Here is a 450252-nt window from a genome sequence, read left to right as displayed (position 1 = left end):
TACCTGACCATTCAGAAGCGCAACGTCGAGGCCATGAAGAAGTTCAAGGATGCGGGTGACACCGTGAGCCGTCTGAGCCAGGAAGATGTGGATGAGTGGCGTCGTAAAGCCATCCCGATCTGGTACAAGTGGGCGAACAAGGACGAGAGTGCCCGTGAGATCTTCGACATGCAGGTCCAGTATATGATGAACGATACCGTCGGCTATATCGATGAATCTGATCTTGAAGGCGTACCGGGCCGGTAACACCTTCCTGGACTAACAAATAAGAAACAAGGGGAAGGTCAGGGACGACTCCGACCGAGGCGTTCCGCCTTCCCCGTTTTGTGGCTGAGGAAGTAACAACATGTCTGATCTTGAAGGTTTCGGATTCGTAATGCCGCACTGGTTCTACTGGGGCTGGCTTGCGGTCATGCCGCTGATCATGATGGCCTGGGACAAATGGAGTAGCGGTCATGGAGGCGAGACTGCTGAGCCGGAAATGACACCGGCGGAATTACAAGCGCAAGAGGATGATCCCCTCTATTACCTCCAGTTCGAAGGCAACTGGTTTACCAAGATAGTGGATTGGATCTGCGACAAATCCGGTTTGTTCGTTGCGTTCTGGACGATCAATGCCGTTGTGTTCTATTTCTTTGGCGTGGTCATGCGCTACATCTTTAACATGCCCTCCATCTGGGTCCATGAGGCCAGCTTCCTGCTGCTGGGTATGCAGTATATGCTGGCCGGGGCCTTTGCCATGCTTCATGGTGCCCACGTGCGGGTGGATGTGATGTACAACATGCTGCCGGCGCGGGGAAGAGTTGGCCTGGACATCTTCACGTCGATGTTCTTCTTCATTTTTGCCCTGATTCTGCTGGTTACCTCCTGGACCTTCTTCCTGGATTCCTACGCCATGAACGAAACCACGGTTGAGACCTGGGGCATTCAGCACTGGCCGGCCAAAGGCATGATGGTGCTGGGTTCATTACTTCTTTTACTCGCAGGCATCTCCAAGCTGATCAAGGATATTGTCCTGTTTGTCCGCCTTGGCCGGGAGCGCACCGCATGACTACAAATACAACAACTGCGCCGGGCAGTAACCTTGTCGGGAAACTGAGTACCTGGCTGATGATTATCGCCACAGTGGCACTGGCGTTTGTCATCTGTGTCGAAATGATCAACATTCTTTTCTACGACCCGTGGAGCGACGAGAAATTCCTGTTCAAACTCTCGGGCAGCCTTTCTGACGTCAAGGTCGGGCCTTTGACCTACCTGATGTTCGGTTCCCTCGCCGTGGCCCTGATGATGGGGTTGCCACTGGCTTTCGTGACCGGTGGTCTGGGGGTGATGTTCATCTACCTGGTGGGCGACGCAATGATGCTCAACCTGGTGCCGGGACGCATCTTCCCGATGATGACCAACTCCGATCTGGCGGCAATACCGCTGTTTATCTTCATGGCCTCGATGCTTGAGCGTGCCGGCCTGATTGAGGAAATGTTCAGTGTGGTCTACAAGTGGATGGGTGGCCTGAGTGGCGGTCTGGCGACCGCAACCATTCTCGCCTCGACCCTGCTGGCCGCCATGGTGGGGGTTATTGGTGCCGCTGTTGTCACCATGGGCATCATCGCTCTGCCGGCGATGCTCAAGCGCGGTTACGATCAGAAGATCGCGCTGGGCTCGATCATGGCGGGTGGTACTCTGGGCATACTGATTCCTCCCTCCATCCTGGCCATCCTCTATGCGGTTGTTGCCCAGCAATCGGTCGGTGAATTGTATCTCGGTTCCGTGGTCCCGGGCCTGATGCTGTCTTCCATGTACATTGCCTATGTGCTGATCCGCAGCTGGATTAATCCGAAGCTGGGGCCACCCGTACCGGTGGAAGAGCGGATTTCCCTGAAGGAAAAGCTCCTGCTAACCAAAAACCTGATTGCCCCACTGATCCTGGTGTTTCTGGTGTTGGGTCTGCTGTTCGGTGGCATTGCAACGCCCGTGGAAGCGGCCGGTATTGGCTCCTTTGGCGCCATCGTGGTGGCCATGATGCACGGCAGGTTCTCCATTGCGGGACTGCGGGAAGCATCCGTCACCACGACCAAGGCATCCGCCATGGTGCTGTGGATCATGTTCGGTGCTTCGGTCTTTGTTGGCTTCTACATCCTTCAGGGTGGCCAACAGTTTGTCACGGATGCCATTCTGGGCACCGGCATGTCGCCTTACGGCATTCTGTTCCTGCTGATGTTCCTGCTGGTGGTTCTCGGTATGTTCCTGGACTGGGTGGGTATTCTGCTGCTGGCAGTTCCCATTTTCATTCCTATCGTCAAGGCGCTGGAGTTCCCGGGGCTGTTGGGCTTCCCGCCTGTGGCAGGGGATGATGTTGTGCTCTGGTTTGGTGTGCTCTACCTGGTCAATATGCAGATGTCGTTCCTCAGTCCGCCCTTCGGTTACGCATTGTTCTACCTCCGCGGCGTTTGCCCGCCGGAAATATCCATGGCCACGATTTTCAAGTCGTCCCTGGTGTTCCTGGCGATTCAGGCGCTCGGACTGTTCATGTGTATCCTGATTCCCGGCATCGTAACCTGGCTGCCGGGGCTGGTTTACGGCTAATACACTCAAGGAGTAACGCACTATGTTGACTATTAACAGGCTGGATCTGGCCGATGCCCGCATTCTGATTGAGGGCGCGGCGGAAAAGGCCCGAGAGATCGGAGTGCCCATGTGCATTGCGATCGTTGACGAATCCGGCAATCTGATCGCTTTTGAGCGCATGGACGGCGGCAAGATCACCAGTGTGACCATTGCCCAGGACAAGGCGTTCACGGCGGCGGCCGCCAAGAAAGCCACCCACGACTACAACAAGGCCAACGTGCCGGGCAGCCTTGCCTTCGGTATCCACACCGAGGTTGGCGGTCGTTTGAGTTCCGTGGGTGGTGGCCTGCCGGTGATTGTGGACGGCGAAGTGGTCGGAGGCATCGGGCTGAGCTCCGGGACGCCCCAGCAGGACATGGACTGCGCCCAGGCGGGCATTGACCACTTTGAAACCAAACGCAGCTGATTGCTGTCAGATGAGAACGGGCGGGCTTTCGGGCTCGCCGGCTCACTCCGCAACAGAGCGGAAAATGACGTGATACGAATCCAGAGAACGTTATGACTACCAAGCCGAAAGTCAGCAAAGCCGAGCTGGCCGAGCAGTTCCGGGCCTTCATCGACCCGAACTTCGTTATCACCGATGACGAAACCATGAAACCCTACGAATGCGACGGCATGTCGATGTACTGCGAGATGCCCTTGCTGGTGGTCCTGCCGGAGACGGTTGAGCAGGTTCAGCGGGTCATGCGCATCTGCAACGAAAACCAGGTGCCGGTCGTCGCCCGGGGCGCGGGGACCGGTCTCAGTGCCGGCGCCATGCCCAACAAGGAGGGCGTGGTGCTCTCGCTGGCCAAGTTCAATCGCATTCTGGAAATTGACCCGCTGGCACGAACGGCTCGGTTGCAGCCCGGGGTTCGCAATCTCGCGATCAGCGAGGAGGCCGCCCAGTACGGGTTGTATTACGGCCCGGATCCGTCCTCCCAGATTGCCTGCACCATTGGCGGCAACGTGGCGGAGAACTCCGGCGGCGTGCACTGCCTGAAATACGGTCTCACGGTGCACAACCTGCACAGCGTCGAAATGGTCACCGCCGAGGGCGATGTCGTGACGGTTGGCGGCGATGGCCTGGACACCTGCGGTATGGATCTGCTGGCGTTGATGACCGGGTCGGAAGGGCTGTTGGGTGTGGTCACCGAAGTGAAGGTCAAATTGCTGCCGAAACCCGAGGTGGCCCGCGTGGTCATGGCCGGTTTCGACAGTGTTCAGAATGGTGGCGATGCCGTTGGTGGCGTGATCTCCCACGGCATCATCCCCGGTGGCCTGGAGATGATGGACGGTCACGCGATTGTCGCCGCGGACGATTTTGCCCAGGCCGGCTATCCGCGCGAGGCGAAGGCCCTGTTGTTGTGTGAAGTCGATGGCACGGAAGAGGAAGTGGACGAGCACATTGCCCAGGCCGAAGAGGTGTTCCGCAAGTTCGGCGCGACCTCCGTGCGCACCTCCCGGAGCGAAGAGGAACGGGCACTGCTGTGGAAAGGCCGGAAGTCCGCGTTTCCGGCGGTTGGCCGGATCTCGCCCGATTACTACTGCATGGACGGCACCATTCCACGCCGGGAATTGGCCAATGTGCTGCTCCGGATGGAGGAGATGTCTGAGGAGTTCGGTCTGCGTGTCGCCAACGTTTTCCACGCCGGAGACGGCAACCTGCACCCTCTGATCCTGTTCGATGCCAACGTGCCCGGTGAGTTCGAGCGGACCGAAGCGTTCGGCAGCAGCATCCTGAACCTGTGCGTTGAGGTGGGCGGGTGTATCACCGGCGAACACGGTGTCGGTGTCGAGAAGATCCGCCAGATGGCGGTTCAGTTCAACGATGACGAACTCCAGCAGTTCCATGACGTGAAGGCCGCCTTCGATCCCGCCGGCATTCTCAATCCCGGTAAGGGGGTTCCGGCCCTCAAGTTCTGCCAGGAATACCGTTCCCTGGAACACAAACAACACAAGCACGAACAAACGGAAGCCGCCCATGGCTGATATTTTCCAACATATGCAGGAGCAGGTGCTCCACGCCCGCGACAGTGGGCACAAACTCAACATCGTCGGCGGCGGAACCAAGGCCTTTATGGGCCGGAAAGCCGATCCCGATGCCGGAACCCTCAACGTGGGCGAGCATACCGGTATTGTTGAGTACCACCCGGTCGAGCTGGTGTTGACGGTACGCGCCGGCACCCCGCTGAGCGATATTGAGGCCACCCTGGCCGAGCAGGGCCAGGCCCTGCATTTCGAGCCGCCCCGACTGGGTGCGGGTTCCACCATCGGCGGCACCCTGGCGGCGAACCTGTCTGGCCCTGCCCGGCCCTGGACCGGCTCAGTACGGGACCAGGTGTTGGGTATCCGCCTGCTGAACGGCAAGGGTGAGCACCTGCGCTTCGGCGGGCAGGTAATGAAGAATGTGGCGGGCTACGACGTCTCCCGGCTTCAGGCCGGCGCCCTGGGCAGCCTTGGCCTGATTACCGAGATCAGTCTCAAAGTGATGCCCAGACCGGCCGCCTCCATGACCCTGGTTCAGGACATGGCGATGGACGAGGTCATCCATTACATGAACAGCCGGTCCGCCGAGCCGAAACCGATCACCGGAGCCTGCTGGGTCGATGGCAAGGTCTATCTGAGACTCTCAGGTGCCCGGTCGGCGGTTGAAGCCACGGCCGAGAAGTGGTCGGGTGAAGTGATGGAACAGGGGGATCCGTTCTGGCAGTCCGTCCAGGACATGCAGCACGAGTTCTTTGCCGGTAACGACGTCCCGCTCTGGCGCTTCTCGGTCGGTTCCACCGCCGCCAATCCGAAGCTGGAGGGTGACTGGTTTATCGACTGGTCCGGTGCCCAGCGCTGGTACCGTGGTCCTGGGGAGCTGAAAGACCTGGAACCCCTGGCCAAGGCTGCCGGAGGACAGGTGAGTCTGTTCCGTGGTGGCGACCGCTCCGGCGAGGTCATGCACCATCAGCCGGAAGCCCTCAAGGGCATTCAGCGCCGTCTCAAGAACGCCTTCGATCCGGACAACATTTTCAATCCCGGACGCTTATACAGCTGGTTGTAAGAGCAGGAATACGATGCAAACTAATCTCGTTCAACAATTTGCCAACACGGCGGAAGGGCAGGAGGCCGAATCCATTCTGAGGGCCTGTGTCCACTGCGGATTCTGCACCGCGACCTGCCCCACTTATCAGGAACTGAATGACGAGCGTGACGGCCCTCGGGGTCGTATCTACCTGATGAAGATGTTTCTCGAGGGCCAGGAAGCCACCGAGAAAACCCGCGAACACCTGGACCGGTGCCTGACCTGCCGGAGCTGCGAAACCACGTGTCCGTCCGGCGTGAAATACGGCCGGCTGGTCGACATCAGCCGTGGCCTGATGGAAAAAGAGCTGCCGCGCGATCCCAAGGATAAGTGGCTGCGCTGGGGCCTGGCACGGGTGATCCCCAATCGCCAGTTGTTTGGTCTGCTGCTACGGCTCGGACAGGTGTTCAGGCCCGTTCTCCCGGAAAAGCTCCGCACCAAGGTGCCCCCGAGAAAACAGGCGAGCCCCTGGCCTACCGCCAGCCACAACCGGATTGTGCTGGCGCTCGCCGGTTGCGTACAGCCATCCGCGACCCCCAATACCAACGCGGCGGCTGCCCGGGTGCTCGATAAACTGGGCATCACCATGGTGGAGGCGCCCGAGGCCGGCTGCTGTGGCGCAGTGAACTACCACCTCTCCGAGCATGAAAAAGGCCTGGAACGGATGCGCCAGAACATCGATGCCTGGTGGCCGGCCATCGAGGCCGGTGCCGAAGCCATCGTCATGACGGCGTCTGGCTGCGGAGCCATGGTTCAGGACTACGGCCACCTGCTGAAAGATGACCCGGTCTATGCGGCCAAGGCCCAGAAAGTCAGCGAACTGTGCACGGACCTGGGGGCCTTCCTGCTGAAACAGGATCTGGAGAAGCTCAAGCTTGACCAGAGTCCCGGCAAGGTTGCCTTCCATTGTCCCTGCACGTTGCAGCACGCCATGAAGCAGAACGGTGTTGTCGAACAGGTACTCGCCAAGGCCGGGGTAAACCTGGCGGAAACCAAAGACAAGCACCTGTGCTGTGGTTCTGCCGGAACCTACTCCGTGCTGCAGCCGGAGCTGAGCCAGCAGTTGCTGGGCAATAAGCTCAAGGCGCTGACCGTCGACAATCCGGATCGCATCGTGACCGCCAACATCGGTTGCCAGATGCACCTGGAGACCAAGGCCCAAGTGCCGGTTCAGCACTGGGTTGAATTGCTGGATCAGTAAGGCGGGGTTGAGCCACCAGCAGGTGGCGTTTTAAAGGCCGGTGGTTTCCCGCCGGCCTTTTCTGTTTCTGTAGATTAGAGGTCGTTGAAAAATGCGAGGTAGCTCTTCGGCATAACTTCGCCGAATGCTTCTATTATCCATGCTTCTCTTTCGTCGTCAGTGATGGTTCCCCCGGTTCCATCTGGATCGAACCACTCCGCCTTGATGTTCATCGAGAGTCGATGCCAATCCAGCACTTTTTGGGCATTTACGCCTTCGAGTGCCACAAGCTCCAGATAAGCCTTCTTGAACTTGTCGATATTTTCGAGGCCCGGATCGGTTTCGTCAGTGCCAATGATATGGTCACGAACAACTGCGACATCCGTCAGGGACGCGGGGACGTCTTCACCCAGGAACAGATGGGTTTGGCCCTCTTTCGCCCAGAACGCAGTCACTTTAGATACCTGGTTAATAACGAGATGCGTTAATTCATGTCGGTACTCGTCTTCAGAAAAGTCCGGCGAAATCTTGATTCCGCTGGTCGATGATCTTCCAATGCGATCGTTGCTGGTTGCGCAAATCTGAATCTTTTTGAAGAAGGGGGCCCATTGGTCGTTCCAATCTTCCTGTCCGGGGTCAAAGGTGGGGTTGTCTGCAAAAAATTGGTCGTACCCTTCGTGAGCGTCCACCATGACGTCCCGCACTATTTTGGGATCTCTCTCGTTGACCAGGGTGTTGTAAACGAAGGCATACTGGAGGTCAGGGTTGGAACTAATATTCTGCCAGTCTGCATATCCATCTGGCATTTTTTCTGCTATTTCCGTCGCAAAGTAGTCGGAAATTTGATCGATCGTTACCCGTTTTTCAGTTCCCCCATCCAGATAGGTCAGCTGGCTTACCTCCGAAGCAAACTGGTTGAGATCCTTGAAACTTACCACTCGCTTCATTGCGTAAAAGGTGTCCCAGTTCAAGCCGAACTGCGGCAAGATGAAATCCATGGCACTCTGGGCCTTGGTCGCCGCGGTTCTCAGATCGTCGTTGGAGTGGGTCGTCAGGTTTGAAAATACGATGAAGTTTTCGGACTCAAAGTAATAATCGCTTGTTGAGCATTTCTCCTGGAAAATATCGGCATCCGGATTCTGATACCGTTTATTGGTATCAGTGCTGAAATAGAAATCTCCATCGACCGGATCCAGTTCACCGGCCTCATCTTCACCACTGCCAGAATCGTTCGTGTTTGTGGTGCCACTGCCACTGCCGCCCCCACCTCCGCAGGCTGACAAAGCAAAGGTCACCATGAGTGCACCCATCAAGGTCCAAATTCTGCTGTTCATAGACGTTCCCTATCTTTTACTTAAATACACACTTCAGACGAGAACGTCCTGATGGGCGTTCCATGTCCCGCTAAACAGATCGTGCTTCTTTGATTCCCGTTGTTGCAGTCACCAATCTATAAAGTAGTCCCGAATGATCAATAGCTCAAAATTCTATCGGTTGAGAACAACGCCGAACTGCCGGTCCGGCACTGGATCGAATTGCCTGATCGGTAAAACCGGACCGGTTTCAATGCATTCCCGGTCGGGTTCGTTATACTGCCGCGGCACATAACGTACCCACAGGGAGTGGATTTTTATGCCATGGATTCTGGCAGCCTTCGTTTTTTCGGCCATCTTCAATGCATCGGCGCACGCCGAGGTTTACACCTGGATCGACAGCCAGGGCATTGCCCATTTCTCGGATTACCCGCCTGGCAAGATCCCCCATCAGGCAGTCGATATCCAGCCGACGTCGACGATGCCGATGTCCGAGAATCTCCGGCAGGGAGAGCGTGTTTCCGGCATCCGTGACGATGTCCGGGGATTGCTGTCGACGTCAGACCGACCGGTCCGGAACAGCGGGGCAGTCGCGGAAAACCGTGCCAAGCAACAGAAGATCTGTGACAATTATCGCCGGAAACTGGAGCGGATCCAGTCCAAGCTCCGGACCGGCTATGGCAACGACAAGGGCAATACCCTGCGTCGCCAGCGGCGCGAGATCAGCCAGCAACACAGCCGGGAATGTATTCTGCGCTAGCGGTTAACCGCACCATTACCTGCTCGGGAGTCACGAAATGACCAAGCTGCCGCAACTGACGGATGCTCTGCTCACCCTCGATGAGCGTGTGGCCGTGCTGACCCTGAATCGGCATGACCTACGCAATGCTCTGACCGGCTCGAACCTCATCGATGACATCGTTACGACGGCCGAGTGGATCAACCAGTGTGAAGACGCCTCGGTGCTGGTGATCACCGGTGCCGGATCCTCGTTCAGTGCTGGTGGAAACATTCGTGACATGGCCGAGCGGGGTGGCGATTTTGCTGGCGATGTGGCCGAGTGTGCCGAGCGGTACCGTCGGGGAATCCAGCGGATTCCGCTGGCGCTACAGGCCGTCGAGGTGCCGATCATCGCGGCGGTGAACGGCCCTGCCATTGGCGCGGGCTTTGATCTGGCCAACATGGCCGATATCCGCATTGCCTCCGACAAGGCCAAGTTTGGCGAGACCTTCCTCAACCTCGGCATCATCCCCGGTGACGGTGGTGCCTGGCTGATGCAGCGGCTCATCGGCTATCAGCGGGCGTTTGAGCTGACGATGACCGGTCGCATTGTCGAGGCGGCCGAAGCCAGGGAGTTGGGAATCGTGATGGATGTGGTGCCGGCCGAAGCGCTGATGCCGGAGGCGCTCAAGCTGGCGGGTCGAATGGCCGGCCAGCCGCCCAAGGCCACGCGACTGACCAAACGCCTGATGAAGATGGCCCAGCGTATGGAGCTCAAGGATTTCCTTGATCTGTGCGCCTGCTTTCAGGGGATGTGCCATAACGAGCCTGAGCACCTTGAGGCCGTGAATCGGATGATTGACCAGATGGGGCGAAAATAAATCACAATGTGAGAGGGCAGGGCACGTCTGCCTCGGGCAGAAGGGTGATCAAAAAATGATCAATAAAACGCTCAAAAATTGATCTGAAGGGGTGTTCATTTCTCCGTGGGCAACTATATTGGTTGGGCTGAAAGCTGTAACCGTATGTCACCATCGGAGCACGCTCACATGAATGCAAATCTTCTCGCTCTTGCACTGCTCAACGACCCAAACTACACCCTTCAGTCAAACTTCCAGGAAGATTCCGAATCGGAGTCGGACGCCTCCCAGTCATCGTTTGAGCTGCTCTCCGAAGAGGGCGAGCTGGTAGGCTATGTGAAAACCTGGCATGAAGGGGACGACTTTGCCGGTTTTGTCCACTTCGATGTCGACGGCAATGTTCTGGACTGGAAGGTGTTCTCGAGAGCTCACCCCTCCGACTTGCCAAAAACCGCCTGGTCCCGGACGCGCCCCAGTCTCTGATTTGCGTGAATCACGCGCGTTTCTCGCTCCCCGCCCGCGCAGGGCGAAACTCTTGAAAGCCGCTTCACAGAGCGATACCCGGGCCCGGATTTCGGTTCGGGTCTGTGGCGCAACGGGCGAAGAGTAGTACACTGAGCATTGGTGTTGTTCCCCAAAGGAAGGCGGTTCTCGTGAAACTGAAAAGGATGTCCCTGGTTGCGGCGCTCGCCGTGGCCGGGTGTGGCGGTTCGGGCGGCGGAGATGTGGTTCAGGACGCGGACGGTATCGAGGCCATTGAAGCTGACGGAACGTCAAAAATTGTCGATGGTCCGGTCTGTTCCGGTACGTCAGCGGAACTCCCCGGCTGCTGGGTTACGTCTTGCGATCCAGCCCGCAATGAGTTCCGAAACCTGTACTTTCGCTCTACCGTCTCGTTCGCGGCCACCGGCGAGGTTCGTCACTACCTCCAGCGGTTTGATAACGCCAACTGTATCGAGCCTGCTATTCGGACGGAGCAGCTGTTTTCGGGCATTACCTTCCAACTTTTCCCGCGTGTCGTCGGCGAGGATGAGGCCAACGTGGACGGACGGATCCAGTTCGAGCTGTCGGAGAATGGCGCATCCAACGGCCTGGAAAGGAAGTCCCTGACGCCCTACGACATTACCCCGCAGGGGCAGCTCTGCTATGACACCGACGTGGTCCGATTCTTTTCCACGGGGTGGTCAGCCACCTACAGTGAAGATACCACGGCCACGATTTCCTATTCTGACTGCCTCTCTGACCTTCCCTGAAAAAAGCCGACGCCCGACTATTTGAGTCAGTGGAACTGACTGCTTGAATCCACAGGGAAAATGCCGGTTTCTATTCGGTTGATCGGGAAATCACTCGTAGTGGACGGCGTTTTCTGGTGGCCGAAAGTATGCAAAGTGCGATCAGGTTGTCTAAAATTTGTACAAAGCGGCGACATGGCGTTTTTCTAGACTGCCAGAGGGAGTTTGGAGTCCTGGTTTAATACCAACACGTTCAGGGACGACATACCGTGAAAACCAAACACGCCCTTCTGGCTGCAATGATTGCGGGCCCCGTGTCGCTGCCTGTGAGCGCCCAACTCTTTGAGGTTTCCACCAGCAGCGAGTTTCAAAGCGCGCTCTCGGCCGCCGCCTCCAATGACCAGAACGACACCATTGTACTTGCGGCCGGCCGATACACCCCGGCCACGCCCGGCCAGCCATTTGCCTACCGCAGCAACCAGGGTAATGACCTACAGATAGAAGCCGGTACTCCGGGGCAGGTGCTGCTGGACGGGCTGTCACAGGCTGAGATTCTTTACCTGACTTACGATTCGACCGGCGACAGCCCAGACTTTTCGATCAAGGGCATCCGGTTTGAGAACGGCAAAGTGAACGCGGTCGGGCGCGGTGGCGCGGTCACCGTACTCAATGCCGATTTGTTGTTGGACGGGACGGTGTTCGCCGGTAACGCTTCCGACAGGCCGGATTCCGGTTCCGCCGTTCTCCTCAACGCCGGCGATGGACAGGGAGAGCTGCGAATCATCAACAGCCAGTTCGTGGACAACGTCGTCAATACCGGATCGATCAGCTCAGTGGGCGCGGCTATTTTTCTGCAAGGCGGCTCTTTTGCCATCATCGACAGTGAATTTAGCGGCAACCGCAGTGATGCCTGCGGTGTCATCTACACCGACAGCAGTCAGGACAGCTCGATCACCGGCTCGGACTTCCATACCAACCGCGCGGCGCGGGGTGGCGCTATTTGCAGTAGCAGCGGGCTCCTGAGTATTTCCGGATCCGAGTTCCGGAATAACGAGGCGAGCGGGGAAGCGGGCGCCATATTGGGGCTTGATGGCCGCATCCTGCTTGAGCATTCCACCGTCGCGAACAACCGGGCCGATAGCGCGGGTGCGCTGATGGGTGCGGCGGTTGAAATCAGGCGTTCAGTCGTCCTGGGCAATACCGCGTCCAGACTCTCCATCGTATCCGCAGCCCGGAGTCTCCATGCCGAAAACAGCCTGTTTGAGCTCAACCAGGTGGCTGACGCGACGGAAAGCGGCACGGTTCGCTGTGAACAGGCTTGCCGGGTGGTGAACAGTGTCTTTGAGCGCAACACGGGCGCGCCGTCCATCAAGATGCTGTCGGGAAACGGAGACAATCAGGTCATCGCCAATTCGCTTTTCCTGGCAGGCAACGCGTCTTCGTTTGCATTTGGTGACACTGCCGTTCGGGCAACGATCCTGAACAATTTCATTTCGCCCGCTTTGCAGCCGCTTCCGGAAGCCCAGATTGACCAGCAAGGCAACATTCTGGATCAGTCCTACCCCGCGCTGGACCCGGACTATCATCCCCTTGAGGGATCGGCCTTGATCGACGCGGGTACTTCCCGGGCTCAACTGGTGGTGCTGGCTGAGACCGACGTCCTCGGGAACCCCCGAATTGCCGGCGCTGAGGTGGACATCGGGTGGGTCGAGTACGGTTCCAGTCCCACGGCACCGGTCGTTTCCGGTCTCGCTCTGGAGACCCTTGACGCCAGTAATCTGGACAGCCTGAGCTTCTCGTTCAACGTGGAGCTGGCGGAAGGCCGCTCGCTGGTAAGCACGGAGCTCTGGACGGATGAAGAGCCCGACTACGCTTTGGTATCGCCCCAGGGGGGCAGCATTGGCGGCGTGGTGTTTATGAACGGCGGGGCGCACCAGATCCGGGTCCGCGTTACCGATTCGCAGGGCGAGCGTTCCGAGGCCGGTTATTCGTTCACTTTGAACAGCCTGGGTACGGAGACTGTGGTCCTCAGGATTGAAGATCAGATACGGGCTGCCTGCGCGGAGGACCTGGCTGACTGCGGAATCGACGTGGATGCGTTCGTGGCTCAGGCCATTGAAGAGGCCAGGTCGGCCTGTAAGAACGATCCCTCATCCTGCCAGATTGAAACCGGTTCCTTTGATCCGGGCGCGATCTCCGCCATGACGCGTGGGGACTGGAACCTCTACGGCACCGGACGCGATATTACCGACCTGGCGACAGTGTTTGCCAATGCGCGTGTGGTCTGGTTCCACAACGGGGGCACCTGGGAGGCCTTTTCCACCCAACCGGACGTGATCAGCGTGCTTAACGCCAAGGGCATCCCGACCATCTCAAAAATTCCCGCCGGTCGCGGGTTTTGGGTCAAGAAATGAGGGGCCGCTGAGATGTGGGGACGACCTCTGGGCCCTAGCTTGATGGCATTGTCGCTGGTGGCCTGTAGCGGTGCAAATGATGGTGAGTCCATCAGTATTCGCCAGGTCGCGCTGACGGACAGCGATGGCACGGAACTCACGTCGGTGGCACCGAATCAGACCTTCATTGTCAGCTGGAACGTGGCTGCCGTCAGACCCGAACAACGTTACACCGTCTGGGTCCGAGCGGTCAGCTCAGCGGATCCCGAGGGCAGGGACATTGCCACTCAGGATTGCGCGGAGCCGGGCACCCGGGGCACGTTTGCCTGTGACAACCTGGGCCAGATCATTTGTCTGCTGGATACGGCGAGGCAGGTGTCCTGCCAGCTAGCCGGAGAGGAGCGTGTCACCCCCCTGGCTGCCAATGACTTCCAGTTGATGTTCGAAGCCTGCATGTTCGCACGGTCGGGAAACCAGCTTTGCCAGATGAGAGACCTCGGTGCGTCGATCAACCTCTCCACCGGGGGCAGCTCGCCGCCGCCATCTGACCCGCCTGCGGAGCCTGAAGAACCTATCGTTGAGCCGCCGGTTGTTGATGAACCGCCCCCTGACGATGATGACGATCCGCCAGGTAATGGTGGAGGTAACGGTGGAGGCAACGGTGGAGGCCCGCCAGGTAGGGGCGATGATGAAGAACCTCCCGTAGAGGAGCCCGAACCAGAGCCAGAACCAGAGCCAGAGCCGGAACCAGAGCCGGAGCCAGAGCCAGAGCCGGAGCCAGAGCCAGAGCCGGAGCCAGAGCCAGAGCCAGAGCCAGAGCCGGAGCCGGAGCCAGAGCCGGAGCCAGAGCCGGAGCCAGAGCCGGAGCCAGAGCCGGAGCCAGTGCCTGAGCCTGAGCCGGTCGTGGATGGAACGGGCACCGTGGAGGCGGAGCTGCCAGACGAACTCCAGCCGCCCGGGGTACCGGTGCTGTAATATTTAGGCCTCAGACCGAGCCGGGAAGTCCCTTGCCGCGCTCATGAAAGATGGCGGGCAGCCCGATTATGTGGCCATCTTTCGCCACAATTTATGCAGAAAGGAATCGAGATAGGTCCTCTATCAATCGCTTATGGTGACTGAGTGATTTCATACTCAGGAGCTTTATATGGGCACTACAGAAACGATTGAGAAGTGGCTGGATAAATGCGATTTGGCGAGACGGGCTCAGGATCGGTACGACCAGGATCCGAGCCCAACCAATTACTCGGCACTGAAGAAAGCGCTCTATGAGAGGGGGCTTATGGAGGAGCGAATGGACCCCAGAGCAACCCATTCGCACAGGATTGGAGGCTGAGTGGACGCTTTCTGGACGCCAGAAACAACAAGGCCCGCACAAGGGCGGGCTAAGTCATTGAATCTGATGGTGCCCGGAGGCGGAATCGAACCACCGACACGGGGATTTTCAATCCCCTGCTCTACCAACTGAGCTATCCGGGCATGTTGCGCTACTGCTGTGCAACGGGGCGCTATTAAACCGGTTTCGATGTTTTGAGTCAAGGCTGCGCCGGAAAATTTTCCGAATCTTTTCAGGGTTGATCAGGCTTTGATCAGCGGGTTCTATTGCTCCGGCGGAACGTAGCCCTCGGCCTTGTCGAATGGCTCGTTGTCGAAGAAGCGCTCCATCTGCGCCTGCAGGTATTTTCGGGTGTTCGGGTCCATCAGGCTCAGGTGTTTTTCGTTGATCAGCATGGTCTGCTGCGCCTGCCATTCCTCCCACGCCTGCTTCGAAATGGTGTCGAAGAGTTCCTGGCCTTTGGTGCCGGGCATGGGAGGGAAGTCCAGGCCCTCGAGCTCTTTCTGGTACTTGCGGCAAAAAACAGTGCGGCTCATGTTGGCTCCTGTTGGCGAGTGAAATCCCGCGGCATGATAACAGATCGGGCTTGGGGGTTGCGCTCGTCGGCGTCAGAGCAGGGCAGCCTGCTCCGGTTCCGTCAGTAACGTGCGAATGGGGGCCGGCAGGCCCAGGGAGAGGGCTTCATCCCGATGCAGCCAGCGAAGCTGGTCATTGTCGGCGAGACCGCTATCTCTGGACACGGTCAGCCGGGCGGGCTGGATGTGCAGGTGGTAGTGGCTGAACGTGTGGCGGAAGCCGCTGATCAGATCGGGATCGCTGCATTGCACCCCTAATTTGCGCTCACAGGCATCCTGCAGTTCATCCGGCCCAAGGGCGGGATCCAGCTCGGGCAGGCTCCACAACCCGCCCCAAATCCCACTCGGTGGTCTCCGTTCCAGCAGGATGCGGCCGGCGCTGTCCTCCAGGATGACCATCCAGGTTGTTTTCTCGGGCTTGGCTTTCTTCGGCTTGGAGCCGGGATACTGTGCGGTTTCGCTTCTGGCGTAGGCGGTGCAGCCTTGCCGAAGCGGGCAAGCGTCGCATTTTGGGCGGCTGCGGGTGCACACCATGGCCCCCAGATCCATGATCGCCTGGGTGTAGTCCCGTACCCGTGCGTCAGGGGTGTGTTCTTCGGCGTACTGCCAGAGCTGTTTCAGAACAGCGGTCTGCCCCGGCCAGCCCTGCACCGCGTGATAGCGCGCCAGCACACGCTTGACGTTACCGTCCAGGATCGCGGCGCGTTTGCCAAAGGCTTGCGCCACGATCGCGGCAGCGGTGGAGCGACCAATGCCCGTCAGGGTTTCCAGCTCTTCCTGGGTATCCGGGAATTCACCGCCGAATTCCTCCACGACGGTTTTGGCGGCTTTCTGCAGGTTGCGTGCGCGGGCGTAGTAGCCCAGGCCGGACCAATGGCCCAGTACGTCGTCCACCGGTGCCTCGGCCAGGGCCCGCACGTTGGGAAACCGCTCCATGAAGGCGTTGAAGTACGGGATCACGGTGGTCACCTGGGTCTGCTGAAGCATGATTTCAGAGACCCAGACCCGGTACGCATTCTGATTCGTGTGCCACGGCAGGTCGTGCCTGCCGTGCTGGTCGTACCACTCGAGCAGCCTGTCGGCGAAACGGTCTGCCATTACTTGAACAGGCCTTTGAGTTTGTCGCCGAGTTCTTCTTCGAGCTTCTCTTCAATTTTCTTCTCGGCTTTTTCTTTGGCTCGGTCGACTTCTTCTTTCGCCTTGGCCTTGGCAGCATTGGACGCGATGGTCTTCAGGGTGTCCCGGAAACGCGAGCCATCGAACGAGCACAGGCCTGCCGGATCTTCCGAGAAGTTGCCGCGGCACTCCACAGGAATCACCACGTTCTCGACATATTCCGTCACCCGGCAGGCTTCATCCCGATGGATTTCGCCAACAATCCTCAGCCCGGCCTCGTAGTCGAGGGTGGTCTGCTTCAGGTCAATGGTGCCGTCGCCCTCGAGCTTCATGCCGGCGAGCGCGGCCACGAGATCGGTGTTCTTCAGGGTATTGCCGTTGATGTCCAGGGTGCCGCGCATGTCGTTGAAGGGCGTGGTGGTGCCCCAGTCATTGGTGGTCAGGCTTTCCTGGTTGGCAATCGCGATGCCCTGGCAGGCCATTTGGGTCAGGTTCATCCTGCGGAACTGCCCCTCGGCCAGGTTGAAGCTGATCTGGCCATCGGCGTTCTCCCGCAGCACCGAGACGCGGTTGCCCGTGGTGGTTACATTGGCCTTCAGGTTCGCGCCGCCCGAAAGCATGTCCACTTCGGCCAGGTCGGTGAGCAAGGGCAGGGTCTGCACGTTCTTGACGTCAGAGCCGATCTTCCATTTCGGATTGTCGCTGCGGGCATCGAGGGTCACGTTGGCGCCGAAGCTGCCCTCGTAGAGTTTGCCGCTGAACTCGTCAACCTTGATCAGGCCGTCTTTGGCCGTTGTGCTCGCCTTGATCTCGTTGATGGTCAGGTTGCTGACAATGAGTTCGGCCAGCCCGAAATCGATATCCAGCAGCAGTGTGCGGAGGGTTTCAAGCGGCAGGAGGTCGCTTTCCGGGGCGTTCTGTGCCGTCTTGGCCGAGGCTGGCTGGTCCCCGGAGCCATTGGCGCTCTCGCCGGCCTTACCGTCATCTTCCGGTTTCGGGGGCAGGTAGCGGTCGGCATTCAGCTTGTCGCCCTGGAGGTTGAATACAATGCCACTGTTTGCGAGGTTGTAGCTGCCCTTTCCGGTGAATGTGGTGTCGTCGAGCTTGAGGGTCAGGTCTGACAGCGCAACGTTTCCGGGTTCGCCGCCAACGCTGGTGGAAAAGGCGAGGGCGCTGAGCACGTCCGGATCGCTGGTGGCAACGGCCGGTTGCCCCAGCTGGTTGAGCAGATCCTTCAGAGAGAACTCCCCGACATTGATCGAACCGCTGAGGGTGGGCTTGTCACCAAAGCCTTTGACGTTCAGATCCGTGGTGATCGAGAGGTTGGCGAGACTGGCGGTGAACTCGCTCAGGGTTGCGGTTTCGTTCTCAAGGTTGGCCTGCGCGGAACCGGTCAGTTCCGCGGTAACCGATTTGCCACCAAAGGGTTCGCCGTTCATGTCGAACACCGCTTTCAGGCCGGAGACGGCAAAGTCATTTAGCGCCTCGTTGGCGGCGAGCCGGGCACTGATGCTGCCGTCGACCTCAAACTGGGGTTTGGCCGTCTCGACCCGGAAGCTGATGTCCAGCGGAAACTCGGAGCCCAGGGTGATCTGGCTGGCAGTCACGTTGAAGTTTTCCAGCGTAACGGACTGGCCAGTGCTCTTGTCGGTGTAGTGCACCTGGGCATTGGCAATCTCGACGTTGTCGACGTTGAAGTTCAGCGGCTCTCCGCCGGCTTCTTCTCCGGCTGGCTCTGGCTGCTGCTCCGGCTCGGCTTGGGCAGTCTGCGACTCTTCTTCCGCATCGCTTTCGGCAGGCTCCGGCATGATCCGGGTCCAGTTGCCCTGGCCTTGTTCATTCACCTCAAGGTTCGCTTCCAGTCCGCTCAGGACAAACGTATCGACCTGGGGTGCCATGGAAATCAGGGACCAGAAATCAAGCTGGGCCACCATCTGCTCCAGGGCCACAAACCGGTTGCCCTCCAGGTTGGCCTGAACATTGTTCAGCTCAAGGCCGAGGGGAATAAACGACCATCCGATATCGCCCTCCAGGACGAGGTCGAGGTTGGTCTGTTTTTCCACTGCCTGCTCAATCTGGGGTTTGTAATCGTTGGGGTTGATGACTGCCATCGCAACGGCGACTGCCACCACGGCCAGCAGTATCAGTGCAATAACCGCGATCAGCAGATAACGAACAGCTTTCATGGGTGAGGCATCCTTTTCCGGAGAGCTTGTTGGGATTCGAAGCGAATCCTGACGCTAATTAGCCAAAGGATAACGCAGGGTTAACAAATTAACAGCGGGGGAGTATGACAATGCTGTAGTGTTGGGCCAAAATACACATCCTCATTTTTCCGACTACATTGGTGCAAATAAACATAAGAAGGAGTTGGCTGTGGCTATTACCGTATCGATTGAGCTGAACCGGGACCTGGACATTCCGGGCGGCTACGATGAAGTCTTTGATTTATTGGCCGACGTGCCACGCTCTGCCAGTCATTTCCCGAAGGTCCACAAGCTGACCGACCTGGGAGACAATGCCTACCGCTGGGAGATGGAGAAGGTCGGTGTGGACAAACACGCCATCCAGTCCATCTACGCCTGCAAATACCACGCAGACAAGGAAGCCGGTCGCATCACCTGGGAGCCGGTGAAAGGCGAGGGTAACGGTGTGGTAAGGGGTTCCTGGACCATCAAGGCCAAGGGCGACAAGGTGACCGCCGTGAAATTCCAGACCAGCGCCGAGCTTACCGTGCCGCTGCCCAGTCTGCTGAAGCTGGCAATCAGCCCGGTCATCAAGCACGAGTTCAACAGCCTCGTGGATACCTACATGAGCAACTTGAAAAAGGCGGTCTGACCCGTTTCGGGCTATCGAGTCAATTGAACCGGTTGTGGGACTCCGGCGGGCATAAAAGGTATAATCCGCCAATCGAAAGTTTGCGGTCACGTGCCGCCCAATTGCTACGGAGTCCCCATGGCCGAACGTAAGGCTCGGGTAGAACGAAATACCCTCGAAACCCAGATTACCGTTGAGATTGATCTCGACGGCACCGGCAAATCCAGTTTTGACACTGGCGTCCCCTTCCTCGAACACATGATGGACCAGATCGCCCGCCACGGGCTGGTGGATCTGAACATCGTTTCCAAAGGTGACCTGCATATCGATGATCACCACACCGTGGAAGACATCGGTATTACCCTGGGGCAGGCGTTCAAGCAGGCCGTGGGTGACAAGAAAGGCATCCGTCGCTACGGCCACGCCTATGTGCCGCTGGATGAGGCGCTGTCGCGTGTGGTCATCGATCTGTCTGGCCGTCCCGGCCTGATGATGGATGTGCCCTACACCCGCGGGGCTGTCGGTGGTTTCGACGTCGACCTGTTTGAAGAGTTCTTCCATGGCTTCGTGAATCATTCCATGGTGACGCTGCACATCGATAACCTGAAGGGCAAGAACACCCACCACCAGATCGAGACCGTCTTCAAGGCCTTCGGTCGTGCCCTGCGCATGGCGATCGAAATGGACGAGCGGATGGCGGGCATCACGCCCTCCACCAAAGGCTCCCTGTAAAACGTCACCGAACAGGACACTGAATTCCATATGAAGACCGTTGCCATTATCGATTACGGCATGGGGAACCTGCACTCCGCCCGTAAGGCGGTGGAGCACGTGGCGCCGGACGTCAGGGTGCTGGTTACCGACAACGCAGACCAGATCCGCGAGGCGGACCACGTCATCCTGCCCGGCGTCGGCGCCATCCGTGACTGCATGCACGAAATCCGTCGGCTGGAAGTGGACACGCTGGTGCGGGAAGTCTCCCGGGACCGCCCGTTTCTCGGGATCTGTGTGGGCATGCAGGCCCTGATGTCCCGCAGTGAGGAAAACGGCGGGGTGGACTGCATCAACCTGTTCCCCTCGCAGGTTCGTTATTTCGGCGACCACCTTGTCGAGAACGGCGAGCGGCTGAAAGTGCCGCACATGGGCTGGAACGAGGTGCAGCAAACCGTCGACCACCCCCTGTGGCACAACATCCCCGACGGTGACCGCTTCTACTTTGTTCACAGCTATTACGCCGAAGCCGAGGGCAATGCCGACATTGCCGGGCGCAGCCACTATGGTGTGGACCTTGCGGCGGCCGTTGCCCGCGACAACATCTTTGCGGTCCAGTTTCACCCGGAGAAGAGCGCCCGGGCCGGCCTGCAGCTGCTGAAAAACTTTGTTGACTGGTCCGGCAAATAACGCCGGAGCGTCTGAACGATTAACACGGACATTGCTTTATGCTGATTATCCCCGCCATTGATCTCAAAGACGGCAAATGCGTGCGCCTGCGCCAGGGCCGCATGGACGACTCCACCGTGTTCGGTGACGACCCGGTTGATATGGCCACCCGCTGGGTGGAAGCCGGTGCCCGCCGTCTGCACCTGGTGGATCTCAATGGCGCTTTCGCCGGCGAGCCTGTCAACGGTGAAATCGTGCAGGCCATCGCCCGCAAGTACCCGGATCTGCCGATCCAGATCGGTGGCGGGATCCGCTCAGCCGAGACCATCGAGGCCTACCTCAAGGCCGGCGTGCAGTGGGTAATCATTGGCACCAAGGCGGTCAAAGAGCCGGAGTTTGTGACCGAGATGTGCAAGCGCTTCCCCGGCCACATCATTGTGGGTCTGGATGCCAAGGATGGTCGCGTGGCCACCGACGGCTGGGCAGAAGTGTCCGAAGTGATGGCCACCGACCTGGCGAAGCGTTTTGCCAATGACGGCGTCGAGTCAATCGTTTACACCGACATCAGCCGCGACGGCATGATGCAGGGCGTGAATGTCGAAGCCACCGCCGCGCTGGCCGAAGAGGGCGGTATCCCGGTGATCGCCTCCGGCGGTGTCACCAACATGGATGACCTGAAGCGCCTGGCAACGGTTGCCGACAAGGGCATTCTCGGTGCCATTACCGGTCGAGCCATCTACGAAGGTACGTTGGACGTTGCGGAAGCGCAGGCGTTCTGCGACGGCCTCAAGGCATAAGGGAGCAATCATGGGTCTGGCAAAACGCATTATCCCGTGCCTCGATGTCGACAAAGGCCGCGTGGTCAAAGGCGTCAATTTCGTTGATATCCGCGACGCCGGGGATCCCGTGGAAGTCGCGCGCCGTTACAACGAACAGGGCGCCGACGAGATCACCTTTCTGGACATCACGGCCAGTCATGAGAGCCGCGATACCACCTACGAGACGGTCGAGCGCATGGCCGCGGAAGTCTTCATTCCGTTGACCGTCGGTGGCGGTGTAAGAACCGTGGATGACATTCGCAAACTGCTCAATGCCGGTGCCGACAAGGTGTCCATCAACACCGCCGCCGTGTTCAACCCCGAGTTTGTGCGTGAAGCTGCGGAACGGTTTGGCAGTCAGTGCATCGTGGTGGCCATCGACGCCAAGCGGGTCAGCGCCGAAGGCGAGGAACCCCGCTGGGAAATCTTCACCCACGGCGGCCGCAAGCCGACGGGACTGGATGCCGTGGAGTGGGCCCGGAAGATGGTTGAAATGGGGGCGGGCGAGTTACTGCTGACCAGTATGGATCGCGATGGCACCAAGATCGGTTTCGATCTGGGACTGACTCGTGCCATCAGTGATGCGGTGATTGTTCCGGTGATTGCCTCCGGCGGCGTCGGAGAGCTGCAGCACCTGGCCGATGGTGTGACCGAAGGTGGTGCGGATGCGGTGCTGGCGGCGTCCATCTTTCACTTTGGTCAGCACACCATCCCTGAAGCCAAGGCTTTCATGAAAGGCCAGGGGATCGAAGTCCGGGACTAGGGTTTCCTGGCGTAGGCAGGTCGTATGGCCTGCTTTTCCCCTTCCACGAACATTTCCCGGTTGCCGTTGCGGATGGCCCAGAGCCCACTGATGGTCGCGATGGCCACGCCCTGGGCGTCCAGCTCCGGCAGATGCTTCTCCAGGTAATCCACGGTCACCTTGTGCGGATGCCCGATGCCGATGGCGCTGCCGTTTTCCCGCGCGCGCTTGATCAGCAGCTTGAACTGCCGGTCGACAAACTCCTCGGTCTGTTCATGGTCGAGAAAAACGTCACGGCTCAGGCTGGGGATCTGGTAGGCGCGGGCCACATCGCCTGCTACGGATGAGGCGATGGTTCGGCTATCCACAAAATAGATCGGATACTGCCGCAACTCCTGCATCACCCAGTCCATGGTCTGGAGCTTCTGGGTCAGCAGGCTACCCATGTGGTTGTTCACGCCCTGAACGTAGGGAATGGACTGCAATGCCCGCCGCAGCGTCGTGGCGATGCGCCGCTCATCCATGTCGGAGGTCAGCCCGCCGGGCCCGAGTTCAAAATTGCGGGTATTGGCCATCGGCGCATGCAGCATAATCTCCTTTTGCCGGCTGTGAGCCAGTTTGGCCAGCGGAACCGTGTAGCGCCGGTACGGCAGGAACGCCAGGGTCAGGGGCTGGTCCATCTGAGCCAGGCGCTCGCCTTCCTGAAGATTGTGCCCCATGTCATCGATGATGATGGCGATGGTCGGCGGTACGGAGCTGCCCGTGTTTTCCGTGTCGGTTTCCGACGCAGACAGGGGCAGGGCAGTCAACGCTGCCGCCAGGATGGAGAGATGCAACAACCTCACTGCGCGGCGTCCTGTCCCTCTGATGGGGCCTGACCGTTAGGCTTTCGGTTCAGGATGTGCATCCCCTTGAGCAGGTTCAGGGCTGAGCGCAGCTGGTAGTCCCGGTCCGTCAGTGAAGCCGTTGTAGAGCCCTCAGTTTCACTGTCTTTCGCTGGCTGGTCGCCTTCGTTCTGACCCTCAAGGTGCCCGCTCAGGTCCGCTTCGGTGAAGAACGGCTGGCTGTCGAGTTCGGTGAGTTCGGCCGGACGGACTTCGATATCCGGCTTGATGCCCGTGGCCTGGATGGACCGGCCGTCTGGCGTGTAGTAGCGGGCGGTCGTCATTTTGATGGCATGGGTTTCGTCCAGTGGGATGACGGTCTGGACGCTGCCCTTGCCGAAGGACTGGGTGCCCATGATCACGGCGCGTTCATGATCCTGAAGTGCGCCGGCCAGGATTTCCGAGGCAGAGGCCGATCCGCCGTTGATCAGGACCACGATCGGCGTATCCGCCATCACATCGCCCGCCTTGGCGCTGAAGCGCAGGCGTGAGCTCTGGATGCGGCCTTCAGTGTAAACAATCAGGCCCTCATCGAGCAGGGCGTCTGCGGTTTCCACGGCCGCCTGGAGCACGCCGCCCGGGTTATTGCGCAGGTCAATGACAAGGCCGTCGAGATCGCTGCCATGGTCATCCTCGAGAGAGCCCAGCGCCTTCAGGAACTGGCCGCCGGTGTCTGCCTGGAACTGGGTGATGCGCACGTAGCCGTAGCCGTTGTCCAGCATCCGGGATTTGACGCTGGTGACCTTGATAACATCGCGCTCGACCTTGATCTCAATGGGCGCGCTTTCGCCCTCGCGCATGATGGTCAGGGTGAGGATGGTGCCGGGTTTGCCGCGCATCAGCTTGACCGCTTCTTCCAGGCCCATGCCCTTGACCGGCTTTTCATCCAGCTTGATGATCAGGTCGCCGGCCTGAACGCCCGCTTTCTGGGCCGGCGTGTCGTCGATCGGGGCGATCACCTTCACGAAGCCGTTTTCCATGCCGACCTCGATGCCCAGGCCGCCGAATTCGCCGGAGGTGCTTTCCTCCAGTTCTTCGTAATCCTTGGGGGCGAGGTAGGTAGAGTGCGGGTCCAGATCGGAAAGCATGCCTTTGATGGCGCTTTCCAGTAGCTGGCGATCGTCCACTTCCTCCACGTAGGCATCTTTGATGCGGGCGAACACCTCGGTGAATTTGCGCAGGTCGTCCAGTGGTAGCTGTTTTTCCGGGTCCGGCAGGGTGATCTCGACCCGTTCGCCGTTCTGGATGCCTTCCAGGAGTTGCTGTGCCTCGGGCTCATCCTGAGCGTAGGCCAGTCCGGATGCAGTGCTGAAACAGGCGGTGAGAGCAATGGTGCGCAAAGGAAAGGCGTGGAGTGGACTTCTGACCCGTTTCATTCACTTATCCCGTTTTTATTCCGACAGTTGGACTGGATTCCCTGATTTCCGACAGTATGGCGTTAGCCGGGGCGTTTGTCAGCCCTCGCGCCACGCTTCAGTTCGCCAGCCAGCGCCGGGGGTTATCCGGCTTGCCGTTATGACGGACTTCAAAGTACAGCGCGGGGCTCTCGGTGCCGCCGGTGCGCCCGGCCAGCGCAATCGGCTCGCCCGCCGCCACCCAGTCGCCCGGGCTGGTGAACAGGCTGCTGCTGTGGCCATAGAGTGTCATGTAGCCGTCGCCGTGATCAATAATGGTGATCAGGCCAAATCCCCGAAGCCGGTTGGCGAAGACAACACGTCCGTAGTGGATGGCCTTGATTTCGGCGTCCTCGCCGGTGCTTATCAGAAGGCCGTTGCGGCGAAGTTTGCCGTCGGCGTAGCGGTCGCCAAACCCGCTTTGCACCTTGCCCTTCACGGGCCAGGGCAGCTTGTCCCGCAATGAGGCAAAGGGTTGCGATTCGTTGGGTGAGGGGATGCTGGCAATGGCCTGCTGGACTTCCTTGAGGAGTTGCTCCAGGCGTTTCCGGTCGGATTCCAGGTCCTCCCGTTCGCTCTGCCGGTTCTGGATGTCGGCATTCAGGGCCGCCAGGGTTTGCTCGCGCTGCTTGCGCGACTCGGTCAGCTGCGCCTGTCGCTGGGCAACGTCCGCTTCGGTTCGCGCCAGTTCCACCCGGGTGGCCTCGACGTTGGCCCGGGTTTCCTTGAGCTCTTGCAGGCTCCTGCGAAAGGCTTCCAGGCGATCGACCGTGTCCCGGCTCAGGTACTCGTAGTAGGTCATGGTCCGGGCGATCCGGTCCGGATCGATTTCATTGAGCAGCACCTTGACCGCCGGGGCATCGCCTTCCATCCAGGCGGCCCGGATCTGCCGCTTCAGGCTCTCGCGCTGGCGGTCCAGGGTGCGGGTCAGGTTCTGTTCCTCGTCTTTCAGGGCGCGCAGGCGTTGTTGTTGCTGCGCGGCCTGCTTTCGCAACGACCGGCGCTCGCGGGTCAGGCGGCTGATTTTGCGTTCGGCCGAGGCCAGTTGCTGCTCCAGGCTCGAGCGATCTTCCTCGGCATCGGCCAACCAGTCGTCGATGTCTGCAATCCGCTCCTTGAGGTCTTCAATCTGGGCGGGTGTGACTTCATTGTCAGCATGGGCAGGCGCCGCACCCAGAAGCAGGGCGAGCGCCAATACCGGTAGCAACTGCAGCACGCTTACCTGACCTGCAATCAACCGATTTTGACCAGGCTGTGTCCGGTCATTTCCTTCGGCTGTTCCATGCCCATGAGGGTCAACAGAGTGGGCGCGACATCGCTCAGACTGCCGTCATCCAGCAGCGACACGTTGCGCGGACCGGTGTAGATCAGCGGCACCGGGCCGATGGTGTGGGCGGTGTGAACCTGGCCGGATTCCGGGTCAGTCATCTGCTCACAGTTGCCGTGGTCCGCGGTAATCAGTGCCTCACCGCCGACTTCGTCGAGGGCCTCGACCACGCGCCGGACGCACTCATCCAGGCATTCGGCAGCCTTGATGGCCGCATCCAGCTTGCCGGTGTGCCCGACCATGTCGCCGTTGGCGTAGTTGCAGACGACCAGGTCGTACTTGCCACTCTTGATGGCCTCGACGAGCTTGTCGGTCACTTCCGGCGCACTCATTTCCGGCTTCAGGTCGTAGGTCGCCACCTTCGGGGAAGGAATCAGTATGCGGTCCTCGCCTTCGAACGGGGTTTCAAGACCGCCGTTGAAGAAGAAGGTGACGTGGGCGTATTTCTCGGTTTCCGAAATGCGAAGCTGGGTCTTGTGCTGCTTGGCAACGTACTCACCCAAGCCGTTAACGAGCTGTTCGGGCGGGTAGGCGCAACTGGTTTTGATGTCCGCTGCGTATTCGGTGAGCATCACGAAATCGGCCAGCTCCGGATGCTTGCGGCGGTCAAAGCCGTCGAAATCCCGCTCGACGAAGGCGCGGGTCATTTCCCGCGCGCGATCGGCGCGGAAATTCATGAACAGGACGGCATCGCCGTCATTGATCGTGCCGTCTGGCTCGCCGGCGGCGTGGATGCGGGTGGGTTTCACGAACTCGTCGTTCTCACCGCGCTCATAGGCCTGCTCCAGGCCGCTTACCGGGTCCGCCGAGGTGAATTCGGCGGTGCCCTGGGTCATCAAATTGTAGGCGGCTTCGACACGGTCCCAGCGGTTGTCCCGGTCCATGGCGTAGTAGCGGCCAACAATGGAGGCGACCCGGCCCACGCCGAGGCTTTCCATCCGGGCGGCCGCTTTCTCCAGGGAGGCCTTGGCGCTGCGCGGCGGCATGTCCCGGCCGTCGAGGAAGGCGTGAATGTAGACTTCCTTGGCGCCCCGTGCGGCGGCGAGTTCCGCGCCGGCAATGATGTGATCTTCGTGGCTGTGAACGCCACCGGGAGACATCAGGCCCATCAGGTGAACCGCGCGGCCGCTGCTGACCGCCTTGTCGATGGCGGAACAGAGCACTTCATTCTTCTGGAAATTGCCATCCTCCAGATCTTTGTCGATCCGGGTCAGGCTCTGGTAGACGATCCGGCCGGCACCCAGGTTCATGTGCCCGACTTCGGAGTTACCCATCTGGCCCTGCGGCAGCCCGACAAACATGCCCGACGTGTTGATCAGGGTCTTTGGCTGCTTCTGCCAGAGCTCGTCCCAGAACGGGGTGTTGGCATTGCTGATGGCGTTGTCTTCGGCCGGGTCACGGTGGCCCCAGCCATCCAGGATAATCAGTGCAGTCGGCTTGCGCGTCGCGGTCATCACTTCATCCGGTTTGGTGGAAATGTAGGTAAACGGGAGTGCAGATTCTAACCGTTTTCATTCGCACAAGCCATGTTGGCCGCCTTCTGTGACTGCGCCCGTGTGTGTATAATCCTGCCAAATTATTTTTCAGGGTACTTTCATGGATCGCTTGTTCGAATTCGTTGTTAATCACTACATTCTCGTGTCTCTGTTCGTGGCGTTTCTGCTTGCCATCCTGGTCCTTGAATCCCGCCGGGGTGGTGCAAAAATTTCCGCACAGGAAGCGGTTACCCTGATCAACAAGGATGAAGCCGTGGTGGTGGACATTCGCGACCGGAAGGAGTTCGGTGAAGGGCGGATCACCGGTTCGGTGAATATCCCCCTGAACAGCCTCAAGAGCCGCGCGGCCGAACTGAACAAGTTCAAGGACAAGCAGATCATCGTGGCCGACAAGATGGGACAGCATTCCGCCATGGCGGTGAAGCAGCTCAATGCCGAAGGTTTCACCAATGTGGTGCGGCTCAACGGCGGTGTTGCCGACTGGAGAGGCAGCAACCTGCCGTTGGTGAAAAAGTAGCGGTGGTGGCCGGGCCTTGATCTGAACCGCAATCTGCCGCACTGTTTCACATTAGCCGGCGGAACCACGCAGTAGAATGTTCCGGCATCACGCTTCCTAACAACGGGCCCCGAGCCCACGATCGAGAACGAAAGGACTGAACATGGCTGAGAATCAGCAAGCCGCAGCAGGCAGCGAAAACGAAAACCAACCCCAGTTTGCCCTTCAGCGCATCTATGTGAAGGACCTGTCTTTCGAATCACCGAATTCTCCGCTGGTGTTTCAGGAGCAGTGGAAGCCTCAGGTCAACATGGACCTGAACACGTCGCACAACAAGGTAAGCGACAACCAGTATGAAGTGGTGCTGTCCCTTACCGTTACCGCCAAAGTGGGTGAGAAAGTTGCCTACATCGTAGAGATCCAGCAGGCGGGTGTGTTCCTGGTGCAGGGGATCGAAGGCGCGCAACTGGGCCAGATGCTCGGTGCCTACTGCCCGACCATCCTGTTCCCGTACGCCCGTGAAGCGATCGATGGCGTTGTCGGCAAGGGCAGCTTCCCGGCCCTGATGTTGGCGCCGGTGAATTTCGACGCGATCTACGCGCAGGCGCTCAAGCGCAAGCAGGAAGAAGCCGCGGGTGAAGCCAAGGAAGAACAGCAGACGCACTAACGCTGCCTGATCTTGGACAAAAAAAACCGGCCGAGGCCGGTTTTTTTGTGTCTGGTGTCAGGGGTCAGACTGCGCCGTCGAAGCCGAGTTGCCGCCAGGCTTCGTACACCACGAGGGCAGCGGTATTTGACAGGTTCAGGCTGCGGCTGTCCGGGCGCATCGGGACGCGCAGGCAGTAGTCAGCGGTCAGTGACGTTCGCAGGTCGGCTGGCAGGCCCCGGGTTTCCGGGCCGAACATCAGGTAATCGCCGGCCGCATAGGCAACCTCATGGTAGCCTCGACTGGCCTTGGTCGTCAGGCCGAACAGGCGGCGGGGCTGTTCGGTCTCAAGAAAGGACGCGTAACCTGGATGGACCGTGACGGTGGCGTACTCGCTGTAATCGAGACCGGCGCGGCGCATTTGCTTGTCCTCCAGGGTAAACCCCAGCGGCTCAATCAGATGCAGCCGGCAGCCGGTGTTGGCGCAGAGCCGAATGATATTGCCGGTGTTCGGCGGTATCTCCGGCTCGTACAGCACCACATTGAGCATTGCGCCTAGCGCTCGACGGCCAGGGCGACACCCATGCCGCCGCCAATGCACAGGGTGGCCAGGCCCTTGTGAGCATCGCGGCGGACCATTTCATGCAGCAGGGACACCAGGATGCGGCAGCCGGAGGCACCGATCGGGTGGCCCAGCGCAATGGCGCCGCCATTTACGTTCACTTTGCTGGTGTCCCAGCCCAGGTCGCGATTCACGGAGATGGCCTGGGCGGCGAAGGCCTCGTTGGCTTCGATCAGGTCCAGGTCATCCACACTCCAGCCGGCCAGCTTCAGGCAGCGCTGGCTGGCGGGAATCGGTCCGGTTCCCATGATGGTCGGATCCACACCGGCGTTGGCGTGGGCCTTGATGGTGGCCAGTGGGGTCAGACCCAGTTCCCGGGCTTTTTCCGCGCTGCAGACCATGACCGCTGCGGCACCATCGTTCAGGGACGATGCGTTGCCGGCGGTGACGGTGCCGTCCTTCTTGAACGCCGGGCGCAGCTTGCCCAGCCCGTCGCCAGTGACGCCATCCCGGGGACCTTCGTCTTTGCTGACCACGATTGGATCGCCTTTCCGCTGCGGGATCGACACCGGTACGATCTGGCCATCGAAGTAACCCGCTTCGCGCGCGGCAACGGCTTTCTGTTGGGAAGCCGCGGCGAACTCGTCCTGCTCTTCACGGCTGATGCCGTACTTCTCGACGATGTTCTCGGCCGTGATGCCCATGTGGTAATCGTTGAAGGCGTCCCACAGTCCGTCGGTGATCATGGTGTCGATCATGGTCCAGTTGCCCATCCGCTGGCCGTTGCGGCTGTTGGGCAGGACGTGGGGCGCCTGGCTCATGCTTTCCTGACCGCCGGCAATCATCAGTTCGGCGTCACCACAGCGGATGGCCTGCACCGCCATGTGGACGGCTTTCAGGCCGGAGCCGCAGACCTTGTTGATGGTCATCGCGGGCACGGAGGCGGGAATGCCGGCGTTGATCGAGGACTGCCGGGCCGGGTTCTGGCCACAGCCGGCGGTCAGCACCTGGCCGAGCACCACTTCATTGACGTGGTCACCGGCAACGCCGGTTTCTTCCAGGATGGCCTTGATGACGGCGGTGCCAAGCTGGTCGGCGCGCAGGCTGGAAAGACCACCACCAAAGGTTCCGATGGCAGTGCGCTTGGCTGCAACGATGACGACATCTCGCATGGGAGTTCTCCGGTTTGTTCGGGCGCGGACCCAGAGGAATTCGCGCGGACAGAATGGGAATCTGCGGGCATTGTATCCGGAAAGCGGCCACGCGCCAAAGCGACCAAAGCAGGAGAGAGAACGGTCCTGGTCCCTACATGTTGAGGCTTCGACCGCCGTCTACCGGCAGGATCTGGCCGGTGACAAACGGTGCATCACACATCAGGAAGGTAATGGTCCGGGCAATGTCGTCGGGGTGACCGGTTCTCGCCAGCGGTGTCTTCTCAAGAATGGTCTGCTGGTGGCTGTCGTCGACCGCGGCATCGCCCTCCGGCCAGAGGATGGCACCGGGCGATACGCCGTTGACCCGGATTGCCGGCGCCAGGTCCTTGGCCCAGGACCGGGTCAGGGCCGCGAGTCCGGCTTTGCTCGCGCAATACAGCGGATGGTCGGCCAACGGTTTTTCGCTGTAGATGTCGATCATATTGACGACGCAGCCGCCCCGTTTTCTCAGAGCCGGGAGGCACGCCTGGAGCAGGAAGAACGGAGCCCTCAGGTTGGTGTGGAGGATGGCGTCCCAGTCCGCTGGGCTCGCGTCCGGGGTGGCGTTGGGGTAGAACACGGACGCGTTGTTCACCAGCCCGTCCAGCCGGCCCCATTGGGCGATGGCGACTTCACCGAGGCTCCGGACCTGGTCGATGTCGCTCAGGTCTGCTTGCAGGGCGGTGGCCGACGCCGGACGGCGCTGATTCAGGCTGTCTGCCAGTGCCTCGGCCTGCTCCCGGCGACTTCGATAGTGAATAACAAGGTTCCAGCCCCGGTCGTGCAGAGTCTGCGCGGTGCGGGCGCCCAGGCGGTGGGCGGCGCCGGTTACCAGGGCAACGGGAGCGCTATCGGCCATGATCGTTCCTCAGGTTGAAATGTGGGACAGTGCCTGGTCTATACGACGCAGGCGCTCATGGCGGATTGCTTCGCCCAGTGCCTTGCCCTTGAATCCCTGCTCCATCAGGGCCCTGGGCTCGACGCCGGACGCCGAATCGGCAGCTATTTCCAGTAACCGGACGGCTCGCCGGGCGGGTTCGGGTAGTGCGCAAGCCAGTACCTGCAACAGTGCCGAGAATCGTTCGGGCCGGCGCCACAGATCGGCGGCATCGAGTAAGGAAAGCAGACCCTCGGCCGTGAGCGGGTCCGTGGGTGAGGTGTCCGGGTGACCGATGGCCGGGATGAAGGTGGCCACAAGGCTGGCCAGGTTCTGGCAATCGTTCGGTGCCTTGAGCGCGGCCATTCGTTCCTCACACGCCGGCTGGGGGACCGGGGACATCAACGCGGCCACGCGTTGCTCGGCTGAGCCTTGCTCGCCATGGATGCAGCGAAGTGCCGCCATGGCCGGCTCGAAGCGGCTGGTGGCCAGTTCCGGCAGGAGGCTGGCCAGAGCGCCGCAATCCCTGAGTACCTCGAAGAATGTGCCGGGCTCCTGTTCGTGCAGGGCACGCTGGATTTCCTGCCACACCCGTTCGGCCACAAGGTGCTCTATCTCTCCGGCCGCCACCATCCGGCGCATAAGGGCCATGGTGTCGTCGCACACCCGGAACCCCAATGGCTGGAAGCGTGCGGCGAATCTGGCGGTTCTCAGAATGCGCAGCGGGTCTTCGGCGAACGCATCGGAAACGTGGCGCAACAGGCGCCGGTCGATATCCTGCTGGCCATGGAACGGGTCGATGATCTGTCCCTGCTCGTTTCTGGCCATGGCGTTGATGGTGAGATCCCGGCGCTTGAGGTCATCCTCCAGCGTCACGTCCGGCGCGCTGTATACGCTGAAGCCGTGGTAGCCATGGCCCTGCTTGCGTTCGGTGCGGGCGAGGGCATATTCCTCGCGGGAGCCGGGATGCAGAAAGACGGGGAAATCGGCCCCCACCTGTTTGAAGCCCCGTTCGAGCATCTCGTCGGGTGTGGCGCCCACCACCACCCAATCCCGGTCTTTGACTTCCAGGCCCAGGAGTTCGTCGCGGACGGCACCGCCAACCAGATAGGTTTGCATGAACGGATTCTATCCTCTCACATAGTCGTTTCGAGGATTATCCGGTTACCGGGAGTGAGAGGCAAACCGGCGACCGCGGCCAAAGAAAAAGCCCGGCCGGTCCTGGCCGGGCGGGCTTTGATTGCACCGGTGTGCGGGCTCAGAACGCGGTGCCGAACTCCAGGGCAGCACCGACGTCCGCGTCACTGAACAGGGCACCCAGCTCCATGCGCACGCCCATCAGGTTCAGGCCGAGGCCGGCTGTGAACTGGGTCTTTTCCTCAATGCCGTCGTTATCGTCGTTGCTGGCGAGATTGTGGCGAACACCGGCTCGCAGCTGGGCGTAGCGAAAGACATCAAACTCTGCGCCCAGGGCCAGCCACTGGGTATCGTCCTCGTAGCCAAACGCCTCTTTCTTGGTGAGGTCGAGTTCGGCGGTGATGACATGGTAGTCGCTGATGTGAGCGATGCCCGCGGTGACCATCGGGTCGAGTTTGAGGGTGTACTGTTGCTCAAGGGCCGGCTTGCTCTGGGCAGAGTCCAGCTCCATCGGAATCAGGTTCTTGACCATCAGGCCAGCGTTCCATTGGCGGTCCTCGCCGAACCGGTAGGCGGCACCGATGTCGACATTGAATCCGCTCTTGTCGGTCTGGTTCTCGTCGGCGTCAAAGTTGTCGTCTTCAAAGCCGGACACGGTTTCGGTGTACTGGAACGTGCGAAGTTCGACGTATTTGGGGGACAGGCCGAGCTGGAACCGGTCGCCGTTATTCAGTTCGAACTGGCGGGCGAAGCTGATGCCCACTTCGCCCACCGCTGAGGCCAGCACCCGTCCGCGGGAATCCAGCTGCAGACTGCCATCGGGGTTCGTGACGAGATCCAGTGCGTTGTCGACGTCCTCGGCCGTTGCGGCGGTGGCCACGGCGTCCAGCAGAGCTTCGTCATTGTCGGAGAGCTCGCCCCGGACGGTGGCGGTCAGGTTGGCGTTGGTGAAAAAGCCCACGGAGACAGTTTTGCTGGGCACCGCCAGGGCCAGTCCCAGCCCCCCGTTTACCCGGACCGTATCCTTGTCAAAGGCCACCAGTCGGTCCCTGAGATCGCCGGCGCTGTCCTGAATGCTCTGGGGGTCGTCGGTATTGGGGTCGAAGCCGGAGATTGCCGATTCGAACTGGCTGATCACATCCTGGATGTCATCGACCTGGTCAATGGTCGCTTCCTCGTCCGCCGCCCGGGCGTTCACCGAGGGAAGGATCAGGCCGAAATCGTCTGACCAGTCGTGATGATTGCCTGACATCATGGCCGGGTTGGTGGCCGCGGCGTCCGCAGGATGGGCGATCGCCACACCGGTGCCGCCCATCGCGAACGAACGGGCCGACATGAATTGCTGGGGGCTGGCCATCGCCGAAGCCGAGGCGACAGACAGGCCGACGGCCAGGGAAAGTTTGGTCAGACGGTTGTTGTGCATTTATTGAGTGTCCTGTTGCGAAAAGCGGTAATGACGTCCGTTAAATGACGGATAAAGAGGAGGTTAGAGGAGAAGCCGGGTCAGAACACGACCTAAGCGGTAACGGTTTGTTTTTGATATGTAAACAGAGGCAGTTTTTTGCCGCTTCGAGGTCCGTATCAGAGGCGGGGCCAGTGCCTAAGCTGGTATATCAGTGGCTTATAGAAACTGGCGCGAATCTTTCATGGCGTCCTGAAACTGATGTTTTCGGAGAGTGACAATGAACCTTCGCAGGATAGCTGTTCCCGTTCTTGCCCTGGCTCTCGGTGCCTGTGCATCGAATGGTGGGTATCAGGACGCGGACCAGCGTGATACCCGACTGGAGCCGATCACGGTCCGGGTCAGCGGGTTTGGCACCTATGAGGATGCCTCCAGGGATCGCTTGAATACCCGAAAGCGACTGCTGGCCAGGCGGGCGTCCCAGCTCGATGCCTACCGTAACCTGGCGGAGCGAGTCTATGGAACGGTCATCTATGGCAGCTCCACGGTGAATGACTTTGTTCTTCGTAACGACACCTTCCGCACCTATGTCGACAGCTACATCCGTGGCGCCAAGATGGTGGCGGTGAATGAGCACAGCGATGGTGTGGTTGAAACGGTGATGGAGCTGAAGCTTGAGCCCCGATTCCGGGCCTGTGTATCGAAAGTTGCGGACGATCAGGTCCAGGACCTTTGCCCGATCCCCATGCCCCGCGATAACGACAGCATCGGTGACGTTCAGAGCAAGGGTGTCGACTCCCTGTACTATCTCGACTGACCCGGCAATACGCCGGCATTTTGAGGCTTTATTTCATGGCACTACGACGCATCCTGCTGACAATGCTACTGACCTTCACTGGCGCGGTTCACGCCATTGTGCTTGAGGGTGTCGGGCACGGGACCATTGTCCACGGGGACCTGGAGTCGGCGCGCGCCGATGCCCGTCAGGCGGCCTTGCGCGATTTGGCGCTGCAATACGAGGCGCGGGTAAGCACCCGGGACACCATGGAAAATGGCGTGGTGACCGAATCCCGCATGCAGGTTGCGGCCAGCGCCCGGGCCCGCAATGCCCGAGTGGTGGACGAGTACCGCAGTGGCAACCTCCTGCGGGTCACTGTGCGTGCGGACATGTCCGACGGTCAGGGTAGCAGTTGTGGCGCCGGTGAGGCGGCCGGTTTGAGGAAGCGGGTGGCCATCACGGGCTTCCCGGTTCTGTATCCCGATCAGGCCAGAATCGGCCGCATCGATGATGCCGGCGAGGTCTTGCCGCAACAACTCCAGGACCGGCTGCGCGCCGGCCATGAGTTACAGGTGTTTGGCGCAACCACGACCCGGATGTTCGACGATCTGTTGAATGCCCCGACCGTGCAGCAGGGCGATAACCGCCTGACCAACGTGCTTCAGCTCGCCCGGGAACTGGGGGCGCAGTTTGTGGTGACCGGGGTCATACGTGATCTTGGCGTTGCCGATCCGTCGGCCTGGGGCACGTCGGTGCTGGACCGGATGCAGCGCAGCCTTGGTGCGGTCGACCAGAACCGGCGTTTCGTGGTGGACCTGATGATCTTTGACGGGTTCAGTGGTTCACCGGTGTTCCAGCACCAGTTTTCCGCGACGGCGGAGTGGAACGCCGGGCCAGGTGCCTCGGACGGATTCGGTTCGGCGGGGTTCCGGCATACGGCCTATGGCCAGGCGGTGAACGGTGTGGTCGATCAGATGGTTCGGGAAATCAGTGGCGCGCTGGCATGCCAGCCGTTCATGACCCGCGTGACCCGCGTTGACGGTAACACAGTGACTCTGGCCTCAGGGGCGACAGCCGGCCTGCGCCCGGGGGACGAGCTGCATCTTTACCGGAGCGCCCGCTACTTTGACTCCCTCGGTGGCACCCCGGAACTCCGGGATGCAAAGTTGTCGGTCATCCTGAACAACGTGCACCCGGACTTCAGTAACGGTCGGATGCCGACCATTGGCACGCAGGTGAATATCCAGCGCGACGACATCGCCATCGTCTGGTGAAATTCTGTCGGTGAGGAGAGGTGGCCTGGGGGTCAGGCTGCCTCGGCGGCGGCAATGTCGCGAATCTTGCCGACCATGGCGCGCAGGCCATTGCCGCGGGTCGGGGAGATGTGGCGGAACAGGTCCAGGCTCTCGAACAGTTCGTCGATGTCCGTGGTCAACAGCTCCCGCGGAGATTTGCCGTTCAGCGCCACCAGGATGATGGCCGCAAGCCCGCGGACGATCATGGCGTCGGAATCAATCAACAGGTACAGCTTGCCGCTGTCCTCGTCGAAGTAATGAATGAGCCAGACCTGGCTCTGGCAACCATGCACGTAATTCTCTTCCACCCGGGCTTCGTCCGGGAATGCCGGCAGCTGTTTGCCCAGGTCGATGATATAGGCGTAGCGTTCTTCCCAGTCGTCGAGAAACTCGAACGCGTCGGTGACATCGTCAAGGGTGGTTTCGGAGCCCAGCGGGTTGTTCTTGAAGTCCTGTTCGCTAGCGGTCATTACAGCATTCCCAGTTCAAGCTTGGCTTCGTCGGTGAGCATGTCGTTGCTCCAGGGCGGATCGAAGGTGAGGTCTACGGTAACCTTGTCCACATTGGGTACATGCTCGACTTTGCGCCGGACGTCCTCACAGATCACGGGGCCCATGCCGCAGCCGGCGGCGGTGAGGGTCATCTTGATGTAGACGTGGTTGCCATCCTCGGTGCCGTTGTTGATCTCGCATTCATAGATCAGCCCCAGATCCACCACATTGACCGGGATCTCCGGATCGTAGCAGTTGCGCAGGGCTTCCCACACCTGGTTCTCGTTGACGGTCCCATCTTCGGGCGTCTCGAAGCTGCTTTCCAGGGGCTGCTTTCCGAGCGCATCGGCATCGTGGCCCTCGATGCGGGCAAGGTTGCCGTTCACCGCCACGGTGAACGTGCCGCCCAGTGACTGTGTGATGGTCACAAAGGTGTCGGCCGGGATCATGATTTCCGTTCCGGCGGGAACAAGGCGAGCTTCCACCTCGCGTTTGGTCAGGACGACTTCCCGTTCTTGCATGCCCAGACTGGCCTCGCTTTATCTGTTGTTTGCCTGAGAGCTTGGTTCAGACCCGATCAGGCAACGGTGAAACTTTCCCCGCAGCCACACTCGGCGGTGGCATTCGGATTGCGGAACTGGAAGAGGGAATTGACACCCTCGGTCACGAAATCGATCTCGATACCGTTCACCAGGGGCAGGTGTTCCTCTTTGACGAACACGTCCACGCCATCAATGTGGAAGACCTTGTCGTCGGTCGCGACTTCCTCGACCCACTGGGTCTCGTACTTGAAGCCGGAACAGCCACTCTTCTTGATGGCCAGCCGGATGCCCTTGGCCTCTGGCTTCTTGTCGAGTTGCTTGCGTACGTGTTTGACGGCGCTGGGCGTCATGGTGACGGCAACGGTCGGGGTGAAGACTTCGGCTGTCATAATTCCACCTCCATCAGGCAAACAGGCGCTGGACTTTCTGCAGGGCGGAGAACAATTGTTCCACCTCATCCAACGTATTGTAGAACGCAAAAGAGGCCCGGGCAGTACCGGGAACCCCATAGAAATCCATCAGCGGCATGGCACAGTGGTGACCGGTGCGAATGGCAATGCCCTGCTGGTCCAGCAGCGTACCAATGTCACTGGGGTGCAGGCCGGCAATTTTAAAGGACATCACCGGAACTTTTTGCTTCGCGGTCCCAATGATTTCCATACCCGGTACGGTCTCGACCAGCTGGTTGGCCCGTTCGAGCAGCAAAGTCTCCGCCGCTTCCATGGCCTTGCGGTCCAGGCTGTTCAGGTAATCAATGGCGGCCCCCAGGCCCACCGCTTCGGCGATGGCCGGGGTGCCGGCTTCGAATTTGTACGGCAGGGTGTTCCAGGTGGTGCGTTCGAACGACACCCGCTCTATCATCTCGCCACCGCCCTGGTAGGGCGGCATTTCCTCCAGCAGCTGGGCTTTGCCATAGAGCACGCCAATGCCGGTGGGGCCGAATAGCTTGTGGGACGAGAACACGTAAAAATCGCAGCCCAGTGCCTGCACATCCGGCTGGTAGTGAGGTACCGCTTGGGCGCCATCTACCAGCGTGAGAATACCGTGGGCCTTGGCTTGCTCAATCAGCGCAGCTACCGGATTGACCGTTCCCAGGACGTTGGACACGTGAGTGATGGCGAAGATCCGGGTGCGTTCATTCAGCAGGCTGGTAAAGGACTCCAGATCCAGTTCACCGTCCGGCGTGATCTGGATAGGCACCACTTTCGCGCCGGTGCGTTCGGCGATCATCTGCCAGGGCACGATGTTGGCGTGGTGCTCCATCTGGCTGACCAGGATCTCATCACCGGGTTTCAGGCGCGTGGCCAGGCCGTTGGCGACCAGGTTGATGGCCTCAGTGGTACCACGGGTCCAGATGATCTCCCGTGTACTTTCGGCATTCAGGAAACGGCGAACGGTTTCCCGGGCACCTTCGAATGCGGCCGTCGCCCGGTCGCCCAGTGTGTGCGCACCCCGGTGGACGTTGGAGTGCATTTCCCGGTAGTAACGGTCCATGGCATCCAGAACCGCGACCGGCTTCTGGGCCGACGCGCCATTGTCCAGATACACGAGCGGCTTCCCGTTCACCTGTTGTGACAGGATGGGGAAGTCCCGACGAATGGCTTCTACGTCAAACGTCGGCTTGTTGGCTGCGTTTGCCACGGACAGATCCGTCATAACCGGTTACGCCTCCTCGAAGGTCTGGTCGAAGAACTGGTTCAGCCGCGTTTGCGCGGTGTCGCGAACCGCTTCCACCGGAATCTGTTCGACCAGTTCATTGATGAACGCCATGGTCAACAGCACGTTGGCCTGACGCCGGCCGATTCCGCGCGATACCAGGTAGAACAGGGAGATTTCATCCAGTTGGCCGATGGTGGCACCGTGAGCACACTTCACATCGTCGGCGTAGATCTCCAGTTCCGGCTTGGTATCGATCTCTGCTCCGTTGGACAGCAGCAGGTTTTTGTTGTTCATATCCGCGTTGGACTTCTGGGCGTCCTGGTGGATATGGATACGGCCGTTGAAAACCGCGTGAGACTGGTCAGCCGCGATGTTGCGGTAGGTCTCTTCGCTGTTACAGTGGGCCGCGACATGTTCGATGTTGGTGTGGTTGTCATAGTGCTGCTTGCCCTGGGTGACCACCACGCCATTGAGCTTGCATTCGGCCCCTTCGCCTTCCAGGCGAACCTGCAGATCGTGACGACGCAGGGGGCCGCCAAAGCCAACACAGTGGCTCTCAAAACGAGAGCTGCGTTGCTGGCGGACACCGGTCGCACCGATGTGCTGTACGTTCTCGCCTTCCATGTTCAGGCGAATGCTGGTGACGTTGGCGCCATCGGCTACGTTGAATTCGGTCACCGTGTTGACCATTACGGGTTCGGAACCGCTGGAAATATACTCTTCAACGAGGGTGATCTGGCTGTGCCGGCCGGCATCCACGAAGATCCGTGGGAACGCGGAGCCGCTCGCGGTAGCCGTCACCTCGTGGACGATGAACAACGGCTGGTCGAGAACCGCGTCCGGTTTCAGGCGGATCAGCAGGCCATCCTCGAAGCGGGCCGAATTAAGGCGCGCCATCTGCACGGCCTTGTTGTCGAGGGTGCTGTCCAGGCGGTCGGCCAGCTCGGTTGCCTCCTCATCGGACAGGTCACCGAAATTCTGGATGGAGATGCCGTCCAGGTCCGGGTACTCGCTCGCCTCCGGCATCATGACGCCGTTCAGGAACACCACCTTGTAACCGGGCACGGCGAGACTGCTTCCAGCCTTGCCTTCCGCCGGCAGGGAGATGGCCATGTCGTCGGTCAGCTTCAGGTACTTGCTGGAATACTTCCAGTTTTCCGTTTTCCGCGTTGGCAGCGGCATGTCGACCAGCGCAGTGCCGCGCTGTTTGCGCAAAGCAAGCAGCGGCTCCGGCAGGGATTGCCCGGCCGGGTGCAGGAACGCGGTGGAAAGAGTCGGTGCGGGTTTCATTCCACGGCCTCCTTAGTTGGCTGAACTGTCGGCAGTTTCTTCATCCTTGATGCCCAGCCAGCCGTAGCCGCGCTCTTCCAGCTCCAGCGCCAGTTCACGGCCGCCGGATTTGACAATTTTGCCGCCGGCCAGAACGTGCACGTGGTCCGGCACGATGTGGTTAAGCAGGCGCTGGTAGTGCGTGACCATGAGAATGGCGCGATCTTCGGCCCGCAACGCGTTAACGCCGTTGGATACGACCTGCAGGGCATCGATGTCGAGGCCGGAGTCGGTTTCGTCCAGAATCGCCAGCTTCGGCTGCAACAGCAGTGCCTGCATGATTTCGTTACGCTTCTTCTCGCCGCCGGAGAAACCCTCGTTGACGCCGCGCTTGAGGAAGGCCGGGTCAAGATCCACCTGTTTCGAGACTTCCTTCGCCAGCTTCATGAATTCGGCCGCGTTCATTTCCGGTTCGCCCTTGTGGGCGCGCATGGCGTTGACCGCGGTGCGCAGGAACTGAAGGTTGCTGACACCGGGGATTTCCACCGGATACTGGAACGCCAGGAAAATGCCTTCGCGGGCCCGCTCTTCGGTTTCCAGGTCCAGGAGGTTTTCGCCGTTCAGGGTGACCTCACCGCTGGTGACTTCAAATGCCTCGTTGCCTGCCAGCACCTGGGACAGGGTACTCTTACCCGAGCCGTTCGGACCCATGATGGCGTGTACTTCCCCGGCCTTGATCTCCAGGTTGATACCCTTGAGGATTTCTTTGCCCTCAACGGATGCGTGCAGGTTCTTGATGCTCAGCATTTGTGGGGTTCTCTCTTCGTTAATCTGTATGAATTCGTGTATCAGTGCCCGGAGACGGCGCTGCATTTAACCAACGGAGCCTTCGAGGCTCACTTCAAGCAGCTTGCCGGCTTCCACCGCGAACTCCATCGGGAGTTCCTTGAACACCTCTTTGCAGAAACCGTTAACGATCATGGAGACGGCCTGCTCGGGTTCTATCCCGCGCTGACGGCACAGGAACATCTGCTCATCACTGACCTTGGACGTGGTGGCCTCATGCTCAACGATCGCCGATTTGTTCTTGCTCTCGATGTACGGGAAGGTATGGGCGCCGCAGCGGTCACCGATCAGCAGGGAGTCGCACTGGGTAAAGTTGCGGGCACCCTCGGCGCCCGGGCCAAACTTGACCAGGCCACGGTAGGCGTTGGAGCTCTTGCCCGCTGAAATACCCTTGGAAATGATGGTGCTGGACGTGTTTTTGCCCAGGTGAATCATCTTGGTGCCGGTGTCGGCCTGCTGGTAATTATTCGTCAGCGCCACGGAGTAGAACTCTCCCACGCTGTTTTCGCCGCGCAGGATGCAGCTCGGGTACTTCCACGTTACCGCGGAACCGGTTTCCACCTGGGTCCAGGAAATCTTGGAGTTCTTGCCAATGCAGGCTCCGCGCTTGGTGACAAAGTTGAAGATGCCGCCTTTGCCTTCCTCGTCACCCGGGTACCAGTTCTGGACCGTGGAGTACTTGATCTGGGCGTCGTCGAGGGCCACCAGCTCAACCACCGCCGCGTGCAGCTGGTTCTCATCACGCATGGGCGCGGTACAGCCTTCCAGGTAGCTCACGTAACTGCCTTCATCGGCGATGATCAGGGTGCGCTCGAACTGGCCGGTGTTGGCGGCGTTGATACGGAAGTAGGTGGACAGCTCCATGGGGCAGCGGACGCCCTTGGGCACGTAAACAAACGTGCCGTCGGAGAAGACCGCAGAATTCAGGCCAGCGAAGAAGTTGTCCCCATGGGGCACAACCGACCCGAGGTACTTCTGGACCAGTTCGGGATAGTCGCGGATGGCCTCGGAAATGGAGCAGAAAATCACGCCGGCCTTCGCCAGCGGCTCCTTGAACGTTGTGGCAACGGACACCGAATCAAACACCGCGTCCACAGCAACGCCAGCCAGCTTCTCCCGTTCGTGCAGGGGGATGCCGAGTTTTTCGTAAGTCCTAAGCAGCTCCGGATCCACTTCGTCGAGGCTCTGGGGCATGTCTTCTTTGCGCTTGGGCGCGGAATAGTAGGAAATCGAGTTGTAATCGATTTTCGGATAACCCACGTGTGCCCAATCTGGCTCCTGCATCTCGAGCCAGCGACGATAGGCCTTCAGACGCCACTCCAGCATCCATTCCGGCTCTTTCTTGATCCCGGACAGGCGGGCGATTACGTCTTCATTCAGGCCGGGCTCGAACGTATCGGCTTCGATGTCAGTGACGAAACCGTGCTCGTATTCCCGTTTGATCAGCTCGTTCACCTCTTTGTCGGTGGTCGCCATGATCGTCGCTCCGTATTCTCTCATCGCGGGCCGTGGGGCCCTTGGTGTGCCGGCGGCCTGTATTGTCTGGCCACCGGGCGGATGTCATCAGTTTGGGTGTTGCAGTGATCGCTCACTCCGTGAGTACGCCCTGCAATCGGTTTTTGGATGACGGGTCGTGATGGTCGGCTGTTGTTTATCAACGTAAAAATCCGGCCAAACCCGCTGCTTCTGGCGAGCGATTATACAATACCAGAGTAAAATAGTCAGGTATTAAATTACGCGAGCAGTGATTATACCGTAATCAGGGGCGGCGGCACCAAGGGCCTGGTTATCGGGCCGATAGGCAGGGGGTAAACTTCGACTAATTGCTATTCTGCAGTGTGGTAGAGGTCGTCCAGTTCCGTGGAATAGCTGACACCCACCAGTTTCCAGCCGCTGACGTCTGGCTGGTAATAGGTGAACCGCCAGGCAATCGCGGCGGCCTCGAACTTCTGCAGCCAGGTTTCCCGGGTGAAGTCGCTGGCGATGATCTCTGTTGCGACGTGCGAGCTGCCCACCGGTTCGCCAGCCTGCTTCCGAACCTGTTGGAAGTAGGTGGCCGCTTCCTTGGCCGAATCGTCGTAGGCGCCTGAGTCAACACCAAGGTAGGGGCGCAGGCTGCTGTATGCGGCGACGATGCGACCGCTGGCGATCATATCCATGAACGAACCGGTTTGCTTCCGGATATCTTCGCGGGTAGCGAGCACTTCGGCGACGGTCATGGAACTGGCAGTTAACAGCCAGATCAGGGTGAGCAATGAAATGGTCGGGCGCACGAGTCAGACCTCCGTGTGCAAAAGTCGCGTCAGGTAGCTGTAATCCAGGTTCTCCGGTGTTCCTTCGGGCCGGGGTATCCGGACGGTGTGACCGCTGCCGGGAGCGCAGTCCACTGTGCGCCCGTTCAATGTCTCCATCGCCGCCGCGGCGAAGCGTATATTTCCCGCCGGGGTAATCAGCTCCAGCGGGTCGCCCGGTGCAAACCGGTTTTTGACCTCAATGGTCAGCCACCGACCGTCGTTGTCCTTGATGGCACCGACAACCTGTTGAGTGCCGAGCGACGATGAGCCCTGCTCGTAAGACTGGTACTCCTTTGGCGGATGCCGGCGGAGAAAGCCTTCAGTGTAGCCCCGGTTCGACAGGGCTTCCAGTTGGTCCATCAGCCCCATATCAAAGCGTTTGCCCTGCCGTGCATCGTCGATGGCGCGACGATAGACCTGGGTGGTTCGGGCCACGTAATAGGTACTCTTGGTGCGACCTTCGATCTTCAGGGAGTGCACGCCCATGTTGACCAGCTCCGACACGTGCTGGACCGCGCGAAGGTCTTTGGAATTCATGATGTAGGTGCCGTGCTCATCCTCGTAGACCGGCACGAAGCCGCCGGGGCGGTTGGGTTCTTCCAGCAGGATCTCCTGGGGCGTCACTTCCTGCACGGCGGTGGTCGCGATCAAGTCGCCATTCTGGTCCTGCTGGTGCCGAACCTCCTTGTAGTTCCACCGGCAAGCGTTGGTGCAGGCACCCTGGTTGGCGTCCCGGTGGTTCATATAACCGGACAGCAGGCAGCGCCCGGAATAGGCCATGCACAGGGCACCATGGACAAAAACCTCCAGTTCCATCCCGGGCACCCGCCCCCGGATCTCGCGAATCTCATCGAGTGCCAGTTCACGGGACAGGATGACGCGGCTGATTCCCTGCCGGCGCCAGAACTCGACGGTTGCCCAGTTGACGGCGTTGGCCTGCACCGAGAGATGGATAGGCTGATCCGGCCATTTTTCCCGCACCAGCATGATCAGTCCGGGGTCGGACATGATCAGGGCGTCCGGTTGCAGTGCCAGCACAGGCTCCAGATCCCTCAGGTAGGTGCGCACCTTGTTGTTATGGGGCGCGATGTTGGACACGAGGTAGAAGCTTTTTCCAAGCGCGTGAGCTCGCTCGATGCCCGCCCCAAGTGCTGCAACGTCTTTGAAACTGTTGTTGCGTACCCTAAGGGAGTAACGGGGCTGTCCGGCATAGATCGCATCGGCGCCATAGGCGAAAGCGGTCTCGAGGTGTTCCGGGGTGCCGGCAGGGGCGAGTAGTTCGGGCGTGTTCATCGTGGCTCCGGGAATTAACCGATCCGCTGGGATCGGCTGGGTGGTCTGGACGAATGCGGGCATTCTGCCGTAACCCGGCCGGCGCTCTTTTGATCCTACTCAAAGGTCGTATTGATTCTTTTCAGCTAACATGTGTACGCTGGGCGGCGTGTCCTAATGGGCCAGATAGTGTATCGGGAGGAGTTTGCATGTCATCGGAGCCTCTGAGGCCGGAAATGGCGCGAGTAACCCTGAGTGCCCGGGTAAGCTCGCTGATCAGCGTTCAGCTCACGCGCGGTAAGGTGGGTGTCGAGGCGGTCGCGTCTCAATTGCACATGAGTCGTTATACCCTGCACAAGAAACTGAAGCGGGAGGGACTTACCTTTGCTCGCCTCCTTGAGGATGTACGGCGTAAGCAAGCGCTGACTTATATGCAGGACAAGACCAAGCCGCTGGTGGAGATTGCCGAGCAGCTTGGGTTCTCCGAGTTGAGTGCATTCAGCCGGGCATTCAAACGCTGGATGGGAACGTCCCCGGCTGAATACCGCTCGGTCAGACTTTCCTGAACACCAGCGTGGCGTTGGTTCCGCCGAAGCCAAAGCTGTTACTCATCACCAGGTCGAGGGTCTGGTTGTCCATCCTCTCCCGCACGATCGGATAGCCTTCGGCCCCTTCATCCAGGTTCTGGATATTGGCGGATGGCGCAATAAAGCCTTCACGTTGCATGATCAGGCTGTAAATGGCCTCGTGTACACCGGCCGCACCAAGGGCATGGCCGCACAGCGGCTTGGTTGAGCTCAGCGGAGGAATCCTGTCCCCGAAGGTTTCTTTCAGGGCTTTCAGTTCGGTGACATCACCGGCGGGTGTGCTGGTGCCGTGGGTGTTCACGTAACTGATTTCACCCTCAACGTTCTTCATGGCCTGCTGCATGCAGCGAATAGCCCCTTCGCCACTGGGGGCGACCATGTCCGCGCCGTCGGATGTGGCGCCGAATCCGACCAGTTCGCCAAGAATGGTCGCGCCGCGGGCTTCCGCATGCTCAAGGGCTTCCAGTACCAGTGTCCCGCCACCGCCGGAGATCACGAAGCCGTCCCGATCCTTGTCGTAGGTGCGGGAAGCCAGTTCCGGAGTGTCGTTGTACTTGGTGGACAATGCGCCCATGGCATCGAACAGCAGGCTGAGACTCCAGTGGATGTCCTCGCCGCCGCCGGCCAGCATGATGTCCTGACGGCCCAGGGCGATCAGGTCGGCGGCATGGCCGATGGCGTGGGCACTGGTGGCACAGGCTGACGTGATGCCGTAATTCACACCGGTGATGCCAAAGGCCGTGGCGATGGACGCGTTGATGGCGCTGCCCATGGTGCGGGGCACCCGGTATGGGCCAACCCGGCGAATGCCTTTGTCCCGATGGGTGTCGATGGCGTCGAGCAGTTCCACGGTCGACGCGCCGCCGGTACCGAAAATGGCGCCGGTGGAATTGGCCTTGATGTGCTCTTCGCTCAGCCCGGACTGTTCAATGGCTTCACGGGTGGCCAGGTACGCGTAGCCGGATGCCGGACACATGAAGCGAAAGAGCTTCCGGTCGATCAGTTCCGACAGCTTCAGGTTGATCTGGCCGCAAACATGGCTGCGCAGACCGTTGTCCCGGGCCTCCTCGCTGAATCCGATGCCGGAGCGGGATTCCCGCAGGGACTGGGTGACTTCTTTCTGGTTGGTGCCAAGGCTGGAGACAATCCCCATGCCGGTGATCACAACACGACGCATCTTGTTAACTCCTAAAAATCATCGGTGGAGGTGAACATGCCGACCCGAAGGTCCTTGGCCGTATAAATCTCGCGACCATCCACTTCCATCCGGCCATCGGCAATCGCCATGGTCAGCTTGCGACGGATCACGCGCTTGAGATCCAGATGGTAAGTGACCTTCTTGGCAGTGGGCAGGACCTGGCCGGTAAACTTCACTTCACCGGAACCGAGCGCACGCCCCTTGCCTTCGCCGCCTCCCCAGGCGAGGAAGAACCCCACAAGCTGCCACATGGCGTCGAGGCCCAGGCAGCCCGGCATGACGGGATCATCAACAAAGTGGACCTTGAAAAACCAGAGGTCCGGGTTGATGTCCAGTTCCGCCACCAGGCTGCCCTTGCCGTACAGGCCGTCATCATCTGCGATGTGAGTGATGCGGTCGAACATCAGCATTTCATCGATCGGCAAGCGCATGGAACCCGTGAAGAGTTGGCCGTGCCCGCACTTGATGAGGTCTTCTTTCTCAAAACTATCTGGATTCATAGTGCCAGTGTCTCTGTTACAGAATGATTTACTCTAACTGTAGCTCGGATCTGGCGAGCAGCTATTGACCTTTAGTGGATGATTTCCGAAAGCCGGGTATCGGAGGCGGCACGCCGTTGACTAGCCTTCTTTCCCGTCGGGCCGTGGCGAGGCCAGGATCCCCGTGTAGCGCACCAGGAAGATGCCGAACGCCACTAGCCAAAGCAGTGTGCTGGTGCCGATGCCCGGATGCCATGGAATAACCGCAAGCGCTGTCAGAACGCGGATCGCGGCAGCGAGGTGAATGGCTACGAACGCCAGAACCATCCCTCCGGGCAGAACCAGGGGCCGGCCGGTGTGACCCAGGGAGACCCGGGCAACCACGCCCAGAATGAGGCAACTGATTGCGCCGGCGCCAGCGGCGTGGGTCCAGGCGTTGGAGGGCCAGTCCGCAAGCAGGGCGCCGGCCAGCAACGCCAGGGCCACAGGAACCCAGAGAATCGACAGGTGCAGGATCCACAGCAACGGCTCCCGGCGGGTGGTCCAGCCCTTCCAGCCGGCAAGCCGAACCGTCATCAGGGTTGCCGCGACGATGGCGAGTATGCCACTGACGGTTTGCCAGCCCAGAACCAGAGCGACCATCAGCACAATCATCGAAGCCAGTGAGGTCAGGTCCAGGGCCGGCACCACGCGGACGACAGACGGATCCAGGCCTTGCTGGCGCAGCCAGCCGGAGGAAAAGGCCGGTGTGATACGACCGCCGATGATGCTGATCAGCGCCATGGCCATAATCAGCGCCCCATAGCTATAGGTCATCTCCAGCTTGAGTACGAACCCGACCTGCATCAACCACAACAGCCCGAGGACCACCAGGATCAGTAGCTGGCGTCGTTGGCGTGCGTGCCAGATGCGCCAGCCCGCATCCAGCATCACCAGCGGCAGGAACGCCAGATTCACGGTATGCACCAGCCAGTCGGGCAGGTCTGCGCCAAAGGCCAGCAGCAGCCGGCCAGCAAGCCAGACACTCCACAAGGCAACGAGTCTTACGCCATGAGTACGGGGCGTCTGGGTCCAGACGCAAACCGCAGTGAGCAGAAACCCGGCAATGGCAGCGGACAGGAAACCGAACAGCATCTCGTGCTGATGCCAAAACAGGCCCGGTAGCGCCAGCGGCAGGCTGATCGCGCCGGTGACTTGCATTACCCACACCGGGATCACCAACAGGGCCAGGATGGTCATGGACAGAAAGAAGATACGAAACGGGTAACTGAAGAGCTGGCGAATGCCCGCGGCTTCCATGGCACCTGAGGTGGAAATGGCCTTCATGGTAGGGCTCCCGTAAATACATTTATATTAAATATATGTTGTCGGGTTTTGCCGCAGATGAACATACCTCCTACCGGGTACTTTTGCGTACAATACTGCTATTGCATTGATTCAAAAGGAAACCTGATGAATGCGTACCTGATTCTCAAGCATCTGCACGTGGTCACCGCCTGTATTACGGTTGCCCTGTTTTCCGTCCGGTTACTGATGGACCTTGTCGACCGTCCCGGTTGGCGCCAGACGCCATTGCGATGGATTCCCCATGCCAACGACACCATCCTGCTGTCGGCGGCGATTGGCCTTGTGATCGTGACCCCCTGGATGCCGCTGGTTCACGGTTGGCTCACGGGTAAGATCATCCTGCTGGTCGGTTACATTGTGGCTGGAGCCTTTGCGCTGAAACTCACGCTCAGCAAGCGGGCGCGGGTGGTGGCCGCCATCCTGGCCCTGGTGCAGGTGGCGGGGATCTTCCATCTGGCGCTGTTCAAACCGGCTATTGGCTGAAACCTCAGCGCCGCTCCGATATATGCTGCGTCAGCTCCTTTAGCTGGGCTTGTACCAACTTGAGCTGGCGGGCAATTTCATCCCGCTCGTCATGGGCCTTTTGGGCCTGCTGGGCATTCTGTTCCTCGCCCATTACCTCCAGAATTGCGCCGATCATCATGTTCAGGAACACGAATGCGGTCAGGAAGATGAACGTGAGGTAGTACAGCCAGCTTAATGGGTATTGCTCCATGGTGGCGTACATCACATCGGTCCAGTCCTCGAAAGTGGCCACCCGGAACAGGGTCAGCATGGAAATGGCCACGTCTCCCCACAACTCCTGGTCCACTCCGGAAAAGAACATGGAGCCCATGGCGGCGTAGATGTAAAAAATGATGAACATCAGCAGCGCGATGTAGCCCATTCGCGGTATGGCTTTGAGCAGGGAGTTGATGAGAAAACGCAGTTCCGGCACCACGGACACCAGACGCAGTACGCGGAATACCCTGAGCAGGCGACCGAGAAGGACGGCGTCGGAATTATCCAGCGGAATCAGGCTGCCAATGACCACGAGGGTGTCGAACAGGTTCCATCCGTCCAGCAGGAATCGCCGCTTAACCGGGGCGGCGGTAAATCGGAACAGAATCTCGACCAGGAAAAACACCGTGATGGCGTTGTCCATAACGGTCAATCCCTGCTCCGCCAGCGGAGGCAGGTCATAGGTCTTGGCGCCAATGGTCATTGCCGACAGGATGATGATGCTGATGACCACACCCTGAAATATCTTGCTGGATTCAATGCGGCGCAGTAGTTCGAAACCTGAGGTGGGGCTTAATTCTGACGACATGGCAGACATCGACTCCAGATGATTCACGGAAGGCCGAATTCTAAAGCGCGGCGTCCGGCTTGGATACCCTGAATTGAGGCGGAGGTCCTGCGGTCGGGCGCCGATCTGGCAATAAGTCATGTTTATTCAGGTTGATCAGGAATATTCATTCGCGGTATGTGGAAAGGCTTTCCATACTCAATCGACCAACAACAAAACCAAGAGCGAGTGAAGTCCCATGTCAGAGAGACCCGAGTTACCCGGCTGGCGCTGGGGGCCGTTCACCTTCCGTCTGCCCTTTTATCACACGAAGCTGTGTTGGCCCGAGTTTTTGCAGGGGCTCTTTGTCTCGGCAGCGACGGGCCTGGCTCTCATCCCGGTCATGACCGCATTCTTTGGCCTGAGTTTTGAAGAGGCGGTTGCGTTATCGATGATTCATGCCTCCCTGATCGCATCGGCGGTCGTGGTTTTTGGCGAGCCCTATGCGGGCGGCTGGATTACGCCCGCGTTGCCGCTGATTCTTGCGTTTGTGATCGGGGGCTACGAGGACCCGGTAAGCCGGTTTCAGGCGATGACAGCCCTCAGCCTGGTTTTTGCCACGCTTGTGCTGTTTCTCGGGATTACCGGTCTGGGCCGACGCTTTGTGGTCTGGTTACCGGATACCCTCAAGGCTGGGATCATTCTCGGCGCCGCCATTGCCGCCCTTAAACGGGTGTTCGTCGATGATGCGGAACGCTTTCTTCTTGAGCAGCCCATCGCCACCGGGCTTGCCTGCGCCATCTGCCTGGTCTTCACGTTTTCGGTACCGATGCAAAAGCTGAAAGAACGAAACCGATTCTTTTTCATGCTGGGGGCATTGGGCCTTCTGCCGGGCTTTCTGGCCGCCGCCGTGGTCGGTCCGCTGGTGGGGGAGGTGAGCTTTGATATCCAGTGGGGGCTACTGGTGCCGCCTCTCGGTGACGCCCTGGCAAAAGCGTCGCCCCTGGTTAATGGCTGGCCGTCTCAGGACATGATCATCCAGAGCATCCCGCTGGCGCTGATCGCTTACATCATCCTGTTTGGAGACCTGGTCACCGGCAACGAGGTCCTGCGGGACGGACTGAAAGCTCGCAAAGACGAGCACGTGGATATCAACCTGAATCGCTCGCATCTGTCGTTGGCCATCCGCAACGCCATCATGGGCATTGTGGCGCCATTCTTTCCGACCCAGGGGGCGGTCTGGACCGGGGTGCACGTCATTGTGGTTCAACGCTGGAAACAGGGGCCAAAGGCAATGGGCAGCCTGCACAGCGGGCTGGCGTCCTACTACCTGATGGGCCTGCCCTTCATCTTCTTCCTGTTACCGCTGCTCACCGGGCTCAAGCCCCTGTTGGGCGTGGCCTTGTCGCTCACGTTGGTGCTGACCGGTTTTGCCTGCGCCTATATCGCGATGGCGATTCCCAGGGACAATGCGTCACGGGGCACGGTGGTTCTGATCGGGGCATCGCTGGCGTTCTTCGAGCCCTGGATAGGGCTGTTGATCGGCGTGGTGGCGACACTGGCCCTGGTTGGCTGGGATAAAAGCCCGGATCCGATTCCCCACGACGAACAGGACAACGAGACGGTCGCCGTTGGCCAGCGCTAGCCGACCAGTCCCCGGATGATAGTCCATTGCTCCTCGCTGACGGGCATGACGGAGAGCCGGCTGCCCTTCCTGACGAGGGGCAGTTCGGCCAGTGCCGGCACCGATTTCAGTTCGTCCAGTGGAATCAGGCGTGGCAGGGAATCGACATACCTCATATCCACTGCCTGCCAACGCGGCTTCTCCTTTGAACTTTTGGCGTCGTAGTAGGGCGATTCGGGAACAAACTGAGTCGGGTCCGGGTAGGCGCCTCTGACCACTTCCACGATTCCGGCGATGCCAATGCGTTTGCAGCTGGAATGGTAGATAAACACCTCATCGCCCTCGGCCATCTCCGCCAGGAAATTCCGTGCCTGATAGTTGCGCACGCCGTCCCACGGAATGGATTTGTCCGGCGCCTTGGCGAAATCGTCGATACTGCACTCGGAAGGTTCGGTCTTGACCAGCCACTTAGCCATGGGTACTGCCTCGCTCGGTTAACCCGCGCAGTATACCCGACAAAAACGCCCCCGGAACCGGGGGCGAAGGGTTGTGACCGCGGCTTGCCCGGGCTCTTTGTCGGGTCAGTTCTTGACGCCCGGAGGCATGGCTGACGGATGCTCCGGCCGGTGCGGGCGGTTCAGCGGGTAGAACAGGTGCGGAGTCGCCAGTTCCGGCAGGTCGGTGCGTTCCTCGTGCGCGGCCCACTCCACACGCTCGGCCTTGCGGATCGCGTAATGCATCCAGATCAGGGCGGCGGCGACGATGACGAACATCAACATGAAGCAGCTCTGCCAGATGCCGGTCAGGTCATTGAGGACGCCGAATGCCAGGGGCAGGATGAAGCCCCCCAGACCGCCGATCATGCCCACGACGCCGCCAACCGCACCCACGTGCATCGGGTAATACACCGGAATGTGCTTGTACACCGCGGCCTTCCCGAGCGACATGAAGAAACCGAGGGTGAAGATCAGCACCACGAAGACGGGCAGGCTCATGTCCAGAGTGAACGGGATATCGCCCTCAATGCCATGGACAATGTAGTCGGTGGGCGGATAGCTCAGCAGGAAGCTGCAAATGACCGAGGCGATAAACGTCCAGTACATCACTCGCCGCGCACCGAAGCGGTCTGACAGCCAGCCGCCAAGGATACGGAACAGCGAGGCGGGGATGGTGTACAGGGCGGCGATCATGCCAGCGGTCTTGATGTCCAGGCCGTACACGCCGATCAGGTAGTGCGGCAGCCACAGCGCCATCGCGACAAAGGCCCCGAAGACAAAGAAGTAATACAGGGCAAAGCGCCACACCCGAAGCTCCCGCAGCGGCTCCATCTGTTCAATGAAGGATTTCGCCTTCGCGCCCCTGCGCTCGGCCGCCAGAGGATCTTCCTTGGCCAGCACGATAAACAGAACCCCCATGATGGCCAGAACCGTGGCGTAGACCTGCGCAGTCTGTTCCCAGCCCAGGGCCACCAGCAGGAATGGCGCGCCGAAGTTGGTCACGGCAGAACCGACGTTACCGGCACCAAAAATTCCCAGCGCGGTGCCCTGACGGGCCGGTTCAAACCAGGCGGCGGTGTAGGCGACACCCACGATGAACGAGCCCCCCGCCAGACCAACACCGAGTGCACCGACGAGCAGCATCGGGTAGGTGGTGGCGAAGGTCAGCAGGTAAACGCAGGCGGCGGTGGTAAGCATCAGGATCCCGAACACCCAGCGGCCGCCGTAACGGTCCGTCCAGATGCCGAGAAACAAACGGCTGATGGAGCCGGTAAGGATCGGTGTGGCCATCAGCAATCCGAGCTGGGTGTCCGAGAGTGAAAGGTCCTCGGCAATGCGGATGCCGATGATCGAGAAAATGGTCCAGACCGCAAAACACAGGGTAAACGAGAACGTCGATAAACCCAGGGCGCGGTACTGCTGGGGCTGTGTCGGGGTGGCCATGTCCGCCCTCCGTTGCTGCATGTGATGATGCTTTAACCATACCAAAGACAGGGTTTTTTCATGCGGGGCATTGGAGGTACCTCCGGCAGGGTGGGGCGGTGGTAGAAAAGTGGGGCCCATCGCCGGAGGGGGGATAGGCCGTTGATTTCTCTGGTGGGGTATCCGCCGAATCCGTTGATTTACGTCAAGTAAGCCGGTCATCGGGGTGTGGGCTAATGGCTGACAGATATCAATTGCGGCCCGTTGTACGGGGCGCATGCCTGTCATCGGAGAAGCCCATGAAAATCATGATTGCCTACGACGGATCGCGGAATGCCAGGTTGGCTCTGGCCCAGACGATCACCATGTTCCGCGAACTGAAACCCCAGATCGTCCTGGTCGCGGTGGCCGAAAACCCCCGGGACATTACCGCCGGCAACGAAGACCTGTTCCAGCAGGAAGTCTCGGAGCTCAAGGCCTACCTGAACGAAGCCATGGAGGTCTGCCGTAACGAAGACGTCGGTGCCGAGACCATGCTGCTGGAAGGGGATCCCCGCAAGATGCTGCTTTATGCCGCCGAGAAAAAAATCCATCCGGACATGCTGGTTATTGCCCGCCACAGCCATGAACCGGATGGCGGCTTCATCGCCCGCTCTCTCACCTATTTCGTGGACGAACTGGATTACATGACCTTCGGCAGCGTGAGTTCGTTTCTCGCCCGTCGGATTCAGTGCCCACTTCTGATCCTGCCCAGCCGGTGAATCGGCCCGTTCGAGTTTTCGATTGATAGCCCAAGGAGGCTGACATGAAAGTCGCTGACGTCTTCCACTTCAGGAACGCCGAGATCAAGGCGTTGCACCTGACCTGGATTGCATTCTTTATTACCTTCTACGTCTGGTTCAACATGGCGCCGCTGGCATCGAGCATGCTCAAGAGCGTCGATTGGCTGACCGCCGACGATCTTCGCCTGTTCGCCATCTGCAACGTGGCGCTGACCATTCCCGCCCGGATTATCGTGGGCATGGCGCTGGACCGCTTCGGCCCGCGCCGGGTGTTTTCGGTGCTGATGGTGTTGATGGCCATTCCGGCGCTGGTGTTCGCCTTCGGCAATACCATGACCCAGTTGCTGGTCAGCCGGCTGGTGCTCAGCTCCATCGGTGCCAGCTTTGTGGTGGGCATCCACATGACCGCCATGTGGTTCAAGCCCAAGGACATCGGTTTTGCCGAGGGCTTCTACGCCGGCTGGGGCAACTTTGGCTCCGCGGCTGCCGCCATTTCCCTGCCCACCATTGCCCTGCACATGTACGGGGGTGAAGATGGCTGGCGCTGGGCGATTGCCCAGAGCGCGATCGTGATGGCGGCCTACGGGGTCTACTACTGGTTTGCCATCACCGACGGCCCTGCCGGTACGGTACACCGCAAACCGCGCAAGGCCGTGGCGCTGGAAGTCAGCTCCTGGGGCGACATGGTCAAGCTGATTCTGTGGACCATTCCCCTGGTCGGGGTGCTGGGCATCCTGGTCTGGCGCATCCAGAACATGGGGTACCTGAGTGCCACCGGAGCAGCCATCTGTTACGCGGTGATCTTCGCGATTGTGTGCTACCAGATCATCCAGATCCTCCGGGTGAACGTGCCTATCCTGAAAAAAGGCGTACCCGAGGACGACAAATACCCGTTCAACAGCGTGGCTGCGCTGAACAGCACCTACTTTGCCAACTTTGGCGCCGAACTGGCCGTGGTCTCCATGTTGCCGATGTTTTTCGAGGAAACCTGGAGCCTGAGCGCGACTGCCGCCGGCCTCATCGCCGCCTCGTTTGCCTTCGTGAACCTGGTTGCCCGTCCCATGGGTGGGCTGGTGTCTGACCGGATGGGGAACCGGCGTTTCGTGATGCTCAGCTACATGCTCGGTATTTCCGTGGGTTTTGCCCTGATGGGGCTGATGAACTCCAACTGGCCGCTGATCATTGCGGTGGGGATTACCGTGTTCACCTCCTTCTTCGTCCAGGGAGCGGAGGGCGCCACCTTCGGCATCATACCTTCCATCAAACGCCGCCTGACCGGACAGATTTCCGGCATGGCAGGGGCCTACGGTAACATGGGTGCGGTGGTTTACCTGACCATCTTCACCTCCGTCACCCCGACCCAGTTCTTCTACATCATTGCCGCGGGCGCCTTTATCAGTTGGGTTCTATGCATCATGTGGCTCAAAGAGCCTGAGTCCGGTTTTGCCGATGAATATCAGGTGTCATCGGTGGATCTTCAGATTGAGGAAGAGGAACGTCGCCGCCAGGCTGTCGCCACGACCAGTTGAGGACAGGAAAGGGAGAAGAACCGCCAGGCGCAATCCTGGCGGTTTTTTCATGGGTGGGCATTCTTCAGGGTCCGGTGGCAGCCGAGGGCTGTCAGTAGTGGTCGTATCGGAACTTCATGTAGGTGATTCCCGGGCTCAGCACAAGCCGCCAGGCCAGCTCCACCTCATCGCAGAATTCCGGATCATAGGCGTTGACGGTATCGATCAGGCATTCCAGCCACAGGTCATAGAGGTGGGGCTTTATGTTGAGGTGTTCGGCGCTGTGCAGGTAGGCGATTCTTCGCAGCACGTCGTCAATGGTGCCACTGGCGTAAAAGGCGACCAGACTGAAAAACGACTTTTTCAGCATACTGCGTTGCGCCGCCATGTCGGTATTGCGGAACAGTATTCGGACTTCAGAAGAGGATCGCAGGAATCGCCGGTAGAAGGCTTCGAAGAACTCAATACCGTCGGACGGCGCCAGAAGAACGCGGTCATAGCTCTCATCAAAGATGTCATCGAAAGACATGATGACCTCCAGTCACCGTCAGTAAAGTAGAGCTCACTCTTAAAAAGTAGCAGTTCACTTGCCACAAAACCATGCCGGTAGGGAGTCGTGCCTCAGCCGGCAAAGCAAAGCCCCGGTCTCATCGCTGAGACCGGGGCTCTGAGGGACAGGCCGATATCAAGGGTTCTTGATGTAGGCGTTCTTGCGCAGGTAGAACCACCAGTTAACCAGCAGGCACACCGCGTAGAAAACCGCGAAACCGTACATGGCCACCTCGGGAGTTCCCGCCTGGATTTCCTGGCCCATCACCCGTGGTGCAATGAACGCACCGTAGGCCGCGATGGCAGACGTCCAGCCCAGCACGGGACCTTTCTGCTGCTGATCAAAGATGAAACCAATGCTGCGGAAGGTGGAGCCGTTACCGATACCGCTGGCTGCAAACATGATGATGAACAGAATCAGGAAGGGCGCGAAGTAGGTGTTCGGATCGGTGCTGTTGTAAGCCAGCATCATCACATAGCCGGTCGCGATCGACGCAGCCACCATCACCACGGAGATAATCTGGGTCACGATGGATCCACCGACCTTGTCAGAGATCCAGCCGCCGACCGGCCGGATCAGGGCGCCAACGAAGGGTCCCATCCAGGCCCAGGTGAGCGCGCTGGGAGCATCCGGGTTAACGACGCGTGTCACGGTGCCGTCTGCACCCACCTCCATCATGTTGCCAAAAATGACGCTGATGGACAGCGGCAGCGCGGCTGAGAAACCGATGAACGAGCCAAAGGTGAGGATGTACAGCACGGTCATCGACCAGGTGTGCTTGTTGCTGAATATCGCGAACTGGTTCTTGATGTTCGGCTTGATGTCGCCCGGGATCAGTCGCAAGAGCACGACGGTCAGCACAATGGTCACCGGCAGGGCCAGCCACATGTTCATCATCTGCAGTGCCCAGACACCGGCGATGGAGGTCAGCAGGCCGACGCCGTAGAGGCCGAGGATCTTGCTGAAGGCGGAAAGCGGGCGGCCCGGATTCGGGGTGACCACTTTCAGGTTGTTCATGCCAAACCAGCTGGCGAAGGCGAGGGGAACGAGGAACAGCAACCAGATAAAGCCTGCGTTCTGGATCCAGGTGTCGGTGCCGGCATCAATGCGACCAATCAGCGTGCCACTCGGACTTTGCAGTTGCATCGGGTCGCCGGCCAGTGCCCCGAAAAGGCCAATGGTCATGACCAGGGGAATGACAACCTGCATGGTGGTGACGCCAAAGTTACCGAGCCCGGCGTTCATGCCGAGGCCATAACCCTGCTTGCTCTTCGGGTAGAAGGTGCTGATGTTACTCATGGAGCAGGCGAAGTTGCCGCCGCCGATACCGGAGAGCAGAGCCAGAGCCTGGAACACAATAAAGGGGGTGTCCGGATTCATCAGGGCGATGCCGGTACCCAGGGCCGGAAGCATCAGCAGCGACGTGGTGAGAAACACCGTATTTCGGCCACCGGCAATCTTGATCATGAAGGAGGCCGGAATCCGCAGGGTGGCACCGGAGAGACCGGCGATGGCGCTCAGGGTAAAGAGTTGTTCCACCGAGAACGGAAAGCCCAGGTTTTTCATCTGGGTAGTGATCATTCCCCACATCAGCCAGACGGCAAAGCCCATCAGCAGGCTGGGAATGGATATCCAGAGGTTGCGGGTGGCAATGCCTTTGCCCTGCGCCTCCCAGAATTGTGGGTTCTCGACATCCCACTGCTCGATGTCGGCGTTGGTTTTATCTCTGACGTCCCTCAGCTGGACGCCCGCATTGCTTCTGGTCATGGTTTTTACTCCCTCGTTTTAGGTGCTTTTCACCGCCGGGGAAGCGGATATGAAGCGTCACGAGTTCATTGTGCAAAGCGGCAGAGGGAGGCGTTCTTGATATTCATCAACGACGAGATCGCGCCGGTTCGGCGCAATTGCCAGGGCAGGATTCGGGGCGGTTTTCAGGTAAAAAAAATTCATTTAAAACGGGAGCTTGCCGGGGTGATACTACCCAGTAGGTAAGTCTTGTACTGAACAACGCAAGAGAGGTAGCCCCTCATATCCGGGGCATGACACGGTGATTCGGCCCCATCAGGCCATGTGGGGCAGCACACCGAAGTAGATGGCGCTGAAATGACAGGCACTGCCTCCGATGACAAACAGATGCCAGACGGCGTGCATGTAGGGGATTCGGTCAGCCAGGTAAAAGGCGACGCCGGCGGTGTAGACAATGCCACCTGCAATCGTCAGGTTCAGCGCCGTTTCGCTGAGGTTGGCCACGAGGTCCGAGGAGGCGAAGGTGATCAGCCAGCCCATGGCGATGTAAATGCCCACCCGGGCCAGCTTGAAGCGATTTTTGAAGATGATCTTGAGCACAACCCCGGTCAGCGCCAGTGACCAGATCACCGCGAACAGCGTCCAGCCAACCGTGCCACGCATGTTGACCAGCAGGAAGGGCGTATAGGTACCGGCAATCAGCAGGAAAATGGCGCAATGGTCGAGCGTCTTGAACGCTTTCTTCAGTTCCGGGTGCCGTGCCCCGTGGTACAGCGCTGAGGCCATGTAGAGCAGGATCAGCGACGCCCCGAAGATGCTGAAACTGACCAGTTTCCAGGTGTCGTCCATCTGGCCCGCCCCCATGATCAGCGCGATAGTTCCGATCACGCTCAGGATAGCCCCGACACCATGGGTGGCGCTGTTCAGCCATTCCTCAATGCGGTGGTGGATGGACGCTTCAGGCGGTTGGTCAGTGGTCATGCTGGTGGTACCCGTATTTGTCATGGGGGTAAGGTACGTGAGCGTACAGGTGTACGCAACAGCGCGAGATGAACATCCTGTGATGATGCTCAGAAAATCTGAACAACCTGTCGGAAATGTTCCAATTTCACCCCGGCGCCCTTCTCTTTAGGCTGTTGCCTACAGTTTAGCTCAGGAAAGCGTTGAGCGTTTCAGGCAGCAGGGCATTGCCCTGCTGCTTTTTTTTGGGTGGGCGTTCAGCGAAGTCGCGATTTCTTTGTGCCGGTTTTCAGGCGGGAAAAGGTGGCGGGCACGACCCCGAGCCAGGAGGCAAGCTGGTTGTCCGGCACGCGTTTGACCAGCTCCGGGTACTCGTCCAGAAGCAGCTCGTAGCGCTCCCGGGCAGGCATGGTGTGTTTGCGGAATTCGCGCATGCTCGTGAGTTCGGCCAGCTCCTCGGTCAGCGCCAGCGCAAAGCGGGGCCAGAGCCCTTCGCCGTGCGCACGGATGGTCGAACGGAACTGGGAAAAGTCCGCGACCCAGAGCGTCGCCGGCGTGACTGAGGTAAGGCAGAGCGTATTGCGCACCGTGCGGGTGCGGCCAAACACCGGCCAGACCAGGTCGCCCTCGGAAAAGAAATGGTGAATGGCGACTTTACCGCTGGGCGACTCGCGGAACAGGCGCAGCAGGCCATGCTGAACCAGGTAAACCCGGCCCCAGGGCCGATCGTGTTTCTCCAGCGGGGATTCGTCATCGATCCGGTGGCGTTCGAAGAGTTGTGACAGATCACCCAGCAGGCGCGTATCCGGATCGTCCGGATCGTCGTTGGGGCGAATACCGAAAACGCGTCCCAGTCCGTGTAGCAGTGCTTCGGATTCCGGGGCCGTTTCCTGCTGAACGATGTCCGCACTGTCGTCCCCCAGCAGGCAGGGAGAAGATGACACGTCCGGCCTGAGAATGCTGTTCATGGCGTGAACCCTGTAATGAACGATCTGGCAATTATGGTAGCAGAGCTGCCGAACCAGAAATGACCTGGATCATTGCGATCTGGTAAGAGACTGAGCCTGCGACGAAAAGCCGTCTGTCGAACAGGCCCGGAAATGGCCGTCGACGCGGGATCGCGCTAAACTTTGCGGTTTCGTCCGACCGCCCCCTCTAGCCCGGAGTATCCATGGCCGCTGCGCTGGCACTGTTCATCAAATTGATCCCCCTGTACGTGACCGTTGCGCTGGGTTGGGTGGCAGGGCGCTACCTGGAGGCCAGTGGCAAGCACATCGCCGGCATTATGCTGTACATCGTGACACCCTCGGTGGTGTTCTCGGGCGTGATGGCCGCGCCACTGTCTCCGGAAGTCATATTCCTGCCCTTCCTGACGTTCGGGATTGCATCGGTGCTGGGTATTGTCCAGCTCAAGCTCGCCAGACGGGTGGTCACGGATGGCAGTGCCAGCATCATTCCCCTGTGCGTGGGCTCCGGCAATACCGGCTACTTCGGTGTGCCGGTGGCCCTGTTGCTGTTCGGGGAAGAGGGCCTCGGCCTCTACATTGTCTGCATGCTGGGCACCACCCTGTTCGAGAATTCGGTGGGGTTCTACCTCGCGGCGCGCGGCCGCTACGACCTGAAGTCGGCGCTCTGGCGGGTGGTGAAGCTGCCCTCGGTGTACGCGTTCCTGGCGGCCGTGCTCCTGAACCTGTCAGGTTTCCGGATTCCGGATATGTTCGTGCCCCTGTTCGATAATCTGCGAGGCGCCTACAGCGTCCTCGGCATGATGATCATTGGCATGAGTATCACCAGTTTCCGGGGGCTCGCCGGTAACGTCCGCTTCACCGGCCTGGCCTTTTTCGGCAAGTTTGTGGTCTGGCCGCTGGTGGCCATTCTGTTCTGGTGGCTGGATGCCAACGTATTCGGTATCTACGAGCCGGCGGTGCACAAGGCCATGTTCCTGATTTCGATCACGCCCATTGCCGCCAACACCGTGGTCATCGCGACCCTGCTCGATACCTCGCCCCGGCAGGCCGCCGGTACCGTGCTGCTGACCACGCTGTTTGCCCTGGTCTTCATTCCGGTGATGATCTCGCTCGCGTTCTAACGAGATCCCGAAGCGGAGCCTGCGGGAGCCGGCCGGCTATCGTTTGCTGCGCGCGCCTCGGCGATGTCGCTCCGGGCATGGCGCACCACGCTGATGCCTGCGGTTATCGCCAGGGTGCCCATAATGGCCGCGACGACCAGGTCAGGCCAGGCGCTACCGGTGCCAAACACCCCGAATGCCGCCGCCATGACCGCAAGGTTGCCGATGGCGTCGTTACGGCTGCACAGCCACACCGAGCGCATGTCCGAGTCCCCGTCCCGGAACCTGAACAGCATCAGGGCGACGCCAACGTTGGCTGCCAACGCCAGCAAACCGACGGCGCCCATGGTCAGGGGCTCTGGGGTGATGCCACTCTGGGCGAGCCAGACGGCTCGCGCCCAGACCACCAGGCCGAACGTCGCCATGGTCAGACCCTTGATCATCGCGGCGCGACCGCGCCAGACCATGCCCATGGAAAGTACCGTCAGGGACAGAATGTAGTTGGCGCTGTCGCCGAAAAAATCGATGGCGTCGGCAAGCAGGGACACCGAGTTGGACTGGAGACTGGCCACGCCCTCGACAAAAAACATGGCGAGATTCACCCAGAGGGCAATCCAGAGGGCGCGGCGGAAACCGGGAGCCGGGGATTTGGGTTCGGGCGCAGAACAGCTGCACGCCATGGCAAAACCTCCTGATGATGTTTTCCTACAGTTAAAACCCTGTAGTTACTACAGAGTCAACCGTGGCCCTGGCCGTGGGTGCCGGGCACATGGTTGTGCTTGTCGGAAGTATCGAGGTCATCCAGTTCTGTCGCCAGGCCCCCAAGAATGCCGCATTCACGGACGGTTCGGCCTTCACTGCATGCTTTCTGAAGGGTTTCCAGCGTTTCTTCCAGGCTCGCCAGTTCCCGCCGACGCTCGCGAACGTGATTCAGATGCCGCGCCAGCAAGGCGTCCACGCCGCTGCAATCGGCCTCCGGATTCTCCGCCAATCGGATCAGTTCGCGGATTTCGTCCTGGGCCATATCCAGGCTGCGGCAGCGTTTGATGAACAGCAGACGATCCAGGTGAGCCTGACGATAGGAGCGGTAGCCGCTGGCGGTGCGGTCAGGTTCCGGAAGCAGGCCGATCTTTTCATAGTAGCGGACGGTTTCCACGGGGATACTGGCCTGCCTCGAGATTTCGCCGATCTTCATAGCCTGTCCGATCTCGCTTGTGCAGTGGTTGGGGCTCCAGGCTGCGCCGGGAGCAGGGTCTTCCACCATAGCGTTCCGTGCCTGCCACGACAATAAACACGCCTGCGCGTGGCCCGACATTCGGCGTGGGGCAGCGCTGAACTGTGCATAACTGACACAGATCAAACCTGGATCAATCTGCCCCGGAAATTCAGTTTCGGTTCAGACATGAGGTCTTTAATGTTGATGAGTAACCGACAATGGTGAACAAGGAGATTCAACATGCGTTCCGCAACAAAGTTTTTGGCAATCGGTGTTCTGGTGGCCGCCCCGGTATGGGCCTTTGCTCACGGCAGTGATGGTCCGTCCACGGGCCATGGGCCCGGCATGATGATGAATCAGGAGCAGATGGACCAGATGCACCAGAACTGGTCGAGGATGGACAACATGATGCAGCAGGTTCCGGATGCTGGCTCTCCGGCCGAGCGTCAGCGCCTGATGGAGGAGCATTGGGAGGCCATGGAAGAACAGATGGAACTGATGCATCAGGGCATGATGGGCCCCGGGATGATGGGCGGCGGCAGCCAGGGAATGATGGGCGGCGGCAGCCAGGGAATGATGGGCGGCAATCAGGGTCAGGGCATGATGAACAACCAGTCGGGTGATCGCTCCGCGAATGCTGACAAGGGCACCGTTGACCAGCGCATGCGGATGATGGAAGACCGAATGGACCAGATGCAGTTGATGATGGAGCAGATGTTCCGGCACCAGCAGCAGCGCAACCAGAACTGATCGTCGGTCCGGATCCTTCGGTTTGAGCCACCCCAGGGAAGGGGGTCAGTCAAACAGCGACAATTGCGAGTCGGGGGGTGATTCCCGGGATGGCGTGGCGGGCCTGCGCTGAACGGGACCCTTACGGCTGCCATGGCGGTGCAGGACCCGGTCGGTTTCCCGGGCCGACACGTGCTGTTTGCGAAACTCTCCGATGGCCTTGCGCGCGGCCCGGGCGGCGTGCTCGTGGTCGCACACCGGGCTGATATAGGTGTTGCCGCCATAGCGCTCCTTTTGGGCGGGGGTCATCAGCCAGGGCGTATGCACCAGATCCACCGGAACGCCCTGAAGTTCCGGGATCCAGCGCCGGATGAATTCGCCCTCGGGGTCCAGCTTCTGGCTCTGCAGCACCGGGTTGTAGATGCGCAGGGCGTTGATGCCGGTCAGCCCCGACTGCATTTGTGCCTGGGGGTAGTGGATGCCAGGCTCGAAATCGGTGAACTGTCGGGCCAGGTGCAGGGCCGGGTTGCGCCAGTGCAGCCAGAGCTGGTAGCTGGCAACGGCCATCAGCATCGCCCGCATGCGGAAATTGATCCAGCCGGTGAGGTGGAGTGCGCGCATGCAGGCGTCCACCAGTGGCCAGCCAGTTTGGCCTTCCTGCCAACGTTGCAGCCGTTCGGAATCGCCGGGGCCTGACTTCAGCCCTTCCAGTTCCCGGTGCATGGCCCGGAATTCCAGTTCCGGTTCGTCTTCCAGTTTCTGGATGAAGTGGCAGTGCCAGTGCAGTCGCGAGCGAAAACTGGTCAGGCTGCGTTTTTTTCGCGGCAGGCTGTTTGAATGTTGCCCGGTCGCCTTGGCGCTCTGATAGACCTCCCTGAGACTGACGGTGCCGTAGGCAAGGTGTGGGCTGAGGCGAGAACACGCCCGCACGGCACTGACCGGGCTGGAGATGTTGTACTGGTAGCCGACACAGCGACGCTCCAGAAACGAGGCCAGGAGTTTCTCGCCCCGCTGACTGCCACCGGCCTGACGATCGGGGCAGGGCCCGGCCTGCTGAGTGGGTGGCGTGGTGATGACAGTCCCCAGACGGGCGAGGTCGGCGGGCATGATCAGCCGTTCCGGAACGGCCGGTGGTTTCGCACGCATCACCGCAGACCATGCCTGGTCCCAGAGATCCCGATCCTGAAGCCGTCGAACCACCCCAAACTGCTGCCACTCCCGGAATTCGATGCTCCGTTCCTGGCACCAGCCGATCACATTGTTATCCCTTTCAAAGGTCCATTGACCTCCGGTTTCCTGGTGGCAAAACACCCGCTTGATGGGGTACGCGGCTGCCAGCCGGCCGAGGGCGTCGTTTACCGACCCATGCATCACCAGCAGATCGCTGCCGATGCGCCGGAGCTGGCGTCGCAGGTCTGCCAGCGAGTCTTCAATGAAGTGCCATTGCCGGGCCGAGGTGTCCGGAAGTTGCCAGTAGCCCGGCTCGACCACGTACAGTGGAATGACCGGTTCACCGAGTTCCGCCGCAGCGCTCAAGGGCCCATGATCGCGGGTGCGCAGATCGCGTTTGTACCAGACGACGGTGGTCATGGTGAGCTACTCCGGTTTCGTCGGCAGCGTTCGCTGCAATAGCGAACGGTGTCCCAGTCCTTCGCCCATTTCTTGCGCCAGGTAAAGGGACGCTGGCAGACCGGGCAGATTTTCGAGGGCAGATGCGGTTTCTTGTGCATGGTGCGGGCCGGATCTCCTGTCAGTAGCCCACAAATACGGTATCGGTGCCGGTCAGGATCAGCTTTCGCGGGCCAGGGCGGTCAGATCCTCGCTCATCATCCGGGGTGTCAGGCCCGGGCGAAACAGCAGGCGGGCGTTTCCGGCTCCGTCAAACACATACACCGCCGCGCTGTGGGATACCTGGTAGTTGCCCTCGGCGTCCGGCTCGTCGTAGCCGAAGGTGGTGCGATAACGCTTGGTCAGATCCCGCAGGGCGGGTTCTTCCGCGGTCATGCCGATAATGTTGGCGCCGAAGAAATCCACGTAGCTGGCAATCCGTTTCGGTGTGTCCCGTCGCGGGTCCACGCTGACAAACAGGGTGGTTACCCGGTTCTGAAGGTCCTCGGGCATCTGTCCGATGGCCGTGCCGAGGCTGCCCAGTGTGGTCGGGCAGACATCCGGGCAGGCGGTGAAGCCAAAATATACCAGGCGTATCTGGCCGTCCGTATCGGCTTCGGTCACCGTCTCGCCCGAGGTGCCGGTCAGCCGGAATTCGAGGTCGGGCATCAGGCCGCTGACGTCCTTGCCATGCCAGTCGGCGTTGCGGTCGGAGCAGCCTTGCAGGACGAGCAGGAGCGCCAGTATTGCCAGCACGGCCATCCGGTTACGGGGAGTGAGGAACTGTCTCATGATGCTGGCCCTTCCGTTACGGTCTTACGGCTGGTGAATTTGCCATCCTCATGCATGGCCCGGCGAAGAATGATCAGGATGCCGAGGATGCTCATCATTGCCGGTGGAATCCAGGTCAGTAACCCGCCCAGCAGCTGGTCGGTTTCCGGTGGCATCGGCCAGGCCCGGCCACAGACCTCGTACACGTCGTACACCATGCCCCGGGAGAACACGATCCAGGCGCCCAGGATCATTTGTGGGATTGCCACCAATGCCAGCAACAGGATTCGTTTGCCATAACCGAGGGCGGTGCTGACCGCCGGGGACCGGGCGTCGAAGATTAGCCACCAGAAAAGCAGGCCGTCCAGCAGCATGCTCCAGTTCATCAGCCAATAGAGCTGGCGGCTTAACATGGCGTCGAAATGGATGGGGGGCCAGAGCCAGAAGTAGATCAGTCCGACGAACAGAATCGAGGCAATGGCCGGTTGCTGCAGTATCCGGTACACCAGCCCGAGTGGCCTGAGCATTCGGCGACCGCCGGAACCGAGCGCGCGGTGCCAGTACCGCAGGACCGGCAGCGGGTTGGACAGCGCGATCAGGATTGGGCCCAGGTGATGCAGAATCAGGTGCTGGCCGCGATGGACAAAAAACATGTACTGGGAGTAGTAGTCGAACCGGGTCTGCATTGCGCCGTAACACAGCAATACCCCCGCCACGAACGCAATGATTCGGCCAGGGCCCGGTCGATCGGCCTCCGGAAGTCGCTGCAGCGCCACCCCGTAGAGCCCCAGCGCCAGTGCGAAGCTGAGCACCGTGAGTGGAGAGAAATCGTAAGGCAGCAGGTAGCTGGCGGCAGACATGGAAAGCACTCTTTATGTGCAAGTACGGGAAACAGCGTTTATCTTTTTTGTTAGACCCCGTCGAGTCTTACCGGCATGGCGGAGGATTTCAAGACCGGTTCAAACAGGTTTCCTGACGGAGAATGTGGATGGCGCGATTCGACGATGCCATAGCGGCGCCTTCGGTGCTGATTTTTGATTGGCATGGCACCCTGGTGGACACCCACGATGCCATGTTCAGTGCCATGGAGGACATGCTGCCGCAGCTGGAAGAGCTGAACCTGGTGGATCGGCTGCTCCCCGAAGACAAATGCCGAACCGCGGACGATGCCCGGCTGGTGCGCTACATCCGGATTTTCCGGCGCCTGCACCCGCGGATCCTTGCCGAGCGCCGAGTGTCCCGTACCGACATCTTCAATGCCATCTTTGGTGATGACCGGGATGCCAAACTGATCGCCCATAACGCCTACAATGAGGCCTACCGCCGTTATTTCGGCAAGGTCAGGCCCTTTCAGCCCGGCGCCTATGAGTACCTGTCCGCGCTCAAGGCCATGGGCATCAAACTGGCGGTTTCCACCAACCGCAACCGGGAGTTCCTGGATAGGGAAATCGTCACGGTGGACGAAGGCCGCTGGCAGCATTTGTTCGATGCGACGGTCTGTGCCGACGATGTCACCGAGTACAAGCCGGACCCGGAGGTCATCCTCAAGACGCTGGAAAAGCTGGGGCTACCCGTTGATGAGCGGGCCTGGTACGTCGGGGACAGCTACGTCGACATGCTGACCGCGAACAAGGCGGGGGTGGCCGGTGTGTTCTATAACGGGGCCTGCTGGGAACCGGACCGGATCAACAGCTGGTTTTCCTTTCGCGATGCTCCGTCGGCCATTCTCGACAGCTTCGAGGACCTGCTGGACCTGCTCGCGCTGCTGGAACGGGAGAATCCGGATGCCTTTCGCCAGGCACCGGCGGAAGTACGACCGAAACCCTTCCCGCCGCCCCAGCGGCCCACGCCACGGGTGGAGGCGGACTGGCACCCTGCCGTGGTCAAGCTTATCCGGCCCTCGGTGGTGCTGTTCGACTGGCACGCGACCCTCGTCGACACGCTGGACGCCATGTACCACGCCGTGGATGACATGCTGCCGGACTTCCACAAACTGGACCTGATGGACCGCATGGTGTCACCCGAGGACAGCAAGACCCCGGAGGATGCCCGGCTGGTGGCCTATGTCCGGGAGTTTGCCCGCCTCCATCCCAAGGTAAAGGCCGACCGCAAGATCTCGCGGACCGATATCTTCGAGGTGCTGTTCGGTGACGACCAGGCGTCCAAACAGGTTGCCCACCGGGCGTTTAACTATCACTACCGCAATCACTACGGCACCGTGAAAGCCTTCGAGCCCCGGGTGCGGGACGTGCTCGAAGGGCTGCGGCGGCTGCACATGCAGGTCGGGGTGATCACCAACCGGGATCGCGAATTTTTCGAGCACGAACTGGCGGCGGTCGAAGAGACTGGCTGGACGGAGCTGTTCGATGTGGACGTGTGCGGCGACGATACGCCGCTGCGGAAACCCCATCCGGACCAGCTACTGCTGGCGGTGCAGAAACTGGACTATCCGCCGGACCCGAGTGTCTGGTACGTCGGCGACAGCACGACCGATGTGATTGCCGCCAAGCGGGCGGGGATGACCTCGGTGTTCTTCAACGGCGCCCAGTGGGACCTACCCTGGTTGAACCGGATTTTTCCCGGTACCCACAAGCACCCCGACAAGCCGGATGTGGTGGTCAACGATTTCTCGGAATTCTGGGCCCTGGTGCTGGCGTGTGAGGTGGGGCCGCCCTGAGCCGACGGACAGTATGGGCTGCATGGCAGGCCAATAATCGTGAAGATCTGCTAAGGTATCGTCTTGGCAAAAGCCCGGCGCTTTTGACTGCATGCTCGAGGGCGATCCTCCGAGCCAACGACAACAAAAACGATCAAGCCATGACCGATACCAAAGCATCGATACTTGTAGTTGATGACGATGCCTCCATCCGTGAGCTACTCCAGGAGCACCTCTCCAGAGTCGGCTATGAGATTCACACAGCGGCAGACGGTGAGCAGATGCGGGAGCGCCTCAACGCCTTTCCCATTGAGCTGATCGTGCTGGACGTGATGCTGCCCGGGGACGACGGCTTCACCCTGTGCCGGGAGGTTCGTGAGCATTCGCAGGTCCCCATCATCATGTTGACGGCCAGTTCCGACGAAACCGACCGGGTGGTCGGACTGGAAATCGGCGCCGACGACTACCTGGCCAAACCGTTCAGCTCGCGCGAGTTGCAGGCCCGGGTCAAGGCGTTGCTGAGACGGGCACGGTTCGCCAAGTGCGAGAATCCCCGGTACATCCTGTTTGACCGTTGGCGCCTGGATACCCTGACCCACGAGCTGATCGACAAGGATGGCCAGAGTACCGCGCTCTCCGGTGCCGATTTCGCGCTGCTTCAGTTGTTCCTCAGCCACCCCAACCAGGTACTCGACCGCGACACCATTTCCGGGGTCACCCGTGGCCGTGAATCCATGCCCCTCGACAGGGTGGTGGATGTGGCGGTCAGCCGGCTGCGGCAGAGGCTCCGGGATCAGGGGCGTAACCCGAAACTGATCAAGACAGTGCGTGGAGCGGGCTATCTGCTCGCCGCGACGGTGAGTCATGGGTCCGACTGACACGGGCGAGCAACGCGGCCTGTTCCGCCGCTGGATGCCATCCTCCCTGCTCGGTCGGGTGTTGTTGCTGACGCTCCTTGCCATGGCCTGTGCCCAGATCATTTCCAGCGCGGCCTGGGTCGCCACCTATCGGGCCCAGCAGGAAGAGGGGCTGGTTGCCACCACCCGCAATCTGGCCCAGTCCGCCGCCGCCACCGCGCAATTCTTCAACTCTCTGCCCCAGGAGTACCGGCACATTGTGCTGGACCAACTGCGGGATATGGGCGGGACCCGGTTTTTTGTCTCCCTGAATAGCAAGCGCATCGACATGCGCCCCGTGCCGGACACCGGGCGCAAGCAACTGGTCATGGAGGAAGTGCGCGCGGTCCTGCGTCAGCGACTTGGTAACCAGATCAACCTGCACGTCGATTTTGTTCATCCCGATGATCTTCGGATCCTGAATACCGAGCTGCCACTGGATGCGTTACCCCGCTCGTGGGCGCACTATGCGCTGACACTGGAGCCGCTGAATCCTCCGGTGCTGGTGACCCAGATAGAAGTGGATGAGGATGAGTGGCTGTATCTGGCGGCCGCCATGCCGGCACCTTTCGTCTCCCTGGAAGAGGAAGAAATCCCCGGCCAGCAAATTCTGTTTGTGGTCGTCATGATCAGCATCCTGTTCCCGGTACTGGCATGGTTGATCCGGCAACAGACCAGGCCCTTGCGCAAACTGGCCAAGGCCGCCCGTGACCTGCAGCTGGATGACAATCCACCGCCGCTTTCTGAACAGGGCAGTGCCGAGATCGTGGCCGTTACCCGCAGTTTCAATTCCATGCGCCAGCGTCTGCAGAGCTACATCAATGACCGGGATCAACTGTTCCGTGCGATATCCCATGACCTGAAAACACCGATTACCCGGCTGAGGCTGCGCGTGGACCTGATCGACGATGAGCCCATGCGTGAACGACTCGAGGCCGACCTTCAGGAACTGGAACTTCTGGTCAAGAACGCGCTCCAGTCGGTGAAGGAAACGGACATTCACGAGAACGTCGAATGGGTGGATCTGGAGCGACTGTTGCGGGGTATGGCGGAGGCCTACCAGGGCGAGGACCAGCACCGTGTAACGGTCGAGGGCCACTGCCGCCCGTATCGGGGAAAGCCGCTGGCGCTGAAGCGCTGCCTCGGCAACCTGGTGGACAATGCCGTCAAATACGGACATGTGGCCCGGGTGCGTCTTGAAGACGAGCCTGGTCGGGTGATGATCCACGTGGAGGATGAAGGGGAGGGCGTTCCTGAGGATCAACTGTCCAGGATTTTTGAGCCCTACTACCGTCTTCATACCAGCCAGCGCCAGGGCCATGGATTGGGGCTCGGAATCGCCCGGGATATCGCCCGGAGCCACGGCGGCGAGCTGGCCACTGCCAATCGCCCGGAAGGCGGGTTGCACGTCACACTCACGCTGGTGCGGCACTGAAAGGCCGATGTAACACCTTTGTTACATCGGCCTTTCAGTTTGATACTCATCGCCCTGGTTTCCTCCCATAGACTCCTGCGTTGTGAAGACAACAAAAACAAGGAGTCACTATGTTTCACGCTACGAAGGGCCCTGTCCGGGTCCGGTTCGCTGATCAACCCCTTTCCGTTGCAACGGCCGTGCTGTCGCTGGCACTGGCAGCCACGCCAGTGCACGCCCAGGAGCAACAGAGTGTCGAGGAGCGCCTTGAGGCCCTGGAAAACAGGCTGGCGGACGTTGAGCCCCGGGCTACCGGCGATGAGGGGTTTTCATTCAATACCTATGCCCGTTCCGGACTGCTGCTCAATGGCGATCTGCAAAGCGCTCCCGGTGGGCCCTACCTGACGCCTGCCGGCTCCGTCGGCGGGGCGGTTGGCCGCCTCGGTAACGAGCCGGATACCTACCTTGAAGCCATCCTGAATTACCGACAGGTGGCCGAGAACGGGACCAAGTCCCACTACCGACTGATGATCGCCGATTCCACCACGTCCTCGAATGACTGGACGGCAGGCGACGGGGCACTTAACGTCCGTCAGGCCTACGTTCAGTTCAGTGACCTGGCCAGCTTTACGGGCATCTTTGCCGACGCCTCGATCTGGGCTGGCAAGCGTTTCGACCGGGACCTTGATTTCGATATCCACTGGCTGGACAGTGATATCGTCTTTCTCGGGGGCCTGGGCGCCGGTATATACGACGTCCGGTTTGCCGACGGCGTGACCTCCAATTTCTCCCTGTATGGTCGCAGCTTCAGTGAATTTCCCGCCGATCCCGAGTCTTTCTCCGATGAAGAGCACAGCACCGATAACCTGATCCTCACCGCCAACAACTATTTCGGAAACGTGGAGTGGCTGATCAGCGGCATGAAGGCCCAGGAAAACGACCTGCGGGTGGTTGGCGGGGTGACTGAGGCCGCAGAGACTGGCGTGCACACCATGCTGGCCTATCACGGCGACAGTTTCTTTGGTTTGTCAGACGGTAACTTCAAGGCAGCGGTCATCCATGGCCAGGGTCTGGGCGCCGAAACCAAGAACATTGGTGCCGATGGCGACCTTCACGAGGATGCCGTCAGTACCCGTCTGGCGGTCTACGGCACCACCTACCTCAGCGAGACCTGGCGTGTTGCTCCAGCAATCCTTGCCGAAACCAGCAAAGACCGGTACATCAAGGGTGACGAATACCAGTGGCTCACCTTCAACGCCCGGCTGGCCCAGGAGTTGACCGCCAATTTCGAGATGCAGTACGAAGCATCCTGGCAGACCATGGACCTCACAACGCTGGGGTATCAGGGACGTAACGACGTGGATGGCTATTACAGCCGCTTTACCGTGGCACCCACCTTCAAGCCCCAGGTTGGAGGCTTCTGGAACCGCCCCGAGATCCGTGTGTTCGCCAGTTATTCCACCTGGGATGACGAGCTCGAAGGCTATGCAGCCGGCGATGCCCTGGGCGCGGACCGCGATTTCGAGAGCAGCCAATGGACCTTCGGGACCCAGATGGAAGTCTGGTTCTGAGCGCAAACAACAATAAGGAGTCACTATGAACACCTTCAAGAAAACTCTGTCTGCGGTAGCGATGTCTGCCGCGCTTTTCCCGGCGACGTCGCTCCAGGCGGGGGAAGTGGAAGTTCTGCATTGGTGGACCGCGGGAGGCGAGGCCCGGGCCGCTGCGGCCCTGAAAGAGATGATGGAAGAGCAGGGGCACACCTGGAAGGACTTTGCCGTCGCCGGGGGCGGTGGTGAGGCTGCCATGACGGTGCTGAAAACCCGGGCGGTATCGGGGAACCCTCCGGCGGCCGCCCAGATCAAGGGCCTGGATATCCGGGAGTGGGCCAAGCTGGGGTTCCTGACCAGTCTGGACGACGTCGCCGAAGCGGAGGGCTGGGATCAGTTGGTGCCACCCATGATCTCCGAGGTCATGCAGTACGAAGGTGAGTACGTGGCGGTGCCCGTCAACGTGCACCGTGTTAACTGGCTCTGGGTCAATCCGGAGGTGATGGAGAAGGTGGGCGTTGAAGTGCCCGGCTCACTGGAGGAATTCTTTACCGTCGCCGACAAACTCCAGGCCGCCGGTTATATTCCGCTGGCCCATGGTGGTCAGCCCTGGCAGGACGCCACCGTCTTCGAGGCCGTGGCCCTGGCCGTCATGGACAGCGACACCTACCGCAAAGCCTTCGTTGAACACGATATGGACGTGATCAACAGTGCCGTGATGGAAGACGTCTTTGCCAAGTTCGCCAAAGTCATGAGCTACGTCGATGACAATGCGGCGGGTCGGGACTGGAATACCGCAACCGGCATGGTCATCCGTGGCGAAGCCGCCATGCAGATCATGGGGGACTGGGCCAAGGGCGAATTCACCGCCGCCGGCCTGACGCCGGGCGAGGACTACCTGTGTGCCGCGGCCCCCGGGACCGCCGGTGAGTTCACCTTCAACGTCGATTCCTTCGCCATGTTCAGTCTCAGCGATGAGGACAACGTGGCGGCCCAGAAGGACCTTGCCCGTACCATTCTCGAGCCCGAGTTCCAGACGGTGTTCAACCAGAACAAGGGCTCCATCCCGGTTCGGACCGACATGGATATGTCCGACTTTGATGCCTGCGCCCAGGCCTCCATGGAGACCTTCAAGAGCAGCGCCGACACCGGTGAACTGGTGCCGAGCCTGGCCCACGGATTGGCGACCACCAGCTACATCCAGGGGCAGGTCTTTGATGTTGTCACCAACTTCGTGAACTCCAGCGACAAGGATCCGGTGAAGGCCACGGATCAGTTGGCCGCTGCGATTCAGGCCGCGAAGTAAAGCCGTCAGGAGCCACCCGTCCGGGTGGCTCTCCGGTTCATTCGGGAGAACTCTCATGGAACAGATTCAGCGGCGCCCGTTTCGGGCCGTCAGTGCTCCGTCACGACTGCTGGACGGCCTGCAGCGTTGGTTGCCGAAGCTGGTGGTCGCACCGACTTTCCTGTTGATCGGCGTTGGCATCTACGGCTACATGCTGTGGACCGGTGTCTTGTCGTTCACCAGTTCCAGCTTCCTGCCCACTTACGACTTTGTCGGTTTTGATCAGTACGCCAAGCTTATGGCCAATGACCGGTGGCTGACCGCCTCCCGGAACCTCGCCATTTTCGGTGGTATGTTCATCGCCATTTGCCTGTTGATCGGTGTGTTGTTGGCCATTTTCCTGGATCAGCGTATCCGCCAGGAAGGGGCCATCCGTACGATCTATCTCTATCCCATGGCCTTGTCGATGATCGTGACCGGCACGGTCTGGAAGTGGATTCTTAACCCGAGTCTGGGTATCGAAAAGCTGATGCGCGACTGGGGCTGGACATCGTTCAGTTTTGACTGGCTCGTGAATTCGGACCTGGCCATCTACACCATCGTGATGGCGGCGGTCTGGCAGGCTTCCGGGTTTGTCATGGCGTTGTTTCTTGCCGGTCTGCGCGGGGTCGATTCGTCGATCATCCGGGCGGCCCGGGTTGATGGCGCCAGCCTGCCACTCATCTACTGGAAGATCATCCTGCCGACTCTCCGGCCGGTGTTTTTCAGTGCGGTCATGGTGCTGGCGCACATCGCCATCAAGAGCTTTGACCTGGTCATGGCGATGACGGCCGGTGGTCCCGGTTATTCCACCGATCTTCCGGCAGTCTTCATGTACGCCCACACGTTCACTCGGGGTCAGATGGGCCTGGGTTCGGCCAGCGCAATGCTGATGCTGGGAGCGATACTGGCTCTGATCGTGCCTTACCTGTATTCGGAACTGAGGGAGAAGCGGCATGACTGATCACTTCAATAACGCGTTCCGCCCGGGCCGGCTGGCCATCTACGGGGTGCTGATCCTCGCGTGCCTGGTGTACCTGGTGCCGCTGTTCATCATGCTGGTGACCAGTTTCAAGACCCCCATGGATATCCGTACCGGCAACCTGGTGGCGCTGCCCACGGACTGGACCGTGATTGGCTGGACCAAGGCCTGGTCCGAGGCCTGCACCGGCGTTCAGTGCAATGGCATCAGCGGCTACTTCTGGAATTCATTCAAGATGACCGTTCCGGCCGTGATGATCTCGACGCTGCTGGGAGCGTTCAATGGCTATGTGCTGGCCAAGTGGAAATTCCGCGGGTCGGACCTGTTGTTCGGGCTTCTGCTGTTCGGATGCTTCGTGCCGTTTCAGGTGGTGCTGCTGCCGATGGCTGCGACGCTCGGCAAACTCGGGCTGGCGAACACCACGCCGGGGCTGGTGCTGGTGCACGTCATATACGGGGTGGCCTTCACGACGTTGTTTTTCCGCAACTACTACGTGGCCATTCCCGATGCATTGATCAAAGCGGCGCGGCTCGATGGCGCCGGGTTCTTCACCATCTTTTTCCGCATTCTCCTGCCCATGTCCACGCCCATCTTCATGGTCTCGCTGATCTGGCAGTTCACCCAGATCTGGAACGACTTCCTGTTCGGGGTGGTTTTCGCCAGTGGTGACAGCCAGCCGATCACCGTTGCGCTGAACAACCTGGTCAACACCAGCACCGGCGTCAAGGAATACAACGTGGATATGGCCGCGGCCATGATTGCGGCGTTGCCGACACTGGTGGTCTACATCGTGGCGGGTAAATACTTCATCCGGGGCCTGACCGCCGGATCTGTCAAAGGCTGACCTGAGAGGAAAACAACAATGTCTCAACTGGAACTGCGTGACATCCGAAAAACCTATCCCGGAGCGGCCGAGGAGACCCTCAAAGGTATCGATATTGATATTTCCTCGGGGGAGTTTCTGATACTGGTCGGCCCGTCCGGTTGCGGTAAATCCACGCTGATGAACACCATCGCCGGGCTTGAATCGATTTCCGGCGGTGAAATCGTGCTCGATGGCCAGGACGTGTCCGGCGTCGAGCCGAAGGACCGGGACATCGCCATGGTGTTTCAGTCCTACGCCCTGTATCCCACCATGTCCGTGCGCGAGAACATCGCCTTTGGCCTGAAGATCCGGGGTATGGCGAAAGACCAGATCGAGCAGGAAGTGGAACGCGTGGCTGACCTGCTGCAGATTTCCCACCTGCTCGACAAGAAGCCGTCGCGACTGTCTGGTGGCCAGCAGCAACGGGTCGCCATGGGGCGTGCCCTGGCACGCCGCCCGCGCATCTATCTGTTTGACGAGCCGCTGTCCAACCTGGACGCCAAGCTGCGGGTGGAGATGCGCACCGAGATCAAGAAGCTGCATCAGCGACTGAAAACAACCATCGTTTACGTCACCCACGACCAGATCGAGGCGATGACGCTGGCAGACCGCATTGCCGTGCTCAAGGATGGCGAGCTGCAACAACTGGGCACCCCCAAGGATGTGTACGATTCACCACAGAACATGTTTGTGGCGGGTTTCATGGGCTCCCCGGCCATGAGTTTCGTGCCTGTGACCGTCGAGCAGGGGAATGGGGCGCTGTATGCGGAGGTGCGGGGTGGTGACGGTCGCACCGTGAACCTGCCGGTGCCGGATTACCTGGCCGACCGCGTGGGCAGAAGCGTGGTGCTTGGTATCCGCCCCGAGCACATCACCCAGCCTCAGGATCAGAAAGTCGACCAGGCCCTGGTGACCACGGGGGAGTTCATCATCGAGGTGACCGAGCCAACGGGCCCGGACGTCATCGCCCTGATCCGCCTGAACGACACCAACGTGCACTGTCGCATCGACCCGGAACATCCGGTGACCTGGGGCGAAAACGCCGAGCTGATGTTCGACATGAAGAAAGTGGTGTTCTTCGACCCGGAGACCGAAAAGCGCATCACGGGCTGACCGGTTAAAGCTGCTCCAGCTGGTCCAGCAGTGTGTTGGCCCGATGGAGCAGCGCTTCCCGCCGCTCTGGTTTCTGCTTGTCCCAGTTTCGGTACATCATGCCCATTCGGGGATTCCCCGCGAAGTCATCCCGGTGCCGGTTGATAAAGTGCCAGTACAGGGCATTGAAGGGGCAGGCATCGTCTTCCGTGCTCTTGTTCACCTTGTAGTGACAGTTGCTGCAGTGATCGGACATGCGCTGGATGTACTTGCCGCTGGCAGCGTAGGGTTTGGAGCCGAGATAGCCGCCGTCGGCGTGCATCACCATGCCCAGCACGTTGGGCAGCTCGACCCAGTCGTAGGCGTCGGCGTAGACCGCCAGGTACCAATCGCAGATCTCCTCGGGGGTGACGCCGGCCAGCAGGGCAAAGTTGCCCGTGACCATCAGTCGCTGAATGTGGTGTGCATAGGCGTTGCGGCGGGTCGCATCGATGGCTTTGTGCATGCACCGCATCTTCGTCTCGCCGGTCCAGTAGAACCAGGGCAGGCGGCGGGTGTTGCCCAGGCGGTTCTCTTTGGCGTAGTCGGGCATGTGCAGCCAGTAGATCCCCCGGACGAACTCGCGCCAGCCGAGGATCTGGCGGATAAACCCCTCCACCGCGTTGATCGGTGCCCGGCCCGAGTACCAGGCCTGGGCGGCGGCCTCACACACGGTCAGGGGATCCAGCAGGCCGCAGTTGATGTAGGGCGATAGAACGGCGTGAAACAGCCAGTCCTCGGTGTCGGAGATGGCATCCTGGAAATCACCGAAACAGGGCAGGGCAAAATCAATAAAGTGCTCGAGCGCCGCCTGGGCATCCTCCGGGGTAACGGCGAAGTGGAAGTCCTCGGTGGTGCCGAAGTGATCGGCAAGGTGTTTGTCCACCAGTTCGATCACTTCCCGGGTGATGGCATCCGGCTCGACGCGAAAGGGAGCGGGTGCCGGCGGCTTGCCGGTCCACTTTTTCCGGTTGTCGGCGTCGAAGTTCCATTGGCCGCCCTCGGGCTGGCCATCACCCGTCATCAATAAGCCGGTTTTTCGGCGCATTTCCCGGTAGAAGAACTCCATTCGCAGCTGTTTTCGGCCTTCGGCCCAGTCCGCAAACTCCTCCTTGCTGGCGATGAAGCGGGTATCCGGGCGAATCTCCACCGGCACGCCCAGCCGTTCGTGCCAATGGCTGATCTGTTCGTGCAGCCGCAACTCTCCGCACTCGGTGGTGATGACCCTATCCGCTTCCAGCGTTTGCAACTGGTCGGCAACCACGGCTTCCAGGCTCTGGAGGTCGTTGTCCGGATGGAACGTCTGGTAATGCACGTGCCAACCTTCCCGTTCGAGACCGTCTGCGAAGTGCCGCATGGCGCTGAACAGCAGCACGAGTTTCTTCTTGTGGTGATTGGTGTAGCCGGCCTCCTCGCCGACTTCGGCCATGACGATCCGGTCCCTCGTCGGGTCGGCATCATCGAGGGCGCTGATGTCGGGGGTCAGTTGATCGCCCAGGATCAGGATCAGGTTGGCCATATCAGGGTGCTCCACAGGTTCCAGAATGCCCCAAAGGGGGTAGCCTGAATACGCCAAGGGCACAAGGGTGGTTCAAACGTCGGGGTGTTAAAGTGAAAGTCATCATCAACTGACCCGCATCAAGGGGCGACGGGCAATCGTCCGCGATAATGGGCCAACTTTCCGGTTTACCGATTCATTCCGACGTTCAGAGTTATAGTTATGGCTTCCGAAACCGCCGTTGCAGCTGCCGCAAACGACCTTCCGGCGTTCATCTGGGATGACGCGCTGATCCGCCGTTATGACCTCAGTGGCCCCCGGTACACCTCGTACCCGACGGCCGTGGAGTTCACCTCCGATTACACGGTGGAAGACATGGTGCAGGCGGCGGCCCGCAGCAAGGCCAGTGGCCGGCCATTGTCCCTGTACACCCACCTGCCGTTCTGTGCGCACCTCTGTTATTACTGCGCCTGCAACAAGGTGATCACCAAGAAACGCGACAAGGCGATGCCCTATGTCGAGCGGTTGCTGAAGGAGGCCGCGATCCAGTCCCGCCTGTTTGGCGCCGATCGGCCGGTCAAGCAGCTGCACTGGGGTGGTGGCACGCCCACGTTTCTGCCGAAAGATGTGATGGCGCATCTGATGGCGGGCTACGGGGAACTGTTCAACCTGAAGACCGGGGCCGATCGGGACTACAGCGTGGAAATCGATCCCCGGGAGGTGGACCAGGATACCCTGCCGACCCTCTGGGATCTGGGTTTTAATCGCATCAGCCTGGGTGTCCAGGATGTGAATCCGAAGGTGCAGAAAGCGGTAAACCGCATCCAGCCAAGGGAGATGACCGAAGCGGTGCTCCAGGAGGCCCGTCGGATCGGTTTCCGCTCCATCAACCTGGACCTGATCTACGGCCTGCCACACCAGACGCCGGAGAGCTTTGCCGAGACCCTGGAGGCGGTGATCGAGATGTCACCCGACCGTCTGTCGGTGTTCAGCTACGCGCATCTGCCGGACCGGTTCTATCCGCAAACCCGTATTCTGTCGGATACCCTGCCCACGCCCCAGCAGAAGCTGACGATCCTGCACAACACCATCAACCGCCTGCTCGAGGCCGGGTACGAGTACATCGGCATGGACCACTTCGCCAAGCCGGACGACAGCCTGGCGGTGGCCCAGCGGGCGGGGCGTCTGCACCGGAACTTCCAGGGCTACACCACCCATTCCGACTGTGATCTGGTGTCCCTCGGGGTTTCCGCCATCGGCCAGACCGACGATGCGTACTTCCAGAACAACCACGACCTGCCAGCCTGGGAAGCGGCTATCGATGCGGGCCAACTGGCCATTACCCGGGGTGTTGGCCTGAGCCGGGACGACCGCATCCGCCGCTGGGTGATTGGCCAACTGATCTGCCAGTTCCGACTTGATCGCCAGCAGTTTGCTGCGGAGTGGGGCGAGGAGTTCGACCGCTATTTCGCCGACGAACTGCGTCGTCTGGCGCCGATGGTGAAAGACGAGCTGGTGGCCGACGAGGGGAACGTCCTGCAGGTTCTGCCATCCGGCCGATTGTTGATTCGCGCCATCTGCCAGATCTTTGATCTGTATCGTAAGGAAGGCGCCAGCCAGCGGTTCTCGCGGATTATCTGATTCCAAGCCGCCCTGACAGGGATCTGTGAAGGATTATTCACTAGTGAATCCGTGATTGAGTGCCGGGATGGCTTGGATCAGCTCAGATGACTCGCGAGTTACGACCCTCACTCTCAAAACGAGCAAGGGCGGCTACTAAACAAAAGCGAACATTCGCCTCGCACTCAATCCAAGCCCGTTTTCCCGGTTCAGACCTAAGAAAGCCATCCTCTCTGGAGCTAAGGAATTGGTCTAAACCTGAGTTTCTGTGAGGGCGTTGTCGGCAAAGATGCCTGTAGAATTTATGGGCATATAATGAAAAGCACCTGAAATCCGCAAAATGCTTGCGGTTTAATTTGCACAGTGCTGCGCACTTTTCACAAGCCACCCTTGTAGGTCATTGTTTTAGAAAAGAACTTTTTCAGCCCCCTAGATTTAACTTGCGGAAATGTGCACAGATAAGCCGCGTGCAAACTTTTGACAGAGCCCGGGTTCGCAGAATCTTGGAAAGGCAGCTAGTATCCCTTTGAAATGGATCGGAAATTCGAACTGTGATTCAGGTCTAGATTGAAAGAGCCGACTGGGTTTAGTGCGAATTCAAACTAATAAGCTGTTATGGGCGTAGGTTGAATTGAGAATGAAGCACCCCGCTTTTTACATTGGGATAGCAGTATTCTTTGCATTCGCGATTTGGTTTCTGTTTTTCAGTCGCCCTGATGAAGCCTCTCTTGTTGTGCATGTTGGCGGCCCCACTTGGTCTGGGGTTTTGATGTTGGTTTTAGGAATCGGTTTTTTCGCATCTTATGTTTTTCAGCAGGCGGCGTTCGCGAAGCCATTTTTGTTCATTTGCCAACATTTTTCGGCTCCAGCTAGTGACAAAATGGCCTTGTTCTATGGCGCGCTATTGAGTATCGGTGGGATCGCTGTGGTGATTAATGCTCTCTGACTCGCGCTGGAGTGCTAGGGCCCATAACAAGTTGTTGTAGTTCGTTCTGGCCTCCGGCCTCCACCGGACGCCCCCTGTCGGGGCGCCGCTAAACAAAAGCGTTAAAAGTTAGGGATTTCATGTTTGGGTCAGATCGGGGCAAAACTGTTTCGCCCCGCTAGAATGACACTTAAACCGCATTGCCTCGAGTCTTTGTCTAGCATTTAATGACTCTTGGTCGACCAACAAAATGCCAGTTTGCATTTGTATCTCGGGGGGAAAGGGCCATTGGCAGGTTTCAAGAGCTACATTGCTTCGAGTTTATCTGCACTATCCCCAAGGGATAGTAATGCAGCCCACAGGCAGGCTACGCCTCTCGAACTTTTCTATGACCTGGTTTCCGTTATCGCAATAGCGGCAGCAGCCGCTGGCTTACACCATTCCATTTCGGAGGCCCATGTTCTGGAAGGGCTAGTCAAATACTTTGCCGCCTTCTTTTGCATCTGGTGGGCTTGGATGAATCATACGTGGTTCGCATCTGCTTATGACAATGACGACGCCCTCTACCGAGTCCTGACCTTTGTGATTATGACCGGGGCCCTTATCATGGCCGCCGGAATTAGAGAAATTTTTACAGAAACTGAGTTTATCCTGGTCTTAATCGGCTTCATTATCATGAGGCTGGCTATGGTAATGCTTTGGGTACGAGCCGCCCTGAATGATATCGAAAGAAGAGTGGCCGCAATTATCTATGCCGTAGGCATAGCAATGGCTCAGCTTTACTGGATCACAATCGTTGTTTTCCAATCAGATCTTGGCAGCCTTTTTTTTCCTCTTTTCTATCTGGGTATGTTGGTAGAGCTTGCTGTACCGGTTATAGCGGAACGAACTTCAAAAACGCCGTGGCATAGAGAGCATATTGTAGAGCGCTACGGGCTATTAAACATTATTGTTCTGGGTGAGACGGTTCTCGCGGTATCAATTGCGATCAGTCTGGCGGACAGCGGGCAGTACAGTCTCAAAATGCTTAACGTCGTCATTCCTTGCCTAATTATTCTTTACTCCATGTGGTGGCTCTACTTTTCGTGGGAAGGGCATTTAAAAGATAGCTCGGTAAAAATGGCAATCGTCTGGGGGTATGGCCATTTTCTGATCTATTCTGCCGGCGCGGCGGTGGGAGCGGGGATGGCAGCCTACATTGATTTTGTGGGGAACAACTCAGCCATGAATCAGGTTGCGACAACGCTCTCCGTTTCAATTCCAGTTTCTCTCTACTTTTTCGGTTTATGGTTTGTCAGGGACCGATTGGTTTTTTCTGGAATCAAGCGGCACATCTTATTGTTGTTTGGGCTCATCTCACTGTTGGCGTCTTTTGGGCCCGGGCTCTATGGTATTGCGCTCTGCACGCTAGCGGCGGTTGTGGCAAGAGGGTTTGTTTACCATCTATCGCTGGCTCCATCTGAGTAGTGCTTAATTGTTGGGATAGGAAGAGGGTGGGAGCAAGGTCAGAGGCGGGAAGTATTCTGGATGACTAGCGGACTATTTTTCACCGGAGGCCCAAAGTATATTTCCAACCCCCCGTCATACCAGAAATATGGCCTAGGAATGCTAGAAGGATCAGCATTCACCCACGCTGAAAACGATCTTACCACTGTGCTGGCCGCTCTCGAAAAGCGGCCATTACGACCCGCCCTGCGATCTCCAATCCTGGTGTCAGGGTAACGCCTTTCGGCATAGGGTAGGTGCCGAGTCGCTGCATCACATCCAGCCGGTTTACTCCCGCGGCCTCAACTCGAACGAGAAGTTCCTTAGGCGATGGCTTTGGAACAGCAGACTGCCGGGGTTGCAGAACCTCAGCCCCCCCCCCCTGGCTCTGTAGTTTCTATCTCGGTCATCTGAGTAGGTAAAGTATTAGACATCAATGTCCCATTCCTCTGCTTGTTGCTCCCTCGCCATCTTTTCCGCCGAAGCCGGTTTAACAGTCCGATATCGGTGGTTGTCGCTAACCAAAACGTCGACGATGGCATCAATCATTTCCACTGGGTCATGTTGCTTGTTCAATGGACGTGTCTGCCAATGGTCGATAGCGCGTTCATCCAGCCCCCACCATTGATCCATGGATTCCATGCCGGTGTCATTGAAACCTGTGGCAAATGCACCTGGGTTTACCGTAGCTACTTGTACTCCGTAAGGCTTTAACTCTTCCCGCATTGCAGAGCAGATGCCTTCCACGGCATGCTTAGAAGCGGCATATGCTCCATCCCACGGTACCTTAACCAAGCCAGCGACAGAGGACGTCCAAACAATCTTCCCTGATTTCCGGGCAACCATCTTTTTGGCAAACGATTGCGCCATCTCCAGTGCCGCAAAAACATTTGTTTCGAACACTGATCGCACCCGGCTCAATGGAATGTCGATCATCGAACCGGATTCCATGATGCCTGCATTATTGAAGAAGACATCAACGTCAAATCCGAGGGCATGCTGACGATCGATTTCGTCTAGGACATCGAGCTTGATGACTTTAGCTTTAAGGCCTTTTTGGGCAAGCGCTTGTCGAAGTTCGGTTACCTGGGGCCAGATCTGGCAACCAGCGATGACGGAATGACCCAGTTTCGCGAGCTCAAATGTTGCCCCTCGGCCGAAGCCTGATGCGGCTCCAGTTATCAGGATTGTCTTTTTCATAAACGTGTCTCCAGACATCGTCGAACGAAAAACAGTTACGAACTGGGATATGTTCACCCGGCGGTGCCCACTCCGGATTCCATATCCGGTAATGAGAAGATCATCCCTCAATGTCACCATTACGAATCGCCAATCGCACGGCTTCGGCGGTGGTTGCTACACCAAGACGGTGACGCACTCTCCGAAGGTGATTTTCTACCGTGCGAATGGAAAGCCCCAAGGTGGCTGCGATATCAGCTTGTCGCCGCCCAACTGCCGTCCATGCCAACACCTCGCATTCGCGTTTTGACAGCGTTCCTGTTTCCTCGGCCTTAGGTTGCTCCATCAACCTGCGGGCCGAGAAAAAAGCAGTAATTGCCACTGAATGCATAGACAGGCGAGCCCGAGGAGATGCATCGATTCTCTCTCCCCCCAGGCTCACTGCGCCTGCAAGTCCGTGTGAGCCGAAAACAGGGATTTGCAGGCCATGGATACCAGGACCTAGAGGTTTGCGAACGACGCGATAACGTTCACCAGAATTATCAGCTACTTTGGTCCAGAAAAATGGCTGGTCCGTTTCCAAAATGTGTCGTGTCACCGGGCAGCGGCGAATATAGGTTGTGGAATTGACAGCCTCGCCATCTCCGAACCAGTCACCTTCTACCCAATAAATACGCTCTACGATTTCATCGATCATTGAGGAAGCGGAGTACAGCACATAGCGGTCGTAACCGTACTGTCTGGCGAAAGAGCGAACTACGTCCTGAATAGCCTTCAGGCTCTGACAGCTTTCAATAGTTATCGAAGTTCGAATCGCGTCGTCGATTTGCATACCTCTTAACCTTTACCAACCTCTTCGAGCAAGGCCTTAGCTGCAAGCTTTCCGAGATTATTTCCGGCTAGAGGACTATCACCCGTCAACATCTTCCGATCCTGATGGGTCGCTCCTGAAATATCAGTGTTAACTATGTCGAAGCCGAGAGCTTTCAGCTTTTCGCCAAACTTCCACGTCAGATGACCTGGCATGTAACCCATGCCGGGTGTCTGAGCATCAAGATCGTCAGGGAAGGCGCAAATCTTATACCCTGAAAAGGTGGACGTATCATTCACTGCCAGAAATGCTGCGGGTCCATGACAGAGTGAAATCATAAACTTGTCATTCTCTGTGGCCCATTCGAGCACGTTTTTCATATCCTGGCTTTCAGGAAGGCCAATCAGTGCGCCATGGCCGCCCGGAATAAACACCCCGATGTAGTCTGAATCCTTGCCCAGCGCCTTTTCGACTACATCTGCAAGCTTCAAAGGTTTCTTGAACTGGTCGCGATATTTGCCAAACAGTCCCTTCACTTCTTCGTCTTCAGATGGCATTGCCCAATACTCGAACTTGACCGGGTTGCCCGACAGCGTCGCGACATCGAAAGCAAAACCGGCTTTGTCCAGGTGGTACATCGGTAGAAGCGTTTCCACTGGATGGTTTCCAGTCGAAAACATGGTGCCGTTGTCCGTAAGAAGGTAACGCTCATCAGCGCCAACCATCAGGATCTTCCAGCGGCCGCCTGTATAGGGATCAGGATAGTTCGCGTCGCTCAGGTCAGATTTGGGCGAGGTAAACTGACTCAGAGAATAGGGCGATGGAAAGAACGCATTGTCCTCAGCAGGATCGGGAGTCGGCTGTTTATTCTCAGTTTGTAAATCGGTCATCACTGCCTCCATTGCTTGTTAGGGATTACCCTTTAACTATAGATGGCGGAATGGCCTAGTAAATGGGGGTTATCCCTCAACGAAGTGTTGCGAATTCCTTGCCGGGAACGGGGGTGAAGCAGTCAACTTCCCTGTGTTATGAGCAGGTTATTCCAACCACTGTTGCACCAACCGCTATCGATAGCGGGTATGGATCAACTGGGTTCAATGCTAAAAACTAAATCAATGTTCGCTTTGCGACCCGCGCTGCCTTTTCTGGTTTCTAAACAAAAGCAAACATTGGTAAGCCGTTGTAAAACCGCCGGTGGGTAACTCCCTTCGAAAAACCGGCCCCATTCAGCATTGCGCTACCAGACGCCAATGGCGTTAGCGGCTGGCCAAAGGATTACCGGAAAAGGGTCGAAATTAACCGTAACCATCCGGTAAAGCCGTGTTCACGTGCTCCGGGGGTGCGATGTGGACAAACTTAAAATACGGTCCGAAATCAGTCGACCACTGCATGGGTGGACAGGACAATAAACCAGTGCCTAAATCAAAGCGGATAAGAGCTGCTGGCAGGTCGTGCCCAAAAACAACCGTGCCCCCACTTTTCCGGGCCTTCTCGGAATTTCAAGCCGGGGGAAGTCCTCAGTGAGGACTGATATTCTGATTAATCCGGAACAGGTTTTCCGGATCATACTTCTGCTTCACCTCTACCAGCCGCTCGTAAGACTCCCCGTAGGCGAACTCAACCCGGTCGGTATCGTCCTCTGAAAGGAAGTTGATATAGGCGCCGCTGCTGGCATGGGGTTTGGCGGCATCAAAGAATGCGCGGGCCCACTGGCGGCAACGTTCGTCTTCCGCGGGTGTTTCCCAGCGTGCGTGCACATTCATTACATAATTTGCGTCGCGGCTGGAATAGGCCATGGCATCAGGCGCCACCCGGCCGGTCTGGCCACCAATGGAAGCAATAAATATCTCGCAATGGGGCGACGGCAGCTTGTCCCCGTACTCCAGCGCAACCTTTACCACATCGTCGGTCAGCTTTACAAAGTTGTGGGACTTCCAGTAATTGCGCGCACCCTCTGTCAACAGTGGATCAAAGGCCTGCTGCCAATTGACGAAAGGCTGAACACCTACATGCTCGCCATGCGGGTCGCCGAATGAGCGCAGGGGCGCAATCAGTTTTTCGCCAGCCTCCGGATCTCCAACATAGCAGATCGCCAGGGCGACAATCGGCTGGCCGTGGACCGACTCGGGCAGAAAAGGCAAGGGCGGCGCATGACGAATAACCAGCCACACATTGAGCTCATCAGGCATGGTTTCAGTAAAGCGCGCAAACTGGGTCACCACCGCCCTGGCCTGATCAAACGGAAATACCATCAGCCCACTCAACAAATCCGGCCCTACGGGGTGCAGCTCAAACTCGAACCGGGTAACAATACCGAAGTTACCCCCACCACCGCGGGTGCCCCAGAAAAGATCGGAATTCTCGTTGGCACTGGCGCGTGTCTGGCGGCCATCGGCTGTCACCATGTCAACGGACATCAGGTTATCGACGGTCATGCCGTATTTGCGACTGAGCCAGCCAAACCCGCCCCCAAGGGTCAGCCCTGCGACACCGGTTGTGGAATTGATGCCCAGTGGTGTCGCCAGGCCATGCATCTGGGCAGCCGCATCAAAATCGGCGAGTGTACAGCCAGGTCCGACAAACGCACGACGTTTTTCAACATCAATCTCGATGTCCTTCATTTGCGACAGATCAATCATCAGGCCATCGTCGCAAACGGCATTGCCCGCAATGTTGTGCCCGCCTCCCTTGACCGAGATCAGCAGTGACTGATCACGTCCGAAGTTGACCGCAGACACCACATCTTCCACCGAGCTGCACTTGGCAATCAGCGCGGGTTTTCGGTCAATCATGGCGTTCCAGATTTGACGAGCCTCGTTGTAACCGGCGTCGGTCGGCTCAAAGACAGGGCCAGCAAACTGCTCTTTGAAGGTATCAACCGTTCCTTGCTGTAAACTGGTCATAGCCATCTCCCTGCCCCAACGGGGCTTGACTCTTTATCCTGCGCCCTTCCAGCTGGAATGCCAGTGCATTATTAGACCGTTTCGGGACTACAGCAGAAGGATTAGTCATTTTTGGTCAGGCGGCTTTGGTCCGGACGAGTTTCACTAGGTTGCCCACCGCCGCCATCCCGGAGCGCTTGATGCGTTCGTGGGCATCGGCGACGCTCGGCAGATCGCGGTAGAGCTTGATTCCGCAGAGCGGGTTCAGCCTTGTATTCTTGGCCCAGTTTGCCAGATCCGGGTAGGCCGCCCGGGCACGTTCGTTTGCAAGGCCACTCAGGAACGCCGACAGATAATCTGTATTCACGTCCCAGTATGTGATCGGTGGGCACAGGCGATTTTTCTTGTCATCACTGTCCAGGGTTGCCTCGACAACGCCCAGCATGGCGAACTGGTAGCACGCGAACCCCCACAGGAATGGCTGAACGGTTACCAGGCCAGGCTCAAAAATCGGACGAAGAGGCGGGCGCGAAAGCCCTTTCGATGCGCAGTGGACATGCATGGTCCCCTCGCTTGTGGGCACGCTGCCCTCTTCAAGGATGATCTGGTCCCGTTCTATTCGCCGCACATGCCCAAGGCGGATGACGTCCTTGATCTGACGCAGAAGCTCCAGTTCTGCTTCGCTGATCACCGCACCCCGGAACATGGTTGGAACAATGTCGGGGTCAATGCGAAGAAAGAATTTGTCAATTTCCAGCCTCGATACCAGATCCTCAATCGAGGTCGCCTGTGCCATGGCTTCGAGCTGCACAGCCATACCCTGATAAAAATCCGGAAGCAGATCATTGGGCTGGTGAAAGCGGCGGTTCAACCACCATGACTCGCGCGGTCTGATCCACTGAATTGCAGAAGCGGAAACTCCCTGTTCCAGCAGCCAGACACAGGCATCCAGAGCGGTCTTGCCCGCACCGATGATAACGAAGCGTTCCGGGCGGTCCGTGATACTGGCAATTCCACCTGCAGGGACACAGTGAACGCCGTCGGCCACTTCAAACGGCGGCGCACTGGCACCGGGAACGGCGCCTTCGGTATAGGTGGTGTCGACCACCTTACGCCGGACATTCGCCGTCCAGGATTTTTGTCCCAGCCGGGAGGTAAAGTGGCCATCACCCAGATAGTCACAGTTCGGAAAATAACGAACACGGCCACCAGGGAGGAAGTGGCGTTGCATCACGTGGCTGTAGTAGGCCCGGATTTCGTCGACACCGGCGAGCTCGTAGAAGCCGGCATTCGTGCCCGTGCCATCGATGGCATTTTGACCAAGCGGTACCGAACTGACCCCATAAAGGGAAGAAGGCTGGTGCAGGCGGACGTAGGGATAAGCATCAACCCAGTGCCCACCAGGCGCGTGGCGTCGATCAACGATGGTGACAGATGCGTCGGAATGGGTGAGCAGCGAGTCCGCAAAAGCCATGCCCGCAGCCCCGGCACCCACGATGAGATAGTCCGTTTCAAGTTCTTCGTTCATCATGAACTCCCAAGAACGACGCAACCTTTTTCATCGCTTCACGGCTCGATGGCTTCACTGGTTAGTTTGCGGTCACGTTACTCATTCAGTTTAGCTCGGGTTTCAATCTTTCATTCCTACTTGTTGTAATATTGATGTCGAATAGCCTTCCGTGAAGACCGTCTTAAAGGCCTGATTCACAGCCTTGAAGAGGTTGATCCCCGATTGCGTATTAGCCTGAAAAACGAAGGGTTCGAACTAATTGAAGCGGAGAATGGTTAGGTGAGACTCGGGTCTTAATGTTCGCTTTGCGACCCTTGCAGCCTTCTCTAGATCCTAAACAAAAGCCGACATTCGCGCTTCTCAATTCTGGGCCGGTCTTCGACCCATTTGAGGGTGTGAACTGACCTGCCCCATTTTGATCTCCAGTCACTGCCGGAGATGTCGTCACCGGTTAAAAAGCCACAGCGGCACAGCTATCCGGGCTGGTATCCGGGGACTTACCAGACCGGTTTTGACGTCGGCAAAGGCGAGTACCGGATCGCGATCCGGGGTTTGTTGGTTATGTACCGCGCCTCTGCGCACCGTGCGGTGACACATTCTCGATACCGGGTGGAACTTAACGTGCTTTTGAAATGTCTGAATATTGTAAGCCCGCGGTGCGTGGGCGTCGGTTAGTAGTCCGACTTTGCTGGATTGATCAGAGAGGGCTACAAGATGAAAAAAATAATGAATGTACTGCTTCTGGCTGCCGTCGTTAATGGGTTGGCAGCCTGCGCGGCGTTCCGCGAACCGACTTACGGTGAGCAGATTGAGGACGAAGGCATGGCGTTGAGGGAAGTCGGAGCTCAGTGGTCAAAGGGCGAGTCGCTGGTGGAAAAGGGCGAGGAGCGGATCAGGAGTGGTCAGGAACGGATTCGTGAGGGCGAACGCATGGTCGAGGAAGGACGCGAGATGACCCGCGAGGGTACCGAGCTCATGCGCGATTCCAAACTTCGCTACGAACAGGGCGGTGGCGATTCCGCGTACTGATTCTTGTTTCCTGAACCAGGGTTACGACGGGAAGGAATCGACGTAAACCATAAAAGAGTGTCTCGACATCCCTGTGGCGGCGACCAAGTTGCCGGCACTCAAGATGCCGTAGCCGCCTTCAGAGGCCACCCTCAGTCTGGTCAGGACAGGTCAGGGGCCGGAAGTCACCAGCAAGGCCCTTGGACCGGTGGGCTTATGAAAACCGGCCCCATTCAGCGTCACGCTACCAGACACCTCTGGCGTTTGCTGCTGGCTACCGGAACATGGAAAAAGTCAGAATCAACCGATATTACTAAGGAGTAAGCGGGTTAACGATTCAGGGCAGGTCATTGCTCTGCCATTTCATTCGTTATGTGCTTCTGTGTTGATATGTAAATGATCCGGGAACTGGAAATTCCCTGCCTCAAGATTTAATTTTAAGGCAGGGAGGGGCGCACAATGCGTCAGAACGATATCCAGAAAATGAACAGCGGTTTGCCCGAACACAGTGCTGATATCCGGGTAGGCCGGGAGCTGCTTCAAGCCACCAAACCATACGTTGAAGCGTCTTATGTTCAAAGTTGGTGGCAGGTCGGCCCTACTTTTGGGTTAATGATCGCGGCCCTGATAGCCGCCGGGGTGCTTCCGTGGTGGCCGCTTCGGCTCGTGTGTTCTCTGCTGGGCGCGCTCCTGATGGTACGTGCCTTTATCACCTTCCATGATTACCTTCACGGTGCCATTCTCAAAGACTCACGCGCTGCTTACTGGCTTTTTCATATCTATAGTGTTTTTGTCCTCACTCCAACTCGCTCCTGGAGTGCTAGCCACAATTATCATCATGGCCATGTGGGGCAGATCTCAGGCGCCAGTGTGGGAGCGTTTCCGCTTTTGACCACCCGGATCTGGCGGACTTCAACACGGTGGCAGCGCTTAGCCTATCGCGTTCAGCGTCACCCCTTGGTGGTGCTGCTGAGTTATCCGATCGTTTTCGGCCTCAACATCACACTCATACCGTTAATCAAGTCCCCGGCCCAACACCTTGACTCCCTCGTTGCGCTGATCGCTCACTTCGGGCTGATTGGACTGCTTTGGTGGCTGGGCGGCTTCAGCCTGGCATTTTTTGTGGTCCTGCTGCCTATGCTTGTTGCCTCTGCGTTGGGGTGCTACCTGTTTTTTGCCCAGCACAGTTTCCGGCGTATGCAGATTGCTTCGCCCGAAGCCTGGACCTATTACCGGGGGGCCATGGAGTCTTCAAGTTTCATGCGGATGAATCGGGTCATGCAGTGGTTTACCGGGAACATTGGCTTTCACCATATTCACCATCTCAACGTCCGAATTCCTTTTTATCGCCTTCCCGAGGTGATGGCTGAGATTCCGGAGCTACAATCGCCATTGACCACGACCCTCGCGCCGAGGGATATAGCAGACTGCTTTCGTTATGCCCTTTGGGACGAAGACAAACAGCGCATGGTTTCTTATCGGGAGGCCAGCCAACAGCAGCTGTCTGGTGGGTGAACGCTGAAACCCGCTGCGCAGACGCCATCGCGAAATGACCAGGTCAGGCATCGGATATATATCCTGCACTTCTCTGCGGCGGTCCCACCGTTCAGCACAGACGTTATCAGCCAGTCTGAATGTCCGCTTTGTGACCGAACCTTCCTTCCCCTCGGGCTCAAGCGACGTTTGGTGTGCAACCGAACAGACAGACTTCTGTCAGGCCTTCAAAGTTGATAACAGTGCACTGCGATTGCAGGGGTAAAAGGCAAGACCTGACCCCGGGTAATCGATTAGGTTCGGGAGGGCGTCATGATCGGTTTAACTCAGGTATCGCAGGGCAATTATTTACCGACAGAGGGGATGAAGGGGCTTTTGCGGCGGTGGTTTTATCTGAAATTCGTTCAGAAAAAGAGCACCGTTGAACTAATGGCCGTAGCCTGCGATCTTCGAAATAAAAGCGCGTTGAGCATTGTGGCGCTGCTGGACGTCGACGAGCAAATGATATCTCAAGTGGTGGGCAAGAAAAGGCTCATTTTTGTTCAGAACTGCCATGCGTACCTAAAGGGCTCAGTAAACCCTGGGGGGTTGGATTCCGGCTTTTCAAACGACTGATATCTAAAGCTGCCCTTTTTTGTAGCCTGGCACCTATGACATGGAGATCACGGTGATGCCTCCTTCACCACCGTGATCTTTACTTTGTTACGCCGATAGCGGTTTAACCGACGGAAAATCAATATCAGTCGCTAGTGACACCTCTCACTCAGTGATGATGGTGCTATTGAGTTTCTCGCACCGGTTTCTAAGCCGGGCGATGTAATGGAGTTTGAGGCATTAGAGGATCTGATCGTTGCAATGTCTGCCTGCCCGCAGGACATCACACCGGTTAACGGTGACGATAGGGAGATCTATGACCTTAATTTCAGGGTTTACTGAGTCACTGGATGAGTCGCAGAGCAGCTCGCTTGTAATAGCGATACTTGCCCACTATTTCGAGAAGGGAAGGTTAGTTGCTGCCCACTTGAGCTAAGCACCTTTGGCACTCTTCGATAGCGACAAAGGTGTTTGATTAGGTAGTTACTTCCGATGAAACCGAGCAAATGCAGCCGGGAGCATTCACGTGTGCGGTTCAGAGCATTCAGATCTTTTAATTCGCCGCATTCGTTATAGACGCGCGGGGATTAATCGTCGGACGGGGGGTTAACAGGGTGAGGGAGCGCAATGATCCGACTGCTCATGCGTAAATAGATTCCTATTTTAAACCTGAGCGGAGGCCCGAACTTGGCCAGGATCACGACCTTGGAGGGCTTGGCGGCCAGGATTGCGCCTTTGTCAGTGCTCCGACCTTCACCCGGCACTAGTTATCATTTTCCTGTTCTTTTGGGGCACTATTCTGGGGGGTGTTACCGGCATGGTGCTGACGGTGCCGCTGACCGCGTTTTTCGTGGCTACCTGGGGTGAAATTAAGGCCAGCCTGACCCGCGCACTCGATAACGAGTACCACGAAACGTAGCAACGAGTGGTGAGCGATCATGGATTAAGCACAATATCTAACTTATGCGCGGTGTTGTTGTTCATGGAACTTGGCAGCATCCAATAAACCGCCGTTAAACAAGAGATCAGTAAATTACCCGTGTAACTCCACACAAAGTACTAAATTCGTCGTCCGACTCTGAGGTGAAAACAATCTTGCTGAAAACAAGGAAGCAAGAGAATGGGGAAGGCCTCCATTTGCAGGGGAGCCATTAAACAAAGGCGCGGATGCTGGCATGCCTTATTGCCAAACCTGAATGTTCGCTTTGCGACCAAACCTGGAATTTCACATTGCTACGCTACTTCGGGAAATGACGACGTCGTGCGGCTTTAAGCATCGCGTTTCGATCCCCAAAAATCCGGATTTGATGGTTGAGAATTTCAAAGCAGAACGTGTAGTCGTCTCGACCGTCTTTCATCTTCTGAAATTTTCCGATTGCCAAACCATATGCTGTTGAAGGCAATGAAGCACCCTTTACGTGGGTCTCGCTTTTGGCCTCGGTGGAGTTCAGGAAATAATGATACAACGCCGCCTTTATCAAGCAGTTTCTAGAATTAACTGCCCTGAATGAGAAAAAGCCGACAATTAGCGCAGTTACCCAGATCCCCGCGTAAAGCATATTGTCTGGGTAGACCATAATCCCTCTCCCTGATAGCGCACAGTGTACCTTCGAGATGTTCTGTGCGCGCCTGGTATCAGGGGCCAAGCAAGTCCCGGGTTTAACCGGTGGCTTGTGACCCTCTCAATCCGCCCCGGCTTAGCCAAAACCGAGGAAGGAGAGAATTGCTAGAACGATAACTACGGCCCCAACGATATAAACGATATTGTTCATAAGTGATGACCTTTTCCAGAACCTGAATTTTGATTGCGCCGCGTTCCCTGCGGCGGGTGATGCTACTCCCTGTATAGGCTGATCCATCGCCACATCGGGGTTTATATTGATGTATCAGCGTTGCCGGGTCTGTACGCTGGCCCACATAGCGCAGGAAAAATGCTGGTGCGTACGGTCTGGTAGCTCAAATGCTGCCTGCGAAACAAGCCTGCAGGCAGCCAAATCAGAGTTAGGTGGGGGGTATATCAATGCTTGCGGATTTGTTCAAAGTCATTGATTTGCTTCTCTGCTTCCTCTCTGGTGACGCCATAAGCCTGTTGAATCTCGCCCGCCAGCTGTTCACGCCGGCCAGCAATCTCATCGAGGCGGTCATCGGTTAGCTTACCCCATTGCTCTTTCACCTTGCCCTTCAGCTCTTTCCAGTTGCCTTCGATGGTGTCCTTGTTCATTTCAGCTCCTTTGGCCCTCTGGCCAGATAATGGATTCATCGAACGGCGGCCCATTTCCAGACAGAACCTGTGCCACCGTTGTTGCATCGTGCGTTGAAACCGGGTCACGGTCTGTGCGTTTGCAAACACAGGCGTGTTCAAGTGGGATAGCGCACAGAGGCCGGTCTGCTTTTCAGGCAAATTAGTTTGTAGGAACAAGCTTTTGGAACCTGTCTGAGCCCGAGGTTGTCATTTTGAGTAACGCTGTCTGGTTTGTCGCGATCGGAGCCCTGCTGATTCTTATGGGGACGCGCCCGCCGGTGCTTCAGCGTCTGAATCTGACACCGTCCATGGTCTATTTGAGTGTGGGCGTGCTTCTGGGCCCGTTGATTTTTGGTGTCTTTCACTTTAACCCGCTGAAACAGGCACATCTGCTGGAACTGTTTGCCGAGCTCGCGGTGTTGTTATCGTTGTTTATTGCTGGCACCAAGATGCCGGTGCCCTTCATATGGAACGCATGGCGCGTACCTTTGCGCCTTGCATTCATCTCCATGACCCTCAGTGTCGCGCTGACGGCAGCCTTTGGTTACTACGTGCTGGGACTTCCCGCGGGGGCGGCGATTGCGCTGGGCGGCATACTGGCACCCACCGATCCGGTACTCGCAACGGAAGTTCAGGTCCGGCACATGGGCGATACCGACCCCCTTCGGTTTACTCTGACGAGTGAAGCGGGCATGAATGATGGCAGCGCGTTTCCGTTCGTCATATTAGGGCTTTTGTTGCTCGGTGCGCCGGTCAGCAACGAATTGCTTATAACGTGGGGGCTTAATGAGGTTTTGTGGTCAACGGCCTCGGCCATTGTGGTTGGGCTTTTGGCGGGAAGGCTGCTGGCTCAGTGTGTGCGGGGGCAGCGATGTCTCGAGAAACAGGCCCCATTGTTGGATGATTTCCTTGGCCTTGGATTGATTGGCCTGACCTACGGGGTCTGCCTGCTGATCAATGCCTGGGGGTTTCTGGGCGTGTTTGTCGCTGCCATTTCGCTGCGGCAATCCGAAATGACGCTGGCCCAGTCCGAAAAGCCTGGCCAGGACACGGAGACAGCGGCGGACTCTTTCGATCAGCCGCGTGAAACCATCCGCCATCTTCCTACCGGGGTATCGAAAGGCTCGTTGATGTTCAAGGAATCTCTTGAACGCTTGTCCGAACTGGTATTGGTGGTGTTGCTGGGTGGCACGTTGTTCTACGACTCCTGGAGTTTCCGGGCCGTTGGTCTCGGGTTATTCCTGTTTGTGATTGTTCGGCCGGTCAGTGTATTTCTTGGTTTAATCGGCTCCGGGGCACCTTGGCGGCTGCAGATGCTGGTGGGCTGGTTCGGGGTTCGGGGAATCGGTTCTGTCTACTACCTGATGTTCGCCGTTGTCTTCGGCCTGCCGGAAGAATTGGCCCTGGAGCTGATCCATCTCACGCTGGTGGTCGTGGTGCTTTCGATCATCATTCACGGGCTGACCGTCAAACCGATGATGACGCGGTGGTGGGGCCCCTGAAACTCTTTCGTCTCCCTGTGTGTGCTTACGAACAGACGGCACAGTGGTCTAACCCTGATTCTGGAGAGGTGGGCTTGCACCGAATCGACGTTACACCATTCGCTGCGCCCCGACCCGCGTCCGATCTTCATTGGCGCATTATGGAAATGCAATCTGAGTAATGTAAGCAAGGAGCTTCTCATGATCAGAATCAAGACTGCTGTGATCACTTTATGTCTTCTAGGTGCCTTGCCTCTCGCTGTGTCCGCACAATCCGCAGAGTTTGGCCCGCGAGAGGGCGACCGTGAATTCTCGCTCTCCGGAACCGGCAGTAACGACCGGGATTTCAACAGCGGCAGCTTCGGCGTGACCGGTGATCTGGGTTGGTATTTGCGGGACAACGTAGTCGCCGGTATTCGCCAGAGTCTCAATTATGCCGATATCGAGGGCGAGGGCGTTACCGATGATTTCTGGAACGGCTCAACCCGGGGGTACCTCGACTATCAATTCCTTGACGATCGTGCGCGACCCTTTGTTGGTGCGAGTCTGGGCGGCCTTTATGGGGATGGTGTCAAGGACAGTGCCTTTGCCGGCCTGGAGGGAGGATTAAAGTATTACGTGCAGACCAAGACCTATTTCCTGGCCCGCGCCGAGTACCAGTTTCTGTTCAGCGACACCAGTGATGCCAGTGATGCTTTTCAGGATGACGGCATCTGGGCCTATACCGTGGGTCTGGGTTATAACTTCTGAACACGGTTACAGTGCTGATTCGGTAAGACCCGGGTCGGTGCCGGTGACCAGTTGACGGTCGCTGGCCCGATGTCCGTACAGGCGCTGTACACCGCGCAGATCACCTTGCTGCAGCTCGGGGAAATTCTCGGTGTAGCGAAAACCCATCACCTGCCCGGATGGGCCGGGGTGGTCCAGCCCGATGGCGTGGCCGATTTCATGAATCAGCGTATAGCGAATATCGTAGGTCTCCGTGTCGCCATCAAAGCCGATTTTCCAATTCTGTTCTGGGTTCAGGCAGACCAACGACTGGTTAATGGCGCGCACACCGTCTTTCTCCCTGGGTCCGAAGGTGACGTTGGCGAATGCTCGCCGACGCGGCTGGCCCTGGGCGCCAAGGATTATGTCTGCCTCTTGGGCATTGGCAATCCGGTAGAACGAAAGGTTAGCTGCACGCTCCCAAACCCGGAACGCGGCGGCGGTTTCCTTTACTAGCATCTCAAAGCTCAGATCCCGGCTGGACAGCGCTCTCATCGGCGCCAGAACGCCACAATTGCGGGCGTTTTCAAAGTCCAGCGTTTCATCCGCGAAGGCGTAGCTGATCTTTGCACCCGTGCCCAATTGCTGCTCGCCCCATTTCACCAGATAGCCTTCAAGCTTAAGCAGCCGGTAGCCATCCTGTTGTTCTGAGGCAAGCAAGGGCAATGACAGGAGCACACAGGCGGAGACTGTCAGGATTTGACTGAGCCGTGAGAAGCGGTCGCTCGGTATCGAAAGACGGTTCATGGGAAAAGACTAAGGGTAACGGCGGAAGATGTCGATGGTAATTTGGTGGGCGGATGTTGATGAGGGCTGATTGTTCAGCTTGAGAATTCCTGCAACAGACGGTTGTCATGATTCAACTGCTATGTGCATTGGCGTACCGAAGACTTGGCTCTTGTTTAATAAGCTCCAACATACAAAACGTTTTCGAACATTCCGGTTCGTAACGGAAAGCGCCCATGAGGGAGGCTCCAGAGCTATGAAAGCTATGACAGCAACAGTATTGGTCTACTATGACATGCGGATGCTCGGCCACAATCCGCATGGATGGGACCCCAGCCATCCCGCCTGGACAGAGGCGGTCAAGGCCATGATTAACCTGCAATATCCCGGCAGCAACCTGGAAACCTACACTCACCCGGAGCGCCCGGAACGACTGACAGCGATCGTTGACCGGCTGATGCTGGAGCCAATTGAAGGGGTGCGCTGGATGCTGCCGACGGCGGTCACCACGGATCAACTGGCGCGGGTTCATGACAAGGACTATGTCGCTCATATTGAGTCATTGAAAGGGGACTCCTGCTGGCTGTCCAAAGACACCACGGCAGTGTCGCCAGGAAGTGTGGAGGCGGCTTGTCTCGCCGCTGGCGCGGGAATCAGCGCAGTCGAGGCCATCTCGACGGGTGAGGCCCGCCGGGCGTTTTGTGTGCTGCGGCCGCCAGGCCATCATGCCCATTCCGACCATGCCTCGGGCTTTTGTCTATATAACAACCTCGCCGTTACCGCTGCCCATGCGCGTGAAAGCCTTGGCTATCAGCGAGTGATGATCTGGGACTGGGATATGCACCACGGTAACGGTACACAGGAAATCTTCTATTCCGATCCTTCCGTGCTGGTGATTGATAGCCACTGTGCGGCGCCTTTCTATCCGGGCAGCGGTTTGCAGAGTGAGAAAGGGGCCGGGGCCGGCATCGGCTATCAACTCAACGTTCCGCTGCCTCTGGGTATCGGCAATGCGGCACTGCTAAAAGTGTTCGATGAGGTGGTAGAGCCTGCGGCGAGGGAATTTCAGCCTGATCTTCTGCTGGTGTCTTCAGGCTTTGATTGCCATTACCTCGACATGACCTGCACCATGGATGAAACGGGCTTTGCGATGCTTACCCAGCGCATGAGCGACCTGGCAGATGAGCTATGTGACGGCCGTCTGGTGCTTTTGCTTGAGGGTGGCTACAACGCCCAGGCCCTGGCTGATAGTGCTCATGCGGTGGTTAAGGTGCTGGCGGGTAGTCGGGTGAATGCCTGCAAAGTCATCCCGGAGGATCCAAGCTGTAGCGGATGCGGCTAACCGTTATCAAAAAAAGAATCGGCTTGTTGACTTGTCGGGCACCCATAAAAAAGGGCAAGGCCTATTCAGCCTTGCCAAAGTACGCTCTCAGATTGTGAGCATTAATCAGATTGCCTTAATGTCGACCTGGTCGGGTTTACTTTTGAGTTTCAAATTCCGGGGCCGACATCAGGGTTTCACGGGACTGGTCAATCTTCAGTTCCAGCTCCGTGGCCTTGCCGACTTTCTGCACTTCATCCCATCCGATCGCAACATCCTTGTCACCCATTCCAAGGAACCCGCCAACGCCGATGACGACGCCGACAACCTGTCCATCCTTGTTAATGATGAGATCTTTCACTTCGCCGACTTCTTCGTCGCCGGAGGTAATCACTGTGACACCCATCAGATTACTCGCCTGTAGGCCGTTGGCAGGGGTGTTAGCCATGTAGCCACGGCTCTTTGTGTAGGACGGATCTGATTGAGGTGCCTTGGATGCGGATTTCATATCACCCTGGCTTTTTTGCACATCAGGCTGTGACTGCTCAACCTGCTGGCTGGTGGACTCCTGTGCGAGAACTGCGCTGGATCCCAAGGCGATGGCTGGCGTGACCAGTGCATAAAACGCGTATGAACGCATATTTTTCATTGATTTCTCCGTATTCCTCATCTGGACTTAGTCCCCGTCAGCGTCATTGCCGAGCGCGGTCTGAACTACGGCCTTACATCGAATTCAGGATGAGGTTCCAATCTACAACGGGCAGGGCGCCCGGTCTGTTCGCTAGACCACCAAAGGGGGAGCTTTGGGGAGGTGAGCCTATGTCTGCGGTAGCGAAGAGTCTTTTCGCAAGCTTGATTCCAGTGCCTTGGTGTCCGTGATATCGACCATGGTCATAACCACGCCGTCGATCACGTTGTCCAAACGACGGTAGGGCATGATGCGGATAGAAAACCAGCGGCCCTCATTGGTTTCGATCTGCTTTTCACTGACAACGAGCGTGCCGAGCGTGTTCCGGGCATCGTCTTCCAGTTCCGGGTAATGCAATATGGTGGTCAACTCGCTGATCGGCCGCCCCACATCGCTCTCCCGCAGGCTGATGATGTTGGCTGCGCGGGCGGTGTACCGGCGAACGTTAAGGTTCTGGTCCATAAACAGGATGGCAATTTCGATACTGTTAAGCACGTTCTGCATGTCGCTTTGTGCCAGCGCCAGGTCGTCCAGTTTGGTTTGCAATTCCGTGTTGATGGTTTGCAGCTCTTCGTTCATTGACTGCATTTCTTCCTTGGACGACGTCAGCTCCTCATTTGCCGACTGAAGCTCCTCGTTGGTGGATTGCAGTTCTTCATTGGAAGCCTGAAGTTCTTCACTGGACAGCCGGGCCTCTTCGCTCAACTGTTCAATGGCCTGCTGGTAACGCAGGATTTCATCGGACTGATTGGCGGCCGGTGTTGCAGATCGTCCCAACCGTTTACGACGGGTAGTGGCAGGGTGATCCCGGAACACCACCATGGTCATGCCTTTGAGTGCCGGCGGTTCGTTGAGTGACTGCACGGTAACGTCTACCTGTTGCGTGCCGGCGCCGGTTTCCACGGCTAGGTTGCGCAACTCAATCGGGTCTCGCTGTGTGGCGGACTGTTTCAACGCGGTATACAGAGGCGTACGCAAACCCTCCCGTGCCATGGCATGGATATTCCAGTTGGCTTTGCCGGCGGCCGGCTCCAGGTATTTACCGGTGCGCCCGCTGATGTAGACGATATCCGCATCGCGGTTAAGCACCACGGCCGCTGGCGAATAAACCTGCAACAACAGTTGGTCTGCGGCGCTCTGAAGATTTTCTCCGTCCCTGGTCGGAAAGGTGGGCGCCGACATGGGCTGCTCCCTGGATAGAGTGGAAAGGGGTGGAAAGGATTTCAACAGAAAACTGGAGCCGCTGATGGAGTCGTGGGGCAGTCTTCGGTAGAGCCGCAGCCGTTGCCTGAGTGGCTTGAACAGATGGTTCAGCCTGCCCACGGTTTCTGAACTGCCCAGCATCAGCAAGCCGTTGTTCCGCAGGCTGTAGTGAAACAGCGGCAGAAGCCGGCGTTGCAACATGGGGTCAAAGTAGATCAGCAGGTTACGGCAGGCCAGTAGGTCAAGTTTGGTGAAAGGTGGGTTTAGAATGACATCGTGTTGGGCGAACAAGATCTTGTCGCGAATGGTCTGGTTTATCCGGTAATGATGGTCGTCTTTTGTGAAAAATCGGGTCAGGCGCTGCTCGGATACCTGGCCCTCAATCATCGCGGGATACCGACCCGCCCGGGCCACGGTGATGGCTTCGAGGCTCAGGTCCGAGGCAAAAATCTGAAAGTTGGCCTGCTTTCCAGGGTTGAGTCGTTCCAGAGCCTCGGTAAAGGTCATGGCCAGGGAATAGGCCTCCTCACCGGTTGAACAGCCCACCACCCACGCCCTCAGCTTCTCGCCGGGTTCAAGTTGCCCGATCAGTGGTTCAAGGGCGTCATCGCACAGGTAATCCCAGGCCTCGGGATCTCGGAAAAAAGAGGTTACACCAATCAGCATTTCCCTGAAAAGCAACTGCACTTCCTGGTCATTGTTCTCAAGGTATCGTGCATAGTCTGGCAGAGTCGCAACGCTATGGATCGCCATGCGACGCTCGATTCGGCGCAGGAGAGTGCTGGGTTTGTACAGGGAAAAGTCGTGCCTGGTGTGTCGCTGCAATATGTCGATGATGGCTTTGATCGGCTCCATCTGTTTTGCCGGTGGTCCATCCTGGTCAGGCTCGGTAACACATTTGTCGTAGGCCAGGATGCGGCTGGGCAACTCGCTGGCCGGGGCAATAATATCCGCACAACCGGTGGCAATGGCGTTTCGAGGCATGGCATCGAATTCGGCCGAGCTGGGCTCCTGCACAACGGTCAGGCCGCCCACGGCGCGAATGGCTTGCAGCCCCAGCGTGCCATCGGAGCCCATTCCTGAAAGCACCACCGCAATTGCCCGTTCATTGTGAGCGCTGGCCAGAGATGAAAACAACACGTTGATGGGCAGCCGCATGCCCCGGGGTTCCCGGGGCTTATCAAGCTTCAGCCGATCGTTCTCAACGGTCAGTTCCGCGTTGGAGGGGATGACATAGACACGATTGGGTAGGATTTTTTTGCCTTGCAGGGCTTCTTGCACGGGCATGGCAGTCACCCGCTGCAACAACTCCGGCAGCAGGGCCTTCTGGGTCGGGTCCAGATGCTGAACCACGATAAAGGCCAGGCCAGTATCCGTTGGCATATGGCGCAGAAACTCTTCGAGTGCCGCCAGACCACCAGCTGAGGCTCCGATTCCGACAATGCGCATCAGGAGCGGGCGGGATGCGTGTGCGGAGCCGGGTAGTGGGACATCGCTATCATAATCAGGTCTCGGCTCGAAATGAGGCTCGCGTTGATCGACAGCTCAAAGCTATCGTTGCCGGCAAGCCAGGCCTTGCAAGTTGCCACGGCCCCGGGCGTCTCAAGCCTATCTAACAGATTGGCCACATCGCCACGGCCCGGCGGTGCCAGGTATTGGGTCAGCGTCTGTTCCTCCGAATGCTCCGGCGTGCACCCCAGCAGAGCGACCGCGGCAGCGTTGCTTTCAATCACGCGCCCATCGCGGGATACCACCAGATAGGCCATTGGCGCGAATTGATACAGCGCCTGATAATGGGCCAGCTCTTCAGTAAGCTCGGTTTCACTGGTCTGAAGTTGTTCAAGCAGCAGATCAAGCTCCACCTGGTGGGTTTGCAGCTCATGCAACAGCTTCAGTGCATCGGCCGCAAATTCGGGGTCACTGGCCCGGCGGTATAACAGCGCCAGTGCTTCAACCCCCAGGGCGCCACCCCCGATTTCAGTAACCTTGCTGGCGCCGTCGCGAATCAGATCTTCAGCGTGTAGGCGGAGTTGGGCACGGTTTTCCGCCCACGAAAGTCCATCATTGGTTGTCATTATCGTTTCCTTCATATCGCAACTATCTGCTGTTGCCACTCCCATACTACTCCGGGGGTGCCGCCTTAAACAGCTGCCATGCCACGTTTGCTCAATATGGTGGCGTGTGTGCGTTAACGAACCGACCCCCTGACCGGCAATTGTTACATTGGGTGAAATAAGGAGGGTCCGCCTTGGGCCGCCAGACGAACCGGCGTGGTGAAGTGATTATTGAAAACCAGGAAACCGGATTTGGTTGAATTCCTTAAAAGCTGTTTTGTTGGCTTCGGCAATCCACGGGAAGGGTTTTTTTTGAAAACACTACTACGAATCGTAATCATCGCGGCGACAGTTGGTGCCTCTGGCCTTGCCCACCCGACCTTCATCGACATTGTGGCCAACCCGGGTGGAGCGTTAGTGCCCGTTTCTGGAGACAATAGGTACGCGGTTCGCCACAGGGGCGCGTTTTCATTGAACCATTCAGAGGTATACAACACCGCCTCTACCGCACTTAGTGAGTCGTTTAGAGCTTTTTATTCGGCGGGCTTTGGCGAACTCGACCCTATGATTCTAAGCCTGGACGACAATAGTCGAGTCGATGATGACCATGACGACATGCTCGTTATGATGAGGGCCTTCAGTATCCCGGTTCCTGAACCAGGCACACTGGCGCTCTTTGGGCTTGGATTGGCAGGTCTGATCTGCTCTCGCAAGCATCCATTGAAGCGAAAGGTTACTTTTGAAAACTAGGAGGTCTCGATTGTGTTGAACTCCTTCAGAGCTGTTCATCTCTCACCCACGCCGACGAGGAATGGTCAACGGAAGCGTTTGAAGCCTAAATCCACAAGGAATAAGGCGAATGTTAAGGACGAGACTGCGCTGGCTTACGCCATGCTGGACTTTGTTGGCGATGGGGTGATGGCAACCGATACCTGCGCGAATATCACCTACATGAACACGGCGGCGGAGACCTTGACCGGCTTCAGCCGACAGGAAGCGCTGGGCCGACCACTGGAAGAGGTCTTCCGGGTGATTGATGTAACCACTCGTATGACGAGGGCCAACCTGGCGCAACATGTCCTGGAAATCGGCACACCCGTTGAGCTGCATAACAGTGCCCTTTTGAAAGCGAGGGACGGTCGTGAGCTGGCCATTGAAGATGCCGCATCACCATTGCGTAATGCAAAAGGTGAAATCACCGGCGCGCTGGTCAAGTTCCACGATTCCCGCTATTCGGCGGAAACAACTGCCAGAATGGCTTATATGGCGCAGCACGATTCACTGACCGGCCTGCTGAACCGTTATGCGTTTGAAGAGCGCTTCAAGCAGGCCGCTGCATTGGCCCAACGGCATGAAAAGAAAATGGTGATGTTGTTCATTGATCTCAATAACTTTAAGGAAGTGAACGATACCTTGGGCCACGCCGTTGGCGACGAAATTTTACAGGCGCTGGGCCTGAGGTTGTTGGGCTGTGTGCGCGCGACGGATCACGTATGCCGTCATGGCGGTGACGAGTTTGTGCTGCTACTAAGCGACCTTGCAGAACATGAACAGGCGTTTGCGGTGGTTGATAAAGTACGGGAATCCGCCGCTGAATTGCTGCGACAGCAAGGTCACTGGGAGACGCTTACGGTTAGCGTGGGTATCAGCCTGTTTCCAAACGACGGCGAAACTCTGGAGGCTTTATTGCCCCACGCGGATGCGGCCATGTATCGGGTCAAGACGGATGCAAAGCGAGGGTTGCCGGATCTTAAGCCTTAAATCCCTAAACCTCTGGATTCAAGGCGGTGATTCTCCCGTCTGACCACGTCGTAGCATTCGCAACTGAGGGATTCCAGTTGCGGGCGGTCGATCACGGTGATGCGGCCGCGTCGATACTCAATCACTCCCAGTTTCTGCAGTTTGCCTGCGGCTTCGGTGACGCCCTCACGGCGGACACCCAGCATATTGGCAATCAGTTCCTGGGTCATGTTGAGCTGGTTTTTGCCCAGCCGGTCCAGTGATAGCAGCAACCAGCGGCACAACTGCTGGTCGATGGAGTGATGGCGGTTGCAGACTGCAGTCTGCGACATCTGGGTGATCAATGCCTGTGTAAAGCGCAGGGTGATAATGCGGATCTCGGAGTGGTTGTTGAACTCTTTTTTCAGGTCAGCGGCGGGCAATCGGTAGGCGTGGCCGTGGCTCTGCACAATAAACCGGTTGGGCGTGCTTTCGCCCCCCATAATAACGGCGACACCGGCCATGCCCTCGTTGCCCACCACCGAAATTTCAGCGGAAGACCCGTTCACCATCACATAAAGCAGTGAAATAATGCAGTCGACGGGGAAATAGACGTATTCAATGGATTGGCCAGATTCGTAAATCACGTCCCCGAGGGATAGTTCGACCAGTTTCAGTTTCGGGAAAATACGCTTGCGGGCATCATCAGACAGAGCGGCAAGAAGCTTGTTTTGCAGTGGGCTGGGTGTATCAGTCATTTGAATCCTTTCCAGAGTACGATGGTTAGTGAGAACACAACCTGTCTGGCGACTGCATTAAAGACCGGACGCTACAACTTGTGACCATCCAGAAAATCAGACGTTACGATTTTCTTGTTGATATTTTTGGTCAGGTTTAAAGCGATGTTCCTGAATCTAAAATACCTCTAGCACGAACCAAAACCATTAACTTCACTAGGTTTTTCACAGGAGGAGCTTCCTGTCTGGTAAGTGTACTCCGGGAATACGCTGGCCACCAACGTGGCATTCTGCTTCAAAGGCTTTAAGAACCACGGGATGAGCGTTTGGATATGTTTGATTTAGCGGCCGACCAGATAAATATTGCTACCTCGGTGGCAAAGGAAGTGGGGCCATGCGCGGATGGAAGATTGTTTATGCCAGAGCTAGTTTGAGGCTGCCGCTGGAAGGCCAGCCTCAAACGGTAAAATATCTTGAACAAGAATTTGCCGTCAATTTCGCCGAGCTTTTGCCTGTCAGGAGGTTTATGGGACTGGAAATGGCGGGTTTTGAGCCTTTTCCAAGGGGGTAAAATCCACATAATAGGGTGCATGTTCCAGGGTTTGGAAACTTTGGGAGTAAAGCCACACCGGACTATAGCGCTGATAAAGGTCAAGGTGTTGTCGAGCACTCGCCGTTAATCTCCAAGTATCTATTTTCTTGGAGAAAACCATGGAACTCGTCTGCCCCGCCGGGAGCCTGCCGGCGCTGAAGACCGCGGTCGATCACGGTGCTGATGCGGTCTACTTCGGTTTCCGGGACAGCACCAACGCCCGACAGTTTGCCGGCCTGAATTTCAACGACCAACGCGCTGCCGAGGGCCTCGAATACGCGCATCAACACGGTGCCCGGGTGTTCTGTGCCATCAATACCTATCCTCAGCCTGATGGCTGGGAACACTGGAAGAGTGCCGTCGACCGTGCGGCAGCCCTGGGCGTGGACGCCATCATCCTCGCGGATATGGGCCTGCTGGACTATGCAGCCAACACGTACCCGCATATCCCACGGCACCTTTCTGTGCAGGGCTCGGCCACCAGCTACGAAGCCCTCAGATTCTACAAGAAGACCTTTGATATACGTCGGGCGGTCCTGCCCCGGGTGCTGTCCCTGGATCAGGTGCGGGGCGTAGCGAAACACAGCCCGGTTGAGCTGGAGGTCTTTGCCTTCGGCAGCTTGTGCATCATGGCCGAGGGCCGCTGCTATCTGTCGTCCTATCTCACGGAAGAATCGCCCAATACGAGGGGCGCCTGCTCCCCGGCCAGGGCCGTGCGTTGGCAGGAAACGTCCGGGGGTCTGGAATCACGGCTCAACGACGTGCTGATCGACCGCTACAGCCCGGGCGAATCAGCCGGCTATCCGACCCTGTGCAAGGGACGATTTGAAGTGGAGGGCAACGTCTACCACGCCATCGAGGAGCCGGTGAGCCTGAACACCCTGGATCTGCTGCCCGAGTTGCAGGCCCTGGGGATCAGTGCGGTCAAGATTGAGGGGCGTCAGCGCAGTCCCGCCTACATTGCCGACGTGGCCCGAACCTGGCGCCAGGCGCTGGACCTGGCGAGTGCCCGCCCGGACGCCTTTGAGGTGGACCCGACCTGGAACCGGACCCTGGCCGGTCTGTCCGAAGGCGGCCTGACGACGCTCGGTGCCTATCACCGTAAATGGAAATAGGGATTCCCACGCCATGATGAAACTCTCCCTCGGACCGATCCTCTGGTTCTGGTCCCGGCAAACCGTATTCGACTTCTATGCCCGGGCGGCCGAGTGGCCCGTGGATACCATTTACCTGGGCGAGACCGTCTGTTCCCGCCGGCGCGAACTGAAAGCCGATGACTGGTTCGGGCTGGCCCGGGATCTGCGCCAATGCGGGAAGGATGTTGTTCTGTCGACGCAGACCCTGATTGAATCCGAGGCGGATCTTCGGGGCCTTCGGCGTATCTGCCAGAATGGTGATTACCTGATTGAAGCCAACGACCAGAGCGCTGTGCAGTTGGCGGCGGAGCATGGGCTGCCATTCGTCACCGGGCCGGCCATGAATGTCTACAACGTGTCGACGCTGAAGGTCCTGGCCAAGCAGGGTCTGAAAGGCTGGAGTCTGCCGGTCGAACTGTCCCGCGATACACTCCAACAACTGATCGCCGGGCTGGCCCGGGAGGGGCTGGAACTTCCGGCCGAAGTCTTTGCCTGGGGCTTCCTGCCGCTGGCCTGGTCATCCCGTTGCTTTACTGCCCGGCACTACAATCTGCCCAAGGACAACTGCGAGTTCCGTTGCCTGCAGCATCCGGACGGATTGGCGCTGCGCTCCCGGGAATCCCAGGAGCTGTTTCGGCTTAACGGCCTTTCCACACTGTCGGGCGCACGTTACGACCTGATGCGGGAACTGCCGGACATGGCGCAGATGGGCGTTGCCGGCGTGCGCCTGAGCCCTGAGTATCGTGGCATGGACGAGGTGGTCCGGCGCTTTGATTGCGTTCGTCGTGGTCAGGTGCCTGAGATGGATCCGCTGGCGCTGGTGGAAGCGCCACCGTGCGACGGCTACTGGTACGGACGGCCGGGCATGGAACGGTCCGGTTAGCCCCAAGCCATCCGGCCCTGATCAGACCAGGGCCCGCAGATCCCAATCGAGGCTGTCGAGCAGGTTTTTCAGCCCCAGTCCCAGCTCGGTGTCGCCTTCAATCGTCAGCCGCCGCTGGAAGAACAGTTGGTCCGGGTCCTGCCGGCGTTGCGCCAGACTCTTGAAGGCCCGCACGGATCCCCGGATGGTGGCTTCCCCGGGGCCGTCCAGTACCCTCAGTCGCCCTGCCCAGAAACCGAGCGTCAGTCCCGGCTGACCGCCTGTGGCCTCAAGCCGGATCCGGCGGCCTTCGAACTCGTCGAAGTCGCCCTCGGCAATGGCGCCGGCAAACAGGCGGTTCAGGGGGGGCTCGACCAGGAGCTGTTTGACCGCCATGGGCACCCGTCGATCGAGGGATTCCAGCAAGGGGCTGGGGGAGGGAAGGGTCTCTTTGAAAAGGGCGATAGCCTGGCCGGCCAGCGGGGCGTAGAGTGCCAGGCCAGGCAGGCTTCGTGGTAGCGTTAAATTCATCGATTACTCCGGGCAGTGTGCAACCGGCCCAGAGTAATCCAGGTTCGCTCAGAGTGATTTGATAAAACTCAGGCCTTGTGGAGGCCTTCCTCCACGGCCCAGACAGCAACCTCCACCCGTGAGCGCAGGTTCAGCTTTTTCAGCAGGTGCTTCACGTGCACCTTCACGGTGCCGTCGCTGATGTCCAGTTTGCGGGCAATCATCTTGTTGGAGAGCCCCTCGGCAATCAGTCGCAGGATGTCCTTTTCCCGGGGCGTCAGGCTGTCGAAGTCCGGGCGCGAGGCCTGTTGCGGTTTGTTGGAACGCAGGGCCTGGGCCAGCAGTGTGGTGAGGCGCTCGCTGATCACCATCTTGCCGACGGCGGCCTGGTGCAGCTGCCGGATCATATCCTCCGGCTCCATGTCCTTGAGCAGGTAGCCGTCAGCGCCAGCGCGCAGCGCGGCGACCACGTCGTCCTCATAATCGGAGACAGTGAACATGATGATCCGGGAACTGATGTTCTGTTTCCGCAGTGTCTCGAGGGCTTCGATGCCGCTCATTTCGGGCATGTTCAGATCCATCAGGATCAGGTCCGGCTCGATTTCCGTGGCCAGGCGAATGCCGTCTGAAGCGTTGTTGGCCTCGCCAACCACTTCCATATCGTCTTCCATTTCGATCAGCTGCTTGATGCCCTGGCGCAGAAGCGGATGATCATCAATCAGCAGAATGCTCGCGGGTATATCTGACATGGTTACTCTGGTTTCCTTTTCTGCGTTCCGGCGTGCCTTGGGGCCGCCCGTGTATGTGGTCCGGATCAGGCGCTGGAGACTTCGGTCGGGATAAGGTTCCGGCTTTTCGGGATGAAAGACAATGACACTTCCACACCGCCTTCCTCCCGGTTCTGTACCCGTACCTGCCCACCCAGTGTTCGGGCGCGATCCTGCATGATGACCATTCCATAATGATTGATGGGCTGGTCGCCGTCGGGCAGGCCCTTGCCGTTATCACGGATCCGGGCTTTCACTTTCGGTGATTCGAAGATGATATCGACTTCAACTTCGCTGGCGTCGGCATGCTTTACGGCGTTGGCAAGCCCTTCCCGGACAATCTGGAGGGTATGGATTTCCTCATTGGGCGACAGCGTATTCGGTGGCAGGTTGTAGACCAGTTGCACCGGCTTGCCGAGCCGTTCTGAAAACTCTTCAACGGTGTGTTTGAGCGCGGACGACAGATCCGGGGTGTCCAGCTTCAGCCGGAAGGTGGTCAGCAACTCACGCAGTTGCCGGTAGGCGCTGTTCAGGCCCATGCTGAGTTCATCCAGGATGGCCTCGTGGGTCGCCTCTTGCTCGCCGGTGATGTTGAGCCTGCGCAGGCGCGCTACCTGCATCTTCAGGTAGGACAACGACTGCGCCAGTGAGTCGTGCAGCTCCCGGGCGATCACCGTGCGTTCTTCCGCCAGGGTCAGCTGCTGCTCCTCGGTAATCTGCCGCTCGAGGAAGATGGCAGTGGCCAGTTGATCGCTCAGGGTTTCCAGCAGTTGGCGGGCGGTCGGTGACAGCTCCATATCAACCGGGTACCAGACCTCCAGTGTCCCCAGCAGGTGACCGGGGGTGCGGATGGGCAGCAACAGGCGGCGGCCGTCATTGTTCTCAATCGGGAGGTCTTCGTACTGCTCGGGTTGCACCAGGCAGGCGTTGCAATGGTGGTCCCGGCAATAGAAGGGGCGCTCCCGGGTCGCGGTGGTGACGGCCTGAATGGGCTGGGAAGAGTCCCGGTCATGAAGGTAGATCTGGATCGGACCAATACCGAGCAACTGCTCCAGTTGCTGGAGCATGGGCACGGCGCCGTCGCACAGGTCGTGATTGGCGAACAGGCCATGGCTGGCGGTATGAAGGAGCTGCAAGGCCGCGTTGCTCTTCTCCAGCTCGTCGGTTTTGGTCCGGACGCGTTCCTCCAGCTCGTGATAGGTCAGGGCCAACTCACTCGTCATCTGGTCGAAGGCATCGCCAAGCTGAGCCAGTTCATCGGAGCCTCTCAATTGTGCCTTATGAGAAAAGTCGTGCTGCCGGACGGCATCGGCGATGTCGACGAGTTTTCGCAGGGGCCGCAACACCCGGTTTTTCAGGTCAATAAACAGGGCGAGAATAATCAGGATGGAGAACGCGAGACTGATGATCTGGATCAGGTGCAACAGATCGATCCGGGCCTCCGTGCGCTCTTCAAGCATGGTGACCAGCTGGTCCACCTCGCGAACGTAGGTGTCCGTCGCGGAAATCAGCCGGGCACTCACCAGCGATCCGGGCTCATGATTTTTCAGGGCGGGTTGCAGCTCAGCCTGCCAGGTATCGAGGATCGACTGGTACTGCCGGGCCAACGGGTGCTCGGTGTTGTCGGGTATGGCCTGGGTAATACCAACGTTAACTAGGCGCGCCATGTACGTCTCGGTCAGCGCCTGGAAAGCCTGGTTGTCACGTTCATGGTCGCGGGAGCCAGCCGCCCGCGACAGTAACTGAAAGGCCCCCATCCGGAGTGCCCCGGCCTGATTGATGGCCGTTGCATTGCCTTCGATGCTTTTGGACACGGCGAGGGTCGCGGCCATGCTCACCAGAGCGGTCATTACAACGGCTCCGACCACAACCGAGAGCCGGTTTACGAGAGATGTTCTGGATTTCATCAATAATCGTCTTGTCGGTTGCCCTGGCACGATGCCCGAGGCATCAGCCTTCAAGGTAGTTGATGACGGCATTGGGTCGTGTCTTCTACCTCCTTGAGAATAGCCACTTACCCCAAGAGGTGATAGCCCATCATAGTCTTTGACCGTTTACAGGGCAAAAGATGAAACTGAAAGTTGGGTTTTGCAGGGAGAGCCATCGATGACGGCTGATTGGGAGCGTGAGGAGGACCGGCTGACCTCGCTGGCCGTTGTCCTTCCGCTTGCGCTGATGGGGTTTGTTATTGCATCCGGCTGCTGGACATTGTTTGCGGTGGCCGGCGTGCACGTGCGGGCGGAGTTGGCGCTGACCAGTCTCCAGTTTGGCTTCCTGCTGGCGATGCCCATGGCGGTCAGTGCCTTCCTGGCGATCCCCGCCGGGCTGGCGGCACAGAACGTCGGAGCGCGCCGGGTCATGCTGGTTTGCCTGGCGGGGTTGGCGCTCTGCATGATGGTTCTGCTGGTGACGAGGAGTTATGTCGGGTACCTGGTGGCTGCGGGCGGGCTAGGCCTCGCCGGTGGCTTTTACAGCGCCGGCCTGCAGTTTGTTACCAGCCATTGTCGGCCCGCGCGCCTGGGGCTTGTGCTGGGGGTTTTCGGAAGTGGGGTGACCGGCGCCGGCTTCAATTACTACCTGGTTCCGTTATTTCACGAGGCCTTTTCCTGGCGGGGGGTTGCCCTGGCGTACCTGGTGGCACTGCTCCTGATTCTGGCCCTGATGGTGATGCTGACGTCGTCGGACGACGCCGGCGCGGACGCCGGTTCCCCGGTCAGACTGGGTAGGCGGTTTGCGACCACCGCGCTGAATCGCCGCTGGCAGGTCTGTGCCTTTTTCGGCGTGGTTGCGGGCAGTTTTTTTGCCCTGGCACTCTGGTTGCCCGACTATTTGTCCTCCCAGTTCCGGCTGGACGTCCAGGCCGGTGCCCGGTTGTCGCAGTGGTTCGTGGTGCCGGGGGCGCTGGCTCAGATCGTGGGCGGTGCGCTGTCAGACCGGTACGGGTCGGCCGCCGTCATCAGCCGATCGCTGGTGGCCTGTCTGATCTCCCTGTTTGTGCTTTCCTACCCGCCGATGACGTTGTTCATCCGGGGCGGCGAGACCATCATTGAACTGGAGTTCGCGTTACCCCTGCTCGTCGAGGCCCTGTTCGTGGTGGCGCTGGGGCTTGCCCTCGGCTGTGCCATGGGCAGTCTGCAGCGGCTGGCGATTCTGGGCAGCGGCTCTTCCGCGGCCCCGGTGGCCGGGCTGTTGCTGGTCGGCGCCTGCTCCGTTGCCTTTCTGCTGCCGGTGATTTTCGGCGCCGTGAACCACTGGCTCGGTATCCGCACCGCGGTGTTCATGATTCTGTTTGCCCTGCTGGCCGGCTGCCTGTGGATGTTCGCCCGGGACCGCCGCCATCGTGAGCGCCGGTCCTTTCTCCACCGAGGGATATGAGCGCCCTACCACCAGTGAGGTAGGGGCAGGTTATGAGGTAGTAACCACGCAGATTTCAGGGTTTTTCTCACACACAATGGTCTCAAATCGGAACAACGATCCGGCAGACGGAGAGAGAGACCATGAGTCATTTGATCGACAAGCTGAACTACTTCAGGAAGAAGCGCGAGCCGTTCGCCAACGGACACGGTGAAACCCACGATGTCTCCCGCGACTGGGAAGACAGCTACCGCAAGCGCTGGCAGCACGACAAGATCGTGCGCTCCACCCACGGCGTCAACTGCACCGGTTCGTGCAGCTGGAAAATCTACGTCAAGAACGGTCTGGTCACCTGGGAAACCCAGCAGACCGACTACCCCCGTACCCGTGCCGACCTGCCCAACCATGAGCCTCGCGGCTGTCCTCGCGGCGCCAGCTACTCCTGGTACATGTACAGCGCCAACCGGCTGAAGTACCCGCTGATGCGCAAGCACCTGATGAAGCTCTGGCGTTCTGCGAAAGCCCAGCATAACGATCCGGTCGAAGCCTGGGCCTCGATTGTCGAAGACCCCAAGAAGACCGCCGAGTACAAGCCTCGCCGTGGCATGGGCGGCTTCGTGCGTTCCAGCTGGGACGAAGTCAATGAGCTGATCGGTGCGTCCAACGTCTACACCGCCAAGCAGCACGGTCCGGACCGCATCATTGGTTTCTCTCCGATTCCCGCCATGTCGATGGTGTCCTACGCCGCCGGTAGCCGCTACCTGTCGCTGATCGGTGGCGTGTGCATGAGCTTCTACGACTGGTACTGCGACCTGCCGCCGGCCTCGCCGCAAACCTGGGGCGAGCAGACCGACGTGCCCGAGTCCGCCGACTGGTACAACTCCGGCTACATCATCGCCTGGGGCTCCAACGTACCCCAGACCCGGACCCCGGATGCGCACTTCTTCACCGAGGTTCGCTACAAGGGCACCAAGACCGTCGCCATCACCCCGGACTACGCGGAAGTGTCCAAGCTGTCCGACGAGTGGCTCAACCCGAAGCAGGGCACCGACGCGGCACTGGGCATGGCCATGGGCCACGTGATCCTCAAGGAGTTCCACGTCGACAAGCCCAGCGAGTATTTCACCGACTACGTACGCCGCTACACCGACATGCCGTACCTGGTCATGCTTGAGGCGAAGGACGACGGCAGCTATGTGCCGGGCCGGTTCCTGCGCGCCAGTGACCTGGTGGATGGCCTGGGGGAAGAGAACAACCCCGAGTGGAAAACCATCGCCATTGATGAAGCCTCCGGCGAGCTCACCGCGCCCAATGGCTCCATCGGCTACCGCTGGGGTGAGAAGGGCAAGTGGAACCTGAAGCAGACCGCCAAGGGGGCGGACGTCAATCTGCAGCTGTCGATGGTCGAGAAGCACGACGAGGTTGTCGATGTTGCCTTCCCGTATTTTGGCGGCATCGAGCACGACCATTTCCAGCACGTCGAGATCAAGGACATCCTCAAGCACAAACTGGGTACCCGCAAGGTGCAGCTGGCGGACGGCTCCGAAGGTCGCGTGGTTACCGTCTACGACCTGATGGTCGCCAACTACGGCATCAGCCGTGGCCTGGGTGACGACGACGGCGCGACGGCCTACGACGAAGTGAAGCCCTACACGCCGGCCTGGCAGGAAAAGATCACCGGCGTGCCCGCCGAGAAAGTGATTCGCATCGCCCGTGAGTTCGCCGATAACGCCGACAAGACCAAGGGCCGATCCATGGTCATCGTCGGGGCCGGTATGAACCACTGGTACCACATGGACATGAACTACCGCGGCCTGATCAACATGCTGATCATGTGTGGCTGCATCGGTCAGAGCGGGGGTGGCTGGAGCCACTATGTCGGCCAGGAGAAACTGCGTCCGCAGACCGGCTGGCAGCCACTGGCGTTTGGCCTGGACTGGCAGCGTCCGCCGCGGCACATGAACTCCACCTCCTTCTTCTACGCCCACTCCGGTCAGTGGCGCTACGAGAAGCTCGGTGTGGACGAGATTCTGTCGCCGCTGGCAGACAAATCCAAATTCGGCGGCAGCCTGATCGATTACAACGTGCGTGCCGAGCGCATGGGCTGGTTGCCCTCCGCGCCTCAGCTCAACCGTAACCCGCTGGGCATTGCGGCCGAGGCGGACAAGGCGGGCATGGAGGTGGCGGATTACGTGGCGCAGTCCATGAAGGATGGTTCCCTGGCCTTCGCCAGCGAGGACCCGGAAGCGCCCCAGAACCACCCGCGCAACCTGTTCATCTGGCGCTCCAACCTGCTGGGTTCGTCCGGCAAGGGCCACGAGTACATGCTGAAGTACCTTCTGGGTACCACCAATGGCCTGCAGGGCAAGGACCTGGGCCATGAGGGTGGCGCCAAGCCGGAAGAGGTGAAATGGCACGACGAGGCGCCGGAAGGCAAGCTCGACCTGCTGGTCACCCTGGACTTCCGCATGTCCACCACCTGTCTGTATTCCGACATCGTTCTGCCGACGGCCACCTGGTACGAGAAGAACGACCTGAATACCTCCGACATGCACCCGTTCATCCACCCGCTGACCGCCGCCACCGATCCGGCCTGGGAAGCCCGCAGCGACTGGGAGATCTACAAGGGCATCGCCAAGTCTTTCTCGAAAGCGGCCGAGGGCCACCTCGGTGTCGAGAAAGACGTGGTGACCCTGCCACTGTTGCACGACGCGCCGGCCGAGCTGGGCCAGCCGTTTGACGTGAAGGACTGGAAGCGGGGCGAGTGCGACCTGATCCCGGGCAAGACCGCCCCCAGCTTCATCACCGTGGAGCGGGACTACCCGAACACCTACGCCCGTTTCACCTCGCTTGGCCCGCTGATGGACAAGCTGGGTAACGGTGGCAAGGGCATCAGCTGGAACACCGAGAAGGAAGTGAACTTCCTCAAGGAGCTGAACTACACCCACATCGACGGTGCCAACGCGGGTCGACCGAAGATCGAGTCCGCCATCGATGCGGCGGAAGTGATCCTGACCCTGGCACCGGAAACCAACGGCCAGGTGGCGGTCAAAGCCTGGGCCGCGCTGTCTGAGATGACCGGCCTGGACCACACCCACCTGGCCACCAACAAGGAAGAGGAGAAAATCCGCTTCCGGGACATCGTGGCGCAGCCGCGCAAGATCATCTCCAGCCCGACCTGGTCTGGCCTGGAAGACGAGCACGTGTCCTACAACGCCGGATACACCAACGTCCACGAGCTGATCCCCTGGCGCACCCTGACCGGTCGCCAGCAGTTCTACCAGGACCACGAGTGGATGCGCGCCTTCGGTGAAAGCCTGCTGGTGTACCGGCCGCCCATCAACACCAAGGCCGTCGGCAGCATGCTCAATCAGCGCAGCAACGGTAACCCGGAGAAAGCGCTGAACTGGATCACGCCGCACCAGAAGTGGGGCATCCACAGCACCTACAGCGACAACCTGCTGATGCTGACCCTCTCCCGCGGTGGTCCCATCGTGTGGCTGAGCGAGGATGACGCCAGGGACATGGGCATCGAGGACAACGACTGGATCGAACTGTTCAACGCCAACGGCGCCATTGCGGCCCGGGCCGTGGTGAGCCAGCGGGTGATGCCCGGCATGGTGATGATGTACCACGCCCAGGAGCGGATCGTGAACGTGCCCGGATCGGAAATCACCGGCACCCGGGGTGGCATCCACAACTCGGTCACCCGGGTCTGCCCGAAACCGACCCACATGATCGGCGGTTACGCCCAGTATTCCTACGGGTTCAACTACTACGGCACCGTCGGCTCCAACCGCGACGAATTCGTGGTGGTGCGCAAGATGCACAACGTCGACTGGCTCGATGGCGAAGGCAATGACACTGTTCAGGAGGCTGTAAAATGAAAATCCGTTCCCAAGTCGGCATGGTTCTGAACCTGGATAAGTGCATTGGTTGCCACACCTGTTCAGTGACCTGCAAAAACGTGTGGACCAGCCGTGAAGGCATGGAGTACGCCTGGTTCAACAACGTCGAGACCAAGCCCGGTATCGGCTACCCGAAGGAGTGGGAGAACCAGGACAAATGGAAGGGCGGCTGGATGCGCGACAGCTCCGGCAAGATCCGTCCGAAGATCGGTGGCCGTTTCCGGGTTCTGGCGAACATCTTCGCCAACCCGGACCTGCCGGAGATCGACGATTACTACGAGCCGTTCGACTTCGATTACCAGCACCTGCACACCGCCGGCGACAGCAAGCATCAGCCCGTTGCCCGCCCGCGGTCGCTGATCTCTGGCCAACGCATGCAGAAGATCGAGTGGGGCCCGAACTGGGAAGAGATCCTCGGCACTGAGTTCGCCAAGCGCCGCAAGGACAAGAACTTCGACCAGGTGCAGGCGGACATCTACGGCCAGTTCGAGAACACCTTCATGATGTACCTGCCGCGTCTGTGCGAACACTGCCTGAACCCGGCCTGTGTCGCCAGTTGCCCGAGCGGTGCCATTTACAAGCGCGAAGAAGACGGCATCGTCCTGATCGATCAGGACAAGTGCCGTGGCTGGCGCATGTGCGTGTCCGGCTGCCCGTACAAGAAGATCTACTTCAACTGGAAAACCGGCAAGTCCGAGAAGTGCATTTTCTGCTACCCGCGCATTGAGGCCGGTATGCCGACCGTGTGCTCCGAGACCTGTGTCGGCCGGATCCGCTACCTGGGTGTGCTGCTGTATGACGCCGATCGCATCGAGGAAGTGGCCAGCGCTCCGGGCGAGCACGAGCTCTACGAAAAGCAGCTGGAGATCTTCCTGGACCCGTTCGACCCGAAGGTGATCGAGCAGGCGAAGAAAGACGGCATCCCGATGAACGTCATCGAGGCGGCCCAGCAGAGCCCGGTGTACAAGATGGCCGTGGACTGGAAGCTGGCCCTGCCGCTGCACCCGGAATACCGCACCCTGCCCATGGTCTGGTACGTGCCGCCCCTGAGCCCGATCCAGTCTGCGGCGGAAGCCGGCAAGGTCGAGTTCGATGGCGTGCTGCCGAAGATCGAAAGCCTGCGGATCCCGGTCAAGTACCTGGCCAACCTGCTCACCGCCGGTGACGAGAAACCCATCGTTCGTGCGCTCAAGCGGATCATGGCCATGCGGCTGTACAAGCGTGCCCAAACCGTGGAAGGCCGAGAGGACCTGCGGGCCCTCGAAGAGGCCGGGCTCACCAAGGCCCAGGCCGACGAAATGTACCGCTACCTGGCGATCGCCAATTACGAGGACCGCTTCGTGATTCCGACCAGCCACCGCGAGCTGGCCAAAGAAGCCTTTCCCGATGCCACCGCCTACGGCGAGCGTAACGGTTGCGGCTTCAGCTTCGGCGATGGCTGCAACGGCGACAGCGATTTCAACATGTTCGGTGGCCGCAAGCAGACCACCAGCATGGTGCAGAAGCTGTCGACCGTGAAGCAGGTTGACCCGAAACAGCTGCAGGAATAAGGAGGCCGAGATGCAACTTTTGAAAGTACTGGCACGGGTTCTTGAGTACCCCACGGAAGAACTCCAGGCCTCCAAAGATGCCCTGGTCGCGGCGGTCCTCGAGGACCCCCGGCTGCCCCGGCAGAACAAGGAACAGCTGCTTCGCGGCGTCGAATGGGTGTGCGCCGGCGACCTGCTGGACATGCAGGAGAACTACGTCGCCATCTTCGACAAAGGCCGGGCAACCTCCCTGTGGCTGTTCGAGCACGTGCACGGGGAATCCCGTGACCGCGGCCAGGCCATGGTGGACCTGATGGAGCAATATCGCGCCAACGGCCTGGAGATCGACGCCAAGGAGCTGCCGGACTACCTGCCGCTGTTCCTGGAATACCTCTCCACCCGCCCATGGGATGAAATCCGCAACTGGCTGGAGGATATCCACCACATCCTGGGCCTGCTCGGCGAGCGCCTTTACCAGCGTGAGAGCTTCTATCACGTGGTGATGGATTCGTTGCTGGTGTTGTCCGGGCGCACGGTCAATCGCCAGGAGCTGGCCCGGATCGTGGCCGCCGAAGAGCGCGACGACACCCCGGAGGCTCTGGATAAGGTCTGGGAGGAGGAAATGGTGAAGTTTGTCGACGATCAGGGCAGCTCCTGCAGTACCGGCGGCGTGGTAGGCCAGCGCCGCCGTGAGCTGGAGCAGACCCAGACCATTCACCTGAGTGATCAGCTGATGACGGATGCCACACCCCGTCAGGCAGGGCGCGCCTGAGGGCGCAGGAGGAAATGACAATGTCTTACCTGAACACACTGCTATTTGGAATCTACCCGTACGTGGCCATCGCCGTGCTCGTACTCGGAACCTGGGCACGTTACGACCAGGGCCAGTTCACCTGGAAAGCCCATTCCAGCCAGATGCTGCGCAAGAAAAACATGGCGATGGCCAGTGGGCTGTTTCATGTTGGCGTGCTGGTGATCTTCTTCGGCCACCTGGTGGGCCTGCTGACCCCGCACGCGTTCTACGAGCCGTTCATGACGCCCGGCACCAAGCAGGTGATGGCGATCGTCGTCGGCGGCATTGCTGGCGTGATGGCGATTGTGGGGGGCGGCATGCTTGCCTGGCGCCGGCTGACCGACCCGCGCGTGAAGGCCAGCAGCACCTTCGCTGACAATATGATCATCGTGATCCTGGTCATCCAGCTGGCACTGGGCCTGCTCACCATTGTGCCCACCCTGGGGCATCTGGATGGCGGCACCATGCTCAAGTTCTCGGCCTGGGCCCAGGGGATCTTCACCCTGCAGGGCGGCGTAGCGGACTACATTGCCGACGTGCACTGGATCTACAAGGCCCACATCTTCCTGGGGCTGACCATCTTCGTGCTGTTTCCGTTCACCCGCCTGGTACACATGCTCAGCGTACCGGTGGAGTATTTTGGCCGGAAATACCAGGTGGTGCGCAAGCGCGCGTAACGCAGAACAGGGGGCGGTGAACGCGTTCGCCGGCCCCGACATGACCGAGGTGACTACCATGCAACTCATCCCCGTCGGCGACGCCGAGAAACCCAGAAACCAGTTCCCGCCGGTGTACGTGGGTAACACCCTGATCACCGAGGACGCCATCGCCCGGGAAATGCAGCACCACCCGGCCGAGGAAGTCGCCGAAGCCTGGCACGAAGCCGCCCGCAGTCTCGTGCTCCGCGAACTGCTCCTGAAGCAGGCAAGCCGCCTGAAGCTGGACGAGATCGCGGACGAGGAAGATCGCATCGCCCGGGTGCTGGAGCTGGAACTCAACGTCCCCGATCCGACCGAGCAGGACTGCGAACGCTTCTATGCGGCGAACCCCAGCCGGTTTCGCAGCCCCACACTCATGGCCGTCAGCCACATTCTGCTTTCGGCGGCACCGGACGATGTGCCGGAGCGGATTCGACAGGAAGAGGTCGGTCGCCAGCTGCTGGCGGCTCTGCTTGATGGACGCTCCCGCTTCACCGACCTGGCCCGGCAGTACTCCGCCTGTGAGTCCCGACACCAGGGTGGCAGCCTTGGCCAGATCAGCAGGGGCCAGACGGTCGAAGAATTCGAGCGCCCGGTGCTCAGTATGCAGGAGGGACTCAGCCCGGAGCTGATCGAAACCCGATACGGCTGGCACATCGTTCGTGTCGATCAGCGCATCGACGGCGACCAGTTGCCCTACGAGCACGTCAAGCCGCAGATCCGCCAGTACCTGAGCGAGAGCGTGACCAGAAGGGCATTCCGTCAGTATCTTCAGGTTCTTGCCATCGAGGCGGGTGTGCAGGGATTGGATCTGGAACTACCCGACTCACCGTTGATGCAATAACCCTCTCTCGATCTACCCCTTCACAACCACCGAACTACCCCCTCAGAGGGAGCGCCCTGCGCTCCTCCTGCCGGTAACATCAATGTCAGTCGAAACCCTTTTTCCGAGAGGATTCAAGCATGTCACACGCTTCGGCCGACGCGCCTTTTCAACCGCTCGATGTTGCGGTGCTGACGGTGTCTGACACCCGGTCACTGGCCAACGACCAGTCGGGCGACACCCTGCAGCGGCGACTCATGGATGGCGGGCACCGCCTGTGCGACCGAAAACTGGTAAAGGATGACATCTACGCCATCCGTGCCGTGGTTTCAGCGTGGATCGCACGTCCCGACGTGCCGGTGATTCTGGTTACGGGCGGCACCGGCTTCTCCAGTCGGGACAGCACACCCGAGGCGCTGCTGCCGTTATTCGACAAAACGGTTGAGGGCTACGGCGAACTGTTTCGTCAGCTGTCCTTCGCCAGTATTGGGACATCCACCATTCAGTCCCGCGCCGTCGCAGGATTGGCCAACCGTACCCTTATCTGCGCCATGCCCGGCGCGCCGCGAGCCTGCGCCCTGGCCTGGGATGAGATCATTGGGCCTCAGCTGGATATCCGGCACCGTCCCTGTAATTTCGTCGATCAGCTCATCCCCGAGGCCGAGGGTACCTGCATCACTCGGTCTCTCTCAGGAGCAGCGTGATGGTCGATTGTATCTGCGATTTGGAACGCCCCTCGCACTCTGGCCACCAGGCGAAATCGCTGATGCCTGTCGAGCGTGCCCAGCGTGCCCTGAGTGACATGGCCCGAATTGTGGTGGGCCAGGAGCAGATCCCGCTGACGCATTGCCAGGGGCGAATCCTTGCCCGAGACCTGTACGCCGAAGCGACCGTGCCGCCCCATGACAACAGCGCGATGGACGGTTACGGGCTGCGACTCCAGGATCTGCCCGCGGACCGGATTCTTCCGATCGCCCAGCGGGTCCCGGCCGGCGTCTTCCCTGTCCGTCAGGAAAAAGGCACGGCCGTCCGGATCTTTACCGGAGCCCCCATCCCGGCGGGTATCGATACGGTAATCCCACAGGAGCAGGTGAACCTGCTTGCTGATGGCCGGATCGAGCTTCAGGTGGCTCCGAAACTGGGCCAGAACATCCGCCGCGCCGGCGAGGATATACAGGCGGGCAGTGCCCTCCTGGCGGCCGGAACCCGCCTTCAGTCGGCTGAGATCGGCCTGCTGGCAAGCCAGGGCATCTCGGACGTCAACGTGTTCGCCGCCCTTCGTGTGGCCGTCGTTACGACGGGTGACGAATTGGTTTCACCCGGCCAACGGTTGGGCCCCGGGCAGATTTACGACATCAATTCATTTTCACTGAGGGCGGCCCTTGAGCGTCTGGGGTGCCAGGTTACCCAGACCGGTCTGGTCGCGGATACCTTCGAAGCGACCCGCGCTGCCCTTGCCAGCGCTGCCGAATCTCACGATCTGGTCATTACCACCGGTGGCGTCTCGGTCGGCGACGAAGATCATGTGCGGCCATCGGTGCAGGCCCTGGGAAACCTTCATCTCTGGGGCGTCGCCATGAAACCCGGGAAGCCCTTCGCATTCGGCCACATCGGTCAGACCCCCTTTCTGGGATTGCCCGGCAACCCCATGGCTGCGCTGGTGACATTCGAGGTTTTGGCGCTGGACTTCATTCGTCAACTGATGGGGGCCAGACCCCGGCCTGTTCTGCCGGTGCCCGTGGCGGCTGGATTTGCCCGCGCCCGCTCCAACCCCAGGCAGGAATACCTGCGCGTGGTGCTCAACAGCGACTGCGGCGCCCTGAAGGCCGACCTGGCCGGCTCCCAGAGTTCGGGCGTGTTGTCCGTGGCCAGCCGGGCCGACGGTTATTTGATCGTTCCACCAAACAACTCCATCACCGAGGGATCGCACTATGCCTTTGTCCATCGTGACCAGTTGTACTACTGATCCGGTTATTGGCTTTCCGAACCCGGACGCTGACGACGGCCCCGTGGAACTCTCAGCGCTGCGTCGTCATCCCCTCTTCAGCGACTTGAGCAGCGCAGACTTTCGGGCATTGTCCATGCGGGCCAGGCCGGTACACCTGCAGAACCATGAACTGCTTTACCGCCAGGATACCGACGCCCAGCATTTCTATTTTGTGGTGTCGGGTCGGTTAAGGCTTTACCGGTTGGACTATTCCGGTTTCGAGAGAACGCTCGACAGTCTGGAGGCCGGTGATTGTGTTGCCGAGGTCATGATCTACGCCAACCCGGCCCGGTACGCCTGTTACGCGGAATCCATGAAACGCAGTGTGGTGCTGAGCATCCCGATCCAGGCCTACCGGGCGCTCATCACGGCACGTCCGGATTACGCCGAGAAGGCACTTGCCCATTACGCAGCGCGCGCAGTTTCTCGTTTCCACGATCTGGAAATCATGACGGTTCAGAATGCCCGTGACCGGCTGATCCGCTATCTGATCGACTTGCTGCCCAATGGCACCGGCCAGGCCGGCGAAGTGGAGTTGCCATTGCCCAAGTGCCTGGTGGCGTCGCGCCTGGCCATGCAACCGGAGACGTTCTCCCGGATCCTCGCCGAGCTGAAAGCCAACGGCCTGATTCGGGTGAATCGGAGCAGGCTGTTCATCTCCGACCCGCAGCGGTTGATCGACATCAGCCAGTAAATCCGCGCCCTGATACCTGCAGGTTCTGTTCGAAGGAGGCTGTATGACATCAAGAAAGCAACGTCCGCTTATTTATTCCTGTTCCGGCTGCTCCGACGTCGCGCAGCTGGCGAACAACGTGGCTGTCAGGCTGGATCATGAAGGCGAGTTCGAAATGTCCTGCATTTCAGGCGTCGGCGGCAAGGTGCCGGCACTGTTGAAGGTTGCCCGCTCCGGTCGTCCGATCACGGTGATTGATGGCTGCCCGCTGCACTGCGCCCTGAGTTGCCTCGAAAACGTCGGCGTGACACCGGATGAGCACGTCAGGCTCTACGAATCCGGCTTCAGGAAGCGCTATGGGCAAAGCTATGGAGAGGCGGAAATTCACGATGTCTGCCAGCAGGTCCGGGCGCGCCGTCATCACCCTCAACTCATTGCCCGGCAACGGTAACCCCGCCTTGCCGGACCTTAATCAGGAATGCATTCGATGATCAGCAACTACCGCGATCTGGTTCAAGCCAGCCGAGGCCAGGCCGAGGGCCAGCGCTTTCTCTTCGTATTCTGTCGGGCCGAGTTGCCGGATGAGGCCTCCGCCGAGGAGAAGGCCGCCTTCGAACGCGGCGAGGGCGGTGCCCTGACACCGGTCATCTGCGTGGATAAGTCCCCCGATGAGGCCCCGGATTTCTCGGCGCTGGTGGAGGAGTCCCGTGCTACCGGCCAAGCGTGGGACGTGGTCTTCGTTGCGGCCATGTCTGGGCGCGGTGGCATGGAACCCTCTACCGACGAAGCTCAGCAGCCCCTGACCATGATGGTGGAGTCTATCCGGCTGGGGCATGTCTCCAACTACCTGCCGTTGAATACCCGGGGCGACGCTGTCGCGCTTCAGTAGACAGGAGGGAACGCATTGCTACGCATCGCTTCAGGACATGTGCTCGCGGTCTTCGTTGCTCTTGGCAGCCTGGTCTCATTCGCCTGGGCCGGGCCTCTGTCCGACTACGAGCCGGTGGCTGCCCGCGCGGTTGTTCAGAAGGCCTTTCCGTCTGTTTCAGAGCTGCGTCCCCGGGAAGGCAACCGGGCAATACAGGAGCTGTACGCCGGCGAGGAGCTCAAGGGATACGTCTATCAGAGCCTCGATTTCGTCCAGACACCGGCCTACTCCGGCAAGCCGCTCAATGTGGTGGTGGTGCTGGACACCGAAGGCAAGATCGTCCAGAACCGGGTCATCGAACACCATGAGCCGATCCTGCTGGTGGGTATTCCCGAAAGCAAGATGCACGACTTTACCGACCAGTACATCGGCCTGAAAGCTGACCAGCGGGTGACCGTCGGCGGCACTTCCAGCGAGCACAAGGTGGCCGTGGATGGGCTGTCCGGGGCCACCGTCACGGTGATGGTGATCAACGAAGTGATCATGCGCTCGGCCCACAGGGTGGGTGCCGAGCTGGGGCTGGTGGCAGGCGCCGGTGACAGCCGGCCGCCCATGTCGGAACTGAACACAGAGACCTTCGAGCCGAAGAGCTGGCAGCAGTTGACCGGAGAGGGCTCGGTGCGCCGGTTGCTGTTGACCCGGGGTCAGGTCGATGACGCCTTTGAGGGCACCGACGCCGCGGAGGTGGATAAGGCCGCGCCGGAAGAACGTGACGAGCCCCTGATTGATCTCTATGCCGCTTATCTGAATGTCCCTGCCATTGGCCGCAACCTGCTGGGAGAGAGCCAGTACCAGTGGCTGACCGCTGAACTCAAGGAAGGCGAACACGCCATTGCCGTGATGGCCAGGGGCGACTATTCCTTCAAAGGCTCCGGTTATGTCCGCGGTGGCATCTTCGACCGGATACAGGTTCGCCAGTTCGGTGACACCTTCAATTTCCGGGACCTGGATTACTACCGCCTGAGCGACGTTTACGCCGAGGGCATGCCCGATTTCAATGAAATGGCCATCTTCGTGGTGCGTCAACAGTACAACTTCGATCCGGGCACGGAATGGACCCTCGAGCTGACCGTCAAACGCCAGACCGGCCCGCTGGACAGCGAGTTCCAGGTCTTCCCGCTCACTTATCAGTTGCCGGATCAGTACTACACCCGTCCGGAGCCGGTGCTGACCGAAGAGGACATGCTGGCGGACCAGCCCATGTGGGTGCAGGTGTGGTACCAGCGGGAGTTCCAGATCCTGGTCCTCAGCCTGGGCATCGGTGTGCTGCTGTTCATCCTGTTCTTTCAGGACTGGCTGGTGCAGAAGCCGGCCATCTTCCGGTGGATCCGTCTCGGCTTCCTGGTCTACACCCTGTTTTTCATCGGCTGGTACGCCCTGGGGCAGCTCTCCATCGTCAACGTGCTGACCTTCGTGAACAGCGTCATCCGTGGCTTCAGCTGGGAAACGTTCCTGATCGATCCAATGCTGTTCATTCTCTGGGCGGTCGTGGCCGCGATCATACTGCTGTGGGGGCGCGCGGTTTACTGCGGCTGGCTGTGCCCGTTCGGGGCCCTGCAGGAGCTGCTGAACGAGATTGCCCGCAGGCTCAAGGTGCCCCAGTACACCGTCCCCTTCGCCTGGCATGAGCGGTTGTGGGCGATCAAGTACATCATTCTGCTGGTGCTGTTTGGGGTCTCCCTCGAGTCCATGGCCACGGCCGAGCGGCTGGCCGAAGTGGAGCCGTTCAAAACCGCCATCACCCTGAAGTTCGATCGCAGCTGGCCCTTCGTCACCTACGCCGCCCTGCTGCTGGTGATCAACCTGTTCACCCGCAAGGTGTTTTGCCGGTACATGTGCCCGCTCGGCGCGGCCCTGGCATTGCCGAGCAAATTGCGGGTGTTCGACTGGCTCAAGCGCCGGAAGGAGTGCGGCAATCCTTGCCGGCTGTGTGACCACGAATGCGAGGTCCAGGCCATTCATCCTGACGGTCACATCAATTACATGGAGTGTCATTACTGCCTGGATTGCCAGGTGACCTATTTCAACGACCAGAAGTGCCCGCCACTGATCGTCAAACGTCGTGGCAAGCGCCGTGGTCACAACGCGCCAGGCCACCCGGACGAGATTCCGGTGGTGCAGGTGCCATGAGCAGTGAAAAAACGAACCACCAAACCAGAAGCAAACCGCCATTACCAATAACGGAGTTGGACGCGATGAAAAAAAGAGATGAGCTGATCAAGGATGCTTCCGAAGCTGCCGAGGGCGGCCTCAGTCGCCGGCGTTTCATGGGGGCCGCTGCGCTTGCGGGCGTAGCCGGAGCAACGGGGCTGGGTACGGCTGTCATGTCCCGGGAGGCGTTTGCGGCAGCCGCCGAGGAGGCCCGCAACAATTTCGTGGTGCATCCCGGTGAGCTGGACGAGTATTACGGCTTCTGGAGTGGCGGCCATTCCGGCGAGGTGCGCGTTCTGGGTGTGCCGTCGATGCGGGAGCTGATGCGGATTCCGGTGTTCAACGTTGATTCAGCCACGGGCTGGGGCATCTCCAATGAAAGCAAGGACGTTCTGGGGCATGACAATACCCACCTGAACGGCGATTCCCACCACCCGCACATTTCCATGACCGATGGCCGGTACGACGGCAAGTACCTGTTCATCAACGACAAGGCCAACACCCGGGTGGCCCGGATCCGTCTGGACATCATGAAGTGTGACAAGATCACCACCATCCCCAATGTGCAGGCGATCCACGGTCTGCGCCTGCAGAAGGTGCCCAAGACCAAGTACGTGTTCTGCAATGCCGAGTATGTGATCCCGCATCCCAACGATGGCAGTGATATCAGCCTGGAGAGCAGTTTCACCATGTTCAACGCTCTGGATGCCGAGACCATGGAAGTGGCGTTCCAGGTGATTGTCGATGGCAACCTGGACAATACCGATGCGGATTACACCGGCAAATACGCCTGCGCGACCTGCTATAACTCCGAGAAGGCACTGGATCTTGCCGGCACCATGCGCAACGACCGCGACTGGGCGGTGGTGTTCAACATCGAGCGAATCGAAAAAGCCGTCGAAAACGGCGACTACAAGACCCTGGGGGATTCCAGTGTCCCGGTGGTGGACGGTCGCGCGGGCTCGGAATTGACCCGCTACATCCCGGTGCCGAAGAACCCGCACGGTCTGAACACATCACCTGACGGCAAGTATTTCATTGCCAACGGTAAGCTGTCGCCAACGGTAACCATCATCTCGATCGAGAAGCTTGACGATCTGTTCGACGGCAAGATCGAACCGCGCGATACCGTGGTCGGCGAGCCGGAACTGGGTCTCGGGCCCCTGCACACCACCTACGATGGTCGCGGTAATGCCTACACCACCCTGTTCATCGACAGCCAGGTCTGCAAGTGGAACATTGCCGATGCCATCAAGCACTACAATGGTGAAAAGGTGAATTACATCCGCCAGAAGCTCGATGTGCATTACCAGCCCGGCCACAACCACGCCTCGCTGACCGAATCCCGGGATGCGGATGGCAAGTGGCTGGTGGTGTTGTCGAAGTTCTCCAAGGACCGTTTCCTGCCGGTCGGGCCTTTACACCCGGAGAACGATCAGCTGATCGATATTTCCGGCGAGGAAATGAAACTGGTGCACGACGGTCCGACCTATGCCGAGCCCCACGACTGCATCCTGGTGCGCCGGGACCAGATCAAGACCCGTAAGATCTACAGCCGCGACGATCCGTTCTTTGCCTCGGCCCGGGAACAGGCGGAAAAGGATGGCGTTACCCTGGAGGCCGACAACAAGGTCATCCGCGATGGCAACAAGGTACGTGTGTACATGACCTCGATTGCGCCGCAATACGGCATGACCGAGTTCAAGGTCAAACAGGGCGACGAGGTGACGGTTTACGTGACCAACCTGGATACCATCGAGGATGTGACCCACGGGTTTTGTATGGTGAACCATGGCGTCAGCATGGAGATCAGTCCCCAACAGACCGCCTCGGTGACCTTTGTGGCGGACCGTCCCGGGGTTCACTGGTACTACTGTAACTGGTTCTGTCATGCGCTGCATATGGAGATGCGGGGCCGTATGATTGTTGAGAGGGCCTGATCCTTGTCGCGCCGGAACCCCGTTGTGGGGTTCCGGTTTTCCTCCTTGAGATCCGATTGATGTACCGACTTTTGCGTTACGGGGTGGCCCTGGCAATCGCCTTACTGTCGCTGACCGCCAGTGCCGACCTCCAGCAACGGCTCGATGCCCTGGCGCCGGGCGCGACCTTCGAGCTTCCTCCCGAGCACCTCTCGCCGCTTGTTATCAGGGTGCGTGGGGTGACCGTGACCTGTGCGCCCGAGACCGTGATTGACGGTGGGCGGCAGGGAAATGCGGTGGCCATCCGGGCCGAGGGCGTGACCTTCCGCGGTTGCCGGGTGCGCAACTGGGGCGACAACCTCAACGAACTGAATGCCGGAATTTTTGTGGCGCGGGAGGCCCGTGGCGCGGTGGTGCAGGGTAACCGGTTGCAGGGCCCGGCCTTTGGTGTCTGGCTGGATGCCACGCCGGACGTGACGGTGCGCAACAACACCATTCGCGGCGACGCCAGCATGCGGCCGAACGATCGCGGCAATGGGATCCATCTGTTCAATACCACCGGTGCGCTGGTAGAGGGTAACGACATCCGCCAGACCCGGGATGCCATCTATATCGAGACCGCCAATCACAACACCATCCGCAACAACGTTATGGTGGATCTCCGATATGGCATTCACTACATGTATTCCATGGACAATCTGATTGAGGGCAATGTCACCCGGGGAACCCGTACCGGCTATGCCCTGATGCAGAGCAAGCGCCTGCGGGTGCTCAACAACCGGTCCGAGAACGACGAGAACTACGGCATCCTGATGAACTTCATTACCCAGTCAGAGCTGCGCGGGAACGTGGTCACCGGGGTGTCCCAGGGGCAGACCGCCGGTGTTGAGATCGGTGGTGCCGAGGGCAAGGCGGTGTTTATCTACAACTCCCTGTACAACACCTTTGCAGGCAATGTATTCGCCGACAGCAACATCGGCATTCACCTGACCGCCGGTTCGGAAAATAACCAGGTGTTTGGTAATGCCTTCGTGAACAACCAACGGCAGGTCAAATATGTCGCGACCCGTACCCAGGAATGGTCCCGTGAGGGCGAAGGCAATTACTGGAGCGATTACCTGGGCTGGGATCGAAATCAGGATGGGGTGGGGGACGTGCCCTACGAACCCAACGACAATGTTGACCGGTTGCTGTGGAAATACCCGGAAGCCAGGATCCTGATGTTCAGCCCGGCGGTCGATACCCTGCGCTGGGTTCAGGATGCTTTCCCCGTGGTCAAGTCCCCCGGCGTTTCTGACTCCCATCCCTTGATGCACCTCCCCACCGATTTGCGACCGGAGAGCCGATGAGCTGTTTTCGTCTTGAAAATGTGAGTTTCCGGTACGATAAAAAACCGGTATTGACGGGTATCGATCTGCGCCTGGAGTCGGGCGAGATTCTGGGCCTGTTTGGTCACAACGGGGCCGGCAAGACCACGTCCATCAAACTGATTCTCGGGCTGATGCAGCCGACCCAGGGGACCGTTTCGGTCCTGGACGGGCATGCGGGGGATCCGGAGGTGGCCCAATTCATCGGGTATCTGCCGGAGAACGTCATGTTCTACCCGCAGCTTACGGGCCGCGAGATCCTCAGCCACTTTGCCCGTCTGAAGGGGGCGTCGCCCGGACAGGTTCCTGAGTTGCTCAACCAGGTGGGGCTGGCCGATGCCATGGATGCCCGCACCAAGACCTATTCCAAGGGCATGCGCCAGCGACTCGGTCTCGCCCAGGCGCTGCTGGGGAAACCGAAGTTGCTGATGCTCGATGAGCCCACCGTGGGCCTGGACCCGGTGGCAACGGCAGACCTTTACCGACTGCTGCGGAAGCTGCGTGACGAAGGCACCGGCATCGTGCTCTGCTCCCACGTGTTGCCCGGTGTTGAACCCTATATCGACCGCGCAGCCATTCTCACCGACGGTGCCTTGCAGGCGGTCGGAGACCTGTCGGCACTGAGGCGGCAGGCCAACATGCCGGTCACCCTGTCACTGGATCCGGCGAACAGCATTTCGGCCCTGGAGAAGGTGATCGATGGCGCCTCTTCGAGCAATGGCCTGATGATCAAGACCGATAACGGCCGCTTGCGGGTGGACGTGCAACCGAGCGAGAAAATGCCGCTGTTACGGGCAGTGATGGCCTCCGGGGAAGTGGCGGATATCAGTATCCACCAACCCAGCCTGGAGGATATCTACGTGCACTTCATCGGCTCTGGCGGCCTGGCCCACCGCGGAGGCAGTCAATGAACAGCATCTGGACCATTGCCCGCAAGGAACTCAGCGACAGTCTGCGTAACCGCTGGCTGCTGGCCATTTCCCTGGTGTTTGCGACGCTGGCCCTGGGCATCGCCTGGTTCGGCGCCGCTGCCTCCGGGCAGGTTGGCTACGCATCCACCCCGGCGACCATCGCCAGCCTGGCCAGCCTGGGGATTTTCCTGATCCCGCTGATCGCACTGTTACTGGCCTACGACGCCATCGTTGGTGAGGAAGAGGGCGGTACCCTGTTGTTGCTGATGACCTATCCCCTCAGTCGCAGCCAGTTGCTGTTTGGAAAATTTCTCGGCCATGGTCTGACCCTGGCCCTTGCCACCTTCATTGGCTTCGGAGTGGCCGGTATCGCCATTGCCCTTCTGGTGGAGGACGTTGGCATTGCCGGTCTGGCGGTCGCCATGTTCCGGTTTATTGCTTCCACGATCCTGCTGGGCTGGGGCTTTATTGCGCTGGCGTACCTGGTCAGCGTCCGGGTCAGCGAGAAACCGGTGGCGGCCGGCCTGGCTCTGGCAATCTGGTTTTTCTTCGTGCTCGTCTTCGACCTCGCGCTGCTCGGCACACTGGTGGCGAGTCAGGGCCAGTTCAGCTCCGAGCTGTTGCCATGGGTGTTGATGCTCAATCCGACCGACATCTATCGCCTGCTGAATATCGTGGCCTTCAGCGATAGCGCCGAACTGAACGGAGTTCTCAGTCTTGGCGCCGAACTGCCAATCGGGGCCGCCGGGCTCTGGTTTGGTCTGGTGCTCTGGTTTACTGTTCCCCTGACCGGGGCCATGTTCCTGTTTCGAAATCGCCGTATCTGACTGGAGCTCTATTGATGTATTGCACCAACCAATATCTGCGCTTGGGATTCCTGATCCTGACGACCTTTCTTTTTTCCGCCTGCGGAAACAACGGGGAGCAGGCCGATGCCAGGCCCCAGCCGGTGCACTTTGCCTCCGGCGACGAATGCCACGTCTGTGGCATGGTGATCGAAGGATTCCCGGGTCCGAAAGGCGAGGCCATTACCGAGAAAGACCAGCGCGTGCGCAAGTTCTGCTCAACCCGCGATATGTTTGCCTGGTTGCTCCAGCCGGAAAACGCCAGCCGTGGCCACACACTCTATGTCCACGATATGGCCCAGACCGACTGGCAAAATCCGGATGATGCTGCCCTGATTGATGCCCGGAAAGCGTTCTATGTGGTTGGCTCGGATCAGGATGGTGCCATGGGCCCGACCCTGGCCTCCTTCGCCGATGAATCGGGGGCCGAGGCCTTCAGGAAACAATACGGTGGACAGGTGCTCGCCTATGAGGAGATCACCATGGAACAGGTGAACACCGACATGCCCATGGGGGATATGCACGATTTTGGCGACATGGCGAGCCCGGCAACGGAGCAGTGAACGCCCCCGTCTTTCGGCGGACGGTCAACCGCCGGTCATGTTCATGAACCGCAGGATCTGTACGTCGCCCTCACTGGAAAAGTGATGGCGCTCCGGCTTCAGGTCCATGGCGTTGATGATGGTCTGCCGGAGCTTGTCGTCGGTGACCGGATTGCCTCGCAGAACACGACGCAAGTCTACCGAGTGCTCGTTGCCGAGGCAGAGGAGCAACCGGCCTTCCACGGTGACCCGCACCCGGTTGCAGGTGGAGCAGAAGTTGTGGGAGTGCGGGGAAATAAAGCCCACCCGGATCGGGCTGTCCGGCATCCGGTAGTAGCGCGCCGGGCCTCCGGAATCTTCGGTGGCGGGCACCAGGTCATGGTGCTGGCGGATAATGCGTTGGACTTCGTCACTGGTGCACAGGGCCAGTCCCCGATCATGCTCGGAAATCTCGCCCAGAGGCATCTCTTCGATGAAGCTGATGTCCACCTGTTTCTTGCGAGCGAACTCAATCAGCTCCGGAATTTCCTCGTCATTACGACCCTTCATCACCACCGTGTTGAGCTTGATGCCCCGGAAGCCGGCTTCTCGGGCCGCATCGATACCATCAAGTACCCGGTTAAGATTCCCGGTACGGGTGATGTTCCGGAATTTCTCGGCGTCCAGCGAGTCGAGGCTGATGTTGAGCCGATGCATGCCCGCTTTGCGTAACGGCTCCGCCATGGTCGACAACTGGCTGCCGTTGGTGGTCATGGCAAAATCGCGAAGGCCATAGGTTCCGACCTCCTTGACCAGTTCGAGGATGTCTTTGCGAACCAGCGGTTCGCCCCCGGTCAGGCGAATTTTTTCGGTCCCGAGCGCAACGAAGTTGCGGGCAACCCGCGCAATTTCTTCCAGAGTCAGAACCTGCTGGCGGGGGAGGAAGGTCATGTCCTCGGCCATACAATACACGCAGCGAAAATCACACCGGTCGGTGACGGACAGACGCACATAGTTTACCGTGCGGCCAAATCGGTCTGTCAGAGTACTTTGCGGCATTGAGTCGCTTCCTGTTACTGCGTGCTTTTCGATCAAGTATAGACGCAGTATCGCAAATAAGTGTAACGAATCCGATACCCCGCGAGGGGTAACCCTCCGGCGCCCTCCATGGCACCGGGCGGGTCCTATTCAAGCGCGCGCGGGTTCCTGCTCCGGGGCCTTGTCGTCTTCGGCGGTCGTCAGGTTGGGGAAGAACAGGGCTATTACCACCTGCCAACCGACGGCGAGAGCGCCGACGATAAACACCACATCGCCGATGGTACGCACCCACCGCAGAAACTGCAGTATGTCACTTTGCATAAAGGCTTCACTGCGTGCATACCACAGGCCCTCACTGGCGCTGGCGAAGAACTGGATCAGGCCGACTGGCAACAGGCTGGTAAACAGCATCAGCACCAAGCCGAGATTCAATCCCCAGAATCCCACCTTCATCAGTCGCTCATTGAAGATCACCCGTGGCCGGAGGTAGCGCAGGATCAGCAGGGTGAAGCCCAGCGCCAGGAACCCATAGACGCCAAACAGGGCGGCATGGGCGTGGGTGGGTGTGGTGTTCAGGCCCTGAATGTAATAGAGCGCAACCGGCGGGTTGATCATGAAGCCAAGTACGCCGGCTCCGAGCATGTTCCAGAAGGCCACCGCAACAAAGAACACCAGGGGCCACCGGACATTCTCCATCCACGGGGCCCTGGACTTCAGGCGCCAGTTTTCCCAGGCCTCATAGCCCAGTACCACCAGCGGGACCACTTCCAGGGCGCTGAAGGTGGCGCCGACGGCCATCACTGGCGTTGTGGTGCCGGCGAAGTACAGGTGGTGGAAGGTGCCCGGCACACCGCCGAGCATGAACAGACTCGCCGAGGCCAGGCTGGCGGATGTGGCCACGGTTCTGGAGACCAGCCCCATGCTGCAGAAGATGAACGCCAGGGCGGTGGTGGCGAATACCTCAAAGAAGCCTTCGACCCACAGGTGCACGATCCACCAGCGCCAGTACTCCATGATCGAAATGTGGGTTCGCTCGCCGTAGAAGAACCCGGCACCGTAGAACAAACCGATGGCCACCACGGAGGCGGTAAGCAGGGCCAGCAGGTTCTTGTCGCCGGGTTGTCTCAATGCCGGAACGATGCCGCGCAGCATCAGCACCAGCCAGAAAGCGATGCCAGTGAACTTGCCAATCTGCCAGAGACGGCCGAGATCGACAAACTCATAGCCCTGGTGGCCCAGCCAGAAGCTCAGGTGCTCGGGCATGATCTGGGCAATCGCAAGATAATTGCCGGTAAAGGAGCCGGCCACCACAATCACCAGGGCCCAGAACAGGACATCGACGCCGAGTTTCTGGTACTTCGGGTCTCGGCCGCCGTTGATGATTGGTGCCAGGAACAGGCCGGCCGCCAAAAAGCCCGTCGCAATCCAGAACAGGGCTGCCTGGATGTGCCAGGTGCGGACCAGGGAATAGGGGAACCACTCGGAAACATTGATGCCGTAGAAGCTCTGCCCCTCGACGGTGTAGTGCGCGGTGAAACCGCCCAACATCACCTGGAAGCCAAACAGCGCGACCACCAGGAACAGGTATTTTCCGAGCGCCTTCTGGGAGGCTGTCAGGGCGAAGTTGGTCAGTGGATCCCGAACCGGCGCGGCCGGTTCTTCCTCGTCGTGTTTGCGCAGGAATGCCCAGGCCCAGACCAGGCCACCGACACCGGCTATCAGCAACACGACACTGACGATGGACCAGATCACGTTTTCCGGAGTGGGTTTGTTATCGATCAGGGGTTCGTGGGGCCAATTATTGGTATAGGTGGCGTCGCTGCCGGGTCGTTGGGTAGCGGCAGCCCACGCAGTCCAGAAGAAGAACTCGGTCATCCGTTCCCGACGTTCCGCGCTCGGCAGGGTGTTTTCCTTCATTGCGTAGTTTTCCCGGGTGGAGCGGAGATCCGGGGCATCGCTGAACAGGCGGCTGTAGTAGTCGGCGGTGTCGGCAATGGCCCGGGTTCGGCGCTCGGACAGGGTCAGGATGCCTGTCTCCGAATTGTAGGTATTGGTGCGGTACTCGGTTTTCAGATCGTACTGCAGGGCGTTTTGCTGTTGGCCGTTCAGATCCTCGTAGGGCATGCCGAACTCTTCCTCGGCCGCGAGGTCCAGCCAGGCCAGCAACTCCCGGTGCAGCCAGTCGGCCGTCCAGTCAGGCGCCTGGTAGGCGCCGTGGCCCCAGATCGAACCCAGTTGCATGCCGCCCACAGATTGCCAGGCGGTCTGGCCATCGAGGATGGTTTCCTCCGTCATCAGGGGGGCACCGCCGGCACTGACGACCTCGTCAGGAATGGGCGGCGCGGAACGGTAGACTTCAGTGCCGAAGTAACCGAGCAGAGCGAAGGTCAGGGCAAGGATGGCGATCAGGATCAACCAGAGTCTGCGGTAGTTAGCCAATGGAAGCGCCTCCCATCGAGAGGGTTGCGGGATTTTGTAGCCCGTCACGCGGGTCGGCAAGTCGGTGAATGTCTGCGGCTATCTGATTCGCGTCGAGCCCTTTGGTGTGGCCGCAGAAGTTCAGCATGCGCTGATGCAGGATGCGCGTTGCACCGGGAAAGTCTCGAGCCATCTGGCCTAAGGGCAATAAGGGAAGGTTCATGTCATGTCTCCTCTTTCAAAGATGTAAATACAATACATCTTAATGTCAGAATACTCACATGAGATAAATCAATTCTGGCTGGCAGTGTTGATGGGAAACAAAGGAGTTGGAGGGGCTGAATTTCTGGTTGCAGTCCGTAGGCAACTTTCCTATATTAAAAAATACATTTTAGATACATGTATAGGTGGCGAAGTGGAGCGATGGCTGGCGTTTTCAAATCATGCACTGGTCTGGTCAGCCGTGGGGCTGGTTCTGACCATTCTTCTGGCTTACCCGTTTGCCCACGCAGTGTCGTTGCCATGGCAAATCCTCGCGCACATCGGAACCCTCTTGTTTGCCGTGGGTATCAAGATCGCCTACGTCGCCCGGCTGGCTTGCCTGAGTCGTCTCGGAAGACCTGTTCATTGAATCCCGGTAAACTGAATGCAGATATGAACATCTCAGGGGGCGTTGCAATGCGTGAGTGTTCCGGGAAAACCGGATTTCGCATTCTTTCGTATATTGCGTTAGGTCTGGGGGCAATCGGGGTAGTGCTTCCCCTTCTTCCGACAACGCCGTTTGTGCTTCTGGCGGCTTTTTTCGCCAGTAAGGGCTCTCCGGCGTTTGCCCGATGGCTGGAAGAGCATCCCCGTTTTGGGCGTGTGATCGCAGATTGGCGCCGAAACCGGGCGGTGCCAGCCAAGGCCAAGGGTCTGGCGTGCGTCATGATGGCGTTGAGCTGGGGGGTACTTTTTGCCCTCGGTACGTCAATGATTATCCTGGCGCTGGCCGCTGGTGCGATGGTCTGTTCAGCGTGCTACCTGCTGACAAGACCTTCCTTTTAACGGAAACACTGGAGTACTGAATGCACATCACCCGTTACACTGACTATTCACTGCGCGTGCTGATCTATCTGGCGGTGCAGGGTGATCGCCTGGCGACCATTCAGGAAATTGCCGAGAGTTACGACATTTCCAGAAATCATCTGATGAAAGTGGTTCATCAGCTCAATAAGAAGGGCTACATCGAGACGGTTCGCGGCAAGAAGGGCGGCATGCGGCTTCACATGCCGGCACGTGACATCAGTATCGGGATTCTGGTGCGGGAGACCGAGCAGGACCTCAACATGGTGGAATGTTTCTCGTCGAAGAACGGATGCCGGATCGCTCCGGTTTGTGGCCTCAAATCCATGTTCGGTGAGGCGCTGCACGCGTTTCTCAAGGTGCTGGATAACTACACCCTGGCCGATGTGATCCAGGATCAGCATCGGCCACAGTTGTTGAGGTTGCTTCAGGTCGCCTGACCCATCGTCAGGGCGGGTACCCTGGCGCGTAGCCGGTCCGGCAGGGAGAAGGCAAAGATGCGTTTCAGCACGGTGCCGTACTGTCGGGCAAAGCTGCCCGTGTTATACGGGATGCCATGCTTCCTGCACACCGCCTGCACCTGTTCCGAGATCTCCGGATAGCGATGGGCCGGCAGGTCCGGAAAAACGTGGTGCTCGATCTGGTAACTGAGGTGACCGCTCAGCAGATGCACCCACTTGCCGCCGGTGAAGTTTGACGAACCGGTAAGCTGGCGCAAGTACCAATGGCCCTTGCTCTCGCCTTCACACTCGGCTTCCGTAAAGGTCTCGGCATCCTGTGTGAAATGCCCGCAGAAAATCACCGTGGATGACCACAGGTTCCGGATGAGGTTCGCGCCGAGGTTTCCTGCCAGCACGACCGGTGCCACCGGGAAGGTGATCAACGGGAAGAACAGGTAGTCCTTGAACGCCTGCCGGCCACCTTTGCGGAAGAAGTCCTTCAGGAACGGCAGCTTGTCGCGCAGGCGGATCTCGCCGCGGCGAATGCGCTCGCTTTCCAGCTCGTGCAGGCCTACCCCCCACTGGAAGAACACGCTCAGCAGGATGTAGTTGATGAACTGGAGCGTATGCTGGGGCTTCCACTTGTCGTCGTCGCTGAGGCGCAGCAGTGCGTAACCGTAGTCGCGGTCCTTGCCAATGATGTTGGTGTAGGTGTGGTGCTCGTAGTTGTGGGTCCTGCGCCAGGACTCGCCGGTGCAGACGGTGTCCCATTCGTAGGTCTGGGAATGCAGGCCCGGATCGTTCATCCAGTCATACTGCCCATGCATCACGTTGTGGCCGATCTCCATGTTCTCGATGATCTTGGAGATCCCGAGGGCGGCGGTGGCAGCCACGAACACCGGCGGAATGAAGCCAAAGGGCATCATGACCCGGCCACCCACTTCCAGGGTACGGTGCAGACGAACGATGCGGCGGATGTACTGGGCGTCGCGCTCGCCGAGATCCGCAACCACCGCGTCCCGGATGACATTGAGATCCCTTTCCAGTTCACTGAGCTGTGCTTCGGTCATCGTTTTCATGGTCTTACTCCTTGCGGTGCGTCAGTGCACCGCGTCGCAATTCGATAATGGATTAAACGTCGATGGACACCGGGCCCTGGGGCACGGAGATACAGAGCTGGACGTTCTCCTCGCCGGGACCGGATGCCTGGCCCGTCAGGCGGTTGATGACGGTGCCGCTGGTCTTCCGGCAACTGCACTGGTGGCAGATGCCCATGCGGCAGCCATATTGGGGAGTCAGGCCGGCGGCTTCGGCGATTTCCAGGAGGTTGGCGTCGCCCTCTGACCCCACCTCAATGTTGCTGTGGCTGAACTGGACCTGTCCGCCCAGGGCTTGATGCTCGAGGTTTGCCCGGGGCGCGGAAAAGTAGGTGCAGTGAATGTCGCGCTCCCGGACGCCTCGGCTCTGGAGTAGCTCTTCTGCCAGGTCCATCAGGCCTTTCGGGCCGCACAGGAAAATCTGACGGCCGTTGAGTCCCGGAACCGTGCCCAGATCCCCATCCGACAGGTACCGGGGGGAAGCCCCGTCATGGGTCGGGATAATGCTCAGGGTCAAAGCGGGATAGCGGGCAGCCAGTGCCTCAAGCTTTTCGCCGGCAATGACGTCCTCAGACGTGCGTACGTAATAGAGCAGGCTGACCGGTGCCCGGTAGTCCTGCGCCGCCATGGTTTCAAGCTGACTCAGAACCGGTGTGATACCGCTGCCGCCGGCAATGAACAGGACCGGCGTGGCCACTTCGGGTATCAGGAAGTCGCCGAAGGCTTCGCCGAGGCCCAGGACGGCTCCGACCTCCAGGTGATCGTGCAACCAGTTGGTCACCAGGCCGCCCGGCAATCGTTTGATGGTCAGGGTGATCAGACCCTGACTCTGCCAGAGGATCGGCGAGCTGGAGAGGCTGAAGGTACGGTTTCGACGGGTGCCATCGATGTCGACACAGATGTTCACATGCTGTCCTGCCTCGAAGCCCTGCCAGCGGCGCGCCGGTTTCAGGACGAAGGTCTTGGTGTCTGACGTTTCCTGAAGGGTCTGCACTACCCGTGCCGGTGTGTACTGTTGTACCCACATCGGGTTAACACGCTCCAGCAGCGGATCAAAAAAAGCAGCGGGATCTTCCCGGTTAAACAGCTGCTTGCCGAGCCACTGGAGTGCCTTGCTCTGGTTCTGTCTCGCTAACATTGGAATTCTCCATGGTGCAATCTGTACGCGTGTGTACAGTTGTTCACTAATGTGTACGACTGTACACAGCGAATCCGGGTATCACAATGGGGTGTGTAGAACTGGCGCAAAATGACAAGCATTTGGTACTTTAATTTTTTCGGATGTGTACACTTGTTGTCGGAGTTCAACAGCAATCGGTATGAGCAGGCCATGGCGGAAAAACAACGCAGAAAGCCGGGTGAAACGCGCGAAAAACTCATGGGTGCGGCGCTGACCCTGGTGGGCAAGGGGCGGCATTTTGCCAGTCTGGGAATACGGGAGGTAACCCGGCAGGCGGGTGTGGTACCAACCTCCTTCTATCGACACTTCCGCAACATGGACGATCTCGGGCTGCAGCTGGTGGATGAGCTGGGCCTGGTCTTGCGCCGCATGATGCGGGAGGCCAGGGGGCACGTTTTACAGGCGGATAAACTGATTGAGGAATCGGTGGATATCTTCATCAGCCATGCCCGGGCCAACCGCAGTTTCTTCCTGTTCATGGCGCAGGGGCTGGCTGGCGAGAGTCGGGCTGTACAGGATGGCATTCGAAGCGAGATGCGATTCTTTGCCAGCGAACTGGCGAACGACCTGCGGCGGTTAAGGCTGGTTGACCACCTCAGCGACGGGGATCTGGACATGACTTGTGATCTGGTGGTTCGCAGCGTGGCGTTCAGCCTGACGGACCTGCTGGGGGTGGCCGAAGACGACGACTACCAGATTGACCAGATCCGGAAGCGGACGATCCGCTTCCTTCAACTGATCTTTGTGGGTGCTGCTCACTGGCAAAGCGGCAAGCGCTAACCCTTCTTGCGTGACGTGCTCGCAGCCTTCCTGGGTTTGGGTGGAATCACCAGGGCTTCCAGTTCATCCAGCGCCTCTCCCGTGTAGACCGCCAGTTTCTGCATGCTGGGCAGAGTGTCCCGGCAACCCGTGTAACCGAAATTCAACGAACCGTCATAACTCAGGCAGGTGATGTTCAGAGCGCCGCCGTGGGCAATCAGCGACACCGGATACATCGCCTCAAGCTTGGCGCCCTCGAGGTAAAGGGTGCGTTGCGGGCCTGGAACGTTGGAGATGGTGACGTTGAACACCGGGCGCATCCGGCCGCCGAGCCCGGACATCAGCTGCAGGATGTAGGGCGACATCAGCAGCATGGTGTATTGGGTCAGGGCGCTTTTCGGCAGCTTCTGCAGGTGCTCCTTGGCGCGACGGGTGGAGGACTTGATTTCCTGCAACCGGTTCAGCGGGTCCGGCTCATCGGTTGCCAGCGAGGCGATCATGAAACTGATCTGGGTGCCCGTGCCCTGATCGTCGGACGGACGAATGTTGACCGGAATGCCGGCCGTCATCGCGGTGTCCGGCAGGTCGTCCTGCTCCAGCAGGAAACGACGCAGCGCGGTGCCACACAGGTACAACACGATATCGTTCAGGGACGCCCCGGTTTCGGTTGCCAGCTTCTTGATGCGATCCAGTTGGTAGTGCTGGGTCGCGAAACGGCGCTGCCCGGTCACCCGGTGATTGATCTTGGAAACCGGCCCCATGAACGGAGCCGTCAGCCCGTCCTCCGGGTGTCGCACAGAGTGCAGCAGGCGGTTGCCGGCCTGCCAGAGCCTCGGGGCCATGTCGGCCTGCAGCTTCAGGGCGTCCATCGCCTGGGACACGGCCGCCGGAATGCTGGCTTCGGTATCGGTCTTGCTGCCGCGCCGGCGTTCCGGTTTGACCGACCAGGGTGGCGGCATGTTGCGTTTGTCGGGGTCGGTGGTCAGCACCCGCTGCATCAGCCGGACCCCGCTGATGCCATCAATCATCGAGTGATGCATCTTGGTGTAGAGGGCGAAGCGGTTGTTCTCCAGCCCTTCGATAACGTGGCATTCCCAGAGTGGCCGGGCGAAGTCCAGCGGGTTGGAATGCAGCCGCGACACCAGGATGCCCAGCTCACGCTCGCCGCCGGGGCGGGGCAGGGCGGAATGGCGAACGTGGTAATCCAGGTCAATGGTCTTGTCGACCTTCCAGGCCGGTGCCACCAGGCGTCCAAGGAATCCGGACCAGGCCAGTTTCAGGTTCCAGGGGGGGGCCACGTCGCCGGTTTCTTTCATCCGGGTGACGAGATCGCGTAAAAAGGTTTCGGGAGCGCCTTCCGGCAGCGAGAAAATCTGCAGGTTTCCGACGTGCATCGGGGTGTCTTCAGACTCCACCGCCAGCCATGAGGCATCCAATGTTCCCAGGCGTTTCATTCCTTGTTCTACTCCACGGGTGTAAGGGATTTTTTACTTGTTAGCTGCAAGTATACTGACAACCAGGCCTGTTCACGATGTTACCGTCCGAAAAGTTCCGTCTTTTGCGACATTTAACGCCTTTACCCGGAGGCCTCCCGTCAGACTTCCGTTGAGTGTTCACCCCGGCCGTTAATGGCTATGCTTTGATTTTAACCGGTATCTGTCGGCGGAGCCCTCGCGATGCAGTTTCTAAACGGAATAACGCTGTTGCTGGTGTACCAGTTGGTCGGCGAGGTCACCGTGCGCCTGGCCGGGGTGCCCATACCCGGGCCGGTGCTGGGGATGGTGATGCTGTTCATTACCCTGTGGATTCGTGGTCAGGCGCCGGAGTCCGTCGAGCAGGCATCGTCGGCCCTCCTGTCCCATTTGTCCTTGCTGTTTGTCCCGGCCGGGGTCGGCATGATGGCGCACTTTAACCGGATCGCGGATGAGTGGATTCCCATCACGTTCGCCTTGCTGCTGAGCACGGTGATCACCATGGTGGCGACAGCGCTGATCATGCAGCTGACGACCCGTTGGCTGGTGAAGCCCGGCGCAGCCACAGAGGAGCAGGGCCATGAATGAGCCGGGACTGCGGGATATCTGGGTCTACCTTTCGACCTCTCCTTTGCTGGGGCTGACCATCACCCTGGTCGCCTATGGCCTGGCGTACCGCCTGTACCTGCGCGCCGATTCCAATCCGCTGGCCAACCCGGTGGTCACCTCCGTGGCCATGCTGATCGGACTGCTTCTGCTGACGGGAACCTCGTACAGCGATTACTTCGAGGGCGGCCAGTTTGTCCATTTCCTGCTGGGGCCGGCCACGGTTGCCCTGGCTGTGCCCCTGTACCAGCAGTTCTCCCGACTCCGGCAACTCTGGCTACCGGTGACCATTTCGCTGGTGTGCGGGGTACTGATTGCCGCGGGCAGTTCAATCGGGCTCGCCTGGATGCTGGGCGGCTCGACGGAGATCCAGATGTCGCTGGCGCCCAAGTCCGCGACGGCACCGGTGGCCATGGGTATTTCCGAAAAGATTGGCGGGTTGCCGTCGCTGACCGCCGTACTGGTTGTGATTACCGGCATCACCGGCGCGGTGCTGGGCACCAAGCTGTTCGAATGGATCCGGGTGAAAGACGATACCGCGAAGGGCATCGCCATGGGGGTGGCTGCCCACGGCATTGGCACCGCCCGGGCCTTTCAGGTCAGTTCCCAGATGGGCGCGTTCTCGGGACTGGCCATGGCGCTGTCCGCCTTTGCAACCGCCCTCATCGTGCCCTGGCTGGTGGACTGGATGCAGGCGCTGTTCTGATCAGTCGCGTTTCCGTTGCCGAAAGACCGTGCCCCCGCCACCGGCGTTCAGTTGCTGGATGACCGTTGGAGAGCCCTCGTCATCCAGTCGCACATCCCCGATCCCCGACTGATTCCACAGGCGCTCGCCGGCGTCCCGGCCTTTCGGCAGCCTCGGCGAGATCCGCATGCGCCGCCGTTGAGTGAACCAGTTCAAGGGCGACCAGGGTGCGAATAACCAGCGGTTGAGGCGGTCCAGCCACTCCAGAAGGGCGTTGGGAAATTCGTTCTTGATACCGCTGCTGGTGATCTGCCAGACCTGTGGGGAATGGTGTTGGTGGCGGAGCGTGACATCGTAGGCAAAGGAATAGTGCACATCCCCGGAAAGAATCACGAAATGCCGGGGTGTCCGGGGGTGGCGGAAAATGTTGAGCAGTACGCTGGCGGCGCCCCGGTGGGCCATCCAGTTTTCAGCATCCACCAGCAATGGTTTGCCGAAGAACGTAAACACGCTCTGGATCAGCTCGATGAGCTTCACGCCAAACATCGGGGCGGCCGACACCACAACGACGGCCTGCTCGCCGATGATTTCCTGCTGGAAATCGGTCAGTGATTCCCAATCCATAAGTCCCGAGGGATGACTGCGCCGCCTCTCGCTTCGCCAGCGATGGGTTCGCGTGTCCAGGACAACCAACCGGGGCGACGTCGGCAAACTGTAGTGCCAGTGGCGAAAGTGGAACAGTTGGTCGATCAGGTCGTCCTGGGTGGCCTTGTCCAGCTCGTACCGTTCGTTGTTGACATCGAACAGCGTCACGCAATCGCCGATGAGTGTGCGGAACTGTTCAGGCTGATTGCCCCAGCCCTGGCACAACAGGTAACCCAGCAGGGCATTACCGATGATGCGCCGTGAAAACGGATGTTCGTAGGCCGTGGTCTCCCACAGGGCCGAGAGATTCCAGTCGTCGGTCACATCGTGATCGTCAAAGATCATGTAGACCGGTACGTTGGCCAGGGCGCGACTGGCCCGGGGAAGGCCGCGACGGAAGTCGTCCAGGATAGCCTGTTCACGCCGGTAACGGGCCAGCTCGTCCGGATCATTGACCGGCTCGGCGGCGGTGACAAGCGCCCAGGGTTCCGGTGACCACACCAGCAGGTACATGGCCATTATCTCGGCGAAGGAAATCAGATGATTACCGGCGCTGGCGGTGGTGAATACCGGCTTTCGCACCCCGCCAAAAAAGCGCTCGGTCAGGGCCTCATTGAATTCCGATTCCGGGAGCAGTTCATCCCGGTGATAGTAGGCATTGGCAACCGACGTCAGTTCACGGCTGTGGCTGAGGGAGGCGCCTTCGAGTGTTTCCTGGTAGAGGCCAAGTTGATGGATGACGCATTGAATGGCGTGCAGCATCGGGCCCGCCACATCGTCGGCGTAGATCTGGTCGCCGGTCATCAGTAAAAGTGACGGGACGTCTTCCAGTCGCCCGGCGTTGTGCAACTCATCGTCAACCCGGATCAGACCGTCGGTCGCGGGATGGTGGGGACGACGGCAGGAGCCGTGGAGGATGCGGTCCAGTTTCGATTTCAGGGTGAAGCCGGGGCGCTCACGGCGCTCAGGGCAGAGGTGGGGCGCCCAATCCCGGATCCATTCCGGTGTCTCGCCCGGGCTGCGCGCCAATCCCAGGTCGTAGTCGAGGCGGGTGTCCCGGGGCAGGGGCGAGTCCGTCGTGATCGTCAGGAGGTTGAGCCAGGCGCGGGTTCCTACCCTGAGCCGGATCAGTTCATCGTCGGTCACCGGGCGGTCGATCAGGCAGTCTTCGCCGTCCATGACCCGGACGACAAAGTTTGCTTTCACGCTGGTGGCGAGCCATAGGACCAGTACATCTGGAGCACAGTGGCGCAGGATCGGGCCGGCGAGGGCCGGTCCCAAGGAGCCCGTTGGTTCCAGGTCAGTCCTCCTCGAGTTCCCTGGGTGGGCAGTGATACTCCTCGACCATGGTGCCTTCGTCGACGCTTTCCAGGTGCACGTCAAAGCCCCACAGGCGGTGGACGTGCCGCAATACCTCCTCGGTTTCATCGCCAAGGGGCACCCGGTCGACGGGGATGTGGCGCAGGGTCAGTGAACGGTCGCCCCGAACATTCACGTTCCACACCTGGATGTTGGGCTCCCGGTAACTGAGGTTGTACTGCCGCGCCAGTTTTTCCCGGAGGATCCGGTAACCGGGGTCATCATGGATCGCGGTAACCCGGTACACATCCTCCAGATCGTCGTTCTGGATGGCAAACAGTTTCAGATCCCGCATGACCTTCGGCGACAGGAACTGCTGGATGAAGCTCTCATCCTTGAAGTTCTTCATGGCGAAATGCACGGTTTCCAGCCAGTCGGAACCGGCAATGTCCGGGAACCACTGTCGGTCCTCGTCGGTGGGATGCTCACAGATGCGGCGCAGGTCCGTGAAAATCGAGAACCCCAGCGTGTAAGGGTTCAACCCGGAATACCAGGGGCTGTTGAACGGGGGCTGATAGACCACCGCAGTATGGCTCTGCAGGAATTCCAGCATGAAGCCGTCGTTGACCAGCCCCTTCTCGTACATCCGGTGGGTCAGTGTGTAGTGCCAGAAGGTGGCCCAGCCTTCGTTCATCACCTGGGTCTGTCTCTGCGGGTAGAAGTACTGGCCCAGCTTGCGCACGATGCGCACGATCTCCCGCTGCCAGGTTTCCAGCAGGGGGGCGTTCTTCTCGATGAAATAGAGAATGTTTTCCTGCGGCTCTTCCGGGAACCGGCGCTGGCGCTTGACCGGATCATCGTCATCGTCGAGCCGGGGAATGGTACGCCACAGATCGTTGATCCGGCGTTGCTGGTACTCTTCGCGTTCCTGTTGCCGGCGCTGCTCCTCCACCGCCGAGATGGGGGCCGGGCGCTTGTAGCGGTCGACGCCGTAGTTCATCAGGGCGTGGCAGGAATCGAGGATCTGCTCCACCGCATCCACGCCATGACGCTCCTCGCACTCGGCCACGTAATGCCGGGCGAAGACCAGGTAGTCGATGATGGCACTGGCGTCGGTCCAGGTGCGGAACAGGTAGTTGCCTTTGAAGAAGGAGTTGTGACCGTAGCAGGCGTGGGCGATGACCAGCGCCTGCATGGGCAGGGTATTTTCCTCCATCAGGTAGGCGATGCAGGGATTGGAGTTGATGACGATTTCGTACGCCAGCCCCATCTGGCCCCGCTGGTAGCCTTTGGAGGTGCTCAGGAATTGCTTGCCGAAGGACCAGTGATGGTAGCCCACCGGCATGCCCACCGAACTGTACGCGTCCATCATCTGCTCGGCGCTGATGACCTCGATCTGGTTCGGATAGGTGTCGAGGCCGAACTCGGCCGCGCACTTGGCTATTTCGTCGTCGTATCGACGGATCAGATCAAAGGTCCACTCCGAACTGGTAGAGATGGGCTGGCGGTCCCCGGCGCCCCCTGTTTCGGGGGCATTGGGACGGTCCATCATATCAGTCATGCGGCTTTCCTCTCGAACAGCTGGCGGAAGACGGGATATATCTCACCCGGGTCGGCGATCTGTTGCATGGCAAAGCTCTGGGGGAAGCGCTCCATGATCTTTTCGTACTCGTACCAGAGCATCTGGTGATCCTGGGGCGTAATCTCGATATAGGCGTAGTACTGCACCAGGGGCAGAAGGCTGTCGGCCAGAATCTTGCTGCACACGGGGGAATCGTCGTTCCAGTTGTCACCGTCTGAGGCCTGGGCGGCATAGATGTTCCACTCGGACGGCGGATACCGGGACTCAACGATCTTGTTCATCAGCTTCAGGGCACTGGACACGATGGTGCCGCCCGTCTCCCTGGAATAGAAGAACTCTTCCTCGTCGACTTCCTTGGCGCTGGTGTGATGGCGAATGAACACCACTTCGATCTTCTTGTAGTTCTTCTTCAGGAACAGGTAGAGCAGGATGAAGAAGCGCTTCGCGATGTCCTTGTGCATCTGGGTCATGGACCCGGAGACATCCATCAGGCAGAACATCACCGCGCTGGTCGCCGGTTGGGGGTGCTTCAGGTGTTGGCGGTAGCGCAGGTCAATCTCGTCGATAAACGGGATCCGCCGGACGTTCGCCTTCAGGCGGGCAATTTCTTCTTCCAGGACCTGAATCTGGTCCTCGTGGCTGAACGCAGGGTCCAGATCCTCGGGTGCCGATTTCAATTCGGCCAGTTGTGCCTCAAGTTCCCGGATCTTTTTCTTGCGGGCACCGCCAAGGCCGAGACGGCGCGCATGGGCGCCCCGGAGTGAGCGCACCACATCAAGCTTGGCCGGCACGCCCTGGGTGGTGAACCCGGATCGCACGTACTTGAAGGCATCGGTGTCCTTCAGTTTCTTGCGGGCAAGGTTGGGCAGTTCCAGATCGTCGAAGAGGAAATCCAGGAACTCCTCCTGGGTAATCTGGAAGGCAAACTCATCCATGCCCTCACCATCGGGGCTGGCCCTGCCCTGTCCCTGGCCGCCACCACCCCCACCGGGTGGTTTCGGGATGGTGTCTCCGGCCACAAACTCCTGGTTGCCCGGATGCACCACCTCACGACGCCCGCCCTGGCCGTGGTGGAAAATCGGTTCCTCGATGTCACGGGTTGGAATACTGACATTCTCCCCCCGCTCAATGTCCGTGATGGAGCGCCGCTGCACCGCGTCCGCCACCGCTTTCTTGATGTGGTGGCGATAGCGGCGCAGGAACCGTTCCCGGTTCACCGCGCTCTTGTTTTTCCCGTTCAGTCGCCGATCGACTACGTGGGTCATACCCATAGCATTACTCCAGTTCAGCGCTCGGTCGCTGACTTAGTGAGACTTACGAACCCTCAGGTACCACTCTGCGAGCAGGCGCACCTGTTTCTCCGTGTAGCCTCGATCGACCATGCGCTCGACGAACTGCTTGTGCTTCTTCTGATCTTCCTGGCTGGCTTTCGGGTTGAAAGAAATAACCGGCAGCAGATCTTCGGTGTTCGAGAACATCTTCTTCTCGATCACGCTGCGCAGTTTCTCGTAGCTGAGCCAGGACGGGTTGCGTCCCTGGTTGTTGGCTCGGGCGCGGAGCACGAAGTTGACCACCTCGTTCCGGAAGTCTTTCGGGTTGCTGATGCCCGCCGGCTTCTCGATTTTTTCCAGCTCATCGTTGATGGAGGAACGGTCGAGAATCTCGCCGGTTTCCGGATCCCGGTACTCTTGGTCCTGGATCCAGAAGTCCGCGTAGGTGACATACCGGTCGAACAGGTTCTGGCCATACTCGCTGTAGCTTTCCAGGTACGCGGTCTGGATTTCCTTGCCGATGAACTGCACGTAGTGCGGTGCCAGGAACTCCTTGATGAACCGCAGATACCGTTCCTGAACCTCGGCCGGGTATTGCTCCTGCTCGATCTGCTTTTCAATCACATACAGCAGGTGTACGGGGTTGGCCGCCACTTCTGCGGTGTCGAAGTTGAACACCTTGGACAGGATCTTGAACGCGAAGCGGGTGGAGAGACCGTCCATGCCTTCGTTCACGCCTGCCGCATCGCGGTACTCCTGAATGGATTTCGCCTTCGGGTCGGTGTCCTTGATGTTCTGGCCGTCGTAGACCCGCATTTTCGAGAAGATGCTGGAGTTCTCCGGTTCCTTGATACGGGACAGCACCGAGAATTGCGCCAGCATGTCCAGGGTATCCGGGGCGCAGGGTGCGCCGGCCAGGGAACTGTTCTTCAGCAGCTTCTTGTAGATCTCGATCTCTTCGGTCACTCGAACGCAGTAGGGCACCTTCACGATGTAAACACGGTCGAGGAAAGCCTCGTTGTGTTTGTTGTTGCGGAAGGTCTGCCACTCGGATTCGTTGGAGTGGGCGAGAATCACCCCGTCGAAGGGCACCGAGCCCATGCCTTCGGTGGTGTTGTAGTTGCCTTCCTGGGTTGCGGTCAGCAGCGGGTGCAGCACTTTGATCGGGGCTTTGAACATTTCCACGAATTCCAGCAGCCCCTGATTGGCTTTGCACAGACCGCCGCTGAAGCTGTAGGCATCGGGATCATCCTGGGAGAAATCTTCCAGCATCCGGATGTTGACCTTGCCCACCAGGGCCGAGATGTCCTGGTTGTTGTCATCGCCCGGCTCGGTCTTCGACACACCGATCTGGTCGAGTACCGATGGGTATTTCTTCACGACCCGGAACTGGCCGATGTCGCCTCCATACTCATGCAGCCGCTTGACCGCCCAGGGCGACATGATGTTTCTCAGGTACCGGGCCGGAATGCCGTATTCCTCTTCCAGAATCTGGGCGTCTTCGGCAGGGTCGAACAGCCCCAGCGGAGACTCGTTGACCGGTGATCCCTTGATGGCGTAGAACGGCACTTTCTGCATCAGGGACTTGAGTTTCTCGGCCAGGGACGATTTACCACCCCCCACCGGGCCAAGCAGATACAGAATCTGTTTCTTTTCTTCCAGTCCCTGGGCTGCGTGGCGGAAGAACGACACGATGTTCTCCACGGCATCTTCCATGCCGTAGAATTCAGAGAATTCCGGATAGCGTTTGATAACCTTGTTGGAAAAGATGCGTGACAGGCGGGAGTCACGAGAGGTATCGATGAGTTCGGGTTCGCCGATGGCAATTAACATTCTCTCAGCGGCCGAGGCGTAGGCCGTTGGGTCCTTTTTGCAGATCTCCAGGTATTCCTCCAGGCTGAATTCTTCCTCCTGGGTACTCTCATACCTATCTTTAAAGTGCTGCATGATGGTCATAGATAGCCCCTCGCTTGCTCTCTTATAGTCAGCTCTCAGTTCACGCAATGTCCCCGTTGCATCGGCTCCGCCTTTCCGGGCGGTCTGTTTAGTTATGGGTGGAAGGAATGGATACTTTCAAGCCGCCCGCAGATCTGGTTGCCGCGGCGGCCTGCATACTCTGAGCTTAGTTCACGGTCGAAAAATTGGACAGTGGGGAAGTGGTTAAGGTTCATTAAATTGTGTTACGGCGGGCGGGAGCTTGGCGGCTGGGGCGCGAGCAGGGTGACTTTGCAATCTCTTGTTGAAACTTGCTTTGCTCCGACAAACAAGAGGTTGCAAAGTCACCCGGCACACACTCCGATCGCGCTACATGCCGTAACGCAATTTGAAGGTTAACGCTTGGTGAGGCGGAATACGCTTTCTGTCGCGCCGGCCAGGCCTTTGCGTTTGGTGAAGGGGTGGTCCTTGGCCAGGGTGTTGGTAAGGATGTGCTCGATGTCGTAGTCGGCGCCATAGAGTTCCCGGACTTCGTCGTCGCTGACGTTGAACGGGGGACCTTTGATCTCGGTGTCGTAGTCGAGCGTGATCAGCAGGATCCGGGTGCCGTCCGGAATGATCGCCGTCAGGTGTTCCACGTAGCCTTTGCGCATGTGCGGGGGCAGGGCGATCAATGCGGCCCGGTCGTAGACCAGGCGAATGTGTTTCAGGTCGTCCGGCACCAGCTGAAAGAAGTCACCGCACCAAAGCTCAAGATCGTCGTGTTTGAAGGTGGTGAAGGGTTCGCCGGGATGCACGTTGGCCTTTTCGCCGCCCTCCTCGAAGAAGTCCTTGCAGGCAACGTCACTGAGTTCAACGCCGATGACCGGATGGCCCCGGTCGTGCAGCCACCACATGTCGTGGGCCTTGCCGCAAAGAGGAACGAAGACAGCGCTGGTGGCTTTGCCCGCCAGTTCCGGCCAGTGATCATAGAGATATTGGTTGACCGTACCCTCGTGAAAGCCGATTTCCTTCTTGGCCCAGCGTTCGTGCCAGAACTGATGTTCCATGGTTTTGCACTCCCTGATTTGGACGTTTGGTTCAGTCTACCCTAATCTTTGCCTGTCTTGATTCAGGAGAAAAGTATGAAAGCCGTATTCCTTGATGCCAACACGTTGGGCGATGACGTTGACCTGGCCCCGATCGAACGTATCACCGGCGACCTGGTGAAACATGGCAAAACGGCGCCGGGTGAGGTGGTCGAGCGCATCCGTGGCTTTGATACGGTGATCGTCAACAAGGTGGTCCTGACCCGGGAGCATTTCGAAGCCTGTCCCGACCTCAATACCATTGCCGTGGTGGCAACCGGGGTGAACAACATTGATCAGGCCGGGGCAAAAGAACACGGTATCCGGGTGCTCAATGTCACCAACTACGGCCGGTCCACCGTCGCCCAGCACACCATGGCGCTGATCCTCGCACTGGCCACCCGGTTGCTGGATTATGATCGGGACGTTCGGGCCGGTCGCTGGGCAAAGAGTGACATGTTCTGCCTGATGGACCACCCGATCCTGGAACTGGAAGGTCGTACGCTGGGTGTGGTTGGCTATGGCGATCTAGGCCAGGGGGTGATCGAACGTGCCGAGGCCTTTGGCATGAAGGTGGTGCTTGGGGCGCGTCCCGGACAATCGGCCGGGGAGGTGGATGGCTACCCGAGACTGCCCATGGACGAGTTTCTGCAGACTGCCGATGTGGTATCACTGCACTGCCTGCTCACCGACGACACCCGGAACCTGATCGGGGAACGGGAACTGAAACTGATGAAAAACGATGCCCTGCTGATCAACACCAGCCGTGGCGGGCTGGTGGACGAGCAGGCGCTGGCCGATGCGCTTCGTGCCGGAGAGATCGGCGGTGCGGGATTCGACGTGCTGACCGAGGAACCGCCCCGTCATGGCAATCCGTTGCTGGCGGCGGATATTCCGAACCTGATCATCACACCACACTCGGCCTGGGCGAGTCGCGAAGCCAGGCAGCGCATTGTCGACATTACTGCGCGAAACCTCGCATCGGTCAGCTGAGTAACCCTGCAAAGAAAAGCCCCGGTGGGTGGCCGGGGCTTTGTCAGCGATCAGGCGGGGCTCAGAACGACCAGCCTACGCTGGCAGACGCGCCCACCTGGTACATTGCCAGGGTGATCGTCTGGTCGGCCGCCAGTGGGTTGGGCCCCGTCACTTCTTTTCGGGGTGAGTAAAAGGCCATGCCGGACACTTCCAGGTTGTTGCTGAAATGGTGGGTAAAGCCGCCGGTGAAGTGCCATTCCTGAATACCCGGCGCGAGGATGTTCAGAAGCACATCCTCATCGGAGACCGGATTTTCGCCGTAGCTGACGCCGGCGCGCCAGGCGTGGCTCCGGGTCTGTTGCCATTGCCAGCCCAGCTTGACGACGGTCATGTCATCCCAGCCGAACCCGGCACCCTCGTCCGCACCCAGGGGCGCCGTCATCAGGTTGGGCAGCAGCGGGTTGCCCACGCTGTCGATCTCGCTGTAGCGGATATGCTGTATGTCCAGTAGGAACCAGTGATCCTGGATGCCGGACCAGGCAAGACCTGCGTTGAACATCTGTGGAATGTCGAAGTCGCCCTGTCCGGCGAAGAGTCCACGGTACTTGTCGAACTCGTCCATCTTCAGGATGTTTCGCCAGCTTACGCCACCCCGTAGGCTATCGGTGATCTCGCCCTGCCAGCCGATCTGGTAGCCGTAACCCCAGGCATCGTCGTGGCCCCGGTTCGATACGGCACTGCCGTCGGACGAAAAGGCGGCGAAGCCCTGGAGGCCTTCCGCCTCGAAGCGTTGATAGGCGAAGACCGGCGAAATGCCAATGGCCTGGTTGTCGGAAAACTCCCAGGACCAGGTTGGGGCAATAAACAGTTGCTCCAGGTTCACACCAGTACGGCCACCATAGAAGGGACCGCCGTTGGCGCCGGGATAGTCCGTGTTCATGCCGCCGTTGGCAAACACGGAGACACCAAACGCCGTGTTCTCTGACAACGTCCGGTTGAAACCGAAATGGGGGATCGCGAACGCATCGCGGCTGCTTTCATAGGTGCCCGGCACCAGGGGGAACATATCGTTCTGGTTTGGGGTGCCGTCCACCGAGTACTCTCGCTTTGGCGAGAACACCTCGATGCCACCGTCCATTCGATTACCAATGAATGCCATGCCAGCCGGGTTGGTGGCGGCGGCGATACTGTCCTGGGACAGGGCGCTTCCGGCGCCGGCCATGCCTTTGTTGATGGTGCCGTATCCATGGCTGAAATAACCGTTGGTCGCGAACGCGGATGCGGGGATAAGGACCAGAGTCGCGGCTATTGCCAGTCTAGAGCGCATAAGTGAACACCTGTTCATAAAATACCGTCACATGTACGACGGTCTTTCTACAGGAGATTTTTTATAAATTGAAGTGATTAAAATCGATATGGTTATAGTTTTGATGTTTAGAGCTCGCAAAAGAGCCGGAATTGGCCATACTCTGTTGTGTCAGGTATCTACCTGATAACTTGTACAAAACTTTCTTAAAGCAGGGTGTTGAGTGGCTTCCTTCCAATTCAAAGAACGACTCCAGTCCGCGGAGGACTGGATCCTGGCGAACCCCAATCCGCCACAAAGCTGGCCCTGGACCTGGCTCTACAAGGCGGCTCGCTCGGCGTATGCCCTGGTCCGCGACGTTGTGAGCGGACAACTCACCCTGCACGCCATGAGCCTGGTCTACACCACGCTGCTCAGCATTGTGCCCCTGCTCGCCCTGAGTTTCTCGGTGCTGAAGGCGCTGGGCGTACACCAGCGCATTGAACCCTTCCTGTTTACATTCTTCGAGCCGATGGGCCCCGAAGGCATCGAACTGGCGGAGAAAATACTGGGCTTTGTCGACAACATGAAAGTCGGGGTGCTTGGCTCGGTTGGCCTGGCACTGCTGGTGTACACGGTTATCTCCCTGCTCCAGAAGATCGAACGCTCCTTCAACATGATCTGGCGGGTGCCAGACATGCGCTCCATGGCCCAACGCTTCAGCAACTACCTCAGTGTGATCATGGTGGGCCCCTTGCTGATGGTGTCGGCCATTGGCGTCAGTGCCACCATCTTCTCCTCGACCTACGTCCAGTTTCTGATGGAGATAGAGCCGTTTGGCTCACTCATTCTGGCGGTTAGCCGATTCACCCCCTTCTTTCTGGTGGTGGGCGCTTTCACCTTTGTTTACATCTTCATGCCCAACACCCGCGTGAAACTGCGCTATGCCTTTATTGGCGGTTTGGTGGCGGGCGTTTCCTGGCAGGCGGGCGGGATGCTGTTTGCCTCGTTTGTGGCCGGCTCCGCCAAATACGCGGCTATTTACTCAAGCTTTGCCATCGGGATCATTCTGCTGATCTGGACGTACCTGAACTGGATGATCCTGCTGCTTGGTGCCAGCCTCGCCTTCTACCTGCAGAACCCGGGAGCAGTCGCCAAGCGGCGGGAGGTCCAACTGGCGCCGGAGCTTCAGGAGAAAGTGGCCCTGGCGTTGATGTGGATGGTGGCCAAACCCTTCAGTGACGGTGAGAGGGCGCCTCAACAGGAACTGCTTGAGCATCAGTTGCGTGTGCCGGGTGAGGTGACCCGCGGGGTGAGCGACAAACTCATTCGCGCCGGGCTGCTGTCCTTGGCGGGCCGGCAGGGGGATCAACTGGTCCCGGGCCGAAGCCTCGACGGCATCACCATTGCTGACGTCCTGAAGGTGGTGCGCCGCGATGAAGACCGGGTAGTGGATCGATTGCCTGTGTACCTGCCGTTTGATCTTCTGCACGGGACGGAGGAGCGGCTTTCAATGTCGTTTCTGGAACTGATCAAATCCGGCAAATCCGTGGAAGAGACCATCGAGGAAGCCGAGCGGGAGGCTGTCTCACACCCGGGAGGTTGAGCGCCCTCCCTCCTGCAGCATGGTGTTCAGTGATTGCCGCACCGGACCGATCTGCTCCGGTGCGAGCTTGAGTACCTTGGGAAGATGCTCCTCGGCAAGGTTGCGCTGATTGGCGTGCCGAAGCACCTCCCGGGTTCCCAGGATCATGCCATCGTTCAGCGGTGTCTGTGCCTGCCGCGGTGCCGGCCGCTCTGCGCCAAGCAGCAGCGCATTGAACTGGGGCGGTAGATGCCACTCATTGGCCAGCAGTTGGCTGGTTGCCCACTGATGGCGGACCAGTGAATATCGGATCAGCGCCGGGTCCGGATCGCGGATCAGGCGCGCCCGGCAGATCCGGTGCAACTCCCTGCGAATAGTGATGTAGGCCAGCGCCGGCAGGAGTCCTGCCATGAAATGTGCACTCGAATCGGCGCTCTGTGCCCGTGCCGTGAGTTCGGAGGCGCGGGCACAGGTCAGGCCCCAGCGCCAGACCCGCTGGGCGAAAAGCGCTTCCCGGCTATTGCGGGCGGCCATCATGGGTCGCATCACGGCGGCGGAAACCACGTTTCGAATGCCATCCAGCCCGAGCAGGAAGACGGCCTGGTCGACCGAATCAATGGCGTGGTCCCCGGGCCGGAAATAGGGGCTGTTGGCCATCTGCAGAAGCTGGTCGGTCAGGGACGGGTCGCCAAGTATGATGTCGGTCAGGCGTTGGCGGTCGGTGGATTCGTCGGACAGTGCCCGCATCAGCATGGGCAGGCTCAGGGGCTGACGTGGCAGCTCCTCCAACTGGCCGTCACCCAGGCGCTGCTGAAGTTCGGCAATGGCATCGGCGGCATACGACAGGTCGCCGTCCAGTTCGGACGGCGCAACATCCAGTAACCAGCAGAACAGGTGATCTTCCAGTTGGCGGGCCAGCAGGGGGCCGGTTTCCGGGTCGTCGTCGGTAGATTGGTCCTGGGCCGGATTCAACAGTCGTGGCTCTGGTGCCAACGACGTCGGTTGCGAAGTCGAGAAAAAACCTGAAATCCAGGACAGAAAACCTGGCATCCATTGCCTCCGGGTCGATCAGTCGTCAAAAAGTACGCATCCTTGTCCGGGCAGTATAGTTCGCGGTCCATGGGTTGCACAGAAAACAACTGATTGATTAAGGCTATGGGCTACATCACGGTCTGGCCAAACACGAACACCAACTGGCAGATACCTGCGGCCATGCCCAGGAAGGCGCCAACCAGAATCAGTTTGATCTCGTCTTCCTGGAAGCAGGGCCGGAGCAGATCCTGAAACTCCTCGGACGATAGGGCGATCATTCGTTCCACCATGATGGATTCGACGGCCCGGGCCCGATCCTTTTCAAAGACCGGATTGTTGAAGGAGGTCTGTGAAATTTCGATCGCTTTTTCGCCTACCTGTTGCTTCAGGGTGGCAAACCCGGTGGGGCCGAAGGCCATCTGGGTGAGTGCCTTACCCATGCCGGCGGTTTCGTCCACCAGGGGTTTGATGTGCTTTTTCACCATGTTGCGGGCCCGCTCCCCTTTCGGGCCGTCGAGAATCGCGTTGATGATGTTGCCCACGGTAAGGATTTCGTGGGTAACGATGTGGCAGAAGGATTCGGCAACCGCGGGCTGGCGTTTCAGGAACAGCCCCTGGATACGGAACGGCCCGACCTTCTTGGCGTGCAGTGGGCGGAAGATGACGTTCAGGGCGATCCAGTTGGTGGCCCAGCCCACCAGCAGGCCGAAGAACGGCAAGACCCACCAGCTCTGGTAGTAGTACCAGACAGCCATCTGGATCAGGCCGAACAGGAAGCCGAAATACAGCCCGGAATTGACGATAAAACGGAACTCAACCTGGCCACATTCGAGGAAAATGCGGTTGAGCAGTTGTTTGTCGCTGGCCAGCCGCTCGATCACCATGCCCTTGATGTCGAGCAGGTCCTCAATGTTCGTGGAGACATCCTCGACCAGGTTGTCCACCAGTTGCGGGGTGGATTTTCGAACACGGTCATAGACCATGTTGCGGGCGGAGGAGGGCAGGTTCTCCCAGAAGGTCGGGTATTCCCTCAGCATCATTTCATCCACATACTCTTCGATGCGGGGGTCAACGGAATGAACGATGTGGGTGGCGAGAACCTTGGGGTCGATCTGCTGGAAGATCTCCCGCACGGTGCCGATCTTGGAAATGGTGGCGTCCACGCTGATCGCGGCCATTTTCCGGGCCTTGGACGGGATGATGCCCTGCCAGCCCAACAGGGGTGGCTTCCCGACGAATTCCAGTGGGTAGAAGGTCATCTTGATGGCGAGCCAGTTGGTGGTCCAGCCAATCAGGGCAGCAATGACGGGAATGCTGAGGTACTGCCAGAATTCAGGTGTGGTGAAAACGTTTGTCATCCGCGACTCGCCAGTATCCGTTGTTGTTGCTGTGGAGCATGCAACCCTATGGGAAAGCCTCTCCAAAACCCGCTCACGCGCGCCCATGTGGCGCTTGAGCTACGCCATCCCTGGCTCCGCACAGTTTTGGAGAGGCTTTCCCACAGCGTTGCCCAGGCTCAGGCAGCTGCTCTCATTAGTCATGCAGTCAGGGATCATGTTGGTAGAGGTGTGTACTGTCAATGACTTGGGTGCCAGTCTGAGACGGCGTTACGGCCGCTAGGCCGATTCGCCCAGATCTCCCCACAGCCACTGGCACAGGGCCATGGCCGCTACCGGAGCGGTTTCGGTCCTGAGCACGCGAGGTCCGAGTGCCACGGGCAGGAAGCCGTCATTCTCGGCCAGGGCAATTTCGTCTGCGGTCAGGCCGCCCTCCGGACCAATCATCAGGGCGATGCGGCCGGGCTTTGCCATGGTGGTGAGGGACTGTTCCGTGCGGTGATGGAGCACCAGCCGGATGTCGCAGTCACGGCTGTGTTCCAGCCATTGCGGCACGGTCATCACGGGCAGGATGTCAGGAACCCTGGCCCGGCCGCACTGTTCGGCGGCACTGACGGCCACCGACTGCCAGTGTCGCAGGCGTTTGTCTTCCCGGTCCCCTTTGAGCTTCACATCGCACCGCTCGGTGGTGAGAGGCACAATGCGGGTGACGCCCATCTCCACCGCTTTCTGAACGGCATAGTCCATGCGATCCCCCTTGGACAGGGTCTGGCCAAGGACAATTTCCAGTGGTGATTCGGTGGTGTTGGGCTCCGGCTGTCCCACCAGCACTTCCACATGCTTCTTGCCGGCGGCGGTGATAGTGGCGGGGTAGTCCTGGCCGTCGCCGTTGAACAGGCTCAGTTCCTGTCCCGGCTGCATGCGCAGCACCCGCCCGACGTGCTGGGCGGCGTTGTCGTCCAGCTCGGCAGTGGCGCCGCTGTTCAGCGGCGAGTCGGTATAGATTCTGGGGATGCGCATGCCTGTGTACCCTGGTCAGTCCCGAACGGCAATCTCGATGCCCTCGGTCGCGACCTGTGCCAGATGACGGATCTGGTCTTCGGTGATGACGTAAGGCGGCATGAAGTAAACCACATTACCCAGGGGGCGAAGCAAGGCCTGACGCGTCAACGAGTGCTGGTACACCCGAATGCCGCGGCGTTCCTGCCAGGGGAAGGGCGTTTTGGAGGCCTTGTCCTTGACCATCTCCACCGCCAGGGTCATGCCGTGCTGTCGGATGTCGCCGACATTGGGGTGATCGGCCAGGTGTGCCACGGAATCCGCCATGCAGGCGGAGAGCTGCCGATTGTTCTCAATGACGTTGTCGTCCCGGAAGATGTCCAGCGTCGCCAGTGCCACGGCACAGCCGATGGGGTTGCCCGTGTAGCTGTGGGAATGCAGGAAGGCTTTCAGGGTCTCGTAGTCGTCGTAGAACGCGTTGTAGACGTTGTCGGTGGTCAGGACCACGGACAGCGGCAGGTAGCCTGCGGTCAGGCCCTTGGACAGGCACATGAAGTCCGGGGTGATGCCGGACTGTTCACACGCGAACAGGGTGCCGGTGCGGCCAAAGCCGACGGCTATCTCGTCGGCAATCAGGTGTACGCCGTAGCGATCGCAGGCTTCGCGCAGTTTGGTGTGGTAGATCGGGTGGTGCATGCGCATGCCGCCGGCACACTGGATCAGCGGTTCAACCACCACGGCGCAGATTTCGTCGTGCTTCTCGGCGAGCAGCTTTTCCATGGCTTCGAACTGGCGCAGTGCGAAGGCCTCGTCGGTCTCGCCCGCCTCTTTGTTGAACGCGTCGGGGGAGGGCGCCGTCAGGACTTCCATCAGCAGGGGCTGGTAGGTGTCCTTGTACAGCGCCACGTCGCCCAGGGCCAACGCCCCGAGGGTTTCCCCGTGATAACTGTTGCTGAGGTTCACGAAGTTCTTTTTGCCGGGCCGCCCGTGGTTCTTCCAGTAGTGGAAGCTCATCTTGAGTGCGGCTTCAATCGCCGAGGAGCCGTTGTCGGCGTAGAAGCACTTGTTCAGGCCTTCCGGAGTGACTTCAATCAGGCGCTCGGACAGATTCACCACCGGCTCATGGGTGAATCCCGCCAGGATGACGTGTTCCAGTTGGCTGATCTGTTCCTGTATGGCCGCGTTGATTCGCGGGTTGGCATGGCCGAACAGGTTGACCCACCAGGAGCTGACGGCATCGATGTACCGGTTGCTCTCGAAATCTTCCAGCCAGACGCCCTCGCCCCGTTTGATGGGGACCAGGGGCAGCGTTTCGTGGTCTTTCATCTGGGTGCAGGGGTGCCACACGGACTTGAGGCCGCGGGCCACGAGGTCGGCATTGCGCATGGTGAATCTCCGGTCTGGCTGTCAGTTTCAAAATATCGGCTGTTAACCTGAGCGGATATTACAGTTAACGGCGTGAGCTGGCCACCTTGCCAGACGCCTCTGACCTGCCGGCCAATGCCGTTACGCCTTCCCGCATCGGACAATCGAAAGAGTCATCACTGGAGGTCATTATGGAGCTTGAACTGAAACACCCCTACGAGGCCGGGCTCGAACAGGTCCTCGGTACTTTTTTCAACAGGGACCGGATTCTGGAAAAGAATGCCCGAATGGGATCCCGTAATGTTCGCGTTTCGGAGCTGGTGCGGGACGACGCATCGGCCAAGTTGGTGATTGAACGTCAGGTCACGAGCTCGACCGATGTGCCTGGCGTTCTCGCCAGTTTCCACAAGGAATGGAACGAAGTCCGTCAGGAGGAGCACTGGTTTCGCAAGAGCGAGGACGAGTGGCACTGCGAGTTCCGGGTGCGCATCGAAGGCGTGCCGGCGAAGATCCAGGGCATGATGAAGCTGCAGGGTGACAGTCAGTCCTGCACGAATCACGTCAACCTGAAGGTGCGGTGCGATGTGCCGTTACTGGGGAAGAAAATTGCCCGGTTCCTGGCGGATGATTCCCACGCCAAAATTGAACGTGAGTATCAAACCACCCGCCAGTTACTCTGAGAGTGTGGTCAGTGGGCGAGAACCCGGGACAGGAACGCCTGGGTACGCTCATTCTGAGGGTTGTCGAACACCTCGTCCGGCTTGCCTTGTTCCACAATCTGGCCTTCGTGGATGTATATCACCCGGTCGGCCACCTCTCGGGCAAAGCCCATTTCGTGGGTCACCACCATCATGGTCATTCCTTCCTTGGCCAGTTCACGCATGACGTCCAGCACTTCACCGATCATTTCCGGATCAAGCGCCGATGTTGGCTCATCGAACAGCATCAGGCGCGGTTCCATGGCCAGCGCCCGGGCGATGGCCACGCGCTGCTGCTGGCCGCCGGATAGCTGGCTGGGGTACTTGTCGGCCTGATTGCCGATGCCGACCCGGTTCAGCAGCCGTTCGGCGGTGGCGTTGGCGACGGTGTCCGAGGTGTCCTTGACCTTTTTGGGCGCCAGCATGATGTTCTTCTTCACCGTCAGGTGCGGGAACAGGTTGAATTGCTGGAACACCATGCCCACTTCCTTGCGGATTTCCGCCAGGGATTTCGGGTTGCCGCTTTTCGGGGCCAGCGGGTGTCCGTCAACCTTGAGATGGCCGGATTCAAACTCTTCCAGCCCGTTGACGCAGCGGATCAGGGTCGACTTGCCGGAGCCGCTGGCGCCGATGATGACCACCACCTCGCCCTTGGCGACGGTCAGGTCAATGTCTTTCAGGACATGCAGCTTGCCGAAGTGCTTGTTCATGCCCTTCATTTCTACGATATCAGTCATGATCAGCTTTCCTTCAGACAGAGGCCAGTCCACGCCGCTCAACGAAGCGGAGGATCAGGGACAAGGACAGGGTGATGGCGAGATACATGATCGCGACCACAAAATACACCTCGAACGCCGTGAAGGTATTGGCAATGTAGATCTGGCCCTGGCGGACCAGTTCGCCGACACCGATGACCGAGAACAGCGAGGTGTCCTTGATGCTGACGATGGCCTGGTTGCCCAGTGGTGGGATCATGCGGCGGAAGGCCTGCGGCCAGACGATGGACCAGAAGGTCTGGCTCCGGGACAGGCCCAGGGAGAGTCCGGCCTCGGTCTGGCCCTTGTCGATGGACTGAACGCCACCGCGAACCACTTCCGAGATGTAGGCGCCGGAATTAAGTGCAATCGCCGCAATGCCTGCGGTCAGCGGCTCGATAGGGCCGCCGATCAGATCGGGCAGGCCGTAGAAGATGAACAGGACCTGAACCAGGATGGGCGTGCCGCGAAATATTTCAATGTAGGCGGTTGCCGGCCAACGCAGGAACCATTTCTTGTTGATGCTCAGCAGGCCAAAGAAAATGCCCAGGGCAAAGCCGATGAGCAGGCCGCCAAACGAGATCAGCAGGGTGTAGGGAATCCCCTTGAGCAGAAAAGGGATAGAGTCGATGGCCGCTTGCCAATCGAACTGAAACTGGAATTCCACAGTGAGAATCTCCGAAGGGTTTTGCAATCAGGAGTCGCCGGGGTGTTGCCACCCCGGCGCAGGGAATCAGACCCGGTGGGTCCGGCTGCCCTTACATGCCTTCCGGCATCGGGCCAAACCATTTCTCGTAAATGGTCTTGTAGGTGCCGTCTTCCTTCATGGCAGCCAGGGCGTCGTTGACATCGTCAACCCACTCACTGCCTTCCTTGAGTGCAATGCCGTACTGCTGGCCTTCATACAGCTTGCCAACGGTCATGACCTTGCCTTCACCCTTGGTGCGGGCGAAGTAACCAACGTTCGGAGCGTCGTAGAAGACCGCATCAATGGCCCGTGACATCAGCGCCATGTACATGTCGGAACTGCCCGGATACGGGGTAACGCCGTCGTCCTGATCGAGGGTCTTCATCAGGTAATCGTAACTGGTGGACCCGATCTTGGTGCCGATCTTCTTGCCTTCGAGGTCTTCCAGCGTCTTCACGCTGTCCTCACCCTCGCGAACCAGAATGCGCAGACCGGAGTCGTAATACGGATCGGAGAAATCGACAATCTGCTCACGCTCTTCGGTGATGGTGATGCCGGCGATGGCGATGTCCACGTTACCGGTTTGCAGGGCGGGGATGATGCCGTTGAAATCCATGGTGTTGAGGTCGATTTCAAAGCCGGCCCGCTTGCCCACTTCGCGGATGATCTCCATGTCGAAACCGATCATCTCTCCGGTTTCCTGATCCATCATTTCAAACGGAACGAAACTCGGGTCAGTCACGACGCGCAGGGTCTCTGCGCTGACGGTTCCTGCGGCGACGGTGAGTGCCAGGCTGGCGCCAATGGTTTTCAGCCATTTTGTACTCATGCTTTCTCCTTTCGCTTTTTTATGATGCCCCGTCTGCCCGGTAAGGCAGGCCGACAATCACGGCTGGTGACTGTGAAAGCCGGGGAGCGTTAATGGAACTGCATCGCAGGGAGTTTAGCTGAATGATCAGCAATTTGCAGGCCAGGGCCCAAATGCGCGGAGGATCATGTCTGTAAAACGCGACGGCTAGCGGTCCATGCAGGGTGGTCTAAACTAAGCAGCGAGCGGGAGTTGGCCGCGGATCGTTCCAGGGTTTTTGTCCGAGTCGCTCCTGTAAAACTGGATTTGATGGAGACTGATGCAATGGAGATGTTTCGGATCGCCCTGGTGGCGTGCGCATTGATGTTCCTTTCACTGACGTCCGCCACCGCAGCGGATAAGCCCAATATCCTCATAATCTGGGGCGACGACGTTGGAATGTGGAATATCAGCGCCTATCACCGTGGGATGATGGGGGGCTCCACTCCCAATATCGACAGCCTTGCCACTGAAGGAATGATCTTCATGGATCATTATGCCCAGGCCTCCTGTACGGCGGGGCGGGCCGCCTTTATCACCGGGCAGTACCCAATCCGTACCGGCTTGACGACGGTCGGGCTCCCGGGGGCCAAGGAGGGGATCCAGGACAGTGATCCGACCCTCGCGCAGATGCTCAAGGACCATGGCTACGCCACCGGACAGTTTGGCAAGAACCACCTGGGCGATCGCGATGAGCATCTTCCTACCGCCCATGGCTTCGATGAATTCTACGGCATCCTCTACCACCTCAATGCCGGGGAGTACCCAGAGCAGTACGACTACCCCAAGGACGAAAAGGTGCTGGAGAAGTATGGGCTCAAGCAACGGGGTATCATCCACTCCAAGGCATTGCCGGATGGCACGCAGGAGATCAGGGACCTTGGCCCGTGGGGCCGGGAGGTGCAACGGAATCTTGACCAGGACGTGCTGGAGGAATCCAAGCGCTTCATCAAAAAGGCAGTCGATGACGACAAGCCGTTCTTCGTCTGGCACAACACCACCCGCATGCATTACCGCACCAACCTCAACGAGGAGTATGAGGGCAAGAGCGGTTACGGGCTCTACGCGGACGGCATGATGGAGCTGGATGACGACGTTGGCGAGCTGCTTGAGCTTCTCCAGGAGCTTGAGGTGGACGATAACACCATCGTGATGTTCTCAACCGATAACGGGGCCCCCTCCAATTCCTGGCCCGATGGTGGCAACCATCCCTTCCACGGCGAGAAGGGCGTGGGTGGCTGGGAAGGCGGTTTCCGCGTGCCGATGCTGGTGAAGTGGAAAGACAGGATTCCGGCCGCAACCCACACCGGGGAGTTCATGACCATGGAAGACTGGGTGCCCACACTGATGGCCTGGGTCGGCGACGATGACATCAAGGAAGACCTGCTTGATGGCATGGAGATCGGTGGGAAGGACTTCAAGGTCCACCTGGACGGTTACGACCAGAGCGACCTGCTTCTGAACAACGGCAAAAGCAAGCGCAAGGAGTTCTTCTACTTCACCGAGACGGTCTTCCATGGCATGCGCTATGGTGACTGGAAGCTCCTGTTCATCGATCAGGAAGAGTGGTTCCGGGCAGAACAGACGCCCCTGTCCACGCCGATCGTGATCAACCTGAAGCTGGACCCGTTCGAGCGTTTCATTGAAGCCCGGGGCTATGACGAGTGGGCCGAGAACCGGAGCTGGATTCTGGGACAGGCCGGGAAAGGCATTGGCAGGTTCGTTGAGACGTTCAAGGAATATCCGCCCAGCCAGAAAGGTATGTCGGTGCAGGTCACCAATCTCAGTGAGATGATCAATAACCAATCCATCAGCCGGTAGTCGGGATCGCTTCTGGCAGGATGGCAAAAAAAAGGCGCTGCCGAACACGCACGTGCGTGTCGGACAGCGCCTTTTTTGTGGCTGCCAGAACGCCCGGGCGGTACCGGGCCGCCTGGCCAGGCGCGATCAGAAGGAGATCTTCTCCCGCTCGCTGATGCCAAGGTTTTCCCAGATCCTGAGGCTGGGTTGCGCCTGGTTCAGCGTGTAGAAGTGCAGCCCGGGCGCGCCGGCGCTGAGCAGCTTCTCACACATGTTGGTGACCACTTCTTCGCCGAACTTGCGGATGCTGTCGGTGTCATCGCCGTAGGCTTCCAGCTGTTTGCGAATCCAGCGCGGAATCTCGGCGCCGCACATGTCGGAGAATCGAACCAGGTTGGAAAAGTTGACGATGGGCATGATGCCCGGCACCACCGGAATGGTGACGTCCATCTTTTCCAGCCGGTCGATGAAGTAGAAGTAGCTGTCCGCATTGAAGAAGTACTGGGTGATGGCGCTGTTGGCGCCGGCCTTCACCTTGCGGGCGAAGTTCTGCAGGTCCTCTTCGGCGTTGCGGGCCTGAGGGTGGAACTCCGGGTAGGCCGCCACTTCCAGGTTGAAGGTGTCGCCGCTGTGCTCCCGGATGAATTCCACCAGCTCGTTGGCGTAGCGCAGCTCGCCGGCCGCGCCCATGCCCGAGGGCATGTCGCCGCGCAGGGCAACGATCCGGTTGATCCCGTTTTCCCGGTACACATCCAGCAACTCACCGATTTCCTGGCGGGTGCCACCCACGCAGGACAGGTGAGGCGCGGTGGAGATGCCCTGCTTGTGCAGGTTGAGCACGGTTTCAATGGTGCGGTCCCGGGTGGAGCCGCCGGCCCCGAAGGTGACCGAGAAGAAATCCGGGTTCACCTCGGCCAGCTGACTGCGCACAGTCTGCAGCTTTTCCTTGCCCTGGTCGGTCTTGGGCGGGAAAAACTCGAAGCTGAAACGGCGCTTGAACTGTTTCTGACTTTGCATGGGGTCGGTCCGATCAGTACTTGTAGCTTTCCGGCTTGTACGGGCCTTCTACCGGTACACCGATGTATTTGGCCTGCTCCGGCGTCATCTTGGTGATCACGCCGCCAAAACCCTCGACCATGGCGCGGGCCACTTCCTCGTCCAGGTGCTTCGGCAGAACCTGAACATAAACGCCCTTCTCGCGGGCATCTTCCGGCAGGTCAGCGAACTTGCGCTCGAACAGGTACATCTGGGCCAGAACCTGGTTGGCAAAGGAGCCGTCCATGATCCGTGAAGGGTGACCGGTCGCATTGCCCAGGTTTACCAGGCGTCCTTCGGACAGCAGGATCAGGTGGTCGTTGGCGGCCTTGTCGCGATACACCACGTGCACCTGTGGTTTGACCTCGTCCCATTCCCAGTGCTTGCGCATATAGGCGGTGTCGATTTCGTTGTCGAAGTGGCCGATGTTGCAGACCACGGCGCCGCTCTTGAGTGCCTTGAGCATGTGCGCATCGCACACGTTCATGTTGCCGGTGGTGGTGACCAGCAGATCGGTATTCTGGAGCAGAGCACGGTCAACGCCGGCTTCGGTGCCAGTGTTCACGCCCTCAAGGTATGGAGACACCACTTCGAAGCCGTCCATGCACGCCTGCATGGCGCAGATCGGATCGGCCTCCGTGACTTTTACGATCATGCCTTCCTGGCGCAGGGATGCAGCGGATCCCTTGCCCACGTCGCCGTAGCCAATCACCAGTGCCTTCTTGCCGGCGAGCAGGTGGTCGGTGGCGCGCTTGATGGCGTCGTTCAGGCTGTGACGGCAACCGTACTTGTTGTCGTTCTTGGACTTGGTGACGGCGTCATTCACGTTGATGGCAGGCACCTTCAGGGTGCCGTCGCGCAGCATTTCCTGCAGGCGGTGCACACCGGTGGTGGTCTCTTCGGTGACACCGTGGCAGTTCGCCAGGATCTCCGGGTATTTTTCGTGGAGCAGCGCGGTCAGATCGCCACCGTCGTCCAGGATCATGTTCGGCTCCCAGCCGTCCACGTCGGCACCAACGGTGCGCTCGAGGCACCAGTCGTATTCCTCGTCGGTCTCGCCCTTCCAGGCAAACACCGGAATGCCCTGGGCGGCGATTGCGGCAGCCGCCTGGTCCTGGGTGGAGAAGATGTTGCAGGAAGACCAGCGCACGGACGCACCCAGTTCGATCAGCGTTTCGATCAGCACGGCGGTCTGGATGGTCATGTGGATGCAGCCCATGATGTTGGCGCCTTTCAGCGGCTGCTCGGCCTTGTACTTATTGCGCAGGGCCATCAGGGCAGGCATCTCGCCCTCGGCGATGTTGATTTCCTTGCGGCCCCAGCCGGCAAGGGAAATATCGCGGACTTTGTAGTCGTCAAATTGGTTCAGCTTTTCTGCCGGAGTGCTCATGGATGTTCTCCTGTCAGTCATTTGGGCTTGGGCGCATGCCTTTTGTCATACGCCCGAAACCGAATTAGATACCAGCGGCGTCTTTCAGTGCGGCCGCGCGGTCGGTCTTCTCCCACGGGAATGCAGTAAAGGACTTGCCGCCAACGGTCATCTCGAATGGCTCGCGGCCAAAGTGGCCGTAGGCTGCTGTGGCCCGGTACATCGGGTGCAGCAGGTCGAGCATGTTGGTGATGGCGTACGGGCGCAGGTCGAAGTGCTCACGTACCAGCTGGATGATCTTGTCGTCGCTGATCTTGCCCGTGCCAAACGTGTTCAGGGAGATGGACGTGGGCTGTGCGACACCGATGGCGTAGGACACCTGGATCTCGCACTTGTCGGCCAGTCCGGCAGCCACGATGTTCTTGGCAACGTACCGGCCAGCGTAGGCGGCGGAACGGTCAACCTTGGACGGGTCCTTGCCAGAGAAGGCGCCACCGCCATGCCGCGCCATGCCGCCGTAGGTGTCCACGATGATCTTCCGGCCGGTCAGGCCGCAGTCGCCTACCGGGCCACCGATCACGAACTTGCCGGTCGGGTTGATGTGGAACTGGGTGTCCTTGTGCAGCAGTTCAGCGGGCAGCACGTTCTTGACGATCAGCTCCATCACGGCTTCCTTCAGATCGGCCTGGGTCACGTCTTCGTCGTGCTGGGTGGACAGAACCACGGCATCGATGCCGGAGACCTTGCCGTTCTCATAGCGGCAGGTGACCTGGCTCTTGGCATCCGGACGCAGCCAGGGCAGCAGGCCGCTCTTGCGGGCTTCGGCCTGGCGCTCGACCAGCCGGTGGGCAAAGGTGATCGGCGCCGGCATGAGTACGTCGGTTTCGTTGCTGGCGTAGCCGAACATCAGGCCCTGGTCGCCTGCGCCCTGATCTTCCGGCTTCTGGCGATCCACGCCCTGGGCGATGTCGACAGACTGTTTGCCGATGATGTTGATCACGCCGCAGGTGTCGCCGTCATAGCCGACTTCGGAGGAGGTGTAGCCGATGTCCTTGATCACACCACGCACCAGATCTTCCAGGTCCACCCACGCGCTGGTGGTGATCTCACCACCGACAATGGCAACACCGGTCTTTACCATGGTTTCGCAGGCAACCCGGGCGTGGGGGTCGTCGGTCAGGATGGCGTCCAGAACCGCGTCAGAAATCTGGTCCGCGAGTTTGTCCGGGTGGCCCTCGGAAACCGACTCGGAAGTGAAGATGTTGTAGTCAGCCATAGCGTTGCTCCTCGTTGAGCGATTCAAATTCGTGCCGGTGGGTGTCAAAAATGACAGGTGCCGGCGCCAGCTTGGTTAGTGTGTGCGGGTGTACGTAGAACTACGTACACCTATATCAATGTTTTTTGATATTCCTGTTCGGCAGTCCCGTTTCAGGGCTGGGCCGTTGTCTTCCAGAATTCCCGGACCTGCACCTGGAAACCGTTGCGCAGGCCGATAAACAGTTGTTCCCCGGCACTCAGGCCGGCCTCTGCCGCCCAGGCCGTCAGCTCCTCCGGCTCGAAGCCAAGCCAGAGATCGCCGCAGTTTTCCTTGGCCCAGTCCTGATCGTGGCTGCACAGTTCACTGATCACGAAGCAGCCCCCGTTGTTCATCAGGGCCGCCGCGTCCAGGAAGATGTCCGCCGGGCTGGGCACGTGGTGCAACACCATGTTGGCGACCACAAGGTCGAACGCATCGCCCCGGGCGAGCAGGGTGTCCGTCACGCCCTCAATCATGTCCACGTTGTTCAGCCGTTCTTCGATGCAGGTCCGGGTGGCTTTGGCGAGCATGTCCCGGCTGTTATCCAGCGCGACCACATGACCGGATAGCTCAGACAGGACCTTCAGGAAGGCTCCTTCGCCCGGACCGATTTCCAGGCTCGTCTGCCACGACTGTTTGGACGCCCGCTTGCGCAGCAGCTCCGCTACCGGTTCGGCGTACAGGTCGAAGGCAGCAATCAGCTCCTGCTGCTCCCGGAACTGTTCCGCGTGCCGGGCAAAGAACACCTGCGACTGGTCCGCCCGCTGGGTCCGGATGGCCTCGATCTTCTCCTGCAGATGGCCTGGCAGGGGCACCTTGTCCACCGTTTCAAAGATCTGGCGGATGGTCTGGTCCGTCAGTTTGTCGCTGTCCAGGTGCAGGGGGCGACGGTAAAAAATGGCGTTGCCTTCACGCTGCGGTTCCAGCAGGCCGGCCTTGTGCATCACCTTCAGGTGGTGGCTCATGCCGGACTGGCGCATCTCGAACAACTGGCTCAGTTCCAGTACGCCGAAGGTATCCCGGCGCAGCACACGCAGGATCTCCAGGCGCAGGGGGTCGCCGCTCGCCTTGAAGATCGGAGCCAGGGCGTCCACCGAGGACAGGTCAGTCGCGTGTGCATTCATGGATGTCATGGTTGCGAAGTGTAGGTCGGTTCCGGTGGTCAATCAATAGCCATATCAAAAAATTTTGATATAGATTTATCATTCTTTGAAATCAGGTCGTTTCGGGAATCCACAGGGGCAGTTTTCACCAATCCCCACATACCGATTTGCCCCGGCACACAGTAATCGGCGAAAATACGCGCCTCTTTTTTAGACAGTCCGAATTCTTTCCCGAAAAACACTGGAGAAACGTCAATGCCGTCCCGTAAAGATCTCGCCAACGCCATTCGCGCGCTGAGCATGGATGCGGTTCAGAAAGCCAAGTCCGGCCACCCGGGTGCGCCCATGGGTATGGCGGATATCGCCGAGGTACTGTGGAACGACTACCTGAGCCACAACCCGGCCAACCCTCAGTGGGCCAACCGTGACCGCTTCGTGCTGTCCAACGGTCACGGCTCCATGCTGCAGTATTCACTGCTGCACCTGAGCGGGTACGACGTTTCCATTGATGATCTCCAGAATTTCCGCCAGCTGCATTCCAAGACCCCGGGTCACCCGGAGTACGGCTACACCCCGGGCGTTGAAACCACGACCGGCCCGCTGGGCCAGGGCATCGCCAATGCCGTCGGGTTTGCGATTGCCGAAAAGGCGATGGCCGCGCAGTTCAACCGCCCTGGCCACGAAATTGTGGATCACTACACCTACGCTTTCCTCGGTGATGGCTGCCTGATGGAGGGCATCTCCCACGAGGTGTCGTCACTGGCCGGTACCCTGGGCCTCGGCAAACTGATCTTCTTCTACGACGACAACGGCATTTCCATTGACGGTGAGGTTGACGGCTGGTTCACCGACAATACCCCGCAGCGTTTCGAATCCTACGGCTGGCAGGTCATTCCCGCCGTTGACGGGCACGATCCGGACGCCATCCGCGCGGCGATCGAAGCGGGCCGCGCCAACACCGAGCAGCCGACCCTGATCTGCTGCAAGACCATCATCGGCTTCGGCTCGCCGAACAAACAGGGCAAGGAAAGCTGCCACGGCGCGCCGCTGGGCGACGACGAAATTGCCCTGACTCGCGAGCAACTGGGCTGGCACCACGGTGCGTTCGAGATCCCGTCGGAAATTGCGGCGGCCTGGAATGCGCGCGAGAAAGGTGCCGCGGCCCAGTCCGAGTGGGAGCAGAAGTTCGCGGCCTATGAAAAAGCTGAGCCCGAGTTGGCGGCCGAGTTCAAGCGCCGGATGGCGGGTGAACTGCCTGCGGACTTCTCTGAGAAGGCCCAGGCCTATATCCAGGAGTGTCAGGACAAGGGCGAAACCATCGCCAGCCGCAAGGCCTCCCAGAACACCCTGAACGCCTACGGCCCGTTGCTCCCGGAACTGATGGGTGGCTCGGCCGACCTGGCCGGCTCTAACCTCACCATCTGGAGCGACACCAAGGGGCTGACCAAGGAAGACGCCAGCGGTAACTACATCTTCTACGGCGTGCGCGAGTTCGGCATGGCGGCGATCATGAACGGCATTGCCCTGCACGGCGGCTTCGTGCCCTACGGCGCGACCTTCCTGATCTTCATGGAATACTGCCGCAATGCCGTTCGCATGGCGGCGCTGATGAAGCAGCGTTCCATCTTTGTCTTTACTCACGACTCCATTGGCCTGGGTGAAGATGGCCCCACGCACCAGCCGGTCGAACAGCTGGCCAGCCTGCGCACCACCCCGAACATGAGCACCTGGCGCCCGGCCGACACCGTGGAATCCGCGGTGGCCTGGAAAGCGGCGCTTGAGCGCAAGGATGGCCCGACGGCCATGGTGTTCTCCCGTCAGGGCCTGCCGGCCCAGGCCCGTGATGCCCAGCAACTGGCCGATGTCGCCAAGGGCGGTTACGTGCTGTCCGACAGCGAAGGGACACCGGACCTGATCCTCATCGCCACCGGTTCGGAAGTGGCGCTGGCCCAGGATGCCGCCAGCAAACTGCGGGAGCAGGGCAAGAAGGTCCGTGTCGTGTCCATGCCGTCCACCGATGTGTTCGAGGCCCAGAGTGCGGCCTACAGGCAGCAGGTGCTGCCGCTGGAAGTGACCAACCGCATTGCCATCGAGGCCGCCATTGCTGACTACTGGTACAAGTACGTTGGCCTCGACGGTCGCGTTATCGGCATGACCACCTTTGGTGAGTCCGCGCCGGCGGGTGAGCTGTTCAAGGAATTCGGCTTCACCGTCGATAACATCCTCGAGGTGGCCTCCGAACTTCTGGACGCGTGATGACAGAGACCGCGCCGTTTCGCATCGCCATCAACGGGTACGGCCGAATCGGTCAGTGCGTGTTGCGGGCACTCTATGAAAACGGCTATCGCGACCACCTGCAGGTGGTCGCGATCAATGAGCTGTCGGATATCGACACCATTGCCCACCTGACGCGCTATGACTCCACCCATGGCCGGTTCCAGGGAGCCATTGACGTTGAAGGCAGCGATCTGATCGTGAACGGCGACCGGATCCGGATACTGAACCATCCGGACCCCGCAGACCTGCCGTGGCGCCTGTTGGACGTGGACCTGGTGCTGGAGTGCTCGGGCGCCTTCTCGGACCGGTCGACGGCGCAGAAGCACATCGATTCCGGCGCCGGGCACCTGCTGTTCTCCCAGCCCGCCGAATCCGATGTCGACCGTACCGTGGTCTTCGGCATCAACGACGGTGAACTGACCGGCAGCGATCAGATCGTCGCCGCCGGTTCCTGTACCACCAACTGCCTGGTCCCGGTGATCAAGGTGCTGGATGATGCCCTGGGCGTTGACTGGGGCACCACCACCACCATCCACGCCGCGATGAACGACCAGCCGGTAATCGATGCCTATCACCATCAGGATCTGCGCCGTACCCGTAGCGCCCTCCATAACATTGTGCCGGTCGAAACCGGGCTGGCCCGCGGGATTGAGCGTTTACTCCCGCACATGGAGGGGCGATTCAGCTCCGTGGCCATGCGGGTGCCAACCCTGAACGTGTCGGCCATCGATATGGTGGTTAATGTTCGCACCGCTACATCGGTGGACGCGGTTAACAAACTGTTAGAGGGCGCCGCAAAGGGTGCCTTAACCGGTATCCTTGGGTACACCGACGAGTTGCTCGCCAGCTCCGACTTCAACCACGACTCCCATTCCGGGGTGGTCGACGGCGGGCAGACGCGGGTAACCGGGGGCAACCTGGTGAAAGTATTGTGCTGGTTCGATAACGAGTGGGGTTTTGCGAACCGGATGCTCGATGTCAGCCGCTGTTGGCTGAGCAAGACTGACAACTGAATGACAGACCAAATCAAGGGAACAAGAGTATGGCCATCAAAAAGATGACTGACCTGAACCTCGCCGGCAAGCGGGTGCTGATCCGTGAAGATCTGAACGTGCCGGTCAAGGCCGGCAAGGTAACCAGCGATGCCCGCATCCGCGCATCCCTGCCGACCATAAAGGCAGCGCGAGACGCCGGCGCCAAGGTCATGTTGATGTCCCATCTTGGCCGTCCGGAAGAAGGTGTCTACGACGAGGCTTCCTCCATGAAGCCCGTGGCCGAGCACCTGTCCGGCATGTTGGGCCAGGACGTCCGCCTGATCACGGACTACCTCGACGGCGTCGAAGTGGCTGACGGCGAAGTGGTGCTGTTCGAGAACGTGCGTTTCAACAAGGGCGAGAAGAAGGACGATGAAGAATTGTCCAGAAAGTACGCCGCTCTTTGTGACGTCTATGTCATGGATGCCTTCGGTACGGCACACCGGGCCCAGGCCTCCACCCACGGCGTTGCCCGTTTTGCCCCGGAAGCCTGCGCCGGTCCGCTGCTCGCCGCGGAACTGGAAGCCCTGGGTAAGGCGCTGGACAACCCGGCCAAGCCGGTCGTTGCCATCGTCGGTGGATCCAAGGTGTCCACCAAGCTGGACGTGCTGAACGCCCTTGAAAAGGTGTGCGACCAGATCATCGTTGGTGGCGGCATTGCCAACACCTTCCTGGCCGCAGCCGGTCACCCGGTGGGTAAGTCCCTGTGCGAACACGATCTGGTGGATACCGCCAAAGACATTGCCGGCCGCGTGGAAATTCCGCTGCCGGTGGACGTTGTGGTTGCCAGTGAGTTTGCCGAGACCGCCACCGCCACAACGAAGAACATCTCGGACGTGTCCGACGACGACATGATCCTGGACGTTGGCCCCGAAACCGCCGGCAAGTTCGCAGACCTGCTCAAGAATGCGAAGACCATCCTGTGGAACGGTCCGGTCGGCGTGTTCGAATTTGACCAGTTCGGCAACGGCACCAAGGCACTGGCCAATGCCATTGCTGAGAGCGACGCCTTCTCCCTGGCCGGCGGTGGTGACACGGTGGCCGCCGTTGACAAATACGGCGTAGCCGACAAGATTTCGTACATTTCCACGGGCGGTGGCGCCTTCCTGGAGTTTGTGGAAGGGAAGACCCTGCCGGCTGTTGCAGTGTTGGAAGAGCGCGGCGCCTGAGCGTTTTCGCCAAAGCCTGCATACACGATTTTCGATTAATCAACGTCTAGACGAAGGAGACGATCCATGGCCCTGATTTCGATGCGGCAACTGCTGGATCACGCCGCCGAGCACGGTTACGGTGTGCCAGCCTTTAACGTGAACAACCTGGAACAGATGCGCGCCATCATGGAAGCGGCTGACAAGACCGACTCCCCGGTCATTGTTCAGGCCTCTGCCGGTGCCCGTAAATACGCCGGTGCGCCGTTCCTGCGCCACCTGATCCTCGCGGCCATTGAGGAATTCCCGCACATCCCGGTGGTTATGCACCAGGATCACGGCACCAGCCCGTCCGTGTGCCAGCGCTCCATCCAGCTGGGCTTCAGCTCCGTGATGATGGACGGCTCCCTCGGTGAGGACGGCAAGACGCCGACCGAGTACGATTACAACGTCGACGTGACCCGTCGCACCGTGGAAATGGCCCACGCCTGTGGCGTTTCCGTCGAAGGTGAGCTGGGTTGCCTGGGCTCCCTGGAGACGGGGCAGGCCGGTGAAGAGGACGGCATTGGCGCCGAAGGCACCCTGGATCACAGCCAGATGCTGACCGATCCGGAAGAGGCGGCCGACTTCGTACAGAAAACCCACGTCGATGCCCTCGCCATCGCCATCGGCACCAGCCACGGGGCTTACAAGTTCACCCGTCCGCCGACCGGTGACATTCTGGCCATTGACCAGATCAAGGCCATCCACGCCCGTATCCCGGACACCCACCTGGTTATGCACGGTTCCAGCTCCGTGCCCCAGGAGTGGCTGAAGATCATCAACGAGTTCGGTGGCGAGATTCCGGAAACCTACGGCGTTCCGGTCGAGGAGATCGTTGAGGGCATCAAGCATGGCGTTCGCAAGGTCAACATCGACACCGACCTGCGCCTCGCGAGCACCGGTGCCGTGCGCCGGTTCCTGGCACAGAATCGCGCCGAGTTCGATCCGCGCAAATTCCTGAAGGAAACCATGAAGGCCATGACCGAGGTCTGCATTGACCGCTACGAGGCCTTCGGCACCGCGGGCAACGCCAGCAAGATCAAGCCGATCAACCTGGAGCAGATGTTTGAGCGTTATGCCTCCGGCGAGCTGGATCCGAAAGTGAAGTAAGTTCCGGTGCTACTGCCCCCCTGCTTTAAGAGCTCGGGGGCAGAGCCCAGGACGAACAACCGTTCAGAAAACGCCCGTGAATACATCCCTGTAGGGCTTGGTCGCGCCATCCCTGGCACTCCACATTTCTGAACGGTTGCTCCCCCTGCGCTCTCTGAGCCTGATTTCCCGCCCCAGCTGATCTGTCTCAACTGAAAACAACACCAGCCTTGTAATTTCCCTCTCCTCATCAAATATTGTGTGTAGTAGCCGGACAATTCGACCGGACACAGGAAACTGTGGTGAGGATCAGAATGGACTTCAAAGACTATTACGCCGCGCTCGGTGTGAGCGAGTCTGCCTCCCCCGAGGACATCAAGAAGGCCTACCGGAAACTGGCCCGGAAATACCACCCGGACGTCAGTAAGGAAGAAGGCGCCGACGAAAAGTTCAAAGACGTTGGCGAGGCCTACGAGGTGCTGAAAGACCCCGAGAAACGGGCCGAATACGATCAGTTGCGCCGGTATGGCGCCCGCAGAGATGGTTCGTTTGAACCGCCCCCGGGATGGCAGAGTGCCTCCGGATTTGGCGGAGGCGGCTACACTGAAGCCGATGCCCGTCAGTTCAGTGACTTTTTTGAGGAGATCTTTGGCGGTGGCGGTCATGGTCATGCCCGAGGCTTTTCCCGCGGCGGGTTTGGTGCGACTGGCCGGACCGGAGGTTTTAACCAGAACATGCGCATTCGCGGTGAGGACGTTCACGCCCGGCTTGCGTTATTCCTGGAGGAGGTCTTCCACGGCTGCGAGAAACAGGTCTCCTTCACGGTTCATGAGCCGGACGAGCATGGCCGCCTGATGCCGCGCCAAAAGACCTTGAAGGTCAAAATCCCGGCCGGGATGCGGGAAGGCCAGCATCTGCGTCTGAAAGGGCAGGGTTCCCCGGGCAGCGGTGGCGGGGAGGCCGGTGACCTGCTGCTGGAAATTGAGCTGGCGCCGCACCCGACGTTTGCGGTCGAAGGTCGGGATGTCCTGGTTACCGTCCCCGTTACACCCTGGGAAGCGGCACTGGGCGCCAGTATCACCGTGCCCACAGTGGGGTCACGGGTGAACGTGAAAGTGCCCAAGGGGTCGTCCAGCGGTCGGAAGCTGCGGCTCAAGGGCAAGGGGTTCCCGGGCAAGCACCCGGGCGACCAGATAGTGGTTCTCCAGATTGTGATGCCGGAGCAGCACGCCCCGGACGCGGAAAAACTCTACAGGCAACTGGCGGAGGCGGAAAAGAGTTTCAATCCACGCAGTAGGCTGCACGTGTAATCATGGAGTAACGGCATGAGCAGAAACACAGAGACGCTGACGGTCGAGATTGTTGAGCCGCAGGCAACCTTCACGCTTCGTGAGATCTGCGAGCGGGGCGAGTGTCATGCAGAACTGGTCCTGAAAATGGTGAGTTACGGAATCATTGAGCCGGTTGAGGCTCCGGAAAGGGACGAAGTCCATAACTGGGAATTCGACCTTCCCGCTCTCCTTCGTCTTCAAAAGGCCATGCGGCTTCAGCGAGATCTGAAAATGAATCTGCCGGGGTTGGCCATGTCCCTGGAACTGCTCGATGAGGTGGAAACCATGCGACGGGAAATCGGCCGGCTACGGCAGCAGTTGGGCCAATTCTCACACGAGGAGGATCATGACTGACCGCTGAACCTGCGATTCACTTACCCTCGGAGAGTTTTTCGATTTCCGCGTAGATCTTCTCGGCCTCTTCCATCAAGGTGCCGTGGGTGCGCAGATCCCCGTTCCGCTGCGCGTGCAGCGCTTTCTCGAGTTTGTCCTCGTACGCCTTCTGCAGTTTTTTCTTGGGGTCGCCTTTCAAAAATCCCAGCATGGTCGTGCTCCGTCGGTCGGATGTTTTGAGTCTGTCCTGAAGAGGTACGGTACGCCTGTTCAATAGTTCACTTAACCCCCTGTGCAAGAATTTTTGCAAGAAGCCCTGCAACGGCCCGCACTGAAAACTGCAACAAAATCCTACATAAAAACGCTCCCCAATGGTCCGGGTTTTGCTAAAACTATGCGAGACCGACCGCACTGGACGCTGAAAACACACGCGAAGGAAACTGCAGTACTTACGTAGACGGAGTCCCTATGACCCCTCGTTTTTTGAAACAGCTGGCCACAAGCCGGCTGCTGAGGCCTGTTTTCCTGATACTGGTGATCGCCGGTCTGGCACAGGTGGTGGTCAGCCAGTGGCTGATTTCAAACCAGGTGGAGCGCCTGGTGGCGACTGCCGGGTCCGCGCTCGAGGCGAGCAGCGAGGATGTGAGTGAGTCGTTTGGGGAAACCCGGGAGGACGTCCGAAAACGTCTGCAGACCATGCGCGAGAAGACCATCGACGAACTGGCCAGTGAGCTGACCCGTCAGCAGACGGAGCAGCAGGAGCGGGTGGGAAGCAACGTTCGCACGGCGGTCATGGCGGAAGCCCAGGGGCTGGCTAACGTGCTGGCCGCGGTTGCAGCGCCTCTGATCTGGGACCGGGACGTTCCCCGCCTGACCGACCTGGTCGAGCTGGCGGATGCCCGGGAGTCGGTCCTGTTTGCCATCTATTACGACCAGTATGGCGAGCGCATGACCCGCTACGTGGACCGAACCGACGACCGGGTCCGCACCCTGATGGAGCAGGGTGAAGGCCGCGGTGCGGCAAATCGGGTCCTCGATGCGGCAAGCCGTGACCCCAATGTGGTGATCATTACCGCTGACATAAAGCCTCAGGGTTCTGCCATCGGGCAGCTTAAGCTTGGCCTGTCACTCGAGGGCATCAACCGCGACCTGGCCCAGCTCGAACAGGAATTCAGCGCCACCATCACCGGCAGCATTGAGGCCTCGCGCCAGACCCTGGAAGCCGAAACGGAGCAGGTCAATCAGCGACTACAGCAACAGCTGGCGGGCATGGGCGCGGATACCCAGGACCGAATCCAGGCCACCGTGGACTCCCTGAACAAGGAAGCCTCCAGTCTGGCGGCGAACCTTTCGATTCTGGCCATCGGCTCGGTGCTGGTGCTGATTGTTCTGGTCGCTGCCGTATTGGGTGGCGGCCTCTTGCCGCGGGTGCTTCGGTTGAGCTCGGCGATCTGGAGCATTGCGGACGGCGAGGCCGACCTGACGCGCCGGGTGTCCCTCAAAGGCCGGGATGAGCTGACCGAAATGGCGCGGGGCGTGAACCAGTTTATTGCGCGGATCCAGGAGCTGGTGTCCGATGTGAAAGCCTCGGCGGAGGCCGCGGCCGGTCAGGCCCGGGAGCAGGGGGAGATCAGCCGCGACGCAGTATCGGCGGTTAACCATCAGCAACGTGACGTGGCGGACGTCTCCGAGACCATGGCTGCGATGTCCCAAAGCATTGCCGAGGTCGCGGACAGCATTCAGGACGTGGCCGGATCGGTGCAGACCATTGGTGCGGAGAGTGAGGCTACCGCTGGAATTTCCCGGGACGTCCGGGAGCGGCTTGACGGCGTGGTGCGCAAGGTTGATTCGGCGGTGGCGGCGGTCAATGAACTCAACCATCAGAGCACGGAAATCAATTCGGTGCTGTCGGTGATCGGTGCCATCGCCGAGCAGACCAACCTGCTGGCGTTGAACGCGGCCATCGAAGCGGCGCGCGCGGGTGAGTCGGGGCGGGGATTTGCCGTGGTCGCCGACGAGGTTCGCACGCTGGCCAGCCGAACCCAGGAGTCCACCACCGAGATCGAGGCCATCATTGAACGCCTCCAGAGGGGCAGTCGCCAGGCCGTATCGGTCATCGACCAGGTGTCCGGTCAGGTTGCCGAGTCCTCCACGGAATTCCGCAAGGCCGACGAGCACTTCGAGCAGATCAACCAGTTATTGGGCAGCCTGCAGGACCGGGCATTGACGATCTCCTCGGTGGCCGAGGAGGAGGGACGGCACGCCGGCAAGGTCAGCGTCAGCGTGGAGGAGATTGCCAGGTCCTCGGAGGCCACGGTCGAGGCCATCCACCGCTCGGACAACGCCAGCCATCGCATCGGCGAGCTGCTGGCGGCGCTGCAGGCCAAGGCGTCGCAGTTCCGGGTGTAACCGAATGGGCGGGCCGCCCCGACCCTGGAGGCGGCCGCTTCCGTCAACCGCAGAGCCGGGCCCGGGCGGCCTTGTACTCCGAGGTCAGGCGGCTCACCAGTGCCTTGACGCTGAGTACGTCGTGAATCTGGCTGACCCCCTGGCCGGCGGACCAGACCGTCTTCCAGGCCTTTGCTTCATCGTCCACCGGTTTCAGTTTCTCTCCGTAATCAATGGCCCCGGCCTGGTGCAGTTTGTCCATCGGGTAGCCGGCGGCCTCCAGGCTCTGGCGCATAAAGCTCGCGGGAATCCCTGAGACCGCGGGCGTATGGATGATGTCTGCCGACACCGCCTCGATGATCATGTTGCGATAGGCATCATCGGCCTGGGATTCAAGCGTATTGATGAATCGGGTTCCCAGGTAGGCCAGATCCGCGCCCATGGCCTCGGCTGCCAACAGGTCCTGCCCATGGGACAGGCCGTCGGCCAGCAGGATGGTGCCATCGAAGACGTCCCGGATCTCGTGCACCAGAACCACCGGGTTGAGGGTGCCGGCGTGCCCACCGGCGCCCGCAGCCACCGCAATGATGCCATCCACGCCGGCTTCCGCTGCCTTGCGGGCATGCTTCTGGTTGGTGACGTCATGGAAGACCAGGCCGCCGTAGCCGTGCACGGCTTCAACGACCTGGCTGGCGGCACCCAGGGAGGTGATGACGATGGGCACCCGGTGTTTGACGCAAAGCTCCAGGTCCACCTGCCAGCGGGGGTTGGTGCGATGGACGATCAGGTTGACCGCATAGGGGGCCAGCCGGGCGTCGGGATGCTGCTGGCGGAGCCTGTCGAGCCCGGTGTTCATCTGTTCGAGCCAGGACTCGAACCCCTCGCTGGTCCGCTGGTTCAGGGCGGGAAAGCTGCCGATCACGCCCTCCTTGCAGCATGCCAGGGCCAGTTCCGGCCCGGAGATCAGGAACATGGGCGCTGCCACCAGGGGCAGAGTCAGGTTGCCGGCGAGGGATGCAGGTAAGGCCATGAGTTTTCCTTAATTTTTGTTGGAACTTATATAGGTTATAAAGGATCTTAGCCTGCCGGGGTGGCTCTGAACATGGCCATTGCCCCCGGAATACGAGGAAAAATACGACCAACAAAAAAGGAGCCCGTAATGGGTGAAGCAAAACGTCGCAAGGAAACCGGAGCCCCTGCGCCAAAGAAAACCGGTAACAGACCTTTGTTTATCGGGGTGACGGTGCTGGTTGTGGTTGCCGTTGCCATTGGCCTGTTTTTTCTGACGGCCAAGCCCAAGCCGTCATCGGATGAACTGCCGGTGGCCGCCCCCAATGCCGATCCGTTTCCGGCCGAGCTGGACCAGTATGGCGTGTCCGTGGGTCCGGCCGATGCGCCCGTTGTGGTGCGTGAGTTTGCCGACTACCAGTGCCCGGCCTGTGCCCGCTTTTCTGACGCCAGCCAGAAGCTGAAAGCACAGTACGTTGAGGCCGGAAAGGTCCGCTTTGTCTATTTCGACCTGCCGTTGCAGCAGCACCAGAACGCCATGCCTGCTGCCCAGGCTGCGCGCTGTGCTGGCGACCAGGACGCCTACTGGGACATGCACGATAAGCTGTTCGCAGCCCAGTCGGAGTGGAGCGACTCTGGTGACCCGGTTGCCACGTTCAGCCGTTATGCCGGCGACCTGGGGCTGGATGAACGGCGCTTTCGCCGCTGCATGACCACGGAGCTGCATCGCGAGGCGGTGGAGCAGAGCCGGCGCGTGGCCATGCAGCTGCGAGTGGCCAGCACACCGACGGTGCTGGTGGACAACATCCGCCTGCCCCGGCCCGGGTGGGGGCAGCTGTCCGCCGTGGTGGAACGGGAGCTGGCGAATGCGGCCGAGTGATGGGCTGGCGGGATCGGTTCGGCCAGTCCGGACTTGATCCCGGGCCAGAGTTGGTGAAAAATTGCGCCCTCTCTGGCCCACGCCTTTGAAGAAACCCAAACCCATGCTCCGGATTTACGGTCCGGCCCGCAGGAGAAATCGATGAGCAATGATGTAGTTGTCTGCGCGCTCTACAAGTTCGCAGTTCTGAATGATTACCAGTCCCTTCGCCAGCCTCTGCTGGACACCATGTTGGCCAACGACGTCCATGGCACCCTGTTGCTGGCGCGGGAAGGTATCAACGGCACCATCGCCGGCAGCCGTGAAGGCATTGATGCCGTCAAGGCCTGGATCGACAGTGATCGTCGGTTCGATGGCATTGACTACAAGGAATCGTTTGTGGACATCCAGCCGTTCAAACGCACCAAAGTGAAGCTCAAGAAAGAGATTGTCACCATGGGCGTGGACGGAATCGATCCGAAGCGCATCGTAGGCACCTACGTAGAGGCGTCGAAGTGGAATGACCTGATTTCCGACCCGGAGGTCGTTCTGGTGGACACCCGAAATCAGTACGAAGTGGAGATCGGTACCTTCCGGAACGCCGTGAACCCATCCACCGACACCTTCCGGGAGTTCCCGGAGTACGTGAAGCAGAACCTCGATCCGTCGAAGCACAAGAAAGTCGCCATGTTCTGTACCGGCGGTATCCGTTGCGAGAAATCGACGGCCTATTTGAAAGAGCAGGGCTTTGAGGAGGTCTACCACCTCAAGGGCGGCATCCTGAAATACCTTGAGGAAGTGCCCGAGGAACAGAGCCTGTGGCACGGGGAATGCTTCGTCTTTGACGACCGGGTCACGGTGAACCATCGCCTTGAGCGTGGTGACTATGATCAATGCCACGCCTGTCGGCGACCGATCACCGAAGATGACAAACAGCGTCCCGAATACGAACAGGGCGTGAGTTGTCACCAGTGCATCGACTCACTGACTGAGGAGCAGAAAGCCCGGTTTGCTGAGCGCGAGCGTCAGATGAGGCTGGCGGAGCAACGGGGTGAAGCCCATGTGGGTGGCGAAGCCGCTCGCATCATCGCTGAACGAAAGGCTCGCAAGAAGGCGGAGCGTGAACAGCAGGCACAGAAAAGTCTGGCTGGCGAAAAGCGCCGTAAATCCGCAGGAGCCTGAACCGACAAACCAGGAGCACTTCATGGAACTCAAAAACGCGGTCGCGATTGCCTTTATCGGAGCTGCTCCGCTTGCCCAGGCTCAGGACCGGGGCGACGTCACCTCTGAGTTCGAGATTGGAGTCCTGGTGACATCAGGCAACACCGAGGAAAGCAACCTGAATGGCCGGCTGGCCATCAGCAATGAACTTCCGCGCTGGCGTAACATGGCCGAATTCAGTGCCAGGCACACTGAGTCGGAGGACGAAACCACGGCCGAGCAATACCAGGTTGTGGGCGAGACCAACTACAAGTTCGACGAGCGCCAGTACTGGTTTCTTCGGGGCGCCTGGGAGGATGATCGCTTTTCCGGTTATGACTTCGAGTCGTCGGTCACCGCAGGTTACGGTAATCGCCTGTGGGAGTCTGGTGATCAGTCATTCTGGAGCGTCTCGACGGGTCTGGGTTACCGGTACAATCGACTGGATGAACCGGATGAGAACGGCGAAAACGCCGAGGATTCCGCAATCGCCCGATTCGCCACCCAGTTTGATTACGCGATCTCCGACCGCGCCCTGTTTCGTCAGAAGCTGAGCACAGAAGTCGGCCTGGAGGAAAACAACACCATCAGTGAATCGGAAACCTCGTTGCAGGCGACCGTGGTCGGTAACCTGTCGATGAAAACCGCGTTCCGGGTCAAACACGTCTCCGACCCGCCTGAAGGAAAAGAGCGGACGGATACCGAAACCGCCCTGACCCTGCTCTACAGCTTCTGATCAGACGTTGTTCCGGAGCCCGAGTTCGTCCGGGTAGGGAGTCAGGTAGTGCTGGACACTGAGGTAATCCACCGGCTCCCGGCGCTGGGCCATGCGTAACAGGGTCATGGGCACAACAAGCGGCACTTCGCCGCGCCGGTAGGCCTCCATCTGCTCCATCAGCACCTTCCGGTCCTCATCCCCCATAGAGTCCCGAAGGTAGCCCATCAGGTGCTGCATGGCGTTCATGTGGGAACCCCGGCTGACCTTCTGGCTCATGGCTTCCATAAACTGGTGAATGTACCGGTCGGCAATGGTGTCGAGGGGCTCCGATTTCAGGTCGCCCAGCATCGGGCCCAGTTGCCGGTAAATCTTTTCCGAGTGTGCCAGAAGCTGGAATTTATGGCGGGTGTGGAACTCGATCAGGGCCTTCGCCGTCAGGTTGTCGCCGGCAACGTTATGCATCCAGTCGTCGTAGGCGAAGACCCGCTCGATGAAATTCTCGCGGATCATATCATCGTTCAGGCGGCCTTCTTCCTCCACGGGCATCAGCGGGTAGGTGCGGATCAGTGCCTCGGCGAACATGCCCCGACCATCCCGGCGCGTTACCTTGCCGTCCTCGTTATGGACCTTGATGCGTTCCATGCCACAGCTGGGGGATTTCGCCATCAGGATGTAACCGCGCAGGTTGGCCAAGGATGGCATCACCGTATCGATGAACGCCTGCATGGCATCGGTGTGGTCGTTCTCGCCCCTGGTCTCGATGAGCCGAAGACCGTCGGGGTATTCCCTCAGGTGAATGGCGGGCCGGGGCACACCCAGGCCGGCTTCCAGCTCGGGACAGATGGAGCGGAATTCAAAATGCCTGGACAGAATCTGGGTGCAATAGCGGGAGTGCTTGTGGCCGCCATCGTGGCGGACTTCCTTGCCCAGCAGGCAGGTACTGATACCGACGGGAATTTCGCTCACGTAATCTCTCCGATCAATAAAACTACCTTTGTAATACGTGAATTCAGTCTAAACCGATCAGGCTCACGCCGTGAACCCAATCAGTGCTCCCGGTGCGGGTTCCGCTTCTTCGCCTCCAGCGCCAGGGTACTGGCGTAAATGCTCCGAACGTCCCGGGCGAACTGCTCAACCGAGTAGTCTGCTGCGAATTCCAGGGCCCGTTCCGCCAACTCCTGGCGAAGTTCGTCCTCTTCCAGCAGGCGCTTCACCTCGTGCACCCAAAGCTCCTGATTCTCCGGGGTCTTGAACCCGTTGACGCCATGGCGAACCACGTCCTCAATGCCACTGGATCGCACCGCCACCACCGGCAGACCAGCCGCCATGGCTTCAAGGATCACCATGCCCTGGGTTTCCGATTTCGAGGCAAACAGGAACGCATCGCCCAGGCGGTACCAGGTTGCCATGTCCTCGGGCGGCACGGCGCCCACGAGGGTGAAATGTCCCTGCAGGTCAAGATCCTCGATCTTCTGCTGCAGACGATCACGCTGGTGCCCATCGCCGATCATCAGGAACCGGAAGGGCACGTCTGTCTCCTTCCGGAGAGTGTCGATCGCCTCGATCATGAAGTCGATGTTCTTCTCGTTGGAGAGACGGGAGACGCTGACGAACACTTTCTCATCGTTCAGGTCCAGTTCGTTGCGCAAACGCTGGATGTCCTCGTCCCGGACGTCCTGAAAACGCTGGTATTCGATGCCGGTGGGCTGCACGTAAGTGGGCGTCTTCACGCCAATCATGCGCAGGTACTCTTCGGTGGAGTAGGTGGGCACGATCACGCCATCACATTTGTTGGCGAAGCGCTTGATCAGGGCATGGGAGATCAGGTTCCGGAACAGCATACCGGGCAAGGGCACGAAGTGGGCGTAGTGCTCCAGCCGGGTGTGGTAGGTGTAGATGGCGGGAACCTTGAGCCTCCGGGCCAGGAACAATCCAAGGGAGCCGAGCCAGAACGGGTGGTGCAGGTGAATGATGTCCGGCTGGAAGGCCTTCACCCCCCGGCGAATCCTGGCCAGGAAAATATTCGCCAGCCGGAACTCCCGCTTCTCGCCCATGGCGAGCAGGGAGGGCACTCGCAGAACCTGCTCCTCGCTTTCGGGCTGATCCTTGTATCGGGGGGCGACGATGAGGAGGTTGTCGCCCAGCGCCACGAGTCCCCGGCGCAGGCGCTCGATGGAAATGGGCACGCCGCCGATGAACGGCAGGTAGTTGTTGGTGAACATGGCCACCCGGAGCGGCTTTTCCAGCCAGGGCGACGGGTCCAGGTCGTAGTCCGGGTAATAGTCCTTGCCAACGAAAATCGTGGTGTACAGTTTGATAGTGATGGCCATGAACACCGCGAGGATCAGGATGAAATTCAGGTAGCCGGAGTAGATCAGGGAGTAGATGAAGAACCACAGGCTCTCCAGCTGTTTCAGGAACGGATGCTGGCCTACCTTGAGCCGCTCCAGGGAATGGCTGATATCGCCGTCCACGCCAACGTCGACCCGTACAAAATGGTAGAAACTGATGTCGTTGTTCAGGACCAGCCCGCCGGCACCACCGGTGGTAATGAAGGTGGTGTTGCCCTTGACCGCTTCCGAATAGAGCGACAGGTTGGCGGAAAACACCAGGTCGATATCGTGTCGCTGGATCTCCTGCAGCAGCGCCTTCCGGAACTCCGGGGGTTGCAGGTAATCCTCGCGCTGATCGAACGGCGCATTCTTCTCCGGTTCGATCGGCGGGTGGCCGATGAACAGGATCCGGGCCTTTGAGTCGTCCTGGGCCAGCAAGTCATTGAGCCAGCGAATCTGCCACTTCCAGGGCGTTTTGCCGGTGCTGTCCAGGAAAATCAGCCGGCTGTTGCCGGCCTGAATACTGAAGAAGTGCGGGCCAAAATGGTCGTAGAAACGAAAGCTGCCGAAGTCCTCGTATTCGTGGGCGCCGAAGGTCAGCAGGTACGGAATCGTGAGGTGCCCAAGGCTGCCATAAAGCGCCCGGTACTTGTCCTCGCCGCCGCCACTGACGGCGTTGCCCGCCGACACCATGAAATCGATCCCGGAGCTGTTCAGCTCGGGAATGATGCGCTCTTCGAAGATGCCGATGGAGTTGTTGATGTTGCCAACCACGGCAAAGCTGACCGGAGCCTCCGGGCCGGTGCGTTTCTGGATGCGCTCCACCTGGTCGGTGTGCAGGCCCTTGAAGTCCTTCATGAACAGGTTGAGGTAGGCCTTGTAGCCCACCAGCAGAGTCACAATCACCAGACACAGGTAGAACAGCAGTTTCAACGGGTTTCGGAGAATCATTCCACGTTCCTGCGATCGTTGATCAGTTCCCTCTGCAACACGATCAGCCCGATGATCATGCCCAGATAAATGGTCAGCAAACGCCAGCTGACGGTCACCAGCACCAGATGGTTGCCCGACAGAATATCGCGAAAGAAGCTTCCGAATACACCTTCGGAAATGCCCGAGGCGCCGGGCGTAGGCGAGAAATACATGATAAAGGTGGTCACGACCAACAAACCCAGGGTGACCAGGTAGTCCACGTTGTAACCGAGGCTGTGAATCAGCAGCGCCGGAAAGCTGAACAGGCTGAGCAGGAACAGGGCGGTGAACAGGATCGACAGAATCACGTACTTGGGGCGGCCCTTGATGTAATCGCCGAAACTGTCGGAGAACCGGAGCATCTCCCGGCGGGCCTTGAACTGCCAGCGTCGGTGCCGCGCGTCGCTGATGAGATGGAGGTGGCGAAGGGTGACCAGCAGCCGGGTCAGCGGCACGATCAGCCAGTGGGTCCGGAACAGCAGGATCGCAAAGAACCCCAGGTAGAGGAAGATGAACACCGCCAGGGCAACGCCAATGTTGCCGGTGATGGTGTGGTCCTTCAGCGCCTGCAGGGTCAGCAGAAAAACCGGTGTCAGTGTGAAGATAAACAGAACGGCCAGTACCGTACGAATCGTCGTGGCCGCCGTGGCGCGCCCCATGGGTACGCCGTGGCGGTGCAGGTACCAGATCTGGGCAAAGCCGCCCCCGGTGGCCATGGGCGTCACATTCGAAAAGAACAGGTTGATGAACACCAGTTTGAACATCACCTTGAACGGCAGCCGGTGTCCGAGGGCGCACAGGGTGTAGTGCAATCGCAGGCCATCGGAGACGAAATAGACCAGTAAAAGCAGCCCCGCCATCAGCAGAGTGGAGGGTGCGACGAGTCGTGTATCGAAGGTGATGCTGCGCCCGGCGAACTGATCGTAGACCGCATACAGACCGGCCGCGGTCATGGCGATGAAAATCAGGCTGAAGACGGTGAGTCGTCGCCAGGAAGTCCGTTTCGGGTATTCACTGTCGGTGGAGTCGGTCATGGGCTGCCCGTCAGGTTAAGACGGGCAGTTTACAGGAGGTTAGGCGAGGGTTGTCCAGTCGGGGATCAGTGGCCATACACCATCATGGTGGTGTTGGTGATGGCGAAGTCGGTGAACTGAACACTGCCGATGCTGTTGGGGCCGATTCGGAACGTCGGCATGTCGATATCCGCGCGGAACTCGACGTCGTGCACCGACAGGCCATCCTTGCCGGAGGCCGCGCTGGTGCCCCGGGACAGTTTGGCGGTGGCGCTGGCCATGCCGAAATGACCTAGGGTGTCGTTGCCGCGCCGGTTATGGATCTGGAGCCCCTCGATGCCGACGGCGGCGAAGTTGAAAACCAGGAGCAGGTCGGCCGCGTCCCAGTCGAGGCGGCCGTTGGTGATCTCGAAGTGAGTGTCCAGCTGCAGTTCCGAACCGGACACCGTATTGCCGTTGGCGAGGGTGCGGGTGTCGGTTCCACCGTTGCGGACCACCAGGTCGGTCGGGCCCACGTAGCCCTGCAGCAAGACATTGGAAAACAGGCTGGTGGTGCCTTCGCTGCCGCTGGTGGTCAGGCTGTCGACCGCGAGTTCAAAATCCACGGCCCTCAGGTAGTCGTCCAGCACCGTCGGGTCGCCGTAATCGGTCGCCCCCAGGTGAATGACCAGGTCGCCGCTGTTGAACTGCTTGCCGAAGTCGCCGGCAACGCTGTACTTGGCCAGTGCGTCTGCGACATCGGCGTTGCTGGTGCTCAGCAGGCCGGCATCGGCTCGCCGCGCGATCTCCGAGAATCCGTGCTCCAGCACTTCGTCCTGGCCGGCGATGTCGATGGTCACCTTCATGTTGTCCAGGACCGTGTCGTTCTGGCCGGAAAGGCGGAGGCCGTTCACGTTGATCGAGCCCTCGTCAATCCAGCTCAGGCGGTCAACCGAGACCTTGGTTTCCATCTCAATTGTCACGCCTGCCTGGCCGGTGATGCCGGCAAGGGCACGGTCATCCAGCGACTTGAATTCAGCCATGGCGGGTAAGGGCAGGGAAAGCGCGAACGCCAGGACGGCCAGATAACACGACGGTTGGTGTCGGGCAGGTGCTGCGCAGCTGGAACAGGCGTGTGACAGAGTCATGGTGGCCCCAAAATCCGTTTTCGGTGTTTGTTGTTGTGTACGAAAAGCCTGTCAGGGCTCTCCGGGCCGCAGGACAGCGCAACCCATGCAGCGGACATTCGGTTTTGTTACACGTTGTTACGATAGGCGGGATGGTGCCACAGGTCTGTGAGCTGAATCACAACCCAGGGTGGCTTGTCTTACGAGGTCAGCGCCTGCTGGATCAGTAACTTCTGGTGTTCCGCGAAGTCGTGGATCAGCGCCTGGGCCTTGGCGCCATCCCGGGACAGTACCGCTTGTGGCAGGTGGCTGAAGAACTGGCTGGTCTGGTCCAGGCCTCTGCGGTAACGGTCGGCACTGAGGTAATAGGCCCGGCTGACGGCGGGCTTGAAGTTCGACAGGGCTTCGGTCAGATACGGATTGCCCACCACCTCGCAACAGGCGTCCATGACCGCAAAACTGGCTTCGACAATGGCGGTGATGTCCGCGGACGGTTGGTTCATCTGTTCGACTACTTGAGCCACGGCATCCAGCAGGGGCTGCCGGTCCGTTTCCTGCCAGCGTTCACATAGCCGGGCGGCAAGCATCATCAGCAGATGCATGTAGACGTCGTACAGCTCGGAGGCGTGTTCCGCGTCCAGCCGGGTGGCCGATGCGCCCTTGCGCGGCGTGATTTCCACCAGATGCCAGCGTTCCAGTGTGTACAGGGCTTCCTTTACCGAGGCCCGGCTCACTTTCAGTTCGTTCGCCAGGGTTAATTCCTGAATACGCTCACCCGGGCGGATCTGCCCGGTCATGATCCGTTCCGCCAGGTAGTTGGCAATTTCTTCTGCCAGGGTGTTCGGCACCTGAAAATCCATATGGGCTCTCTGAACTGGAATCTGTGGGCATGAGTCTATCACAGCCATCTGGAAGGGGAGCTACAACCCATTGATCCCGTGGGGCTTCCCCGGCGTGCTCAAAAACCTCCAAAATTTGTTGACGACTGCTATATTGTAGGACAATAATGCAGAAAACAACAGGCGGGCGATGGTTCGCCCAAATCAATGCCGAAGGAAAGAGCGAGGAGAGAGCCATGAATACCAGCCAGTGGTCCATCAGCCGGGAGGCGACGCGCCGTAGAATCCTGCTGACCCTCAAGAAGTACAGCTACCTGATTGCCATGATCCCCCTGGCCCTGCCGCCACTGCTGTTGGCGGCGGGCCACGCCACTCAGCTGGTGAACCTGTTCTCCTGGGGCGTGCCCGTGGTGGTGTTCGGCATCATTCCGGTGCTGGATATGCTGCTGGGTAAGGATGCCCTGAACCCTGATGAAGAAGCCGATGTACCCCGCATGAACAGTGAAATCTTCTACCGGTTCATTACCCTTGGCTGGGTGGCCGGTTTCGCCGCCCTGCTGGTCTGGAGCATGCTGGAACTGGCCTCGGGCACGTTCAGTGCGGTTGGCGGTCTGGGCTGGATCCTGTCCATCGGGATTGTTGGCGGCCTCGGCATCAACGTCGCCCACGAGTTGATTCACAAGGACGCCAAACTGGAAACCCGCGCCGGCGGATTCCTGCTGTCATTGGTCTGCTACGGGGGCTTCAAGGTGGAGCACCTGCGTGGCCACCATGTGCACGTTTCCACGCCGGAGGACGCTTCCTCGTCCCGTTACAACCAGTCGCTCTACGAGTTCTTACCACAGGCCTACGTGCGCAATTTCGTCAATGCCTGGAAGCTGGAGGCCCAGCGTCTGGAGCGTAAGGGCCTGAAAGCCTTCAGCTGGCGTAATGAACTGATCTGGTGGTACAGCATCAGCGCACTGGCGCTGGTTGCCTTCACCGTTGCCTTCGGGTGGCTGGGTGCCGCCTTCTTCCTGGGGCAGAGCTTTATCGCCTTCACCCTGCTGGAAATCGTCAACTACCTCGAACACTACGGTCTGCATCGCCGCAAGCTGGACAATGGCCGTTACGAACGCACCACCCCCGAACACAGCTGGAACAGCAATTACTTCCTCACCAACGTGTTCCTGTTCCACCTCCAGCGCCACAGCGATCACCACGCCTACGCCAAGCGCCGCTACCAGGTCCTGAGGCACCATGAGATCGCCCCCCAACTGCCGGCCGGCTACGCCGCCATGATTGTTGTCGCCATGGTTCCGCCGCTGTGGAAGCGGATTATGAATCCGCGGGTGGAGGCCTATTACCGGGGGGAGGAGCATCAGTTGGCTTCCTGATTTTGGGGGAGGTGGCGACCGGGGAAATTTTTCTCCAGAAGAATCGCAAACTCGCTTCGCTCAGACAGCGATTTTCTTCCGAAAAACACCCCCGATCACCACGACCAACCCCTGCCAGCCCCCAAAGTTTAAAACGACTTCAGAGCGTCTCTGAAGAACCGCCGCCGAAGCGGCCCTCCGACCCCGCCGGTTTGTCTCTGCCAGCGGGGTCTTTTTTCATACCCTTGAAATCCCCCTGAAACGCACGCAGGTATATGCTCTGAATCCTCGAACAAAGAAGGGAAAACCATGCCCAAGCATTTTGAACAAGCTGCCGGCCTTTACAATGACCCCGTTCCCGAGACCGAAGGTTATGTCTTCAACCAGACCATGATGCGCATTAAGGATCCCGAGCGCTCCATGGACTTTTACACCCGAGTGATGGGCATGCGCCTGGTTCGGAAGCTCGACTTCCCCGAAATGAAGTTCACCCTGTACTTCCTGGGCTATCTGGACGATCGCCACGCTCAGCAGGTCCCGACCGACGACGCCTACCGCACAACCTACACCTTTGGCCGCGAGGCCATGCTTGAGCTGACCCACAACTGGGGCACCGAGGACGACAACGATTTCGCCTACCATAGCGGTAACGACGAGCCCCAGGGCTTCGGTCACATCGGTATTGCCGTGCCCGACGTGTATGCGGCGTGTGAGCGCTTTGAAAGGCTTGAGGTTGAGTTTGTGAAGAAGCCGGACGATGGCAAGATGAAAGGGTTGGCGTTCATCAAGGATCCGGACGGCTACTGGATCGAAATCCTGCAGCCGAATATGATGCAGAAGCAAAGCCGGGAACGCTGATCCCGGCTAGCCCGCGGTATCGGCCTCTGCGCCGGTACCGGCTTTCCCGCCATAACGTGACGCCACGATCACGGCCGCCGTCAGTATCAGGGCGCCGGCAATGCCGATCGGCCCCAGGATCTCTCCCAGGAACACCCAGGCCAACAGGGCCACGAACAGCGGTTCGAGCGTCACTATGATGCTGGACAGTGTTGCCGGTGTCGTCCGCATGCCGGAGAAGAAACTGACGTAACCGATGCAGGTGGGCACCACGCCGATGTAGGCCACCATCAGCCACTGCTGTACGCCCAGCGTTTCCAGCCCTGCAAAGCCCCCGGTAAGCCAGACCACGGGGCCCAGAATCAGTGCCGCGGTGAAGAAGCAGATGAACGCGGTGGTGAACACCGGGGTGCCCGCAGAACTGTAGCGACTGGTGAGAGTGAAGCCGGTGTAGACCACGGCCGCCAGGAGGGCCATGAGGATGCCGGCGAGTCGCAGGGTGCCGGTGGTGTCCATGTCGCTCAGCACCAGCATGGCGGTGCCGACGATGGCCGCAACAAGGGAGAGTACGGTCAGCAGGCCGGGTTTCTCGCCCAGCAGCGGAGCCGCCAGGATGGCCACCAGCACGGGCGGCAGGCACAGGGCGATCAGGGTCGCGATGCCAGCGCCGGTCAGATCGACGGCCAGCAGGTAACTGCCCTGGTAGAACGCCTGGAACAGCCCGAGGGCGGCCAGCGGCAAAAAGGCCTTGAAACCGAGGTGCCGCAGGGTCGTACCGGGCATCGACGCATCGGTGCCGGTACGCCTGAGCCGTGCCTGTTCCCGGCGCATCAGCAACCAGAAAAACGGTAAGGCCACCACCAGGCGCAGGAAGCCCAGGGTGATGGCTTCAAGCTCGGTACCGGTAAACAGGAATTTCGCGACGATCCCCGTGGTCGCCCAGAGCAGGGCTGCCAGGGCGATCAGCAGAGCGCCTTGAATCATTCAATAATCAACACGATCAGTTCTTTGGGGCCGTGGACGCCGTAGGCCAGGGTCTGTTCGATGTCCGCCGTCTTGGAAGGTCCGGAGATTAACAGCGCATTGGTGGGCATGCCAGCCCCCCAGTCCTGAACCTGCATGGCCTCGTGGAAGGTGGTGTAGATGTCACTGGCGTACAGCACCGCCACGTGCACTGGCGGTACCAGGCTCATCAGCCGCGGCTCGTCGGCTGTGGGCCAGAGGATCAGAGAGCCGGTTTCGGCGATGCCGCCCCGGGTGGAGGTGATGCCCGCGTCCACATCGTTGAACAATACAGATTGCCAGCTCTCGATGGGCTCATCGTAGATCAGCAGGTTGGGCAGGTCCTCGCGCTCAACCGCGGACCGGAGCTTGAGGCCGATTTCGTGTTCCTTCGGAACCAGCAGGTTGCGAGCGCCGCGAGTGGAGAGCACTTCGGCCAGCCGGTCCAGCCAGGTTTCCTCGGTGCAATGATGGACTTCGCCATGAACCGATTCGATGTTCTTCTCGAACATCGCAATGCGCTCGGAGACCGGCCAGTCCGGGCGTTCGAGCACGGAAAAGTCGCAGTTGGGTGCCGTCAGGTTGCCGCCGGAACGGTTGCGCAGGCGTTGGAGGATGGTGTCGCGTGAACTCACTGGCCGCGCTCCTTCAATCGTTCATGGAGGGTTTTCGGCGCAAGTTTCGGGGCCGTGCGGTACTGGGTCCAGCCGCCGATCTGCCCGGGCTGAAGTTTGCGGAATCGGGCGGCCATACTGGTGCCGAAGCGGTACATGCCGGGGTGGGCGTGCATCCAGCTCCAGCCTTTCCAGACCATCGCTTCCACGGCACCGCGTTTGGCGCCGTGGCCACGAACCTTGGCCGGATGCAATTTATCGCCGTCCACGGATTCCTGGCGCAGCCGCACCAGCAGGTCCGGGATCGGAATCTTCACCGGGCAGACCTCACCACAGGCGCCACACAGGCTGGAGGCCGTGGGCAGGTGCCGGCCCTCATCCAGCCCGATCAGGTGTGGCATCAGGATCTTGCCGATCGGGCCCGGGTAGGTGGTGCCATAGGTGTGGCCGCCAACGCGGGTGTAAACCGGGCAGTGGTTCATGCAGGCGCCGCAGCGGATGCAGCGCAGGGTATCCAGCAATTCGTCGTCCTGGTAGATCGAGGACCGGCCGTTATCCACCAGCACCAAGTGCACCTCTTCCGGCCCATCCAGCTCGTCGGGCTTGCGCGGGCCGGAGATCATGTTGAAGTAGGTGGTGATGTGCTGGCCGGTGGCTGACCGGGTCAGCAGCGCGAGCAGGGCGGTCACGTCTTCCAGGTTGGGCACCACCTTTTCGATGCCGGTCACCGCAATGTGGCAGGGCGGCACGGTGGTGGTCATCCGGCCGTTGCCCTCGTTCTCCACCAGGCAGAGGGTGCCGGTCTCCGCGACCGCGAAGTTCACGCCGGAAACGCCCACATCCGCGTTCATGAACTTCTCCCGCAGTTGCAGGCGGGCGCTGGCGGTCAGGTATTCGACGTCGTGGGACAGGTCGGTCCCGGTCTTCTCATGCATCAGCTCGGAGATTTCATCGGTGTTCTTGTGAATCGCCGGCATGATGATGTGCGACGGTGTCTCCCCGGCCAGCTGCACGATGTACTCGCCGAGGTCCGATTCCAGCGCCTCGATGCCCTGTTCCTCGAGGTAATGGTTCAGTTCCATTTCCTCGGACACCATGGACTTGCCTTTGATGACCGTTTTTGCGTCCCGGGCCTTGCAGATGTCGCGAACGATGCGGCAGGCCTCATCGCCATCCACCGCCCAGTGCACCTTGATGCCGTTCTCGGTCAGCTTCTGTTCCAGCTGCTCCAGCAGGTCCGGCAGGTTGGCCAGGGCCCGCAGCCGGATATTGGCGCCCAGATCCCGCAGGGTCTCCAGATCCCAGCCTTCGAACGCGCTTTTGCGCTTGGTCATCAGCCCGTCCATCGCCTTCCGGAAGTTCTGGCGAATCTTCGGGTTGTGAATCGCCGCCTGGGCACGCGGGTGAAATTCTTTCACGTCAATGTGATGGGGTGAGTGCTCGGCAGTCTCGCTCATGACCGGTCCCCCTTCTTGCCGTTGGTGCGTTCCCACAGGAAACTGAGGATGTGCTGGCCGGTGATCGGCTTACGGTTCTTCTCGGCGTAGCCGTCTATGTTCATCAGACAGCCGCAGTCGGTGGTGACAAAGGCCTTCGCGCCGGTGTCCACCAGCGTATCCACCTTTTCACTCACCATGGCGCCGGAAATCTCCGGGTGGCGGATGGCGAAGGTGCCCCCGAACCCGCAGCATTCCTCGGCCCGGATCTGCTCCACCAGGTTCACATTGCTGAGTTGGCCCAGCAGCTTTGGGCCCACCTCGGCCACGCCCATTTCGCGGCGCGCGGAACAGGAGGTGTGCATGGCAACGGTGGTGGGTTCACCCAGATCGTCCAGTTTGATGTGACAGACGTTCAGCAGGAAATCCGTCAGTTCCCAGACCCGCCCGGCGACTTCGGCGGCTTTGACCTCGTGCCCGGTGTCCTTGAACAGGTCCGGGTAGTGCTTGCGCATCATGCCGCCGCAGGAGCCGGACGGCACCACGATGGGCCAGTCCTCGGGGAACAGATCCAGTTGCGCCATCGCCACCGCCCGGGCTTCATCGTGGTAGCCGGAGGTGTAGGCGGGCTGGCCACAGCAGGTCTGGTCCTGGGGAAAGATCACCTCAATGCCTTCCCGCTCCAGCAACTGAATGCCAGCCATACCCGCGTCCGGGTAGAACATATCCACCAGGCAGGTACCGAAGAAATAGACTTTGGAAGGTTTTGCAGGGTAAACCTTGATGGGATCAACCATGTGCCGACGCTCAACCGTTTTGGAATTATTACCACGTAATAATAGGGTGGCGATGGTCCTCTTGCTAGACGACTTTATGGGTACGGTCGGTTCAGCAATGCCCTCCGGATTCGAACGGGCTGCAATCGCCCTGAAGCGGGCTCTGGAGCGACTCCTGGAGAGCTCGACCGGAATGCCCGGTGGCCAGCAGGACATGCAGTTTGGCAAAGGCGGCTTCCGGGGTCAGGTCTGCTCCCGGGATCACACCGATCCGGTCGAGTACCGCACCCGAAGCGTAGGTTTTCTGGGCCACGCGGCCTGCGGGGCATTGGCTCACATTGACAATCGCGATGCCCCGATCGATGGCCGCTGCAAGCACATTGATCAATGCGGTGTCAGCATCAGGAACATTGCCTGCGCCATAGGTGAGGATGATCAATCCCTTCAATTGGGGAAGAGCCAGTGCGGCGTCAACCAAAGCGGATGAGATGCCCGGAAAAAGGGTCAGAACCGCGACGGAGCGGTGGTCGAGCTCAGGGATCTGAACGTTTGGTTGGCCCGCCGGAAGCAACAGGTCACGGCGCAGTTCGAGACCGATCCCGCATCGACCGAGCAACGGCGCGTTCGGGGAATCGAACGCATCCAGTTCACTGGTCTTTAGTTTTCTTGCACGGTTCCCACGAATCAGTTTGCTCCGGAAACAGATGCAGACTTCAGACACGTCGGCACAGGCTGCAAACACCAGCGAGTTGACCAGGTTTTCAATGGCATCGGTACGAGCCTGCTCAAGCGGAAGTTGAGAGCCGGTCAAGATCACTGGCTTGTCGCAACTGCCGAGCATGTACGACAGTGCCGAGGCGGTGGCCGCCATGGTGTCCGTACCATGGAGCAGGACAAACCCATCGTATTGATGCCAGTAGTCGACGAGGGTGCGGGCAATGATGGTCCAGTCCTCGGGCGTGATATTCGCGCTGTCGATAAGCCGCTCAAGCTCGACCACGTCGTAGTCGGGCAGGTCATCGAGCCTTTCTCGGAGGTAGCGTCCGAGGCGCGCGCCGAAATCAGCGCCGGGAACGTAAGCGCCCTGTGAGGCGACCATTCCAATTGTGCCGCCGGTGTACAGCACCAGAATCCGACGACTCACAGCCAGTCTCCCGCCGGCGCGAGCATGGATCTGGGAGAAAGCAGCCGGTCAAGGGCCTCGGCATCCAGCAGGCCTTCGTCCAGCACCAGCTCGCGCACGGTAGATCCGGTGTTGAGTGCTTTCGAGGCAATCCGGGTGGCGTTGGCGTAGCCGATCCTCGGAACGAGGGCCGTGACAATGCCAATGCTGTTGTCCAGGTGCCGCGCGCACTGCTCGGTGTTGGCGCGAATGCCCTGAATGCATCGGTCATCCAGCATGCTGCAGGCGGACCCCAGCATTTTCATGGAATTGAGCAGGTTATAGACGATCATGGGTTCCATCGCATTCAACTGAAGCTGTCCGGCTTCCGCTGCAAGGGTTACGGCAAGGTCACTGGCAATGACCTGATAGGCGGTTTGATTCACCGCTTCGGGAATGACTGGATTGACTTTGCCGGGCATGATCGAAGAGCCCGGTTGAACCGCCGGCAGGAGAATTTCCCCCAGGCCCGTCCGCGGACCAGACGACAGCAGTCTGAGATCATTGCACATTTTCCCGAGCTTGACCGCGAAGCGCTTGAGGATGCCCGAGAACAGCACAAAAGCGCCCATGTCCGAAGACGCCTCCACCAGATTGCTCGCGGAGACGAGCGGCTTTCCGGAGATTTGGGCCAGGTAGCCAACCGCAAGTTTCTTGTACAGGGGGTGAGTATTGATCCCGGTGCCAATGGCGGTGCCCCCGAGGTTTACTTCACAGAGCAGTCGGCTGGCTTCGTGCAGGCGATCAATATCCTCGCCGAGGTTCACGCCGAATGCCTCGAATTCCTGGCCCAGGGTCATGGGGACGGCATCCTGAAGCTGGGTACGCCCCATCTTCACGACGTGGTCAAACTGCCGCCCCTTCTCCTCCAGGCTTTCCTTGAGGTGGGTAATTACCTGCTCCAGGGGTTCCGCAGCAAACTGGACTGCGAGGCACACCGCCGTGGGGTAGGCGTCATTCGTGGATTGCGACCGGTTGACGTCATCGTTCGGATGAAGATGTTGGTACTCGCCCTTGCCGTGTCCCAGCTTTTCGAGTGCCAGGTTGGCGATTACCTCATTGGCATTCATGTTGGTGGAGGTTCCGGCACCACCCTGAATAAGGTCGACCACAAACTGGTCATGCAATGTCCCACCGATTATGTCATCGCATGCCGCAATAATGGCCTCCGCCTTATGGGGTTCCAGGTCTCCAAGGTCGCGGTTGGCCATGGCCGCTGCCTTTTTCACCATCACCAGGGCCCGAACCAGGTGTGGGAAGTGGCTGATGGGTACGCCCGTGATCGAAAAGTTATTCAGTGCGCGTTGAGTCTGGATGCCGTACCAGGCGTCGGCCGGTACGGGTAGATCACCAAGGAGGTCGTGTTCGGTGCGAGTGTTCATGGCTTGGGGGTTTCCTTGCGGTGAGGCAACAAGAACAGGGAATGGCGGCCCTCAGGTGGGGCCGCCAGGTGCGATCAGGATCGTTCCGGCGCAGGTTCGAGAGCCCGGCGAGCCCGGTTCTGAGCCCGTTCGATATCTTCCGGTTCGAGCTCCCACGCTGTGGCATCCACATTCATGTCCTGGAAGCGGGCAGCATCGAAAACGGGTTGTTCGATTCCCTCGGCAATCTGGCCGTCGAAGTCCTTCAGGATGCGCAGGCCAGGCTTGAACAGGGCGATCAGGGCGATCAGGTTTACGAGAGCCAGCAGACCCATAGTGACGTCTGCAAAACCAAACACCGTGCCCAGGTCAGTGGTGGCGCCCCAACAGACCAGACCAATGATGGCCACTCGGAACGAGTTGAAGAAATTCTGGTTCTGGGTGCTGAAGAAGTTAATGCTGTTCTCACCGAGATAGTAATTGTAGAGAATCGTGCTGAAACCGAAGAGCATCAGCGCAACACTTACAAAGCTGCGGCCCCAGTCACCCACGTGATCTGCAAGGGCGGATTGCGTCAGGGCAACGCCTCCAACATCGCTCAGGGTGTTGGGATCGTAAATCCCGCTCAGCAGGATAATAAACGCCGTCGACGAGCAGATGATGAGCGTGTCGATAAACACCGAGAACGCCTGAACGATGCCCTGATTGGCGGGGTGGGGTACATAGGCCACCGCCGCGACGTTTGGCGCACTGCCAAGGCCTGCCTCATTCGAAAACAGGCCGCGTTTGACCCCCATCAGAATGGCGGCACCAATGCCTCCGCCAACGACAGGCTCGAGACCGAACGCGCTGTTGACGATGAGCATGAAGACATCCGGGATGTGGTCGATGTTCAGCGCAAGAACGACGGCCGTGATCAGCAGATAGCTGCCAGCCATGAGCGGAACCAGAAATTCAGCCACTCGGGCGATGCGGCGAACACCACCAAAGATGATCAGGCCTACCACCATCGCCAGTGCAATGCCGGTATAGAAAACGGGAACGCCGAACGCGTCGTCTACCGAGGTCGCAACCGCATAGGATTGCAGCGCGGTAAACCCAAAGCCGAAGGTCAGCAGCAACAGGACAGAGTACAGGCCCGCCATCCACTTCCAGCGGGCGCCAAGGCCCCGGGAAATGTAGTGCGCCGGGCCACCGCGATACGTGCCGTCCGGTTCAGCCACCTTGTACGTCTGGGCCAGTGAACATTCGAGGAAGCTGGTGGCCATGCCCATCAGGCCAACCACCCACATCCAGAAAACGGCGCCGGGACCGCCCAGCGTGATGGCAACCGCCACGCCAGCGATATTGCCCCCGCCGACCCGACCGGCCACCGAGAGCAGCAGCGCCTGGAAGGAACTGAGATGGCCATGCTTGTCTTTCTGAAAGGCCTGACTGGCGCTCAGAATCCGGAACATGCGCCCAAAATAACGGAATTGAACGAAACGGGAGGCAACGGTGAACCCGATACCGACAGTGACCAGCAGCGCAATGAGAATCTTGCCCCATAGCAATTCGCTCAGAAACTCGAACATAAGCAACTCCGACAATGATTGTTGTTGTGCGAAGCTTTCATTTAACCAACCGGGCACCCCTGCTAGAATTCGCAGGTCATTGATGAGTAGACGCACTCTGGCGCGGTAACAGCGTCAAGTCGCGCTAGTGCAAGTTGGCGCACTGGCTTTCTTTAGGTAAAAAAGAGCGATACACCCAATGCATCCGGATCTGGCTCAGAATCTCAGGCTGCTCTGCAGTTACTACAAATCGATTGCAGAGGTGTGTCGTCGTCTTGGAATCAACCGCCCGCAATTCAACCGGTATCTCAGCGGCCAACACAAACCGTCAGCGAGCACGCTGCGTCGTCTGTGTGAGTTTTTCGGGGTAAACGAACAGGAAATACTGTTGCCGCACGGCCAGTTTCAACGGGTGGTTGATGTGCGCCCGAGGGTCAAGGCGCAGCCCAACCAGGAAGAGGAACTCATCCAGACGCACCTGGACAGACTCGATGGCGGGGCTCGGGGCGATATTGAGAACTACCTGGGCTACTACTACGAGTACTACCAATCCATGTCTGCGCCCGGGAAGGTCCTCCAGAACCTCGTGTGTCTTGAGCGCCAGGGCAATCGCGTCGTTTTCCAGCGCACGGAACGGATGCGGGCATCGAGCAACGAGCCGCCCTGCCACAATCGGTATCAGGGCATCGCCTATCTCCTGACCGACAGGCTGTTCCTGGTGGACTATGAAACGCTGAATTGCCACGAGATCACCCAGACCATTCTCTTCCCCAGTTTCAGAAACCGGGTGACGCGATTGACCGGGTTGAAGATCGGCGTTTCAGACAACAGTGAACGTATGCCGTGTTGCGCGAGGGTGCTGTACGAATACCTGGGCCAAAGTGTGAATGTCCGCAAGGCGCTTGCCCGCTGCGGTCTGCATGAGTTGAACAGTAGCCGGATTGACGCGTCCATTCGCGCTGCGGTCCGCAATGATCTGGCGCCGGACGAGTATCTTTTCAGGGCGCGGCACTAGGGGTGCCGGGTGCAGGCAGCGACCACGGCCGCCGCCCGCAGAGGAGGTCACTTCACGGTCAGGCGTTCGGCGTTCTTCTCGATGGTACGCTCGCCAATGCCTTTCACGTTCGCCAGGTCCTGCGGCGCTGCAAACGGGCCGTTGGCTTCGCGGTAGGCCACAATGGCTTCGGCCTTGCTCTGGCCCACGCCAGTAAGCTCGGCGAGGGTGGTGACATCGGCGGTATTGATGTTGATGGCAGCCGGCTCGGCCTGGGCAAAGCCCGTCATGAGGCTGAACAGCAGAACGAGGGTGGCAATTAACGGAGTACGGTTCATAGAAGTGAGTTCCTGATACTGATTGTCGTCTTGTGATGTTGCCGGGACGCAAACAGCCGGAACGAGTGCACGGTCAGGACCACATTCCCTGTGATCCCGAATTCCGTGGCTGACCCCTGCCTGATCCTTCAGGCTATGCGCTCATCCTGAGCACTTCATCCATGCGATCTTCCATGTAAGCCCTGATCCCTAGGGCAACTCCAAATCCCTGGAGCTATCTTCCATGAGCCAACGTTCCTTGCTGGCTTGTCATCCCTGACAGTTCCCATTCTACCGGGGATCCGGTGTGTACAAACCGGAGATACGCTCCGGGGGATGTGCGATATGTCTTACAGACCTGTAAGCATTCCGGACAGTCACAGAATGAACGCGAGTTCAGGATTTACACCCCGTGGGAGGCAATCTTTTGCCCGCTGCGGTGGGCCTCCGCCGCTTCCCGGATTCGCTCCATGGTGATTTCCCGAACCGCCTTCTGGCTCGCCCGAATGTGGTGAGTCAGGCGATCCGCCGCCTCGCTGGCCATGCCCTTGCGAATCGCGTCCAGAATGGCGGCGTGTTCGATGTAGGTGGCATCCACCCGGTCATCCCGAGTGAAGTCCAGCCGCCGGATAATGCGCAGGCGATCGGTGATCTCCCGGTGAATCCGCGTCATCTCGCGGTTGCCTGCGGCGGCCACCAGGTCGCAGTGAAAGCTTTCGTCCAGTGCCCGAACCGTGCTGCCCACCGCCCGTTCCGACGGATGGTCCGGGTTCCAGATCGCCGTGAGCATCCGGATGGCCGAGGGCTCTTCCGGCAAGGCGCAGATCTTGTGCATCGCCGCCCGCTCCAGGGTAATCCGCAGATCGTACAGCTCCTCCACCTGCTGGAAATCAAACGGCTTCACCTGCCAGCCGCTGCGGAACAGGACCTCCACGTAGCCCTCCCGCTGCAGCCGGTAAAGCGCCTCCCGAACCGGGGTCCGGCTGGCATGCAGGCGAGTTCCCACATCGCCCTCGCTGAACTTGTCACCGGGGATCAGGCGGAACTCAAAGATGTCATCCTTCAGGGCCTCGTAGACCCGGTCGGCCATCGACTCTTTTCGTTTGGTGTTGGTTGCCATTTTCGTGTTCGCCCTATTCGTGGTTGCCCTGTTCCTGGGAGCGGGAAGCGCTCAGACCTCGATGCTCAACAACGGTTCGCCGGGAGTGACGGCCCTGCCGGGCTCAACGTGCATGGCGCTGATCGTTCCGGTCAGCGTAGCATTCACCTCGAACTCCATTTTCATAGCCTCGACAATCATCAATGGATCACCCTGGGCGACGGTGTCGCCGGGTTTGACCAGGCACTTCCAGATGTTGCCGGCGATCTCCGCGCTCACCAGCTCCCCGAATTGGGCCAGGTCAGAGGCGTCCGCTTTCGGCGGCGCCTTGGCCAGGCGATCGAGTTCTTCGGCCTCGCTTTCCTTCCACAGTGCCACCTCTTTGGCGTAGGCCGCCTGCTGCATTTCCCGGAACTCGGCGATGGAATCGGCGTTGGCGTCCAGGAAGGCCTGATGGGATTTCAGGTCGAAGGTTTCTTCCTCGATCTTTACGGTCAGCTGGCCGGCCCGGAACTGGTCGCGCATCTCATCCAGCTCCGCCTCGGTGACCGGGTAATAGCACACCTGGTCGAAGAACCGCAGCAGCCAGGGCGCGCCCTCCGCGAACTGGGGATTCTTCAGGTACTTGTTCCAGATCGGCAGGGTGCGGCCCACCAGCTGGTAGCCACCCGGGGAATCCATGCCGTAGATGCACATATACACACCGCCAATCCCGACGGTGCCCTCGGCGGTGTAGGTCCGGGCCGGGTTGTATTTGGAGGTGAGCATCCGGTGGCGCGGGTCCAGCGGCACCGCGCAGGGCGCGCCCAGGTAGACGTCGCCCAGTCCCAGCACCAGGTACCGTGCCGAGAACAGGATATCCCGCACGTCTTCCCGGGATGGCAGGCCGTTGATGCGCTGCATGAAGTCGACGTTGTTGGGCAGCCAGGGGGCGGTATCGCGTACAGACTGGCGGTACTTGTCCACGGCCTCCAGGGTGGCGCTGTCCTCGAACGCCATGGGCAGGTGAATCACCCGGCTTCGAACCTGCAGCTCGTCGGTGGGTGGCAGCGTGGCTTCGAGGTCCAGCAGGTACTGCATCAGCGCCTGCTGCGACAGGATGCGCGCGTCGTATCGCAGTTGCAGCGAGCGTACACCGGGCGACAATTCCAGGAGGCCGGCGGGTTGCACGTCGGCAATCGCCTCCATCAGCGCGTGGATGCGCAGGCGCACGCCGAGGTCCATCACGTTGGGGCCATATTCCATCAGGATGTACTGGTCGCCGGCCTGCCGGTAAGTGACTTCCGGCCGGCCGTCGGTTTCGTCGAGGTGCGCCAGGATCGTCGCGGAGAGGCCGTTCAACGGTGCCAGGTCCGGTTTGACAAGGTTCACGGCGGGCGGCGCTATCAGGCTCTTGATCGCCAGTTCCTGGCGCTTGGCGAGCTGGACCGCCGTGTCGTTATCCATCGCCACGAACCGGATGGTATCGCCGGGTTTCACCTGGCCGACTTTCCAGAGTTCGGCCTTGGCGATGGTGACCGGGCACACGAAGCCACCCAGGCTGGGCCCATCCTTGGTAAGGATCACCGGCATGTCACCGGTGAAGTTGATGGAGCCGATGGCGTACTCGCAGTCGTGGATATTGGACGGGTGCAGGCCCGCTTCGCCGCCGTCGGCGCGGGTAAACGCCGGCTTGGGGCCGTTCAGGCGGATGCCCAGGCGGTTGGAGTTGTAATGCACTTCCCAATCTTGCTCGAAGAAGGTTTCGATCGATTGTTCGGTGAAGAAGTCCGGGGCACCGTGGGGGCCATAAAGCACGCCGATTTCCCAGTGGTCGGGGTAGTCCGGAATCAGGTCCGGATCGGCCGGGGCCGGATCGTGCGTCGGCGCGGTTGTTGTGCAGGCCGGCAGGGCGATCTGGCTGATGCCCAGCATGTCACCGGGGCGCAGGGGCCGGCCGCCGTGGCCGCCAAACTGGCCCAGGGCAAAGGTGGAACGGCTGCCGAGGTACACCGGCACGTCGAACCCGCCGCGCACCGCGAGATAGGTACGGCAGCCCTTGATGGCCTTGCCGACCGCCAGAACCTGACCGGCCTTGACGGTGATGGGCGCCCAGAAGGCCACCGGCTCGTCGTCGAGGGTCGCTTCAGTAAGCGCACCGGTCAGCGCCACCACGGCATCCTTGTGGAATTTCAGGCTGGGGCCGATCAATGTCGCCTCCAGGCCCGCCGCTTCATGGTGGTTGCCGACGATACGGTTGGCAATGCGGAAGGCGTAGTCGTCCATGGGGCCACTGGGCGGTACGCCAATGTTCCAGTAACCGACGCGCCCGGGGTAGTCCTGCACGGTGGTGTAGGTGCCCGGCTTGACCACCTCCGCCACGGACGGGTTGAACTCGAAACGCTCCAGCGCCCGGGTGGAGACCACACCCTCGGCAAAGCTGGGCTGGGCCACCACCTGGCGCAGGTAATCCAGGTTGGTGGCAATGCCCATCAGCCGGGTCTCGGCGAGGGCGGCTTTCAGCTTCGCCAGGGCGTCGGCGCGGTCGGTGCCGTGCACGATCAGCTTGGCGATCATCGGGTCGTAGTGGGCGGACACCTCGCTGCCGTTTTCCACCCAGGTATCCACCCGCACGCCGTCTTCCGGCCAGTGCACGTCGGTCAGCTCGCCGGGGGAGGGCTGGAAGTCCTTCAGCGGATCCTCGGCGTAGATGCGCACTTCCATGGAGGCCCCGTTCAGCTCGGGTTCGAAGCCGGCCAGCGCCGGGCTCTCGCCGGCGGCGATTCTCAGCATCCACTCGATCAGGTCCAGTCCGGTAACGGACTCGGTCACCGGGTGCTCAACCTGTAAGCGGGTATTCACTTCCAGGAAATAGAATTCGTCCCGGTCGGCGTCGTAGATGTACTCCACTGTGCCCGCGGAGCGGTAATTGACCGACTGGCCGAGGGACACGGCCGCATCCAGCATCTTCTGGCGGGTGGCCGCCGGCAGGTTGGGGGCCGGGGTTTCCTCCACCACCTTCTGGTTCCGGCGCTGCAGGGAGCAGTCCCGTTCACCCAGGGCGACGACGTTTCCTTCGCCATCGCCAAAGATCTGCACTTCCACATGGCGGGCCCGGGCGATGAAACGCTCCAGAAACACGCCGCTGTCATTGAAGAAACTCTGGCCCTGCCGGCGCACGGTCTCGAAGGCGTCTTTCAGTTCGCTCTCGCTGTTGCAGCGGGTCAGGCCGATGCCGCCACCGCCGGCGGTGCTTTTCAGCATCACCGGGTAGCCGAGGCGTTCGGCGGTGGCCACGGCTTCGTCCCGACTGTCCAGCAGGCCACTGCCCGGTGCCAGAGGCACACCGGCGGCTTCCGCCAGTTCACGGGCCCGGTGTTTGAGGCCGAATTCACGCATCTGGTCCGGCGTCGGGCCAATGAAGGCAATGCCGCCCGCCTCGCAGGCTTCGGCAAACTCGGCGTTCTCGGAGAGAAAGCCATAGCCCGGAATAATCGCCTCGGCACCGGTGTGCTTGGCGGCGGACAGAATCTGGGCCTTATCGAGGTAGGTTTCGCTGGCACCGTTGCCGGTCAGGGCCACGGCTTCATCCGCCAGGGTCACGTGTAGGCTGTGCCGGTCCTGATGGGAATAGACAGCCACGCTGCCGACGCCCATGGCCTTGAGGGTGCGAATGGTGCGAACGGCGATTTCACCCCGGTTGGCGATCAGTACTTTGGTAAACATGATGGCGGCTCTCCTTATGCCTTTCCGGATTTCAGGGCGGTGATGTAGGCGCGCCAGCCGCCGAACTCGGTCACGTCCCGGGCGCCGTCGAAGCCGTAGCCTTCACAGATAAAACCGTTCACCCAGCGGCCGTCTGCCAGTTCCACGTTGCCGATGCCCAGCGGGGCAGGGATCAGGTCCACGAAGGAGCCGAAGGCAGAGGCGGGCATTTCCCAGACCTCCACAATGATCTCCTCGCCCTCGCTGGCGGCCACCCGTTTCAGTCCCGGCTTGGGTGGTGTGGTGTTGGGCAGGGCGTAGAGCCGGTAGTTGGCGGAGGTGGTGGTTTGCTCCTGCAGTACGGAAAAACGCTCCGTGAGCTGGGTATTCAGGGGCATGCCACTCAGGTGGGCGCCCACCACCGCGACCTGGATGGTTGGCGTGGAGATGGCCGCGCCGGGGGCGTCTTCCGGGCGGACCTTATCGGTGGCGCCCAGAGGGGTGGGGTGGGCGTTCAGCCACTGGCAGGCCAGGTGTTGCAGTTCGGTGTCTTTCCAGGCACCGCTGATCAGGGTCACGCCGAATGGCAGGCCGTCGTCCCGGAAACCGGCGGGAATGGCCAGCGCACTCATGTCCGCCAGGTTCACGAAGTTGGTGTAGGTGCCGAGCTGGCTGTTCAGGGTGACCGGGTCCGCGTTCACGGCCGCAATGGTGGGAGCGGTGGGCGCCGTGGGCACCAGCAGGGCATCCACATCCACCAACCGTGCATCAATCTGGCGCTGCAGCTCTTCCTTGCGGTACTGAGCCTTGAAGGTGTCGGTGGCGCTGAAGTTGCTCGCACTGTCGATGATGCCCCGGACCACCGGGTTCATCTCGTCGCCATGGCTGGCCCGGAAGGTCTCTACCGCGGCATAGCGTTCGGCCACCCAGGGGCCCTCATAAAGCAGCGCGGCCAGCTCCAGCAGGGGGCTGAAATCCATCGGAATCAGCTCGACATCCTGCTGACGCCACTGGCTGATGGCGGTGTTCCAGGCGGCCTCGGCCTGCTGGTCACCAAACCATTCAGGGTGCTCCGGAATCGCCAGCCGTTTGACCGGGCCCGGCCGGCGCAGGGCAGGGCCGTCCAGGGGCAGGGCGTAGGGCGCCTTGCGGGAGAAGGCATCGGCGGCGTCGAAACCGGCCATGGCCTCCGACACCAGCCCGGCATCGTTCACGGTGAGCGCAAAGATGGACACGCAATCGAGCGAACGACAGGCGGGCACGACGCCGCGAATGCTGAACATCCCCCGGGTGGGCTTCAGCCCGACCAGATTGTTCAGCCCGGCCGGCACCCGGCCGGAGCCGGCGGTATCGGTACCCAATGAGAACGGCACCAGGCCGCGCGCCACCACCGAGGCAGACCCGGAGCTGGAGCCACCGCTCACCACGTCCGGCTTGAAGCTGTTTGGCACCGCACCGTACGGGGAGCGGGTGCCGACGAGCCCGGTGGCGAACTGGTCCAGGTTGGTCTTGCCGATCACCACCGCGCCGGCGGCTTTCAGTCGGGCAATCGTGGTGGCGTCCCGCGCGGGGGAGTAGGCAAAGGCGGGGCAGCCCGCCGTCGTATCAAAGCCAACGGCGTCGATGTTGTCTTTTGCCGCGAACGGGATGCCATAGAGTGGCAGGGCACTTCTGTCGCCGCCGGCGGCGTCCAGGGTCTTCGCCAGTTCGGCGAGGGCGCTGGCGAGGCCGTCGCCATCGAGCAGCGAAATCCAGGCGGTATCCTCGGTATCCAGCCCCGTCAGCAGCTCACCCAGCAATGACTCGGGCGTGGCGCCTTCTTTATAGGCGTTCTGCCAGTCCTTGATGGTCCATCCGAGAGTTGAAGGCATTGGTCGTCCTCATGTGCGTTATCAACTTGTATACATGTGGAATGGCAATGCCTGTGCCATTTGCCGGTTTTTCTTTATAAAAATATAAAAAACAAAGGGTTAAAGTTTTTTGGTGAAAGCCCCTTATTTTTGGTGTTGCCCAAAGCCGGTGCGAGCGCACCAGAAATGAGCCGTTCCAGGGCGCTCCGATGCAGGGATATCAAAGGGTCCGGGCCAGTTTGATCGCTTGTATACTAGATAAGTGCCTGTTTTGGCTAGGTATTGGTGAAATGTGGAACAGCAGATGCAGAGGTTCTGTCGGGTTTTATGACGAACTGCATACCCCAAACCAAAAAAAGGACGCACAACATGAGCATCAAAAAACACGTGAAACTGGGACTCTCTGCACTGGCGCTTTCCATCTCCTTCAATTCCGTCGCTGCGGAAGATCCCATCAAGGTTGGTATCCTGCATTCCCTGTCCGGCACCATGGCCATCAGTGAGTCCACCCTGAAAGACACCATGCTGATGCTGATCGAAAAACAGAACGAAGCCGGCGGCGTGCTGGGTCGTCAGCTTGAGCCGGTGGTGGTTGATCCGGCGTCCAACTGGCCGCTGTTCGCCGAGAAAGCCCGTGAGCTGCTGGCGAAAGAAAAAGTGGACGTGATCTTCGGTAACTGGACCTCGGTGTCCCGCAAGTCCGTACTGCCGGTGGTGGAAGAGCTCAACGGCCTTCTGTTTTACCCGGTGCAGTACGAGGGTGAGGAATCCTCCGAAAACGTCTTCTACACCGGTGCCGCGCCCAACCAGCAGGCCATCCCCGCCGTGGATTACCTGATGAACGACATCGGCGTTGAGCGCTGGGTGCTGGCCGGTACCGACTACGTCTACCCGCGCACCACCAACAAGATCCTCGAGACCTACCTCAAGGACAAGGGCGTGGCCGCGGACGACATCATGATCAACTACACGCCGTTCGGTCACTCCAACTGGCAGTCCATTGTTTCCGACATCAAGAAGTTCGGCAGCGCCGGCAAGAAGACCGCCGTGGTCTCCACCATCAACGGTGACGCCAACGTGCCGTTCTACCGCGAGCTGGGTAACCAGGGCATCGACGCCGCCGACATCCCGGTTGTCGCCTTCTCCGTGGGCGAGCAGGAGCTGTCCGGTATCGACACCGGTCCTCTGGTCGGCCACCTGGCGGCCTGGAACTACTTCATGAGCGTGGATTCCGACGCCAACTACGACTTCATCGACGCCTGGGTTGAGTACACCGGCCAGGAAGACGCGGTCACCAACGATCCGATGGAAGCGCACTACATCGGCTTCAACATGTACATCGAGGCGGTCAAGAAAGCCGGCACCGTGGATGTGGACGCCGTGAAAGACGCCATCATCGGCGTGAGCGTGCCCAACCTCACCGGCGGCTACGCCACCATGATGCCGAACCACCACATCACCAAGCCGGTGCTGATCGGCGAGATCCAGGACAACGGCCAGTTCTCCGTCGTCTGGGAAACGCCGTCCACCGTGGCGGGCGATGCCTGGTCTGACTTCCTGCCGGGTTCCAAGGACCTGATCAGTGACTGGCGCAAGCCGCTGTTCTGCGGAAACTTCAACGTGGTTTCCGGCACCTGTGGCGGCAAGGCTGACGTTGCTTCCCAGTAAGGGCTGACTGAGCCTGCGGGCGGGGAAACACTCCCCGCCCGCCTTCACCTGGCAACACACCTATTTTCAAGGACAGGACGCAACCATGGGCATCATCCGATCGCTCAGCCCGCTTCTGGTCGTCTGTTTTCTGCTCTGGCCCGCCCTCACGCAGGCCCAGGTGGAAGACACGGAAGCGCAGCAACTGCTCACCGCCCTGGCGGAATCTTCCTTCAAGGAAAAAAAAGACGTCGTTAACCGCATCGCCGGCAGTGGCGACGAACGTGCCCGCGGCTGGCTTGAAGCCTTCGCCAGCAACAAACTGGGCCGCATCGAATCCAGCGGACAATTCATCATCGTGCTGGAAAACCGGGGCCGCGACTGGACCGTGGAAAGCGCGCTCACCGGCGAAAACCTCGGCGAAATCTCCCGCCGCGACATCGACACCATCCGCGTCAACAACGCCCTGCGTAACGAGCTGGAAGGCATCCTGTCGGTGATCGACCTCAAGAGTCCCGATGAGGACAACCGTTTATCCGCCGCCCGCGCCCTCAAAGGCAGCGTGGATGGCACCCTGGCCGAGCGCCTGCCGGAACTGATCGACGCCGAAGAGAGCGCATCGGTTTCCGAGGCACTCACCGAAGCCCTGGCCATTTACCGCGTGGAAGAGCAGGGCGATGTGGCCGCCGTGGCCACCCTCTCCGGCAGCCTCAACTCCGAGGCCCGGGCCGCCCTGCAGCAGGCCATGCGCAGCGACAACTCGCAGCTGGTCTCCGCCGCGCAAACCGCGATGAAAAGCATCGAACAGAAACTGAAACTGAACCGCGCCGCCGAGACCCTCTACTTTGGGCTCTCCCTCGGCTCGGTACTGGTGCTGGCCGCCATCGGCCTGGCCATCACCTTCGGCGTGATGGGCGTGATCAACATGGCCCACGGCGAGCTGATCATGCTCGGTGCCTACACCACCTGGGGCATGCAGCAACTGCTGCCGGGCCAGCCCGGACTGGCGCTGGTGCTGTCCATTCCCGCCGGATTCCTGGTGGCGGCGCTGGCCGGCATCGCCATCGAGCGAAGCGTGATCCAGCACCTCAAGGGCCGCCCGCTGGAAACCCTGCTGGCCACCTTCGGCGTCAGCCTGATCCTGCAACAACTGGTGCGCACGGTGATATCGCCCCTGAACCGCACCGTGATCACCCCGGACTGGATGAGCGGTTCGGTGATGATCAACGAGGCACTCTCCCTGACGCTTAACCGCATGTACGTGATCGGCTTTGCCCTGGTGGTATTCGCCGGCCTGATGCTGATCATGCGCAAGACCCGTCTGGGCCTGGAAGTGCGCGCCGTCACCCAGAACCGGGCCATGGCCCGCTCCATGGGCATCAAGGCCACCAAGGTGGACATCCTGACCTTCGGCCTGGGCTCCGGTGTGGCCGGCCTGGCCGGTGTCGCGCTGTCCCAGATCACCAACGTCGGCCCCAACCTGGGCCAGAGCTACATCATCGATTCGTTCATGGTGGTGGTGTTCGGCGGTGTCGGTAACCTCTGGGGCACCCTGCTGGCGGGCCTGTCCCTGGGCACCATCAACCAGCTTCTGGAACCCTGGGCCGGCGCCGTGCTCGCCAAGATCCTGGTGCTGGTACTGATCATCCTGTTCATCCAGAAACGGCCGAAGGGGCTCTTCCCCCAGAAAGGCCGAGCCGCGGAGGGTTGAGGTATGTGGTTAACAAGACCCTTGCAGGAACGGTCCACTCAGATTTTCCTCGGCGTGCTGTTCACCGCCCTGGTTGTCGTCAGCGCGCTGCACGTGTTCATGCCGCAGGACAGCGCGCTCTATGTCAGCTCCTACACCGTCACCCTGCTGGGTAAATACCTGTGTTACGCCCTGCTGGCGGTGGCGGTGGACCTGGTCTGGGGTTACCTCGGTATCCTCAGCCTCGGCCACGGCGCCTTCTTTGCCCTAGGCGGTTACGCCATGGGCATGTACCTGATGCGCCAGATTGGTGATCGCGGGGTCTACGGCGATCCGATCCTGCCGGACTTCATGGTGTTCCTGAACTGGCAGGAATTACCCTGGTACTGGCACGGCTTCGACATGGCCTGGTTTGCCTTCGTGATGGTGCTGCTGGCCCCGGGCCTCCTCGCCCTGGTGTTCGGCTTCCTGGCCTTCCGCTCGCGGGTGACCGGGGTGTACCTCTCCATCATCACCCAGGCGCTCACCTTTGCGCTGATGCTGGCGTTCTTCCGCAACGAGATGGGCTTTGGCGGCAACAACGGCCTGACCGATTTCAAGGACATCCTCGGCTTTGACCTGCGCACCGACGCCACCCGCCTCGGCCTGTTCATTGCCACCGGCATCGCCCTGGCCATCGGCTACGTGGTCTGCCGCGGCATCGTCACCAGCAAGCTCGGCCGGGTAAGCGTCGCCTGCCGCGATGCCGAGGCCCGTACCCGCTTCCTGGGCTACCGGGTGGAACGGGTGCAGCTGTTCGTGTTCGTGGTCTCCGCCATGCTCGCCGGCGTGGCCGGTGCGCTCTACGTGCCCCAGGTGGGCATCATTAACCCCAGCGAATTCTCGCCGCTGTTCTCCATCGAGATCGTGGTGTGGGTGGCCCTCGGTGGCCGCGCAACCCTCTATGGCGCGGTGATCGGCGCACTGCTGGTGAACTACGCCAAGACCGTGTTCACCGGCATCATGCCCGATGCCTGGCTGTTCGCCCTCGGCGGCCTGTTCGTGCTGGTGACCGTGTTCCTGCCCAAGGGCATCGCCGGCTTGCTGTTCCGTAAAAAGAAAGCCGATGACACCAGCGACACACCCGCCGCGCAGGAGGCCACCGCATGAGCATTTTTCAGGAGCTGAGTGACCGGGAACACGTGTTCGAGTTTCTCACCCAGGTGCAGTCGCCGGTGGACGTCCGCCACGGCCCGATCCTGTACCTGGAGGACGTGAACGTGAGCTTCGACGGCTTCAAGGCCATCAACAACCTCAACCTCACCATCGACGACGGCGAGCTGCGCTGCATCATCGGCCCCAACGGCGCGGGCAAGACCACCATGATGGACATCATCACCGGCAAGACCCGCCCGGACTCCGGTTCGGTGTGGTTCGGCAGCCGCCACAACCTGCTCACCCTGAACGAGCCGGACATCGCCTCCCTCGGCATCGGCCGCAAGTTCCAGAAGCCCACGGTGTTCGAAGCGCTCACCGTGTTCGAAAACCTGGAACTGGCCATGGCGGCGGACAAGCGCGTGTTCCCGACGCTGACCGCAGTTATGAAACCGGAATACCGGGACCGCATCGACGAAGTGCTGGAAATGATCGGTCTCAAGGAGCTGCGTGATGCGCTGGCCGGCATCCTCTCCCACGGCCAGAAGCAGTGGCTGGAAATCGGCATGCTGCTGATGCAGAAGCCTCGGCTGCTGCTGGTGGACGAACCGGTGGCCGGCATGACCGAACAGGAAATGGAACGCACCGCTGAACTGCTCACGAGCCTCGCGGGCAAGCAGTCCGTGGTGGTGGTGGAGCATGACATGGGCTTCGTGCGCTCCATCGCCCGCAAGGTCACCGTGCTGCACCAGGGCAGCGTGCTGGCGGAAGGCTCCATGGACCAGGTCTCCAACGACCCGGAAGTGATCAAGGTGTATCTCGGGGAGGAGGCGTGATGCTGAAGATCGAAAAACTGAACCAGTTCTACGGCGAAAGCCACACCCTCTGGGATCTGGACCTGGACGTGCCCCAGGGCCAGTGCACCTGCGTGATGGGCCGCAACGGCGTGGGCAAGACCACCTTGATGAAATGTGTGATGGGTGAGGAAACCGTGAAAAGCGGCTCCATCGAATTCGCCCAGGACGTGGAACTCACCAAGAAGAAAATCGAAGATCGCTCCCGCCTCGGCATCGGCTACGTGCCCCAGGGCCGGCAGATCTTCCCGCTGCTGACCGTGGAGGAAAACCTGCGCACCGGCCTGGCCGTGCGCAAAGACGGCAGCAAGAAAATCCCCGAGCGGGTGTACGAACTCTTCCCGGTGCTGAAAGAAATGCGCCACCGCCGGGGGGGCGACCTCTCCGGCGGCCAGCAACAGCAGCTCGCCATCGGCCGGGCGCTGGTGATCGAACCGCGCCTGCTGATCCTCGACGAGCCGGGCGAGGGCATCCAGCCCAACATCGTGGCCCAGATCGGCGAGGTCATTCAGCGGCTGATCAAGGAAGACGGCCTCACCGTGTTGCTGGTGGAACAGAAGCTCCCGTTCGCCCGCAAGTACGCCGACCGCTTCGCCATCCTCGACCGGGGCCGCCGCGTTGCCGAAGGCGAAATCGCCGAGCTGACCGACGACCTGATCAAGAAACACCTGACGGTATGACGGTCTTTCAGCCTTTGCCTGCCGCCAACGACTCCGGCCATCGCTTCGACGAAGGCCGGCGCTGGGCGGCGTCGATCTCCCTGGGCTTCGACGCCCGACCGGATGGCGACAACACCGCCACCCGCATGACCCATGTGCGTCATCAGGGCCCGCTGCGGGTCCAGCGCCCGTTCTACCCGGAAGGTCGCAACGGCTGCTGCCACGTGTACCTGCTGCACCCGCCCGGTGGGCTGGTCAGCGGCGATGCCCTGAGCATCCAGGCCCGGGTCGGCGAGGGTGCCCACACCCTGCTGACGACCCCGGCCGCCGCCAAACTCTACAAGGCCGACAGCCACGGCGTCGCCTGGGCCCAGCACACCCACTTGACTGTGGAGAAGGGCGGCACCCTCGAATACCTGCCCCAGGAAACCCTCGCCTTCGACGGCTCCCGGGGTGAACAGAGCACCACCATCGAACTGGCCACCGGCGCCCAATGCATCGGCTGGGAAATCCTTGCCCTCGGTCGCCCGGCCAGCCAACTGCCGTTCGTCTCCGGCCACCTGGAACAGAAATTCCGCCTGCTTATGGACGGCCGTCCCCTGTGGCTGGAACGCCAACCCATGGACCCGAACCACCCGAGATTCAAAGGCCACTGGGGCCAGGGCGGCGCCACCGTCCAGGCCACCTTGTGGGTCGTCGGCCTGGACGACGAAGCCGCCGCCATCGACGAACTCCGGGAAACCCTGCCCGCCAACCACCGCTGGGCGGTCACCCGCCGCCGGGGCGTGGTGCTGCTGCGCTATCTGGGGCAGGAACGCAACGAAGCCTGGGCGATATGCCAGCAAGCCTGGGAACTGCTCAGACCAAGACTCACCGGCCAGCCTGCCAGCGTTCCAAGAATCTGGCTGACCTGAACGATATGCGATTAACGGAGCGATAACTGATGGAATTAACGCCCAGAGACAAAGACAAACTGCTGCTGTTCACCGCAGCCCTGCTGGCCGAACGTCGCAAAGCCAAGGGATTGAAACTCAACTACCCCGAAGCCGTCGCCCTCATCAGCGCCGAAATCATGGAAGGGGCGAGGGAAGGGCGCACCGTGGCCGAACTCATGACCGCCGGCACCGAAATCCTCACCCGCGACGACGTGATGGACGGCATCGCCGAGATGGTCGACGAAGTGCAGGTGGAAGCCACCTTCCCGGACGGCACCAAACTCGTCACCGTCCACAACCCCATCGTGTAAGGAGCGCGCCATGATCCCCGGTGAATACGATTTGAAAGACGGCGACATCGAACTCTGCGAAGGCCGCGAACGCATCCAGATCGACGTGGCCAACACCGGCGACCGCCCGGTCCAGATCGGCTCCCACTACCACTTCGCCGAAGCCAATCCCGCTCTCGATTTCGACCGCGCCAAGGCCAGGGGCTACCGACTCGACGTCGCCGCCGGTACCGCCATCCGATTCGAACCCGGCCAAAGCCGGGAAGTCACCCTGATTCCGTTCAGCGGCAGCCGCGAAATCTACGGTTTCCGCCAAGAAGTCATGGGCCAGTTGGACTCCAAGAAATGATTAGCAGGGCCGGTCGGGGCATCTCTTCCGGGAATGTGCGGAGCCATGGATGGCGGAGCCCAAGCGCCACATGGATGTGCCGCCAGGAGCGTTTCCCGGAAGGGATGTCTCGACCGGCCCAGGCACCAGAACACGAGGGGAAAAAATGAAGATAACAAGACAAGCCTACGCCGACATGTACGGCCCCACTGTGGGTGATCGAGTCCGCCTGGGCGACACCGACCTCTGGATCGAAGTGGAAAGCGACAGCACCCACTACGGCGACGAAGTAAAATTTGGCGGCGGCAAAGTCATCCGGGATGGCATGGGCCAGAGCCAGCGCGCCGATGACTCCGTGATGGACACCGTCATCACCAACGCCCTGATTCTGGATTGGTGGGGCATCGTCAAAGCCGACGTCGGCATCCAGAAAGGTCGCATCGCTGCCATCGGCAAAGCCGGCAACCCCGACACCCAGCCAGACGTGCAGATCGTTATCGGCCCCGGCACCGAAATCATCGCCGGTGAAGGCAAAATCCTCACCGCCGGCGGCATCGACGCCCACATCCACTTCATCTGCCCTCAGCAGATCGAAGAAGCCCTGATGAGCGGCATCACCACCATGCTCGGCGGCGGCACCGGCCCGGCCACCGGCACCAACGCCACCACCTGCACCCCGGGCCCCTGGCACATCGGAAAAATGCTCCAGGCCGTGGACTCGATGCCCATGAACATCGGCTTCCTCGGCAAAGGCAACGCCAGCCTGCCGGAATCCCTTGAGCTGCAAATCAAAGCCGGCGCCATGGGCCTGAAACTCCATGAAGACTGGGGCACCACCCCGGCCTCCATCGACAACTGCCTCACCGTGGCGGACAAATACGACGTGCAGGTGGCCATCCATACCGACACCCTGAACGAATCCGGCTTCGTGGAAGACACCCTGGCCGCGTTCAAGGAACGCTGCATCCACACCTACCATACCGAAGGCGCCGGCGGCGGCCACGCACCGGACATCATCACCGCCTGCTCCAAGGACTACGTGCTGCCGTCCTCCACCAACCCGACACGGCCCTACACCGTGAACACCATCGACGAACACCTCGACATGCTGATGGTGTGCCACCACCTGGACCCGAACATCCCGGAAGACGTCGCCTTCGCCGACTCCCGCATCCGCCGCGAGACCATCGCCGCGGAAGACATCCTCCACGACCTGGGCGTGATCTCCATGATCGCCTCCGATTCCCAGGCCATGGGCCGGGTTGGGGAAGTGGTGTGCCGCACCTGGCAGACCGCCCACAAGATGAAACAGCAACGCGGCCTGCTGCCGGAAGACGAAGCCCTGGGCGCCGACAACCTGCGCGCCAAACGCTACATCGCCAAGTACACCATCAACCCGGCCATCACCCACGGCATCGCGCACGAAGTAGGCTCTGTGGAAGTGGGCAAACTGGCGGATCTGGTGCTGTGGAGCCCGGCCTTCTTCGGCGTAAAGCCGGCCACCATCCTCAAGGGCGGCATGATTGCCGCCGCGCCCATGGGCGATGCCAACGCCTCCATCCCCACGCCCCAGCCGGTGCACTACCGCCCCATGTTCGGGGCCTTCGGCAAGGCCGCCAGTGCCACCCGCCTGAGCTTCGTCAGCCAGGCCGCCATCGACGCCGGCATTGGCCAGGAACTGGGGCTGGACAGCCCGCTGTCCGCCTGCAAAGGCGTGCGCACCGTGCGCAAGAGCGACATGAAACTGAACGACGGCTGCCCGCACATCACCGTAGACCCGCAAACCTACGAAGTGCACGCCGACGGCGAACTGCTTACCTGCGAGCCGGCCACCGAACTGCCGCTGGCTCAGCGTTATCACCTTTTTTAAGAGAGACAGCTCATGGCTGTTCCAGGAGACCGACATGCTTGAACTTACCCAACGGGTCGGACCGGTCGAGACCACAGAAATCCACGACCACCTCACGCTGCCCTTCGAGCTGCGCATGCGCGGCCGCCTGCGCGCCAAAACCGACACCGGTTACGACGTCGGCCTGTTCCTCGATCGGGGTCCGGTGCTGCGCGAAGGCGCTTTCCTGCAGGCCGAGACCGGCGAGATCATCCGCATCCGCGCCGCCGATGAGCCGGTAGTAACCGCTTACATCGAGCCAGGACTGGCCATGGCAAGGCTGTGCTACCACCTGGGCAACCGCCACGTGTCGCTGGCGATTGGCAGCGACGAGGGCAGGGAAGACGGCCAAACCGGCTGGGTACGCTTCCCGCCGGATCACGTGCTGGAAGAACTGGCCGACCGCCTGGGCGCGACGCTGGAACACCACCGCGCACCGTTCGACCCCGAACCAGGCGCCTATGCACAAGCCGGCAATAGCAATGGGCATTCCCACGGTCACTCACACAGCCATGGCCATCACCATGACCACGCTCACCATCACTGACAGCAGCCAGACGGCGGTGGGCGATCTCGCCCTGCTGGGCCTGCTGCAACTGGTCAGCCCCGCGCTGCCTATCGGTGCCTTTGCCTGGTCCCAGGGCCTGGAAAGCGCCTTTGAGCTGGGCTGGGTGAATAATGAAGACGAGCTGGGGGACTGGCTGGAAGGCGTGCTGGAAGACGGCCTGACCAACTGCGAACTGCCCCTGCTGATCCGGGTTCAGGAAGCCTGGGCGAACGGCGATGGCCAAAGCGTGGCCCAGTGGAACGACTGGCTGCACGCCACCCGGGAAACCGCCGAACTGACGGATGAGGACATCCGCCTCGGCGCCGCCCTGGTGCGCCTGCTCGGCAGCCTGGAACTGCTGCCGGAGGACGGCCTGCTACCGGAAGCCCCCGGTTACGTCACCCTGTTCGCCTGGGCCGCCCACATGCGCCGCGTGCCGGCCAGGCAAACCCTGCTCGGCTTTGCCTGGGCCTGGCTGGAAAACCAGCTCGCCGTCGCCTGCAAGGCCATGCCCCTGGGCCACACCGCCGCCCAGCGCCTGACCGAACGGCTGCGTCCGAAACTGGTGATGGCCGTGGACAACGCCCTGCAGAAAGACGACCACGAACTCGGCCCGGTTTTGCCGGGCCTGGCGCTCGGCAGCGCCCTTCACGAAACCCAGTATTCACGGCTTTTCAGAAGTTAGAGAGCAATTCCAATGATGGGGAAGGCGAGTAGCAAGAGCTTTTTGAAAATGTGCGGAGCCAAGGATGGCGGAGCTCAAGCGCACAGGGATGTGCTTGTAGCGTTTTTCAAAAAGCTCTTGCTACTTGCCGACCTACTCGGACTGAGACAAACGAAAGGAGGTAAACAATGAAACATTGCCTGAGAGTAGGCGTCGGCGGCCCGGTCGGCTCCGGCAAAACAGCCCTGCTGCGCCAGCTGTGCAAGGCCCTGAAAGACCACTACGACATCGCCGTGGTCACCAACGACATCTACACCCGGGAAGACGCCGACTTCCTGCTCAAGCATGAAGCCCTGCCAGCCGACCGCATCCTCGGCGTGGAAACCGGCGGCTGCCCACACACCGCCATCCGCGAAGACGCCTCCATGAACCTGGCGGCGATCGACGACCTGCAAAGCCGCCACCCGAACCTGGAACTGGTGCTGGTGGAATCCGGCGGCGACAACCTCTCCGCCACCTTCAGCCCGGAACTCTCCGACCTCACCCTTTACGTGATCGACGTATCCGCCGGCGACAAGATCCCCCGCAAGGGTGGCCCCGGCATCACCAAATCCGACCTGCTGATCATCAACAAGATCGACATCGCCGAACAGGTACACGCCTCCCTGGACGTGATGGATAGGGACTCGAAGAAAATGCGCGGCGAGCGACCGTTTGTGTTCACCAACCTGTATGACGGGGTCGGGCTGGAGACGATCATCAGCTTCATTCTGGAGCGGGGCATGTTGCCGGAGCGCCGGCCCGGGAAAGTCGCTGAAACCGCCTAATCACCGACAAGCTTTAAACGTTTAACGCACTACGGAGATACATCCATGAAACTACGCAATCGACTCACTCTGACGGCCAGCCTGCTTCTTGTTTCTGGCTTAGCCTGGGGCCATGCCGGGCACGAAGCACTTGGTGATGGAGTGCATCTTGAGTACCTGCTGGCGGCCGGTGCTGCTGCAGCCGTGGGCCTCTATGCCGTCATGCGACACAGGCGGGACGGGCAGGACTAACGCTCGAATTAGCGGCGCTCACGAAACTCAGTATTGGCAAGGCCGAACAAGAAAGTATCGGTAAAACAGCAAGCTGCGCGGCAATGCCAAGCAGCTTTTTTGTGGCATAAAATTTATATATTTTTGTAAATGGAGCAGACAGGACGCGAAGGGATGGTCTACCTTAGGTAGCTAAACACTACGGAAGCACCGATTGTTAGGGATGACGGCCGATGGACCCCTCAGTACTGATAAAGCCTCTTTTACACTTCTGGTATTTCATACCTTTCGTACTGCTGTTAGCCATCCTGCGTTCTCCCTGGTTCAAAGGCCATCTGGGCGAATTTATTGTTAACGCCTCTTCTCGCCTGTTCCTCGACAAAGATAACTACCACCTTATCAAGAATGTCACCCTGCCCACGGAAGACGGAACCACTCAGATCGACCACATCATCGTCTCCCGGTATGGGATGTTCGTGGTGGAAACCAAGAACCTGAAAGGCTGGATCTTTGGCAGCGCCAAACAGCGCCAGTGGACCCAGAAAATCTTCAAGCATTCCCAGAAATTCCAGAACCCGCTGCACCAGAACTACAAACACGTCAAAACGCTGCAAAGCTTGTTGGGCTTGGGCGACGAGCAGGTGCATTCGTTGGTGGTTTTCGTTGGGGATTCGACGTTCAAAACGCCTATGCCAGAAAATGTGACCTCTGGGGGCGGATATATCCGCTTCATTAAAGCCCAAATGGAAACGCGGCTGTCGGATGACGAGGTTCAGACGGTTATCGAAACTATCGAGTCCGGACGACTGGCGGCAACATTCAGGAATCACCGAAGGCACGTTGCGCATGTGAAGGAGATCGTGGTCAAGAAAGAAAGTGAGCCGCGGTGCCCGAAGTGCCGGGGGGAGATGGTTAAGCGCACGGTGAAGCGTGGGGCGAATGCAGGAAAGGAGTTCTTGGGCTGTAAGTCCTTTCCGACGTGTCGCGGGATTGTTAGTGCTGCATGACTGGAATAACGAGGCAGTCAAATGATTACAGCGTGAGCAGCATTAGGATCATTTATAGAGAATTGATTTCATGAAAATTATATTCAGTATTGTGAGGTGAGTATCGGAGCGTTTTGTGACAGTAAAACGATTGCAATAACGAAGCGCGGTACCTAAACACTGTTAGACAAAAAGGGGGGCGGCGAATGTCGTCGAAGATATACAAATATATGGGTGTGGACGTATTCCAGTTGGCTTTAGAAGATCCCAATGTCTGCAGTTTTAAATGTTCATACCCTAAAGACTTTAATGATCCATATGAGCTGTTTCTAACAATAAATTTTGAGCAGTCTCCCGAGATGCTGGCGACTTACAATGAAGCTATTGGAGATTTGCCGCAACTTCCGACCACATGCTTTTCTAAGTCACCTGCGGTTATTCCCATGTGGGCGCACTATGGACACAGTCATACGGGAATTGTTTTAGAGTTCGATGAAAAGCGATTTTCAGAAAACTTTCCGAATATTGGCTTCGGCGATATTGACTATGAAGACTCTCCGAGTGATCACCTATTAGATATGCTTAGCCGGGCATGTCATATCGGAAAGCCTAGATATTATTATCTGCTTCAAAAAGGTGTTTTTAGCGCAGCCTACTATACAAAACACTCACACTGGTCTTATGAGCAAGAGCGAAGGTTAGTTGCCAGCGATGGTGACGTAGAAGTCAGTGGAGACTTGATGCTTCTAAAGTTCCCGTCAGATTGTATTAGCGCAATAATCGTAGGTGGAAAGGCTAACGAAGATGCCAAAACCAGTGCCAAACAGGTGGCGGATAACATCGGTGCTGATTACCTAGAGCTAAGGATTAGTCGAATTTCTCCAAGTCCATATTTCGTAGACAATGAAGGGATAAGGTATAAGCATGATGGAGATGGATTTAAATCATACGATTTTGTCTGTGAAAAATGTGGTGAGCCGTTAAGTGAGGATCACGATTTATGCTCTTTTTGCGCGATAGAAGATTATCATGTAGAAAACGCGCTTGTTAACAATCCTTTAAGAATGATTGCTGAGTATGGAGACATTGAAGGATACTACAGAAGCATGAATAACGTAGGAAAAGGTAACAGGAAGAAATAATCTTGAACTGATTTGACTAATAGGGCTGAACGGAATTGGCACATGCGGAAATGCTTAAGAGATGTCTAACCATGCGCGTCACACGGATGTCCTTTACGCCGCTTCGCTCTGTAAAGGCCAGCGGTGCGCTTTGCGTTAATGATCCTAGGAGATAGATTTTGGCTTTACTCGAAGACAACTTTCAGAACCACAACGTACACCAAGTGGTTTCTCAATTGAGGGAAGCGCTCAAGGAAGCTGAGAACAAAGCCTCAGATTCTCCAGCTATTGATTATCTCGACGGATTGCGGCAGGCCGTTAGCTATATCGATCAAAGATTAGAGCTTGCCAGTCCAGTTTTAACTAGTGCAGGACGACTCAGTAATCTTGAAAAATCTGCACAGGGTATACTCAACGAACTGAACCAATACAACACTAATAGCAACGCCGGACATCTGACCAACGCATCAAATCAGGCCGATGCTGCGTTGAATCAGGCACGCTTGCTCATCAGTATTGACAGCCCGGAAGGGGGAGTAAGAGCGTCCGAAGCAGTATCTTTTAAGCAGCTCGCAGAAAACGTAATTGCTGAACTTCGTCAGAAAAATGATGAGTTAGTAGACATCGCCGATAAAGTTTCAGGGTCGCTCCAGGTTTCCGAAAATCGAGTCAATGAGCTTGATGGCGAGCTAGCCTCTCTGAACGAAAAGATCTCCACCAAGTTTAACGAGATAGATAAATCGTTATCGGAAAAGGAGTCCGAAAGGGAAAATATATTTCAAGATAATCAAGAAAAAATGATAGGTCGTTATGAAGAGGTAGAAAGTGAGTTAAAGGGTACAGCAAAACAGATTGTCGACGAGCTCACTTCAAAAAAGAAGGAAGCAGAGAAAATCGTTCAGCTTGTAGGTAATATCGGCTTAACGGGCAACTATAGAGGCATAGCCGAGAGGGAGAGAAGCTCTGCGAACCTGATGCGTTGGATAGCACTCGGATGCTTCTCTGCGATGTTTGTTGTTATAGGGGTCACATTGATTTCTGCGGCAAGGAATGGTTTCGATCCTTGGCTAACAGCCTTTAGGTTTACGGCCGGTTTGATTCTAATAATACCTGCTACATATGCCGCAAGAGAGTCGAGTCGACATAGGGCGATTGAAGAGCGGAACAAAAGAACTGAGCTAGAACTGGCATCGATAGACGCTTACTTGGAGAATTTGCCGGATGATGCCAAACATAAGATTAAAGAGGCACTCTCGAATAGTTTCTTCGGTCAATCTTTTGATAATAATATCGATGCAAATGCAGAATCAGTAAGTAGCAGATCGCTTATTGCCCTATTGAAGGATGCAATCTCTGCTCTAGGTAGGAAGTAGTCATTAACAAATCACGTAAGACGGACGCGTGAGACGCCGCATTAGGCACAAAGGAAGGGAAGCCCAATGGAATCTTGGCAGGCAATTTCATCAATAGCCGCATGTTTCGCTGCGATAGTTGCCTTGATTCCAATATTTCGAGCCAACTGGGCGACTAAGTCAAAAGCCAGGAATCTCCGGATGCGGCTCAGCATCAAAATTTACAGGCTAAGACCGACATTTGGGGCCCTTGTCGATCCAAGTATCAATACGCCTGAATCCGTTATTGTCTCAAGCGACGAATTAGCCGTTATGCTTGAAAGGCTTGAAAATTTGATGGCCGAGTCGGAGATTTTGACACCTAAAGAGCAGGATCGGCTGTCTGGTTACCTTGCAAATCTAGAGTTGATGCTTCCACTTTATAAAGCGGGGGAGTTGTCCCCTGATGCTGCAGAGAACCTACTTCTGCTCGGTGACAGAGCTATTAATGAGTTAGAAGAGAACGGGCTTACGCACTCTGAGCCACACCAGCCTTGGTCGGAGGATTCAAATGCCTAACCATATGGTCAGCGAGGCGCCTACTACGCTGCGACCCCTCGGCGACCATTACTACTGACGTCAGCCGCCAAAGGAAAATGAATGAAAGCAAGGTTATTACCTCCAAGAGAGAATTACTCAGGCAATTTGCTTTGGAATAAGCGCGAATTTATCGATGAGAAGGCGAAAATTGAAAAATCTTTAGAGAAATTAAGAGAGATAGGCTATTGGGCAAGCCCTTTTCCTGAAGGTGATGGCATAACATTTAATATCTATGATGATTCCATTAAAAGAAACGGCGAAGAGATGCTTGCTGATTTCCAGGAGTGTTTCGATTGGGTTGTAATTGAAAAGACAGTAACCCAAGATTCAAATTCTGAATTGTCAAAGCTGGAGGATGATGAAAGAAACTTGGATTGTATAGTAATTGTCCCTCTTGAAAAAGTATATTTTCAAAAAACTTTAACATTAGGTAAATATACTTTTTTTTGTAAAAAGATTTTTGATGAAAATCCTTATGAAAGGCTGGCTGATTTCGAGTGTGAATATCTTCAATTTGAAATAGACCTAAAATACAAAGATCTTTTACGTATAAATAATAGCATAAAACATAACGACCACGTTATCAAAAAATGCCTATCGCTTGCAGAGCATGCAATGGATATAGTGAGGTATTCGCATAGCTCTTTTTTGACTCCAGAATTCACACCAAACCCCGCTGGCCAAACGGATGATGGCTTCTATTCTGTAAATATTATTCCGCTGGGAGAAACTCATCTAAAACCTTTTGAGCTAAGCGGAATATCTAAGCCAATCTCTGTTAGTAATAACTGGCTAGGCCCTCAAGTAGATGATTTTTTTGTTCCAGGGATTGATTATCTTTCTTTCATATATGGCAATGAATTTGAGAATGAAATGGCAAAGGCTGTTATTTCAGCATTAAGATCTTGTCGACAGTCGTTCTATTCAATAGGCAATGAATCTCAATTCCTGAATTTAGTATTTACTCTAGATGGCCTGGCCGACCCAGACTGGAATGGTTGGAAGCATAGAACCTATATCGCATCATTACTTTCCGGTGGGGATCCTGCCAGCTTTGGAACGAAACTTGAAGAATATGATCGACTATACACTGATGTAAGGAACAAGCTCGTTCATGAAGGTAAAGATTTTTATCAGTTGAGTGAAGGGCCGGATAATGCCTGCGAAACTATATATGGGTTTATAAAAGATGTTATTGGACTAATTGCAAGCATTCCAATAAATACAGTTTTAGAAATGAAAAATCACGCGATTGGTTTGCTGAAAACCCGGGATTTCAAGGATGAGTACACTCGTGTAATCAACAGGGTTTCTGCATCAAGGGGTAAGCAACCAAATGTGCCCCAATGGTAATTGGCTAACATGCCCTGCCAGCAGGACGAAGCTAGGCTGCGCTCCGCTGGCAGCGTTAGGCCGCAAGGGATAGGAGGTTGCTAGTTTGAAGTCGATAAAACTTAGACAGCTAATTGACTTGGTGTCCGGGGACGTTCCAGACGGTGAAAAGCATCTTGAAACGATCTTCGGTTGGCATTTTGAGCGAGAAATGACAGTAATTAAATGGTCGCTCGGGCTCTCAGCTTCTTTGGCTGTCGCTATTTTGATTGCCTACTTTCGATCTTTGTCTATTGCCGCAACCGGATCAACTATCACAATCAGCGGACTAGAATTAACTGGAGCGCTGGTTCTAGCAACCGCCAGTGCTACATTTGGCGTTGTTCGACTTTTTCAGCTTAGAAGAATGCATGAGCAGTACACTTCAGCACTGAAGCTTTACAGTAGATTTCGAGGTATCAAGGACTTCATCCAGCGTTACAGGGAAACCTCATGAGCGATCCATTTTCCCTCTTAGTCGGGACTGCCGCTCTGGCGGCTGCCGCAAGTTCGATATCGGCTACTGCCATTCAGGCGTTCGACAGCATAAGGGATAGAAAGCGCAAGCTCAGGGAGGCGCGGGCCAAGCGGCTTGAGACAGTGCTAGAGGCAAATGACCTAGATGCTTTAGGTGCCTTCTTAGATGAGACGATTGGCGAATTCAACGTTGCAGAATACACCGTCAATCGCGATGTCGCCCAAACTATTGATAAGTACTTGACCGGTTTAGTGGACTTTCTGGGTACAGATGAAGAAGTTGAAAAGGCCGAAGAGGCTACTTCGAACGTTACGTCACAGTTTGGTGAGCTCAAATTCACTCGAAAGGCACCCCAGGGTCCCATGTCCAAGGTCGTTTCGGAGCTTGAAGCCGGGGAAGTTTGGAACGCGCTGTCACGGCTGAGGCGGGAAGTTGAAATTCGGCTTAGAAAGTTTGCAACTGAACACGGCTTCAAGGATCGGCATCTCAAGAGTGCCGGCCAGGTGCTCCGGATTTTGTCAGAGCGCGAGTACATATCGGCTAATCTCGCCGAACGGCTATCGTATTCAATCGCGATTTGCAATCGGGCGGTTCATGGCAGAGATGTCAGCTTCGATGAAGCACGCAAAGCATATCTCACAGCTGAACAGGCGTTGGATGCAGTTGGTGCCTAACAAGGCCAGGCATGGCGACGTCTTTTTCGTTGCGGCTATGCCTCCTCTAAAAAGCCGCGCATGCTGGCGGCGTTATAAATTGCAAATTGGAGATAACTGAGCAGTAACTCATAATACATAAAATAAAAAAGCGAGCTGGCTCATGAGAGACATGGAATTAATGGGTTTGCGGCGCCAAATCCTCGATTGGCGAGACAAATGGTTGACGCAAGTTCCCGCAACACTTGAAAAGGACCTTCCGGAGTTAATTGCACTTCTTAATGTGCAGATTGATCACATCTCATTTAAGGAAACCTTTAGAACGAAGGACTTTGCTGAAAAACACCTTCAGCCGACCTATAAACGTTGGGTGAGCAGAGAGTCCGAACAGATCATGAGATTAGCCGAGAAGGATCTCGAGTCAATTAATCAAAATATTCTGGAATATAAGGCCAGTGTTAACGAATGGGTTGCTGCGGACACTTCGTTTAAAAATGTGACCCAGCTAGGCTTGGCAACAACCACTACGGGAGTTGCGCTTTTGGGCATACCGGCTGTTGCAACATTGTCAGCCCAGTCTGCAGGATTTGGTCTCGGGTTGCTTGGTGTGACAGTTGTCAGCTGGCCCATTGCTATCGGCGGTGCAGCGGTTATAGGCACAATGGCGGTTTTTGGCGGGTCCAGGCTTTCAACCTTCAAGGATAAAGCCATTCGTGAGCTCAAGGATTCAGTGGGAGAGACTATCAAATCGACTGTTTTGGGCGCCTCACCTGAAAAGCCTTCCGTAAGAACTGCGCTCCAACACCACATAAGATCTGCCGCAACTGCTTACCTGGAGGAGCTGCACCGTGTTTGAGAAGTTTATATTTCAGGTGCCAGTGGAATTCCAATATGGGATTGCTACCAAATCGCTGGAAAGGTTTGGCTCCATTATAAAAGACACCCAAACTGGAAAAATTGTTGCGCACCTCCAAGAAACAAGTCTCGGTCAACAGCTGGTGGGTTCACTGGCGGGATCACCTTTCTCCGCCCTGGATGCCACCTCCTCATTGGTAGCCAACGCTCAGCTGGCTCAGCTAAAAAAGATGGTTGAAGGTCTTCAGGTGCTGCAATACGCAAACCTTGGCGTGGGGTTGGCCGGGATTGGTGTCAGTGTTGTTGGTTTTGCTGTCGTCAGCAAAAAGCTCAGCAGTATTAAACAAACTCTGGAGAAACTCTCACGCAAGATTGATCAGAAATTTGCGGAGCTCTATCTGAATCAACTCTATCGGGATTTGCATAGTCTTCGCGGTGTCCTGGAAGGTATCGAGGCCACTAAAAGGCTTTCCGCCCCCAAAGCTGAATTGTTGTCAGCAGCATCCAGATTGAGTGAGCTTCGGTCGGGCATACGCGGGCATATTGAATACCAACTGCAACAGAATACCTTTGACGAACAACTCTTCACCCAACTCACAAGTGCGCTCCTGCTAAGTGATAATGCGAGGGTTGAGGCTTACCTGTTGGCTGATGAATACGATTCTGCACACTATAACTCAGTCTCAATTGCAGACTCATACTCCGAGTTGTTTGACGAATTGACGCCTTATGACCTGAGCCAAAAGCGTCTGATAATGCATCAGGACCTCCGAGAGCGGGTTTCTGGAGAGCACGCCAACAAGACCGCAGGGGTAAAAAATCTTGTGACTGGACTCCGTGACGTTACCGATGCCGCGATGACCAAGCCCATCCTGATCGAGGAATTAGATGCCCGAGGTATATCCGGGCCTGAATATATCAGATCGTTAAAGGATGAATCCGAGGAGCCTATTGTTTTGTTGAAATTTGAAGGTTGAATTTTTCGGAACCGACGCGCTATTTCACTATGGAAACCCCCGGGCCGAAAATCGGGACAGATTGATTAACAGCTCCCGCTCCCGCTGCGCAACCTTTATTACCCCCTGAAAAATCCCATGTCGAGTTGACTACACTGAGGTAAGGCCTATTGCAGATGGGGGGAACGGCAATGATTGAAGTGTTAACTGAATCCGATTGAGGCCCAACGCCATGCCAAAACCCCAGGGACTCTGTATCAACATTTCCGGTGTGCTCCACGAAGGGGGAGAGGTCGTCACCGGCGTCCGGGCAGCCATTGCCGGGAAAACCGGGACAGATCTACTTTCTCGGCTTCTCTGCTGGCCCAGCGCTATTCCTTAAGCCGGACGAGCAACCGGCCATCCTCAACCTGGATATAATCCACACCCGCTGCAAAGGATTGCCAGAATCCCGGGTTGGCGCCGAACTCGTTGACCAAGTCCACATTCTTGAGGTTGCCTAGCCAGGCATTCGGAATGGGTACGCCCATGAGGCTGACGCCCCTTAACTTGACCAGGGGGCGACCGTTGGCAAAGGAGAGTTCCACACCGGCATTGACTCGTAGGGTTCGGCCGCCGAGTACCGGGAAGTCCTCGTCAAGAGGCACCAGAAGGACAGCGCTCAGCAGATCGTCCGAAAGGTCGACGGCGAGTCTTTGAGCCAGATCAGTGTTATTGGCCAGCATACCGTTGAGTTCCCGCTCGCTAAAGCGTACTTCCCGGCTGGCGCCTTCCTCACTGTAGGGTACCGGCTGCAACGGGCGGCCGGATTCGCCGCCTTGGGTATCAATGCCCAGCGTATTCAGTTTGTTGTTGAGGGAATCCTGTTCACTGGCATTCAGGGTTACGGGTTCGAAGTTCTCAGGAAACACATAGTGGCTTAACCACCAGTAACCGACGCCGACGGTGGCAACGATGGTGAGCAGGACAATGCCAAAGACATGCAAGCCACTGAAGCCCTTCTTTGCCGGTGGCGGGGCTGATGCGGTTTTATCCTCGGTTGTCTCGCTCATTGCCAATGTCACCTGATTGCAGTTTGAATGCCCTCCGTTGGGTCCGTGGAGCAGTCGCACGAAGGTCCGAAAACCGGGACAGATTTATTTGTTTGGATACTATACTGTACGGAGGCTGAATGCTGCCAAGTGCGGCCTTGTTCCCACTTTCGTTCGTTCACACCCGATCAATAATCCCACACAACGCGTCCAACCCATCGGTCAGCGCAGACCTTTGCGAGCTATCAAACAATCATGACGAGAAAGACATTAGGTTTAACCCGAAAACGAAACAAAGACGCTAAATCCGTGGCTGAGAAAGCCGAAGCTGTGGTTGGGGTCGAAGGTGACGCTGATCCACAAAAACGTTTTTTAAATGCTGTGGCTATCAATCCGGCGCCGGGGATTCGCCTGGAGTTGGGTTCCGAACAGCTCACGGTGCGCGCGATGGATTTGATCACGCCGATTGGCATGGGGCAGCGAGGTTTGATCGTTGCACCGCCGGGGTCTGGAAAATCGACGATCTTAAAGCATATTTGCCAGGCGGTGGGAAAGGCGTATCCCGAGATTAAACTTTACGCGTTATTGGTAGATGAGCGACCCGAAGAGGTCACCGATTTCAGGCGTAGCGTCCCGGCTGAGGTACACGCTTCTTCGTCGGATGAAAGCTATGCGCATCACGCTCGCGTTGCCAATGAGCTTCTTGATATCGCTCGCCAACAAGCTGGCGAGGGTCACAACGTCATGATTGTGATTGATTCTCTCACCAGGCTTGCGCGTGTGCACAATGCGGAGAGAAAGAGCAGCGGTCGTACTATGTCCGGCGGGATGGATGCTCGAGCGATGGAGATCCCGCGGAGGTTGTTTGGCGCGGCACGAAACATTGAGAATGGCGGCTCGCTGACCATTTTGGCAACCGTTCTGGTGGATACCGGCAGCCGTATGGACCAGGTGATCTTTGAGGAATTTAAGGGCACGGGGAACATGGAGCTGGTTTTATCGAGAGACGTTGCGAATCAGCGGATCTTTCCCGCGCTGGATATTTCGAAAAGCAGTACACGCCGTGAAGAGCTGCTCTTAGATCCAAAAGATTTAGACAAAATAAGAGCGTTGCGCCGGGCGCTTGGCGGTCTCAAACCGCTGGAGGGCACAAAAAAGCTGGTTGAGCTGCTCGAGAAGTACCCCACCAATGCCGAGCTTCTGAAAAACATCCCCGGGTCTCATACGGCCTTGCCTTGAATCCATGAGCTATTCTGAGGTTCTGAACCTTCACATACGAGAGCCGGGCAATGATTGAAACCCCACTGGAATTCCCGAGTCACGGTACAACCTGTCGCGGTGTTCTTTATACGCCGGATGCCGACAGTAAAGGTTTACCGTGTGTCGTGATGGCGCATGGTTTTGGGCTGACCCATGCCAGTGGTCTGGCACCGTTTAAAGAAGCCTTCTGCAAGGCGGGTTATGCGGTCTTTGCCTTTGACTACCGCCATTTTGGTGAAAGTGACGGTCAGCCACGGCAGGCGCTGAGTGCTCGGAAGGAGGTGGCCGATTGGCTGGCGGCACTGAATTTTGTGCGGCAGCTGGATCGTATCGATGGGAACCGCATTTGTCTGTGGGGGACGTCGTTTTCGGGCGGGCTTGTGATTGCGGCCGCGGCAAAGGATGGCAACGTGCGATGCATCATCTCCCAGTGCCCGATGATGGATGGTTTGGCGTCTTTGCTGGCTGTTGTCGGTTATGCCGGCCCTATGCAGGCGATGCGCCTGACCTGGCACGGAACGGTGGACTGGCTTCGTCGTGGGCTGGGGATGTCTCCCCGGTATATTGCCTCGGCAGCCCGCCCCGGCGAGTTGGGCATGATGACGGCCGAGGACTGCCTGGAGGGGTACGTGCCCTTGCTGGCCGACAATGCGTCGAATTACGTGGCAGCGGGCGTGAGTTACACGTTTCCCTTTTTCCGGCCCATCCAGTCGGCCAGCAAAGTCGCCTGTCCGGCACTGATGTTGATTTGCGACCAGGATACGGTCGCCCCGGCGAGTGTTGCCGCCAAAGCGGCCGAGAGAATGCCGAACGCGGAAGTGAAGCACTATCCGGTCGGTCATTTTGATGTGTACCGGGGCGAGGCTCTGGCTCAGTCAATCGACGATCAGCTTGATTTCCTGTCCCGGTCTTTCCGGTGAAAGCAAAAACCGGGACAGCCCTATTTTGGATGGGGTTAAGGGCATAGAATTGGCGAAGGGTATCGACTGGGTGCTGATATGCACTCAGATTTCAACCGCAGCGACAGGCCCTTACTATGAATGTGGATAAAGCAAAAAAGCGTATCGCGAAGCACGTTAAGAAGGGCTTTCACGGCTATCCGTTGGTTTCGCTCGAGTACTTTGGCAAAACGCCGGATTCAGCCACCGAGGTCGTTATTTCCTATACCGAGGAAGAGGGCACGGATCCCCAGAAGCAGACGTTTGTAAGTGGCGGTGATGCCCGCGAAGACGAAACGATCCAATCCACACTCCTCAAAATCATTGAGCGGGCCGATGCCAAAACGGTGACCGAGATCGACGGTATCTCCACTGTCCGGGAAAGCTGAAGGTCAGTGACCAGAATAGCCTCTCGCCGGCTCAACGACCTTGCAGCTGCCCCACATAGGCAGCAATAAAAGCCGTTTCCTGAAACGCCTTCAGCCCCGTCTCCGCAAACGCGATGGGCAATGGGTTGGACGCCAGGGTGGACTTGATCAGTGCCGGGGGCAGCAGGGTTACGGTCAACTCAACATCAGTGATCAGTTGAATGGCCGCTTCCATCTTAAAGCTGATGGCACCCCCGGCAAATTTGCCTTTTGGCATCCGCTCTTTGATCGCGACACGGGTGACCCCGTACTCGGCCATTAATTCCGCAAAGGCCGCCTGGAACCGCTTCAGGTCTTCACGGCTGTGGTTTTTCGGCAGTGACAGTTTGCGCACCTTGCACTCCGGCAGGTTGAACTGCCCCCTGTCCATATTCAGCAAACACACCACCGCATCGCTGCCGGTCAGCTCAACCCCGCAAACAATCATAGCCATTGCCCTCTGTGCCCCGGCTGTTGTCAGCCACAGCACTTCTTGAATTTGAGTCCGCTGCCGCAGGTGCAGACGTCGTTCCGGGAGGGCGATTTCACAGTGGTGACGGTTCCTCCTTTGTTCAGGAGAGCCGTGAGCTCGTTGATGGACTCAACGGCGCCCTCGCGGGTATCAACCGAAATAGTCGCGTGCAGCTTGGCCCTGGCCACCTGTGCCTCAACTTCCTGCTTGCGCGCCTCACTGGTCACCACCAGCGTTAGCGGGTACTTCCTGCTGCCAGCCTTTTGGCTGGCGTTGGTCTGAAAGCCGCCGTAAGCGGTGTGGTGCTGGCGAGCGTCCTGCCGACCCTTGAAGAAAAATTTATCTGACATCGCGACATCCTGGTGGGGAGAATACCCGAGCTACGGCCGGGAGGAGTCTTTTAGCACGCTTGCGGAAACGGCGATATAGGCAGATGTAATTTCCTGGCCCGGTTTTCGAATCACCCTCGCTGCGCAACCGGTAGCAATCCCTTGATACCCGCCTCGCCATCCACGACTTTGGGGGTGATTTTGTCCCCTTAAGCTCTTACGGCCGTGGATTACCCGCCCTTATGATGACGTCACAGACATCATCCCGTGAGGGCTCAGTATGGTTGCCAGAACAGCAAACGCCGATACCAACACGCCGAAGGCGTTCATCCCCGAAGTCCGACAGCCGGATTTTGATCTGGCAGACGACGTGCCCAAATACTGGTGGGCCAACGATCCGGCTAAAACACTTCTGTTGGCCGCCCTGTCGGCGAGCTTCCCACCGGGTGAGCGCTTCTTTATCGATTCCGTTCGCCACTACCAGAAACATATCACTGACCCGGAACTGAAAGCGGCGGTGCGTGGTTTTATTGGCCAGGAAGCCCACCACTCGAAGGAGCACAAGGCCCTCAACGGCTACATGCAGGATCGCGGTATCCATCTTGATCGCCTGGAGCGGGAGATTCAGGGCCTGATGAACGGGCTGCGCAGGCACCTCAGCCCTGAGCGTCAGTTGGCCCATACGGTGGCGGTGGAGCATTTTACGGCCTTGCTGGCCGAGGAGTTTCTTCTGAAATACAACGCGTTGGAGGAAATGGACCCGCGCATGGCATCCATTTGGGCCTGGCACGCGATCGAAGAATCGGAGCACAAGTCCGTGGCGTTCGATGTTTACAAGACCATTGGGGGCAGCGAGTTTGTTCGGGTGACCGAAATGATGGCCGTGAGTGTGATGTTCCCGCTGTTCAGCGGCATCCACCTGGTGCAGCTCATGAAAGAGGACGGCCAACTCTTCAACCTGAAGTCCTGGCTGGGAGGGCTCAATTACATGTGGGGCAAGCCCGGCGTTTTCCGCAGGCTGTTACCGGCCTATTTCTCGTACTACAGCCCCGATTTCCACCCCCGGAATCACGATGCCCGGGGCCTTGTGGAAAGGGCCAAGCGCAAATGGCTGGGACCGGTTATGAGAAAGGTTTCCTGATGGGGCGCTCGTAAACGTCGGGTTATCGGGTGCAGGTGCCCGTGTCTCCCTCGGGCCTAATGCGCAGATTCATTGCCATCAGCCGACGCTGTGCTCCATAACACTCTTCATGCTCAATACCTGCCCTTCCTTCACGGTCTCCATGACGATGTAGCTCCGTGAATCGTTCACCCCCGGCAGCGCCAGGATGGTTGCGCCCAACAGCGAACGGTAGTGTTCGACATCCGCCACCCGGGCCTTGATCAGGTAATCGAAATTGCCGGACACCAGGTGGCACTCCTGGACTTCCGGAACGTCGATGGCCGCTTCCTTGAACTGTGCGAACACGTCCGGGCCGGTTCGGGTCAGGCTGATCTCGACAAACACCGTGAGGCCGATGCCCAATTTACGGGCGTTGAGGATGGCGCGGTAGTTCTTGATATAGCCGTCCCGTTCGAGCTTCCGGACTCTTTCCAGGCAGGGCGTCGGGCTCAGGTTCACCCGGTTGGACAGCTCGTGATTGGTGATCTTCGAATTGTTCTGCAGCTCATCCAGGATGGCCAGGTCGATACGGTCCAGTTTCCGCATGGCATTGCTCCTCATACCAGTAAGTTTCGCCGAAATAGAAGAAAACACTGTAGTTGAGAAAACAAAAGGATCAAATAATGAATTAGTAGTTTTATTCGGGATTTTATCCTGTCGGCCCTGATTAGACTTTAAAACGTCAGCGTGACCAGTGGGTCGCGTTCATTCACTGCCCGACAGGAGCAAAAGCCTATGATTGTGGGTGTACCCAAAGAGATCAAAAACAATGAATTCCGGGTTGGACTGACGCCAGAGGCGGTCCATGAGCTGGTTGCCCAGGGCCATTCGGTGGTGGTGCAGACCGGTGCCGGTGCGGGTATCGATCTTACCGATGAACAATACGAGTCAGCAGGCGCCAGGCTGGTCCCGTCGGCCGAAGCCGTCTTCGAACAGGCGGAGATGATCGTCAAGGTCAAGGAGCCACAGGCCAGCGAGCGGGCCCTGCTGCGGCCTCACCACACGCTGTTTACCTACCTGCATCTGGCGCCGGACGTTCCTCAGACCAAAGACCTCCTGGCCAGCGGCGCGACCTGCATCGCCTATGAGACCGTGACGGACAGTAACGGCGCGTTGCCGTTGTTGGCGCCCATGTCGGAAGTGGCGGGCCGTATGAGCATTCAGGCCGGCGCTCACTGCCTTGAGAGTTCCCGGGAAGGTCGGGGCCTGCTGCTGGGGGGTGTTCCCGGTGTGAACGCGGCCACGGTGGTGGTGATTGGCGGCGGCGTGGTGGGTTTCAACGCCACCCAGATGGCGGTCGGGATGGGCGCCCGAGTCACTGTGCTGGACACCTCCATTTCCGTGTTGCGCCGGTTCGATGCGGTGTTTGGTAATCGGGTCCAGACCCTGTTTTCGTCCTCGAAGGCCGTTGCGGACGCCGTGTCGCAGGCGGATCTGGTCATTGGTGGTGTGCTGATCCCGGGGGCGGCCGCGCCCAAGCTGGTCAGTCGCGAACTGATTGCCCGCATGAAGCCCGGCGCGGCGGTCGTGGATGTGGCCATCGACCAGGGCGGCTGCTTTGAAACCTCAACCCCGACGACCCACGCCGAGCCCACCTTCATTGTGGATGGCGTGGTTCATTACTGCGTGGCCAACATGCCCGGCGCGGTGGCCCGAACCTCCAGTTACGCCCTGAACAACGCCACGCTGCCCTATGTCCTTCAGATCGCCAACAAAGGGGCTCCCCGGGCACTGGCGGACAGCGCGGGGCTGCTGAACGGGTTGAATGTGGTCAATGGCGTGCTGACCTGCCCGTCGGTGGGTGCGGCCCAGGGTATCGACTCCATCACCCCGGAACAGGGGCTGGCACTGATGCACTGATTCTTAACGCTCTAAACACCATACGACAACAACAAGAGGTATTGATCCAATGGATTCTGTGAGTTCTGTATTAGGGGACATTAACGCCATCGTCTGGGGGTGGCCCATGCTCATTCTCATTCTGGGCGTGGGCTTTTTTATGAGTCTTGGCCTGAAACTGATGCCGATCCTGCGCATCGGCACCGGGTTCAAACTGCTCGCCGGCGGCGTCAAGGTCGGTAAGGATGACGAGCAAACCGGTGAGGTGTCGCCTTTCCAGGCGCTGATGACTGCCATGGCGGCCACGGTTGGCACCGGGAACATTGCGGGCGTTGCCACGGCGGTGTTCCTCGGCGGCCCGGGCGCGCTTTTCTGGATGTGGGTGACCGCCCTGGTGGGTATGGCCACCAAGTATTCGGAAGCGGTGTTGGCCGTGCGGTTCCGCGAAGTGGATGAGGAGGGCAACCACGTCGGGGGCCCGATGTACTACCTGAAGAACGGCCTGGGCCGGCGCTGGGCCTGGCTGGGTTCCGCGTTTGCGATCTTTGGTGCCGTCGCCGGATTTGGTATTGGTAACACGGTTCAGTCCAACTCCGTTGCCCAGGTCATCGAAACCAACTTTGGCGTGCCCGAACTGGCGACCGGCCTGGTGGTGATGGTGCTGGTGGGAGCCGTGTTGATGGGCGGAATCCGGCGCATCGGCTCAGTGGCCGGCAAACTGGTGCCGTTCATGGCCGTCGCCTACATCCTGGCCGGCCTGGTGGTGCTCGGCATCAATGCCGATCAGATCGGCCCGGCCATGGCGCTGATCCTTGAGAGTGCGTTTTCAGGGCACGCGGCCCAGGGTGGTTTTGCCGGGGCGGCCGTCTGGGCGGCCATTCGCTTCGGTGTCGCCCGTGGTGTGTTTTCCAACGAGGCCGGCCTGGGCTCTGCCCCCATCGCCCATGCGGCCGCCAAGACCCGGGATCCGGTTCGCCAGGGGTTGATTGCCATGCTGGGTACCTTGCTGGACACCCTGGTCGTCTGCTCGGTCACCGGTCTGGTGATTGTCACCTCCGGTATCTGGGATTCCGGCGAGTCCGGCGCCGCATTGACCTCGGCGGCGTTCGGTCTTGCCTTGCCGGGGGTAGGGAACTATCTGGTTGCCGTCGCGTTGGCGTTGTTTGCCTTCAGCACCATCCTGGGCTGGTCGTTCTATGGCGAGAAATGTGTGGAGTTCCTGTTCGGTACCCGGGCAATCAAGCCATTTCGGGTGCTGTGGATCCTCGCCGTTCCCCTCGGCGCGGTTCTCAGCCTGGATTTTGTCTGGTTGGTGGCCGATACGCTGAATGCGCTGATGGCCTTGCCCAACCTGATTGCCATCGTTGCCCTCAGCCCGGTGGTCTTCCGGCTGACCCGGGACTACTTCGAGCGCCAGGCGCTGGGTGTGCCCGTGGAATCCTCGGGAGCCGGTTCCTGAGGCCAGACGCTGGCGCATAATCAAAAGGGAGCAGGTTGACTCCAGGAGGGTCAGCCTGCCCTTTACACTTTGTAACATATTGAAATATAAATAAAAGGTAAGAGTGGTGTCGCGTGTATTTCTGATAATCTCGGAGTAGTTCACAAACCTGGTACGTGACTGATGGGAGGATGGAGACACTGGATTCCTACCCGTCATACCGGGCAGCTCAGACCACCTGAACAATGGGATTTACACCAATGAATATGAAATCACTGCTCGTTTTTCTATCTCTCAGTGCCACCTCATTGGGTGCCGTTGCCGATGACACAGCCGACGCTGCGCTGGGTGGCGGTATTGGCGGAGCCATTGGGGCTGCCATCGGTAACGAGGTCGGTGGCAGAGATGGTGCTATTCTCGGCGGTGCCGTCGGTGCGGCAACGGGAACAGCCATTACCACCAGAGATCATGACAGAGAATACTATCGCGAACATGATCGCCGTCGTCATGACTATGATTATGACGATCGCCGGTCCTACCGTAAGTCTGGTGGCCATTTCTGCCCACCGGGTCAGGCGAAAAAGGGCAGGTGCTGAAGCGCGACAAATGAGAAAGCCGTGGCCTGGTGGCCACGGCTCACACCCCACCTTGGATCGGTAACCCCCGAATCATTGGCGGCGAACTGAATCTCTCCCGGCTTGAAACGCTTGACGATGAGCAGGGCCGCAGTCACCTTTTAGATGTACCCGGATAGGGTCCCTGGACAGTCGACATCTACTACATGATGGCGCTGCGGCGAGCGGTAGCCGCCCGCCTGCTGTGGATGCATTACCTGGACGCCAGAGGTCAATGAAGGAGGCATCGTGATCAACGAAACCGATATGAAGCACCTGACCCGCTGCGTGGAACTCGCCTCGATGGCGGTTGATAGCGGGAACCCGCCTTTCGGTTCGGTGCTGGTGGATGAAACCGGTGCCGTCAGGTACGAGGGCCACAATGAAACCGCTGGCGGTGATGAAACCCGCCACCCGGAGTTTGAAATAGCGCGCTGGGCCGCCGCCAATATGACGCCGGATGAGCGAGCCGCATCAACCGTGTATACCTCTGGCGAACACTGTCCGATGTGCGCGGCAGCCCACGGCTGGGTTGGCCTCGGGCGAATCGTCTATGCCAGTTCTTCAGAACAGCTTTCAGGCTGGCTGGACGAACTCAACGTGGCGCCACCGCCCGTCGCGACCCTGCCAATTAATCGGGTTGTTCCGGGCGTTCCCACAGAGGGCCCCTTCTCCGAGCTCGCAGACCCCTTGCGAGAGCTGCATCGACGTTACGCGTTGGCTGAGCGGTAGGCTTCAGGCGCAACGGGAGGACGACAGTGCCGATCGTGGATCCGGACAGCTGGACACTGCTGCAGAGCATCGCGGTTTTCAGTATCTGTGCCTTGGTCATAGCGATCGCGGGGACACGCATCACACGCGTGGTCGACCAGCTCGCCGACCGGACCGGGCTGGGTGAGGCGACAGCCGGAGCGGTGCTTCTGGGGGCCGCGACGTCGCTGAGTGGTGCGGTGCTCTCGGTGACCGCAGCCTACCGGGGGCACCCGGAGCTGGCTGTCAGTAATGCCCTGGGGGGCATCGCGGTGCAGACCTTTTTCCTGGCCATTGCCGACATTGTCTATCGTCGTGCGAACCTGGAACACGCGGCTGCCTCGGCGCCGAACATGATGCAGAACGGATTGCTGATCGCGCTCCTGGCGTTGATCCTTTTGGCACCGAGCTTGCCAGATGTCACCGTCTGGAACATCCACCCCGTGACCCCGATACTGCTGGGTTTCTATTTCTACGGCACCCGGCTCATCCAGAGTGCCGGCGACAACCCCATGTGGCACCCCTCCGTTACCGGTGAAACCCGACAGGATGAACCGGAGAGCCAGAGCCGGTTGCCATCACTTAGCCGTCTCTGGACAGAATTCGCAGTGCTCATGGCAACCCTTGGCGTGGCTGGCCTGGTACTGGAGCCCGCCGCCACGACCATCAGCTCGGAAGCCGGGTTAAGCCAGACAATCGTCGGTGTGCTTCTGACGGCGATCAGTACGTCCATTCCGGAGCTGGTAACGTCAGTGGCCGCGGTAAGGCGAGGGGCGCTCACACTCGCGGTGGCTGGCATCATCGGCGGGAATGCCTTCGATACGCTGTTCATGGCTGCTTCGGACATCGCCTACCGGGACGGCTCGCTCTACCACACGATGACCGCCGACTCGGAACGTTGGGTCGCCCTGACTCTCTTGATGGCGGCCATCCTGATCATGGGGCTGATACGTCGGGAGCGCTATGGTGTCGGACGAATCGGTGCCGAGAGTGTGGCAATCATGGTGCTCTACGGGCTTGGTGTGGTGTTGATGTTCACTGGCTGAATCGGGCCTTCAAACAAGTCGCCATTGCCTGCTTTTGAAACCGGGCTGGTAAACCCGCGATGCGGGTGAAATCATCTACAGTCAATGTTCAGGGGCAATACGGCGGCTTGCAGGCTTGGTAGTCCTGGGGTGCACCTATTCGCCGGATGTTCCACTTTCAGTGACTGGTAGAGAGGCAGCTTGGATGGCGACGATAAAACCCGGTGGCCTGGGAATTAAAACACGCCTTTTTCAGATCATTTTCGAGTCTGATACCCGCCTGGCCAAGGGCTTTGATGTTTTTCTGGCGTTGCTGATATTCCTCAGCGTGGGGATTATTCTCCTGGACAGTGTGCCGGACTATCACGCCCGCTACGGCGAGATTTTTTACGCTGTGGAGTGGGGCATAACGCTGCTGTTCACCATTGAGCTGGCCCTGCGCATCTATTGCCTGGAGAAACCGAAGCTTTACCTGAAAAGCTTCTACGGGATTATCGACGTTCTGGCGGTCCTGCCCACCTGGCTGGCGTTATTGATTCCGGGGGCGCAGACGCTCGTCGTCGTGCGCCTGCTGCGGACCCTGCGGCTGTTTCGGGTACTGGAAATGATGACGGTGGTGGGCGAGGGCCGTCTGCTGATGGGCGCGCTGATTCGCAGCCGGCACCAGATCCTGCTTTTTCTGTTTTCCGTGCTGATGGTCGTGACCATCTTCTCTTCGTTGCTCTATCTCATTGAGCCGGCTGAGGCGGGCTTCACCAGTATTCCCAAATCCATCTACTGGGGCATTGTGACACTGACAACCGTGGGCTATGGCGATATCACGCCGGTCACCGCCTGGGGGCAGTTCATTTCCATGATGATCATGTTGACGGGCTACTCGATCATCGCGCTGCCCGTCGGGGTGTTTTCCGCGGAAGTGATTCGCACCCTGCGCGCGGAACGTTACTCCGATGAAGCCTGCCCGGGCTGCGGTAAACACCGCCATGAAGTCGACGCCAAATACTGTAAACACTGCGGCACCTGGCTTAATGAAGAGACGCCCGATCCGCGCAGCTCCGAATGATGTTCTTCGAGCCAGAATTATCCGGCTCACAGGAAAAACCGGTAACCGGGCGGGAACCTGGAGGCTCCCGCCCGGAGGTGCCTAGTTTCTCCCAGCCAGCATCTGTATTCGCTTGATCGAGCCGCGCTCTGTTTCCGGGGCTGTCTCCAGCAGTCGACGGGCCCACTGCCCGGCGGATCCGGTATCGCCGGCCAGATCGGCCGCAAGGGCCGCTCCTTCCAGGGTGTTATACCGATTCGGCCAGGTGCGGTCGGACTGCTGATACGCGTCGAGGGCCTCGGCCGGGCGATTCAGGGCGAGTAGCAGGTCGCCAAGCGCCTCGTAAGGGGGGAACAGGGTTCCGGGGCTGACCGGATGCTTCTCGACGCTGGCTTCCAGCTGCCCGGCGGAACGCATCAGTTCGATGGCACGGTCGGGTTCACCCTCGGCTTGCGCAATCCACCCGGCAAGGATCCTCCGATCCACCTCAATGTAGGTCGAGAAACGCGGATCGGCCGCGGACTGGGCCGTTTCCGCCAGAGTCTCCAGGCGCTGTTCAGCCGTGCGGGCGGCTTCCAGATCACCGGTGTTGATGGCCCCCAGCCCGCGTGCAAACCAACTCAGAGCCTCAGGCCAGGGGAACATGTCCCAGTTAACATAGTCGACCGCACGGGGGGTAATGGCGGCCGCCGCTTCCCAATCCCGCTCCTCAACGGCCAACCGTGCGGGGATGGATGCCAGGTGGAAGGCGCCGGGGAAATTGGCCTGGTGTGGTCCGTTGGCCTGGGCGGACTCCCAGACGCTGTGTGCCGCTTTGTCTTCACCCCGCTGGAGGTGGCCATAGACCAGATAATCAAGGGCATGAATGTAGTGGAACGACGTGGCGCCATCGACCTTGTGATTGACCGCCACGTCGGCGGACTGCCGATTCCACTCGATCATCTGGGGCCAGTCACCGAGCCGCACATAAATGTGAGACGGCATGTGCAGGGCATGGGGAACGCTGGGGGCTATCCCGGTATAGGAGTCCACGATTTCGGTAGCGTTCCCGGCTCGGCCATCGGCATCCGTGGCGTGTATGGAGTAATGCACGGCCCCGGGATGGGTGGGCTCGGCCTCCCAAACCCCACGCAGTACCTCTTCTGCTTCGTTGTGCAGTGCCTTGCGGTCTTCGGCGGACAGCGCCAGCGTCAAGCGGGACAAGGCATACAAGGTAGCGACGTTAGCGTCGTCCGGGAAGGCCTGATAGGCCTGGTCCATACCCTCAATCCAGCCGGCCAGCCGCTCCCGGACCTGGTCGGTATCCGGCTCGAAGAACGCTGCGGTAGCGTCTATCAGCAGCCGTTCACGCTCATCGTCGACAGCGTCACGCGCTTGCTGGACTTCCTGGCGACCCAGAGTGATATCCTCAGCCGTCGGTGTGGTGCCCCACAATGGCTGGAACAGCGATGTGGCGACACCCCAATGGGCCATGGCACAGTCGGGATCGGCCTGGATAATGGCGCTGAACTCGGCGCGGGCCTGGGTGTACATCATGTGATGCATCAGGCCCAGTGCGTGATCGACGTCAGCGCGCACACCGTCATCACAGTCGGCCTGAAAATTGACGGTGCCGACGTCATCCCCGCCGCTATGGGCGTGGCCATCATTCATGGTGTCCTGATGCGCTAATGCGGGAGGGATAAAGCTCAGAGTAACCGCAAGTACTAGGTGAGAGATTGTGTTCATGACATGACTCCAGTGGACCGTATTACGGGTGGAGCCGGCATGTCTACTCCGGTCAGAGTCTGAATACGAACTGCCAGTTACTGGCTCTGCATGCGCAGCTTATCACCTCAAATTTAGTCCTTTCCTGGCTGATTTAACAGCGACAGGTCTGCTTCGGGTGATGAAAAAACCGGGACGGATTTATGGATGGCTCACAGGCAACGGCAGCTGCATTTGCTAGTATGACCGCCCTCTCCTCCTGATAGCGATTAAGCACTGCGAATGAATGCGCCTTTCAAGCTGCGGCCTTACCAGCAGGAAGCGGTCGATGCCACGTTGAGGCACTTCCGCCAGTCCGATGAGTCGGCTGTTATTGTGCTGCCCACCGGTGCGGGCAAAAGCCTGGTCATTGCCGAGCTGGCCCGCCTTGCCCGCCGCAAAATTCTGGTACTCACCCATGTAAAAGAGCTGGTGGAGCAGAACCACGCCAAGTACCAGAGCTATGGGTTAGAGGGCGGCGTCTTCTCCGCCGGGCTCAAGCGTAAGGAAAACCGGCATCAGGTCACCTTTGCCAGCGTGCAGTCGGTAGCCGCGAATCTGGATCAGTTCCGGGATGAATACTCGCTGGTCATCATCGATGAATGCCATCGGGTCAGTGGCGAGGAAACCAGTCAGTACCAGCGGATCATCGAGCTGCTGCGGCAACAGAATGATGCCCTCAAGGTGCTCGGGCTCACCGCCACGCCTTATCGTCTGGCCATGGGCTGGATCTATCGCTATCACTACCGGGGCTTTGTTCGCGGCTCGGGTGACGAGCAGGATAAGCCCTTCCAGCACTGCATCTACGAACTGCCGTTGAGCTACATGATCAACCGGGGGTATCTCACCAAACCCGAGCTGGTGAACGCGGCGGTCGCGCAATACGATTTCTCCGCGCTGGCTCAGGATCGCTTTGGCGAATACGCCGAGAAGGACGTCAACCAGCTGCTGAGCAAACACAAGCGTGTGACCCGTGCCATCATCGAGCAGGTGATGGAGCTGGCCACTGAGCGCCAGGGGGTGATGATCTTTGCGGCCACGGTGGACCATGCCCGGGAGATCACCGGCTATCTGCCGGAAAACCAGACCGCCCTGGTGACCGGCGCGACCGATCTGAAAGATCGGGATCTGCTGATCCAGCGCTTCAAACAGCGGCAGTTGAAGTATCTGGTGAATGTGTCCGTGCTGACCACGGGCTTTGATGCGCCCCATGTGGACGTCATTGCCATTCTTCGGCCTACCCAGTCGGTCAGCCTGTATCAGCAGATTGTGGGCCGCGGGCTTCGCCTGGACGACGGCAAAAAGGATTGCCTGGTGATTGATTACGCGGGCAACAGCGTGAACCTGCATCACCCGGAGGTGGGTGAGCCGAAACCGAACCCCGACAGCGAGCCGGTGCAGGTGTTCTGCCCGGGCTGTGGGTTTGCCAATATCTTCTGGGGCAAAACGGACAGTGACGGCCGCGTGATCGAGCATTACGGGCGCCGTTGTCAGGGGCTTTTGGAACCTGCGGACGAGGATGGGCCGGCCGGGCAGCGCGGGCGCCCTGAACAGTGCGATTACCGTTTTCGGTTCAAGGAGTGTCCGCACTGCGGCGGCGAGAACGATATCGCGGCCCGCAACTGTAACCAGTGTCACAAGGCCATGATCGATCCGGATGATCAGTTACGAGACGCCCTGAAACTCAAGGATGCCATGGTGATCCGTTGCGCCGGGATCACGTTAAGCACGTCGACCGGCAAAACCGACGGCACACTGAGGATCACCTATCACGGTGAGGATGGGGAGGAACTCAGCGAGTCGTTCGATTTCAGCAAGCCGGCGCAGCGCATCGTCTTTAACAGACTCTTCGGCCGTCGCTTCGCGAACAGCCAGGCGCCGAAGACCTTCAGCAGGGCGGGTGAGGTGCTTGAGATGCAGGCCTTGTTGTCGGCACCGGACTTTGTGATTGCCCGCAAGCAGAAGCACTATTGGCAGGTGCAGGAACGGATCTTTGATTATCAGGGCCACTATCGGAAGGCGAACGAGGTGTGAGGCCTCTTAACGGGTAAGTCTGTGCGCACGCGCCGAACGCGTGTGTGGCTGGCGGGGGAACGCGCAGCCACACGTTTTCAGCGCCAAGAACGAGGCCTTATCTGAACGCAGGCTGGTGCGGTTTACCGGCCGCCACCCGCTTCATCCACGCCATGTCCAGCGGAACCAGCACGTTCAGGGCGAACAGCGCCCAGCCCAGGGGCTGCAGGCTCTCCGCGAACCACACCATCAGGGCAAGGGACAACAGGGCCCAGGCTACATCCACAACAATCATCAGGTTTAAGTATGTCTCCCGCCACCGTTCATTGAAGGCCATGGCGGCCATGTCGACGCACCACAGCAGCATCACAATGCCGACCACCAGGTAGAAGGTGGCGCCGGGGCCGCCTGCCCACTGGGCAATCGGCCCTGCGGCCAGGATGAGCGCCAGGGCCAGGGGCGTGGAGAGGAAGACATCGCTCAGGATGATTTGCTTCACACTGAATTGACGGACGACGTTTTTCATAGGATCACCTCAATCGGGTTTCGCAATGGGTTGGACTACGCTACAAAGCTTCTACCCGGGCGGTGATCGTCTCAATTACCTGTGAGGTAATGGTGCGGCCTACCTTCGGCAAGGATAATCGGTGAACACTCGGAATTGACAGGGAACCCAATGAGCGCCTTCGGAACGCTGTTCAGAGAAATGCGGCAGGGCAAGCGCCTGAGCCAGATGGATTTCGCACTGGCGTGCGAAGTGTCGTCAAAGCACATCAGCTTTCTGGAAACCGGCCGCAGCAAGCCCAGCAAAGGCATGGTTCTGCATCTGGCGCAGATGCTGCAGACGGACCTGGCCGGAACCAACCGCCTGCTGTCGGCGGCGGGGTACAGCCAGGTCTACTCCGACCAGGATTTGAGCGCGCCCGGCATGGCCATGATCAGGGAGGCGCTTGAGCACCTGTTGCGGGGGCATTTGCCGTACCCGGCGGTGGTGTTCGACCACGAGTATTATCTGGTGATGGCTAACGAGGCCATGCAGGCGATGATGGCAAGAATGGTGCAGCTGGGCGCCCAGTTTCCGGCCCGGCCCAACTTTCTGCTGTCGCTGCTTGATGAAACGGGCATCAAACCCTTCGTGGGCGACTGGGAGAACATCGCCTGCCACATGCTGCAGCGGGTTTACCATGAGCATCTCGCCGGCCCCTTCCGGGACCAGCCCAACCGGTTGCTGGAGCAGGCCCTGACGGTGCCGGGCGTCCCGCAGAACTGGAAAAGCCACGTGGTGGAACACCTGGACTACCCGGCGATTCCCTTCACCCTGAACCTCGGGGACCAAACACTCCGGATCTTCTCCACCATCGCAACCATCGGCACGCCCCTGGATGTTACCGCCCAGAACTTGCGGATCGAGCATTTCTTTCCGATGGACGAAGCCAGCAAGGCGTATTGGCATGGCTGAGATGGTATCGGAGGCAACGTCTTGTTGATGCTGATGGCTGGGGCGACGATAACGGTTTGCCCACCTGCCCACCCCGGCGATTTTCCAAGGCGCGAAAGCTTGGGTATTGGCGAGGCTTTGTTTACCATGAGCGCGTTGGGGGCCAGTGAAGGCACCCTTGGCCAATATGGATAATGCTTCAAGGACAGAAGGAACCAGGGAATGAGCAAGAACGTTGTGCTGTTGGGTGATCTGGGAACCGATCACCAGGGTTTTCCACCCACGCCGGTAATCGGCGGCTCCCCCGATGTGCTGATTGACGGTAAACCCGTTGCCCGCGTTGGCGATCCTCTCGCACCGCACTCCAAACCCAAGCATTCTGCCCATCCGCGCACCATAGGCGCTGGGTCTTCAACGGTGTTGATCAATGGTATGCCCGCTGCGGTGACGGGCAGTGCGGTTTCCTGCGGCGGCGTCACCGTTGGCAGCGGTAGCGTTGTTATTGGTGAATGATACACACACTCGCGCCTGGTTGTCTGTTGGCTCGCCGCTGGAGCCAAGGTCACCACAGGTTATAATGGCGCATCTTGAACCGTCGCAGAGAACCCTATGCCAATCGAAAAGAACCAAGTCGTTTTGTTTCACTACAGCGTTCGTGATGACCAGGGCAACGTCATTGAAGACTCCCACGGTGGCGAGCCGAACGCCTACCTGCATGGTCACGGCGGGGTTATCCGGGGCCTGGAAGAAGCCCTGGAAGGCCGCGACGCCGGCGATACCTTCAGCGTTACCGTCACGCCGGATAAAGCCTACGGGCCGCGCAAGGAAGATGCCGTTCAGCGCGTGCCGATCAAGCATTTGATGGGGGCCAAACGCTGGAAGAAGGGCATGATCGCCCAGGTGCGAACCGAGCAGGGCCCGCGCCATGTGGTGGTTGCCAAGGTCGGCCACAAGTTTGCCGATGTCGACACCAATCATCCGATGGCCGGTAAAACCCTGACCTTTGATATCGAAATCCTTGAAGTGCGCGCTGCCGATCCGCAAGAGATCGCGCACGGCCATGTGCATGGGCCGGGTGGGCATCATCATTGAGCGATCGCGACTCTGATCGCCCCTCAAGGGGCAGGGTGATCGGCCTGATTCTTGGCCCACTGTTCCTGCTGATCACTCTGGCCCTTCCCGCCCCGGAGGGGATGTCGCCGCAGGCCTGGGCGGCACTCGGGCTGATGTTGCTGATGGCGACCTGGTGGGCCACCGAGGCCATTCCTATCCCGGCAACGGCGTTGGTGCCGATTGTCCTGATACCGGCCCTCGGACTTGGTGATATCCGGAGCGCCACAACCCCCTTTGCCAACCCGATCATCTTCCTGTTCCTGGGCGGGTTCACCCTGAGCCTGGCGATGCAGCGCTGGAACCTGCACCGGCGTATCGCACTGATCATCCTCAAACGCGTGGGTTACAAGCCGCGACGTCAGATCGCGGGGTTCATGATTGCCACCGCGTTTCTGAGTATGTGGGTGAGCAACACCGCCACCTCCATCATGATGCTGCCGATTGCCCTCTCGGTCATTGCGATGGTGGAGTCGTCCAACGAAGAGGGGGTGCGTCGATATGCGACGGCCCTGCTTCTGGCCATTGCCTACTCCTCCAGCGTGGGGGGAATCGCCACCCTGATCGGTACACCGCCCAATGCGTTGCTGGCGGCGTATCTGAGCGAAAGCCAGGGTATCTCCATCGGTTTCGCCCAGTGGATGATGCTGGGGGTTCCGGTCTCTCTGGTGATGCTGTTGTTGATCTGGGGGTGGCTGAGCCGTCGGGATTTCGGGCTGGGCAACCAGGCAGGCAGCGCTGACACGATTGAGGGCGAACTGACTGCCCTCGGACCTCTGCAAAAAGGTGAAAAGCTGGTGGCCCTGGTGTTTGTCATGACGGCGGCGGCCTGGATTTTCAGGCCGCTACTGGCGGACGGGTTGATGCCCTGGCTCAGCGATACGGGCATCGCCATAGCAGCCGCCATCGTCATGTTCCTGATTCCGGTGAATCTCCAACAGCGTGTGTTTTTGCTGGATTGGGAGACGGCGCAACGCCTGCCATGGGGCGTACTGCTCCTGTTCGGCGGCGGACTGGCCATGGCGGGTGTGATCAGCAGTTCTGGTCTGGCGGAATGGATTGCACAGTCTCTGTCAGCGGCGGATCAGTTGCCAACGCTGGCGATTGTTGTGCTGGTCGTTGGGGTCATCATTTTTCTCACGGAAGTGACCAGCAATACCGCGACGGCGGCGGCTTTCCTGCCGCTGCTGGGTGCCCTGGCCGTGTCCCAGGATATGTCGGTGCTTCTGCTGACGGTACCGGCTGCCATCGCCGCCAGTTGTGCCTTCATGATGCCGGTGGCAACGCCGCCCAACGCCATTGTTTTTTCCAGTGGCCACATGCGAATCTCGGATATGATCAGTGCCGGTTTTGCACTGAATATTCTGGCGATTATGGTGGTGACACTGCTCAGCTACGGTTTGCTGGGGTTTGTCTTCACCCTGCAATGAGCCGCATCGTCCGCACCGCCAGGGTAACTGGCGTTGACCGAAAACGGTGTGGCGGGCGAGATCATCGAATTACCTGTTTAATCCATTCGGACGGTTACCATGATGAAATCGATTGCCCTGGCGGCACTGATCGTTGTCCTTCTGGGGGCTATCGGTGTCCAGTATTACATTACGTCCGTCCCGGCTCTGGAGGCGCCCATCACCGTTGGTGACGTTCGGGACGTGCCGTCTGAAAATTCGCTGGTAGTCACGCTGGTGGACAAAGACGGGCAGCGATTCATCGTCGGCCTTCGGGGCGATATCAACAAACCGGAGGAAGCCGCGCTTTTCTACATCCGGAATCCGGATGTCGTTCCCTACGTGTTCTGGCCGGGTCTTCGAAGTAACGATGAGAAGCGGGTTCTGGAACTGCTGGAGAATCTGATCGAATCGAACGCGTCAGACATTGCCGCCGTTCGGAGCATCTACTCGGTTTTGAAGGAACGCAACTGACGATCAGGGCGAGCCTGCAATTTCCTGCTTGCTGGCACAGGCACCAAGCGGGTATCTGTCCTAGTCTGGAGGAGAGAAAACCTTCCGATGGCCGGTCCTGTACCTTTCCCGCCTGACCGGAAGGGTATGGCACAGTGCTGACTGATCAATGATATCGGCAGACAGGAGACCAAATGACGTTTGAGCACATTGTTCAGATAAACGACCTCACAAAGCCCGAGCTGCCGATGCTGACCAGGGAGCAGGTGTGGGAGGGGTTGGTGCTCCGGGCCCGGCGGCCAGACAAGTTCCTGGTGGGCGTTGACGAATTCGAGATTATTGAGCAGAAACCGGCCTATATGAAGCGGTGCCTGAATCTGCCCGGGCTGGCGGTGTTTGACGAAGTCACGTTTTGGTCGGAGGCAAGAATAGAGTACCGAACGCTGCCAACGGATACGGTTCCGGCCGCAACCCTTGTCATGGATATTGAAGAGCCGGAACCGGGATCGCTTTTTGTCCGTTTCCGGTATCACTCAGCGAGCATTGAGAACGGGCGAGATGCGATGCCATACGACCAGTATCTCCACGAAGCCTATGTGGCCACAGATATTGAAACGATTGAGATCATCCGGGAGCTGGCCGCGACGGGGGTGTTCTGAGGTTTCTTTACTGGCGCGTCGAATCATCGCGCTGATGGTGAAACTGTTCGACAGCGTCATCGGACATGAAACGGGTTGAACGGATGAAACCACTGTTTTTGATCGTTGTTTACCTTGTCGCAGTGACCTTGCCGTTGATCCTGTCCCTGTGGGTCGGAGGGCCTCCGCGCCAATTCCACCAGGAGCTGGCATCGGGCCTTGGCATCCTGGCCTTCTCGATGATCCTCATGGAATTCATCCTGTCCGGCCGGTTCAAGGCCATTTCAAATGGCATCGGCATGGATGTGACCATGCGGTTTCACCAGATCATGGCTCGCACGGCGCTGGTCTTGGCTCTGTTGCACCCGCTTCTCTACCAGGGGACGCCGTCCGGCGGCCCCCGCCCGTGGGACCCCACGCGCCAATTGACGATCACGACCGATTTTTCCGACCTGTCGACGGGCATTGCCGCCTACCTGCTTCTTGCAGGCCTTGTTGTCATGGCCATAGGGCGCACCCAACTGGGCTACAGATACGAGACATGGCGCCTGCTACATGGGCTCGGCGCGCTCTTGATCGCGGTTCTGCTGTTGCATCATACCGTTTACGCCGGGCGTTACGGTTCGCAGCCGGCGATGACCTGGGTGTGGCTGGTCATGACGGGACTGGCGGTCGGGTCGCTGCTTGCCGTTTACCTGGTGGTTCCCCTTCTGCAGAAGGCACGCCCCTGGCGGGTGAGCTCCGTTGTGCAGTTGACGCCAAAGCAATGGGAGGTGACCGTGGAACCGGACGGTCATCGTGGTCTGAATTACAAGGCTGGGCAATTTGCCTGGCTGAATGTGGGGAAAAGCCCTTTCTCGATGAACGAAAACCCGTTCTCCATCTGCTCCGCGCCGGCGGCCGGACCGCGAGTCGCTTTCATGATCAAAGAGCTTGGCGACTTCACACGAACCATTGGCCAGATCAAGGCTGAAACCGTCGCCTATCTGGACGGCCCTTATGGGAATCTTACTGTCGATGGTCGCGCTGAACCCGGGGTCGCGCTCATCGCCGGTGGCGTCGGCCTTGCTCCGCTGCTCGGCATTCTCAGGCAAATGCGCCTGACCGGCGATCCGCGCAAGGTGACGTTGATCTACGGAAATCGCCTCGTTGACCAGATTGCCTATCGTGAGGAGTTGGGGGAGGAAGACGTAGTCTATGTGCTGTCAGAGCCCCCGGAAGGTTGGCACGGAGAGACGGGCTTCGTAGACGCAGCGCTGATTGATCGCGTGTTTTCAGAGAACGAGTTCAGCGAGTGGGTCTTCGTGATGTGCGGACCGGCGATCATGATGGATATTGTCGAAGCCCATCTGATCAAGAGGGGCACGCCCTCTCATCGTATCCTGTCGGAGCGGTTCAATTATGACTGATCGAGTAAGGCGCTTACGTCGGCGGCGACCACACTTCCCCGTGTTGCATTACCCGGAAAACCGACTCGTTGAGGCCGTGTTTCTCCAGGGCCAGCCTCAGTCGCCGGGGTGGCTCGTCCATGGGTTCGTCGGTCAGCACGAAGGTGCCCCAGTGCATGGCGACCGACTGGCGGGCGCCAATATCCTGATGGATTTTCAGCGCCTCTTCCGGCGCCACGTGCACCGGGGCCATGAACCAGCGCGGGTCGTAAGCGCCGATCGGTAGCAGTGCCAGATCAATGGGTGCAAACAGCTCGCCAATGTCGCGAAACACCTGCCCATAACCGGTATCACCGCCAAAATAGAACCGGAAGCCGTCCATTTCCAGGAGCCAGCTGCACCAGAGCGTGGTGTTGGTGTCGGTTGCGGTTCGTCCACTGAAGTGTTGGGTTGGAAGGCAGAACGCTTCGTTGTTGCCGGTCAGGGGCGCCGATTGCCACCAGTCCAGTTCCAGCAGATTGTGGATGCCGCGCTTCTCGAACCAGCGTCGCAGCCCCATGGGAATGCAGAAGCGCAGGTCGTTGCCGAACCGCCGATGCAGCTGGCGCACGGTAGCTTCATCGAGATGGTCGTAGTGATTGTGGGAAACCAGTACCAGGTGTATTGGCGGCATGTCGGCCACGGTCAGGGCGGGTGGCGTGAACCGCCTCGGCCCGACCAGCCGGAAGGGGCTGGCACGATCCGATAACACCGGGTCGGTCAGTACGTTCAGGCCCCGATACTGGAACAGGAATGACGCATGCCCCAGCCAGGCCAGCTGTGGCTCTGGTGGCGGGTTCATCAGCGCATGCCCATCCGGACGCAGCAGCGTGTAGCGTTTACCCTTCGGGAATCGGCGGCCGGGGGCCAGTTGCCAGCGCAGGAAATCCCCCAGGCCATGACGCGGCACCGGCTCGAGGTTGCGATACCTCCCCCCGTCGACATGGGGTTTCGCGGCGAGGGCGGCGAGACGTTCGCGGTCGATGGCCATGAATTGCGTTCACTCCAGACAATTTAATCCTGTTTCGGATAGTATGGACGTTTGAAGTTGGTTAATAGACCAACAGTGACCTGGAGAACATCATGAGCAAGAAACCCGAGAAAGTGACATTAACGTCTGCCGCAATTGAGGAGCAGACCGCTGCTTTTTTAAAGGCCGGCGGCGCTGTAGAGTATGTGGGCAAGGGTAAGAGTGGACAGCTTTCGTACCAGGGTTCGAAGCAGGTCAACCTGAAAAAGTAACGGGGGTAGATTAATCTGGCCCCGGTTTGCATTGACGATACTTCCGACTATCTTCCGGTGAATTGAACCGTTGTCGCCCAGAGCCACTCTTAACGACGGTAAGGGTGTCTGGACGTTAATTGCGTGTTCCACGGAAAGGCAGCAGCGTGATGAAAATTGCCGCGAAGGCTCTGACATGGACGGTTGCAGCACTGGCGGTTTTTCCGGCCTGGTCCGATAACCGGGTGGAGCAGCCCCTCACGGTCTCGATTGCCGCGCCCGACTATTGGTGTCCGTACGCCTGTAATGCGGCGGGACCGCGCTTTGGATTCACCGTTGATATCACCCGCGCGGCGCTGGAGTCCGAAGGGCACAAGGTGGTCTATAAAAACCTGCCCCTCGATCGGGCGCTTCGGGAGGCAGAGAGTGGTCGTATCGATGCCGTCGTGCCTGCCTTCAAGGGGGAGGCCCCCAATTTTCTGTTCCCTTCACATGCGGTGTCCCAGACTGAATACTGCTTCTACGTTCCGGAAGACGAACCCTGGCGGTACCGCGGCCTGGATTCTCTCGGGAACATCAGCTTCGTGGCCACCTCGGGCTACACCTATGGCGAAGCAATCGATGCGTATATCGCCGGCGTTCCGAATGAGCGCGTGACTCTGATCGGCGGCGGTGACGTATCCAATCGCCTTCGGGAGCTGGTGAAAAGGGGTCGCTTCGATGCACTTCTTGATGACCGGCTGCTGTTCGAATCCAGCCAGAACCGCATTGGCCTGAAGATTGCCGGTTGTCTCGAGGAGCACCATGCCGGCTTCCTGGCACTGTCTCCGGATGACCCAGAGCGATCCAAGGCCATTGCGCGGGCTTTCGAGCGTGGCTTCATGACCCTCCGGGAGAACGGGCAGCTTTGCAGGATTCTGGAGGCGTACGATTTGGGCATCGAATTCGTGCCCGGCGTGAACGCGGCGTACTGCGCATCAGCGGCTCAGTGAGGTTTGGGCGTTCTGTTACCCTGTTTTTTCGAGGTAGCTCGTAGAAAAAGCTTTTCGGGCTCTACGAGGCATTACCTGAGAACGTGGAATTCCTGCAGGCCGTGAAGCACCCGCGATGGCGCCAGGCCAATCATATTCTGGAACGACCGGCTGAGGTGCGCGGAGTCGTGCAGGCCCGCGTTAAGGGCGGCATCGGTGAGCGATTGGTCTCTCGCCACGTGGTAAAGCACCGAGCGCAGGCGCGACCAGCTTCGGTAGCGGCGAAAGCTGATGCCCACTTCCGCCCGGAACAGGTGGTTGAATCGGGATTCCGAGAGGTGCACCTGGCCGGCCAGGTTGGCGCGGTCGAAGGGCAGGTCGCCCACGTCCCGCAGGTAATCCAGGCTGCAGGCAATACGCTTGTCCAGGGCGGTCTGTTGCCCCAGCGCCGACTTGGGAAGCAGTTGGGACAGGTCGAAGGATTGCAGCTTTCGCTCCAGGACCCTGTGCCGCCGGGGGGAGGGCAGCGGGTCAAACACCACCGGGCGATCATGCAGCCATCCGGCCTTCAGGAGCCGGGTCTCGGGGGCATCCGGTTCCAGGTAGAGCGACGCCATGTATTCGCCACCGCTGTCCAGGCCATGAGTCACATCGGCATCCACCAGGGCGCTGTGGCAGGTTTCGCGCCGACCATCCGGGAAGTGCAGTGTGAGGGGGCCGCTCAGGCCAATCAGAAGCACCGGTGCGGCATGCGCATGCAACCGTGCAGGAGGGAGCTCGCCCAGGAACAGAGCCCGGTCACGCGCCAGCCAGAGGCGTTTTTCCTGTGTCATTGAACAGCCCAAACGTACAAGTTGTGCCGAAGCCTGTCCGGCATACTTCGGCTTCACAACTATAACCAAGGAGCAAACGCATGTCTCTGGCTGAAAAGATCTGCCTTTCAGCGGCTTTCCTGTTCTTCATGACGGGTCTACTTACGGGCATCTGGAAATACCGGCACATAGCCCGAAGCGAGGACGCGTCCTCGCCGGTCTACGTCGATATCGCCCACCGCAGTTCTCTGCTCTACAGCTTCGCGGCCCTGCTGCTGGCGGCATTCAGCGCCCACAGCGTGCTGGCGGACTGGGTCAATGCCGCGGCCGCCGTCGCGGCATTGGCGTTTTTCGCCTTTGCCATCGGCACCTACGTGCTCCACGGCCTGCTTCAGGACACCGACAACCAGTTGCGCCGCCCCCATCGCCTGGGCAAGCGCCTTCTGCCGCCCTGGGTGACCGGCTTGTTTATGGTGTTGCTGATCGTCGGGGAGGTCGGGGGCACGCTTGTCCTGGGAACCGGCGCGATGCTGGGCATCTGGAAGAGTTGAGAGCGCCAGGGTGATGATTCCCGTTGGTTCCCGGAGCAGGTCCGGTGAAAATCGGCCAACGGGAGCTCGTCCAGTTGCGGTTAAGGGTGGGCCTGCACCGTATCGCCGAGGGCCAGCTCACCGCCTTCAACCACCCGCGTCGTGATGCCGCCATGCCCGCGCATGGCGTTGTATCCGCCTGGCCCAAGCGTGGTCTCCATCTTGCTGCAGGGGTGACAAAGGCCCGTGTACTCCAGGACCACGCTCCCGATTCGGAAGGTTTTGCCTTTCAGGGCCAGCAGGTTCAGGCCGGAAATCACAATGTTGCGCCGGAACACCTCCGGCCCGATGGCGTCCTGTTGCAGGCACGAGGCGATGGCGTGCAGGTGCTCTTTCTGGATCAGGGTCACTTGCCGTTTGCTGGTCTCTCGGCCCTTGAATCGATCGCCTTCCAGGCCCTTGCCAGGGGTGACCGATACGCGATCGAGTGCTTGCATGGCCTCGCCACGGGCGGGACGGATACCAATCCATTCCACCCGGCCCCGTTGGGGAAGAGTATCCAGCAGGGTCTGTAAGGGTGTCGCCAAGCGTTGCGCCCTCCGGGTAACGATTCAATGACGCGGGTTACTTTTATCGGGAGAGGCCTGGTCTTCGGAGGCGTTGTCGTCCGGCGTGAGGTAGTAATCCTTTTTATCAAAGGTCTTCACATCCGGATCCTCAATTCTGTTCGTGCGCCGTCCCTTGTTCAGCCAGTAGGCCAGACCCGCGATAATGATGATGAGTATGATCCATTTCATGTCCGTTCCCTCTTTGCGGTGATGTACCTCTTATTCAGGCCCCGGCGGGACAATCCGTCAATAGAGCCGGTCTCGCTTTTAATGACTTTTCTCCTAAAGTACGGGCGACGCCAGCCTCGATAGCTTCACGCCCAGCCGCCACCACAGGGGTCGCTCGTCCAGGCTGTCGGGATCGATTGGCTCTGCGTGGGCAAAGTCTTGTTCGAACATGGCTTCCATCTGGGTGGCGAATCCCTCATCCACGATCACGGCAGCCACCTCGAAGTTAAGGCGGAATGAGCGGTTGTCAAAATTGTGGGTGCCGACGCTCGATACGCGGTCGTCGACCAGCATGACCTTTTCGTGAAGAAAGCCGGGCTGATAAGCGTAAAAGCGAATGCCGAGCCCGCGCAGTTCCTCGATGTAATGGAATGCCGCGAGGTAGACGGGCAGGCTGTCGCCTTTGCCGGTGGTGATGATCCGAACGTCGACGCCGCGAAGGGCGGCCAGCTGCAGCGCTTTCATGACGGCCTCATCCGGAACGAAATAGGGAGCCGACAGCCAGATGCGCTCTCGGGCAGCGCTGAGTGCCGAGACGAAAAACAGGCTGGCCTTCTCCAGGTGCCCGGTGGGTGCAGTGGGGAAAATCATCACCTGCTGATCGGCGTTGGTGGCCGGTGTCGGTGCCCATTCCAGTTCCGGGATTTCCCGGGTGGCCCAGTACCAGTCGGAGAGGATCGTCAGTTGAACCTGGACCGCTGCGGGCCCTTCGATCTTTACGTGCGTGTCCCGCCAAGGGCTTAACTCCGGGTCGAGCCCCAGGTATTCGTCACCCACGTTGTGACCGCCAACCCAGGCCTCCCGGCCATCGACCACCACCATTTTCCGGTGATTGCGGAAGTTGAGCTGGAACCGGTTTCGCCAGCCCTGGTTGGGTTTGAACGAACTGACCTCAATGCCGGCGGCGCGCATGTCGGCCAGGTAGGTGTCGGGCAAATCGGAACTGCCGACTTCGTCGTACAGCACCAGAACCTTCACGCCCGAACGGGCCCGCTCTGCCAGCGCGTCCTTGACCCGCTTTCCCAGGCCATCGTCGTGGATCATGTAGAACTGGAACAGGATATAACGTTCCGCCCCGGCGATTCCCTCAAGAATGCTGTCGAAGGTGGCCTCGCCATTGACCAGTAACTCCACGGCGTTGCCTCGGAGGAGATCAAGTTCCGACAGCCGGTGAATGGCGTTATACCAGGACGGCGCCTGACTCTCGGGGATCTTCCACGCTGCAAGTTCCTTGCGGTACCCCTCGACAATCTGGTCGATTTCATCGGAGCGCGCTTCGTACGCCTCTGCCATGCCCTCGAACTGGTTCCTGCCGAATACCGCATACGCCGGAACGGCGACAAAGGGCATGGTGACCAGAGACACGGTCCAGGCCACCGCGCCTGTGGATGTGCGGGTCGTCAGGGCAGCATGCATGGCCATGATGATGCCCACAACATAGAAACTGGTTACCAGAAGTCCGATCATGCCCTTTCTTGATAGTCTCACTTTGGCTGCTGCTTTGGTGTTGGAGAACGCCAGGTGTTTCGGCCCGAAGATGCATGGAGTGGAGCAATCTGCTGCTTGCCTGCTGTTTGCACGTTCATTGTGGGGCAGCAGGTCAGGGCGGGCGGTGCTATTTACGAGTTAAGCCCATCGGGCCGAGGAATGCCAACCAAAGCCGGCGGACAATCTGTGCCCTTCTATTCTTGTTTCGGTGTGGTCGCAGCGTTATGTGAACGGTCCCATGCCAGAAGTTCCTGCAACATGCTGTAACTCAGCCCCCAGATGCAGTAGCCCTCGAAGCGACAGCACGGCATGTTCAAGGTGCCAAGCGGCGTGCGCCAGGGCAGTCGGCTCTGGTTCTCCCTGGCGGCGAGGTAGTCGAGGGGCACCCACACCGTCTGTTCGACTTCGTGGTTCAGCAATACAGATGGCGATCCCCGCCATTCGTAGACGTAGGGTGTGACCACCATCGGTCGCCAGCGGCTGTGTTGGCGGGTAACCAGGTCAGACAGCCGGGCCTGGAAGCGGCCATGGCGTACCAGGTCGACTCCGGTTTCTTCGAGGGTTTCCCGTTCGGCAGTGGCTCGCGGTGTGGCATCCTCCGGTTGCATGCGGCCTCCGGGAAAGGCCATGTCTCCGGACCAGGGATCACCTTCCCGACGGGCCCGCTGGATGAACAGCAGCTCCACGCCGCCATCGTCAGCCTGTCGGTAGATCAAGGCCACGGAGGCGCGGGCGAGGCGACGACGGAGAGGTAATTTGCGGGGGCGCAGGTAATTCGCCCAGTGTTTGGAGGCCACAGTGGTTTGTCCTTTGCTGTCAGTGGGCAGTCTACTCTGGCTGGAGTAAACCCGATCTGATTATGTCAAAGTAAAACCGGGGCGTGTTTATTTCTCGCGTGCCATAAAACCTGGCAATAAAAAAGGCAGCCAGAGGCTGCCTTTTCAATCACGTTTTTACCTGTTAATTACAGGCCAATAACGTTCTCTGCCTGCGGGCCTTTCTGGCCCTCGGTCACGGTAAACTCAACTTCCTGGCCTTCGGCCAGAGTCTTGAAACCGCCACCCTGAATAGAGCTGTAGTGGACGAAAACGTCCGCACCGCCTTCACGAGTAATAAAGCCAAAACCTTTTGCTTCATTGAAGAACTTAACGTTGCCTGTAATGGTAGACATAATATATATCCTGATATTGATCATTAGTGTGCCGCCAAGAGATCGTTGTGATCTTTGATCAGCGATATGCGGGAAATAAAAAACTGGCAGGATCAAAAACAGGACGACAGGTGTGAAACACAAAAGGTCTTATTCGTGAAATGCTTTGCTAAATCTTTCCAACGACCGAGACAGTACGCTAATTAAGAGGTACTGCATAGCTAAGTTTTCAATTATTTGTATAACTCCCTGCAACCCCGGCGAACCGGGGCACGTTTATTTGTTGCTTTTCAGACTCTCCCATCCGGGCGATGGTTTTTTGATACGTTCAAAGATTCAGGCGAAGTCGTATTCCCCGCCTTTCTCAAGGCCCCGCTGGTAGGCGGGGCGTGCGTGCACCCGCGCCACCCACGCGGTGATGTTCGGCCGGTCCTTGCCGACGATGCCCCGAGCCACGGAGGCTTCCAGCGGGAAACTCATCTGGATGTCCGCCGCGCTTAGGTTATCCCCCAGGAACCAGGTGTTTTTCGCCAGGTGGGCTTCGATGAAGTCCAGGTGCGTCTTGATCATGGGGCCGATGAACGTCTCGATGGTTTTGTCGGCAATGCCCTTGGCGACGGGTTTGATAAAGAACGGCATCGGGCTGGTTTTGACCTTCTGGAACACGAGGCGCATCACCAGCGGCGGCATCAGCGAGCCTTCGGCGTAATGCAGCCAGTAGGTGTAATCCAGCCAGGCCTGGCCGCCGGATTCCGGCAGCATGGTGTCTTTGCCGTAGGTGTGGGCCAGGTATTCGATGATGGCGCCGGACTCTGCCACCACCAGATCGCCGTCGGTGATCACCGGGGATTTGCCCAGCGGGTGTACCTTCTTGAGGCTTGCGGGCGCCAGCATGGTCTGGGGATCACGCTCGTAACGCTGGATCTCGTAGGGTACGCCCAGCTCTTCCAGCATCCAGAGAATGCGCTGTGAGCGGGAATTATTCAGGTGGTGAACTGTAATCATGCAGAAACTCCATTCGCATCAAAATATTGGGCAGATTAGCAGAGTAGTCTGTAAATGGCGTTCTGGTTCATCTCTTCTGTGTTTTCTGGCACAGAATTCAGGCTTTTGGCGAGTGCCGCCCAGCGACTGGTATGGTTCGGAAGGCGCGTTTGATTCTTAGAGGTCAAAATATTAGGGTGATTTTAGGGAGGTTCACTTTCAAACAGGCTGCCAGACCATGCGGCCGAGGAGGCTTCACATTGGGTGATGTCGCTATAGATGATTATCAGACCGATTACGTGGCGGGACAGGACAATATCGCCCGGTTCGGTTTCGATATCCACAACGTCGTGTTTCCGTTAACGGCGCTGCTGATCGTTGCGTTCGTTGTGGCCACGCTGATTTTCCCGTCCGGAGCGAAAGAGCTCCTTGATAGTGCCAAGAATGGTGCGATCGCGATCTTTGACTGGGGTTTCCTCCTCAGTGCAAACCTGTTTGTTCTTTTCTGCCTGGCGCTGATTTTCATGCCGGTGGGCAAGATTCGAATTGGCGGTGTCGACGCCAAGCCTGAGTTTTCCATGATGTCCTGGTTTGCCATGCTGTTTGCTGCCGGCATGGGCACGGGGCTGATGTTCTGGTCGGTCGCCGAGCCGGTTGCCTATTACACCGACTGGTATGGCACGCCCCTGGGGGTGGAGCCAAACACACCTGAGGGCGCCCGTCTGGCGATGGGGGCGACCATGTATCACTGGGGTCTGCACCCCTGGGCGATCTATGCCATTGTTGGCCTGTCGTTGTCCTTCTTTGCCTACAACAAGGGGCTTCCGTTGACGATCCGCTCCGCCTTTTTCCCCATCCTGGGCGACAAGGTGTGGGGCTGGCCCGGCAATGTGATTGATACCGTGGCCGTTCTGGCGACCATCTTCGGGCTTGCCACCTCGCTGGGCTTCGGCGCTCAGCAGGCCGCATCCGGGCTGTCCTACCTGTTCGATATCGAGGGTGGCCTCAGCGCTCAGATAGGCGTAATCGCGGGTGTAACCGCGGTCGCAACCTTTTCCGTCATACGCGGTATCCATGGTGGTGTACGACTGCTGAGTAACGCCAACATGGTAATGGCAGGTCTGCTGCTGGTGTTTGTGATATTTGCCGGGCCCACGCTCGCCATCTTCAACTGGCTCTGGGACACCACGGTTTCCTATGCCTCCAACATGGGGGCGCTGAGTAATCCGTTCGGGCGTGAGGAAGATACCACCTGGTTCCACGGCTGGACGGTGTTCTACTGGGCGTGGTGGATTTCCTGGTCGCCGTTCGTGGGTATGTTTATCGCCCGGGTGTCGAGGGGCCGCACGGTGCGTGAATTTGTTACCGCCGTGCTGATCATTCCCACGATTATTACCGTTTTCTGGATGAGTGCGTTTGGCGGCAGTGCCCTTGACCAGGTCCGCAACGATGTCGGGGTGTTGGCGTCCGAGGGGCTGACCGAGGTGTCCCTGGCGATGTTCCAGGCACTGGAGAATATTTCGCTCTCGGGGCTCACCTCGTTCATCGGTATTACGCTGGTCCTCACGTTCTTCGTGACGTCTTCGGACTCCGGTTCCCTCGTCATCGACAGCATCACATCGGGTGGCAAGATTGATGCCCCGAAAGCCCAACGTGTCTTCTGGGCGGTTACTGAGGGCTCGATTGCCGGTGTCCTGCTGTTTGTGGGCGGTGAACAAGCACTGAACGCCCTCCAGGCAGGTGCCTTGAGTGTCGGTCTACCGTTCACCCTGGTGCTGCTGGTGATGAGTTACAGCCTGTTCAAAGGCCTACACCACGAGCGCGGCCTGCTGGTTGCCGAAGGCAAGATGTGATCCGGGAAAACCGGAGCGGTTTATCGCCTCCCCGATTGAACCTGCTCCGGTTATCCGTTAAATCTACCGCCTCGCACACTGCGAAGTCAGTCCCTTTACCTCACGAACAGGGGCTCGGCCATGGCGGGTTAAGTAAGAGCCGGCGCAGGCTAGCTCAAGCCCGATTTGATCATATCGAAGGTGTCCAGAATGCGCGCCACAAAGTGGTCTTTCGGGCGGAAGCTGCTTTGGGTGCTGACGGTGACGTCTCTCTGCAGGTGATCCAGTAGTTTGTTCAGGCGCCGCCGATGCAAACCGATCGCCGCCTGAACGGGATCGAAAATAACCCCGGATAAAGCCGCAAAGGCTGCCAGTGCGGCCATGACCGCGACCATCACGCTGGCCGTGGTGGCCAGCGAAGGCTCGGGTGGAAAGAAACTGTAGTACCACCCGCCAATGGTTTCCCCGAGGATAAAGTCCCGGGCGGCCAGGGTTTTTGCGAGCATGGACGCGAGCACCACCCCGAGCCCGATCCCCCCCGGAGTGAACTTCTGGAACGCAAACGCCCCCAGTACGGTGCATGAAATGCTGTTGGTGATATCGGCAGACGCCGTCCGGGTCACCCGGTACTGGCCGAGGGCGTCCGCGACCAGCGGCTCAATCAGTTTGCTGAATTTCTGGTGGTCGACGGGGCCCAGAGTGTGGCGCGCATAGGCCGCCTCCAGGGCCTCAACCAGGTAGCTCTCCAGCAACGGGGCTTCCTGGCCATTGTTCAGCAGTTCCACCTGAATCAGGTCCGAGATGTGCTGTTGTACGCGGGTGGTAAAACCGGCAGGTACACGATCTGCCGCATGGTGCAGCCACTTCAGGCCGGTTCGTTCGGGGACCAGAACCCTGACCAGACAGGCCAGGGCGTATATCGGCGCCCAAAGCAGATTGGCGGGTGCCCGCAACATGTCCCATCCCAGAGCCATGCGATTGGTGGCGATGGCGCCCGGGTAGTGGAAATGGCGGTCAATAAATGCCGGGATCCGCGCCCGGCAGTCGTCAAAGTAGCGCTCAATGCCGGAGCGGATTGCCTGCTCGATCTCAACTTCGGAGACGTGTTGCTCGGGCGATGTGACAATGGGCATAGTGACAGGCGCATCTGCAGGCGAGTGAGTGTCTGGCGCATTAAACCGCAATTGAGAACAACGGGCCACTGGTCCAAACGGAGTAAATCATTATGAGTCTGAAAACCCTGCAAGAAATCGTCGCAGAAACCAAGGCCTCTCTGCATTGCCTGACGCCCGAGGCGGCGAAAGCGCTGATGTCCGAGCACAGTGATGCCCTGGTGATCGACGTGCGTGAGCCCGGTGAAGTGGCTGAAAAACGCCCGGCCGGCACGATCAACATTCCCCGTGGTGTGCTTGAGATGAAAATCACCGAACAGACCACGGATCCGGACCGGACCATTCTCGTACACTGTGCCACCGGCGGCCGTGCGGCGCTGGCCGCGGCGTCCCTGACGAAGATGGGGTTCAGGGACGTCAGCATCATCGACTGCAGTTGCGATGAGCTGATTGCACAGTTCGGTGCCGCGTGAAGCCCATTCCCTTAATCCACACAGAAGGAGCACGATCATGGCGGACGCATCCCTCAAGGACCAGTTGAACAACGCAGTAAAAGACGCAATGCGGAACAAGGATAAATCCCGGCTGGTGACGCTGCGCATGGCCCAGGCCGCAGTCAAACAGATCGAGATTGATGAACGCCGGGAGCTGTCCGATGAGGACGTGCTGAAGGTACTGGACAAGATGCTCAAGCAGCGTCGCGACGCCGCCAGTCAGTATGACGATGCCGGCCGCGAGGAGTTGGCAGACAAGGAACGGGCGGAGATGGTGATCATCGAGGAATTCATGCCCGCCGCCCTGACCGAGGATGACCTGGACGCCCTGATTCGCGCGGCGATCCGTTCAACCGATGCCAAGGGGATGCAGGACATGGGGCGCGTGATGAACGAACTGCGCCCCCAGGTCACGGGCCGGGTTGATATGGGCCATCTGAGCAAGAAGGTGCGGTCAGCGCTGGCGGAGTGAGTTCCGCAGCACGGGATTGGTCAGTCGCCGAGTGACCCCAATCGCTGTGCCTCGATGATTTCGATCCAGTAACCGTCGACATCCTTGATAAAGGCGACGTCGGGCATCGTGCCTTCCTCGGGACGCTTCACGTAGGTCACCTCGTTGGCGTCGAACCAGTCGATGGCGGAATCGAGGTCAGGAACCGAGATGCAGATATGTCCGAACCCCTGGGGCTGGGCATTGCCGTCGTGGTAGGAGAAGTCCTCTTCGTTCTCCGTGCCCCAGTTATGGGTCAGCTCAAGTATGCCGGTCTGGCTGAAGGTCCAGACGGTGCGGATGGCCTCTTCCTCAGGCGCGGTCTGCCCCTCGTTCAGTCTGGTGAGGAAATACAGTGAGAACTGCATTTCCTCGAAATCCAGCCGCCGTAATACGGTCATCCCCAGCAAGTGGGTGTAGAAGGCCAGGGACTTTTCCGGATCCTTGATACGGAGCATGGTGTGGTTCAGCCGGAACCCTTCGGTTTCCTTCGCCGGGGGTTTCACGCCTGGGTACTTCTCACCAGTAAAACTCATACTCTCGCTCACTCAGTTGTCAGTGGGTCATAGGGGGCGGCTCACATCGCCCTCAATGTGTCGTTGTGCGTTTGGTATGGTTGGTCGGAGTATTGTAAGAGTAGTCAGAGATCGGCAGGCTGGAAAAAAATTCCGGCTTTCCTGATCCCGGATATGGCGGATGGACCCTCTTTACCAGTCGAGCCGGATGCTCCCGAACAGCGCATCGCCCAGGCGCAGGTCCAGGGTGCCGGCGTCCAGGTCCGGGTACCGGACGCGGGTATCCACACTCGCGCCAACGCCCAGAACCATGGCGGGCCACCATGGGCGACCGGAATTGATCCGGTAGGTGAGCTCCGTTCGCCACTCGCGCAGGTAGAGTGCGCCTTCCACCTCCCGGGTCGCATCCAGCGTGGCCCAACGATCCCCTTCGCGCTCCAGGCGGAGTGTCCATCGGCTGCCGGGGCTTTGCCACTGCAGCAGGACCGGCAGATCCGCGAGCCATTGGCCATTGTCATCGGTGTGCTCCCAGCGAATTCGGGGAAGCCACCGGAACGAGCCGAAGCGGTGATCGCCGCCGACGCCGAGGCTGAAGGCAGAACTCTCATGAACCGACCGGAACACGGCCACGCGACCCGTGGCGATATCGCCGTGAACGCTTTGATACTTGAACATGTTGGACGTGCCGGCCAGCTCCGCCCGCGCTTGCACGCGGTACAGCCCGTGCCGCCATTGGCCGCCGACCATGAACCGATGCAAATGGCCATTGTGGGCCGGTTCCCCGGTGCGGATCCGAAGGGGCTGGTAATCGTAATCAACGCCGAAATCACCGTCGGCACGTTCGCGACGCCAGCCCAGCCCTCGCTGGGAACGGGTTACTTCACTGGCCGAGGGTACATCCTCCGGCCAGTCGTAGGGCTGCCACTGACGGTACAACAGGTAGACCGTGTCCGAGGCCTGGGCGGAACGCGGCAGGGCCAGAGTCGTTAGCAGCACAATCACCAGGAGGAGCCACCATGATGGCGCACCCTCGGCGGTCGGAAAGCAGCGGCCATAGAACATGGTGAGGCCTCCGGTATCAGAGGTGTTCAGGCGTACCTGCAGATTATGCCAACGGGTTAAGTGCGACAACCGGTGGTGCGATCTTCTGCGGAAGGGTGGCGCTCGGCCGTGGGGGGTGATGATTGGCGATACCCGGGGTCGGCCACGGCCTGTGAATCAGGCGTTCTTTGCCCTAGGATTAGGGTTATAGCGTGGCCATTCTGAGTGGGTTTCCAGACGCCTATGTCCGACAAAGAACTACGCCCAAAATCCGATAAACAGTCCATCGACCAGTTTATCCACCAGGTCCGCACACTGCCCAAAGGTGGTGCGGGCCGGGGCCGTTTGATATTCGCCCTGGACGCCACTGCGAGCCGGGAGGCGACGTGGGATCAGGCGTGCCACCTGCAAAGCGAATTGTTCCTGGCGACCCGGGACCTGGGCGGTTTGGCCATTCAGCTGTGTTACTACCGGGGCTTTGGCGAATTCAAGGCGACGAAATTTGTTACCGAGACCGGTCAGCTTCTGAATCTGATGAATGGCGTGTTCTGCCTGGGTGGCCGCACCCAGATCAGTAAGGTTCTGGCGCACGCGCTCAAGGAAACCCGCAAGGAGGCCGTGAAGGCGGTGGTGTTTATCGGGGACTGTTGCGAGGAACCGGTGGATGCGCTCTGCCATACCGCCGGCGAGCTGGGCATGCTGCGCACCCCAGTGTTCATGTTCCATGAGGGGGACGATGCCCACGCCCGGGCGGTGTTCCAACAGGTCAGCAAGCTGTCCGGCGGTGCTTATGCCCCCTTTGATCGTAACAGCCCGCAGGTGCTCAAGGATCTTATGGCTGCGGTGGCGGTCTATGCCTCCGGGGGTGCCAAAGCCCTGGAGGACTTTTCAAGCCGCAGTTCGGCGGAAGTGAAGCGCCTGACCCAGCAGATCCGATAAGGTCCGTTCCCGGACCCCGTTGAGTCGATTAGCCCGGAGTTCCGTGTGCACATAACGCTGATATTTCTCGTGTTGTCCCTGTTCGCGGCATTGTGGCTGCGCAGCTTGCCACGGAAACAGCGAGGGCCGGCCGCCATCAGGTTGGCGTTGTTCGTCGGGATTGCCATTGTGGTGGTGTTGGCCGTGACCGGCCGGTTGCACTTTGTCTTTGCCCTGCTGGCATTTCTTTATCCGCTGTTGCGCCGTGTGCTGCCCTCGCTGCTGTCCGGAAGCCTGGCCGGCGCGGGAAGAGGTGGGGCGCGGGCCAAAGCGGGCAATCAATCCCATGTGTCCGGGGACATTCTGGAGATGACCCTGGACCACGATTCCGGCGCCATGAGTGGCACCGTTCTGAAAGGTCCCATGGCCGGCCGGCAGCTGGCGGATCTGGGCGAGAGCGAGTTTCTTGAGTTGTTACGGTATTGCCGGGCACATGATGAAGACTCGGCGCGGCTGCTGGAAACCTACCTCGATCGACGGTTCGGGGATTCCTGGCGCGACGATGACGAGGGGGATGGCGGTGATGAGGAGGCGGGCGAGCAGGCCAAAGACGGCAGTGCCGGCGGCCCGCTGACCGAAAGCGAGGCTCTGGACATCCTCGGATTGCAGCCCGGAGCCTCCCGGGAGGAGATCATCCGGGCGCACCGCCGGATGATGCAGAAGGTGCACCCGGACCACGGCGGAAGTAACTATCTGGCAGCTCGAATCAATGAGGCCAAGGAATGCCTGCTTTCCTGACTGTTCTGCGATCCTTTCACGGGGCTTTTATTCGCCGCTCCCTTTGCCCGTTTGCGCTCGGGCTGGCGTTGCCATGTTTCGCCCTGGAGCCTGAACCTCGGATGTGGAACCACCTTCCGGTGGACGCAAATTTCGGTGGCATTGCCTTCGCACACACCGAAGCGGATATTTACTTCGACCCCACCTTACGACTTGAAAACGTCGAGTTAACGCAGGACACCTGGGCAGCCAAATACATTCGGACCTTTGAGGCGTTGGGGAAATCGGCGCGACTGGACATCACCCAGGCTTATCAGAGGGCAAAATGGACGGGCTTAGTGAACGGTGTTCCCGCGTCAACCTCACGGGTTGGCTGGTCGGATACCCTGGTTCGAGTCGCGATGAACGTGTACGGGGCGCCGCCTCTGCGGGGCCAGGAATTTGCCAGGTATCGGGCAACGGCGGGCCGGGAAACGATCGTGGGGGTGGGGCTGGTGCTGCGCCTGCCAACCGGTGGCTATGAGGAAGATAAACTGCTCAACCTGGGCGAAAACCGGTTCGTATTCAGGCCACAACTTGGGGTGATTCACAGCCGGGGTAACTGGACAACGGAACTGACGGGTGAGGTCGCGCTCCACGCCGAAAATGACGATTTCTTTAACGGCAACTCCCTCGAACAGGAACCGTTGTACTTTGTGCATGGCCACCTGATCTATTCACTCGGGCCCGGGCAGTGGGCGGGTATCAGTCTTGGTTATAACCACGGCGGTGAAAGCCGCATCAACGGCGTTGACCAGGACGATGTCAGGCAAAATGTCGGCTGGAAACTGAGTTACGCACACCCGGTCACGCCCGTCTCCGGGCTCAAGGTGTCCTACGTAGGCAGTCGCACCGAAGAGACAACCGGCTTTGATGCAGAGACCCTGGTCGTGGACCTATCCTTTGCCTGGTAAAGACCCGAGGAGAATCGCGCCGGCGTCGACTATGATTTGAGTAGTCGTGGCGTGGAGAGGTCCACTTGGTTCGCTACCTTCCAGGATGATGAGATGCAAGCCAATTTCCTTGAAGTCATAACCTTCGTGGGATTTGTGATTGAAGCCTTCGGAATCCTGGTGGTCGTCATCGGGTCCTGCGTGTCAACCACGGTCTTCGTTCGCACCTATCGCACGCTTGAAGAGGGCGTGGCCTACAAAAAATACCGCAAGGATCTGGGGCGCTCGATCATCCTCGGTCTGGAGTTTCTGATCGCAGGGGACATCATTCGGACGGTTGTCGTGGCCGATTCCCTGGAAAACGTCGGTGTCCTTGCACTCATCATTCTCATCAGAAGCTTCTTGAGCGTAACGCTGCACCTTGAAATCGAGGGAAGGTGGCCCTGGCAAAAGGACGGTCCGAGGTAGTTAGCGGTTGGGGTCGGGGCTGAATATCATCCGCAGAAAGTTTCGGTACAGCAGAACCTGTTTGCCGAGGTGTTTGTTCTGATCGAAAACCCGGGTCAACAGGATGCCGCCCTCGACGACAGTGGTGAACATGTCCGCCAACTCCTCCAGGTCCACCGCCAGGCGCGGTGGATACACCTGGGCAATGGTTTCCAGCCGATCCGCAATCAGCTCTCGCCAGTGCAGCACGCCCTGACGCACCAATTCGGCAACCTGCTCATCCGCCTGGTAGCGTTCGTAGGTGAAGGTGACCACCAGGCACCCCGGGTGGGTCATCTCCATTTTGGCCATGGTTTCAGCAAACAGGTGCAGGAATATCAGCAGCCGTTGGAGAGGATCTTCAGTCAGGGTGTCGGCGCGGGCGAACAGGTCGGTAAACACCTGGTTGTCCTTCGCCAGGTATCGCTTGACCAGCGCTCGAGCCATCTCGTTCTTGTCGGCATAGTGGTAGAAAAAACCGCTCTTGGTGATGGCGGCAGCGTCCACGATTTCCTCGATGCCGGTACTTGAAAACCCCCGCCCCAAGATCAGGGTTTCCGCGGCAGCGAGGATTCGTTCCTGCGTGGCATGGGATCGGTTGGACATGGTGGCCTCGCTTTCATCGATGAAACTGTACCCCGGGTGCAGTTTTCGCTCGACGATCAGATGGAACGCTCCAACAAGCGGCTTATACCTCTGATTTAGTACCGGTTGACGCCAATTTCAATTCCCACCTGAAGTGCTTACCCGTATCGGCCCGGATGCCTACCATAAAAGACTCACAGCAACCCCCAAAACCCGGGAGGGACGGCACCATGAGCACATACAGACAAGCACTTCCACAGCTGGGAGACCGGCTTTTCATCACCGATGGCGGGCTCGAAACCAGTCTGATATTTCATGAGGGAATTGATCTGCCGGAATTCGCCGCTTTCGTCTTGCTGAAGGATCAACAGGGCCGCGACGCCCTGGAAAATTACTATCGGAGCTACGCCCGTATCGCCAAACAGGCAGGTCTCGGCTTCATCCTGGAGTCGCCGACCTGGCGTTCGAGCCCGGACTGGGGCCAGAAAATCGGCTATACCAAGGCGGAGCTGCATGACCTGAACACCGCGGCGATCACCTTGATGGAATCCATCCGCGACGAATTCGAGAGTGCCGATCAGCCCTACGTGATCAGCGGGTGCATCGGCCCTCGTGGGGATGGGTACCGCGCCGATAACCGGATGACAGCAACGGAAGCCCGTGACTACCATGCGGACCAGATCGGCAGTTTTGCACTGAGCACCGCCGATTGCGTGACTGCAGTCACGATGAACTACGTTGAGGAGGGCTCGGGCATCGCGCTGGCCGCCCGGGATCAGGGCATTCCGGCGGTTATTTCCTTTACCGTGGAAACCGATGGCCGACTCCCGAGCGGTGAGACCCTTGATGAGGCCATCGCCCTTGTCGATGAGGTTTCCGGTGGCTACCCGGCCTATTACATGGTCAATTGTGCCCACCCCAGTCACTTTGAATCGAGCCTGGCGGAGATGGAGCACATCGACCGTATTCGCGGAATTCGGGCCAATGCCTCCCGGTGCAGTCACGCGGAACTGGATGAAGCCGAAAAGTTGGACGATGGCGACCCGGAGGAATTCGGGTTGGATTACCGTCGCCTGCTGAACCACTTCCCCAACATCAATGTGGTGGGCGGCTGTTGCGGTACCGACCAGCGCCACATTGAACAGATCAGTCTGCGGTTAATCGGGCGGGATGCGGCTTAGGGACAGGTCCTTATCCAGCCGGTAGGTATCGAAGTCCTGGGCCAGGAACAGCTGGCCCTGGTAAAACTGCATGGCTTCAGCGGCCACCTGGTTGATGTTGGGTGTGCCCTCGGGCCGGGACTGGTACCGGGGGCTGAAGTGGGTGAGCACCAGGTTAGGCAGCTGGACCTGCTGGGCGAACCGCGCGACCTGTTCGGCGGAACTGTGTTGTGGCCAGGGCCCGACCCGATCGGCCACTTCCTGGGTATAGGTGGCCTCGTGAACCAATACGTGGCTGCCTGCGCAGGCCTCGGCCAGTAAGCCCGGGTTGTCGTTGTCGCCCGCGACGATCACGCGGCGGGCAATCCGGGGAACCTGTGTGTAGTCGTCGCTCCGCAGTACACGGCCATCCGCAAGCGTTATGTCATGGCCTTTCTGCAGCTCGCCCCAGCTCGGGCCGGCGTCGATGCCATCCTCCCGCAGCTTGTCGACCAACAGTTGCCGCTCCAGATTACGCTCGGTGAACACGTAGGCCCGACAGGGGACCCGATGGGACAGGGCCACATTGGTCACCCCGACGTGCTCATCCTGCCAGTAGAAATTCGGTGCTTCGGAATCGATGAACTTCAGCGGGTAGCTGAGGCTGGAGTCGCTGTTTTCCAGGGTCGTGTTGATGAACCGTTCCACCTGAGCCGGTGCGATGATGTCCAGCGGTTCCGTGCGACCGAGCATGGAGGCGCTGGTGAGTAGCCCCGGGAGGCCAAAGGTGTGATCTCCGTGAATGTGGGTGATGAAGATCGCCTGCAACTGCATGACCGAGTGGTGGGCACGCAGCAGTTGGTGTTGGGTGCCTTCGCCGCAGTCCACCAGGTACCAGGGTTTGTGGCCGGAGTGCGAGAGTGCCAGGCCGGTTACGTTTCTTGAACGTGTCGGTGTGCCGGCCGATGTGCCCAGAAAGGTAAATTCCATGAATCCTCGTTACGTGGTCAGGCTGCACTGTGAACTTGGATGAAGTTGCCTGGAATGGCAAGCCCACCATTGTTCTGCTCAAGAGTGATCTGGGAGAGTGCCTCCGGTAAACTCAGGTTTCATTTCCCGGGCGATAGCAATTATGTCTCTTTTCCCTGACGACAACGGCGAGAACGATCTGTTCCTCTCACGAACCGATCCAGACAACCCTTTCGGAACCCATGCGCCTTACAGCTTCGAGCTGGACGGCAAAGTCTGGCCCACGGTGGAGCACTACTTCCAGGGCATGAAGTTCACTGATGAGAACCGGCAGGAAAAGATCCGGACGTCGACCACGCCGGCTCGGGCGGGAAAGCTGGGCCGCAAGCGCCATAAAAGCTTGCGGCCGGACTGGAAAAAGGTCCGTGAAACCGTCATGACGCGCGCGGTGTATACCCGCTGCCGCACCTATCCCGACCTGGCGCAAGCGCTGCTTGATACCGGTGACCAGAAGATCGTCGAGAACAGCAATTTCGACTACTTCTGGGGGTGTGGCCGCGATCGTCGTGGCCACAACGCCTATGGCAAAGTTCTGATGAACGTTCGGGCCAAGTTACGGCAGGAGCAGGCCGAGGCGTCAGAGCAGTAGGCCTGCCTCGTAATCTGTGGCCTCCCGCCTTACCAATACTTTCCCATCCCGAACCGAGGCCAGCACCGGTCGCTGGCCCAGCAATACTTCGTAGGGTGTCTGTCCCTGCTGCACGATGCACCGCGCCGGCATGCCCTTGGCAATGCCGTATTCCTTGAGGTCCAGGGCGGCAGCGCCGTTGTCGGTGATAAGTTCGAGCGAGCGGTTGATCTGACTCATCCCCAGCATGTGGCAGGCGTGCAGGCCGACATCTAGGGTGCGCAGCATGTTGCCGTTGCCAATCGGGTACCAGGGGTCCCGGATGGAGTCCTGGCCAAAGGCCACTTTCAGGCCGGCATCCAGCAGTTCGGGGACGCGGGTAAGGCCCCGCGGCTTCGGGTAGCCATCAAAGCGCCCTTGCAGGTGCAGACTTTCGGTGGGCATGGACAGGAACCGCAGGCCGGATTTTTTCAGCAACCGGAACAGCCGGCTGCAATAGGCATTGTTGTAGGTGCCCATGGCGCAGGTGTGGCTGGCAGTGACCCGGGAACCGTAATCCAGCCGCAGGGCTTCGGCAGCGAGCACCTCCAGGAACCGGGATTCCGGGTCGTCGATTTCGTCGCAGTGTACGTCTACGAGGCGATCGTGTTTGTAGGCCAACTCTACCAACCATCGAACCGATTCGGCGCCGTAATCCCGGGTAAACTCGAAATGGGGGATGCCGCCCACCACGTCAGCGCCCAGACGAATGGCCTCTTCCATCAGATCCCGGCCGTTCGGGAAGGACCAGATGCCTTCCTGGGGAAAGGCGACGATCTGCAGGTCTACATAGCTGGCGGTTTGCTCCCGCACCTCCAGCATGGCCTTGAGCGCTGTCAGGCTTGGGTCAGTCACATCCACGTGGGTGCGCACGTACTGAATGCCATGGGCGGCGAAGAGTTTGAGGGTTCGGGTGGCCCGGCTGATGACGTCCTCGTGGTTCAGGGTGGCCTTGCGCTCGGACCAGCACTCGATGCCCTCGAACAGGGTGCCGCTCTGGTTCCAGCGGGGCTCACCCGCTGTCATGGCCGCGTCCAGGTGGATGTGCGGTTCCACAAAGGCCGGGGTGACCAGGTTGCCGTCTGCATCCAGTTCATTGGCCCGGGCCGCCACACGATCCGTCTGTGCGGTAATCTCGGCGAAGCGGCCCCCGGTGATGGTCAGGCGATGCAGGCCGTCATGCTCGGGTAAGTGGGCGTTTACTATGGCATCCAGGTGTTCGGTCATGTTGTCTCCTTTACGTGGCTCGCGGATGGTTAGGGCTTTAACAGCAGGTGAGCCAGCAGCAGTGTCTTGAAGTGCTCGGCCGGGTCGATGCCCTTGGGCAGCGATTCGGTCATTTGGTTCATTCGGTTGCGAACCGTATTCCGGTGGCAACCGAGGGTGTCGGCCATGGCGCTCTGGTTGCCGCGGCAGTCGATCCACGCCTCCAGCAGGTCGGCCGAGCCGGCCAGTGTTGCAGCCTCGAGGGCCTGCCCGCCGGTGTGTTCAGACCAGACAACGGCGCGGCCGATGGTTTCGGTCACCTCGATCATCGGCAGGGAATAGGGCTGCTCGAACAACGGGATCGACAGCTCGTCCGCCAGGCGGCACAGCGTGTTCGGCAACTGTCCGATGTAGGCATCTCCGGTGAGCACCACCAGCCCGGAAATGTTGCACTCCTTGCCCTCGTACAGGCATTCGGCGAGGTTCTGTGGGCTGCGATGCCGGCTGATCCCGGTGACGAACACCAGCTCGCCGCCCTTGACCCAGACCTTGAACGAGCGGTTTTCTGCCACGTAGGGCCAGCGGATTGCGTTGTCCGCGGCGGCGCTTCCGCCCCGCAGCCGGATGGCCTCGAGGCCGGGGAGGCGAGGGATGTCCCGGCATCGCAGTGGCACTTAAAGGGCTCCTATTACCTGGGCTCTGCGTTCGCGCACGGCCTGGCTGATCAGAAGAGCGAGGCCGTAACTCGCGGCGGCAACAACCACACCCACAATGGGCGCGATCCACGGTGAAGTGTAGGCCGCCGCCGAACCGATGGCATAGGCCACAAGGCCGGGAACATTGAAGGCCGGCAGGGTTACCTGGGTCAGATCCGGGTAGTGGCGTTTGTAGCCGACAAAGTAGCTGGCCATGATCACGCCGCCGATGGGCGGGATAAAGGTACCAAGGAGTACGAGAAATGGAATTAGCCATTCGTACATGCCCATCACGGCGAGCACGGTGCCGATGGCCGCACCGGCGATGGTGACCAGTTTGCGGCGACGGGTGCGCAGCAGGTTGCAGCCGGCGACGGCGAAGTTGTAGACGGTGTTGTCCTGGGTGGTCCAGAGGTTCAGGAACAGCATCAGGATGCCGAGCGTTGCCAGTCCCTGGGCGACCATGATGTCGACGATATCGGCCTGCTGGTATACCAGTGCCCCAAAGGCGCCGATCAGGGTCATCAGGCCATTGCCAAGAAAGAACGCCAGCAGTGTCGCGATCACGGCAGTCTTGCCGGTCCTGGCAAACCGGGTCCAGTTGGTGGCCTGGGTGCCACCGCTCACAAAGGTGCCGAACACCAGCGTGATGGCAGCGGCGATGGTCATGTCATTCGCCGGGGTAATCGCCAGCAAGCCGGACAGGCCACCGGCATCGGAGGTGGCGATGGTCATGCTGACGGCAACCAGAATAATCATGGCGGGCACCGCAAACCGGGACAGCAGTTCCAGCCCCCGATAGCCGATGAAGGCGGTCACGCAGAAACCGAACCCGAACACCACCATCAACGGTGTGGTCAGGCTTTCTGGCATGCCCGTCAGCTTGACCAGGAGGATGGCCATGGTCGCAGTGCCCCAGGCGTACCAGCCGATCTGGGTGAAGCCGAGAATGATGTCCGAGAGTTTGCTGCCCACTTCGCCGAAAGTGAACCGGCTCATCAGGGCCGTATTCAGGCCGGTTTTCGCGGCAATATAGCCGAGCACGGCGGCGTAGGTGCCCAGCAGCAGGTTTCCGATGGCCAGCACCATCAGCATGGTCGGGAAATCAAATGCGACACCGACACTGCCACCGGCCCACATGGTGGCGGTGAAGAAGGTGAAGCCAAGAAGCACCAGGCCCATGGACCAGACGCTTTTGCGTTGATCCATGGGGACGGGGCTCAGGGGGTAGTCCTGTTCTTTCGGGGTTACCTGGGTGGTCATGACGATCTCTCCGTATCGTGAGTAAACACGTTGGGAGATGGCAACGTTTGTGCCATGGGTGGGTAAAGCCGGTGGTAGGCTCCGGAATCTCGAACGTCGCTTGTGCACAATGCACAATGCAGGTTGGTTGCCGGGATGGGGGCAGGGTGGCGTGCGTTTCCCTGGTGCGATTTTCGGGGAGAGTCCCGGAAATGGTGCACACATTTCGGCCATGGTGGTTCATGGCTATCGAGCGCGGCTATAATCCCCGGAAAATTCAGGCATTGAAGGGAGAACGCCCCTTGCATCACAAAGGATTACTCACCGCGTGGAGCGACGATAAAGGCTTCGGCTTCATCACTCCGGCTGTCGGTGGTGAGCGCGTCTTCGCTCACATCAGCGCCTATGCAGGCCGTGGCCGGCCGTCGGCAAATCGGGAGGTGAGATACTCGCTCACGGAAGATTCCCAGGGCCGCATTCGGGCCGGGAAGTTCCAGTACGCCGGTATTGGTAGGCTCAGCGCGAGTGTAGCGCCCGGTTTCTGGCTGGCCTTGCTGGTAGCGATTGGCGTGATCGGCGGGTTGGGCAGTGCCTACCGATTCGGGTACCTGCCCGTGCTTGTGCCGGCGGCCTACGCCGGTATGAGCCTGCTGGCACTGGTGATGTATGCCATGGACAAAGGCGCGGCCGTGAAAGGCCATCGACGGGTGCCGGAGAACCGCCTGCATGTGTTGGAACTGCTGTGTGGCTGGCCCGGGGCCCTGGTTGCCCAGCAGCTTTTTCGCCACAAAACCCGCAAGGGGTCCTTCCAGTTTGGCTTCTGGCTCTGCGTACTTTTGAACGTTGCCGCCCTTGGCTGGTTGTTGTTCTGGCCCGAGGCCGGGTTTGCGCGGCGGGAACTCGGCATTGACCATGCCCTCTCCCTCAACCCCCTTGCCAGTTTCTATTGAGGGCCGTGGCGGTTATCCACTCATGCCGAGTGCCGCGGTGTGCGATTGCTCAGGCGCAGCCCGGCAATGACGATCACCGCCCCCAGCCAGATGGTTAGCGAGTATCGCTCGCTAAACCACACCACCCCGATGACCAACCCGAACACGGCCGCCACGGCACCAAGCTGACTGTAGAACACCGGGTTGGAACGCTTCTGAAGTTCGAACCCGCAATAGTAGGTCAATGCTGTGAGCAGGCCCTGCAGGAGGATGATCGATACCACTCGGGGTCCGAACTCCAATACCTTCAGTTGGGTTCCGGACAAGACGGCGAGTACGCCAAGCAGTGCGGCTGCGGCGAGCAGGGTGCCCGTAGCCAGAGCCATCGGTTTGGCCCGGGCCGGCCAGGCAACGGACCGGTAAACATTACCGATCGACAGCGCGGTCGGGATCAGTAAGCCGAGGGCGAACCAAAGACCGTTCGGCTGGGCCATCTCGGAATGTCGCTGAAGCACAATCCAGGCACAGGCGGACACCGCGACCGACAGGCCCGCAAGCTTGATCCAGCTCCGTTTTTCCAGACCCATCGTGGTCGCGATCAGGAAGGTGAATATCGGGGGTAATGCATACATGATGGCAGTAAAGCCGGCGCCCAGCTTGGTAACCAGGTAGAAGGCAATGGCATTGGGAACGGCGATGCCTGTGAGGCCACTGATGACAAAGTAGGTGGTCAGCCGTGTCTCCGGGGCCCATGCAAACGTCGGCGAACGCAAAAACAGAACCAGGCCCGCGATCAGTGTTTGCCAGAAGGCGTAGGTAAGGGCGGGAACACCGGACGCTGTTGCCGATTTCGCCAGCGCCAGCATCAGGGCAATCAGAAAGCCATTGGCGATCAGCAGCCCCCAGACGATGGTCTGGGGTGACAGGGTCAGGCGTTGTTGTATCGATGTGGACATGGGGCTTGCTCCAACGTGAAACCAAGAACGTGATGGATCTCAGTGTGTCGGAGTTTATTGGGTTGATAATCGGAGTGTTCCGAATAACACTTGTTCCAATCTGGAAAAGATGTGGGAGAAGAAGGTGGCTACCGACAAGCTCAACGCCATGAGGATTTTTCGGCGGGTCGCGGAACTGGGTAGCTTCACGAAAGCGGCCGACGATCTGGACATTACTGCTGCGACGGTCAGTAAGCACATCGCGTTTCTCGAGCGAGACCTCGATACCCGCCTGATCAATCGCACGACGCGCCGGATGAGCCTGACCGATGCCGGCCTGGCTTTTCTCAGCCGAACCCAGGCGCTTCTGGATGACCTTGAAGAGGCCGAGCTCGAGGCCCGGGGCTTCCAGGCGGAACCCAAGGGGGCGATTCGACTGAACGTGCCCATGTCCTTTGGCCTTACTCACATCACGGAAGCCATAGACAGTTTCCTGCATCGATACCCCGACATCACCGTGGACCTGCAATTGAGTGATCGCATGGTCGATCTGGTCGAACAGGGCGTTGATATGGCGATCCGTGTGCGCAGTTCACTCTCCGACTCCACCCTGCTTGCCAAGCCGCTCCTGACGTCCAGGAACATCGTCTGTGCATCGCCCGGATACCTCGACAACGCCCCCGAGATTCGTTCGCCCGCGGACCTCGTACGGCATAACTGCCTGGCCTTCACCTTTCACGATCGGCCCAGGATCTGGGAACTGGGGGAAGAGGAAGTCACCGTGAACGGTAATTTCCGGACTGACAGTAGCCTCGCGATTCGCCAGAGCCTGCTGCGAGGCGTGGGCGTGGGGTTGTTGCCGCGCTTTCTGGTGCAGGCGGATATTGACCGCGGCGCCCTGATTCCCCTGCTGGCGGACTACCCGCCCAAGCCCTACACCATCTTCGCGCTTTTCCCGCCGGGCCGAAAGCGACCGACAAAAGTCCAGCTGTTGCTGGAACACCTGGACCGGCACCTGGGCGACAGACCCTACTGGGAGTAGGGCGGCCCGCTCAGGGTGAATCACGTTGCACGGCTTATTCTTTCCATAACGGAAACTATGTAGTTCCATTTCATCTGTTTTAGCATCTCTGGCGGTTTCATAGAGTGTCGACTCCACCCTCAAGGAGGCACCGTTATGAAACGCGAAACCCAACTGTTCACGTCCACGGCTCCGTCCGTGTCCCCAGCGCCCGAATCGGCTGGCGAGGTCGCTGCGTCTGATTGCCAGGGCCTGCACGGCGGGCCGATGATCAACGTCCATGCAGCCCTGGACTGGCGCTATGCGGTTCGTGAATTCTCGCCGGAGAAATTGAGTTCCCAGACCGTCGAGACGCTGGTCGACGCGGCCCGGAAAAGTGCCTCTTCCTACGGCTTACAGCCCTACAAATTGATCATCGTTGAATCTGGTGCGGTGCGCAGAGACCTGTTGCCGCACTCCTTCGGCCAACAGAAGGTGCTGGATTGCTCTCACCTGATCGTGTTCGCCGCTGACACCCGAATCGGTGACCAAACCGTAGACCGTTACGTGGCGCAGTATTTGAAGGCCAGAGGAGGGGCCTACGAGGACATTGCAGGGTATGCCGGGCACATGAGGCAATCGCTGGCCTCGAAGTCACAGGCCGAAAAAAGAGAATGGGCACACCAGCAAGCCTACATCGCGCTTGGAACGCTGCTGACCGCCGCGGCGGTGCTTCAAATTGACAGTTGCCCGATGACTGGTTTTGATCGCCAAGCCTACGATCAGGTGTTGGGGTTGACGGAACGTGGGCTCGAGTCCTCCTCGATCGTAGCCCTGGGACGTCGCAGTGCGCGGGATCACAGCGCCGACTTGGCGAAGGTTCGCTTTGATTACGAGGACTTTGTTATTCAGATGTAGCGAGGCCAGGGTGTCGAACAGCCGACGTTGAGCCTGTAGGCGTCAGCCTGACAGGCTCACGGTTACCGTGGCTCAATCGCTCTGACTGAGCCCCATCTCCCAGAAATCAATTTCGAGCCGGGTGGCGTCTCTGAAGATTCGGGTCAGTTGCTCGAACCGTGACGGGGACACCTCGGCCAGTCGCTCATCCAGCCAGCGAATCTCCGCCTGCATGGCCGCCTGGAATTCGTCGCTCTCGTACATGGCAATCCAGTCGTCGTAGGGGTTGCTCTCGCCCCGAACCGTGTCCGCGCGGCGGTTCAGCCAGTTGGCGATTTCGCCGTAGCCCACCATGCACGGGGAGAGCGCCACATGCAGGTCCAGCAGATCACCCCGGTTGCCGGTGTCGAGCACGTAGCGGGTGTAGGCAAGCGTCGCCCGCGCTTCGGGGAGGCGGGCAAGCTCTTCTTCGGAAATACCCCATTCCCTGCAATAGCTGATGTGCAGGTCCAGCTCTACATCGACAATGGCCTGCAGGCCGTCTTTGGCGTGTTTCAGGTCGGACAGGGTCGGACTTTTGTAGGCGGCCAGGGCAAAGGCCCGGGCGAACTGGATCAGAAACAGATAGTCCTGTTTCAGGTAATGCTGGAACGCCTCCGGTGCGAGCGAGGCATCTCCCAGTTGAGTCACAAAGCGATGTTCGATGTATGCCTGCCACTCTGCGGGACAGGCCTTCTTGAGGTCTTCGAACTGGTAGGGCATGAGGTCTCCTGCGGTATAAGGGGCAGCTCCGTTTTACGCTGGATTGTCCCCGAAACGCAACGCCAGATCGCGGAACTGAGTCGCGAGCATTGGTCCGGTGAAGGCTGATCGGGCACCGACACTCGGCGTGCAGGGACTACGGCGACGTGTTTTGAGACATTTCTCGAGGCTTTCCAATACGGTTAAGCTACCCTTGCTAAGCCTCTATCTTTTCAACTGGTTGTGGAGATGCAATGGAAAAGCCCACCGAAGTCCCGCCGTCGGGTGCGCAGGAAGACAAACGGGCACTCTGGTCCTGGGCGTTGTATGACTGGGCCAACAGCGCCTTTTTCACCATCATTCTCACCTTTGTCTTCGCCCAGTATTTCAGCGTATCGGTGGTGCAGGATGAGGTTGCCGGCACCAACGCCTGGGGCAACATTGTGGGCATTTCCGGTGTCTTCATCGCGATTCTGGCGCCGATTCTGGGGGCCATCGCGGACCAGTCCGGGCGGCGCAAACCCTGGCTGATCAGCTTTACCGTGCTGTGTGTCATGGCGTCCGCCATGCTGTGGACCATCACGCCGGATCAGGATCAGTTCTGGAGCGCCGCGTTGTGGGTGGGGCTCGGCACCCTGGGCGCCGAGTTCGCCTTTATCTTCTACAACGCCATGCTGCCGGACCTGGCCAGCCAGGAGCGCACCGGCCGCTGGTCAGGCTGGGCCTGGGGCCTGGGTTACGTGGGTGGCATTACCAGCCTTGTCATCGCGCTCTACGGTTTTATCGAGGCCGATGCCAACCTTTTTAACCTCGACCGGGATCAGGCCGAGCACGTTCGCGCTACGTTCGTTCTGGTGGCTGTCTGGTATCTCATATTTGCCCTGCCAGCGTTTTTCTTCATCCCGGACAGGCCCCCCACCGGGCTGGGCATGGCCGAGGCGACCCGGGCCGGGTTCGCTCAGTTGAAGGAATCCATCGCCCACGTGCGCCAGTACAAGGACATCGTCCGCTTCCTCGTTGCGCGAATGCTGTACACGGATGGCCTGGCCACCATCTTCACGTTTGGAGGCGTTTACGCCGCCGGCACCTTCAATATGGGACCCACCGAAGTCCTGCAGTTTGCCATTGCCCTGAACGTGACGGCCGGCCTCGGGGCACTGGGGTTTGCCTGGATTGACGACGCCCTGGGTGGACGCAACACCATTCTGATGTCCCTGGTGGGCCTGGGCAGCAGTGCCCTGGCGATCCTGGTGGTGGAGGGAGCCACCGCGTTCTGGGTGTGGGGCATGATACTGGGGATATTCGTTGGGCCACTGCAATCGGCCAGCCGGTCACATCTGGCGCGGGTGGCTCCACCCCACCTACAGACCCAGATGTTCGGTTTGTTCGCCTTCTCCGGCAAGGCCACCGCCTTTGCCGGCCCGTTGCTGGTCGGGTGGGTGACCGCGGTTACCGACAGCCAGCGCTGGGGCATGAGTACCATTCTGGTGTTCCTGCTGATTGGCTTCCTGCTGATGCTGAAGGTGCCGTCCACCGAAGCTCGGGAAGCCGACTGAATACCTGGTTCCGGAGGTGTCATGAAGAAGCCCACTGAGGCCCGGCAACGGGCAATACTTCAACGGCTGGAGAAGTTCAGCCGGTTTACCGACAGCAGCATCCGAATCCCGTTCACGGGCGTCACGATTGGTGCGGATGCCGTGATTGGCCTGTTACCGGGCATCGGTGACCTCGCGGGTCTGGTACTGGCGGGTTACGTACTCATCGAAGCGCATCGTGCCGGAGCCGGCACGGCGCTGAAACTGCGAATGTTGCGCAACATCGGCATCGACTTTCTGGGTGGCTTGTTGCCGGTGGTGGGGGATGCCTTCGATGCGGTCTACAAGGCGAACACCCGCAACACCCGATTGCTCAAGTACTACCTGGAAGCCCAGCTTGCGCCGGAACCACCCAGGCAGCCGTTCCCGTGGATGACCCTGGTCGGTTTGACTATCCTGTTTGCGTTGATCACGAGTGCGCTGGCGCTCTTTTTTGATGGGATCTGACCGCCTTCAAGGACGACACCATGGACTACTCCGACCGTGTGAACGAGACGTGGCAACACCGGCCACTGGACGACGCCCGCCGTGACTATCGGGTGCTTCTGCATTACGCGGTGCTGGCAGCGTCGAGTCACAACACCCAACCCTGGCGGTTCGAACTGGAACCCAACCGGATCCGCATTCTTCCCGATTTCTCCAGGCGCTGCCCGGCGGTCGATCCCGACGATCACCATCTTTACGCGAGCCTCGGCTGTGCCACCGAGAATCTTCTGCTGGCAGCGGAGGCTGCGGGGCTGAAGGGGCAATACGCCTATGACGGCGCCCGGTCGGGCGTGCAAATCGACTTTGAGGAAGCGCCACCGTTTCGTTCGCCCTTGTTCGATGCTATTCCCAAGCGGCAGTGTAGCCGGGTGCAATACGATGAATCTCCGCTCACTGACGCGGAGCTGCGGACGCTTGAGAAGGCCGGCCAGGGCGACGGCGTCTCCGTCAGGCTGATTACCGATAGCGAACGGAAAGAACGAATCGGCCAGTTTGTGGCTGAGGGTAATGCCTTGCAGATGGGCGACCCGGCGTGGATTCGCGAGCTGAAATCCTGGGTTCGCTTCAACGGACAGGAAGCGGTGCGTTTGGGCGACGGCCTTTATGGACGCGCCATGGGCAATCCTGAGGTCCCGCGGTGGCTTGGATTGCTCGCGATGCGCCTGGGACTTTCCGCAAAGAAGCAGAATCGGAAAGATCTGGCGCACATCCGGAGTTCGTCGGCCATTGCGGTGCTGGTATCGGAAACCAACGACATACCCCACTGGATTCAGGCGGGTCGGTGTTACGAGCGTCTTGCGCTGCAGGCAACCGCAATGAACCTGTGCACTGCATTCATCAACCAGCCTGTCGAGGTGGCGTCTGTACGGGCGGAGTTCGGCCGCTTTCTGGGCCTTGGCGACCAGCGACCGGACCTGGTTGTCCGGATCGGGCGGGGGCCGGAGTCGCCTCGCTCCCTGCGAAGACCGCTGGATCAGGTCGTCGTTCAGAAAGGTTCGTGAGACCCCGAGGTGTTGACCTGAATCAACCAAGCCCGGCCCCAGGCGGTGATAATTGGAGAACATACATCCAGCGAACGAGGTGTCGCCATGGAAAAGAGTTCTCCGAGTATTGTGGTTGCCTGTGATGGCTCGGTGCAGTCACTGAGCGCGGCAAAACTGGCCGCGGAACTGGCTGAAGCCACGGGTCACCCGCTGAAACTTCTGACCGTGTACCCTGCGTCGAAAGAGTCGGTACTGGTGATTTCCGGCGTCGAGCACAAAGAAATCGAAGCGGGAAAGCACGAGTACCGACGGAAAGTGTTTAGCGCCGCCAAGGAGGTCATGGGTGGCCAGGCTGACGTGGCCGAAGAAATTCTTCTCAGCGGAGACCCGGCCCACGAGATTCTCGAATACATGAACGCCCATCCGGGCACCCACCTGGTCCTGGGTCGGCGCGGCTACTCCCTGGTACGCAGTCTCACGCTGGGCAGTGTCAGCGAGAAGATTGTCAGGCACGCGCATGGGGCCGTGACGGTCGTGGGAACCTGAAACGTCACGCGAAGGTTGGGGCGTCGTAGTTGTCCTTTTGGGCCTTTGTCGGGGCAATTTGGAACATAATGTTACATTGTCCCGTTATCCCTTGTTGCTTTCTGAATGAAACAACAAGGAGAACAACAAATGCCTCATTCCATCCGTTTCGGGATGCGCCCTTTTCGCCTGATACCCGTCTTGCTTGCCCTGGCCGTTGCCGGATGCGTCGAAAGCTCTTCCGACGGTGCATCCAGTCCGTCAGCCCAGAGCAGCGCCGCGCCCGGACAAAGCTGTGATAACCCGGGTGAGGGGGCACCTCCCCAATGCCAACTGCCACCTCCCGTGTCCTGCACGGACGACGCGCCCAGGGAGGGTGGCCGCAGCTACCCGGTCATGCTGACCTCCGCCAGCGGTGAAACCATCGCGTTTCAAGTGCTCGAACCCATCGGTGGCATCGACTGCACCCGGGGCCACCCGCTGGTACTCCATGGCCACGGATTCGGTGGGTCCCGGACGACGGACGGTTTCGAGAACTATCGCCAGGCGGGCTTCGCCGTCATCTCCATCGACCAGCGCGGATTTGGTGAGAGTACCGGCACGGTCCGGGTGATGGATCCCGAGTTCGAGGGTCGGGACCTGATCCAGATTCTCGATTGGGCCGAGGGTAACCTGGACTACCTGCAATACCGTAATGAGCCTGATCTGCCTGCGGAATTGAACCCCAACCTTGTGGCTGGTGCGATTGGCGGCAGTTATGGCGGTGGATACCAGCTGCTGCTGCACGGCCAGGATCCGGGGCAGCGGCTGGATGCCCTGGTGCCGGACATCACCTGGTACGATTTGCGCGACAGCCTGAATCCGGGCGATGTCATCAAGACCGGATGGGATCTGGTGCTTGTGGCAGGCGGTGAAGCCGGTTCGACCGGCGAGGGTAACGGCGGTCTGGACCCCATTATTCGCGAAATACTCGCGCAGGGCGCCACGCTGAACCGATTCCCCGAAGCCGGCCTTGATTTCTTCTACTACCACAGCCCCGCGTATCGTTGCACCGGCCAGCCGGTTTCCATTTCTGATTCCCCGGATTTGCTGAACTACCAGATTAATCCTCCCGCGTTCGATGTGGCGCCAACGCCGTATTCGAACGTGGATGTCCTGCTGACCCAGGGCATGAAAGACACCCTGTTCAATTTCAATGAGGCCTGGCGCAACTTCGAGTGCCTGAGCGCCCTCGGGGGCGATGTGCGGCTGCTGACCCATCAGACGGGGCACATCCTGCCGGTGGAGGCGCCGGACGAACTGCAGCCCGCGGAATATGTGGACCCCACCGCCGAGTTGCTGGAGCTGCCAGGATTCCAGGGGGCGGCGGGTCAGTTTGCCTGCGGCTCTATCTCGATTTCGGACGCAACGCTGAACTGGTTGGAACATCATCTGCAGGGCAAGCCGCTGGCGGGTTACTTTGATGGCACGGAGTCGGAGGTGTGTCTGTCCCTGGACGACGGTCAGTCAATCCGTGTCCCTGTGGACGGTTTTCCGGCACCGGATCGCGAGGGTGGAGTGCTCCGGGGCGACACCGTGATCGAGCGGGCCGTGGCGACGGAGTCGCCGGTGGCGTCGGGCTACGAAGCGGTGGCATCCGCATCCCAACCGCCTGCGGCCCTGATTCTGGGCGTAGCCGGTGCCAACGGCCTGACCTTGGGTGGGATTCCGACGGCCAGGCTCACGGTATCGGATCTGGCCGGTCGCTCCACCTGCGATATCGAACTGGACCCTTACGCGCCGGGGTGCGACCCGATCGTGTTTGTCGGCCTCGGTAAGCGGGGGGCTGACGAGAGTCGATGGCAGCTGATCGACGATCAGATTAAACCGGTTCGGGGGCTCAAGGATCAGGCGGTGATTGAGTTGGTCGGTGTTGCGGAAGCCCTGGAAGCCGGAGACGAACTTGCCCTGCTGATCTACGGATTCCACCCCCAGTATCCCGCCAGTTGGTCGAGGGACGCGCTGGTGCCGTTCGTCAATGTGGCGGGTACGGTGCAGGTGCCGGTGTTGCAGGGCAGGCTGGAAGACGCCCCGTAAGACACGGGCTGGGGCTGGCTCGGATGGCGTCTATACTTAAGGAGAATGGGCCAACCAGGTGATGGTCAGATGCGTGAGATTGATGCCCTTGACTACTGGCACGAGCAAAGCCCCGGCTATTTCAGTGAGCTCTCCACGTTCGGTGCACTGCCGGAAGTGGCAATATTGCGCATGATGGGTAAAGGGCGCCTTATCCGGCTGAATGCCGGGGAGGGCCTGTACTCGGTTGGCGAACCCAGTGAGGCGTTCTTCATCGTGCTCAGCGGCAAAATGAACTCCTGGATGCCGAGACAGGATGGCGGCTGGACGCTTGCCCGTTGCCACGAACCAGGGGATGACATGGGCTTTGTTCCCATGATCGCTCTGTCGGACAGGCCGGCAACGACCAAGGCCGAAAGCGACAGTGTTGTCCTTGAGATCACCTGCGGTCACTTCCTCGACCTTCAACAACATGAACCGGATGTGTTCGGCCTGATGCTGCTCAATCTCGCCCGGGGCATGGCCCGGACGATCATCAATATGGCGTCGATCATGGCGGAGCAGGACTCTCAGCTCCACAAGATCTACCCGAAGGCACCCGGTATCCGGGAAGCGTGACACAGGACACCAGGCAGTCCGTTACGGAGCCTCTTCTGCCTCTTTCCTGGCCCGTTCGTAGTCCTCGAACGACTGCTCGGTTCGCTCAATACACTCCGCTTGTGTTGGCGGTGGGGCGTTCAGGCACTCCTGGCGCTGATGCAGGCGAAGGTTGTCGTAGACGGCCTTGTTGCTACAACCCGCAGCCGCCAATACGAGTAACGCAGACAGAATTTTAGGTGATGGTGGCCGCATGGCCGCTCCAGTATCAAGGGGCTTCGAGCCTGTTGCCGGAAAAGAACAGGCCGCCTGGTTTGTCATCGGCCGGCGCTGCGAAGAACATGGCCTCCGAGTCGTGGTAAGCAGCACCGGTGAGGGTAATGCCTGTCAACAGGCAGTCGGTTTCGCTGAACGCGACCTCCACGTCAAAAAGGTTACCCGCTGCGCGTGGCGCAACCTGGCCGGTAAACACGCAGCTCGGGATTTCACTTGAGGCCGTCAGCGTACCGTCCGCATCAATCGTGACAATCACGAGAGACGATTCCACGACCGAATCCATAAATCCTTTGTAGTAGCCACGATAGGATCCCGCAAACGCCGCCATATCGGGTGCATTATCGTAGTCGGCATCGTAGGCGATGGTGAAGCCCTCGCCACCGTCTGAATTCTCCATGATCCCCGTGAGGTAATCTCCAGACACATAGTCTGCTTCGATACCAAGGCGCGTGCTGGTTCTATCGATAAAATTCAGGTCGTTGGCATCGGTTGACGAAAAATTGCCCTCTGAGGCGCTGGCCGTTCCGACAACAGCACCGGACAGGTCGTAAACCGGTTTGCCAGTAACGTAGTAGAACATGTAGTACTCGCCGTCATCGCGGACCATCGTGAGCAGGTCCCGGCCGGTATCCGTCAGTCCCCGGTAAACTCCCTGGGCCTCGTTCTCTTTGGCGGTTTCGGGCTCTTCGTTTTCTTCCTGCTTCTCGACGACTTCCTTTTCGACGTTCCTGGGGGATCCGCCGTCGCCGCCGCAGGCCGACAGCAGGAAGGCGAGGGTGAGGGTGGGTACGATCGGTTGTTTCATGGTTACTTCTCTTTGGTTGCGATCAGAAAATAGACATCCCGCGAGCGTTCCGGGACCCAGCGAAACTGAATCTGAAAGCCCGCGCTTTGCAGGTCGTGTTCAAGTTCCTTGCGGGACAGAAAGTTCACATAGGGCGTCAGGTGTAAGCGGTATGCCAGGGTTGCAATGGGTTTCATACAGGGCCGCGTGTCTTTCAGGCAGGCGGTGTTGCTGATAAAAACCCCACCGGGCTTCAGCAGGTCACGGATGCATTCGATCATGGCCCTGGGATCGGCAAGCAGGTGGAGAACGTTCAACCCCAGCACGGCATCAAATGCCTGTTGTCGGTGGGCCAGATCGTCCGGCGTGGCCACCTCGAAACGGAGGCCCTTGATTGGCGCGTCGGCTGTTCGCATCCGGGCAATGTCGATCATCCTCGCGGAGGCGTCGGTTGCCAGATAACTTCTTACCCGAGGCGCGTGAACCAATGCGGTGGCGCCCGTGCCGCAGCCGAATTCCATCACGTTCATGTCGGGCCGCAGGTACCGTTGGGTAATCTCGAGTTTCCGCTGGTAGGCCTCAGGATCGGCGATGGGGCGCCGCGCGTAGCGTTCGGCAGAGCGGTCCCAGTATTTGACAGATGCATTCATGTTTCCCCCGATTGGCCGGTGGCCCTCAGTCAGTTGGGGCATTCTATATCTGCAAATCTGTTGCTAGAATCGACAAAATGGCATCTTAGGTATTCATATCTGAATGGATTGGCGAACCGTAACGTTTGATTGGAACCGGGCCCGGGCGTTTCTGGTGACGGCGGAGGAAGGCTCGTTATCCGCGGCCGCGAAGGCGCTTGGGATTTCCCAACCAACCCTCGGCCGGCAGGTGGCTGCGCTGGAGCAGGAACTCTCGACGGCCCTGTTCGAGCGGGGCAGCCGGGGTCTGGAGTTGACACAAACCGGGCTGGAATTGCTCGACTATGTGCGTGCGATGGGGGACGCTGCGAGCAGTCTCTCCCTTGCCGCGACGGGCAGAGCCACGTCCATTGAGGGGGAGATCGCGATCTCGGCGTCAGAGATCACCGCGGCCTGCATCTTGCCGCCCATCCTCAAGAAATTGCGACGTCAGTACCCGGGAATCCGAATCAGCCTGGTGGCTTCCAACGAGGCCAGCGATCTCAGGCGGCGCGCCGCAGACATAGCCATCCGGAACTTTCGTCCGACCCAACCGGATCTGATTGCTCGCAAGCTGGGGCGCTTCTCGGCAACGCTCTACGGAACCTCCGAACTTCTCAGCCGGCATCCTTCCCGAATGCCTGACGGCAGCCAGGGCGTGGGGTATATCGGGTTTGTGTCGGATAATGACCGGTACATGGGCGCGTTGGCCGCCAGTGGCATCGCGCTGGACGAAGAGAGTTTTTCCGTCAAAACCGATAGCCATCCGGTGCAGTGGGAAATGACCAAATTGGGGCTTGGCATCGGGATGGTACCGGTGGAGATCGGCGATGCGGAACCCGGTCTTGAGCGGGCTTTTCCCGACACGGAATTTGGCGGTGAAGTGTGGCTTGTCTCTCACCGGGAGCTTCGGATGAACCTGCGGGTTCGGACGGTGTTTGATTTTCTTGCCGATGAACTTGCCGATTACTTTCAATGGGCAGAGGCGTCCTCCCGGACAAAGGACCCCCGTTGACCCAATGCGGGCTTCCGCTCCCCGCACGACACTGGCCCCGGCCTCTTCAGGTCGCTGGGCGGCCAGAGGTATCGACCTAAGTGACTAATAACAACAGACTGGCAGGTGCGTTCATGTCTCCAACCGCTCGTATTTTTCTTGCCCCCCTGATGGGCGCTGCATTGGCGTTGACCGGGTGCGATTCCGGGTCCGAACCGGCGATGCAGGCCAATGCCGCAGGCCACAGTGCGCCCACGCAAAGCACCGGCAACGCCAACAAGGCAGTGCTGGATCAACGACCGTTCGACAACCGCGACGATTTTGACAACGCCCGCCGCGGCCTGATTGCCCAGGATCCGGAGTTGGTGGTCGAGCACCTGAGTGGCGGTGAGGTCTGGAACATGCCGGCCTACGACTTCATCAACACGGAGGGCCAGAACGCGCCTGCCTCCGTCAATCCCAGCCTCTGGCGTCAGGCGGCGTTGAACAACATCCATGGCCTGTTCAAGGTCACCGATGGGCTGTACCAGGTCCGTGGATACGATCTGGCGAACATGTCGATCATCGAAACGGAGACCGGCTGGATCCTGGTGGACCCGTTGACGGCACGCGAGACGGCCAGCAAAGCGTTCCTGTTTGCGCGGGAACATCTGGGGGATCAACCGGTGCGTGCGATCATTTTCACCCACAGCCATATTGATCATTTCGGTGGCGTTCAGGGGGTGTTGGAGCGCCTGTCTGAGGAGGAGCGGGCCAACCTGCGTATCATCGCGCCGGCCGGTTTCGAAGACGAAGCCACCAGCGAGAACATCATCGCGGGGCCGGCCATGACCCGACGGGCAATGTTCATGTACGGCAAGCGCCTTCAGCGGGATGATCGCGGCCACGTGGGTACCGGCCTTGGCAAGGGGCCGGCCTTCGGCACCTTTGGCTTCGCTGCGGTCACCGACGTGGTCCGTGAAACGGGCACGAAGCTCATCGTCGATGGTGTGCCCCTGGTGTTTCAGATGGTGTCGGGTTCCGAAGCGCCGTCGGAATTCACCTTTTACCTGCCCGAGCAGAAAGCGTTCTGCGGCGCCGAGCTGGTCAGCCGCAACCTGCACAACCTCTACACCCTGCGGGGTGCGAAGGTGCGCGATGCCCGAATCTGGAGTGGTTATATCGACGAGGCGAGGCAGCGTTTTGCCGACGCTGACGTTTACTTCGGCAGCCACCACTGGCCACTGTGGGGTCAGGAGAATATCCAGGCGTTTCTGGTCAAGCAGCGTGATACGTACAAGTTCATTCACGACCAGACGGTTCGCCTGATGAACCGGGGCGCGACGCCTCGTGAGATCGCCGAGACACTCGAACTTCCGGCTGCGCTGAACGAGGACTTCCACAATCAGGGCTACTACGGCACGGTTTCCCATAACGCCAAGGCGGTGTACCAGAACTACATGGGGTGGTTCACCGGCAACCCCGCGCAGCTCAATCCGTTGCCGGAAGCGGAGTCGGCGCAACGGTATGTTGCCATGATGGGCGGTGCCGGAAAGGTTCTCGAGCAGGCGAGACGGGAATTCGAGGCCGCGTCGGACCTGGGGCCGACGGAGGCGCGAGATACCTACCGCTGGTTGGCGGAACTGCTCAACCACGTGGTGTTTGCGGAACCGGATAACGAGGAGGTCAAGGGGCTGTTGGCCGTTGTGTACGACCAATTGGGCTACCAGGCGGAATCGGCTCCCTGGCGCGACTTCTATCTGTCTGGAGCCTACGAACTTCGGCACGGTCCGCCAGAGGAGGGGATCGAACCCGCCGTCATGCGGGCGGTTCTGCTCAACACGCCGGTGTCACTGTTCTTCGACAGTATGGCGGTTCGCCTGAACGCCGACGAGGCCGAAGGCGAAACGGTGACGATCAAAATCACCTTCACGGACTTACAGGAAAGCTACCTGCTGACCCTGGAAAACTCCGTGCTGCATAACCGTTCGACGGACGCCGATTCGCCCGCCGACGCGACCCTAATGCTGACGCGGCCGCTGTTTGTCGACCTGCTGATAGGGCAGGCTGGCTTGAAGGAACTTCTGTTCAGTGACGACATCCGTTTTGAGGGCAGTAAGCTGGATCTGCTTGGTTTTTTCAGCATGTTGGATAAGCCCGACGGGCGTTTCAATGTTGTGACGCCTTGAGCGACATTCTATGCTAGGTTGCGGTCATGGAACGCGGCGCAATGGGAAAGCGGCCGCACAACTGCAAAGGAGTACATGCATTGGTAAGACCCGTTAATGAAGGTTCCTTTTCTGTACCTGGAAAAGGGGCCGGTAATGAAATTGTGGAAGCGGTCGATGACATCTCGCGCATTGATGTCCAGGACTTCGCCGGTTACAACCAGTTAGTCTCGACGCTTTACAGATGTTTGCACACAAGTGAGGGCTTCCAGCCTTTCTTCGAGGAGTTTCAGCGTCATTTTCGCTGCCTGCAGGGAGGCATTCTGGGCTTGACCGACGAGCCGATCCGAATGGTTTATGGCTGGACGTTCGGATACCCAGAGGGCTTTGAACAGTGGTTTTTGAACAGCGACCTTCCCCAGCAGGATGAGGCGCTCCTGAAGTTCAGCGCCTTGCCACCCCGCCAGTTTGAATCTCTGACCGAATGCGATCCCGGCATCGATATCCTTGATGTCGTGACCAACGAAACCCGCGACTGGGTCGAACAGGCAGGCCTGGGCGATAGCGCCGGCATGCTGGTCAGTCGGGGGGAAACGTCCCGTGTGGTGTTTCTGGCGAACCGGCATCGGAGCGAGGGACACTACACGCCCTCAGAGCTGTTACAGATGAACATGCTTGCCCCGCACATCGAAAATGCTGTGGGTCTTTTTCACAAGCTCTACCAGTCACGAACCGAGAACGAGACGCTGTCGATGGCGCTCGATCGCATCAGCAAACCCATGATCGTGTTCAATGAGATGGCCCGGGTGGTTCAGTGCAACACCGCCGCAGAGAGGATATTGGAGGCGCACCCCCGACTGTTTGTGACGGGCTGCAGTGAGTCCCGATTGCAGAGCCGGAACCCCGGCTTTAACCGGAAGCTGAATGACGCCATTCTGACCAGCATCTTCAACGCACGTGATGGCATTCAGGACATGATTACCCTGTTCGATCAGGTGGGTGACGACCGTATTGCCGTGTGCATCACGCCGCTCTCCATGGAGGCCGTGGAGCAGGGTGAGACGGGTCGGAAATACGGTGCGCTGGCGGAGCTCATCTCGTTCCAGGCGGCAAGTCCCCCCGATCTCACCAAGCTATGCAACCTGTTCAACTGTACCCGGGCGGAAGGCGTCACGGCAGGGTATCTGATGCAGGGCCTCAGTATTAGCGACATCGCAGACGTTCAGCACCTGTCCGTTCATACGGTGCGTGATTACGTGAAGAATCTGCTGGCGAAAAATGGCTATCGCCGACAAGCGGAACTGGTCGGAGCCCTGGTTCGCGCGTTGGCGTGAATCTGATGATTCAAGACCTCCTTTCACTCACGCACAAAAAAGCCCGCGAGAAGCGGGCTTTTGTATGAGAAATGACGCTCTTACAGGGCCGGACCGTCAAAGTACAGATCAGTAATGAACATCAGTTCCAGCGAGCCGACACCATCCAGGTAGACCAGAACTTCACCACTCTGGTCTTTATCCAGCTGGACGAAACGCCAATGGCCATAATCGCCATCGGAGCCGTCTGTCTCGGTGAACACCAGCGTGCCTGAGGTGCTGATGTCCCATTCGCCTGCAATGTTGTCTTCGCCGCTGCCGTCGAATGACATGGTACCGAGACGGGATCCGTTGTCGGTCCTCATGTCCACCGTGATATCGAGGCTGGGTGAGAAGGTCAGGTCGAACGTGCCTGCCTCACCCCCTTCCAAGAGGTCGGCGAACGTAAAGTAAACGGTGTCCGGAGTCGGTGTGCCCGGATAAAGCTCACTTTCCACGTAAAGGGGCGTGGTGTCGCCTTCGAAGTCACGGAGTTCGATGGCGTGGCGCCCCAGGCGTTGCAGGGTGAACGTGTCTGCTGCAGACGCGTTATCGGTCAGGGTCAGCTCGCCCGTCGGGTGCAGAATCGCCGGGCCATTAACCGGACCGTTGCCATTGTTCCGGGCCGGGTCGTCAAACAGGCCGCCGGGGCCATCCAGATCCACCGTGACGTTGGACACGGCAAAGTTCCCGTTACCGTATGTGTAGGAGCCCCACTCGGAGGACACGGCGACCGGTACGGCGTCGTAACCCTCCTCATTCGCGTTGTGGGCGATGACATAGGTGCTGTCATCGAGAATGGTCAGCACGTTGTGAACGCCTTCGCCTTCACCGAGGTACCAGCTACCGACCAGGCTGTTCCGGTCATTGCGTATGGCGTCGAAGGTGACCTCTTCGCTGGCGTCAGAGGAGTTGAGAACCAGAGAGCCGTCTTTCAGTTGCATGGTCCAGGTGGCCGTTGCGTTGTTGCCTGCAAGGCCACCACTGCCGTCGGAGTCACCCACGCGAGTCAGCGAGAGTTCGCCCGAGGCGCTGTCCCACAGGTAGGTTCCGTGTTCTCCGCTGCCGGCAGTTTGCTGGTCATCGTCGGCCTTGGAGTGGACGATCAGGTATTCGCTGTTGTTCAGGAAGGTCAGAACGTTCATGTTTCCGCCGTCCTCAACATACACCCAACTGCCGGTCAGGTCTGCAGATTGCGACGCTTTGAAATGGTTGATGGCGTCTGCTTTTGCAACCAGTGTCTTGCCGGTGGCCGTGATGGCGGTGCTCGCCTGGGTTTCGAAATCGGATTCGCTGACGGTGGGATCAATGTCGACATCCTGCAGCGCCGTGTGGATCGCGTTGGTGATGGTGATGCCGTTGGCCGGATTGCCATCATCGTCCAATGTCTGCAGCAGGCGGAGAATATTGACCACGGTCTGGTCGGTGCTCCAGTCCGTCGCGCCGCTGCCCATATCGGCCGGAGTGACGCGGCCCGTTGCCTCGACCGGTGGCAGCTCGATGCCCCCGATGCTGAAAGTCACCGTATCGCCCGGAGCGTAGTCATATTCGCCGAGTTCGTTGGTCTGCCCTTCCTGGCCGCTGGGTGAGGTTGCGTAATTGATACCCACGACGGCACTGTCGACAAAAACGCCGGTTTCCGTGTTGGTCTGGGTGGTGGTGTCAGTGTCGCCACCGTTGTTGGACGAGCCACCGCCGCTACCACCACAGCCGGTGATCACGGCTACAGAAGAAACGGCTACTGCCAGCGCTAACTTCTTGAAACAATCCATAACAACTCCTTTTAGAGGGAACTACCACTGGTTGGGTCGTTGGAAAGCTAGCACGGGGTTTCATGCGCAAACTGCCCCCATTTGGGGGGTATTGAAGAGGCAAGTTGAGAAATTTGGTTAAATCGAGGCGCCGAGGACGCCCTCACCAATCTCCCGGGTGAACGCCCGAATCCGGCTGACCCGCCGCAAGTCCGGGTGGGTGAGTATCCAGAGTGGCGTCGCCAGTTCCGGGAGTGGATCGGTCAGCCGCCTGAGGTTGGGGGTGTTGTCGCCGAGGTAGCAGGGTAATACCGCCAATGCCGGACCATGTTCGATGGCCGTTTGCATCCCCAGCATGGAATCGAGTCGATATTGGCAGCGTTCGTCCAGTCCCTGCCTGCCCATCCAGGCTTCCAGTGCACTGTTACCCATGTGCTTGTCCGGGCCTACCCAGGCGTGCCGGGGGAGATCCGTCAGCGGAGTCGTTGCGCTCTTCCAGTGCTCGCGACAGCCATACACCGCCTGCTCGATGCTGCCGACCCGCCGTCCGACCAGGGTTTCGGGTGGATTCTGTGTCGGACGGATGGCGACGTCGGCCTCCCGCTTGCTCAGGCTGTGAACCTGGTTGGAAATGACCACTTCGAGGCTGATCTCCGGGTAGTTTGCGCGAAATTCGGCAAAGAGGGGCGCCAGCACGCCTGTGAACAGGGTGTCGGTGGTGGTCACCCGAATGGTGCCGGAGAGCTTCAGGTCCTTTCCCGCCAGCCGGCGTTCCGCTCCGACGATATCCGCCTCGACCCGCTGGGCAACCGCGGCGAGATCCTCGCCGGCAAGGCTAGGCGTGTAGCCGGTGCGGGACCGCTCGAACAGGGTTACGCCCAAACGCGCTTCCATGTCGGTAAGCCGGCGAAAGACCGTGGCATGACTGATACCCAGGCGCCGGCCCGCGCCTGACAGGCTACCGGATTCGGCGATGGCCCAGACAATCTGCAGATCGTCCCAGCGAATACGTTGTTCATCCATGCAAATAAGATTCTCAATTTTGGGCAATTCCTGTGTGTTAGAGAACAGCATAGGCTGTTATCAAACCGATGCAACAGGAGATAGGCGATATGAACGTGTTGATTGTGCTGGCCCATCCTGAACGAGCGTCATTCAATGGCGGCCTGGTTAATATCGCGGAGGAACGGCTGCGTTCTGCAGGGCACGACGTTGAGATCGACGATTTATACCAGGAGAACTTCGATCCGGTAGAGCGAGCCAGCCACTATGCCGAGCGGGCAGATGAACGCTACTTTGCACCCTTGACCGAGCAGCGTGCCCACTACGAGCGAGGTCCACTTCCCGCCGATGTCCAGCGTGAGATTGCCCGCCTGGAATGGGCCGACCTGGTTATCTTCCAGTTTCCGCTTTGGTGGCACGCACAACCGGCCATCCTGAAGGGCTGGTTTGACCGGGTGCTGGTCTACGGAGGGCTGTATTCCGGTAGCCGTCGCTACGATCGTGGCCATTTTCGTGGCAAGCAGGCGATCTGCTCGGTCACCACCGGCTCGCCCGAGCAGGCGTTCATGCCGTTTGGCCGGGCCGGCAATATGGTGGAATGGCTGTGGCCGATTCACTCATCGCTGTATTACGTTGGCTTCGAGGTACTGGCGCCCCAGGTCAGCTACGGGATACAGGGAGGCGGTATTCGTTATCAGGACGAGGACCTTTTCCTGGATCATCTGGAGAACGCCAAGCAGGCTTGGGCATCGCGACTCCCAGGGCTAGGCCAGGAGCCATCAATCCCGTTTAGCGGTTGGGATGACTGGGACGAGCAGGGGGTACTGAAGCCAGCGCATCCCATGCGTTGGCGGCCATAATGGCCAACGCATGGAACGGGAACATCCGGTGCACGTTGAATGGTGGCTTTTCTGGTAGTATCTCGCAGGATTCGAACACTGTTTCATACCCAACCTTTGGAGATAATTACCTGTGAAACGCCCCCTGTTGTTCGCCATTGCCGCCACCACAATGATGACCGGCTGCCAGACCTCCGGTTACATGTCGTCTGCGGCAACCGATGGAGACGGTGTCACCTGCAGTGAAATCTATCAGGCGTTCAACGCCTACGAGCGGGATCGGCAGTCTGCGGAGGCGCTGGCACAGTTAAGCCAACTGGTCAGTCCTGCGGCGGGCAGCTACGCCGAAATGGGCGTTAACTCGGCCTCCAAGTACTACGAACAGATCGAAGCGAGCGCGAACGTGGCGTTGGCAATCCGGGGTTGTCAGCCGGTCGGTTGAGGGGTGTCAGGTTTTTAGACACTGAGCGTTTCTGGCGTACGCTAAGTTACTGTTCTCAGGACTCCGGCATCAATAATGCTTGGGTGCAGGCTTAGCGTCTCACAGGGAACTTAGTGCCATGCGCTCATCAATTTCTGTTCTTCTACTGCTCATAAGCTCAGTATCCTGGGCTGCGCCGATTACCTACTACTTCGAAGGTCGGACCACGAGTATTTTCTCCAACGTTGGTGATCACGACCCCTTGACACCACTCGTAAGAGACGACGGAGTCGTGATCACCAACGGCGACGCTGCAATGACCGGACAGATCGTCTTCGACCCGCTGGCCACCCGGAGTGGGGCAGGTGGCACCGGGCAGGGAGAGGTGCTGTCCTGGTCATTCTCGACTTTGGGGCTCACCTACGAAGGCGCGGGCGGCGCCTTTCATTTTCTGACCTTTTTCGACGATGCCTTCCGCTACAGCGATGAGGTGCCATCTGGCGGATATGGTCCGGACGTGGTCAGTCTTGGCTTTGATTTCAATGGGTCTCCGTTCTCATCCGGACCGGATGACTTCCCGGTCAACCGATTTATCGGTGGAACCTTCTCGACCGCAATAGATCTGGCCGTGGTGAATGATGCTGTCACCATGTACGGCCTTGGTGGCGAAATCACGGCCATGCGTGCCTTGCCAGTTCCCGGGCCATCGTCACTTCTGACAATGGCCGCCGGGATGATTCTGATCTGGCTGCGGCGTCGCGGACGAATCAGGTTCCAGCGGCATTGACTAGGGAGTAGTCAACGCAAAGCTCAGCAACCAACGATTCCCGCGTTCGATCTTTGAAACCCGGTGCTGGTGGAGGTCGGGGCGAAACAGGATCACTCTTCCGAACAAGTTGAAAATGTTCTTCTCGCACAGGAACTCACCGCCGGCCTGGGGTTTGGCAAGCACGCAGTTGAGCTTGTACAGGCGCCCGTCGGCGATCATGTCCAGATGCGGGCCGACTTTGTGGCCTTGCGGGTAGCGCACCAGGTAGATATTCAGTCGCTTCGACCGGAGGAGAATTCGGGTTTTTACGTTCGCGGTCATGGTGTCGATACCTGAACCTTCCGGGGCTTTGAACGTCTGACAACAAGTCAGCAAGGGGTTCGGATGTCACTCACAAACGGAGGGACCGGAGATGACTTTAACACGACATGGCCTGTCCATTGGCATCGACCGGGTCGGCGATGATGTTTTCCTGGCTTTGAAGGCGCAGGGAAGGCTGACCCACGAGGATTTCAAAATCATCAGCCCGATGATTGATGGTGCCCTACAAGGCATCCAGAAACGGAAGGTGAAGGTGTTGTTCGATGTCAGGGACCTGGAGGGTTGGGAGCTCAGGGCAGCCTGGGATGACTTTAATCTGTCGCTGAAACATGGCCTGCAGATCGACAAGATCGCCGTCTTCGGCCACAAGGTCTGGCAGGACAATATCGCGAAGGTTGCGAACTGGTTTATGGCGGGAGACCTCAAGTTTTTCGAGCATGAGGACGAGGCACTCAGGTGGCTGAAAGGATGAGTGGTCCGCATGCGTCTTTCTTTGATACGCAATAGTCATTTGACGGAAATTTTCATAAGCATAACTAGGCAAAAGGAGCGGGGCTGTTCTAATTTAGGTGCCAACATGCCTTGGAAGCACCGATTTTTATGAAAAATCGCTGATGTGTTCCTTTAGCGTCCCCCTGGCAACCAGGGAAGGGGACAGTAGATAAAGGAGATATCTGATGTGCCTGAAAGCTAAGTATCCAGTTCGAAAGTCAGTTCCAGGTTTGGCTGTGGCTATGTTATCCGTGTGTGGCGGCGGCTGCTCCTCTGAAGAACCCATCTCGACTGCAAGCCAGGAGCTGTCGCCAGGTGTTACTGCGCTGGTTATCGGATTCTTAAGACGCTCCCAAGGTCCTCATGCATAGTACCTACCATGGGAGAGCTACCACCGGAGAGACACTGAAGCGGATCTGGTAGTCGGGACCAAAATCATCCGGCGATTCCACGTAGTGCCAGTACTGGGCGCCAAACTTCCATGGCCGGCCACCAAGTATCAGCGTACGCGAGACACCAACCGCCAGGGGGAACGTTAACCGGTTATCATGATTGCGTGCTTCATGGTTGTAGGAAAAAGTGGGCGATCCGTTAATCTGCCAGCCGCCACCCAGGTTGACGGCATAGAAATATTGCCCGCCCGTAATGTTGGTGTCGTAATCGTTCTCTCCCGCCACATCCCATTGCTGAGTAATCAGTGCGCCGACCACGCCCCATGGGCGGACCATACCCACTGCCACCTCGGGTCCAAGCAAATACTGGTCGAGTCCAATACGGTCATCGGTCGCCGTTGGAAGTGTGCCCGTCAGCCCACCTAGCAAGACAATGCCTCCGGGAAGCGATTTTCCCAGCGCCAGATCGAAGCCGATATCACCCAACTCCCCCGTTACCTTGTCGTATTCACCGAGTCTCGATGGAACATCCTGCTTGACGATAATGGGAATCGCCGGACGCATGAACAGGTTCGTCGTCTCACTCAGTGGATAGGGTAAAGACGGCTGGAACAGCAGTCGGGTCGCATCCTGGCTTCCTGCCCCGGGAAGGTCACCGTCGTAGGCAATGTAATCAAGATTGAAATTCATCGTGCCCATGGCGGTGTTGGGGTTGGACAACTCGGCTGCAATCTCACCCGCCGAGGGCCTGATCAATCCGGCTGGAGCTCCTCCCTGGCTGCCGGCCAGTCTTTCACCACTCACCTGAAAACGGGTCACCTCTCCGGTGCCGACATTGCGGACACGGTAAAGTCCGGGCTCTGTCCGGTCCTGCTCGAAGGTGAAACAGTTGGTTTGCTCCTCGGCCGATGTATAGCAGACTTGATCTTCGCCCTGGACCCTCCAGGTACGGGGGAATACTTCTCCCCAGGCCTCTATGCGAGCCGTTCCGTCCGGGGCGTAATAGCCGACGGCGGTTTGCCCGTCTTGAAGCTCGATTTCTGCAGTCGTGCCGCTGACCAGATCGGTCAGATTTTCCCGACCTGTGACACTGACCCACTCTTGAGCGTGGAGAGACGGTGTCGTGGCGCTTAAAAGACAGATGAACGCGATGCGTTTGCCGAGTAGATTGCACACAGGCCGATACCTTTTCTCGATTTGAGAGTCATCTTCTCAGAACAAGCTGATGGGAGAAGTGAATATCAGTAGAGCAGAACGATGCGTGGCTGCCGTTGACGCAGATCAAGGGATGGTAGCTGTCCACTGTCTATTATTGTAATGCCTCCTGAAAAGTGGAACCGTTGGTGGTGGCCAATAACAGGCTCGCCAACCTTCTGACGCCCAGAGGCGTCTTTACTCACGTGCAAGGGTGGTCTATACCTTGAGAATGCAAACGGATATGCAAGAGGTGCTCCTCCATGAGCCGGAATGTGGTTGCTCGCCCCAGGTTTTTCATCTCGCTCTCTGGCTGTCTTGCCGCCGTTTTATCGAGCCCCCTCGTCAGTGCCGTCACCATCATCCCTGAAAAGAGCGGAGTCTCAGGCTATGTGAACCTCGGGCTTGGTGTCATCGATATCGAGAGCAACATGGTGGCCGGTCTGGCGCGCGGCATTGTCGACGTGGGCGATGCCGTCACGGATGACATCGACAGCGCTCCCGACAACGACACAGCCGTTGTCCCCATGTTCAACTTCGAAGTGTCCTACACCTTCGCCGAATCCCGCACCCAGGTTTACATCGGTAACCTGCTGGAAGATTTCCTGACGTTCGACCTGTCCGGCCTGGCCGGCGTCCGGCAGGACGTGGGCGGAGCGGGCCTGTTCGGGCTTGCGCTGGTCAGCACGAGCCTGTCCGCCGATGTCTGGGAGGATCCTTACCAGACGGGCGTCAAGCGTGAAGATACGGAGCGTACCGGCCGGGGATACCGCCTCACCTGGGAGCGAATGTTCGATAGTGGAATGCAGGTGGAGTACTCCAGCAAGAGCATCGACATTGACACAGAACGCAGCGGGCAGGGCCTCGGCCTCGGTACAGCAGAACAGCGCCTTCTGGATCGGAACGGCGATCTCAAGCGCCTGGAAGTGGGGTATGAGTTCAGACTCGCGGGAGACCGGCAGATCCTGACCCCGAAAGCGGTCTACCGCGACGCCGACCTCGATGGCCGGGCTATGGCAAACGACGGCTACGGCGCCTCGCTCAATTACATCTTTGTGCAGGATCAGCGCTTGCGCTGGGTATTTAACGTCGCCTACCAGACACTCGACTACGACAAAGTTAACCCGGTTTATGGGCAGCGGGACGATGCCAACCAATATGGGATTTCCGCCACCACGTTCTATTCCGCCCCCTTTGGCTGGACACCCTGGGCCTTCAACGCCACTGCCGCCTATTTCAAGGAAAATCACGACATCGATTTTTACGATACGTCGGTTGCCGCGTTTACCGTCGGCCTCTTCCGTCGTTTTTAGGGGCATGAGGCGCAGGATGGAAAACCGGAACGGATCCTGTCTTGACCTGGATCAACGCTCCGAATCTGTCGCGCTGTTTTACTGAACGTCCTCTCTCTCGTCAGGCATTCCTGAGAAGGTGACACGATATTCAATACAGGAGGTATTGATCTATGTGTGGCTTATTTTCCGGGCAAGTGCGCTGTCTCCAGACAAAGCCGTTTGCAGCTTATGGTTTGCACACGGGGCACCGCGCAAAGCCATCTTCCTACGGCGCATCACACTGCCTCGCCCACGTTGAGGCCCGGGACTGGATAACCACCCCTAACCCTCTGTGACAATGGAATGTTCACCATGGTAAAGAAGCCCACCACCATCACCCAAACCTTACGGCTGCTGACTTTCGTCCTGTTTGTTTCAAGCTCGGGCTTTGCCCTGAATGCGGCATCCGCAACGTCGGAGGGGGCCGCGTCCGATCAGGCGGCGAACGGGAGCGCAACACTCACCGATGCTCAGGTCGAGGACATCGTGCGCCGATCCTACCCTTACGTGGCCATGTACAACGTCAATAACAAATTCGCACTCAAGGATGGGTGGAACCGCTGTGTCGCCGACACCGAGCTCAAGGACCACACCATGACCGACATCGCGCGGCCCAACAACGACACGCTCTATATTGCCTGCATGCTGGACCTGCGCTCGGAGCCGATGATTCTGGGGTTTCCGGCATTCGATTCAAATTATGTGTCGCTGATGGTCACGGGGTATGACCACTACGTCAACGTGCCCCTGTCGGTGACCAAGGGTGATTTCAACGAGCCCGGCAAAGCGCTTTTCTACACAGAACGGACTCAGGGATTCGATGGCGGCCAGGTCTCTGGAGTCGACCACCATTTCGAGATGACGGGTGATTTCGTCTCGGCGGTTTTCCGGGTCATGCCCCATGCCAACGATCCGGACCGGTTTGCGCGCATTGTCGAGCAGATGAAATCCGTCAAGGCGATGTCTCTCGCCGAATTCCAGGGCCAGCCCGCCAAAGCCCGCCACGCACTCGATTTTCCCGCGGTGGGGCGCACGGATAGCGACATCTACGCCAACAACTTTCCGCAGGTGATGCAGTTTGCGGTCAACCACACAACGTTTGAGCCCGATGACCCGGTCGATACCGAGCTGCTGGCAGCGCTCAAACCGATGGGTATTGAACCGGGGAAATCCTACGACGCGGACACGATTCGCGGCTATGACGGCGCCCGCTTCAAAACGGTGGCGGACACCATCCGGCAGCAGGAGTTCGCCAAAATGTCCGAGGGGCAAGAGATGGCCCGTTTGCTGCCAAAAATGTTCCGAACCAAGGGCAACATTGACTCCGAGACACTCCTGTTTCAATCCGTGATCGGCCCGATCGGCCTTCCCTCGAGCGAGGCTGTGTACCCTGCGGTGGTGACCGAAAGTGGCGAGACCATGAACGCCATGCATGACTACATCGTTCACATGGATAAAAACCAGATGCCACCTGCCAAGGCCTTCTGGTCTCTCACGCTCTACGATTCTGCCAACGGATTTTTCATCCCCAACGACCGCAAGAAATACAGCGTGGGAGAAAACGGGGGCATGAAACTCGACCCCGACGGCGGCATTACGATTTACGTCGCCGCGGAAAAACCCGAGGGCGTGCCGGAAGAGAACTGGTTGCCCATCACTCGTCGGGACCAGGATCTGGACATCATCATGCGCATTTACGCTCCCGATCTTGAGGCATTCAAGCAGTATCAGGTGCCAAAAGCGAAGCAGGTGACAACCCAATAAACTCCAATCCCAGGCGAGGTACCCTCTCATGAGAAAGCTCATGGCTATCGCGGCGCTGACCGCAACGCTTTCCAACTCTGCCCTGGCAAGTGAGGACTGGCAGTTCACCCTTAGTCCTTACGTGTGGTTTGGTGGAAGCAAAGGTGACTTGGCCGCCGCCCCACCGTTGCCGGCGGCACCCATTGACATCAGCGCTAAAGACGCGTTTGACGACAATGAAGCCAGTTACATGGTGCTCTTTACCGCGAGAAAAGGGCGCCACGGTTTGCTGATGGATTTCATTTACACCGACACTCGCTCGGACGAGGAACTGGTTCCCGAGATCGACCTGAAACTGCGATCAATATCCAAAAACACCATCGTCTCGGCGGCGTATCTCTACCGGCTACTCGATGATGGCGGCACCAATCTGGATGGCTTTGCCGGTGTTCGCTACTGGGATATTGATATCACGCTGCAGTTTAGCGGCGGGCTTGGCGTGCTGGCGGGGCGGAGGGTTAGTAACACCGAGGAATGGGTTGATCCCATGGTTGGTCTTAAGGGCCGTACCCCTCTGGGCGACTCCAACTTCTACGTTGCCGGTTGGGCCGCCCTTGGTGGTTTTGGCGTCAATTCCGACCTGTTCTACGACGCGTCTGTGAACGTCGGTTATCAATGGACGACAGCGATTGGCACCACTGTCGGCTACCGCATGTTCGACGTGGATTACGACAAAGACCAATTTATCTACGATGTCCGGCAACACGGCGTTGCCCTCGGCCTGACATGGGGCTTCTAGCGAAGGAGAGCTGTCATGAATCACACCAGAGCAATACTCACGTGCCTTACCTCCCTATCCCTGTTGTTCGCGGCTGGAGCTGTATCTGCCGAAGATTTTGCCAATTATGGGGAAGCGCCTTCTGACAAGGGCCATATTGGAAAAGCAGAATATTCGCCCTATCTGAGCAGCGGGTATCCCCAGATGGTTTACTGGGGGGATACCCATGTGCATACCGCGTACTCGACGGATGCGGGCATGGTCGGTAATAGGCTGGGCCCGGACGAAGCTTATCGCTTTGCGAAAGGAGAGATGGTCGTTGCCAGCAATGGAGTGCGCGCACGCCTTCAACGTCCTCTGGATTTTATCGTGATCGCAGACCATGCCGAGAACATGGGCCTTGCGCCGATGATCGAAGAGAAGGACCCCAGGCTTCTGCAAACGGATTTCGGGCGCAAGATTTCGTCCCTGGTCTACTCAGGAAACTACGGAGATGCCTATGCGTTGTGGGGCCAGGGGATGGCGACTCGAAAGGACCCGCTGGCCGGCAGCGAAGAACTCACCCGTTCGATCTGGAGCCGACTGAACAGTGCGGCAGACAACCACAACCAGCCCGGAGTGTTCACCGCACTGATCGGTTTCGAGTGGTCGTCCAGCCCCGGCGGTAACAACCTGCATCGTAACGTCGTATTCCGGGATGGTAAGCAACTGGCCGACCAGGTCATTCCCCTGTCGAATTACGATACAACGGATCCGGAGGATCTATGGTCATGGATGGCCATGTATGAGGAGAAAACCGGCGGACAAGTGTTGGCCATTGCACACAATGGCAACCTGTCCAACGGACTCATGTTTGACGACAAGACCCAGAGCGGCAAATCACTGAGCCGGGACTACGCCGAGCGCCGGATGCGTTGGGAACCGATCTACGAAGTCACGCAGATCAAGGGCGATGGGGAAACTCACCCGGCACTCTCCATGAATGACGAATTTGCTGACTATGGCACGTGGGACAAAGGCAGTTTCGGCCCGGAGCCAAAAACGCCCGAGATGCTCCCCCGGGAATACGCGCGCGAAGCGCTCAAACGTGGCCTCGCCTATGAAGAGAGGCTTGGTGCCAACCCCTTCAAGTTCGGCATGCTGGGTTCAACCGATACCCACACCTCGCTGGCCACCACGCAGGAAGACAACTTTTTCGGTAAAGCCACACCGGTCGAGCCAAGCGCCGACCCGAGTCGTTTCGACGAAAAAATCACCGGCTACCTGCAGGCGCCCGACGGCCCGGATATCACCATCAGACATTACAAAGCACTCGCAGCGGGCCTGACCGGCGTCTGGGCGAAAGCGAACACCCGTGAAGCCATTTGGGACGCCATGGAGCGCAAGGAGGTCTACGCGACAACGGGCACCCGCATGACAGTCCGCATGTTTGGCGGGTGGGAATTTACCGAGGTGGACGTACAGCGACCGGATTTTGCAGAGACCGGTTACCTCCAAGGGGTCCCCATGGGCGGCGATCTTTGCTCCGCGCCCGAAGATAAGGCGCCCAACCTCGTCATTCGTGCGTTGCGAGACCCGGACGGCGCCAATCTTGACCGGATTCAGGTCGTCAAAGGCTGGTTGGACAGCAAAGGTGAGGTTCATGAGCGAATTTACGATGCGGCCTGTTCCGATGACCGCGCGATCAATGGCGAAGGGCGCTGCGAGCAAGCCGTGGGGAACACCGTCGACATCCCGAGTGCCACCTACACCAACGGTATTGGCTCCGCGCTTTTGATGGCCCATTGGCAGGATCCTGATTTTGATCCAGAGCAGCGCGCCTTCTACTACGTGAGGGTATTGGAAATTCCCACGCCTCGTTGGACGACCTACGATGCGGCATTTTTCGGCGTCGACCTGCCCGACGATGTTCCGCCCACCCAGCAGGAGCGCGCGTACTCGTCACCGATCTGGTACAGCCCCAAGTGCGACTCGGACAAAACCGGCATAGCGAGCGCCGGTATGTCCAGTAACGGAGGATAACGCCATAGTCACTTTGCATGGATTAGCCGGTCTCTTCCTCGCGATGGCACTCGTCGCGGGCTGTTCGGCCATTCCCGAGCGCAACGGCGTGCCCGCGGGTCGCGAGAATGACGCGAAGATCGCGGGCATACCCAATGCCCGCATTACCGGCATGATGACCGAATCCCAAATCAACGACGTGTTGGCCCAAGTGCTGGCACAACAACGTGCGGCAGGTGTTGCCGACGATGCCGATGTGAATATCCTGGCATTGTCCGGTGGCGGCGCCAATGGCGCTTTTGGCGCGGGATTGCTCAACGGTTGGTCTGCAGAAGGGTCGCGACCGGAATTTACCATTGTCACCGCCATAAGCACCGGTGCACTCATGGCGCCGTTCGCCTTTCTTGGAAGCGAGTACGATCCGTACCTCAGGAAGCTCTACACCACCACCGACACGAGCAGCATCATTGTGAAGCGTTCCAAACTCATAGCGATGCGCAGTGACGCCCTGAATGATTCAACACCGTTAAAGGAACTGGTCGCCTCCTACATTGATCAGACCTTGCTCGATCGTATCGCCGCCGAACACGGTCGCGGGCGACGGCTGCTGGTCGGCACCACCAACCTGGATGCCGGTCGCGGCGTTATCTGGGACATGGGGGAAATCGCGGCCAGTAGAAGGCCGAGCGCGCTGCAACTGTTTCGCGACATTCTCGTGGCGTCAGCATCGATTCCCGTGGCCTTTCCGCCCGTCTACATCGATGTCATGATCGACGGCAGCCGCTACAGCGAAATGCACGTGGATGGCGGCATCGCTGCCCAGGCCTTCATTATCCCCGCCTGGATGAATGTGGGTCGACGTTCCGAGAAAGAGGGGCTCGATCGACGCCGTAAACTGTTTGTTATACGCAACGGTACTCTCCAGGCACACAGTACCGTCGTTCAACCCAAGATCAACGCTATTGCGGGGCGCTCCATAGGCGTGTTGATCAAACAACAGGGCATTGGCGATCTGATTCGTATTTATTCCACCGCACAACTCGACGACTTGGAGTTCAACCTCGCTTATATCCCAGCCGATATCAAGAACGACTCGGCCGAGGCCTTCGATCCCGTGTATATGAGAAGGCTGTTTGACCTGGGATATAGCCAGGCCGTGACGGGGTATCCCTGGCAACACGATATTTTCGACGTGGAACTCTAGTCTCGTCCAGGTGAAAGGAGACGACCATGAAAAGATTCGTTATCAATCCGTTTCTCAGCCTTCCGCTCCTCGTGTTTGCCGGTTTGTCAGCCACATCGGCCGTGGCGCAGCGAGCCGGTCAGAACGTCACTGTGCAATATGGGATCGTCCAGGCTGGACGTGAAGTTGAACTCCAGAGCAACGCCGTCCCCGCTGGCGCCATCGTAGGCGGCTCACTGGGTCTGCTGTCAGCCAAGGGGCAATCCTCGAGCAAGAAGGCCCGAAACGTTATCATCGGGGGCGTTGCGGGAAGCGCCATTGCAGGCAGCTCCAAAGGCAGCAATCGCGGGATGCTATATGAAGTGGATCTCGGCGCGAGCGGGATGGTTCAGGTGGTCACTGACCAGCGAGAGATTCGCACGGGCGACTGCGTTGCGGTCGAGAAAGCCGGCGATACCGCTAACCTGCGCCGCGTCACATCGGCCTACTGCAATCCGGAGAACGCGGCCGCAGTGACCTCGGTGGCCGCCGAAACCCGGGAAGAAGCCGAGGAATGCCTGGCGGCCAAGCAGCTACTGATGGAGGCGGAATCGATGGACGCGCTGGAACTGGCGAAAATCAAGATCGAGCTTCTCTGCGACGATTGACCGTTGGCGGCGGGATCGCGACGTGCGTTTACCCCATCGACCGCAGTCGGTCCCCGCCCGTCGTTATTTCGAGCGATGTAACTCCAGGTACTTCAATGCATCGTTGCGCAGTGGCAGGTTCATGGCACTCAGGATTTCCCGGCGCTCGTAACCCAGATCCTTCAGGATTTCGTCCCTTTCTGCGAGCAGAGTCTTCGCAATCCGCCGAAACTGCTGACGACGTGAGTAATACGCCATCCAGTGGGAGAGAGGCCCAAGCGCGGCGGTGTGATGGTGGCTCTTCAATTCGGGCATCGTCGTCACCTTTCTATCGGTCGTGTGAATTTAACGGCATGACACAGCATGGCCGTTCATTTGCCTTCAGACAAACGAAAAGATTTTAATCCTGCCTTCAGATATGCTTAAGTCAGTATTCATGCGAATCTGCTGGAGGAGGCAAGCCCCGTGAACATGCCGTTACTGGATAACGAGGTGCTCAGAACCTTTGTTGCGATCTCGGAATGCGGAACCTTTACCGGGGCTGCCAAGATGGTTCACCGGACGCCTTCCGCGTTGAGCATGCAGATCAAGCAACTGGAACAGAGCCTCGGGAAAACCCTGTTTATTCGGGAGCCCCGTCAGGTCACACTGACGACGGAAGGGGAAATTCTGCTGGATTACAGCCGGCGCCTCCTGCGGCTGAACGAAGAGGCCGTCCAGCATTTCATCGCCCCGACACTGGAAGGCAAGGTGGGGATTGGCACGTCGGACGACGTTGGTACCCGAATACTGCCGGAGGTCCTCGCCCAGTTCGCCCGTTCCTACCCGGCGATACTCGTGGACGTGGTGGTGGGGTCCAGCAAACAGAACCTGGCCCGCGTGGATGCCGGAGCGCTTGACCTGGCGCTGGTGACGGTGGCGGACGCCGCACGGGAAAGTCGTGGCGAGGTGGTCCATGAAGAACCGTTGGTCTGGGCTGGCCGGGAAGGTGGCTCGGCGTTCCAGCGCACGCCCCTGCCCATCGCCATGGCCCACGAGGGCTGTGCCTGGCGCGGCATGACCCTGAGGGCGCTTGATCGGGCCGGCATACCCTATCGGATTGCCTACACCTGTGAGCACTGTTCCGGACAGGAAGCCGCGATGGTCGCAGACCTTGCCGTCGCGCCGTTTCCCCAGAGCCTCGTTCGACCGCCGCTGAAACAGTTTCCCAACGAGGACCTGCCGGCTATCGGCTCCTACCAACTGGCGCTCGTGCGCGGACGATCCACGCCGATCAACGACGCCCTGGCGACCCACGTGAAGGAAGCCTTCCAGAGCGTGTTACGAGCGAGCGCGTGACGGCGCCCCGTTACATGGGATGGCCGAGCAATCCGAGGACGCCCAGGACAATCAGGTAGCCCGCGACGATGTAATTGAGCAGTTTCGGGAACACCAGGATGCCGATACCGGCACCGAGGCTGATCAGGGGAGCGAGTTCGAGGTGAAGGGTCATCAGGGTGTCTCCTGTGTCATCTACTTCTTGAAAAAGGTGAGGAAGGCACCGGCCGCCGCAGCCGCAGCACCGCCGATCAGGTACAGCATGGTTTCATCGGTAAAACGGCCGGTGACGGTTTCCGTCAGCTGATTACCCACAGACTGGGTGGACTGGTAGCCGAAATAGAGCAGGGCAATGCCCACCACGAGCAGGACAATACCGACGAGTTTTGAGCTTCCCATTCAACGTTTCCTTATAGCGTTCAGTTGGTCATCTGTTTGAAAGTACGGCGAAGCTTGACACCTGACCGTATGGCCGGCAAGCGCCTTGCCGGTGATTTGTGAAAACAGGCCGGGTTGGCGTTGCACTGCCCAGCCTTTATTATCCCGGGTTCACTTCACCAACTCGGATGCCCAGCCATGAAGTTTCCCACCGTTACCGTCGTTCTGGTTTCAGCGGCCCTGGTGTTTGTCGTCTGGGACCAGACCCGGGAGCAGCCGGAGCCGGTCGAGGCCAGCCGCTTCACCAATCTGGCGGCCAATCCGGTCGAGCGTGGCACCGTGGTTGACTGGGTGGTCGGCGAGGTTCCCGGGCTTTGTGCGGAGGCGACCGGGACGGCGTCCGGCAGTGATGCCCATGCTGAGTGTGTTGATGGCAGTGAGGCCCGTGAACCCGCCTGTCGCCGGGCGGCAGCGGACAGGTTTCCAGGTCTCGTTGCATCCAAGGCCGTGTTTCGGGATCTCTCGATCACGCTTATGAACTGCCTTGTGCCGCAATCGCGGCCGGTCGACTGACGCAGGCGAGCAGCGCGTAGCTCCTCGCCTGCGCGTCTCGCTCAGTGGGTCATCACCGGCATGGCCAGCGATTTGCGCAGCTCAAGCTGGTCGGGTCATCAATGCTTCGGCCGCCACCTGAGAAGGCACAGCCGTTCAAAGGGTATCCCTCCGGGAGTGTTATGTTCTTATTGCGTGGGCAGATTATAGGCAACTCCATTTCTTGCAGAGGCTGCTCGCGAAAAACGTTACAAACAACATCAAGCGGTTACGGCGTCGGATTTGGGAGCCCAGTCCGCTAGACTTTCCCGACTGATCAGCGAATGAAACTCACCACCACCCAGGCGGTAACGAATGTCCGAAGATCCCTTGAAAGCCCTGTCTGACATGGCAAGCGATGCGCACACCCGAATCCAGGCAGCGCACGAACACATCAATCCGGTCGTGGAGGTGCGTCGGGGGATGCGCGACGCCGGCATTCCCGCTGATGTCATGACCATTGACTGCCTGCGCACCCGACGCCGCATCAACCTGATCCTCCACGACGAGCAGCCGGGCAACCTCCTCTACCAGTTCGTGACCATCGAAGACGAAGTGGGGGAGAGTTTCCAGAGCATGGCGATGGCGGATGTCACGGTTCAGACCCTGGTGGACTGGATGCAGGAGTATTTCGGCTGACGGCCATGGCATCATCCAGAGGCTGATATCCTTTGCTCCCCGGCGTGGTGCGCAAGGTTGTGTGCTACGCTTGAAAGGAGTCCTTCGAGGGTCACCCGCGCGATGATGAGTGGGGGGTGGCTTGGTCTTCGGAGAAGGTTTATCGATGGTAAATCTACGGGAGAAGGAGACAGGAAATGGAAGCGAAACCCAGTCAGGACGAATACGACCAGGTCAAGCAGGATTTACAGAAGCTCCGGGAAGATCTGGCCACTTTGACGAAAACCGTAACCGAAAGTCAGAAGAGCAATATCAGCAGTCTTCGGGACGAGATTCGCCGCGAAAGCCGGGAAGCCCTGGATCAGGTCAGGAGTCGGGGCAATGATGCCCTGAACCGGGCGAAAGATGCCGGAGACAAAGCCATTCACGATGTGGAACACAAGATTGAAGAGCGGCCTTTCCTGAGCATCCTGATCATGTTCCTCGCCGGCATTCTGGTTGGCAAATTGCTCGACCGCTGACGATGATCGACTCTGCAACAATAAAGGGGGTAGTGCGCAAGACCGTCGCCGCGATCACGGGCTTTATGCTTGCCGTGGTCTTGCTCGCTGCCCTGCTTCTCACCGGTTTCTACCTGTTAGTCCAAGCCTCAATCACGGCGCTGGCACCCCTACTGGGTGAGGCGGGCAGCATGGCGGTAGTGGGCGCGGCCTGTGTCTTGATTCTGGTGCTCTTTTTCTGGCAGATGACACGTCCGGTTTCGGCATCAAAACGAGCGAAAGGTCCCAAGTCGAGCCCGGCGTCTTCGCTTACCGCTTTGCGGACGTTGATTCAGGAGAACCCGCTGGAATCGGCATTGGCCGCGTTTGCGCTTGGACTGGCCGAAGAGGGCGATCCACGGCTCAGGTCCCTGCTGTTGAAAGGCGGTATGGAGCTGATGAAACAGTCCGAACTCGAGCCGTCCGCTGGCGCTGCGAGGCCTCGCCAAACGCCAGGATCGGATCAGGTCGGCTAACCACTCGAGCGGCACCTTCGCTCAGGCAGGTCTATTTCCCCAGCAGTTCGCCAACGGCGCGCAGGTTAACCACGTGATCGCAGACCGACTTGGTGATCATCAGGATCGGCGTGGCGACGATCAAGCCGACCGGCCCCCAGAGCCATCCCCAGAACAGTAGCCCGATAAAGATCGCGACCGCATTCAGGCTGGAAATATAGCTGGTCAGCCAGGGCGTCAGCAGGTTGCCCTGTATGCTGGTGATGATCAGTGAGACCCCCGCCACGATAATGGCCATGTTCAGTTCCCCAAACTGAATAAACGCAGCAAGGCCGGTGCCGATCAACACCAGAAAGGGCCCCAGATAGGGGATGCCGCTGGCGACGCCGGCCACGACACCCCACAGGGCGGCCTGCTCCATGCCGAGCGCCAGGAATGCCAGCCAGGTAACAATACCCACGAACAGCGCGCTGATGACCGTAACGAACAGGAACCGGCGCACCTGCTGGTGCAGCTCGTTCATGATCCTGGCCGCTTTTCGCATGCGCCCGAAGGAAGGCCCGGAAATTCTGACCACTTTGCGCCGGTAGAGTGACCCCACGGCCAGCAGGAAATACACGAGCAACAGCACGGAAAAGCCCTGGGACACGAGAACCAGCGCGGCCGGTGACCCCTTTATCACGTACTCCTGGATATCCATGGGCTTGTCGACCACCCTGACCGGCGTTACCCCCGGCTGGGTGACCATGGTGTCTTTCTGGTCCCGGGCGGCTGTGGCCTCGATCTCCTTGGCGGCCGTCTGGGCTTTCTCCATGAGCCCCTCTTCGTCGTCGGTAGATTGGGCTTCCTTGCGCTGGAACTCGTTGATGGCCACCGGGATCTTGTCGAGCATGGCCGTGGCTTCCTGTTTCAGTGGCACACTGGCTGCTGCAATCACACCAAGCAACGCAAACAGAACGATGGCCGCGCCAAGCGGGCGGGGAATCCGGATCCGGTCGAGTGTGGAAACCAGAGGGTCGAGGGCGTAGCTGATCAGTACGGCCACCACCAGCGGCAGTAGAACGGCCTGGGCCCAGTCGATGAAAAAGAGCGTGGCTATGCCCGTCAATACGATCAGCGCCATGCTTCGAAGGTTGATGGCCTCGATGAGAGCGGTTGTGGTGGGAGCATCTGCCCCCTCCGTTTGAGTGTCGGGAGTCTGTTGGGTGTCTGCCATGGCTGTGGTCATCCCATCGGTCGGCGCGGTGCCAATCTTCAGTTTAGTACGCTCTGCCTGGTCGGACATTTGTCGGAATTGCCCGTGAATCCCCGCCGACCGGGTGTGTGAGCGGAGTTTGGCTGTTTCGATTTGTAAACCGGGTTTCCTCGCGGTGGCGGCCCTTGAATCGAGCGCTCACTGTTCCCGGCGTTTTTTTCCATTCAAGACAGTGAGTTGCTGACACTATTGTCGATATTTTTGACGTTACAATCCATGTCATCGTGTTTTCGACTGTAAGTGACGTTTTTCTGACAAAAATGCCCGTCAAAATAGGAGTCGTTTCTCAAAAGAACGCCGGTATCGGCGCTATGATTTGCCTCAGATGTCAATATTCTGGTGCAAAATCATGTCAAAACTCGGCAAAAAACTGTTGAAGCAAGGTGCGCTGCTGGTCCCCATGGCGGCTTTTCTCTCGGGCTGCGGTCTGGATGCTTCGGACAATGGCCGTGTCACCGAGGCACAAACCTCGGGCGCTGGCGAGCCGACCGCACAGGTTGCGGGTGCCGCCATCAAAGGGGTTATCCAGCAGGGCGTGGTAACCGCGAACCGCTTGCTGGAAGACAAGTCCGGCTACTACGCGCCGGATCGCCTGGCCGCCAAGCCGGTCCGCACAGCAGACGACGGCAGCTACGAGCTGCAACTGCGGGGCAAGGCCAGTGGTTGGGCGCTGGTTGAACTGCGCGCCGATGGCAGCACCCGGATGGTGTGTGACGTGGTCCCGGGTTGTGACCAGGTCGGCGGCAGCCAGGTGGCCTTCGGTCAGACCCTGTCGCTGGACGGCGAATTTGTTCTGCGTGGCGCCGGTGACCTTGCCACCGAAACCGTGCATCTGACGCCGCTCACCCACCTGGCCGTCACATTGGCGGAGCGCAGTGACCAGGGCCTGTCGCCGGCCGCGCTGGCCGAAGGCTATCAGACCGTCGAAAACTGGTTCGGATTGTCAGCGGGCGCACTCAGCCTGGTGCCACCCGATCTGACCCGCCTTGATGAGCTGGGTGAAGTGTCGGCGGATGCCCTTCAGGTGGCGATCACCAATGCCGCGTTCCTGGCGCTGGTCAACGACAACGCCCAGTGGCAGAGCATCTCCGATGTCCTGAACGACATGTCGGCACAAATCATGGCCAGCGGACAGCTCGATATCACCGGTGATGGGACGACGGTGGCGCTTGCGGACATTGTTGCTGCATCGGCTGCCCAGGCGTCTGAGCTTCAACTGACCACAGAATCAAGCATCATCAGCCAGAAACTGGTGATCGTGGAGTACCGCAATGTCCAGCGGTTCAAAACCATTGCCGACGTCTATGACGGTTCCGACTCCGGAGACACCAGTGTCGCCGATACCACCGAGCCGCCAACCACGGAACCTGAGCCGCAACCGACCATTCCTGCGGACGCCGCCCTGCTGAGCTGGACAGCCCCGTTGACCCGGGAAAACGGCGAGAGTCTGAGCATGGGCGAGATCGCGGGCTTCGAAGTGGTCTACGGCCAGTCGGCCGACGCACTGGACCACTCGATCGCCATTGGTGACGCGTCAGTCGACGAGCTGCTGGTGGACCAATTGAGCGAGGGTACCTGGTATTTTGCCATGCGAACCCTGGATATCGACGGTAATCGAAGCGTGTTGTCCGAGATGGTCAGCAAGCAGATCTAAGCACGGAACGAACGGCCACCCGCGTACCCCACGCGGGTGGCCGTTTGCTATTGAAGCCGCTCGATCCGGACACGGGCAATGGGGTTCTCCCAGCGCTGAATGCCTTCCAGCGTGGAGGTGTCGAGCCCGTCGTCCTGGGTGACCACGCCGGCGTGGATGTAGACTTCGTCGCGAACATCATCCCGGGCCGGGTTAAAGCCCTCGGCAAGACCGCTGGCGGCGGGGCCCGGCACCGTATCGGCGGATTCGCTGTTGGCCTCGGTGCCGGCATCGTAAGTGATCGCAGAATAGACTCGACTGTCGCCGGTCGACAGGTCACTGAGGTCGATGCTGCTGATGCCCGCCAGACCATCGTTGGTGTTCACCGGCATGGACATCCAGGTCAGCCGCAGGCCCTCGTCGGACGTTGCCGATGCGGATATCGATAGTTCGGTGGTCGCGCCCGGGGCGATTGGCCCGGTACCGGTTTCGGTGGCCAGCACACCGTTGTCCGTGTCGGCCTCGGAAAGAAACGCGTTGTTGTCGCCACTTTCCGCCAGTCGTTCCAGCGCCACCGAGGCGCCATCACCCAGAGTGAAGGCTTGCCATTCGGCCCGATGGATGACCACAGCGGCCGGCGAAAAAGGTTGGCCGGCAGACAGATTGGTGATGGTGACCTGGTACTGGAAACTGCGCGCACTCACCAACGAGTTGCCGTCGTCATCGCTTGAACCGCATCCCGCGACCAGCATCACCAGCGGCAGCAGCAAGACCGTGTGTGTACGAAATGCCATGACGCACCTCCGGGTTATCTGACGGTCACGGTGACGCGGGCCACCGGGTTCAGCCACCGGTGCAGGGTGCTGACCATATCGCTGGGGCCGCCGCTGGGGTTGTTATCGCCCAGGTTTCCGCGATGAATGTGCACGTACCCCTCGACGGTACTGGCCGCGCCGGTACCATTGTTCCCCAGCTCGGAATCCAGTTCGGGCGGCACCGGCATGCCCGGCTGACCTAACGAGTTCGTGCCGCGCAGCTCGTTATTGGCTTCGGTGCCGGCATCGTATGCGTTGAGATCGTAGGTATAGGTGCCCGGCTCGGTCGGGACCGTCAGGCTGTTGAGCGCCAGAAAGCCATCGTTGCTGGGCTGCAGCATGGCGACAATCGATAGCTCGGTGTTCGCCACGGCGTTGCCGGTGTTGATGGTGGCAACCGTGGTTGCCCCCGGAGCCAGCAGGCCGTTGGCTGGATCCTCTTCAACGGTGGCGCCGGCGGCGTTCAGCAGCGCAATCAATCCGGTAAGATTGCCGGTTTCGGCCATCGCCCGCAGGTTAGCGGATGCGGTCTCGCCGGTTTCAAACAGCGAAATGGACGGCGCGTGGGCCGCGACCAGCAGCTGCGTGAAGTAAAGGCCTCGGGTCGGGTTGTGAATTTCCACATCGAATTCGGCGGCGTGTGCCGGTAGAAATACTGCAGCGAACGCGACAGAGAGGATGAAACGTTTCATGGTTTGACTCCTTTCACCATAGTTCAGCTTCTGTTCAGTATCGCCTCCCGATGGCGGTCCGTCATCACGGAATTGTAACGCCCGAACCGGCCGCGTTCCGCGGCCCGCGACCTTTTTGACGCGGCCCGGGGGAGTGCTATCGTGAAAGATGGAGTAAGAAAATACTCGGAGGGCACAGCCATGGACCAAGACAGCGAAGACCCGCTGGCCAGAAAGCAGTTGTACGTGTTGGTGGCGGACAATGCACAGGCAACGTTGTTTCAGGCGACAACGCCTGTGAAAACGCTGGATGAAATCATGACCAAAGAGCATCCGGCAGGTCGCCTGAGAGATTCGGAACGATACTCGGACCGGCCGGGGAGCGATCACGGTGGCGTTGGCGGCCACCAGAGCTATGACCGGGAGAAGTCGGACGATCCGGAGGAAGAGCGTTTTGCTCGCGAGCTCAGCGAGCAACTGGAGAAGGCCCGGCATGAGGGGCGCTTCGACAAGCTGGTGCTGATCGCGCCACCCAATTTCCTCGGGGTATTGCGGCACCATCTGAGCAAGGATTGCCTCGCGGCCGTGGTGAAGTCCATCGACAAGGATCTGGCACGACAGGATCACAAGGCGATCATTCAGCACATTGATCTGTAACCGGAAGGGATGGTTTCGGGGCGATTCGTGCTAGTCTCCTGAGCGAGAGACGTAGGGCGTTAACCGGGGGAGTAGTCCAGACACATGAGCAGTGACCCGATAGATCAAGTACTCGAGCTGAGCGGCGAAGAGCGGTATGACTTTTTTCTGAGTGAAGTGCTCGAAGAGCGCGAGATCTGGATTCTGGTGAATGCCGATAACCGGTTTCTGAAAATTGTTTCGGAAGAGGACGGTGTGTCGCATTTGCCAGTATGGCCAAGCGCCGCTTTTGCGGCGAACTACGCGAGTGGCTCGGATGGGCTCTCGCCAAAAAGCATTTCCCTGCCGGATTTCTTCAAGAAGTGGGTACCCGGCCTGACGCGGGATGGCCTGGAGATCGGCGTGTTTCCGGGCCATGACGGCGCCCTCTGGATAACCGAGCCGGAAGAATTGAAACGCGACCTGCAAGACGAACTGTCGAGTTTTTGATGGCCTGGTTGTAACAGAGGGAGCGGGGCTTTGGAAGTTGTACTGATTCTGCTGGCGGTTGGCGTTGTGATTCTGGTTCCAGTTGGCTCCGTTCTTGGTGTCCTGGCATTTCGACAACGCCGTGAGCAGGCCACCCGCCTGGATTCGCTGGCGCGTGAACTTTTTGAGCTTCGACAGGAAGTGGCCCGTCTTCGACGCCAGTCCGGCGAGCCGGAGCAGGCGGCCACATTGAGCCTGGACGAGCCGGCAATACCCGAACCCCAGCCCGAGGCGGCGGCTTTCCAGCCTGATGCCCCCGACGCCCGTCCGGTCGAGCCAACAGAACGTCCGAGGTCTGCCCACCTCATTCAGGCGTTGAAAGACAACTGGATGGTCTGGCTGGGCGGCCTCAGTGTCGGCCTTGCCGGCGTTTTCATGGTGAGCCATTCCATCAATGCCGGCCTGATTGGTCCGTTGCAGCAACTGATGCTGGCCCTGATCAGCGGCCTTGCCCTGCACGCTGGCGCGGAAGTTCTTCGGCGCCGCCACATGGGGACGGACCAGGTGTTCGCGGCCCTGGCCGGTGGCGGCAGCATCACGCTGTACGCGGCCCTGCTGGCCGGTGTGCACCATTTCGGGTTTATCAGTACCACGGTGGGGTTGGTCGGGCTGGCGACCGTGTCCCTGGTGACCATGGCCCTGTCGCTGGTCCATGGCCCGTTACTCGCCATCATGGGGTTGAGCGGTGCCTATCTGGTGCCCCTGCTGATCGGTAGCGACGACGGCAGTGTCGCCTTTGTGCTGGCGTACAGTTTCCTGATTACGTTGAGCTCCCTGCTGCTGATGCGTTACGTGTTCCGCGACTGGCTGTGGTACGCCACCCTGGCCGGGGCGCTGATGTGGTGGTTTCTGGGGATCTCGGCGGAGCCTGTCGGGGCGTCAATACCCTGGTACCTGGCGGGATTGGTGGTGGCCTTTGGGGTCTTGCAGGGCAATCATCGGGTTGGGGAGGAGAAACGGTGGCAGGCCTTCTTGCCGTTACTGGCGGCCTGGGGCATGTCGATGGCCGCCCAGCCGGAAACCAATCCCGTGTACTGGAGCTGGTTGCTGATTCTTCCGGTCGCCGGGTTGATTCCCCAGAGCCGCGGTGGGTTCTGGTACCTACCCTGGGCGAGCGTGGTGGTCAGCGCGGCCGGCTGGCTCATGCTCCGGGGCAGCCTGGGCCCCGGGAACGGGTATCTGGCGCCCTGGCCGGCGTACCAGCAGGGCGGCTTCTTCGGGTACCTTGTGGCCGCGGCCATTCTCACCGTCGCTGTCGGGCTCTGGCAGTGGGTGCGCCACAGCGACCAGCGGCGCTGGGCCTCTCTGACCCTGTTATCGCCACTGGTGTGGCTGGTTCTGGGTTGGTTGCTGCTGCACGGCTACGAGACGTCGTCAGTCTGGGCCGTATCCACGTTGCTGGTCGGGGCCGTCTACGGCCTGCTGGCATGGCAAATGGAACGCCGCCAATCGTTCCGCAATGGGGTGGTCTGGGCCATCCTCGCCGCGCACGTCAGCTACACCCTCGCGGCGGTGATGATCGTCCGTGAGGCCTCGCTGACCCTGGCACTCTCGGTCCAGTTCGTCAGCCTCACCTGGCTGGCCCGGCGTTACCAGATGCAGGAACTGTATCTGCTCCTGAAAGGCGCCCTGGCGCTGGTGGTTGCGCGGCTGACCTTCAACCCCTGGCTGCAGGGCTATGCGGACGATGTGCACTGGTCGCTATGGACCTACGGTGGGGCAACGCTGCTGGCAGCGATTGCAACGCGACTGTCGGTGAAAGGGCACAGCATTCGCCCGTGGCTGGAAGGGGCAACCCTGCACCTGCTGGTGTTGTTCCTGGGCACCGAGCTGCGCTACTGGCTCTACGACGGTGATATCTTTGCCCACGAGTACAGCCTGACCGAAGCCGCAATCAACGCGCTGCTCTGGGGATCGCTCAGCGTCACCTACATGGTGCGTGCCGGGGCGAGCCAGACGCTGGCCTGGCTGTATCGTCTGTTCGCCCGCATTCTCCTTGTGCTGGCCGCATTGAGCTACCTCTCGATATTGACCCTGCTCAATCCCTGGTGGTCAGACAGCAACATTGGCGACACCCCGGTCTTCAACCTGCTCCTTCCGGCCTTCGGTGGCCCGGTTCTGGTGGCGCTCATGGTCAGCCGGTTCCCTCGGCTCGCGCCCCGGCTCGGGTCCCTGTGCGTGGCCGCCGCCGGTTTCCTGCTGTTTACCGCCATGGAGATACGGCAGTTGTGGCAGGGCAGTGAGATGGCCGCGTCGTTTGGCATGACCGAGGGCGAGCTGTACAGCTATTCGGTCATCGGCATGTTGTACGCCATCGCCGCCATCATTTATTCAACCCGCCGGGCCAACCTCGTCCTCTACAAGGCCGGGATGGCACTGCTCGGGATCGTCATTGCCAAGATTTTTCTCATCGACATGGCCGGCCTTCAGGGGCTCTGGCGGGTCGCCGCCTTCATGGGGCTGGGGCTTGCCCTGCTTGGCCTGGCGTGGATGTACCGAACCGTTCAGCGGGCGCCGGAATCGCCCGGAGCAAATCGCTAGTTCGGCCGCCAGGCGGTGTTTCCCATTGAATCCGATTGCCTGCCGGTTGTACGGTGATGGAGTCCGGTGAGAGATTTTCGCGCCGGCCCCCATACCGCGCCACTCATCAGGAGTTACGGCAGCATGCAGGTATTCTCAAATCCGCTCGGTTCCGGGTCACTCTGGTTCGATAACCTTGCCACCGCCGACGGAACGCCCGTCGCCTACGATCCCCAGGCACGGGCCTTCCTGCCGATGCGACCGTTCTGTGCTAACCGTGAGGTTATCGGCTGCAACTGGATCGCTCCCAGGGAAGGGGCGTTCTGTGCCTCCTGCGCCATGACGGCCCTGGCGCCGGATCCGAGCATTCCCAACGCCATGCCTAACTGGGCCGAAACGGAGGCCGCGAAACGCTGGGTGCTCGATAACCTCGGCCGCTGGCATTGGTTCCGCCCGGAGGACCCGGGCACACGCCCACTTTTCCACATGCTGGCAGAGGGGCTGACGCCGGTGGCCATGGGGCATGCCAATGGCGTGGTGACCATCAGCGTGGCCGAAGCCGACCCGGTGGTGCGAGCCACCCGCCGGCAGGCGCTGCAGGAACCCTACCGGACCATGGTTGGCCACATGCGCCATGAGATCTCCCACATGCTCTGGTGGCGCCTGAGCCTGCGCGAAGATTTCCTGGACGCCTTCCGGGACATGTTCGGCGACGAGCGTGCGGATTACCCGGCCGCACTCCAACGGCACTACCATCAAGGACCGCCGCCGGGCTGGGAGCACTCGTACCTGACCTCCTACGCATCCGCACACCCCCATGAAGACTGGGCAGAGACGGCGGCCCACCTGCTGCACCTGACGGACATCACCGACAGCGCGGTGGCCTCTGGACTGTCCTCACCAGAGCTGCCCAGCGCCCGCTGGGACCCCTACGCCGAACCGGACACCGCAAAGCTGATCAACGTGGCCGCTTCACTGGCGATCCGGGTCAACCACGTCAACCGGTCAATGGGACTCTCGGATCTCTATCCGTTTGTGCTGTCGGAAACGGCGCAGAAGAAACTGGCGTTTGTGCACAACTGGCTGCGCCGTGGGGCGCATGGGCGGTGAGGGGGGATTACGCCGACAACCGGGACGCACGACGAAAAGTAGTGTCCCGTGCCTGCACAGGCCACATACTTTAGTCCTTGTAGTCTTAGGCTTTATCGTTTTTCTCGCCGTAAGGCCGCAAACCACCAGCGCCAATATCTTCACGCTGAATCTGCTCACGGTAATCCTCACGCGCGGTCTTGATAACTCTGTGATTTGAATGTCCACCAGAGGCGTGGCGCCAACCGCTACCGTGCCGGCCAATCTGTATTGCTTCGCCACAAATTCTGCAGACGAATGGAGGACTCATAAATTTCCTAGTGGTATCTAAAGCAAAGCACGCGAGTATTTCGCCTTGTTAGACGCTGAACCTAAAGATAAAGACATAGTGTGTTACCCGCGAAGGGGCTTCTTTCAGCGAGTTCAATGCTTCATCGAGGCGAGGTTGATCGTTTGCATAAAAAGATGCACAAAAATCGGTTATGGGTTGCCTCCTGCCGTCGGGAAAAACGGTAAAAGCGTCGTAGCCTAGAAAGACGAAACCATTACTATATATTTGCCTGATTACTTCAGCAGCTTTAGCTCTTGAGACAACACATTCTCGTCCCATAGGAATAAACGGAATTTGCCAATTTTGGAATAGCTGAGCTTGATTCATGGTTGATGCGCGATTTAGCTTAAGACCAGTGCCCATGCCCAATACAACGCGATGCCCACTTGCACTACGAAGGTGGCAAACCTGGCATTGACCGCGACCACGCTCAACGAGGCGACATGAATGCTTGACTGCGCCACTCGCGCGAGCAAGAACCATGGTGCCAAGGCGTCCGTGATCTCGGTTTGGTCGGTCACGAGTGCCAAGATTAGAAGTCCACCGAAAACAGGAAGGCCTTCAATGCAGTTCGCGTGCGCTCTGGCCAAGCGCTGCATGAAGGGGGGTAAGTTCGAATTGTCCGGCTTGAACTCATTGGAACGAATGCGACCTTTGATGAGGAAATAACAGCGACTTGCCTCCATGAGCACGACAAGTAGAAGCGCCCAAGAGATGAAGAGTCCAAGTACCTGAGCCGACGTGCTCATCGGTCAACCTCCTTTTGCCTTAACGCCGCGCAAACCGGCGCGAGCTTGCGAGCTTCAAGCAGCAGGAGGCTGCGTCGTGCTGCGCATGATTATGTGTTGATGCTGCCAACACTCTAGCTCAACAGATTGAGCTGCCAGGAAACGCCATACCTATCATTCAACCATCCAAATCTTTGGCTAAAACCATAGTCATCCAGAGGCATTAGCTCTGAGCCACCTTCGGCGAGGGCCTGAAATGCCTTCTCTATTTCGCTCATTGATTCACACTCAACGTACAATGACATCGAGGGTGTAAAGGTAAATTGGTGGTCAAGATGGCTGTCCAGCGCCATAAACTCGGTGCCGTTTATCGTAAACCTGGCCATCTTGGTAGAACCTTCCGGTTCATGTTCGCCAGCTTCGTAGCGTTGAAGATCAATGATCTTTGAACCAGGGAATAGAGAGGTATAGAACTTGATCGCCTCCTCGGCTTTCCCGGCCTGTTCTCCGACAAACATGAGCGAGGTCGTAATGGATTTCATCAGTTCCTCCTTTCTATCTCGCACACATAACGCCGAGCGTCAGGCGCGCTGTCAAGCTTCGCCTGCATGCTCTTGTTGGCCATCCGCTTTGAATCCTTCGTGGAAAGTGACAGTGCCTTGGGGAATATTCCCGTCGAAAGACATTGCAAGAAAGACTTCCGGTGGGACTCCCTTATGGATAAGTTCTGGAAAGATGTCGAATCCGAACTTCTTGTAGTACTCCGGATGCCCTACGAGACAACAGCCGCGAGCATGCATCTCTTTAAGTTGCGCCAATCCTTCGCGGATCAGAGCCTTGCCAATGCCCTGACGCTGGTATTCCGGCGAGACCGAAACAGGTCCAAGTCCGTACCAGTCCGGTGTGCCGTCGGAAATGGTCACGGGCGAGAACGCAATGTGACCAATTACTCGGCCATCCATCTCCGCGACCAGCGATACCGTGAGGGCATTTTCAGCGCGCAGCGCCTCAATTATAAATTGCTCCGTGTGGTTGCTGATCTCCAGCGTATTGAAGGCAGCGATTGTCACTTCTCTAATTGCGCTGACGTCGACGCTTGTTTCATTCCTAACAGTAAAATCGGGTTTCAAGGGGAATTTTCCTTTGGTCAACGCCAGTGGTAATGGGCGGCAACGGCGCACAGCGGAGTTGGCGTCCCGTTGACCACCTTGTTAAAAACTAGTCCCAGGATGCTGGCAACCCGTATTTAAATACCACGGCTACACCAACAACGAACACTAATATAGTTAGCCAATAACCCAGCACCATGGGCAAACGAAATCGGTGGCAAAAATGTGCACCTGCTTCATCACCGCTACTCCAGTAACTCTGGTTTTGAAGATACCGGATAGTAGGCCATGCACTCATGAAGCTTTGGTCGCTCCAAATGGTAGGCGTTCCAGCATGGCGCCACTGAAAAGAATGGCGCCGCCTCAACTTAATCAAGAACGTCCATTGCACAAAACTGGTGGTAAGCATTGTGGCTAGGACGATGGCGATTGCGATAGCCGAAGGATGGTAGCTAGATAGATCCATATAAGTTTTTTACAGCAATCAGGCAGCGCGCTTCGTCCTTGCGGAAAGTTGACTGCGTCGTTATTACAGACTCAGAACCGTCAATCGAACAGCGCATAAATCGATAAAACAAGAGCTTAGCTCAGTGCCGCGCCCCATGCCACGGAATCATTTGACGTCTGTGATGGGCGCAACCAATAACATGGTATGAAAACCGGTTATCCACCCGCAGGCTCGAAAACTTGCCCACAAAATCTGTGGATAACTTTGTTGGCAACGTAAGGACATGTGGCCTGGAGCGCCTGAAATCGCGGGTTCCGGGAATATGACCGTTAATTGACCGGGCGGGGCATGGGGGTCACACAATGCCCTCGGCGATCCGGTTGAACCACTCAACCCCAAAGCGAACCCCGAACCCCTGATGGTCGGTGGGGATGTGGGCCAGCCCGCCCTTGCGGCTGCCGGTCGAGGCCATGTCCATATGTACCCAGTCGACGCCCTTGTCCACGAACTTTCCAAGGAACCGCGCCGCGTAGATGTGGTCGCCGGCGCCCTCGGTGCGGCATTGCAGCGTGTCCGCAACCTCCGATTTCAGGTCCTCGTCGTAGTCGTCTTCATAGGGGAAGGGCCACACCCGCTCACCGCAGTGTTCACCGGTCTGTATGATGGGCTCAATCCAGTTTCGCCGGTTGGTCATGGCGCCGGCCATGCGTTGCCCCAGCGCCGAGACAACGGCGCCGGTCAAGGTGGCGTAATCCAGGATAGCGCGCGGCTTGCGCCGGCAGGCCAGGGCGAGGGTGTCGGCCAGCACCATGCGGCCCTCGGCGTCGGTGTTGATCAGTTCGATGGTTCGACCGTTCATGGCGGTCACCACGTCGTTGCACTTCACGGCCCTGGAACCGATGTGGTTTTCCGCCAGGGCCAGCCAGCAGTCCACCGGTTGCGAGAAATTCAGGCGGGTCAGCGCGAGCAGGGTGCCCAGTGCTACCGCGCTGCCTTGCATGTCGCCGTGCATGCCCAGCATGCTGCCGCCCACCTTGAGGTTGCTGCCGCCGGTATCAAAACAGATGCCCTTGCCGACCAGGGCTAACGGATTATCCCCCGATCCTTTCAGGCGGTATTGCAGCTGCAGGATGCCGGCGTCCCGATTCGGGCTGGCCTCCACCACAGACAGGAACGCACCGGCCTCAAGCCGTTCGAGTTGGTCCAGGTCGTAGAACTGGGCGTCCCAGCCCTCCACCTTGGCCAGTGCTTCGGCGTATTCCCGGTAGATGCCTGGCGTCAGGTAGTTGCCCGGCAGTTCGGTCAGCCAGCGGGCCAGGTTATTGCCTTCGGCCGTCGCTTTGACGTACCGGAAGTCGGCGGTCTCGAAGCCCCCGAAGAAGTTCATGGCCGACAGCGGCAGTTTGTCGGGTACGTCATCGGAAATTTTGGGTGGCTGGAACAGGGCCGCATAGGCTGCTGCGACCAGGGCCTCCGCCATTACACAGCCCGCCTGTTCCTGCTCGAGCAGGGAGATCACGTTGATCTTTCGGGAGCGCTCCGCCAACAGCGGTTCGATCAGTTTGCGTGCCTGGCTCAGGGCTTTAAACCCGCCGACGTCGTCTGCCACGAAGGCAATGGCGGCTCGGGTCCCCCTGGGGCCGGATATGAGCATGGGGTTGGCGTTGTCCGGGAAATCGGCCAGGCGCAGCTTCAGGTAATCGGCCCAGGGGGCTTTGCCCAGGGCGTTGTGGTTGCTCTCTGGCACCAGGATGATAAGGCTCACCCCGGTGTCGAAATCCCAGGAGGCCGGAATGCGATGGTCCACATCAAGCTTGAGCTCTGGCAATCTCGGGAGTTCAGGTTTCATGGCCGGGTGCTCCAATCGGTTTCGAATCTACCCTCCGGTAAGGATAGTTGGATTCTCCCGGAATACCCGTGCAATGCGACTCGGCTTGAGGACGATCGGAAATCGGCTAGTCTTTGTGAATCCTCAGCCCTCAAGGAGGCCTCGCCATGGCCATTACCGACGCTCCAGACTGCGATCTTGTCTTCTACACCAACCCCATGTCCCGAGGACGGATTGTTCGCTGGATGCTGGAGGAAGTCGGTGTGGAGTATCGGCAAGTCCTGCTGGATTACGACACCCAGATGAAGTCGGAGGACTATCTCGCCATCAACCCCATGGGAAAGGTGCCGGCACTGGTTCACCGGGGGGAGGTGGTGACCGAATGTGCGGCTATTTGCGCCTACCTGGCCGATGCGTTCCCCGAGGCTGGTCTCGCGCCGGAACCGGCGGCGCGTGCGGCCTATTACCGCTGGCTCTTCTTCGCTGCCGGGCCCCTGGAGGCGGCGGTCATGGACCGCGTTCTGCAGGCGGAAGTCAGACGGGACCAGGAGCGGATGGTGGGTTACGGAACCTACGAGCGAACCGTCAACGCCATGACCGGTGCCGTCTCGGCCCATCAGTACGTGGCGGGCGACCGGTTCTCGGCCGCGGACGTTTACGTGGGGTCGCACCTGATGTGGGGCATGGAGTTCGGCTCGATTACCCGGCGGCCGGAATTTGAGGCCTACGTCGCCCGGTTGAGCGATCGCCCGGCCCTTCTGGCGGCAAAAGCCATTGACGATGGGCTGGCCGCGCAACCGGGATAGCCTCTGAAAGCGTCACAGACCTGTAACAGCAGGTGTCAGGTTAATTTACAGGTGTGCCGGAAATGTGTCGCGTCTGTATCGCTAACTGTATGAAAGATAATCAGGATTTAAGAGTTGGTTCCCCGATTGCTGACTGTTCCGGAAAGGGAACTCAGCCAACAAAGGAATCCATCATGCAGTTTTTCGGTCGTCTTGCCGCCGTCAGCGCGCTTAGCGTTTCACTTCTTGCTGCAGCACCAGTCAGCGCCAATCTCATCGTTAACGGTGGCTTTGAACAGCCGGACGTTGCGGCCGGAAGCTGGCAGTACTTCAGTTCCGGCGCTGTCGACGGCTGGGACGGGGACAATATTGAAATCTGGGACAACTACGGTGGCGTAACCGCCCACGAAGGCAGCCAGTTCGCGGAGCTGAACGCGCACCCATACAGTGGCAGCGAATTCGGTATTTTCCAGAGCTTTGCGACCACCATCGGTCAGTCCTACGATCTGAGCTTTGCCTATCGGGCTCGCCAGAGCAACAGCGAGAGCTTCGACGTCTCCGTGATGCCAGGGATGACCTGGAACCTGGATGATCACGTTGTCGGCGCCTGGAGCATCTTTACGGGCAGCTTCGTTGCCTCATCCGCGCTGACCACCCTGACGTTTACCTCGGTCATCCCCGAAACCGGCACCGTCGGTAACTTCCTCGATGACGTGAAAGTGACCGCCTCGGTCCCGGAGCCGGGTTCCATTGCCTTGCTCGGGCTGAGCCTGCTCGGCATGGGCGTGGCCCGTCGCCGTCGCCACGGCTGATCACACAGGTCAGGGCGGGCTCGCGGGCGTAACCGCGGGTCCGCTGCCGGTGCGTTCGACGTTCGGTCAATATCTGGCCGCTTCCCCGCAATCCCTGCTCCAAGGCGTTTCCCGCCAGGTTTCCTCGCGCTACTAACAACGTTATCCACAGATTCTGTGGGCAACTCTTCATGGGTACTGTGAATCCTCCCGGGTGTGGTCTCCGGTCGCGGAAACTGGCAAAGTTCACCAAACCATCACGTTAACCACATCAAGAGGATAGGCTGGTGACAGACCTTGTTGACTACCAACTGAACGATGGCGTCGCGACAATCACTATTGCCAATGGGAAAGCAAACGCGCTGAGCCATGACGTATTCAAGGAATTGAATGAGGCCCTGGATCGCGCCGAGAAGGACGAGGCCGTGGTCATCCTCACGGGGCAGCCCGGTATTTTTTCGGCCGGCTATGACCTCAAAGAAATGCAGAAAGGGCCCAGCGAGGCCTCGGCCCTGGTTACCGTCGGATCCAGGCTGACCCGGCGTCTGGCGGCGTTTCCGCTGCCGGTTATTGGCGCCTGCAGTGGTCACGCCATCGCCAAGGGCGCGTTCATCATGCTCTCGGTGGATCATCGCATCGGCGTGGAAGGCAGTTTCAAACTCGGCCTCAATGAGGTGGCCATCGGTATGACCATGCACCACGCCGGCATCGAGATTGCCCGGCATCGCCTGGCCCCGGCTCATTTCTACCGTTCGGTGATCAACGCGGAAATCTACGACCCCGACGGTGCGGTTGAGGCGGGTTTCCTGGATGAGGTTGTTGCCCCGTCAGAACTGATGTCCCGGGCGAACGAACTGGCACAGCAGTTTCGGAAACTGAATATGCGCGCCCACAGGGAAACCAAGGTCAAAGCCAAGTCGGAATACCTGGATCTGCTGGATCGCTGCATCCAGCAGGATTCCGAGCATCTCGGCCTGGCGGGTTAAGCCGGCGCCGACAGGGCCTGTCCCCTTAGCGGAATGGATAGGCCCGAACGCTGGCGATTCGCGCTGAATCGTGTAAGTTGGGGGATTACCCATTCATCGGATTCCCCAGCAGGAGGCCCGTCGTGTCCCAGTTCGAGCAGTTCGCCAGTGACAATTACAGTGGAGTGTGTCCCCAGGCATGGAAGGCCATGGAACAGGCGAACCGGATGGACGAGCCTGCCTATGGCGAGGACAGTTGGACCCAGCGGGCGGCCGACGGCATCCGGGCGGTGTTCGATACCGATTGCGACGTCTTTTTCGTATTCAACGGCACCGCCGCCAACTCCCTGGCCTTGGCCTCCATTGGTCAGTCGTTTCACAGCGTAATCTGTCACGAACTTGCCCACATCGAGACCGACGAGTGCGGCGGGCCGGAATACGCCTCCAACGGTGCCAAGCTTTTGCTGGGGCAGGGGCCGGACGGCAAGCTAACGCCCCAGAGCATCGAGCATCTGGTCACTAAACGCACCGATATCCATTACCCCAAGCCCAAGGCACTGAGCCTGACGCAGGCGACGGAGGTCGGGACCGTCTACACGCCCGAGGAGCTGCGCGCGATCCGGGCCATGGCCGACCGGTACAAGCTTAGCATCCACATGGACGGTGCGCGATTTGCCAATGCGGTGGCGGCCCTGGATGTTCACCCCGCCGAGATTACCTGGAAAGCCGGCGTTGATGTGCTGTGTTTCTCCGGCACCAAGAACGGGCTGGCGCTGGGTGAGGCGGTGGTGTTTTTCAACAGGCAACTGGCCGAGGACTTCGAATGGCGCTGCAAGCAGGCCGGTCAGTTGGCGTCCAAGATGCGTTACATCTCGGCTCCCTGGTGCGGCTTGCTCGAGGGCGATGTCTGGTTGCAGAACGCCCGTCACGCCAACGCCTGCGCTGAGCGGTTGGCCAAGGGGCTTTCCGGGCTGCCGGGCATAACGCTTCGCTACCCTCGGCAGGTTAACGGTGTTTTCGTGGAAATGCCGGAACCCGTGCAGGCGGCGCTGCGGGCGAAAGGCTGGCGGTTCTACAACTTTATCGGCGGTTCTGCCCGGCTCATGTGTTCCTGGGCGACGACGACGGAGCGGGTTGATCAGTTTCTGGCGGATGTGCGGAAACTGGTGGCCTAGCGCCCGATGAGCCGGCTTTGATAAACCCGGTGGGCGTCATCCCGGTCGCCTGCCGGAAGGCCCGTGTGAAGTTGGCGGAATCCCGGTAACCGAGCCGGTACGCCGCTTCCGTAACGCTCAACCTGTCCTGCAACAGCCAGTGTTTGGCGCAATCCATCCTGGCGGCCTGCACCAGGGTCCGGTACCCAATGCCATCATCCTGCAAACGTCGGTGCAATGTCCGTGAGGACATGCCGACCTGCCCGGCAACGGTTTCGAGGTCTGGAAACGGTGGGCCGAGCCGGGTTAGCAACGCCACCACTCGCTCCACCACACTGCGTTGATGCTCTCGTTGCCTGAGCTGCTCTTCACACTGGGCCAGTGCCTGGGCGTGGGCCGCTCGGTCTGCCAGAGCGAAGGGAATGTCCAGCGTGTCACGGGGCAGGGAAAGGCTGTGGTGAGGCTGATCGAACGCGATGTCCTGCAACGTGGCACCCAGCTGCGTCCTCAGGCCCGGCTGTTCCGGGAACGCCAGTCCGGCGCGGAGCGCCAGTGTTCCGACGAGAAACTGGCCCATCACATCGAAACTCGCGAGCAGGGTGTGTACGACAAACTGCTCGGCGCGCCGGGAGATGCCGGGGGTCGGGACGATAGTGAGGATGGCGCGTTTGCCGGCCAGGTCCAGCCTGAGCGTTGCCAGTTCGGTAATCAGTGGAAAGTAGCGGACCGCGACCTTGATCGCCGCGCCGGCGGTCGGTGCGGTCAAGCCGGCATAACCGGCCGGGCCGTGGGCACTGATATTCAGGTGATGCCCGAGCCGGATACCGGGAAAGCGTTCGTCCGTGAGCGATTCAACATTCTGCAGTAGCCGATCGAGACTATAGTGGCTGACAACCCCATCGGTCGCTTCGAGCGCCCGGGGGTCGAGTTCTGTGCCGGCAAGGAGTCCGGTCATTGGCACCCCTGAGCTGGCCAGCAACTGACACAGGCTGTGGACGTACCGGGCTGCGGTTGGTGCCCGCCGACTGGGTTCATGCATCGCGGTTCGTTTATTGTTAGGTTGTCGGACAGTGTCTGAAAATGACAGATATCTGTCAATTAGTAACCTGTTTCCCGGCGAGCGCCGGCGCACACTTGCACAAGAACAACAACGAGGTGTGACAACAAGGAGACAGCCATGTTCGAGAAAGTGCCGCCCCGGGTCATGATCGCAGTGAAGAAGGCACTGTTCCTGCTCGTGTTTGCCGTGGCGCTGCTACCCTACGATGCGTGGCAAACCATGCAAGAGACGGGGCAGTGGAACCTGTATGCCTGGTGGCCGCTGTTCGTCATTTTCGGCATCGTCCCGATCGTCGACCACCTGGTCGGCACCGACTCGTCCAATCCCGCCGATGACCAGGTCGCAAAACTCTCCGGGCAGCGCTGGTATGCCTTTCTGACCCTGATGGTGGTGCCGGCACAATTGGCGGTGCTGTCATTTGGTGCCTGGGTATTCACCACGTCCGATCAGCTCACGCTGGTCGGTCAGATCGGCTGGATCCTGTCCTGCGGGATTGTCAGCGCCATTCTCTCCATCAACGTCGGACACGAGCTGATTCACCGGCGTAACCGCCTCGAGAACTGGGCCGGTGGCCTTCTGTATGCCTCGGTCTGCTACGCCGGGTTCAAGGTTGAGCATCTGCGCGGGCACCATGTGACGGTGTCTACGCCGGAAGACGCCTCCTCCGCCCGGTATGGGCAGAGTCTTTACCGGTTCCTGCCACGGGCCCACCTCCAGAACGTTCGCAACGCCTGGCGGCTGGAGGCCGCCCGGCTGGGCAAGCTCGGCCTGCCCGCGCTGCACTGGCGTAATGAGTTGATCTGGTGGAATGCCGTCAGCGTGTGTTTTGCGGTGGCGGCACTGCTGCTCTTCGGCTGGGCGGGGCTGGTGTTTTACCTCGGAGTGAGCTGGATGAGTTTCACGACCCTGGAGATTATCAACTACGTGGAACACTACGGCCTGCACCGCCGTAAACTGCCAAATGGCCGGTATGAACGTACCACCCCGGCCCATTCCTGGAACAGTCATTACCTGATCACCAACATGGGGCTGTTCCATCTCCAGCGCCATTCCGACCACCATGCCTTCCCGGCCCGCCGCTATCAGGTGTTGCGCCATTACGAGGGGGCTCCGCAGTTGCCAACCGGCTACACCGGGATGTACCTGCTGGCACTCGTTCCGCCACTCTGGTTCAAGGTCATGAATCCCCGGGTGCGGGCCTATTACGAGGGGGAGGAGTGGCAGCTCTCCGCCAGCCAGTTTGAACGCTCCGCTCGCGCTTCGGAACCAGCCGCGGCCGGCTGAGGGTATCCGTTCGTCTCGACGTGGCAGAGGCTTTCTTTTGCAGTCCCGTTGGCTAAACTTTGATTAGGCCCTCTGCCTGGAGTATGTGCCTGTGACGCCTTCTCCTGCGATCCTGCCACGCCTTTTCGCGTCTATCTCTCCTCGGTTCCCGGGGCGGCCAGTAGTGTTGCTCCTGATTTTGCTCCCATTTGGGGTGGTGTCCACCGCCCATGCCGAGAGCCATTCAATGCGACAAATGGCCCTGGATGGTAAAACCTTTGTGAGCCAGCTTGGGCCGATGGGCCAGGCCGCTGACGTGGACGACGTCCTGGTGTTCGAAGACGGCCAGTTTGTTTCCGAAGAGTGCGAGCGGCGTTGTGGGTACGCCCGCGTGGACTATTGGGTCAGGGCCCAGGACGACGCCGTTCAGATGAGAGCGGAAGTGCCGTGTACGGATTCCGGGGCCGTGATGTACTGGCGGGGTACCGTCCGGGGCGACGAAATTGAAGGGTCGTTCACCTGGATAAACAAACGCTGGTACTGGACCTTTGAAAAGGAATACTGGTTCAAGGGGCGGCTGGTGGAGACAAGCACCCCATGACCGGTTCCGCCATGCCGACCAACCGGCATCGGGCGGGGCTGCTGAAGCTGTTGATTCTGGTCGTGATTGTCGTAGCGGGTAATCTGCTCACCCGCGGCATCATTGATGGGCTCGACATGAGCATCCGGCCCTCCAACGAGCCCATGGTGCACCGCATTATCATGACGTCGATGGTTGCCTACATCGTGTTGTTGGCGATTCCCTTTGTTCCGGGGGTCGAAATCGGTTTGGCGTTGATGATGATCTTCGGGCCAAAGATCGTGCCCCTGGTGTATGGCTGTACCCTGGTTGCCCTGTGCCTGGCGTTTCTGGTCGGACGACTGCTGCCGGAACGAAGTATCAGCCGATTTTTGCGGGAGGTGCGCCTCGTCAAGGCTGCGACTTTCCTGGAGGGGTTCCACGGCCTTGATGCCGATCAGCGATTGGCACGACTGATGGAGAAGTCTCCCCGGCGTTGGGTGCCATGGTTCTTGAAGCACCGCTACCTGACGCTGATGCTGGCCATCAACCTGCCGGGCAATGTCGTTCTCGGAGGCGGTGGCGGTCTGGCACTGATGGCCGGCATGAGCCGACTGTTTTCAGTGCACCGATACGTGCTCATGGTCGCGGTCGCGATTTCACCCATTCCCCTGTTCCTGATGATCTTCGGCGAACGCATTGCCGACTGGCCAATCTGAGCCAGTGACGGCCACAGACCTTTTTAAACGTTGCTTCGAATAATCGCCGGCTTTTGTGTCGTTAACGATCTAACCCGCTGCGCCAGCGTGGCTTATCCTTTTAATGTGAGGCTGCGTTACCAACGAGGGAGTAACGGAGATGGACAAAGTCGATTGGCGTATAAAAGGGTTGGAGTTTGTAAACTGTAATTGTGATCTGGGATGCCCATGCCAGTTTATGGGGCGGCCTTCCCACGGCGACTGCGAAGCCTTTGCTGCGGTAAAAATCCAGGATGGATACTTTGGTGATACTCGTCTGGACGACCTGACCTTTGCCATGACGCTCAAGTGGCCGGGTGCCATTCACGAGGGCAATGGTTCGGCCCAGGCATTTGTCGACGAGAAGGCCAGCCCGGAGCAACGCGAGGCGCTGATGGCGATCCTGTCGGGCGAAACGTCCGAGCCGGGTGCCACGTTCTTCAACGTGTTTGCCAGCACGATGACGAAGATGCACGACCCGATTTTCTGCCCGATTGAGATGGAGTGCGACGTTGAGGCCCGTAAGGCCTCGATTCGGGTGGCGGACCTGGTCGAGTCTACCGGCACCCCCATTCTCAGTCCCATTGACGGCTCCGAGCACCGGGCGCGCATCGATTTGCCGCACGGGTTCGAGTATTCCGTCGCGGAAGTGGGAACGGGGCGCACCAGTGCTCACGCCGGCATTCCAATGGAACTGAATGCCAGCCACAGTCACCTGTCGCACCTGGATATTGGTCCTACCGGCGTTTATCGGTAGGCGGCGGGGCGCAGGGTGGCTAACCGAAGCGGTGCGCTTTCCGGTCTGATGTCGCGGGGATCGCTGGTCACTCTGGTGGGGTTGCTGGCAATCGCCGGCTTGAGCTGGCTGTATGTTGTCGGACTGGCGGCCGACATGGCCGCGATGTCCCCGGGCATGATGACGTTCAAGGCCTGGACGCCCGCCTATTTTGCCCTGATGCTGGTGATGTGGGGCGTGATGATGGTGGCGATGATGATGCCAAGCGCCGCCCCGATGATCCTGTTGTATCGCCAGGTGGCCCGGAAGAACCACCTGGCCGGAGCAATGCTGGGGACCGCATTGTTCACCAGCGGTTACCTGTTGATCTGGCTGCTGTTCAGCCTGACGGCCACGGCCCTTCAATGGCTGCTGGAGCAATGGGCGCTGCTCAGTCCACAGATGCGCAGTCAAAACCAGGTGTTCAGTGGTGCTGTGCTGATCGCCGCCGGGATCTATCAATTCTCCTCCCTGAAACAGGCCTGCCTGCGGCGCTGCCGCGGCCCGCTGGTTTTTATTACCCGGTACTGGCGGTCAGGCCTGCGTGGAGCCTTTGAGATGGGCCTTCGCCACGGAGCCTATTGCGTGGGCTGTTGCGCGGCGCTGATGGTGTTGCTCTTTGTCGGCGGCATTATGGATCTGGTTGTCATCGCCGCGATCGCCGGTGTGGTGTTGCTTGAGAAGTTGATGCCCGGTGGCGAATGGCTGGCGAGGGTGGTTGGCGCCCTCGCCATAGGTCTGGGCGTGGTGCTGATCCTTGGCGGGCCGGTTAGCGGTTTCCATTGAGAAAATCGAATACTCCGTGAAGTCTTCCCGACCATGGCCTGGTTTTCCTCGTAGGCGGTCTGCTCCAGCACGTGCAGGTCCTTGTACATCAGTTCAAGCGGGAACTGAGCCTCGTAGTTGCCTTCCCGGATCAACTCAGCTTTGCCCTGCCGAAACGGCGCCCTGTAATCCGACGGAAACAACATGAATTGAGCATTGGACTATCGCTTGTCTTTCGTCATCGTGGTATATCAACAGCCTCCAGTCTCTCATTATTTTTTTGGATCAGAGCAATGCCAAGAGCAAGTGAAATTAAGAAAAATTCTGCCGTGGAATACGACGGACGGGTGTATTTCGTGAAGGACATCGAGCGTTCCGTACCGCAGGGGCGGGCCGGAGGCAGCCTGTATCGCATGCGGATGTATGATGTTGTCACCGGCAACAAAATTGACGAGACGTTCAAGGATTCGGACATGTTGAATCTCGCCGATCTCGTTCGCCGGCCGGCGACCTTCTCCTACTCGGATGGGGATGAGTATGTCTTCATGGACAGCGAGGACTTCACCCAATACAGCCTCAACAAGGACGCCATTGCCGACGAACTGCTGTTCATCAGCGAGGACACGCAGGGCCTGATGGTCGTGCTGGTCAGTGATGCGCCGGTATCCCTTGCCTTGCCACCCACGGTGGAGCTGGAGATTACCGAGACTGACCCCTCCATCAAGGGTGGCTCTGCGACGGCCCGTACCAAACCCGCCACGCTTTCCACAGGGCTGGTGGTGCAGGTGCCCGAGCACATTTCCACCGGTGACCGTATCAAGGTGAACGTGGACGAGCGTAAGTTCCTGAGCCGCGCCTGACCCTGAACATGGCCCCCCGCGGTGGTTTTGGGGGGCCTATTCCCGCCCTGGTTTCCCCGTTACTTCCTTCGATTATAGCGCCCGACCTATGGTGCATTAATGATCTAAAACCCAAGCGTTTCTGAGTGGTTACACGGCGTTTCGGGGGCTAATCTGTTAAGAGGCGGCGAAGAAATCGTTGGTCTTGCGACCCCGACAGACGGGGCGTGAGCGGGAGGGACGAAACATGCCAAAATACATGGTTGAGAGGGAGTTGCCGGGTGCCGGCAAACTATCCACTGGCGAACTGCAGGAGATTTCCCGGAAATCCTGCTCTGTGCTGGAAGAACTGGGTCCAAAGATCCAATGGCTGAACAGCTTTGTCACTGAGGACAAGGTGTATTGCCTTTACATCGCACCGATGAGGCGATGGTCAGGCGGCACGCGGAAATGGGCGGGTTTCCCGTGACGGCCGTCTCCGAGGTCCGGACCACGATGGATCCGACCACCGCCGAGCCAGTGGCCAGTTAACGATCAACACTCGGGAGGATCATGACGTCGCCAGATGGCAAGCTAATCGTGTTCTACGACGGTTCCTGTCCTGCCTGCATCAAGGACAGGCGCTGGTACGAAAAGCTCGCGGGTCGCACCGGCGAGTCGGTCGAATGGCTGGACATTACCGGCCGTGATGATCAGTTACGCCAGGAAGGCATCGACCCGGATTCGGCACTGAGGGAATTGCACGTCAAGGATGCTCAGGGCCGGATCCACCGGGAGATGGACGCGTACATCCTGTTGATGTCACGGGTGCCGGTCCTCAAACCGCTGGCGTGGTTGATCGGTCTTCCCCTGATCCGGCCGTTTCTGGCCCGGCTTTATCATTCCTGGGTGAGTCGGCGGTTGGATGGCCCGGCTTGATCTATAGTCAATCCAATGGCACGGGCAGGATCTCAACGATGGGATGACGTCGCCGGATGTGTCAGTCAGGACGATAGACCAGGGAGCGGGCGACCATGAACTTCATCAAAACCACAATCATTGGCGGCATCGTATTCCTGCTGCCGGTCGTCGTTATACTCGTGGTGCTGGCCAAAGCCCATGAGATCATGTTGAAAGTCGCCGAGCCTCTGGGCCGATTGCTGCCGATCGATTACGTGGGCGGTGTTGCCGTTGCGAACCTGCTGGCACTGGTTTCGGTGTTGCTGGTCAGCTTTGTTGCCGGGTTTGTTGCCAAGGGCTCTCGGGCCAAGCGCTTCTATCGCCAGGTCGATAATGGGTTGCTGGCCATCCCCGGCTACTCCTTTGTGAAGAGCTTTGCCGAAAACCTGAAAATGGATGAAGCGGAGTCCCGGAGCCTGCAACCGGTGATGGTGCATTTTGACGACTATGCCCAGATCGGCTTTGAAGTGGAGAGGCTCTCGGACGGGCCCGTTGTCATTTACCTGCCCGGTGCGCCCGACCCGTGGTCCGGTTCAGTGATTTACGTCTCGGCCAGTCGGGTTCATACCCTGGAATTCACCGTACCGCAGGCGGTCGGCCATATCCGGCGGCTTGGCCGGGGCGCCGAAGATCTGCGTGACGCCCTGGAAATGAAGCAGCCATAGCGTGTTCTCTGTGACTGATAGCCTAACCAAATTGAGTCCGGACCCAATTCGGTGAATGTGGGCAAAGCCCGGTGTTCCCGGCTTTCATGAGGTAAGGTACTCGAAACCCCTGAGGAGAAGGAACCGAACCGATGTCTGAAAAGCCTGCGAAACCCGTGTCTGCGTCCGTTATTGAGAAGCATGTCTACAAGGTGTTCCCGAACGACATGAACGCCCACAACACGGTCTTTGGCGGCATGATCATGGCCAAATGCGACCGGCTTGCCCTGGTGGTTGCCGAGCGCCACTCCGCGCACGTCTGCGTTACCGCGGCGGTGGACTCCATCCATTTCCGGGCACCCGCAAAGGGCAATGATACGCTCTTGTTCAACCTGTCACTGAACCGCAGTTGGGGCTCGTCCATGGAAATTGGCGCACGGGTTGAGGCAGAGAACAGTTACACCGGAGACACCCGGCACATCCTGTCGGCGTTCTTCACCTTCGTGGCACTGGATGAGAACGACCAGCCGGTGGATGTGCCCCAGGTCATTCCGGAATCGGACGAGCAGAGGCGCCGTTTCGAGAACGCCGAGATTCGCCGGGAAGGGCGCCTGAAGACCCGGGAAAAGCTGTCCAGCCGTTGACCGGTCCGGGCCTGGCCCTAACAGAAGTATGATGGTTTTCGCCTGACCGGATCGGTACTACACTGACATAAGGCTTGTTCAACATGGAGGAGCCATCATGCGATATCTAGCCGCTGCGTTACTGTCCCTTTTCCTGGTCGCCCCGGTGATTGCGGGCCAGTGCCCAGCCTTGATGAAGCAGATTGACAGCCAGCTTGTTTCTTCCCAGGTGGGAAGCGATGTCAAGCAAGAGGTAAAGGAGCTGCGCGCCAAGGGCGAAGCGTTGCACAATCAAGGCAAACATGGTGAATCGGTCAAGGTACTGAATGAAGCCCTGAACAAACTGAATACCAGTTACTGATCGGGGTGTTGTCGAAACAATCGGGACGTCGTTTGGACCAGTTAAAACCTGTATCGAAAGGTGCCCAGCACTACATTCTTCTGGTTATTCCCCGCCTGCTGCGGGAGATTGAGGAGCTGGGCTTACCTCATATCATCCGGACCTCCGGCTTTTCCGAGCGGGAGGTTACCAGCCTCTACTTCGAATTTGTCTCCATCAAACGCGTGCTTCCCGCAGAGCCGAAGCGCATAGCGCCGGAGATCTGGCAACACCTGACCTACTGTGTCCAGGTGATGAGCGCCATGGTGAATGCGGCGTCGGTGGAGCAGCTTGCTGAAGCCCGGGAGCAGGCCATCCAGAAGTTCCTTCCCCACGCCCGGCAGGCGGTCGAGAGCGAGTATCGGGAGCAGTGCAGCGAGGGGACGGTCGATTTCAGGCTGGCGGGCATTCTGAAACAGGACACCTCGCCCGAACAGTCCCGGGACCTGTGTATGGAGGCCATTCGCCTGGAGCGGGAGCAGCGCCTCGAGTCCATCAAGGGGTTGTCGGTGGCCGCGTTGGGTGAACATTCCCGCCAGATTGTTGAGGCCGCCATGGCTTTCGTTCAGCGGGCTGCCAGCGATCCGCCCGAGGATTTTGGACTGCTGGACCTGGTGATCCGCTTGCTGGACCTGCTCCGGCTGGTGCTGGCGCTTGAGCACGATGAGGCCTCCAAGGCCAATATCCCCCAGGATTTTTCCGTGGACAACATCGTCCTGGGTATTGGTAATGCCCTGTACCGCAACGAGCTAGGCCTGCAGTATTCCTCGGTTAAAGTCCCGCATCCTTGACGTTCTCCATGACCACAAACGTGCTGGTTTGCAACACGTGGGGCAGGGCGGAGATCTGCTCTCCCAGAACCTGACGGTACTCCGCCATATCGCGGGTTCTCACTTTCAGCAGGTAGTCGAAATTACCCGCAATCATGTGGCATTGCTCAACCGCCGAAATCTGTTTGACCGAGGTATTGAAGGCGGCCAGGGCGCCGCTGCTGGTGTCGTCCAGGGTGACCTGGGCGAAGGCAATGTGAGACAGCCCGAGCTTGGTCTGGTTGACGAGGGCGGTGTAGCCGGTGATGTAGCCTTGTTCCTCAAGTCGCCGCATTCGGACCTGACAGGGGGTTTTCGACAGGCCGACCCTTGAGGCAAGTTCGGTCACGGTTATCCGGGCGTTCTTCTGAAGCTCGCGGATGATGGAGTGATCGATTCTATCCAGTTCGACCATATTTTGAGTTCCTGGCTGAATTAGCGGCTAAATCAGTGAGTGAATATAATAAAAATACCTGTTTTTTGAAACTATATGGGCAAAGTGACTTCCGGCTCTTGGCTATACTGGGGTTTCTGGTAAACCACCCTCAGCTGCTATCTCCCGGAGTTTTCCGATGTCCGATCCCCGTTCATTACAACAACAAACCTTGCTGGAACAACTTTCTGAGGCGCTGCAGACTCAGAGCCAGGCCCCGGATGATTCGACGGACCTGAAGGAGCTCGTTGCCCGAATGATGGAGGAATCCCGCTCCTGGGACGACGATTTGCATGCCCGGCTCGTTTCGGCGTACGGCGACGTCGCTGGCGGTCGGCAGGCGCAGATATTCAGTGGCGGTTTTCCGGCAGCCTACCGCGCTCGTTTCCCGGTATCGGAAGCCATTGGCGACATCGGCGAGATCCAGTCGATTGCGGTGGCGACCGATGTGCCCATGCGATTTTACGAACGCGAGGAATCGGGCCGACTGACACTGAACTTCAAGCTGTACAGCCAGGGCAACCCGGTTGTGCTCTCAGACGTGATTCCCATCCTCGAGAATCTGGGTATGCGGGTGCTTGGGGAGCATCCTTACCGCATCCAGCGCCGCGACGGAGAGCAGTTCGGCATCAGCGATTTTACCGTGGAGTGCCACCCGCGCTGCAGCAATGCCGACCTGGACCGGGTGAAGCCGCTGCTGCAGGAAGCCTTCCGGGAAATCTGGAACGGCTTTGCCGAGAATGACGATTTCAACCAGTTGGTGATGGCCGCAGGCCTGGGGTGGCGCGAGGTGGCTCTGCTTCGGGCCTACTCACGCTACATCAAACAGCTTCGGTTTGGTTTCAGCCAGCCCTTTATCGCCGAGACCCTCGCCCGCCATCTGGATATCACCACCCTGCTGGTACGGTTCTTCAATGCCCGGTTTGAGCCGGGTGACGCCTCGCCCGAGGAGCGGGACTCCGCTGCCGCCGGTATTGAGAGCGAGATCCTCAGCGCCCTGGAAGGGGTGGCAAGCCTGGACGACGACCGGATCCTCCGGCGTTTCTACGTGCTGATCCGGGCAACCCTGCGGACCAACTTTTTCCAGCGTCAGGCAGGCGACCAGTTCAAGAGCTACCTCTCGTTCAAGCTGGATCCGTCCTCCATTCCCGACATTCCCAAGCCTCGCCCGAAGTTTGAAATTTTCGTGTACTCGCCCCGGGTGGAGGGGGTGCACCTTCGGGCAGGCCCGGTGGCGCGCGGCGGTTTGCGCTGGTCCGACCGGGTTGAGGACTACCGCACTGAGATCCTCGGTCTGGTCAAGGCTCAGCAGGTCAAGAACTCGGTGATCGTGCCGGTGGGCGCGAAAGGGGGGTTCATCGTCAAGCAGCCCCCGAAGGACGGCTCCCGGGAGGCGCTCCGGGAAGAGGGCATTGCCTGCTACCAGATCTTCATCTGCGGACTCCTGGACCTGACGGACAACCTTGACGCCGGGGTGGTGGTTCCGCCGGTGGACGTGGTTCGCCACGATGACGACGACACCTACCTGGTGGTTGCGGCGGACAAAGGCACCGCGACCTTCTCGGATATCGCCAACCGACTGGCCGAGGACTATGGTTTCTGGCTGGGCGATGCGTTTGCCTCCGGTGGCAGCGAAGGCTATGACCACAAAAAGATGGGCATCACGGCACGGGGCGCCTGGGAGTCGGTCAAGCGTCATTTCCTGGAGCGGGGGCTGGATACCCAGTCCGAGGGGTTCACCGTCGTCGGTATCGGTGACATGGCGGGCGACGTGTTTGGCAACGGTATGCTGCTGTCGGAACAGATCCGGCTCGTGGGTGCGTTTAACCACCAGCACATATTCATTGATCCGACGCCGGACGCTGCCACCTCCTACGCCGAGCGCAAGCGGCTGTTCGATTTGCCGGGGTCAAGCTGGGCCGATTACAACGCCGACCTGATCAGTGAGGGTGGCGGTGTTTTTCCCCGTTCCATGAAGTCCATCCCGATTTCGCCCGCCATGCGAGAGGCGCTCGGCATTGAGGCCGCGCGACTGGCGCCGAGTGAACTGATCAGCGCGCTGTTGAAGGCCCCCGTCGACATGCTCTGGAACGGCGGCATTGGCACCTACGTGAAGGCCCGGCACGAATCGAACGAACAGGTGGGCGACAAATCCAACGATGCGGTCCGGATCAGTGCCGACCAGTTACGTTGCAAGGTACTGGGTGAGGGCGGCAACCTGGGTGTCACCCAGCTTGGGCGCGTGGCTTTTGCCCGGATCGGCGGTTCCGCGAACAGCGACTTTATCGACAACGCCGGTGGGGTCGACTGCTCCGACCACGAAGTGAACATCAAGATTCTGCTGAATGAGCTGGTGCATCAGGAGCGCCTGACGCTGGCCGAGCGGAATCGGTTGCTCCGGGCAATGACCCCGGAGGTGGCGGACCTTGTTCTGGCCAATAACTACCGTCAGGCCATGGCCCTGAGCCTCGCCCAGAGTGGTCTGGTGGCGCCCATGGACGAGATTGAACGCCTGATGCGTCGGCTGGAGAGCGAGGGCAAACTCGACCGGGCGCTGGAGTTTCTGCCGGACGATGACGAGCTTCTGGCACGTCGCGAACGCGGTACCGGGCTGACCCGGCCTGAACTCTCCGTTCTGGTGTCCTACGCCAAGATCGAATTGAAACAGGCGCTGGCCCGGGAAGCGATCGTTCATGACCCCCGCTACGCCGAGGCCCTGCACTCGGCGTTTCCGGCGTCGCTCCTGGACGCTTTCCCCGCCGCCATTGCTGCCCATCCGTTGCGTGCGGAGATCGCCGCCACGCAGATCGCCAATGACATGGTCAATCGCATGGGCATCACCTGGGTGGACCGGGTGCGCAACGCCACCGGTGCTTCCATCGGGCGCATTGCCTCAGCCTACCTGATCTCCCTCCGGATCCATGACGTAGACGCTCAATGGAAGGCAATAGAAAGACTCGACGGGCAGGTCAGTGCCCGGGTGCAAGCGGAGCTGTTCGGTGATGTGATCCGGCTGGTGACTCGAAGCTCAAGCTGGCTGCTGCACAATTACCGGACGGACCTCGATCCCGAAAGTTGCGAGGATCGCTACAAGGGTCCACTTTGTGAAGTGGTGGCGTCGACCCGGACCTTGGCGTCGGTGATTCCGGCAAGTCGCTGGCAGGAGCGCTATGATGAATATTGTGGGGGTAAGGTTCCCGAGTCACTGGCGGCCTGGTGCGCCTCCGCGGAAAGCCGCTACTGGCTGATGGATATGATCGAGATCTCCCATCGGCTGGGCCAGAAACTCGAATCCGTGGCCTGGGTCTATTTTCGTCTGGGCGAGAGCCTCAATCTGACCTGGTTGGACCGGCAGATGCGGGCCTTCCGGGCGATCGGACACTGGCAGGTGCTGGCAACCATTCATTACCGGGACGAGCTGGACCAACAGCTCCGGAACCTGACCTCAAGTGTGCTCTCTGCCGGTTCGGAACATGGGGAGGGCGAAGCGTCCCCGGAACAACTTCTGGAAACGTGGCGCCATGACAAACAGCCCTTGCTGAGCCGCTGGAAACAGATGCTCAGCGACATGCAGTCCGGCAATGAAGTGGATTGCGCGGTGTTCTCGGTGGCTCACGGAGTGCTCAGAGAGCTGGCGGCGGATGCTGCGTAGCAGGATTGTCGAAGTCATTTCGACCAAAAATAAATTCATGAAGAGAAAATAATGAAAATTTCATGAATTAAAAAAGGTCCAACGGCACGTGGATTGCTTTTTTATAGGCAAATAGTCTGTGTTGATCTCGGTAGAATGCCGGGGAGACAAATAACGAAGAGGGTTCAACTATGAGACCGCAGCAGTCAGAGATTCCCGCTCTTGTCGACAGCCGGCAGGCCATCCGTGATTATTATCTTGCCGATGAGCACAAAGTCGTTCATGAGATGATTGCTGGTGCTCAGTTGTCCCAGGCCGAGCGGGAAGCGATTTCCGCCCGCGCAGCGGACCTGGTTCGCAGTGTTCGCAAGAACGCCAAGCCGACCATCATGGAAAAGTTCCTGGCGGAATACGGTCTCACCACGAAGGAAGGCGTGGCGCTGATGTGTCTGGCGGAGGCGCTCCTGCGAGTGCCCGACAGCATGACCATCAACGACCTGATCGAAGACAAGGTCACGTCCGGTGCCTGGGGCACCCACATCGGCAAGGCGTCCTCCCAACTGATCAACACCGCCACCATTGCGCTGCTGATGACCAGCAACCTGCTCAAGGAATCCGATCGCAACAGTGTCGGCGATACCCTGCGTAAACTGCTCAAGCGCTTCGGTGAACCGGTCATCCGGACCGTTGCCGGTCAGGCAATGAAGGAGATGGGGCGTCAGTTCGTGCTCGGCCGCGACATCGACGAAGCCCAGGACGAAGCCAAGGATTACATGGCCAAGGGTTATACCTACTCCTACGATATGCTCGGCGAAGCGGCTCGCACCGATGGCGACGCCAAGCGCTATTATGACTCCTATTCCAACGCCATCGACAGCATTGCCAAGGCGTGCAAGGGGGATGTCCGCAAGAACCCGGGCATCTCAGTGAAGCTTTCCGCCCTGCTGGCCCGGTACGAGTACGGCAACAAAGAGCGGGTGATGAACGAGTTGCTCCCCCGTGCCCGCACGCTGGTCAGGAAGGCGGCAGCGGCCAACATGGGCTTCAACATCGACGCCGAAGAGCAGGACCGCCTGGACCTGTCACTGGATGTGATTGAAGAACTGGTCGCCGATCCCGAGCTGGCCGGCTGGGATGGCTTTGGCGTGGTCGTGCAGGCTTACGGCAAGCGCTCATCCTTCGTTCTGGACTGGCTCTATGGTCTGGCCAAGAAGCACGATCGCCAGTTCATGGTCCGTCTGGTCAAGGGCGCCTATTGGGACGCGGAAATCAAACGCGCCCAGGTGATGGGCCTGAACGGTTTCCCGGTCTTTACCCGCAAGGCATGCAGCGATGTGTCCTTCGTATCCTGCGCGACCAAGCTGATCAACATGACGGACCGGATCTACCCGCAGTTCGCCACCCACAATGCCCACTCGGTCTCCACCATCCTGGAACTTGCGAAGTCCAAGGGCGTGGATAACTACGAGTTTCAGCGACTGCATGGCATGGGCGAATCCCTGCATAACGAGGTCCTGAAGGCCAGTGGCGTGCCCTGTCGCATCTATGCGCCGGTCGGGCCGCACAAGGACCTGCTCGCGTACCTGGTACGTCGCCTGCTGGAGAATGGTGCCAACAGTTCGTTCGTGAACCAGATTGTCGACAAGCGCATCACGCCGGAGGAAATTGCCAAGGATCCGATCGATTCGGTCAAGGAAATGGGCGACAACATCTCCAGCAAAGCCATCGTACATCCGTTCAAGCTGTTCGGTGAGCAACGTCGCAACTCCAAGGGCTGGGACATCACGGATCCGGTCACCGTGGCGGACATCGACGCAGGCCGAAACGCCTATCGCGACCATCGCTGGAAGGGCGGTCCGCTCATCGCGGGTGACGTTACCGGAACGGAAGTTCAGGTGGTGCGTAACCCGGCCGATCCGGACGATCTCGTGGGTCATGTGACCCAGGCGTCGGATTCGGACGTGGACACCGCCATTGCCGCGGCCCAGGAGGGCTTCAAGAGCTGGTCCGCCACGTCAACCGAAGAGCGCGCCGCCTGTGTGCGCAAAGTTGGCGATCTCTACGAGGAACATGCCTACGAGCTGTTCGCCCTGACCACCCGCGAGGCTGGGAAATCCCTGCTGGATGCCATCGCCGAGATCCGCGAGGCGGTGGACTTTGCCCAGTATTACGCCAATGAAAGCCTGAGGTACAAGGACGCCGGCGATGCCCGGGGCGTGATGTGTTGCATCTCACCCTGGAACTTCCCGCTGGCCATCTTTACCGGCCAGATTCTGGCCAACCTGGCGGCCGGTAACACCGTTGTGGCGAAGCCGGCGGAACAGACCTCCCTGCTGGCCATTCGCGCCGTGGAACTGATGTACGAGGCCGGCATACCGAAAGACGCGATCCAGTTACTGCCGGGTACCGGCGCGACGGTGGGCGCAGCCCTGACCTCCGACTCGCGGGTGACCGGTGTTTGCTTCACCGGCTCCACGGCAACCGCCCAGCGCATCAATAAGGTCATGACCGAGAACATGGCACCGGATGCGCCGCTGGTGGCGGAAACGGGTGGCCTGAACGCCATGATTGTCGATTCCACCGCCCTGCCCGAGCAGGTGGTCCGGGACGTCCTGGCGTCGTCCTTCCAGAGTGCCGGCCAGCGCTGCTCGGCACTTCGCATGCTCTACGTGCAGAAGGACATTGCCGACAACCTGTTGGAGATGCTCTACGGTGCCATGGAAGAGCTGGGTATTGGCGACCCGTGGCTGCTGTCGACCGATGTCGGCCCGGTGATCGATGAAACCGCACGCAAGAAGATTGTCGATCACTGCGACACCTTTGAGCGCAACGGCAAGCTGCTGAAGAAACTTCCGATTCCTGACAAGGGCCTGTTTGTGTCGCCCGCGGTTCTGAAGGTGTCGGGCATCGAGGAGATGGAAGAAGAGATCTTTGGTCCGGTGTTGCACGTGGCGACCTTCGAGGCCAAGGACATCGACAAGGTGGTGGATAAAATCAACGCCAAGGGTTATGGCTTGACGTTCGGCATTCACAGCCGGGTTGACCGCCGGGTTGAGCGCATCGCCAGCCGGATCAAGGTCGGTAACACCTACGTGAACCGCAACCAGATTGGCGCCATTGTCGGTTCCCAGCCGTTCGGGGGCGAAGGGCTCTCCGGAACCGGACCGAAGGCCGGCGGCCCGCAATACGTTCGCCGCTTCATGAAAGGCGACACCGTGGAGGTCCCGGCTCCGTCCGGCGGCAAGAAGGTGGATGCCAAGAAGCTACAGAGCCTGATCGGCAAAGTGGATTCCCTGACGTCGCCCAAGCCGGACCAGCGGCTGTCCGCCCTGACGCCGATCTTCGGTAATGTGCCGGCGCCGCTGGATGCCCACGCCGAGGAACTGCCGGGGCCGACCGGTGAGCTGAACCGGCTGACCAACCACGCCCGTGGCGTTGTCTTGTGTCTTGGCCCGGATCGCACCACGGCCCTTGAGCAGGCCGGTACGGCCCTGTCCCAGGGCAACAAGGTGGTGGTGATCGCTCCGGGCGTGGAAGGGAAAGTCGGCGAAGCGGCCAAGGCCGGACTGCCAATCGTCGGTATCGACGGTCACCTGGCGCCCGAGGCCCTGGCGACGGTCAATGGCTTTGAGGCCGTGGTCAGCTGTGCCGAGCAGGCCCTGTTGCGGGAATACCGCCAGGCGCTCGCCAAGCGGGACGGTGCCCTGCTGCCGCTGATCACCGAGCACAAGCTGGATCAGCGCTTCGTGATCGAACGCCACCTGTGCGTCGACACCACGGCGGCGGGCGGCAACGCGAGCCTCATCGCAGCCTCCGAGTAACGGTCAGCCCGGCATCATTTCCCGATGCCGGGTGGCCCTTTTCGAAGCCGCTGGTTGAAGATCAGCCGGCGTGCTTCGGCATCCGCGACATCGATCGGGTAAAAGCTGACCAATGCGCCGGGCCCCCGCTGTGCCAACTGACCGGCGCCGAGCGCACTCAGTGATCCGATTTTGGGATAGCCTCCGATCGTCTGGCGATCCTTCATCAAGACAATGGGCTGACCATCGGCCGGAATCTGGATGGCGCCGTAGGCGATGCCCTCTGAAACGATGCCGTCCAGGTCGCACCGGATAGCCTCCCCTGTGAGCCGGTATCCCATCCGGTCGATGTTCTGGCTGACTTCATACTCCCCTGAGAAAAACCGGGCTCGCGCCGACTGAGAAAAGTGCTGGTACTGATAACCTGGCACCACGCCCAGGCGCAGAGGCTTGTCGTAATCGGGAATGTCGCTGTAGGGCACGCTGGTGTCCGTAATTGGTGTCGGCTTGCCGATCGGAATCCGGTCCCCTTTGGCCAGTTTGGCTCCGGCCCCATCCAGGGCACCGAGTCCCTCACGGCTCACGGTGGCGCGGCTGCCAAGTTTGGAGGGGGTCTGTATGCCACCACTCACGGCCAGGTAAGCCCTCAGCCCGGTGAGAGGGGCGCTGAAATCAATCCTGTCCCCCCGGGCGATGCTGTAGGTTCGCCAAGGCCGCACGGGCCGTTTGTTGATGTGTGCCCCCAGGTCCGCACCGGTCAGGGCAATCCACGTGTCGCTATGGGCCTGGAGGCTCAGCCCGCCGAAGGTGATTTCCAGTTGGGCGGCATCCAGGGGATTCCCAAGCAAGCGGTTGGCCCAGAGAAACGCGTGCTCGTCCATGGGCCCCCCGGTGGTGACGCCCATATGCTGATAGCCGTATCGACCCAGGTCCTGAATCAGGGTCAGGATGCCCGGATGCAGGATTTCAAGCATCATCGAACTGCCCTCCCAGTTCGATGAACTCTTCTCGATCAATGGCACGGAATTTTACCCGGTCACCAACCTGAACCAACGCCAGCGATTCGCTCTCCCAGTCGATCATTTTACTGGGCGTGCGCCCGACAATCTGCCAGCCGCCCGGTGTGGCGCTGGGATAGATGGCAGTCTGGGAGCCGGCAATGCCAACGCTGCCGCTGGGCACCCTGAGTCGGGGAGAGGATTTCCGGGGAATGGCAATGCGTGGGTCGGTGGTGCCGAGGTACGCGAATCCGGGGCTGAAGCCGATGGCATAGACCCGGTAGGTCTGCTCGCTGTGGGTTCGAATGACGTCGTCCCGGCTCAGGCCGGAAAACTCGCAGACGTCCTCAAGGTCGAGGGCGACTTCCTGACCATAGTAGACCGGCAGTTCCAGGACCTGGGAGGTCGTCTCCACCGCCGTGTCGCCCGCCTCCTGCTCCAGTGCGCGACGAAGCCGGGAACTGATGCCAAAACGGTCAGTGCGTTCGAGGTCATAGCAGACCAGCACGGAGGTGTAGGAGGGCACCAGGTCGGTAACCACGTCCGCCATGGTTCGGCGAATGGTGGCCGTTGCCTGCCGGACCAGGTTCGCTGTCTCATCACTGATCTGATCGCCAAAATAGACGATGCAGGTGCTTTCGTTGACGGGCTCGATTCTCATGACGACGTGACGGCCTGGCTCAGATAGTGGATCAGCGTAAGGTAACCCGCTGATTATCAGCTACCTGATCAGGCCGTCAAGTCGGCACTGTCAGACGGCGTCCATGTACAGGGATCGGACCGGCTTCGCGAAGACCTTCCGGATCATGGGTTCGAAGTAGGACAGCGGCAGGGTTTCGCCTTCCGGATCAAACGCAGGCGAATCGTACTTGCTGACGAATTCGATGGTGCGCATGAAATGCGGCTGGTCCTTGTAGTTGTTCCGCATATCGCGGTCCATTCCGAGGTAGTGGAAGAAGTAATAACCCTGGAAGATGGCGTGGTGCTTTATCATCCAGTGATTGGCTTCGCTGACGAACGGCTCCAGGAGCACGGCGGCCACATCGGCGTGGTTGTAGGAGCCGAGCGTGTCGCCAATATCGTGCAGGAGCGCGCAGACCACGTACTCGTCGTCCTTGCCGTCACGGTGGGCCAGCGTTGCGGTCTGCAGGCAATGGGTCAGCCGGTCCACCGGAAAGCCACCGAAGTCACCTTCCAGCAGCATCAGGTGGTCCATGATCCGGTCCGGCAAACCTTTGGCGAAGTCGCCAAAGGAGCGGGCAATGGTCTGCCAGTCTTCCTTGGTGCCGTCTTTCATATGGGTAAAGCTGGCTTTGGGCGCAGTCATATCAGTCATGTTTCAGGGTCCTTCAGTCGCGGAATCCGGGGTCTACCCGGTCCAGTTTCCGGAGCAGTCCGGGCCAGGCCAGTTTGCCGCCCATACCACGGGTAACCTGTTCCGCCTGCTGGCGGATGGTGTCCACAATGCCGCCCGGAATGGGGGTCATTTCCCGATTGCCGGACAGGGCCTGGATCTGCACTTCGCAGGCACGCTGGAGGATGTACATACCGAGGAACGCATCGGCGATGCTGCCGCCGGTGGTGAGCAGGCCGTGGTTGCGCAGGATCATGAAGTTGTTGCTGCCAAGATCCTTCTGAAGCCTCGCTTTCTCGTCCTCGCGCAGGGCGACGCCCTCGTAGTCGTGGTAGGCCAGGTTGGAGAGGGGGAACAGGCTCTGCTGGGACAGTGGCAGCAAACCGTCCTTCTGCGCCGATACTGCAACGCCGGCGGTGGTGTGGGTGTGCATCACGCAGGCTGCATCCTCGCGCACGGCATGGATGGCACTGTGAATCGTGAAGCCCGCCGGGTTGATGTCGAAATCGTCGGGGTTGATCTTGTTGCCCTCCTGATCGATGCGCACCAGGCTCGAGGCCGTGATTTCCTCGAACATCATGCCGTAGGGGTTGATCAGGAAGTGGTGGTCATCCCCCGGGATGCGGGCAGAGATGTGGGTGAAAATCAGATCGTCCCAGCCGTAGAGCGCAATCAGCCGGTAGGCAGCGGCCAGGTCGACGCGGAGTTGCCACTCCTCGGCGCTGACTTCGTCCCTTTTGGACGGTATTGCTATACGTTCAGACATCGTCATTCTCGCTCATGTTGTTGGGTTGTTGTTCGGGAGTTCTGACTTCAGTGTAGGCAGTTGAGCGAGCACAAGACTGTCAAATCATTTACATTTGAGGTTTGTTGTTTCAGGTACTCGGGTATGTCTGATCTGAAAACGGTGCTGCGGGCCTGCCCGCTGCTGGCGGGGCTGCCCGATCGGGGGTTTGCCGAAGCGGAATCCCTGGCGCGGTGGCGCCATTTCCGGGCGGGGGAGCCGATCTACGACAAGGGCTCCATGCAGTCGTCCCTGTGCGTGATTGCGGACGGCACCGTGCGGATCAGTTCGGTCAATTCGGAGGGCCGTGAGGCCACGCTGATTATCTTCGGACCGGCCGCCTGGTTTGGTGACACGGTCTTTTCGCCAGGCACTCCCAGGGTCTACGGCGCCACCGCCCACGACGACACAACCGTTGTGGAGCTGCCCGGTGAGGGCTTCCGCCAATTGCTGGCGCGCTACCCCGAGGCCTATCCGGTGGCCCTGGACCTGGTCAGCCGACGGTTGTGGTCGGCGATGTCGATTATCGCCGATGACGCCTTACGTGGTATTGCAGCACGCATAGGCCGTCGGCTACTGTTTCTGGCGCAGATCCAGGGACACGGCGAAACCCAGGCCCGACCGGTCTCCTTTCGGCTAACCCGGGAACACATTGCCAACATGATGGGGATGACCCGGCAGGGCGTGCACCGGGTGATCAAGGATTTCGAAAGGGAAGGCTTACTGAAGCTGGGGTATGGTCGGATTACGGTGACGGATCCCGAGGCGCTGCAACGCTATATCACAAACCTGCCGGACTGATTCCGGCACTTCACCACTTAACTTGCGAGTACTGTGTTGTGCTGTCACTGAACTGGTCATTACTGTCGGTCTTCATCCCCACCTTTTTCGTGGTGTCCATTACCCCCGGTATGTGCATGACGCTGGCACTTTCCATGGGGATCACCATTGGTGTGCGCCGGGCGCTCTGGATGATGGCGGGCGAGCTGGTAGGCGTTGCCGTCGTGGCGTCGGCCGCGGCCATTGGTGTGGCGACATTCATGCTGAAGTATCCGACGGCGTTTGCGGTCTTCAAGTACGCGGGCGGGGCTTATCTGGTGTGGCTCGGTGTTCAGATGTGGCGGTCCCGGGGCAAGATGGCCATGCCGGAAACGGAAGACACGGAAACCGTGCAGGCCTCCCGCAGTCAGCTGGCCATGCAGGGCTTTGTCACTGCGATAGCAAACCCCAAGGGCTGGGCGTTTTTCGTCGCCCTGTTGCCTCCGTTTATCGACAGTCAGTTGCCGATGGGGCCCCAGCTGACGGCGCTGATCCTGATCATACTGTCCCTGGAATTTCTGTGCCTTCAACTCTACGCCCATGGCGGGCGTGGGCTGCGCAAGCTGCTGCGGCAGGGGGGTGGTGTGCGCACAGTTAACCGCGTAGCTGGAAGCCTGATGATGCTGGTTGGGGTCTGGCTGGCAGTCGGGTAAAAACTCGACAACTAGTTCGCCGCGTAGCGCTCGTGGAGGATGCCGACCCGATGCACGTAGGCCTTGGTTTCGGCGTAGGGCGGCACGCCGCTGTATCGGGACACGGCTCCCGGACCAGCGTTGTAGGCGGCGGTCGCCAGCTGGATATCGCCGTTGAAGCGCTTCAGCATTTTCGCCAGGTAATTTACCCCGCCACGGATATTTTCAGCGGCGATCAGTGCATTCTCGACCCCAAGCTCCCTCGCCGTACCCGGCATCAGTTGCATCAGTCCCTGAGCCCCCACCGGTGACAGCGCTTTCTCATTGAACGCCGACTCAGCGTGGATAACCGCGCGCACCAGGGCCGGGTCGACACCGAATTCCAGGGCAGCGGTCTTGATCTCGTTGCGATAGGGCTGGGTAAACAGCGGCGTTTTGCGCCAGTCGACATTGGAGTCCGGATCGCAGGCGTAGCAGTGGAAGCGGATGACCTCGAACTCTGCCGCGGCCGGCCGGATGCTGCTGTAGGCCACCACGCCGTTGTCGTCCCGGTAGCGGTACACCGTGTCGTTGCCGCTGGAAGCGCGGGGCTGGGAGGCACCGACATTGGTGAACTCAACGGTGCCATCCGGATGCACGATGCGTTTGACGCCCTCAGCCTGGGCCGGCGATGTCGCGAACATCACGGCCGCAAATGCGAGCATGAGGCGGGAGAGGGCAGCGTTTGTCTGGCCTGATCTCATTCGGTGTCCGTGCGGTTCCGGTCCATGTCCAGAGATCGGTCTTCAATCCCTGCTGCACCGATTATACGGCTTTACCCGGGCTATGGAACCGCACGAATTGTCTGAAAATGGTTACTTTTCGAGTACTGCGGGCCAATTCTCATTGGCGAGCCGGATGAAGTTCTCGGTGTCTTTGAGCCAGCGGTTCTGGATGTCCTGGTTGTAGTTCAGGTAAAGCCTGCCCTCATGCACCGTCCAATGCTTCGGATCGCCCTTGGCAAGGTAGCCCTGGCTCACCGCCCAGGCGCAGTAGCCACCATAGGCCGGGACGTACTCATCGGGGTTGGCGTCGAATCTGGCCTTGTTGCCGGCATTGGCAAACCGCCAGGTCACGCCGAGATACTCCGAGGTGTGACTGGACGAGCCTTTGACCGGCTCACCCGGATCAAAATAGCTCACCACGTCATAGCCGCCGGCGCCAGTGTCGGAGAGCAGGCCGGTATAGACCGGGTCCTCCGCGGCGGCCACAAAGGCTGGAATCATGGACAGCAACAGCGACAGGGCAATGGCTCGAAACATGGTGAAATCCTCCCGGGAGTCATTATAGACTTCTGACAATTCCGGCCTGTGAATGTTACAGCCGGGCCCGTCAATTTCCGGAGTTCCAATGCCTCAGTTCGCCCCTGACCAGAACCTCATCCTCATTGGTATGCCCGGCAGCGGCAAGAGTACCGTTGGCGTTCTGTTGGCCAAGCGCCTGGGCATGGGCTTTGTCGATACCGACCTGCTGATCCAGGAAAAGGCCGGGCGTACGCTCCAGGACATCGTCGATCACGATGGCTACCAGGCGCTCCGGCACATTGAGGAGGAAGTGCTGCTGGATCTTGAGGTGCAGCACCAGATCATCAGCACCGGTGGCAGTGCGGTCTACAGTGCCAAGGCCATGCAGCACCTCAAGGCCAACGGCACGGTGGTGTTTCTGGATATTCCGCTGGCCCTGGTGATCGACCGCATCGGCGACCACAGTGCCCGTGGAATTTCCCGACGGCCGGATCAGTCCCTGGAGGAACTGTTCAATGAGCGTTTCCAGCTCTATCGTCAGTATGCCGATCTGACGGTGACCGGTGAGGGCCGCAACCAGGACGAGGTGTGTGAGGCGGTGATTCGGGAGCTCTGTTCAGATTCGGTTCGGTAGAATTACCGATAGCAACCTCACTACTCGCTGCGTAGGGTGCCCGGCCCATTCACTAACCGGCGAGTTTCATGTCCTCCAGTAGTGCAACGATTCCCCTGAAAGACACCTCCGCGCTCCAGCGACTGGGCGACCCTGTCGTTCTGGCGCTCACCATGGGTTTCATCCTCCTGTTTGTCGGATGGTCCCTTAACGACGCCGAAGGCCTTGCTGCCCTGATTGGCGACGGTTTCACCTGGACCGCGAAGTACCTTGGTTCGTTTTTCCAGCTGCTCCTGTTACTGACCTTTTTCATTGCCCTGTTTGTCGCGTTCAGCCGCGCAGGCGCGGCCCGACTGGGCGGTCTGTCTAAGCCCGAAATCAGCACCTTCCGCTGGATGTCGATGATTCTCTGTACCCTGTTGGCCGGCGGCGGCGTTTTCTTCGCTGCGGGCGAGCCGGTGTACCATTTCGTGGTTGTACCCCCGGTCTCCAGCGCCGAGGCAGGAACGGCGGAAGCTGTGGCTCCGGCCATGGCGCAGTCGTTCATGCACTGGGGCTTCCTGGCCTGGGCCGTTCTTGGTTCGTTGACAGCGCTGGTACTGGCGCACGCCCATTATGTCCAGGGCAAGCCCCTGCAGCCACGTACACTGCTCTACCCAGTGTTGGGTGAGCGGGTGATGAGCGGCTGGTTTGGCGGTCTGGTTGACGCGCTCTGCGTCATTGCGGTTGTGGCCGGTACGGTCGGCCCCATTGGTTTCCTGGCGACGCAGATGAGCTTTGGCCTGCACGAGCTATTCGGTATTGCCGATAACTACTCGACCCAATTGATCATCCTGGGCGTGTTGGCGGGGGTCTACATGACGTCGGCCGTCAGCGGTCTTCATCGTGGCATTCAGTTGCTGAGTCGGTTCAACGTGATCCTGGCACTGGCAATCGCGGCGGTGATCTTTATCTTTGGTCCAACCCTGTTCCTGACCAACACCTACCTGGCGTCCGCCGGCGAATACCTGACCTCGTTTTTCGCGATGTCCACGGTGACGTCGGAAACGGCTCCGGACTTGTGGATGAAGTGGTGGACGGTGTTTTTCTTTGCCTGGTTCATTGGTTACACGCCGCTGATGTCGATCTTCGTGGCGCGGATTTCCCGTGGTCGCAGCATCCGCGAAACCATTCTCGCGGTTGCCGTACTGGCGCCCATTGCCACGTCCATTTGGTTCACCCTGTTGGGCGGTTCCGGTATTCATCATCAGCTGGCGGGCACTTTTGATCTGACCGAAGCGCTCAACGGCTTCTCGTTTGATGTGGCCACCCTGACCGTTGCCGAGGCGCTGCCGGGCGGCACTATCATGGCTGCGGCGATTCTCCTGCTGACCACAATTTTCGTGGCGACCACTGGCGATTCCATGAGCTACGCGATTGCGACCGTGGGCGCTGGTCACGATGAGCCACATTACCTGGTTCGGGCGTTCTGGGGCGGTGCCATGGCCATCATGGCGGCGATCCTGCTTTACATGGGCGCGGGCCAGATTGGCGTACTGCAGCAGTTTATCGTGCTGACGGCGATTCCCGTCTCGCTGATCATTTTGCCGTCGCTGTGGACCGGACCAAAAGCTGCCTACGCAATGGCCCGGGCACAGGGTGTCTCCCTCTAAGGAACACTGTGACTGGTCAGTCAATGTCGTCCGCGGGTAGGGTGTTCCTAGACCTTAGGACCCCGGCCTCGGACGACGTTGAGGACTACCGAGATGACCAGCAAAACCAGGAAAATAAAGAACAGAATCTTTGCAAATTCTGCGGCCGCGCCAGCGATACCTCCAAAACCCAGTACGCCGGCGATCACTGCTATGATGAGGCATACCACGGACCAATAGAGCATATCCCTTCCTCCTTCTCAGGGTCCGGTTTTAACTTTAGCACACACGCAGGTTTCTAGGATTCGGCAGCAATTTCCCTGAACGCTCCCACCAGCGTCTCGGGCTCCTGAGCACCGGAAATCATGTATGTCTGGTTGACGATATAGGCCGGCACGGCGGACACGCCGGCCTGTTGGTACCGCGCTTCGTCCTCACGGACGGCCTTCGCATAACGGTCCGACGCCAGGATTTCCCGGGCCTCATTACCATCAAGGCCGATGCTTTCCGCACACTGGACCAGTACGTCCGGGCTGGCAATATTCTCGGCGTGCCCGAAATAGGCTTCGAAACAGGCCATCTTCATCTCGGTTTGCCGGCCGTGTTCGCCGGCCCATTTCACAAGGCGGTGGGCGTCGAAGGTGTTTCGGGTGTGCCGTTCCTGGAGTTTGCTGAAGTTTAGCCCCAGGCCGCTGGCGATCTCCATCATGTGGGCCTGGTTGGCCTGCATTTCCTCGGGGCTGCGTCCGTACTTCCGGCTCAGGGCCTGAAGGATGGGTTCTCCGTCCCCGGTGGGGTCCGGGTTCAGTTCGAACGCGTGCCACTCGATGTCGAACGTCATTTCATCCTTGAGTTCGGCCATGGCTTGTTCCAGGCGGGCGTATCCGATCGCACACCAGGGGCAGGCGATGTCGGAAACGATGTCGATTTGGACGGTGGTCATGAAAGCTCCCGGTGGTGTGTCATCTGTCAAGGTTACCGGAAAGCAGGCCGCCGTGTCGTGGTCAGGTTTCCTGGGGCGCTGGCTCCTGTGGCAGCCGTTTGCCCGACCAGTTTTCCATCAGCCGACAGGTGACCAGATCCCCGGTAACGTTGATGGCAGTACGACACATGTCGAGAATCCGATCGACCCCCATGATCAGCGCAATGCCGCTGGGCGGAACGCCGACGGTCTGCAGCACCATGGCCAGGATGACGATACCCACGCCCGGTGTTGCGGGCGAACCAATGGACGCGCCCACGGCCATGGCAACCACGAGCGCCATACTGCCCATGCCGAGGTCGACGCCATAGACCTGGGCCAGGAACACCGTCGCAACGGCCTGGTAAAGCGCCGTGCCGTTCATGTTGATGGTCGCTCCGAGCGGGATGACGAACTGGGAGACCGAGGGCCGCACCCCGAGCTTGTCCTCCGCGGTCCGGATGGATAACGGCATCACGGCGGCGGAGCTGGACGTGGAGAACGCCAGCAGCAGAACGTCCCGGGAGTCTTTCAGGAAACGAAACGGCGGCTGGCCGGCCACCAGTTTCAGGATCAGCATGTAGACGCCGAGCATCAGGAGCAGGCCCGTCAGTACGGTGGCAACGTAGGACGCCATGCCCAGCATGGCCCTGAAACCGATGGTGGTGGTCAGTTGCGCCATCAGACCGAAAACCGCGAATGGGGCGAGCCTCATGGCCCAGCCCACCACGGTCATGCAGATCTGTTGCAGCGAATCCAGCAGTTCGAGCATCGGGCGCGATTTCCGGGATTCCATACTGACCAGCGCGATGCCGACAATGATCGAGAAGATGACCACCTGAAGCATCTGGCCTTCGACCATGGCGTCGAGGGGGTTGCCTGGCAACAGACCGATCAGGGTCGCGGGCAGGTCGTCGACTCCAGGCATGTCCGCCGCCGTAACGTCGTTTGTTGCCGGCACTGGCGTTGCCAGTCCCTTCAACATGCTGCCGGGGTTCATCAGGTTGCCAATCCAGAGGCCAATGGCGGCGGCGATGGCGGTGGTGATGACAAAGAAACCGGTGACTCGCAGCCCCAGCTTACGCAGCTGATCCAGATTCTCACTGGCGGCGAGGCCTCGTACCACGGAAGCGATGACCAGCGGAATGACAATCATCTGGATGGTGGCCAGGAACAACTGTCCGGGGAACGCCAGCCAGTTTCCGATCAACGTACCGGTATTGGGTTCCACCAGACCCACCGATGGCCCCAGTAAGGTGCCTACGATAAGCCCCAGGAACATGCCCACCAGAACTTTCAGCCAAAGCCGCCCCTGGACCAGTGCGGAGAGGTAGCTGCTCAGATGGCGTAGCTGTCTCGGGTAGTAGGTGTTGTTGGCCATGGCGGGGAGTCGTCCGTGTGTCTGTACGTTGCCTTCCGGAAGCTTAGTGCATTACACAACAGCGCGGGCGGTGCGGCCCTGAGCTGGGTCAACTCTGAACCGGAAGCCGGTCCACCGCTGCCGGACGAACGGAGCCGATCTCCGGGGCTGTCAGCGGGCGATAGTCCCCGGGCGCCAGGGCACCGTCCAGTTCGATGGCTCCCATTCGCTCCCGATGCAGCGAGGTAATGCGGTTGCCAACGGCATGAAACATTCGCTTGACCTGGTGGTAGCGGCCTTCGTAAATCGTTACTCGCGCTTCCTGCGGCCCCAGCAGTTCCAGCGTGGCCGGGGACGTCCTCAGTTGTTCGAACTCGAACCAGATGCCGTCGGCAAAGCATTGTGCGGTTTCTTGGCTGATCGGGGCAGCGGTCTCGACCCGATACACCTTCGGCAGTTTGATTTTCGGCTCCGTCAGCTGACGCGACCAGGTGCCGTCGTTGGTGAGAATCAGCAAGCCGGTACTGGCTCGGTCCAGCCGCCCGGCGATGTGGAGTTCCTGCCGCAGGGATGGGGCAATAAGATCCAGCACCGTCGTGTGAACGTCATCCACAGTGGCGCTGAGGTAGCCCGCGGGTTTGTGAAGCATCAGGTAGTGGGCCGTGTCGCCGGGCTGGATGATTGCCTCGTCCACTCTGACCGTCGAAAAACGATCCACCTCCAACGCCGGGACCCGGCAGGGTGTCCCGTTCACAGTCACCCGGCCCGCTGCAATCAGCGCGTTGGCTCGCTTGCGGCTGACCCCGTCCCGGTTGCTGAGAATTCTGGAAAGCTTCATGACGTTAATCGACTATGCTGTGAGGAAGTCACGACAATAATACGAGGAATTGCCATGCCATTCTCTGCTGATCACCTTGCCGAACTCAATCTTCTGGCCCAGTTTCCATCGAGCTCCACCCAGGAGGGAATCAAGGTGCATGCCCATTCGGCATCTGCGGAGACCGTCAGGGCGGCGGAAAGCCTCTATGCAAAGGGCCTGATCAGCCAGAAAGATGGCGGTTACCTGACACCACTGGGGGCGGAGGCCGTTGAGCTTACCCAGAAACTCCAGGCCATTTTCAGCAGCCAGTGACGGCAGCGCGTTGCGGATCCAGACGACTTTGAGGGACGGTCCGTTCGCGCGTTAGGGTGTTGCCATGGGCAACTGGAAAAAGTCTCCGTTTCTGTGGATGGCGGGCAGCGTTGCCGGCGTCGGCGCCATTGTCGGCCTGCTGTACGCTTTCGGCGTTCATCACCAGGTGCTCGATCTGCTGCGCTGGTTCGACAGCCAGGGTATCTGGGCGGCGGCCATGTTCATCGGTCTCATGGCACTGGCCATGGTGCTCGTGCTGCCCGGAGTGCTGCTTACCACCGGCGCAGGGTTCGTGTTTGGCGTGGTGGAGGGCACCGCCTATGTGGTGGTGGGGACCACACTGGGTTCGGCCATCGCGTTTCTCATTGCCCGGCATTTTCTGGGCGAACATGCGCATGTTTACATTCGGAGCAAGGCCCGGCTTTCGGTGGTCAGTCGTGAAATGGCCCCCCATGGCTGGAAGATTGTTTTGCTCACGCGACTGATTCCGTTTTTCCCGGGCAAGCTCTCCAATTTCCTGTTTGGTCTGACCAACTTCTCGTTCGGGGGCTTTGTCGCGGGGACGTTCTTTGGCGTGATTCCGTTTTCGCTGCACAACGTCTATCTGGGTTCACTGGCGGCGGACCTGTCGACGCTTGGCGTTCGCGAAAGCGCCCGTACGCCGCTGGAATGGGCCATCTACGGCGCTGGATTCGTGGGTACGATCCTGGCGGTTGTATTTCTCAACCGGCTGGCCCGCCGGGCCCTGGCCCGTTATCGGATCGAGACTGAAACCGACACCGCGGAGGAGGACGACACCCGATGAGCTGGATGAAATGGTTGCCCTGGCGATATCTGGTCAAGCGCATGGCCCATCGCCATGGTTTTCTCGACCCGATTGCCCTGCTGGGTAAGCTGCACAGCTTTGCCCAGCCGTCCGAAGTCGGGGAGCCGATCGAGCTGCTGCGGGCCGGGGTGGTGTTCCACGCCCGGGGCCTGATCAACAGCCGGGTCATCCAGCACAATCTGGACTGGGTCTGGCCGTACTGGGTGGAGCGCCAGTTCGATCCCACGGATGCCGCCTTCATCCCTCGGGCTTTCTCCATCACCCACATCAACCTGAGTAACCGCAACTGGACCGCCGTGGGCCAGCCGGATGTGGAGGCCTTGCCGGTGGTGGATCCACGGGGGCTGCTGACCCCGTTGTACGATGGCTGGTCCCTGGATGGCTGGCTCCTCGCGGACGACGGCCGTTGCCTGCTGCCATCTCGTTGCCGGGTCAGCCGGCAGTGGCAGGAACTCGGGAGCAATCCCTGCGTGGTCACGGAATCGGAGATGGAGGGGCTGAAGCTGATCAGCCGCGCGCGGGTCGTGATTGAGCATGGCCGGCCGGTATGCCAGCTTGAGTTGGAGGGGCACTCTGACGTTTCCGGTTCATTGGTGTTATCGCTGCGCCCGGCCAATCCGGAAGGGGTCGCCTTCATTCACCGGGTGAATCTGTCGGACCAACGCGACGCCTGGCGTGTGGAGGGCAAACAGTCGGTGTTCTTCAGTCAGCCGGCGCGCAGCCATCACGTCTCTGACTACCGGCAAGGGGATGTTCATATCCATCTGGCGGACAAGGAGGATCAGACCGAAGGCGTGTGTGACGTGGGTATGGTTACCGCGGCAGCGCTGTTTCCGGTACAGGCAGGGAAAGCTGCCACGCTGACGGTCACCGTGCCCCTGGCAGAGGAACCGGTGGCCGGTCTGCGCCCGGAAGCCTGGGATGAGACCCTGGCGGGGCACGCCCGGCTGGAGTGTCCGGATGAAACCTGGCAGTTCCTGTACGACGCCGCTCTCCGGTCGCTGGTACTGCATTCGCCCGACGATGTGTATCCCGGCCCCTACACCTACAAGCGGTTCTGGTTCCGGGACGCCGCGTTCATCATCCATGCCCTGTTGTGCGCTGGCATGACAGACCGGGCCGAGCGCGCCCTGAACCAGTTCCCGGAGCGACAGCTCAAGAACGGGTACTTCCGGTCCCAGGAAGGTGAGTGGGATGCCAACGGCGAAGTGCTCTGGATCCTGCAGCGTTTTTTCGCGATGACTGGCCGGAAAATGCCCATTGACTGGTTTGAGCCGGTGAGCAAGGGCGCGCACTGGATCCAGAAGAAACGGGTGAGCGGCACCCTCGACAAACCGCACGCCGGGCTGCTCCCCGCAGGGTTCAGTGCCGAACACCTGGGGCCCAACGATTACTACTACTGGGACGATTTCTGGGGCATTGCCGGCCTCAGGGCGGCGGCCGAGCTGCTGGCCGCCGATGACCGGGACACCAGTGACAGGTTCGCCGCCGGTGCCCGGGAGTTCACTCAGACGGTGGACCGGAGCCTCGCCGGTTGTGAGCGCCGGCTCAAACGCCCCGGCATGCCGGCGTCACCCTATCGTCGGCTCGACGCCGGCGCGATTGGGTCCCTGGCGATGGGGTATCCGACCCAGCTCTGCGAGCCAGACGATCGCCGGTTGCTGGACTGTGTCGAGTTCCTGCTGGAGAACTGCTTTGTGAAAGGGGCGTTCTACCAGGACATGATCCACTCCGGACTGAATGCCTACCTCACCCTGCATGTGGCCCAGGTACTGCTTCGGGCTGGTGATGCCCGTTATCTTGACCTGATGGACGCGGTGGCGGATCTCGCGTCGCCAACGGGCCAATGGCCGGAGGCGATCCATCCCGGCACCGGTGGCGGATGCATGGGGGATGGTCACCACGTCTGGGCGTCGGCGGAGTGGGTGCTGATGGTCCGGAACTGTTTTGTACGGGAGGAAGGTGACCGGCTGATTCTCTGTGCCGGGGTGCCCGAGCGCTGGCTGGACCAGGATCGTCCCATTCGGTTCGGGCCCGCGCCCACGAGTTACGGTTCCATTTCCATCAGCATTCAGCCTCGTCCTGGGGGCGCTCCGGACGTCACCTGGAACGGGCACTGGCATGAAGATGAACCGCTCATTGAGGTGCGACTGCCGGGTGGGGCTGCCTGACAATCTGTACTGGTTATTAACCCTGTTTTCTGTATCTGTTTTGTTTGCGAGCTAATTACTACAGTAAAGATACTGAAAACCCAAACGGATTCCTGTTTCGACGCATGCGTTCATTCTTTTACTCGTTTTTTGTGCCCGCCCTGTTTGTCTGGCTCTGGAGCACAGGCTTTATCGGTGCCAAGTACGGTTTGCCGTTTGCCGAACCGTTCACGCTGTTGCTGCTCCGAATGCTGATGACCCTGGTATTGCTGCTGGGTCTGGCCTGGCTGATGAAGACCCGCTGGCCGGGCTGGCGCGGTGCGGGGCACCTGGCCGTTACCGGCATCCTGGTTCACGGCTGTTACCTGGGGGGCGTTTACTACGCCATCGAGGGTGGCATGGCGTCGGGTATCGTCTCGCTGATAGTGGGTCTCCAGCCGCTGGTGACTGCGGCGGCGGCGGTGGTGTTCCTGAAAGAGAGCGTAAGTGGCCGCCAATGGCTGGGGCTGGCATTAGGCCTGGTCGGCGTGGCCCTGGTGCTGGTGGAAAAGTTCGGCGGCACCGGCGCCAGTGTGGGCTTTTCGCCCTGGGCATTGCTGTGGGCGGTGTTTGCGCTGGCAGGCATTTCCATGGGCACGGTGTACCAGAAACGCCACGGCACCGGGGCGGACCTCGTTGCCGGTACCCTGATCCAGTACGGTGCTGCGGCCACCTTCTTCGCCATTGGAGCGTTTGCCCTGGAGTCCCGCGAGGTCGAGTGGAGTCTGCAACTGCAGCTGTCCATGGCCTGGCTGGTTCTTGGCGTGTCCATCGGCGCCATACTGCTGCTGATGTGGCTCATTCGCCAGGGCGCCGCGTCCCAGGTGGCGAGTCTGTTCTACCTGGTGCCCCCGGTTACGGCGCTGGAAGCCTACCTGCTGTTCGATGAGCGCCTGGGCGGTCTGGCCATGATTGGCGGCCTTGTGGCCATCACCGGGGTGGCCCTGGTCGTCACCCAGAAGAAACCGGCATGAATGAGACAACCCGGGGCGTCTGTTACGGTCTGTCTGCCTACACCATCTGGGGCTGCTTTCCGCTGTTCTTTGCGCTGTTCGAGGGTGTCCCGGCGTTCGAAATCCTGGTGCACCGGATCATCTGGTCCTGCGTCTTTCTGGCGTTGGTGATCAGCGGCCTCCGTCGCTGGTCGGCCGTGCAGGCGGCCCTCGCCAACCCGGCCCAGCTCTGGCGTGTCCTGGGCTGCGCCGTGCTGATTGCGGCGAACTGGGGCATTTACATCTATTCCGTGGAAACCCGGCACGTACTGCAGGCCAGCCTCGGCTACTTCCTGACACCACTGGTCAATGTGGCGCTGGGCATGCTGGTTCTGCGCGAACGGATGGGACCCTGGCAAATGGCGGCGGTCCTGCTGGCGGGAATTGGCATCCTGATCCAGTTGGTGGTGCTGGGTGAGTTGCCGTGGATTACCCTGGCGCTGGCGATCACTTTCGGAACCTACGGTCTGCTCCGCAAGCAGGTCGTTCTGGATGGGCTGTCGGGCCTGTTCGTGGAAACCCTGTTGCTGCTACCGGTGGGGTTGATGACCTTTGGCTGGCTGCGTCATGCGGACCTCTCCCATTTTGGCGACAACCTCCATACGGGGGCGCTGCTGATGGCGAGCGGAATCGTCACCGCCATTCCGCTGCTGCTGTTCGCGGGCGCGGCGCGCCGCCTTCGCCTCGCGACCGTGGGCTTTCTGATGTACATCAACCCGACCCTGCAGTTCTTCATCGCGCTGCTGGTCTTCGGGGAACCCCTGAGTCAGGTCCAGCTGGTCAGTTTCGTGGTGATCTGGCTCGCGCTGGCCCTGTACACCTGGTCGTCCTGGCACTACCGGCCACGGGTGCCGGCAGGACAGAGCTGACGTGCCTGGGCCAGACCCAGCTCAGGCCATGGTGGCCAGCAGGTCGTTGATGGCCCGGGCGAAGGGCACCGGGGAATCTTCCTGAAGGAAGTGGCCGCCCTTCAGGGTGACGTGGGGCTGGTTTTTGGCGCCCGGAATCCGCTCCTGCAGGTACCGGTCGCCACCCCGGGTGATTGGATCGCCATTACTGAAGGTGGTGAGAAAAGGCTTTTCCCATTGTTCCAGCACCTGCCAGGCTTTCCGGTTGGCGTCTGTGGCCGGGTCGTCCGGGGTCATGGGCACCAGCCTGGGAAAGGCCCGGGCACCGGCCTTGTACTTTTTGCCGGGAAACGGAGCGTCGTAGGCGCGCATCTCATCCGGCCCCAGTTTTCGGAATGACCCGGTATTGATGATCCGGGCGATGGGGAACCACGGGCTGTGCAGGGCAAAGTTCTTCCAGATCTTGAACGCCGGTGGCGCTTTCTGGTCGCCGGTCGGCAGCATGCCGTTGCCCACGACAATCGCCCGGAACCGGTCCGGGTTCTCGGCTGCAAGGCGCAGGCCCAGTAACGATCCCCAGTCCTGGCACACCAGGGTGATGTCAGTCAGTTCCAGTTGGTCAATGAACGACTGCATCCAGTCCATATGCTGCTGGTAACTGTAATCATCAATCGACGTGGGTTTGTCGGATTTGCCGAAGCCGATCAGGTCCGGCGCAATGACCCGATGGCCCGCCGCCGCACAAACCGGAATCATGTGCCGGTAGAGGTAGGACCAGGAGGGCTCACCGTGCAGCATCAGTATCGGCCTGGCCTCCGCGGGTCCCTCGTCGACATAATGCATTCGCAGGTTATCAAGCTGGACGTAGTGGGGCTCGAAGGGGTAATCCAGCAGGCGTTCAAATCGCTTCTCGGGGGTTCTGACGAAATCCATGGCGGTGGCCTTGTTATCCTTATTTGTTCGTCTGGCTGAGGCCGGTTGGCTTCAGAGTTCGGTGGCGAAGAGTGTGCCCAGTCCCTGCTGGGGCGTCAATTTGCCACACAGACGCAGGCCTTCCCAGAAGCTGACCTGGTTGGCGGTGAGCACCGGTTTGCCGGCCACCGTTTCCAGCTCCTCCAACCAGCCTGCCGAGTGCAGTGCCGTGTCCGGGATCAGCAGGGCATCGGCGTCCGGGTGATTGTTCTCACGGGCAAACTGCAGCACCACCTCCTTGTTGAGAGTGCCGGCTTCGGCTGCGGTGGCAATGCCGTGACTAGCCAGTCTCACCACCTCAATATCGAAGTGCTCCAGAAAATCCCGGAACAGGACGGCTACGTCCGCAGGGTAGGTGGCGGCGATGGTCACCCGCCGGGCATTGATGGCAGTCACCGCGCGGGCGAACGCCATGGCGGTGGTGGACGCCGGAACCTGCAAGGCTTTCTCCAGGGTATCGATCTGCTCCCGGATGCCGTCGAGACCGCGAACGAAACTGGCGCTGGTGGAGGTCCACAGAACCGCTTCAATGCCCGAGTCGCGAAGTTGGGCGGCACCTTTCAGGAGTCTGGAGGGACTGCCCATTTCGGTCAGGGCCTCGACGGTGTGCGCGTCTTCGGCAAAGTCGGTATGCACAACCCGGATATCCGCCGCCGGGCGCACCATTCGTGCCAGGCGTGGGTAATCGTCCTCGGCGGCGTGGCCGGGGTAAAGAAACCCGATGTGAGCGGTGAAACCATGGTTTTCCATACCGTAACCATAGTCGTGAGGCGGGGTCAGGGCCAATGGGTTATCGTTGGTATGAACAGGAAGCCGCGCTCGACGCGCGATGGAACCGACAGTGACAGGAACGAGCTGAAATGACCCATTGGCTGTTGGCCAATCCCAAGGCCGGATCAGGTGAGCGGGGGCGCGAATACTGGCGCGATAGTCTGGCGTCCGTCGGTATCCCTGACCCGGAATGCTGTGACTTCACGGACGATGACTGGGTCCACAGGGTGGAGCCCGGCGATGTGGTGATGGTGGCCGGAGGCGATGGCTCGGTCAACCGGGGTGCGCAGCTGTGTCTGGCCAAAGACGCGACCCTGGCGGTGCTGCCCTCGGGAACCGCCAACGATTTTGCCCGGAACCTGGGGCTGCCCGAGGACCCCGAGGCACTGTGCGCGCTCATCGCCAAGGGCACCTGCCAGCGAGTGGATGTTGCCGAATTCGGCCAGGCGCTGTTCCTCAATGTCGCCCACATTGGACTGGGCACCTTGCCGGTTCGGGAGTCGGAGGGGGCCGAGAAGAAGCTGTTTGGCCGATTCAGTTACGGCATCGGGTTGTTGCGGCGCCTCAACGCCAAGCGGGGCTTCAAGGCTGAAATCCGGTGCGACAAGGGCCGTGTCAAAGGCCGATGGCTGTCGATTGCCGTCGCCAGCGGTGCTTTTTTCGGAGGCGGAAACGAGATCCCCGAGGCGTCCGCCAACGACGGTCAGCTTGATGTCATTGCGGTAAAGCCGCGGCCCCTTTTCCAGCTGCTGCTCACGTTTATCATGGTCCGTCTCAACCGCCGCTCTCCCCGGCGAACCAGCACCATCGTTCACCTGAAGGGAACTCGGTGTTCGGTTCGGACCGGTAAGCCAAAAACGGTCACGGCGGATGGCGACGTGGTGGGGAAAACGCCACTGGAGGTGGTCTGCAGGCCGCAGGTCCTGTCGGTGATTGGTCCCACCGTGGTCAGTACCGGCGAGTCGCCATCCAATGCCCAGGGCGAATCCTGAATACGCCCTTCAAGGCATTGATTTCGCATCGTTTCTTTTGCAGATACGTTTTGTCACTGACTTTTTTTGCCGGACGCGTAATGATGTGTGCAATTGGCAGAAACACCCAGGTCGATTGGCCAGAACATACAGTAGGTAGCTTTGGCAATTATGGCGTTAGGTCCGGTCACGTAACCTGCCGTTAGATGGTCCCGCTTCATTAACCCTATTTTTGATCAAGGACAAGCAATGCCCAGTGAATCAGCAGCGGTAACAACAACAGTAGTAAAAGCCGCCACAGCCGCACTTCTGGCCCTCACACTGTCTACCGTCGCCACGGCGGCGATTGCGGCAGAGCGACTGTATATCTTCACCGAGAACTATCCGCCCTACAACGCATCGGTCTCCGGCAAGGGCTTTGCCCACGAAGAGGATGACATCACGGGTATTTGCAGCGACATGGTCAAGGCCATGCTGGCCCGGGTCGATTATGACTATGTGATGAAGATGCGGGCCTGGAGCTACGCGTACGATTGGGTCCAGGGTCGGGAGAACCACGGACTCTTCTGTACCGCGCGAACCGAGGAGCGGGAAGAGCTCTTCCAGTGGGTCGGCCCCCTGGCCTCGATCAAGTGGACGCTGTTCGCCGCGCCGGAATCGGATATCACCCTGGACAGCCTCGAGGACGCCAGGGAGTTGCAGATTGCCGGCTACAAGGGCGATGTCATGTCGGAGTACCTGGTGGACCAGGGGTTCAATGTGGCCATGGGTATGTCGGGGGATGTGAACACCCAGCGGTTGATGTTGGGTCAGGCGGATCTGTGGGTAACGGACGGCCTGGTCGGTCCGTTGGTGGCTGAGAAGGAGCACGGCATTACCGGACTCAAGCCGGTCCTGGTGTTCCGTGAGACGCCCATGTACCTGGCACTCAGCAAAAACACCGATCCGGCCATTGTGGCCAATCTGCAGCGGGCCCTCGACGAAGCCCGCGCGGCCGGTGAGCTTGATGCCATCGCGGCCCGCTACGAGTAACGGCTAGTCCTGAATACCCGCGCCCGTGGCGCGGGGCGCAGGGGGGCGACGCAATCGCCGCCCCAGCTCGACGAAGGGGGTGACAATCAGGCTGTACAGCGTAAGGTATCGTTCCCGGTCTCGCTCGCCGGTTCCGAAGCGAATGGGTTCGGGGGTACTGGTGGTGGTGTAGAGCGTTCCGAACATCCAGTCCCAGATCGAGAGGTTGGTCCCGAAGTTCTTGTTGAAGTGCCGCGGCGCATCACTGTGGTGAATCTGGTGCTGGGCCGGGCTGTTGAGGATGTGCTCAAGTTTGGGCCCGAACGACAGCCAGACGTGGCTGTGCCGCAGGTTGGCGGCAAGGGCGTTGAAAATGAACACCAGGTAGGTCACGCCAAACAGGGTGTACCGGCTGATTTCACCGCCACACACGTACCAGAAAATCCCCGCGTAAAGGCCGATGCACACGGCCGTCGCCAGGCGTTCCACGATCTTCTCCACGAAATGTATGCGGCTCGCCGTCACCGGTACCAGCACCGGTGCCGAGTGATGCACTTTGTGAAATTCCCACAGCCAGCGTGAGTGGAACGCGCGATGAACCCAGTAATGCTTGAAGTCCTGAACCAGGAATACGCCCAGGCCATACAGCAGGGACAGGGCCAGATCATTGCCAAGTGTGGGTCTTGCGCCCCATAGATTGGTAAAAAAGGCGATGTAGTCGCCGGACGTCAGTATGACGGGATCCACCAGGGCAACGGCCGGCAGCACCAGGGCAACTTTTAGGATGGCGCGCACCAGGTAGTACTGGTAATCGAGCAGAGCCGAGCGATGCAGGTTGACGCTGGCCCCGCCAATGAACTGCCAGAAGGAGCGGGCATCCGTTTGTCCCCGGTGCCGTCGGAACCGGAACAGTCCGTAGGCCACGGCGTAGGAAATACACAGGAAGAAGACGCCGAAACGCCCGTTCAGATCAAATATCCCGGTAAAACGATCGCTCACCGGGTCCAGCACCACCCGGTTCAATTCGGAAAAGAGAAAAGTCAGCTGCTCCAACGCCCCACCACCCACGACTGCCACTGGCGGCGAAGTCTATGGAAAGTCTGCTGAAAACGCAATGATAGTAATTCTCAGTCATTGTGCGCCGCCAGCTGTGGTCGGGTGCGCCCGGGCGTGACGTAGCTGAATCGCCGGCGGTATTCCTCCATGGTGCACCCGACGTTCCGCTTGAAGAGGCGCCGGAACGAGCTGGCATCTTCGTAGCCGACATCCCAGATAATCTGGGCGGTCTGGCGCCGGGTTGACTCCAGGCCATGCTTGGCGGCTTCAATCCGCAGGTGTTGCAGGTAATTCAATGGCGTTTCGCCAGTGGCGTCCTTGAAGCGCCGCTTGAACGTTCTCGGCCCCAGTCTGGCCCGTTCGGCCAGGTCGTCGATGGCAATAGGGTCGGCGTAGTGCTGCTCCAGCCAATCCTGAATGTCGCCGATCACCTCGTCCTGATGGGCTCGGCTGCTGTAAAAGTTCATATAGGGCGATTGCTCCGCCCGGCGGGCGTCCAGGATCAGCAATTTGCTGCAGGCCACGGCGAGCGCGGGGGAACCCAGTCTCTCAACGAGGTACAGGCACAGGTCGATGAACGAGGTTGCGCCCCCGGCGCAGATGATCTGGCCGTTATCAACCAGCAATTGCTCCGCTTCCAGCCTGATGTCCGGATAGCGCCGGCGAAAGGCCGGGGCCGCCCGCCAATGGGTCGTGGCGACGTGTTGTGCCAGCAAGCCGGCCTCGGCCAGGATAAAACTGCCCGTGCAAACGCTGGCCACAATGGCACCGCGGTCCAAGGCCGAACGCAACCAGGGATAAAGGTGGCGGGACTGGTCGAGTGCCGCACTGATGTGACGGTCGCCGATCACGGCCTCCATCGCGGAGCCGACAATGATCACGTCGGGCTGGAAATCCTCCCAGCGCACCGTTGGCGCAATCGGAATCCTGCTGAACGAGTGCACCGGCTCATTATCGATGGTCACGATCTGGCAATCGAACAGTGGCTCGTTCCGGGCTGTGCCCCGGTCGCAGTAGTTAGCGGTGGCGAAAAAATCCATCACACCGACAATGCCGGTACCGTGGCAGAAGGGCAGGGCGACAATGGCGATCTTATTCATGGCGGGGTGTCCTTTTTCGCATCTACAGTGTCAAATATGACACTCACGGGTCGGTCTGGCAAGTCGTAATCTGAAACCGTCAATCAGGTTGGCCATCCGGCCAACAGCGAAGGAGGGATTGTCATGACTGCCCAATTCACAACCAACACAGATGTCGCAACACGGCTCCCGCAAGCACCGCTGGCCAGACGCAACGGACGGGTGGCTGCCATCGGAACGGCCCTGCAATGGCTGCATCGGGTAGCGCCCCACACAGCCGGAAACATCGTTGAGAGTCTGTTCTTCTCGCCCCAGCGGCTGCCCTTGCCGATCCGCTACGAATACCTGCTCGACGAGGCGACCAGCTACACCCAGCTCCAGTATGGCGCGCAGATCGTCCCGGTTTACAGCTGGGGGCATGGTCCGGTGATCCTGATGGTGCACGGCTGGTCCGGTGGCGGCATTCAGTTCGGGGCATTTGTTCAGCCCCTGGTCAAGGCCGGTTTTCGGGTGGTGGTGTTTGATGCGCCCGCCCACGGTCGGGCCCAGGGTAGCCAGACCAACCTTTACGAGATGGCGGACGTGGTGTTCAAGGTTGCGGCCAGTGTGGGGCCGGTCGAGGCCATCATTGCACACTCGATAGGTTCCCTGGCCGCGGCGCGTGCGGTGGTGGATGGTATCCGGACCAGGCATCTGATCATGCTGGCACCACCCCGGGACCTGGATTCCGTCGTGGCCGGTTTCGGCGCCACCCTCGGACTGTCCGAGGCCATGGTGTCAGAACAGCGCCGGCGGATGGAGCGGCGATTCGGTTCCGATGTATGGCGCCAGTTCTCATTCGATGAGCTCGCACCGGACCTTGCCCCCCGAGGACTGGTGGTTATTGATCGCGACGATCAGTCGGTTCCGGCCAGCCAGAGCGACCGCGTTTATCTGACGTGGCCCGGCTCGGAAAAGCTGCAGACCGAGGGGCTGGGGCACTTCAAACTGCTGTGGCACCCGAGCGTGGTGGAACCGATCTACCGTCGGCTCACCAACGCCGCCTAGAACCAGAGCCCGATCTCCGGATCGGGCTCTCTTCGTTCAATCACCAGCCCCCGCGACTCCAACAGTTGTATGAGAATCTCGGTGTCCTCGATGTTCAGGAAACTGCCGAGCGTGACCTGGGTATCCCGGTGGATCAGCTCCAGTTTGGGCGCGGTGAAGGGATGTCGGGGCGCGTTGAGGCGCAGCCGGGCATAGCGACGGGGCAGCGTCCATTCTGCGAGTTTCCGGGTCCTGCCTTTTTCGATATGGATGTCGGTGTCGCTGACCGTGAGCACCTCCCGGCGCTGGCAGGCCCTCGAAGTGAGGTAGAACCCTGCGGCGAGGGCGGCCAGTTCGAGTCCGGCGAACGGAATGATGACCCAGGCGCCGGCCATCGCCATGCCGCCGGCAATCATGGCAGAGAGGGCCAGCAGGGCCAGCCAGATTTTCACGTTGCCACGCCAACTCAGGGAGTGATTGGGGGTCAGCAGGAGCCGGAAGCCCTCCGCGTGCTTGAGATGCTCCACCATGGTCCGATGCCTTTGAAGTCAGGCCTTGTCGTTATACGACGCATAGCGACACTCCGATGACGGGGCCGCCTGAATGATTGGTAATTCAAACAGGGGGCAATCCACGACATACTGAGCGCCTTTAACTGATGATAGTCAAAACAGACTGGTGGCGAATCTGTGGCGCGACAATCCCTGATCAGAAAATCCCTGAACGCGGTGGCCTGGACGCTCGCTGGTGTTCTGCTGTTGATGGTCGCCGTGATCACCCTGTTCCGGTTCGTGGATCCGCCGACCTCGAGCTTCATGTTGGGTTATCGGGTGTCGGCGCCGGGACAGCCCTTGCACCAGGAATGGGTCGATCTGGAGGCGATTTCTCCGTGGATGCCACTGGCGGTGGTTGCCAGCGAGGACCAACGTTTTCCCCATCACTGGGGCGTGGATTTTAACGCCATCCGGAAGGCGCTGGCGGAATACAGCGCCGGTGAAGGCCTGAGAGGGGCGAGTACCATCACTCAGCAGACCGCCAAGAACCTGTTTCTGTGGAACGGGCGCAGCTTTGTTCGCAAGGCCCTTGAGGCCGGACTGGCACTGGGCATTGATGTGCTCTGGCCGAAGAAGCGCATTCTTGAGGTGTACCTCAATGTCGCGGAGTTTGGCCCGGGCATCTACGGCGTGGAAGCGGCGAGCCGACTCTACTTCGGTATTCCGGCCAGCCGGCTCTCCGAGGTCCAGGCGGCCAGATTGGCGGCGGTGCTGCCAAACCCGAAGGTACTGAGTGCGGGTAGGCCTTCGGCCTACGTCTGGGAACGGGTGACCTGGATTCGCGGTCAGATGGCCCAGTTGTCGGGTCTGAATTACTTGCGTGGTGTGCTGCAGTAGCGACGTTCGGGCCGTCCGACACTGCCGTAGCTGACTTCTGCCGTCGCCTCACGCCGGCCTACCAGGTACTCAAGATAGCGGCGGGCGGTCGTCCGGGATGCGCCCATGGCCGCACCCACCTCCTCGGCGCTCCACTGCCCGCCACCGGCCATCACCTCGCGGATCTTGTCCAGGGTAATGCCATCGATGCCCTTGGGAAGACGAGCCTCGTCAGGCGACGGCGCCGGGCCTTCCTCCCCCGCGTTGCGGGGAATGAGGGCATCGACTTCTTTCTGGGCAATCTGGTCCAGGCCCGACAGCTGGTTCAGGTGGTCCCGGTAGCGCTGGACCGCTTCCTCCAGGCGCTCGAACACCAGTGGCTTCAGGATGTAATCGAAGACTCCCCCGCGCAGGGCGCTGCGCAGGGTATCCACTTCTTTCGCGGCGGTGATCAGGATCACGTCGCTGCTGCTGTCCTGCGCGCGGAGCTCGCGGAGCAGATCCAGGCCGTTGCCATCGGGAAAGTAGACATCCAGAAGGATCAGGTCCGGGGCCATGACATCAATCAGGTCGCGGGCATCGGCGAGCGTGTGGGCTATGCCGCACAGCTCAACATTGTCCAGGCGTTCGGCGAATCGTCGTTGAATTTCCGCGATCTTGCGGTCATCTTCGATGATCAGTAATCGTATGGTGCTCAATGACTGCGCTCTCCGTCCGGTCGTTTGGGTAAGTAAAGCGTGAAACGGCTGCCGCCCGACACCAGATCGTCGACGGTCACGGACCCGCCCCAGCGATCCAGGAACTGGCTGACCAGGTGAAGGCCATAGCCATGGGCGTCTCCGGCTTTCGAGCTGACACCTTTCTGGAAGATCCGTGCCCGCTCGGCTTCCGGGATCCCCGCGCCCTGGTCCTCCACCTCAAAAATCAGGTCTTCGCCCAGGTCGGTCATGGACAGCCTGACCTGGCCACCTTCGCCTGTCTGCCTGCGCGTTGCCTCCAGGGCATTGTCGATCAGGTTGCCAAGCACACTGACCAGCTGCTCACGGGGCAGTTCCGCCGGAATATCAGCCATCTGGCTGCCGGGATCAATGTCCAGGTGCAGCCCCATCTCCCGGGCGCGGTTGTACTTGCCCAGCAGGCAGCCGGCGATGACGGGATCCGGCACGGCCTCCAGCAGCAGGTGGATCAGTGTCTGATGATCACTGACTTCGCTGCCGATCAGGCTGAGGGCCTCCGCCGTGGCGCCAATCTGGATCAGGCCGGCAATGGTGTGAAGCTTGTTGGAGTATTCGTGGGTCTGGCTTCTGAGGGTGTCCGCATACTGCTGGATCCGGGTGAGTTGGCGGCTGACCTGGTCCACCTCGTCACGGAGCCGGAAGCTGGCAACCACGCCGATGATCTCCGCACCCTGACGGACGGGCAGTCGGTTGACCACCATCTGCCGGTTGCGCATCCACACTTCGCGGTCGAAATCGGGCGTGCCCGATTCCAGAACCGGGAGCAGGTCGCTCTCGGGCAGAACTTCAAGGATCGGGCGGCCGGCCAGCGGGGTGTCCGGCGGTAGCCCCAGGGTTTTCAGCGCCGTCCGGTTGAGGGTGGTGATGATGCCTTCCCGGTTGATGGCAATGATGCCCTCGCGAACCGACTGCAGGGTGGCTTCCCGTTCCTGGAACAGGCGGGCGATCTCTTCCGGTTCCAGGCCGAAGATGGCGCGTTTGAAGCGGCCGGCAATAATGATCGCGGCAACAATGCTGACCAGCAACATCAGCCCGACAACCCCATAGAGCACAAAGTTGTAACGCTGGATGGTGGTTTCGACCTGGTCCACCGCGTACCCCACGGACACAATGCCGATGACGCTGTCGGATGCCGGGTCGACCACCGGCGCCTTGCCCCGCATGGATTCGCCGAGGCTGCCCAGGGCCCGGTCGACGTAGGCCTCGCCGCCGATCAGCGCCCGCCGGCCATCGTCACCGTCGTCATCGGCCATGGAATGACCGATCCGGCTGGGGTCGGGGTGGGCAAGGCGCAGGGCGTCCTGATCGCCAATCACGATGAACAGCGCTTCGTTGGTCTGGGCCAGGCGTGTGGCCAATTGGTTCAGGTCATCCAGCTCACGTTCGCGGATGCCCTCCACGATGGCCGGCGAGGCCGCCACCGTCTTGGCCACCATGAGGGCCCGCTGCCCGATTTCGTCGTAGAGGGATTCGCTGAGGTAGAAACCGGCGAAGGCACCAATCAGGGCCGTTTGCAGTGCGCTGACCAGACCAAGGGTCAGGATCATCCGGGTTTTGAGTCGGGTTTTTCGGAACACGGTGTCAGTCGCGTTTTGTTGTCGTTTGGTGTTCAGGGTAAAGCACCCATGGGGATATTGCCCGTGAACTTAATGCACAAAACGTGTTTTAGGTTATTTAAAGGCAATACGCCCACAAGCTTCAGGACGTGGTGGTCAGCTTTTAACCTGTTTTGCAGTCGTTCCGCGAGCCCTGCCAACAACGGGCCAGACCTCAGGAGCGATCACAAAAACAAGTGAGAGGTGACAACCATGTTTATCAAGCGAACCCTGTCTTTCGTGGCGGCGACCGCCGTCAGTATGTCTGCCATGGCCTGGCAGCCCTCCGGAAAAGTGGAATGCATTGCACCGTCGGATCCCGGCGGCGGCTGGGACTTCACCTGCCGAAGTGCCGGTAACGTCATGCAGGAACTGGGGCTGATCGACGGCAGTGTGCAGACCGTGAATATGGCTGGCGCCGGTGGTGGTGTAGCCTACGCGCACACCGTCAGCAAGCGCGCTGACGACAGCAAGCTGTTGGTGGCAGCCTCAACCGCCACCACCACGCGCCTGGCCCAGAAGCAGTTCCCGGGCATGGACGCCGGCATGGTGAACTGGGTTGGAGCCCTGGGCGCCGATTACGGCATTATTGCCGTCAGCAGCAACTCCGAGTACCAGAACCTGAACCAGCTGATGGACGCCATCAAGGCCAATCCGAAATCGGTCAAGTTTGCCGGGGGCAGTGCCCGGGGTGGCTGGGATCACCTCAAAGTCCTGATCACCGCGAAAGCCGCGGGCGCCGGAAACCTGCCAAAGATTCCCTACCTGTCCTACAACAACGGTGGTGAGGCGATGACCCAGGTGGTCGGCGGCCAGGTCACCGCGTTTACCGGCGACATTTCCGAGGTCACCGGGTTCATGGACTCCGGCGATCTGCGCGTGCTCGCCGTGCTTGCGGAAGAGCGTCTGCCCGGACGGTTCAGCGACATCCCCACAGCCCGGGAGCAGGGGGTGGACGCCCTGGGACCAAACTGGCGCGGCTTCTACATGCCCAAGGACGCGTCACCCGAAGCGAAGCAATACTGGACCGAGGCGGTGGACACACTCTACGCCAGCGCCGAATGGAAAAAGGTCATGAAGAGCAATGGTCTGATTCCGTTCCATCCGTCGGCGGGCGAGTTTGACGCCTTCGTGCGGAACCAGGTTCAGGACATTGAAAACCTCTCTCGCGAAATCGGGCTGTTGAAATGACGGGCTTCGGTGATCGCGTTCTCGGACTGGGCCTGCTGGTCCTCGCCGTTGCCTACGGCTGGGCCGCGCAACAGTGGCCCGAGCCGTTTGGTGGGGCGGAGGGCGTTGGCCCGGAAACCTTTCCCACCATTCTTTCGGTGGTGCTCGTGGCGGGCAGCCTTTACCTGATGATCCGGCCAGATCCGGACGCCCAGTGGCCGGTCCGCAAGTCCGCGCTGGAACTGGTGGTGTCGTTGCTGGTGCTGGTGGTGTACGCCTTCCTGCTGGAGCCGCTGGGCTTTGTCGTCGCGACGACCCTGGCCGTGGGCACCCTGAGCTGGCGGATGGGGGCGGCGCCCCGCCGCGCCTTCGTGACCGGGCTGGCCAGTGCGGTGGTGGTATTTGTTCTGTTTAACTACGGCCTGTCCCTGAGCTTGCCGGCTGGCTTGCTGGAGGTGCACTGATGGAAACCCTGGGCTTTTTGATGGACGGGTTCGCGGTGGCATTGACGCCGTACAACCTGATGTTTGCCCTGTTCGGCGCCTTCGTCGGTACCCTGATCGGCTGTTTGCCGGGCCTCGGGCCGGCCAACGGTGTCGCGATCCTGATTCCGCTGGCGTTCACCCTGGGCCTGCCGCCGGAAACCGCCATGATCCTGCTGACCTCGGTCTACGCGGGGGCGATGTACGGTGGCCGGATCTCCTCGATCCTGCTCAACATTCCCGGCGATGAACCGGCGATGATGACCTGCCTTGACGGGTACCCGATGGCGCAGAAAGGGCGCGCGGCCGATGCCCTGGCGGTATCCGCCATCGCCTCGTTCGCCGGTGGCCTGATTGGCACCATCGGCCTGATCATGCTGGCGCCGGTACTGGCGCGATTCGCGCTGACTTTCGGACCGGCGGAGTACTTTGCGCTGTTCCTGCTGGCGTTTGCGACCCTGGGCGGAATCACCGGCAAGAACCCTATGAAAACGGTGATTGCCGCAACGCTGGGCATCATGATCTCCACGGTCGGAATCGATATTTCCACGGGTACACAGCGCTATACCTTCGGGATCCTTGAGCTGTACGAGGGCATTGACTTTATCCTGGCGATCGTCGGCCTGTTCGCCATCTCTGAGCTGCTGTTTTTTGTCGAGTCCCGCATGGGCAAGGGCCGCGAGAAAGTGAACGTGGGCAAACTGACCCTCAGCTTCAAGGAGTTCGTCACCACCATCCCGACCCAGCTACGCGGCGGGGTGCTTGGCTTCATTTCCGGTGTCCTGCCGGGCGCCGGGGCTTCGTTGGGCAGCTTTATCAGCTACACCCTGGAAAAACAGATACTGGGCAAGAAAGGTCGCTTCGGTGAAGGTGACATCCGGGGCGTGGTTGCGCCTGAAGCCGGCAACAACGGCGCGTCGTCTGGTGCGCTGGTGCCGATGCTCACCCTGGGCGTGCCGGGAAGTGGCACCACGGCGGTACTGCTGGCGATGCTGATTTCCCTCAACATCACCCCGGGACCGCTGATGTTCACCCAGAACGCCGACATTGTCTGGGGCGTGATCGCCGCGCTGCTGATCGGCAATGTGCTGCTGCTGGTGCTGAACATCCCGCTGGTGGGCTTTTTCGTCAAGCTGCTGTCGGTGCCGCCGATGTTCCTGCTGCCGATCGTCACGATGGTGGCGTTCGTTGGCATCTACTCCATCAGTCACAGCACGTTTGATCTGTACTTCATGATCGCCTTTGGTGTGGCCGGCTATTTTCTGCGCAAGCTGGAAATACCCCTGGTGCCGATCATTCTGGGGCTGCTGCTGGGGCCAGAGATGGAGAAGAACCTGGGGCACGCGCTGGTGTTGTCCGATGGCGACTGGAGTATTCTCTGGGCCAGTCCGCTGGCGATGGGGCTGTGGCTGGTTGCCGGCCTTGGACTGGTGCTGCCGTACCTGATCGGTCCGATCCTGAGGCGCCGCATGAACTCCGCCATGAAGGAGAGCCCGGTCAGCGATTGAGGCCTCAACGGCATGCTCCCACCTGACGATCTGTTGTCAGTCTTGCACCGGGCCTTGCCCGGTGCTTTTTTATCTGCCCGACGGGCTCGCTTTCTGGAATGCGCCGTGCTGATTTAAAGGCAGTGCGCCCGGCATTGTGAGAGACTGGCATCAGAGACTGCGGAGGAGATAAGGCTTTGAAGGTAATGGTAGTAGGGGCAACCGGACTGACCGGCGCCAAAGTCGTTGAGGGGTTGCTGGCTCGCCCTGAAGTCGAGGCAGTGGTCACCCTGGTACGGCGAAAGACCGACAGGGTTCACCCCAAACTGACGGAACACGAGGTCAATTTTGACAACCTGGAGGCGTCGTCCGGGTTGTTCAGCGTCGATGCCATCGTCTGCTGTCTTGGCTCCACCATCAAGAAAGCCGGATCCCGGGAACAGTTTCGAAAGGTGGATTACGGCTATTGCCTGAAAACCGCGGAACTGGGCCGGTCGGCCGACGTCCGTGCTTTCATCCTGATGTCCGCCATTGCGGCCTCGTCCGATTCAACCATCTTCTACAATCGAGTGAAGGGGGAGCTGGAAGACGCCGTGCGCGGGTTGGGTTACCCCTACCTGTCGATCTATCATCCGAGCCTGTTACTGGGCGACAGGCAGGAGCAGCGCACCGCCGAAGCCCTGGGCATCAAACTGATGCCCCTGGTCAACCGGGCGCTCATAGGCCCGCTGGAGAAATTCCGGGGTGTGCCGGCGGCTACCGTGGCCCGGGCCATGGTCAACGAGGTGTGTGCGTTGACCCCCGAGCGAATGACCGGGCAGGGCACGCAGACCCGTGAGTACCCGGACATCGTCGCACTGGCGCACTGAGCCGGAACTACTCTCCGGCCAGAATCCAGCCCGCCGCCTTTTCAGCAATCATCAGGGTGGGGGAGTTGGTGTTGCCGCTGGTAATCGTCGGCATAACGCCCGCATCAACCACCCTCAGGCCGCTTACGCCCCGGACTTTCAGGTGGGGATCGACTACCGCCAATTCGTCGTCCGACCGGCCCATACGAGTGGTGCCGACCGGGTGGAAGATGGTGGTGCCGATGTCGCCCGCCAGCTTGGCCAGTTCGTCGTCGGTCTGATATTGCAGGCCGGGTTTGAACTCCTCGGGCTGGTACCGGGCAAAGGCTTCCTGCTCGGCGATGCGCCGGGTCACCCGGAGCGAATCCGCCGCCACCTTGCGGTCTTCCGGCGTACTCAGGTAATTGGGGGCAATGGCGGGCGCCTGTTTCGGATCCCGGCTGCGAATGCGCACGGTGCCGCGGCTGGTCGGGTTGAGGTTGCACACGCTGGCGGTGATCGCCGGGAAGTTGTGCAGGGGTTGCCCGAAGGCGTCCAGGCTCAATGGCTGGACGTGGTACTCGATGTTGGCGTGCTCGAATTCCTCGGAGCTGCGGGTAAACAGGCACAGCTGGGACGGCGCCATGCTCATGGGGCCAGACCGGGTCAACAGGTATTCCAGGCCGATACGGGCCTTGCCCGCCAGCGAATTGGCCATGGTGTTCAGGGTGGTGGCGCCGTGGACTTTGTAGATCGAGCGAATCTGCAGGTGGTCCTGTAGGTTCTCGCCCACCCCCGGCAAGTCGGCCACCACCGGTATGTCGTGCGCTTTCAACAGGCCAGCCGGCCCAATGCCGGATAGCTGCAGCAGTTGGGGCGAACCAATGGCGCCGGCAGACAGAATGACCTCCCGGCTTGCCCGGGCTGCGATCTCGCCTTCGCCGGGCCGATCAACCCGGACCCCGGTGCAGCGGGGTTCATCGCCACCATCGGACATGTCCAGGCCGAGCACGTGGGTGGAGTGCCACAGGGTCAGGTTGGGGCGCTTTTCGGCCTCCCGGAGAAAGGCCTTGGAGGTGTTCCAGCGCCAACCGGAACGCTGGTTGACCTCGAAATAATCAACGCCCTCGTTATCACCCCGGTTGAAGTCCCGGGTGCGGGGGATGCCGGCCTGAACACAGGCTTCGGCAAAGTCCTCGAGGACCTTCCATTTCAGACGCTGGTGCTCAATGCGCCATTCCCCGCCGTGGCCGTGGTATTTTCGATGGTCCGGATCGGCGTCGCCACCGTCGTCGAGGCGATAGTGATCCTCGTGCCGCATGAAATCCGGCAGGCAATTATTCCAGGTCCAGGCGTCTTCGCCGGTGATCTCAGCCCATTGATCGTAATCCCGGGCCTGACCGCGGATGTACAGCATGCCGTTGATGCTGGAGCAACCACCGAGGGTCTTGCCCCGGGGGTAGATCAGCGTGCGGCCATTGAGTCCTGGCGTCGGATCGGTGCGGAAACACCAGTCGGTGCGCGGATTGTCGATGCAATAGAGGTAACCCACCGGAATGTGAATCCAGTGGTAGTTATCCCGGCCACCCGCTTCGATCAAGAGAACCCGGTTGTTGGGATCTGCGCTCAGACGGTTGGCCAGCAGGCAGCCGGCGGAGCCGGCACCCACCACGATGTAGTCGAACTCAAGCTGTCCCTGTGCGTTCTTGTTGTCGGACATGGCTTTCTCCGAATTCTGTCTTAACGGTAGAGGCCGCGGCGTTACTTGGCCGTGGGCATCACAAATTCAGCGCCGGCATCAATGGAGTCGGACCAGCGTTGCATGATGGATTTCTGCCGGGTGTAGAAGCGCACGCCTTCCTCGCCGTAGGCGTGGGTGTCGCCAAACATCGAGCGCTTCCAGCCACCGAACCCGTGCCAGGCCATGGGGACCGGGATGGGCACGTTGATGCCGACCATGCCAATCTGGATGCGGCGTCCGAACTCACGGGCCACACTGCCGCTTTCGGTGAAACAGCTGACGCCGTTGCCGAACTCGTGGTCGTTGATCAGCCGGATCGCCGTGGCAATGTCGGGCACCCGAACACAGGCCAGAACCGGTCCGAAGATCTCTTCTTTGTAAATGGTCATCTCGGGGGAGACATGGTCAAACAGGCTGCCGCCCATCCAGAACCCCTCATCGCATCCCTCGCCGGTGCTGGCGCTGTTGAATTCGCGGCCATCGACAACCAGTTCGGCGCCTTCTGCCACGCCTTTCTCAATGTAGCCGGTAATGCGCTGGTGCGCGGCGGCGCTGACGATCGGCCCCATCTCGGCATCCAGTTCCATGCCGTCCTTGACCTTCAGGGCCTTAGCCCGCTCGGCCAGGCGCGGCATGATCTTGTCGGCAACATCGCCCACCAGTACCGCCACGCTGATCGCCATGCAGCGCTCGCCAGCGCTGCCATAGGCGGCCCCGATCAGGGCGTCCACGGCTTTATCCAGGTCGGCGTCGGGCATCACCACCATGTGGTTCTTGGCGCCGCCCAATGCCTGGATGCGCTTGCCGTGACGGGCGCCGTTCTCATAGATCAGGTTGGCAATGGGTGTGGACCCGACAAAACTCAGCGCCATCACGTCCGGATGCTCGATCAGGGCCTCCACGGCCGTCTTGTCACCCTGTACCACGTTGAACACGCCGTCGGGCAGGCCTGCCTGCTTGAGCAGGTCCGCAATCATCAGGGACGCGCTGGGGTCGATCGGGCTGGGCTTGAGGATGAAGGTGTTGCCCGCGGCAATCGCCACCGGAAACATCCACATGGGCACCATTGCCGGGAAATTGAACGGGGTAATGCCGGCAACCACGCCCAGCGGCTGACGGGTGGTCCAGTTGTCGATACCGGTGCTGACCTGTTCGGTGTAGTCGCCTTTCAACAGCTGCGGGATGCCACAGGCAAATTCGACAATGTCGATACCGCGGGCGACTTCACCCTGGGCATCGGTAAAGACCTTGCCGTGTTCGCGGGTGATGGCCTCGGCGAGGGCATCCTTGTGCTGGTTGAGCAGTTCAAGAAACTTGAACATGACGCGGGCCCGACGGATGGGCGGCGTGTCGGCCCAGCTGGGAAAGGCGGCGTTGGCGGCGGCCACTGCCTGCTCGACATCCTCCCGGTTGGCGAGAGCAACCTGCCCGGTCACCTTGCCGGTGGCCGGGTTGAAAACGTCCTGGCTCTGTCCCGACGTGCCGTCTGACATTTGCCCATTGATATAATGCTGGATCGTTGGATTGCTCATGGTGGCCTCGTTTCTGTTCTGGTCTGGTTGTTCGTCGGTTTCTTCAGGAACGGTGGTTTCTGGTATTGGGGCTTATTGATGAAGAATTAAACAAGTAAATTAGTGCCAGTTGGGCAACGAAGCAATTGAGAAATTCAAAACCATGATATAAGTAATGCTTATATTGTGTTCATCGAGGTGTCCCTGATGCAGCATCTTCAAGGGTTACGAGCGTTCGTTACGGTGGCCCGTGAGGGCAGTGTCTCCCGGGCGGCCGAACGGCTTCATCTGACCCAGCCGGCGGTCAGCCTGAAACTCAAGCAGTTACAGGACGATTTGGGGTTGAAGCTGTTCCGGCGCAAGCCCCAGGGCCTGGTCCTGACCGAGGACGGCCAGAGTCTGTTGCCGATGGCGGAAAAGGCACTGGCGGGACTGGCCGCTTTTGAACAGAGTGCCCGGGCGCTTCACAGCACCGTACGGGGTCGACTGCGGATCGGAACGATTGTGGACCCGGAATTCATTCGCCTGGGGGCGTTCCTGAACCGGTTGGTCGCCCGGGCTCCCCAGCTGGAGACGGAGCTGCACCAGGGCATGAGTGGCAGCGTTCTGGAACAGGTCCGGTCCGGCAAGCTGGACGTGGGCTATTTTCTGGCGCCCCCGGGAACCGGTCCCGCCTTGCCGGAGCTGGCGCATCGGGAGCTGGCCCTGTTCGACTACCATGTGGTTGCGCCTCCGGGGTGGGCGAACCGAGTGGCGGACACACGCTGGGCAAGCCTGGCGCAATTGCCGTGGATCGTCACGCCGCCGGATTCGGTGCATAACCGGCTGCTGGCCAACGTGACGGAGCCGCTGGGTCTGGTGCCCCATGGCGTTGCCCAGGTCGATCAGGAAGCCTGCATGCTCGATCTGGTTCGGGCTGGCGTGGGGCTGAGCCTGGCCCGGGATGCCCTGGCCATGGCCGAGCGTCAGGAGCGTGGGCTGGTGGTGGTTAGCGGAGTCCGCCTGCCGTGTGCATTGAGTTTCATCTGGCGTCGAGACCGGGAAGCCGAACCGGTGATCGCCGAAGCGCTGGAGGCGCTCGCCGGGGTCTGGTTGTTTGATGCCCCGGCTCCGGGAGGCTCAGCCCAGCGTCGCGTCGAGGAACATCATGACCACGAAGCCGGCCAGCAGTGAGAAGGTGGCCAGGGTTTTGTAAGAGTTCCGGTGGGTTTCGGGGATGATCTCGTTGCTGATGATAAACAGCATGGCGCCCGCGGCGAACCCGAGCGTCCACGGCATGATGGGCTCGGCGAGCCACACCAGAGTGGCCCCGAACAGCCCGCCAACGGGTTCGGCCAGGCCAGTCAGCAGTGCAATCCCGAATGCCTTGATCCGTGAATAGTTGATTGCCAGTAACGAGAAGGCAACGGCGAGGCCTTCGGGTATGTTCTGGATACCGATGCCCGTGGCCAGCACATAGCCATTGCGCACATCGCCGCCGGCGAAACCGACGCCGACCGCCATGCCCTCGGGAAAGTTATGCAGGGTAATGGCAATAATGAACAGCCAGATCCGCCGGATGTGCGCGGGGTTGGGCCCTTCCAGGCCCAGATTGAAGTGTTCGTGGGGCAGCTTCTGATGGATATAGAACAACGCCCCGGCGCCGGACAGGACGCCAAGGATCACGAACAGGGCCGCGCCCCAGGTTGTTCCGATCAGATCCTCGCCATACTCCAGTCCCGGAAGCAGTAACGAGAAGAACGAGGCGGCCAGCATCACGCCGGCCGCTCCGGCCAGCATGCTGTCCTGAAGCCGGTCGGTCAGGGTCCGGAGAAAGAACACGGCCAGCGCGCCGAGGCCGCTGGCCAGGCCGGCCAGAAGGCTCGCCAGCGTGCCCAGCCAGACAATGCTGATGTCCGTGCTCATTCATTCTCCCGGGTCTGATGGCCGATTCAGGCGGCTTGTTTACGGCGCCATTCCAGCTCGTTCTGGAGGGTAGCCTTGGGCTGCAGCATGGCGAAGTCCAGATCGTCGATCTCTTTGCCATCTTTGAGCCTCTGGACAAAGTCGGGATTGGCCAGGGCTTTTTTGCCGACGGCCAGGAGTGCCTCCGGATACTGCGCGGCAAGGTCCGGGTGGCTGTTTTCATCAATGCCGCCATTGATGATCAGCGCCACGCCCGCCACATCACGGACGACATCGGCAAGGGATTTCTCACCCTCAATGAAGGCGGCCCGGCGTACGTCTCCGTCCGTGGTGTGGATGAAATCCGCACCAGCGTCCCGCACCGCCTCGACAATCTGGCGGAAGCCGGATTCGCCCTCCGGAAGCTGGTAGTCCGGATCGGTCACGGTACCCTGGGACAGTCGAATGCCGAGTGTGAACTCGTTGCCCACGGCATCCCGCACGGCTTTGATGGTCTCGACCACGATCCGCAGGCGATTCTCGAGCGAGCCGCCGTACTCGTCTTCACGGTGGTTGAAGTGGGTGCTCAGGAACTGATTCAGCAGGTACCCGTTGGCACCGTGGAGCTCAATGCCGTCGAACCCGGCGGCCTTGGCGTTCTCAGCCGATTGGACAAAGCCACGAATCGCCGCCTTGATGTCGGCCTGGGTCATGACGGCGGGCGTCTGCCATGCGGTCTGATCACCGTAAAAGCTGAGCGGTTCACCTTTGGGCAAGACCGCGCTCGGCGCCTTGGGCTGATCGGTGTAGTGGCTGGCCTGGAACTGAGCGCCGGCGTGCATGAGCTGAACGAAAATCTTGCTGCCCGCGGCGTGGACACGGTCGACGATGGCTTTCCAGCCGTCCCGCTGCGCGTCGTTGATGATACCGGGCTGGTTCGCGTAGCCCTGACTGGCGTCATCGTCGGTGTAGGTGCCCTCGGTGATCAGCAGGCCAAAGCCGCCTCTGGCGTAGGCCTCGTAATGGTCGGCCATCAGCTCATTCGGGGTGCCGTCCGGTTCGGCGCTGGTCCGCGTCATGGGTGCCAGTGCGAATCGATTGGCCAGTGTCAGGTCGGTAAAGCGAGTGCTCTGCATGACGTCGCTCATGTCGTTCCTCCCATTCTTGATTGAATGTTCAAGTACGCATGGTCGGTGCTGGCAGTTCAGGTTGAAAGTGGATTCTTCCGATGAATCCGGTCAGAAATTTTGAACCGGTCTGAGATCACCTTTCGGTTAGCGGTCGGTGTGGCCCAGTGAACGGTCCGGATCGATTTCATCCCGGACCAGTTGCTTGAGTTTGGTGATTTCCGGAAACCCCTGCTGCTCCTTGCGGGACCAGATGCGGCGGCCATTGACCCAAACCTCGAAAATACCACCGGTACCCGGGTGCAGGGTGAGTTCGTTCAATTCGCCTTCAAAGGTGGTGAGCAGTTCCTGCGCCATCCAGGCTGAACGCAGGAGCCAGCGACAGCCTGTGCAATAGTGAATGTCGACGCGGTTGGTCATGGTGTCAGGCCTCCGTTGCGAAAGTGGTGTGGTTCAGGTGCTGCCGTATCCGCAGGAACAATGGGTCCTGGAACTGCTCCGCCAGCGGGTACAGGTGACCTGCACCCGGCAGCAGGGTCAGTTCGGCGTGGGGCAGATTGTCAGCGAGGTGGCGCGCGTAGTCCACCGGTATGAAAGGATCCTGTTCGCCCTGGTAAACCAGGATCGGGGTGGTAATGTCGGCGAGCCGGAAGCCCCAGTCCTCCAGCTCGGTCATCAGATCGGTGGCAATTGCCCGGCCTCCACTGGCAAGGCACATCAGCTGGTCGCGCCGAAAGGACTCGCCCTTGAGAAAGAAACGAAGCAGATTCCGGTCCTCTTCGCTGACCAGTTGTTCGGCTTCGCGCAGGTACAGGCCAGGATGCCGCTGCGACAGCCAGACGACCAGTCTGACCACCAGCCGGGTTAGCCCGGGGCTGTGCCGGGCCAGCCTGGGACCGGGCCAGCGGGTCGCTTCGATCAGGTTCTGCGCACCCGGGTATTCGGAAAAATGGGTGTAGCCGGACAGACAGACGCCGAGATCGACCCGGTGGCCGAGTCCATAGCAGCAGGCCAGGGTGCGCGAACCGCCGCTGGACCAGCCCAGATGGCTGAAGCGGTCCAGGGCAAGGTGGTCAGCCAGCTGGCGGATGTCGTCCGGATAATGGAGTAGCGTTCGCCCGGGTTGGTAGTCCGACGCACCAATGCCCGGCCGGTCCGGTGTGAGTAACCTGAAGCCGTGACGCCGCGCCCGTTCGTGCAGGAACCGACCCTCCAGTCGACAACCGGGCATGCCGTGGCCGAAGATCAGCGGATAGCCGGCCGGATCGCCCAGGTCGGTATAGGCCAGACGTCGCCCGTCTGACAAAGACAGGCATTGGTCCCCTTTGACCGGGGTGGGGCGCTGTAACGGGGGGCTTGCCTCCAAAGGCTGGTTTCCTGTCCCGGTAAGATTCAATCCGTCTCGTAGGTCGGGTATGTCGATCGCGACAGCGTGGGCTCACAGCCAATCACGCCCCGTGCCTGTTTATGGGCGTGAAGGTACCAGCGTTGGCCGGCTTTGGTAAACGTCCGTTCGGTCACCGTGTAGTCGACCGTTTCCATGGTCTGTGGAATTGGAGAGCCGTCAGCGTGTCGATACACGCAGCTGGTTGCCAGGGTCAGGGGGGTGGCGACCGGTAATTCTATGAAACCGTCTTCCCGGACTTGCGGCGGATTTCCCTCCACTCCGGTGATTTTCAGGCACGGCCCGTAATGGTTCTTGTCGAGATCCTCCAGGAATTCGCTCAGACAGTGCTGGGCACTCAGGAACACGACGTTGCGGGCGGCACCCTCCTGCTTATCGGGAAGCGACTCGCACCCGGCGAGGGCGAGGATCGATATCAGTGCGGCGAAGAGGCGTTTCATGGCTGCTCCTGGCTTCTGGTGCTTGCGGACGTCCTGTGCAAAACCGCCGTCGGCGTCATTCGCCCGGCATCCCCCGAGGGCGTTTCGCGAAGACGGTTTATAAGGCGGTTATCACGATTATAGATGTCATCGCGAAGCTGGAGACCGCCGTGCTCATCCACCCAGGCTGTCCAGTATTGAATGTACACGGGGATGGGCTGTGGTAACACTATGGTCCGGGTTTCGGAAGACTCTGCGGCGTCTAGAATCCGGTCCAGGCTCCACTCTGGATGCCCGGACAGCAGTTGCTCCGCCAGTGGAAAAGGGTCTTCCACACGAATGCAGCCGGCGCTGAAAGAACGGCCAAGGCGACCGAACAGGGATTGCGACGGTGTGTCGTGCAGGTAGATGTCGTACGGGTTGGGAAACATGAACTTGATCCGGCCCAGTGCGTTGTTCGGCCCCGGCGCCTGTACCAGCTGGTAGGGAAAGTAATCGCCGGATAACGAGGCCCAGTCAACCGTGGCGGGATCCACCCGCTGGCGGTCGGTGCCCCAGCCCTGGTACACCTGTATGTTCAGGCGCTCAAGGTAGTCGGGGTCGCGGAGGATCCGGGGAAGATGATCCTCAATCATCAAGGTCCGGGGTACCGTCCAGGCGGGGTTCAGGACCAGGTACCGGATTCGATCACTGAAGACCGGCGTTTGTCGGTAGGGCTGGCCGACGATGACCCGTCGGTGCAGCCGGAGGCGACCATTGTCGATCAGATTGAGTTCGTAGCCGGCGATGTTGACCAGGACAAACCGGTCACCAAGCGATTCCGGAAGCCAGCGCCAACGTTCCAGCGACGCATCAATCCGCCGTATCCGTTCAACGGGCAACAGGTTGAGGGCGGCCAACGTCTGTCGGCCGATGAGGCCGTCCGGTTCGAGTCCGTGGCGGGCCTGGAACGCCGGCACAACCACTTCGAGTTCGCCACTGTAATGCCGGAGGTCCGACGCCAGTTGGTAGTCGGGCAGGTCGCCCAGGGCTGTTAACCGACGGCGTATTTCCGGCATCCGATCGTCCCGGTCGCCGGGACCAATGACCGGGCCGCCGGCAATGGGCAGCCAGGGCTGGCCAAGGAGCCTGGTCATTGTTTGGCGGGCCCGGACCAACCCCTGGTATCCGGAGTGGTTTGGGCGCAGTGATTGCAGTGTTCCGGCAATGTCGCCGCTGCTCAGCGCCGTTTTGAGTAGGGTGTCCAGCCGCCGTTGTCGACGATTGGCCGTCCATTCCGCTTGCAGGGTTTTCGGGTTGACCTTGCCATCAAGCAGGTGGGACCCAAGGAGCATGAAGGCATCGGAGAGGAGTAAGTCCATGTCGGCCTGCAACTCGCGGGAAAGCTCGGGCAGGGTACGATGTGCCAGGTCGTAGAGCACCTCCGAATGATAATCCTCGGGGTCCAGGCCATCCTGAACGGCCGTTTCAACGGCGCTGATCAGTTGCTGGCGATGGTCCGGGGATTGCCAGGCCCGCTCGTACCCGGTGGCCCGGTAGAAATCCAGCAGCGCCTGCCGCGCGAGCAGGGGAACGCCGAGCACCTCGACCGGGAAACCGGCACCGAGCGCCTCGACCCGTTCGGCAATGGCCTCGTCGGCATCCGCGGTTCCGGAGAAAACGGTTGTGGCGCCAAGGGCAATGACCAAAAGCATCCTGCTTGCGACAGTCCTTGATCCAGGCATTGCGTTTCTCCGGAACGTCCATGAAGTGCCTCAGCGGAAGACTGGGCACACACGTTTCGACGCTACCAGAGTCCCATTTGTTCCCCGGCAGGTCGCTGGAAAAGATCGTTCCGCAACGGCTCTTCCTCGTGCAGGTTCAGTCCCAGCTGCCGGGCCTTCCTGGTAAATCGCTGACGGATAAGGTCCGAATAGGGACCGGTGCCGGTCATCCGGCGCCCGAAGGTGGCGTCGTAGCTCTTGCCGCCCCGCAAATCGCGGATCCGGTTCATGACGTGCTCCGCGCGCTGCGGAAAATGCCTGTGTAGCCAGTCCTGGAAGAGTTCATCCAGCTCCAGGGGTAAGCGCAGCATGATCCAACTGGCTCGGGTGGCCCCGGCGGCGGCCGCTGCGGTCAGGATAGCCTCGATTTCCTGGTCATTCACGAACGGGATCACCGGCCCCAGAATGATGCCGGTTGGAATGCCCGCCCCGGCGAGCTGCTCGATCATTCTAAGCCGCGTTGCCGGAGCTGCGGTGCGCGGTTCCATGCGGCGTTTCAGGTCGTTGCTGAGGGTGGTCAGGCTGACGCGGACCGAGCACAGGCACTGGCGGGCAAGTTCCGACAACAGATCCAGATCCCTGAGAATCAGCGCCCCCTTGGTGATGATGGAGACCGGGTGGCGATATTCCAGCAACACCTCGAGCAATTCGCGGGTGATTCGGCGACTGCGCTCCAGGGGTTGGTAGGCATCCGTGTTGACGCCCAGGGCAATGGGCGATACGCGATAGCCGGGTTTGTCCAGTTCCTCCCGCAGTTTCCGGGCGGCATTGGGCTTGGCAATCAGGCGGGTTTCGAAATCCAGTCCCGGCGACATGTCCCAGTAGGCATGGGTCGGGCGGGCAAAACAGTAGATGCAAGCATGCTCGCAGCCACGGTAGGGGTTGATGGACTGATCGAAGGGCACGTCCGGTGACGTGTTGCGGCTGATGATCGACCGGACCGTTTCGTTGACAACCTCGGTGGCGAGGGAATCCGGGTTAAGGTCGTCTTCCGGCGCGTGATGCCAGCCATCGTCCACGTCGCGGTCGGTGACAATTGTCTGGAAGCGGTTGTGGGGATTGAGGCCGGTTGCGCGGGTTTTCATCGAGGACACCAATACTGTTTAAATGTACAGTATTTGGTATGCTACCCCTGCCGCCTGATGGATGCAAGGGTAGCCGCTGCACGGAGCAGGCCTAGAGCCGGAACCGTTGTGAGACCTCGGTCAGGGCGGCGGTCTGGGAGGATAGTCGGTCAATGTGCCGGTTGAGCTGGAGCCGGATGTCCGCGGTTTCCCGGGTGTGTCCGTGGATCTGCTCTACCTTCTGGGCAATTTCCTCCGTGGTGGTGGAAATGCCTTCCACCGACGACACCACCTGGTTCATATCGCCGGCCAGCTGGTTGATCGACCCGGTTATCTGGTCGATGGCCCGGGCAGCTTCCCCGGCGCTCTTTTCGCCCTCGCTCGCCGATTCCAGGCCCTGCTTCATCATCGTGGTAATGGCGGCGGTTTCCCGGTTCAGGGAGTCTACGATTCCGGCGATGCCGTTGGTGGCCGAAACGGTTTTCTCCGCCAGTGACCGGACCTCGTCGGCCACAACCGAGAAGCCACGGCCAGCCTCGCCGGCCCGTGCGGCTTCAATGGCCGCATTCAGGGCGAGCAGGTTGGTTTGCTCGGCGAGGCCGTTGATCACATCAACAATGGAATTGACCTTTTCCCCGGTCTTGCTGAGCTGGCCAATCTGGTCGTGGGATTCCTGGATCCGGGCGGCGAGGGCGCTCATGCTGTCGGCGCTGCGCTTGATCACCTGGGCACCGGATTGGGCGGCGCCGTTCGCACTCTGGGTGGCGGCATTGACCGACTGGGTGTACTGGGCGATGTCGATCGCGGTGTGGGAGATTTCCTGAACGGCGGTGGCGGTCTGCTCGGTTTCGTCTTCCACCTGTTCGCCGTTTCGGCCCATCTGCCCGATCAGGGCGTCGAGTTCAGCCTGCAGGCTGGCCAGTGACTTGTTACCTTCCAGCACCTGGCCGATCACCGTCGAGACATCGTCCAGCATCTTGTTGGTGGCTGCGCCGAGGCGGTTGAACTCATCCTTGGGATTCTTGCCCGGGTCCAGGCGCTGGCTGAGATCCCCGGCTGCCACCTGGCTCAACAGGGAAACCACTTCGTTCAGGCGTCTGACGAGTGTGCGTGAGGCACCGGTGAGCGTGAGGATCAGCACCACCAGAACGGCGACCGATGTGGCCACGATCAGCCAGGTGGAGGCAGTGCGGGCTTCCTCGGCCTGTTCGCTGGTGGCCGGGATCAAGCCGTTATCGAGGGCTTCGTTCTGTTGGTCGATCAGCGCCCTGAGTGCTGTCCCGCTGGCGGCCAGCCGGGTTTCAAGCTGGGCGAGGCCGCCGATGACGTTCTCCGCCTCGGCAAAGGCATCGGCCAGGCCCTGCACCGCCTGGCCGATGTCGATGTCCTGCCAGTCCATCTCCCGGACCACGCTCTGCATTCGGACGACGGCTTCCCGGGTCCGTTCGGCGTAGGCGGCGTCAAAGGTGTCCAGGTAGTCCCGGTAATTGGAGGCAATGACGTTGATGTCGTCATTGAAAATGGAAATGCTGATCTGGCGAAGGTCGTTATCGACGTATCCCGACAGGGTGGCTTTCAGCCCCTCGTCGCTGGTTAGGCCGAGTGTCTGGCTTGCCGCCAGCCATTCGTGCCGGAGTTCTGTATACTCCTGAACCTTGTCGCGCACCCGGGCGGCGGTCTTTTCCATGCCGGCACCGTCGGGCAAGTGCTGCGCGAACTCTGTCAGCTGGTCGGCCTGTCCGGTCAGTGCTTCGAGTTCGTCCTGAAACGCGGCCACACGGTCAGGCGTCAGGTCCTCACTGAGGCGCTCCAGGGCCAGCCAGTCATTGAGCAGGCCCAGCGAGGATGCGCCGTAGGCCCGCGCCTCACCGCGAGCCTCGTAGGCCTCGGACACTTTGCTCAGTCCGCTCAGTGAGGCCAGCATGGCGATGGCCAAGCCAACGAAGGTGGCCGCAATCAGCAATGAAAATTTCTGTTTCCAGGACAGGGACATCACGGTCCTCCGGTTTTTTTTGTTTGTCCGGCGCATCGGGTTAAGGATGTTATCGGCTCCCCGGGACAGAACTGGAGCATTCATTCAGAAAAAAGGGCGCTATGTCTGATCTCAGTCTTTTCCAGTACGTTCTGATCGCTCTGATCTTTATCTGGAGCGGATTTGTCCGCTCAGGCCTCGGCTTCGGCGGTGCGGTACTGTCGTTGCCTTTCCTGCTGCTGGTGCTGGACGAGCCGCTGGTATTCCTGCCGATCATCGCCGTGCATCTTCTGGTGTTCTCGTCACTGACCATCTGGTTGAACAACCGGAAGCGGTCAGCGCCCGGATCCGACGGATCCGGGGTGGCTGCTGCCGTCACCGAAGGTACCGTGGACTGGCAGTATTTGTGGCGCATCCTGGCCATCATGATCGTGCCCAAGCTGATTGGGGTTTTCGGCCTGATCACCATGCCCGGTGATGTTCTCAGTGCCATCATCTTCGTGATCGTGGCCCTGTACTCGGTGTCTTACATCGTCAACAAACCGTTCCGCAGTGGCAGCAAGACGGTGGACGCGCTGTTCCTGATGGTCGGTGGTTACATCAGCGGAACGTCCCTGATCGGGGCGCCACTGATCATTGCGGTAGCGGCACAGCACCTGCCGAAGGAAAAGCTGCGGGATACGCTTTTCGCGCTCTGGTTTATTCTGGTGCTGATCAAGATGGGGGCCTTCGTGTGGGCAGGCGTTGACCTTCAATTGATTCATCACGTGTGGTTGCTTCCCTGCGCTGCGGTGGGCCACGTTATCGGGCTCCGGGCACACGACCGTATACTGAGGGCTGAAACGCCGGTCTTTTTCCGGGTTCTGGGTACCGTGCTGCTGATTGTCAGCAGCATCGGCATGGTGAGCGTGCTCGGGTGATGGACGGGCGGTTTAGCTGGCCCGCCCGAACACCCGCTCCAGAAACCCGGCGGGTTTCACATCCGCAACCGGCAGGCTGTCCAGCTCATCCATGGCCTGGCGCCAGAACCGCTCCGGATCGTCAAGATCGGCCACCAGCGCCCGCTCGTCCGGGCTGTAGTGGTTGTGCTCGCCAGCCAGGCCCTTGGCTATCAAGGCCCCGGCGTACAGATAGATGGCTCCCCGAATGGTTCGCAGCAGCTTGCAGTACTGGTCCCGGCTGAGATTGATCGCCAGTTCCGCGCTCAGGTTGATCTGCTTTTGGAGAACCACCATGTCTTCCGGGCTGAGCAATACCCGATTGCCGTCGCCTTTTTTGCTGTTCACGCAGATCTTCTCCAGGGCCTTGGCGCCCTCAAGCAGATCCAGGTCACCGTATTCCTGCTTTTGCTGGTCGTTAACCGGCGCAGGAATCCAGCCATATTGAGGCGACCGCGCCACGATATGGCCGTGCAGGCCGTGTCGAAACGGCGGTGCCATTTCCTTGTCCTGATAGCCATCAAACTCCGCGCGCAGCCAGGCCGCCATCTTTTTGTGGCGCAGCATCATCGCAAGTGTTATCGCGGACGGAATGATGTGTTCGAGCAGCTCGGACGAATCCTGGGTCCGCTCTTCGAGGTGATTGACGGATGCAGACATTGATTTCTCCTCGACAGCGGAACTTCTGCAGCGGGTTCCGACTGCCCCGATTGTTGTTGTTTTGAGGCACCGAACGGTTGTGTTTCGGTTGGCCGTGACTAGAAAATAGTCAGACGTGCCGAGAGGCGCCGTTGTAAAAAGGTTACCGCTTTGTAACGACCGGTAAGTGAGCCGGTCGGGGAGGAGGGATCATGAACGAGCAGAGGGATTTTGCGTCGCGTCGGGCCTGGATGGTGGAGAACCAGATCATCGGGCGGGGGATTTCTTCACCGCTGGTTATCGAGGCGATGAGGCGGGTTCCCCGGGAAAAATTTGTCACCCGAACCCTGATTGACAGTGCCTACGACGACGGGCCATTACCCATCGGATCCGGGCAGACGATTTCCCAGCCCTATATTGTCGCATTGATGGCGGATGCGCTCGATCTGAAGGGTGGGGACGTGGTTCTGGATATCGGTACTGGTTCGGGGTACGCAGCGGCAGTGCTCGCCTCGATTGCCGACAGGGTGTTCAGCATCGAGCGCATTCCGGAGTTGGCGGACCACGCTGCGGAAACCCTGTCGGCCGAGGGGTATGACAACGTGGTGGTGCGCTGCGGCGACGGCACCCTGGGGTGGCCGGAGCAGGCGCCCTTCGATGGTATCTGCGTGGCGGCGGGTGCTCCCGTGGTGCCGGAGACCCTCAAACAGCAACTGAGTATCGGTGGCCACCTGGTGATCCCGGTGGGATCGGTGCACACCGTGCAGTCACTGCAGCGGGTTACCCGGATATCGGACACCGAATTCCGCAGTGAAAACCTGGGGGATGTCAGGTTTGTGCCGCTGCTGGGAGAGCAGGGGTGGTCGTGAACCACCCGCCCTCCCGAGCCGGGGGGTCACCCGGCGGCGTTGGTACTTTCGAAGATCTTGTCGGCCGAGGCGGCAACGAATCCGCTGTATAACGTACCGTCCGGTTTCGGGTAGCGCAGAGCAAACTCGTAGAAGCAGCTGGGGATGGTCTCCTCCCGGTCCGAGAAGCGAACAGGCATGCGGTCCGCCATGGTGGAGGACTGCTCCAGAAGGTCATCCGGGGAGCCTTTGACCTCACCGCCGGAGGCGTTGACGGTGTATCCGTGATCCTTCAGCAACTGGTTGATTTCCGGCACGGTATGGAACTGGGTAAGGTGATTGATGCTGACCGTGAAATGGTTGGCCCGATAGCCCCAGGCCGCCATCCAGGCCGCGTATTCGCTTTCCTCCAGCAGGGCCCGGTAGGTCTGGTAATCGACCTCCCAGTGTCGGCCGGAGTAGAGGAAATTATCCGCGGTCACGCTTTCGGGCGACACCTGGGCGACCAGGTCCTTGACCGTCGCCTGCAGCGCCGGGGAGCACTGCTCGACCAGCAGCTCGGAAATGAATACCTTGGGCGCGTTCGGATCCGGGTGCTCATAATGCCGGGCATAGAGTTTTTTTGCGTCAAAGTGGTACTCGCCACCCTGGCGGTAACCCAGGCTCAGGAAATGCTCTGCGAGCGCGTCGAGGCCGACCGGCGGCAGGTTGAACGTCCGCAGGGCGATGTGATCGTTCACGATGGCCTGACCTTCCTCGGCGCCCAGGATGCGATGAATCTCCTCAGCCGACGGCGTGACCTCCCGGTAGCTTTGCCAGAGTTGTTGGAACAGGGAATCGCGGTCAGTGTGCATAATGGATCTCCGGACGAGTGGGGTTAAGGTCTGCCGTTGCATTGTGCCGCGAACGGGTCAGGGGCAGGGCCTGGCAGGTTCCGCCCTGCTCAAGGGCCAGTCCGCGCGCCTGTTCCGGGCTCAGGCAAAGTGTATGGGTGCCGTGCATGCTGGCGTCGGTCACGACCGTGGCCCGGAAGCCTGCCGTTCCAGTATTGGTGATCAGCAGCGGTGTGGCAATTGGTTCACGGGACCGTTTCTGGAACTGGCTGGCCGGACCTGTGTCCACCTGAACCTGCCAGTCCCGGGCCTCCCGCACGCTGCGGATCTCGGACAGCAGGCATTCCACCGTGGGGCCCGCGTCGAACAGATCCACCAACCCCTTATGGCGAAAGCCTTCGGCCTCCAGCATGTGCAGGGCCGGGCGAGTGTGCTCGTGCACCTGGCTGATCACGGCCCGTGCCTCGGGACTCATCAGGCAGGTATACAGCGGATGCGCGGGCATGAGCTCTTCAATGAAGTCGGTATAGCCGGAGCCAACGAGGCTGGTGGCCGAGGCGAATTCCATGTCGACAAAGTGGGCTTTCAGCCAGTTCCAGAAAGGGGACTGGCCCGAAGCGTCTGATACACCGCGCATTTCGGCAATCACTGTGTCGGAGAAACGCTCGGGGTGCAGCGCCATGAACAGGAAGCGAACCCTCGACAGCAGTTTGCCGGCGTTGGCGCGTCGGAACTCCGGTCGCAGGTAGAGTGAACAGATTTCGGAACATCCGGAATAGTGGTTGCACCGGGTCAGGGTTTCCACGCTCCGCCGAAGACCCAGATCGCGGGAATGGTGGGTCACGGTATTGCGATGGAAATGGTAGAGCGGTTTGGTGTGACCGGCCGAGGCTTCAATGCCGGTGGTACCCAGTATGTCTCCGGTGTCCTCGTCTTCCAGTACGAACAGGTAGTGTTCGTCGCCGGGCTCTGAAACCGCCCGGCGGAAACTGGCCATGGAGTGCTCAATCTTGCGCGCAAGCGCGTCGCGGTCCGGCATCAGGGAGGTGAACCCCGGTCCGGACTCGATGGCGATCTGGTACAGCGTGTCCAGATCGGAAGGCGCAATGGGGCGAATGATCATGACCAACATCCTGAAATGGTTTGGGCACAGTATGAACAGTGAATCTGTCGGTTTGCAGATGCAAAGTGATCGAAATGAGTTAAGCTGATGACAAAATGAGTCGATGAGTTGTCAAAATGATTGGTAAACAGGATCAGAAGCTGCTGATGCTGCTGCGTCAGAACGCCCGCGCGAGCATCACAGACCTTGCCAGAACCCTGCATGTGTCCAGATCCACGGTGCAGAATCGCATTGCCCGGCTGGAAGCCAGCGGCGTCATTCGGGGCTATTCCGTGCTGCTGGGTGGCGAGTTTTCCGCCAACCAGGTGGAGGCCCATGTCTCGATTAAGGTGCTGCAAAAGCTCACGGCCAGAACCAACGCCGCGCTGGAGGAAATTACCCAGGTGTCGCAATTGTTCTCGGTGAGCGGTGAGTACGATCTGATCGCGATCGTCCAGGCTCAGTCCCTGGAGGAACTGAGCGCGGTGCTGGACGACATCGGCAATCTGGAGGGGGTGGAGCGCACCAACTCGGCGGTGGTGCTGGAAACCCGGTTCCGGCGTTGAGGTTACGCCGGTTTGATCCGGAACCCCTGTTTGGGAAAGTGCACGTGTAACGGCCCCGTTTCGGGGACGTTGCGGGCAAGGATCGCTTCGCGGGCGCCGGCATGGACGAGGGTGCCGGTGACCGGATCGCGACCATAGTCCGTCGGCGCCACGCTCACCTCGGTGCCCAGCATCTCGTTATCGCCACCAGACGGCAGCTCCCTGGGCTCGGCGTGCCGGGCGCGCGCAATCGCCTCGTCTGCGGACAGGTCCTGAGCGTTTCCGTGGCCGAAGGCTTTCATGCGGGCCATCCACGAGCCCACTTTCGGGAAATCCCGCAGCCAGGGCTTGCCAGCCAATTCGCAAACAAACCACAGCCCGTGGTAGGCCGAGAAATCGGCGATACAGGGGGTGGTGCCGAACAGGAAGTCGTGGTCCAGTCGGCGCTCGAGATCGGCAAGGTGGGCCATCACCTTGTCCTTCGCCTCGGCGCCGCGCACTGTTTTGACCCTGGATTTCTTGCCCATGCTGATCCGGTCCTTGAGGAACCGGAGGGCATGAAGCAGGGAGGTCTCGCGGATCAATTTGCGCAGCAGCCGGCCGTCACTGGCCGAAATCACGCAGGCCATGAAAATGTCCAGATCGACCGCCTCAACAAAGGCCTGAACGTCCTCGGGCTGTTGCTCCAGAATCAGTTCCGGCTTGTCCGCCAGGCGAGCAATTTCGGCGGCGATCGTTCGAGTGTCGCAAAAAATGTCGGCGCCCAATTGGGCAACCGGAACCTTGCGATAGCCGCCGGCCAGGATGTTCAGCTCCGGACGAGGGGGCATTTCACGCACGATGACGGATGACCAGGAGAGGTTGGCGTATCCCAGCATCGCCCGGATTTTTTCGGAAAAAGGCGACATGGGGTAATGGAACAGCACAAGATCTGACATGAAAGACGCATCCATTCTCGGAAAAGCGCAGTGTACAGCAGGATGCGACCAGTACCAGGCCAGTGTTCAGTCTGTCGGGGCCAGTCCCGGAGGTTCAGGTACCGAGCAGGCCCGCATAAGCGCAGTAAAGGAAGGCACCGGAGCCCATCAGGATGACGCCCCACGCGGGGAAAATCAGGAATGAGCGGGACGATGTCTTCATGGTCACCTCCTACCAGTGGCGAGAACCGTTACGCTTCAGGTGTCACTCTAGACCAGGTTCGGGGCTTGTCACGGAGAAAAGTGTGAACTATTGCTCATTTGTGGTGGCTTTGGCGATTCGTGCGGAAGCTTGTGGCTATTGAGCGGCTGGAAAATACCGCTACTATGAGGGGCACCGGATTCTACAAAACCACCGTCCGATAACAACAACAAGGAGCCGTGAATGGCTGTCGATCCGCAAAAGCAGACCTCCCTGCATTGCCTCTATTACTGGGCGAAACAAACGCCTGACAAAGTCTATCTCACCCAACCCTTCAGTGACGGCCGGGTGGAGGACATCACCTGGAAAGACGCCGCCGACCAGGTGTCCCGAATTGCAGCGTACCTGAACAGCCTGGACCTTCCGGACCGGAGCAACATTGCCATACTGGGCAAGAATAGCGCGCACTGGATTCTGGCAGATCTTGCCATCTGGGCCGCCGGTCATGCATCGGTGCCTCTGTATCCGACCCTGAACGGAGACACCGCTGCCTATGTGCTTGAGCACAGTGAGGCCAAGCTGATGTTCCTTGGCAAGCTGGATGGCACCGCCGATGGCTGGAATGACATCAAGGGCCATATCCCCGAGGATCTTCCGATTATCTCGCTGCCCATGTCGCCGAGGGACGATACGCCGAAATGGGTTGATCTGGTGGCGCAGAACGAGCCGGCGGAACTCAAGTTGCCGGATCCGGATTCACTGGCGACCCTGGTCTACACCTCCGGCAGTACCGGACGGCCCAAGGGCGTTATGCACAGTTTCCGGACCATGATTTCAGTGGCCGACGGTCTCCAGCAGCTGTTCCCCGTTTCTGGCGAGGAGCGCATGCTGTCGTACCTGCCCCTGGCCCATGTGGCGGAACGCGCGGCGGTGGAAACCCAGTCGTTGTATTACGGTTTCCATCTGTATTTTGCCAATTCCCTCGATACCTTCCAGGAGGATCTTCAGCGAGCGCGGCCGACGCTGTTCTTCTCGGTGCCCCGCCTCTGGATGAAGTTCTACCTGGGGGTGAACGCCAAGCTGCCGCCGAAGAAACAGAAGCTGTTGTTCAACATCCCGGTGGTCCGCTCGCTGGTGAAAAAGAAGGTGCTGAAGCAGTTGGGGCTGGATCATTGTCGCGCCGCGCTGACCGGTGCCGCGCCGCTGTCTGCGGACATCATTGCCTGGTACCGGAACCTGGGTCTGGAATTGCTGGAAGTGTATGGCATGTCGGAAAACTTTGGCTATTCCCATGCCAACCGGCCGGGCCAGGCCAAGGTGGGCACCGTGGGTAATGCCAATCCGGGCGTGGAGCATCGCATCGCTGAAGGGGGAGAAGTCCAGGTCAAGAGCCCCGGTCAGATGCTCGGGTACTACAAGAACGAGGAAAAAACCCGGGAGGACGTCACCGACGATGGCTTCCTGAAGACCGGCGATATGGGCGAGATCGACAGTGATGGTTGCCTGCGTATCACCGGGCGGGTCAAGGATCTGTTCAAGACCGCGAAAGGCAAGTACGTGGTTCCGGTGCCGATCGAGAGCCGGTTTAATCACCCGAAGGCTGAAGTGGTGTGTGTGGCCGGTGCGAATCAGCCGCAACCCTGCCTGATGGTTCTGTTGTCAGAGGAAGCCCGGGGTGAGCTGCTGTCGGGCGGGGATCGCGGGGAACTGGAGCAGGAACTCGCCCGGGAACTGGACGCCGTGAACGCTCAATGCGAGGCCCATGAGAAGCTGGCCTTTGTCGTGGTCGTCAAGGAACCCTGGACCATGGAGAACGGCATGCTGACCCCGACCATGAAAATCAAGCGCAACGTGATCGAAGACTTCTACAATCGAAAAATGGACGAGTGGTTCGGTCAGAAGAAGAAGGTGGTCTGGGAATTCTGAGTCCTGGACGTAAAACGCCGGTGACCCTTTCGGTGTCACCGGCGCTCTCAAATCCTTATGTGCGGTTTTCAGCTTCGCGCGTCCCGCGCCTGCTCAGATCGGGTTTTAGTGACCGCCCTGCATCTGAGTCATATCCGGTGAAACTGCTCCTGCTTTCCTGTTCCAGGAACGAATCTTACGGCTGATAAACTGAACCGCCTGCTTGGAAGCAGCGCGGGTATACTGGCGCCTGACCTCAGCACTATTGTGGAGGATCGTGGACGGCAGCGGGTGAACAGTTGCGATATGGTTCTGAGTCATAGCGCCTTCCTCCTTACTTACTTGGGTGAATTAGTTAGCGATCTACCTTTAATTTACGAGAGAGTGTAAGGGTTCTTTTTTGCAGTAGTAATACGGTAAAATCCTTACTCACGTTGCAAATATGCAGTTATTATGGATTGGGATTATCTTCGATATATACGTGCCCTGGCAATAGGCGGAACGCTTGCCAGGGCCGGTGAAATGCTGGGTGTGCACCAAACCACTGTTTTGCGTCGACTTGATCAGATGGAAGAGTCGATGGGGGTGCAGTTCTTTGAACGGAACCGGGATGGATTACAGCTTACGCCGGTCGGTGAAACCGCGTTTCGGGAAGCCGAAAGGCTGGCAGTGGCCATGGAGAATCTGGAGCGAAAGCTGGTTGGTCAGGATGCCTCCCCGGTTGGCAAGGTTCGGCTGGCGGCGGAAGACGCCACCATGAACGCGCTGCTCAGCCCGATTCTGGCGGAGCTGGTCCGCGAGTTCCCCGACATCGAGCTGGAAGTGCTGACCGACAACGACGTGGCCAACCTGAGCCACCGGGAAGCCGACCTGACCCTGCGATGCGAAAACAAGCCCCAGGCGACCCTGGATGGTGAGCGGATTGCGGCCGTTGATTCTGCGGTTTACGGCTCAGCGCGATACTGCCGTCGGCACCGGGATATGGACATCGAGAATCATCCGGAAGACTGTGTCTGGATTATTCCCGATGAAACCTTCAGCCATCTGGCGACCGGACGCTGGTACCGCAAACACCTCAAGAACGCCCAGTCACTGATTCGATGCAACAGCCTCCAATCCATGCACGCGCTGGCCTGTGCCGGTGCTGGCTTGGCCGTGTTGCCCTGTTACCTCGGGGAGAACTCCCGGGAGCTTCGTCGGCTGTCGGAACCATTGGAAGGCGAGAGCGTCGACCTGTGGCTACACGTGAGCCAGGACACCCAGCAGATGGCCAGGGTGCGGATCGTCATGGAATATCTGGTGGATCGACTCAAGGCACTGGAAACGGCCATCGAGATCAACACGTCGCCGTAGCGGCGGTTATCCACAAAACGGCCAGAACTGATACCAGCGCCAGCACTGGAATTCCTGCTCGCAGGTCTGGAGTTGATTGTCGTAGCGGAAGGCACGGCTTTGCACTCGGGAGGCCAGCGACTGGATGGCCGGTTTGCTCTCGTAGGTCCTGCGGCTGTAGCCGCCTCGTCCCTCGTGGTAGGCCAGGTAGAGGCGGCGCGGGCTGTAGAATGAAACGCCCAGCTGCTGGTGGGTCAAACGGTTATACCACCCGACAAAATCCAGCGCGTGTTCCATGTCAGTGCGAACGGTGAACCAGCCGTCGCCGTTCGCTTCCAGGTATTCCTGCCAGGCTGGATCCAGGGCCTGGGCATAGCCGTAGGCCGACGTGGGCCGTGTCCACGGAATCAATCCCCACAACAGTGTCCTGGGTGGCCTCGCATGGCTGCGAAACGACGATTCGTAGTATACGAAGGCCATCTGGGTGGCGATGGGGGTGCCCCACCGGGATTGTGACTCGCGGGCGTAGTCGTACCACACCGGGTGCTCCCGGAAGATCTCGCAGAGGTTATCGGGGTTGGCCGGCGGATCGGGCGCCAGCAGGCTGAACCGAAGAGTGGCCCAGGTTCCCATCAGAAGACCAAGTACGGGCAACCCATACCATTTGGCGCGGGAACGCCAGACATTACGCCGGGGTTGTCGGCGCCGTTTGCGCCGGCGCCAGGGTTTTCCGAGTTTCCCTACCAAACTGTCATCTCCGGAGCCCAGGGATTGCTTGATGAATGAGCGGAACACGTGTCATAAACGGGGCAATCACACATTGGGATGATAGAGAAATGAAGCTTGGTACCCTAGTTAAACCTCTTTTAGTCGCCGGCCTGTTCGCGGCCGGCCCCGTGTTCGCGGCCCCGAGCCCCGAGCAGGTGCTGGCCGCGTCACCGGTTGACGACATCGTTGCCCAGTACCCGGCCATGATGAGCCAGGGCATTCGCGATGGCCTGAAGCGTGGCGGCCAAGTGCCACCGATGGTGGCCGAGACCATCGGACATGTGGTCAGCAGCAGTTTTCGCGCGGCCGACATTGAGCAGCAGATCGTGAAGGACCTGGAAGCGAACCTCACGGACCAGCAGCTGGAGGCGGTGCGTGACTGGTATGAGACGCCGGTAGCCCGGAAGATCTCGGCGGCAGAGATTGCCGCCTCCAATCCCGCGGCCTGGAACGACATTCGGGCCAAAGCGCCTGAGCTGAACAAGCAATACCAGGGCACGGACCGGGCCCGTATGTTTGACCGTTTTGATCGCGCGGCCCGGGCCACCGAAAGTGCCGTGGATACCACCATCGCCGTGCAACTGGGTTTGGCCACGGCCATGGCGGCGTTCAGCAGTGACTCCATGCATTACGATCAGTTGAAGCAACAGATCGAGAGCCAGCGCAGCACCATTCGGGGTGTCGTGGGGCAGCAGGTGTACGACAGTTACCTGTACACCTATCAAAAGATCGGCGCCCAGGAAATGGGGATGTACATGGATTTTCTGGAAAGCGGCCCGGGCGCGGCTTTTTCACGGGTGGTGACCAACAGCATCCAGCGGGCCATTACCGAACCGATCGAGTCGGTTGGGAAGCAGATGGCGACGTTTCTCGCTCCGGAACCAGCAAACGGTCAGTGAAGCGTCCAAGCTCGGAATACACCTTGTCGCGCCGGCGGGCGTAACGGTGTGAGAAATGAAAGGCGACCAGTTGTCGGACCCCGGCCGCATTGGCGATGCGGGCGGTGGCCTCCGTCGTCAGATGCCCGGTGCGTCGGGCCTGGTCTGCGTCTTCCAGCATGAAGGAGGATTCGCAGAACAGCGTATGGGCGCCCCGTGCCAGGACGGTCATCTTCTCGATGTTTTCCCGTGTGTCCGCGAAATCGGTGGCGTAGACCACGGGCTCTCCGGGGGCCTGGATCAGCAGCCTGGCCGCGAGGTCTTCGGCCCGGTAGCTGTAGCCATTGCCAGGTGAGATCAGCGTGTCCGGATTGCTCCGCAGTACCGCCATCTTGAGATCGTGCAGCCAGGGGCCGGGCTCGGCCTTGAGCGACTCCACACCGTTCTTTCGTACATTGAGTTTGCCGAACGGCTCCCAGGAGAAGGCCATGACCGGCGTTCCGTGATCCAGCATGGCCGCCCGTACCCGGAATTCCGGTTCCTGGTAAATCACATTCTCAGGCGTCGCCTGATCTTCCAGGGGTTCCGGCGGCCCTTCACCCGCATTCAGTTTCCAACGTTTGAGGTGGTCGCCGTGCCACTCATGAACCACAAACCGGGGCCCGCGATCCTCCACCCGGTCCCAGAGCACGCCCTGGATCATACCGGTAATGTGCCCCAGTAATCCCGGCGGCCCAAACAGCCGGCAGGGTGGAAAGTGGCCAATTCGACTGCGCATGAACCACATGAACCCGCCGATGTGGTCGGCATGAGCATGACTGATGAAAACGTCGCTGACCTGATGGGCCGAGCGCAGGGCCATGCGCCCACTGTCTCCCATATCGAACAGAAGGCTGCGGGACTGGTGGAGCAGGCGAAGCTGGAGCAGCGGGTCGCCGCCGACGCCATTGACCAGGGACGCTACGGCGGCGCCCACTCGCACGGCGACCTGGGGATCGTGGGCGATGCTGGTGAGCGCACCCAGTTCCACGCTGACTTCAAAAGCGCCCGTTCCATCGTGATTGCGGGGCATATTGGGGACCTCCCATTCCGGTTACCGGTCAGTTGGGGTGGCCGAAAGTTGTACAACGGCGAATTTGGGTCCAATCTCATTAGTATATGCAACTGAGGAGTTGCTCCCATGGATTTCAATGCCTATCAGAAAGCGTTGTCGCTTCAATCGCGAGGCTCCGAATGTCCATTCCCGCCTGAGGAATACGATCAGAGACTGTCTCGCGTCCGTAATCGGATGGAAGCCGATGACATAGACGCGCTGCTGTTGACCGACTGTTCCGATATTTTCTACCTGACCGGCTACAGCACCTTCGAGGTGTCCGTGCATGTGGCCCTGGTCGTGACCGCCTCCTCCCTGTTACTGCAGGTGCCCTCCATCGAAATGGGCCCGGCCATGGTGACCACCCGCGTCCGGCAGGTTTCGGGGTATCGGTGGGAGGGCATCGGCGAAGTGCTTGGCCCGTTGATTGATGCCCTGAATGACTCGGCCGACACCGTTGGCATCGACGCCTGGCACGGATCCCTTCGCCAGGGGGTGCTGGAAGGCCTGAAAGAACGGTTGCCGGGTGTCCGCTTTGTCGACGCGGGTGGGCTGGTCAAGAAAGTCCGTCTGATAAAATCCGAGATGGAAATCGGCCTGTTGCGTCGCAGCGCGAGTATCACGGCAGAGGGGCTGAGGGCCGCGGTAGCTGTCGTTCGGCCTGGAATAACCGACAACGAGGTGGCTGCCGTTGGTGCCCGGGCGTTGCTGGAGGCGGGCAGTGAGTTCATGAGCATGCAACCCATCGTAACCGCCGGGGTGCGCAGCAGCGTGATTCATGCCAATCACAAGCGTTGCCGCATTGAGCCGGATGAACCGGTTTTCCTGGAGTTTGGTTCGGCCTGGCATCGCTACACGGCGCCCATGATGCAAACGGTGGTGGCGGGCCAACCGTCTGCCGACATGCGGCGGGTATTCGACGGCTGCCGTCGGATTGTGGATGCGCTGCTGGCAGCGGTGAGACCGGGTGTCACCTTTGATTCCGCCGCCCAGGCGGCGGAACGGGCGCTGGCGCCACTGGCGGGGATGGTCTTCTTTTCCGGGGTGTTCGGGTACACGGTCGGTGCCCAGTTCCCACCCTCGTGGGTGGAAGGTTCCGGGTTCATCGCCCGGGGAGGAAATACCGAGTTCAAGCCGGGCATGGTGTTTCATTTGCCGATCTGTCTACGCGTGCCCGGGCAGTGGGGGATTGGCTGCAGTGAGACGATTCTGGTGACTGAACGGGGCGCGGAGCCGATCACCGCCAACCCCTGGTCGCTCAATCCAGTCTGAGATCAAGCAGGTAGACGGTTCTTGGCGTAGGCAGCCGGACGGCGAAGAGGGTCAGCCGATGCACGCGGCTCATATCCATGGTGCGGTCGCTGGGCGCGTTCCGGACATCGTTCAGGGCCAGTGTCAGTGTGTGAGGGCCTGGAGCGAGCGTGAACGAGGTGTTGTAGCGATCGCTGTGGGCGTTGTCGCCATGTTCGTGCATCAGATCGTTGATCCGGAGCGTCAGTGGTAGGGGGGTTGGGTCCGGGTTGAACAGGCTGATCCTCAGGGTGTCGTACTGGCGCCAGTCAGCCGGCAGGTTGATCAGGGACGCGCCCGAGTATCGGTCGGTGTCCAGCTCAATCCTCAGGCTCTTGGCGTCATCCTGAACCGGATTGGGAGACGGTTCGAGGTCGCCGAGCCAGTAGGGCGAGGGATCCTCGTGATCGAAGTTGTACAGTTGCGGCAACTGGTTGCTCAGCTCGAACTGCCGGGCCGCGACGATACCGGTGGCGCCCAGCTCGACAATCACCAACAGGCTGGTGGCGGCGGCCACCCCGATCATCAAGGCGTTGTGCCGGAGCGGACGCCCGATCAGTGGCTGCCAGGCCAGAATCAGCCAGACCCCGGTAAGATTGCGCAGGACATCCCGCCAGTCTGCATCCCGTCCCAGTTGCGACTGGGCGGCTTCAATCAGTGCACCAGCCACCAGCATGATCACGGTCGCAGCCAGCCAGAGCCGCCAGCCTTCCAGCCACCGCCACGGGCGCAGAACCAGCGTCAGCAGGGCGAAGAACGCGATGTGGCCCAGGTTCCACACGGAGGTGTTCAGAGGCCCGGGCAGCCAGTCGGGGCCACCCATGAAAAACAGTGGTGCCATGACGAGAACGCCCGCGAAAGCCAGCGTTTGCAGACGCTGACTCTTGCGGGCGTGCTTTTGCGACGGGCCAAAACCCATTAGCTGCGGCTGGTCACTTCCAGCAGGTGGTAGCCGAACTGGGTCTTGATCGGACCGATCACGGTGTTCAGTTCGCTGTTGAATACAGCTTTGTCGAACTCGGGGACCATCTGGCCTGGGCCAAACGCACCCAGGTCGCCGCCATTGCGGCCGGACGGACAGGATGAGTGCTGCTTCGCGACTTCCGCGAAATCCTGGCCACCTTCGATGGCCTTCTTCAATTCTTCACACTTTGCTTCGCTCTCTACCAGGATGTGGCGTGCTGTTGCCTGTGCCATGGTCGGACTCCTCTTGGGTGTATGGATACATCAGAACGGGAATGCTGCCCGTACCCACCGCCTGAGGCAAGCGCTTTTTATCCGTGTTTCTCCGGTCTCACGGTCTGGGCTGCAAACCTGTACAATGCCGGCTTTCTTTCGCCGGCGCCAGTGCCTGGGTGCACTGTCGGCCCTCACGTTGATAGGTTTCTTTCTTGATTTCCACCGCCAATATCACCATGCAGTTCGGGGCCAAGCCCCTGTTTGAAAACGTGTCTGCCAAATTCGGCAATGGCAACCGGTACGGCCTGATCGGCGCCAACGGCTGCGGCAAATCCACGCTGATGAAAATTCTCGGTGGCGATCTCGAGCCGTCGTCCGGCCAGGTCATGCTGGAGCCGAACGTCCGTCTGGGTAAACTGCGCCAGGACCAGTTTGCCTACGAGGACTGCACGGTGATGGATACCGTGATCATGGGCCACGAAGAACTCTGGCAGGTGAAGAAGGAACGGGACTGGATCTATTCCCAGGCCGAGATGAGCGAGGAAGACGGCATGGCCGTGGCGGACCTGGAAGTACAGTTCGCCGAGATGGATGGCTACACCGCCGAATCCCGCGCCGGCGAGCTGTTGCTGGGCCTGGAAATTCCGCTTGAGGAGCACAATGGTCCGATGAGCGCCCTGGCTCCGGGTTGGAAGCTTCGGGTATTGCTCGCCCAGGCGCTGTTTTCCGATCCCGATGTGCTGCTGCTCGATGAGCCCACCAACCACCTGGATATCAACACCATCCGCTGGCTGGAAAACATTCTGGTGGCCCGGAACAGCACCATGATCATCATCTCCCACGACCGCCACTTCCTGAACAGCGTGTGCACCCACATGGCGGACCTGGATTACGGGGAGTTGAGGCTGTTCCCCGGCAACTACGACGAGTACATGACCGCCGCCACCCAGGCCCGCGAGCGCATGATGGCGGACAACGCCAAGAAAAAGGCCCAGATTGCCGAACTGCAGCAGTTCGTCAGCCGGTTCTCGGCCAACGCCTCCAAGGCCAAGCAGGCCACCTCCCGGGCCCGCCAGATCGACAAGATCCAGCTGGAAGAGGTGAAGCCGTCCAGCCGGGTCAGCCCGTTCATCCGGTTCGAGCAGGGCAAGAAGCTGCATCGCCAGGCGGTGACACTGAAGGACCTGACGAAGGGCTTCGACGGCGAGGCACTGTTCAACAAACTGAACCTGCAGGTCGAGGCCGGCGAGCGCGTGGCCATCATCGGGCCCAACGGCATCGGCAAAACCACGTTGCTCCAGTGCATGGCAGGCGCCTATGAGCCCGACGGCGGCGAAGTGAAGTGGACCGACAGCGCCGAGGTCGGCTACTTCGCCCAGGACCACACCGCCGATTTCGCCGACGATGAAACCCTGACCGACTGGATGGCCCAGTGGACGACGGGCGGCGAGCAGCTGGTGCGCGGCACCCTCGGGCGGATGCTGTTCTCGGGTGATGACATCGGTAAATCGGTACGGGTGATCTCAGGTGGTGAGCAGGGTCGTATGCTCTTTGGCAAGCTGATTCTGCAGAAGCCCAACGTGATGTTGATGGATGAGCCCACCAACCACCTGGACATGGAGTCCATCGAAGCGTTGAACCTGGCGCTGGAGAACTACCCCGGCACACTGATCTTTGTCAGCCATGATCGGGAGTTTGTTTCTTCGCTGGCGACGCGCATTATCGAATTGAGTGCGGATGGGGTGACGGATTTCAGTGGCTCTTATGATGATTACCTTCGGAGCCAGGGTTACCTTTAATTCTTGGTTTTGCGGGGGCTGGACAAGCGGGTCGGGCTGTCCAGAACCCGCTCAAGCACATCCATGTGGCGCTTGAGCTCCGCCATCCATGGCTCCGCACAGTTCTGGACAGCCCGACCCGCTTGTCCGACCAGACTGCCGAGTTTGCGGCCGGCTTCAACAGGAATCGAGTATGAACGAAGCAGCGGTAATTGAAGCATCCCGGAAATGGGTTGAAGACGTAGTCGTTGGCTACAACCTTTGTCCGTTCGCCAAGCGCGAGCTGGTCCGGAATCGTGTCCGGTTCGTGGTGTCTGAGGCAACGACTGAAGACGACCTCCTGCAGGCACTGCACTCGGAGCTGCAGCGTCTGGATGATGAGCCCGACGTTGAAACCACGGTGCTGATTCACCCCGGTGTTTTGCAGGATTTTGACGCCTACAATGAATTTCTGGATGCGGCCGATGGCTTGTTGGCCTATCTCGAGATGGAAGGCGTATACCAGGTTGCGAGCTTCCATCCGGATTATCAGTTCGAAGGCACAGGACCGGATTCGGCGGAGAATTACACCAATCGGTCGCCGTATCCCATGCTTCACCTGCTGCGCGAGGCCAGTCTGGAAGCGGCGATTGAAAGTTATCCGGACGTAGATGGGATTCCACAGAGAAACATCGAACTGATGGAAAACCTCGGTGCTGACAAAATGCGGGATATTCTCACGAAGTGTCTGAAGAACTCCGGGAACGCCGGGGAGTAAAACGGGGAGCAGGCGGAGCTCGCTTTTCAAAACTGTGCGAAGCCATGGATGGCGTAGCTCAAGCGTCACATGGACGTGCCGAAGGAGCGGGTTTTGAAAAGGGGGCACCGCCTGCGATAGCACAAAGCCAAAACAGGCCAGCCAAGAACCCAGACAAAGAGGCAAACCCTTGGGACTTCTTTTCGAACAAATCGACAGCCAACCCTCCGAAATCGGTGAGATAACCCTTCGGCGGCGGAAGATTCCGGCGATCGGCGACCGGGATATCTTCGAGGTCAAACTGGGCGAAGAATTCCTGATGTCCAGCATGTTCGTGGACGCCGAGGTCGCCCTGTCGGACCTTGGCCTGAAGGAAACCGAAGGCGATAACCTCAGTGTCGTCGTTGGCGGGCTGGGACTGGGCTATACGGCCGTTGCCGCGCTCAAGCATGAGCGGGTAGGTGAGTTGTTGATTGTCGAGTACCTGGAGCCGGTCATTCGCTGGCACCAGCAGGCGCTGGTGCCGCTTGGCGCCGATATCAACGCCGATGCCCGCAGTCGTTATGTCCACGGCAGCTTCTTCGACCTGGCTATCGCCGAGCCCGATACGGGCGGTTTCGATCCCGAGTCCCCGGGCAAAACCTTCGACGCCATCCTGCTGGACATTGATCACTCGCCCCGGGCACTGCTGCACGATTCCAACGCCAGTTTCTACACCGTGGACAACATCGGACGGATGGCCAGGCAACTCAAGCCGCGAGGCATTTTTGCCATGTGGTCAAACGAAGGCGAAGATGACGAGTTCATGACGGTATTGCGAGAGGTGTTTACCGATGTCGCCTGCCATGTTGTAACCTTCTTCAATCCGTTCCAGAACAGGGAATCGTTCAACACCGTGTATGTGGCCCGCAAGCCGGGCTGAATCGACCGGAGGTTGTATGCCTGTGATGCACCATCGAACACGGCCTTTCAGCTCCAGCCAGCGTCTGCCGGAGCCGGATGAGGCGCCCGTACTGCACGAACCGGAGCATGCCGGTTGGCTGCTGGCGGACTTTATCCGGAAGCACCCCAGACTTCTGATTTTGACTGGGGCCGGAGTAAGCACAGACTCGGGCATTCCGGATTACCGGGACGAAGATGGTGCCTGGAAGCGCAAGCAGCCGGTCCAGCATCAAGCCTTCATGGACAGTTTCGAGACCCGCCAGCGTTACTGGGGACGCAGTCTCATTGGCTGGCCCGTGATGCGAAACGCCACGCCGAATCCCTCGCACCATCATATTTCCGATCTGGAACTGCTCAACCACAGCAACCTGGTGGTTACCCAGAACGTGGACCGGTTGCACCAGAAAGCGGGCACCCGGGCCGTTACCGATTTGCACGGCCGGGCCGATGAGGTGATCTGCATGAGCTGTGGGTATCGCTGCCCCCGGGATGACGTGCATGACCGCTGCGCCCAGCTGAACCCCGGGTACGGTCATTATCGCGCAGGTACGGCGCCGGATGGCGATGCGGATCTGGAAGTGGATTTCAGCGATTTCCGGCCCGCAGACTGCCCCAGATGCGACGGTATTCTGAAGCCGGACGTGGTGTTCTTCGGGGACTATGTGCCAAAGGACCGGGTCTATTCGGCGATGGACGTTCTCAAGGCCAGCGATGCGCTGCTGGTGGTCGGCTCGTCACTGATGGTGTATTCGGGGTTCCGGTTCTGTCGGTATGCCAACGACTGGGGCAAGCCCATCGCCACGCTCAACCTGGGCCGGACCCGTGCCGAGCCGTTGGTGGATCTGAAACTGAACGCACGAATCGGGGAGACCCTGAAGGCCTCCCTGGATCATCTCTGAGCAACCGGGAGAAGGCTAGGCGGCTTTCTTGAAGCCGAGCTGCTTGCGCCACCGGTTGAGCAGGAACTCGGTGTCGTGGTCCCAGGGATGGAAGCTGGGACGAAAATAGTCCAGGTACTCTGGAATGATGGCCGTGAACAGGCCTCCCCGGCCCCACACGCGGTTCAGTCCCTTGGCCCAGGAACGCAGGTTCAGCAGCTGTTTGTCCTCCCGCATCAGTTCCACGATAAAGCCGTGGATGGCCACCATGATCAGCGTGGTGATCAGGGCCATCACGCCCATCCGGATGGCGTAATCCACCACGGTTTTGTCATAGAGCTGCTGGTAGGTGTCGAAAGCCACCGCTTTGTGTTCATTCTCCTCAACACAGTGCCAGGCCCACAGGGTGCGCATGGACGGATCGATCGCGTTGACCAGATCCTCGCGCTTGAGCAACTGGGCAGACAGAATGCCGGTGAAGTGCTCAAGGGCAACCGTGGCGGCCAGGTGCGCCCGTTTGTTGTTCAGCAGCGGAAGATCCTTGACCGACAGGAAACCCCGGGTCCAGCCCTCCAGCTTCTTGATGTCGAATCCCTGGCGAATGGCGCCCTCGTTGAAGTGGCCGTGCTCCTTGGCGTGCATGGCCTCCTGACCAATAAACGCGCCAATGTCCTTCTGCAGCTGGGGATCGTTGATCTTGTCCCGGACCGCCCGCACGCTGTTGACGAAGAAACGCTCACCGTCCGGAAACAGCGCCGAGAGGGCGTTGAACAGGTGGGTCATGAACGGATCGCTGTCGACCCAGTGCCTGGGCACTTCTTCAAAGCCGAAGTCCTGACGACGTACGGGAAAAGACGCGGTGACTGCTGACATGGACTACCTCATTGCATGATTGTTCGACACAATGAGATTACGGTAAAGAGGGGGACAGTGGCCGGTTATTACGGGCCATAAACCGGTCATCATCGGCGACGAGCCCTGTTCGTGAGGGCGGGGACGGCCGAAGCCGTCCCCGGACGAAGGTTATACGAGGTTGTAGATGAACACCGCCGCAACGGCAACGGGCGTGAAGTAGCGAATGGTCACGTACCACAGCTTGAACATCGGCCCGGACAGCGCGAGCTCTTTCTCGATGGCCTCGCGGGACATCACCCAGCCGGCGAACACGGCGACCAGGAGCCCACCCAGTGGCAACAGAATGTTGGCGGTGAAAAAGTCCAGCAGATCGAAGATGGTCTTGCCCTCGAACATGGCGATGCTGCCCAGCGGGGCGAAATCCGACCACAGGTTCAGGGACAGGATGGAGGCAATGCCCAGTGCCCAGCACACGAAGCCAGCGCCCAGGGTGCTGACGGTGCGGTTCATGCCCTTCTGTTCTTCCAGCCACTCCACGATCGGTTCCAGCAGGGAAATGCCGGACGTCCAGGCGGCAAATATCAGCAGTACGAAGAAGAGCGTGCCGAACAGGCTACCCATGGGCATCTGACCAAAGGCCAGCGGCAGGGTCTGGAAGATCAGGCCGGGGCCGGCGCCTGGCTCGAGGCCGTTGGCAAAGACGAGCGGGAAGATGGCCATGCCGGCCAGCAGGGCGACACCGGTATCAATGACGGAAACGGCAATGGAGGTCTTGGCAATGGAAATGTTCTTCGGCAGATAGGAGCCGTAGGCCATCATCACCGCCATGCCCAGGCTCAGGGTGAAGAACGCGTGGCCCAGTGCCACCAGCAGGCCGGAGGTAGTCAGCTTGGAAAAGTCCGGCTGGAACAGGAAGCTGGCCGCACGGCCGAACTCACCGGTGGTCATGGCATAACCGACCACGATCAGCAGCAGGATAAAGAGGCCGGGCATCAGGATGCTCACGGCGCGCTCAAGGCCTGAACGCACGCCCTTGGCGACCACCACCATGACCAGTGCCATGAACACCGTGTGCCAGGTCAGCAGGGTCATCGGATCGCTCAGCAGGCCGGAGAAGATCGCGCCAATCGCCTCTGCGGACTGGCCCACCAACTGACCACTGGCCGCGGTGCCCACATAGGACACTGCCCAGCCACCGATCACGGAATAGAAAGACAGGATCAGGAAGCCCGCGAGCACACCGACGGCGCCCACCATGCGCCAGGCCGGCTTCAACCGGTCGCGTTCGGCAATCAGTCGCAGGCTGTTGACCGGGCTGCGGCCACCACGACGGCCAATGAGGACTTCGGCCATCATGATCGGCAGGCCGACGGCGGCGATGCACAGAAGGTAGGTCAGGACAAACGCGCCGCCACCGTTTTCGCCGGTGATGTAGGGAAACTTCCAGATGTTACCCAGGCCTACGGCGGAGCCGGTCGCCGCGAGAATGAAGGCGAGACGCGAGGACCAGAGCCCGCGCTTGGCGTTGGAGCCTTCCAGTGCCTCCGAGTAGGTGGCACTACCTGATTGTGATACAGACATAACTGTCTCCTGCTTGGTACTTGTTTTTGTTGGGGGGAAGCAGAGGCCGCGCCAGGCGCGGCCTCAAAGACGTTGGGCCCGGGGGTTACCCGGCCCGGGCCATGCGTTCGGGGACCGGATTGCCCCGGCCCTCGTGTTTGCGGAAACGCTCCTCGGCCAGCTCATTGGCGATAGCTCCGGTCGGGCGACCGCTGCGCTCTGAGCGGGTGAAGATTTCCGTGAGGGTGTCGCCGATGGTGTCCACGTGGGCACGCACGGTGTCGGGTGACGCACCGGTACGCTCGTAGAACACATCGATGATGCCGCCCGCGTTGATGGCAAAATCCGGGGCGTACAGGATGCCGCGGTCTTTCAGGGCCTGATCGTGGTCTTCGCGTTCGAGCAGGTTGTTGGCCGCGCCGGCCACCACGGGGGCCTTCAGAAGCGGAATGCTGTCGTCGTTCAGCACAGCGCCCATGGCGCAGGGTGCAACCACGTCCACCGGCAGGAACAGAATGTCCTCCGCGGAAGCAGGTTTGGCTCCCAGTTCATCCACTGCCCGCTGCATGTTCTCAGCGTAGATGTCGTAGACCCAGAGTTGCGCCCCGGCTTCTTTCAGGTGCCTGGCCAGGCGGAAGCCGACGTTGCCGATGCCCTGGATGGCCACCTTCAGGCCGGTCAGGTCGTCCCGTCCCAGCTTGTGACGGACGGCGGCCTTGAGGCCAATAAAGGTGCCATACGCGGTGGCGGGTGACGGGTCGCCGTTGCTGGGCTGGCCGTCAAAGCCAATGCGCTCGGCAATGCCGGCAACGTGCTGGGTGTGGCGCCCCATGACCTTGAGGTCCGGAACGCTGGTGCCGGAATCCTCGGCGGCGATGTACTGGCCGCCCAGACCCTCCAGATGCTTGCCCATGGCTTCGAGCATGGCTTCGGTCTTATGCTTGCGCGGATCGCCGAGAATGACCGACTTGCCGCCGCCCAGATCCAGGTTGGCGAGCGCGGATTTGTAGGTCATGCCCCGGGACAGTCGCAGCACATCGCGCAGCGCTGCTTCATCGGTGGCGTAGGGAAACATCCGGCAGCCGCCCAGGGCTGGGCCGCGTGAGGTGTTGTGGATTGCCACAATGGCTTTCAGTCCGGTTTCCGGATCGCAGAAAAAGGACAGGTGCTCGTGGTTATCGAACTCGGGATGGCTGAATACGTTCATGGCGTTTCACCTTTCTTCCTTGGCTGTCGCTACCCTTGTGGGGCCTGCGGTAGCCGATGTTTTGTTGTTAGACCGCGTTAATTGCGATTGGTTGGTACGTCGGGCGCGCGATGCGTCCTTCCTGATTGGCTATCACCGTTTCCAGAAATCAGCAGGAGCAGTCAGCCGCAAACCGGGCTGGGACCTGCGTTGGCTGATCATGGCGGAGCGAAAATCGGGGCCGGGCTGGCCTCTGGAAACGGAAGACGTCGATGGCGTTGGGCGGGCACGATTGCGCGAGGCGCACTCCCGCCGGGGGGAGCGTTGTATCTGACATGTTGAAATCCTCTCCACCTGGCCGGATCTCGGCATGGGCGGCTGTCTTGTTGTTGTCGGCCGGGTTGTGGCCGGCTTGTCGATTTCAGGGGTCCGCGTTTCCGGATAGGAAGTACCCTTTTGGGGCCGGACTGGGAATAAACTAGTTACTTTTTACGTTAACGTCAATGCGCAAAACATGAACAATGGGGACGGGTTAACGCAAAATGCTGCAAGGCCATGTGCGGCGGGAAAATTTTTTATAGGAAATGGATATATTCCGGTTCTCGTTAGCGCGAATCGTTTTCAGCCCGCCCCCGGCGGTCCGTCCGGGGTGGGTTATACTCGGGGAGAAAGCTGTGGCGGCGCGCTCCGACGGAGCGAAGGAGAGAGTTATGAAACGGCTTTTCTATCTGGTCGATTCCATCGACAGCGTCGAAAGTATTTCCGATGACCTGCACAAGGAAGGCGTCACCAACTGGCGTTTCCACATTGTCAGCAAGGACGAGGCTGGCCTTTACACTCATCGGCTCCACTCCGCCAGTGTGCTTGATCGGACGGATCTGGCCCGGTTTGTGGAACGGGGGCTCATGATTGGCGGGTTGTTCGCCCTGACCTTTGTTCTGCCCCTTGCGTTGTGGGGCGGCCTGGACTGGCCCGCGTCCGCATTCGTGGCCATGAGTGTGTTTATGGTCCTGGCTGGCGGCTGGCTTGGAGGGTTTGGCGGTATTGGCACCGAGAACTATCGTATTCGCCGCTACCACAAGGACATTGAAGCCGGGAAATACCTGGTCATGGTGGATGCCCCGAAAGCGAACGTGGATCAGATGAAAGCGCTGATGACGAAGAACCACCCCGAGGCCGTCCTGCAGGGGGAGGGCAGCAGTTTCAACAATCCCTTTGCGGCAGGGGATGGCCGGGTTCACGTCATCCACTGATTGGTGCGGCCCTGTCGGATAGGACCTTAGTCTGATAAAAGCGGCGGACTTCGGTATTCACCTATACGAGTTCCGGGGGATCTGACTTAGCTTCCTCTGATGTCTGTCGCTTCCTATTCTTATCAGATCCAGCCGCAAAGAGTCCGTCAGGAGTTTGTCCGGCTTCTTCCCATCTCGTTGTTTGTGGTGGCGTTCGGTGCTGCCTTTGGGCTGGCGGCGACCCAGAAGGGCCTGTTGCCACTGGAAGCGCTCCTGATGAGCACCACGGTGTTTGCCGGCGCCTCGCAGTTTGCGGCGACGGATATGTGGGGCAGTGAGGTCTCGATCCTGCCACTGATTGCCGTCGTGTTCGCCATCAATTCCCGCCATCTGTTGATGGGGGCATCGCTCTACCCGATGCTGAAAGACGTTCCGCCTGCCAAGCGTTATGGCCTGCTTCTGCTGCTAACGGACGCGAACTGGGCGGTATCGGCCCAGGACTACCAGAATGGCAAGCGCAACCTGGAAGTGATCCTCGGCGGTGGCCTGGTGCTCTGGCTGGCGTGGCTTGTCGGCACGTGGCTGGGCGTGTATTTCGGGGGGCTGCTGCAGAACCCGAAGAGCCTCGGCCTGGATATGGTGCTCGGCTGCTTCCTGCTGGCCATGGCTCTGGGCGGTAAGAAATCGCCACGGGTTCTGGTCGCCTGGGCCGTGGCCGCACTGGCCTCCCTGGCCGCGTGGAAATGGCTGCCGCCCAATACCCACGTGGTGGTGGGAGCGCTGGCCGGTGGTGTGATCGGTTACTTCTGGCTGGACAAGAAACCCGTTTCGGCGGCGGCTGAAGGAGACGCCGCGTGACGATCGAAACCACCACGGCCGGCGTTCTTGCCCTGATTGCCATCATGACGGTCGTCACCCTGGCGACCCGGTTCGGTGGCGTGTTCATCATGTCGTTCGTGCGGATCAGCCCCCGGATTGAGAGCTTCATCAACACCATGGCCAGTTCTGTGCTGATCGCCATTGTGGTGCCCATGGCGTTCGCCGGGGATCTGGGGGCCATCGCGGCGTTGTCGGTCACCACCGTCACCATGCTGGCGCTCAGGAAGCCCCTGCCGGCGATTGCCGCCGGGATCGCGGCGGCCGGTTTGGTACGTTATCTGACCTGAACGCCTGCCGGCGTCCACTTCACGGGGCTGTGTCCGGCATCGGATTGGTGTTGCGCAGCGCCAGTTCCCCGATACCGGGCAATTTGATGCCCAGGGCCATGGGATTAACCCCGAGCGACAGGCCCAGGATGTTCAGCTCCAGCCCTTCCCGAACCCCCGCCAGCAGGCCGAAGTAGCCGCCCAGGGAGACCTGGTAACCGGCCCCGCCGGGCACCTCCGCCACCACCTTGCTACCCAGGTAATCCTTGCCAATGGCGTTGCTGGGCAGTGCCACCTCAAGACCCGGCACCTCCCGGATTATCCAGGCAATGAAGGTATTGCTGTTCGGTCCCGGCCAGGCTTCGTATTCGGTTGGGTATGGGTAACTCTCCACCGCCTCGTAAATCGCCGGAATCAGTGCTTCCGCGTCGGCTCCGCGAATGTCCGCATAGAGCTCGGGTCGGGCCCCGTACCAGTGGCGGTCAGGCTCGCCGGGGCGGGAGTTGACCACGTAAGTGCGCCAGCCGGTGACTTCGTGAACCCGGTACGCGTCGGCTCCCTTTTCCTTGGTGGCAATCCAGGTATGGACCGCAAAATAACCACGCCAGCTCCATGCCCGGGCACCGTAGACCTGGATGATCGCGTCTTCATGCTGCGCCGGCCGGGGGGCAATTCCGGCGCTCTCCCGGCTGGCGGTTTGCCAGCTTTCTGCGCCCTGGAGGCTGCTGCTGGTGGCCAGCAGTACCGGCCCCACCAGTAACAGGAACAGGCCGGCCAGGGGCCAGGCGGTGTACTTCAGGAAACGCTTCATATCAGGGTTCCGGATAGGTTGGGTGCTTTAATTCTAGTCGGTACGACATGGCCCTGTCGCCGGATCCGTTCTGGACAGCGCGAGTTTGCCGGGGTTCCGCTTGTCTTCTAGGCTCAAGGTAACAGTCAGTGAAGAGAGAGGAGTGGCGTTATGACCGATCATCATGTGTACAAAAAAGTCGAAATCGTCGGATCGTCGCGCAAAAGCATCGAGAACGCCATTGAAAATGCCCTGGAGGAATGTGGCAAGAGTCTCCGCAACATGGAATGGTTCGAAGTGGTGGAAACCCGCGGCCACATCGTCGATGGCAAGGTTGGCCATTATCAGGTGGTTATGAAGGTGGGGTTCCGTATCAAGGATAGCTGACGTTGATTACCCGGTGCCGGATGGCACCGGCAAGGCGGTTCATCAGGTCCCGGGCTTCGCCGTCATAGAGGGCGTGGCACTTGTCCCGCAACACGCGTCGTTCGTGATCGGACGCCGATCCCGATACCTCCTTCGACATGTCCAGGTGCTGGCAGGCCGCGAGGTGTGCCTTGATTTCGGTATCGATCAAGCGGGTCACCAGTTCGTCCACCGATTCGCTGCAGAAGGGGCGGTACCGGTTGAGCAGGCTACGGGCTTCCAGCGCCGCGTTCCGGGCCTCGAGGCGGAGATCGCCCGCCGACTCTCCGTTTTCCACGGCTCGAAGAAACATCCCGAGTCGGTCGTGCAGTTGCCAGAGCTGTGGCCAGATCTGGTCGTAGGCCTCCTTCTCGGCCTGGTATTTGGCCGCGTCGGCGTCGGAGCCGGAATAGCCCGGGTTGTTCTGGTCCGGTCCGTTGAAGTGACCGACGCGAAGCTCGTCCATCTCCCGGCCCAGGGCGCCGGTCCGTTGCCGAAGCGTTTCGACCTCCCGGCTGGCGGTCCGTTTGGCGCTTGATGCTGCCCAGAGGGCGGCGAGGCCGACCACCAAAGCGACGGCAGCCATCAGCAGCGGGAACTGTGGGCCGTTGAGAACGCTCAGAAGTGGGTCCGTTTCCATGGCGTTGAATCCCTTTGCAAAAAATATTGCGTTGGACTTTCAGTATAGAAGCTAATCACCGTTGCGCTGTCTAAATGGCAGGAGCGAAAGTGCCTCCTTGTAATACCCGGTGACCTGTTGCGCTTCATCCTCGGTAAAGGCCGAGATAGCCTCCCGGAATCCCGGATGCTGGATACCATGCCAGGAATGGGTGAGCTCGGGTTCGAAACCGCGCACCAACTTGTGCTCGCCCTGGGCGCCGGCGTCAAAGAGTGTCAGCCCGAGCTCGATGGCCAGCTCGATACCCTGGTAATAGCAGGTCTCGAAATGCAGGTGATTGTACTCGTCGAGGCAGCCCCAGTAGCGACCATACAGCGTCTCCGTCCCCTGTAGGAACAGGGCTCCGGCAATCATTTCCCCGTCCCGGATCGCGATCACGAGGTGCAGATGATCGGGGAGGTATTCCCGCACCTGCTCAAAGAACGACCGGTTCAGATAGGGGCGCTGGCCGCGTTTCAGGTAGGTGGCCTGGTAAAAGACGTAGAAGGCGGAGAGGGCATGATCGGGTATGTCGCGCCCCCGGAGCCGCCGGAAGGTAATGCCCTGTTCCGACACCTGGCGGCGTTCCCGGCGGATCGATTTCCGCTTGCGGGAGGTCAATTGCGCCAAAAAGTCATCGAAGCAGCCGTAGTCCCGATTATGCCAGTGGAACTGGCAGCCGATGCGGTGCAGCTCCCCGTCATGAACGAGTAACGACTGGTCCGCCGCATCGGGAAACAGGAGGTGCCAGGAGTGGGCGCCCAACTGGGTGATCAAAGTGTCCAGCAGCTCTGAGATCTGACCCGCTCGAAGGTGTTGTCGAAGCCCGGGGTCCAGCAACAACCGGGGCCCCTGGGACGGTGTAAAGGGGATGGCCATCAGGAGCTTGGGGTAGTAGTTGAGGCCATGGCGTTGATACGCGTCCGCCCAGGCCCAGTCGAACACATACTCGCCCATGGAGTGCGTTTTCAGGTACGCCGGTGCGACGCCAACCAGTTCGCCGGCGGCGCGGAACACGAGGTGGCTGGGTTGCCACCCGGTCTCTGCGCTGGTGCATCCGGAGCGCTCCAGTGCCTGGAAAAACTCATAGCGCAAAAACGGGTTATCCCGGCCGGCCAGTCGCTCCCAGTCCGGGCGGGAAATGTCCTCGATGGACTGACAGGTTTCAACCGTCAGGGAAACAGAAGGGAAAGAGTGTCCGGGTTCGGGCATGGCTCGGGAGGCTCCTTTGGGCTACCCCGATACCATACGACAGAACCCGGTCTTTGATCACTGCTCCACGGAGTTGCAGCGTTCCTGCAGTTTCTCCTCCCACTTCGCCCGACGTTGCTCGTGTTTTTCACGTTTTTCCTGTCGAATTTCCTCCCAGGTCTCGAGCTGCTCTTCGGTCAGTTCCAGTCGCTCGGCCATCTCCGACCAGCGGGCGTCCATTCTGGCCTCGCGCTCTTCGTGGTTAAAACGTCCCTTGCCCTCGCGAAAGTGTTCGCACAGCTCTTCCATGTTGGGTTTGCCGTAATGGCCGCCTTGCTTGTTGCCACCATGATGGTCTGCGAGCACAAACGGGCTCGCGGCGAGCAGGGCAGAGGCCAGAATGCCGGCACTGATGAGGGCGTTTTTGCGTGTGTTCATAGTCGTTCCTCAGTTTGCATACCGCAGAGGCGGTAATGGGTGTGATTCGCCGCTATGGTAGCGCTGCCACCCGTCAACGGATGTCAGCGCTGTGTAAAGGTTCTGCAAAGGAAAATGGACCGAATCAGCGACTTGGAGCTTGCGTGTTAGACTTCAGTCAGCCAATACGGAGACAGACGATGCAAAACCGGGTGTTGCTGGTAGAAGACGATGACGAATTGCGGGAATTACTGGCCCGCTACCTGACCAATCAGGGATTTACGGTTCGCGAGGCGGCTAACGGCCAGGACGGACTGACTCTGGCCCTCGGGCAGGACTGTGACATTGTGGTGCTGGACATCATGCTGCCGGACATCAGCGGGCTGGAGGTCTTGCGGGAGTTGCGCGCCGCGACCCATCTGCCGGTGGTACTCCTGACCGCCCGCGGTGACGAGACCGACCGTATTGTTGGCTTTGAAGTGGGGGCTGACGATTACATTCCCAAACCCTGCAACCCGAGAGAACTGGTTGCCCGACTGCAGGCGCTGCTGCGCCGGATAGCCTGGGACCAGAAGACCGAGGTGAACGCCGCGCGGGTCTACGGCGACTTGCGGGTTGAGCCGGGGCACCGGCGTATCCTCCAACAGGGCGTCGTTCTTGATCTGACCGCCACCGAGTACGAGGTTCTGCAGGTTCTGCTGGCCCATGCCGGCAGCGTGGTGCGAAAAACCGACCTGATGCAGTGGGCGCTCGGGCGGCGGCTCGAGGCCTACGACCGCACCCTGGATATGCACATCAGTAATCTTCGCCGAAAGCTGGGTAATGAGGATCCGCCCCGGATCGAGACGGTTCGGGGGCTGGGATACAGCTATCGGGTGCCCGTGTGAGCCGTCGCCCGATGTTTCCCCTGTTCTGGCGGATTTTCCTGTCCATCTGGCTGGCGATGGCGGTCACCGTGGTGGCCAGCAGCCTGGCAACCCGTACGCTGCTGGATCGGGAGCGGCAGGCGATAGAGCGCCAGGTCGGTCTGAGGGATCTGGGGCTGGAAGCTATCAGGGTTCGTGAAACCGAGGGGCGTGGCGATGCCTGGCGTTTTTTGCGCGAACAGGGGAAACGGCTGGAACTGCGCCTGATCCTGATTGAGCTGGACGACGACAAGCGTTTGCCGTCGTCCATCCGGGAGCGGATGAAGTCCGGCTGGTACCCCCAGAAACCCGCGGTGATCGACGTGGCTGATGGTTACCAGCTCGTCGCCTGGCCCCGGGTCAACGGTGAGGGTTGGCTGGATCCGAAGTTTTTCCGCTTTATCGAGATGGGACTGGCTTTCGTGCTGATTACCCTCGCGTGCTTTTGGATTGCCCGTTTCGTTTCACGGCCACTGAAGCACATGGAAAGCACGGCCCAGCGGATTGCCGGTGGCAACACGGAACTGCGGGTGAGCGACGACATCGCCCGGCGCCGGGATGAGGTGGGCCAGCTTGCCACCGCCTTCAATGCCATGACCGAGCGCCTGTGCGGCCTGCTTGAGCGACAGAAACACCTGTTGCGGGATATTTCCCATGATCTGAGGACGCCGCTCACCCGGCAGCGAATTGCCATTGAACTGGCCAGTGACGGCGGTGCCGACGAGCAACTGGTCGCCAGCATCTTGCGCCAGAATGAGCGGCTGGAAGCCATGACCTCACAGATCCTGACGCTCTACCGGGTCGCCGAGCAGGGTGGTGAGATCGAACGTGAACCGGTAAAGCCGGTCAAACTGCTTAATCAGGTGCTGCGGGACGCGGCGGATTACGCCGATCACCAGGGCGTGGAGTGCACACTTTCTGCCACGGATGAGACGGCCGGGGTATCGGTCCTGGGGGATGCCGGCCTTTTGCAGCGGGCTTTTGACAACATCCTGCAGAACGCGCTGGACCACACCCAGCCGGGCAAGCGGGTGCAGGTCCGGGCGTCGGTGGCGGGTGGCCAGGTAACCGTTGAGATCGAAGACGAAGGCCCTGGCGTTCCGGCCGAGCTGCTGCCACATCTGTTCGAGCCGTTTTTCCGGGCCGACAAATCCCGGGGCGGCAAAGGCTGGGGCTTGGGACTCGCCATTGCCCGGGATATCGTGTCAGCCCACGACGGCGACATCAGCGCCGCGGCAGGAGCAACAGGCGGGTTACGGGTGACGGTTCGGGTGCCGGTGTTTACCGCCGCCTGATTGCGGCTGCGCTTCGTCATCCTCGGCGGGTTTGAGATCCGCGGCGCCGGAGAAGTCGATGCCTTCCTGTAATTCGTCTTCCTCGAAGCGAATGCCGCAGGCAGCTTTTCGAAGTTTTGCAGGCTCTGCCGTTCCCGGGCTGTTGGGTTTGTCTTCCGCGGACATAAGGTTTACCGATCAATGACTAGAGATTACCCCGTTCCCGCAGAATACCTTGAGCGGGAGACGGAAGTGAAGAAAAGCCGGTTCATCGCCCGGGTCGCGCCGGTCAGTTCCCGGGACGAGGTGAAAGTCTGGCTCGAACAGGCTCATCGCGATCATCCGGATGCCCGGCATATTTGCTGGGCCTACCAGATTGGCCGTCCCGGTTCGGCGGCCGAGGCCGCCATGAATGACGACGGGGAACCCTCTGGCACCGCCGGCAAGCCCATCCTGAATGTCATTCAGCACAAGGATATGGGCGATGTGCTGGTCATGGTCATTCGCTATTTTGGCGGTATCAAACTTGGTGCCGGCGGCCTGGTTCGCGCCTACGCCGGGGCTGCCGAAAGTGTGCTTTCGGCGGTTGATCGGGTGGTGCAGCAGCCGATGGTGCCGGCCGATGTTGCGATGGGGTTTGCCGATGAACAACCCCTGCGGCACTGGTGTGAGGTTCATGGCGCGGGTCTGGAGTCGGTGGATTACGGGGCCGGGGTCACGGCCCGGGTCCTGATCCCCGAGCATCTGGCCGATGAATTCGTCGCGTTCTGTAATGCCCACAAGCTGGATTACGATCTGGAAAGGTGAGGAACCCGAAGGGCATCGTACACCGTGTCCTGTGCGTATACTTAAGCTACGAAACCTCCAATGAAGGAGAGCTGTATTATGCGTTTTCTGATGATTTCGGCACTGGTCCTGGCGCTGTCTGGGTGTGCGGGCAATGTGGTCACGGACTACAACTCCTCAGCCGTATTTGGTAACTACGCCAGTTGGGCGTTCGCTTCCGATGCGGGGAGCGGTTCGTTCACGTCCCTCGACGGGAGTCGGGTCCGTAATGCGGTGGAACGGGAGCTGAAGCGCAAGGCCATGCGCAAGGTGGCGGCCGATGAGGCGGACCTGCTCGTCAACTGGAAAATCGTGGAGGAGGACCGCCTTGAACAGACCGGCGTTGGTCTGGGCTTCGGCTACGGTTGGAGTAACTTTGGCTGGGGCATCTCCTCACCACCACCGGTGCGGGAAGTCACGGAGGGTAAGCTCGTGGTCGAACTGGTGGACACCGAAATCAATGAGGTGGTCTGGCGCGCCGCCAGCCGCCGTTACCTGACCGAGCATCAGTCGCCGGAGAGCCGGAGCGAATTGATTGACGAGGTAGTGTCCGAAATGTTTTCCAAGTACCCTCCGGGCCTCGAATAAGCGATTCAGACAGACGAAGGGGAGGGCAGCCCAGGCATGAAGAAGCGATCTGAGGGCGGACTGGTTTTTTCCACGGAACAGGGCCGGATGTGTCCGGACTGCAGAAATCCGGTGTCCGAATGCTGTTGCGGGGCGCCGGCCCGGCCGGCCGGCGACGGGGTTGTCAGGGTGAGCCGTGAGACCAAGGGTCGCAAGGGCAAGGGCGTGACTCTGGTAACCGGTATTCCGCTGGATGAAAAGGCACTTAAGGCCTTTGCCAAGGTGTTGAAAGCCAAATGTGGCACCGGCGGTACGGTCAAGGATGGTATCGTTGAGATTCAGGGTGATCAGCGGGATGTTCTCGTTCCGCTGCTGCAGGAGAAAGGCTGGACCGTGAAACGGTCCGGTGGTTGATGACCGGAGGCACGCATGCACATTCTGGTTTTGGGCGCGGGAGTCGTGGGTACGACGACCGCCTGGTTTCTGCAGAAGCAGGGCCACCAAGTCACCGTGATCGATCGACAGAATCAGGCCGGAATGGAAACCAGTTACGCCAACGGTGGGCAGATTTCGGTCTCCCACGCGGAGCCCTGGGCCAACCCCTCAGCTCCGCTCAAGGTGCTCAAATGGTTGTTCAAGGCGGATGCGCCGCTGCTGTTCCGTCCGCGCCTGGACCCGGCACAGTGGCGCTGGGCGCTGTCATTCCTGTGTGAATGCCCATCCGGGCGAGCGGCTCACAACATTCGGCAGATCGTGAACCTCGGCACGTACAGTCGCGCCCAGTTGCAGGCACTGCGCAAAGAGGCGGGCCTTGATTATGACGCCCTGGAGAAGGGCATCCTGCATTTCTACACCAACCCCAGAGAGTTTGAGAATGCCATCAAGCCGACCCGCATCATGCAGGACCTGGGGTGTGATCGCCAGATCATCAATGCGGACGAGGCCATTGCGCTCGAGCCCGCCCTGACGCCGATCCGCAACCGCATTGCCGGAGCCACCTACACCTCGCAAGACGAGTCCGGTGACGCCCGGAAATTCACCCAGAGCCTCGCGCAGAAGTGTGCCGAAGCGGGTGTTGAGTTCCGGTACGGCACCGACGTGCTTGGTTTCGAACACGCCGGGGAGCGGATTCTCGGGGTTCAGACCCTGAAAGATGGCCGCTATGAGACGCTCCGTGGTGACGCCTATGTCCTCTGTCTCGGGAGCTACAGTGGCCCGCTGGCCAGGAAGCTGGGGCTGACCCTCAACATCTACCCCGCCAAGGGCTACTCGATCACAGTGCCGGTGAAGAACGACGAGGCGGCGTTCCGTGTCAGCCTGACCGATGACGAATACAAACTGGTGTACTCGCGCCTCGGTGATCGCCTGCGGGTGGCCGGCACGGCGGAACTCAGCGGCTATACCCGGGACCTGAACTACACGCGCTGCCGTGCCATAGTCCGTCGCACGGCGGAGGTCATGCCCGAGGCGGGTTATTGGGACCAGGCCGAGTTCTGGGCCGGCCTGCGTCCGGCAACCCCGTCCAACGTGCCCTATGTCGGCAAGAGTCACTTCCCCAATCTCTACCTGAACACCGGCCACGGCACGCTCGGCTGGACCCATTCCTGCGGTTCAGCGGCCGCACTCGCAGACATCATCGGTGGACGCCGACCCGACGTGGACTTCGCGTTCTCCGGAATCTGAGGGGAACCGGACCAAACAAAAAGCCAGCTCATGGGAGCTGGCTTTTTATCGCGTGCTTGATCAGGCCATTACCTACTGAAGCTGGTCCCGAATCAGTTTCTTGTTGATTTTGCCAACGCTGGTTTTCGGAATGTCCTCGACGAAATCAATCTGGCTGGGTATCGCCCACTTGTTGATCTCGCCGGCATCGACAAACTGCTTCAGGTGGTTCTGGATGTCCTCCAGCGTGGCGTCCTCGCCCGGTTTCAGCGTAACCAGCGCATGGGGACGCTCACCCCATTTCTCGTCGGGCACCCCGACCACCGCGGCACCGGCCACAGACGGGTGCTGACTGATCAGGTTCTCCAGATCCAGTGACGACAGCCATTCACCGCCGGTCTTGATGACGTCCTTGATGCGGTCCTTGATCACCAGGGTGTTGTCCGGATCCATGGAGGCCACATCGCCGGTGTGCAGCCAGCCACCTTGCCAGAGCTCTTCCCCTTTCTCTTTTTCCTTGAAGTAGCTCTGGGTCAGCCAGGGTGCGCGCGCGACCACTTCGCCCTTGGCGTCGCCGTCGTGGGGCACTGGTTTGCCATCCGGATCAACGATGTCCAGTTCCACCATGGGCACCGCGATGCCGGTTCTTACCCGTTTGGCGGTCTGCTGGTCCAGCGGCAGCTCCAGGTCTTCCGGCTCGAGGTGAGTGGTACTCAGCAATGGGCAGGTTTCGGACATGCCGTACCCGGTGTACATGCGGATGCCGAGCTTGGCGCCCGCGTCACAGAGCCCCTTGGTCAGGGCGCTGCCGCCGATCAGCACGTGCCAGTTGCTGAGGTCAGCGGTCTTGATCGACTCGGTACCCATCATCATCTGCATGATGGTTGGCACACAGTGGGAGAAGGAAACCTTGTGCTCCTTGAGCAGGTCCACCAGCAACTCCGGCTCGTAGCGGCCGGGATACACCTGTTTGATGCCCAAGAGCGTGGCCGCATAAGGCACGCCCCAGGCGTGAACGTGGAACATCGGGGTGACCGGCATGTACACCGAGGAGGAGCGCAGTAATGGCATCTCGTCGTAGGCGGAGAGAGAACCGGTCATGGCCAGGGTGTGCAGGACCAGCTGCCGATGGCTGAAGAAAACGCCCTTCGGGTTGCCGGTGGTGCCGGTGGTGTAGAAGGTGGTTGCGACGCTGTTCTCGTCGAAATCCGGGAATTCGAAGTGGGTGCCGGCTTTCGCCAACAGGGCTTCATACTCGCCCGCGGTGTCGAGCTGGGTGGACTGGGCGGCGGCCTCATCGGTGAGCTGGATGTAGGTCTTGACCGTTTTGATCTCGTCCTTGACCGATTCCAGGATCGGCAGGAAGTCGTCATGGACCAGCACCACGTCGTCTTCGGCGTGGTTCATGGTGTAGACGATCTGTTCCGGGGAGAGACGCACGTTGACCGTATGCAGCACGGCGCCAATCATCGGAATGGCGAAGAAACATTCCAGGTAACGCGGGGTGTCCCAGTCCATCACCGCAACCGTATCGCCGGCCTTGACCCCGGCTTCGGTCAGGGCGTTGGCGAGGCGGTGAATGCGTTCCACCAGATCGGTGTAGGTGTACTTGCTGCGATTGGCGTACACGATCTCCTGATCCGGATTGTAGCGAGGCCCAGAGAGCAGAAGTTGCTTGATCAGCAATGGGTACTGATAGGCGTTGTCAGCCGGCGGGAGAATTCGGGTTTGTGCCATCACCTGTTTCCTCTTTCTCATTTGTTGGTGTTGTCGCGAGAAACAGGAGTAAATCTGACACAGATTAAGTAAAACGGAAACCTTGAGGCGCGAAAAAACCGCAGAACATACCGGTGCTTAAATGAAACAGCCGGAATGCTCTGCGGTTCAGGAAGTTATTCGTAGGTGCAGAGGTAGGCTGTGTCGATATCGGCTTTTGCCTTGAAGCTGGCCTGACCCGCAACGTCGAAACTTTCGCCGGCGCCGTAGGTCATCCACTCGTCAACACCGGGCAACAGCACGGTGAGGGCGCCACTGATGACCGTCATGGTTTCTTTCTTGCTGGTTCCGAACTCATATTCGCCCGGGCTTATGACGCCGACGGTTGCCGGCAGTGTTGAGGTCTGAAAGGCGATGGACTTGGCCTTGCCATCAAAGTATTCGTTAACTTTCAGCATACGCTGGTTCCTCGAAAATGGGTGGGGCGCCTACTATACGCAAAAATGTCGCAAGGCCAATGGCTATTTTGGCGATGTTCCGCAACTGATCAGTTTAGTTCACCCGTTCACTGTTCCCAGGGTTTCCCCCGGGTATTTTTCACCGTTGGGACACCGATGTGCATGGCGGCCTTGGCCAGAATGTTGGCGCTCACCGGCGCGGTCATGAACAGGAACACCGTGATCAGGATCTCCGCGGTGCCAACCCCCTCTCCCTGACTGCTGAAGAAGATCACGGAGCCAATCACAATGGCCCCCACACCCACAGTGGTGGCCTTGGTCGGGCCGTGAAGGCGGGTAAAGAAGTCAGGCAGCCGGGCAAGACCAATGGCACCGATCAGGGTAAAGGCACCGCCCGTCAGCAGCAGCAGGCTAATGGCGTATTCAGCAAACTGGCTCATTGCAGAGGTTCTCCAGGCGCGATTGGGTATGGCGTCGGCTTATTCAATGACGCTGCCCCGCTTGAGGTATTTGGCCATGGCCACTGTGCCCACAAACCCCATTACCGCGATCAGGAGAGCGGCTTCGAGATACATGCGAGTGCCGAGTGTGATCCCCAGCAGGACGATCAGGGCGATGGCGTTGATGTAAAGCGTGTCGAGGGCCAGAACGCGGTCCGGGGCGTCCGGGCCTTTAATTAACCGGTAGACATTCAGCAGCGCCGCGAGGGTCACCATTCCGATGGTTATGTAGAGCGTGATGGTGATCATTGGAACATCTCCAACAACGGTTTTTCGTAGCGGGTGCGGATCACGTCAATGACTTCGTCGTCGTTCTCCGCGTCCAGGGCATGCACCAGCAGAATCCGGTTATCGTCACTGATGTCGACGCTGACGGTCCCGGGGGTCAGTGAAATGGTGCTTGCCAGAATGCTGATGGCCAGTGGGTGCTCCAGCTCCAGCGGGTAACTGACGAAGACCGGCCGCGGTTGGCGCGGGCTGAGGATGAGCTTCGCCACCTGGAAGCTGGCCACGACGATGTCCCGGATCACGTGCAGCAGATACCCCGGCATACGCCAGGACTTGAAGAAGGCTGGGCGCTCGGGCCAGAACCCGTGGGTGATCTGCGGGATTGCCCAGGCCAGGATAAGGCCCATCACCACGCTGGCACCGGATACGCCATCGTTCAGGAACTGCCAGGTGAGAAACAGGATCAGGCTGAGCCATGGCTGGGGGAAACTGAGACGATCGAACATTAGCGGTCCTCCCCAACCATGGGCGTTTTGAGTATCTCAACATAGCCTGCGGGATCGTGCAGCTGTGCGGCAGTGGCATCCGTGTAATCGCTGATCGGGCCGGCAAGGGCAACGATGACAACGCTGAGGGCCACCAATGCACCGGCGGCCACCGAGACGTTACCACCGAGCGGGCCCTGTGCCTCAACGTGGCCATCCACGGTTCGCCAGAACACGATACTGCCGGCCCGGCTGTAGGCGATCACGGTGAAGAAACTGCCGACCAGGATAACGGACCACAGCCAGGCCATCTCCGGCCCGGACGCGACCGACTGCAGGATAAGAAGCTTGGCGAAGAACCCGCTCAAGGGTGGCAGGCCTGCCGCGGCCACCGCACCGAGCAGGAACAGCACGCTCAGGAAGGTGCGATTGCGCATGCGCGGGGCCGTGACAATCCGGTCCTTGGCACTGCCCCGCTGGTGGGCAACCAGTTCGGCCACCAGGAACAGGCCGCCCACGGTCCAGGTGGTGCTGAGCAGGTAGAACAGGGCGGCGGAAATGCCGGCCACGGACCCCAGGGCAATGGGCGCCAGCAGGGTGCCAACGGAAATGATGACCTGCCAGGCAACGAGGGTTTTCAGGTTGTCTGCGCCCAGCGCGCCGATGACACCCATGGCAAGGGTGATCAGCGCCAGCGGGAACAGCCAGTCCATGCCCAGGTTAGCCAGTGCACCGGCGTCCTCGCCAAAGATAAGCAGGTAAACCCGAAGGATGGCGTAAATGCCCACTTTGGTCATCACCGCGAACAGCGCCGCCACCGGTGCGGTGGCCTTGGCGTAGGCCTTCGGTAACCAGAAACACAGGGGAATGAGGGCAGCTTTCAGGGCGAAGACCACCAGCAGCATCATGCCGCCGGCCTTGACGATATCAAGGTTCTCGCCAGTTACCTTTGGTATCTCGATGGCAAGGTCGGCCATGTTAAGCGTCCCGGTCACGCTGTAAATCATGCCAACGCTGATCAGGAACACGGCGGACCCGGCCAGGTTGAGAACCACGTAGTGCAGCCCGGGTACGGTGCGCGCCCGGCCGCCGCCGTGCATCAGCAGCCCGTAGGAGGCAATCAGCAGAACTTCGAACGCCACGAACAGGTTGAACAGGTCGCCGGTCAGGAAGGCGATGTTCAGGCCCATGAGCTGGAACAGGAACAGACCGTGGAACTGGCGGTTGCCCTCATCGGCACCGCCAATGGCAAAGATATGGCAGAACAGTGCCAGGATGGCCGTCAGGATCAGCATCAGGGCCGCCAGGCGATCCAGTACCAGCACAATGCCAAAGGGCGGCTGCCAGTTGCCGAAGGCGTAGAGGCGGTAGCTGTCATCACTGGCCAGAACCACCAGAACCACGGTCGACACCAGGAGGAGCACGGTTGTGGCGATGGCCAGGGTGCGTCTCAGGCTGATGGGCGCATAGCCCATGAAAACCTGGAGGATGCCACCGAGCAGCGGGATCAGGATAGGTGCGGTAAGCCACTGGTTCATTTACCGGTAACCTCCTCATTCTGCTCCGGTTGGGGTTCCTTGATGTCCTGGTGCCCGTCCACATGATCGTCCTCGTGATCGGCCAGGCTGCGCAATGACAGCACCACCACGAAGGCGGTCATGGCAAAGCCGATAACGATGGCTGTCAGCACCAGCGCCTGGGGCAGCGGGTCTGTGTAGGTGTCGGTTGTGCCGATGATGGGCTGGGCGCCTGTCGCCAGACGACCGCTGGAGAACAGGAAAAGGTTAACGCCATAGGAAATGAGGGTCAGGCCAACCACCACCGGGAAGGTGCGCGCCCGCAACAGCAGGTACACGCCAGACGCGGTCAATGCGCCGATGACCAGTGCAAAGACAAGCTCCATTACGTGCCCTCCCGAGCGCTCTTGATGGCGGAGTGTGGCGATAGCCGCCCGATGCTGACCAGCGCCAGCATGGTGGCCCCGATGACGGTCAGGTAGACGCCGAGATCGAAGACCAGCGCCGAGGCGACCTCGAACTTGCCCACCACCGGCCAGGTAATGTAGCCGAAGGTGGACGTCAGGAATGGGTAGCTGAATGCGAAGCTGCCGGCGCCTGCGATCACCGCGAACAGCAGGCCTACCCCGATGACGCTGTGGTATTTGAACGGCACTCGATCCTGGGTCCAGATCATACCGCTGGCCACGTACTGAAGGATCAGGGCGACCGACGTGATCAGGCCAGCGATGAAGCCGCCGCCGGGCAGGTTATGGCCACGAAGAAAAATGAACACGGAGACCATCAGTGCCAGTGGCAGCATGGGGCGTGCGATCAGGCGCAACATCAGGGGGTGCGCATCCCGGGTCCAGCCGTGGCCCTGGCCGTCGCCCGGGGGCGGCGTCAGGGCGGTATTCTTCAGCATGGCGTAGATGCCCAGGGCGGCGATGGCCAGGACCGTAATCTCGCCCAGGGTATCGAAGCCCCGGAAGTCGACAAGAATCACGTTGACCACGTTGGTGCCGCCACCACCGGGCTTACTGTTCTCCAGGAAGAACTCGGAGATGGAGCTGAATGGCTGGGTCAGCATGGCCAGGGTCACCAGGGTCATGCCGACGCCGGCCACCGCCGCGATGGTGATGTCACGAAGACGCCGTGAGGTAGCGGTCTCCAGGGGCGTCCAGGACGGCATGTAGTAGAGAGCCAGCATTAGCAGCACTATGGTGACGACCTCCACGGACAGTTGGGTCATCGCCAGGTCGGGTGCCGAGAACCGGGCGAACGCAAGCGCCACCAGCAGACCCACGACACTGAGCAGTACCAGCGCATAAAAGCGCGCCCGATGGAGGGCGGCGGTGAGAATCGCGCAGAGGATCAGAACGCCCGCGGCAACGACCGTTGCTCCGTCAACAGGGCTCAGGCCCCGTTCACCGATGAATATTCCAAGATTGGCCAGTGGCGCGGCGGCCACGGCGATCACACTGAGGACCAGCAGAAATCCGTAACGTTGGAGCGAGCCATTTTCCAGCGCCGCCGTCAGCCGATGTGCCAGGTTCTCGACCCGCAAGACCACGGCCTCGAAGACGGCTTTCTCGTCGATTTCCTTGAACCGGGCGTGGAAGTCAAAGAAGCGTTGACGCTGGCTGTACATCAGCAGGCCACCGAAGAAGGCCAGGAAGCTCATCAGCAGCGGAAGATTGAAGCCATGGGCGATGGTCAGATGGTATTCCGGAACATCGCCACCAAGGGTCGCCGCGGCGGCGGCGTACAGCAGCGGCCCGACGGAAATTGCCGGGAAGATACCGACCATGATGCAGGCAAACACCAGAATCTCGACCGGGATCTTCATATACCGGGGCGGTTCGTGGGGCGGGTAGATCGGCAGATCCACCGGCTTGCCATTAAAGAACACGTCGTGAATGAAGCGGGCGGAGTAGGCCACCGCAAAAATCCCGGCAAGGGTTGCCACCAGTGGGGGCAGCCAGGCCCAGAACCCCGGAAGGTTCAGTTCCAGCGACTCGGCGAAGAACATTTCCTTGCTCAGGAAGCCGTTCAGCAGCGGTACCCCGGCCATGGACGAAGCCGCGACCATGGCGAGCGTGGCGGTGTGGGGCATGTAGCGCCACAGACCGTTGATCCGTCGCATGTCGCGGGTGCCGGTTTCGTGGTCGATGATGCCCGCGGCCATGAACAGAGAGGCCTTGAAGATGGCGTGGTTTATCACGTGGAAGACCGCCGCTACGGCCGCCAGTTTCGTGCCCATGCCGAACAGCAGGGTAATCAGACCCAGGTGACTCACGGTGGAATAGGCCAGCAGCCCCTTGAGGTCATGCTTGAACATCGCCACGTAGGCGCCAAGCAGAAGGGTGGCCATGCCGGTAAAGCTCACCATATAGAACCACTGCTCGGTGCCGGCCAGGGCAGGATACAGGCGTGCCATCAGGAAAATGCCGGCCTTTACCATGGTTGCCGAGTGAAGGTAGGCGGACACCGGCGTGGGCGCCTGCATCGCATGGGGCAACCAGAAATGGAACGGGAACTGGGCGGACTTGGTGAAGGCTCCCAGCAGAACCAGCGTCAGCGCAACCGGATACATGGCATGGGCCTTGATCTGGTCACCCGCTGCCAGAACGGCGTCCAGCTCAAAGCTGCCGACGATATTGCCGAGCATCAGAATGCCGGCCAGCAACGCCAGGCCGCCCCCGCCGGTAACCGCCAACGCCATGCGGGCGCCGCGCCGGGCATCCTGTTTGTGGGTCCAGAAACTGATCAGCAGGAAGGATGTCAGGCTGGTCAGCTCCCAGAAAATCATCATCAGCAGCAGGTTGCTGGAGAGGACAATGCCGAGCATTGAGCCCTTGAAGCACAGCAGCAGGGCGTAGAACTTGCCGACGTTTTCCTTGGCCTTCAGATAGTAGCGGGAGTAAAGGATGATCAGAAGGCCGATAACCAGAATCAGCAGCGCGAACAGCAACGACAGGCCGTCAAGCCGGAAACTCAGAGACAGGCCCAGCGCCGGCAGCCATTCATAGCTGTGAAGAACCACACCACCGTCGGCCAGGGTCTGCCAGTGAGGATACAGTGCGGCCAGCGCGATCAGAGCCGGAACGGAAGAAGCTATAGCGATTGCCGTGCGTCCGCCCTGGGCGAACAGGGGCGCGGCGATGGCGCCCAAAAACGGCAGTAAAACAACCAGCGGTAGCGACATCGCAACCTCGTTATCGGTTCTTCTTTTTCATGAATTTATACGGGTTTGCCTGAGTCTAGTCTCGGGCCAGCCCTCCTGCATAACTCTACGAACAGGCGTCGAGAGAGAGCGCTTCGGGAAATTTCAGGCGTCGGCGGGTGGATCGGGGAAGTAGGGTAGACGGCCCCGGTGCCGCGCGATATCAGCGGTCAGGGGAGGGCGCTTGGAATGTATGCAGCCGAAGGACCTTGCGGTCATGGTTGCTCCGTCAGTCAAACTTGATTGCCGATGATACGTGCCCCGTCCCGCAGGTCAAGTCAACTTGCCATAGATCAAGTGTATACTCGGGATAAATTTTTCAGAGGTCATCGTATGAGCGCCACCTACCCGAACTTGCTTAAGCCCCTTGATCTTGGTTTTACCGAGCTCCGGAACCGGGTGTTGATGGGGTCCATGCACACCGGTCTGGAGGACCGGTTCTGGAACATCCACAAGTTTGCGCGGTATTTTGCCGAGCGGGCTGAGGGTGGTGTGGGGCTAATGGTGACTGGCGGCTACTCGCCCAACATCGCCGGCCAGCTCGCGCCGTTGGCCTCCACCATGAACAACCGGGCAACCGCGCTGCTCCATCGCCACGTGACGGGGGCGGTCCATGAAGCGGGCGGCAAGATCTGTCTCCAGCTCCTGCATGCCGGCCGCTATGGCTACCAGCCGCTGATTGTCTCGGCGTCGGCGACCAAGGCGCCGATCAGCCCGTTCAAGGCCAGGGCGCTCTCAAGCAAGGGGGTGGAGCGCCAGATCGAGGATTTCGTCAGCGCGGCGAAACTGGCCCGTTTTGCCGGCTACGATGGCGTGGAGGTGATGGGCTCCGAGGGGTACTTCATCAACCAGTTCCTGTGTGAACGCACCAACAAGCGTACCGATCAGTGGGGCGGACCCTACGAGAATCGCATGCGTCTGCCGGTGGAAATCGTGCGGCGCATTCGTGAGGCGGTTGGGCCCGAGTTCATCATCATCTACCGGCTGTCGATGCTGGACCTGGTCGAGGGTGGCCAGACCTGGGACCAGATTGTGACACTGGGTAAAGCCATCGAGCAGGCCGGCGCGACCATCATCAATACCGGCATTGGCTGGCATGAGGCCCGCGTGCCCACCATTGTGACCTCGGTGCCCAGGGGTGGTTTTGCCGACGTCACGGCCAAATTCTACGGCGAAGTCGACATCCCGGTTTGTACCACCAACCGCATCAATACCCCGGAAAAGGGCGAAGAGATCCTGGCCGCCGGCAAGGCGGATATGGTGTCGATGGCCCGCCCTCTGCTGGCAGACAGTGAATTCGTCCGTAAAGCCGAACAGGGTCGTGCGGATGAAATCAACACCTGCATCGCCTGTAACCAGGCCTGTCTCGATCACGCCTTCCAGGCCAAGCGGGCGTCCTGTCTGGTCAACCCAAGGGCTTGCCACGAAACCGAGCTGGTACTGACGGTGGCCCCGGTGGCCCGGCGTGTGGCCGTGGTCGGTGCGGGGCCGGCGGGGCTGGCGGCCGCCACGACGGCGGCAAAACGGGGGCATCGAGTGACCCTGTTCGAGGCGGATGATCAGATTGGCGGCCAATTCAACTACGCCAAGCGTATTCCCGGCAAGGAAGAGTTCTACGAGACCCTGCGGTATTTCCGGCGCCAGATTGAACTGCTGGGTATCGATCTGCAGTTGAACACCCGGGTGGACAGCGACAAGCTCGTCACCGACGGTTTCGATGACGTCATCATTGCGACGGGCGTGAAGCCCCGAACCCCGAAGATTGACGGTATCGACCACCCCAAGGTCCTCGGTTACCTGGATGTGTTGCGGCACAACAAGCCGGTTGGTTCGTCAGTGGCGGTGATCGGCGCCGGCGGGATCGGCTTCGATGTGAGTGAATTCCTGACCCACGATTTCAGCCATCAGCCCGAGGGCGAGCAGGTCAGCGTTGAGGCCTGGCAGGCCGAGTGGGGTGTGAATCCCGACTTCGAAGGTCCCGGTGGGTTGGCCGAACGGAAACCGACACCCTCGCCACGCAAGATCTATCTGATGCAGCGCAAGACCGGCAAGGTCGGTGCGGGCCTGGGCAAAACGTCCGGCTGGGTGCACCGAAACAGTCTGAAGCATCGGGACGTGGAGATGCTGCGGGGTTGCCGCTATGACCGCATTGACGATGACGGACTGCACATCACGCTCACCGACAAGGACGGCAAGGTGCAGGAGTCACGAGTGCTTGCGGTGGATAACGTGGTGATCTGTGCAGGCCAGGAACCCTTTCGGGAGCTCTATGATCAGATCGAAGCACACGGTGTCAGGGCCCATCTGATTGGTGGCGCGGATGTCGCTGAGGAGCTGGATGCGAAGCGGGCGATTCGCCAGGGAACCGAAGTTGCCGCGAGACTCTAGAGGTCGAAGCGTGGGGCTTCCTGCCCCAAAGTGATCAGTATGTGACGTTGTGCGTCAAGCGGATCACTGGACCATTTTCAGTGCGGCGAAGATCGCCTCTGCCTCTGCTTCGAGTACCTGGCAGCGCAGGCTATTGCCCTGCTGAAGCGCTTGAGCCAGTTGTTTCTGCTTCATGTCATAGAGCCGGTTGAGTATATCGGCCTGACTTTGTCTGATCGGTGCGTCCATGGTTACCTCCCCACTTTTACACCTGTGTCAAAAACTTTTACGTTCGGCACCAGTTTTTGGCCCTTACACAATAATAGATGCATATCGCAGGCCAGTTGTTACAGGGTCACCGGCCGAATCGTGAGCGGTAGGCCCCTGGCGCCAGCCCCGTGTGTTTGCGGAACAGTCGGCTGAAGGAACTGACGTCCTCATAGCCGGCCATGTTAATAATTTCGTCAATCGACCGTCTCGAGGTCTCCAGATGATGACGAACGTGCTCCACACGAAGCAGTTGAAGATACGTGTTGGGGGTATCCCCGGTTGCGGCCTTGAATCGCCGCAACAGGGACCGTTCGCTCAGCCCGGCCTCCCGGGCCAGTTCCGCCAGTGAAACCGTCCGCGAGAAGTGGGTGTCGAGCCAGTCCTGCAGCTTCAATACCGTGCTGTCGGAGTGGTAGCGCTTCGCCTGAAGGGCACTGTAGGGGGCCTGACTGGTCCGCCCGGCATCGATGACGAAAGCCTTCGCCAATTGCCGGGATACCTCCGGTCCCGCATACCGCTCAACCAGATAGACACCCAGATCCCACCAGGCCATGCCACCGCCGGCACAGGCGATGTCGCCGTCCACCGTAACCAGTTTCTCTGGGCGGCAGATGACGTCAGGGTAGCGCTGGCGGAACTGGTTGCTGAAACCCCAGTGGGTGGTTGCCTCTTTGCCGTCAAGCAAGCCTGCCTCGGCCAATAGAAAGGCGCCGGTACAGTTGCTGGCCAGCAGCGAGGGCGTGACATCCTGCCGGGATAGCCAGGTGACCAGCTCGGCATTGCGTGAAAGCACGTCCGGGATCGGGGCGCCAATGGTCGGCACGATGATGATATCCGCTGCCGGTTGGGCATCGGCATCCCAGCGGCCATCGGCCAGCAGCGTGATGCCGTTGATGCAGCGGCACGGGTCGCCGGTCTGGGTGAGCAAACGAGTGCGGAACATCGGCTCCGGCGGTTCGCCATGGATGCGGGCCCAGGTCACGCCGGCCAGCCGGAACAGGTCGATGATGCCAGTGATGGCGCTGGCGAGGGCACCGTCGAAACCAATGATAGAAACCGTGTGCATGGATAACTCCGCTGGCAGGCGTGTGGTGAGGCATCCCATTCGGGACTGTGTGCAGCAGGGATGCTGCACTCAAGCGTACAGGGACGTATTTACAGCGTGTCCCGAATGGGATGTCTCACGACAGGCCGTCTCCCCGAGAGGTGTGGCGATATTGGCCATGATTATGTCATAAATGCCGGTTTTCTATCCCCCCTGGCTGTGACACTCTGTGTGCAATTAACAGGAGAACCAAGCATGACTGACACTTTGATCGAACGCCGGGATCTGGCGTTCCAGCTCTACGATGTGCTCGACACCGAATCCCTGGTCCAGCGCGAGCGCTTCAGCGAGCACAGCCGGGATACCTTTGACGCGGTGATCGAGACCGCCGATCGCATTGCCCGGGACAAGTTCGCGACCCACAACAGTGCCGCCGACAAGGATGAGCCGCGTTTCGTGGATGGCGCCGTCGAGATGCTGCCCGAGGTCAAAGAGGCCTTCGATGCCTACGCCGAAGCAGGTTTTATTGCCGGCCGGTACGACTATGAACTCGGTGGCATGCAGCTGCCGGAATCCGTGATGGCCGCCTGCAATGGCTTTTTCACTGCTGCCAATCCCGGCACCGCCGGTTATCCGTTCCTGACCACCGCCGCGGCCAACCTCATTCGCGTTTTCGGCAATCAGAAACAGCAGTCCACCTTTCTTCCCCATATGCTGTCAGGACGCTTTACAGGCACCATGGCGCTGACCGAGCCCCATGCCGGTTCCTCCCTGGCCGACATCCGCACGTCGGCGACACCGACCGACGACGGCCACTACCTGATCAAGGGCGCGAAGATCTACATCTCCGGGGGCGAGCAGTCGCTGACGGAGAACATCGTTCATATGGTGCTGGCCAAGATAAAGGGCGCGCCTGCGGGCGTGAAAGGCATCTCGCTGTTCATTGTTCCCAAGTTTCTGGTCGATGAAGACGGCAATGCCACCGAACGCAATGGCGTGAATCTCGCGGGTTTGATTCACAAGCTGGGCTACCGGGGCACCACCTCCACCGCGCTCAGCTTCGGGGACGATGCGCCCTGCCACGGCTATCTGGTGGGTGAACCGCATCAGGGCCTGAAGTACATGTTCCAGATGATGAATGAGGCTCGCGTCGGTGTTGGCTTTGGCGCCGCGGTCATCGGCTATCGTGGGTACATGCACAGCCTGGAGTATGCCCGTGACCGGCTTCAGGGGCGCAAGCCCTCGGAAAAGAACCCGGAGGCACCGCAGGTTCCCATTATCGAGCACGCCGATGTCCGGCGCATGCTGCTGGCCCAGAAAGCCTACAGCGAGGGCGGACTGGCGCTCTGCCTGTACGGTGCCCGATTGATGGATGACCAGCACACCCACCCGGACGAGCAGAAGCGGACGGAGGCGGGCAAGCTGCTGGATCTGCTGACGCCGGTGATCAAGGCCTGGCCGTCGGAGTATGGCCCGAAAGCCAACGACCTGGCGATCCAGGTGTATGGCGGGGCGGGGTACACCCGGGAATACCCGGTGGAGCAGTGCTGGCGCGACAACCGCCTGAACCCCATTCATGAAGGCACGAACGGCATCCAGGCACTGGACCTGCTGGGCCGGAAGATCTGGCAGGATCAAAGTCACGGCCTGCAATTGCTGATGCAGGAGATGCAGGTGGATCTGGAAGCGGCGACCACCGCCCGTTGCCAGCAATGGGCGCTGTCGTTGAGTGAAACCCTGCAGCAGGCAGTGAAGGTTACCCAGAGCCTGGGCAAATCTCTGATGAGCGAGAACCCCGACAATGTGCTGGCCAATGCCTCGTGCTATCTCCATCTGTTTGGCCACATTATTGTGTCCTGGATGTGGCTGCGCCAGGCCAACGCCGCTGAAAAGCTGCTGGCCGAGGCCGGATCGGACGACGAACGGAATTTTTATCAGGGCAAGCTCCAGGCGGCCCAATACTTCTTCCACTGGGAGTTGCCAACGGTGGCGCAGGACCTGGTACTTCTGAAAAACCAGGATGATACCTGCCTGAACATGAAGTCGGAGTGGTTCTGATCCCGGTATCCTGAATCGCCAGCGCACTCTCTCCGGCCCGGGGAAAGGTGCGCTGGCAGCATGGTGCCTTGGTGGCGAAATCGGCTGTTGTGATCCAGACTTGTGGGGTCCGCCTTTGCGGATTCCTCAGGGCATGTTGGGTAGACCAATAACAAAATAAGAACTCGACCACAGGGATGGTAGAACCATGTCAACACCGAATGCTCAGTCAGCGGCCGTGCATTGGTCTGTTCAGGATATGCTCAGTGAGTACCTTACGTCAGGTCGGCTGGCAGAAGTGGTTTATCGAGACAGTGCCGGCCAGGTTTGTGTGGTTCATGATGTCATCAGGGATCTGTTCAGACGGGCCGGCCAGGATTTCATCCTGCTGGGGCGGGGAAACCTGGTGGGCATCGATCACGTGATCACCCTTGATGGACAGCTTCTCTCCGTAAGCCATTACTAACCAAAGAGTAACCGTGCAGTAATTGTATGTAGTGGGATGTGGCCGTAACCTGTTTCGTCGAAATCACAGACCAACAGAGGGATATGGTTATGAACAAGCTCACACTGGGTGCAATGGCGTTTGCGATGACTCTCGGTCTCGCCGCCTGCAGCTCCGAAGACAACGAAGGCGTCGACGTTGAACAGGCCGCCGACAATGCCGGTGAAATGATGGAAGATGCCGGTAACGCAGCCGAAGAAACCTACGAGGAAGCAACTGGGCAGGATGAAGGTGCCCTTGGCGAACTGGAAGAAGGTGCGGAAGACGCAGCGGAAGAAATGGGCGATGCCGCTGAAGAAGCCGGCGAGGATATGGAAGAGGGTTATGAGGAAATGACCCAGTAATAAGTCCGGAAATACCTCGCGTTGTCCGGTGCAGGGCCGAGTCTCTGTGCCGGGTTGTCCTCCTTCCGCTTGTCGACCACCTGTCAAAAAACGTTAACCGTTCTGTCGTAACTCTGTTCCCCGCCTGTCACATTTGCTGCCGAAACTGACCTCTCCATAACGAATGCCTGTCATTATAGGGAGAGAGCAACATGGCCAAGCACGACCTTGATCCGAATTACCTGGACCCGAATTACGAACCGGTGGTTAACCATACCGGCCACACCCCCTTTCACGAGGTGCTGGCGGCCCGGATGCAACGACGTTCGGTGATGAAAGGCACCGTCGGCGCTGCCCTGGCAAGCATCATGGGCGTTGGCCTGGCCGCGTGCGGCAGCGATAGTGACGGCAATGGCGGCAGCACCACTACCAATAACGATGACGATTCGGCCACCGAGCTGGGTTTCAAGGCCGTCGCCGTTTCAGCCGCCAACCAGGTGGTTGTGCCCGAGGGTTATTCGGCCAAGGCGTTCCTGCCCTGGGGGACGCCGATTACCGGTTCCTATCCGGCTTTCCGGGCTGATGCTTCCAACTCGGGGGCGGACCAGGAGCAACAGGTCGGCATGCACCACGATGGCATGCATTTCTTCCCGATCGATCAGAAAGCCGGCGGCAACAGTTCCACCGAAGGCCTGCTGGTGATGAACCACGAGTACATCAACCAGGCGGCCCTGCATCCGGGTGGCCCCACCAGCGCTGACACCAACGGTGGCGTGCGCCCCGAAGATGAAGTGCGCAAGGAAATTGCCGCCCATGGCGTGTCCGTGGTCCACATCAAACAGAACAGCGAAGGCACCTGGGACGTGGTGTTCGGCAGCCCGTTCAATCGCCGGATTACCGGTGGCACCGAGATGGATATCCGGGGCCCGGTGCGCGGCTACGCGAAGCTGAAAACCAAGTTCAGCCCGGATGCCACCGAAACCCGTGGCACCCTGAACAACTGCTCCATGGGCCCGACACCCTGGGGCACCTACCTGACGGCGGAAGAGAACTGGCACGGGTACTTTGCCAACAGCGATGCCACCCAGCCCCGTGAACAGACCCGGCATGGTGTGGGCAGTGCCAGCCGCTACGACTGGGAACTCGCCGACGGCGCCGCGGACGCTTATGTGCGGTTTGACGTGACCCCCACCGGCGCCTCGGAAACCGATGATTACCGCAACGAGGCCAACACCTACGGCTACATGGTGGAAATCGATCCGTTCACACCCGAAAGCAAGCCGCAGAAGCGCACCGCTCTGGGCCGGTTTGGCCACGAGGGCGTGATTTTCGCGCCGGTCAAGGAGGGCCAGCCGGTCGTGTGTTACTCGGGTGACGATTCCCGTTTCGAGTACATCTACAAGTTCGTGTCCTCCCAGCCCTATTCGGCGGCCACCGCCGGCGGTTACCTGCTGGATGAAGGCACCCTGTACGTGGCCCGCTTCAACGAGGACGGTTCCGGTGACTGGTTGCCCTTGTCGCTGGACGATGCCGACTTTGCAGCCAAGGTGACAGCGGCCGAAGGCACAACGGTCGGTGATATCGCATTCGACGGCTTTGCCAACCAGGCCGATGTGCTGCTCAATACCCGTCTGGCCGCCGACATCGCGGGCGCAACCCCCATGGACCGCCCCGAGTGGGGAGCGGTCGATCCGAACACCGGCGAGGTCTACTTCACGCTGACCAATAATTCGCAGCGCACGGAAGCACAGACCAACGCCGCCAACCCGATTGCCGAGAACCGCACCGGTCACATCATTCGCTGGACGGAAGCGAACAATAACCACACGGCCGTCGCGTTCGATTGGGACATCTTTGTCTTTGCCGGTGAGCAGGGCACCGAAACGGTTGTCGACGGCAATACCGTGGTATCGCTGACCGACGACAACATCTTCAACAGCCCGGATGGTCTCTGGTTCGACTACAACGGTCGCCTCTGGATCCAGACCGATGGCTCTGACGACGCGCCCTACCAGAACAACATGATGCTGGCGGCGAATCCGGTGACCCGTGAGATCAAGCGTTTCTTCGTGGGGCCGCAGGGGTGTGAAGTCACCGGTGTGGTGACCACGCCGGACGTGAAGACAATGTTCGTCAATATTCAGCATCCGGCGGCGGACTGGCCGTTCGGAACCGAGGGCGATCACCCGCGGGATGCCACGGTCATTGTCACCCGCGACGACGGCGGGGTAATCGGCGCGTAAGCGTCCCGCCAACTCCCTTCTGCAACCGCAGGACCGCTCGATTCCGTCAGGGGATTGCGCGGTCCTGCGGTTTTTCTGTTCAAGAAATCGCCACTCCCGCCGATACCTGTCATGCATCAACTAAAGTATGAGTTATTAGATTAGGTCAATTCATTACTCTCCCTAATGGCCTTCAGGCGCAGAATGATTTCACGAATAACAATAAATTCGAGGTTGGTATGGCATTACTCGACCGGACGACCGTCCTTTGGGGGGTGGCAGTTGCAGCGGTTGCTGCGGTTGTCAGTGGCGTGGTGGCACCGATGGTAGGGCTGGAACCCGCATCCATCCTGATTGGACTGATCAGCGGCCTTGCGCTTGGCAGTGGCTACTTCATCCTACGGGTACTGGAACCCATTGAACGGGGCATCAAGGGCCTGAACGACGGCTCCTTGCCCGATGACCACCCGCTTCGAACCCAGTGCGATGGGCTGCTTTCCGATGCAAGGGCCGGTCGCGCCCTGGTCGAGACCCTGGCGGGCAGCGCCGACCAGAATGCCATTTCCGCAGCCCAGGTGTCTTTTGCCGCCGACCAGTTGAAGCTGCGTCTTGACCGACAGGTGCAGGAGACGGCCCAGATGGCCGAGTACGCGGGCCAGATTACCGAAACGGTCCGCGAATCGTCCGCCCAGGCCACCGAGGCCGCGACCATGGCGCACCAGGCCAGTGTGACCAGTGCCGAAGGTCGTCAGGCACTGGTCGATGCCATCGACAGTGTCCGATTGGTTCATCAGCAGTCGGCCGAGAACCTCACGCTCATCCAGGCGCTGAACGAAAAATCCAACAAGATCCAGGGTGTTACCACCACCATCCAGGGGATTGCCGAACAGACCAACCTGCTCGCGCTCAACGCAGCCATCGAGGCCGCTCGCGCAGGGGAGCAGGGCCGAGGCTTTGCCGTCGTCGCAGATGAAGTCCGGCAACTGGCGGGTCGAACCGCGCAGGCGACCAGTGAAGTCGCTGAAACCCTGCAGGAGATCCGGTCGGGCACGACCCTGGTTGTCACCCGAATTGAAGATCTCGCCCGCAGTGTCGAGGAGGGGCTGACGTCCGTGGAGAGTGTGGGCGAGCGCCTGGACCAGATCCGGGACCAGTCTGACCGGGTGCAGCAGCAGGTGGCCCGGATTGCTGAAATTGACCAGAACAACGAGCAGAGTCTGGAACAGATGTTCGCCGGCATTGAAACGGTTCGGGACCAGATCGAAGAAAGCGATGCCAGCGTCGCGTCACTGGCGGAGCAGGCCGCAACCCTCATGGAGTTGGCGGAGAAAGCCAATGCCGCCTTTGCCCTGAACAGTGATGCCAGTTACCACCGGTTCTTCTACGATCAGGCCAAGACCGGCGCCGCGAAAATCAGCCAGTTGTTCGAACAGGCGATCCGAGACGGCAAGCTGTCGGAGCAGGCGCTGTTTGATAAGAAGCGGGAACTCATTCCCAATACCCACCCGCCCAAGTACGCCAGCAGTTTCGACCGGTTTACCGACCAGTACCTGCCGACCGTGCAGGAGGCCGTCAAGGACGCCCACGAAGCCGTGGTCTTTGCCATCTCGGCGGCGCCGGACGGCTACGTGCCGACCCACAACCGCGACTTTGCCCACGCGCCCACTGGCGACCCCAAGGTGGATTTGGTCAAGAGCCGAAGCAAGCGCCTGTTCAACGACCGGACCGGTATCCGCTGCGGCAGCCACACCCAGGACATGCTGCTTCAGACTTATCGCCGGGACACTGGCGAGATCATGCACGACCTGTCGGTGCCGATCTACGTTCATGGCAAGCACTGGGGCGGATTCCGTCTGGGGTATCGTCCGGACAACCACTAACCCTTCGGCAAGTTCCGGTGTCTGCGTGCTGTGGTAGACTCCGTAGAGAACCCCGGAAGGAGAACACGTTTTGGCAGAACAGGAACACATCCCCGCCGATCCCGACCCCATTGCCCGTCGTTCAGACCCGGCCCGGAACCTGGCGGTCGTGGTCTACATCCTTCAGGCCCTGTCATTCTTTGTGGGCGGCATCACCGGTCTGGTGGGTGTCATCATCAACTACGTCAAGATGGACGACGTTCGCAATACCTGGATCGAGCGACACTTTCAGTGGCAGATTCGAACCTTCTGGATAGGGTTGTTGTGGACGGTGATCGGTATCCTGACGGCCCCGTTGATCATTGGCTGGTTCATCCTGCTCGGAGTTTCCATCTGGATTATTTACCGGATTGTCAAAGGGGCGCTCGCCCTGAATGAAGGTCGGCCCGTGTAGCGGCGGGCCTTCGTCTCGCCTGCAAGATGTCAAACAATGTAAAATAAGCGCCCAAAATCAGTGCGCGTATTTGTCCATCCGCAATTTCGCCTGCCACATAACCTCGTCCTGTAACTGCTTGGATCTACATTTGTTTTTGCCTGCACTCTCACAATCAATGTAACAAAATGTTTCAGATTGTGATTTTTGTGACGCGACCCGTTGAATTCTCGGCCAAGTTGCATCCTCTCGCATTTTTTTAATCTGTCACCGCTGACCAGAGCAGTTCCTTGCTCGCGACCCTATGGAACGACAAAAAAAGCGAAAGGAGTATCAGCATGACGAAGGCGAGACAGCTCGCGGGGTACCTGGCTGCAGGCTGCCTGACGCTGGCATCAGGCGTTCAGGCCGAAACCATCCAGCATGAAACCGAGATTTCCCTCCTTGGCACCTACATTATCCCCGATGACGAACGCACTGATGAGTATGGTGCGGCTGTCCGCGCCACCTACGGTGCACGGCTGGATAAATACTGGTGGCTGGAGCCCACTTTCTTTGCCGGAGTGATTGAAACCGGACAGTCGGGCATGACCGATTATTACCAGCAGGGGCTGGGCGTCGATGTTGCCTACCGCTTTTTCGGAAACGCGCAATTCACGCCCTTCGCCCTCGCAGGCGCGGGAGTCTCCCGCAACGATGTGGCCAACAACTCTGCCAGCGAAATCGGGGGGTACGGAAACCTGGGATTGGGTCTGCTTTCCTCGCCACTGTCCGATTCCGGTCTGAGATTCCGGGCGGACGTCCGGTACCTCTACGACACCTACGACGACGGCCATGCTGACATTCACTTGTCCGCCGGGATCACGGTGCCCATTGGTGCAACGCGCCGTCAGGTTGTTGAAACGGTCAAGTACATCGAGAAGCCGGTTGTGATCGAGAAGGAGCGCGTAATCGAGCTGCCCGACTCGGACGAAGACGGGGTTGTCGATGGTGTTGATCAGTGTCCCAACACCCTCATCGGGCTGGAAGTGGATGCCGTCGGCTGTGTGAGGACCGATCAGGAGCAGAGTGTGGTGCTTCTGGGGGTGACCTTCGAGTTCGGCTCGGACCGATTGACGGCGAACGCCAAAGATATCCTGGCAAGTACCGCCGATGCCCTCAAGGGGCAGCAGAACCTGACCGTGGAACTGGCCGGGCATACCGATAATCGGGGTAGCGCGCAATACAACCAGCAGTTGTCCCGCCTGCGTGCAGAGTCTGTTCGCGACTATCTGATCGACCTCGGGATTTCTCCTGACCGCCTTGTGGCGAAGGGTTATGGCGAGTCGCTGCCGATTCGGGGCAACGACACGGAGGAAGGGCGGGAGCGTAACCGCCGCGTCAGTTTCAACGTGATCATGGAATGAACAGGGAGTAGGTACGATGATGACAACAACAATGAAATGGTATCTGGCATTTTTGATGGCGATGACTCTGGGGCTGGCCGGGTGCCAGTCCGACAGTGACATGGTGACCGCCGCGGGCGCCTCTGGTGGCAATGATGCCCAGAATTTTGACCAGGACGGCGACGGCATCCGGGACAACGAGGATTCGTGCCCGGCCACCGTGAACTCTGGAGCCGATCAGGACGCAGACGGCATTGACGATGCCTGTGATGACCAGGTGGGGCTCTCGGTGGATAACGACAGTGACGGCGTGCTCAACGGTGAGGACAACTGCCCGGATGTGGCCAACGAGGACCAGGCGAATGCAGACCGGGATCTGTTCGGTGATGTGTGTGATACGGATGCAGACGGCGACGCCATCGCCGACAAGGTCATTAACAACGATGGCACCTTCACCCCGATCCCGCCCAGCGAGGGCGGCGATAACTGTGCGCTGGTAGCCAACAACAGTCAGGCAGACCTGGACGGCGATGATGTCGGTAATGCCTGTGACCCGGATACCGATGGCGATGGGGTTGCCGATGTAGATAACAACGGAGAGCCGCTTGATAACTGCCGCCTGGTCGCCAATCCGGACCAGCAGGATACGAACGGTGATGGTATTGGCGATGCCTGCCAGGATGACGACGACGGTGATGGCGTTCCAAACGGTTCCGACAATTGCCCGGCCGCCGTCAATCCCGACCAGGAGGACCTTGATGGCGATGGTCAGGGCGATGCCTGTGATACGGACACCGACGGTGACGGCATTGATGATGAGGGCGGGTTTGGCGAGGCCAACGACAATTGCCCGCTCGTGGCCAATCCTGATCAGGCAGATACCGATGGCGATGGTATTGGCGATGCCTGTGACCTGGTGAATGACGCCGAGTATGCCTGCGGTGTCGATGACCAGCCATTTACGCCCATGCTTGCAGCGGATCCGGATATCAGGGCCGTTGGGTCGGAGGACAATTCTGACTGCACGCTCTCGCTGCTCGGTGGATTACTGTGCAGCGTTGAGAATCCTGCCAACCCGGTTGACGCCGACCTCGAAAATTCGGCGAGGTTGCAGAACACGGATCTGTTGGGACTGAGCACCATCCGTTTCCGGGTTGCTGCGACCACCGGTTTTGCCTACCCCGGAAGCAACGCCCTGGGCATTGCGTTCAACGAGAGCCCCCAGCTTTTGCAGGCGGACCTTCTTGGTGGCGATCTGATTGTCCGGACCAGGCTCAACGGTGAGACGCAGGAAGAAAGCAACGGCGAAGCAACGGTGGACCTGGATCTCCTTGGTGCCTCGGGCGTGCTGGGAGGTACGGACAGCAGTTTCCTGATCTTCCAGACGACCAAACGGTTCGATACGGTGGAAGTGGAGTTTGCGCCGTCGCTGCTTTCTTTGCTGAATGAAGTGAACGTGCTGGCGGTATGCGCAAGTAAAACGGACATCGTCGCAGCGCACTAAATGCCTTCGCCGGGTCTTCGGACCCGGCTGGATAAAGAGCCCTATCGAGGGCTCTTTTTTTACGTTTCCCGTATCAGAGCGTGCTCACGTATCCGAGAGCGGCGAGACTGATCAGGAAAAAGCACAGGGCGAACGTCACCCTGGCACGGCGGTGGGGTGGGAACAGACTCTCACGGTAGCTCATGTTCAGACTCCGGTGGCCAATCAAGGAGTTGCTACTGCCAACGAGTGCCGAAAAATCCTGGCCTCGACGCACAGCCCGCAGTTGGTCTTGGAACACTGATCTGCATCGTGTAAGTGCACGGCCTTCAGAGCGCCGGGCGTTCGTTTGTTCAGGCCTTGGTAGGCCTTGATGTGGCGACTAAGAGCGTCGGATGCCTCTTTCGAGGTCGAGAATGGGCCCAGATCCGCCTGTTCGCGGGTGCGGGCGTACCAGCCATACAAGGTGTGCATAAGCCGGTTTTGATGGGCGCTGGGTATAGTGGTGTCTGTTCTCATGTCTCTGCCTCTGATACAACGACTACGCAGTAGAACGACACGTCCTTGTTGTTATCTTCCCGCCGGTCTGGTCTGTGGTTTTGATACCGCTCACCACGGACAATGCCCCATAAAGGTTCCATAGGCATTGCTTTTTGTGACGCAGTTCCCAGACGGACGGGTCAATCGGACGTCACTTCCTGGAGCCGGAGGGCACTGAGCATCCCCGCAAACCCCATCAAACCCAGAACAAGAATGACCGCCACCTCCGACACCGTGGACACAAGTGCCGTGAGGCCACCGGTTATCAGCAAAAGAACACCGATCACCGTATTACTAACTGCAGTGTAGTCGGTTCTCTTGTTGCCGCCAGCCATGTCAACCAGGTAGGTTTTACGGCCCAGCCGAACACCCGCGTGGGCGATGCTCAGGACAAAGAACGCGGCGGGATAGAACCAGACGCTACCCATGTCCGTGCCCACGACCAGCGCGGTGACACCGACAGCGATGCAGACACCACTGGCCATGGCCGCTCCCCGGATCATGACCCGGCGGCTGGAGGTATCCGCCATCCAGCCCCAGAAGCTGGCGCTTACCGAGCTTGCCAGGCTGCTGGCGAGCAGGAAAATGCCCAGCATCCAGCCCGCATCCGATTCCCGCTGGGCCAGAACAACGAAATAGGGAGAGGCCAGGGCAGAGCACAGCAACAACGCGCGGGTCATCACGAAATGGCGGAACGGGGCGTCGTCGCGCAGCAGGGAGAGGCTTTTCAACGCCTCGGTCAGGGCGTTACCTCCACCGCCCGTCTCCCCCTCGTATTCCTGAACGCCGGCAAACAGGAACCCGGCAATGATCCAGAGTCCGGCGGCAAGCAACAGCAAGGACGTGTAGAAAGCGATGCTCGGGTCGCCCCGATCCCAGAACAACAGCACGGTCATAATCACGGTGGCCGTACCGCCCAGCGTGGTGGCAAGACCTGACAACCGGCCGCGACGGGTTTTCGGGATGCATTTGCCCTGTACGTCCTTCATCGATACTGAGCAAAATCCCCGCGCAAGCGAGAACGCGATCAGCGCCGCGACAATGCCACCACCTGCGGCATAGCCATCAAGAAACCAGACACTGGCCGCCATTGCGATGACACTGACAGCCTGGCCAAAGCTGCCCAGGGTCCAGAACCACTTGCGAACGGCTTTGCGCCTGACCCAGGCCCCGATCACCATCTGTGGCACCAGCGAGCCGGCTTCTCGAATGGGCACCAGCCAGGCCACCATGGCGGGAGCCCCCACGGTGCTCATCAGCCACGCCAGGACCGTTTTCGGGCTGATGAGCAGGTCTCCGAGTTTGGTTAGAATGTTACTGGCAAGAATCAAAAAGAAATTGCGGGGGACTTCACGGCAGGCTTCCTCGGGGATGTCCTTGCAGACGCGAGCATCTTCCTCGTTGGCGATGAGGCTGTACAGCTGATCGATGTTGTCTCTGTGCTGCTTGGGCAAACCGGCTTCCTCGTGGCAAATGTAGGGCAAGGATACCAGCTACCCCGGATATCCATGAACCCGGATCTACGCGGGGCGCCCCCGGTCAGACCAGCTGGCCACGGGGCTGCGGCTCTGGCCGGGGGGCGTCTTGCTTGCCTGAGGCATTTGCTTGATGCCTAATGGGCGTCCGTTTTGAGGGAGTCGATCCATGCTGAGTTATCTCCACGCCTTCCATGCCGGCAATTTTGCCGATGTCCAGAAACACGCTGCCCTGACCCTGGCAATCACCATGATGCAGGCCAAGGCATCGGGCATTGCCTTTATGGATACCCACGCCGGCAGCGCCATGTACGATCTGGACAGTGAGCGGGCCCGAAAGACGGCCGAGGCCGATCACGGCGTCCAGAAGCTGTGGATGGCGAGGGAGAGGCTGACATCAACGGACTGGCAACCCGTGCTGGATCTGCTCTCGGTGCACACTGCCAAGGGGGGGCGGCTGAAACGTTATCCCGGTTCACCGGCCTGGTTTCGTCGTTTTCTTCGCCCCGCAGATTCGCTGACGGCCTTTGAGCTTCACCCTACCGAAGGCGATCAATTGGAAGGCTGGGCATCGAAACAGGGGGTTCGCGTGGTCCGTTCGGATGGACTGGCTGGCCTGCTGAAGCAGCTGCCTCCCCGGCAGCCGAGATTGCTGGTGCTCATCGATCCCTCGTATGAAATCAAGTCCGATTACGCCAATGTGGCAGCAACGCTGGCCGCCGCATGGCAGAAATGCCGTCATGGCGTCTATCTTATCTGGTATCCCATTCTCACCAGCGGCCTGCACCAGGGTTTGATGGACGAGATCCGGCAAAGCGGTGTGCGTAAGGTCCTGCGCAGCGAAGTGCGTCTGGAACATCCGCCGGAGCGGGGCATGATCGGATCCGGCATGCTGGTCGTGAACCCTCCCTGGGGGTTCGATGACCGTCTGGCTGGCATGATCGAGGATATCGCAGACGCCGATCTGCTGGACGTCAACCACCAACTGGATTGGCTGGTACCGGAATAGCGCGGCGCACCCACCCATTAAGGTTCAGGAGCAGTCTGTTTGATGGAGCAAGCGAAACCGCCGACACAGCCGCTGTGCCTGCCCGGTGGACTGGTCCCGATGGATCAGTGGGCCATTCCGGAGATTTCGGTCCGGCGCACGGTCAAGGACATGGTTCGCCATATACTGGTTCAGCTCCGTGTTGGCATTTCTCCGGAAGAGGAACCCTTCCAGAGCCTGGACGAACTCCCAGCGCTGTCCGAAACCCAGCTTCAGCGGATTGCCCCGGACCCGGACTTCTCGGCCCTGGCCAGGGAGTTGGCCAGCCAACTCCGGGAAAGCCAGACCGGGACACCGAATCCGCGAGACGTTGCCTTTCTGGTGGCGCCCCCGTTTTCCGGACTGCGCGAGGCCCTTGGGCTAGGCCCCCGGTTAGAGGCGAACGGCCATGCAAAGACAGAGCCCTGTACGGTTATTGCCCCCCCTGAGAATCTCCTGATGAGTGAAGAGGAAGCCCGTCACTGGTGGGATACCCAGGATCTGTCCCGGCCGTGGGTGATACCGGAGCTGGCGGATTTCTGGCTTCGTCACATGGCGGGCCTGGCCCTGGTCCGTGAGTTCTTCCGGCGAATTTCTGCGGGAGAAGCGGGGCAGGGCATCGTGGGGTGCTCAAGCTGGTTCTGGCAATTCTGGGCGAGCTATTTACCCAATATGCATGTTGGTCCCTGGACGCCAGCACCGCTGAGCGCGAGTGGTCTCAGTAGCTGGCTGACGTATCTGGCGGAAGACAACGGCGGCTCACCGGTGATTGCACGAATGACTCATGACGGGCTCTACGTCCTTCCCGCCGATGGCCTCCCCGGCAGCAAGAAGATCAAACACAGCGGATTCCTGGGGGATCTGGCGGCCACGGCCCGTGGAAACCCCGGCGTTGCTCTGGCGATCTGGCGCAAAGCGCTCAGGGCCCGGCCGGAGGACGAGGCAGACGCAGACGCCGACACTGAGGGCCCGGCCCCGGCCCGTTCGCAGCACTGCTGGGTGGTTCCCCTCGATCAACTGAGCCTTCCGACGATGCCTCAGGGCAAAGGGCCCGTCCTGGGGATGGTGCTTCACGCATTACTGCTGCATGACGGCCTGGATGAGGCATCTCTTGGCCTGGTGACCGGCGTTTCCGCGCACGAACTGAGTCACACCCTGGCACGCCTGGCGCGAGCCGAAATGGTCAGGCGTTCGGAATCCGGCGGATCATGGCATGTGACGGACCTTGGGTATCCCGGGACGCGGCGACATCTGCAAAGCTGGGGGTTCCCAGTTGATGGCTTCTGAGGGAAAGCGGTATGGATGATATGGGCTTGAAAGAGGTTTTCTCGACGATCACGTCCCAGGCGCTACTGGAAGCTCTGGTGGTGGTGGTGATATCCGCGGGTGTCATCCTGGCCGTGCAGAAACTGTTGCCCACACTGGCGGCCCGGCTCAGTGGCAAACCGCGGCTCTACCTCCTGGCCCTGGTGCCTTTGCTCCGACTGGTGATCATTGTTGTCACCATCGTGATGGTTGTGCCCATCCTGGTGGAGCCTTCTTTCCAGAACATGGTCGCCATCTTTGGCGCGCTGGGCCTGGTGTTGGGCTTTGCCTTCAAGGACTATGTCAACAGTCTGATCGCCGGCGTGGTAACCCTGTACGAAATGCCTTATCGACTGGGGGACTGGATTGAGGTGGACGGACATTACGGGGAGGTGCGCTCCATCGGTGCCCGGGCTGCGAAAATCGTGACCCCGGATGCTTCCGTGGTCATCATCCCTCACAACACCCTGTGGAATGCCATCCTTGCCAATGGCAACGATGGCACGGACAACCTGATGTGTGTCGCTGAATTTCACCTTGAGCCTCATCACGATGTCCAGCGGGTGCTCGATCTGCTGCGGGATGTCGCGTTCACAAGTCCCTACACCAGAACTTGGCAGCCTGTTGTCGCGGTCGTTGTTAACGAAGCCTGGGGCATGCGTTACCGGCTCAAGGCCTATCCGTTGGAGCCGAAAGAGCAGTTTCGTTTTGTCAGCGACCTGACCGCGCGGGGAGCCGGTGTTCTGGCGAGGGAGGGCGTCGGATTCGTGTCAGCCCCCGTCCTCGGGCGGTGACGCCTGCCGTTCGCTTTCAAGGGTTTCAACCAGCTGGCGGACCCGTTTGAGAATCTCACTGCCCCGCTCTCCGGTGGCGTCGATGTATGCCTGATAGACCGGTTGGCTGGCCTCTGCAAACACCGCGCGTTCCTCGTCGGTCAGCCGAACGACCTTGAGCTCGCCTGCCTCGAGCATGCTCTCCAGTCGCGCCCGGTTGAGCTCGTCCTGGGCTTGCCAGGCCACCTCGGCGACGTCCGTCAGTGCACTTTCCAGCCACTCTTGCTCCCTGGCCGGTAACCCGCGGAACCAGTCCCCATTGGTAACCAGTGACGAGACAAACTGAGCCGGGCGGGCCATCGTCAGGGTCGTCTGCACTTCGTAGAAATTCATTTCCTCAATGGCAAACACCGGGTTGGTCTGGCCGTCGATCTTGTGGAGCTGCAGGTCACTGTAGACCTGGGAGTAGGGCGTCTGGCTCGGCTCGGCACCGTAGGCGCGAAATGTTGCCGCGGCCATGTCCGACGTCATGGTCCGGAAGCGCAGGCCCTCAAAATCCGCCGGTGTCCGCAGGGGCTTGTTGGCGGTCCAGGCCATCCATCCTTCCGGGACAAAGGCGAGCAGCTTCAGGTTCCGGCTGGCGTAGGGCGTCTCGAACAGGGCCAGGAGTTCGGTGCTGGCCAATACCTGACGGTTCACCTCCCCGTCGTCGGACAACAGGTAGTGCAGGGTAAAAACCCCCACCTCGGGGATCTGGTCAGCCAGGTGGCCCGGAGAGGCAAACGCCAGGTTGACCGAGCCATTCTTGGTGAGCTCGGTCAGTTGAGCCGATGTGCCCAGGGAACCATAGGGAAAGATGTCCAGCACGATGTTGCCGTCGGACAGTTCCTCAATACTCTCCTTTAGCGCTTGCGCATAGGCGTGTTGTACACTTCCCTCGATTTCTTCCAGGGCAAAGCGCCAGGTAACGGGATAGTCCGGTGGCTCGGCCTCGGGGGAGACACTGCCTGATGGGGTGGGTTCACTGTCGGAGCAACCGGCCATGAATGCGAACAGGATTGCCAGGAAGGAAAGCCTGAGGCTGGTGGTGCGCATGTCCCGTTCTCCAAAGCCGGGGTGAATGGTGAATTGCCGCTAAGTTAACACACTTGGGCAGGGGTGTTCCTGCTCTCAATCGTCGGAGACAGTATGAAAAACCAGAAGCAGGCGATGCTGTTCGGGCTTGCGACGGTTCTGCTTTGGTCCACGGTTGCCACGGCGTTTAAACTGGCGCTGAGGGAGCTGTCGCCGGTCGAGATGCTCCTGATTGCCTGCGTTTCCTCGTTGCTGGTGATCGGCGGTGTGCTGGTGGTCCAGGGCCGCTGGCATCAGGTGGTTGAGCTGTCTGGACGACAGTACCTGCAATCGTTCGGCATGGGGCTGATCAACCCCTGCCTGTACTACTTTGTGCTGTTCGGTGCCTTTGACCGATTGCCGGCGCAGGAGGCCCAGCCACTCAATTATACCTGGGCCCTGGTGCTGGCCTACCTGTCGGTGCCGTTCCTGGGGCAGCGGTTACGGAAACTGGATATCCTCGCTGGCCTCGTGTGTTACGCCGGGGTTGTGGTCATTGCCACTCGGGGGGCGGTGACCTCGTTGAGTTTCTCTGACCCCCTGGGTGTTGCCCTCGCCATCGGCAGTACCCTGGTCTGGGCGTCCTACTGGATACTGGCGACCCGTGACACCCGGGATCCGGTGGTGGGCCTGTTCCTCAACTTTCTGTTCGGGTTACCGGTCATAGCGCTGATCTGCGGCGTGACCGAGGGCTTTGAGTGGCCATCCCTGGGATCTCTGTCCGCGGCGGTGTACGTGGGTGTTTTCGAGATGGGGATTGCCTTTGTCCTCTGGTCCTACGCCATGAAGAAGGCGGAGAATACCTCCAAAGTCAGCAACCTCATCTTCATTTCACCCTTCCTGTCCCTGGTGTTTATCTACTTCATTCTGGGAGAGCAGATTCTGCCGTCCACCTACATCGGCCTGGTTCTGATTGTCACCGGGCTCTGGCTGCAGCAGAAAAAAGTGCGGGATCGGGAGCAGGCCCTGGCTCATGGCTCCTGAATGGTTTGTCTACATGATCAGAACTGCAAAAGGGGCCCTGTATACGGGGATCACCACCGATGTGGACCGCCGGTTTGCCGAACACCAGGCCGGCGCGCCCAGGGGGGCACGGAGCCTGAGGGGCAAAGGACCGCTGGAGTTGGTGTTCCATTCCCCGGCTGGTGACCGCAGCCGGGCGTCACGGCTTGAGTGGCACATCAAACGGTGGCCACGGGCGCGAAAAGAAGCGCTGGCAAATGGCGAGCTCAGTCTGCCAGATGACGTTTGATGTGGGCGCCGGCGTCTTCAAGGGCTTCCGTGGCCCGGTCCAGTTGGCCGGCGTGAACCTGGAATACGTGCCAGAGGCTGTTGAAGACCTCAAGCCTGGTCGGCACGTTGTCCCGTTGCGCAACCGCGGCAAGGCGCTCGGCATCGTTGAGCAGAATCTCCTCGCTTCCCACCTGGATCAGCAGCGGGGGCAGATCGGTAAGATCACCATAAACCGGTGAAATCAGCGGATTGGTCAGCGACTCGCCGGCGCTGTAGTACCTGGCGGATTTTTCGGTCCAACCGGCATTGAGCACCGGTTCGCATTCGGGCGAGTAAAGCTGTTGCTGGCCGAGGTCTACCCAGGGTGAAAAGACCGTGAGGGACGAGGGCAAAGGCAACGTCCGGTCCCGGAGCCGCATGGCGAGGGCAATGCTCAGTCCGCCGCCAGCGGAATCTCCGGCGACAGCAATCTGTCCCGGCTTGTAGCCCTGCTCAAGCAGCGTCGTGTAGACTGCTTCAGCATCGTCGAGCGCGGCGGGGAAAGGATGCTCCGGTGCCAGCCGGTAATCCGGGGTGATGATCTGGCAGCCGGTGGTCTTAGCGAGGTGCCCGGTAAGCCCGCGGTGGGTATTGGACGAGCCAATAACGTAGCCGCCACCGTGCAGGTAGAGCACCACTCCCGAACTGTCGGTACCAAAGCGGCTGCGGGTAACCGGGATGCCCGCGATGGTATCGTTCTCGAAGCGAGAGCCGCGGGGCGGTATGGACGTGCGGTAGGCCTGTCGGACCAGGGACCGCTGGAGCGTAACCGGAACTCCCGGGTGGAGCATTGGGCGCACAAGGCGTCTCATGGTTTGGCGAAGACCAGCCTCAAGAAGGTGTTGAAGCATCTGTGTTCTACCCCCGCTATGCGTTAGGATTGCAGATCAAATAGCTTATTAATCAATCATGACAGGCGTTTAACTCTACGTGTACTGGAAAACAGATACCATAGAAATACCGGATTGGGACAGGCATTCGCTGCTGGATCGACTGGAAGCATTCGATCCGGCCACGCCAAGGGAGCTTGGCGAGGAAATGGTCGCCTACTGCCGGTTCTATGGACTGGACCTGTGGGTGGAACACCCGGAAGTGAGTTACCACCAGGGTTACGTGGAGGCGGGTCACCACCAGGTCATGGTTCATTACTACCGGTTGCCTGAGTCTTCCACGGCACGGGGAACCGTGTTCATTCTGCATGGCTACTTTGACCATGTCGGCTTGTACAGCCAGTTGATTGACCGGTGTCTGGGGGCGGGTTTTGATGTGCTGGCCTACGATCAGCCGGGCCATGGGCTGTCCAGTGGTACCCCGGCGGCGATCGGAAGCTTTATCGAATACCAGGGCGTGCTCGCGGATGTCATGGCGCACGTCAAGAACAAGGTACGCAGTCCCTGGTATGCGGTGGGCCAAAGCACCGGTGGGGCGATCCTGATCGATTACCTGTTGTCCAACCACCATTCACGGGACACATCGGCGTTCCGCAGGGTGGTTTTGCTGGCGCCCCTGATTCGCCCGGTGGGCTGGCTCGGCGCGAAGGTGCTTCACAGCGTGATGAAACCCTTCATCACCCGCTGGCGCCGTGTGTTTTCGGCGAACAGCGGCAACTCCCGCTTCCTGCGGTTTTTGCGAGAGCATGATCCGTTGCAGGCGCGGGCCGTACACGTGGACTGGGTGAGCGCATTGCGCAGTTGGGTGCCCCACATTGAGTCGGCGCGCCCGGTGGATTTCCCGGTCACGGTGGTCCAGGGCGAAAAGGACCTGACGGTGGACTGGGAGCACAATTTGCGAATTATTCGCAATAAATTTTCCTCTGTTGAGGAACTGAGAATCCCCGATGGTCGTCATCATCTAGTGAATGAAGCTCAGGATTTGCAGGCGACGGTATTCAATACCATCATTGACACGTTTTTGAACGAAGCGGTGAAGACTGTTGAGAGCGCCTCGACAGGCCGCGAATAAATAAAGACAGGAGAATGCTGTGAAAAAGACGATTCTTGCTTTCGCGGTGGCGACCGTAGGTCTGGGTGGTTGCATGACCTATGATCCTTACACCGGTGAAGAAAAAACCTCCAGCGCAACCAAGGGCAGTATCATTGGTGCACTGGGTGGTGCGGCTATTGGCGCAGCGACTTCAAGTAAGAGTGACCGGGGCAAGGGTGCCCTCATCGGCGCAGCGGGCGGCGCAGCCATCGGCGGTGGTATCGGTTACTACATGGATAAACAGGAAGCGGAACTGCGTCGCAAGCTGGAAGGCTCCGGCGTGCGTGTGGTTCGAAACGGCGATGAGATCGAGCTGATCATGCCGGGCAACATCACCTTTGACCTGAACCAGTCCTCGATCAAGCCGTCGTTTACTGACACGCTGGACTCCGTGTCACTGGTCCTTAAGGAATTCGACAAGACCATCATCCAGATCGAAGGTCACACCGACAGCTCCGGCTCCCAGAGCTACAACCAGCTGCTGAGCGAACGTCGCGCCAGCTCGGTTCGGGATTTCCTGCTGAATCGTGGTATTGAGCCCAAGCGTACCCGGGCTGTTGGCTATGGCGAGCGGTACCCGATTGCATCCAACGACAATGCCGCCGGACGCGAGCAGAACCGTCGGGTGGAACTGACCCTGGTGCCGATGCAGTAATACCGGTACAGCAGGCATAAAAAAACGCGGCAACATCGGTTGCCGCGTTTTTTGGTTTCTGGGCGGGTGACATTATCCGCGTGACCCGTGCTCAGTTGGTGTTGCTGGGTAACCATTCATCGATACGCCGCTTCAAATCATCCAACTGGTCTTCCCCCGAGTCCCTGAGCTCTCCGAGCTTGGCCCGAGCGGTTTCAATGTGGTCTTCGAGAGACTGGATCTTCTCCGAAAACTCCCGCTGGATTTCGGCTTCCGCCTTGTCATCCTCAGCTTTTGCCATCTTGGCTTCTGCTTCCGACCGGATCTGGTCGATCTGCTTGCTCCAACTTTCGGTCTGGGTTTGCAGTTTGGTCAAAAGGGATTCTCTTACTGACATGGATACGCTCCCGTCGCGAGATGAATGGTCTGGTTCAGGCCAGCTACTCCTTCTAAACATGGCCTGTATCTCTTCTTTCTCAAGGCCGAATTCTGAATTTCATATTAAATCTGGGAAATCAAAGGGCATTTGGCCTCTTCTGCTTGGACTTCGATGGCCATGGCCGCGAACTTTGACCCGCGGCTCCCGCGTGAGTGGACGTGATCGCGAGCCGTTGCGAGAACAATAATTCTGTGTAGCAGAGGAGCGAACACCATGATAACAAGAGCATTGTTCACGACCTTTTTTTGTGCCGCGTTACTGGCGGCATCGCCCGCACATGCGGGCCTGCCCGGAAGTCCTGGCGGCGAAAACGACCAGGTCAGCCAGGAGTCCACGCTGCAGGCGGGCGATGTCCTGCCGGGACGATACATTGTCCGCCTCGACCCGGATCTCCCAAACCTGCTCGGCGTTGCCGATCTCCAGGCCGGTGTTGATGCGCTTTTGCTGGCGGTCGGCGGTGGCCAATCCCTGCACCTTTACCAGACGGCCCTGACTGGTG

At 59.7% G+C, this 450252-nt stretch carries 446 protein-coding genes, 1 tRNA gene and 2 pseudogenes (2 of these 449 running past the window's edge); 250 read left to right on the top strand and 199 right to left on the bottom strand.

The genetic code is table 11. From position 1 onward, the window contains the following. The 7 genes from dctP (KXD86_RS07990) to glcF all read left to right on the top strand — a co-directional run. Window positions 1-246 carry the 3' portion of a TRAP transporter substrate-binding protein DctP gene (gene dctP / locus KXD86_RS07990; RefSeq protein ID WP_218635508.1) on the top strand. Its footprint begins 891 nt before the window's first position, so only the last 246 of its 1137 coding nucleotides appear in the window; its start codon lies beyond the left edge, outside the window; it ends in the stop codon at window positions 244-246. Between the two features lie 100 nt (window positions 247-346). Beyond that, window positions 347-1051 carry a TRAP transporter small permease subunit gene (locus KXD86_RS07985; RefSeq protein ID WP_218635507.1) on the top strand — a complete coding sequence of 235 codons (705 nt, stop codon included), beginning with the start codon at window positions 347-349 and terminating at the stop codon, window positions 1049-1051. Then, window positions 1048-2583: a TRAP transporter large permease gene (locus tag KXD86_RS07980; protein WP_218635506.1), complete on the top strand. Its 1536-nt coding sequence runs from the start codon at window positions 1048-1050 to the stop codon at window positions 2581-2583. Before KXD86_RS07985 ends, KXD86_RS07980 begins: the two co-directional genes overlap by 4 nt. 22 nt (window positions 2584-2605) lie before the next feature. Then, window positions 2606-3031, top strand: coding sequence for a GlcG/HbpS family heme-binding protein (locus KXD86_RS07975; protein WP_218635505.1), 426 nt, complete (start codon window positions 2606-2608; stop codon window positions 3029-3031). 92 nt (window positions 3032-3123) lie between these two features. Next, window positions 3124-4596, top strand: coding sequence for an FAD-linked oxidase C-terminal domain-containing protein (locus KXD86_RS07970; protein WP_218635504.1), 1473 nt, complete (start codon window positions 3124-3126; stop codon window positions 4594-4596). After that, window positions 4589-5656 (top strand): glycolate oxidase subunit GlcE, encoded by a 1068-nt coding sequence (glcE, locus tag KXD86_RS07965; RefSeq protein WP_218635503.1) that lies wholly within the window; start codon window positions 4589-4591, stop codon window positions 5654-5656. Before KXD86_RS07970 ends, glcE begins: the two co-directional genes overlap by 8 nt. Window positions 5657-5669: 13 nt before the next feature. Beyond that, window positions 5670-6878, top strand: a complete 1209-nt coding sequence (gene glcF, locus KXD86_RS07960; protein ID WP_218635502.1) for a glycolate oxidase subunit GlcF — start codon at window positions 5670-5672, stop codon at window positions 6876-6878. Window positions 6879-6952: 74 nt separating this feature from the next. Here the strand turns inward: glcF and KXD86_RS07955 are convergent, their stop codons facing one another. Next, complete coding sequence (locus tag KXD86_RS07955) at window positions 6953-8191, bottom strand: hypothetical protein (protein ID WP_218635501.1); 1239 nt, start codon at window positions 8189-8191, stop codon at window positions 6953-6955. A gap of 298 nt (window positions 8192-8489) precedes the next feature. On the opposite strand from KXD86_RS07955, the gene KXD86_RS07950 reads away from it, so the two are divergent. The 6 genes from KXD86_RS07950 (at window position 8490) to KXD86_RS07925 (ending at window position 14350) form a co-directional block, all read left to right on the top strand. Next, complete coding sequence (locus KXD86_RS07950; RefSeq protein WP_218635500.1) at window positions 8490-8930, top strand: DUF4124 domain-containing protein; 441 nt, start codon at window positions 8490-8492, stop codon at window positions 8928-8930. A 37-nt stretch (window positions 8931-8967) separates the two neighbouring features. Beyond that, window positions 8968-9771 carry an enoyl-CoA hydratase-related protein gene (locus KXD86_RS07945; RefSeq protein ID WP_218635499.1) on the top strand — a complete coding sequence of 268 codons (804 nt, stop codon included), beginning with the start codon at window positions 8968-8970 and terminating at the stop codon, window positions 9769-9771. 168 nt (window positions 9772-9939) lie between these two features. Further along, window positions 9940-10233: a hypothetical protein gene (locus KXD86_RS07940; RefSeq protein ID WP_218635498.1), complete on the top strand. Its 294-nt coding sequence runs from the start codon at window positions 9940-9942 to the stop codon at window positions 10231-10233. Between the two features lie 170 nt (window positions 10234-10403). After that, entirely contained in the window at window positions 10404-11003 is a 600-nt protein-coding gene (locus KXD86_RS07935) for a hypothetical protein (protein WP_218635497.1), read from the top strand. Window positions 11004-11251: 248 nt separating this feature from the next. After that, window positions 11252-13396, top strand: coding sequence for a choice-of-anchor Q domain-containing protein (locus tag KXD86_RS07930; protein ID WP_218635496.1), 2145 nt, complete (start codon window positions 11252-11254; stop codon window positions 13394-13396). 42 nt (window positions 13397-13438) lie between these two features. After that, a complete protein-coding gene (locus KXD86_RS07925; RefSeq protein ID WP_218635495.1) occupies window positions 13439-14350 on the top strand; it encodes a hypothetical protein in 912 nt (303 codons plus the stop codon). 425 nt (window positions 14351-14775) lie between these two features. Here the strand turns inward: KXD86_RS07925 and KXD86_RS07920 are convergent. From KXD86_RS07920 to KXD86_RS07905, 4 genes are all read right to left on the bottom strand, one after another. After that, window positions 14776-14851 (bottom strand) — tRNA-Phe (locus tag KXD86_RS07920). A gap of 120 nt (window positions 14852-14971) precedes the next feature. Further along, window positions 14972-15244 (bottom strand): oxidative damage protection protein, encoded by a 273-nt coding sequence (locus KXD86_RS07915; protein WP_218635494.1) that lies wholly within the window; start codon window positions 15242-15244, stop codon window positions 14972-14974. Between the two features lie 72 nt (window positions 15245-15316). Next, window positions 15317-16381: an A/G-specific adenine glycosylase gene (mutY, locus tag KXD86_RS07910; protein ID WP_218635493.1), complete on the bottom strand. Its 1065-nt coding sequence runs from the start codon at window positions 16379-16381 to the stop codon at window positions 15317-15319. Beyond that, window positions 16381-18585, bottom strand: a complete 2205-nt coding sequence (locus tag KXD86_RS07905; protein WP_218635492.1) for an AsmA family protein — start codon at window positions 18583-18585, stop codon at window positions 16381-16383. Before KXD86_RS07905 ends, mutY begins: the two co-directional genes overlap by 1 nt. Before the next feature lie 190 nt (window positions 18586-18775). On the opposite strand from KXD86_RS07905, the gene KXD86_RS07900 reads away from it, so the two are divergent. The 5 genes from KXD86_RS07900 (at window position 18776) to hisF (ending at window position 22177) form a co-directional block, all read left to right on the top strand. Beyond that, a complete protein-coding gene (locus KXD86_RS07900) occupies window positions 18776-19237 on the top strand; it encodes an SRPBCC family protein (RefSeq protein ID WP_218635491.1) in 462 nt (153 codons plus the stop codon). Between the two features lie 117 nt (window positions 19238-19354). Then, window positions 19355-19948 carry an imidazoleglycerol-phosphate dehydratase HisB gene (hisB, locus tag KXD86_RS07895; protein WP_007153401.1) on the top strand — a complete coding sequence of 198 codons (594 nt, stop codon included), beginning with the start codon at window positions 19355-19357 and terminating at the stop codon, window positions 19946-19948. Between the two features lie 30 nt (window positions 19949-19978). Beyond that, window positions 19979-20617, top strand: a complete 639-nt coding sequence (gene hisH, locus KXD86_RS07890) for an imidazole glycerol phosphate synthase subunit HisH (protein ID WP_218635490.1) — start codon at window positions 19979-19981, stop codon at window positions 20615-20617. Between the two features lie 38 nt (window positions 20618-20655). Then, window positions 20656-21393 carry a 1-(5-phosphoribosyl)-5-[(5-phosphoribosylamino)methylideneamino]imidazole-4-carboxamide isomerase gene (gene hisA, locus KXD86_RS07885; RefSeq protein WP_218635489.1) on the top strand — a complete coding sequence of 246 codons (738 nt, stop codon included), beginning with the start codon at window positions 20656-20658 and terminating at the stop codon, window positions 21391-21393. Between the two features lie 10 nt (window positions 21394-21403). Then, complete coding sequence (gene hisF, locus KXD86_RS07880; RefSeq protein ID WP_218635488.1) at window positions 21404-22177, top strand: imidazole glycerol phosphate synthase subunit HisF; 774 nt, start codon at window positions 21404-21406, stop codon at window positions 22175-22177. Here hisF and KXD86_RS07875 read toward each other — a convergent pair. The 4 genes from KXD86_RS07875 to gpmM all read right to left on the bottom strand — a co-directional run bounded on the left by KXD86_RS07875 (window position 22174) and on the right by gpmM (window position 27215). After that, window positions 22174-22965, bottom strand: a complete 792-nt coding sequence (locus tag KXD86_RS07875; protein WP_376770972.1) for a divergent polysaccharide deacetylase family protein — start codon at window positions 22963-22965, stop codon at window positions 22174-22176. The genes hisF and KXD86_RS07875 overlap by 4 nt on opposite strands. 32 nt (window positions 22966-22997) lie before the next feature. After that, the gene (locus tag KXD86_RS07870) at window positions 22998-24416 is read right to left on the bottom strand and encodes a S41 family peptidase (RefSeq protein ID WP_218635487.1); all 1419 of its coding nucleotides are present in this window, start codon (window positions 24414-24416) and stop codon (window positions 22998-23000) included. A gap of 97 nt (window positions 24417-24513) precedes the next feature. Beyond that, window positions 24514-25647, bottom strand: coding sequence for a murein hydrolase activator EnvC family protein (locus KXD86_RS07865; protein WP_218636771.1), 1134 nt, complete (start codon window positions 25645-25647; stop codon window positions 24514-24516). Between the two features lie 20 nt (window positions 25648-25667). Continuing rightward, window positions 25668-27215, bottom strand: a complete 1548-nt coding sequence (gpmM, locus tag KXD86_RS07860; protein WP_218635486.1) for a 2,3-bisphosphoglycerate-independent phosphoglycerate mutase — start codon at window positions 27213-27215, stop codon at window positions 25668-25670. 142 nt (window positions 27216-27357) lie between these two features. Here gpmM and KXD86_RS07855 point away from each other — a divergent pair, with 142 nt between their 5' ends. Beyond that, entirely contained in the window at window positions 27358-27774 is a 417-nt protein-coding gene (locus tag KXD86_RS07855) for a rhodanese-like domain-containing protein (protein WP_218635485.1), read from the top strand. Between the two features lie 142 nt (window positions 27775-27916). Further along, entirely contained in the window at window positions 27917-28420 is a 504-nt protein-coding gene (gene secB, locus KXD86_RS07850) for a protein-export chaperone SecB (protein WP_218635484.1), read from the top strand. Between the two features lie 64 nt (window positions 28421-28484). Here secB and trmL read toward each other — a convergent pair whose 3' ends face one another. The 5 genes from trmL to traF form a co-directional block, all read right to left on the bottom strand. Then, on the bottom strand, window positions 28485-28949 hold the full coding sequence (gene trmL, locus KXD86_RS07845) for a tRNA (uridine(34)/cytosine(34)/5-carboxymethylaminomethyluridine(34)-2'-O)-methyltransferase TrmL (RefSeq protein WP_218635483.1): 465 nt from the start codon (window positions 28947-28949) through the stop codon (window positions 28485-28487). A gap of 5 nt (window positions 28950-28954) precedes the next feature. After that, complete coding sequence (locus KXD86_RS07840; RefSeq protein WP_218635482.1) at window positions 28955-30133, bottom strand: acetyl-CoA C-acetyltransferase; 1179 nt, start codon at window positions 30131-30133, stop codon at window positions 28955-28957. Between the two features lie 133 nt (window positions 30134-30266). Next, window positions 30267-31013: a pteridine reductase gene (locus KXD86_RS07835; RefSeq protein WP_218635481.1), complete on the bottom strand. Its 747-nt coding sequence runs from the start codon at window positions 31011-31013 to the stop codon at window positions 30267-30269. 9 nt (window positions 31014-31022) lie between these two features. Continuing rightward, window positions 31023-32150 (bottom strand): tRNA nucleotidyltransferase/poly(A) polymerase-related protein, encoded by a 1128-nt coding sequence (locus KXD86_RS07830; RefSeq protein WP_218635480.1) that lies wholly within the window; start codon window positions 32148-32150, stop codon window positions 31023-31025. A 139-nt stretch (window positions 32151-32289) separates the two neighbouring features. Further along, a complete protein-coding gene (gene traF, locus KXD86_RS07825; RefSeq protein WP_218635479.1) occupies window positions 32290-33591 on the bottom strand; it encodes a conjugal transfer protein TraF in 1302 nt (433 codons plus the stop codon). A 259-nt stretch (window positions 33592-33850) separates the two neighbouring features. Between traF and KXD86_RS07820 the strand changes: the two genes are divergently transcribed. Together KXD86_RS07820 and KXD86_RS07815 are read left to right on the top strand one after the other, a co-directional pair. Then, window positions 33851-34387: an LPP20 family lipoprotein gene (locus KXD86_RS07820; protein WP_218635478.1), complete on the top strand. Its 537-nt coding sequence runs from the start codon at window positions 33851-33853 to the stop codon at window positions 34385-34387. A gap of 35 nt (window positions 34388-34422) precedes the next feature. After that, window positions 34423-35622, top strand: coding sequence for a flagellar assembly protein T N-terminal domain-containing protein (locus tag KXD86_RS07815; protein ID WP_218635477.1), 1200 nt, complete (start codon window positions 34423-34425; stop codon window positions 35620-35622). Window positions 35623-35654: 32 nt separating this feature from the next. Here KXD86_RS07815 and KXD86_RS07810 read toward each other — a convergent pair whose 3' ends face one another. The 9 genes from KXD86_RS07810 to trhP all read right to left on the bottom strand — a co-directional run bounded on the left by KXD86_RS07810 (window position 35655) and on the right by trhP (window position 44037). Then, window positions 35655-36113, bottom strand: coding sequence for a SufE family protein (locus KXD86_RS07810; RefSeq protein WP_218635476.1), 459 nt, complete (start codon window positions 36111-36113; stop codon window positions 35655-35657). Next, the gene (gene sufT, locus KXD86_RS07805; protein WP_218635475.1) at window positions 36113-36655 is read right to left on the bottom strand and encodes a putative Fe-S cluster assembly protein SufT; all 543 of its coding nucleotides are present in this window, start codon (window positions 36653-36655) and stop codon (window positions 36113-36115) included. Before sufT ends, KXD86_RS07810 begins: the two co-directional genes overlap by 1 nt. Window positions 36656-36711: 56 nt before the next feature. Continuing rightward, window positions 36712-37065 carry a HesB/IscA family protein gene (locus tag KXD86_RS07800; RefSeq protein ID WP_218635474.1) on the bottom strand — a complete coding sequence of 118 codons (354 nt, stop codon included), beginning with the start codon at window positions 37063-37065 and terminating at the stop codon, window positions 36712-36714. Between the two features lie 13 nt (window positions 37066-37078). Beyond that, complete coding sequence (locus tag KXD86_RS07795; protein ID WP_218635473.1) at window positions 37079-38332, bottom strand: aminotransferase class V-fold PLP-dependent enzyme; 1254 nt, start codon at window positions 38330-38332, stop codon at window positions 37079-37081. Between the two features lie 6 nt (window positions 38333-38338). Further along, the gene (gene sufD / locus KXD86_RS07790) at window positions 38339-39625 is read right to left on the bottom strand and encodes a Fe-S cluster assembly protein SufD (RefSeq protein WP_218635472.1); all 1287 of its coding nucleotides are present in this window, start codon (window positions 39623-39625) and stop codon (window positions 38339-38341) included. Between the two features lie 12 nt (window positions 39626-39637). Then, on the bottom strand, window positions 39638-40411 hold the full coding sequence (sufC, locus tag KXD86_RS07785; RefSeq protein WP_218635471.1) for a Fe-S cluster assembly ATPase SufC: 774 nt from the start codon (window positions 40409-40411) through the stop codon (window positions 39638-39640). A gap of 66 nt (window positions 40412-40477) precedes the next feature. Continuing rightward, window positions 40478-41926 (bottom strand): Fe-S cluster assembly protein SufB, encoded by a 1449-nt coding sequence (gene sufB, locus KXD86_RS07780; protein ID WP_218635470.1) that lies wholly within the window; start codon window positions 41924-41926, stop codon window positions 40478-40480. A gap of 350 nt (window positions 41927-42276) precedes the next feature. Next, on the bottom strand, window positions 42277-42723 hold the full coding sequence (locus KXD86_RS07775) for a hypothetical protein (protein WP_218635469.1): 447 nt from the start codon (window positions 42721-42723) through the stop codon (window positions 42277-42279). Between the two features lie 3 nt (window positions 42724-42726). Continuing rightward, window positions 42727-44037, bottom strand: a complete 1311-nt coding sequence (gene trhP / locus KXD86_RS07770) for a prephenate-dependent tRNA uridine(34) hydroxylase TrhP (RefSeq protein ID WP_218635468.1) — start codon at window positions 44035-44037, stop codon at window positions 42727-42729. A gap of 188 nt (window positions 44038-44225) precedes the next feature. On the opposite strand from trhP, the gene KXD86_RS07765 reads away from it, so the two are divergent. Continuing rightward, window positions 44226-44582, top strand: a complete 357-nt coding sequence (locus KXD86_RS07765) for a helix-turn-helix transcriptional regulator (protein WP_218635467.1) — start codon at window positions 44226-44228, stop codon at window positions 44580-44582. Here the strand turns inward: KXD86_RS07765 and fabB are convergent. The 3 genes from fabB to KXD86_RS07750 form a co-directional block, all read right to left on the bottom strand. After that, complete coding sequence (gene fabB / locus KXD86_RS07760) at window positions 44569-45780, bottom strand: beta-ketoacyl-ACP synthase I (protein WP_218635466.1); 1212 nt, start codon at window positions 45778-45780, stop codon at window positions 44569-44571. The genes KXD86_RS07765 and fabB overlap by 14 nt on opposite strands. Window positions 45781-45791: 11 nt before the next feature. Further along, entirely contained in the window at window positions 45792-46301 is a 510-nt protein-coding gene (gene fabA / locus KXD86_RS07755) for a bifunctional 3-hydroxydecanoyl-ACP dehydratase/trans-2-decenoyl-ACP isomerase (RefSeq protein WP_218635465.1), read from the bottom strand. Window positions 46302-46421: 120 nt separating this feature from the next. Further along, window positions 46422-47606: an NnrS family protein gene (locus KXD86_RS07750; protein WP_218635464.1), complete on the bottom strand. Its 1185-nt coding sequence runs from the start codon at window positions 47604-47606 to the stop codon at window positions 46422-46424. A 126-nt stretch (window positions 47607-47732) separates the two neighbouring features. Between KXD86_RS07750 and KXD86_RS07745 the strand changes: the two genes are divergently transcribed. Then, window positions 47733-48110: a SirB2 family protein gene (locus KXD86_RS07745; RefSeq protein ID WP_218635463.1), complete on the top strand. Its 378-nt coding sequence runs from the start codon at window positions 47733-47735 to the stop codon at window positions 48108-48110. Window positions 48111-48114: 4 nt separating this feature from the next. Here KXD86_RS07745 and KXD86_RS07740 read toward each other — a convergent pair whose 3' ends face one another. Further along, the gene (locus tag KXD86_RS07740) at window positions 48115-48936 is read right to left on the bottom strand and encodes an ion transporter (RefSeq protein WP_218635462.1); all 822 of its coding nucleotides are present in this window, start codon (window positions 48934-48936) and stop codon (window positions 48115-48117) included. Window positions 48937-49153: 217 nt separating this feature from the next. Here KXD86_RS07740 and KXD86_RS07735 point away from each other — a divergent pair, with 217 nt between their 5' ends. Beyond that, a complete protein-coding gene (locus tag KXD86_RS07735) occupies window positions 49154-50539 on the top strand; it encodes a hypothetical protein (protein WP_218635461.1) in 1386 nt (461 codons plus the stop codon). Here KXD86_RS07735 and KXD86_RS07730 read toward each other — a convergent pair. After that, the gene (locus tag KXD86_RS07730; RefSeq protein WP_218635460.1) at window positions 50536-50994 is read right to left on the bottom strand and encodes an EVE domain-containing protein; all 459 of its coding nucleotides are present in this window, start codon (window positions 50992-50994) and stop codon (window positions 50536-50538) included. The two genes, KXD86_RS07735 and KXD86_RS07730, sit on opposite strands and share 4 nt — an antisense overlap. Before the next feature lie 105 nt (window positions 50995-51099). Next, window positions 51100-52458 carry an MFS transporter gene (locus KXD86_RS07725; RefSeq protein ID WP_218635459.1) on the bottom strand — a complete coding sequence of 453 codons (1359 nt, stop codon included), beginning with the start codon at window positions 52456-52458 and terminating at the stop codon, window positions 51100-51102. 278 nt (window positions 52459-52736) lie between these two features. Between KXD86_RS07725 and KXD86_RS07720 the strand changes: the two genes are divergently transcribed. Together KXD86_RS07720 and KXD86_RS07715 are read left to right on the top strand one after the other, a co-directional pair. Next, window positions 52737-53198, top strand: a complete 462-nt coding sequence (locus KXD86_RS07720) for a universal stress protein (RefSeq protein WP_218635458.1) — start codon at window positions 52737-52739, stop codon at window positions 53196-53198. A 44-nt stretch (window positions 53199-53242) separates the two neighbouring features. Further along, window positions 53243-54748, top strand: a complete 1506-nt coding sequence (locus KXD86_RS07715; protein WP_218635457.1) for an MFS transporter — start codon at window positions 53243-53245, stop codon at window positions 54746-54748. Between the two features lie 91 nt (window positions 54749-54839). On the opposite strand, the gene KXD86_RS07710 is transcribed toward KXD86_RS07715, so the two are convergent. From KXD86_RS07710 to KXD86_RS07695, 4 genes are all read right to left on the bottom strand, one after another. Then, window positions 54840-55256, bottom strand: a complete 417-nt coding sequence (locus KXD86_RS07710; RefSeq protein ID WP_218635456.1) for a globin family protein — start codon at window positions 55254-55256, stop codon at window positions 54840-54842. Window positions 55257-55412: 156 nt separating this feature from the next. Then, window positions 55413-57044, bottom strand: a complete 1632-nt coding sequence (locus KXD86_RS07705) for an MFS transporter (RefSeq protein WP_218635455.1) — start codon at window positions 57042-57044, stop codon at window positions 55413-55415. A 294-nt stretch (window positions 57045-57338) separates the two neighbouring features. After that, on the bottom strand, window positions 57339-58004 hold the full coding sequence (gene trhA / locus KXD86_RS07700) for a PAQR family membrane homeostasis protein TrhA (protein ID WP_218635454.1): 666 nt from the start codon (window positions 58002-58004) through the stop codon (window positions 57339-57341). Window positions 58005-58240: 236 nt separating this feature from the next. Next, a complete protein-coding gene (locus KXD86_RS07695) occupies window positions 58241-58951 on the bottom strand; it encodes a Crp/Fnr family transcriptional regulator (protein ID WP_218635453.1) in 711 nt (236 codons plus the stop codon). Between the two features lie 203 nt (window positions 58952-59154). On the opposite strand from KXD86_RS07695, the gene KXD86_RS07690 reads away from it, so the two are divergent. Further along, window positions 59155-60072, top strand: a complete 918-nt coding sequence (locus tag KXD86_RS07690) for an AEC family transporter (RefSeq protein WP_218635452.1) — start codon at window positions 59155-59157, stop codon at window positions 60070-60072. On the opposite strand, the gene KXD86_RS07685 is transcribed toward KXD86_RS07690, so the two are convergent. After that, entirely contained in the window at window positions 60069-60731 is a 663-nt protein-coding gene (locus KXD86_RS07685) for a cation efflux transmembrane domain-containing protein (RefSeq protein WP_218635451.1), read from the bottom strand. The genes KXD86_RS07690 and KXD86_RS07685 overlap by 4 nt on opposite strands. A gap of 56 nt (window positions 60732-60787) precedes the next feature. Then, a complete protein-coding gene (cadR, locus tag KXD86_RS07680; RefSeq protein ID WP_218635450.1) occupies window positions 60788-61246 on the bottom strand; it encodes a Cd(II)/Pb(II)-responsive transcriptional regulator in 459 nt (152 codons plus the stop codon). A 261-nt stretch (window positions 61247-61507) separates the two neighbouring features. Between cadR and KXD86_RS07675 the strand changes: the two genes are divergently transcribed. Further along, window positions 61508-62017 (top strand): hypothetical protein, encoded by a 510-nt coding sequence (locus KXD86_RS07675; protein ID WP_228739349.1) that lies wholly within the window; start codon window positions 61508-61510, stop codon window positions 62015-62017. A 45-nt stretch (window positions 62018-62062) separates the two neighbouring features. On the opposite strand, the gene KXD86_RS07670 is transcribed toward KXD86_RS07675, so the two are convergent. Genes KXD86_RS07670 through KXD86_RS07655 form a run of 4 tightly spaced genes read right to left on the bottom strand, consistent with a single transcriptional unit; the run spans window position 62063 to window position 65235 of the window. Next, complete coding sequence (locus KXD86_RS07670; protein ID WP_218635449.1) at window positions 62063-63586, bottom strand: FAD-binding domain-containing protein; 1524 nt, start codon at window positions 63584-63586, stop codon at window positions 62063-62065. Beyond that, window positions 63583-63726, bottom strand: coding sequence for a DUF2256 domain-containing protein (locus tag KXD86_RS07665; RefSeq protein ID WP_218635448.1), 144 nt, complete (start codon window positions 63724-63726; stop codon window positions 63583-63585). Before KXD86_RS07665 ends, KXD86_RS07670 begins: the two co-directional genes overlap by 4 nt. Window positions 63727-63784: 58 nt before the next feature. Beyond that, a complete protein-coding gene (locus tag KXD86_RS07660) occupies window positions 63785-64396 on the bottom strand; it encodes an SCO family protein (protein ID WP_218635447.1) in 612 nt (203 codons plus the stop codon). Further along, complete coding sequence (locus tag KXD86_RS07655) at window positions 64393-65235, bottom strand: cytochrome c oxidase assembly protein (RefSeq protein ID WP_218635446.1); 843 nt, start codon at window positions 65233-65235, stop codon at window positions 64393-64395. Before KXD86_RS07655 ends, KXD86_RS07660 begins: the two co-directional genes overlap by 4 nt. Before the next feature lie 128 nt (window positions 65236-65363). Here KXD86_RS07655 and KXD86_RS07650 point away from each other — a divergent pair, with 128 nt between their 5' ends. The 8 genes from KXD86_RS07650 to KXD86_RS07615 all read left to right on the top strand — a co-directional run bounded on the left by KXD86_RS07650 (window position 65364) and on the right by KXD86_RS07615 (window position 75175). After that, window positions 65364-67052 carry an HAD family hydrolase gene (locus tag KXD86_RS07650; protein ID WP_218635445.1) on the top strand — a complete coding sequence of 563 codons (1689 nt, stop codon included), beginning with the start codon at window positions 65364-65366 and terminating at the stop codon, window positions 67050-67052. Window positions 67053-67192: 140 nt separating this feature from the next. Beyond that, window positions 67193-67909 carry a response regulator gene (locus KXD86_RS07645; protein ID WP_218635444.1) on the top strand — a complete coding sequence of 239 codons (717 nt, stop codon included), beginning with the start codon at window positions 67193-67195 and terminating at the stop codon, window positions 67907-67909. A 34-nt stretch (window positions 67910-67943) separates the two neighbouring features. Beyond that, a complete protein-coding gene (locus tag KXD86_RS07640; protein ID WP_218636769.1) occupies window positions 67944-69362 on the top strand; it encodes an ATP-binding protein in 1419 nt (472 codons plus the stop codon). Window positions 69363-69472: 110 nt separating this feature from the next. Next, window positions 69473-70912, top strand: coding sequence for a carbohydrate porin (locus KXD86_RS07635; protein WP_218635443.1), 1440 nt, complete (start codon window positions 69473-69475; stop codon window positions 70910-70912). A 25-nt stretch (window positions 70913-70937) separates the two neighbouring features. Then, entirely contained in the window at window positions 70938-72197 is a 1260-nt protein-coding gene (locus KXD86_RS07630; RefSeq protein ID WP_218635442.1) for an ABC transporter substrate-binding protein, read from the top strand. A 55-nt stretch (window positions 72198-72252) separates the two neighbouring features. Next, window positions 72253-73179, top strand: coding sequence for a carbohydrate ABC transporter permease (locus KXD86_RS07625; RefSeq protein ID WP_218635441.1), 927 nt, complete (start codon window positions 72253-72255; stop codon window positions 73177-73179). Further along, window positions 73172-74041: a carbohydrate ABC transporter permease gene (locus KXD86_RS07620; protein WP_218635440.1), complete on the top strand. Its 870-nt coding sequence runs from the start codon at window positions 73172-73174 to the stop codon at window positions 74039-74041. The genes KXD86_RS07625 and KXD86_RS07620 overlap by 8 nt, the downstream gene beginning before the upstream one ends. A gap of 18 nt (window positions 74042-74059) precedes the next feature. Next, on the top strand, window positions 74060-75175 hold the full coding sequence (locus KXD86_RS07615) for an ABC transporter ATP-binding protein (RefSeq protein WP_218635439.1): 1116 nt from the start codon (window positions 74060-74062) through the stop codon (window positions 75173-75175). Between the two features lie 4 nt (window positions 75176-75179). Here the strand turns inward: KXD86_RS07615 and KXD86_RS07610 are convergent, their stop codons facing one another. Next, on the bottom strand, window positions 75180-76712 hold the full coding sequence (locus KXD86_RS07610; RefSeq protein WP_218635438.1) for a cryptochrome/photolyase family protein: 1533 nt from the start codon (window positions 76710-76712) through the stop codon (window positions 75180-75182). A 201-nt stretch (window positions 76713-76913) separates the two neighbouring features. Between KXD86_RS07610 and hemN the strand changes: the two genes are divergently transcribed. The 3 genes from hemN to KXD86_RS07595 all read left to right on the top strand — a co-directional run bounded on the left by hemN (window position 76914) and on the right by KXD86_RS07595 (window position 80703). Beyond that, window positions 76914-78332, top strand: coding sequence for an oxygen-independent coproporphyrinogen III oxidase (gene hemN, locus KXD86_RS07605; RefSeq protein WP_218635437.1), 1419 nt, complete (start codon window positions 76914-76916; stop codon window positions 78330-78332). A gap of 616 nt (window positions 78333-78948) precedes the next feature. Then, window positions 78949-79257, top strand: coding sequence for a hypothetical protein (locus KXD86_RS07600; RefSeq protein WP_218635436.1), 309 nt, complete (start codon window positions 78949-78951; stop codon window positions 79255-79257). 267 nt (window positions 79258-79524) lie between these two features. Next, window positions 79525-80703: a low temperature requirement protein A gene (locus KXD86_RS07595; protein WP_218635435.1), complete on the top strand. Its 1179-nt coding sequence runs from the start codon at window positions 79525-79527 to the stop codon at window positions 80701-80703. A gap of 214 nt (window positions 80704-80917) precedes the next feature. Here KXD86_RS07595 and KXD86_RS07590 read toward each other — a convergent pair. The 6 genes and pseudogenes from KXD86_RS07590 to KXD86_RS07565 all read right to left on the bottom strand — a co-directional run. Further along, window positions 80918-81155: pseudogene (locus tag KXD86_RS07590) on the bottom strand (alcohol dehydrogenase catalytic domain-containing protein); the annotation flags it as partial. After that, a complete protein-coding gene (locus KXD86_RS07585) occupies window positions 81148-81921 on the bottom strand; it encodes an SDR family oxidoreductase (RefSeq protein ID WP_218635434.1) in 774 nt (257 codons plus the stop codon). The gene KXD86_RS07585 and the pseudogene KXD86_RS07590, both read right to left, overlap by 8 nt. A 100-nt stretch (window positions 81922-82021) precedes the next feature. Beyond that, a complete protein-coding gene (locus KXD86_RS07580) occupies window positions 82022-82732 on the bottom strand; it encodes a PA1136 family autoinducer-binding transcriptional regulator (protein WP_218635433.1) in 711 nt (236 codons plus the stop codon). Between the two features lie 5 nt (window positions 82733-82737). Then, on the bottom strand, window positions 82738-83601 hold the full coding sequence (gene hchA, locus KXD86_RS07575; RefSeq protein WP_218635432.1) for a glyoxalase III HchA: 864 nt from the start codon (window positions 83599-83601) through the stop codon (window positions 82738-82740). A gap of 627 nt (window positions 83602-84228) precedes the next feature. After that, the gene (locus KXD86_RS07570; protein ID WP_218635431.1) at window positions 84229-85614 is read right to left on the bottom strand and encodes an FAD-binding oxidoreductase; all 1386 of its coding nucleotides are present in this window, start codon (window positions 85612-85614) and stop codon (window positions 84229-84231) included. Window positions 85615-85729: 115 nt separating this feature from the next. After that, window positions 85730-87121 (bottom strand): NAD(P)-binding protein, encoded by a 1392-nt coding sequence (locus KXD86_RS07565; protein ID WP_218635430.1) that lies wholly within the window; start codon window positions 87119-87121, stop codon window positions 85730-85732. A 708-nt stretch (window positions 87122-87829) separates the two neighbouring features. Between KXD86_RS07565 and KXD86_RS07560 the strand changes: the two genes are divergently transcribed. The 4 genes from KXD86_RS07560 to KXD86_RS07545 all read left to right on the top strand — a co-directional run bounded on the left by KXD86_RS07560 (window position 87830) and on the right by KXD86_RS07545 (window position 91118). Beyond that, window positions 87830-88132, top strand: coding sequence for a hypothetical protein (locus KXD86_RS07560; protein WP_218635429.1), 303 nt, complete (start codon window positions 87830-87832; stop codon window positions 88130-88132). A 438-nt stretch (window positions 88133-88570) separates the two neighbouring features. Beyond that, a complete protein-coding gene (locus KXD86_RS07555; RefSeq protein WP_218635428.1) occupies window positions 88571-89626 on the top strand; it encodes a fatty acid desaturase family protein in 1056 nt (351 codons plus the stop codon). A 291-nt stretch (window positions 89627-89917) separates the two neighbouring features. After that, complete coding sequence (locus tag KXD86_RS07550) at window positions 89918-90220, top strand: hypothetical protein (RefSeq protein WP_228739348.1); 303 nt, start codon at window positions 89918-89920, stop codon at window positions 90218-90220. A gap of 706 nt (window positions 90221-90926) precedes the next feature. Further along, a complete protein-coding gene (locus KXD86_RS07545) occupies window positions 90927-91118 on the top strand; it encodes a hypothetical protein (protein WP_218635427.1) in 192 nt (63 codons plus the stop codon). A 319-nt stretch (window positions 91119-91437) separates the two neighbouring features. On the opposite strand, the gene KXD86_RS07540 is transcribed toward KXD86_RS07545, so the two are convergent. Both KXD86_RS07540 and KXD86_RS07535 read right to left on the bottom strand, forming a co-directional pair. Next, window positions 91438-91776, bottom strand: coding sequence for a hypothetical protein (locus tag KXD86_RS07540; protein ID WP_218635426.1), 339 nt, complete (start codon window positions 91774-91776; stop codon window positions 91438-91440). 440 nt (window positions 91777-92216) lie between these two features. Further along, on the bottom strand, window positions 92217-92420 hold the full coding sequence (locus KXD86_RS07535) for a CsbD family protein (protein ID WP_218635425.1): 204 nt from the start codon (window positions 92418-92420) through the stop codon (window positions 92217-92219). A gap of 233 nt (window positions 92421-92653) precedes the next feature. On the opposite strand from KXD86_RS07535, the gene KXD86_RS07530 reads away from it, so the two are divergent. After that, window positions 92654-93943, top strand: a complete 1290-nt coding sequence (locus KXD86_RS07530; protein WP_218635424.1) for a cation:proton antiporter — start codon at window positions 92654-92656, stop codon at window positions 93941-93943. 180 nt (window positions 93944-94123) lie between these two features. Further along, a complete protein-coding gene (locus KXD86_RS07525; RefSeq protein WP_512699703.1) occupies window positions 94124-94672 on the top strand; it encodes an outer membrane beta-barrel protein in 549 nt (182 codons plus the stop codon). A 6-nt stretch (window positions 94673-94678) separates the two neighbouring features. Here the strand turns inward: KXD86_RS07525 and KXD86_RS07520 are convergent, their stop codons facing one another. Next, the gene (locus KXD86_RS07520; RefSeq protein ID WP_218635422.1) at window positions 94679-95437 is read right to left on the bottom strand and encodes a matrixin family metalloprotease; all 759 of its coding nucleotides are present in this window, start codon (window positions 95435-95437) and stop codon (window positions 94679-94681) included. Between the two features lie 235 nt (window positions 95438-95672). Here KXD86_RS07520 and KXD86_RS07515 point away from each other — a divergent pair, with 235 nt between their 5' ends. Further along, window positions 95673-96758 carry a histone deacetylase family protein gene (locus KXD86_RS07515; protein ID WP_218635421.1) on the top strand — a complete coding sequence of 362 codons (1086 nt, stop codon included), beginning with the start codon at window positions 95673-95675 and terminating at the stop codon, window positions 96756-96758. Between the two features lie 136 nt (window positions 96759-96894). Here the strand turns inward: KXD86_RS07515 and KXD86_RS07510 are convergent, their stop codons facing one another. The 3 genes from KXD86_RS07510 to KXD86_RS07500 form a co-directional block, all read right to left on the bottom strand. Further along, on the bottom strand, window positions 96895-97386 hold the full coding sequence (locus KXD86_RS07510) for a PRC-barrel domain-containing protein (RefSeq protein ID WP_218635420.1): 492 nt from the start codon (window positions 97384-97386) through the stop codon (window positions 96895-96897). Window positions 97387-97554: 168 nt separating this feature from the next. Beyond that, a complete protein-coding gene (locus KXD86_RS07505) occupies window positions 97555-100077 on the bottom strand; it encodes a chemotaxis protein CheB (RefSeq protein WP_218635419.1) in 2523 nt (840 codons plus the stop codon). Further along, entirely contained in the window at window positions 100077-100703 is a 627-nt protein-coding gene (locus KXD86_RS07500; RefSeq protein WP_218635418.1) for a PAS domain-containing protein, read from the bottom strand. The genes KXD86_RS07505 and KXD86_RS07500 overlap by 1 nt, the downstream gene beginning before the upstream one ends. 231 nt (window positions 100704-100934) lie before the next feature. On the opposite strand from KXD86_RS07500, the gene KXD86_RS18875 reads away from it, so the two are divergent. Both KXD86_RS18875 and KXD86_RS07490 read left to right on the top strand, forming a co-directional pair. Further along, on the top strand, window positions 100935-101432 hold the full coding sequence (locus tag KXD86_RS18875; RefSeq protein ID WP_228739347.1) for a PEP-CTERM sorting domain-containing protein: 498 nt from the start codon (window positions 100935-100937) through the stop codon (window positions 101430-101432). Window positions 101433-101444: 12 nt separating this feature from the next. Beyond that, on the top strand, window positions 101445-102443 hold the full coding sequence (locus KXD86_RS07490; protein ID WP_218635417.1) for a diguanylate cyclase domain-containing protein: 999 nt from the start codon (window positions 101445-101447) through the stop codon (window positions 102441-102443). Here the strand turns inward: KXD86_RS07490 and KXD86_RS07485 are convergent. Further along, window positions 102440-103159, bottom strand: a complete 720-nt coding sequence (locus KXD86_RS07485) for a Crp/Fnr family transcriptional regulator (protein ID WP_218635416.1) — start codon at window positions 103157-103159, stop codon at window positions 102440-102442. The two genes, KXD86_RS07490 and KXD86_RS07485, sit on opposite strands and share 4 nt — an antisense overlap. 373 nt (window positions 103160-103532) lie before the next feature. On the opposite strand from KXD86_RS07485, the gene KXD86_RS07480 reads away from it, so the two are divergent. From KXD86_RS07480 to KXD86_RS07470, 3 genes are all read left to right on the top strand, one after another. Beyond that, window positions 103533-103709 (top strand): hypothetical protein, encoded by a 177-nt coding sequence (locus KXD86_RS07480; RefSeq protein WP_218635415.1) that lies wholly within the window; start codon window positions 103533-103535, stop codon window positions 103707-103709. A gap of 140 nt (window positions 103710-103849) precedes the next feature. Then, on the top strand, window positions 103850-104845 hold the full coding sequence (gene ubiU, locus KXD86_RS07475) for a ubiquinone anaerobic biosynthesis protein UbiU (protein WP_218635414.1): 996 nt from the start codon (window positions 103850-103852) through the stop codon (window positions 104843-104845). 13 nt (window positions 104846-104858) lie between these two features. Continuing rightward, complete coding sequence (locus KXD86_RS07470) at window positions 104859-105749, top strand: U32 family peptidase (protein WP_218635413.1); 891 nt, start codon at window positions 104859-104861, stop codon at window positions 105747-105749. Between the two features lie 21 nt (window positions 105750-105770). Here KXD86_RS07470 and ubiT read toward each other — a convergent pair whose 3' ends face one another. The 3 genes from ubiT to KXD86_RS07455 all read right to left on the bottom strand — a co-directional run bounded on the left by ubiT (window position 105771) and on the right by KXD86_RS07455 (window position 108912). Next, the gene (gene ubiT, locus KXD86_RS07465) at window positions 105771-106259 is read right to left on the bottom strand and encodes a ubiquinone anaerobic biosynthesis accessory factor UbiT (RefSeq protein ID WP_218635412.1); all 489 of its coding nucleotides are present in this window, start codon (window positions 106257-106259) and stop codon (window positions 105771-105773) included. A 68-nt stretch (window positions 106260-106327) separates the two neighbouring features. Then, window positions 106328-106987, bottom strand: coding sequence for a two-component system response regulator NarL (narL, locus tag KXD86_RS07460; RefSeq protein ID WP_218635411.1), 660 nt, complete (start codon window positions 106985-106987; stop codon window positions 106328-106330). A 65-nt stretch (window positions 106988-107052) separates the two neighbouring features. Then, window positions 107053-108912, bottom strand: a complete 1860-nt coding sequence (locus KXD86_RS07455; RefSeq protein WP_218635410.1) for a histidine kinase — start codon at window positions 108910-108912, stop codon at window positions 107053-107055. Between the two features lie 199 nt (window positions 108913-109111). On the opposite strand from KXD86_RS07455, the gene KXD86_RS07450 reads away from it, so the two are divergent. From KXD86_RS07450 to KXD86_RS07370, 17 genes are all read left to right on the top strand, one after another. Beyond that, window positions 109112-110380, top strand: a complete 1269-nt coding sequence (locus KXD86_RS07450) for an MFS transporter (RefSeq protein WP_218635409.1) — start codon at window positions 109112-109114, stop codon at window positions 110378-110380. 122 nt (window positions 110381-110502) lie between these two features. Beyond that, window positions 110503-114246 (top strand): nitrate reductase subunit alpha, encoded by a 3744-nt coding sequence (locus KXD86_RS07445; RefSeq protein WP_218635408.1) that lies wholly within the window; start codon window positions 110503-110505, stop codon window positions 114244-114246. After that, the gene (narH, locus tag KXD86_RS07440; RefSeq protein ID WP_218635407.1) at window positions 114243-115817 is read left to right on the top strand and encodes a nitrate reductase subunit beta; all 1575 of its coding nucleotides are present in this window, start codon (window positions 114243-114245) and stop codon (window positions 115815-115817) included. The genes KXD86_RS07445 and narH overlap by 4 nt, the downstream gene beginning before the upstream one ends. A 10-nt stretch (window positions 115818-115827) precedes the next feature. After that, window positions 115828-116568, top strand: a complete 741-nt coding sequence (gene narJ, locus KXD86_RS07435) for a nitrate reductase molybdenum cofactor assembly chaperone (protein WP_218635406.1) — start codon at window positions 115828-115830, stop codon at window positions 116566-116568. A gap of 20 nt (window positions 116569-116588) precedes the next feature. Continuing rightward, a complete protein-coding gene (narI, locus tag KXD86_RS07430) occupies window positions 116589-117266 on the top strand; it encodes a respiratory nitrate reductase subunit gamma (RefSeq protein ID WP_218635405.1) in 678 nt (225 codons plus the stop codon). 58 nt (window positions 117267-117324) lie between these two features. After that, window positions 117325-118131 carry a peptidylprolyl isomerase gene (locus KXD86_RS07425; protein WP_218635404.1) on the top strand — a complete coding sequence of 269 codons (807 nt, stop codon included), beginning with the start codon at window positions 117325-117327 and terminating at the stop codon, window positions 118129-118131. A 119-nt stretch (window positions 118132-118250) separates the two neighbouring features. Next, a complete protein-coding gene (moaB, locus tag KXD86_RS07420) occupies window positions 118251-118814 on the top strand; it encodes a molybdenum cofactor biosynthesis protein B (protein ID WP_218635403.1) in 564 nt (187 codons plus the stop codon). Continuing rightward, window positions 118814-120076 (top strand): molybdopterin molybdotransferase MoeA, encoded by a 1263-nt coding sequence (locus KXD86_RS07415; protein WP_228739346.1) that lies wholly within the window; start codon window positions 118814-118816, stop codon window positions 120074-120076. Before moaB ends, KXD86_RS07415 begins: the two co-directional genes overlap by 1 nt. Then, window positions 120042-120791, top strand: coding sequence for a Crp/Fnr family transcriptional regulator (locus tag KXD86_RS07410; protein ID WP_218635402.1), 750 nt, complete (start codon window positions 120042-120044; stop codon window positions 120789-120791). The genes KXD86_RS07415 and KXD86_RS07410 overlap by 35 nt, the downstream gene beginning before the upstream one ends. A gap of 43 nt (window positions 120792-120834) precedes the next feature. Further along, window positions 120835-121221, top strand: a complete 387-nt coding sequence (locus KXD86_RS07405) for a putative zinc-binding protein (protein WP_218635401.1) — start codon at window positions 120835-120837, stop codon at window positions 121219-121221. Window positions 121222-121257: 36 nt separating this feature from the next. Next, complete coding sequence (locus KXD86_RS07400) at window positions 121258-121659, top strand: ribonucleotide reductase subunit alpha (RefSeq protein ID WP_218635400.1); 402 nt, start codon at window positions 121258-121260, stop codon at window positions 121657-121659. Window positions 121660-121728: 69 nt separating this feature from the next. After that, on the top strand, window positions 121729-123828 hold the full coding sequence (nosR, locus tag KXD86_RS07395; protein WP_376770971.1) for a transcriptional regulator NosR: 2100 nt from the start codon (window positions 121729-121731) through the stop codon (window positions 123826-123828). 65 nt (window positions 123829-123893) lie between these two features. Continuing rightward, a complete protein-coding gene (nosZ, locus tag KXD86_RS07390) occupies window positions 123894-125789 on the top strand; it encodes a TAT-dependent nitrous-oxide reductase (RefSeq protein ID WP_218635399.1) in 1896 nt (631 codons plus the stop codon). A gap of 59 nt (window positions 125790-125848) precedes the next feature. Further along, window positions 125849-127117: a nitrous oxide reductase family maturation protein NosD gene (locus tag KXD86_RS07385; protein ID WP_218635398.1), complete on the top strand. Its 1269-nt coding sequence runs from the start codon at window positions 125849-125851 to the stop codon at window positions 127115-127117. After that, a complete protein-coding gene (locus KXD86_RS07380) occupies window positions 127114-128046 on the top strand; it encodes an ABC transporter ATP-binding protein (RefSeq protein ID WP_218635397.1) in 933 nt (310 codons plus the stop codon). Before KXD86_RS07385 ends, KXD86_RS07380 begins: the two co-directional genes overlap by 4 nt. After that, entirely contained in the window at window positions 128043-128873 is an 831-nt protein-coding gene (locus KXD86_RS07375) for an ABC transporter permease (protein ID WP_218635396.1), read from the top strand. Before KXD86_RS07380 ends, KXD86_RS07375 begins: the two co-directional genes overlap by 4 nt. Before the next feature lie 14 nt (window positions 128874-128887). After that, window positions 128888-129454, top strand: a complete 567-nt coding sequence (locus tag KXD86_RS07370) for a nitrous oxide reductase accessory protein NosL (protein ID WP_218635395.1) — start codon at window positions 128888-128890, stop codon at window positions 129452-129454. Window positions 129455-129478: 24 nt separating this feature from the next. Here KXD86_RS07370 and moaA read toward each other — a convergent pair whose 3' ends face one another. The 4 genes from moaA to KXD86_RS07350 form a co-directional block, all read right to left on the bottom strand. Continuing rightward, complete coding sequence (gene moaA, locus KXD86_RS07365; RefSeq protein WP_218635394.1) at window positions 129479-130471, bottom strand: GTP 3',8-cyclase MoaA; 993 nt, start codon at window positions 130469-130471, stop codon at window positions 129479-129481. 129 nt (window positions 130472-130600) lie between these two features. Then, window positions 130601-132889: a nitric-oxide reductase large subunit gene (locus KXD86_RS07360; RefSeq protein WP_218635393.1), complete on the bottom strand. Its 2289-nt coding sequence runs from the start codon at window positions 132887-132889 to the stop codon at window positions 130601-130603. Beyond that, the gene (locus KXD86_RS07355) at window positions 132882-133091 is read right to left on the bottom strand and encodes a hypothetical protein (RefSeq protein ID WP_218635392.1); all 210 of its coding nucleotides are present in this window, start codon (window positions 133089-133091) and stop codon (window positions 132882-132884) included. Before KXD86_RS07355 ends, KXD86_RS07360 begins: the two co-directional genes overlap by 8 nt. Window positions 133092-133325: 234 nt before the next feature. Beyond that, entirely contained in the window at window positions 133326-133496 is a 171-nt protein-coding gene (locus KXD86_RS07350; protein WP_218635391.1) for a hypothetical protein, read from the bottom strand. 26 nt (window positions 133497-133522) lie between these two features. Here KXD86_RS07350 and KXD86_RS07345 point away from each other — a divergent pair, with 26 nt between their 5' ends. Then, the gene (locus KXD86_RS07345; protein ID WP_312846263.1) at window positions 133523-133915 is read left to right on the top strand and encodes a YbaN family protein; all 393 of its coding nucleotides are present in this window, start codon (window positions 133523-133525) and stop codon (window positions 133913-133915) included. A 20-nt stretch (window positions 133916-133935) separates the two neighbouring features. Beyond that, window positions 133936-134373: an Rrf2 family transcriptional regulator gene (locus KXD86_RS07340; RefSeq protein WP_218635389.1), complete on the top strand. Its 438-nt coding sequence runs from the start codon at window positions 133936-133938 to the stop codon at window positions 134371-134373. Here the strand turns inward: KXD86_RS07340 and KXD86_RS07335 are convergent. Continuing rightward, window positions 134361-135452, bottom strand: coding sequence for a fatty acid desaturase family protein (locus tag KXD86_RS07335; RefSeq protein ID WP_218635388.1), 1092 nt, complete (start codon window positions 135450-135452; stop codon window positions 134361-134363). The two genes, KXD86_RS07340 and KXD86_RS07335, sit on opposite strands and share 13 nt — an antisense overlap. Window positions 135453-135504: 52 nt before the next feature. Further along, complete coding sequence (locus KXD86_RS07330) at window positions 135505-136608, bottom strand: ferredoxin reductase (RefSeq protein ID WP_218635387.1); 1104 nt, start codon at window positions 136606-136608, stop codon at window positions 135505-135507. 192 nt (window positions 136609-136800) lie between these two features. Between KXD86_RS07330 and KXD86_RS07325 the strand changes: the two genes are divergently transcribed. Further along, the gene (locus tag KXD86_RS07325) at window positions 136801-137430 is read left to right on the top strand and encodes a TetR family transcriptional regulator (RefSeq protein ID WP_218635386.1); all 630 of its coding nucleotides are present in this window, start codon (window positions 136801-136803) and stop codon (window positions 137428-137430) included. On the opposite strand, the gene KXD86_RS07320 is transcribed toward KXD86_RS07325, so the two are convergent. Further along, window positions 137427-138863: a WS/DGAT/MGAT family O-acyltransferase gene (locus KXD86_RS07320; protein ID WP_218635385.1), complete on the bottom strand. Its 1437-nt coding sequence runs from the start codon at window positions 138861-138863 to the stop codon at window positions 137427-137429. The two genes, KXD86_RS07325 and KXD86_RS07320, sit on opposite strands and share 4 nt — an antisense overlap. Window positions 138864-139085: 222 nt before the next feature. On the opposite strand from KXD86_RS07320, the gene KXD86_RS07315 reads away from it, so the two are divergent. Beyond that, the gene (locus tag KXD86_RS07315; protein ID WP_218635384.1) at window positions 139086-139469 is read left to right on the top strand and encodes a CidA/LrgA family protein; all 384 of its coding nucleotides are present in this window, start codon (window positions 139086-139088) and stop codon (window positions 139467-139469) included. After that, window positions 139462-140193, top strand: coding sequence for an LrgB family protein (locus tag KXD86_RS07310; RefSeq protein WP_218635383.1), 732 nt, complete (start codon window positions 139462-139464; stop codon window positions 140191-140193). Before KXD86_RS07315 ends, KXD86_RS07310 begins: the two co-directional genes overlap by 8 nt. Here KXD86_RS07310 and KXD86_RS07305 read toward each other — a convergent pair whose 3' ends face one another. The 5 genes from KXD86_RS07305 to tmpT form a co-directional block, all read right to left on the bottom strand. Further along, complete coding sequence (locus KXD86_RS07305; RefSeq protein WP_228739344.1) at window positions 140194-142098, bottom strand: alkaline phosphatase D family protein; 1905 nt, start codon at window positions 142096-142098, stop codon at window positions 140194-140196. It lies immediately after the preceding gene. A gap of 19 nt (window positions 142099-142117) precedes the next feature. After that, a complete protein-coding gene (locus tag KXD86_RS07300) occupies window positions 142118-143677 on the bottom strand; it encodes a SpoVR family protein (RefSeq protein ID WP_218635382.1) in 1560 nt (519 codons plus the stop codon). Then, on the bottom strand, window positions 143674-144969 hold the full coding sequence (locus tag KXD86_RS07295) for a YeaH/YhbH family protein (protein ID WP_218635381.1): 1296 nt from the start codon (window positions 144967-144969) through the stop codon (window positions 143674-143676). Before KXD86_RS07295 ends, KXD86_RS07300 begins: the two co-directional genes overlap by 4 nt. A 33-nt stretch (window positions 144970-145002) precedes the next feature. After that, window positions 145003-146925 carry a PrkA family serine protein kinase gene (locus KXD86_RS07290; protein ID WP_218635380.1) on the bottom strand — a complete coding sequence of 641 codons (1923 nt, stop codon included), beginning with the start codon at window positions 146923-146925 and terminating at the stop codon, window positions 145003-145005. A 374-nt stretch (window positions 146926-147299) separates the two neighbouring features. Beyond that, on the bottom strand, window positions 147300-147953 hold the full coding sequence (tmpT, locus tag KXD86_RS07285; protein WP_218635379.1) for a thiopurine S-methyltransferase: 654 nt from the start codon (window positions 147951-147953) through the stop codon (window positions 147300-147302). Between the two features lie 75 nt (window positions 147954-148028). Between tmpT and KXD86_RS07280 the strand changes: the two genes are divergently transcribed. Then, the gene (locus KXD86_RS07280; protein WP_218635378.1) at window positions 148029-148964 is read left to right on the top strand and encodes a D-2-hydroxyacid dehydrogenase; all 936 of its coding nucleotides are present in this window, start codon (window positions 148029-148031) and stop codon (window positions 148962-148964) included. 61 nt (window positions 148965-149025) lie between these two features. On the opposite strand, the gene KXD86_RS07275 is transcribed toward KXD86_RS07280, so the two are convergent. Continuing rightward, window positions 149026-150273 (bottom strand): OmpP1/FadL family transporter, encoded by a 1248-nt coding sequence (locus KXD86_RS07275; protein WP_218635377.1) that lies wholly within the window; start codon window positions 150271-150273, stop codon window positions 149026-149028. Between the two features lie 202 nt (window positions 150274-150475). Here KXD86_RS07275 and KXD86_RS07270 point away from each other — a divergent pair, with 202 nt between their 5' ends. Continuing rightward, window positions 150476-151837: a YihY/virulence factor BrkB family protein gene (locus KXD86_RS07270; RefSeq protein WP_218635376.1), complete on the top strand. Its 1362-nt coding sequence runs from the start codon at window positions 150476-150478 to the stop codon at window positions 151835-151837. Here the strand turns inward: KXD86_RS07270 and KXD86_RS07265 are convergent. The 4 genes from KXD86_RS07265 to KXD86_RS07250 all read right to left on the bottom strand — a co-directional run bounded on the left by KXD86_RS07265 (window position 151820) and on the right by KXD86_RS07250 (window position 156570). Then, window positions 151820-152866 carry an HDOD domain-containing protein gene (locus tag KXD86_RS07265; protein WP_218635375.1) on the bottom strand — a complete coding sequence of 349 codons (1047 nt, stop codon included), beginning with the start codon at window positions 152864-152866 and terminating at the stop codon, window positions 151820-151822. The two genes, KXD86_RS07270 and KXD86_RS07265, sit on opposite strands and share 18 nt — an antisense overlap. A gap of 110 nt (window positions 152867-152976) precedes the next feature. Next, the gene (locus tag KXD86_RS07260; RefSeq protein WP_218635374.1) at window positions 152977-154206 is read right to left on the bottom strand and encodes a DUF445 domain-containing protein; all 1230 of its coding nucleotides are present in this window, start codon (window positions 154204-154206) and stop codon (window positions 152977-152979) included. Window positions 154207-154464: 258 nt separating this feature from the next. Further along, the gene (locus tag KXD86_RS07255; protein WP_218635373.1) at window positions 154465-155205 is read right to left on the bottom strand and encodes a 16S rRNA (uracil(1498)-N(3))-methyltransferase; all 741 of its coding nucleotides are present in this window, start codon (window positions 155203-155205) and stop codon (window positions 154465-154467) included. A gap of 15 nt (window positions 155206-155220) precedes the next feature. Continuing rightward, a complete protein-coding gene (locus KXD86_RS07250) occupies window positions 155221-156570 on the bottom strand; it encodes an adenosylmethionine--8-amino-7-oxononanoate transaminase (RefSeq protein WP_218635372.1) in 1350 nt (449 codons plus the stop codon). Window positions 156571-156740: 170 nt separating this feature from the next. Here KXD86_RS07250 and KXD86_RS07245 point away from each other — a divergent pair, with 170 nt between their 5' ends. After that, window positions 156741-157229 carry a DUF2505 domain-containing protein gene (locus KXD86_RS07245; RefSeq protein WP_218635371.1) on the top strand — a complete coding sequence of 163 codons (489 nt, stop codon included), beginning with the start codon at window positions 156741-156743 and terminating at the stop codon, window positions 157227-157229. 8 nt (window positions 157230-157237) lie between these two features. On the opposite strand, the gene KXD86_RS07240 is transcribed toward KXD86_RS07245, so the two are convergent. The 3 genes from KXD86_RS07240 to KXD86_RS07230 form a co-directional block, all read right to left on the bottom strand. Beyond that, the gene (locus tag KXD86_RS07240; protein ID WP_228739343.1) at window positions 157238-157984 is read right to left on the bottom strand and encodes an amino acid ABC transporter ATP-binding protein; all 747 of its coding nucleotides are present in this window, start codon (window positions 157982-157984) and stop codon (window positions 157238-157240) included. A 13-nt stretch (window positions 157985-157997) separates the two neighbouring features. Further along, window positions 157998-158669: an amino acid ABC transporter permease gene (locus tag KXD86_RS07235; protein ID WP_218635370.1), complete on the bottom strand. Its 672-nt coding sequence runs from the start codon at window positions 158667-158669 to the stop codon at window positions 157998-158000. 91 nt (window positions 158670-158760) lie between these two features. After that, window positions 158761-159519: a transporter substrate-binding domain-containing protein gene (locus KXD86_RS07230; protein WP_218635369.1), complete on the bottom strand. Its 759-nt coding sequence runs from the start codon at window positions 159517-159519 to the stop codon at window positions 158761-158763. A 303-nt stretch (window positions 159520-159822) separates the two neighbouring features. On the opposite strand from KXD86_RS07230, the gene KXD86_RS07225 reads away from it, so the two are divergent. Next, window positions 159823-161358 carry an arylsulfatase gene (locus KXD86_RS07225; protein WP_228739341.1) on the top strand — a complete coding sequence of 512 codons (1536 nt, stop codon included), beginning with the start codon at window positions 159823-159825 and terminating at the stop codon, window positions 161356-161358. A gap of 126 nt (window positions 161359-161484) precedes the next feature. Here KXD86_RS07225 and metF read toward each other — a convergent pair whose 3' ends face one another. From metF to KXD86_RS07205, 4 genes are all read right to left on the bottom strand, one after another. Then, entirely contained in the window at window positions 161485-162354 is an 870-nt protein-coding gene (metF, locus tag KXD86_RS07220) for a methylenetetrahydrofolate reductase [NAD(P)H] (RefSeq protein WP_218635368.1), read from the bottom strand. A 13-nt stretch (window positions 162355-162367) separates the two neighbouring features. Next, on the bottom strand, window positions 162368-163762 hold the full coding sequence (gene ahcY / locus KXD86_RS07215; RefSeq protein WP_218635367.1) for an adenosylhomocysteinase: 1395 nt from the start codon (window positions 163760-163762) through the stop codon (window positions 162368-162370). 64 nt (window positions 163763-163826) lie between these two features. Beyond that, a complete protein-coding gene (metK, locus tag KXD86_RS07210) occupies window positions 163827-165017 on the bottom strand; it encodes a methionine adenosyltransferase (protein ID WP_218635366.1) in 1191 nt (396 codons plus the stop codon). Between the two features lie 152 nt (window positions 165018-165169). Next, window positions 165170-166171, bottom strand: a complete 1002-nt coding sequence (locus tag KXD86_RS07205) for an ArsR/SmtB family transcription factor (RefSeq protein WP_218635365.1) — start codon at window positions 166169-166171, stop codon at window positions 165170-165172. 225 nt (window positions 166172-166396) lie between these two features. Here KXD86_RS07205 and tkt point away from each other — a divergent pair, with 225 nt between their 5' ends. From tkt to KXD86_RS07175, 6 genes are all read left to right on the top strand, one after another. Then, on the top strand, window positions 166397-168397 hold the full coding sequence (gene tkt / locus KXD86_RS07200; RefSeq protein WP_218635364.1) for a transketolase: 2001 nt from the start codon (window positions 166397-166399) through the stop codon (window positions 168395-168397). Continuing rightward, the gene (locus KXD86_RS07195; RefSeq protein WP_218635363.1) at window positions 168397-169431 is read left to right on the top strand and encodes a type I glyceraldehyde-3-phosphate dehydrogenase; all 1035 of its coding nucleotides are present in this window, start codon (window positions 168397-168399) and stop codon (window positions 169429-169431) included. The genes tkt and KXD86_RS07195 overlap by 1 nt, the downstream gene beginning before the upstream one ends. Before the next feature lie 29 nt (window positions 169432-169460). Next, a complete protein-coding gene (locus KXD86_RS07190) occupies window positions 169461-170621 on the top strand; it encodes a phosphoglycerate kinase (RefSeq protein ID WP_218635362.1) in 1161 nt (386 codons plus the stop codon). 66 nt (window positions 170622-170687) lie between these two features. After that, a complete protein-coding gene (fba, locus tag KXD86_RS07185; protein ID WP_218635361.1) occupies window positions 170688-171752 on the top strand; it encodes a class II fructose-bisphosphate aldolase in 1065 nt (354 codons plus the stop codon). Between the two features lie 293 nt (window positions 171753-172045). Then, complete coding sequence (locus tag KXD86_RS07180; RefSeq protein WP_218636760.1) at window positions 172046-173041, top strand: DnaJ C-terminal domain-containing protein; 996 nt, start codon at window positions 172046-172048, stop codon at window positions 173039-173041. A gap of 15 nt (window positions 173042-173056) precedes the next feature. Continuing rightward, complete coding sequence (locus KXD86_RS07175) at window positions 173057-173416, top strand: chaperone modulator CbpM (RefSeq protein WP_218635360.1); 360 nt, start codon at window positions 173057-173059, stop codon at window positions 173414-173416. 16 nt (window positions 173417-173432) lie between these two features. Here KXD86_RS07175 and KXD86_RS07170 read toward each other — a convergent pair whose 3' ends face one another. Next, complete coding sequence (locus tag KXD86_RS07170; protein ID WP_218635359.1) at window positions 173433-173606, bottom strand: DUF6435 family protein; 174 nt, start codon at window positions 173604-173606, stop codon at window positions 173433-173435. A 257-nt stretch (window positions 173607-173863) separates the two neighbouring features. On the opposite strand from KXD86_RS07170, the gene KXD86_RS07165 reads away from it, so the two are divergent. After that, window positions 173864-175804 (top strand): methyl-accepting chemotaxis protein, encoded by a 1941-nt coding sequence (locus KXD86_RS07165; protein ID WP_218635358.1) that lies wholly within the window; start codon window positions 173864-173866, stop codon window positions 175802-175804. Between the two features lie 43 nt (window positions 175805-175847). Here KXD86_RS07165 and KXD86_RS07160 read toward each other — a convergent pair whose 3' ends face one another. Next, window positions 175848-176813, bottom strand: coding sequence for an NAD(P)H-dependent flavin oxidoreductase (locus KXD86_RS07160; RefSeq protein ID WP_218635357.1), 966 nt, complete (start codon window positions 176811-176813; stop codon window positions 175848-175850). 129 nt (window positions 176814-176942) lie between these two features. Here KXD86_RS07160 and KXD86_RS07155 point away from each other — a divergent pair, with 129 nt between their 5' ends. The 3 genes from KXD86_RS07155 to KXD86_RS07145 all read left to right on the top strand — a co-directional run bounded on the left by KXD86_RS07155 (window position 176943) and on the right by KXD86_RS07145 (window position 179586). After that, a complete protein-coding gene (locus KXD86_RS07155; RefSeq protein ID WP_218635356.1) occupies window positions 176943-177671 on the top strand; it encodes a DsbA family protein in 729 nt (242 codons plus the stop codon). A 141-nt stretch (window positions 177672-177812) separates the two neighbouring features. Beyond that, window positions 177813-178832 carry an oxygen-dependent tRNA uridine(34) hydroxylase TrhO gene (gene trhO, locus KXD86_RS07150; protein ID WP_218635355.1) on the top strand — a complete coding sequence of 340 codons (1020 nt, stop codon included), beginning with the start codon at window positions 177813-177815 and terminating at the stop codon, window positions 178830-178832. A gap of 22 nt (window positions 178833-178854) precedes the next feature. Continuing rightward, complete coding sequence (locus KXD86_RS07145; protein ID WP_218635354.1) at window positions 178855-179586, top strand: DUF481 domain-containing protein; 732 nt, start codon at window positions 178855-178857, stop codon at window positions 179584-179586. On the opposite strand, the gene KXD86_RS19015 is transcribed toward KXD86_RS07145, so the two are convergent. The 5 genes from KXD86_RS19015 to KXD86_RS07120 form a co-directional block, all read right to left on the bottom strand. Continuing rightward, the gene (locus KXD86_RS19015; protein ID WP_218635353.1) at window positions 179587-180534 is read right to left on the bottom strand and encodes a YbgA family protein; all 948 of its coding nucleotides are present in this window, start codon (window positions 180532-180534) and stop codon (window positions 179587-179589) included. Between the two features lie 80 nt (window positions 180535-180614). Continuing rightward, window positions 180615-182852 carry a glycosyltransferase gene (locus KXD86_RS07135; RefSeq protein WP_218635352.1) on the bottom strand — a complete coding sequence of 746 codons (2238 nt, stop codon included), beginning with the start codon at window positions 182850-182852 and terminating at the stop codon, window positions 180615-180617. Beyond that, a complete protein-coding gene (locus KXD86_RS07130; protein WP_218635351.1) occupies window positions 182849-183907 on the bottom strand; it encodes a lysylphosphatidylglycerol synthase transmembrane domain-containing protein in 1059 nt (352 codons plus the stop codon). Before KXD86_RS07130 ends, KXD86_RS07135 begins: the two co-directional genes overlap by 4 nt. A gap of 65 nt (window positions 183908-183972) precedes the next feature. Continuing rightward, the gene (locus KXD86_RS07125) at window positions 183973-185013 is read right to left on the bottom strand and encodes a DUF6160 family protein (protein WP_218635350.1); all 1041 of its coding nucleotides are present in this window, start codon (window positions 185011-185013) and stop codon (window positions 183973-183975) included. Between the two features lie 179 nt (window positions 185014-185192). After that, window positions 185193-185852, bottom strand: a complete 660-nt coding sequence (locus KXD86_RS07120) for a GntR family transcriptional regulator (RefSeq protein ID WP_218635349.1) — start codon at window positions 185850-185852, stop codon at window positions 185193-185195. Between the two features lie 215 nt (window positions 185853-186067). Between KXD86_RS07120 and KXD86_RS07115 the strand changes: the two genes are divergently transcribed. Both KXD86_RS07115 and gloA (KXD86_RS07110) read left to right on the top strand, forming a co-directional pair. Next, a complete protein-coding gene (locus KXD86_RS07115; protein ID WP_218635348.1) occupies window positions 186068-187207 on the top strand; it encodes an alkane 1-monooxygenase in 1140 nt (379 codons plus the stop codon). A 288-nt stretch (window positions 187208-187495) separates the two neighbouring features. After that, a complete protein-coding gene (gene gloA / locus KXD86_RS07110; RefSeq protein ID WP_218635347.1) occupies window positions 187496-188044 on the top strand; it encodes a lactoylglutathione lyase in 549 nt (182 codons plus the stop codon). Window positions 188045-188050: 6 nt separating this feature from the next. On the opposite strand, the gene KXD86_RS07105 is transcribed toward gloA (KXD86_RS07110), so the two are convergent. The 7 genes from KXD86_RS07105 to KXD86_RS07075 form a co-directional block, all read right to left on the bottom strand. Next, window positions 188051-189007, bottom strand: coding sequence for a DMT family transporter (locus KXD86_RS07105; protein ID WP_218635346.1), 957 nt, complete (start codon window positions 189005-189007; stop codon window positions 188051-188053). Further along, window positions 189004-189660, bottom strand: a complete 657-nt coding sequence (locus tag KXD86_RS07100) for a LutC/YkgG family protein (protein ID WP_218635345.1) — start codon at window positions 189658-189660, stop codon at window positions 189004-189006. Before KXD86_RS07100 ends, KXD86_RS07105 begins: the two co-directional genes overlap by 4 nt. Then, window positions 189657-191096, bottom strand: coding sequence for a LutB/LldF family L-lactate oxidation iron-sulfur protein (locus tag KXD86_RS07095; RefSeq protein ID WP_218635344.1), 1440 nt, complete (start codon window positions 191094-191096; stop codon window positions 189657-189659). The genes KXD86_RS07100 and KXD86_RS07095 overlap by 4 nt, the downstream gene beginning before the upstream one ends. Next, on the bottom strand, window positions 191093-191872 hold the full coding sequence (locus KXD86_RS07090) for a (Fe-S)-binding protein (protein WP_218635343.1): 780 nt from the start codon (window positions 191870-191872) through the stop codon (window positions 191093-191095). The genes KXD86_RS07095 and KXD86_RS07090 overlap by 4 nt, the downstream gene beginning before the upstream one ends. A 91-nt stretch (window positions 191873-191963) precedes the next feature. After that, a complete protein-coding gene (locus tag KXD86_RS07085) occupies window positions 191964-192995 on the bottom strand; it encodes an asparaginase (RefSeq protein ID WP_218635342.1) in 1032 nt (343 codons plus the stop codon). Next, window positions 192992-194395: an aspartate ammonia-lyase gene (locus KXD86_RS07080; protein ID WP_218635341.1), complete on the bottom strand. Its 1404-nt coding sequence runs from the start codon at window positions 194393-194395 to the stop codon at window positions 192992-192994. Before KXD86_RS07080 ends, KXD86_RS07085 begins: the two co-directional genes overlap by 4 nt. A gap of 74 nt (window positions 194396-194469) precedes the next feature. Beyond that, window positions 194470-195948, bottom strand: a complete 1479-nt coding sequence (locus KXD86_RS07075; RefSeq protein WP_228739339.1) for an alanine/glycine:cation symporter family protein — start codon at window positions 195946-195948, stop codon at window positions 194470-194472. 178 nt (window positions 195949-196126) lie between these two features. On the opposite strand from KXD86_RS07075, the gene KXD86_RS07070 reads away from it, so the two are divergent. Next, window positions 196127-196942 carry a helix-turn-helix domain-containing protein gene (locus KXD86_RS07070; RefSeq protein ID WP_218635339.1) on the top strand — a complete coding sequence of 272 codons (816 nt, stop codon included), beginning with the start codon at window positions 196127-196129 and terminating at the stop codon, window positions 196940-196942. 47 nt (window positions 196943-196989) lie between these two features. Here the strand turns inward: KXD86_RS07070 and KXD86_RS07065 are convergent, their stop codons facing one another. The 4 genes from KXD86_RS07065 to atzF form a co-directional block, all read right to left on the bottom strand. After that, on the bottom strand, window positions 196990-197259 hold the full coding sequence (locus tag KXD86_RS07065) for a ComEA family DNA-binding protein (protein WP_218635338.1): 270 nt from the start codon (window positions 197257-197259) through the stop codon (window positions 196990-196992). 382 nt (window positions 197260-197641) lie between these two features. Next, window positions 197642-198358 carry a GntR family transcriptional regulator gene (locus KXD86_RS07060; protein ID WP_218635337.1) on the bottom strand — a complete coding sequence of 239 codons (717 nt, stop codon included), beginning with the start codon at window positions 198356-198358 and terminating at the stop codon, window positions 197642-197644. Between the two features lie 51 nt (window positions 198359-198409). Further along, a complete protein-coding gene (gene uca / locus KXD86_RS07055; RefSeq protein ID WP_218635336.1) occupies window positions 198410-202042 on the bottom strand; it encodes an urea carboxylase in 3633 nt (1210 codons plus the stop codon). 14 nt (window positions 202043-202056) lie between these two features. After that, a complete protein-coding gene (gene atzF / locus KXD86_RS07050; RefSeq protein ID WP_218635335.1) occupies window positions 202057-203892 on the bottom strand; it encodes an allophanate hydrolase in 1836 nt (611 codons plus the stop codon). Between the two features lie 348 nt (window positions 203893-204240). Here atzF and urtA point away from each other — a divergent pair, with 348 nt between their 5' ends. From urtA to KXD86_RS06940, 22 genes are all read left to right on the top strand, one after another. Continuing rightward, window positions 204241-205539: an urea ABC transporter substrate-binding protein gene (gene urtA, locus KXD86_RS07045; RefSeq protein ID WP_218635334.1), complete on the top strand. Its 1299-nt coding sequence runs from the start codon at window positions 204241-204243 to the stop codon at window positions 205537-205539. Window positions 205540-205624: 85 nt separating this feature from the next. Then, the gene (gene urtB, locus KXD86_RS07040; RefSeq protein ID WP_218635333.1) at window positions 205625-207229 is read left to right on the top strand and encodes an urea ABC transporter permease subunit UrtB; all 1605 of its coding nucleotides are present in this window, start codon (window positions 205625-205627) and stop codon (window positions 207227-207229) included. Between the two features lie 3 nt (window positions 207230-207232). Further along, window positions 207233-208357, top strand: coding sequence for an urea ABC transporter permease subunit UrtC (urtC, locus tag KXD86_RS07035; protein ID WP_218635332.1), 1125 nt, complete (start codon window positions 207233-207235; stop codon window positions 208355-208357). Continuing rightward, window positions 208354-209178 carry an urea ABC transporter ATP-binding protein UrtD gene (urtD, locus tag KXD86_RS07030; protein ID WP_218635331.1) on the top strand — a complete coding sequence of 275 codons (825 nt, stop codon included), beginning with the start codon at window positions 208354-208356 and terminating at the stop codon, window positions 209176-209178. Before urtC ends, urtD begins: the two co-directional genes overlap by 4 nt. Further along, complete coding sequence (urtE, locus tag KXD86_RS07025; protein ID WP_218635330.1) at window positions 209178-209876, top strand: urea ABC transporter ATP-binding subunit UrtE; 699 nt, start codon at window positions 209178-209180, stop codon at window positions 209874-209876. Before urtD ends, urtE begins: the two co-directional genes overlap by 1 nt. Continuing rightward, window positions 209873-210769, top strand: a complete 897-nt coding sequence (locus KXD86_RS07020) for an urease accessory protein UreD (RefSeq protein WP_218635329.1) — start codon at window positions 209873-209875, stop codon at window positions 210767-210769. The genes urtE and KXD86_RS07020 overlap by 4 nt, the downstream gene beginning before the upstream one ends. Window positions 210770-210798: 29 nt before the next feature. Then, window positions 210799-211101, top strand: a complete 303-nt coding sequence (gene ureA, locus KXD86_RS07015) for an urease subunit gamma (RefSeq protein WP_070964506.1) — start codon at window positions 210799-210801, stop codon at window positions 211099-211101. A gap of 10 nt (window positions 211102-211111) precedes the next feature. Then, entirely contained in the window at window positions 211112-211429 is a 318-nt protein-coding gene (locus tag KXD86_RS07010) for an urease subunit beta (RefSeq protein WP_218635328.1), read from the top strand. A 145-nt stretch (window positions 211430-211574) separates the two neighbouring features. Beyond that, window positions 211575-213278, top strand: a complete 1704-nt coding sequence (ureC, locus tag KXD86_RS07005) for an urease subunit alpha (protein ID WP_218635327.1) — start codon at window positions 211575-211577, stop codon at window positions 213276-213278. A 34-nt stretch (window positions 213279-213312) separates the two neighbouring features. Beyond that, window positions 213313-213843 (top strand): urease accessory protein UreE, encoded by a 531-nt coding sequence (ureE, locus tag KXD86_RS07000; RefSeq protein ID WP_218635326.1) that lies wholly within the window; start codon window positions 213313-213315, stop codon window positions 213841-213843. Continuing rightward, window positions 213821-214528: an urease accessory protein UreF gene (locus tag KXD86_RS06995; protein ID WP_218636759.1), complete on the top strand. Its 708-nt coding sequence runs from the start codon at window positions 213821-213823 to the stop codon at window positions 214526-214528. Before ureE ends, KXD86_RS06995 begins: the two co-directional genes overlap by 23 nt. Window positions 214529-214695: 167 nt before the next feature. After that, on the top strand, window positions 214696-215334 hold the full coding sequence (ureG, locus tag KXD86_RS06990; protein WP_218635325.1) for an urease accessory protein UreG: 639 nt from the start codon (window positions 214696-214698) through the stop codon (window positions 215332-215334). A 45-nt stretch (window positions 215335-215379) separates the two neighbouring features. After that, window positions 215380-215565 (top strand): hypothetical protein, encoded by a 186-nt coding sequence (locus KXD86_RS06985; protein ID WP_218635324.1) that lies wholly within the window; start codon window positions 215380-215382, stop codon window positions 215563-215565. 212 nt (window positions 215566-215777) lie between these two features. Then, on the top strand, window positions 215778-216551 hold the full coding sequence (locus KXD86_RS06980) for a nuclease-related domain-containing protein (protein ID WP_218635323.1): 774 nt from the start codon (window positions 215778-215780) through the stop codon (window positions 216549-216551). Window positions 216552-216736: 185 nt separating this feature from the next. Continuing rightward, the gene (locus KXD86_RS06975) at window positions 216737-217672 is read left to right on the top strand and encodes a DUF2971 domain-containing protein (RefSeq protein ID WP_218635322.1); all 936 of its coding nucleotides are present in this window, start codon (window positions 216737-216739) and stop codon (window positions 217670-217672) included. A 158-nt stretch (window positions 217673-217830) separates the two neighbouring features. Next, the gene (locus KXD86_RS06970; protein WP_218635321.1) at window positions 217831-219024 is read left to right on the top strand and encodes a GumC domain-containing protein; all 1194 of its coding nucleotides are present in this window, start codon (window positions 217831-217833) and stop codon (window positions 219022-219024) included. A 66-nt stretch (window positions 219025-219090) separates the two neighbouring features. Beyond that, entirely contained in the window at window positions 219091-219561 is a 471-nt protein-coding gene (locus KXD86_RS06965) for a hypothetical protein (protein ID WP_218635320.1), read from the top strand. Window positions 219562-219642: 81 nt separating this feature from the next. Next, the gene (locus tag KXD86_RS06960) at window positions 219643-220935 is read left to right on the top strand and encodes a hypothetical protein (protein ID WP_218635319.1); all 1293 of its coding nucleotides are present in this window, start codon (window positions 219643-219645) and stop codon (window positions 220933-220935) included. Window positions 220936-221020: 85 nt separating this feature from the next. Continuing rightward, a complete protein-coding gene (locus KXD86_RS06955; RefSeq protein ID WP_218635318.1) occupies window positions 221021-221410 on the top strand; it encodes a hypothetical protein in 390 nt (129 codons plus the stop codon). Then, a complete protein-coding gene (locus tag KXD86_RS06950) occupies window positions 221407-222105 on the top strand; it encodes a hypothetical protein (RefSeq protein WP_218635317.1) in 699 nt (232 codons plus the stop codon). Before KXD86_RS06955 ends, KXD86_RS06950 begins: the two co-directional genes overlap by 4 nt. A gap of 142 nt (window positions 222106-222247) precedes the next feature. Beyond that, entirely contained in the window at window positions 222248-222940 is a 693-nt protein-coding gene (locus tag KXD86_RS06945; RefSeq protein WP_218635316.1) for a hypothetical protein, read from the top strand. After that, window positions 222933-223916: a hypothetical protein gene (locus tag KXD86_RS06940; RefSeq protein ID WP_218635315.1), complete on the top strand. Its 984-nt coding sequence runs from the start codon at window positions 222933-222935 to the stop codon at window positions 223914-223916. Before KXD86_RS06945 ends, KXD86_RS06940 begins: the two co-directional genes overlap by 8 nt. Window positions 223917-224266: 350 nt before the next feature. Here the strand turns inward: KXD86_RS06940 and KXD86_RS06935 are convergent, their stop codons facing one another. Then, entirely contained in the window at window positions 224267-224947 is a 681-nt protein-coding gene (locus KXD86_RS06935) for an arginine N-succinyltransferase (RefSeq protein ID WP_218635314.1), read from the bottom strand. A gap of 234 nt (window positions 224948-225181) precedes the next feature. Between KXD86_RS06935 and rho the strand changes: the two genes are divergently transcribed. The 3 genes from rho (at window position 225182) to KXD86_RS06920 (ending at window position 227513) form a co-directional block, all read left to right on the top strand. After that, the gene (gene rho / locus KXD86_RS06930) at window positions 225182-226165 is read left to right on the top strand and encodes a transcription termination factor Rho (protein ID WP_218635313.1); all 984 of its coding nucleotides are present in this window, start codon (window positions 225182-225184) and stop codon (window positions 226163-226165) included. Between the two features lie 50 nt (window positions 226166-226215). Next, window positions 226216-227106, top strand: coding sequence for an alpha/beta hydrolase (locus tag KXD86_RS06925; protein WP_218635312.1), 891 nt, complete (start codon window positions 226216-226218; stop codon window positions 227104-227106). Window positions 227107-227222: 116 nt separating this feature from the next. Further along, window positions 227223-227513 carry a hypothetical protein gene (locus KXD86_RS06920; protein ID WP_218635311.1) on the top strand — a complete coding sequence of 97 codons (291 nt, stop codon included), beginning with the start codon at window positions 227223-227225 and terminating at the stop codon, window positions 227511-227513. 31 nt (window positions 227514-227544) lie between these two features. Here KXD86_RS06920 and KXD86_RS06915 read toward each other — a convergent pair whose 3' ends face one another. After that, window positions 227545-227979: a DUF3010 family protein gene (locus tag KXD86_RS06915; RefSeq protein WP_218636758.1), complete on the bottom strand. Its 435-nt coding sequence runs from the start codon at window positions 227977-227979 to the stop codon at window positions 227545-227547. A 29-nt stretch (window positions 227980-228008) separates the two neighbouring features. Then, entirely contained in the window at window positions 228009-228353 is a 345-nt protein-coding gene (locus KXD86_RS06910) for a PBPRA1643 family SWIM/SEC-C metal-binding motif protein (protein WP_218635310.1), read from the bottom strand. 259 nt (window positions 228354-228612) lie between these two features. On the opposite strand from KXD86_RS06910, the gene KXD86_RS06905 reads away from it, so the two are divergent. Further along, the gene (locus tag KXD86_RS06905; protein WP_218635309.1) at window positions 228613-229473 is read left to right on the top strand and encodes a metal-dependent hydrolase; all 861 of its coding nucleotides are present in this window, start codon (window positions 228613-228615) and stop codon (window positions 229471-229473) included. A 78-nt stretch (window positions 229474-229551) separates the two neighbouring features. On the opposite strand, the gene KXD86_RS06900 is transcribed toward KXD86_RS06905, so the two are convergent. Continuing rightward, window positions 229552-230040, bottom strand: a complete 489-nt coding sequence (locus KXD86_RS06900; protein WP_376770951.1) for an Lrp/AsnC ligand binding domain-containing protein — start codon at window positions 230038-230040, stop codon at window positions 229552-229554. A gap of 189 nt (window positions 230041-230229) precedes the next feature. Between KXD86_RS06900 and ald the strand changes: the two genes are divergently transcribed. From ald to KXD86_RS06870, 6 genes are all read left to right on the top strand, one after another. After that, the gene (ald, locus tag KXD86_RS06895) at window positions 230230-231354 is read left to right on the top strand and encodes an alanine dehydrogenase (protein WP_218635307.1); all 1125 of its coding nucleotides are present in this window, start codon (window positions 230230-230232) and stop codon (window positions 231352-231354) included. A gap of 49 nt (window positions 231355-231403) precedes the next feature. Then, entirely contained in the window at window positions 231404-232792 is a 1389-nt protein-coding gene (locus tag KXD86_RS06890; RefSeq protein ID WP_218635306.1) for an alanine/glycine:cation symporter family protein, read from the top strand. Between the two features lie 224 nt (window positions 232793-233016). Beyond that, complete coding sequence (locus KXD86_RS19110) at window positions 233017-233367, top strand: YMGG-like glycine zipper-containing protein (RefSeq protein WP_512699702.1); 351 nt, start codon at window positions 233017-233019, stop codon at window positions 233365-233367. A gap of 267 nt (window positions 233368-233634) precedes the next feature. Continuing rightward, window positions 233635-234117, top strand: coding sequence for a nucleoside deaminase (locus KXD86_RS06880; RefSeq protein ID WP_312846261.1), 483 nt, complete (start codon window positions 233635-233637; stop codon window positions 234115-234117). 26 nt (window positions 234118-234143) lie between these two features. Next, complete coding sequence (locus KXD86_RS06875; protein WP_312846260.1) at window positions 234144-235181, top strand: sodium:calcium antiporter; 1038 nt, start codon at window positions 234144-234146, stop codon at window positions 235179-235181. Window positions 235182-235365: 184 nt separating this feature from the next. Further along, window positions 235366-236223 carry an ion transporter gene (locus KXD86_RS06870; RefSeq protein ID WP_218635304.1) on the top strand — a complete coding sequence of 286 codons (858 nt, stop codon included), beginning with the start codon at window positions 235366-235368 and terminating at the stop codon, window positions 236221-236223. A gap of 81 nt (window positions 236224-236304) precedes the next feature. On the opposite strand, the gene KXD86_RS06865 is transcribed toward KXD86_RS06870, so the two are convergent. Further along, the gene (locus KXD86_RS06865; RefSeq protein ID WP_218635303.1) at window positions 236305-237930 is read right to left on the bottom strand and encodes a tetratricopeptide repeat protein; all 1626 of its coding nucleotides are present in this window, start codon (window positions 237928-237930) and stop codon (window positions 236305-236307) included. A gap of 261 nt (window positions 237931-238191) precedes the next feature. Here KXD86_RS06865 and radD point away from each other — a divergent pair, with 261 nt between their 5' ends. Next, on the top strand, window positions 238192-239982 hold the full coding sequence (radD, locus tag KXD86_RS06860) for a DNA repair helicase RadD (protein ID WP_218635302.1): 1791 nt from the start codon (window positions 238192-238194) through the stop codon (window positions 239980-239982). Between the two features lie 97 nt (window positions 239983-240079). On the opposite strand, the gene KXD86_RS06855 is transcribed toward radD, so the two are convergent. Continuing rightward, a complete protein-coding gene (locus KXD86_RS06855; RefSeq protein WP_218635301.1) occupies window positions 240080-240487 on the bottom strand; it encodes a hypothetical protein in 408 nt (135 codons plus the stop codon). Between the two features lie 150 nt (window positions 240488-240637). On the opposite strand from KXD86_RS06855, the gene KXD86_RS06850 reads away from it, so the two are divergent. From KXD86_RS06850 to KXD86_RS06820, 7 genes are all read left to right on the top strand, one after another. After that, the gene (locus KXD86_RS06850) at window positions 240638-241420 is read left to right on the top strand and encodes a helix-turn-helix domain-containing protein (protein WP_218635300.1); all 783 of its coding nucleotides are present in this window, start codon (window positions 240638-240640) and stop codon (window positions 241418-241420) included. A 201-nt stretch (window positions 241421-241621) separates the two neighbouring features. Further along, window positions 241622-241912 (top strand): type VI secretion system PAAR protein, encoded by a 291-nt coding sequence (locus tag KXD86_RS06845; RefSeq protein ID WP_218635299.1) that lies wholly within the window; start codon window positions 241622-241624, stop codon window positions 241910-241912. 96 nt (window positions 241913-242008) lie between these two features. Continuing rightward, window positions 242009-242491, top strand: coding sequence for an FKBP-type peptidyl-prolyl cis-trans isomerase (locus tag KXD86_RS06840; protein ID WP_218635298.1), 483 nt, complete (start codon window positions 242009-242011; stop codon window positions 242489-242491). Continuing rightward, a complete protein-coding gene (locus KXD86_RS06835; RefSeq protein WP_218635297.1) occupies window positions 242488-243939 on the top strand; it encodes an SLC13 family permease in 1452 nt (483 codons plus the stop codon). The genes KXD86_RS06840 and KXD86_RS06835 overlap by 4 nt, the downstream gene beginning before the upstream one ends. Before the next feature lie 99 nt (window positions 243940-244038). After that, window positions 244039-244431, top strand: coding sequence for a hypothetical protein (locus KXD86_RS06830; RefSeq protein WP_218635296.1), 393 nt, complete (start codon window positions 244039-244041; stop codon window positions 244429-244431). 173 nt (window positions 244432-244604) lie between these two features. Next, window positions 244605-245069, top strand: coding sequence for an AtaL-like protein (locus tag KXD86_RS06825; RefSeq protein WP_218635295.1), 465 nt, complete (start codon window positions 244605-244607; stop codon window positions 245067-245069). A 65-nt stretch (window positions 245070-245134) separates the two neighbouring features. Continuing rightward, entirely contained in the window at window positions 245135-246457 is a 1323-nt protein-coding gene (locus tag KXD86_RS06820; RefSeq protein WP_218635294.1) for a ferredoxin reductase family protein, read from the top strand. Between the two features lie 13 nt (window positions 246458-246470). Here KXD86_RS06820 and KXD86_RS06815 read toward each other — a convergent pair whose 3' ends face one another. Then, window positions 246471-247466, bottom strand: coding sequence for an MBL fold metallo-hydrolase (locus tag KXD86_RS06815; protein WP_218635293.1), 996 nt, complete (start codon window positions 247464-247466; stop codon window positions 246471-246473). A 92-nt stretch (window positions 247467-247558) separates the two neighbouring features. On the opposite strand from KXD86_RS06815, the gene KXD86_RS06810 reads away from it, so the two are divergent. After that, window positions 247559-247717: a PFL_1563 family small protein gene (locus KXD86_RS06810; protein ID WP_218635292.1), complete on the top strand. Its 159-nt coding sequence runs from the start codon at window positions 247559-247561 to the stop codon at window positions 247715-247717. A 149-nt stretch (window positions 247718-247866) separates the two neighbouring features. Next, window positions 247867-248688 carry a substrate-binding periplasmic protein gene (locus KXD86_RS06805; protein WP_218636755.1) on the top strand — a complete coding sequence of 274 codons (822 nt, stop codon included), beginning with the start codon at window positions 247867-247869 and terminating at the stop codon, window positions 248686-248688. Between the two features lie 71 nt (window positions 248689-248759). Here the strand turns inward: KXD86_RS06805 and KXD86_RS06800 are convergent, their stop codons facing one another. Further along, complete coding sequence (locus KXD86_RS06800) at window positions 248760-249500, bottom strand: helix-turn-helix transcriptional regulator (protein ID WP_218635291.1); 741 nt, start codon at window positions 249498-249500, stop codon at window positions 248760-248762. Between the two features lie 80 nt (window positions 249501-249580). Between KXD86_RS06800 and KXD86_RS06795 the strand changes: the two genes are divergently transcribed. Continuing rightward, the gene (locus tag KXD86_RS06795) at window positions 249581-250030 is read left to right on the top strand and encodes a hypothetical protein (protein WP_218635290.1); all 450 of its coding nucleotides are present in this window, start codon (window positions 249581-249583) and stop codon (window positions 250028-250030) included. 80 nt (window positions 250031-250110) lie between these two features. Here the strand turns inward: KXD86_RS06795 and KXD86_RS06790 are convergent, their stop codons facing one another. The 6 genes from KXD86_RS06790 to KXD86_RS06765 all read right to left on the bottom strand — a co-directional run bounded on the left by KXD86_RS06790 (window position 250111) and on the right by KXD86_RS06765 (window position 254488). Next, window positions 250111-250596 carry an MOSC domain-containing protein gene (locus KXD86_RS06790; RefSeq protein ID WP_376770950.1) on the bottom strand — a complete coding sequence of 162 codons (486 nt, stop codon included), beginning with the start codon at window positions 250594-250596 and terminating at the stop codon, window positions 250111-250113. Between the two features lie 24 nt (window positions 250597-250620). Then, a complete protein-coding gene (locus tag KXD86_RS06785) occupies window positions 250621-250806 on the bottom strand; it encodes a hypothetical protein (protein WP_218635289.1) in 186 nt (61 codons plus the stop codon). 93 nt (window positions 250807-250899) lie between these two features. Continuing rightward, entirely contained in the window at window positions 250900-252312 is a 1413-nt protein-coding gene (gene cls, locus KXD86_RS06780) for a cardiolipin synthase (protein WP_218635288.1), read from the bottom strand. A gap of 215 nt (window positions 252313-252527) precedes the next feature. Further along, window positions 252528-253130 (bottom strand): NUDIX hydrolase, encoded by a 603-nt coding sequence (locus tag KXD86_RS06775; RefSeq protein WP_218635287.1) that lies wholly within the window; start codon window positions 253128-253130, stop codon window positions 252528-252530. Between the two features lie 167 nt (window positions 253131-253297). Continuing rightward, window positions 253298-253504: a cold-shock protein gene (locus KXD86_RS06770; protein WP_070964605.1), complete on the bottom strand. Its 207-nt coding sequence runs from the start codon at window positions 253502-253504 to the stop codon at window positions 253298-253300. Between the two features lie 315 nt (window positions 253505-253819). After that, entirely contained in the window at window positions 253820-254488 is a 669-nt protein-coding gene (locus KXD86_RS06765; protein WP_218635286.1) for a glutathione S-transferase family protein, read from the bottom strand. A 239-nt stretch (window positions 254489-254727) separates the two neighbouring features. Between KXD86_RS06765 and KXD86_RS06760 the strand changes: the two genes are divergently transcribed. Then, the gene (locus KXD86_RS06760; protein ID WP_218635285.1) at window positions 254728-256320 is read left to right on the top strand and encodes a BCCT family transporter; all 1593 of its coding nucleotides are present in this window, start codon (window positions 254728-254730) and stop codon (window positions 256318-256320) included. Between the two features lie 149 nt (window positions 256321-256469). On the opposite strand, the gene KXD86_RS06755 is transcribed toward KXD86_RS06760, so the two are convergent. Next, a complete protein-coding gene (locus tag KXD86_RS06755; protein WP_218635284.1) occupies window positions 256470-257432 on the bottom strand; it encodes a DUF6635 family protein in 963 nt (320 codons plus the stop codon). 92 nt (window positions 257433-257524) lie between these two features. Between KXD86_RS06755 and KXD86_RS06750 the strand changes: the two genes are divergently transcribed. After that, entirely contained in the window at window positions 257525-257884 is a 360-nt protein-coding gene (locus KXD86_RS06750) for a rhodanese-like domain-containing protein (RefSeq protein ID WP_218635283.1), read from the top strand. Between the two features lie 37 nt (window positions 257885-257921). Next, the gene (locus KXD86_RS06745; RefSeq protein ID WP_218635282.1) at window positions 257922-258377 is read left to right on the top strand and encodes a GatB/YqeY domain-containing protein; all 456 of its coding nucleotides are present in this window, start codon (window positions 257922-257924) and stop codon (window positions 258375-258377) included. A 20-nt stretch (window positions 258378-258397) separates the two neighbouring features. Here KXD86_RS06745 and gloA (KXD86_RS06740) read toward each other — a convergent pair whose 3' ends face one another. Beyond that, window positions 258398-258931: a lactoylglutathione lyase gene (gene gloA, locus KXD86_RS06740; RefSeq protein WP_218635281.1), complete on the bottom strand. Its 534-nt coding sequence runs from the start codon at window positions 258929-258931 to the stop codon at window positions 258398-258400. A gap of 171 nt (window positions 258932-259102) precedes the next feature. Then, window positions 259103-259972 carry a hypothetical protein gene (locus KXD86_RS06735; RefSeq protein WP_218635280.1) on the bottom strand — a complete coding sequence of 290 codons (870 nt, stop codon included), beginning with the start codon at window positions 259970-259972 and terminating at the stop codon, window positions 259103-259105. Between the two features lie 222 nt (window positions 259973-260194). Between KXD86_RS06735 and KXD86_RS06730 the strand changes: the two genes are divergently transcribed. The 4 genes from KXD86_RS06730 to KXD86_RS06715 all read left to right on the top strand — a co-directional run bounded on the left by KXD86_RS06730 (window position 260195) and on the right by KXD86_RS06715 (window position 263046). After that, entirely contained in the window at window positions 260195-260890 is a 696-nt protein-coding gene (locus KXD86_RS06730) for a vWA domain-containing protein (RefSeq protein ID WP_218635279.1), read from the top strand. A 45-nt stretch (window positions 260891-260935) separates the two neighbouring features. Then, entirely contained in the window at window positions 260936-261667 is a 732-nt protein-coding gene (locus KXD86_RS06725) for a DnaJ domain-containing protein (protein ID WP_218635278.1), read from the top strand. A gap of 101 nt (window positions 261668-261768) precedes the next feature. Next, window positions 261769-262599: a transporter gene (locus KXD86_RS06720; protein WP_218635277.1), complete on the top strand. Its 831-nt coding sequence runs from the start codon at window positions 261769-261771 to the stop codon at window positions 262597-262599. A gap of 93 nt (window positions 262600-262692) precedes the next feature. Further along, on the top strand, window positions 262693-263046 hold the full coding sequence (locus KXD86_RS06715; RefSeq protein WP_218635276.1) for a DUF1622 domain-containing protein: 354 nt from the start codon (window positions 262693-262695) through the stop codon (window positions 263044-263046). Here KXD86_RS06715 and KXD86_RS06710 read toward each other — a convergent pair whose 3' ends face one another. After that, a complete protein-coding gene (locus tag KXD86_RS06710) occupies window positions 263047-263670 on the bottom strand; it encodes a TetR/AcrR family transcriptional regulator (protein WP_218635275.1) in 624 nt (207 codons plus the stop codon). 209 nt (window positions 263671-263879) lie between these two features. On the opposite strand from KXD86_RS06710, the gene KXD86_RS06705 reads away from it, so the two are divergent. Continuing rightward, the gene (locus tag KXD86_RS06705; protein ID WP_218635274.1) at window positions 263880-264830 is read left to right on the top strand and encodes a homocysteine S-methyltransferase family protein; all 951 of its coding nucleotides are present in this window, start codon (window positions 263880-263882) and stop codon (window positions 264828-264830) included. Here KXD86_RS06705 and KXD86_RS06700 read toward each other — a convergent pair. Further along, window positions 264807-265778 (bottom strand): ribonuclease Z, encoded by a 972-nt coding sequence (locus tag KXD86_RS06700; protein WP_218635273.1) that lies wholly within the window; start codon window positions 265776-265778, stop codon window positions 264807-264809. The genes KXD86_RS06705 and KXD86_RS06700 overlap by 24 nt on opposite strands. 142 nt (window positions 265779-265920) lie before the next feature. Between KXD86_RS06700 and ybiA the strand changes: the two genes are divergently transcribed. After that, window positions 265921-266406 (top strand): riboflavin biosynthesis intermediates N-glycosidase, encoded by a 486-nt coding sequence (gene ybiA / locus KXD86_RS06695; protein WP_218635272.1) that lies wholly within the window; start codon window positions 265921-265923, stop codon window positions 266404-266406. Here ybiA and codA read toward each other — a convergent pair. The 3 genes from codA to codB are packed head-to-tail and all read right to left on the bottom strand — an operon-like array spanning window position 266395 to window position 269588. After that, window positions 266395-267651 carry a cytosine deaminase gene (gene codA, locus KXD86_RS06690; protein ID WP_218635271.1) on the bottom strand — a complete coding sequence of 419 codons (1257 nt, stop codon included), beginning with the start codon at window positions 267649-267651 and terminating at the stop codon, window positions 266395-266397. The genes ybiA and codA overlap by 12 nt on opposite strands. A 29-nt stretch (window positions 267652-267680) precedes the next feature. After that, window positions 267681-268304, bottom strand: a complete 624-nt coding sequence (locus tag KXD86_RS06685; protein ID WP_218635270.1) for a PucR family transcriptional regulator — start codon at window positions 268302-268304, stop codon at window positions 267681-267683. Further along, window positions 268305-269588, bottom strand: coding sequence for a cytosine permease (codB, locus tag KXD86_RS06680; RefSeq protein ID WP_218635269.1), 1284 nt, complete (start codon window positions 269586-269588; stop codon window positions 268305-268307). Between the two features lie 191 nt (window positions 269589-269779). Between codB and KXD86_RS06675 the strand changes: the two genes are divergently transcribed. Continuing rightward, the gene (locus tag KXD86_RS06675) at window positions 269780-270517 is read left to right on the top strand and encodes a DUF1294 domain-containing protein (protein ID WP_228739338.1); all 738 of its coding nucleotides are present in this window, start codon (window positions 269780-269782) and stop codon (window positions 270515-270517) included. 20 nt (window positions 270518-270537) lie between these two features. Here KXD86_RS06675 and KXD86_RS06670 read toward each other — a convergent pair whose 3' ends face one another. Continuing rightward, window positions 270538-271452: a DMT family transporter gene (locus KXD86_RS06670; protein ID WP_218635268.1), complete on the bottom strand. Its 915-nt coding sequence runs from the start codon at window positions 271450-271452 to the stop codon at window positions 270538-270540. Window positions 271453-271576: 124 nt separating this feature from the next. Here KXD86_RS06670 and KXD86_RS06665 point away from each other — a divergent pair, with 124 nt between their 5' ends. Together KXD86_RS06665 and KXD86_RS06660 are read left to right on the top strand one after the other, a co-directional pair. After that, the gene (locus tag KXD86_RS06665) at window positions 271577-272473 is read left to right on the top strand and encodes a LysR family transcriptional regulator (RefSeq protein WP_218635267.1); all 897 of its coding nucleotides are present in this window, start codon (window positions 271577-271579) and stop codon (window positions 272471-272473) included. A 135-nt stretch (window positions 272474-272608) separates the two neighbouring features. Next, window positions 272609-273349 carry an NAD(P)H-dependent oxidoreductase gene (locus KXD86_RS06660; protein WP_228739337.1) on the top strand — a complete coding sequence of 247 codons (741 nt, stop codon included), beginning with the start codon at window positions 272609-272611 and terminating at the stop codon, window positions 273347-273349. A gap of 72 nt (window positions 273350-273421) precedes the next feature. On the opposite strand, the gene tenA is transcribed toward KXD86_RS06660, so the two are convergent. Next, a complete protein-coding gene (gene tenA / locus KXD86_RS06655; protein ID WP_218635266.1) occupies window positions 273422-274090 on the bottom strand; it encodes a thiaminase II in 669 nt (222 codons plus the stop codon). 233 nt (window positions 274091-274323) lie between these two features. Here tenA and KXD86_RS06650 point away from each other — a divergent pair, with 233 nt between their 5' ends. The 6 genes from KXD86_RS06650 to KXD86_RS06625 all read left to right on the top strand — a co-directional run bounded on the left by KXD86_RS06650 (window position 274324) and on the right by KXD86_RS06625 (window position 280331). Beyond that, window positions 274324-275625 (top strand): MFS transporter, encoded by a 1302-nt coding sequence (locus KXD86_RS06650; RefSeq protein WP_218635265.1) that lies wholly within the window; start codon window positions 274324-274326, stop codon window positions 275623-275625. A 21-nt stretch (window positions 275626-275646) separates the two neighbouring features. Continuing rightward, a complete protein-coding gene (locus KXD86_RS06645; RefSeq protein ID WP_218635264.1) occupies window positions 275647-276111 on the top strand; it encodes a DUF4112 domain-containing protein in 465 nt (154 codons plus the stop codon). Window positions 276112-276131: 20 nt separating this feature from the next. Next, window positions 276132-277151 (top strand): Acg family FMN-binding oxidoreductase, encoded by a 1020-nt coding sequence (locus KXD86_RS06640; protein ID WP_218635263.1) that lies wholly within the window; start codon window positions 276132-276134, stop codon window positions 277149-277151. A gap of 87 nt (window positions 277152-277238) precedes the next feature. After that, window positions 277239-277679, top strand: a complete 441-nt coding sequence (locus tag KXD86_RS06635; protein ID WP_218635262.1) for a universal stress protein — start codon at window positions 277239-277241, stop codon at window positions 277677-277679. Window positions 277680-277808: 129 nt separating this feature from the next. Continuing rightward, window positions 277809-279734 carry an alpha/beta fold hydrolase gene (locus KXD86_RS06630; RefSeq protein WP_218635261.1) on the top strand — a complete coding sequence of 642 codons (1926 nt, stop codon included), beginning with the start codon at window positions 277809-277811 and terminating at the stop codon, window positions 279732-279734. 69 nt (window positions 279735-279803) lie between these two features. Continuing rightward, entirely contained in the window at window positions 279804-280331 is a 528-nt protein-coding gene (locus tag KXD86_RS06625; RefSeq protein ID WP_218635260.1) for a Crp/Fnr family transcriptional regulator, read from the top strand. Between the two features lie 21 nt (window positions 280332-280352). On the opposite strand, the gene KXD86_RS06620 is transcribed toward KXD86_RS06625, so the two are convergent. Genes KXD86_RS06620 through KXD86_RS06610 form a run of 3 tightly spaced genes read right to left on the bottom strand, consistent with a single transcriptional unit; the run spans window position 280353 to window position 282020 of the window. Continuing rightward, the gene (locus tag KXD86_RS06620; RefSeq protein WP_218635259.1) at window positions 280353-280565 is read right to left on the bottom strand and encodes a hypothetical protein; all 213 of its coding nucleotides are present in this window, start codon (window positions 280563-280565) and stop codon (window positions 280353-280355) included. A 13-nt stretch (window positions 280566-280578) separates the two neighbouring features. Continuing rightward, window positions 280579-281391, bottom strand: a complete 813-nt coding sequence (locus KXD86_RS06615) for a hypothetical protein (RefSeq protein ID WP_218635258.1) — start codon at window positions 281389-281391, stop codon at window positions 280579-280581. A gap of 2 nt (window positions 281392-281393) precedes the next feature. Next, the gene (locus KXD86_RS06610; RefSeq protein ID WP_218635257.1) at window positions 281394-282020 is read right to left on the bottom strand and encodes a class I SAM-dependent methyltransferase; all 627 of its coding nucleotides are present in this window, start codon (window positions 282018-282020) and stop codon (window positions 281394-281396) included. Window positions 282021-282123: 103 nt separating this feature from the next. Between KXD86_RS06610 and KXD86_RS06605 the strand changes: the two genes are divergently transcribed. From KXD86_RS06605 to KXD86_RS06595, 3 genes are all read left to right on the top strand, one after another. Next, a complete protein-coding gene (locus KXD86_RS06605) occupies window positions 282124-283053 on the top strand; it encodes a LysR family transcriptional regulator (protein ID WP_218635256.1) in 930 nt (309 codons plus the stop codon). Between the two features lie 113 nt (window positions 283054-283166). Beyond that, entirely contained in the window at window positions 283167-285200 is a 2034-nt protein-coding gene (locus KXD86_RS06600) for an alkyl/aryl-sulfatase (protein ID WP_218635255.1), read from the top strand. Between the two features lie 143 nt (window positions 285201-285343). Further along, window positions 285344-286513, top strand: coding sequence for a helix-turn-helix transcriptional regulator (locus KXD86_RS06595; protein WP_218635254.1), 1170 nt, complete (start codon window positions 285344-285346; stop codon window positions 286511-286513). 80 nt (window positions 286514-286593) lie between these two features. Here the strand turns inward: KXD86_RS06595 and KXD86_RS06590 are convergent, their stop codons facing one another. Both KXD86_RS06590 and KXD86_RS06585 read right to left on the bottom strand, forming a co-directional pair. Beyond that, the gene (locus KXD86_RS06590) at window positions 286594-288303 is read right to left on the bottom strand and encodes a hypothetical protein (protein ID WP_218635253.1); all 1710 of its coding nucleotides are present in this window, start codon (window positions 288301-288303) and stop codon (window positions 286594-286596) included. Between the two features lie 117 nt (window positions 288304-288420). Continuing rightward, window positions 288421-289305, bottom strand: coding sequence for a LysR family transcriptional regulator (locus tag KXD86_RS06585; RefSeq protein ID WP_218635252.1), 885 nt, complete (start codon window positions 289303-289305; stop codon window positions 288421-288423). A gap of 89 nt (window positions 289306-289394) precedes the next feature. Here KXD86_RS06585 and KXD86_RS06580 point away from each other — a divergent pair, with 89 nt between their 5' ends. From KXD86_RS06580 to KXD86_RS06570, 3 genes are all read left to right on the top strand, one after another. Then, window positions 289395-290144: an NAD(P)H-dependent oxidoreductase gene (locus tag KXD86_RS06580; RefSeq protein WP_218635251.1), complete on the top strand. Its 750-nt coding sequence runs from the start codon at window positions 289395-289397 to the stop codon at window positions 290142-290144. Between the two features lie 112 nt (window positions 290145-290256). After that, complete coding sequence (locus KXD86_RS06575; RefSeq protein ID WP_312846259.1) at window positions 290257-290565, top strand: hypothetical protein; 309 nt, start codon at window positions 290257-290259, stop codon at window positions 290563-290565. Between the two features lie 118 nt (window positions 290566-290683). After that, complete coding sequence (locus tag KXD86_RS06570) at window positions 290684-291331, top strand: hypothetical protein (RefSeq protein WP_218635250.1); 648 nt, start codon at window positions 290684-290686, stop codon at window positions 291329-291331. Here the strand turns inward: KXD86_RS06570 and KXD86_RS06565 are convergent, their stop codons facing one another. Next, on the bottom strand, window positions 291332-291634 hold the full coding sequence (locus KXD86_RS06565; RefSeq protein ID WP_218635249.1) for a 2OG-Fe(II) oxygenase: 303 nt from the start codon (window positions 291632-291634) through the stop codon (window positions 291332-291334). It lies immediately after the preceding gene. 91 nt (window positions 291635-291725) lie between these two features. Between KXD86_RS06565 and KXD86_RS06560 the strand changes: the two genes are divergently transcribed. Then, window positions 291726-292106, top strand: a complete 381-nt coding sequence (locus KXD86_RS06560) for a SpoIIAA family protein (RefSeq protein ID WP_218635248.1) — start codon at window positions 291726-291728, stop codon at window positions 292104-292106. A 394-nt stretch (window positions 292107-292500) separates the two neighbouring features. Here the strand turns inward: KXD86_RS06560 and KXD86_RS06555 are convergent, their stop codons facing one another. After that, window positions 292501-293694 carry a hypothetical protein gene (locus KXD86_RS06555; RefSeq protein ID WP_218635247.1) on the bottom strand — a complete coding sequence of 398 codons (1194 nt, stop codon included), beginning with the start codon at window positions 293692-293694 and terminating at the stop codon, window positions 292501-292503. A 281-nt stretch (window positions 293695-293975) separates the two neighbouring features. On the opposite strand from KXD86_RS06555, the gene KXD86_RS06550 reads away from it, so the two are divergent. The 6 genes from KXD86_RS06550 to KXD86_RS06525 all read left to right on the top strand — a co-directional run bounded on the left by KXD86_RS06550 (window position 293976) and on the right by KXD86_RS06525 (window position 301398). Beyond that, entirely contained in the window at window positions 293976-295025 is a 1050-nt protein-coding gene (locus tag KXD86_RS06550) for a DUF2860 family protein (RefSeq protein WP_218635246.1), read from the top strand. Between the two features lie 333 nt (window positions 295026-295358). Beyond that, window positions 295359-296810 (top strand): DUF1214 domain-containing protein, encoded by a 1452-nt coding sequence (locus tag KXD86_RS06545; RefSeq protein ID WP_218635245.1) that lies wholly within the window; start codon window positions 295359-295361, stop codon window positions 296808-296810. Between the two features lie 28 nt (window positions 296811-296838). After that, window positions 296839-297588 (top strand): porin family protein, encoded by a 750-nt coding sequence (locus KXD86_RS06540; protein WP_218635244.1) that lies wholly within the window; start codon window positions 296839-296841, stop codon window positions 297586-297588. A 15-nt stretch (window positions 297589-297603) separates the two neighbouring features. Further along, window positions 297604-299589: a DUF3604 domain-containing protein gene (locus tag KXD86_RS06535; protein ID WP_218635243.1), complete on the top strand. Its 1986-nt coding sequence runs from the start codon at window positions 297604-297606 to the stop codon at window positions 299587-299589. Window positions 299590-299632: 43 nt separating this feature from the next. Further along, complete coding sequence (locus tag KXD86_RS06530; protein WP_218635242.1) at window positions 299633-300772, top strand: patatin-like phospholipase family protein; 1140 nt, start codon at window positions 299633-299635, stop codon at window positions 300770-300772. Window positions 300773-300798: 26 nt separating this feature from the next. Next, window positions 300799-301398, top strand: coding sequence for a hypothetical protein (locus KXD86_RS06525; RefSeq protein ID WP_218635241.1), 600 nt, complete (start codon window positions 300799-300801; stop codon window positions 301396-301398). A gap of 63 nt (window positions 301399-301461) precedes the next feature. Here the strand turns inward: KXD86_RS06525 and KXD86_RS06520 are convergent, their stop codons facing one another. After that, a complete protein-coding gene (locus KXD86_RS06520) occupies window positions 301462-301692 on the bottom strand; it encodes a hypothetical protein (RefSeq protein WP_218635240.1) in 231 nt (76 codons plus the stop codon). Between the two features lie 156 nt (window positions 301693-301848). Here KXD86_RS06520 and KXD86_RS06515 point away from each other — a divergent pair, with 156 nt between their 5' ends. Next, window positions 301849-302715 (top strand): LysR substrate-binding domain-containing protein, encoded by an 867-nt coding sequence (locus KXD86_RS06515; protein ID WP_218636750.1) that lies wholly within the window; start codon window positions 301849-301851, stop codon window positions 302713-302715. A 10-nt stretch (window positions 302716-302725) separates the two neighbouring features. On the opposite strand, the gene KXD86_RS06510 is transcribed toward KXD86_RS06515, so the two are convergent. Further along, entirely contained in the window at window positions 302726-302869 is a 144-nt protein-coding gene (locus KXD86_RS06510) for a DUF3096 domain-containing protein (protein WP_218635239.1), read from the bottom strand. 20 nt (window positions 302870-302889) lie between these two features. Beyond that, entirely contained in the window at window positions 302890-303093 is a 204-nt protein-coding gene (locus KXD86_RS06505) for a DUF3185 family protein (protein WP_218635238.1), read from the bottom strand. Window positions 303094-303270: 177 nt separating this feature from the next. Between KXD86_RS06505 and KXD86_RS06500 the strand changes: the two genes are divergently transcribed. The 4 genes from KXD86_RS06500 (at window position 303271) to KXD86_RS06485 (ending at window position 305296) form a co-directional block, all read left to right on the top strand. Further along, the gene (locus tag KXD86_RS06500) at window positions 303271-303645 is read left to right on the top strand and encodes a hypothetical protein (RefSeq protein ID WP_218635237.1); all 375 of its coding nucleotides are present in this window, start codon (window positions 303271-303273) and stop codon (window positions 303643-303645) included. A gap of 333 nt (window positions 303646-303978) precedes the next feature. Next, a complete protein-coding gene (locus tag KXD86_RS06495) occupies window positions 303979-304302 on the top strand; it encodes a hypothetical protein (RefSeq protein ID WP_218635236.1) in 324 nt (107 codons plus the stop codon). 176 nt (window positions 304303-304478) lie between these two features. Continuing rightward, on the top strand, window positions 304479-304802 hold the full coding sequence (locus KXD86_RS06490) for an ElaB/YgaM/YqjD family protein (protein ID WP_218635235.1): 324 nt from the start codon (window positions 304479-304481) through the stop codon (window positions 304800-304802). A 2-nt stretch (window positions 304803-304804) separates the two neighbouring features. Further along, a complete protein-coding gene (locus tag KXD86_RS06485; protein ID WP_218635234.1) occupies window positions 304805-305296 on the top strand; it encodes a hypothetical protein in 492 nt (163 codons plus the stop codon). A gap of 31 nt (window positions 305297-305327) precedes the next feature. Here KXD86_RS06485 and KXD86_RS06480 read toward each other — a convergent pair whose 3' ends face one another. Then, window positions 305328-306560, bottom strand: coding sequence for an AI-2E family transporter (locus KXD86_RS06480; protein ID WP_228739336.1), 1233 nt, complete (start codon window positions 306558-306560; stop codon window positions 305328-305330). Between the two features lie 319 nt (window positions 306561-306879). Here KXD86_RS06480 and KXD86_RS06475 point away from each other — a divergent pair, with 319 nt between their 5' ends. Beyond that, window positions 306880-308184: a hypothetical protein gene (locus KXD86_RS06475; protein WP_228739335.1), complete on the top strand. Its 1305-nt coding sequence runs from the start codon at window positions 306880-306882 to the stop codon at window positions 308182-308184. Between the two features lie 47 nt (window positions 308185-308231). On the opposite strand, the gene KXD86_RS06470 is transcribed toward KXD86_RS06475, so the two are convergent. Beyond that, window positions 308232-308957 (bottom strand): spondin domain-containing protein, encoded by a 726-nt coding sequence (locus KXD86_RS06470; protein ID WP_218635233.1) that lies wholly within the window; start codon window positions 308955-308957, stop codon window positions 308232-308234. A 14-nt stretch (window positions 308958-308971) separates the two neighbouring features. Then, window positions 308972-309670: a spondin domain-containing protein gene (locus KXD86_RS06465; protein ID WP_218635232.1), complete on the bottom strand. Its 699-nt coding sequence runs from the start codon at window positions 309668-309670 to the stop codon at window positions 308972-308974. 180 nt (window positions 309671-309850) lie between these two features. Here KXD86_RS06465 and KXD86_RS06460 point away from each other — a divergent pair, with 180 nt between their 5' ends. The 4 genes from KXD86_RS06460 (at window position 309851) to KXD86_RS06445 (ending at window position 314443) form a co-directional block, all read left to right on the top strand. Then, complete coding sequence (locus tag KXD86_RS06460) at window positions 309851-310306, top strand: host attachment protein (protein WP_218635231.1); 456 nt, start codon at window positions 309851-309853, stop codon at window positions 310304-310306. An 84-nt stretch (window positions 310307-310390) separates the two neighbouring features. Continuing rightward, entirely contained in the window at window positions 310391-310774 is a 384-nt protein-coding gene (locus KXD86_RS06455) for a DUF2750 domain-containing protein (RefSeq protein WP_218635230.1), read from the top strand. A 30-nt stretch (window positions 310775-310804) separates the two neighbouring features. Further along, window positions 310805-313354: a DUF2339 domain-containing protein gene (locus KXD86_RS06450; protein ID WP_218635229.1), complete on the top strand. Its 2550-nt coding sequence runs from the start codon at window positions 310805-310807 to the stop codon at window positions 313352-313354. A 123-nt stretch (window positions 313355-313477) separates the two neighbouring features. Further along, the gene (locus tag KXD86_RS06445) at window positions 313478-314443 is read left to right on the top strand and encodes a zinc-binding metallopeptidase family protein (protein ID WP_218635228.1); all 966 of its coding nucleotides are present in this window, start codon (window positions 313478-313480) and stop codon (window positions 314441-314443) included. Between the two features lie 651 nt (window positions 314444-315094). Here the strand turns inward: KXD86_RS06445 and KXD86_RS06440 are convergent. The 4 genes from KXD86_RS06440 to KXD86_RS06425 all read right to left on the bottom strand — a co-directional run bounded on the left by KXD86_RS06440 (window position 315095) and on the right by KXD86_RS06425 (window position 318887). Further along, on the bottom strand, window positions 315095-315502 hold the full coding sequence (locus tag KXD86_RS06440) for an MAPEG family protein (protein ID WP_218635227.1): 408 nt from the start codon (window positions 315500-315502) through the stop codon (window positions 315095-315097). A gap of 113 nt (window positions 315503-315615) precedes the next feature. Next, window positions 315616-316023: a VOC family protein gene (locus KXD86_RS06435; protein WP_218635226.1), complete on the bottom strand. Its 408-nt coding sequence runs from the start codon at window positions 316021-316023 to the stop codon at window positions 315616-315618. Between the two features lie 51 nt (window positions 316024-316074). Next, window positions 316075-316611, bottom strand: coding sequence for a GNAT family N-acetyltransferase (locus tag KXD86_RS06430; RefSeq protein WP_218635225.1), 537 nt, complete (start codon window positions 316609-316611; stop codon window positions 316075-316077). Between the two features lie 782 nt (window positions 316612-317393). Beyond that, window positions 317394-318887 (bottom strand): M17 family metallopeptidase, encoded by a 1494-nt coding sequence (locus tag KXD86_RS06425; protein ID WP_218635224.1) that lies wholly within the window; start codon window positions 318885-318887, stop codon window positions 317394-317396. 146 nt (window positions 318888-319033) lie between these two features. On the opposite strand from KXD86_RS06425, the gene KXD86_RS06420 reads away from it, so the two are divergent. From KXD86_RS06420 to KXD86_RS06405, 4 genes are all read left to right on the top strand, one after another. Beyond that, entirely contained in the window at window positions 319034-319672 is a 639-nt protein-coding gene (locus KXD86_RS06420) for a glutathione S-transferase family protein (protein ID WP_218635223.1), read from the top strand. A 173-nt stretch (window positions 319673-319845) separates the two neighbouring features. Next, on the top strand, window positions 319846-320463 hold the full coding sequence (locus tag KXD86_RS06415) for a PEP-CTERM sorting domain-containing protein (protein ID WP_218635222.1): 618 nt from the start codon (window positions 319846-319848) through the stop codon (window positions 320461-320463). 266 nt (window positions 320464-320729) lie between these two features. Then, a complete protein-coding gene (locus tag KXD86_RS06410) occupies window positions 320730-321428 on the top strand; it encodes a crotonase/enoyl-CoA hydratase family protein (RefSeq protein ID WP_218635221.1) in 699 nt (232 codons plus the stop codon). Window positions 321429-321550: 122 nt separating this feature from the next. After that, complete coding sequence (locus tag KXD86_RS06405) at window positions 321551-322582, top strand: threonine aldolase family protein (protein ID WP_218635220.1); 1032 nt, start codon at window positions 321551-321553, stop codon at window positions 322580-322582. On the opposite strand, the gene KXD86_RS06400 is transcribed toward KXD86_RS06405, so the two are convergent. Then, window positions 322509-323516: a helix-turn-helix transcriptional regulator gene (locus KXD86_RS06400; protein ID WP_218635219.1), complete on the bottom strand. Its 1008-nt coding sequence runs from the start codon at window positions 323514-323516 to the stop codon at window positions 322509-322511. The genes KXD86_RS06405 and KXD86_RS06400 overlap by 74 nt on opposite strands. Window positions 323517-323738: 222 nt before the next feature. Here KXD86_RS06400 and KXD86_RS06395 point away from each other — a divergent pair, with 222 nt between their 5' ends. The 12 genes and pseudogenes from KXD86_RS06395 to KXD86_RS06340 all read left to right on the top strand — a co-directional run bounded on the left by KXD86_RS06395 (window position 323739) and on the right by KXD86_RS06340 (window position 331935). After that, a complete protein-coding gene (locus KXD86_RS06395) occupies window positions 323739-324905 on the top strand; it encodes an alkane 1-monooxygenase (protein ID WP_228739333.1) in 1167 nt (388 codons plus the stop codon). Between the two features lie 226 nt (window positions 324906-325131). Continuing rightward, window positions 325132-325485, top strand: coding sequence for a DUF3488 domain-containing protein (locus KXD86_RS06390; protein ID WP_218635218.1), 354 nt, complete (start codon window positions 325132-325134; stop codon window positions 325483-325485). Then, on the top strand, window positions 325482-326162 hold the full coding sequence (locus KXD86_RS06385) for a hypothetical protein (protein WP_218635217.1): 681 nt from the start codon (window positions 325482-325484) through the stop codon (window positions 326160-326162). The genes KXD86_RS06390 and KXD86_RS06385 overlap by 4 nt, the downstream gene beginning before the upstream one ends. A gap of 139 nt (window positions 326163-326301) precedes the next feature. After that, complete coding sequence (locus KXD86_RS06380) at window positions 326302-326937, top strand: DUF1326 domain-containing protein (RefSeq protein ID WP_228739332.1); 636 nt, start codon at window positions 326302-326304, stop codon at window positions 326935-326937. A 15-nt stretch (window positions 326938-326952) separates the two neighbouring features. Beyond that, the gene (locus KXD86_RS06375) at window positions 326953-327741 is read left to right on the top strand and encodes a DUF2182 domain-containing protein (RefSeq protein WP_218635215.1); all 789 of its coding nucleotides are present in this window, start codon (window positions 326953-326955) and stop codon (window positions 327739-327741) included. Between the two features lie 272 nt (window positions 327742-328013). Then, on the top strand, window positions 328014-328580 hold the full coding sequence (efpL, locus tag KXD86_RS06370; RefSeq protein WP_218635214.1) for an elongation factor P-like protein EfpL: 567 nt from the start codon (window positions 328014-328016) through the stop codon (window positions 328578-328580). A 226-nt stretch (window positions 328581-328806) separates the two neighbouring features. Further along, window positions 328807-329090 (top strand): annotated as a pseudogene (locus tag KXD86_RS06365) (DUF4242 domain-containing protein). Window positions 329091-329111: 21 nt separating this feature from the next. Next, the gene (locus tag KXD86_RS06360; RefSeq protein ID WP_218635212.1) at window positions 329112-329477 is read left to right on the top strand and encodes a thiol-disulfide oxidoreductase DCC family protein; all 366 of its coding nucleotides are present in this window, start codon (window positions 329112-329114) and stop codon (window positions 329475-329477) included. A 95-nt stretch (window positions 329478-329572) separates the two neighbouring features. Beyond that, entirely contained in the window at window positions 329573-330163 is a 591-nt protein-coding gene (locus KXD86_RS06355) for a DUF502 domain-containing protein (protein ID WP_218635211.1), read from the top strand. A gap of 131 nt (window positions 330164-330294) precedes the next feature. After that, entirely contained in the window at window positions 330295-330786 is a 492-nt protein-coding gene (locus KXD86_RS06350) for an acyl-CoA thioesterase (RefSeq protein ID WP_218635210.1), read from the top strand. 97 nt (window positions 330787-330883) lie between these two features. Next, the gene (locus tag KXD86_RS06345) at window positions 330884-331126 is read left to right on the top strand and encodes a PA2433 domain-containing protein (RefSeq protein ID WP_218635209.1); all 243 of its coding nucleotides are present in this window, start codon (window positions 330884-330886) and stop codon (window positions 331124-331126) included. Between the two features lie 32 nt (window positions 331127-331158). Beyond that, window positions 331159-331935: a hypothetical protein gene (locus KXD86_RS06340; RefSeq protein WP_218635208.1), complete on the top strand. Its 777-nt coding sequence runs from the start codon at window positions 331159-331161 to the stop codon at window positions 331933-331935. Here KXD86_RS06340 and KXD86_RS06335 read toward each other — a convergent pair. Beyond that, complete coding sequence (locus KXD86_RS06335) at window positions 331916-332368, bottom strand: Lrp/AsnC ligand binding domain-containing protein (RefSeq protein ID WP_218635207.1); 453 nt, start codon at window positions 332366-332368, stop codon at window positions 331916-331918. The genes KXD86_RS06340 and KXD86_RS06335 overlap by 20 nt on opposite strands. A gap of 157 nt (window positions 332369-332525) precedes the next feature. Between KXD86_RS06335 and KXD86_RS06330 the strand changes: the two genes are divergently transcribed. Next, the gene (locus tag KXD86_RS06330; RefSeq protein WP_218635206.1) at window positions 332526-336038 is read left to right on the top strand and encodes an NAD-glutamate dehydrogenase; all 3513 of its coding nucleotides are present in this window, start codon (window positions 332526-332528) and stop codon (window positions 336036-336038) included. A gap of 170 nt (window positions 336039-336208) precedes the next feature. Then, window positions 336209-339838 carry a bifunctional proline dehydrogenase/L-glutamate gamma-semialdehyde dehydrogenase PutA gene (gene putA, locus KXD86_RS06325; protein WP_218635205.1) on the top strand — a complete coding sequence of 1210 codons (3630 nt, stop codon included), beginning with the start codon at window positions 336209-336211 and terminating at the stop codon, window positions 339836-339838. Between the two features lie 14 nt (window positions 339839-339852). On the opposite strand, the gene KXD86_RS06320 is transcribed toward putA, so the two are convergent. The 4 genes from KXD86_RS06320 to KXD86_RS06305 all read right to left on the bottom strand — a co-directional run bounded on the left by KXD86_RS06320 (window position 339853) and on the right by KXD86_RS06305 (window position 342935). Continuing rightward, the gene (locus tag KXD86_RS06320; RefSeq protein WP_218635204.1) at window positions 339853-340794 is read right to left on the bottom strand and encodes a 5-oxoprolinase subunit C family protein; all 942 of its coding nucleotides are present in this window, start codon (window positions 340792-340794) and stop codon (window positions 339853-339855) included. Further along, on the bottom strand, window positions 340784-341476 hold the full coding sequence (gene pxpB / locus KXD86_RS06315) for a 5-oxoprolinase subunit PxpB (protein ID WP_218635203.1): 693 nt from the start codon (window positions 341474-341476) through the stop codon (window positions 340784-340786). The genes KXD86_RS06320 and pxpB overlap by 11 nt, the downstream gene beginning before the upstream one ends. Window positions 341477-341566: 90 nt before the next feature. Continuing rightward, the gene (locus tag KXD86_RS06310) at window positions 341567-342151 is read right to left on the bottom strand and encodes an HD domain-containing protein (protein ID WP_218635202.1); all 585 of its coding nucleotides are present in this window, start codon (window positions 342149-342151) and stop codon (window positions 341567-341569) included. A gap of 13 nt (window positions 342152-342164) precedes the next feature. Beyond that, entirely contained in the window at window positions 342165-342935 is a 771-nt protein-coding gene (locus KXD86_RS06305) for a class II aldolase/adducin family protein (protein ID WP_218635201.1), read from the bottom strand. A 123-nt stretch (window positions 342936-343058) separates the two neighbouring features. On the opposite strand from KXD86_RS06305, the gene KXD86_RS06300 reads away from it, so the two are divergent. After that, a complete protein-coding gene (locus tag KXD86_RS06300) occupies window positions 343059-343754 on the top strand; it encodes a Crp/Fnr family transcriptional regulator (RefSeq protein WP_218635200.1) in 696 nt (231 codons plus the stop codon). A 38-nt stretch (window positions 343755-343792) separates the two neighbouring features. Then, window positions 343793-344425 carry a LysE family translocator gene (locus KXD86_RS06295; RefSeq protein WP_218635199.1) on the top strand — a complete coding sequence of 211 codons (633 nt, stop codon included), beginning with the start codon at window positions 343793-343795 and terminating at the stop codon, window positions 344423-344425. An 11-nt stretch (window positions 344426-344436) separates the two neighbouring features. On the opposite strand, the gene KXD86_RS06290 is transcribed toward KXD86_RS06295, so the two are convergent. After that, window positions 344437-345108, bottom strand: coding sequence for a lytic transglycosylase domain-containing protein (locus KXD86_RS06290; RefSeq protein WP_228739484.1), 672 nt, complete (start codon window positions 345106-345108; stop codon window positions 344437-344439). Window positions 345109-345258: 150 nt separating this feature from the next. After that, window positions 345259-345705: a YHS domain-containing (seleno)protein gene (locus KXD86_RS06285; protein ID WP_218635197.1), complete on the bottom strand. Its 447-nt coding sequence runs from the start codon at window positions 345703-345705 to the stop codon at window positions 345259-345261. A gap of 88 nt (window positions 345706-345793) precedes the next feature. On the opposite strand from KXD86_RS06285, the gene KXD86_RS06280 reads away from it, so the two are divergent. Next, window positions 345794-346321 carry a shikimate kinase gene (locus KXD86_RS06280; protein ID WP_218635196.1) on the top strand — a complete coding sequence of 176 codons (528 nt, stop codon included), beginning with the start codon at window positions 345794-345796 and terminating at the stop codon, window positions 346319-346321. Window positions 346322-346389: 68 nt separating this feature from the next. After that, window positions 346390-347952, top strand: a complete 1563-nt coding sequence (locus KXD86_RS06275; protein WP_218635195.1) for a BCCT family transporter — start codon at window positions 346390-346392, stop codon at window positions 347950-347952. A gap of 47 nt (window positions 347953-347999) precedes the next feature. Here KXD86_RS06275 and KXD86_RS06270 read toward each other — a convergent pair whose 3' ends face one another. From KXD86_RS06270 to KXD86_RS06255, 4 genes are all read right to left on the bottom strand, one after another. After that, the gene (locus KXD86_RS06270) at window positions 348000-348176 is read right to left on the bottom strand and encodes a DUF1328 family protein (RefSeq protein WP_218635194.1); all 177 of its coding nucleotides are present in this window, start codon (window positions 348174-348176) and stop codon (window positions 348000-348002) included. 53 nt (window positions 348177-348229) lie between these two features. After that, window positions 348230-348874: a DsbA family oxidoreductase gene (locus KXD86_RS06265; protein WP_218635193.1), complete on the bottom strand. Its 645-nt coding sequence runs from the start codon at window positions 348872-348874 to the stop codon at window positions 348230-348232. A 61-nt stretch (window positions 348875-348935) separates the two neighbouring features. Beyond that, window positions 348936-350273, bottom strand: a complete 1338-nt coding sequence (locus tag KXD86_RS06260) for a dicarboxylate/amino acid:cation symporter (protein WP_218635192.1) — start codon at window positions 350271-350273, stop codon at window positions 348936-348938. 88 nt (window positions 350274-350361) lie between these two features. Further along, a complete protein-coding gene (locus KXD86_RS06255) occupies window positions 350362-351090 on the bottom strand; it encodes a pseudouridine synthase (protein ID WP_218635191.1) in 729 nt (242 codons plus the stop codon). Window positions 351091-351144: 54 nt separating this feature from the next. Here KXD86_RS06255 and KXD86_RS06250 point away from each other — a divergent pair, with 54 nt between their 5' ends. The 5 genes from KXD86_RS06250 (at window position 351145) to rarD (ending at window position 356260) form a co-directional block, all read left to right on the top strand. Next, on the top strand, window positions 351145-351384 hold the full coding sequence (locus tag KXD86_RS06250) for a TIGR02647 family protein (RefSeq protein ID WP_218635190.1): 240 nt from the start codon (window positions 351145-351147) through the stop codon (window positions 351382-351384). A gap of 64 nt (window positions 351385-351448) precedes the next feature. Then, a complete protein-coding gene (locus tag KXD86_RS06245) occupies window positions 351449-352189 on the top strand; it encodes a TVP38/TMEM64 family protein (RefSeq protein ID WP_218635189.1) in 741 nt (246 codons plus the stop codon). Continuing rightward, window positions 352186-354381 carry a hypothetical protein gene (locus KXD86_RS06240; protein WP_218635188.1) on the top strand — a complete coding sequence of 732 codons (2196 nt, stop codon included), beginning with the start codon at window positions 352186-352188 and terminating at the stop codon, window positions 354379-354381. Before KXD86_RS06245 ends, KXD86_RS06240 begins: the two co-directional genes overlap by 4 nt. Before the next feature lie 104 nt (window positions 354382-354485). Next, a complete protein-coding gene (locus tag KXD86_RS06235; protein WP_218635187.1) occupies window positions 354486-355373 on the top strand; it encodes a DMT family transporter in 888 nt (295 codons plus the stop codon). Next, window positions 355370-356260, top strand: coding sequence for an EamA family transporter RarD (gene rarD, locus KXD86_RS06230; protein WP_218635186.1), 891 nt, complete (start codon window positions 355370-355372; stop codon window positions 356258-356260). The genes KXD86_RS06235 and rarD overlap by 4 nt, the downstream gene beginning before the upstream one ends. Before the next feature lie 21 nt (window positions 356261-356281). Here the strand turns inward: rarD and KXD86_RS06225 are convergent, their stop codons facing one another. Together KXD86_RS06225 and KXD86_RS06220 are read right to left on the bottom strand one after the other, a co-directional pair. Continuing rightward, a complete protein-coding gene (locus KXD86_RS06225) occupies window positions 356282-357172 on the bottom strand; it encodes a haloalkane dehalogenase (protein ID WP_218635185.1) in 891 nt (296 codons plus the stop codon). A 51-nt stretch (window positions 357173-357223) separates the two neighbouring features. Then, the gene (locus tag KXD86_RS06220) at window positions 357224-357961 is read right to left on the bottom strand and encodes a maleate cis-trans isomerase family protein (RefSeq protein ID WP_218635184.1); all 738 of its coding nucleotides are present in this window, start codon (window positions 357959-357961) and stop codon (window positions 357224-357226) included. A 110-nt stretch (window positions 357962-358071) separates the two neighbouring features. On the opposite strand from KXD86_RS06220, the gene KXD86_RS06215 reads away from it, so the two are divergent. After that, window positions 358072-358974 (top strand): diacylglycerol/lipid kinase family protein, encoded by a 903-nt coding sequence (locus tag KXD86_RS06215; protein ID WP_218635183.1) that lies wholly within the window; start codon window positions 358072-358074, stop codon window positions 358972-358974. Window positions 358975-359202: 228 nt separating this feature from the next. Next, complete coding sequence (locus KXD86_RS06210; protein ID WP_218635182.1) at window positions 359203-359985, top strand: substrate-binding periplasmic protein; 783 nt, start codon at window positions 359203-359205, stop codon at window positions 359983-359985. Window positions 359986-359988: 3 nt separating this feature from the next. On the opposite strand, the gene KXD86_RS06205 is transcribed toward KXD86_RS06210, so the two are convergent. Together KXD86_RS06205 and KXD86_RS06200 are read right to left on the bottom strand one after the other, a co-directional pair. Continuing rightward, window positions 359989-361017: a sterol desaturase family protein gene (locus tag KXD86_RS06205; RefSeq protein WP_218635181.1), complete on the bottom strand. Its 1029-nt coding sequence runs from the start codon at window positions 361015-361017 to the stop codon at window positions 359989-359991. Window positions 361018-361091: 74 nt separating this feature from the next. Continuing rightward, on the bottom strand, window positions 361092-362120 hold the full coding sequence (locus KXD86_RS06200) for a GlxA family transcriptional regulator (RefSeq protein ID WP_218635180.1): 1029 nt from the start codon (window positions 362118-362120) through the stop codon (window positions 361092-361094). A 123-nt stretch (window positions 362121-362243) separates the two neighbouring features. Here KXD86_RS06200 and KXD86_RS06195 point away from each other — a divergent pair, with 123 nt between their 5' ends. Beyond that, window positions 362244-363146 carry an alpha/beta fold hydrolase gene (locus KXD86_RS06195; RefSeq protein WP_218635179.1) on the top strand — a complete coding sequence of 301 codons (903 nt, stop codon included), beginning with the start codon at window positions 362244-362246 and terminating at the stop codon, window positions 363144-363146. On the opposite strand, the gene KXD86_RS06190 is transcribed toward KXD86_RS06195, so the two are convergent. Continuing rightward, a complete protein-coding gene (locus KXD86_RS06190; RefSeq protein ID WP_218635178.1) occupies window positions 363143-363655 on the bottom strand; it encodes a DUF2244 domain-containing protein in 513 nt (170 codons plus the stop codon). The genes KXD86_RS06195 and KXD86_RS06190 overlap by 4 nt on opposite strands. Window positions 363656-363814: 159 nt before the next feature. On the opposite strand from KXD86_RS06190, the gene mtgA reads away from it, so the two are divergent. After that, window positions 363815-364516 (top strand): monofunctional biosynthetic peptidoglycan transglycosylase, encoded by a 702-nt coding sequence (gene mtgA, locus KXD86_RS06185; RefSeq protein WP_312846258.1) that lies wholly within the window; start codon window positions 363815-363817, stop codon window positions 364514-364516. Here the strand turns inward: mtgA and KXD86_RS06180 are convergent. Beyond that, entirely contained in the window at window positions 364492-365193 is a 702-nt protein-coding gene (locus tag KXD86_RS06180) for a response regulator (protein WP_218635177.1), read from the bottom strand. The two genes, mtgA and KXD86_RS06180, sit on opposite strands and share 25 nt — an antisense overlap. Then, on the bottom strand, window positions 365190-366809 hold the full coding sequence (locus KXD86_RS06175) for an ATP-binding protein (protein ID WP_312846257.1): 1620 nt from the start codon (window positions 366807-366809) through the stop codon (window positions 365190-365192). The genes KXD86_RS06180 and KXD86_RS06175 overlap by 4 nt, the downstream gene beginning before the upstream one ends. A gap of 231 nt (window positions 366810-367040) precedes the next feature. Between KXD86_RS06175 and KXD86_RS06170 the strand changes: the two genes are divergently transcribed. The 4 genes from KXD86_RS06170 (at window position 367041) to KXD86_RS06155 (ending at window position 370835) form a co-directional block, all read left to right on the top strand. Beyond that, window positions 367041-368018, top strand: coding sequence for a Bug family tripartite tricarboxylate transporter substrate binding protein (locus tag KXD86_RS06170; RefSeq protein WP_218635176.1), 978 nt, complete (start codon window positions 367041-367043; stop codon window positions 368016-368018). Then, window positions 368015-368461 carry a tripartite tricarboxylate transporter TctB family protein gene (locus tag KXD86_RS06165; protein ID WP_218635175.1) on the top strand — a complete coding sequence of 149 codons (447 nt, stop codon included), beginning with the start codon at window positions 368015-368017 and terminating at the stop codon, window positions 368459-368461. Before KXD86_RS06170 ends, KXD86_RS06165 begins: the two co-directional genes overlap by 4 nt. Beyond that, window positions 368461-369987: a tripartite tricarboxylate transporter permease gene (locus KXD86_RS06160; RefSeq protein ID WP_218635174.1), complete on the top strand. Its 1527-nt coding sequence runs from the start codon at window positions 368461-368463 to the stop codon at window positions 369985-369987. The genes KXD86_RS06165 and KXD86_RS06160 overlap by 1 nt, the downstream gene beginning before the upstream one ends. Window positions 369988-370172: 185 nt before the next feature. Then, the gene (locus tag KXD86_RS06155; RefSeq protein ID WP_228739483.1) at window positions 370173-370835 is read left to right on the top strand and encodes an NAD-dependent epimerase/dehydratase family protein; all 663 of its coding nucleotides are present in this window, start codon (window positions 370173-370175) and stop codon (window positions 370833-370835) included. 7 nt (window positions 370836-370842) lie between these two features. On the opposite strand, the gene KXD86_RS06150 is transcribed toward KXD86_RS06155, so the two are convergent. Both KXD86_RS06150 and KXD86_RS06145 read right to left on the bottom strand, forming a co-directional pair. After that, window positions 370843-372513, bottom strand: a complete 1671-nt coding sequence (locus KXD86_RS06150; RefSeq protein WP_218635172.1) for a GMC family oxidoreductase — start codon at window positions 372511-372513, stop codon at window positions 370843-370845. 41 nt (window positions 372514-372554) lie between these two features. Then, window positions 372555-374066, bottom strand: a complete 1512-nt coding sequence (locus KXD86_RS06145) for a CoA-acylating methylmalonate-semialdehyde dehydrogenase (RefSeq protein ID WP_218635171.1) — start codon at window positions 374064-374066, stop codon at window positions 372555-372557. A gap of 186 nt (window positions 374067-374252) precedes the next feature. Between KXD86_RS06145 and KXD86_RS06140 the strand changes: the two genes are divergently transcribed. Further along, window positions 374253-375218 (top strand): LysR family transcriptional regulator, encoded by a 966-nt coding sequence (locus KXD86_RS06140; RefSeq protein ID WP_218635170.1) that lies wholly within the window; start codon window positions 374253-374255, stop codon window positions 375216-375218. Here KXD86_RS06140 and KXD86_RS06135 read toward each other — a convergent pair. The 8 genes from KXD86_RS06135 to KXD86_RS06100 form a co-directional block, all read right to left on the bottom strand. After that, a complete protein-coding gene (locus KXD86_RS06135; protein ID WP_218635169.1) occupies window positions 375165-375950 on the bottom strand; it encodes a ZIP family metal transporter in 786 nt (261 codons plus the stop codon). The two genes, KXD86_RS06140 and KXD86_RS06135, sit on opposite strands and share 54 nt — an antisense overlap. 26 nt (window positions 375951-375976) lie before the next feature. Next, complete coding sequence (locus tag KXD86_RS06130; RefSeq protein WP_218635168.1) at window positions 375977-377077, bottom strand: oxidoreductase; 1101 nt, start codon at window positions 377075-377077, stop codon at window positions 375977-375979. Between the two features lie 126 nt (window positions 377078-377203). Then, the gene (locus tag KXD86_RS06125) at window positions 377204-377476 is read right to left on the bottom strand and encodes an Rdx family protein (protein WP_218635167.1); all 273 of its coding nucleotides are present in this window, start codon (window positions 377474-377476) and stop codon (window positions 377204-377206) included. A 4-nt stretch (window positions 377477-377480) separates the two neighbouring features. Beyond that, a complete protein-coding gene (locus KXD86_RS06120; RefSeq protein ID WP_228739331.1) occupies window positions 377481-378422 on the bottom strand; it encodes an alpha/beta fold hydrolase in 942 nt (313 codons plus the stop codon). Window positions 378423-378448: 26 nt separating this feature from the next. Next, window positions 378449-378901, bottom strand: a complete 453-nt coding sequence (locus KXD86_RS06115; RefSeq protein ID WP_218635166.1) for a hypothetical protein — start codon at window positions 378899-378901, stop codon at window positions 378449-378451. Then, entirely contained in the window at window positions 378898-380604 is a 1707-nt protein-coding gene (locus KXD86_RS06110) for a L,D-transpeptidase family protein (RefSeq protein ID WP_228739330.1), read from the bottom strand. Before KXD86_RS06110 ends, KXD86_RS06115 begins: the two co-directional genes overlap by 4 nt. A gap of 62 nt (window positions 380605-380666) precedes the next feature. After that, the gene (locus KXD86_RS06105; protein WP_218635165.1) at window positions 380667-381728 is read right to left on the bottom strand and encodes a PA0069 family radical SAM protein; all 1062 of its coding nucleotides are present in this window, start codon (window positions 381726-381728) and stop codon (window positions 380667-380669) included. Window positions 381729-381819: 91 nt separating this feature from the next. Then, a complete protein-coding gene (locus tag KXD86_RS06100; RefSeq protein WP_218635164.1) occupies window positions 381820-383700 on the bottom strand; it encodes a methyl-accepting chemotaxis protein in 1881 nt (626 codons plus the stop codon). A 101-nt stretch (window positions 383701-383801) separates the two neighbouring features. Here KXD86_RS06100 and KXD86_RS06095 point away from each other — a divergent pair, with 101 nt between their 5' ends. After that, the gene (locus KXD86_RS06095; RefSeq protein ID WP_218635163.1) at window positions 383802-384599 is read left to right on the top strand and encodes a TSUP family transporter; all 798 of its coding nucleotides are present in this window, start codon (window positions 383802-383804) and stop codon (window positions 384597-384599) included. 12 nt (window positions 384600-384611) lie between these two features. Here KXD86_RS06095 and KXD86_RS06090 read toward each other — a convergent pair whose 3' ends face one another. Further along, window positions 384612-385277, bottom strand: a complete 666-nt coding sequence (locus KXD86_RS06090) for an AbiTii domain-containing protein (protein WP_218635162.1) — start codon at window positions 385275-385277, stop codon at window positions 384612-384614. A gap of 191 nt (window positions 385278-385468) precedes the next feature. Between KXD86_RS06090 and KXD86_RS06085 the strand changes: the two genes are divergently transcribed. Continuing rightward, entirely contained in the window at window positions 385469-386125 is a 657-nt protein-coding gene (locus KXD86_RS06085) for a protein-L-isoaspartate(D-aspartate) O-methyltransferase (RefSeq protein ID WP_218635161.1), read from the top strand. Between the two features lie 26 nt (window positions 386126-386151). On the opposite strand, the gene KXD86_RS06080 is transcribed toward KXD86_RS06085, so the two are convergent. Next, window positions 386152-386958 carry a DUF1338 domain-containing protein gene (locus KXD86_RS06080; RefSeq protein ID WP_218635160.1) on the bottom strand — a complete coding sequence of 269 codons (807 nt, stop codon included), beginning with the start codon at window positions 386956-386958 and terminating at the stop codon, window positions 386152-386154. Further along, window positions 386948-388060 (bottom strand): arginine N-succinyltransferase, encoded by a 1113-nt coding sequence (gene astA / locus KXD86_RS06075; RefSeq protein ID WP_218635159.1) that lies wholly within the window; start codon window positions 388058-388060, stop codon window positions 386948-386950. The genes KXD86_RS06080 and astA overlap by 11 nt, the downstream gene beginning before the upstream one ends. Before the next feature lie 116 nt (window positions 388061-388176). On the opposite strand from astA, the gene KXD86_RS06070 reads away from it, so the two are divergent. Further along, window positions 388177-388605 carry an Lrp/AsnC family transcriptional regulator gene (locus KXD86_RS06070; RefSeq protein WP_218635158.1) on the top strand — a complete coding sequence of 143 codons (429 nt, stop codon included), beginning with the start codon at window positions 388177-388179 and terminating at the stop codon, window positions 388603-388605. 2 nt (window positions 388606-388607) lie between these two features. On the opposite strand, the gene KXD86_RS06065 is transcribed toward KXD86_RS06070, so the two are convergent. Continuing rightward, entirely contained in the window at window positions 388608-389522 is a 915-nt protein-coding gene (locus KXD86_RS06065; protein WP_218635157.1) for a glutathione S-transferase family protein, read from the bottom strand. A gap of 424 nt (window positions 389523-389946) precedes the next feature. Here KXD86_RS06065 and KXD86_RS06060 point away from each other — a divergent pair, with 424 nt between their 5' ends. Then, the gene (locus KXD86_RS06060) at window positions 389947-391629 is read left to right on the top strand and encodes an AMP-binding protein (RefSeq protein WP_218635156.1); all 1683 of its coding nucleotides are present in this window, start codon (window positions 389947-389949) and stop codon (window positions 391627-391629) included. 432 nt (window positions 391630-392061) lie between these two features. After that, window positions 392062-392961 carry a LysR family transcriptional regulator gene (locus KXD86_RS06055; RefSeq protein ID WP_218635155.1) on the top strand — a complete coding sequence of 300 codons (900 nt, stop codon included), beginning with the start codon at window positions 392062-392064 and terminating at the stop codon, window positions 392959-392961. A 6-nt stretch (window positions 392962-392967) separates the two neighbouring features. Here the strand turns inward: KXD86_RS06055 and KXD86_RS06050 are convergent, their stop codons facing one another. Further along, complete coding sequence (locus KXD86_RS06050; RefSeq protein ID WP_446685652.1) at window positions 392968-393687, bottom strand: transglycosylase SLT domain-containing protein; 720 nt, start codon at window positions 393685-393687, stop codon at window positions 392968-392970. 89 nt (window positions 393688-393776) lie between these two features. Here KXD86_RS06050 and KXD86_RS06045 point away from each other — a divergent pair, with 89 nt between their 5' ends. Next, entirely contained in the window at window positions 393777-394607 is an 831-nt protein-coding gene (locus tag KXD86_RS06045) for a DUF2059 domain-containing protein (protein WP_218635154.1), read from the top strand. On the opposite strand, the gene KXD86_RS06040 is transcribed toward KXD86_RS06045, so the two are convergent. After that, window positions 394534-395658: an MBL fold metallo-hydrolase gene (locus KXD86_RS06040; protein WP_218635153.1), complete on the bottom strand. Its 1125-nt coding sequence runs from the start codon at window positions 395656-395658 to the stop codon at window positions 394534-394536. The two genes, KXD86_RS06045 and KXD86_RS06040, sit on opposite strands and share 74 nt — an antisense overlap. A gap of 108 nt (window positions 395659-395766) precedes the next feature. On the opposite strand from KXD86_RS06040, the gene KXD86_RS06035 reads away from it, so the two are divergent. Continuing rightward, window positions 395767-396951, top strand: coding sequence for a M24 family metallopeptidase (locus KXD86_RS06035; RefSeq protein ID WP_218635152.1), 1185 nt, complete (start codon window positions 395767-395769; stop codon window positions 396949-396951). On the opposite strand, the gene KXD86_RS06030 is transcribed toward KXD86_RS06035, so the two are convergent. Both KXD86_RS06030 and KXD86_RS06025 read right to left on the bottom strand, forming a co-directional pair. Next, window positions 396938-397810 (bottom strand): VanZ family protein, encoded by an 873-nt coding sequence (locus KXD86_RS06030; protein WP_228739329.1) that lies wholly within the window; start codon window positions 397808-397810, stop codon window positions 396938-396940. The two genes, KXD86_RS06035 and KXD86_RS06030, sit on opposite strands and share 14 nt — an antisense overlap. Window positions 397811-397887: 77 nt before the next feature. Next, window positions 397888-398166 (bottom strand): peptidylprolyl isomerase, encoded by a 279-nt coding sequence (locus KXD86_RS06025; RefSeq protein WP_218635151.1) that lies wholly within the window; start codon window positions 398164-398166, stop codon window positions 397888-397890. 194 nt (window positions 398167-398360) lie between these two features. Between KXD86_RS06025 and KXD86_RS06020 the strand changes: the two genes are divergently transcribed. The 4 genes from KXD86_RS06020 to KXD86_RS06005 all read left to right on the top strand — a co-directional run bounded on the left by KXD86_RS06020 (window position 398361) and on the right by KXD86_RS06005 (window position 402503). Then, the gene (locus tag KXD86_RS06020) at window positions 398361-399947 is read left to right on the top strand and encodes an ABC-F family ATPase (protein WP_218635150.1); all 1587 of its coding nucleotides are present in this window, start codon (window positions 398361-398363) and stop codon (window positions 399945-399947) included. A 172-nt stretch (window positions 399948-400119) separates the two neighbouring features. Next, complete coding sequence (locus tag KXD86_RS06015; RefSeq protein ID WP_218635149.1) at window positions 400120-400683, top strand: DUF1415 domain-containing protein; 564 nt, start codon at window positions 400120-400122, stop codon at window positions 400681-400683. A 169-nt stretch (window positions 400684-400852) separates the two neighbouring features. Then, window positions 400853-401584, top strand: a complete 732-nt coding sequence (locus KXD86_RS06010) for a polyamine aminopropyltransferase (protein ID WP_218635148.1) — start codon at window positions 400853-400855, stop codon at window positions 401582-401584. 16 nt (window positions 401585-401600) lie between these two features. Next, window positions 401601-402503 carry an NAD-dependent protein deacetylase gene (locus tag KXD86_RS06005; RefSeq protein ID WP_218635147.1) on the top strand — a complete coding sequence of 301 codons (903 nt, stop codon included), beginning with the start codon at window positions 401601-401603 and terminating at the stop codon, window positions 402501-402503. A gap of 15 nt (window positions 402504-402518) precedes the next feature. On the opposite strand, the gene KXD86_RS06000 is transcribed toward KXD86_RS06005, so the two are convergent. The 3 genes from KXD86_RS06000 to KXD86_RS05990 all read right to left on the bottom strand — a co-directional run bounded on the left by KXD86_RS06000 (window position 402519) and on the right by KXD86_RS05990 (window position 406104). After that, entirely contained in the window at window positions 402519-403355 is an 837-nt protein-coding gene (locus KXD86_RS06000; RefSeq protein WP_218635146.1) for a metal-dependent hydrolase, read from the bottom strand. 150 nt (window positions 403356-403505) lie between these two features. Continuing rightward, window positions 403506-404918 carry a sodium-dependent transporter gene (locus tag KXD86_RS05995; protein WP_218635145.1) on the bottom strand — a complete coding sequence of 471 codons (1413 nt, stop codon included), beginning with the start codon at window positions 404916-404918 and terminating at the stop codon, window positions 403506-403508. Between the two features lie 85 nt (window positions 404919-405003). Then, window positions 405004-406104: a Leu/Phe/Val dehydrogenase gene (locus tag KXD86_RS05990; RefSeq protein ID WP_218635144.1), complete on the bottom strand. Its 1101-nt coding sequence runs from the start codon at window positions 406102-406104 to the stop codon at window positions 405004-405006. 64 nt (window positions 406105-406168) lie between these two features. Between KXD86_RS05990 and KXD86_RS05985 the strand changes: the two genes are divergently transcribed. From KXD86_RS05985 to KXD86_RS05970, 4 genes are all read left to right on the top strand, one after another. Beyond that, entirely contained in the window at window positions 406169-406417 is a 249-nt protein-coding gene (locus KXD86_RS05985; RefSeq protein ID WP_218635143.1) for a hypothetical protein, read from the top strand. Between the two features lie 376 nt (window positions 406418-406793). After that, window positions 406794-407336, top strand: a complete 543-nt coding sequence (locus tag KXD86_RS05980; protein WP_218635142.1) for a hypothetical protein — start codon at window positions 406794-406796, stop codon at window positions 407334-407336. Window positions 407337-407435: 99 nt separating this feature from the next. Beyond that, entirely contained in the window at window positions 407436-408173 is a 738-nt protein-coding gene (locus tag KXD86_RS05975; protein WP_218635141.1) for an AzlC family ABC transporter permease, read from the top strand. After that, window positions 408170-408481 (top strand): branched-chain amino acid transport AzlD family protein, encoded by a 312-nt coding sequence (locus KXD86_RS05970; protein ID WP_218635140.1) that lies wholly within the window; start codon window positions 408170-408172, stop codon window positions 408479-408481. Before KXD86_RS05975 ends, KXD86_RS05970 begins: the two co-directional genes overlap by 4 nt. Window positions 408482-408500: 19 nt before the next feature. Here KXD86_RS05970 and KXD86_RS05965 read toward each other — a convergent pair whose 3' ends face one another. Next, a complete protein-coding gene (locus KXD86_RS05965; RefSeq protein WP_218635139.1) occupies window positions 408501-409271 on the bottom strand; it encodes a DUF3750 domain-containing protein in 771 nt (256 codons plus the stop codon). Window positions 409272-409421: 150 nt separating this feature from the next. Here KXD86_RS05965 and KXD86_RS05960 point away from each other — a divergent pair, with 150 nt between their 5' ends. Next, on the top strand, window positions 409422-409637 hold the full coding sequence (locus KXD86_RS05960) for a dodecin (RefSeq protein ID WP_218635138.1): 216 nt from the start codon (window positions 409422-409424) through the stop codon (window positions 409635-409637). Here KXD86_RS05960 and KXD86_RS05955 read toward each other — a convergent pair. Genes KXD86_RS05955 through KXD86_RS05945 form a run of 3 tightly spaced genes read right to left on the bottom strand, consistent with a single transcriptional unit; the run spans window position 409624 to window position 411942 of the window. Continuing rightward, the gene (locus KXD86_RS05955) at window positions 409624-410295 is read right to left on the bottom strand and encodes a hypothetical protein (RefSeq protein ID WP_218635137.1); all 672 of its coding nucleotides are present in this window, start codon (window positions 410293-410295) and stop codon (window positions 409624-409626) included. The genes KXD86_RS05960 and KXD86_RS05955 overlap by 14 nt on opposite strands. Window positions 410296-410346: 51 nt before the next feature. Further along, window positions 410347-411525: a GNAT family N-acetyltransferase gene (locus KXD86_RS05950; RefSeq protein WP_218635136.1), complete on the bottom strand. Its 1179-nt coding sequence runs from the start codon at window positions 411523-411525 to the stop codon at window positions 410347-410349. Window positions 411526-411582: 57 nt separating this feature from the next. Continuing rightward, window positions 411583-411942 carry a hypothetical protein gene (locus KXD86_RS05945; RefSeq protein ID WP_218635135.1) on the bottom strand — a complete coding sequence of 120 codons (360 nt, stop codon included), beginning with the start codon at window positions 411940-411942 and terminating at the stop codon, window positions 411583-411585. Window positions 411943-412121: 179 nt separating this feature from the next. Here KXD86_RS05945 and KXD86_RS05940 point away from each other — a divergent pair, with 179 nt between their 5' ends. Then, the gene (locus tag KXD86_RS05940) at window positions 412122-412808 is read left to right on the top strand and encodes a response regulator transcription factor (protein ID WP_218635134.1); all 687 of its coding nucleotides are present in this window, start codon (window positions 412122-412124) and stop codon (window positions 412806-412808) included. After that, complete coding sequence (locus tag KXD86_RS05935) at window positions 412805-414121, top strand: sensor histidine kinase (RefSeq protein ID WP_218635133.1); 1317 nt, start codon at window positions 412805-412807, stop codon at window positions 414119-414121. Before KXD86_RS05940 ends, KXD86_RS05935 begins: the two co-directional genes overlap by 4 nt. On the opposite strand, the gene KXD86_RS05930 is transcribed toward KXD86_RS05935, so the two are convergent. Next, window positions 414080-414286 carry a hypothetical protein gene (locus KXD86_RS05930; protein ID WP_218635132.1) on the bottom strand — a complete coding sequence of 69 codons (207 nt, stop codon included), beginning with the start codon at window positions 414284-414286 and terminating at the stop codon, window positions 414080-414082. The two genes, KXD86_RS05935 and KXD86_RS05930, sit on opposite strands and share 42 nt — an antisense overlap. A 15-nt stretch (window positions 414287-414301) precedes the next feature. Here KXD86_RS05930 and KXD86_RS05925 point away from each other — a divergent pair, with 15 nt between their 5' ends. The 4 genes from KXD86_RS05925 (at window position 414302) to KXD86_RS05910 (ending at window position 417175) form a co-directional block, all read left to right on the top strand. Further along, the gene (locus KXD86_RS05925; RefSeq protein WP_218635131.1) at window positions 414302-414907 is read left to right on the top strand and encodes an IMPACT family protein; all 606 of its coding nucleotides are present in this window, start codon (window positions 414302-414304) and stop codon (window positions 414905-414907) included. Between the two features lie 78 nt (window positions 414908-414985). Continuing rightward, the gene (locus KXD86_RS05920; protein ID WP_218635130.1) at window positions 414986-415513 is read left to right on the top strand and encodes a DUF4136 domain-containing protein; all 528 of its coding nucleotides are present in this window, start codon (window positions 414986-414988) and stop codon (window positions 415511-415513) included. A 36-nt stretch (window positions 415514-415549) separates the two neighbouring features. After that, a complete protein-coding gene (locus KXD86_RS05915; protein WP_218635129.1) occupies window positions 415550-415906 on the top strand; it encodes a translation initiation factor Sui1 in 357 nt (118 codons plus the stop codon). Between the two features lie 15 nt (window positions 415907-415921). After that, window positions 415922-417175: a D-amino acid dehydrogenase gene (locus KXD86_RS05910; protein WP_218635128.1), complete on the top strand. Its 1254-nt coding sequence runs from the start codon at window positions 415922-415924 to the stop codon at window positions 417173-417175. A gap of 72 nt (window positions 417176-417247) precedes the next feature. On the opposite strand, the gene KXD86_RS05905 is transcribed toward KXD86_RS05910, so the two are convergent. The 8 genes from KXD86_RS05905 to KXD86_RS05870 form a co-directional block, all read right to left on the bottom strand. Next, complete coding sequence (locus tag KXD86_RS05905) at window positions 417248-418891, bottom strand: fatty acid--CoA ligase (protein WP_218635127.1); 1644 nt, start codon at window positions 418889-418891, stop codon at window positions 417248-417250. Between the two features lie 155 nt (window positions 418892-419046). Further along, window positions 419047-419328 (bottom strand): pyrimidine/purine nucleoside phosphorylase, encoded by a 282-nt coding sequence (gene ppnP / locus KXD86_RS05900; RefSeq protein ID WP_218635126.1) that lies wholly within the window; start codon window positions 419326-419328, stop codon window positions 419047-419049. A gap of 107 nt (window positions 419329-419435) precedes the next feature. Next, window positions 419436-419768 carry a Na+/H+ antiporter subunit G gene (locus KXD86_RS05895; protein ID WP_218635125.1) on the bottom strand — a complete coding sequence of 111 codons (333 nt, stop codon included), beginning with the start codon at window positions 419766-419768 and terminating at the stop codon, window positions 419436-419438. Between the two features lie 39 nt (window positions 419769-419807). Further along, window positions 419808-420077: a K+/H+ antiporter subunit F gene (locus tag KXD86_RS05890; RefSeq protein ID WP_218635124.1), complete on the bottom strand. Its 270-nt coding sequence runs from the start codon at window positions 420075-420077 to the stop codon at window positions 419808-419810. Then, window positions 420074-420562: a Na+/H+ antiporter subunit E gene (locus KXD86_RS05885; protein WP_218635123.1), complete on the bottom strand. Its 489-nt coding sequence runs from the start codon at window positions 420560-420562 to the stop codon at window positions 420074-420076. Before KXD86_RS05885 ends, KXD86_RS05890 begins: the two co-directional genes overlap by 4 nt. Further along, entirely contained in the window at window positions 420562-422079 is a 1518-nt protein-coding gene (locus KXD86_RS05880; RefSeq protein WP_218635122.1) for a monovalent cation/H+ antiporter subunit D, read from the bottom strand. Before KXD86_RS05880 ends, KXD86_RS05885 begins: the two co-directional genes overlap by 1 nt. Next, complete coding sequence (locus KXD86_RS05875; protein ID WP_218635121.1) at window positions 422076-422444, bottom strand: Na+/H+ antiporter subunit C; 369 nt, start codon at window positions 422442-422444, stop codon at window positions 422076-422078. Before KXD86_RS05875 ends, KXD86_RS05880 begins: the two co-directional genes overlap by 4 nt. Further along, window positions 422444-425245, bottom strand: a complete 2802-nt coding sequence (locus KXD86_RS05870; RefSeq protein ID WP_218635120.1) for a monovalent cation/H+ antiporter subunit A — start codon at window positions 425243-425245, stop codon at window positions 422444-422446. Before KXD86_RS05870 ends, KXD86_RS05875 begins: the two co-directional genes overlap by 1 nt. 351 nt (window positions 425246-425596) lie before the next feature. Here KXD86_RS05870 and KXD86_RS05865 point away from each other — a divergent pair, with 351 nt between their 5' ends. Continuing rightward, window positions 425597-427651, top strand: coding sequence for an NADPH-dependent 2,4-dienoyl-CoA reductase (locus tag KXD86_RS05865; RefSeq protein WP_218635119.1), 2055 nt, complete (start codon window positions 425597-425599; stop codon window positions 427649-427651). Between the two features lie 63 nt (window positions 427652-427714). On the opposite strand, the gene KXD86_RS05860 is transcribed toward KXD86_RS05865, so the two are convergent. Then, on the bottom strand, window positions 427715-427879 hold the full coding sequence (locus KXD86_RS05860) for a hypothetical protein (RefSeq protein WP_218635118.1): 165 nt from the start codon (window positions 427877-427879) through the stop codon (window positions 427715-427717). Window positions 427880-427985: 106 nt separating this feature from the next. Beyond that, a complete protein-coding gene (locus KXD86_RS05855; RefSeq protein ID WP_218635117.1) occupies window positions 427986-428966 on the bottom strand; it encodes a GlxA family transcriptional regulator in 981 nt (326 codons plus the stop codon). A gap of 234 nt (window positions 428967-429200) precedes the next feature. On the opposite strand from KXD86_RS05855, the gene KXD86_RS05850 reads away from it, so the two are divergent. The 8 genes from KXD86_RS05850 to KXD86_RS19080 all read left to right on the top strand — a co-directional run bounded on the left by KXD86_RS05850 (window position 429201) and on the right by KXD86_RS19080 (window position 439213). Next, a complete protein-coding gene (locus KXD86_RS05850; RefSeq protein WP_218635116.1) occupies window positions 429201-431003 on the top strand; it encodes an acyl-CoA dehydrogenase in 1803 nt (600 codons plus the stop codon). 187 nt (window positions 431004-431190) lie between these two features. Next, complete coding sequence (locus KXD86_RS05845) at window positions 431191-431448, top strand: hypothetical protein (protein WP_218635115.1); 258 nt, start codon at window positions 431191-431193, stop codon at window positions 431446-431448. A gap of 89 nt (window positions 431449-431537) precedes the next feature. Next, window positions 431538-431831: a hypothetical protein gene (locus KXD86_RS05840; protein ID WP_218635114.1), complete on the top strand. Its 294-nt coding sequence runs from the start codon at window positions 431538-431540 to the stop codon at window positions 431829-431831. Window positions 431832-432022: 191 nt separating this feature from the next. Beyond that, a complete protein-coding gene (locus tag KXD86_RS05835) occupies window positions 432023-434053 on the top strand; it encodes a PhoX family protein (protein WP_218635113.1) in 2031 nt (676 codons plus the stop codon). 218 nt (window positions 434054-434271) lie between these two features. Beyond that, window positions 434272-435912, top strand: coding sequence for a methyl-accepting chemotaxis protein (locus KXD86_RS05830; RefSeq protein ID WP_218635112.1), 1641 nt, complete (start codon window positions 434272-434274; stop codon window positions 435910-435912). Between the two features lie 70 nt (window positions 435913-435982). Next, complete coding sequence (locus KXD86_RS05825) at window positions 435983-436345, top strand: DUF4870 family protein (RefSeq protein ID WP_218635111.1); 363 nt, start codon at window positions 435983-435985, stop codon at window positions 436343-436345. Window positions 436346-436662: 317 nt separating this feature from the next. Then, complete coding sequence (locus tag KXD86_RS05820; protein ID WP_218635110.1) at window positions 436663-437730, top strand: OmpA family protein; 1068 nt, start codon at window positions 436663-436665, stop codon at window positions 437728-437730. 16 nt (window positions 437731-437746) lie between these two features. Continuing rightward, complete coding sequence (locus tag KXD86_RS19080; RefSeq protein WP_228739328.1) at window positions 437747-439213, top strand: thrombospondin type 3 repeat-containing protein; 1467 nt, start codon at window positions 437747-437749, stop codon at window positions 439211-439213. 204 nt (window positions 439214-439417) lie between these two features. Here the strand turns inward: KXD86_RS19080 and KXD86_RS19075 are convergent, their stop codons facing one another. After that, window positions 439418-439666: a hypothetical protein gene (locus KXD86_RS19075; protein ID WP_376770968.1), complete on the bottom strand. Its 249-nt coding sequence runs from the start codon at window positions 439664-439666 to the stop codon at window positions 439418-439420. Between the two features lie 206 nt (window positions 439667-439872). Next, window positions 439873-441186, bottom strand: a complete 1314-nt coding sequence (locus tag KXD86_RS05800; RefSeq protein ID WP_218635109.1) for an MFS transporter — start codon at window positions 441184-441186, stop codon at window positions 439873-439875. Window positions 441187-441376: 190 nt separating this feature from the next. Here KXD86_RS05800 and KXD86_RS05795 point away from each other — a divergent pair, with 190 nt between their 5' ends. The 3 genes from KXD86_RS05795 to KXD86_RS05785 are packed head-to-tail and all read left to right on the top strand — an operon-like array spanning window position 441377 to window position 444333. Then, complete coding sequence (locus KXD86_RS05795) at window positions 441377-442216, top strand: 23S rRNA (adenine(2030)-N(6))-methyltransferase RlmJ (RefSeq protein ID WP_218635108.1); 840 nt, start codon at window positions 441377-441379, stop codon at window positions 442214-442216. A gap of 42 nt (window positions 442217-442258) precedes the next feature. Next, window positions 442259-443521 (top strand): MarR family transcriptional regulator, encoded by a 1263-nt coding sequence (locus KXD86_RS05790; RefSeq protein ID WP_218635107.1) that lies wholly within the window; start codon window positions 442259-442261, stop codon window positions 443519-443521. 11 nt (window positions 443522-443532) lie between these two features. Then, a complete protein-coding gene (locus tag KXD86_RS05785) occupies window positions 443533-444333 on the top strand; it encodes a mechanosensitive ion channel family protein (protein WP_218635106.1) in 801 nt (266 codons plus the stop codon). Here the strand turns inward: KXD86_RS05785 and dctP (KXD86_RS05780) are convergent. Beyond that, window positions 444310-445407, bottom strand: a complete 1098-nt coding sequence (gene dctP / locus KXD86_RS05780) for a TRAP transporter substrate-binding protein DctP (protein WP_218635105.1) — start codon at window positions 445405-445407, stop codon at window positions 444310-444312. The two genes, KXD86_RS05785 and dctP (KXD86_RS05780), sit on opposite strands and share 24 nt — an antisense overlap. A gap of 93 nt (window positions 445408-445500) precedes the next feature. Between dctP (KXD86_RS05780) and KXD86_RS05775 the strand changes: the two genes are divergently transcribed. Both KXD86_RS05775 and KXD86_RS05770 read left to right on the top strand, forming a co-directional pair. Then, on the top strand, window positions 445501-446409 hold the full coding sequence (locus tag KXD86_RS05775; RefSeq protein WP_218635104.1) for a DMT family transporter: 909 nt from the start codon (window positions 445501-445503) through the stop codon (window positions 446407-446409). After that, window positions 446399-446677 carry a GIY-YIG nuclease family protein gene (locus KXD86_RS05770; RefSeq protein WP_218635103.1) on the top strand — a complete coding sequence of 93 codons (279 nt, stop codon included), beginning with the start codon at window positions 446399-446401 and terminating at the stop codon, window positions 446675-446677. Before KXD86_RS05775 ends, KXD86_RS05770 begins: the two co-directional genes overlap by 11 nt. Here the strand turns inward: KXD86_RS05770 and KXD86_RS05765 are convergent. Beyond that, window positions 446655-447488: an alpha/beta hydrolase gene (locus KXD86_RS05765; protein WP_228739480.1), complete on the bottom strand. Its 834-nt coding sequence runs from the start codon at window positions 447486-447488 to the stop codon at window positions 446655-446657. The two genes, KXD86_RS05770 and KXD86_RS05765, sit on opposite strands and share 23 nt — an antisense overlap. A 139-nt stretch (window positions 447489-447627) precedes the next feature. Between KXD86_RS05765 and KXD86_RS05760 the strand changes: the two genes are divergently transcribed. Next, on the top strand, window positions 447628-448659 hold the full coding sequence (locus KXD86_RS05760; protein WP_218635101.1) for an alpha/beta hydrolase: 1032 nt from the start codon (window positions 447628-447630) through the stop codon (window positions 448657-448659). Window positions 448660-448678: 19 nt separating this feature from the next. Next, complete coding sequence (locus KXD86_RS05755; protein ID WP_218635100.1) at window positions 448679-449335, top strand: YiaD family glycine zipper/OmpA-like lipoprotein; 657 nt, start codon at window positions 448679-448681, stop codon at window positions 449333-449335. Between the two features lie 91 nt (window positions 449336-449426). Here KXD86_RS05755 and KXD86_RS05750 read toward each other — a convergent pair whose 3' ends face one another. Further along, window positions 449427-449711, bottom strand: coding sequence for a hypothetical protein (locus KXD86_RS05750; protein ID WP_218635099.1), 285 nt, complete (start codon window positions 449709-449711; stop codon window positions 449427-449429). Window positions 449712-449966: 255 nt separating this feature from the next. Between KXD86_RS05750 and KXD86_RS05745 the strand changes: the two genes are divergently transcribed. After that, window positions 449967-450252, top strand: the start of a protein-coding gene (locus KXD86_RS05745) for a S8 family peptidase (protein WP_218635098.1). The gene runs 1004 nt beyond the window's last position; only the first 286 of its 1290 coding nucleotides appear in the window; it begins with the start codon at window positions 449967-449969; the stop codon falls past the right edge of the window.

It is taken from the genome of Marinobacter arenosus (assembly GCF_019264345.1).
GTDB lineage: Bacteria > Pseudomonadota > Gammaproteobacteria > Pseudomonadales > Oleiphilaceae > Marinobacter > Marinobacter arenosus.
Note: the sequence above shows the minus strand (reverse complement) of the source record. Positions and strands in the feature narration are given on the sequence as shown.

Excerpts from the sequence above, each read along its gene's own strand:
- KXD86_RS07985 (WP_218635507.1), top strand. The coding sequence starts at position 347 with ATGTCTGATCTTGAAGGTTTCGGATTCGTAATGCCGCACTGGTTCTAC.
- KXD86_RS07980 (WP_218635506.1), top strand. The coding sequence starts at position 1,048 with ATGACTACAAATACAACAACTGCGCCGGGCAGTAACCTTGTCGGGAAA.
- KXD86_RS07975 (WP_218635505.1), top strand. The coding sequence starts at position 2,606 with ATGTTGACTATTAACAGGCTGGATCTGGCCGATGCCCGCATTCTGATT.
- KXD86_RS07970 (WP_218635504.1), top strand. The coding sequence starts at position 3,124 with ATGACTACCAAGCCGAAAGTCAGCAAAGCCGAGCTGGCCGAGCAGTTC.
- glcE (WP_218635503.1), top strand. The coding sequence starts at position 4,589 with ATGGCTGATATTTTCCAACATATGCAGGAGCAGGTGCTCCACGCCCGC.
- glcF (WP_218635502.1), top strand. The coding sequence starts at position 5,670 with ATGCAAACTAATCTCGTTCAACAATTTGCCAACACGGCGGAAGGGCAG.
- KXD86_RS07955 (WP_218635501.1), bottom strand. The coding sequence starts at position 8,191 with ATGAACAGCAGAATTTGGACCTTGATGGGTGCACTCATGGTGACCTTT.
- KXD86_RS07950 (WP_218635500.1), top strand. The coding sequence starts at position 8,490 with ATGCCATGGATTCTGGCAGCCTTCGTTTTTTCGGCCATCTTCAATGCA.
- KXD86_RS07945 (WP_218635499.1), top strand. The coding sequence starts at position 8,968 with ATGACCAAGCTGCCGCAACTGACGGATGCTCTGCTCACCCTCGATGAG.
- KXD86_RS07940 (WP_218635498.1), top strand. The coding sequence starts at position 9,940 with ATGAATGCAAATCTTCTCGCTCTTGCACTGCTCAACGACCCAAACTAC.
- KXD86_RS07925 (WP_218635495.1), top strand. The coding sequence starts at position 13,439 with ATGGCATTGTCGCTGGTGGCCTGTAGCGGTGCAAATGATGGTGAGTCC.
- KXD86_RS07915 (WP_218635494.1), bottom strand. The coding sequence starts at position 15,244 with ATGAGCCGCACTGTTTTTTGCCGCAAGTACCAGAAAGAGCTCGAGGGC.
- mutY (WP_218635493.1), bottom strand. The coding sequence starts at position 16,381 with ATGGCAGACCGTTTCGCCGACAGGCTGCTCGAGTGGTACGACCAGCAC.
- KXD86_RS07905 (WP_218635492.1), bottom strand. The coding sequence starts at position 18,585 with ATGAAAGCTGTTCGTTATCTGCTGATCGCGGTTATTGCACTGATACTG.
- hisB (WP_007153401.1), top strand. The coding sequence starts at position 19,355 with ATGGCCGAACGTAAGGCTCGGGTAGAACGAAATACCCTCGAAACCCAG.
- hisH (WP_218635490.1), top strand. The coding sequence starts at position 19,979 with ATGAAGACCGTTGCCATTATCGATTACGGCATGGGGAACCTGCACTCC.
- hisA (WP_218635489.1), top strand. The coding sequence starts at position 20,656 with ATGCTGATTATCCCCGCCATTGATCTCAAAGACGGCAAATGCGTGCGC.
- hisF (WP_218635488.1), top strand. The coding sequence starts at position 21,404 with ATGGGTCTGGCAAAACGCATTATCCCGTGCCTCGATGTCGACAAAGGC.
- KXD86_RS07870 (WP_218635487.1), bottom strand. The coding sequence starts at position 24,416 with ATGAAACGGGTCAGAAGTCCACTCCACGCCTTTCCTTTGCGCACCATT.
- gpmM (WP_218635486.1), bottom strand. The coding sequence starts at position 27,215 with ATGACCGCGACGCGCAAGCCGACTGCACTGATTATCCTGGATGGCTGG.
- KXD86_RS07855 (WP_218635485.1), top strand. The coding sequence starts at position 27,358 with ATGGATCGCTTGTTCGAATTCGTTGTTAATCACTACATTCTCGTGTCT.
- secB (WP_218635484.1), top strand. The coding sequence starts at position 27,917 with ATGGCTGAGAATCAGCAAGCCGCAGCAGGCAGCGAAAACGAAAACCAA.
- trmL (WP_218635483.1), bottom strand. The coding sequence starts at position 28,949 with ATGCTCAATGTGGTGCTGTACGAGCCGGAGATACCGCCGAACACCGGC.
- KXD86_RS07840 (WP_218635482.1), bottom strand. The coding sequence starts at position 30,133 with ATGCGAGATGTCGTCATCGTTGCAGCCAAGCGCACTGCCATCGGAACC.
- KXD86_RS07835 (WP_218635481.1), bottom strand. The coding sequence starts at position 31,013 with ATGGCCGATAGCGCTCCCGTTGCCCTGGTAACCGGCGCCGCCCACCGC.
- KXD86_RS07830 (WP_218635480.1), bottom strand. The coding sequence starts at position 32,150 with ATGCAAACCTATCTGGTTGGCGGTGCCGTCCGCGACGAACTCCTGGGC.
- traF (WP_218635479.1), bottom strand. The coding sequence starts at position 33,591 with ATGCACAACAACCGTCTGACCAAACTTTCCCTGGCCGTCGGCCTGTCT.
- KXD86_RS07820 (WP_218635478.1), top strand. The coding sequence starts at position 33,851 with ATGAACCTTCGCAGGATAGCTGTTCCCGTTCTTGCCCTGGCTCTCGGT.
- KXD86_RS07815 (WP_218635477.1), top strand. The coding sequence starts at position 34,423 with ATGGCACTACGACGCATCCTGCTGACAATGCTACTGACCTTCACTGGC.
- KXD86_RS07810 (WP_218635476.1), bottom strand. The coding sequence starts at position 36,113 with ATGACCGCTAGCGAACAGGACTTCAAGAACAACCCGCTGGGCTCCGAA.
- sufT (WP_218635475.1), bottom strand. The coding sequence starts at position 36,655 with ATGCAAGAACGGGAAGTCGTCCTGACCAAACGCGAGGTGGAAGCTCGC.
- KXD86_RS07800 (WP_218635474.1), bottom strand. The coding sequence starts at position 37,065 with ATGACAGCCGAAGTCTTCACCCCGACCGTTGCCGTCACCATGACGCCC.
- KXD86_RS07795 (WP_218635473.1), bottom strand. The coding sequence starts at position 38,332 with ATGACGGATCTGTCCGTGGCAAACGCAGCCAACAAGCCGACGTTTGAC.
- sufD (WP_218635472.1), bottom strand. The coding sequence starts at position 39,625 with ATGAAACCCGCACCGACTCTTTCCACCGCGTTCCTGCACCCGGCCGGG.
- sufC (WP_218635471.1), bottom strand. The coding sequence starts at position 40,411 with ATGCTGAGCATCAAGAACCTGCACGCATCCGTTGAGGGCAAAGAAATC.
- sufB (WP_218635470.1), bottom strand. The coding sequence starts at position 41,926 with ATGGCGACCACCGACAAAGAGGTGAACGAGCTGATCAAACGGGAATAC.
- trhP (WP_218635468.1), bottom strand. The coding sequence starts at position 44,037 with ATGAACACGCCCGAACTACTCGCCCCTGCCGGCACCCCGGAACACCTC.
- KXD86_RS07765 (WP_218635467.1), top strand. The coding sequence starts at position 44,226 with ATGTCATCGGAGCCTCTGAGGCCGGAAATGGCGCGAGTAACCCTGAGT.
- fabB (WP_218635466.1), bottom strand. The coding sequence starts at position 45,780 with ATGCGTCGTGTTGTGATCACCGGCATGGGGATTGTCTCCAGCCTTGGC.
- fabA (WP_218635465.1), bottom strand. The coding sequence starts at position 46,301 with ATGAATCCAGATAGTTTTGAGAAAGAAGACCTCATCAAGTGCGGGCAC.
- KXD86_RS07750 (WP_218635464.1), bottom strand. The coding sequence starts at position 47,606 with ATGAAGGCCATTTCCACCTCAGGTGCCATGGAAGCCGCGGGCATTCGC.
- KXD86_RS07745 (WP_218635463.1), top strand. The coding sequence starts at position 47,733 with ATGAATGCGTACCTGATTCTCAAGCATCTGCACGTGGTCACCGCCTGT.
- KXD86_RS07740 (WP_218635462.1), bottom strand. The coding sequence starts at position 48,936 with ATGTCGTCAGAATTAAGCCCCACCTCAGGTTTCGAACTACTGCGCCGC.
- KXD86_RS07735 (WP_218635461.1), top strand. The coding sequence starts at position 49,154 with ATGTCAGAGAGACCCGAGTTACCCGGCTGGCGCTGGGGGCCGTTCACC.
- KXD86_RS07730 (WP_218635460.1), bottom strand. The coding sequence starts at position 50,994 with ATGGCTAAGTGGCTGGTCAAGACCGAACCTTCCGAGTGCAGTATCGAC.
- KXD86_RS07725 (WP_218635459.1), bottom strand. The coding sequence starts at position 52,458 with ATGGCCACCCCGACACAGCCCCAGCAGTACCGCGCCCTGGGTTTATCG.
- KXD86_RS07720 (WP_218635458.1), top strand. The coding sequence starts at position 52,737 with ATGAAAATCATGATTGCCTACGACGGATCGCGGAATGCCAGGTTGGCT.
- KXD86_RS07715 (WP_218635457.1), top strand. The coding sequence starts at position 53,243 with ATGAAAGTCGCTGACGTCTTCCACTTCAGGAACGCCGAGATCAAGGCG.
- KXD86_RS07710 (WP_218635456.1), bottom strand. The coding sequence starts at position 55,256 with ATGTCTTTCGATGACATCTTTGATGAGAGCTATGACCGCGTTCTTCTG.
- KXD86_RS07705 (WP_218635455.1), bottom strand. The coding sequence starts at position 57,044 with ATGACCAGAAGCAATGCGGGCGTCCAGCTGAGGGACGTCAGAGATAAA.
- trhA (WP_218635454.1), bottom strand. The coding sequence starts at position 58,004 with ATGACCACTGACCAACCGCCTGAAGCGTCCATCCACCACCGCATTGAG.
- KXD86_RS07695 (WP_218635453.1), bottom strand. The coding sequence starts at position 58,951 with ATGAACAGCATTCTCAGGCCGGACGTGTCATCTTCTCCCTGCCTGCTG.
- KXD86_RS07690 (WP_218635452.1), top strand. The coding sequence starts at position 59,155 with ATGGCCGCTGCGCTGGCACTGTTCATCAAATTGATCCCCCTGTACGTG.
- KXD86_RS07685 (WP_218635451.1), bottom strand. The coding sequence starts at position 60,731 with ATGGCGTGCAGCTGTTCTGCGCCCGAACCCAAATCCCCGGCTCCCGGT.
- cadR (WP_218635450.1), bottom strand. The coding sequence starts at position 61,246 with ATGAAGATCGGCGAAATCTCGAGGCAGGCCAGTATCCCCGTGGAAACC.
- KXD86_RS07675 (WP_228739349.1), top strand. The coding sequence starts at position 61,508 with ATGCGTTCCGCAACAAAGTTTTTGGCAATCGGTGTTCTGGTGGCCGCC.
- KXD86_RS07670 (WP_218635449.1), bottom strand. The coding sequence starts at position 63,586 with ATGACCACCGTCGTCTGGTACAAACGCGATCTGCGCACCCGCGATCAT.
- KXD86_RS07665 (WP_218635448.1), bottom strand. The coding sequence starts at position 63,726 with ATGCACAAGAAACCGCATCTGCCCTCGAAAATCTGCCCGGTCTGCCAG.
- KXD86_RS07660 (WP_218635447.1), bottom strand. The coding sequence starts at position 64,396 with ATGAGACAGTTCCTCACTCCCCGTAACCGGATGGCCGTGCTGGCAATA.
- KXD86_RS07655 (WP_218635446.1), bottom strand. The coding sequence starts at position 65,235 with ATGTCTGCCGCCAGCTACCTGCTGCCTTACGATTTCTCTCCACTCACG.
- KXD86_RS07650 (WP_218635445.1), top strand. The coding sequence starts at position 65,364 with ATGGCGCGATTCGACGATGCCATAGCGGCGCCTTCGGTGCTGATTTTT.
- KXD86_RS07645 (WP_218635444.1), top strand. The coding sequence starts at position 67,193 with ATGACCGATACCAAAGCATCGATACTTGTAGTTGATGACGATGCCTCC.
- KXD86_RS07640 (WP_218636769.1), top strand. The coding sequence starts at position 67,944 with ATGCCATCCTCCCTGCTCGGTCGGGTGTTGTTGCTGACGCTCCTTGCC.
- KXD86_RS07635 (WP_218635443.1), top strand. The coding sequence starts at position 69,473 with ATGTTTCACGCTACGAAGGGCCCTGTCCGGGTCCGGTTCGCTGATCAA.
- KXD86_RS07630 (WP_218635442.1), top strand. The coding sequence starts at position 70,938 with ATGAACACCTTCAAGAAAACTCTGTCTGCGGTAGCGATGTCTGCCGCG.
- KXD86_RS07625 (WP_218635441.1), top strand. The coding sequence starts at position 72,253 with ATGGAACAGATTCAGCGGCGCCCGTTTCGGGCCGTCAGTGCTCCGTCA.
- KXD86_RS07620 (WP_218635440.1), top strand. The coding sequence starts at position 73,172 with ATGACTGATCACTTCAATAACGCGTTCCGCCCGGGCCGGCTGGCCATC.
- KXD86_RS07615 (WP_218635439.1), top strand. The coding sequence starts at position 74,060 with ATGTCTCAACTGGAACTGCGTGACATCCGAAAAACCTATCCCGGAGCG.
- KXD86_RS07610 (WP_218635438.1), bottom strand. The coding sequence starts at position 76,712 with ATGGCCAACCTGATCCTGATCCTGGGCGATCAACTGACCCCCGACATC.
- hemN (WP_218635437.1), top strand. The coding sequence starts at position 76,914 with ATGGCTTCCGAAACCGCCGTTGCAGCTGCCGCAAACGACCTTCCGGCG.
- KXD86_RS07600 (WP_218635436.1), top strand. The coding sequence starts at position 78,949 with ATGAAGCACCCCGCTTTTTACATTGGGATAGCAGTATTCTTTGCATTC.
- KXD86_RS07585 (WP_218635434.1), bottom strand. The coding sequence starts at position 81,921 with ATGAAAAAGACAATCCTGATAACTGGAGCCGCATCAGGCTTCGGCCGA.
- KXD86_RS07580 (WP_218635433.1), bottom strand. The coding sequence starts at position 82,732 with ATGCAAATCGACGACGCGATTCGAACTTCGATAACTATTGAAAGCTGT.
- hchA (WP_218635432.1), bottom strand. The coding sequence starts at position 83,601 with ATGACCGATTTACAAACTGAGAATAAACAGCCGACTCCCGATCCTGCT.
- KXD86_RS07570 (WP_218635431.1), bottom strand. The coding sequence starts at position 85,614 with ATGACCAGTTTACAGCAAGGAACGGTTGATACCTTCAAAGAGCAGTTT.
- KXD86_RS07565 (WP_218635430.1), bottom strand. The coding sequence starts at position 87,121 with ATGAACGAAGAACTTGAAACGGACTATCTCATCGTGGGTGCCGGGGCT.
- KXD86_RS07560 (WP_218635429.1), top strand. The coding sequence starts at position 87,830 with ATGAATGTACTGCTTCTGGCTGCCGTCGTTAATGGGTTGGCAGCCTGC.
- KXD86_RS07555 (WP_218635428.1), top strand. The coding sequence starts at position 88,571 with ATGCGTCAGAACGATATCCAGAAAATGAACAGCGGTTTGCCCGAACAC.
- KXD86_RS07550 (WP_228739348.1), top strand. The coding sequence starts at position 89,918 with ATGATCGGTTTAACTCAGGTATCGCAGGGCAATTATTTACCGACAGAG.
- KXD86_RS07540 (WP_218635426.1), bottom strand. The coding sequence starts at position 91,776 with ATGGTCTACCCAGACAATATGCTTTACGCGGGGATCTGGGTAACTGCG.
- KXD86_RS07535 (WP_218635425.1), bottom strand. The coding sequence starts at position 92,420 with ATGAACAAGGACACCATCGAAGGCAACTGGAAAGAGCTGAAGGGCAAG.
- KXD86_RS07525 (WP_512699703.1), top strand. The coding sequence starts at position 94,124 with ATGATCAGAATCAAGACTGCTGTGATCACTTTATGTCTTCTAGGTGCC.
- KXD86_RS07520 (WP_218635422.1), bottom strand. The coding sequence starts at position 95,437 with ATGAACCGTCTTTCGATACCGAGCGACCGCTTCTCACGGCTCAGTCAA.
- KXD86_RS07515 (WP_218635421.1), top strand. The coding sequence starts at position 95,673 with ATGAAAGCTATGACAGCAACAGTATTGGTCTACTATGACATGCGGATG.
- KXD86_RS07510 (WP_218635420.1), bottom strand. The coding sequence starts at position 97,386 with ATGAAAAATATGCGTTCATACGCGTTTTATGCACTGGTCACGCCAGCC.
- KXD86_RS07505 (WP_218635419.1), bottom strand. The coding sequence starts at position 100,077 with ATGCGCATTGTCGGAATCGGAGCCTCAGCTGGTGGTCTGGCGGCACTC.
- KXD86_RS07500 (WP_218635418.1), bottom strand. The coding sequence starts at position 100,703 with ATGACAACCAATGATGGACTTTCGTGGGCGGAAAACCGTGCCCAACTC.
- KXD86_RS07485 (WP_218635416.1), bottom strand. The coding sequence starts at position 103,159 with ATGACTGATACACCCAGCCCACTGCAAAACAAGCTTCTTGCCGCTCTG.
- KXD86_RS07480 (WP_218635415.1), top strand. The coding sequence starts at position 103,533 with ATGCGCGGATGGAAGATTGTTTATGCCAGAGCTAGTTTGAGGCTGCCG.
- ubiU (WP_218635414.1), top strand. The coding sequence starts at position 103,850 with ATGGAACTCGTCTGCCCCGCCGGGAGCCTGCCGGCGCTGAAGACCGCG.
- KXD86_RS07470 (WP_218635413.1), top strand. The coding sequence starts at position 104,859 with ATGATGAAACTCTCCCTCGGACCGATCCTCTGGTTCTGGTCCCGGCAA.
- ubiT (WP_218635412.1), bottom strand. The coding sequence starts at position 106,259 with ATGAATTTAACGCTACCACGAAGCCTGCCTGGCCTGGCACTCTACGCC.
- narL (WP_218635411.1), bottom strand. The coding sequence starts at position 106,987 with ATGTCAGATATACCCGCGAGCATTCTGCTGATTGATGATCATCCGCTT.
- KXD86_RS07455 (WP_218635410.1), bottom strand. The coding sequence starts at position 108,912 with ATGAAATCCAGAACATCTCTCGTAAACCGGCTCTCGGTTGTGGTCGGA.
- KXD86_RS07450 (WP_218635409.1), top strand. The coding sequence starts at position 109,112 with ATGACGGCTGATTGGGAGCGTGAGGAGGACCGGCTGACCTCGCTGGCC.
- KXD86_RS07445 (WP_218635408.1), top strand. The coding sequence starts at position 110,503 with ATGAGTCATTTGATCGACAAGCTGAACTACTTCAGGAAGAAGCGCGAG.
- narH (WP_218635407.1), top strand. The coding sequence starts at position 114,243 with ATGAAAATCCGTTCCCAAGTCGGCATGGTTCTGAACCTGGATAAGTGC.
- narJ (WP_218635406.1), top strand. The coding sequence starts at position 115,828 with ATGCAACTTTTGAAAGTACTGGCACGGGTTCTTGAGTACCCCACGGAA.
- narI (WP_218635405.1), top strand. The coding sequence starts at position 116,589 with ATGTCTTACCTGAACACACTGCTATTTGGAATCTACCCGTACGTGGCC.
- KXD86_RS07425 (WP_218635404.1), top strand. The coding sequence starts at position 117,325 with ATGCAACTCATCCCCGTCGGCGACGCCGAGAAACCCAGAAACCAGTTC.
- moaB (WP_218635403.1), top strand. The coding sequence starts at position 118,251 with ATGTCACACGCTTCGGCCGACGCGCCTTTTCAACCGCTCGATGTTGCG.
- KXD86_RS07415 (WP_228739346.1), top strand. The coding sequence starts at position 118,814 with ATGGTCGATTGTATCTGCGATTTGGAACGCCCCTCGCACTCTGGCCAC.
- KXD86_RS07410 (WP_218635402.1), top strand. The coding sequence starts at position 120,042 with ATGCCTTTGTCCATCGTGACCAGTTGTACTACTGATCCGGTTATTGGC.
- KXD86_RS07405 (WP_218635401.1), top strand. The coding sequence starts at position 120,835 with ATGACATCAAGAAAGCAACGTCCGCTTATTTATTCCTGTTCCGGCTGC.
- KXD86_RS07400 (WP_218635400.1), top strand. The coding sequence starts at position 121,258 with ATGATCAGCAACTACCGCGATCTGGTTCAAGCCAGCCGAGGCCAGGCC.
- nosZ (WP_218635399.1), top strand. The coding sequence starts at position 123,894 with ATGAAAAAAAGAGATGAGCTGATCAAGGATGCTTCCGAAGCTGCCGAG.
- KXD86_RS07385 (WP_218635398.1), top strand. The coding sequence starts at position 125,849 with ATGTACCGACTTTTGCGTTACGGGGTGGCCCTGGCAATCGCCTTACTG.
- KXD86_RS07380 (WP_218635397.1), top strand. The coding sequence starts at position 127,114 with ATGAGCTGTTTTCGTCTTGAAAATGTGAGTTTCCGGTACGATAAAAAA.
- KXD86_RS07375 (WP_218635396.1), top strand. The coding sequence starts at position 128,043 with ATGAACAGCATCTGGACCATTGCCCGCAAGGAACTCAGCGACAGTCTG.
- KXD86_RS07370 (WP_218635395.1), top strand. The coding sequence starts at position 128,888 with ATGTATTGCACCAACCAATATCTGCGCTTGGGATTCCTGATCCTGACG.
- moaA (WP_218635394.1), bottom strand. The coding sequence starts at position 130,471 with ATGCCGCAAAGTACTCTGACAGACCGATTTGGCCGCACGGTAAACTAT.
- KXD86_RS07355 (WP_218635392.1), bottom strand. The coding sequence starts at position 133,091 with ATGAACCTTCCCTTATTGCCCTTAGGCCAGATGGCTCGAGACTTTCCC.
- KXD86_RS07350 (WP_218635391.1), bottom strand. The coding sequence starts at position 133,496 with ATGAACAGGTCTTCCGAGACGACTCAGGCAAGCCAGCCGGGCGACGTA.
- KXD86_RS07345 (WP_312846263.1), top strand. The coding sequence starts at position 133,523 with ATGAACATCTCAGGGGGCGTTGCAATGCGTGAGTGTTCCGGGAAAACC.
- KXD86_RS07340 (WP_218635389.1), top strand. The coding sequence starts at position 133,936 with ATGCACATCACCCGTTACACTGACTATTCACTGCGCGTGCTGATCTAT.
- KXD86_RS07335 (WP_218635388.1), bottom strand. The coding sequence starts at position 135,452 with ATGAAAACGATGACCGAAGCACAGCTCAGTGAACTGGAAAGGGATCTC.
- KXD86_RS07330 (WP_218635387.1), bottom strand. The coding sequence starts at position 136,608 with ATGTTAGCGAGACAGAACCAGAGCAAGGCACTCCAGTGGCTCGGCAAG.
- KXD86_RS07325 (WP_218635386.1), top strand. The coding sequence starts at position 136,801 with ATGGCGGAAAAACAACGCAGAAAGCCGGGTGAAACGCGCGAAAAACTC.
- KXD86_RS07320 (WP_218635385.1), bottom strand. The coding sequence starts at position 138,863 with ATGAAACGCCTGGGAACATTGGATGCCTCATGGCTGGCGGTGGAGTCT.
- KXD86_RS07315 (WP_218635384.1), top strand. The coding sequence starts at position 139,086 with ATGCAGTTTCTAAACGGAATAACGCTGTTGCTGGTGTACCAGTTGGTC.
- KXD86_RS07310 (WP_218635383.1), top strand. The coding sequence starts at position 139,462 with ATGAATGAGCCGGGACTGCGGGATATCTGGGTCTACCTTTCGACCTCT.
- KXD86_RS07300 (WP_218635382.1), bottom strand. The coding sequence starts at position 143,677 with ATGACTGATATGATGGACCGTCCCAATGCCCCCGAAACAGGGGGCGCC.
- KXD86_RS07295 (WP_218635381.1), bottom strand. The coding sequence starts at position 144,969 with ATGGGTATGACCCACGTAGTCGATCGGCGACTGAACGGGAAAAACAAG.
- KXD86_RS07290 (WP_218635380.1), bottom strand. The coding sequence starts at position 146,925 with ATGACCATCATGCAGCACTTTAAAGATAGGTATGAGAGTACCCAGGAG.
- tmpT (WP_218635379.1), bottom strand. The coding sequence starts at position 147,953 with ATGGAACATCAGTTCTGGCACGAACGCTGGGCCAAGAAGGAAATCGGC.
- KXD86_RS07280 (WP_218635378.1), top strand. The coding sequence starts at position 148,029 with ATGAAAGCCGTATTCCTTGATGCCAACACGTTGGGCGATGACGTTGAC.
- KXD86_RS07275 (WP_218635377.1), bottom strand. The coding sequence starts at position 150,273 with ATGCGCTCTAGACTGGCAATAGCCGCGACTCTGGTCCTTATCCCCGCA.
- KXD86_RS07265 (WP_218635375.1), bottom strand. The coding sequence starts at position 152,866 with ATGCCAGGTTTTCTGTCCTGGATTTCAGGTTTTTTCTCGACTTCGCAA.
- KXD86_RS07260 (WP_218635374.1), bottom strand. The coding sequence starts at position 154,206 with ATGACAAACGTTTTCACCACACCTGAATTCTGGCAGTACCTCAGCATT.
- KXD86_RS07255 (WP_218635373.1), bottom strand. The coding sequence starts at position 155,205 with ATGCGCATCCCCAGAATCTATACCGACTCGCCGCTGAACAGCGGCGCC.
- KXD86_RS07250 (WP_218635372.1), bottom strand. The coding sequence starts at position 156,570 with ATGCGCAATGCCGACCTCGTGGCCCGCGGCCTCAAGTCCGTGTGGCAC.
- KXD86_RS07245 (WP_218635371.1), top strand. The coding sequence starts at position 156,741 with ATGGAGCTTGAACTGAAACACCCCTACGAGGCCGGGCTCGAACAGGTC.
- KXD86_RS07240 (WP_228739343.1), bottom strand. The coding sequence starts at position 157,984 with ATGACTGATATCGTAGAAATGAAGGGCATGAACAAGCACTTCGGCAAG.
- KXD86_RS07230 (WP_218635369.1), bottom strand. The coding sequence starts at position 159,519 with ATGAGTACAAAATGGCTGAAAACCATTGGCGCCAGCCTGGCACTCACC.
- KXD86_RS07225 (WP_228739341.1), top strand. The coding sequence starts at position 159,823 with ATGGAGATGTTTCGGATCGCCCTGGTGGCGTGCGCATTGATGTTCCTT.
- metF (WP_218635368.1), bottom strand. The coding sequence starts at position 162,354 with ATGCAAAGTCAGAAACAGTTCAAGCGCCGTTTCAGCTTCGAGTTTTTC.
- ahcY (WP_218635367.1), bottom strand. The coding sequence starts at position 163,762 with ATGAGCACTCCGGCAGAAAAGCTGAACCAATTTGACGACTACAAAGTC.
- metK (WP_218635366.1), bottom strand. The coding sequence starts at position 165,017 with ATGGCTGACTACAACATCTTCACTTCCGAGTCGGTTTCCGAGGGCCAC.
- KXD86_RS07205 (WP_218635365.1), bottom strand. The coding sequence starts at position 166,171 with ATGACATCCATGAATGCACACGCGACTGACCTGTCCTCGGTGGACGCC.
- tkt (WP_218635364.1), top strand. The coding sequence starts at position 166,397 with ATGCCGTCCCGTAAAGATCTCGCCAACGCCATTCGCGCGCTGAGCATG.
- KXD86_RS07195 (WP_218635363.1), top strand. The coding sequence starts at position 168,397 with ATGACAGAGACCGCGCCGTTTCGCATCGCCATCAACGGGTACGGCCGA.
- KXD86_RS07190 (WP_218635362.1), top strand. The coding sequence starts at position 169,461 with ATGGCCATCAAAAAGATGACTGACCTGAACCTCGCCGGCAAGCGGGTG.
- fba (WP_218635361.1), top strand. The coding sequence starts at position 170,688 with ATGGCCCTGATTTCGATGCGGCAACTGCTGGATCACGCCGCCGAGCAC.
- KXD86_RS07180 (WP_218636760.1), top strand. The coding sequence starts at position 172,046 with ATGGACTTCAAAGACTATTACGCCGCGCTCGGTGTGAGCGAGTCTGCC.
- KXD86_RS07175 (WP_218635360.1), top strand. The coding sequence starts at position 173,057 with ATGAGCAGAAACACAGAGACGCTGACGGTCGAGATTGTTGAGCCGCAG.
- KXD86_RS07170 (WP_218635359.1), bottom strand. The coding sequence starts at position 173,606 with ATGCTGGGATTTTTGAAAGGCGACCCCAAGAAAAAACTGCAGAAGGCG.
- KXD86_RS07165 (WP_218635358.1), top strand. The coding sequence starts at position 173,864 with ATGACCCCTCGTTTTTTGAAACAGCTGGCCACAAGCCGGCTGCTGAGG.
- KXD86_RS07160 (WP_218635357.1), bottom strand. The coding sequence starts at position 176,813 with ATGGCCTTACCTGCATCCCTCGCCGGCAACCTGACTCTGCCCCTGGTG.
- KXD86_RS07155 (WP_218635356.1), top strand. The coding sequence starts at position 176,943 with ATGGGTGAAGCAAAACGTCGCAAGGAAACCGGAGCCCCTGCGCCAAAG.
- trhO (WP_218635355.1), top strand. The coding sequence starts at position 177,813 with ATGAGCAATGATGTAGTTGTCTGCGCGCTCTACAAGTTCGCAGTTCTG.
- KXD86_RS07145 (WP_218635354.1), top strand. The coding sequence starts at position 178,855 with ATGGAACTCAAAAACGCGGTCGCGATTGCCTTTATCGGAGCTGCTCCG.
- KXD86_RS07135 (WP_218635352.1), bottom strand. The coding sequence starts at position 182,852 with ATGATTCTCCGAAACCCGTTGAAACTGCTGTTCTACCTGTGTCTGGTG.
- KXD86_RS07130 (WP_218635351.1), bottom strand. The coding sequence starts at position 183,907 with ATGACCGACTCCACCGACAGTGAATACCCGAAACGGACTTCCTGGCGA.
- KXD86_RS07125 (WP_218635350.1), bottom strand. The coding sequence starts at position 185,013 with ATGACTCTGTCACACGCCTGTTCCAGCTGCGCAGCACCTGCCCGACAC.
- KXD86_RS07120 (WP_218635349.1), bottom strand. The coding sequence starts at position 185,852 with ATGGATTTTCAGGTGCCGAACACCCTGGCAGAAGAAATTGCCAACTAC.
- KXD86_RS07115 (WP_218635348.1), top strand. The coding sequence starts at position 186,068 with ATGAATACCAGCCAGTGGTCCATCAGCCGGGAGGCGACGCGCCGTAGA.
- gloA (WP_218635347.1), top strand. The coding sequence starts at position 187,496 with ATGCCCAAGCATTTTGAACAAGCTGCCGGCCTTTACAATGACCCCGTT.
- KXD86_RS07105 (WP_218635346.1), bottom strand. The coding sequence starts at position 189,007 with ATGATTCAAGGCGCTCTGCTGATCGCCCTGGCAGCCCTGCTCTGGGCG.
- KXD86_RS07095 (WP_218635344.1), bottom strand. The coding sequence starts at position 191,096 with ATGAGCGAGACTGCCGAGCACTCACCCCATCACATTGACGTGAAAGAA.
- KXD86_RS07090 (WP_218635343.1), bottom strand. The coding sequence starts at position 191,872 with ATGGTTGATCCCATCAAGGTTTACCCTGCAAAACCTTCCAAAGTCTAT.
- KXD86_RS07080 (WP_218635341.1), bottom strand. The coding sequence starts at position 194,395 with ATGAACACTCGCACCGAACACGACCTCCTTGGTGATCTACCCGTACCG.
- KXD86_RS07075 (WP_228739339.1), bottom strand. The coding sequence starts at position 195,948 with ATGTTCGAGTTTCTGAGCGAATTGCTATGGGGCAAGATTCTCATTGCG.
- KXD86_RS07070 (WP_218635339.1), top strand. The coding sequence starts at position 196,127 with ATGCATCCGGATCTGGCTCAGAATCTCAGGCTGCTCTGCAGTTACTAC.
- KXD86_RS07065 (WP_218635338.1), bottom strand. The coding sequence starts at position 197,259 with ATGAACCGTACTCCGTTAATTGCCACCCTCGTTCTGCTGTTCAGCCTC.
- KXD86_RS07060 (WP_218635337.1), bottom strand. The coding sequence starts at position 198,358 with ATGGCAACCAACACCAAACGAAAAGAGTCGATGGCCGACCGGGTCTAC.
- uca (WP_218635336.1), bottom strand. The coding sequence starts at position 202,042 with ATGTTTACCAAAGTACTGATCGCCAACCGGGGTGAAATCGCCGTTCGC.
- atzF (WP_218635335.1), bottom strand. The coding sequence starts at position 203,892 with ATGCCTTCAACTCTCGGATGGACCATCAAGGACTGGCAGAACGCCTAT.
- urtA (WP_218635334.1), top strand. The coding sequence starts at position 204,241 with ATGAGCATCAAAAAACACGTGAAACTGGGACTCTCTGCACTGGCGCTT.
- urtB (WP_218635333.1), top strand. The coding sequence starts at position 205,625 with ATGGGCATCATCCGATCGCTCAGCCCGCTTCTGGTCGTCTGTTTTCTG.
- urtC (WP_218635332.1), top strand. The coding sequence starts at position 207,233 with ATGTGGTTAACAAGACCCTTGCAGGAACGGTCCACTCAGATTTTCCTC.
- urtD (WP_218635331.1), top strand. The coding sequence starts at position 208,354 with ATGAGCATTTTTCAGGAGCTGAGTGACCGGGAACACGTGTTCGAGTTT.
- urtE (WP_218635330.1), top strand. The coding sequence starts at position 209,178 with ATGCTGAAGATCGAAAAACTGAACCAGTTCTACGGCGAAAGCCACACC.
- KXD86_RS07020 (WP_218635329.1), top strand. The coding sequence starts at position 209,873 with ATGACGGTCTTTCAGCCTTTGCCTGCCGCCAACGACTCCGGCCATCGC.
- ureA (WP_070964506.1), top strand. The coding sequence starts at position 210,799 with ATGGAATTAACGCCCAGAGACAAAGACAAACTGCTGCTGTTCACCGCA.
- KXD86_RS07010 (WP_218635328.1), top strand. The coding sequence starts at position 211,112 with ATGATCCCCGGTGAATACGATTTGAAAGACGGCGACATCGAACTCTGC.
- ureC (WP_218635327.1), top strand. The coding sequence starts at position 211,575 with ATGAAGATAACAAGACAAGCCTACGCCGACATGTACGGCCCCACTGTG.
- ureE (WP_218635326.1), top strand. The coding sequence starts at position 213,313 with ATGCTTGAACTTACCCAACGGGTCGGACCGGTCGAGACCACAGAAATC.
- KXD86_RS06995 (WP_218636759.1), top strand. The coding sequence starts at position 213,821 with ATGACCACGCTCACCATCACTGACAGCAGCCAGACGGCGGTGGGCGAT.
- ureG (WP_218635325.1), top strand. The coding sequence starts at position 214,696 with ATGAAACATTGCCTGAGAGTAGGCGTCGGCGGCCCGGTCGGCTCCGGC.
- KXD86_RS06985 (WP_218635324.1), top strand. The coding sequence starts at position 215,380 with ATGAAACTACGCAATCGACTCACTCTGACGGCCAGCCTGCTTCTTGTT.
- KXD86_RS06980 (WP_218635323.1), top strand. The coding sequence starts at position 215,778 with ATGGACCCCTCAGTACTGATAAAGCCTCTTTTACACTTCTGGTATTTC.
- KXD86_RS06975 (WP_218635322.1), top strand. The coding sequence starts at position 216,737 with ATGTCGTCGAAGATATACAAATATATGGGTGTGGACGTATTCCAGTTG.
- KXD86_RS06965 (WP_218635320.1), top strand. The coding sequence starts at position 219,091 with ATGGAATCTTGGCAGGCAATTTCATCAATAGCCGCATGTTTCGCTGCG.
- KXD86_RS06960 (WP_218635319.1), top strand. The coding sequence starts at position 219,643 with ATGAAAGCAAGGTTATTACCTCCAAGAGAGAATTACTCAGGCAATTTG.
- KXD86_RS06950 (WP_218635317.1), top strand. The coding sequence starts at position 221,407 with ATGAGCGATCCATTTTCCCTCTTAGTCGGGACTGCCGCTCTGGCGGCT.
- KXD86_RS06945 (WP_218635316.1), top strand. The coding sequence starts at position 222,248 with ATGAGAGACATGGAATTAATGGGTTTGCGGCGCCAAATCCTCGATTGG.
- KXD86_RS06935 (WP_218635314.1), bottom strand. The coding sequence starts at position 224,947 with ATGAGCGAGACAACCGAGGATAAAACCGCATCAGCCCCGCCACCGGCA.
- rho (WP_218635313.1), top strand. The coding sequence starts at position 225,182 with ATGACGAGAAAGACATTAGGTTTAACCCGAAAACGAAACAAAGACGCT.
- KXD86_RS06925 (WP_218635312.1), top strand. The coding sequence starts at position 226,216 with ATGATTGAAACCCCACTGGAATTCCCGAGTCACGGTACAACCTGTCGC.
- KXD86_RS06920 (WP_218635311.1), top strand. The coding sequence starts at position 227,223 with ATGAATGTGGATAAAGCAAAAAAGCGTATCGCGAAGCACGTTAAGAAG.
- KXD86_RS06915 (WP_218636758.1), bottom strand. The coding sequence starts at position 227,979 with ATGATTGTTTGCGGGGTTGAGCTGACCGGCAGCGATGCGGTGGTGTGT.
- KXD86_RS06910 (WP_218635310.1), bottom strand. The coding sequence starts at position 228,353 with ATGTCAGATAAATTTTTCTTCAAGGGTCGGCAGGACGCTCGCCAGCAC.
- KXD86_RS06905 (WP_218635309.1), top strand. The coding sequence starts at position 228,613 with ATGGTTGCCAGAACAGCAAACGCCGATACCAACACGCCGAAGGCGTTC.
- KXD86_RS06900 (WP_376770951.1), bottom strand. The coding sequence starts at position 230,040 with ATGCGGAAACTGGACCGTATCGACCTGGCCATCCTGGATGAGCTGCAG.
- ald (WP_218635307.1), top strand. The coding sequence starts at position 230,230 with ATGATTGTGGGTGTACCCAAAGAGATCAAAAACAATGAATTCCGGGTT.
- KXD86_RS06890 (WP_218635306.1), top strand. The coding sequence starts at position 231,404 with ATGGATTCTGTGAGTTCTGTATTAGGGGACATTAACGCCATCGTCTGG.
- KXD86_RS19110 (WP_512699702.1), top strand. The coding sequence starts at position 233,017 with ATGGGATTTACACCAATGAATATGAAATCACTGCTCGTTTTTCTATCT.
- KXD86_RS06870 (WP_218635304.1), top strand. The coding sequence starts at position 235,366 with ATGGCGACGATAAAACCCGGTGGCCTGGGAATTAAAACACGCCTTTTT.
- KXD86_RS06865 (WP_218635303.1), bottom strand. The coding sequence starts at position 237,930 with ATGAACACAATCTCTCACCTAGTACTTGCGGTTACTCTGAGCTTTATC.
- radD (WP_218635302.1), top strand. The coding sequence starts at position 238,192 with ATGAATGCGCCTTTCAAGCTGCGGCCTTACCAGCAGGAAGCGGTCGAT.
- KXD86_RS06855 (WP_218635301.1), bottom strand. The coding sequence starts at position 240,487 with ATGAAAAACGTCGTCCGTCAATTCAGTGTGAAGCAAATCATCCTGAGC.
- KXD86_RS06850 (WP_218635300.1), top strand. The coding sequence starts at position 240,638 with ATGAGCGCCTTCGGAACGCTGTTCAGAGAAATGCGGCAGGGCAAGCGC.
- KXD86_RS06845 (WP_218635299.1), top strand. The coding sequence starts at position 241,622 with ATGAGCAAGAACGTTGTGCTGTTGGGTGATCTGGGAACCGATCACCAG.
- KXD86_RS06840 (WP_218635298.1), top strand. The coding sequence starts at position 242,009 with ATGCCAATCGAAAAGAACCAAGTCGTTTTGTTTCACTACAGCGTTCGT.
- KXD86_RS06830 (WP_218635296.1), top strand. The coding sequence starts at position 244,039 with ATGATGAAATCGATTGCCCTGGCGGCACTGATCGTTGTCCTTCTGGGG.
- KXD86_RS06825 (WP_218635295.1), top strand. The coding sequence starts at position 244,605 with ATGACGTTTGAGCACATTGTTCAGATAAACGACCTCACAAAGCCCGAG.
- KXD86_RS06820 (WP_218635294.1), top strand. The coding sequence starts at position 245,135 with ATGAAACGGGTTGAACGGATGAAACCACTGTTTTTGATCGTTGTTTAC.
- KXD86_RS06815 (WP_218635293.1), bottom strand. The coding sequence starts at position 247,466 with ATGGCCATCGACCGCGAACGTCTCGCCGCCCTCGCCGCGAAACCCCAT.
- KXD86_RS06810 (WP_218635292.1), top strand. The coding sequence starts at position 247,559 with ATGAGCAAGAAACCCGAGAAAGTGACATTAACGTCTGCCGCAATTGAG.
- KXD86_RS06805 (WP_218636755.1), top strand. The coding sequence starts at position 247,867 with ATGAAAATTGCCGCGAAGGCTCTGACATGGACGGTTGCAGCACTGGCG.
- KXD86_RS06800 (WP_218635291.1), bottom strand. The coding sequence starts at position 249,500 with ATGACACAGGAAAAACGCCTCTGGCTGGCGCGTGACCGGGCTCTGTTC.
- KXD86_RS06795 (WP_218635290.1), top strand. The coding sequence starts at position 249,581 with ATGTCTCTGGCTGAAAAGATCTGCCTTTCAGCGGCTTTCCTGTTCTTC.
- KXD86_RS06785 (WP_218635289.1), bottom strand. The coding sequence starts at position 250,806 with ATGAAATGGATCATACTCATCATCATTATCGCGGGTCTGGCCTACTGG.
- cls (WP_218635288.1), bottom strand. The coding sequence starts at position 252,312 with ATGATCGGACTTCTGGTAACCAGTTTCTATGTTGTGGGCATCATCATG.
- KXD86_RS06770 (WP_070964605.1), bottom strand. The coding sequence starts at position 253,504 with ATGTCTACCATTACAGGCAACGTTAAGTTCTTCAATGAAGCAAAAGGT.
- KXD86_RS06765 (WP_218635286.1), bottom strand. The coding sequence starts at position 254,488 with ATGATTACAGTTCACCACCTGAATAATTCCCGCTCACAGCGCATTCTC.
- KXD86_RS06755 (WP_218635284.1), bottom strand. The coding sequence starts at position 257,432 with ATGCCCATTGTCACATCGCCCGAGCAACACGTCTCCGAAGTTGAGATC.
- KXD86_RS06750 (WP_218635283.1), top strand. The coding sequence starts at position 257,525 with ATGAGTCTGAAAACCCTGCAAGAAATCGTCGCAGAAACCAAGGCCTCT.
- KXD86_RS06745 (WP_218635282.1), top strand. The coding sequence starts at position 257,922 with ATGGCGGACGCATCCCTCAAGGACCAGTTGAACAACGCAGTAAAAGAC.
- gloA (WP_218635281.1), bottom strand. The coding sequence starts at position 258,931 with ATGAGTTTTACTGGTGAGAAGTACCCAGGCGTGAAACCCCCGGCGAAG.
- KXD86_RS06735 (WP_218635280.1), bottom strand. The coding sequence starts at position 259,972 with ATGTTCTATGGCCGCTGCTTTCCGACCGCCGAGGGTGCGCCATCATGG.
- KXD86_RS06730 (WP_218635279.1), top strand. The coding sequence starts at position 260,195 with ATGTCCGACAAAGAACTACGCCCAAAATCCGATAAACAGTCCATCGAC.
- KXD86_RS06720 (WP_218635277.1), top strand. The coding sequence starts at position 261,769 with ATGTGGAACCACCTTCCGGTGGACGCAAATTTCGGTGGCATTGCCTTC.
- KXD86_RS06715 (WP_218635276.1), top strand. The coding sequence starts at position 262,693 with ATGCAAGCCAATTTCCTTGAAGTCATAACCTTCGTGGGATTTGTGATT.
- KXD86_RS06710 (WP_218635275.1), bottom strand. The coding sequence starts at position 263,670 with ATGTCCAACCGATCCCATGCCACGCAGGAACGAATCCTCGCTGCCGCG.
- KXD86_RS06705 (WP_218635274.1), top strand. The coding sequence starts at position 263,880 with ATGAGCACATACAGACAAGCACTTCCACAGCTGGGAGACCGGCTTTTC.
- KXD86_RS06700 (WP_218635273.1), bottom strand. The coding sequence starts at position 265,778 with ATGGAATTTACCTTTCTGGGCACATCGGCCGGCACACCGACACGTTCA.
- ybiA (WP_218635272.1), top strand. The coding sequence starts at position 265,921 with ATGTCTCTTTTCCCTGACGACAACGGCGAGAACGATCTGTTCCTCTCA.
- codA (WP_218635271.1), bottom strand. The coding sequence starts at position 267,651 with ATGACCGAACACCTGGATGCCATAGTAAACGCCCACTTACCCGAGCAT.
- codB (WP_218635269.1), bottom strand. The coding sequence starts at position 269,588 with ATGACCACCCAGGTAACCCCGAAAGAACAGGACTACCCCCTGAGCCCC.
- KXD86_RS06675 (WP_228739338.1), top strand. The coding sequence starts at position 269,780 with ATGGTGCACACATTTCGGCCATGGTGGTTCATGGCTATCGAGCGCGGC.
- KXD86_RS06670 (WP_218635268.1), bottom strand. The coding sequence starts at position 271,452 with ATGTCCACATCGATACAACAACGCCTGACCCTGTCACCCCAGACCATC.
- KXD86_RS06660 (WP_228739337.1), top strand. The coding sequence starts at position 272,609 with ATGAAACGCGAAACCCAACTGTTCACGTCCACGGCTCCGTCCGTGTCC.
- tenA (WP_218635266.1), bottom strand. The coding sequence starts at position 274,090 with ATGCCCTACCAGTTCGAAGACCTCAAGAAGGCCTGTCCCGCAGAGTGG.
- KXD86_RS06650 (WP_218635265.1), top strand. The coding sequence starts at position 274,324 with ATGGAAAAGCCCACCGAAGTCCCGCCGTCGGGTGCGCAGGAAGACAAA.
- KXD86_RS06645 (WP_218635264.1), top strand. The coding sequence starts at position 275,647 with ATGAAGAAGCCCACTGAGGCCCGGCAACGGGCAATACTTCAACGGCTG.
- KXD86_RS06640 (WP_218635263.1), top strand. The coding sequence starts at position 276,132 with ATGGACTACTCCGACCGTGTGAACGAGACGTGGCAACACCGGCCACTG.
- KXD86_RS06635 (WP_218635262.1), top strand. The coding sequence starts at position 277,239 with ATGGAAAAGAGTTCTCCGAGTATTGTGGTTGCCTGTGATGGCTCGGTG.
- KXD86_RS06630 (WP_218635261.1), top strand. The coding sequence starts at position 277,809 with ATGCCTCATTCCATCCGTTTCGGGATGCGCCCTTTTCGCCTGATACCC.
- KXD86_RS06625 (WP_218635260.1), top strand. The coding sequence starts at position 279,804 with ATGCGTGAGATTGATGCCCTTGACTACTGGCACGAGCAAAGCCCCGGC.
- KXD86_RS06620 (WP_218635259.1), bottom strand. The coding sequence starts at position 280,565 with ATGCGGCCACCATCACCTAAAATTCTGTCTGCGTTACTCGTATTGGCG.
- KXD86_RS06615 (WP_218635258.1), bottom strand. The coding sequence starts at position 281,391 with ATGAAACAACCGATCGTACCCACCCTCACCCTCGCCTTCCTGCTGTCG.
- KXD86_RS06610 (WP_218635257.1), bottom strand. The coding sequence starts at position 282,020 with ATGAATGCATCTGTCAAATACTGGGACCGCTCTGCCGAACGCTACGCG.
- KXD86_RS06605 (WP_218635256.1), top strand. The coding sequence starts at position 282,124 with ATGGATTGGCGAACCGTAACGTTTGATTGGAACCGGGCCCGGGCGTTT.
- KXD86_RS06600 (WP_218635255.1), top strand. The coding sequence starts at position 283,167 with ATGTCTCCAACCGCTCGTATTTTTCTTGCCCCCCTGATGGGCGCTGCA.
- KXD86_RS06590 (WP_218635253.1), bottom strand. The coding sequence starts at position 288,303 with ATGGATTGTTTCAAGAAGTTAGCGCTGGCAGTAGCCGTTTCTTCTGTA.
- KXD86_RS06585 (WP_218635252.1), bottom strand. The coding sequence starts at position 289,305 with ATGGATGAACAACGTATTCGCTGGGACGATCTGCAGATTGTCTGGGCC.
- KXD86_RS06580 (WP_218635251.1), top strand. The coding sequence starts at position 289,395 with ATGAACGTGTTGATTGTGCTGGCCCATCCTGAACGAGCGTCATTCAAT.
- KXD86_RS06570 (WP_218635250.1), top strand. The coding sequence starts at position 290,684 with ATGCGCTCATCAATTTCTGTTCTTCTACTGCTCATAAGCTCAGTATCC.
- KXD86_RS06565 (WP_218635249.1), bottom strand. The coding sequence starts at position 291,634 with ATGACCGCGAACGTAAAAACCCGAATTCTCCTCCGGTCGAAGCGACTG.
- KXD86_RS06560 (WP_218635248.1), top strand. The coding sequence starts at position 291,726 with ATGACTTTAACACGACATGGCCTGTCCATTGGCATCGACCGGGTCGGC.
- KXD86_RS06550 (WP_218635246.1), top strand. The coding sequence starts at position 293,976 with ATGAGCCGGAATGTGGTTGCTCGCCCCAGGTTTTTCATCTCGCTCTCT.
- KXD86_RS06545 (WP_218635245.1), top strand. The coding sequence starts at position 295,359 with ATGGTAAAGAAGCCCACCACCATCACCCAAACCTTACGGCTGCTGACT.
- KXD86_RS06540 (WP_218635244.1), top strand. The coding sequence starts at position 296,839 with ATGAGAAAGCTCATGGCTATCGCGGCGCTGACCGCAACGCTTTCCAAC.
- KXD86_RS06535 (WP_218635243.1), top strand. The coding sequence starts at position 297,604 with ATGAATCACACCAGAGCAATACTCACGTGCCTTACCTCCCTATCCCTG.
- KXD86_RS06530 (WP_218635242.1), top strand. The coding sequence starts at position 299,633 with ATGGCACTCGTCGCGGGCTGTTCGGCCATTCCCGAGCGCAACGGCGTG.
- KXD86_RS06525 (WP_218635241.1), top strand. The coding sequence starts at position 300,799 with ATGAAAAGATTCGTTATCAATCCGTTTCTCAGCCTTCCGCTCCTCGTG.
- KXD86_RS06520 (WP_218635240.1), bottom strand. The coding sequence starts at position 301,692 with ATGCCCGAATTGAAGAGCCACCATCACACCGCCGCGCTTGGGCCTCTC.
- KXD86_RS06515 (WP_218636750.1), top strand. The coding sequence starts at position 301,849 with ATGCCGTTACTGGATAACGAGGTGCTCAGAACCTTTGTTGCGATCTCG.
- KXD86_RS06510 (WP_218635239.1), bottom strand. The coding sequence starts at position 302,869 with ATGACCCTTCACCTCGAACTCGCTCCCCTGATCAGCCTCGGTGCCGGT.
- KXD86_RS06505 (WP_218635238.1), bottom strand. The coding sequence starts at position 303,093 with ATGGGAAGCTCAAAACTCGTCGGTATTGTCCTGCTCGTGGTGGGCATT.
- KXD86_RS06500 (WP_218635237.1), top strand. The coding sequence starts at position 303,271 with ATGAAGTTTCCCACCGTTACCGTCGTTCTGGTTTCAGCGGCCCTGGTG.
- KXD86_RS06495 (WP_218635236.1), top strand. The coding sequence starts at position 303,979 with ATGTCCGAAGATCCCTTGAAAGCCCTGTCTGACATGGCAAGCGATGCG.
- KXD86_RS06490 (WP_218635235.1), top strand. The coding sequence starts at position 304,479 with ATGGAAGCGAAACCCAGTCAGGACGAATACGACCAGGTCAAGCAGGAT.
- KXD86_RS06485 (WP_218635234.1), top strand. The coding sequence starts at position 304,805 with ATGATCGACTCTGCAACAATAAAGGGGGTAGTGCGCAAGACCGTCGCC.
- KXD86_RS06480 (WP_228739336.1), bottom strand. The coding sequence starts at position 306,560 with ATGTCCGACCAGGCAGAGCGTACTAAACTGAAGATTGGCACCGCGCCG.
- KXD86_RS06475 (WP_228739335.1), top strand. The coding sequence starts at position 306,880 with ATGTCAAAACTCGGCAAAAAACTGTTGAAGCAAGGTGCGCTGCTGGTC.
- KXD86_RS06470 (WP_218635233.1), bottom strand. The coding sequence starts at position 308,957 with ATGGCATTTCGTACACACACGGTCTTGCTGCTGCCGCTGGTGATGCTG.
- KXD86_RS06465 (WP_218635232.1), bottom strand. The coding sequence starts at position 309,670 with ATGAAACGTTTCATCCTCTCTGTCGCGTTCGCTGCAGTATTTCTACCG.
- KXD86_RS06460 (WP_218635231.1), top strand. The coding sequence starts at position 309,851 with ATGGACCAAGACAGCGAAGACCCGCTGGCCAGAAAGCAGTTGTACGTG.
- KXD86_RS06455 (WP_218635230.1), top strand. The coding sequence starts at position 310,391 with ATGAGCAGTGACCCGATAGATCAAGTACTCGAGCTGAGCGGCGAAGAG.
- KXD86_RS06445 (WP_218635228.1), top strand. The coding sequence starts at position 313,478 with ATGCAGGTATTCTCAAATCCGCTCGGTTCCGGGTCACTCTGGTTCGAT.
- KXD86_RS06440 (WP_218635227.1), bottom strand. The coding sequence starts at position 315,502 with ATGAGCACGTCGGCTCAGGTACTTGGACTCTTCATCTCTTGGGCGCTT.
- KXD86_RS06435 (WP_218635226.1), bottom strand. The coding sequence starts at position 316,023 with ATGAAATCCATTACGACCTCGCTCATGTTTGTCGGAGAACAGGCCGGG.
- KXD86_RS06425 (WP_218635224.1), bottom strand. The coding sequence starts at position 318,887 with ATGAAACCTGAACTCCCGAGATTGCCAGAGCTCAAGCTTGATGTGGAC.
- KXD86_RS06420 (WP_218635223.1), top strand. The coding sequence starts at position 319,034 with ATGGCCATTACCGACGCTCCAGACTGCGATCTTGTCTTCTACACCAAC.
- KXD86_RS06415 (WP_218635222.1), top strand. The coding sequence starts at position 319,846 with ATGCAGTTTTTCGGTCGTCTTGCCGCCGTCAGCGCGCTTAGCGTTTCA.
- KXD86_RS06400 (WP_218635219.1), bottom strand. The coding sequence starts at position 323,516 with ATGACCGGACTCCTTGCCGGCACAGAACTCGACCCCCGGGCGCTCGAA.
- KXD86_RS06395 (WP_228739333.1), top strand. The coding sequence starts at position 323,739 with ATGTTCGAGAAAGTGCCGCCCCGGGTCATGATCGCAGTGAAGAAGGCA.
- KXD86_RS06390 (WP_218635218.1), top strand. The coding sequence starts at position 325,132 with ATGCGACAAATGGCCCTGGATGGTAAAACCTTTGTGAGCCAGCTTGGG.
- KXD86_RS06385 (WP_218635217.1), top strand. The coding sequence starts at position 325,482 with ATGACCGGTTCCGCCATGCCGACCAACCGGCATCGGGCGGGGCTGCTG.
- KXD86_RS06380 (WP_228739332.1), top strand. The coding sequence starts at position 326,302 with ATGGACAAAGTCGATTGGCGTATAAAAGGGTTGGAGTTTGTAAACTGT.
- efpL (WP_218635214.1), top strand. The coding sequence starts at position 328,014 with ATGCCAAGAGCAAGTGAAATTAAGAAAAATTCTGCCGTGGAATACGAC.
- KXD86_RS06360 (WP_218635212.1), top strand. The coding sequence starts at position 329,112 with ATGACGTCGCCAGATGGCAAGCTAATCGTGTTCTACGACGGTTCCTGT.
- KXD86_RS06355 (WP_218635211.1), top strand. The coding sequence starts at position 329,573 with ATGAACTTCATCAAAACCACAATCATTGGCGGCATCGTATTCCTGCTG.
- KXD86_RS06350 (WP_218635210.1), top strand. The coding sequence starts at position 330,295 with ATGTCTGAAAAGCCTGCGAAACCCGTGTCTGCGTCCGTTATTGAGAAG.
- KXD86_RS06345 (WP_218635209.1), top strand. The coding sequence starts at position 330,884 with ATGCGATATCTAGCCGCTGCGTTACTGTCCCTTTTCCTGGTCGCCCCG.
- KXD86_RS06335 (WP_218635207.1), bottom strand. The coding sequence starts at position 332,368 with ATGGTCGAACTGGATAGAATCGATCACTCCATCATCCGCGAGCTTCAG.
- KXD86_RS06330 (WP_218635206.1), top strand. The coding sequence starts at position 332,526 with ATGTCCGATCCCCGTTCATTACAACAACAAACCTTGCTGGAACAACTT.
- putA (WP_218635205.1), top strand. The coding sequence starts at position 336,209 with ATGAGACCGCAGCAGTCAGAGATTCCCGCTCTTGTCGACAGCCGGCAG.
- KXD86_RS06320 (WP_218635204.1), bottom strand. The coding sequence starts at position 340,794 with ATGATGCTTGAAATCCTGCATCCGGGCATCCTGACCCTGATTCAGGAC.
- pxpB (WP_218635203.1), bottom strand. The coding sequence starts at position 341,476 with ATGAGAATCGAGCCCGTCAACGAAAGCACCTGCATCGTCTATTTTGGC.
- KXD86_RS06310 (WP_218635202.1), bottom strand. The coding sequence starts at position 342,151 with ATGACTGATATGACTGCGCCCAAAGCCAGCTTTACCCATATGAAAGAC.
- KXD86_RS06305 (WP_218635201.1), bottom strand. The coding sequence starts at position 342,935 with ATGTCTGAACGTATAGCAATACCGTCCAAAAGGGACGAAGTCAGCGCC.
- KXD86_RS06300 (WP_218635200.1), top strand. The coding sequence starts at position 343,059 with ATGTCTGATCTGAAAACGGTGCTGCGGGCCTGCCCGCTGCTGGCGGGG.
- KXD86_RS06290 (WP_228739484.1), bottom strand. The coding sequence starts at position 345,108 with ATGCTCGCATTTGCGGCCGTGATGTTCGCGACATCGCCGGCCCAGGCT.
- KXD86_RS06285 (WP_218635197.1), bottom strand. The coding sequence starts at position 345,705 with ATGTTTCGAGCCATTGCCCTGTCGCTGTTGCTGTCCATGATTCCAGCC.
- KXD86_RS06280 (WP_218635196.1), top strand. The coding sequence starts at position 345,794 with ATGCCTCAGTTCGCCCCTGACCAGAACCTCATCCTCATTGGTATGCCC.
- KXD86_RS06275 (WP_218635195.1), top strand. The coding sequence starts at position 346,390 with ATGTCCTCCAGTAGTGCAACGATTCCCCTGAAAGACACCTCCGCGCTC.
- KXD86_RS06270 (WP_218635194.1), bottom strand. The coding sequence starts at position 348,176 with ATGCTCTATTGGTCCGTGGTATGCCTCATCATAGCAGTGATCGCCGGC.
- KXD86_RS06265 (WP_218635193.1), bottom strand. The coding sequence starts at position 348,874 with ATGACCACCGTCCAAATCGACATCGTTTCCGACATCGCCTGCCCCTGG.
- KXD86_RS06260 (WP_218635192.1), bottom strand. The coding sequence starts at position 350,273 with ATGGCCAACAACACCTACTACCCGAGACAGCTACGCCATCTGAGCAGC.
- KXD86_RS06255 (WP_218635191.1), bottom strand. The coding sequence starts at position 351,090 with ATGAAGCTTTCCAGAATTCTCAGCAACCGGGACGGGGTCAGCCGCAAG.
- KXD86_RS06250 (WP_218635190.1), top strand. The coding sequence starts at position 351,145 with ATGCCATTCTCTGCTGATCACCTTGCCGAACTCAATCTTCTGGCCCAG.
- KXD86_RS06245 (WP_218635189.1), top strand. The coding sequence starts at position 351,449 with ATGGGCAACTGGAAAAAGTCTCCGTTTCTGTGGATGGCGGGCAGCGTT.
- KXD86_RS06240 (WP_218635188.1), top strand. The coding sequence starts at position 352,186 with ATGAGCTGGATGAAATGGTTGCCCTGGCGATATCTGGTCAAGCGCATG.
- KXD86_RS06235 (WP_218635187.1), top strand. The coding sequence starts at position 354,486 with ATGCGTTCATTCTTTTACTCGTTTTTTGTGCCCGCCCTGTTTGTCTGG.
- rarD (WP_218635186.1), top strand. The coding sequence starts at position 355,370 with ATGAATGAGACAACCCGGGGCGTCTGTTACGGTCTGTCTGCCTACACC.
- KXD86_RS06225 (WP_218635185.1), bottom strand. The coding sequence starts at position 357,172 with ATGGATTTCGTCAGAACCCCCGAGAAGCGATTTGAACGCCTGCTGGAT.
- KXD86_RS06220 (WP_218635184.1), bottom strand. The coding sequence starts at position 357,961 with ATGGAAAACCATGGTTTCACCGCTCACATCGGGTTTCTTTACCCCGGC.
- KXD86_RS06215 (WP_218635183.1), top strand. The coding sequence starts at position 358,072 with ATGACCCATTGGCTGTTGGCCAATCCCAAGGCCGGATCAGGTGAGCGG.
- KXD86_RS06210 (WP_218635182.1), top strand. The coding sequence starts at position 359,203 with ATGCCCAGTGAATCAGCAGCGGTAACAACAACAGTAGTAAAAGCCGCC.
- KXD86_RS06200 (WP_218635180.1), bottom strand. The coding sequence starts at position 362,120 with ATGAATAAGATCGCCATTGTCGCCCTGCCCTTCTGCCACGGTACCGGC.
- KXD86_RS06195 (WP_218635179.1), top strand. The coding sequence starts at position 362,244 with ATGACTGCCCAATTCACAACCAACACAGATGTCGCAACACGGCTCCCG.
- KXD86_RS06190 (WP_218635178.1), bottom strand. The coding sequence starts at position 363,655 with ATGGTGGAGCATCTCAAGCACGCGGAGGGCTTCCGGCTCCTGCTGACC.
- KXD86_RS06170 (WP_218635176.1), top strand. The coding sequence starts at position 367,041 with ATGTTTATCAAGCGAACCCTGTCTTTCGTGGCGGCGACCGCCGTCAGT.
- KXD86_RS06165 (WP_218635175.1), top strand. The coding sequence starts at position 368,015 with ATGACGGGCTTCGGTGATCGCGTTCTCGGACTGGGCCTGCTGGTCCTC.
- KXD86_RS06160 (WP_218635174.1), top strand. The coding sequence starts at position 368,461 with ATGGAAACCCTGGGCTTTTTGATGGACGGGTTCGCGGTGGCATTGACG.
- KXD86_RS06155 (WP_228739483.1), top strand. The coding sequence starts at position 370,173 with ATGGTAGTAGGGGCAACCGGACTGACCGGCGCCAAAGTCGTTGAGGGG.
- KXD86_RS06150 (WP_218635172.1), bottom strand. The coding sequence starts at position 372,513 with ATGTCCGACAACAAGAACGCACAGGGACAGCTTGAGTTCGACTACATC.
- KXD86_RS06145 (WP_218635171.1), bottom strand. The coding sequence starts at position 374,066 with ATGAGCAATCCAACGATCCAGCATTATATCAATGGGCAAATGTCAGAC.
- KXD86_RS06140 (WP_218635170.1), top strand. The coding sequence starts at position 374,253 with ATGCAGCATCTTCAAGGGTTACGAGCGTTCGTTACGGTGGCCCGTGAG.
- KXD86_RS06135 (WP_218635169.1), bottom strand. The coding sequence starts at position 375,950 with ATGAGCACGGACATCAGCATTGTCTGGCTGGGCACGCTGGCGAGCCTT.
- KXD86_RS06130 (WP_218635168.1), bottom strand. The coding sequence starts at position 377,077 with ATGAGCGACGTCATGCAGAGCACTCGCTTTACCGACCTGACACTGGCC.
- KXD86_RS06125 (WP_218635167.1), bottom strand. The coding sequence starts at position 377,476 with ATGACCAACCGCGTCGACATTCACTATTGCACAGGCTGTCGCTGGCTC.
- KXD86_RS06115 (WP_218635166.1), bottom strand. The coding sequence starts at position 378,901 with ATGAAACGCCTCTTCGCCGCACTGATATCGATCCTCGCCCTCGCCGGG.
- KXD86_RS06110 (WP_228739330.1), bottom strand. The coding sequence starts at position 380,604 with ATGCCTGGATCAAGGACTGTCGCAAGCAGGATGCTTTTGGTCATTGCC.
- KXD86_RS06105 (WP_218635165.1), bottom strand. The coding sequence starts at position 381,728 with ATGAAAACCCGCGCAACCGGCCTCAATCCCCACAACCGCTTCCAGACA.
- KXD86_RS06100 (WP_218635164.1), bottom strand. The coding sequence starts at position 383,700 with ATGTCCCTGTCCTGGAAACAGAAATTTTCATTGCTGATTGCGGCCACC.
- KXD86_RS06095 (WP_218635163.1), top strand. The coding sequence starts at position 383,802 with ATGTCTGATCTCAGTCTTTTCCAGTACGTTCTGATCGCTCTGATCTTT.
- KXD86_RS06090 (WP_218635162.1), bottom strand. The coding sequence starts at position 385,277 with ATGTCTGCATCCGTCAATCACCTCGAAGAGCGGACCCAGGATTCGTCC.
- KXD86_RS06085 (WP_218635161.1), top strand. The coding sequence starts at position 385,469 with ATGAACGAGCAGAGGGATTTTGCGTCGCGTCGGGCCTGGATGGTGGAG.
- KXD86_RS06080 (WP_218635160.1), bottom strand. The coding sequence starts at position 386,958 with ATGCACACTGACCGCGATTCCCTGTTCCAACAACTCTGGCAAAGCTAC.
- astA (WP_218635159.1), bottom strand. The coding sequence starts at position 388,060 with ATGATCATTCGCCCCATTGCGCCTTCCGATCTGGACACGCTGTACCAG.
- KXD86_RS06070 (WP_218635158.1), top strand. The coding sequence starts at position 388,177 with ATGATTGGTAAACAGGATCAGAAGCTGCTGATGCTGCTGCGTCAGAAC.
- KXD86_RS06065 (WP_218635157.1), bottom strand. The coding sequence starts at position 389,522 with ATGTCAGATCTTGTGCTGTTCCATTACCCCATGTCGCCTTTTTCCGAA.
- KXD86_RS06060 (WP_218635156.1), top strand. The coding sequence starts at position 389,947 with ATGGCTGTCGATCCGCAAAAGCAGACCTCCCTGCATTGCCTCTATTAC.
- KXD86_RS06055 (WP_218635155.1), top strand. The coding sequence starts at position 392,062 with ATGGATTGGGATTATCTTCGATATATACGTGCCCTGGCAATAGGCGGA.
- KXD86_RS06045 (WP_218635154.1), top strand. The coding sequence starts at position 393,777 with ATGAAGCTTGGTACCCTAGTTAAACCTCTTTTAGTCGCCGGCCTGTTC.
- KXD86_RS06040 (WP_218635153.1), bottom strand. The coding sequence starts at position 395,658 with ATGCCCCGCAATCACGATGGAACGGGCGCTTTTGAAGTCAGCGTGGAA.
- KXD86_RS06035 (WP_218635152.1), top strand. The coding sequence starts at position 395,767 with ATGGATTTCAATGCCTATCAGAAAGCGTTGTCGCTTCAATCGCGAGGC.
- KXD86_RS06030 (WP_228739329.1), bottom strand. The coding sequence starts at position 397,810 with ATGGCACCACTGTTTTTCATGGGTGGCCCCGACTGGCTGCCCGGGCCT.
- KXD86_RS06025 (WP_218635151.1), bottom strand. The coding sequence starts at position 398,166 with ATGGCACAGGCAACAGCACGCCACATCCTGGTAGAGAGCGAAGCAAAG.
- KXD86_RS06015 (WP_218635149.1), top strand. The coding sequence starts at position 400,120 with ATGAACGAAGCAGCGGTAATTGAAGCATCCCGGAAATGGGTTGAAGAC.
- KXD86_RS06005 (WP_218635147.1), top strand. The coding sequence starts at position 401,601 with ATGCCTGTGATGCACCATCGAACACGGCCTTTCAGCTCCAGCCAGCGT.
- KXD86_RS06000 (WP_218635146.1), bottom strand. The coding sequence starts at position 403,355 with ATGTCAGCAGTCACCGCGTCTTTTCCCGTACGTCGTCAGGACTTCGGC.
- KXD86_RS05995 (WP_218635145.1), bottom strand. The coding sequence starts at position 404,918 with ATGTCTGTATCACAATCAGGTAGTGCCACCTACTCGGAGGCACTGGAA.
- KXD86_RS05990 (WP_218635144.1), bottom strand. The coding sequence starts at position 406,104 with ATGAACGTATTCAGCCATCCCGAGTTCGATAACCACGAGCACCTGTCC.
- KXD86_RS05980 (WP_218635142.1), top strand. The coding sequence starts at position 406,794 with ATGAAACGGCTTTTCTATCTGGTCGATTCCATCGACAGCGTCGAAAGT.
- KXD86_RS05975 (WP_218635141.1), top strand. The coding sequence starts at position 407,436 with ATGTCTGTCGCTTCCTATTCTTATCAGATCCAGCCGCAAAGAGTCCGT.
- KXD86_RS05965 (WP_218635139.1), bottom strand. The coding sequence starts at position 409,271 with ATGAAGCGTTTCCTGAAGTACACCGCCTGGCCCCTGGCCGGCCTGTTC.
- KXD86_RS05960 (WP_218635138.1), top strand. The coding sequence starts at position 409,422 with ATGACCGATCATCATGTGTACAAAAAAGTCGAAATCGTCGGATCGTCG.
- KXD86_RS05955 (WP_218635137.1), bottom strand. The coding sequence starts at position 410,295 with ATGGAAACGGACCCACTTCTGAGCGTTCTCAACGGCCCACAGTTCCCG.
- KXD86_RS05950 (WP_218635136.1), bottom strand. The coding sequence starts at position 411,525 with ATGCCCGAACCCGGACACTCTTTCCCTTCTGTTTCCCTGACGGTTGAA.
- KXD86_RS05945 (WP_218635135.1), bottom strand. The coding sequence starts at position 411,942 with ATGAACACACGCAAAAACGCCCTCATCAGTGCCGGCATTCTGGCCTCT.
- KXD86_RS05940 (WP_218635134.1), top strand. The coding sequence starts at position 412,122 with ATGCAAAACCGGGTGTTGCTGGTAGAAGACGATGACGAATTGCGGGAA.
- KXD86_RS05930 (WP_218635132.1), bottom strand. The coding sequence starts at position 414,286 with ATGTCCGCGGAAGACAAACCCAACAGCCCGGGAACGGCAGAGCCTGCA.
- KXD86_RS05925 (WP_218635131.1), top strand. The coding sequence starts at position 414,302 with ATGACTAGAGATTACCCCGTTCCCGCAGAATACCTTGAGCGGGAGACG.
- KXD86_RS05920 (WP_218635130.1), top strand. The coding sequence starts at position 414,986 with ATGCGTTTTCTGATGATTTCGGCACTGGTCCTGGCGCTGTCTGGGTGT.
- KXD86_RS05915 (WP_218635129.1), top strand. The coding sequence starts at position 415,550 with ATGAAGAAGCGATCTGAGGGCGGACTGGTTTTTTCCACGGAACAGGGC.
- KXD86_RS05910 (WP_218635128.1), top strand. The coding sequence starts at position 415,922 with ATGCACATTCTGGTTTTGGGCGCGGGAGTCGTGGGTACGACGACCGCC.
- KXD86_RS05905 (WP_218635127.1), bottom strand. The coding sequence starts at position 418,891 with ATGGCACAAACCCGAATTCTCCCGCCGGCTGACAACGCCTATCAGTAC.
- ppnP (WP_218635126.1), bottom strand. The coding sequence starts at position 419,328 with ATGCTGAAAGTTAACGAATACTTTGATGGCAAGGCCAAGTCCATCGCC.
- KXD86_RS05895 (WP_218635125.1), bottom strand. The coding sequence starts at position 419,768 with ATGAGCCAGTTTGCTGAATACGCCATTAGCCTGCTGCTGCTGACGGGC.
- KXD86_RS05890 (WP_218635124.1), bottom strand. The coding sequence starts at position 420,077 with ATGATCACCATCACGCTCTACATAACCATCGGAATGGTGACCCTCGCG.
- KXD86_RS05885 (WP_218635123.1), bottom strand. The coding sequence starts at position 420,562 with ATGTTCGATCGTCTCAGTTTCCCCCAGCCATGGCTCAGCCTGATCCTG.
- KXD86_RS05880 (WP_218635122.1), bottom strand. The coding sequence starts at position 422,079 with ATGAACCAGTGGCTTACCGCACCTATCCTGATCCCGCTGCTCGGTGGC.
- KXD86_RS05875 (WP_218635121.1), bottom strand. The coding sequence starts at position 422,444 with ATGGAGCTTGTCTTTGCACTGGTCATCGGCGCATTGACCGCGTCTGGC.
- KXD86_RS05870 (WP_218635120.1), bottom strand. The coding sequence starts at position 425,245 with ATGTCGCTACCGCTGGTTGTTTTACTGCCGTTTTTGGGCGCCATCGCC.
- KXD86_RS05865 (WP_218635119.1), top strand. The coding sequence starts at position 425,597 with ATGAGCGCCACCTACCCGAACTTGCTTAAGCCCCTTGATCTTGGTTTT.
- KXD86_RS05860 (WP_218635118.1), bottom strand. The coding sequence starts at position 427,879 with ATGGACGCACCGATCAGACAAAGTCAGGCCGATATACTCAACCGGCTC.
- KXD86_RS05855 (WP_218635117.1), bottom strand. The coding sequence starts at position 428,966 with ATGCACACGGTTTCTATCATTGGTTTCGACGGTGCCCTCGCCAGCGCC.
- KXD86_RS05850 (WP_218635116.1), top strand. The coding sequence starts at position 429,201 with ATGACTGACACTTTGATCGAACGCCGGGATCTGGCGTTCCAGCTCTAC.
- KXD86_RS05845 (WP_218635115.1), top strand. The coding sequence starts at position 431,191 with ATGTCAACACCGAATGCTCAGTCAGCGGCCGTGCATTGGTCTGTTCAG.
- KXD86_RS05840 (WP_218635114.1), top strand. The coding sequence starts at position 431,538 with ATGAACAAGCTCACACTGGGTGCAATGGCGTTTGCGATGACTCTCGGT.
- KXD86_RS05835 (WP_218635113.1), top strand. The coding sequence starts at position 432,023 with ATGGCCAAGCACGACCTTGATCCGAATTACCTGGACCCGAATTACGAA.
- KXD86_RS05830 (WP_218635112.1), top strand. The coding sequence starts at position 434,272 with ATGGCATTACTCGACCGGACGACCGTCCTTTGGGGGGTGGCAGTTGCA.
- KXD86_RS05820 (WP_218635110.1), top strand. The coding sequence starts at position 436,663 with ATGACGAAGGCGAGACAGCTCGCGGGGTACCTGGCTGCAGGCTGCCTG.
- KXD86_RS19080 (WP_228739328.1), top strand. The coding sequence starts at position 437,747 with ATGATGACAACAACAATGAAATGGTATCTGGCATTTTTGATGGCGATG.
- KXD86_RS19075 (WP_376770968.1), bottom strand. The coding sequence starts at position 439,666 with ATGCACACCTTGTATGGCTGGTACGCCCGCACCCGCGAACAGGCGGAT.
- KXD86_RS05795 (WP_218635108.1), top strand. The coding sequence starts at position 441,377 with ATGCTGAGTTATCTCCACGCCTTCCATGCCGGCAATTTTGCCGATGTC.
- KXD86_RS05790 (WP_218635107.1), top strand. The coding sequence starts at position 442,259 with ATGGAGCAAGCGAAACCGCCGACACAGCCGCTGTGCCTGCCCGGTGGA.
- KXD86_RS05785 (WP_218635106.1), top strand. The coding sequence starts at position 443,533 with ATGGATGATATGGGCTTGAAAGAGGTTTTCTCGACGATCACGTCCCAG.
- dctP (WP_218635105.1), bottom strand. The coding sequence starts at position 445,407 with ATGCGCACCACCAGCCTCAGGCTTTCCTTCCTGGCAATCCTGTTCGCA.
- KXD86_RS05775 (WP_218635104.1), top strand. The coding sequence starts at position 445,501 with ATGAAAAACCAGAAGCAGGCGATGCTGTTCGGGCTTGCGACGGTTCTG.
- KXD86_RS05770 (WP_218635103.1), top strand. The coding sequence starts at position 446,399 with ATGGCTCCTGAATGGTTTGTCTACATGATCAGAACTGCAAAAGGGGCC.
- KXD86_RS05765 (WP_228739480.1), bottom strand. The coding sequence starts at position 447,488 with ATGCTCCACCCGGGAGTTCCGGTTACGCTCCAGCGGTCCCTGGTCCGA.
- KXD86_RS05750 (WP_218635099.1), bottom strand. The coding sequence starts at position 449,711 with ATGTCAGTAAGAGAATCCCTTTTGACCAAACTGCAAACCCAGACCGAA.